This is a genomic window from Teredinibacter turnerae T7901 (assembly GCF_000023025.1).
In the GTDB taxonomy this organism is placed as follows: Bacteria; Pseudomonadota; Gammaproteobacteria; order Pseudomonadales; family Cellvibrionaceae; genus Teredinibacter; species Teredinibacter turnerae_B.
Genome location: NC_012997.1, coordinates 749,730 through 1,211,102, shown reverse-complemented (window position 1 = coordinate 1,211,102; position 461,373 = coordinate 749,730). Strand labels below are relative to the sequence as shown.

Annotated in this window: 382 protein-coding genes, 10 tRNA genes, 3 rRNA genes and 2 pseudogenes (1 of these 397 cut by a window edge); 113 read left to right on the top strand and 284 right to left on the bottom strand. The window is 51.7% G+C overall.

What is annotated here, in order from left to right:
- A protein-coding gene (locus tag TERTU_RS05140) for a cytochrome C assembly family protein (protein ID WP_015818321.1) crosses the window boundary here: on the top strand, positions 1–247 show its final stretch. Its footprint begins 542 nt before the window's first position; 247 of the gene's 789 nt are visible here — the last part of the coding sequence; its start codon lies off the left edge, out of view; its stop codon occupies positions 245–247.
- A gap of 82 nt (positions 248–329) precedes the next feature.
- Complete coding sequence (locus TERTU_RS05135; RefSeq protein ID WP_015820869.1) at positions 330–1,604, top strand: HlyC/CorC family transporter; 1,275 nt, start codon at positions 330–332, stop codon at positions 1,602–1,604.
- Between the two features lie 49 nt (positions 1,605–1,653).
- Here the strand turns inward: TERTU_RS05135 and TERTU_RS05130 are convergent, their stop codons facing one another.
- Positions 1,654–2,211, bottom strand: a complete 558-nt coding sequence (locus TERTU_RS05130; protein ID WP_012779329.1) for an NUDIX hydrolase — start codon at positions 2,209–2,211, stop codon at positions 1,654–1,656.
- A 435-nt stretch (positions 2,212–2,646) separates the two neighbouring features.
- Here TERTU_RS05130 and TERTU_RS05125 point away from each other — a divergent pair, with 435 nt between their 5' ends.
- On the top strand, positions 2,647–3,000 hold the full coding sequence (locus tag TERTU_RS05125; RefSeq protein WP_015820672.1) for a DUF3135 domain-containing protein: 354 nt from the start codon (positions 2,647–2,649) through the stop codon (positions 2,998–3,000).
- On the opposite strand, the gene TERTU_RS22145 is transcribed toward TERTU_RS05125, so the two are convergent.
- On the bottom strand, positions 2,972–3,307 hold the full coding sequence (locus tag TERTU_RS22145) for a YqfO family protein (RefSeq protein ID WP_041590067.1): 336 nt from the start codon (positions 3,305–3,307) through the stop codon (positions 2,972–2,974). The two genes, TERTU_RS05125 and TERTU_RS22145, sit on opposite strands and share 29 nt — an antisense overlap.
- 76 nt (positions 3,308–3,383) lie before the next feature.
- Here TERTU_RS22145 and TERTU_RS05115 point away from each other — a divergent pair, with 76 nt between their 5' ends.
- Complete coding sequence (locus tag TERTU_RS05115; RefSeq protein WP_015819007.1) at positions 3,384–4,220, top strand: 6-carboxytetrahydropterin synthase; 837 nt, start codon at positions 3,384–3,386, stop codon at positions 4,218–4,220.
- A 55-nt stretch (positions 4,221–4,275) separates the two neighbouring features.
- On the opposite strand, the gene TERTU_RS05110 is transcribed toward TERTU_RS05115, so the two are convergent.
- The 6 genes from TERTU_RS05110 to TERTU_RS05085 form a co-directional block, all read right to left on the bottom strand.
- Positions 4,276–4,995, bottom strand: coding sequence for an NRDE family protein (locus TERTU_RS05110; RefSeq protein WP_015819714.1), 720 nt, complete (start codon positions 4,993–4,995; stop codon positions 4,276–4,278).
- Positions 4,995–5,540, bottom strand: coding sequence for a DinB family protein (locus TERTU_RS05105; protein WP_015817631.1), 546 nt, complete (start codon positions 5,538–5,540; stop codon positions 4,995–4,997). Before TERTU_RS05105 ends, TERTU_RS05110 begins: the two co-directional genes overlap by 1 nt.
- A 6-nt stretch (positions 5,541–5,546) precedes the next feature.
- Entirely contained in the window at positions 5,547–6,008 is a 462-nt protein-coding gene (locus tag TERTU_RS05100; RefSeq protein ID WP_015818580.1) for a hypothetical protein, read from the bottom strand.
- Positions 6,008–7,102, bottom strand: coding sequence for an ATP-grasp domain-containing protein (locus tag TERTU_RS05095; RefSeq protein ID WP_041590066.1), 1,095 nt, complete (start codon positions 7,100–7,102; stop codon positions 6,008–6,010). Before TERTU_RS05095 ends, TERTU_RS05100 begins: the two co-directional genes overlap by 1 nt.
- On the bottom strand, positions 7,095–7,694 hold the full coding sequence (locus TERTU_RS05090; RefSeq protein WP_015820306.1) for a DedA family protein: 600 nt from the start codon (positions 7,692–7,694) through the stop codon (positions 7,095–7,097). Before TERTU_RS05090 ends, TERTU_RS05095 begins: the two co-directional genes overlap by 8 nt.
- Before the next feature lie 127 nt (positions 7,695–7,821).
- Positions 7,822–7,909 (bottom strand) — tRNA-Ser (locus tag TERTU_RS05085).
- 298 nt (positions 7,910–8,207) lie between these two features.
- Between TERTU_RS05085 and TERTU_RS05080 the strand changes: the two genes are divergently transcribed.
- Positions 8,208–9,434: a hypothetical protein gene (locus TERTU_RS05080; protein WP_015819158.1), complete on the top strand. Its 1,227-nt coding sequence runs from the start codon at positions 8,208–8,210 to the stop codon at positions 9,432–9,434.
- Between the two features lie 694 nt (positions 9,435–10,128).
- The gene (locus TERTU_RS05075) at positions 10,129–11,520 is read left to right on the top strand and encodes an adenylate/guanylate cyclase domain-containing protein (RefSeq protein WP_015820935.1); all 1,392 of its coding nucleotides are present in this window, start codon (positions 10,129–10,131) and stop codon (positions 11,518–11,520) included.
- A gap of 11 nt (positions 11,521–11,531) precedes the next feature.
- Here TERTU_RS05075 and queF read toward each other — a convergent pair whose 3' ends face one another.
- The 5 genes from queF to TERTU_RS05050 all read right to left on the bottom strand — a co-directional run bounded on the left by queF (position 11,532) and on the right by TERTU_RS05050 (position 14,445).
- Complete coding sequence (queF, locus tag TERTU_RS05070; RefSeq protein WP_015818899.1) at positions 11,532–12,362, bottom strand: NADPH-dependent 7-cyano-7-deazaguanine reductase QueF; 831 nt, start codon at positions 12,360–12,362, stop codon at positions 11,532–11,534.
- 34 nt (positions 12,363–12,396) lie between these two features.
- Positions 12,397–13,170: an ABC transporter permease gene (locus tag TERTU_RS05065; RefSeq protein ID WP_015818844.1), complete on the bottom strand. Its 774-nt coding sequence runs from the start codon at positions 13,168–13,170 to the stop codon at positions 12,397–12,399.
- Positions 13,167–14,120, bottom strand: coding sequence for an ABC transporter ATP-binding protein (locus tag TERTU_RS05060; RefSeq protein WP_015818230.1), 954 nt, complete (start codon positions 14,118–14,120; stop codon positions 13,167–13,169). The genes TERTU_RS05065 and TERTU_RS05060 overlap by 4 nt, the downstream gene beginning before the upstream one ends.
- A gap of 172 nt (positions 14,121–14,292) precedes the next feature.
- Positions 14,293–14,368 (bottom strand) — tRNA-Gly (locus tag TERTU_RS05055).
- Between the two features lies 1 nt (position 14,369).
- Positions 14,370–14,445, bottom strand: a tRNA-Glu gene (locus TERTU_RS05050).
- Positions 14,446–14,722: 277 nt separating this feature from the next.
- Between TERTU_RS05050 and TERTU_RS05045 the strand changes: the two genes are divergently transcribed.
- Positions 14,723–15,517, top strand: coding sequence for a hypothetical protein (locus tag TERTU_RS05045; protein WP_015820383.1), 795 nt, complete (start codon positions 14,723–14,725; stop codon positions 15,515–15,517).
- 18 nt (positions 15,518–15,535) lie between these two features.
- On the opposite strand, the gene TERTU_RS05040 is transcribed toward TERTU_RS05045, so the two are convergent.
- Both TERTU_RS05040 and msrB read right to left on the bottom strand, forming a co-directional pair.
- Entirely contained in the window at positions 15,536–16,207 is a 672-nt protein-coding gene (locus TERTU_RS05040; protein ID WP_015819959.1) for a DNA-3-methyladenine glycosylase I, read from the bottom strand.
- Positions 16,204–16,611: a peptide-methionine (R)-S-oxide reductase MsrB gene (gene msrB, locus TERTU_RS05035; protein WP_015818404.1), complete on the bottom strand. Its 408-nt coding sequence runs from the start codon at positions 16,609–16,611 to the stop codon at positions 16,204–16,206. The genes TERTU_RS05040 and msrB overlap by 4 nt, the downstream gene beginning before the upstream one ends.
- A gap of 46 nt (positions 16,612–16,657) precedes the next feature.
- On the opposite strand from msrB, the gene TERTU_RS05030 reads away from it, so the two are divergent.
- The 3 genes from TERTU_RS05030 to TERTU_RS05020 all read left to right on the top strand — a co-directional run bounded on the left by TERTU_RS05030 (position 16,658) and on the right by TERTU_RS05020 (position 20,831).
- A complete protein-coding gene (locus TERTU_RS05030; protein ID WP_015816931.1) occupies positions 16,658–17,869 on the top strand; it encodes a pyridoxal phosphate-dependent aminotransferase in 1,212 nt (403 codons plus the stop codon).
- 11 nt (positions 17,870–17,880) lie between these two features.
- On the top strand, positions 17,881–18,309 hold the full coding sequence (locus TERTU_RS05025; RefSeq protein ID WP_015819633.1) for a hypothetical protein: 429 nt from the start codon (positions 17,881–17,883) through the stop codon (positions 18,307–18,309).
- A 335-nt stretch (positions 18,310–18,644) separates the two neighbouring features.
- Positions 18,645–20,831 carry a putative bifunctional diguanylate cyclase/phosphodiesterase gene (locus TERTU_RS05020; protein ID WP_015820781.1) on the top strand — a complete coding sequence of 729 codons (2,187 nt, stop codon included), beginning with the start codon at positions 18,645–18,647 and terminating at the stop codon, positions 20,829–20,831.
- Positions 20,832–20,879: 48 nt separating this feature from the next.
- Here TERTU_RS05020 and TERTU_RS05015 read toward each other — a convergent pair whose 3' ends face one another.
- The 4 genes from TERTU_RS05015 to TERTU_RS05000 are packed head-to-tail and all read right to left on the bottom strand — an operon-like array spanning position 20,880 to position 25,651.
- Positions 20,880–23,051 carry a class I SAM-dependent methyltransferase gene (locus tag TERTU_RS05015; protein WP_015819283.1) on the bottom strand — a complete coding sequence of 724 codons (2,172 nt, stop codon included), beginning with the start codon at positions 23,049–23,051 and terminating at the stop codon, positions 20,880–20,882.
- A complete protein-coding gene (locus TERTU_RS05010) occupies positions 23,048–24,160 on the bottom strand; it encodes a 4-phosphoerythronate dehydrogenase (RefSeq protein ID WP_015817805.1) in 1,113 nt (370 codons plus the stop codon). Before TERTU_RS05010 ends, TERTU_RS05015 begins: the two co-directional genes overlap by 4 nt.
- A gap of 22 nt (positions 24,161–24,182) precedes the next feature.
- Entirely contained in the window at positions 24,183–25,088 is a 906-nt protein-coding gene (locus TERTU_RS05005) for a 5'-3' exonuclease (protein ID WP_015817311.1), read from the bottom strand.
- Entirely contained in the window at positions 25,085–25,651 is a 567-nt protein-coding gene (locus TERTU_RS05000; RefSeq protein WP_015820415.1) for an elongation factor P hydroxylase, read from the bottom strand. The genes TERTU_RS05005 and TERTU_RS05000 overlap by 4 nt, the downstream gene beginning before the upstream one ends.
- 195 nt (positions 25,652–25,846) lie before the next feature.
- Here TERTU_RS05000 and TERTU_RS04995 point away from each other — a divergent pair, with 195 nt between their 5' ends.
- Positions 25,847–26,554 carry a hypothetical protein gene (locus TERTU_RS04995; RefSeq protein ID WP_015817624.1) on the top strand — a complete coding sequence of 236 codons (708 nt, stop codon included), beginning with the start codon at positions 25,847–25,849 and terminating at the stop codon, positions 26,552–26,554.
- Between the two features lie 239 nt (positions 26,555–26,793).
- Here TERTU_RS04995 and tusA read toward each other — a convergent pair whose 3' ends face one another.
- The gene (gene tusA, locus TERTU_RS04990) at positions 26,794–27,036 is read right to left on the bottom strand and encodes a sulfurtransferase TusA (RefSeq protein WP_015818330.1); all 243 of its coding nucleotides are present in this window, start codon (positions 27,034–27,036) and stop codon (positions 26,794–26,796) included.
- 129 nt (positions 27,037–27,165) lie between these two features.
- Here tusA and TERTU_RS04985 point away from each other — a divergent pair, with 129 nt between their 5' ends.
- Positions 27,166–27,447, top strand: a complete 282-nt coding sequence (locus TERTU_RS04985; RefSeq protein WP_015819705.1) for an antibiotic biosynthesis monooxygenase family protein — start codon at positions 27,166–27,168, stop codon at positions 27,445–27,447.
- Between the two features lie 20 nt (positions 27,448–27,467).
- Here the strand turns inward: TERTU_RS04985 and rlmM are convergent, their stop codons facing one another.
- The 3 genes from rlmM to TERTU_RS04970 are packed head-to-tail and all read right to left on the bottom strand — an operon-like array spanning position 27,468 to position 29,452.
- Entirely contained in the window at positions 27,468–28,520 is a 1,053-nt protein-coding gene (gene rlmM, locus TERTU_RS04980; RefSeq protein WP_015819484.1) for a 23S rRNA (cytidine(2498)-2'-O)-methyltransferase RlmM, read from the bottom strand.
- 21 nt (positions 28,521–28,541) lie between these two features.
- Entirely contained in the window at positions 28,542–29,207 is a 666-nt protein-coding gene (locus tag TERTU_RS04975) for an alpha/beta family hydrolase (protein WP_015820881.1), read from the bottom strand.
- An 8-nt stretch (positions 29,208–29,215) separates the two neighbouring features.
- Positions 29,216–29,452 (bottom strand): YheU family protein, encoded by a 237-nt coding sequence (locus TERTU_RS04970; RefSeq protein WP_015820649.1) that lies wholly within the window; start codon positions 29,450–29,452, stop codon positions 29,216–29,218.
- Between the two features lie 104 nt (positions 29,453–29,556).
- Here TERTU_RS04970 and TERTU_RS04965 point away from each other — a divergent pair, with 104 nt between their 5' ends.
- A complete protein-coding gene (locus TERTU_RS04965; protein WP_015819984.1) occupies positions 29,557–30,093 on the top strand; it encodes a glycine cleavage system transcriptional repressor in 537 nt (178 codons plus the stop codon).
- Between the two features lie 80 nt (positions 30,094–30,173).
- On the opposite strand, the gene TERTU_RS04960 is transcribed toward TERTU_RS04965, so the two are convergent.
- Positions 30,174–30,563 carry a DUF2721 domain-containing protein gene (locus TERTU_RS04960; RefSeq protein WP_015817657.1) on the bottom strand — a complete coding sequence of 130 codons (390 nt, stop codon included), beginning with the start codon at positions 30,561–30,563 and terminating at the stop codon, positions 30,174–30,176.
- Between the two features lie 114 nt (positions 30,564–30,677).
- Between TERTU_RS04960 and TERTU_RS04955 the strand changes: the two genes are divergently transcribed.
- Positions 30,678–32,342, top strand: a complete 1,665-nt coding sequence (locus TERTU_RS04955) for an ExeA family protein (RefSeq protein ID WP_015819556.1) — start codon at positions 30,678–30,680, stop codon at positions 32,340–32,342.
- Positions 32,343–32,349: 7 nt separating this feature from the next.
- Complete coding sequence (locus TERTU_RS04950) at positions 32,350–33,285, top strand: general secretion pathway protein GspB (protein WP_015819087.1); 936 nt, start codon at positions 32,350–32,352, stop codon at positions 33,283–33,285.
- A 22-nt stretch (positions 33,286–33,307) separates the two neighbouring features.
- On the opposite strand, the gene TERTU_RS04945 is transcribed toward TERTU_RS04950, so the two are convergent.
- The 18 genes from TERTU_RS04945 to TERTU_RS04860 form a co-directional block, all read right to left on the bottom strand.
- On the bottom strand, positions 33,308–35,260 hold the full coding sequence (locus tag TERTU_RS04945; protein WP_015818467.1) for a hypothetical protein: 1,953 nt from the start codon (positions 35,258–35,260) through the stop codon (positions 33,308–33,310).
- A complete protein-coding gene (locus TERTU_RS04940) occupies positions 35,253–36,941 on the bottom strand; it encodes a LacI family DNA-binding transcriptional regulator (protein ID WP_015818148.1) in 1,689 nt (562 codons plus the stop codon). Before TERTU_RS04940 ends, TERTU_RS04945 begins: the two co-directional genes overlap by 8 nt.
- A gap of 249 nt (positions 36,942–37,190) precedes the next feature.
- Positions 37,191–40,655, bottom strand: a complete 3,465-nt coding sequence (locus TERTU_RS04935) for a LamG domain-containing protein (protein ID WP_015817545.1) — start codon at positions 40,653–40,655, stop codon at positions 37,191–37,193.
- 96 nt (positions 40,656–40,751) lie between these two features.
- Complete coding sequence (locus TERTU_RS04930) at positions 40,752–41,177, bottom strand: MSHA biogenesis protein MshP (protein WP_015819194.1); 426 nt, start codon at positions 41,175–41,177, stop codon at positions 40,752–40,754.
- Entirely contained in the window at positions 41,167–41,967 is an 801-nt protein-coding gene (locus TERTU_RS04925; RefSeq protein WP_228378270.1) for a prepilin-type N-terminal cleavage/methylation domain-containing protein, read from the bottom strand. Before TERTU_RS04925 ends, TERTU_RS04930 begins: the two co-directional genes overlap by 11 nt.
- Before the next feature lie 10 nt (positions 41,968–41,977).
- The gene (locus tag TERTU_RS04920; protein WP_015818021.1) at positions 41,978–42,469 is read right to left on the bottom strand and encodes a PilV family protein; all 492 of its coding nucleotides are present in this window, start codon (positions 42,467–42,469) and stop codon (positions 41,978–41,980) included.
- Positions 42,470–42,475: 6 nt separating this feature from the next.
- Complete coding sequence (locus tag TERTU_RS04915) at positions 42,476–42,925, bottom strand: prepilin-type N-terminal cleavage/methylation domain-containing protein (RefSeq protein WP_015819658.1); 450 nt, start codon at positions 42,923–42,925, stop codon at positions 42,476–42,478.
- A 13-nt stretch (positions 42,926–42,938) separates the two neighbouring features.
- On the bottom strand, positions 42,939–43,334 hold the full coding sequence (locus tag TERTU_RS04910; RefSeq protein WP_015816779.1) for a type II secretion system protein: 396 nt from the start codon (positions 43,332–43,334) through the stop codon (positions 42,939–42,941).
- Between the two features lie 143 nt (positions 43,335–43,477).
- On the bottom strand, positions 43,478–44,020 hold the full coding sequence (locus TERTU_RS04905; RefSeq protein WP_015819842.1) for a type II secretion system protein: 543 nt from the start codon (positions 44,018–44,020) through the stop codon (positions 43,478–43,480).
- Entirely contained in the window at positions 43,998–45,227 is a 1,230-nt protein-coding gene (locus TERTU_RS04900) for a type II secretion system F family protein (protein ID WP_015817453.1), read from the bottom strand. The genes TERTU_RS04905 and TERTU_RS04900 overlap by 23 nt, the downstream gene beginning before the upstream one ends.
- 22 nt (positions 45,228–45,249) lie before the next feature.
- The gene (locus tag TERTU_RS04895; RefSeq protein WP_015820907.1) at positions 45,250–46,992 is read right to left on the bottom strand and encodes a GspE/PulE family protein; all 1,743 of its coding nucleotides are present in this window, start codon (positions 46,990–46,992) and stop codon (positions 45,250–45,252) included.
- 20 nt (positions 46,993–47,012) lie between these two features.
- Positions 47,013–48,440: a tetratricopeptide repeat protein gene (locus TERTU_RS04890; protein ID WP_015819839.1), complete on the bottom strand. Its 1,428-nt coding sequence runs from the start codon at positions 48,438–48,440 to the stop codon at positions 47,013–47,015.
- The gene (locus TERTU_RS04885) at positions 48,437–49,315 is read right to left on the bottom strand and encodes an ExeA family protein (protein WP_015818077.1); all 879 of its coding nucleotides are present in this window, start codon (positions 49,313–49,315) and stop codon (positions 48,437–48,439) included. Before TERTU_RS04885 ends, TERTU_RS04890 begins: the two co-directional genes overlap by 4 nt.
- An 11-nt stretch (positions 49,316–49,326) precedes the next feature.
- Positions 49,327–51,039: a pilus (MSHA type) biogenesis protein MshL gene (mshL, locus tag TERTU_RS04880; RefSeq protein WP_015820521.1), complete on the bottom strand. Its 1,713-nt coding sequence runs from the start codon at positions 51,037–51,039 to the stop codon at positions 49,327–49,329.
- A gap of 20 nt (positions 51,040–51,059) precedes the next feature.
- Positions 51,060–51,389 (bottom strand): hypothetical protein, encoded by a 330-nt coding sequence (locus TERTU_RS04875; RefSeq protein ID WP_015819245.1) that lies wholly within the window; start codon positions 51,387–51,389, stop codon positions 51,060–51,062.
- A complete protein-coding gene (locus tag TERTU_RS04870) occupies positions 51,386–52,165 on the bottom strand; it encodes an OmpH family outer membrane protein (RefSeq protein ID WP_015816785.1) in 780 nt (259 codons plus the stop codon). The genes TERTU_RS04875 and TERTU_RS04870 overlap by 4 nt, the downstream gene beginning before the upstream one ends.
- The gene (locus TERTU_RS04865) at positions 52,162–52,788 is read right to left on the bottom strand and encodes a hypothetical protein (RefSeq protein WP_015817384.1); all 627 of its coding nucleotides are present in this window, start codon (positions 52,786–52,788) and stop codon (positions 52,162–52,164) included. The genes TERTU_RS04870 and TERTU_RS04865 overlap by 4 nt, the downstream gene beginning before the upstream one ends.
- Positions 52,788–53,792: a type IV pilus biogenesis protein PilM gene (locus TERTU_RS04860; protein WP_015818701.1), complete on the bottom strand. Its 1,005-nt coding sequence runs from the start codon at positions 53,790–53,792 to the stop codon at positions 52,788–52,790. Before TERTU_RS04860 ends, TERTU_RS04865 begins: the two co-directional genes overlap by 1 nt.
- Positions 53,793–54,117: 325 nt before the next feature.
- Here TERTU_RS04860 and trmL point away from each other — a divergent pair, with 325 nt between their 5' ends.
- Entirely contained in the window at positions 54,118–54,585 is a 468-nt protein-coding gene (trmL, locus tag TERTU_RS04855) for a tRNA (uridine(34)/cytosine(34)/5-carboxymethylaminomethyluridine(34)-2'-O)-methyltransferase TrmL (RefSeq protein WP_015817884.1), read from the top strand.
- A gap of 2 nt (positions 54,586–54,587) precedes the next feature.
- On the opposite strand, the gene TERTU_RS04850 is transcribed toward trmL, so the two are convergent.
- From TERTU_RS04850 to TERTU_RS04840, 3 genes are all read right to left on the bottom strand, one after another.
- Entirely contained in the window at positions 54,588–55,040 is a 453-nt protein-coding gene (locus TERTU_RS04850) for a hypothetical protein (RefSeq protein WP_228378268.1), read from the bottom strand.
- A 433-nt stretch (positions 55,041–55,473) separates the two neighbouring features.
- Positions 55,474–55,806, bottom strand: coding sequence for a hypothetical protein (locus TERTU_RS04845; RefSeq protein ID WP_015817802.1), 333 nt, complete (start codon positions 55,804–55,806; stop codon positions 55,474–55,476).
- Between the two features lie 245 nt (positions 55,807–56,051).
- Positions 56,052–57,479, bottom strand: a complete 1,428-nt coding sequence (locus tag TERTU_RS04840; RefSeq protein ID WP_015820576.1) for a succinylglutamate desuccinylase/aspartoacylase family protein — start codon at positions 57,477–57,479, stop codon at positions 56,052–56,054.
- A 172-nt stretch (positions 57,480–57,651) separates the two neighbouring features.
- On the opposite strand from TERTU_RS04840, the gene TERTU_RS04835 reads away from it, so the two are divergent.
- The 4 genes from TERTU_RS04835 to TERTU_RS04815 all read left to right on the top strand — a co-directional run bounded on the left by TERTU_RS04835 (position 57,652) and on the right by TERTU_RS04815 (position 64,576).
- On the top strand, positions 57,652–59,619 hold the full coding sequence (locus tag TERTU_RS04835; RefSeq protein WP_015820160.1) for a VacB/RNase II family 3'-5' exoribonuclease: 1,968 nt from the start codon (positions 57,652–57,654) through the stop codon (positions 59,617–59,619).
- 440 nt (positions 59,620–60,059) lie between these two features.
- The gene (locus tag TERTU_RS04830) at positions 60,060–61,460 is read left to right on the top strand and encodes a CmpA/NrtA family ABC transporter substrate-binding protein (protein WP_015817674.1); all 1,401 of its coding nucleotides are present in this window, start codon (positions 60,060–60,062) and stop codon (positions 61,458–61,460) included.
- A gap of 272 nt (positions 61,461–61,732) precedes the next feature.
- Complete coding sequence (locus TERTU_RS04820) at positions 61,733–62,746, top strand: ABC transporter permease (protein ID WP_015819899.1); 1,014 nt, start codon at positions 61,733–61,735, stop codon at positions 62,744–62,746.
- 9 nt (positions 62,747–62,755) lie between these two features.
- The gene (locus TERTU_RS04815; RefSeq protein WP_015817536.1) at positions 62,756–64,576 is read left to right on the top strand and encodes an ABC transporter ATP-binding protein; all 1,821 of its coding nucleotides are present in this window, start codon (positions 62,756–62,758) and stop codon (positions 64,574–64,576) included.
- Between the two features lie 234 nt (positions 64,577–64,810).
- Here the strand turns inward: TERTU_RS04815 and TERTU_RS04810 are convergent, their stop codons facing one another.
- From TERTU_RS04810 to TERTU_RS04790, 5 genes are all read right to left on the bottom strand, one after another.
- Positions 64,811–65,170, bottom strand: coding sequence for an FHA domain-containing protein (locus tag TERTU_RS04810; protein WP_015819605.1), 360 nt, complete (start codon positions 65,168–65,170; stop codon positions 64,811–64,813).
- Positions 65,171–65,191: 21 nt separating this feature from the next.
- Complete coding sequence (locus TERTU_RS04805) at positions 65,192–67,630, bottom strand: serine/threonine-protein kinase (RefSeq protein ID WP_228378311.1); 2,439 nt, start codon at positions 67,628–67,630, stop codon at positions 65,192–65,194.
- An 18-nt stretch (positions 67,631–67,648) separates the two neighbouring features.
- Complete coding sequence (locus tag TERTU_RS04800) at positions 67,649–68,002, bottom strand: FHA domain-containing protein (RefSeq protein ID WP_018015212.1); 354 nt, start codon at positions 68,000–68,002, stop codon at positions 67,649–67,651.
- A gap of 210 nt (positions 68,003–68,212) precedes the next feature.
- Positions 68,213–68,722, bottom strand: coding sequence for an STAS domain-containing protein (locus tag TERTU_RS04795; RefSeq protein WP_015819746.1), 510 nt, complete (start codon positions 68,720–68,722; stop codon positions 68,213–68,215).
- A 150-nt stretch (positions 68,723–68,872) separates the two neighbouring features.
- Positions 68,873–70,093: a SpoIIE family protein phosphatase gene (locus tag TERTU_RS04790; protein ID WP_015819257.1), complete on the bottom strand. Its 1,221-nt coding sequence runs from the start codon at positions 70,091–70,093 to the stop codon at positions 68,873–68,875.
- 222 nt (positions 70,094–70,315) lie between these two features.
- Here TERTU_RS04790 and TERTU_RS04785 point away from each other — a divergent pair, with 222 nt between their 5' ends.
- The gene (locus TERTU_RS04785) at positions 70,316–70,633 is read left to right on the top strand and encodes a PilZ domain-containing protein (RefSeq protein WP_015818815.1); all 318 of its coding nucleotides are present in this window, start codon (positions 70,316–70,318) and stop codon (positions 70,631–70,633) included.
- A gap of 117 nt (positions 70,634–70,750) precedes the next feature.
- Here TERTU_RS04785 and TERTU_RS04780 read toward each other — a convergent pair whose 3' ends face one another.
- The 3 genes from TERTU_RS04780 to TERTU_RS04770 form a co-directional block, all read right to left on the bottom strand.
- Positions 70,751–71,557 carry an MlaA family lipoprotein gene (locus TERTU_RS04780; protein ID WP_015817904.1) on the bottom strand — a complete coding sequence of 269 codons (807 nt, stop codon included), beginning with the start codon at positions 71,555–71,557 and terminating at the stop codon, positions 70,751–70,753.
- 83 nt (positions 71,558–71,640) lie between these two features.
- A complete protein-coding gene (gene hrpA / locus TERTU_RS04775) occupies positions 71,641–75,702 on the bottom strand; it encodes an ATP-dependent RNA helicase HrpA (protein WP_015816828.1) in 4,062 nt (1,353 codons plus the stop codon).
- A gap of 94 nt (positions 75,703–75,796) precedes the next feature.
- A complete protein-coding gene (locus TERTU_RS04770) occupies positions 75,797–76,753 on the bottom strand; it encodes an acetyl-CoA carboxylase carboxyltransferase subunit alpha (protein ID WP_015820549.1) in 957 nt (318 codons plus the stop codon).
- Positions 76,754–77,065: 312 nt separating this feature from the next.
- On the opposite strand from TERTU_RS04770, the gene TERTU_RS04765 reads away from it, so the two are divergent.
- Positions 77,066–78,568: a tryptophan halogenase family protein gene (locus tag TERTU_RS04765; protein WP_015820148.1), complete on the top strand. Its 1,503-nt coding sequence runs from the start codon at positions 77,066–77,068 to the stop codon at positions 78,566–78,568.
- Positions 78,569–78,790: 222 nt separating this feature from the next.
- On the opposite strand, the gene dnaE is transcribed toward TERTU_RS04765, so the two are convergent.
- The 10 genes from dnaE to ilvC form a co-directional block, all read right to left on the bottom strand.
- Positions 78,791–82,306, bottom strand: a complete 3,516-nt coding sequence (gene dnaE, locus TERTU_RS04760; RefSeq protein WP_015820820.1) for a DNA polymerase III subunit alpha — start codon at positions 82,304–82,306, stop codon at positions 78,791–78,793.
- A gap of 260 nt (positions 82,307–82,566) precedes the next feature.
- The gene (locus tag TERTU_RS04755; RefSeq protein WP_015819779.1) at positions 82,567–84,231 is read right to left on the bottom strand and encodes a putative transporter; all 1,665 of its coding nucleotides are present in this window, start codon (positions 84,229–84,231) and stop codon (positions 82,567–82,569) included.
- Between the two features lie 349 nt (positions 84,232–84,580).
- The gene (locus tag TERTU_RS04750) at positions 84,581–85,111 is read right to left on the bottom strand and encodes a hypothetical protein (protein WP_041590061.1); all 531 of its coding nucleotides are present in this window, start codon (positions 85,109–85,111) and stop codon (positions 84,581–84,583) included.
- A gap of 52 nt (positions 85,112–85,163) precedes the next feature.
- Positions 85,164–85,279, bottom strand: a 5S ribosomal RNA gene (gene rrf / locus TERTU_RS04745).
- Between the two features lie 249 nt (positions 85,280–85,528).
- Positions 85,529–88,394, bottom strand: a 23S ribosomal RNA gene (locus TERTU_RS04740).
- Between the two features lie 466 nt (positions 88,395–88,860).
- A tRNA-Ala gene (locus tag TERTU_RS04735) sits at positions 88,861–88,936 on the bottom strand.
- A gap of 9 nt (positions 88,937–88,945) precedes the next feature.
- A tRNA-Ile gene (locus TERTU_RS04730) sits at positions 88,946–89,022 on the bottom strand.
- A gap of 69 nt (positions 89,023–89,091) precedes the next feature.
- Positions 89,092–90,622 (bottom strand): 16S ribosomal RNA (locus tag TERTU_RS04725).
- Together the 16S, 23S and 5S rRNA genes with 2 tRNA genes alongside form the textbook arrangement of a ribosomal RNA operon.
- A 572-nt stretch (positions 90,623–91,194) precedes the next feature.
- On the bottom strand, positions 91,195–92,064 hold the full coding sequence (pssA, locus tag TERTU_RS04720) for a CDP-diacylglycerol--serine O-phosphatidyltransferase (RefSeq protein WP_015818525.1): 870 nt from the start codon (positions 92,062–92,064) through the stop codon (positions 91,195–91,197).
- A 120-nt stretch (positions 92,065–92,184) separates the two neighbouring features.
- Positions 92,185–93,201: a ketol-acid reductoisomerase gene (ilvC, locus tag TERTU_RS04715; RefSeq protein WP_015818626.1), complete on the bottom strand. Its 1,017-nt coding sequence runs from the start codon at positions 93,199–93,201 to the stop codon at positions 92,185–92,187.
- A 132-nt stretch (positions 93,202–93,333) separates the two neighbouring features.
- Here ilvC and ilvY point away from each other — a divergent pair, with 132 nt between their 5' ends.
- Positions 93,334–94,209, top strand: coding sequence for an HTH-type transcriptional activator IlvY (gene ilvY / locus TERTU_RS04710; protein WP_015817998.1), 876 nt, complete (start codon positions 93,334–93,336; stop codon positions 94,207–94,209).
- A gap of 8 nt (positions 94,210–94,217) precedes the next feature.
- Here the strand turns inward: ilvY and TERTU_RS04705 are convergent, their stop codons facing one another.
- The 4 genes from TERTU_RS04705 to TERTU_RS04690 all read right to left on the bottom strand — a co-directional run bounded on the left by TERTU_RS04705 (position 94,218) and on the right by TERTU_RS04690 (position 101,093).
- On the bottom strand, positions 94,218–96,170 hold the full coding sequence (locus TERTU_RS04705) for an alpha/beta hydrolase family protein (protein WP_015817783.1): 1,953 nt from the start codon (positions 96,168–96,170) through the stop codon (positions 94,218–94,220).
- 497 nt (positions 96,171–96,667) lie between these two features.
- Positions 96,668–98,647, bottom strand: a complete 1,980-nt coding sequence (locus TERTU_RS04700) for an alpha/beta hydrolase family protein (RefSeq protein WP_015820421.1) — start codon at positions 98,645–98,647, stop codon at positions 96,668–96,670.
- Between the two features lie 218 nt (positions 98,648–98,865).
- Positions 98,866–99,357 (bottom strand): acetolactate synthase small subunit, encoded by a 492-nt coding sequence (ilvN, locus tag TERTU_RS04695; RefSeq protein WP_015820762.1) that lies wholly within the window; start codon positions 99,355–99,357, stop codon positions 98,866–98,868.
- Positions 99,357–101,093, bottom strand: coding sequence for an acetolactate synthase 3 large subunit (locus TERTU_RS04690; RefSeq protein WP_015818963.1), 1,737 nt, complete (start codon positions 101,091–101,093; stop codon positions 99,357–99,359). The genes ilvN and TERTU_RS04690 overlap by 1 nt, the downstream gene beginning before the upstream one ends.
- A 630-nt stretch (positions 101,094–101,723) precedes the next feature.
- On the opposite strand from TERTU_RS04690, the gene TERTU_RS04685 reads away from it, so the two are divergent.
- A complete protein-coding gene (locus TERTU_RS04685) occupies positions 101,724–102,707 on the top strand; it encodes an SDR family oxidoreductase (protein ID WP_015819812.1) in 984 nt (327 codons plus the stop codon).
- A gap of 111 nt (positions 102,708–102,818) precedes the next feature.
- On the top strand, positions 102,819–103,283 hold the full coding sequence (locus tag TERTU_RS04680; RefSeq protein ID WP_015818529.1) for a DUF4124 domain-containing protein: 465 nt from the start codon (positions 102,819–102,821) through the stop codon (positions 103,281–103,283).
- Between the two features lie 67 nt (positions 103,284–103,350).
- Here TERTU_RS04680 and clpB read toward each other — a convergent pair whose 3' ends face one another.
- The 3 genes from clpB to rluD all read right to left on the bottom strand — a co-directional run bounded on the left by clpB (position 103,351) and on the right by rluD (position 107,843).
- Positions 103,351–105,990, bottom strand: a complete 2,640-nt coding sequence (gene clpB, locus TERTU_RS04675; RefSeq protein ID WP_015816959.1) for an ATP-dependent chaperone ClpB — start codon at positions 105,988–105,990, stop codon at positions 103,351–103,353.
- Positions 105,991–106,092: 102 nt separating this feature from the next.
- Entirely contained in the window at positions 106,093–106,845 is a 753-nt protein-coding gene (gene pgeF, locus TERTU_RS04670) for a peptidoglycan editing factor PgeF (RefSeq protein ID WP_015820124.1), read from the bottom strand.
- On the bottom strand, positions 106,842–107,843 hold the full coding sequence (gene rluD / locus TERTU_RS04665; RefSeq protein ID WP_015818942.1) for a 23S rRNA pseudouridine(1911/1915/1917) synthase RluD: 1,002 nt from the start codon (positions 107,841–107,843) through the stop codon (positions 106,842–106,844). Before rluD ends, pgeF begins: the two co-directional genes overlap by 4 nt.
- Positions 107,844–107,987: 144 nt before the next feature.
- On the opposite strand from rluD, the gene TERTU_RS04660 reads away from it, so the two are divergent.
- A complete protein-coding gene (locus TERTU_RS04660; protein WP_015819921.1) occupies positions 107,988–108,893 on the top strand; it encodes an outer membrane protein assembly factor BamD in 906 nt (301 codons plus the stop codon).
- On the opposite strand, the gene TERTU_RS04655 is transcribed toward TERTU_RS04660, so the two are convergent.
- Positions 108,890–110,518 (bottom strand): NAD+ synthase, encoded by a 1,629-nt coding sequence (locus TERTU_RS04655; RefSeq protein ID WP_015819697.1) that lies wholly within the window; start codon positions 110,516–110,518, stop codon positions 108,890–108,892. The genes TERTU_RS04660 and TERTU_RS04655 overlap by 4 nt on opposite strands.
- 328 nt (positions 110,519–110,846) lie before the next feature.
- On the opposite strand from TERTU_RS04655, the gene TERTU_RS04650 reads away from it, so the two are divergent.
- The 3 genes from TERTU_RS04650 to TERTU_RS04640 all read left to right on the top strand — a co-directional run bounded on the left by TERTU_RS04650 (position 110,847) and on the right by TERTU_RS04640 (position 114,530).
- Positions 110,847–112,445, top strand: coding sequence for a sensor histidine kinase (locus TERTU_RS04650; protein ID WP_026337482.1), 1,599 nt, complete (start codon positions 110,847–110,849; stop codon positions 112,443–112,445).
- A gap of 2 nt (positions 112,446–112,447) precedes the next feature.
- Positions 112,448–113,833, top strand: coding sequence for a sigma-54-dependent transcriptional regulator (locus TERTU_RS04645; protein WP_015820830.1), 1,386 nt, complete (start codon positions 112,448–112,450; stop codon positions 113,831–113,833).
- 118 nt (positions 113,834–113,951) lie between these two features.
- The gene (locus TERTU_RS04640; RefSeq protein ID WP_015816919.1) at positions 113,952–114,530 is read left to right on the top strand and encodes a GspH/FimT family pseudopilin; all 579 of its coding nucleotides are present in this window, start codon (positions 113,952–113,954) and stop codon (positions 114,528–114,530) included.
- Between the two features lie 137 nt (positions 114,531–114,667).
- On the opposite strand, the gene TERTU_RS04635 is transcribed toward TERTU_RS04640, so the two are convergent.
- From TERTU_RS04635 to murJ, 11 genes are all read right to left on the bottom strand, one after another.
- Positions 114,668–115,111, bottom strand: a complete 444-nt coding sequence (locus tag TERTU_RS04635) for a type IV pilin protein (RefSeq protein ID WP_015817513.1) — start codon at positions 115,109–115,111, stop codon at positions 114,668–114,670.
- A 180-nt stretch (positions 115,112–115,291) separates the two neighbouring features.
- Positions 115,292–118,939, bottom strand: a complete 3,648-nt coding sequence (locus TERTU_RS04630; RefSeq protein WP_015819011.1) for a pilus assembly protein — start codon at positions 118,937–118,939, stop codon at positions 115,292–115,294.
- A gap of 150 nt (positions 118,940–119,089) precedes the next feature.
- A complete protein-coding gene (locus TERTU_RS04625; RefSeq protein ID WP_015819593.1) occupies positions 119,090–119,731 on the bottom strand; it encodes a pilus assembly PilX family protein in 642 nt (213 codons plus the stop codon).
- 19 nt (positions 119,732–119,750) lie between these two features.
- A complete protein-coding gene (locus TERTU_RS04620) occupies positions 119,751–120,815 on the bottom strand; it encodes a PilW family protein (protein WP_015819906.1) in 1,065 nt (354 codons plus the stop codon).
- A 3-nt stretch (positions 120,816–120,818) separates the two neighbouring features.
- Entirely contained in the window at positions 120,819–121,355 is a 537-nt protein-coding gene (pilV, locus tag TERTU_RS04615) for a type IV pilus modification protein PilV (RefSeq protein WP_015820361.1), read from the bottom strand.
- A 29-nt stretch (positions 121,356–121,384) separates the two neighbouring features.
- Positions 121,385–121,954, bottom strand: a complete 570-nt coding sequence (locus tag TERTU_RS04610; RefSeq protein WP_015820812.1) for a GspH/FimT family pseudopilin — start codon at positions 121,952–121,954, stop codon at positions 121,385–121,387.
- A gap of 290 nt (positions 121,955–122,244) precedes the next feature.
- Positions 122,245–122,694 (bottom strand): FKBP-type peptidyl-prolyl cis-trans isomerase, encoded by a 450-nt coding sequence (locus TERTU_RS04605; protein WP_015818970.1) that lies wholly within the window; start codon positions 122,692–122,694, stop codon positions 122,245–122,247.
- The gene (gene lspA, locus TERTU_RS04600; protein ID WP_015818767.1) at positions 122,691–123,197 is read right to left on the bottom strand and encodes a signal peptidase II; all 507 of its coding nucleotides are present in this window, start codon (positions 123,195–123,197) and stop codon (positions 122,691–122,693) included. The genes TERTU_RS04605 and lspA overlap by 4 nt, the downstream gene beginning before the upstream one ends.
- Positions 123,190–125,994 carry an isoleucine--tRNA ligase gene (ileS, locus tag TERTU_RS04595; protein ID WP_015817815.1) on the bottom strand — a complete coding sequence of 935 codons (2,805 nt, stop codon included), beginning with the start codon at positions 125,992–125,994 and terminating at the stop codon, positions 123,190–123,192. Before ileS ends, lspA begins: the two co-directional genes overlap by 8 nt.
- Before the next feature lie 30 nt (positions 125,995–126,024).
- A complete protein-coding gene (gene ribF / locus TERTU_RS04590) occupies positions 126,025–126,972 on the bottom strand; it encodes a bifunctional riboflavin kinase/FAD synthetase (protein WP_015817496.1) in 948 nt (315 codons plus the stop codon).
- A gap of 72 nt (positions 126,973–127,044) precedes the next feature.
- Positions 127,045–128,637 (bottom strand): murein biosynthesis integral membrane protein MurJ, encoded by a 1,593-nt coding sequence (gene murJ / locus TERTU_RS04585; protein ID WP_015817476.1) that lies wholly within the window; start codon positions 128,635–128,637, stop codon positions 127,045–127,047.
- Between the two features lie 256 nt (positions 128,638–128,893).
- On the opposite strand from murJ, the gene TERTU_RS04580 reads away from it, so the two are divergent.
- Positions 128,894–129,610: an OmpA family protein gene (locus TERTU_RS04580; protein ID WP_015820279.1), complete on the top strand. Its 717-nt coding sequence runs from the start codon at positions 128,894–128,896 to the stop codon at positions 129,608–129,610.
- Between the two features lie 198 nt (positions 129,611–129,808).
- Here TERTU_RS04580 and TERTU_RS04575 read toward each other — a convergent pair whose 3' ends face one another.
- Entirely contained in the window at positions 129,809–131,212 is a 1,404-nt protein-coding gene (locus tag TERTU_RS04575) for a methyltransferase family protein (RefSeq protein ID WP_015819676.1), read from the bottom strand.
- Positions 131,213–131,658: 446 nt separating this feature from the next.
- Here TERTU_RS04575 and TERTU_RS04565 point away from each other — a divergent pair, with 446 nt between their 5' ends.
- Positions 131,659–133,035 (top strand): hypothetical protein, encoded by a 1,377-nt coding sequence (locus TERTU_RS04565; protein ID WP_228378267.1) that lies wholly within the window; start codon positions 131,659–131,661, stop codon positions 133,033–133,035.
- A gap of 5 nt (positions 133,036–133,040) precedes the next feature.
- Positions 133,041–133,451 carry a DUF4124 domain-containing protein gene (locus tag TERTU_RS04560; protein ID WP_015816870.1) on the top strand — a complete coding sequence of 137 codons (411 nt, stop codon included), beginning with the start codon at positions 133,041–133,043 and terminating at the stop codon, positions 133,449–133,451.
- Positions 133,452–133,586: 135 nt separating this feature from the next.
- Here the strand turns inward: TERTU_RS04560 and aceF are convergent, their stop codons facing one another.
- The 5 genes from aceF to TERTU_RS04535 all read right to left on the bottom strand — a co-directional run bounded on the left by aceF (position 133,587) and on the right by TERTU_RS04535 (position 143,027).
- Complete coding sequence (aceF, locus tag TERTU_RS04555) at positions 133,587–135,536, bottom strand: dihydrolipoyllysine-residue acetyltransferase (RefSeq protein ID WP_015818543.1); 1,950 nt, start codon at positions 135,534–135,536, stop codon at positions 133,587–133,589.
- A 14-nt stretch (positions 135,537–135,550) separates the two neighbouring features.
- On the bottom strand, positions 135,551–138,205 hold the full coding sequence (aceE, locus tag TERTU_RS04550) for a pyruvate dehydrogenase (acetyl-transferring), homodimeric type (RefSeq protein ID WP_015817967.1): 2,655 nt from the start codon (positions 138,203–138,205) through the stop codon (positions 135,551–135,553).
- A 520-nt stretch (positions 138,206–138,725) separates the two neighbouring features.
- Positions 138,726–141,647, bottom strand: a complete 2,922-nt coding sequence (locus TERTU_RS04545; RefSeq protein WP_015819128.1) for an insulinase family protein — start codon at positions 141,645–141,647, stop codon at positions 138,726–138,728.
- A complete protein-coding gene (locus tag TERTU_RS04540) occupies positions 141,640–142,743 on the bottom strand; it encodes an AI-2E family transporter (protein ID WP_015820895.1) in 1,104 nt (367 codons plus the stop codon). Before TERTU_RS04540 ends, TERTU_RS04545 begins: the two co-directional genes overlap by 8 nt.
- 2 nt (positions 142,744–142,745) lie before the next feature.
- Complete coding sequence (locus tag TERTU_RS04535; protein ID WP_041590058.1) at positions 142,746–143,027, bottom strand: sulfurtransferase TusA family protein; 282 nt, start codon at positions 143,025–143,027, stop codon at positions 142,746–142,748.
- A 170-nt stretch (positions 143,028–143,197) separates the two neighbouring features.
- Here TERTU_RS04535 and TERTU_RS04530 point away from each other — a divergent pair, with 170 nt between their 5' ends.
- The gene (locus TERTU_RS04530; RefSeq protein ID WP_015819679.1) at positions 143,198–144,658 is read left to right on the top strand and encodes a M48 family metalloprotease; all 1,461 of its coding nucleotides are present in this window, start codon (positions 143,198–143,200) and stop codon (positions 144,656–144,658) included.
- A gap of 20 nt (positions 144,659–144,678) precedes the next feature.
- On the opposite strand, the gene TERTU_RS04525 is transcribed toward TERTU_RS04530, so the two are convergent.
- A complete protein-coding gene (locus TERTU_RS04525) occupies positions 144,679–146,808 on the bottom strand; it encodes a sensor domain-containing protein (RefSeq protein ID WP_015819192.1) in 2,130 nt (709 codons plus the stop codon).
- Between the two features lie 192 nt (positions 146,809–147,000).
- Positions 147,001–147,819 carry an ion transporter gene (locus TERTU_RS04520; RefSeq protein WP_015817067.1) on the bottom strand — a complete coding sequence of 273 codons (819 nt, stop codon included), beginning with the start codon at positions 147,817–147,819 and terminating at the stop codon, positions 147,001–147,003.
- Positions 147,820–147,922: 103 nt separating this feature from the next.
- Here TERTU_RS04520 and yciH point away from each other — a divergent pair, with 103 nt between their 5' ends.
- Together yciH and TERTU_RS04510 are read left to right on the top strand one after the other, a co-directional pair.
- On the top strand, positions 147,923–148,246 hold the full coding sequence (gene yciH, locus TERTU_RS04515) for a stress response translation initiation inhibitor YciH (RefSeq protein ID WP_015818810.1): 324 nt from the start codon (positions 147,923–147,925) through the stop codon (positions 148,244–148,246).
- A 150-nt stretch (positions 148,247–148,396) separates the two neighbouring features.
- The gene (locus TERTU_RS04510) at positions 148,397–148,927 is read left to right on the top strand and encodes a hypothetical protein (RefSeq protein WP_015820319.1); all 531 of its coding nucleotides are present in this window, start codon (positions 148,397–148,399) and stop codon (positions 148,925–148,927) included.
- Positions 148,928–149,086: 159 nt separating this feature from the next.
- On the opposite strand, the gene TERTU_RS04505 is transcribed toward TERTU_RS04510, so the two are convergent.
- From TERTU_RS04505 to rpsB, 15 genes are all read right to left on the bottom strand, one after another.
- On the bottom strand, positions 149,087–149,629 hold the full coding sequence (locus tag TERTU_RS04505) for a PilZ domain-containing protein (RefSeq protein WP_015819989.1): 543 nt from the start codon (positions 149,627–149,629) through the stop codon (positions 149,087–149,089).
- 454 nt (positions 149,630–150,083) lie between these two features.
- The gene (rnhB, locus tag TERTU_RS04500) at positions 150,084–150,659 is read right to left on the bottom strand and encodes a ribonuclease HII (RefSeq protein WP_015819397.1); all 576 of its coding nucleotides are present in this window, start codon (positions 150,657–150,659) and stop codon (positions 150,084–150,086) included.
- Positions 150,656–151,870 carry a lipid-A-disaccharide synthase gene (gene lpxB, locus TERTU_RS04495; protein WP_015819052.1) on the bottom strand — a complete coding sequence of 405 codons (1,215 nt, stop codon included), beginning with the start codon at positions 151,868–151,870 and terminating at the stop codon, positions 150,656–150,658. Before lpxB ends, rnhB begins: the two co-directional genes overlap by 4 nt.
- Positions 151,870–152,652 (bottom strand): acyl-ACP--UDP-N-acetylglucosamine O-acyltransferase, encoded by a 783-nt coding sequence (lpxA, locus tag TERTU_RS04490; RefSeq protein WP_015818469.1) that lies wholly within the window; start codon positions 152,650–152,652, stop codon positions 151,870–151,872. The genes lpxB and lpxA overlap by 1 nt, the downstream gene beginning before the upstream one ends.
- A gap of 24 nt (positions 152,653–152,676) precedes the next feature.
- Positions 152,677–153,117, bottom strand: a complete 441-nt coding sequence (gene fabZ, locus TERTU_RS04485) for a 3-hydroxyacyl-ACP dehydratase FabZ (RefSeq protein ID WP_015818134.1) — start codon at positions 153,115–153,117, stop codon at positions 152,677–152,679.
- Between the two features lie 65 nt (positions 153,118–153,182).
- Positions 153,183–154,205, bottom strand: coding sequence for a UDP-3-O-(3-hydroxymyristoyl)glucosamine N-acyltransferase (gene lpxD, locus TERTU_RS04480; RefSeq protein WP_015818956.1), 1,023 nt, complete (start codon positions 154,203–154,205; stop codon positions 153,183–153,185).
- A gap of 52 nt (positions 154,206–154,257) precedes the next feature.
- Positions 154,258–154,767, bottom strand: coding sequence for an OmpH/Skp family outer membrane protein (locus TERTU_RS04475; RefSeq protein ID WP_015819878.1), 510 nt, complete (start codon positions 154,765–154,767; stop codon positions 154,258–154,260).
- 30 nt (positions 154,768–154,797) lie between these two features.
- A complete protein-coding gene (gene bamA, locus TERTU_RS04470; protein ID WP_015820698.1) occupies positions 154,798–157,479 on the bottom strand; it encodes an outer membrane protein assembly factor BamA in 2,682 nt (893 codons plus the stop codon).
- A 58-nt stretch (positions 157,480–157,537) separates the two neighbouring features.
- Entirely contained in the window at positions 157,538–158,899 is a 1,362-nt protein-coding gene (gene rseP, locus TERTU_RS04465) for an RIP metalloprotease RseP (protein ID WP_015820214.1), read from the bottom strand.
- Positions 158,900–159,086: 187 nt separating this feature from the next.
- The gene (locus TERTU_RS04460) at positions 159,087–159,959 is read right to left on the bottom strand and encodes a phosphatidate cytidylyltransferase (RefSeq protein WP_015820074.1); all 873 of its coding nucleotides are present in this window, start codon (positions 159,957–159,959) and stop codon (positions 159,087–159,089) included.
- Positions 159,913–160,665, bottom strand: a complete 753-nt coding sequence (gene uppS / locus TERTU_RS04455; RefSeq protein WP_015817186.1) for a polyprenyl diphosphate synthase — start codon at positions 160,663–160,665, stop codon at positions 159,913–159,915. The genes TERTU_RS04460 and uppS overlap by 47 nt, the downstream gene beginning before the upstream one ends.
- A 34-nt stretch (positions 160,666–160,699) precedes the next feature.
- Complete coding sequence (gene frr, locus TERTU_RS04450; RefSeq protein ID WP_015818348.1) at positions 160,700–161,257, bottom strand: ribosome recycling factor; 558 nt, start codon at positions 161,255–161,257, stop codon at positions 160,700–160,702.
- Complete coding sequence (pyrH, locus tag TERTU_RS04445; RefSeq protein ID WP_015818114.1) at positions 161,257–161,991, bottom strand: UMP kinase; 735 nt, start codon at positions 161,989–161,991, stop codon at positions 161,257–161,259. Before pyrH ends, frr begins: the two co-directional genes overlap by 1 nt.
- Positions 161,992–162,127: 136 nt before the next feature.
- A complete protein-coding gene (gene tsf, locus TERTU_RS04440) occupies positions 162,128–163,009 on the bottom strand; it encodes a translation elongation factor Ts (RefSeq protein WP_015819858.1) in 882 nt (293 codons plus the stop codon).
- 97 nt (positions 163,010–163,106) lie between these two features.
- The gene (gene rpsB / locus TERTU_RS04435; RefSeq protein WP_015819860.1) at positions 163,107–163,859 is read right to left on the bottom strand and encodes a 30S ribosomal protein S2; all 753 of its coding nucleotides are present in this window, start codon (positions 163,857–163,859) and stop codon (positions 163,107–163,109) included.
- A gap of 281 nt (positions 163,860–164,140) precedes the next feature.
- Between rpsB and map the strand changes: the two genes are divergently transcribed.
- The 11 genes from map to TERTU_RS04380 all read left to right on the top strand — a co-directional run bounded on the left by map (position 164,141) and on the right by TERTU_RS04380 (position 173,720).
- The gene (gene map, locus TERTU_RS04430) at positions 164,141–164,911 is read left to right on the top strand and encodes a type I methionyl aminopeptidase (protein WP_015818071.1); all 771 of its coding nucleotides are present in this window, start codon (positions 164,141–164,143) and stop codon (positions 164,909–164,911) included.
- Positions 164,911–167,628, top strand: coding sequence for a [protein-PII] uridylyltransferase (locus tag TERTU_RS04425; protein WP_015819454.1), 2,718 nt, complete (start codon positions 164,911–164,913; stop codon positions 167,626–167,628). The genes map and TERTU_RS04425 overlap by 1 nt, the downstream gene beginning before the upstream one ends.
- Before the next feature lie 20 nt (positions 167,629–167,648).
- Positions 167,649–168,851, top strand: a complete 1,203-nt coding sequence (gene dapC, locus TERTU_RS04420; RefSeq protein ID WP_015818896.1) for a succinyldiaminopimelate transaminase — start codon at positions 167,649–167,651, stop codon at positions 168,849–168,851.
- Entirely contained in the window at positions 168,851–169,504 is a 654-nt protein-coding gene (gene nth, locus TERTU_RS04415; RefSeq protein ID WP_015820637.1) for an endonuclease III, read from the top strand. The genes dapC and nth overlap by 1 nt, the downstream gene beginning before the upstream one ends.
- Positions 169,505–169,625: 121 nt before the next feature.
- A complete protein-coding gene (locus tag TERTU_RS04410) occupies positions 169,626–169,970 on the top strand; it encodes a Spx/MgsR family RNA polymerase-binding regulatory protein (RefSeq protein WP_015820083.1) in 345 nt (114 codons plus the stop codon).
- 48 nt (positions 169,971–170,018) lie between these two features.
- Positions 170,019–171,050 (top strand): 2,3,4,5-tetrahydropyridine-2,6-dicarboxylate N-succinyltransferase, encoded by a 1,032-nt coding sequence (gene dapD, locus TERTU_RS04405; protein ID WP_015820275.1) that lies wholly within the window; start codon positions 170,019–170,021, stop codon positions 171,048–171,050.
- A gap of 74 nt (positions 171,051–171,124) precedes the next feature.
- Positions 171,125–172,252, top strand: a complete 1,128-nt coding sequence (gene dapE / locus TERTU_RS04400) for a succinyl-diaminopimelate desuccinylase (protein ID WP_015817454.1) — start codon at positions 171,125–171,127, stop codon at positions 172,250–172,252.
- The gene (moaC, locus tag TERTU_RS04395) at positions 172,252–172,731 is read left to right on the top strand and encodes a cyclic pyranopterin monophosphate synthase MoaC (protein ID WP_015817240.1); all 480 of its coding nucleotides are present in this window, start codon (positions 172,252–172,254) and stop codon (positions 172,729–172,731) included. Before dapE ends, moaC begins: the two co-directional genes overlap by 1 nt.
- The gene (gene moaD / locus TERTU_RS04390; RefSeq protein WP_015818661.1) at positions 172,724–172,990 is read left to right on the top strand and encodes a molybdopterin converting factor subunit 1; all 267 of its coding nucleotides are present in this window, start codon (positions 172,724–172,726) and stop codon (positions 172,988–172,990) included. Before moaC ends, moaD begins: the two co-directional genes overlap by 8 nt.
- 3 nt (positions 172,991–172,993) lie before the next feature.
- Positions 172,994–173,437: a molybdopterin synthase catalytic subunit MoaE gene (moaE, locus tag TERTU_RS04385; protein WP_015817788.1), complete on the top strand. Its 444-nt coding sequence runs from the start codon at positions 172,994–172,996 to the stop codon at positions 173,435–173,437.
- A complete protein-coding gene (locus tag TERTU_RS04380; RefSeq protein ID WP_228378264.1) occupies positions 173,427–173,720 on the top strand; it encodes a hypothetical protein in 294 nt (97 codons plus the stop codon). Before moaE ends, TERTU_RS04380 begins: the two co-directional genes overlap by 11 nt.
- Here the strand turns inward: TERTU_RS04380 and TERTU_RS04375 are convergent.
- From TERTU_RS04375 to TERTU_RS04335, 9 genes are all read right to left on the bottom strand, one after another.
- On the bottom strand, positions 173,686–174,510 hold the full coding sequence (locus tag TERTU_RS04375; RefSeq protein WP_015817077.1) for a class I SAM-dependent methyltransferase: 825 nt from the start codon (positions 174,508–174,510) through the stop codon (positions 173,686–173,688). The two genes, TERTU_RS04380 and TERTU_RS04375, sit on opposite strands and share 35 nt — an antisense overlap.
- A 288-nt stretch (positions 174,511–174,798) precedes the next feature.
- Positions 174,799–175,383, bottom strand: a complete 585-nt coding sequence (locus TERTU_RS04370; RefSeq protein WP_015819485.1) for a hypothetical protein — start codon at positions 175,381–175,383, stop codon at positions 174,799–174,801.
- Between the two features lie 151 nt (positions 175,384–175,534).
- Positions 175,535–175,975: an ExbD/TolR family protein gene (locus TERTU_RS04365; protein ID WP_015818264.1), complete on the bottom strand. Its 441-nt coding sequence runs from the start codon at positions 175,973–175,975 to the stop codon at positions 175,535–175,537.
- Between the two features lie 63 nt (positions 175,976–176,038).
- On the bottom strand, positions 176,039–176,677 hold the full coding sequence (locus TERTU_RS04360; RefSeq protein ID WP_015818824.1) for an energy transducer TonB: 639 nt from the start codon (positions 176,675–176,677) through the stop codon (positions 176,039–176,041).
- A gap of 55 nt (positions 176,678–176,732) precedes the next feature.
- Complete coding sequence (locus TERTU_RS04355; RefSeq protein WP_015818831.1) at positions 176,733–178,304, bottom strand: M56 family metallopeptidase; 1,572 nt, start codon at positions 178,302–178,304, stop codon at positions 176,733–176,735.
- Positions 178,304–178,705 (bottom strand): BlaI/MecI/CopY family transcriptional regulator, encoded by a 402-nt coding sequence (locus TERTU_RS04350; RefSeq protein WP_015817046.1) that lies wholly within the window; start codon positions 178,703–178,705, stop codon positions 178,304–178,306. The genes TERTU_RS04355 and TERTU_RS04350 overlap by 1 nt, the downstream gene beginning before the upstream one ends.
- Positions 178,706–178,818: 113 nt before the next feature.
- Positions 178,819–179,592 (bottom strand): hypothetical protein, encoded by a 774-nt coding sequence (locus TERTU_RS04345; protein WP_015817622.1) that lies wholly within the window; start codon positions 179,590–179,592, stop codon positions 178,819–178,821.
- A 180-nt stretch (positions 179,593–179,772) separates the two neighbouring features.
- Positions 179,773–180,384 carry a LysE family translocator gene (locus tag TERTU_RS04340; RefSeq protein WP_015820559.1) on the bottom strand — a complete coding sequence of 204 codons (612 nt, stop codon included), beginning with the start codon at positions 180,382–180,384 and terminating at the stop codon, positions 179,773–179,775.
- A gap of 62 nt (positions 180,385–180,446) precedes the next feature.
- On the bottom strand, positions 180,447–181,097 hold the full coding sequence (locus tag TERTU_RS04335) for a YiaD family glycine zipper/OmpA-like lipoprotein (protein WP_015817051.1): 651 nt from the start codon (positions 181,095–181,097) through the stop codon (positions 180,447–180,449).
- An 89-nt stretch (positions 181,098–181,186) separates the two neighbouring features.
- Here TERTU_RS04335 and TERTU_RS04330 point away from each other — a divergent pair, with 89 nt between their 5' ends.
- On the top strand, positions 181,187–181,741 hold the full coding sequence (locus tag TERTU_RS04330) for a leucine-rich repeat domain-containing protein (RefSeq protein WP_015817653.1): 555 nt from the start codon (positions 181,187–181,189) through the stop codon (positions 181,739–181,741).
- A gap of 188 nt (positions 181,742–181,929) precedes the next feature.
- Here the strand turns inward: TERTU_RS04330 and TERTU_RS04325 are convergent, their stop codons facing one another.
- From TERTU_RS04325 to fabV, 6 genes are all read right to left on the bottom strand, one after another.
- Positions 181,930–182,199 (bottom strand): PilZ domain-containing protein, encoded by a 270-nt coding sequence (locus TERTU_RS04325; protein WP_015819659.1) that lies wholly within the window; start codon positions 182,197–182,199, stop codon positions 181,930–181,932.
- 499 nt (positions 182,200–182,698) lie between these two features.
- Positions 182,699–183,463, bottom strand: a complete 765-nt coding sequence (locus tag TERTU_RS04320; protein WP_015820829.1) for an MBL fold metallo-hydrolase — start codon at positions 183,461–183,463, stop codon at positions 182,699–182,701.
- Positions 183,464–183,469: 6 nt separating this feature from the next.
- The gene (gene bamC / locus TERTU_RS04315) at positions 183,470–184,666 is read right to left on the bottom strand and encodes an outer membrane protein assembly factor BamC (protein WP_015820488.1); all 1,197 of its coding nucleotides are present in this window, start codon (positions 184,664–184,666) and stop codon (positions 183,470–183,472) included.
- 33 nt (positions 184,667–184,699) lie between these two features.
- Complete coding sequence (gene dapA / locus TERTU_RS04310) at positions 184,700–185,575, bottom strand: 4-hydroxy-tetrahydrodipicolinate synthase (protein ID WP_015817398.1); 876 nt, start codon at positions 185,573–185,575, stop codon at positions 184,700–184,702.
- A gap of 100 nt (positions 185,576–185,675) precedes the next feature.
- Positions 185,676–186,722: an NADP(H)-dependent aldo-keto reductase gene (locus TERTU_RS04305; protein ID WP_015816797.1), complete on the bottom strand. Its 1,047-nt coding sequence runs from the start codon at positions 186,720–186,722 to the stop codon at positions 185,676–185,678.
- Positions 186,723–186,748: 26 nt separating this feature from the next.
- Positions 186,749–187,939 carry an enoyl-ACP reductase FabV gene (gene fabV, locus TERTU_RS04300; protein WP_015818592.1) on the bottom strand — a complete coding sequence of 397 codons (1,191 nt, stop codon included), beginning with the start codon at positions 187,937–187,939 and terminating at the stop codon, positions 186,749–186,751.
- A gap of 95 nt (positions 187,940–188,034) precedes the next feature.
- Here fabV and TERTU_RS04295 point away from each other — a divergent pair, with 95 nt between their 5' ends.
- The 6 genes from TERTU_RS04295 (at position 188,035) to TERTU_RS04270 (ending at position 193,112) form a co-directional block, all read left to right on the top strand.
- Positions 188,035–188,607 (top strand): MiaE family protein, encoded by a 573-nt coding sequence (locus TERTU_RS04295; RefSeq protein ID WP_015818142.1) that lies wholly within the window; start codon positions 188,035–188,037, stop codon positions 188,605–188,607.
- A 12-nt stretch (positions 188,608–188,619) separates the two neighbouring features.
- Positions 188,620–189,876 (top strand): hypothetical protein, encoded by a 1,257-nt coding sequence (locus TERTU_RS04290; RefSeq protein WP_015817271.1) that lies wholly within the window; start codon positions 188,620–188,622, stop codon positions 189,874–189,876.
- The gene (locus TERTU_RS04285; RefSeq protein WP_015816871.1) at positions 189,869–190,636 is read left to right on the top strand and encodes a sulfite exporter TauE/SafE family protein; all 768 of its coding nucleotides are present in this window, start codon (positions 189,869–189,871) and stop codon (positions 190,634–190,636) included. The genes TERTU_RS04290 and TERTU_RS04285 overlap by 8 nt, the downstream gene beginning before the upstream one ends.
- Before the next feature lie 32 nt (positions 190,637–190,668).
- Positions 190,669–191,625, top strand: coding sequence for a hypothetical protein (locus TERTU_RS04280; protein ID WP_015818329.1), 957 nt, complete (start codon positions 190,669–190,671; stop codon positions 191,623–191,625).
- Positions 191,625–192,464: a CPBP family intramembrane glutamic endopeptidase gene (locus tag TERTU_RS04275; protein WP_015818801.1), complete on the top strand. Its 840-nt coding sequence runs from the start codon at positions 191,625–191,627 to the stop codon at positions 192,462–192,464. The genes TERTU_RS04280 and TERTU_RS04275 overlap by 1 nt, the downstream gene beginning before the upstream one ends.
- 114 nt (positions 192,465–192,578) lie before the next feature.
- Positions 192,579–193,112 carry a DUF2058 domain-containing protein gene (locus tag TERTU_RS04270; RefSeq protein WP_015817024.1) on the top strand — a complete coding sequence of 178 codons (534 nt, stop codon included), beginning with the start codon at positions 192,579–192,581 and terminating at the stop codon, positions 193,110–193,112.
- Positions 193,113–193,210: 98 nt separating this feature from the next.
- Here the strand turns inward: TERTU_RS04270 and TERTU_RS04265 are convergent, their stop codons facing one another.
- Positions 193,211–194,413 (bottom strand): hypothetical protein, encoded by a 1,203-nt coding sequence (locus tag TERTU_RS04265; RefSeq protein ID WP_228378263.1) that lies wholly within the window; start codon positions 194,411–194,413, stop codon positions 193,211–193,213.
- Between the two features lie 295 nt (positions 194,414–194,708).
- On the opposite strand from TERTU_RS04265, the gene TERTU_RS04260 reads away from it, so the two are divergent.
- The 5 genes from TERTU_RS04260 (at position 194,709) to rpsT (ending at position 198,816) form a co-directional block, all read left to right on the top strand.
- Entirely contained in the window at positions 194,709–195,161 is a 453-nt protein-coding gene (locus tag TERTU_RS04260) for a bacteriohemerythrin (protein ID WP_015820052.1), read from the top strand.
- A 14-nt stretch (positions 195,162–195,175) separates the two neighbouring features.
- On the top strand, positions 195,176–195,634 hold the full coding sequence (locus TERTU_RS04255; RefSeq protein ID WP_015820224.1) for a bacteriohemerythrin: 459 nt from the start codon (positions 195,176–195,178) through the stop codon (positions 195,632–195,634).
- An 80-nt stretch (positions 195,635–195,714) separates the two neighbouring features.
- Positions 195,715–196,413 (top strand): proteobacterial dedicated sortase system response regulator, encoded by a 699-nt coding sequence (pdsR, locus tag TERTU_RS04250; protein WP_015818978.1) that lies wholly within the window; start codon positions 195,715–195,717, stop codon positions 196,411–196,413.
- Between the two features lie 4 nt (positions 196,414–196,417).
- Positions 196,418–198,460 (top strand): proteobacterial dedicated sortase system histidine kinase, encoded by a 2,043-nt coding sequence (pdsS, locus tag TERTU_RS04245; protein ID WP_015819424.1) that lies wholly within the window; start codon positions 196,418–196,420, stop codon positions 198,458–198,460.
- Between the two features lie 89 nt (positions 198,461–198,549).
- Positions 198,550–198,816, top strand: a complete 267-nt coding sequence (gene rpsT, locus TERTU_RS04240; protein WP_015817038.1) for a 30S ribosomal protein S20 — start codon at positions 198,550–198,552, stop codon at positions 198,814–198,816.
- Between the two features lie 133 nt (positions 198,817–198,949).
- Here the strand turns inward: rpsT and TERTU_RS04235 are convergent, their stop codons facing one another.
- The 5 genes from TERTU_RS04235 to rplU form a co-directional block, all read right to left on the bottom strand.
- On the bottom strand, positions 198,950–200,008 hold the full coding sequence (locus TERTU_RS04235) for a pyridoxal phosphate-dependent aminotransferase (protein WP_015817786.1): 1,059 nt from the start codon (positions 200,006–200,008) through the stop codon (positions 198,950–198,952).
- A gap of 95 nt (positions 200,009–200,103) precedes the next feature.
- On the bottom strand, positions 200,104–201,225 hold the full coding sequence (gene proB / locus TERTU_RS04230) for a glutamate 5-kinase (RefSeq protein ID WP_015819078.1): 1,122 nt from the start codon (positions 201,223–201,225) through the stop codon (positions 200,104–200,106).
- A 38-nt stretch (positions 201,226–201,263) separates the two neighbouring features.
- Positions 201,264–202,451 carry an Obg family GTPase CgtA gene (cgtA, locus tag TERTU_RS04225; protein ID WP_015819512.1) on the bottom strand — a complete coding sequence of 396 codons (1,188 nt, stop codon included), beginning with the start codon at positions 202,449–202,451 and terminating at the stop codon, positions 201,264–201,266.
- Positions 202,452–202,566: 115 nt separating this feature from the next.
- Positions 202,567–202,824, bottom strand: a complete 258-nt coding sequence (rpmA, locus tag TERTU_RS04220) for a 50S ribosomal protein L27 (RefSeq protein WP_015818156.1) — start codon at positions 202,822–202,824, stop codon at positions 202,567–202,569.
- 29 nt (positions 202,825–202,853) lie between these two features.
- Positions 202,854–203,165, bottom strand: coding sequence for a 50S ribosomal protein L21 (gene rplU / locus TERTU_RS04215; RefSeq protein WP_015818635.1), 312 nt, complete (start codon positions 203,163–203,165; stop codon positions 202,854–202,856).
- Between the two features lie 500 nt (positions 203,166–203,665).
- Between rplU and fbaA the strand changes: the two genes are divergently transcribed.
- The 7 genes from fbaA (at position 203,666) to TERTU_RS04180 (ending at position 210,120) form a co-directional block, all read left to right on the top strand.
- Positions 203,666–204,742 carry a class II fructose-bisphosphate aldolase gene (gene fbaA, locus TERTU_RS04210; protein WP_015817193.1) on the top strand — a complete coding sequence of 359 codons (1,077 nt, stop codon included), beginning with the start codon at positions 203,666–203,668 and terminating at the stop codon, positions 204,740–204,742.
- 150 nt (positions 204,743–204,892) lie between these two features.
- Positions 204,893–205,855, top strand: coding sequence for a polyprenyl synthetase family protein (locus TERTU_RS04205; protein ID WP_015817799.1), 963 nt, complete (start codon positions 204,893–204,895; stop codon positions 205,853–205,855).
- Positions 205,856–205,895: 40 nt separating this feature from the next.
- Positions 205,896–207,536, top strand: coding sequence for a glucose-6-phosphate isomerase (gene pgi / locus TERTU_RS04200; RefSeq protein WP_015819580.1), 1,641 nt, complete (start codon positions 205,896–205,898; stop codon positions 207,534–207,536).
- 176 nt (positions 207,537–207,712) lie between these two features.
- Complete coding sequence (locus tag TERTU_RS04195) at positions 207,713–207,991, top strand: BufA1 family periplasmic bufferin-type metallophore (RefSeq protein ID WP_015820028.1); 279 nt, start codon at positions 207,713–207,715, stop codon at positions 207,989–207,991.
- Between the two features lie 46 nt (positions 207,992–208,037).
- Positions 208,038–208,883, top strand: coding sequence for an MNIO family bufferin maturase (bufB, locus tag TERTU_RS04190; protein WP_015819629.1), 846 nt, complete (start codon positions 208,038–208,040; stop codon positions 208,881–208,883).
- The gene (locus TERTU_RS04185) at positions 208,880–209,662 is read left to right on the top strand and encodes an HvfC/BufC N-terminal domain-containing protein (protein ID WP_015819937.1); all 783 of its coding nucleotides are present in this window, start codon (positions 208,880–208,882) and stop codon (positions 209,660–209,662) included. The genes bufB and TERTU_RS04185 overlap by 4 nt, the downstream gene beginning before the upstream one ends.
- Positions 209,659–210,120: a DoxX family protein gene (locus TERTU_RS04180; protein ID WP_015817970.1), complete on the top strand. Its 462-nt coding sequence runs from the start codon at positions 209,659–209,661 to the stop codon at positions 210,118–210,120. Before TERTU_RS04185 ends, TERTU_RS04180 begins: the two co-directional genes overlap by 4 nt.
- 124 nt (positions 210,121–210,244) lie before the next feature.
- On the opposite strand, the gene TERTU_RS04175 is transcribed toward TERTU_RS04180, so the two are convergent.
- From TERTU_RS04175 to galU, 3 genes are all read right to left on the bottom strand, one after another.
- Positions 210,245–210,859, bottom strand: a complete 615-nt coding sequence (locus TERTU_RS04175; RefSeq protein WP_015818582.1) for a porin family protein — start codon at positions 210,857–210,859, stop codon at positions 210,245–210,247.
- 361 nt (positions 210,860–211,220) lie between these two features.
- Positions 211,221–212,588 carry a phosphohexomutase domain-containing protein gene (locus TERTU_RS04170; RefSeq protein WP_015817378.1) on the bottom strand — a complete coding sequence of 456 codons (1,368 nt, stop codon included), beginning with the start codon at positions 212,586–212,588 and terminating at the stop codon, positions 211,221–211,223.
- Positions 212,589–212,696: 108 nt separating this feature from the next.
- On the bottom strand, positions 212,697–213,530 hold the full coding sequence (gene galU, locus TERTU_RS04165; RefSeq protein WP_015819798.1) for a UTP--glucose-1-phosphate uridylyltransferase GalU: 834 nt from the start codon (positions 213,528–213,530) through the stop codon (positions 212,697–212,699).
- 218 nt (positions 213,531–213,748) lie between these two features.
- Here galU and fabA point away from each other — a divergent pair, with 218 nt between their 5' ends.
- Positions 213,749–214,273, top strand: coding sequence for a 3-hydroxyacyl-[acyl-carrier-protein] dehydratase FabA (gene fabA / locus TERTU_RS04160; protein WP_015820382.1), 525 nt, complete (start codon positions 213,749–213,751; stop codon positions 214,271–214,273).
- An 84-nt stretch (positions 214,274–214,357) separates the two neighbouring features.
- Positions 214,358–215,572, top strand: a complete 1,215-nt coding sequence (gene fabB / locus TERTU_RS04155; protein ID WP_015818656.1) for a beta-ketoacyl-ACP synthase I — start codon at positions 214,358–214,360, stop codon at positions 215,570–215,572.
- A 125-nt stretch (positions 215,573–215,697) separates the two neighbouring features.
- Here the strand turns inward: fabB and TERTU_RS04150 are convergent, their stop codons facing one another.
- From TERTU_RS04150 to TERTU_RS04140, 3 genes are all read right to left on the bottom strand, one after another.
- Complete coding sequence (locus TERTU_RS04150; RefSeq protein ID WP_015819226.1) at positions 215,698–216,576, bottom strand: sugar nucleotide-binding protein; 879 nt, start codon at positions 216,574–216,576, stop codon at positions 215,698–215,700.
- 71 nt (positions 216,577–216,647) lie between these two features.
- A complete protein-coding gene (gene ssb, locus TERTU_RS04145; RefSeq protein WP_015818796.1) occupies positions 216,648–217,139 on the bottom strand; it encodes a single-stranded DNA-binding protein in 492 nt (163 codons plus the stop codon).
- A 90-nt stretch (positions 217,140–217,229) separates the two neighbouring features.
- Positions 217,230–218,576, bottom strand: coding sequence for an MFS transporter (locus TERTU_RS04140; protein WP_015819252.1), 1,347 nt, complete (start codon positions 218,574–218,576; stop codon positions 217,230–217,232).
- 359 nt (positions 218,577–218,935) lie between these two features.
- Here TERTU_RS04140 and TERTU_RS04135 point away from each other — a divergent pair, with 359 nt between their 5' ends.
- Together TERTU_RS04135 and uvrA are read left to right on the top strand one after the other, a co-directional pair.
- Positions 218,936–219,598 (top strand): LuxR C-terminal-related transcriptional regulator, encoded by a 663-nt coding sequence (locus TERTU_RS04135; protein ID WP_015817502.1) that lies wholly within the window; start codon positions 218,936–218,938, stop codon positions 219,596–219,598.
- 173 nt (positions 219,599–219,771) lie between these two features.
- Positions 219,772–222,600 (top strand): excinuclease ABC subunit UvrA, encoded by a 2,829-nt coding sequence (uvrA, locus tag TERTU_RS04130; protein ID WP_015817202.1) that lies wholly within the window; start codon positions 219,772–219,774, stop codon positions 222,598–222,600.
- 15 nt (positions 222,601–222,615) lie between these two features.
- Here the strand turns inward: uvrA and TERTU_RS04125 are convergent, their stop codons facing one another.
- The 46 genes from TERTU_RS04125 to TERTU_RS03905 all read right to left on the bottom strand — a co-directional run bounded on the left by TERTU_RS04125 (position 222,616) and on the right by TERTU_RS03905 (position 263,808).
- A complete protein-coding gene (locus tag TERTU_RS04125) occupies positions 222,616–222,984 on the bottom strand; it encodes a cytochrome b562 (RefSeq protein ID WP_015817928.1) in 369 nt (122 codons plus the stop codon).
- 32 nt (positions 222,985–223,016) lie between these two features.
- A complete protein-coding gene (locus TERTU_RS04120) occupies positions 223,017–224,573 on the bottom strand; it encodes a glycogen synthase (protein WP_015818170.1) in 1,557 nt (518 codons plus the stop codon).
- 38 nt (positions 224,574–224,611) lie between these two features.
- The gene (gene glgC / locus TERTU_RS04115; RefSeq protein WP_015819770.1) at positions 224,612–225,877 is read right to left on the bottom strand and encodes a glucose-1-phosphate adenylyltransferase; all 1,266 of its coding nucleotides are present in this window, start codon (positions 225,875–225,877) and stop codon (positions 224,612–224,614) included.
- A gap of 101 nt (positions 225,878–225,978) precedes the next feature.
- Complete coding sequence (locus tag TERTU_RS04110) at positions 225,979–228,426, bottom strand: glycogen/starch/alpha-glucan phosphorylase (RefSeq protein ID WP_015820678.1); 2,448 nt, start codon at positions 228,424–228,426, stop codon at positions 225,979–225,981.
- A gap of 90 nt (positions 228,427–228,516) precedes the next feature.
- Positions 228,517–230,673, bottom strand: coding sequence for a glycogen debranching protein GlgX (gene glgX / locus TERTU_RS04105; protein ID WP_049772790.1), 2,157 nt, complete (start codon positions 230,671–230,673; stop codon positions 228,517–228,519).
- A gap of 116 nt (positions 230,674–230,789) precedes the next feature.
- Positions 230,790–232,991: a 1,4-alpha-glucan branching protein GlgB gene (glgB, locus tag TERTU_RS04100; RefSeq protein ID WP_019601928.1), complete on the bottom strand. Its 2,202-nt coding sequence runs from the start codon at positions 232,989–232,991 to the stop codon at positions 230,790–230,792.
- 20 nt (positions 232,992–233,011) lie between these two features.
- Positions 233,012–235,240, bottom strand: coding sequence for a 4-alpha-glucanotransferase (malQ, locus tag TERTU_RS04095; protein ID WP_015816949.1), 2,229 nt, complete (start codon positions 235,238–235,240; stop codon positions 233,012–233,014).
- A 436-nt stretch (positions 235,241–235,676) separates the two neighbouring features.
- Positions 235,677–236,072, bottom strand: a complete 396-nt coding sequence (rplQ, locus tag TERTU_RS04090) for a 50S ribosomal protein L17 (RefSeq protein WP_015818843.1) — start codon at positions 236,070–236,072, stop codon at positions 235,677–235,679.
- Positions 236,073–236,141: 69 nt separating this feature from the next.
- The gene (locus TERTU_RS04085; RefSeq protein ID WP_015817483.1) at positions 236,142–237,131 is read right to left on the bottom strand and encodes a DNA-directed RNA polymerase subunit alpha; all 990 of its coding nucleotides are present in this window, start codon (positions 237,129–237,131) and stop codon (positions 236,142–236,144) included.
- 49 nt (positions 237,132–237,180) lie between these two features.
- On the bottom strand, positions 237,181–237,801 hold the full coding sequence (gene rpsD, locus TERTU_RS04080) for a 30S ribosomal protein S4 (RefSeq protein WP_015820770.1): 621 nt from the start codon (positions 237,799–237,801) through the stop codon (positions 237,181–237,183).
- 12 nt (positions 237,802–237,813) lie between these two features.
- Positions 237,814–238,206: a 30S ribosomal protein S11 gene (rpsK, locus tag TERTU_RS04075; RefSeq protein WP_015819123.1), complete on the bottom strand. Its 393-nt coding sequence runs from the start codon at positions 238,204–238,206 to the stop codon at positions 237,814–237,816.
- Between the two features lie 49 nt (positions 238,207–238,255).
- Positions 238,256–238,612, bottom strand: a complete 357-nt coding sequence (gene rpsM, locus TERTU_RS04070) for a 30S ribosomal protein S13 (RefSeq protein WP_015818064.1) — start codon at positions 238,610–238,612, stop codon at positions 238,256–238,258.
- Positions 238,613–238,821: 209 nt separating this feature from the next.
- On the bottom strand, positions 238,822–238,938 hold the full coding sequence (gene rpmJ, locus TERTU_RS21200; RefSeq protein ID WP_080516688.1) for a 50S ribosomal protein L36: 117 nt from the start codon (positions 238,936–238,938) through the stop codon (positions 238,822–238,824).
- A gap of 26 nt (positions 238,939–238,964) precedes the next feature.
- On the bottom strand, positions 238,965–240,308 hold the full coding sequence (gene secY, locus TERTU_RS04065) for a preprotein translocase subunit SecY (RefSeq protein ID WP_018014819.1): 1,344 nt from the start codon (positions 240,306–240,308) through the stop codon (positions 238,965–238,967).
- Between the two features lie 39 nt (positions 240,309–240,347).
- Complete coding sequence (rplO, locus tag TERTU_RS04060; protein ID WP_012779318.1) at positions 240,348–240,782, bottom strand: 50S ribosomal protein L15; 435 nt, start codon at positions 240,780–240,782, stop codon at positions 240,348–240,350.
- Position 240,783: 1 nt separating this feature from the next.
- Complete coding sequence (rpmD, locus tag TERTU_RS04055; RefSeq protein ID WP_015817766.1) at positions 240,784–240,969, bottom strand: 50S ribosomal protein L30; 186 nt, start codon at positions 240,967–240,969, stop codon at positions 240,784–240,786.
- A 49-nt stretch (positions 240,970–241,018) separates the two neighbouring features.
- A complete protein-coding gene (rpsE, locus tag TERTU_RS04050) occupies positions 241,019–241,531 on the bottom strand; it encodes a 30S ribosomal protein S5 (RefSeq protein WP_015819969.1) in 513 nt (170 codons plus the stop codon).
- Positions 241,532–241,541: 10 nt separating this feature from the next.
- Positions 241,542–241,892, bottom strand: coding sequence for a 50S ribosomal protein L18 (gene rplR, locus TERTU_RS04045; RefSeq protein WP_015819195.1), 351 nt, complete (start codon positions 241,890–241,892; stop codon positions 241,542–241,544).
- Positions 241,893–241,927: 35 nt separating this feature from the next.
- Positions 241,928–242,461, bottom strand: a complete 534-nt coding sequence (gene rplF, locus TERTU_RS04040; protein ID WP_015819976.1) for a 50S ribosomal protein L6 — start codon at positions 242,459–242,461, stop codon at positions 241,928–241,930.
- 36 nt (positions 242,462–242,497) lie between these two features.
- On the bottom strand, positions 242,498–242,890 hold the full coding sequence (gene rpsH, locus TERTU_RS04035; RefSeq protein WP_015818371.1) for a 30S ribosomal protein S8: 393 nt from the start codon (positions 242,888–242,890) through the stop codon (positions 242,498–242,500).
- Positions 242,891–242,918: 28 nt separating this feature from the next.
- Positions 242,919–243,224, bottom strand: coding sequence for a 30S ribosomal protein S14 (gene rpsN / locus TERTU_RS04030; protein WP_015817903.1), 306 nt, complete (start codon positions 243,222–243,224; stop codon positions 242,919–242,921).
- A gap of 13 nt (positions 243,225–243,237) precedes the next feature.
- Positions 243,238–243,777 carry a 50S ribosomal protein L5 gene (gene rplE / locus TERTU_RS04025; protein WP_015817507.1) on the bottom strand — a complete coding sequence of 180 codons (540 nt, stop codon included), beginning with the start codon at positions 243,775–243,777 and terminating at the stop codon, positions 243,238–243,240.
- Positions 243,778–243,796: 19 nt separating this feature from the next.
- Positions 243,797–244,114, bottom strand: a complete 318-nt coding sequence (gene rplX / locus TERTU_RS04020) for a 50S ribosomal protein L24 (protein ID WP_015816907.1) — start codon at positions 244,112–244,114, stop codon at positions 243,797–243,799.
- Positions 244,115–244,149: 35 nt separating this feature from the next.
- Positions 244,150–244,518 carry a 50S ribosomal protein L14 gene (gene rplN / locus TERTU_RS04015; protein ID WP_015817037.1) on the bottom strand — a complete coding sequence of 123 codons (369 nt, stop codon included), beginning with the start codon at positions 244,516–244,518 and terminating at the stop codon, positions 244,150–244,152.
- A gap of 62 nt (positions 244,519–244,580) precedes the next feature.
- On the bottom strand, positions 244,581–244,847 hold the full coding sequence (gene rpsQ, locus TERTU_RS04010) for a 30S ribosomal protein S17 (protein ID WP_015820773.1): 267 nt from the start codon (positions 244,845–244,847) through the stop codon (positions 244,581–244,583).
- Between the two features lie 17 nt (positions 244,848–244,864).
- Entirely contained in the window at positions 244,865–245,059 is a 195-nt protein-coding gene (gene rpmC, locus TERTU_RS04005) for a 50S ribosomal protein L29 (protein ID WP_015820017.1), read from the bottom strand.
- Positions 245,059–245,472, bottom strand: coding sequence for a 50S ribosomal protein L16 (gene rplP, locus TERTU_RS04000; protein ID WP_015819818.1), 414 nt, complete (start codon positions 245,470–245,472; stop codon positions 245,059–245,061). Before rplP ends, rpmC begins: the two co-directional genes overlap by 1 nt.
- 41 nt (positions 245,473–245,513) lie before the next feature.
- Positions 245,514–246,188: a 30S ribosomal protein S3 gene (gene rpsC / locus TERTU_RS03995; RefSeq protein WP_015817556.1), complete on the bottom strand. Its 675-nt coding sequence runs from the start codon at positions 246,186–246,188 to the stop codon at positions 245,514–245,516.
- 12 nt (positions 246,189–246,200) lie between these two features.
- Positions 246,201–246,533, bottom strand: coding sequence for a 50S ribosomal protein L22 (gene rplV / locus TERTU_RS03990; RefSeq protein WP_015820343.1), 333 nt, complete (start codon positions 246,531–246,533; stop codon positions 246,201–246,203).
- A 24-nt stretch (positions 246,534–246,557) separates the two neighbouring features.
- Entirely contained in the window at positions 246,558–246,833 is a 276-nt protein-coding gene (gene rpsS / locus TERTU_RS03985; RefSeq protein WP_015819448.1) for a 30S ribosomal protein S19, read from the bottom strand.
- A gap of 33 nt (positions 246,834–246,866) precedes the next feature.
- Positions 246,867–247,694: a 50S ribosomal protein L2 gene (rplB, locus tag TERTU_RS03980; RefSeq protein WP_015818857.1), complete on the bottom strand. Its 828-nt coding sequence runs from the start codon at positions 247,692–247,694 to the stop codon at positions 246,867–246,869.
- Positions 247,695–247,705: 11 nt separating this feature from the next.
- On the bottom strand, positions 247,706–248,002 hold the full coding sequence (rplW, locus tag TERTU_RS03975) for a 50S ribosomal protein L23 (RefSeq protein WP_015819322.1): 297 nt from the start codon (positions 248,000–248,002) through the stop codon (positions 247,706–247,708).
- Positions 247,999–248,613, bottom strand: a complete 615-nt coding sequence (gene rplD / locus TERTU_RS03970; RefSeq protein ID WP_015818728.1) for a 50S ribosomal protein L4 — start codon at positions 248,611–248,613, stop codon at positions 247,999–248,001. The genes rplW and rplD overlap by 4 nt, the downstream gene beginning before the upstream one ends.
- A gap of 20 nt (positions 248,614–248,633) precedes the next feature.
- Positions 248,634–249,278, bottom strand: a complete 645-nt coding sequence (gene rplC / locus TERTU_RS03965) for a 50S ribosomal protein L3 (protein ID WP_015816877.1) — start codon at positions 249,276–249,278, stop codon at positions 248,634–248,636.
- A 136-nt stretch (positions 249,279–249,414) separates the two neighbouring features.
- The gene (gene rpsJ, locus TERTU_RS03960) at positions 249,415–249,726 is read right to left on the bottom strand and encodes a 30S ribosomal protein S10 (RefSeq protein ID WP_015817548.1); all 312 of its coding nucleotides are present in this window, start codon (positions 249,724–249,726) and stop codon (positions 249,415–249,417) included.
- A 186-nt stretch (positions 249,727–249,912) separates the two neighbouring features.
- Positions 249,913–251,331, bottom strand: coding sequence for an OmpA family protein (locus tag TERTU_RS03955; protein ID WP_015820585.1), 1,419 nt, complete (start codon positions 251,329–251,331; stop codon positions 249,913–249,915).
- Between the two features lie 230 nt (positions 251,332–251,561).
- Complete coding sequence (locus tag TERTU_RS03950) at positions 251,562–253,952, bottom strand: ExeM/NucH family extracellular endonuclease (RefSeq protein WP_015818981.1); 2,391 nt, start codon at positions 253,950–253,952, stop codon at positions 251,562–251,564.
- Positions 253,953–254,331: 379 nt separating this feature from the next.
- Entirely contained in the window at positions 254,332–255,048 is a 717-nt protein-coding gene (locus TERTU_RS03945) for a hypothetical protein (protein WP_015819944.1), read from the bottom strand.
- Between the two features lie 33 nt (positions 255,049–255,081).
- A complete protein-coding gene (locus TERTU_RS03940; RefSeq protein ID WP_015817177.1) occupies positions 255,082–256,485 on the bottom strand; it encodes an NAD(P)(+) transhydrogenase (Re/Si-specific) subunit beta in 1,404 nt (467 codons plus the stop codon).
- A gap of 9 nt (positions 256,486–256,494) precedes the next feature.
- Positions 256,495–256,779, bottom strand: coding sequence for an NAD(P) transhydrogenase subunit alpha part 2 (locus TERTU_RS03935; protein ID WP_015820934.1), 285 nt, complete (start codon positions 256,777–256,779; stop codon positions 256,495–256,497).
- Between the two features lie 2 nt (positions 256,780–256,781).
- Positions 256,782–257,942, bottom strand: a complete 1,161-nt coding sequence (locus tag TERTU_RS03930) for a Re/Si-specific NAD(P)(+) transhydrogenase subunit alpha (protein WP_015818198.1) — start codon at positions 257,940–257,942, stop codon at positions 256,782–256,784.
- 336 nt (positions 257,943–258,278) lie between these two features.
- Positions 258,279–259,751, bottom strand: a complete 1,473-nt coding sequence (locus tag TERTU_RS03925; protein ID WP_015818669.1) for a mannitol dehydrogenase family protein — start codon at positions 259,749–259,751, stop codon at positions 258,279–258,281.
- A 10-nt stretch (positions 259,752–259,761) separates the two neighbouring features.
- Positions 259,762–261,174, bottom strand: a complete 1,413-nt coding sequence (gene uxaC, locus TERTU_RS03920; RefSeq protein WP_015818731.1) for a glucuronate isomerase — start codon at positions 261,172–261,174, stop codon at positions 259,762–259,764.
- 139 nt (positions 261,175–261,313) lie between these two features.
- Positions 261,314–262,414, bottom strand: a complete 1,101-nt coding sequence (locus TERTU_RS03915) for a sugar kinase (RefSeq protein ID WP_015819569.1) — start codon at positions 262,412–262,414, stop codon at positions 261,314–261,316.
- Positions 262,415–262,442: 28 nt separating this feature from the next.
- Positions 262,443–263,072: a bifunctional 4-hydroxy-2-oxoglutarate aldolase/2-dehydro-3-deoxy-phosphogluconate aldolase gene (locus tag TERTU_RS03910; RefSeq protein WP_015820130.1), complete on the bottom strand. Its 630-nt coding sequence runs from the start codon at positions 263,070–263,072 to the stop codon at positions 262,443–262,445.
- A gap of 46 nt (positions 263,073–263,118) precedes the next feature.
- Positions 263,119–263,808 carry a FadR/GntR family transcriptional regulator gene (locus TERTU_RS03905; RefSeq protein WP_015820450.1) on the bottom strand — a complete coding sequence of 230 codons (690 nt, stop codon included), beginning with the start codon at positions 263,806–263,808 and terminating at the stop codon, positions 263,119–263,121.
- Between the two features lie 209 nt (positions 263,809–264,017).
- On the opposite strand from TERTU_RS03905, the gene TERTU_RS03900 reads away from it, so the two are divergent.
- On the top strand, positions 264,018–264,971 hold the full coding sequence (locus TERTU_RS03900) for a sugar kinase (protein WP_015816781.1): 954 nt from the start codon (positions 264,018–264,020) through the stop codon (positions 264,969–264,971).
- 85 nt (positions 264,972–265,056) lie between these two features.
- Here the strand turns inward: TERTU_RS03900 and TERTU_RS03895 are convergent, their stop codons facing one another.
- From TERTU_RS03895 to TERTU_RS03765, 27 genes are all read right to left on the bottom strand, one after another.
- Positions 265,057–266,361, bottom strand: a complete 1,305-nt coding sequence (locus tag TERTU_RS03895; RefSeq protein WP_015818946.1) for a TRAP transporter large permease — start codon at positions 266,359–266,361, stop codon at positions 265,057–265,059.
- A gap of 21 nt (positions 266,362–266,382) precedes the next feature.
- Positions 266,383–266,883: a TRAP transporter small permease gene (locus TERTU_RS03890; RefSeq protein ID WP_015819405.1), complete on the bottom strand. Its 501-nt coding sequence runs from the start codon at positions 266,881–266,883 to the stop codon at positions 266,383–266,385.
- 9 nt (positions 266,884–266,892) lie between these two features.
- Entirely contained in the window at positions 266,893–267,867 is a 975-nt protein-coding gene (locus tag TERTU_RS03885) for a TRAP transporter substrate-binding protein (protein ID WP_015819028.1), read from the bottom strand.
- A gap of 210 nt (positions 267,868–268,077) precedes the next feature.
- The gene (gene tuf / locus TERTU_RS03880) at positions 268,078–269,301 is read right to left on the bottom strand and encodes an elongation factor Tu (RefSeq protein ID WP_015819909.1); all 1,224 of its coding nucleotides are present in this window, start codon (positions 269,299–269,301) and stop codon (positions 268,078–268,080) included.
- A 45-nt stretch (positions 269,302–269,346) separates the two neighbouring features.
- Positions 269,347–271,458, bottom strand: a complete 2,112-nt coding sequence (gene fusA, locus TERTU_RS03875; protein WP_015817803.1) for an elongation factor G — start codon at positions 271,456–271,458, stop codon at positions 269,347–269,349.
- A gap of 174 nt (positions 271,459–271,632) precedes the next feature.
- Positions 271,633–272,103, bottom strand: a complete 471-nt coding sequence (gene rpsG, locus TERTU_RS03870) for a 30S ribosomal protein S7 (protein ID WP_015817179.1) — start codon at positions 272,101–272,103, stop codon at positions 271,633–271,635.
- 108 nt (positions 272,104–272,211) lie between these two features.
- Entirely contained in the window at positions 272,212–272,583 is a 372-nt protein-coding gene (rpsL, locus tag TERTU_RS03865; protein ID WP_015818720.1) for a 30S ribosomal protein S12, read from the bottom strand.
- Positions 272,584–272,760: 177 nt separating this feature from the next.
- Positions 272,761–276,984 (bottom strand): DNA-directed RNA polymerase subunit beta', encoded by a 4,224-nt coding sequence (rpoC, locus tag TERTU_RS03860; protein ID WP_015817147.1) that lies wholly within the window; start codon positions 276,982–276,984, stop codon positions 272,761–272,763.
- Positions 276,985–277,053: 69 nt separating this feature from the next.
- Positions 277,054–281,136 carry a DNA-directed RNA polymerase subunit beta gene (gene rpoB / locus TERTU_RS03855; RefSeq protein WP_015820397.1) on the bottom strand — a complete coding sequence of 1,361 codons (4,083 nt, stop codon included), beginning with the start codon at positions 281,134–281,136 and terminating at the stop codon, positions 277,054–277,056.
- A 202-nt stretch (positions 281,137–281,338) separates the two neighbouring features.
- Positions 281,339–281,719, bottom strand: coding sequence for a 50S ribosomal protein L7/L12 (rplL, locus tag TERTU_RS03850; RefSeq protein ID WP_015820634.1), 381 nt, complete (start codon positions 281,717–281,719; stop codon positions 281,339–281,341).
- Between the two features lie 63 nt (positions 281,720–281,782).
- Positions 281,783–282,313 (bottom strand): 50S ribosomal protein L10, encoded by a 531-nt coding sequence (gene rplJ, locus TERTU_RS03845; protein WP_015819901.1) that lies wholly within the window; start codon positions 282,311–282,313, stop codon positions 281,783–281,785.
- Between the two features lie 284 nt (positions 282,314–282,597).
- Positions 282,598–283,293: a 50S ribosomal protein L1 gene (gene rplA / locus TERTU_RS03840; RefSeq protein WP_015817117.1), complete on the bottom strand. Its 696-nt coding sequence runs from the start codon at positions 283,291–283,293 to the stop codon at positions 282,598–282,600.
- Entirely contained in the window at positions 283,294–283,725 is a 432-nt protein-coding gene (gene rplK, locus TERTU_RS03835) for a 50S ribosomal protein L11 (protein ID WP_015819278.1), read from the bottom strand.
- A gap of 181 nt (positions 283,726–283,906) precedes the next feature.
- Positions 283,907–284,440 carry a transcription termination/antitermination protein NusG gene (gene nusG / locus TERTU_RS03830; RefSeq protein ID WP_015819407.1) on the bottom strand — a complete coding sequence of 178 codons (534 nt, stop codon included), beginning with the start codon at positions 284,438–284,440 and terminating at the stop codon, positions 283,907–283,909.
- A gap of 12 nt (positions 284,441–284,452) precedes the next feature.
- A complete protein-coding gene (secE, locus tag TERTU_RS03825; RefSeq protein ID WP_015819772.1) occupies positions 284,453–284,824 on the bottom strand; it encodes a preprotein translocase subunit SecE in 372 nt (123 codons plus the stop codon).
- A 43-nt stretch (positions 284,825–284,867) separates the two neighbouring features.
- A tRNA-Trp gene (locus tag TERTU_RS03820) sits at positions 284,868–284,943 on the bottom strand.
- Between the two features lie 76 nt (positions 284,944–285,019).
- Positions 285,020–285,095, bottom strand: a tRNA-Thr gene (locus TERTU_RS03815).
- A 59-nt stretch (positions 285,096–285,154) separates the two neighbouring features.
- A tRNA-Gly gene (locus tag TERTU_RS03810) sits at positions 285,155–285,228 on the bottom strand.
- A 273-nt stretch (positions 285,229–285,501) separates the two neighbouring features.
- A tRNA-Tyr gene (locus TERTU_RS03805) sits at positions 285,502–285,585 on the bottom strand.
- 12 nt (positions 285,586–285,597) lie between these two features.
- A tRNA-Thr gene (locus TERTU_RS03800) sits at positions 285,598–285,673 on the bottom strand.
- Between the two features lie 73 nt (positions 285,674–285,746).
- Positions 285,747–286,445, bottom strand: coding sequence for an SPOR domain-containing protein (locus TERTU_RS03795; RefSeq protein ID WP_015820814.1), 699 nt, complete (start codon positions 286,443–286,445; stop codon positions 285,747–285,749).
- A 34-nt stretch (positions 286,446–286,479) separates the two neighbouring features.
- The gene (locus TERTU_RS03790) at positions 286,480–287,229 is read right to left on the bottom strand and encodes a type III pantothenate kinase (RefSeq protein ID WP_015819910.1); all 750 of its coding nucleotides are present in this window, start codon (positions 287,227–287,229) and stop codon (positions 286,480–286,482) included.
- A 20-nt stretch (positions 287,230–287,249) separates the two neighbouring features.
- Positions 287,250–288,245, bottom strand: coding sequence for a bifunctional biotin--[acetyl-CoA-carboxylase] ligase/biotin operon repressor BirA (birA, locus tag TERTU_RS03785; RefSeq protein ID WP_015817337.1), 996 nt, complete (start codon positions 288,243–288,245; stop codon positions 287,250–287,252).
- The gene (alr, locus tag TERTU_RS03780; protein WP_015816887.1) at positions 288,242–289,390 is read right to left on the bottom strand and encodes an alanine racemase; all 1,149 of its coding nucleotides are present in this window, start codon (positions 289,388–289,390) and stop codon (positions 288,242–288,244) included. Before alr ends, birA begins: the two co-directional genes overlap by 4 nt.
- A gap of 97 nt (positions 289,391–289,487) precedes the next feature.
- Positions 289,488–290,231, bottom strand: a complete 744-nt coding sequence (locus tag TERTU_RS03775) for a YebC/PmpR family DNA-binding transcriptional regulator (RefSeq protein WP_015818604.1) — start codon at positions 290,229–290,231, stop codon at positions 289,488–289,490.
- Positions 290,232–290,235: 4 nt separating this feature from the next.
- Positions 290,236–292,038 (bottom strand): aspartate--tRNA ligase, encoded by a 1,803-nt coding sequence (aspS, locus tag TERTU_RS03770; protein WP_015817601.1) that lies wholly within the window; start codon positions 292,036–292,038, stop codon positions 290,236–290,238.
- A gap of 30 nt (positions 292,039–292,068) precedes the next feature.
- Positions 292,069–292,359, bottom strand: a complete 291-nt coding sequence (locus tag TERTU_RS03765) for an FmdB family zinc ribbon protein (RefSeq protein WP_015819238.1) — start codon at positions 292,357–292,359, stop codon at positions 292,069–292,071.
- Positions 292,360–292,730: 371 nt separating this feature from the next.
- On the opposite strand from TERTU_RS03765, the gene TERTU_RS03760 reads away from it, so the two are divergent.
- Complete coding sequence (locus tag TERTU_RS03760; protein ID WP_015817104.1) at positions 292,731–293,174, top strand: HU family DNA-binding protein; 444 nt, start codon at positions 292,731–292,733, stop codon at positions 293,172–293,174.
- Positions 293,175–293,259: 85 nt separating this feature from the next.
- Here TERTU_RS03760 and TERTU_RS03755 read toward each other — a convergent pair whose 3' ends face one another.
- Positions 293,260–293,724, bottom strand: coding sequence for an HIT domain-containing protein (locus TERTU_RS03755; protein ID WP_015818448.1), 465 nt, complete (start codon positions 293,722–293,724; stop codon positions 293,260–293,262).
- A 155-nt stretch (positions 293,725–293,879) separates the two neighbouring features.
- Between TERTU_RS03755 and TERTU_RS03750 the strand changes: the two genes are divergently transcribed.
- Complete coding sequence (locus tag TERTU_RS03750; protein ID WP_015817832.1) at positions 293,880–295,604, top strand: proline--tRNA ligase; 1,725 nt, start codon at positions 293,880–293,882, stop codon at positions 295,602–295,604.
- A gap of 2 nt (positions 295,605–295,606) precedes the next feature.
- A complete protein-coding gene (locus tag TERTU_RS03745; protein WP_015820852.1) occupies positions 295,607–296,185 on the top strand; it encodes a lytic transglycosylase domain-containing protein in 579 nt (192 codons plus the stop codon).
- Here TERTU_RS03745 and hemG read toward each other — a convergent pair.
- The 8 genes from hemG to gntR form a co-directional block, all read right to left on the bottom strand.
- Positions 296,157–296,717: a menaquinone-dependent protoporphyrinogen IX dehydrogenase gene (hemG, locus tag TERTU_RS03740; RefSeq protein WP_015818412.1), complete on the bottom strand. Its 561-nt coding sequence runs from the start codon at positions 296,715–296,717 to the stop codon at positions 296,157–296,159. The two genes, TERTU_RS03745 and hemG, sit on opposite strands and share 29 nt — an antisense overlap.
- 2 nt (positions 296,718–296,719) lie before the next feature.
- Positions 296,720–297,139, bottom strand: a complete 420-nt coding sequence (locus TERTU_RS03735) for a GtrA family protein (RefSeq protein ID WP_015819377.1) — start codon at positions 297,137–297,139, stop codon at positions 296,720–296,722.
- Positions 297,140–297,147: 8 nt separating this feature from the next.
- A complete protein-coding gene (locus tag TERTU_RS03730) occupies positions 297,148–298,101 on the bottom strand; it encodes a glycosyltransferase family 2 protein (protein ID WP_015817584.1) in 954 nt (317 codons plus the stop codon).
- Positions 298,102–298,141: 40 nt separating this feature from the next.
- The gene (locus TERTU_RS03725) at positions 298,142–300,316 is read right to left on the bottom strand and encodes a DUF2298 domain-containing protein (protein WP_015820060.1); all 2,175 of its coding nucleotides are present in this window, start codon (positions 300,314–300,316) and stop codon (positions 298,142–298,144) included.
- 12 nt (positions 300,317–300,328) lie between these two features.
- Positions 300,329–301,609 (bottom strand): Dol-P-Glc:Glc(2)Man(9)GlcNAc(2)-PP-Dol alpha-1,2-glucosyltransferase, encoded by a 1,281-nt coding sequence (locus TERTU_RS03720; RefSeq protein WP_228378262.1) that lies wholly within the window; start codon positions 301,607–301,609, stop codon positions 300,329–300,331.
- 116 nt (positions 301,610–301,725) lie between these two features.
- The gene (locus TERTU_RS03715) at positions 301,726–304,089 is read right to left on the bottom strand and encodes a GH36-type glycosyl hydrolase domain-containing protein (RefSeq protein WP_012779325.1); all 2,364 of its coding nucleotides are present in this window, start codon (positions 304,087–304,089) and stop codon (positions 301,726–301,728) included.
- A gap of 58 nt (positions 304,090–304,147) precedes the next feature.
- Complete coding sequence (locus tag TERTU_RS03710) at positions 304,148–305,797, bottom strand: MFS transporter (protein WP_015820748.1); 1,650 nt, start codon at positions 305,795–305,797, stop codon at positions 304,148–304,150.
- 51 nt (positions 305,798–305,848) lie between these two features.
- Complete coding sequence (gene gntR / locus TERTU_RS03705) at positions 305,849–306,862, bottom strand: HTH-type transcriptional regulator GntR (RefSeq protein ID WP_041590055.1); 1,014 nt, start codon at positions 306,860–306,862, stop codon at positions 305,849–305,851.
- Between the two features lie 146 nt (positions 306,863–307,008).
- Here gntR and TERTU_RS03700 point away from each other — a divergent pair, with 146 nt between their 5' ends.
- Together TERTU_RS03700 and TERTU_RS03695 are read left to right on the top strand one after the other, a co-directional pair.
- Positions 307,009–307,536: a gluconokinase gene (locus TERTU_RS03700; protein ID WP_015817420.1), complete on the top strand. Its 528-nt coding sequence runs from the start codon at positions 307,009–307,011 to the stop codon at positions 307,534–307,536.
- Positions 307,537–307,662: 126 nt separating this feature from the next.
- Positions 307,663–308,643 (top strand): GDSL-type esterase/lipase family protein, encoded by a 981-nt coding sequence (locus tag TERTU_RS03695; protein WP_041590054.1) that lies wholly within the window; start codon positions 307,663–307,665, stop codon positions 308,641–308,643.
- 77 nt (positions 308,644–308,720) lie between these two features.
- Here TERTU_RS03695 and TERTU_RS03690 read toward each other — a convergent pair whose 3' ends face one another.
- A complete protein-coding gene (locus tag TERTU_RS03690; protein ID WP_015820175.1) occupies positions 308,721–309,323 on the bottom strand; it encodes a peroxiredoxin in 603 nt (200 codons plus the stop codon).
- Positions 309,324–309,697: 374 nt separating this feature from the next.
- Between TERTU_RS03690 and TERTU_RS03685 the strand changes: the two genes are divergently transcribed.
- Both TERTU_RS03685 and bfr read left to right on the top strand, forming a co-directional pair.
- The gene (locus TERTU_RS03685; RefSeq protein ID WP_015817594.1) at positions 309,698–309,907 is read left to right on the top strand and encodes a bacterioferritin-associated ferredoxin; all 210 of its coding nucleotides are present in this window, start codon (positions 309,698–309,700) and stop codon (positions 309,905–309,907) included.
- A 133-nt stretch (positions 309,908–310,040) separates the two neighbouring features.
- A complete protein-coding gene (gene bfr, locus TERTU_RS03680; protein ID WP_015819771.1) occupies positions 310,041–310,511 on the top strand; it encodes a bacterioferritin in 471 nt (156 codons plus the stop codon).
- Between the two features lie 56 nt (positions 310,512–310,567).
- Here bfr and TERTU_RS03675 read toward each other — a convergent pair whose 3' ends face one another.
- The 3 genes from TERTU_RS03675 to TERTU_RS03665 form a co-directional block, all read right to left on the bottom strand.
- Entirely contained in the window at positions 310,568–312,751 is a 2,184-nt protein-coding gene (locus TERTU_RS03675) for a serine/threonine-protein kinase (RefSeq protein ID WP_015819341.1), read from the bottom strand.
- Positions 312,752–312,867: 116 nt separating this feature from the next.
- A complete protein-coding gene (locus TERTU_RS03670) occupies positions 312,868–313,620 on the bottom strand; it encodes a PepSY domain-containing protein (RefSeq protein WP_015818342.1) in 753 nt (250 codons plus the stop codon).
- Complete coding sequence (locus tag TERTU_RS03665; RefSeq protein ID WP_015818219.1) at positions 313,613–314,164, bottom strand: FMN-binding protein; 552 nt, start codon at positions 314,162–314,164, stop codon at positions 313,613–313,615. Before TERTU_RS03665 ends, TERTU_RS03670 begins: the two co-directional genes overlap by 8 nt.
- Before the next feature lie 887 nt (positions 314,165–315,051).
- Here TERTU_RS03665 and TERTU_RS03660 point away from each other — a divergent pair.
- The 3 genes from TERTU_RS03660 (at position 315,052) to TERTU_RS03650 (ending at position 318,254) form a co-directional block, all read left to right on the top strand.
- Positions 315,052–315,690 carry a Crp/Fnr family transcriptional regulator gene (locus tag TERTU_RS03660; protein ID WP_015819271.1) on the top strand — a complete coding sequence of 213 codons (639 nt, stop codon included), beginning with the start codon at positions 315,052–315,054 and terminating at the stop codon, positions 315,688–315,690.
- A gap of 370 nt (positions 315,691–316,060) precedes the next feature.
- Positions 316,061–316,762 (top strand): response regulator transcription factor, encoded by a 702-nt coding sequence (locus tag TERTU_RS03655; RefSeq protein WP_015819414.1) that lies wholly within the window; start codon positions 316,061–316,063, stop codon positions 316,760–316,762.
- The gene (locus TERTU_RS03650; protein WP_015817890.1) at positions 316,755–318,254 is read left to right on the top strand and encodes a sensor histidine kinase; all 1,500 of its coding nucleotides are present in this window, start codon (positions 316,755–316,757) and stop codon (positions 318,252–318,254) included. The genes TERTU_RS03655 and TERTU_RS03650 overlap by 8 nt, the downstream gene beginning before the upstream one ends.
- A 59-nt stretch (positions 318,255–318,313) precedes the next feature.
- Here TERTU_RS03650 and TERTU_RS03645 read toward each other — a convergent pair whose 3' ends face one another.
- Together TERTU_RS03645 and TERTU_RS03640 are read right to left on the bottom strand one after the other, a co-directional pair.
- Positions 318,314–318,895, bottom strand: a complete 582-nt coding sequence (locus TERTU_RS03645; protein WP_015818471.1) for an HD domain-containing protein — start codon at positions 318,893–318,895, stop codon at positions 318,314–318,316.
- A gap of 72 nt (positions 318,896–318,967) precedes the next feature.
- The gene (locus tag TERTU_RS03640; RefSeq protein WP_266352082.1) at positions 318,968–319,918 is read right to left on the bottom strand and encodes an endo-1,4-beta-xylanase; all 951 of its coding nucleotides are present in this window, start codon (positions 319,916–319,918) and stop codon (positions 318,968–318,970) included.
- On the opposite strand from TERTU_RS03640, the gene TERTU_RS03635 reads away from it, so the two are divergent.
- The gene (locus TERTU_RS03635) at positions 319,917–320,294 is read left to right on the top strand and encodes a hypothetical protein (protein WP_228378260.1); all 378 of its coding nucleotides are present in this window, start codon (positions 319,917–319,919) and stop codon (positions 320,292–320,294) included. The genes TERTU_RS03640 and TERTU_RS03635 overlap by 2 nt on opposite strands.
- A 92-nt stretch (positions 320,295–320,386) precedes the next feature.
- On the opposite strand, the gene TERTU_RS03630 is transcribed toward TERTU_RS03635, so the two are convergent.
- Genes TERTU_RS03630 through TERTU_RS03610 form a run of 5 tightly spaced genes read right to left on the bottom strand, consistent with a single transcriptional unit; the run spans position 320,387 to position 326,710 of the window.
- Positions 320,387–321,568, bottom strand: coding sequence for a porin (locus tag TERTU_RS03630; protein ID WP_041590048.1), 1,182 nt, complete (start codon positions 321,566–321,568; stop codon positions 320,387–320,389).
- Positions 321,569–321,578: 10 nt separating this feature from the next.
- On the bottom strand, positions 321,579–322,658 hold the full coding sequence (locus TERTU_RS03625) for an imelysin family protein (RefSeq protein WP_015818850.1): 1,080 nt from the start codon (positions 322,656–322,658) through the stop codon (positions 321,579–321,581).
- Between the two features lie 16 nt (positions 322,659–322,674).
- On the bottom strand, positions 322,675–323,781 hold the full coding sequence (locus tag TERTU_RS03620) for a DUF1513 domain-containing protein (protein WP_015818939.1): 1,107 nt from the start codon (positions 323,779–323,781) through the stop codon (positions 322,675–322,677).
- Positions 323,778–325,232, bottom strand: coding sequence for a di-heme oxidoreductase family protein (locus TERTU_RS03615; RefSeq protein ID WP_228378259.1), 1,455 nt, complete (start codon positions 325,230–325,232; stop codon positions 323,778–323,780). The genes TERTU_RS03620 and TERTU_RS03615 overlap by 4 nt, the downstream gene beginning before the upstream one ends.
- Positions 325,233–325,255: 23 nt before the next feature.
- Positions 325,256–326,710 carry an imelysin family protein gene (locus TERTU_RS03610; RefSeq protein WP_015817886.1) on the bottom strand — a complete coding sequence of 485 codons (1,455 nt, stop codon included), beginning with the start codon at positions 326,708–326,710 and terminating at the stop codon, positions 325,256–325,258.
- A 324-nt stretch (positions 326,711–327,034) separates the two neighbouring features.
- On the opposite strand from TERTU_RS03610, the gene TERTU_RS03605 reads away from it, so the two are divergent.
- From TERTU_RS03605 to TERTU_RS03585, 4 genes are all read left to right on the top strand, one after another.
- On the top strand, positions 327,035–328,303 hold the full coding sequence (locus tag TERTU_RS03605; RefSeq protein WP_015820331.1) for a cytochrome-c peroxidase: 1,269 nt from the start codon (positions 327,035–327,037) through the stop codon (positions 328,301–328,303).
- Between the two features lie 658 nt (positions 328,304–328,961).
- Positions 328,962–330,404, top strand: coding sequence for a circularly permuted type 2 ATP-grasp protein (locus tag TERTU_RS03595; RefSeq protein WP_015818347.1), 1,443 nt, complete (start codon positions 328,962–328,964; stop codon positions 330,402–330,404).
- A 62-nt stretch (positions 330,405–330,466) separates the two neighbouring features.
- Positions 330,467–331,402 (top strand): alpha-E domain-containing protein, encoded by a 936-nt coding sequence (locus TERTU_RS03590; RefSeq protein WP_015819850.1) that lies wholly within the window; start codon positions 330,467–330,469, stop codon positions 331,400–331,402.
- A gap of 49 nt (positions 331,403–331,451) precedes the next feature.
- A complete protein-coding gene (locus TERTU_RS03585) occupies positions 331,452–334,814 on the top strand; it encodes a transglutaminase family protein (protein ID WP_015817440.1) in 3,363 nt (1,120 codons plus the stop codon).
- A 122-nt stretch (positions 334,815–334,936) separates the two neighbouring features.
- On the opposite strand, the gene TERTU_RS03580 is transcribed toward TERTU_RS03585, so the two are convergent.
- Genes TERTU_RS03580 through TERTU_RS03560 form a run of 5 tightly spaced genes read right to left on the bottom strand, consistent with a single transcriptional unit; the run spans position 334,937 to position 344,677 of the window.
- Entirely contained in the window at positions 334,937–336,367 is a 1,431-nt protein-coding gene (locus TERTU_RS03580) for a two-component system sensor histidine kinase NtrB (RefSeq protein ID WP_228378258.1), read from the bottom strand.
- A gap of 49 nt (positions 336,368–336,416) precedes the next feature.
- On the bottom strand, positions 336,417–339,833 hold the full coding sequence (locus tag TERTU_RS03575; RefSeq protein WP_015819776.1) for a UvrD-helicase domain-containing protein: 3,417 nt from the start codon (positions 339,831–339,833) through the stop codon (positions 336,417–336,419).
- The gene (locus TERTU_RS03570) at positions 339,830–342,559 is read right to left on the bottom strand and encodes a PD-(D/E)XK nuclease family protein (RefSeq protein WP_015819477.1); all 2,730 of its coding nucleotides are present in this window, start codon (positions 342,557–342,559) and stop codon (positions 339,830–339,832) included. Before TERTU_RS03570 ends, TERTU_RS03575 begins: the two co-directional genes overlap by 4 nt.
- Positions 342,560–342,596: 37 nt before the next feature.
- On the bottom strand, positions 342,597–343,736 hold the full coding sequence (locus TERTU_RS03565; RefSeq protein WP_015818639.1) for a DUF4380 domain-containing protein: 1,140 nt from the start codon (positions 343,734–343,736) through the stop codon (positions 342,597–342,599).
- 5 nt (positions 343,737–343,741) lie between these two features.
- A complete protein-coding gene (locus TERTU_RS03560) occupies positions 343,742–344,677 on the bottom strand; it encodes a histone deacetylase family protein (RefSeq protein ID WP_015819325.1) in 936 nt (311 codons plus the stop codon).
- 126 nt (positions 344,678–344,803) lie between these two features.
- Here TERTU_RS03560 and TERTU_RS03555 point away from each other — a divergent pair, with 126 nt between their 5' ends.
- The 5 genes from TERTU_RS03555 to nagA all read left to right on the top strand — a co-directional run bounded on the left by TERTU_RS03555 (position 344,804) and on the right by nagA (position 351,617).
- A complete protein-coding gene (locus TERTU_RS03555; protein WP_015818943.1) occupies positions 344,804–346,045 on the top strand; it encodes a DUF418 domain-containing protein in 1,242 nt (413 codons plus the stop codon).
- A gap of 128 nt (positions 346,046–346,173) precedes the next feature.
- Positions 346,174–348,135 (top strand): endo-1,4-beta-xylanase, encoded by a 1,962-nt coding sequence (locus TERTU_RS03550; RefSeq protein ID WP_041590046.1) that lies wholly within the window; start codon positions 346,174–346,176, stop codon positions 348,133–348,135.
- Between the two features lie 78 nt (positions 348,136–348,213).
- A complete protein-coding gene (locus tag TERTU_RS03545) occupies positions 348,214–349,242 on the top strand; it encodes a LacI family DNA-binding transcriptional regulator (protein WP_015817907.1) in 1,029 nt (342 codons plus the stop codon).
- A gap of 162 nt (positions 349,243–349,404) precedes the next feature.
- Entirely contained in the window at positions 349,405–350,472 is a 1,068-nt protein-coding gene (locus TERTU_RS03540) for an SIS domain-containing protein (protein WP_015820736.1), read from the top strand.
- The gene (nagA, locus tag TERTU_RS03535; RefSeq protein WP_015817205.1) at positions 350,472–351,617 is read left to right on the top strand and encodes an N-acetylglucosamine-6-phosphate deacetylase; all 1,146 of its coding nucleotides are present in this window, start codon (positions 350,472–350,474) and stop codon (positions 351,615–351,617) included. Before TERTU_RS03540 ends, nagA begins: the two co-directional genes overlap by 1 nt.
- Before the next feature lie 158 nt (positions 351,618–351,775).
- Here nagA and TERTU_RS03530 read toward each other — a convergent pair whose 3' ends face one another.
- From TERTU_RS03530 to TERTU_RS22340, 12 genes are all read right to left on the bottom strand, one after another.
- Positions 351,776–352,840 carry an acyltransferase family protein gene (locus TERTU_RS03530; protein WP_015818331.1) on the bottom strand — a complete coding sequence of 355 codons (1,065 nt, stop codon included), beginning with the start codon at positions 352,838–352,840 and terminating at the stop codon, positions 351,776–351,778.
- Positions 352,840–354,162, bottom strand: coding sequence for a sugar MFS transporter (locus TERTU_RS03525; RefSeq protein ID WP_015818612.1), 1,323 nt, complete (start codon positions 354,160–354,162; stop codon positions 352,840–352,842). The genes TERTU_RS03530 and TERTU_RS03525 overlap by 1 nt, the downstream gene beginning before the upstream one ends.
- Before the next feature lie 39 nt (positions 354,163–354,201).
- Positions 354,202–356,574, bottom strand: coding sequence for a glycoside hydrolase family 20 protein (locus tag TERTU_RS03520; protein ID WP_015817106.1), 2,373 nt, complete (start codon positions 356,572–356,574; stop codon positions 354,202–354,204).
- 9 nt (positions 356,575–356,583) lie between these two features.
- Positions 356,584–357,483 (bottom strand): N-acetylglucosamine kinase, encoded by a 900-nt coding sequence (gene nagK / locus TERTU_RS03515; protein WP_015817972.1) that lies wholly within the window; start codon positions 357,481–357,483, stop codon positions 356,584–356,586.
- A gap of 134 nt (positions 357,484–357,617) precedes the next feature.
- Positions 357,618–360,308 (bottom strand): TonB-dependent receptor, encoded by a 2,691-nt coding sequence (locus tag TERTU_RS03510; protein ID WP_015819960.1) that lies wholly within the window; start codon positions 360,306–360,308, stop codon positions 357,618–357,620.
- A gap of 494 nt (positions 360,309–360,802) precedes the next feature.
- Positions 360,803–361,558, bottom strand: coding sequence for a putative porin (locus TERTU_RS03505; RefSeq protein ID WP_015817747.1), 756 nt, complete (start codon positions 361,556–361,558; stop codon positions 360,803–360,805).
- A gap of 116 nt (positions 361,559–361,674) precedes the next feature.
- Complete coding sequence (locus tag TERTU_RS03500; RefSeq protein WP_228378257.1) at positions 361,675–362,967, bottom strand: MATE family efflux transporter; 1,293 nt, start codon at positions 362,965–362,967, stop codon at positions 361,675–361,677.
- Between the two features lie 245 nt (positions 362,968–363,212).
- Entirely contained in the window at positions 363,213–364,106 is an 894-nt protein-coding gene (locus TERTU_RS03495; protein WP_015817901.1) for a hypothetical protein, read from the bottom strand.
- 10 nt (positions 364,107–364,116) lie between these two features.
- A complete protein-coding gene (locus TERTU_RS03490) occupies positions 364,117–364,671 on the bottom strand; it encodes a hypothetical protein (RefSeq protein ID WP_015818650.1) in 555 nt (184 codons plus the stop codon).
- Between the two features lie 309 nt (positions 364,672–364,980).
- Positions 364,981–365,511 (bottom strand): response regulator transcription factor, encoded by a 531-nt coding sequence (locus TERTU_RS03485; protein WP_015818289.1) that lies wholly within the window; start codon positions 365,509–365,511, stop codon positions 364,981–364,983.
- Between the two features lie 4 nt (positions 365,512–365,515).
- On the bottom strand, positions 365,516–366,748 hold the full coding sequence (locus TERTU_RS03480; protein WP_012779321.1) for a sensor histidine kinase: 1,233 nt from the start codon (positions 366,746–366,748) through the stop codon (positions 365,516–365,518).
- Between the two features lie 90 nt (positions 366,749–366,838).
- A complete protein-coding gene (locus TERTU_RS22340; protein ID WP_015818410.1) occupies positions 366,839–366,967 on the bottom strand; it encodes a hypothetical protein in 129 nt (42 codons plus the stop codon).
- A gap of 279 nt (positions 366,968–367,246) precedes the next feature.
- Here TERTU_RS22340 and TERTU_RS03475 point away from each other — a divergent pair, with 279 nt between their 5' ends.
- Complete coding sequence (locus tag TERTU_RS03475; RefSeq protein ID WP_049772835.1) at positions 367,247–368,650, top strand: response regulator; 1,404 nt, start codon at positions 367,247–367,249, stop codon at positions 368,648–368,650.
- Between the two features lie 111 nt (positions 368,651–368,761).
- On the opposite strand, the gene ahpF is transcribed toward TERTU_RS03475, so the two are convergent.
- The 15 genes and pseudogenes from ahpF to TERTU_RS03400 form a co-directional block, all read right to left on the bottom strand.
- Positions 368,762–370,348: an alkyl hydroperoxide reductase subunit F gene (gene ahpF, locus TERTU_RS03470; RefSeq protein ID WP_015820617.1), complete on the bottom strand. Its 1,587-nt coding sequence runs from the start codon at positions 370,346–370,348 to the stop codon at positions 368,762–368,764.
- 62 nt (positions 370,349–370,410) lie between these two features.
- A complete protein-coding gene (gene ahpC, locus TERTU_RS03465; RefSeq protein WP_012779315.1) occupies positions 370,411–370,980 on the bottom strand; it encodes an alkyl hydroperoxide reductase subunit C in 570 nt (189 codons plus the stop codon).
- Positions 370,981–371,265: 285 nt separating this feature from the next.
- Entirely contained in the window at positions 371,266–372,903 is a 1,638-nt protein-coding gene (locus TERTU_RS03460; protein ID WP_015818875.1) for a methyl-accepting chemotaxis protein, read from the bottom strand.
- Between the two features lie 88 nt (positions 372,904–372,991).
- Positions 372,992–376,249, bottom strand: coding sequence for a P-loop NTPase fold protein (locus TERTU_RS03455; protein WP_015819442.1), 3,258 nt, complete (start codon positions 376,247–376,249; stop codon positions 372,992–372,994).
- A 474-nt stretch (positions 376,250–376,723) separates the two neighbouring features.
- Positions 376,724–378,199 carry an antiviral reverse transcriptase Drt5 gene (gene drt5 / locus TERTU_RS03450; RefSeq protein ID WP_015818776.1) on the bottom strand — a complete coding sequence of 492 codons (1,476 nt, stop codon included), beginning with the start codon at positions 378,197–378,199 and terminating at the stop codon, positions 376,724–376,726.
- Positions 378,200–378,227: 28 nt separating this feature from the next.
- Positions 378,228–378,329 (bottom strand): annotated as a pseudogene (locus tag TERTU_RS22430) (transposase); the annotation flags it as partial.
- Between the two features lie 172 nt (positions 378,330–378,501).
- Positions 378,502–380,397 (bottom strand): ATP-binding protein, encoded by a 1,896-nt coding sequence (locus TERTU_RS03445; RefSeq protein ID WP_228378310.1) that lies wholly within the window; start codon positions 380,395–380,397, stop codon positions 378,502–378,504.
- Positions 380,346–381,518 carry an SIR2 family NAD-dependent protein deacylase gene (locus tag TERTU_RS03440; protein ID WP_015817924.1) on the bottom strand — a complete coding sequence of 391 codons (1,173 nt, stop codon included), beginning with the start codon at positions 381,516–381,518 and terminating at the stop codon, positions 380,346–380,348. Before TERTU_RS03440 ends, TERTU_RS03445 begins: the two co-directional genes overlap by 52 nt.
- 121 nt (positions 381,519–381,639) lie before the next feature.
- The gene (locus TERTU_RS03435) at positions 381,640–381,999 is read right to left on the bottom strand and encodes a hypothetical protein (RefSeq protein ID WP_041590045.1); all 360 of its coding nucleotides are present in this window, start codon (positions 381,997–381,999) and stop codon (positions 381,640–381,642) included.
- Positions 382,000–382,002: 3 nt separating this feature from the next.
- Positions 382,003–382,317, bottom strand: coding sequence for a hypothetical protein (locus tag TERTU_RS03430; RefSeq protein ID WP_041590044.1), 315 nt, complete (start codon positions 382,315–382,317; stop codon positions 382,003–382,005).
- A gap of 54 nt (positions 382,318–382,371) precedes the next feature.
- Complete coding sequence (locus tag TERTU_RS03425; protein WP_015820138.1) at positions 382,372–382,986, bottom strand: hypothetical protein; 615 nt, start codon at positions 382,984–382,986, stop codon at positions 382,372–382,374.
- Between the two features lie 405 nt (positions 382,987–383,391).
- A complete protein-coding gene (locus tag TERTU_RS03420) occupies positions 383,392–383,925 on the bottom strand; it encodes a hypothetical protein (protein WP_228378255.1) in 534 nt (177 codons plus the stop codon).
- Between the two features lie 227 nt (positions 383,926–384,152).
- Positions 384,153–384,635 (bottom strand): hypothetical protein, encoded by a 483-nt coding sequence (locus TERTU_RS03415; RefSeq protein WP_121494651.1) that lies wholly within the window; start codon positions 384,633–384,635, stop codon positions 384,153–384,155.
- A gap of 991 nt (positions 384,636–385,626) precedes the next feature.
- Positions 385,627–386,133 carry a hypothetical protein gene (locus TERTU_RS03405; RefSeq protein ID WP_018015814.1) on the bottom strand — a complete coding sequence of 169 codons (507 nt, stop codon included), beginning with the start codon at positions 386,131–386,133 and terminating at the stop codon, positions 385,627–385,629.
- A 358-nt stretch (positions 386,134–386,491) separates the two neighbouring features.
- Positions 386,492–388,960 (bottom strand): glycoside hydrolase family 9 protein, encoded by a 2,469-nt coding sequence (locus TERTU_RS03400; protein WP_015818838.1) that lies wholly within the window; start codon positions 388,958–388,960, stop codon positions 386,492–386,494.
- 420 nt (positions 388,961–389,380) lie between these two features.
- On the opposite strand from TERTU_RS03400, the gene TERTU_RS03395 reads away from it, so the two are divergent.
- On the top strand, positions 389,381–389,743 hold the full coding sequence (locus tag TERTU_RS03395; RefSeq protein WP_015816944.1) for a hypothetical protein: 363 nt from the start codon (positions 389,381–389,383) through the stop codon (positions 389,741–389,743).
- A gap of 15 nt (positions 389,744–389,758) precedes the next feature.
- The gene (locus tag TERTU_RS03390; RefSeq protein WP_015817544.1) at positions 389,759–390,319 is read left to right on the top strand and encodes a rhomboid family intramembrane serine protease; all 561 of its coding nucleotides are present in this window, start codon (positions 389,759–389,761) and stop codon (positions 390,317–390,319) included.
- Positions 390,320–390,451: 132 nt separating this feature from the next.
- Here TERTU_RS03390 and TERTU_RS03385 read toward each other — a convergent pair whose 3' ends face one another.
- Entirely contained in the window at positions 390,452–393,550 is a 3,099-nt protein-coding gene (locus TERTU_RS03385) for an efflux RND transporter permease subunit (protein ID WP_015820142.1), read from the bottom strand.
- Positions 393,551–393,565: 15 nt separating this feature from the next.
- Complete coding sequence (locus TERTU_RS03380) at positions 393,566–394,627, bottom strand: efflux RND transporter periplasmic adaptor subunit (RefSeq protein ID WP_015817589.1); 1,062 nt, start codon at positions 394,625–394,627, stop codon at positions 393,566–393,568.
- A 105-nt stretch (positions 394,628–394,732) separates the two neighbouring features.
- Between TERTU_RS03380 and TERTU_RS03375 the strand changes: the two genes are divergently transcribed.
- Positions 394,733–395,737 carry a hypothetical protein gene (locus tag TERTU_RS03375; protein WP_015818929.1) on the top strand — a complete coding sequence of 335 codons (1,005 nt, stop codon included), beginning with the start codon at positions 394,733–394,735 and terminating at the stop codon, positions 395,735–395,737.
- Between the two features lie 94 nt (positions 395,738–395,831).
- Here TERTU_RS03375 and pbpC read toward each other — a convergent pair whose 3' ends face one another.
- From pbpC to TERTU_RS03360, 3 genes and pseudogenes are all read right to left on the bottom strand, one after another.
- Positions 395,832–398,195, bottom strand: a complete 2,364-nt coding sequence (gene pbpC, locus TERTU_RS03370; RefSeq protein ID WP_015820468.1) for a penicillin-binding protein 1C — start codon at positions 398,193–398,195, stop codon at positions 395,832–395,834.
- A gap of 7 nt (positions 398,196–398,202) precedes the next feature.
- Positions 398,203–403,230: an alpha-2-macroglobulin family protein gene (locus tag TERTU_RS03365; protein ID WP_015818845.1), complete on the bottom strand. Its 5,028-nt coding sequence runs from the start codon at positions 403,228–403,230 to the stop codon at positions 398,203–398,205.
- Positions 403,231–403,525: 295 nt separating this feature from the next.
- Positions 403,526–405,002 (bottom strand): annotated as a pseudogene (locus TERTU_RS03360) (FMN-binding glutamate synthase family protein).
- Positions 405,003–405,106: 104 nt separating this feature from the next.
- Here TERTU_RS03360 and tcdA point away from each other — a divergent pair.
- The gene (gene tcdA, locus TERTU_RS03355) at positions 405,107–405,901 is read left to right on the top strand and encodes a tRNA cyclic N6-threonylcarbamoyladenosine(37) synthase TcdA (protein ID WP_015818474.1); all 795 of its coding nucleotides are present in this window, start codon (positions 405,107–405,109) and stop codon (positions 405,899–405,901) included.
- On the opposite strand, the gene TERTU_RS03350 is transcribed toward tcdA, so the two are convergent.
- The 3 genes from TERTU_RS03350 to TERTU_RS03340 all read right to left on the bottom strand — a co-directional run bounded on the left by TERTU_RS03350 (position 405,883) and on the right by TERTU_RS03340 (position 408,987).
- Positions 405,883–406,653, bottom strand: a complete 771-nt coding sequence (locus TERTU_RS03350; protein WP_015819692.1) for a TatD family hydrolase — start codon at positions 406,651–406,653, stop codon at positions 405,883–405,885. The genes tcdA and TERTU_RS03350 overlap by 19 nt on opposite strands.
- Before the next feature lie 106 nt (positions 406,654–406,759).
- Entirely contained in the window at positions 406,760–407,302 is a 543-nt protein-coding gene (locus TERTU_RS03345; protein WP_015816816.1) for a DUF3833 domain-containing protein, read from the bottom strand.
- A gap of 89 nt (positions 407,303–407,391) precedes the next feature.
- Entirely contained in the window at positions 407,392–408,987 is a 1,596-nt protein-coding gene (locus TERTU_RS03340) for a methyl-accepting chemotaxis protein (protein ID WP_015819270.1), read from the bottom strand.
- 166 nt (positions 408,988–409,153) lie between these two features.
- Here TERTU_RS03340 and TERTU_RS03335 point away from each other — a divergent pair, with 166 nt between their 5' ends.
- Complete coding sequence (locus TERTU_RS03335; protein WP_015820327.1) at positions 409,154–410,701, top strand: alpha-N-arabinofuranosidase; 1,548 nt, start codon at positions 409,154–409,156, stop codon at positions 410,699–410,701.
- 115 nt (positions 410,702–410,816) lie between these two features.
- Here TERTU_RS03335 and TERTU_RS22140 read toward each other — a convergent pair whose 3' ends face one another.
- Both TERTU_RS22140 and TERTU_RS03325 read right to left on the bottom strand, forming a co-directional pair.
- Positions 410,817–411,992, bottom strand: coding sequence for an endoglucanase (locus TERTU_RS22140; RefSeq protein WP_086012130.1), 1,176 nt, complete (start codon positions 411,990–411,992; stop codon positions 410,817–410,819).
- Positions 411,993–412,259: 267 nt separating this feature from the next.
- Entirely contained in the window at positions 412,260–413,474 is a 1,215-nt protein-coding gene (locus TERTU_RS03325) for an NPP1 family protein (protein WP_041590043.1), read from the bottom strand.
- A 448-nt stretch (positions 413,475–413,922) separates the two neighbouring features.
- Between TERTU_RS03325 and TERTU_RS03320 the strand changes: the two genes are divergently transcribed.
- Both TERTU_RS03320 and TERTU_RS03310 read left to right on the top strand, forming a co-directional pair.
- On the top strand, positions 413,923–415,140 hold the full coding sequence (locus tag TERTU_RS03320; RefSeq protein ID WP_015819179.1) for a helix-turn-helix domain-containing protein: 1,218 nt from the start codon (positions 413,923–413,925) through the stop codon (positions 415,138–415,140).
- A gap of 224 nt (positions 415,141–415,364) precedes the next feature.
- Positions 415,365–416,735 (top strand): glycoside hydrolase, encoded by a 1,371-nt coding sequence (locus TERTU_RS03310; protein ID WP_015819956.1) that lies wholly within the window; start codon positions 415,365–415,367, stop codon positions 416,733–416,735.
- 180 nt (positions 416,736–416,915) lie between these two features.
- Here TERTU_RS03310 and TERTU_RS03305 read toward each other — a convergent pair whose 3' ends face one another.
- The 4 genes from TERTU_RS03305 to TERTU_RS03290 all read right to left on the bottom strand — a co-directional run bounded on the left by TERTU_RS03305 (position 416,916) and on the right by TERTU_RS03290 (position 424,931).
- Positions 416,916–417,782: a delta-class carbonic anhydrase gene (locus TERTU_RS03305; protein WP_015820526.1), complete on the bottom strand. Its 867-nt coding sequence runs from the start codon at positions 417,780–417,782 to the stop codon at positions 416,916–416,918.
- Between the two features lie 374 nt (positions 417,783–418,156).
- Positions 418,157–419,629 carry a glutamate synthase subunit beta gene (locus tag TERTU_RS03300; RefSeq protein WP_015819695.1) on the bottom strand — a complete coding sequence of 491 codons (1,473 nt, stop codon included), beginning with the start codon at positions 419,627–419,629 and terminating at the stop codon, positions 418,157–418,159.
- Entirely contained in the window at positions 419,629–424,236 is a 4,608-nt protein-coding gene (gene gltB, locus TERTU_RS03295; protein WP_015819496.1) for a glutamate synthase large subunit, read from the bottom strand. Before gltB ends, TERTU_RS03300 begins: the two co-directional genes overlap by 1 nt.
- Before the next feature lie 452 nt (positions 424,237–424,688).
- Positions 424,689–424,931 carry a hypothetical protein gene (locus TERTU_RS03290; RefSeq protein ID WP_015818026.1) on the bottom strand — a complete coding sequence of 81 codons (243 nt, stop codon included), beginning with the start codon at positions 424,929–424,931 and terminating at the stop codon, positions 424,689–424,691.
- A 439-nt stretch (positions 424,932–425,370) separates the two neighbouring features.
- On the opposite strand from TERTU_RS03290, the gene TERTU_RS03285 reads away from it, so the two are divergent.
- The gene (locus TERTU_RS03285) at positions 425,371–425,589 is read left to right on the top strand and encodes a hypothetical protein (RefSeq protein WP_015820469.1); all 219 of its coding nucleotides are present in this window, start codon (positions 425,371–425,373) and stop codon (positions 425,587–425,589) included.
- Positions 425,590–425,599: 10 nt separating this feature from the next.
- Here TERTU_RS03285 and TERTU_RS03280 read toward each other — a convergent pair whose 3' ends face one another.
- Complete coding sequence (locus tag TERTU_RS03280) at positions 425,600–427,129, bottom strand: transglutaminase-like domain-containing protein (RefSeq protein ID WP_015818962.1); 1,530 nt, start codon at positions 427,127–427,129, stop codon at positions 425,600–425,602.
- Between the two features lie 530 nt (positions 427,130–427,659).
- Here TERTU_RS03280 and TERTU_RS03275 point away from each other — a divergent pair.
- Both TERTU_RS03275 and TERTU_RS03270 read left to right on the top strand, forming a co-directional pair.
- On the top strand, positions 427,660–429,492 hold the full coding sequence (locus TERTU_RS03275) for a putative bifunctional diguanylate cyclase/phosphodiesterase (protein WP_228378254.1): 1,833 nt from the start codon (positions 427,660–427,662) through the stop codon (positions 429,490–429,492).
- Positions 429,493–429,839: 347 nt separating this feature from the next.
- Positions 429,840–430,781, top strand: coding sequence for a DUF6635 family protein (locus TERTU_RS03270; RefSeq protein ID WP_019602024.1), 942 nt, complete (start codon positions 429,840–429,842; stop codon positions 430,779–430,781).
- A gap of 128 nt (positions 430,782–430,909) precedes the next feature.
- Here the strand turns inward: TERTU_RS03270 and TERTU_RS03265 are convergent, their stop codons facing one another.
- The 5 genes from TERTU_RS03265 to TERTU_RS03245 all read right to left on the bottom strand — a co-directional run bounded on the left by TERTU_RS03265 (position 430,910) and on the right by TERTU_RS03245 (position 437,743).
- Complete coding sequence (locus TERTU_RS03265; RefSeq protein WP_015820149.1) at positions 430,910–432,256, bottom strand: tetratricopeptide repeat protein; 1,347 nt, start codon at positions 432,254–432,256, stop codon at positions 430,910–430,912.
- Between the two features lie 10 nt (positions 432,257–432,266).
- Positions 432,267–434,486, bottom strand: coding sequence for a DUF3857 domain-containing transglutaminase family protein (locus tag TERTU_RS03260; RefSeq protein ID WP_041590040.1), 2,220 nt, complete (start codon positions 434,484–434,486; stop codon positions 432,267–432,269).
- 186 nt (positions 434,487–434,672) lie between these two features.
- Positions 434,673–435,467 (bottom strand): phosphatase, encoded by a 795-nt coding sequence (locus tag TERTU_RS03255; RefSeq protein WP_015820368.1) that lies wholly within the window; start codon positions 435,465–435,467, stop codon positions 434,673–434,675.
- A 15-nt stretch (positions 435,468–435,482) separates the two neighbouring features.
- Positions 435,483–437,237, bottom strand: coding sequence for a TIGR03545 family protein (locus TERTU_RS03250; protein ID WP_015817684.1), 1,755 nt, complete (start codon positions 437,235–437,237; stop codon positions 435,483–435,485).
- Between the two features lie 2 nt (positions 437,238–437,239).
- Positions 437,240–437,743 (bottom strand): DUF2062 domain-containing protein, encoded by a 504-nt coding sequence (locus TERTU_RS03245; protein WP_015818408.1) that lies wholly within the window; start codon positions 437,741–437,743, stop codon positions 437,240–437,242.
- 351 nt (positions 437,744–438,094) lie between these two features.
- On the opposite strand from TERTU_RS03245, the gene TERTU_RS22335 reads away from it, so the two are divergent.
- The 6 genes from TERTU_RS22335 (at position 438,095) to TERTU_RS03215 (ending at position 445,317) form a co-directional block, all read left to right on the top strand.
- Complete coding sequence (locus TERTU_RS22335; RefSeq protein ID WP_266352081.1) at positions 438,095–438,220, top strand: hypothetical protein; 126 nt, start codon at positions 438,095–438,097, stop codon at positions 438,218–438,220.
- A gap of 33 nt (positions 438,221–438,253) precedes the next feature.
- Positions 438,254–438,796, top strand: coding sequence for a hypothetical protein (locus TERTU_RS03240; protein ID WP_015817494.1), 543 nt, complete (start codon positions 438,254–438,256; stop codon positions 438,794–438,796).
- Positions 438,797–439,112: 316 nt separating this feature from the next.
- Positions 439,113–441,680, top strand: a complete 2,568-nt coding sequence (locus TERTU_RS03235) for a circularly permuted type 2 ATP-grasp protein (protein ID WP_018015842.1) — start codon at positions 439,113–439,115, stop codon at positions 441,678–441,680.
- Positions 441,677–442,555 carry a transglutaminase family protein gene (locus TERTU_RS03230; protein ID WP_015817322.1) on the top strand — a complete coding sequence of 293 codons (879 nt, stop codon included), beginning with the start codon at positions 441,677–441,679 and terminating at the stop codon, positions 442,553–442,555. The genes TERTU_RS03235 and TERTU_RS03230 overlap by 4 nt, the downstream gene beginning before the upstream one ends.
- A 109-nt stretch (positions 442,556–442,664) precedes the next feature.
- Positions 442,665–444,044: an OFA family MFS transporter gene (locus tag TERTU_RS03225; protein ID WP_015818267.1), complete on the top strand. Its 1,380-nt coding sequence runs from the start codon at positions 442,665–442,667 to the stop codon at positions 444,042–444,044.
- 625 nt (positions 444,045–444,669) lie between these two features.
- On the top strand, positions 444,670–445,317 hold the full coding sequence (locus TERTU_RS03215; protein ID WP_015819623.1) for a hypothetical protein: 648 nt from the start codon (positions 444,670–444,672) through the stop codon (positions 445,315–445,317).
- Between the two features lies 1 nt (position 445,318).
- Here the strand turns inward: TERTU_RS03215 and TERTU_RS03210 are convergent, their stop codons facing one another.
- From TERTU_RS03210 to grxD, 4 genes are all read right to left on the bottom strand, one after another.
- The gene (locus TERTU_RS03210) at positions 445,319–445,786 is read right to left on the bottom strand and encodes a response regulator (RefSeq protein WP_015820567.1); all 468 of its coding nucleotides are present in this window, start codon (positions 445,784–445,786) and stop codon (positions 445,319–445,321) included.
- Positions 445,758–447,944 carry a sensor histidine kinase gene (locus tag TERTU_RS03205; protein ID WP_015818960.1) on the bottom strand — a complete coding sequence of 729 codons (2,187 nt, stop codon included), beginning with the start codon at positions 447,942–447,944 and terminating at the stop codon, positions 445,758–445,760. Before TERTU_RS03205 ends, TERTU_RS03210 begins: the two co-directional genes overlap by 29 nt.
- Before the next feature lie 153 nt (positions 447,945–448,097).
- Positions 448,098–449,237 (bottom strand): endo-1,4-beta-xylanase, encoded by a 1,140-nt coding sequence (locus tag TERTU_RS03200; RefSeq protein ID WP_015817274.1) that lies wholly within the window; start codon positions 449,235–449,237, stop codon positions 448,098–448,100.
- A gap of 116 nt (positions 449,238–449,353) precedes the next feature.
- Positions 449,354–449,689, bottom strand: a complete 336-nt coding sequence (gene grxD / locus TERTU_RS03195) for a Grx4 family monothiol glutaredoxin (protein WP_015820367.1) — start codon at positions 449,687–449,689, stop codon at positions 449,354–449,356.
- Positions 449,690–449,941: 252 nt separating this feature from the next.
- Here grxD and TERTU_RS03190 point away from each other — a divergent pair, with 252 nt between their 5' ends.
- Positions 449,942–451,102 (top strand): acetylornithine transaminase, encoded by a 1,161-nt coding sequence (locus TERTU_RS03190; protein ID WP_015817132.1) that lies wholly within the window; start codon positions 449,942–449,944, stop codon positions 451,100–451,102.
- Between the two features lie 15 nt (positions 451,103–451,117).
- Positions 451,118–452,032, top strand: coding sequence for an ornithine carbamoyltransferase (gene argF, locus TERTU_RS03185; RefSeq protein WP_015817606.1), 915 nt, complete (start codon positions 451,118–451,120; stop codon positions 452,030–452,032).
- Positions 452,033–452,074: 42 nt separating this feature from the next.
- Here the strand turns inward: argF and TERTU_RS03180 are convergent, their stop codons facing one another.
- On the bottom strand, positions 452,075–452,626 hold the full coding sequence (locus tag TERTU_RS03180) for a hypothetical protein (RefSeq protein ID WP_015818087.1): 552 nt from the start codon (positions 452,624–452,626) through the stop codon (positions 452,075–452,077).
- 608 nt (positions 452,627–453,234) lie between these two features.
- On the opposite strand from TERTU_RS03180, the gene TERTU_RS03175 reads away from it, so the two are divergent.
- The 4 genes from TERTU_RS03175 to TERTU_RS03160 all read left to right on the top strand — a co-directional run bounded on the left by TERTU_RS03175 (position 453,235) and on the right by TERTU_RS03160 (position 459,027).
- Complete coding sequence (locus TERTU_RS03175) at positions 453,235–456,120, top strand: ribonucleoside-diphosphate reductase subunit alpha (RefSeq protein ID WP_015819463.1); 2,886 nt, start codon at positions 453,235–453,237, stop codon at positions 456,118–456,120.
- Positions 456,121–456,221: 101 nt separating this feature from the next.
- The gene (locus tag TERTU_RS03170; RefSeq protein WP_015820914.1) at positions 456,222–457,583 is read left to right on the top strand and encodes a ribonucleotide-diphosphate reductase subunit beta; all 1,362 of its coding nucleotides are present in this window, start codon (positions 456,222–456,224) and stop codon (positions 457,581–457,583) included.
- A gap of 100 nt (positions 457,584–457,683) precedes the next feature.
- Positions 457,684–457,923 carry a hypothetical protein gene (locus TERTU_RS03165; protein WP_015819754.1) on the top strand — a complete coding sequence of 80 codons (240 nt, stop codon included), beginning with the start codon at positions 457,684–457,686 and terminating at the stop codon, positions 457,921–457,923.
- Between the two features lie 201 nt (positions 457,924–458,124).
- A complete protein-coding gene (locus tag TERTU_RS03160) occupies positions 458,125–459,027 on the top strand; it encodes a diguanylate cyclase (protein ID WP_015819157.1) in 903 nt (300 codons plus the stop codon).
- A gap of 530 nt (positions 459,028–459,557) precedes the next feature.
- Here the strand turns inward: TERTU_RS03160 and TERTU_RS03155 are convergent.
- Together TERTU_RS03155 and TERTU_RS03150 are read right to left on the bottom strand one after the other, a co-directional pair.
- Positions 459,558–460,112 (bottom strand): NUDIX domain-containing protein, encoded by a 555-nt coding sequence (locus tag TERTU_RS03155; RefSeq protein WP_015818573.1) that lies wholly within the window; start codon positions 460,110–460,112, stop codon positions 459,558–459,560.
- 22 nt (positions 460,113–460,134) lie between these two features.
- A complete protein-coding gene (locus TERTU_RS03150) occupies positions 460,135–461,238 on the bottom strand; it encodes a CvpA family protein (RefSeq protein WP_015817982.1) in 1,104 nt (367 codons plus the stop codon).
- Positions 461,239–461,373: the final 135 nt, after the last annotated feature.

Sequence of the window (461,373 nt, the reverse complement as noted above, 5' to 3'; positions counted from 1 at the left end):
TCTGCTCACGTTGTCGATAATCACCGGCGTCATGTTCACCACCAGCTTTGTCGAACAGCACCTTTCTCATAAAACCGTTTTTTCGGTGCTATCCTGGTTAATCTACGCGCTCTTGCTTTGGGGCCGCCACACCCTGGGTTGGCGCGGTGCCGCAGCAATTCGCTGGACACTAGGCGGTTTTGCGGCTTTGATGCTTGCTTATTTCGGCAGCAAACTGGTACTGGAGCTAATCTTGCACAGAGTTTGATCGCGCAATTGACACTAACCTTGATCAGGCCGCCAAAGTCGGTCAAGATAACCGGCCCATGTAAACACAGGCACACAACTCGTTGGACAGCATCCCTACTGACCTGCAAATAGGACTCCTGGTCGCCCTCATTTTTGTCTCCGCTTTCTTCTCAAGCTCCGAAACGGGGATGCTTGCGATGAATCGCTATCGCCTCCGCCACCTGGTGAAAAAGAAGCACAAGAGCGCTATGCGAGCGGCCAAATTGCTGGAGCGCCCAGACCGCCTGATAGGCGTTATTTTAATTGGCAACAACCTGGCTAATATTGTCGCTACGCTCTTGGCTGGCGTACTGACTCGTCATTTTTTCGGCGAGTGGGCAGAATTAGTGGTGCTTCCCTTCGCGCTGACAATTGTTCTACTTATCTTCGCCGAAGTTACGCCAAAATCAGTCGCCGCCGTATACCCTGAAAAAATTGCCTTCCCTGCGTCGCTGGTGTTGAGCCCTCTGCTAATTTTGCTTTACCCATTTGTACTGCTGATCAACATCATTTCTAACAGTATCGCGCGCCTGTTCGGGCTCGACCCGTCTCAGGCAAGACGCGCCGACCATCTGCGCATGGAAGAGCTTCGCACCGTCGTGGACGAAGCCGGCGAACTGATTCCCGACCAGCACCAAGGCATGCTGCTGAATGTGCTGGATCTGGAAAAGGCTACCGTGGAAGATATTATGGTGCCCCGCAACGAAGTGGAAGGCATCGACATTGAAGAAGATATATGCGTGATTCTGCAGCGCATACGCGCAACGGAGTACACCCGACTTCCAGTATATGAAGGCGACATCAATAACATTATTGGGGTCCTGCACTTGCGCAAGGCCGCCAGATTTATTCAAGGCGACGACAGCACGGTAACCAAAGAGGCCCTGAAACAGGAGCTGAGCGAACCTTATTTCGTACCTGAATCAACCCAACTGCACACCCAGCTACTGAATTTTCAGCAAACAAAGCATCGCATGGCAATTGCTGTCGACGAGTACGGCGACGTACAAGGCATTGCTACGCTTGTAGACCTACTGGAAGAAATCGTCGGGGATTTCGCTACCGATGAATCTTACGATATCGCTGAATCTATTGTTGAATGCGCGGACGACTGGTACTTGATAGACGCATCCGAATCGGTTCGCGACATTAATAAAAACCTGGGCTGGAACCTGCCCACAGACGGCCCAAAAACGCTGAATGGGATTATTGTGGAGTATCTGGAAAGTATTCCCGATGCCTGCGTCAGCTTCGAATTGGGTAACTATCGCTTTGAACTGGTAGAACTCAGCGATACACGCATCGAAAAAGCCAAATTATTCGAGTTTCGCACCTGATCAACCTATTTTGAGCGCACCAGCCTGATACGAGCGATATCGCCCCGGCTTACTTAGGGCGAAAGCGAATTTCTGGTGCGGAGTGTTCACGCCCCAGCTCGATCCCGTAAAAACGCGCGAGAAACTCAACCAGTACTCGCGCGGTGAACCCCCAGATAATGTGACCCGCGTAACGGTATGCTGGCGACCAGTACTCCTCCCCGCGCCATTCAAATACATCCGTTCGAACGCGCTTGTCCGCGACCAACTCCGCCAACGGGAACCAGAAAAGCTCATCCAGCTCCGAAGGGTTAGGCGCCAAATCCACATCGGCAGGGATACGTCCAACATAAGGGGTTACGCGCGTTCCCTGACGGGTGTAGCTGGGCTGCAACTCTCCCAGAAAACTGAACACCTGAGGTACCAGGCCAACCTCCTCTTCCGCTTCCCGCAGTGCCGTGGCGTAGAGATCCGGATCGCCAGGCTCCCACTTGCCTCCGGGGAATGCCACTTCGCCGCTGTGGCTCGACAGGTGGACAGCGCGCAGGGTAAGCAGGATTTCTTCCTGCCCTTTAGGGCGATCCGATAGCGCTAACAGGACCGCAGCCTGACGGTGAAATTCTTTCATTGAATCGTTCTTTGCTGCCTAACGAAGGAATCTCTCGCTCAGCAAGAGCCCCCAACCACTTATTTTTCTACGTTCGCACTCTGAATTAAAGCATGTTTATCATGGTTTGAATGTATTTGCGCCCCGCGATCTAGTCGCTAGCGAAACCAATACTTGCAGGATACGACAAGATGTAAAAAACGCCACAATATTAAAAAGTCTTTCTATATCAAAAGGTTACCAAGTTCACAAAAATTATTTGTGCGCCAACCCGCGGCCCGTCTACTTATAACAACTCTGTCTAAAAGAAGGTGTACACATAGCGACCAAAAGTGGGTAGCATAAAATTCGAGCAAAGCAAGTTTTTTCAGAAAATCGTCATCTGTCGGACCCCTCCCCGTCCAGCTCGTTCCCACAGGGGCAGAACAGACGACAACGATTTACAGGTAACCCGCGATGACAGACTGGCCATCTTTTGAACGACTATTCCATATGGCTGAGCACGAGCCTGAAGCGCTCGAGGCGTTTCGACAACAAGAAGTGGCCGCCATTATCGATAGCGCTCCGGAAGAAATGCAGCGCCGTCTTCGCGGCCTCCAGTTCCAAATTGATTGCCAACGCGAGCTGCATCAAACCCCTGTTGGCGTATGCATGGCGATCTCGCAGATGATGCATGAGTCGCTCGGCAAGCTTCAAAATGCGATGATCGACCTTCAGAACGTCGGCTTGCCCGAAGAGCGGGCAAGTACAGATACCCTGATACCCGCAACGTCCGCCGCTGTTATTCCTTTTCCTTTGGCGGGTTGCTGAGAGGCAGCAAAGAAAATGCGGGCTCCTCATACGGATGAGCCCGTCGCAGCGCGTTGATTACGCCATCGGCACACCGTCCATCCACAACCATTTCTATTCGTTTCTCAGCAACGTATTCCAATGTGTTTTTCTCGCCGAGAAACGGTTGGCTACCGGCGAGAGGACGGAATTGCCCCCTCCCCTCAGTCTCCCAGCAACACTGGTCATAGTTCCCAACGCGCCCCGCGCCCGCACAAAATACAGCGTGCTTGACCTCCTCCGCGTACCCGCTCGGGACATAAAAGACCAACTGGAACAATGACATCATTCGATCCGCCGTATTGCGATATGCATTAAGTGTGTAAACTGTGCGCCAACCAACCATTGGAGAGATTTGTACACCCATGCTTCTATTTGTCGATCAGCTTACCAATGTAGACTTCAGCTATCTTGACCCGGAGCGGGGCCTGGTGGGTGAAACCTGGCTCGCAGGCGTCGAGCTGGAAGGCGCGCTCGACGACCAGGGGATGGTGTGTGATTTCGGCACAGTCAAAGCCAAGTCTCGCCACTGGCTAGACGATACCATAGACCACTGCTTACTGGTTCCTGCGGAGCATCCCGCCATCGCGATTGTCGATGCGAACGGAAACTACGAAATCACAATGACGCTCACCAGCGGAGAAACCCTTTTCTGTAAAGCGCCTAAGCAGGCGATTACTCTGGTAAAAACCAAGCACATTAACGAAGCATCTGTGGGCGAGTGGTGCGTTTCTCAGCTGCTGAAATTGTATCCAGCATCGGTAAAATCTGTCGCAGTGAGCTTTGTACCGGAAGTGATTGATGGGCCCTACTACCACTACTCTCACGGGTTGCGAAAACACGCCGGAAACTGCCAGAGAATCGCCCACGGACACCGCTCCAAGCTTGAGGTAAAAATCGACGGCAAAGCCGCTGTCGAGGTGACTGCCAAGTGGGCTGAGCTCTGGCGAGATATCTATATTGGTTCAACACCAGATCTGATCAACGATTCCGGCGACCAGTACACCTTTGCCTACACCGCAGCCCAAGGTGAGTTCAGGCTAAGCTTGCCAAAGCGCCTTTGCTACCTGATCGACACAGACTCCACCGTGGAACTGATCGCCAGCCATATTGTTCAGCAGATTAAAAGCCGCTTTCCGGAAAATAGTGTGAGTGTGAGAGCTTACGAGGGGTTGGCAAAAGGGGCTGTGTGCAGCCTCTAGATTAGATTCTAGACCACAGGATATATCGGGCTCGATTGTCAGCAACTTCTTAGCACTAGTGCCGACCAAGCTCGGAACGTACGGGCACAACACCGGAGCATGGCACGCCATCGTAGTAGTCATATATCACCGATTTATCGGCCACCATGATATGGGAAAGGCTGACCGTGTGTGCATCTTCCCGGTGCATGCAAACACTCGTAGCGCTTGGCGCACCGCCGTGACTGAAGTGGAAGTCCAATAACTTTTGTCGCGACGCTGCATCACCAACCTTGCTCAGGTAGCATTCCCAGCGAGCGCGCAAGACCTCATCAAAAAACTTGGCCGACGACACCATGGGGCTTTCAGCCAGATGCCTGGTGGTTCGTTCTCCGTCCCAGCAGTAAAGATTAACTCCCCGGCCCGCGCGCAAACTGAGCGGACAAAAACACAACAGCGAAAATGGTGCGAAATGGCTAATTGGTTGCGAGGATAGTAGCTGGGCGGCGTCTTCGGCATCACGTGCGCCAGAGAGAGCTTTGACTAAAACACCGCGAGACAACAACTCGCCTGCGGGCATCGCCCCCTGATAATAATTAAGCAGGGCAAGAGTCACTCCGTATTGGTTTGTGCTCAACCATGTCCCGCCGCCCTGAGGGTCTACGGGCATCAACACGTGCGTCCCCGCAACCACAAAACCCTGTGGCGGATCTGCTCTACGCCGCGACTTCTGCTCATCGCGGTTAAAGAGCACTTCATATCCATCCGGCCGCGTCATCCAGCTTAACGTACACATCAGCCTATCTCCGCCAACTCGCTACCAGATCGCAAAAAACTCGCCGTAGCAGGGGCGACACCCAATTCAGATTCGACGCGCAAGCCCATCGCAGCGGCCAGCATGCCCATCAGAGCAAGATGATGAATACAATGGCTGGCAGCAAACATCAGCTCACGAGCAATGTTTGACTCCACAAGCGTCGACACCTGCTGGGTGAGGTCGACTTCGCTGCGCACGGTTATAACGTTGTCGAGACAACCTGCGGGGATACACTCCAGCCAGGCCTGGAGTCGCTCAATATTCGCGAGGGCTAAAGTTTGATCATGCTCTATCCCAGCGCCCCGGCGACGAAAATCATAGTCAACGACACCGCCTGCGTCGCTAGCCTGAACCAAGGCTTCGTACATATCGAGAATATGACGACAGTGGGCGCCTATCGCGCTGCGCGTAAGCAGAGGGGTTTCCGCACCATACTGCTCACCCGTTAAGCTGCATACAAAACCGTGCAACTGCGCCAATGCCTGAATATTCCCATCTACGACTGGATGCGTCGTGTTCCCCATAAATAGTTAGTCCTGTTGCGACGAAAACGCTATGTGCAACCGCCCGTTAGGCCCCAGCAATTCCCGCCAGACGATAACCAGCGCACTGGCCCATACCAGACAGGCCATTACAAAGAGCGTACCACCATCATCACCGCTCACATTGCCCGCGCTATCGAAGCTCGGCATAACGACGCCCAGCGGCGTAAAAAGGTGGAATACAATTGCGCCGGAAATAATACCCAGCGCAAGCAAGGCAGCAAACGGTCGCCAGCGCGTAAACAAACCTACCGCGGCAACCAGTTCCAACGAGCCGATAGCATAGGCGCCGTAAGCTGCAAACCAGGTAAATCCTGACCACGCGCCGAGCGTACCAAAAATATATTGCGTTTCTAGGGAGTTGGAGAATTTGAAGAACAAAGATTGGACAAAAACGAAGGCGATCCAGCAGGAGAGAATAGCTAAACCGTATTTTTTTAAAAATTCCATCAGGTAGCCCTAAGCTCGCGAATCCAGGTTTTGATCATTTGCCAGGCGGAAGGAACTTTGTGTCCCGATCGCCTGACCGCTTCGCCTATAGAGAACAATATCCGATATTGGTTCAGTAGTACGTGCAACGTGATAAAAATGTTAAATTTTGGATCCCAGATATGGGTTTGCTCGCTGCTTGCGCCATTGATTTCGATAATGGAAAAACGCTCGCCCCTGGCCAATGATTGGATGGTATCGAATTTAATGTCCAAGCGGCCGTAATAAAATTCCGGAACATCCTGCAGAATACGGTCGAACACTTTTTCCAGGTCGGGGGTTATCCAGTCAGCGCCATCGCGAAAAATACTGCCCCGGCAGTGGCTGCCGAGAAACCCCAGTACAACTTCTTCGCCCAGCGCAGGAATGTCGTCCAACCGATTGCGGCAGTAGGCTTCGTATACTCCGGCTAGGCGCCGGGCGCGCGCGTGCTTTCTTATAAGCTGCTGAATGGTGTGCGTTCCGTCACCAATAACGGTGGGCCGGTACTTGAGCGTGAGCGAAACAATCCGGCCGCGCTCGGCATGGGGGTGGCGTATATAGAATACCCCAGCCTCTGCGCTCCAGGGCGCAAGCTGCTGTATCAGAAATACTCTATGGTGCGGAAACGTGCGAATGTATTGCCGCAATTCCTCCTTGGAGTCGCACTTACTGACGCCCGCGCCACGGCAACCCAGATCGGGCTTTGCAACTATGGGAAAGTCGATCTTTGCGAGCGCCATCTCGCGCAACGCCTGCGCCAGCATGACATCGTCGGATGTATCAGTGCGCGCAACAGATACCCAGGGCAAGATAAATGGCGTTGCCACGTTGCCAGCTTGCGAAAGAATCCCCGCTTTGGATTCTCCTACCATGCCCCCCAGCGGGATGTTGGGGTTGGCGAGCATGGGCAAGCCCCAACTGCGATAACGCACTGCCAGTAACAACCAGTAGGCAACCACCGGCAAATACATAATCCACGCGGGTAGGAATTCATACCACGTGTAGGGCCTGTCACCGAGTTTCAATTTAGGCAAGCCGCGATTAACGCCCTGCTCCATGTCGCAACTAACCATCGTTGGCGGCAGCCTTATTTTTGCGCTCCACCCATTTCGGAATCAGCCAGTTGTTGGCCAGAAGTAACGCCAACGCAAAGCCAATCAATGTCCATTTCCAGGGACTTTCACGTACAAACGCCGACATACCAAACAGGTGCACGACAGCGAAAATCATCAGTACCCATAGTGCGCCGGCCGTCACGATCGATGCCAGAAATCGCCGCAACGGTATCCGCCACACACCACAGAATGTGTAGCACACGGTGCGCAAACCCGGGATGAATCGCACGAGGAAAATATTAGACAAGGTGCGCTGGTGGAAACGCTGCTTCATAGCTACCGCGCGCTTACTTGAAAGAAGTCGCCGTGTCAGCCGCGGCCAGCGGTGCGCGAATCGCCCGAGTATATAAAGCGCAAAATCACCCGTACCAATTCCCACCAGACCTGCGACAAACGCCATACCGAGAGGAAGCCGGTTATCCAGCGACAAAAGTGCGGCAGTCACCACCGCTGCATCCTCCCACAACCAAGCAAGGAGAATGACACCCGCTGCGAGCAACCAGGGATTACCTGCTGTCGTGGTTATTAATTGCTCTACCGTCAAGGCCACGCTGGCCCCCAAAGACCTGAGTTAAATACAAAGTCAGCAACAAACGCCGCGTTGTGCCAGCTCCGTTGCCCGAACCCAAACGCAACTTACAAAAAAGCCGCCCTTGCGGCGGCTTTCGCGATAATAATGGCGGTGAGGGAGGGATTCGAACCCTCGATGCCTTGCGACATACACACTTTCCAGGCGTGCTCCTTCGACCACTCGGACACCTCACCGTTGTTCAGCACTACCGCACAATCATCATGGACAGGGGCAATAACTGCTCGCTCTCCGGGGGAAACAGACGCCTCCGGAAAGGCGGCACACAATACACAAACCTTTCACCAAACGCAATCCTGCGGCATTGGAAAATATACCGAAATCCCATTTTGCGATGCTCCCCTACCGCGCTAAACCCGGAATGTTTTATAGCTAAAAGTCGATTTTGCGCAGACTCTCGGCCATACTAGGTGAAAAATAAACTATTTGTGCGATATTGCGCGCCCGGGCCAAACGCCCACAAGGACACAGACGATGCTGATTTCCAACCTATATCTCATCGCCGCCGCCGAACTAGCCGCTTTGCTAATTGGCGTTTGCGTATTTCTGCTCGTACAAAATCGCTCCCTCAGCAAACTCGTCAAGCGTCTTAGAGAAAGGCTCGCGGAACTTATCGACGACCTCCGCCACGCCCATGCGCACTCCAAGGCTGCGGAAGAGTCTGCTGCTGATGGTACATATATTAAGCACCTAGATCGCCATATCGCGCTAACCAAAAAGCACCACAAAAGCCTGGAGCCCGGCCCGGAGATCGTGCTGGACCTCGACCCGGACGCTCCATCACCACGTCGAGTTGCCGCGCTGCGCTATATGCTCCTGCTTGCTGAAAAAGAGGCCTGTGGCACAGAGAAGACAAACTGGAAAGTGCTGGAACGAAAATACGAACAATTGTTAGCCTTCAATACCACATACGGATCGCCCTCAGGCGCTGAAAGCGACTCCAGCGAAATTGATACCCTACGCGAGGAGTTGGTTGCTGCAAAGAAGCGTATCAACAATCTCGAGCGGTTTCGTGCGCTTTACTTTGACCTGGAGGATAAGTGGGAAAACTCCAGAGACACCGCCGAGCAACAGTTCAATGAGCTGGCGGAGTTAACTGCAGAACTGGAAGGCGCCAGCGGTGCGGAAGCCCTGCTCAAGGGCTACCAGAAAAATTACCTGGAACTTGGACGCCTAATTGAAAACGGCGTTGACGGCGCCAGCCTCATGGGTGAGCGGCGTACCGACAGCAACGCCAGTGAGGTCAGTCATTTGCGCGCAGTTGCCGCAGATCAGCACCGCATCATTAACGAGCTGCAACGCAAACTCCAGGAAGCAAAAACCGTTGAACAGACGCAGCAAATAGTCAATGACCTGCAAGGGCAGCTGCAAAAACAAATTCGCTTTGTGCAGGAGTCTGAAACTTGCATTCAACTTCTCGAAGACGAATTGAACACCGCAAACAAAGAAAACGAACAGTTAAAATCGCGCTTAAGCCAGGTACCCAACCTGAAGTTACAAATGAAGGAGTTGCGCGATAAAAATAACGAATACGAGATCAAGCTTCATACATTGCAGGTTGACAACCACAGGCTGAATGCAAGAAAACCACCTGCTACTGGGGCGAATGGAGAAGAAGTTCAGCGGCTAAAAAAAGAAATCAGCGATCTCGAAACCAAATATGCCGAACTTGAAGAAAAGTTTCTCGATCTAAAAATCTAGTGTGCACAATTTCTGTACAGTGCCGCAGCGTGACCAGACGAATCGGTGCTGTTTGAATAAACATTTTGCCTGGGCACCCGTTAGCACTGGAAATAACCTCCTTGATCTGAAAACGCCTCAGGTAAAAGCGGCATCTTGATATCATTCGCTGTTTGGGTTGCTATTTATACACACGGTAACCAGCAAGACCAAGTAAACAAACACAGCGGCTGGATAGTGAATTTTCGCCATTACGCTTAGAACACGCCTGGTGATCCTATAGCCTGTAAAGCTTGTACTGACGCCACGTTTAAGCATAGTCAGTTCCATACAGGCACGTTAAACTAGGGCCTGTTAACACTAATTCAATTCGCTCTGCTGGAGCCTGTATTTTCAGGATGAAAGGCATTTTTGGTGTTGTTTAGCGGGCTAAACGAGCGAAAAATAACGCATCAGCCTGGAAATACAGGCCCAGCCCTGCGGGTTGCGGCTAAAATCCCGCTCTCAGCGTTGTTTATCGCTCATTTGGAACAACCAAACTACGCTCCAAACGCCTTGATAGCGAAATTTTAGCCGCAACAGAATGAATCGAATTAGTGTTAACAGGCCCTAGCACACTCTCCATGCGATGAAATGCGCTCAGATGGTGCCATTGCTGGCAGCGTAGGCTACCCAGACCAACAACGTCCTCTACTGTAAGACTTCAGGAATTTAAATGCCCGGAACTAAAACACCGGTTACTGAGAAACTGGCTGCTGACTTTTCGCTTCGTCAGAACGACATTCGCACGCTCATCTGTTTTGCAGCCGCGGGCACAGTGACAGTACATATGCAATGGCCGCATGTGGAACTGTTGGACGCACTCATCGTTCTGCTAATACTAGGCTATGCCATTGCCAGTTATCTGTGGCTACGTCGCCGGGTATATGACGAGAAGCGCGAAAAAATATTCGATAATGTGATGACCGCCGATGCGGTGATAATAGGCCTGGTGCTGGGCCTGTCCGATTTCAGTATTCTGCCATCAATACTGTTCGTGACCATGGTGCAGTTCAACAGCCTTATTAATGGCGGCGCACGAAAATGGATGATCGACAATCTCGCTTTTATTGGCGGGGTAGGGCTAACGTTATTAATTAGTGAGCCCAAATGGGTGCTTTCCGACAAGCTTGAAATTAGTATCGTTAGTTTGATCGGTATTTTTACCTATTTCTGCGCTTACGCGATATTCGTCCATTCGCGAATCCACAAGCTAGATCTTCTCAATAAAAAACTGCTTAACGAGCAAACGCTGTACAAGTTACGTACCTACAAACTTGCACGCTACCTTACGCCAACCGTTTGGAAAGCCATCAACGAAGGGCGTGAACAATCACTTGCGTCGGAACGCAAACGCATCACCGTGTTCTTTTCGGATATTCGCGGCTTCAGCTCGCTGACTGAAGAACTCGAAGCAGAAACTCTTACCGATATTTTAAACACCTATCTCACAGAAATGGTCAACATCGCCACCAAACATCGCGGGACCATCGATAAGTTTATGGGCGACGCCGTAATGGTAATTTTTGGTGACACACAAAGCGAAGGCCTCAAATCGGATTGCATTCGCTGTCTGGCCATGGCCATTGATATGCGTAAAAAGATGAAGGAGTTGCAGACTCGGTGGTACAACCAGGGGATCAAAAAACCGCTCCAAATCCGTATGGGCATAAATACCGGATACTGCACGGTCGGCTCATTTGGCACAAATCACTATATGGACTACACGGTTCTCGGGACCCACGTTAACCTCGCGAGCCGGCTGGAATCTGCCGCAGCCCCGGGAGAGATCCTGATATCACACGAAACCTGGTGCCTGGTGAAAGACGTCATCATGTGCCGCGACAAAGGTGAAATCAAAGCGAAAGGGTTCAGCCACCCGATTAAAGTGTATCAAGTAGTGGATTTCCGCAAAGATCTGGGGAGACTTCAGAGTTACTTCGAAGAGAACGCAGAGGGGTTCTCGATGCACATGGATCTCGAGAAAATCAAAAATTACGATAAAAACCGCGTCCTTGCGGTATTACAGCGAGCGACAGATCGCCTGCAAGACAAAGTCATTAAATAGCAAAAAATGTGCTACTGTCGCGCTATCCGCTTGGATACCAACTGCTCCAGCGCTTCCGGATCCTGCGCACCACTAAACCGCAGCGGATTAATGTCCAATCCCCCTCGGCGGGTATAGCGCGCATAGACGGCGAGATCCTGCAATTTGCCGCCAGCCATTAAATCCGTAAAGATGCGTTCAACGCAATTTTCATGAAAGTCTTGATGGCCGCGAAATGACACCACATAAGCCAAAAAGCTTTCCGGCACCAGCGTTAAACCCGAGCATTGAACCCACACTGTTGCCCAATCCGGCTGCCCGGTTACCGGACAGTTGCTTTTCAGTAAATGGCTAAAGAGTTGCTGCTGCTCGCCAGGCTGATCGACAAACTTCAGCAGACTGGCGTCGGGCTGATAAACGTACACAGGAGCATCCAGGGTATCGACACAGGTACCCGGAAGGGTGCCCACATTGCTGTAGTCATCAATATCGAACAGCGTTACCTGAACCTCACCACCGGCCGCCTCAGAAAGGTCCCCTGCTATCGCCTGCCTTGCTTGCTCTCGCGTCGCAAAGCGGTGCTGATTGAGGGAGTTGAGGTAATACTTTAACGATTTCGACTCAATAATAGCCGAGCTATCCGCCGGCACCCAAAATTCACCAACCGCGACATGTGGCTTACCGGAGCTATCCAACCAGGACAATTCATAAGCTGTCCAAATGTCGACCCCGGTGAACGGCAAATCGCCGCGAACCATTGTCTCGCGAGAACGTTCACGAGGAATCGGCTGTAGCAGTGCCGGATCGTAATGCTCCGGGTAAGTCGTATCTTTGCCTAATAAAGTATCTGCGTGATCACTCATATTGACGGTTCTCTGGCAGCAATTTCTGTAACAATTAAGTACGTAGCTTTTTGCCGTAGTTCAGCAAGTATAAGCAGAACCCGAACATAAGAATCAGGAAGGTAATTATTCCCGCGAAAGCTGCGCCCACACTCACATCAGACACTCCGAGAATGCCATAGCGAAACGCGTTAACCATGTACAACACCGGGTTGAGTTTGGACACTCCCTGCCAGAATTCGGGCAGTAGATCGATCGAATAAAAAACACCGCCCAAATAGGTTAGTGGCGTGAGCACGAATGTCGGAATGATGGAAATATCATCGAATGAATTTGCGTAGATCGCATTGATCATCCCGGCAATGGAAAATAGCACCGACGTCAGCACAATAACGGCAATCGTCACAAGTGGGTTGTGGATATGCAGCTTGGTGAAGAACATAGAGATCAATGTCACAATACTACCAACCGCAAGGCCGCGCAGCACCCCGCCAGACACCCAGCCCAGTAAAATAATATAGTTGGGTGTGGGGCTCACTTGTAGCTCTTCAATGCTCTTGGTGAATTTCGCCGAATAAAACGAGGACACTACATTCGAGTAAGAATTATTGATGATTGCCATCATAATCAAACCCGGAACTACAAACGCCATGTAGTCAAAACCACCCATATCGCCAATGCGCGACCCAATAAGGCTGCCAAAAATTACAAAATATAACGCCATGGTAATTACGGGCGGGATCAATGTTTGCACCCAGATACGCATAAACCGGCGAATTTCTTTGCGCACTATAGTTTTATACGCAATCAACTGTTGAGCTGCGTTCATTCTGCTACCTCCGAACTCTGCTGCTGCCCCACCAACTCCACGAACAACTCTTCCAAGCGATTGGATTTATTGCGCATACTCACAACGTCAACGCCCGCCTGCTGCAAACTCGCGAACATTGGGTTAATCGGGGTACCGCTTTCCAAAGTCACTTCGAGTGATGACTCATCCACTTGCGTGAAGGTGTAACCGGTAATTTGCGGAACCGACAGGATTTTTTCGCGAACGTCGAGCACGAAGGTTTCAGTGTTCAATTGCTTTAACAGACTTTTTATGCTGGTGTTCTCAATCAGCTCACCATGGTTAATTATCGCCACATTGCGACAAAGCGTTTCCGCTTCTTCTAAATAGTGCGTAGTGAGAATAATGGTGGTACCCGCTTCATTTATCTCCCGCAAGAATTCCCACATCGAGCGTCGTAGCTCAATATCCACACCGGCGGTGGGCTCATCCAGGATGAGCAGCTTGGGTTCATGCACCAACGCGCGAGCAATGAGTAACCGCCGCTTCATGCCACCAGACAAACCGCGGGCCTGGGTAGCGCGCTTGTCCCAGAGGCCCAGTTTTTTCAAATAAATTTCCGCGCGCTCAAGCGCGAGTGGTTTTGGCAGACCGTAATAGCCTGCCTGATTCACAACAATATCCAACACGTTTTCGAACATGTTGAAATTAAATTCTTGCGGCACCACCCCCAACGCCTGTTTGGCTTGAGAGAACGCACGATCGATATCGTGACCAAAAATTTTAACGGTGCCCGACGTTTTTTTAACGAGCGAACACAAAATACCAATAGTTGTCGACTTCCCTGCCCCGTTGGGGCCGAGCAATGCGAAAAAATCGCCGGGAGCGACATCGAGAGATATGCCTTTCAGCGCCTCGAAGCCTTCGCCATAGGTTTTTCTGAGATCGGTAATTTGTAACGCGGGAATGGAATGATGGGTATCTGTCATAGAACAATTACTACTGCGTGGAACCAAAAGTCAATTGTAGCGGTTACCGAGACAAGATCCGGTCGATTCGGGACGACGGACAAAAAAAAAGCGCAACCATAAAGGCTGCGCTTTTATTAAACGGTACCACCGGATAAGTGAAGCCAAACCGCATTCACTTGCTCCAAAATACTGGAGCGGGAAACGAGACTCGAACTCGCGACCCCAACCTTGGCAAGGTTGTGCTCTACCAACTGAGCTATTCCCGCTTGGCGTCCCCTAGGGGATTCGAACCCCTGTTACCGCCGTGAAAGGGCGGTGTCCTAGGCCTCTAGACGAAGGGGACAAGGACGTTCTGAACTGCGTGTCGTTCAGAGAGCGCGCATTCTATTGACAGGACTCTGTACTGTCAAGCGATTGCTGTGATTTTTTTTCGTTTTAATGACAGTCGCGTTAAAACAAACAGCATGCGCTCCCAAATGAACCGTGCGTCATTCAGAGGGCCGCTATTATCTACAAATATTTTAGAAAAACAAGCAGTTATACTAAAATTATTTGCACGCACCCAGGGCACTGACTAGCCTTAATACGGGTATACCCAAAAACTTCACACCTCACTTATTATGAATTCCATCGCAGTTATCGCGACTATTGTTCTGCTCCTCGCAGGGTTGGTTTGCTACGCTTTTATTGCTCAAACGGTTCGCCAGAAGCGGGAGCAGCGAATGCGGCTGACTGCGGCACTCAAATCGCGCCTGCGCAGCCTCAAGTTCCTGCTGAATGGTTTCCCTGAGGGCTTTTTGCCAAAAGAGCTGAGCCTCACTGTGCAGCGCACCATTATGGAAGTGTGCGAACAGCTGGCGCGTCTCGAACCTCAAGAACCAAGCCATGTGCAGGATCTGCAGTCGGCAAGTAACCACTTACAGGAAGCACACAAACAAAACAAACCCGAAGCCCGCACTCACCTGGAAAACCCGCAACAGATAAAAGAAGCGAAAGTGTGCCTGGAAGAACTTTACCGGTTTATCCATCAGCTGGAGAAAAAAGGGACTTTAAGCGCCAATCATGCCGAAACCCAGCGCAATCAAATCAAACAGCTAGCGCTACAGGTAACGGTTGATAACTACGTGATGCTAGGCAACGAAGCTCAGCAGAGCGGAAAGCTAAAGCTCGCCGCCCACTACCTCAATCAATCGATCTCGCTGATGGAGCGCGACGGCAAGCGCAAGCATTTCGCCGAACGTATCGACGAGCTCAAGCAGCGGCTGGACGCCCTAAACGAGACCCTAAGCGACGACAGCGAGCAGCCCGAGCTCAACCAGGACGACCGCGCAGAGCAGCAGGCCCAGGTTGCAGAAGAATGGAGCAACTTCGGCAACGAAGACCAAAACTGGAAAAAGAAGCACGTCTACGATTAAGGTTGGCGCGGAACGAATCTACCCTAGTGCCGTCATCGCCACGATACGGCTGATCTCGCAGAACGGGCGCCCGCTTTCCTCTTGCCAGACGTTAAATGCCTGCTGTACCGCCCTTAGCTCCGCTTTCGAGCTGGGAGTTTTAGTGACGACGCCCTGAGCGACCAGCACAGCACATACATCCTGAGTGAGCAGAAAGGTGTCTCGCCCTGCCATCCGCAGAAAATATGGCCCGGACATACCGCCTAACTGTCGGCCGTGTTTTTTCATGACGGCCCACAACTCGACGAGATTTTCTGCTGGCCAGTCCGCCAGCCATTGACCGAAGCCTCCGTGTTCCGAGGCAATCTCGCGCAGCCACTGGGCATTCTCGCGCACAGATTTTATTTTGCCGAGATGTCGTATCAAACCGCGATTGGCCATCAACTGCTCAATATCCTCATCGCTTAACATAGCGCAGTAAAAAGGATCGAAGCCGTGGTAAGCCTGCTGGAACGCTGGCCACTTGTTATCCACCAGCTCGTGCTTAAGGCCCGCGCGAAAAATACGCAAAGACATAGTGTCCAGATAAAACGCATCACTCTGTGCACGCAGTTGCGCGGGGCTTTTGCACCCTGGCAACAACGCCTTCACACTCGCTTCCCCGCCTTTGTGCAAAATAGCGGTTTCGTACAAGGTGGCGAATTTAATCACGATTGGTTCTTTTCCTCTTCGAATTGAATAGATGCTGAATTAACGCAATAGCGCAGGCCGGTCGGTTGCGGCCCGTCAGTAAACACATGACCGAGGTGGCAACCACAGGCTTCACACATAATCTCGGTGCGAACCATCCCCAGGGAAGTGTCCATTTCTTCTGTAATAACCCCTTTTTCCAAGGGCTCGAAAAAACTTGGCCAACCGCAGCCAGCATCGAACTTGGCAAGCGATTTAAACAGTGGTGTATTGCAGCAACGACAAAGATAGGTTCCCGCCTCGGTGGTATCGACATATTTGCCGGAAAATGGCATTTCAGTACCTTTTTCCCGGCAAATACGGAATTCTTCGTCTGTTAATTTGGAGCGCCAGTAGTCATCGTCTTTTAAATTGTGATCTGACATAATCATCCTCTTAATAAATCAATAAAACAGGTTCGTGGGTAACCCGATGCAACAGGTTAATAAATCGAGAAAGCTGGACGGCGTTTGCTATGACATTCGTGGCCCTGTCCTTGAGCATTCAGTGCGGCTGGAAGAAGAAGGCCACAAAGTCATCAAACTGAATATTGGCAACCCTGCCCCATTTGGTTTTGACGCACCGGACGAGATTATTGCCGACGTCATCCACAATATCCGTAACGCTCAGGGTTATACCGAATCCCGAGGCCTGTTTCCAGCACGCAAAGCGATTATGCAGGAGTGCCAACGCTTAAACGTGCCCGACGTGGATGTCGATGATATTTTTCTCGGCAATGGCGTCAGCGAACTCATTATGATCGCCACTCAAGCGTTGTTAAACGACGGCGACGAGGTATTGGTACCTTCTCCAGACTACCCTTTATGGACCGCTGCCGTAAATCTCGCCGGCGGCAAAGCCGTACACTATATGTGCGACGAGGAATCCGATTGGTTCCCGGATATCGACGACATTCGCAGCAAAGTCAGCAGTCGTACGCGCGCAATAGTACTCATCAACCCCAACAACCCTACCGGTGCTGTTTACAGTAAGGACCTGCTGGAGCAGTTGGCTGCTGTCGCACGCGAACACAACCTTGTGGTGTTTGCCGATGAAATCTACAGCAAAATTATTTACGATGATGCGCAGTTTACTTCAATGGGAAGTATCGCCACCGACGTGGTATGCGTGACATTCAACGGCTTGTCAAAATCCTACCGCCTGGCTGGCTTCCGTTCTGGATGGCTGGTTGTGAGCGGGGCAAAACGACGCGCGCCCGGGTTCGTCAAGGGTATCGAAATGCTCGCCTCCATGCGCCTGTGTGCAAATGCCCCCGCGATGTACGCGGTACAAACCGCGCTCGGCGGTTACCAGAGTATTAATGAGCTGATTTTGCCTGGTGGGCGCCTGCGCGAACAACGCGACCTCGCCTGGCAACTACTTACTGAAATTCCCGGAATCAGTTGTGTAAAACCCAAAGGCGCTATTTACCTGTTCCCCAAAATAGACCGGAACGTCTACAAGTATGAGGACGACCAGCAGTTAATCCTGGATTTGCTGCTGGATAAAAAAATCCTCCTGGTTCAGGGCACTGCCTTTAACCTCACCGAGCCGGATCACTTCCGAATTGTATTCTTGCCGCAGAAGGACGATCTGCGCCGGGCAATCGAACGATTCGGCAGTTTTATCCAGAACTACCGCTAAGGGGCAGAAGTTTGGCCGATCTCCATATCGACGATTTTTGCCGGGATACGGCAAAAACCCTGGTGATGCTCTACAACCGGTTTCCGCAACGCACAACCGTCTACGTGGAAGACATTGCGGGGCCGGATCAACCTGACGAATTCGGCCTGCACAGCCCTAGGTTCACTGCAGGCTTTCACGCACTTCTGTGGCTCGCAGAAACGGATTACATCCGTTTTTCCGATGTCATTCGTCAGGAGGCAGTAGAGGACGCTACCTTAACTCACCGCTCGTTCCTCTTTCTCTCCGGCCCGGCATCGTTTTCCCCGCCAGCAGGCCCGGCAGATCATCCCCTGGACACCCGCATCGCCCAGATTAAAGATGCTCTTGCAACACGTAGTTCGGACTATCTGCGCACACTGATGCTCGAATTGATGGCTGCGTCAAGAAACCACAACTAACCTCAATAAAGACTCAATAAAGAACCAGGCAGTATTAAAATTTAGGACCTTCGCCCCAAAGGCACTGCATTTGCTTATAATCGGGCGTTTTAATCAAGTAGTTACGTCGAAAGGACGGATTTGATTCGCATTGTCCGGCGCACAGTACTCATATAACTGTGGGCACCAAAAGACGGCATTCATCAATTCAGGTCAGGCGTACAAAACGCAGGCCAGTGGCCAGGGAATACGCAGCACTTGTGCGCGCATTGCGGATATAAAGTAGCCCAAAGGGAGTGAATTCACTGGGCGCACACCGCCACCCTACAGGAATATGCAGCACCACTGGAACGACTATGTATAGCACGGCACCACTGCTACTCCATTTATTCAACGGACTCATCATCGCACTTGCGCTGTTGTTAGGCGTTTTGTTTTTCAAACGCGAGCAGGACCTGGCAGTACACCGTTTTAACGGCCCTTTTAAGCTCATTTATCTCGGTGTTACGCTGAGTAGCTTGAGCTTCTTCGCGGACAGCCTCCACAGTGCCGGTCTTCTCCACCTGCCTGGTCCCATGGTGTACGGGCGCATCTATTTCTGGCTCCATATGGGGTATGTCACCGGTAGCGTGATCACCTTCCTCGGCCTCGCTATTTTTATCAACCGTGTAATTCCCCTCTCCTCACGCCAGGTCCTCCGGCTAGCCGCCGCACGCGAACAACTGACTGCGTCCAACGACGAACTGGCTCGAACAATCGCGACGCGCAATAAAGAGCTGGAAATCAACAATCACACCCTGCAACGCGTGCTTGAAGAACAACAGGATTCCCGCCGCGCCCTGACCGAGAGCGAACAGAAATTTCGCACCTTCTTTGACGAAAGTCCCGCCGTGTTTGTGAGTCTGGGGCGCGATCACCGCATCAAGGAAATCAATCGTTACGGCGCCGCCGCATTGGGTTACGGCCCAAAGGAACTTATCGGAGAGACTTTCGAGACTATTGTGTCACCGGAGGACTACTCAACCCAGGAACACTACATTGAAGACGGCTTTAACAGCGCAGAGGGAACATCGGAGATCGAACTACGTCTGTTGCGCAACGATACGCAAAGCCTGTGGACCAAAGTTTCCGCCAGTCTGGTAACCAGTCCAGACCGGGAAGATACTCTCCTGCTGGTTTGCCAGGATATCTCTGAATCCAAGGAACTTGCCGAATCGCTCTATTACCAGGCCCGTCACGACGACCTGACCGGGCTGTACAACCGCCGAGCGCTCGAAAACTTTATCGCGGAAAAGCTGGAAATCATGTCTCCGGTCGGCAAACCGCTGGCGCTAATTTTTATGGACATTGACCAGCTAAAAGTGGTGAACGATACCTGCGGCCACCGCGCTGGCGACGAATATATCCGCCAGTTGGTGCAGCGCATTGGCGAACACCATGGCCATTTTGACTTTTTTGCCCGCGCAGGTGGCGACGAACTGGCGATGGTATTAAGCGATACCTCTCCCACCGAAGCCGTGGAGATGGCAGAACTCGCCCGCAACATTGCCGAGGATTTTAGTTTCTCGTGGCAGGACCAATCATTTCGCCAAAGCTTGAGCGTTGGCGTGGCGTTGACTTCGCGCAATATTCGTTCACTGACGGATATTATGGCCGCGGCGGACGCCGCCTGTTACACCGCCAAGCAGCAAGGGCGCAATCGGGTTGTGGTGCAAGAGGACACGCCCGAACTCCTGGATGCGAATCGCTCCGAAATGCTCTGGGTCAGCCGTTTACAAACCGCGCTTATGCGCGACAGGTTTGAGCTCTACTTCCAACCCATTTGCGACCTGCGGCACCGGCACAGCGGATACATCCACTACGAAGTTTTGATCCGCTATGTGGATGATGACGGTACGCATCGCACCCCGGATAATTTTTTACCCGCCGCCGAACGCTTCGGCTTAACCAACCAAATAGATTTGTGGGTACTGACCACGACGCTGGATTATCTCGATCGACACCCCGCGCACACCCGCGCCCTGAGCTGTTGCTCTATCAACTTGAGCGCGCATTCCTTAGCCAGCCATCAGTCCCGCTCGGCAATAAAACAGCTGGTTATGACCGCCCAGTTCCCCAAAAATAAACTTTGTTTTGAAATTACCGAAACCAATGCCATTCACAACCTGCAGGAAGCGGTGGAATTCGTGAACGATCTTAAGATCCTTGGCTGTCGTTTCGCGCTGGATGATTTCGGAACCGGATTTTCGTCTTTCGGCTATCTGCAAAACCTGGATGTGGATTACATCAAAATTGACGGCTCTTTTATTCGCGACATCATCAACAATGAAGTTGGCCGAGCAATGGTAAAAGCGATGAACGCAATCGGCAGGGAACTCAATATAGGCACCATCGCAGAGTACGTCGAGTCTGATGAAATTATCGCCGAACTGATACACATGGATGTCGCCTACGGGCAAGGGTTTGCTCTAGCGAAACCCATGCCCGTCAGCATGATGGAAGAGTACTATCGGGAAAACATCATCGCGCCGCTAAGCCCCTGAGTTCCAAAACCTCCTCTCGCTCAACGCCTGATTGCTTGAGGTCGAGACTCACTCCGCCGCACGTCGAAAAATCAGCATTTTCAGCGCGCGGTCCGGGTCCACATCCGGGAAATCCGCATTGTTGACCAACTGCTCCAAACACTCGAATTCGGGACAGTGATTTTCGACCATTTCCTTAAAGGCTGCGAGCGGCAGCTCCGGGGCATTAGCGCAGGCGATTAACACACCGCCTGCAGCCACTAGGTCGCCCATGCGTCGCAACACCTTGGGATAGTCCGCCGACAGCACAAAGCTCCCCTTTTGGTAACTGGGGGGATCGGCAATCACAATGTCGTAAGGCCCCATTTTCTTCAGCTTGCCCCACGAGTTGAGGATATTGTGCGGCAGGTATTGCACTGCGCCTCTGGGTAAATGTGCAAACTGGGTTTCATTCAACTTGTGGTTGTGGCGCCCCACCGCCAGCGCCTTGCGCGCCATATCAATATTGACCACGCTCTCGGCCCCACCAGCGCAGGCGACCACAGACAAAGCGCAGGTATAGGCAAACAGATTGAGCACCCGCTTGCCACGGGCATTCGCCAGCAACCAGTCTCGCACGGGCGCCGCATCCAGGAAAAACCCGATATTCTGATGCTGCGCCTCAAGTTGAAAGCGAAGATCACCGCACTGCGCCAGCCAATAAGTCGGTATTTCTCCAAAAAGTACCTGATTGTCAACCGGTTTGCTGTAGCGGTGCTGCGCTACAATCGCCAACGAACGCGTCTCATCGGGCAGCGAGGAGTGTGGTTGCGCAACTAACCCCTCCCGAGACGGGTTGGCAAGGTAGTCCACCAACTGTGCCAAAAACATTGGTGGTGGCTCTTTGAACAGTGTGATGAAAATAACTGGCGCAAAATAATCGATACAACACCATTCGAGGCCTGGCAAGGTGCCCCCGCGCCCATGGAACAAACGCCGGCTTTGCCCGGCCGCCAACACATCGTCGAGTATCGGCGCCAAATGTGCCGTCAACCGCTGAATTTCATCCAGGCGCGCGCCGCCAATGCCAACCCGGTACAACACCGTATCCCGATAGCCGCACGTCACAGGAATAAAGCCACTCCAGGCCCGGTCGAGGTCCGCGTCGGCCGAGTCAATAATCAGCGGTCGCGACGCAAGCGACTCGAGCTTGGTCTTAGTGGCGACAAGCCATAAGCTGGACTTACCCACGCGACGCAATAACGCTGGCGAAAGTTGCTGATTGCCGCGACCAATAACATGCCCCTGCCCACCAATTGCCGTCAGCACAATTTTCACGTTGTCGTATTGTGCGCAAAACTGCTCTAAATCGCGCGAGTTAACGTCCAGCTTTTGCTCGATAACGGCCAAGGTTTCGTCGAGAGCAAACACATCCACACCAAGCAGGGTGGACTCCAGGCCAAACTCCTGCTGGATAAAACGTGTGGTGGAACCCGGCGCAAATACCACGCACACCGGCGAGGTCGCCTGGTCTTCCAGCCGCTCCCGCAATTGCGCTGCGATATCCATCAGTACCAGCTCTTCCACTTCCATGCCGCCCTGCTTTACGTGCTGGACATATTGGTTTTCTGCGGGTACCAGCATTTCACCATAGTGACGGCTGCGTACGACCCCCTCGCGAAACGCCTGTTCGTCGATATCGCGGACTTCCTGGCGCAACAGTGCGGTCAGCTTGCCCGCCACCAGATCCGCCAGTACCTGTGCGCCGCCCTCCGGGGTAATCGCAAATACGCCCGAATGCATTTTCACCCCCGAGGGTATCCCCAGTACTGGGAGTGATTCGCCGAGGTTCCGGCACACATCCCGCGCGGTACCGTCGCCCCCCACAAATACCAGCAAATCGGGCTTCGCTTCGACCAGCGCTGTCAGTGTCTTGTCGGTTTCCGCTGCAGAGCTGGGCTGCACCAGAGCAACATCGAGCAGCTCATACGCCAGGCCCGCCGTCTCAAGGTGCTGCGCTCCCATCGCGCCGGGTGGACAAACAAATACCAGCAGTGCCGGGTCTATCAATTCTGATAAGGCCGCTAGAAACTGCTGCGCCCGCAGCGGCGCGCGCAGCGGGATTTCCCCTTGCGCAGCCCGTGCCTGAATGGCCGCGTCGTCACTGCCTTTATTACCCTCTGCGCCCCCCACGCCCGCGAATGGATTGACCAGCCAGCCGATCCGCAATGCGCGCGCTGGCGCAACTCGTGCGGTACTCATTTCGCACTGTCCAGCGAAAACCCCAGCGCCGTGACATTCGCGGGTATCTGCGCGGATGTCAGTTGATAGTGGCTGAATTCACGGCGCACCGGGTAACCTTTGCGCAAAGCATCGAAACCGGCGGGTAGCTGATCCAGTTGGTCTCGCAATGCCTTATCGTCCCGGGTGATCGGGTGGGTTGCCAAAATTGCGGTGACGAGATCATCCGCGTCCAGCGGCTCGGCAGCGCCGTATGCCTGCGCTTTGACAGCCGCGACACGCGCCGATCGTTCGGTTGCGTTAACACCGAGAAACTCAGCGAGCGCCTCATAGATCATGAGCGACCCGTTAGTCTTGCCTTCGAAACTGTAACCGGCGATATGCGGGGTCGCGATTTTCACCAGAGGCGCCAACTCTGCATCAATCGCCGGCTCGCCCTCCCATACATCCAGCACCACCGACAAATGGTTACTGTTGTCCCCCTGTAAATAGGCTTTCAACGCGCGGTTGTCGATAACCTCCCCGCGCCCGGCATTCAGCAACAAGGCGCCGTCGCGCATAGCGCGGAAAAACGGTGTGCTCAGCATGTGGTGTGTGGGGTATGGACCGCTACGCGTGAGCGGCGTATGAACGCAAATGACATCGCAGGTGAACAGCGCGTCCCAATCTGCGAGGTCCGCATTCTGGTCTTGCGTAAGAAACGGATCGTAACAAACACAGGTCACACCCATTCCGGTGAGCGCGCGATGTAAGCTGCCGCCCACGTTACCGCAGCCAATAATGCCAACCCGAATATCCCGCGCGAGATACCCCAGATGTGCGAGGGCCGCTAGATCGTATTGCACCACGCCCTGGGCATTGCAGCCAGGCGCGCTGGCAAACCGGATTCCGGCTTCGGCCAGAAATTCTTTGTCCAGATGATCGGTTCCGATAGTACAGGTGCCGACAAACTTTACTTTGCTACCCGTCAGCAGATCTGCGTTGACGCGAGTAACAGAGCGCACCAGCAGTGCATCCGCCTCGGCCACATCTGCAGAACTGATCTCGCGGCCGGGTTTACGGATAATTTCGCCAAGATCGCCAAACAGGGCGTCCGCCAGTGGAATATTTTCATCAACAACAATTTTCATGGAGTATCCAAATACCTGTTTATCAAATTTCATTAAAAACCGAGTGTACAGACGTGCGAAATCCCGCCCCAAGACCCAGTTCATCAATAGTCGTGTCCAGCGCGGGCAAGTCGACAGGGCGACGCGTCACCCGGAATCGGGCCCCTAGCGGCGCGTCTGAAGCAACGCGGGCCAATTGGCGAGAAAGCTCAATCTGCGCCTCAGCGGCAGCGAGCTTATCCCCCAGCTTTGCCGCTCCGCGAATTGCACATTTTGCAACGCGATTGTAGTTGCGGCGTATCTCCCGCCAGCTACCAAACTCGGCTAACAGCGCCGCGGCGGTTTTCCCGCCGATACCCGCGACACCGGGAATGTCGTCTGACGGGTCGCCCACCAGCGCAAGGAAGTCTGCCATCTGCTCAGGGTATATGCCGTATTTCGCAAAAATCGCGTCGCTGTCCAGAGGTTCCCTGTCGGGAAAGTCCCAGAGCGTATCGCGCGCTGTGCGAATAATCTGGCTGAGATCCTTATCGCGCGATACAACGCATACCGACAAACCCCGCTTGCGGCTTTTCGCTGCCAGAGTTGCGATAAGGTCGTCGGCTTCGAAGCGCGGCGAGGCATAGGTTGCAAGGCCATAAGCGGCACTCAGCCCTTTGCAGGCAGCGAGCTGAAACGCGAGGCTTTCGTCCGGTAGCGCACGACTGGCTTTGTAGCCAGGGTATAGCTCGTTGCGAAAACAGGACGTTAGGCTCTCATCAAAACAACAAGCAATATACTTGGGCCTTACCGCCTTGAGAAACCGCAACAGCCAGCGCCCATACCCATACACCGCGGCCGTAGGCTGGTGCTCTCGGCCCCACCAATTATCGGGCAGGGAAAAGTAATACCGGAAGATATAAATGGAGGCATCGATCAGGTAAACGGTGTCGGACTGGGCAACACTCACGCGAAACTATCCAGTTCCTGTGGGCTATAGGCGTCGGCATCCAGATAGTTTTCGCCACCAAAATAACGAGCAAGCGCAGCGGCGAAATGTTTCGCGCGCGCCTGTAAACCCGTTGCACAGTATGCATGTACTTGCGCCAGAATCGCACGTTTGAACGCTGACGACGCCCCCATTCCCGCCATTAAATTGTCGGCACTGACGCGGAATCGGCAGGCACAGGCTTTGTGAAATATCCACTCCAGCGCTTGCGGCTTGACCTCGACCTTTTCAAACAAGGCCTGCTGCGCTGCGCTGCGGCCATCTGGCGCATACCAGTAGCCATAATCCACTTGCGCGAGTCGTTGCGGCCCGGCAATGCACCAGTGGCTCACTTCGTGCAAGGCGCTAGAGAAGTAATCCTGAGTAAAGACGATCGTGTTGACATCGCGCCCGCCGCCTCGCGGCAGGTAAATGGGTTCTTCACCTTGGCCTTCCAGGCAGGTGTTGTATTCTGAGTCGAGGAAGCATTGATTGAACAGTTCGACCAGCACCGCAGCGCTGTGAATAGTGGTGATGCAGGACATGAAAAGAATTACCTTGAGTGCCTGTGGTCGAATTAAATAGATAGCCGAGCAGTTGCTAAGTCACCTAAAAGAAATCTATAGCAAGCTATTGTGTTATCAGTGAAGTGCATATACTGTATATCGTGATGGTTCTTAAAATCATCGTGTCCTAAGCGCCATAGTGGTGTGCCTGGACCTCAACCTGGAGGTGGTATTATGAAGACCTCAAACCCTGGTCACAACTCAGATAACGTGATCGATCTCTTCACAGGGAAGCCCTACTCTTCGGCTAACGACAGCCGCATCATTCGTCTCTCCCCCGAACTCGACGGTCTGGAAATGCTTTACTCCAATGAAGCCAGCGAGGACAAATTTTTCAGCTTGAAAATTCTGTGCTGGGGACTCCGTGCGAATGGCGAGGTTGTGGGCCTTGTGCCCTGGCTCGACGACCTGGTGCCCTGTCCGGATATCGAAGATCCACTCAACGGCGCCTGGGAAGGGTATTACGACCCCGGTATCGATGAATTGTTTTTTGAACCACCCATCCACAAAATTGTGGAGCTGGAAACAGCCGCGGAATATTACGAAGTTCAGTGTGATAATCCGTACGATGTGGTGCAGGAAATTCCCGACACCATCGGCACCCACGCTGTACTTTCCGGTAGTGACGAGCACAGCTTGACGCTACAGGAAGTCGTTAGCTGGCGCTTGTTCAACGACGGAACTGTATGCGGCATGCTGGTCGATGAGAAAAAAGTGGAAAGCACGCCTGTGCTGCCGGGTGATAGCTGTTTATACCCGGCCCAGACCCAGCAAAAATTCCGCTATTTTTTCCAGCACCACATTGCCAACAAAATCAAATCTCAAGACCCGGAGGCACTCGCAGCCATCTCGCTGCTGGTCGAAGAGTCTTCTCAGGGCTGATACCAGCCCGAGTAGTCATTACTGACTGCGACACACAACTCCGTGATCTTCGGAGGCTCCCGCTGACTTCTGCAACGATGCGCCGTTATGCAAGCGTAATGCGCTTGCGGCGCAATAACCTCGAAGTACGATAGTAAAGTCCCATGCGGGTCACGTTGGCGTGGCGCAGGTCTGCGTGAGCAGAATCGTCTTACTGAGGCCGCAACAACCCATACCCCACGCAGCCACCTCACGCCTGATCAACCCTTGCGCACCAAAAACCGGTACTCATCGTCCTGCTGAGCGACCGCCACCAGCTCATGGCTCAAAAACTCACAAAAGCGGGCTATGTCCCGCTGCGTCGACGGGTCTGTTGCCAAAACCTCAATAACATCGCCAGACGCCGCATCTCGCACCGCATTGTGTAACATCATCACGGGTTCAGGGCATAAAAGCCCGCGCGCATCTATGGAATGCTGGTAGGTTTGATCAGAATGTGTCATTTTTTAAACCATTTATTCTGTTCACGAGAATTTATTCACGAATCGTTGATATGCCTTTACCAAAAGGGAAAACGAACTGGAGTATATTGCCCCAACGCGTGTTCCAAACCATAACAAAGGCGCCTCTCTATGATCCATGTGCTTATCGAACGTCACCTTCACGAAGGACAACTTGCCACCTATCTCGACCAGGCCAAACGGGCTCTACAACATACCTACGCTGTGCCCGGGTTTATCTCCGGTGAGGCCTTCTACGACTTAAACGATGAGAATCACCGTCTCCTGCTGTGCAAATGGAAAAGCCTTGAAAGCTGGCAACGCTGGCTGCAAAGCTCGGAGCGTCTTGAAATTTTGAGCCCGGTCCACGCCATACTGACACAGCCAGAAAAGATCACCTTACTCGACAATTAACCTTGCTCATTTTGGCAACGTCAGCGCAACTCAAGATGCCCGGTGACTTCCTCACGATCGTGATACAGCTGCTTAAATCGCAGTCTGTAATCGCGCCCTGCCGCAAGTAAACGCAGCTCGATTTGCTCGCGGCAACGCAGGACTTCTTTGTAACGTTGTTTCATCGGTAATTTGAGATTGAAAACGGCTTCGCGAAACCAGCTGTTTTCCGCCCAGCTGGCGATCATATCCGCTACCCGTGCAGGCTTGTCGGCAATATCGCAAACAAGCCAGTCCACAGGTTTAGGAGGGTGGTAAGCGAAGCCGTCTACCTGACGGTGCGTCACCTGCCCACCTTCCATTAAAGTTGGTGCCATTGGCCCGTTATCGACCGCATCCACAAACATACTGCGCGCCACCAACTGCCAAGTCCAACCGCCTGGCGCAGCACCCAGATCCACAGCCTTCATACTCGGGGCCAAACGCGTGTCCCACTCGCTAGCAGGGATAAAGTGATGCCATGCTTCTTCGAGCTTCAGAGTCGCCCGACTCGGGGCTTCGCGGGGAAACTTAAGCCGCGCAACGCCACCGGCCCAGCGCGGGCGCTGCCGCCGCGGGCAAACCCCAATAAATCCTTCACTGCCAGACAACAATAAAAGAACACCCAACCAGTCTGAGCCTTTTGCCAGTGGCAATTGCCGCTTTAGGTGACTGCCAACCCCACGGGTTAACTTGCTCAGGGCTTTACCCTCGTTGCTATCCACATTCAGAAAGAGCAAATCGGCAACCTCCTGGATGTGACCACTGAACGCCGCCTTAAATTGATTTTGCAACGGGCTCACCCGGTCATCAGCAGGTAAGCCGCTGATTGCGCCAGCGGAGACAAACCAGTCGCGTACAAAAACCAGCTCGTCGAACACGACGGCATTTATACAACGCAGCAATTCAGCACCGTCGTCCACCACGAATTGCACATACCCCTGACCATCGCGTGCTTTGGGGTAACCGTGTACTCCGTGGGTTGCCGTTACATCAACCAGCTCAGCCGCCAGTTCTTTCTCAAAGCCAGTACGGCAGAGCGCTACCAATTCCAAAATTGTCTCCAGTAAAATTTTTTAGCGGGATGTTGTTTGAACGAAAGTCGCGGAGGCGCTTGCCGCCTCTGCAATCAGCTGCAACTGCGTGCGACCCGATTTTTTTAGCGGTTTATAATCGTGGTCGCCCGAGTCTAGCCACATGACGTTGGTATGTGCACCTAAATCATAGCCCGTCACTTCCTGCGGCTTGCCAAACGGGTCGCGGGTACCTTGAAGGATCAACAACGGCTTTTGCAGCCCGCTCAGGTGCGCAGTACGCAACGAGTCGGGTTTAGCGGGGGGGTGAAACGGATAACCGTAAGCGATCCCTCCCGCAACGGCTGAGTCTGAGTGCACGGCCAACCACTCCGACGCGGCACGACCGCCCATAGATTTGCCTGCGACGTAAATCGGCAAGGTTGTTTGCTCCCGGGCAGCGGCAATCATTGCGCTCCAGGTCTCCAGCAGCACCGGCATCCGATTCGGCGGTGGTTTTCCCTCTCCGCGTCGGCGCCGTGCCATATAGGGGAACTCGAAGCGGACAACGTGTAATCCTGCAGCAGCGAGCGCGCTAGCCATTTCCCCCATGAAAGGCGAGTCCATCCCCAACCCGGCGCCATGGGCCAGGACTACCAAGGCACGCGGCCTAGCGGGAGTGTCGACTATTACGGGGAAATCACCCCACTGGGTGCAGGTGTCGGACATCGGACTGTTCAGGCGGTTTCTGTGGCAGGCGGTTGGTAATCGCGCTTGTTCACCAGGTTCACAGATTCTGATTCCTCATCGAACACGATAAGCACCTCACCCATAATAACTTGCGGCATGAGCGCTTCCACTTTGTCGGCCAGAGACAGTTCATGTTCGCCATAATCGGTGCCCTCGCGCGTAATATAGCCTTCAATCACGCCGCGCAGGGCTTCTTCTGTGAGCCTTTCAGGAGGAATAATCATGATGCAAACTCGCCTCTACCACTTTTGCGCGCAAATAATACGCTTATTGGTCTCGCAAAAGATATAATCCACGTTGGTGATTAATCCAGCGAACCAGAATAACTATGAATACAAATCTCATTCTAACCGTTATCAGCGATGACAAACCCGGCGTAGTAGAAGCGCTTGCGAGAACCATCGCCGAACACAACGGCAATTGGCTCGAAAGTCAGCTTGCTCACCTCGCAGGCAAATTTGCGGGTGTTGTGCAGGTGCAGGTGGCGAGTGATAGCGAATCTGCACTGGTAACACAATTGGAAGCCATGTCAGCGCAAAACATTCGCATATTTATCGATCGCGTAGAAAACAGCCGTTCGACTGCTGGCAATAGTGAACAAACGCTGTTTTTCCATGCCGTCGGCCCCGACAGGCCCGGGATTGTGCGCGAAGTTGCGCACACCTTTGCGCACTACGGCATTAACATGGAAAAGCTGGATACCCGTCTGTCGAGCATGCCCTACAGTGGTGAACCATTATTTGAAGCGGAGGGCACACTAACGCTTCCGCAGGGGCTGGATCGCACCGAGCTGGAAGAGCGACTGGATGATATTGCCAATCAACTGGCCATGGATATCAGTTTGCGTAACGTACCCTCGCTCTGATTTTAGCGCGTTAAGCCCGGCAATCCGGTTCTCGCGAGCCACGGTTTACAGGCTGGCAGGAAATGAAACCGGCCTGAAAATCAGCGGTCCAAGCGTTCGATTTCAATATTGATGGCATCTGTCGAGATCTGCACTTCCCAAAGAGAGAACAAGAGCGAAACCGATAAAAATATGACGCTAACACCAAATAAAATTTTGCCCACCAGTTGTAAGTGAACAAACAAGGCAAATGTAGATAGCGTACAGAATAAGAACGCGGTGACACCAAAAACCTGCATCCAGCGGATAATTTGAATTCTCTTGCGCAAACTACTTATTTGTCGGCGGGCGATATCATCGGCATTGCGATCCTCCAGTTTGCTCAACTGGCGAATCACACTTGCCAGAGTCACGAAGCGATTCGTATAGGCGAGTAAAAGCAGGGAAATAGCGGGGAATAGTAGCCCGGGGGTGGTGATGTTCATTTCCATCGATGGGTTCCCGAATCAAAAAGCACGAAATAGTCGCATGTGTTAAAACGCGTTATTATGCCGATTTTGGCGTATACACAGAACCGATAAAATCAAACCAAACAAAATTCAGCGATGTATCACAACCACTTCGGCCTACAGGAACAAGCGTTTTCAATTGCGGTAAATCCACGCTATCTGTACATGAGCCAACAGCACAAAGAAGCACTGGCACACCTGCTCTACGGCGTTAAGGGCGGCGGCTTTGTGCTGCTTAGTGGCGAAGTGGGCACCGGGAAGACAACGATAATTCGCTGCTTACTCGAACGCCTGCCCGACGCCACCGATGTCGCTATTGTCATGAACCCCATGGACGATGCAGTCCAAATGCTGTGCACCATTTGCGATGAACTGGGTGCGCCCTATGACAAGTCGGCCTTGGGTCAGAAGCCGTTAGTGGACTCGCTCAATCGGTTCCTGCTGGAAAATCACCGCAACGGTCGCAATACCGTGCTGTTAATCGACGAGGCCCAGCGCCTGAGTGCCGAAGCACTGGAACAAATACGTCTGCTCACCAACCTGGAAACCACAACCCAAAAATTGTTGCAGATAATTCTGGTAGGGCAGCCCGAGCTCAATGAAACACTCGCTCAGCCACGCTTGCGCCAGTTATCGCAGCGCATTACCGCACGATTTCACCTGCAACCCCTTACCCTCCTCGAAACCCAGGCGTATATCGCCCACCGACTCGATGTGGCTGGCTTGCCAGATGGTCGCAACCCGTTTCCAGGGAAAATTGTTCGCAGGATTCACCAATTCACTGGCGGTATTCCTAGGCTCATAAACATTGTATGCGAGCGGGCACTCATCGGTGCTTACGGCCATAACAAATCCACCGTAGACCTGCCAACGTTCAACCTGGCTTGCGCTGAAGTCGCTGGCAGCTTGCCGGGGCATCAGCATCATCACAGCAGAGTCGACCCCCGCTTGCTTGCCGCAGGTGGGGCGGCACTAACTCTGCTCGCGATTATCGCAATTGGCGTATGGTTGTTGCGCGCCCCAGTGCAGGTGCCCATAGCAACTACACCAGCTAAAGTTATCGCGCCAGTGCCAGCGGCTACACCAACACCAGCCCCTGAGCCGACGCCGATTATCGCATCGCCCCTACCCGAGCCCGAGGCAGCCTCCAGCGCGCGCGCCGCCACCCCCAGTTACCTGATTGCCAGCTACACGCAGGCCCAGGCGCGGTTGGTGCAATTTTTAGGTTTCCGTATCGATTACGACACCCACCCCTGTTGGGAGCTCGCCGACAAAAATATCGAATGCGCCAAAGAATCTGTAGAAACCTGGCCGACACTGCAGGAAATTAACCGTCCCGCGGTGCTGATTCTCATAACGCCCGCAAGATTTGCATCTCACGCCGTAATTGTCGGGCTGAATAGCACCGAAGCTGAACTGCTCGATAGCGAAGGCCGCGCCATTCGTGTTCCACTATCGGAACTTGGACCTCTGTGGACCGGACGCATCATGTACCTGTGGACTCGCCCGGAAGGTTTTAGCGAGCCTTTGGTGATGGGGCAGAAAAATCCGGCGATCGGCTGGCTGGCAAAACAATTTGCACTGTTGGATGAGCGACCTTCGCCACTAACAGATGACAGGTTTAACGCAAACCTGCGCGAGCGGGTGAAAATATTCCAGCGAACTCACGGGCTGGAGGACGACGGCATTATAGGTGCCCGCACCCTGATGAAAGTTAACGAAGTATTGGGGATCGACCAGACCCTGCGAAGCCTGGATTAAATAAATTATGTCTTTAATTCTAGACGCACTCGACAAAGCCGATCGCGAACGGCAAAGCAAACTCGCTGCGGATGAAATACCACCACAGGATGTCGGCGAACAAGCCGAAAGCGAGCATCGTCGCTCAGTTACCTATTTTGCAGCGGGGGCCGCTATTCTTGTGTTGCTGGCCGCGGCAACCCTCTATTGGAATTACCGCGAACAACCCCCTGCCTCAGCGAGTACCACACTGACGAATACAACCGCGCCAGAGCAACCCCGCGCCGAGATAGAAAAACCAGCGCCTGCGAAAGCAACAGTTGAAGCTGCGCAAGCCCCCGCAGGGAAACAGGCGGTGCCAGCAGTAGCGCCTGCCGAACTTGCACAATCTGTCGCTCGCCCAGTGCTGAAAAAACAACCTGCTGCAACTGACGATAATACAGCAGCGCGCGCCGCCAGAGATGTTAATGCAGCCACCGTGCAAAAAGCGATTGCGGCTCAATACAACAATGCCAGACCCTCGCAACAAATGAGCCCGGAGAGCTCTGCGGAAAAAGCCCAACAAGTCGCCGCACTCTATACCAAGGCGACGCCCACACCCGCGCCAAAAACAGAAACACCGCCGGTTACAGCAACAGCGGCCAGCCTCTCTTCAGCTGCGCCAGCGCCGAAAGAATCCGCGCCGGCGAACAGTGAACCCACTCTGGCAAATTTCACAGAACTTGGGTCGATTCGCAGCTTGCCCTGGACTGTGCAACAGAAAATTCCCACGTTGAACTACTCCGCACACAACTACCAGTCGCTACAAGACGCCAGTGTAGTGATCAATGGAACCACCCGCCGTCGCGGCGATACCCTGGAACAGGGCCTGGTGCTGGAAATGATTTTGCGGGACGGCATTATTTTGAAATATCAAGGGCAGGCTTTCAAAGTTCCAGCCCTGAACAGCTGGGTGAATATGTAACCCTGTTTTGGAGGGCCGACGTTTAGCTTTCGAGATCCTCCAGGTTTTTCAGAAACTCCAGTTGAGATTTCCGCAAGCGGATTTTAACCCGGCTCTCACCCGCCAGGTCAGCCTGTAACTCATCTTCCAGCGACTTTATTGCGGCAATGACCCGCGCCTGCAACCCGGCGCTACGGCCGACATCCTCCACCTGGCGGAAACTGCTGGAGACTTCGCCTTTAATTTTTTTAATCAGCCCATCTATCATATCATCCATCTCGCTTACCATATATTTATACCCGTTAACGAGCTTAGCCACTTCTCGTCGCTGGGACGATTGCGCATCCGTCATTTTTATGCGGGCAAATATCTTGTCGCAAATTACGAACAAATCGGAGAGTGTCTGCTTTTCTTCCTGCGTAAAAGCGCTGCCGTCATCTTTGCGTAAAACTCCGCCAAAATTCGCGTAGCGTGCCACCACTTTTTTATCGCGTTCACTGGAGTTAAATTCACCCACACGCATATTTTCTATCAGCAGCTTTTGGCTCACCGCCAACGAACCTTTCTCATTTAGCTCCATTTTTTTACCGTCTGCATTAATAAGCAGTTCATTGGCATAGCCAAGATCTTTCAAACACTGATAGAAAAAAATACCCGCGTCCGCCAGTGAACTGGAATCGACAGACTCGCGCAAAAAAGAAAAAATCATCTCCTTTCGATTCAGCACATTTTGATAATTTGCAATTTCCTCGTGAGCCTTGTCGAGGCTCTGTTGCAACATGGCTAATGTTTCTTCAGAAACACCGGGATCTTCAGCGTCCAAATGGTCAGACTTCTGTTTGAGCAAATCCAGTTCATACTCCAACATTTCAATGCACTGCTCAGACTCCCGTAGATTTTTACGCAGCAGATTCATATCCTCTTCGCTGACGCCTGCAGGCCCGCCGGAAGTTCCATCAGGATCTAAGTCATCATCACCCGACAGACCGGCGCCGCTAGCCAATTGCTCCTCCAGTTCTCGAATGATCGTGCGCTTTTCCGCAACCAACGCCTTTAGACGCTCAATTTCACGCTCGCTCGCTTCGACCATTTCATCGGACAGATCAATTAGATCCCGATCAACCCCATGCACCTCAGATTCGTTTGTCGATGCAGCCAGCCTTTCTCCCATACCCTCGACACGGCTGTGTAAATCGTCGTAATTTTCACCCAGATTGCCCGCGCTGGAGGCAATTTGAGAAGAATAATCATGAATCTTCGCCAGCGATTCATGCTCACCTCCGGCATCCTGCATATCCTTGGTGTGAGCCATCACTGCATTCGCGGTCGAGTCCAGTTGTTGAGTTAAACTTTTACCTTGCTTGGCGTGGTTCGCAGTAAGCTCAACCCGGCCTGCTGCCTGGCGATAATTAGCACTGCGCAGATTAAAAAAGAGTGCGCTTAGCTTATCGTTAATTTTTTCTATTTTGTCCGGATTAAATTCGTTTTCAACACAGGCCAGATACAGCTTGTCCAAACTGGCTTTCACATCTTTTTTACGTACAGTATCTGGCGCAAGCTCTAGTTCACGATGAATGAGTGCCACCTTTTCTTCAATAAATCGTAATGGCGACAGCACTTCCTTGGGCGAGAAAATATTCATCAGTTTTATTAAACGAGAATGTAGCAGGTTCCAATATTCGTCTGTATCCAAGCCGCGCTCTATACATTTTATTTCGATAGCCAGATATGCTTCGCGCAATTTCATAGCGCTGCGCGCTTGTGGGCTTAAACGCTTTGCCTTGGTTTGCAAACTGGTTTTTGTCTGCTGATTTATTAGAAATTTCTTGACCACAGCGGCAAAGCGCTTTCCGCCTGGCAGCAGGCTCTCGTGGGAGCGGAGCGAATGAAATGCGTACAAATTTAGAAAAATACTGCAGATAAGGCCCAGCAATAGCAGTGAGACCAGCGAGTCGGCGCCGATGCCATTGAGAATGCCCATCAACTGATTAAACATCGCCCGCCCAATGGGATAATTTGAATTGTACTTGCTGAGCCTCTGGATCCGCATGACAGCGCAATTCAAACATGCTGTACGATTTATCTTTGTGGCGCAAACGAATATACAGGCGTTCGCCAACAGATTTTACCGCCTGTAGCTGGCTGCGCAATTGACTCGACTCCCCCGGTTCAACACGGTCCGTGATATCCATGTGACGGTAAATACTGCGTTCCAATTCCGTGTGCAATCCAAGCATGGCAAGGGCAGTATCGTCCCAGGTCGATGTCAGCTCACGGCGCTCCCAAACAACAGTGCCCTCTTCCAGCGCCTGTTCTGGCGGCGCAGCAATTTCCTGGCGCCCAGGTTGTTTGTCGGTCTCGCGCAATTCCTGTAGCAGAGCATCCGCAATGGAGTTCAAATAACCGCACAACCCCATAAAACTTGCACGGGTTCCGGAAGCGGGCTCTTCACCAAACACGCTGAAGATGGCAACAATTCGTTCTTGATTGTAAATCGGGATATGGATAACACGTGAAAAGTCCTGCCCCTCCTCGGTTTGTACTACCGAATTAAAGCGCGCCAAACCCACGCTCGCTCCCAGCAGCCCCTCACTCTGACCCGAGTTATAGTTGGCGAACAAAACGCGAAGGATTTTCAGCTTTTCGTCACCACTTGAATTTTTCACCAGCTTGGAAAATATCGCCACCTGCAAATAATCCACAAACAGAGGTTCAAGCATCATTAAATCGGTAAGTTTGCTTACTGCAATTTCCCGCGGCCACTCGTGCATATTGACCATCAGCGATTTCATATAATTAGCATCGTAGAAAGCGTCTAGCTCAACGGATGTCGCCAGGTACCCACTCTCACTCTGCATCAGATCACTTTCCTTTTCGATCAGCTTCGGTTGTACGAATGTTGATGACGGCGCGGACCCGCCAGCGTGCACCGTTTCCGCGATAGACACAGCGGAATACGCGATTAAATGCAGGTTTTGATCGACCGTAGTAACACTGTTTGCCGCAAAAGGAATAACAGAAAAGGCGTCGAAACTAACCACCTCAACGCCATCAATAAGATCCGGTTTCAGGTATTTTAATTTTCGGATAAAGCCCACGGCAGTCAAACACGATCCGCAAATGATTCCAGAGCTGCGATTCGAGCTTTTAACCAATTTTACCGCCGCCTGCTGCCCACCAGAAAAAAGCGAATCTTTCACCGAAAAAATATGCTCTTCACCAAGCGCAATATTGTGGGTTTCGCAAAATTCACAGAAAGCTTCGTAGCGTTTGCGTATGTCAAACTGCCCGAGTTCTCCGACAAAAGTCAGGTTGCGATGCCCACGTTCGTAGAGGTATTCGCAAGCAAGTTTTGCGGCCTGTTCATTGTCACAGCCAACAACGGGCACTTTTAGAGGAAAATAATCAAAGGCAACAGACACTACCGTTTTGCCCGCCGCTTGCAACCGCTTTACAAAATCGGGATGAACCGCATTGCGCAGAAGAATGACAATGTCAAAACCGTGAGTGGCAAACTCCAAATTGTAAGAGCCGAACCCCTGAGTATCGATTACCGTAAGTTCGTGTCCTTTAATGACACAGGACTGGCGTATTTGCCCTATCAATTCGCCAAAGTAGAAGCCACCAAGCAATGGGGCGTAGACGCCGATGGCAAGATTTTCACGGTTCGCGCTCATATAAATAACTTCGTTGTAGACACAATCCCTGTACCATTAGGCGGCTTTAGATCATGACTTATTCGAGGTGGTTATTTTTGAGTCTAGCAAAAGATGTCGGCTATCCCGTCTTTTCTACCCGTAAGGGAATAGTGGCGAGATACCTGCGTTAAAGGATCATAGGCTGGTAATACAACGCCCTTTGCGAACGCAAGATGTAGATTTATTGTTACGGAGTAATATTCACAGGCGGGTTACATAAATCTATAGCTATTGCAACGTTTCCCGCCAATAGATAATACGGTCGTGTCCACGGTAGGCGCCAAAAACAAAGGTTGCCGGTGGCAAAGTGGGATCAGGAACACCATCTTTATTCCAGTCGAATCTAAGCCAGGGGTAATTGCTTAAGTCGGTTTGCACATCGAAACTGCCAGTATTCCCTGCGCCTGGTGCGGTAAAACGGTGACCCGCATCTCCTCCGCTAAACAGCACAGTACCGTTTGCGCTATCGATATTGCCATACATCCCGGTTGTAGAGCCGCTACCGAGAGTGATAGTTCGATTTACCTCCTGGCTGATAGCGCCATTCGGGTAGCTAATATCGCCCAGACCAATCGCAGTGCAACTGTCAGCCGAGCTTTGCTGCCAACTGGCGCCGTTCCAGAACTCACTGAGAAAAGTAATGGGCAAATCCGCCAATTCGGACCCAATCGCGCTGTCCAGTCGCAAGCGACCATAGACTACTAGCTGGCTTCCCAGCGCAAAATGATCGTTAGCGCCGTCGCTATCACTGTCCACATTAAGAATTGCCGCGCGCAAACCTATGCCGTCGCTATCGGTTGCCCTTACGGCCAATGTGACGTTATTGAAAGGGCCATCCACTGCGGCACTGCGTGCGATTCGTGACACCTGATCTAACGTCCATTCGCCATTGACCCAGGCTGGCGCCAACGAGTCTATTTCCAGGCGCGCGCTCAGATCGTTGCCACCTGATTGCGCCACGTAGTCCAGGTTAGCTGCATTCAATTTTGCATAGCTACCATTGTAATTTCGGGTGGGCTGGCTAGCCGCACTCATCGCTTGAAGTACATAGCGGCTGTTAAAATTCTGCCCCATGTAGCTAAAGGCGTTACAGCCGGGCAGGAGTGCCGCATTTGCGACATCGAAATGATCCGGCACGAAACGACCGACATTACCGGAACGCCCTTGAATTTTTTGGCTGCGCGCTGCGGATGCACTCAAAAAATTACCATCGTCAATTTCAGCAGCAATTTCGATTACACCCACCTCACTGTAATTCAGTGTAATGCCCAACTCGCCATTGACCATTGAAGGCGTTAAATCACCGCTGAGTACGCCCGGCGCCGGATCAGCATAGTTCACGCTCAAACGGAGCGCTTCCCCAGCAAAATGCGCGACGCCTGGATTGTCTGTGAGATTCACATTATTTAAAGGCAGGTTGTCACTGTGACCATCAGCAATGCCGTCATTATTCTGATCATCGGCAGCTTGCCAGGCGACGGCGCGTAACGTGGCCGGGAAGTTTGCTCCCGCAGTGGTAAAGACATTGCCGAATGCATCCGCCGCACCGGAATTTCCCGCAACTTGAATGTCCACCGCAAACGGCCTGGCGACTAGCAGCGCGCTAGAGCCGACGATGGCATCCGTCGCGAAGCTTCCGCTGTCGTCACTGAACTGAAGGCGATATTCACCTGTGTCGGAAGTGCGCAATCTAAACTCTGCGACTCCCGCTTCAATCGGGAAGGTCACGTTAGCGAATCCAGGTTCGCCGTCAGGCAGGGATATCGCACCGTTAGAACTGTTAACCACGGCCGGCGCCAAACCACCTGGATCATTCGCGGATCGTTCCAACCAAACTTTTATGGTTGATGCGCTGTAGTCGGTTGCTATTGCACAGTTGCCGCCGCCAGGTTCACGGGTATACATGGCTAATTGAAACAAATGGTCGCGTCCAACAATCACATCATCTGCCAGAGTATCCGTCAACGAAACAACAAACGCGTTGTCTCTGAAAATAATTGGCACTGAGCTTGAGCCAATCCCCGTAGTAACGTCCGTTGCCGTTACAGTAAGGCTTTCTGCGTGCTGGTTGGCAAGATCCAGAACGATCGATCCGGCATCCGACTCGTCTGCGGCGAAGCGGTATGTCGCCGTACCAGAATCGTCATTGCTCGCGGTAAGTTCACCTTGAATACTGTTTGCACTCCAGCGTCCATTGTTCGATGACGTGGTAATTTCTATCGTGCCGGTATAGTCCTCCAAAGTTTCATCGCGATCATTTTTTGCGGTAATAGTCACTGCGTTCGGTGAACAGGTGCTGGCATTTGTCGCGTTGGGAATAATTTCAAAATGGTCCAAACTATTTTCCGCAATACACGGATGCGTTTCATTCATCACCGTACTGACGTCTGCTGCATTTAGTGCACCATCATAAATACGTACTTCGTCGATAAACCCGTTAAACATGCGCGATGGAAAATCCAGGTCTTCGCCTATATAAAAAGGGTCATTATTTTTTATGACTGCCGAGGTGTTGGCTGAAGTTCCACGCACGACCCCATCAATATAAATAATTTGTTGCCCTGGGGCATAGGTCACCGCAATATGATGCCAGCTGTTAAGTGGCACTGCGATGGTCGATGTGAGCTCCTGAGCGCCTCCCCCCCACCACCAGTACAGACGCCCCTGTTGGTTAATATGAAATTCGTAATTTTCATCCTTGGATACAATAGTCATTAACGTATCGGTAACCGCGTTGGTACGCGCGTACACCCATGCGGTTACCGAATAGGTATCCAAATCCAAAATCGAGTTATTACCTGGATCATTAATCTGCACATAGCCATCGGTATTGCCATCGAATGCGCCGTACCGACAGGTGCCTGGATCACCAGCCTGAACCGGATTCGTAAGCAAGGTTTCCGGCAACCCATTGTAGCTAACCGCGCGCCCGTGAAGATTATTGCCTGAGTAATCGACCACTTCATTAGCGATTCCCTGCCATTGCAATTCATCCAGCCGCCACTCACCGACAAGATTAGGCGTGGTATAAGCAGGCGTACAAAAATCACCATAGTTGGTTTGGTTAACGATATCGGCGTTATACGTCACGGTTGAGGAACTGTTTAGCGCGATCTGGCCATTTGCAGTCAACGCTCCTGTAAGCGCTGCCCCGCTCTGCATATTGATATTACCACGCGCATATATGAGTGCCCGGCTCGTGGTATTGGAGGAAAGCTCCACGTTCCCGCGCGCGTAAATCAGTAACCTTCTGTCGTTACCACCCACGGTATTAATCGCCGATGTGTAATTCGTCGTCAAATTATTGCGAATATAGACACGGGTGCTACCCGCTTGATAGAGCGCCAATCGCGCTGTCCAGTTGACGGTAAGACTGGTAAATTCGTATTCACCGGGCAACAGATAAAGGGTATAACCGTTGCCCACTGTAACATCGCCGTAAGACCCGGGATTGAGATATCCATTGGCATTAACGGTTCCACTTGGACCTCCGGCCGTCACTGCGCGGTCTATGTCAGCAACAATAGTATTGGTGGCAGTACAGGACACACCGTTACAACTGTAATTAGGTCCAGCGTAATCGTTCAAGTTTCGGGTACGTACGACATTTCCCGGCGTATTAATCAAGCGCGACTGCCACTGAATAGTGACATTGCCGTTATTGCTACTGTTTTGCGCGGCCCCATCGAACACCCCGTCACAAACCTGCGCCCGAGCTAAACCCCAACCCAAGGATAAAATTATGACGAAAACAATTCGAAGACAAGTGCTTAACATACTAGAAACTCGCTAGCGCATCACCGTTGTAACTTGGATGTTACGTTCTGCCGTAAAATCCCCACTCCCACAGACACCCTGACTGGAAATGGTATAGAAGCTCGCGGTGTTCGCTGGATTGGCGCTGGCCGAGCAGGAAAAACGAGTGCGGCAGCCGGTCAAACCGCTAGGAAATAAATTAATTACCGGAAAGCCATTTAAATCGTTACAGTGCTGGTCTGTTTGCGCGCGATCACTCGCATTTAAATACAGGTAACCCACCGCTAGCTGACCACCGCTTTCAGCCGCGTAAAATGCCCGCGCGGACATTTCCTCCAGAGTAATACTGGTGGTGGACTGACCGCTCAATCGGCTGACAGCAATTGCCAATACAGAAATTCCCACCACCAACATCAGTGCCAGCGGCATCAGAAATCCCTGTTGACCCTTATGGAACATTGCGGATTAAAACCTCCTGGTTAAGCGCCACCTGCTCGCCGCGCTCGCTAAAAACCAGATCGATCAATAGGGCAACATTGCGATCAACTCCACCGCTGGAAAGCGAAAAAGCCCTCACGCCTGCAGCCACATTGTCCGCCAATAGCACACGGGTCGCGTCTGCCGGCATGGCATCCGTTAAGGCAGAGGTGGTAAACGTGTAATTGCGATATTCCGCCAAATCGGTACCGATGATGCAAAATCGCTTGGGTGCGTCTGCGATGTAAAGGCGATGTTGCGGCGAATTTCGCAAAAACCGTGTGGCCCCGGATAAATTAATAGTTGAACCACCACCGCCCGCAACCACAGAGGCTAAACCAACGCGTACCCCGGCGTTGCTGTAGACCTCTGCTGAACTGAGCGAGCCAACCAGCACATAGACCATGGTTCCCAAGCCTGCATTCAATGACGAGGTTGAGATAGCCGATATTGCCGGTGCACCATTGGCTTGGTCGGGCAGCTCATCGTAATATGCGACGCCCGCCACCAATGGCATAAATTCAACACAATTACCAGAAGCACTCACCCGCGTTGTATTAGGCGCGGCGATACGAATCTGGCGTACCATCTGCTCGACGCTTGCGCGCCCACGCGCAACCAGCTTTTCTCGAATCTCCATCTTTTTATAGGTATTCACTGAACTAACGACAAACGACGTACCTATACCAGCGACTATCGCGATGATGACAATAACCGCAATTAACTCGACCAGGGTAAACCCATAGTCGCGCTGAATTATTCGGCGACGCATAACCATAAAATCAAAAGTTCACGCGGTAAGCCGCCAGTACGAGTGGCGAACCACCCGGAACGGATACCGTTACTGTAATTCGTCTTACGAGATTATTGGCCTGCCCAAAGTCACTGCCTGCTTCAACCACATTCACAGAAAGTGCGTGGGCTCCGTTAGATTCGTTGTAACCGTCGTAGTCCCCCACATCGTCAAAATCATTGTCCGGCACGATACCCGCGCATACGGGCCCATTGGCTGACCCACAAGCGGGAATACCGCCCGGTGGCGTGTTCTCATCAAATTTACGTGCGAGAATTTCATCAAGCTTCGCCTGCGCCATCTCGAGCGCACGCAGCCGGACCGCAGCATTCACTGAACTTTCGTGGCTCATTCTCTGATCAAAGACCATCGCGAGCGCGGTAAGAGAAATTGCAATTACGACCAAAAAAACAATTGTTTCGATAAGAGTAATACCGCGCTCTAGCGCTGGCGGGATGGAGGCAGTGTGGTGGCTAGGCATCTTAAATTACCGCACAAAACCGGATGCTGCGACTTCTATCGCGACAGATCCAGCCGCCTTAGCCAAAGTGAGACGGCAACCTGATGTTTGCCCTAAACGATTAAATACAAATGAAACGGGTGACGCGCCACACCCAGAGGAAAGAACAACACCTGCGGGAAAAGAAACAGGGTAAGTGACACCGGCGTAAGCCAAGCTTGTCTCATCGGAAAACTCGCCATCGCCATCGGTATCCATACGTAGGTCAATAGTGGTACCGGCAATTAAAACCGTATTGTGCGCACGAGTCATGGCAATTTGCTGCGCGGAATGCATGGCTGCAACCAGGGAATCGCGACCGGCTTGTAATTCCATGCTAGTCGTGGGGCTGCGGCTGCGAACAGTCGCCGCCGCAATAACCCCGACGATAACGAGAATGGCAACGAGCTCAACCAAACTGAATCCGTTGCTCCTCATAGGCTTTCGATAATTACTGCGCACCAATGGCTTGGAAGGTTGCAGTCGCTACTGCAGAGCCATCGACCATATAGCTCAGGGTGCAGGCAACAGATGCTTTATCGGCAATAGTCGCAGCGGTGATGGTATATTCCGCTGGCAAAGCATCAGAGAGCAGATTTTCGGTGTCAGTACAATTGGCAACGCCAACTACGGTTTCACTGGTTAAACCTGCTTCGGCGGCGATGTCGACGGCATGATTGAGTGCGGAAGCGCTTTCAAGGCTACCCGCAATACTGTCAGTTGCTGCCTGTTGTGCAGCGTCAGACAGATCCACAAAACGAGGAATCGCCGTGGCCGCCAAAATACCCAGAATTACCAGCACGGCAATGAGTTCGATAAGCGTAAAGCCAGATTGTTTGTTGGTCATAATAGTCTCCACCTAAATACATGTAGTGATCTGAAGTTTTTTAAGTTTTTTGCTGCCCTGTCAAACTTTTGACAAGCACATTTAAAATATTCCGTTCGTGCAGATTGAGCCATTTTCATGCCATTCTGCATCGCTCAAAATAGCTACTTAGAAATTTGCACTGCCACCTCTCCTGTTTTTAGATCATAGTCGAAGAAGAAGCGTTCGTCGCCTTTTCGCAATAGTTCATATCGACAAATTCGACCGTTAATAAAATTTACCCCGAAGTCCGCCTGAGGGTGTGCATCCCGTGCTTTTTCGTTTTCCAGTATGACTGTGGCAGGCGCATTTTTGAAAACACCATTCCACAATTGCTGGCATTCCAGTGCAGTTTGATTCGCCAGTTTTGCAGACGTATTGCTACCCGCATTGGCTGGCCAACCATATTCATTCATGCGAATTGTTAAACCATTGACCTCTACGGAATGGCCATCGCCGAGTTTCGCCTGGCCGTGCAGATTTTCCACCGCACGGGAAAATGTTCCGGCTTGAAACTTGACAGTTTTAGACTTGGAATCATCAACCACATCGTTGTAATACGGGATCGAGAAATGCAGTAAAACGGCCAATACAATTAAAACGATAACCAACTCGAATAAGCTGAAACCGTTTTCGCATTTCCAGTTACATGCCACCGGTTTGAACATCGTATAGACTCCAAAGTGGCAAAAATATACCCAGCGCAAGCAATGTGACAAAAACCGCAAGAACGATAATCAACAGCGGCTCTATGCGGTCAGTCAGAGTTTTTAAATCGTAATCCACTTCCCGCTCGTAAAACTCAGCCACATCGCGTAGCAGATTATCCACCTGCCCACTTTCCTCGCCGACAGAAATCATCTGTAACACCAGGGGAGTAAATAATTCAGCCTGTAAATGTGTGCGCAGAAGCGTCTCCCCACGCTCCACCCCCTGCCGTATCTGCTGAATTTTTGCTGACAGAAAAGGGTTGTCTATCGCCGCAGCACACAAGCTTAACGACTGGGTGATCGGCACGCCGGCACTCAGCATGAGAGAAAAACTGCGCGCGTAGCGGGCCATGGAGGCACGCTCAATCAAACTGCCGATAATAGGCAAGCGCAGCTTTTTGCCACCCCATAAATAAGCCCCCTGCTCGGTGCGCAAATAGTAGGTAGCGCCGCCCACCAACATCACTAAAACAATCAGCATCGCTGGCCAATAGGTTGTGAACGCATTTGATGTCGCAATTAACCCTCGGGTAACAATCGGCAACTCTGCGCCAAATTTACTAAACATTTTGGCGAAGGGAGGGATCACGTAAATATTGATTACCACAAATGCGATAACGAGTGCTACCACCACAAAGGAAGGGTAGCGCATGGCGGACTTAACACGCTTGCGGGTTTCTTCATCGCGCTCCAGATAAAAACCAATTTGGCGGAATATTTCATCCAGCTTGCCGCTGCTCTCACCCACATTGATCATGCTTACAAAGAGCGAATCGAATACTTTTGGATGTTGCCGCATCGCCCGTGACAGGCTCATACCGGTTTCCAGTTTTTCGGCAACGTCGTTGAGCACTTCGCGAAAATGTTCGTGGCGGACGCTTGCCGCCAATCCACGGATTCCTCGGGTCAGGGGAATACCGGCTTTGGTAACGGTATACATTTGGCGACAGAACATAACCAAATCAACAACGGGAACCTGCTCTGAGCCCAGTACTACATTTATGCGCTTAACAAGACTTGCACCAAGCGAAACCTCGTTGATACGTACCGGCGTAATACCGCGCCCAACTAAAACTGCCGCTACCGCATCCACCGAGGCACCGGCAATTTCACCCTTAACGGATTGCCCTTGCGCAGAACGACCTTCGAATGAAAATTGAGCCATAGCCGAATTTTATAGTTTCCCGTTATTGATCGTACTCAGCGATTTCGCCGAGACTCTCGTCTTCAATCTGGGCAGACACCCGCATAACTTCGTCGATAGTGGTCACCCCTTGTATAGCGAAGTCCAACGCACTGGCGCTCAACGGACGGTAGTGGCTGCTGCTGTGTGCGGCGTCGTTAAATTCACGCACGCTGTTGTCCCGCAGGGCATTTGCCATGGCGTGGTTAATTTCCAACAATTCAAATACCCCAATACGACCTCGATAACCGGTGTTGTAACAATGCGCGCAGCCGGTGCCGCGACGAAAATTTGCATCGGCCAGATTGTGATTTTTTTTCAGACTGTGGAGTAAACTAAGTTCCAGCGGATTGAGTTCATGCGGCACTGAACAGCTTTCACAAATTCGCCTCACCAAACGCTGGGCTACAATCGCTTTTAGGCTGGACGCAACCAGATAGGGGTCCACCCCCATATCAACCAACCGCAACGCAGAAGTCACCGCGTCATTGGTGTGCAACGTGGAAAGCACCATGTGCCCCGTCATTGCTGCGCGCAGCGCTATTTCTGCGGAGTCCGCATCGCGAATCTCACCCACCAGAAGAATATCCGGGTCTTGACGCAACGTTGCACGAAGAACCTTGCTAAAGCTCAGGCCAATTTTTTCGTGCACCTGAACCTGGCTGATCCGCGGCAATCGGTATTCAACCGGATCCTCTACCGTAATGATTTTTTTCTCAGGCGTATTCAGTTCCGACAATGCGCCGTATAGCGTTGTGGTTTTACCGCTGCCGGTGGGGCCAGTAACCAACACCAGGCCGTGCGGGCGGGTAATAATATGGCGAAAGCGACGAATATAATTATCGGGCATACCCACCGAACCCAGCGGCAGTACACCTTCAGTGTGATCTAGAATACGCATCACCACCGATTCACCAAACTGTACCGGCATGGTTGATAGACGCACATCAATATTGTGGCCGGAAACCTTCAAGTTGAAACGGCCATCTTGAGGTAATCGTTTTTCAGCAATATCCAGATTGGACATCAGTTTTAAGCGTACGACCAGCGCTCCGGCAATGCGCTTTTCGTTCATAACCTGCTCAACGAGTACGCCATCTATACGCTGACGAATTCGCAATACATTTTCATCAGGCTCAATATGAATATCAGAAGCCTTCGTTTTAATTGCTTCTTCAAAAACTTTCTGCAGCAACCTTACAACGGGCGCATCAGAATCTTCGGCGCTGGTAATAATTTCCGACAGATCAACGGAATCGTCATCCAGAGTTTCATCCAACTGCTCTGCCAACGAGGCAATTTCTTCTGCGCTTGAATAGGCAATATCGAGAATATCCAGCAACTCAGATTCACGTACGACCGCTGTTTTTATCGGCTTGGGAATCACCCGCTGCAGCTCGTCGATACTGAAAATATCAGTTGGGTCCGACATACCTAACAGGATGCTGTCTGGATCTTCCCGTAGAATCATTACCCGGTAACGCCGCGCAAGGCTCTCTGGTAAGGACTGCACTAACTCGCGATCAAACCGAAAATGTTTCAACTCGATAAACGGAATGTCCAATTGGCGAGATAGCAACGACAGCAGGCTGTTTTCTTCCACGAACCCCATTTCGACCAACTGGCGCCCAAGCTTTAACCCGGTCGAACGCTGTTCACGCAGCGCCGTTTCCAACTGATCTTGGGATATTAATTGCTGTGCTACCAGCAAATCACCCAGGCGAATTCGTTTTGGTGCGTCACTCATATCTGGTTTCAGCTTTTCCGTTAGTGGCCGCTGGCGATGCCATCATCGCGCTGTGCAAGTGCGGTTAATTGGCGAACCCGTTGCGTAACATACGTGTGCGCTGACTGGTCCAACTGCGAATCTGACAGCACTTGCCGATAGGCCGCCAATGCATTTTCCGCATGACCCAACTCATCGGAGCACAAGGCGTAGCCCAGCCAGTAAGCAAAATTAGAAGGCGCCATGGCAATCAGAGCCTGGTAGCGCTCCGCTGCGGCCAATGTATTGCCCGCACTGCGATACAACGCGGCTAAGAGTGCATTGAATTGCTCAAACAGTGACTGCGAGATAATACCGGCCGCGTACATAGACTCGAGCCGTTTGACACTCGTTTGCTCAAGGACACCCAACCCCTGCGCGATTTCACCTTGCGCTACGAACCACTTTGCGTCGAGCAACTGTTTGCGCACGGGGGGCGTTGCCCAGTTATCTACAACCGCTTTAGCGTCTGCATAACGCGCGCTATCAAGGTATGCTTGGAACAATAGCTCACGTGCTTTTTCTGCGTCGGCCTCACGGGCAATAAACGCCTCTAACACGCGCATAGCCTGAGCACCGTTTCCCGCGGCGATCATACGCTCAGCGTCGGCGCAAACGGCATCCTCTTGAGACGATAGTGATTGCGTAATCGCTACCTGTCCGGCGCCGTTATTTTTCTCTGTCGTTTGAGCCACAGTGACTGCGTAATTTTCAGGGTGAATATCAAACCCCGCGCGTTCTGCGCGGCCCAATAAAAAGGTAAGTCGCTCCAAGTCTGCCTTTGCCGCGGCAGCGGCTAGCAATTGCTTATATCGTTGCTGTATTTTTTCGATACCCTGTTGAGCCTGCTCGTCATCAGGCATCTGTGCCAACACTTGGCGATAAAAATAGAGCGCATTGTTTTCTAACGGTAGCGTCAATCGGTTTTGTTCGTACGCCAGTGCCGCTAAAGACAGCCATTTTTCTCTGCTCGAACGAAAACCCGTGCTACCGGTGTGCTCACCTTCAGGGCTTTTAACGTTCAGCCCGCTGCTACTCGGCAATGTTTTCTCAGCAAGCGTGTGTTTGGTATCAGACGGCTGCGGGGCCACAGGGTTAACATTATTTGGTTGCTCGCTAGCAATAACAGCAGCCACCTCATTCACATCGAAGGTTGCCGTTTTGGTCGTGTCACCGCTCGTGCCTGTCCTAACCGAAGATGTTTCCACCACACGGCTCGGTAAAGTCGATGTATCAGACGGGGAGGTGAAAGCTCCCGGAAGCAAATCGAAGCCAACAGTCAATGCCAGAGCGATCGCAATGAAAAACAGTGGCCAGGCTCGGTATCCTCTAATTCGGATACGGTCACCACCCAAATGATTCTCTAATTCCGCACTCGGCGATTTTTCACGTGCGTCCAGGTCGCGCAACATATCGTTGATGAGGCTCATGCCCGCCCCCCAAAGGGCGCGAAATACGCACCCACACGGCAGTGCCAGGCGAGCAATTTACCGGTCCAGCGCGTCTCTGCGGTATCGGCGATTGCCTTGGCCACTTGCATGACTCCGACTCGAATCAAGCCCCGCCCATAGGCGCTGATCAGCGCTTTATGCGCGATAATATTGATTAACCGGGGAATGCCACCTGCACCTTGGCTTAACAACCAAAGAGCGGAAGGGGTGAATACATCCGCACGACCACCAGCCGCATCTAAACGGTGACGGATATATTCCCTCACACCTCGAGATGAAAACGGATGTAAATATTCTGAAAAAATAATTCGCTGTTTTAACTGACGCAGATCCGGCCTTGACAAAAGATGGTCCAACTCAGGCTGGCCTAACATCACCACCTGTAGCAGTTTGCGTTTCTCTGTTTCCAAATTCGTTAACAACCGCAAGCTCTCGATTGTTTCTCGCGGCATTGCTTGCGCTTCATCTACGACCAAAACTACTTGTTTGCCGTTGTGCGCCAACTGCATCAGCTTGTGGTAAATGGAGGTCAGCAACACATGGGTTTGCATTGACGGGTCGTATTGCGCTCCAATTTCCTGCGCGACAAAGGCTTTAAGTTCATCCGGCGTAAGATAGGGGTTAGGAATGTAAGCAGTCACAAAACGGTGTTTCAAACGCGCGAGCAAAATGCGGCACAACAGCGTCTTACCGGTACCAACCTCACCGACAATTTTTATAAACCCCTCACAGTGCTGCAAAGCGACCAGCATAGTATTCAACGCATCGCGATGACTTTGCTGATTAAGAAAGAACTGTGTATCCGGCGTAAGCGAAAATGGAAGTTCCGCGAAGCCGAAATGATTCAGGTACATGTGCTATCTCGTTACTGATTTCGATTTCGGTAAGCATTCGACATAGCCTCAATCGCGCGATCACTGCGATTGACCTGCTCTTCCCAGGTGTTTTCATCAACCACAATCGGTCGCATTAAAATCACCAGTTCCGTTTTGACTTTACGCTTGGCCCGGCCCTTAAATAACACATTCACGCCAGGGATATCGCCAAGAAATGGTCGTTTGGTAGCAACGTCGCTCGTTGTTTCCTGCATCAGACCACCGAGAACCACAACCTGCCCATTGCTGGCCCGCACAATACTGTCCGACTCGCGAACATCGCGTAGCGCCAATGGCAGGGAATAATCCAGATCGCCAATTGAAATATCTTTGAGTTGATCCTGCACCTTGCTCACTAACGGATGCACATGAATAATTACGTCGCCGTCTTCGGCAATTTGGGGTGTTACATCCAGCGCTATACCGCTGAAAAAGGAATCCAGTAACACTTCCGGCGAGTTCTGAATATTGGAGGCCGTTGTGGTAGTGTTATTAGTAATACCGGTGACAAAAAATTCATCCGTGCCGACTCGTATTATGGCTTTCTGATTATTAACCGTAGAGATGCGTGGGCTTGATAGCACTTGCACATTGCCCTGCGTTTCCAAGAGGTTCAGCAAGTCTTCGATACGCGTTACATTGAGAACACCACTCAGAAGATTTTGTGTAGTGCGAATTTTCGATTTAACGCCATCATTATTGGTCATAACAAGTGACGAGTCAGAAGCAACACCAAGTGCCCCGGTAATAGCGCCCCAATTTACGCCAGCCTCATAGCCGTCGTTTAATTGCACTTCAATAATTTTAGTTTCCAACACAACCTGACGCCGCACGCTCAGCTCAGAGCGTTCAAGAAAATCGCGTACCGCGCTCAGTTCGTTCGGCATGGCTTTAACGACCACCATCCCGGCCTGCGGATTCACCATCACCATTCGGCCGTCTGCGTCACCGCCCACAATCGCAGAAATTGTATCTTGCACACTGCGCCAAAAATCGGTGCGACTGAGCGTACGTAAACGGGTACCGGGAACAAATTTCGTGGCGGAGCTGTTGTTTTCATTTTCCCCTGCACCGCTTTCACTATCACTATTGCTACTACTGTTGTTGGAGGTGTTATTGGAGTTGTTATTGCGGCGAGAGCCGGATTCGATGCGTCCGATCGCTACCGATGTTTCCGTGACGCCTGCGCGTTGAATATCCAGATAATTGATCGGAAAAACCTGGGTACGAAGTTTGCGGGGATAAACCGTGTAAATGCCATCTTGAAACTTGTACTCATAGCCATACACATCACGAGTAACGTTAAGCACCTCGCGCACAGACACATCTTTTAATTCAAGTGTGATCGAACCGCTAATTTCCGGATGGGCCACAACATTTACGCCAGAGTCCGCAATCATGCTCACAAAAAATGTTCTCGCCGGCACTTCGTTGACAGAAACGTCGAATCGTGGCTCCTTTGCAGAAAAAGTTTGTGCACGAGCACCCAAGAGAGCGCTATCCAAAAGTTGCTGATTTATTGCCTCAGGCACGTCGGGCTGAGTTTCCTGCGCCCGGTACGCCGCCTGTTGTGATTGCACCTGCTGCATATCACGCTCGGCCGACGTTTCGTCTTGCGGCACACTGGAACATGCACCGAGTACCGCAAATAGAGCGAGGGTAAATATTTGGCTAAGGTTGCTGGTTATATTTCTCATTGGCATCATCATTCGTGAATTCACAACTACGGTGTTGCATTGCTAATATGCGGGCGCAGCAGTATTGTTCCGGCGCTACCCGCAGCGCTATAACGCACCCGATTTTCTAAAATCGCTGTGATTTTTGCTCCATCTACGATTTCGCCCTCACTCACCAACTTGCCGTTGACAATAGCTTGCCGGTGCGAACCCCGGTTATAAATTGCTTGTAGTTGCAATTTAATCGCGCCTTTAGACGGTGCTTGAAAATGCAGCGGCCGCGTGGGGTCGCGTAGCGGTGTGCTCCCATCACTTGCATAAACAGCCCAGTGCACGAACAGCAGTAACACTACGGGTAAACACCGCGCGCAAATCATTCCATCACTCCTTTTTCGGTGGACAGGGTGTATACCTCGAGAGTGACATCACCGCGTGGATACGCGTCTACCTGATATTCAATAAACTCCCAGTAAAAGCTCCACTCAAGTTTTTCCAGGCGTTGTAAAAAATCAACAACCGAAAAATACGTACCGTGCAAACGCAATCGCACCGAATGCCGGTATACACCTGCCACTCTTGCTTCTGCGATCTCCGCTGAGGTGGTTGCTTTATCGAAGAATGGCGTGAGTCCGGCAATCTCCTGGGATCGGTTTACAGGTTCTGGGTCTGGCTCAATAAGCTCATCCTCAGATTCCTTCGCCGTCGTCTGCAAACTCAATTTTTGCGGTGCAGCGATACGCATGGCCACCAGCTCTAACCCGGATGTTTCTTTAAGAATAGCCTGTAGCAGCTCCGGCAGGCGCTGTGCCGATATCAAGCCTGCAGACATCTGTTGTACATGTTGGTCGAGTGCGTTCAATTCGGCCTGTAAATTATCAACGCGTTTTCGCAATACAAGGGACGGGTCACTGCTCATAGCGCTGACTAGCGCCTGTTCTTCCATTCCCAGGCTTTTCAATTCTTTTTGCGCTTGCTCAAACCGCTGCTGTAAGCGCTCCTGTTCAGAGATTGCGGGCGCAAGAAAAGCAAAATGCCAGGCCATTAGCAAAAGCCCAAATACACCAGCGCCCGCGAGTATTCGTTCGCGAAATGACAACTTGGAAAATTGCGCTTGCCATTGCGCCCAGCGCTTTAACAAATGATCGCGATTCATTGCTCAGCCCCATCGGTTGCATCGTCATAAACCGACTCAAACCCAAGCGAAAACCGATGGGCGCCGCGTATTTGTTTGCTATCACCAATGCTCAGCAACCCAAACCGGGTACTACCGAATGCTGGGTCATCGCGCAGGTGTTGCAAATAAATCGTCACGTCTTCCGGGCTATTGGTTGCCCCTGCCAGCTGCAGGTAACCGCCGCCTCGGGTGAGGCGTATATGCTCCAACGCAACGCTAGGGCTAGAATGCAATGCAAGCGCATTAAAGGCGGCGGTAAAACCACCGGAATTGCCCAATGACTGACCCGAGATAATCTGTCCGACCTGCTCGCGGCCGCGGATCGCAGCCTCCAGATACGCGGCTTGCGTATCCAGGCTGGCGTTGTGCAATGGCCGGGCTTTAGTACGAGTTTGCGCCAATTGATTACGAGCAACGGAGACCTGTTGTTCGACTACGGCAACTTGCTCGCGCAAGCGAGTGCTTGCCCAATTGCCGTAGATGTAGCTGATAATAAAAAGCAGCACGGTTCCTGCGACACTGACCAACAATGTATTGAGGGAAAGCCAATCGCGACTGGGGCGCAGTTCCGGCAGGTATAAATTGACTTGCTGAATAGCCATTAGTCAGCCGCTCCCCGCTTGCTGAAAGCCGCCAAGGTGTCTTCGCGCAACGCCCCACCCATGGCCGCTACGGCAAGGTGTGCCAATGGTTCTTCGCTGTTTAGTGGCAGATTGACTAAAGAATTTAACTCGAGATATTTCACCGGCACACTTAACCCACGCTGTAACTCGACAGTGATTTTGTCAGCGGAGATGTTGTCACCACACACATAGAGACTCGCCGGTGGAACCTGCCCCATCTGACGCTCGAAATAATCGAGTGAACGCTGAACTTCCAACAAGAAGCTCTCTGCGGGAATGTCGTCCAGTAGACCTGCACCGTAACGAATACTGAATTGACGGGTAAGGTACAAGTTGCCATCGCGGTAAAGCGACAACACCCCGGCCCCTTCGCTCAAGCGAACCAACGCCACGCCACGGCTGTCTTTTATGTTTAGCTCTTTCAGGCAAACGAGGTTGCGTAAAGCAAGCTCACTCACATCGATAGCGGCGAGTTGCAACCCTGCGTCACGCACTAGCGCAATGGCTTTTTCGATGCGCGACTTGTCTGCAACCGCAACATAAGCCATCGCTTTACCCGAACGGCTGCCGTCGCGCGGCAACAGAAACACGTCCAGCACCGCCTTTTCGAGAGGGATATTCACTAAATCTTTAATTCGCCAACGAATGGCATGACGCAATTCTTTGGCGTCTACATCAGGAGCTTCCACAAGCAACAACTGGTAGTCGCCCTGCCCCAGCACCAGGTTGCAGCGGGCATTTTTTAATTGCTGGGAATCGACCCATTGAGTGAGTGCCAGTGCGGGTTTTGCATCGTTGGACGCGTGAGAAAGAAAAGTCACTTGAGAAATGTAACAGGCAGGCGCAAGCGCACCCTCGGCACTGGAAGATGACTCCGGATTATCCTCCTGATTGCGAACGGCGAGAGCCAAGCCCTCAGCTTGTAACTCTATACCTACCGTCGCGTTCTTCCCTCCGAATCTGGAAAACCACTTAGCGAGCATTATTTTAAATTCGCCTCTTGCTGACTTACTTCCGCATAATCCCGGCGGAATCGCCTCTAGCTGACTTCTCTCCGCGCTTGATTACGGAGTTGCGTCGTGCATACTAATTTCCGCGTGCTCCCCCGCAGAAAAGTAATAACCCAAGCTTATAGCCGGGAATAAATAGATAACCTGAAGTATAGACATTGGTTCAGAAGTTGGATGTGGGTATGATCTGGCCCCGGCCGAATGCCCCATCTATACAAAAACCACGTCTAAGTACTTATAACCAAACGCGCTCAGATTACACATTATGGCGCACCAATCAACAGGTAATCTACTTTTCATGTTCAATGTTGTGCTTTATCAACCGGAAATCCCGCCAAACACCGGTAACATCATCCGCCTCTGTGCCAATACTGGCTGCCAGCTTCACCTGGTTAAACCCTTGGGCTTTGTGCTCGACGACAAGCGACTCCGCCGGGCCGGGCTTGACTACAGCGAATGGCAGAACCTGAAAATCCACGAAAACTGGCAAAGTCTTAGAGACGCGGCGGGCACCGCGACGATTTGGGCGCTTTCAACCAAAGGGACAGCAACGCACTCCGAAGCGCGCTTTAGTGCCGGGGACTACCTTGTGTTCGGGCCCGAAACACGGGGCTTACCTGCGGATATTCGCGAGTCACTTCCGCCTGAGCAGGTTTTGAGAATTCCAATGCAAGCGCAGAGTCGAAGTATGAACCTATCCAACGCCGCCGCCGTGATGGTGTATGAAGCATGGCGTCAACTGGGCTACCCCTCAGCCAAGCTGTAGATTTACTGCCAGTGGTCTCCGCCAACCGGGCAGCGAGCAGCAGCCGTGCGGTTGCTGTCTTGGTCGATAGAGAGGGAGCAGCCAAGGAAGCGCCCACGACCATTCGCTGTCACCTCAAAAGTAGCGCCTGAAGACACGATAACGTATTGAAACTTTGTTGAATTGGGTTGCCACGAAGGAAACAGCTCCGACGAACTGGTGGTGCCAGCCAACGACGGGAATGTGCCCTCAGCCTGACGACGCTCACCCAACATGTCGGCCAACTTCAGCAAATCCTGTTGCGCAGCATGTATGTTCGCGCGATCAGACAGGTAGGCCGCCAGAGGAATAACCAGCGCAATTAGCACCACTACCACTACCAGCGCCACCATCAACTCTACCAGCGAGAGTCCAGACCATTTGGCCCGTCTGCTAGATGCAGTGAGAGTTCGGACTGTTGCCGGCGTACTGGCCATAACTCGCTACCTCAATTACCAAGCACGATCGAGCACACCTAAGGTTCAGCGCACCAAATAAATAATTTAAGCGCCATAATGCGCCTTTTTTAAACGTTATATCCATATTTCCTAAACGGCAATTAATTTTTTCTTCTTATAAAAATAAAGTATTAAAAGCGGTATAGGATCACATTTATAATATTTTAGTGTGATAAAAAATCAGATTATCGACAAAATAAAGCACTTTATAATTATTCTTTAGCTAGTTTTTTAGTGCTTATATTTTAAGGAAGGCTGCAGACCGAAGACGTAAAGGTGAGAGCGTACAGAGGTTGTAGCAGCAGGCGGCAAGCGCTAAAAAGGGCAGTAGAATCAACGATGGGCAACACCCAGTCTGCGCAGTGGCTCAGGCTGGGTTCTTACCCACACCATCTCTGCTACATCGTGCCTGCTACACCAGAGTTACCAGATGGGTACATTCGTTCTTGGGACCCTCTAACAATACAAGTTTTTCACCAGCAACTGCAGTGACTGCATCGACAAGTGGTTTAGAGGAAAGCCCCTCACAACCGGTATCTTCCGCACCCTGGTACCGCCAAATCAGCGCACCGAGCTGAATCTCGTTTGAATGCAGGGAGTGTGATGTCAGCGAGCCAGCGCCAAACGGGTAAAACACACAGATAAGTGCGGCAATAATTATCGGCCCGATACTCAGCGTCAACGCCCACTCAAACCCCCGACCAGAACTCGCTGCGGCGACAATCGCCCTGGCGATACCTTGCATATTCAACCTCGCTACGAATCATTTGTTTGGCGCGTAATAAACACCCAGCTAAAAAGTCGCAGCAAATTAGTCCCAGGGAGATCAAAAATCAACCAGCATTTTCGGCTTATGCGTTAATGTTCTAGGCTGTACATGTTCCCCGCTTAGCAGAGCTAAGCGGCTGGTGTTGGTGCATAGGGGTTTTCGCGGCAAAAGCATCGCCAGTGCTGTGCAAAAATGGCTAACTTACAGCGTTTCGATAGGCCCTAGGAGTCTTCGAGCAGGCGCTCGTCGGTTTCCGCGGGCACCAATTCTTCCGGCAGGGAACTGTCGCCGTCTTCGTCGACAGTGTCGGAGGCTTCCACAGGCTCACTCTTCAGCTCTTCAACCGAAGAGTGCAACCCAATGTGGTAAGCGGCAAAACCCGGATACATTACCTGGTTTAGCGCCATACCGATAATGCGCCCTGCCACAGGGGCGAGAATATCCTGTCGGCTGTTGGTGATTGGATCGGTGATCACACCAAGCAACGCACCCGCCTTAACCCGGTCACCGAGCGATACGTCACTAAACAAAATACCGCCCGCAGTCGCCCTGACCCATTTTGATTGATAAAACACCGGTTCCGCTTTCAGCTCCCAAAACGGTCGACGATCCAACATTCCCAATGTATCCAGTAGGGTTTCCACGCTTTTGATACCGTGAGTGACCGCTTGCTTTTGCAACTCCAGGGGCTGCCCCGCTTCGATTGTGACCGCAGGCACCCCGGCCTCAGAAGCGGCCCGACGCAAACAACCAGGGCGTCCCGCACTGTGAACTACAACTATAGAGCCCATTTTGCGGGTCAGGGCCTCGACCGCCGGGTCCCGCAAATTGGCGCGAATCTGTGGCAAATTGGTACGATGAAACGACCCGGTGTGGAGATCTATCAACATATCGCAGCTTTGTACCACCGAGGAGAAGAAGCTGTTGGCTATACGAGCAGCGGAACTTCCTTTCGGGTTCCCAGGAAAATATCGATTGAGGTCGCGACGATCCGGCAGGTACCGCGAAGAGCGGCGAAAGCCCTGTAAGTTCACGATAGGCACGCCTATCACGGTTCCACTCAGCTCAGCAGGGTCGATGCTATACAACACATGACGCACCACTTCGATCCCGTTTAATTCATCACCATGAATTGCCGCCGTAAGGCAAACCCGTGGCCCTGGTTTGGCGCCATGTACCACTAACACGGGAGTCGGCGCTGCAATCCCCATAAAAGATACGTTTGGCGTCCATGAGAGGCGCGCGGACGTACCGGGAGCCACTTCACTCCCAAGCATAACCAGCGGTTGAGCAGCCAGCGGCCCCACAGGCTCTTCGATGTCAGCGGGAGTTTGCGTGGCCACCGGCTCTTGCGAGGTAATCGATTCAGTCACCGGCTGATCATCTGTGTTTTGTTCATGCTCGATAACTGCAGATTCCGGCGGCGGGCTAGGTTCCATACTTGGCGATTCTTCAGCGCTACTCGTATCGGCCACCGCAGAATCCTGCGGTTCTTGCACAACATCTTTTAAATCGACATGCTCAGCGGGCTTGACCGGCGCCTCGGAGGGCGTCGCCTCAGACACAATAGTGGGCAGTTGGGCCGCTTGCGTTTCTTGTTCCAAATCGTTGGCGAACAGAGGTACAACGAATAACCAGGATAACCCCACAACAAAACTCCAGCTCCAACACTTCCCCATACTGACTCAACCCTTTATTTCACGTTTTACCAAAAAACCTGTTATAAGCCATAAACGTGGCTTTTGCACCCGTAGCCACAGTTCAGCTGGCGGTTAATTCTGGTAGAATGCCCGCCTTCAAAAATCCAAGGGTCCGCCATTAATGCTTGATAAAGATACCCTCTCGCGCTTATCGCAACTGAAATCCGATATCCAGGCCGCTAAAGAATACGGTGTTGGCCACGTGGCTGGTACTAATGGACGATTTGGCTTCGTCCGCTTGGAAGATGGCCGCGATGCGTTTTTGTCACCCGAAAAAATGCAGCGGGTTATTCCCGGCGATAAGGTGAAAGTCAGTCTCACCAAGAATGACAAAGACCAACTGGAGGCAACCCTTGAGTCACTGCTTGAGCAATCGCTCAGCCGCTTTCTCGGACAATATCGTGTCACAAAAAAAGGACATTTTGTTGTCCCGCTTGGAAATGCGCCTGGTTTAAAAAGCTCCCCCATCAACCGTTGGATCTTTTTACCCCCCAAATCCCGCGGTCGCTGCAAAGATGGTGATATGGTGGTCGCCCGCCTGCAACAACACCCTTATGACGACGGCAAGGCGTCAGCCCGTATACTCGAAAATATCGGCCAGGAAAACGACCCTCATATCGAACGCCTTTACGTCTCAGCGAAATACGACCTCCAACCCCGCTACAGCGAGCCCGCACAAAAGCAAACCAAAGATATCGCGCGAAGCTTTAAAAGCGAGCAGTTTGGCGCTGAGCGTACCGATTTTACCGAAGTGCCCTTCGTTACCATTGATGCCGAAACCACGCGCGATATGGACGACGCCGTTGCACTGACAGTTAATGAAGACAGCGACCAAGCCCGCTACCAGTTACATGTTGCCATTGCCGACCCAGCGAGCTTTATCGATCAGCATTCTCCACTGGCTCAGAGCAGCCATCGCAGCGCCCAAAGCCTGTATTTGCTTGGTGGTACCATCCCCATGCTGCCGGAAGAACTCGCTAATCATTGTTTTTCACTCGCGGAAGGCACGGTTCGCCCGGTACTAAGCTGCCGAATGGACATCAACACCGACGGCGAAATCACCCACGCAGAATTCGCCCGAGCAACAATACGATCTCGCCGGAAACTTGATTATCAGCGCGTGGGGGCCTTCCTCGACGGTACCGCCGACACATACACTGATAACGATCCTCAGCCACAGATCGCGACTATGCTCAAACAGCTCGCAGAACTCGCAGATCTCCGCCGCCGCTACCGCGAAACGCATCAAATCGTGAGTAGCGATCAGGCGGAGTACGCATTCGAAGTGAATCAACAGGGCAAGATCTGTGCTGTGCATCTGCGTGAGCGCACTCAAGCACACAAGATTGTTGAAGAAGCCATGCTGGCAACCAACTACAGCGCAGGCCAGTTTCTCGCGAAAGCCGGGAAGGGATTGTTCACGACTCACACCGGTTTTCGAGAGGACCGCTTAGGCGAAGTGAAGGCGCTGCTAAAAGAAGAGCAGATTGAGCACGACGACATCATGAGCCTTGATGGATTCGTCACACTCGTTAACAAATTAAGTAACGATCAAGAAAAAGCGACGCTGCTACCGGCATTGCGCAGAATGATGCCGACAAGCGAACTCTCTCTCGACGCCAAAGGTCACTTGGGTATCGGGATGCCACACTACGCAACCATTACCTCGCCCATTCGCCGTTTTACCGATTTATTTAATCACTGGGCGATCCTGAGCGAGCTGGAAGGGGCCAAATTCCGCAACGCCAACGAGGAGTATCTCACTAAGTTAAGCGAGAACCTCAATAACGGTCGCCTGGCCGACCGAGAGTTACAACAGTGGTTGATCTGCCAATATGCGGAGTCTCTGGTAGGCGAAACAGATTCCGCGAAAATTCGAATAGTAACCCAGCAGGGTTTTGGCGCCCGACTCGAAACCCAGGGTATTGACGGGTTCATTCTGTTCGACAAGAAGACCGAAAAGTCCTTCGACGCCAAGCGTATGACCCTCGACGTAGGCGGACAGGTATACAAACTCGAAGACGTGGTTAAAGTCAAAGTCGACAGCGTAGACATGGATAAACGCCGAATCGCGTTTAGCGTCGCGTAAATCTACAAAAATAATTCTGAATAAAGCCAGGTCGTCATTAGATGACCTGGCTTTTTTTGGCTACGCATAAAATACAATCAGCGCCAACGCACCACTTTAAACCATTTATTTATAATAACTGTGCGGAAAAAAGTAGATGCTCACGCTTTAACCGCAAACTAGTGTGCATTTTTGCAGCACATGTATCACCAATAATGTGCAATTACACAACAGCTCGCCTCACCCACTCCCATCGCAAAAACACTAAATATCTGAAATTTAAAGAGTTTTAAATAGAATTCTTTTTTGGCAAGGGAATTGCCAATACCTCTTTAGCGTTTTCACGCAAAAAAACAATTCTGCTATACCAATTACTGAAGCACACTTTTATAGCACTCGCAGGCAAAAGCTGTGGTTTTCTAGCCGCGAGTATCACACATCGTTATTTTTGGGATATAAAAATGGGACACACAACCGTACTCATAAAAACGTGGAAACGTCTTGCAGGCGCCGCGTTACTGAGCGCCGCTTCGGTGTTTAGCTTGTCAGTCGCCGCCAAGGAGCTAGAACTTGAAAAAGATGAACTCACCTTTGGTTTTATCAAGCTGACCGATATGGCCCCACTCGCCATTGCATACGAACAAGGTTTTTTCGAGGATGAAGGCTTGTTTGTTACTCTCGAAGCTCAAGCGAATTGGAAGGTTTTGCTGGATGGTGTCATTGATGGCAAACTTGATGGCGCCCACATGCTGGCTGGCCAGCCGCTCGGAGCCACCATCGGATATGGTACGAAGGCGCATGTCATCACCGCATTTAGCATGGACTTAAATGGTAATGGCATCACCGTTTCCAATGAGATTTGGAAGCAAATGAAAGCCAATATTCCAATGAAAAACGGCAAACCTGTACACCCCATTAGTGCGAGTGCACTGAAACCTGTCGTAGACAAATACAAGTCTGAAGGCAAGGCATTTAACATGGGAATGGTATTCCCTGTCTCCACCCACAACTATGAGCTGCGCTACTGGCTTGCTGCAGGTGGTATTAATCCAGGGTTTTATGGCCCTGGCGCATCGGGCACTGTTGGCCAAATCTCTGCCGATACTCTGCTCTCAGTAACACCTCCCCCACAAATGCCCGCCACTCTGGAAGCTGGCACTATTTATGGCTACTGTGTAGGCGAACCCTGGAATCAACAAGCAGTATTTAAGGGTATAGGTGTACCAGTTATCACTGACTACGAGATCTGGAAAAACAACCCGGAAAAAGTATTCGGGGTATCCAATGCCTGGGCCGAAAAATACCCCAATACACATCTAGCCGTGGTAAAGGCACTTATTCGTGCGGCACAGTGGCTGGATGAGAAAAACAATGTGAATCGCGAAGAAGCGGTGAAAATTTTGTCTAAGCCCAATTATGTAGGTGCAGACGAAAAAGTGATTGCCAACTCCATGACAGGCACCTTTGAGTACGAAAAAGGTGATGTGCGAGATGTTCCTGACTTCAATGTGTTTTACCGCTACTACGCCACCTATCCCTTCTATTCAGATGCTATCTGGTACCTCACACAGATGCGCCGCTGGGGACAAATTCCTACCGATAAGCCAGATAGCTGGTACCACGACACCGCCAAAAAAGTGTATCGCCCCGATATTTACATGAAGGCGGCAGAAATGCTGATAGCAGAAGGCAAGGTGAAAAAAGAGGATTTCCCGTTCGGCTCAGACGGCTATCGTAAACCACAATCGGAGTTTATTGACAATGTTACTTACGACGGCCGCAAGCCAAACGAATATCTGGCTCAACTCAAAATTGGTTTAAAAACTGGGCAAACTGTGTCAGCTACGGGCGTCAGTAAATAACACTGCTGATATCGGCAATACGACCGCCACGAACATCAAACATCGTGGCGGTAGCAAGCCAAAACCGGCTTCCAGCGGGCTTCTGTATAGAGTGAACCTAAACAACATTGGCCGCGGCAGTCAGAAACAAAAATTTGCCCCTGCCATTCAATTCTGCACAGTGTATCCACTTACACCACAAAACAGGCAAGCGAACACTTGCCCATTTGTGGTCGCACTGGGCGCAAAAATAAACCTGAATACACGGTTAAATATGTTGGGTGTTATGCGTTATGAACAAAATTATTAATTTCCTGGAAATAGCTGGCCTCACCTGGTTCGTTCCGCTGGCTCGCCTGGCATCGGGAGAGAGTCCTCGCGAACAACTCAAGCAACTCTGGTTGGTCATGGGCATACCGGTGGTTGCATTCGCTGTTTTCCTGGCGTTGTGGGGACAGATGTCGAGCAAAGTAGTTACCAGCCTTGGCACAATTCCCGGGCCTGTTGAAGTCTATCAACAGGCGGCAGGATTGTGGCAAGACCATGTGAACCAGCGAGAAAAACAAGCGGCTTTTTATGAGCGCCAGGAAAAACGTAACGAAAAATATCGGGAGCAAGGCAAACTCGATAAAATTAAATACCGGGAGTATACCGGAGCACCTACCTACCTGGATCAGATTTGGACCAGCATTAAAACCGTGTTTACCGGATTTTTATTCGCTACAATCGTCGCGGTGCCTCTGGGGATTTTTTGCGGTTTAAGCAGTACATTTAATGCCGCGATGAATCCAATCATTCAGATATTTAAACCCGTATCTCCCCTTGCCTGGCTTCCCATTGTCACCATGGTCGTGAGTGCGACTTACGTAACTACCGATGAGGCGTGGTTTAGTAAATCTTTTTTAAATTCCGCAATAACCGTTACTCTCTGCTCCCTTTGGCCTACGCTGATCAACACCGCGCTTGGTGTAGCGTCTATCGACAAAGATTTAATGAACGTTGGTAAAGTATTGCAACTAGGCTGGTTTACAAAAGTAACAAAACTGGTGATCCCATCGTCGTTGCCTCTCATATTTACTGGATTACGTCTTTCCTTGGGCGTTGGCTGGATGGTACTGATCGCTGCAGAAATGCTCGCGCAAAATCCAGGCCTCGGCAAATTTGTGTGGGATGAATTCCAAAACGGCAGCTCCAATTCACTGGGGCGCATCATGGTTGCAGTACTGACTATCGGCATTATTGGTTTTCTTCTCGACCGCATTATGTTCACGTTACAAAATCTGTTCACGTTTGGTGACAAACGCTAGGAGAAACCCATGGCTTTGTTTGAGTTTAAAAATGTAAGTAAAAGCTATGGCTCCGGCGACAATGTTACCGAGGTACTTAGTGACATCAACCTGCAAATTCAGGAAGGCGAATTTGTTGCATTGGTGGGATTTTCGGGTAGCGGTAAGACCACACTTATCTCAACGATGGCTGGTCTCATCACCCCCGATAGTGGTGAGGCACTTTTTAAAGGCCAGCCGGTAACTTCGCCAAGCCCTGAGCGAGGCGTTGTTTTTCAAAACTATTCATTGATGCCATGGCTTACCGTTTACGGCAACATCGAACTTGCCGTAAACCAGGTTTTTAGAAAATGGCCAAAGAAAAAACGCCACGCGCATATCACGCGTTACATCGAAATGGTTGGGCTGTCTCACGCAATCGACCGCCGTCCTGCTGAGCTGTCTGGCGGCATGCGTCAACGTGTCGCTGTGGCGCGTGCGCTTTCCATGCAGCCAGAGATGATTCTTCTCGATGAGCCCCTGTCTGCGCTGGATGCGTTAACTCGATCAAAACTGCAGGATGAAATTGAAATTATTTCACAGCAGGAAAAGAAAACAATAGTACTTATCACCAACGATGTGGATGAAGCGATTTTGTTGGCGGATCGGGTAATACCGTTAAACCCTGGGCCCCGTGCCTCACTTGGCCCGGAATTTCATATCGATATCGCGCGGCCGCGCGATCGCACGCAAATGAACCACAACGAAGACTTTAAAAAATTACGTAAAGATATTACGGAATATTTGATGAAAGTCGGCATGGAAGCAGCGTCCAGCGACGACTCGCTCAATTTGCCGAATATTCAGCCGAATACGGCGAACCCATCCAGCCTATCTATTGCAGCAAATTTGAGCGCCCCAGATGGCGATGATTTACCAAATGACGCTGCGCGCAAAGCAGCAGAGCCACTATCCCGACAATTGGATCGCTACGTCGAGTTTTCGTCGGTAAGCAAAGTCTACCCCACCCCCAAGGGGCCTCTTACCGTCGTGGACGGCTTCGATCTAAAAATGAGGAAAGGTGAATTTATTTCTTTGATCGGCCACTCCGGCTGTGGTAAATCCACCGTACTCAGCATGGTCGCAGGATTAAATAAAATTTCTGGTGGCGGAATATTATTAGACGAGCGCGAAGTATCTGGTGCAGGGCCTGACCGTGGCGTGGTTTTTCAGGCACCCAGCTTGTTCCCATGGTTGACTGCCCGCCAGAACGTGGAACTGGGTGTGGAGCGTGTATACCCGCATGGCACAAGCAAAGAACGCAAAGAAATAGTTGAGTACTACCTGTCTCGCGTAGGTCTGGCGGACGCGATGGATAAAAAAGCTGCAGAGTTGTCCAATGGCATGAAGCAGCGAGTCGGTATCGCGCGCGCCTTCGCCTTGTCTCCCAAATTACTTCTGCTCGATGAACCCTTTGGCATGCTCGATTCACTCACCCGCTGGGAGCTTCAGGAAGTATTAATGGAAGTTTGGAAACGCACCCAGGTAACAGCGATCTGTGTCACCCACGATGTCGACGAAGCCATTTTACTTGCCGACCGGGTGGTGATGATGACCAACGGGCCAAATGCGAAAGTTGGCAAAATCATGGAAGTCGATTTGCCCCGGCCCCGGACGCGCAAGCAATTGCTGGAACACCCTGATTACTATCGTTACCGCGAAGAACTCCTGAGCTTCCTGGCAGAATACGAACACGGCGATCCAGAGCCCACCGATTCAGAGCCGACATCTGCGATTGCACCGGAAATAGACACGACACAAACTCCGGCGCAGAAAGCCCCACAGCAGCATAAAGAGGCTGCACCAGCGTAATCGAGACCCGTCAAAAAGCCGGGAGAGATGATGGTACAAATTAGTACACATTTCTCTGCCGGCGTTTTTTAATCGCTATAGATAAGAACGGGCGGAGTACTTATTAACCTGGCAATGAAAATTGCGAAGTTAATAGCCGGTGCAGGGATGTACCGCCATTGCCCTAAGGGCAATGCAAGCCCTTAAAGTATTAGAAAACTCACACATCTACGCCAGTACTGCAAAGGCACGCGATCAAATGGTTTTATTCAACATTTGAACGGTTTTTTCCATATCCGACTCTTTCTCATCAAGGAATTTAAACCGATTCCAGGCAAGCCTAACAATATCGTTATTGTGTAAACGTTTTTTGCCCTGAATTCTTAAATCGTTAATGTAGGTACCGTTAGTACTGCCACAATCCTCGATAAAATATTCGATATATTCTGGAAAATATTCATTGGCTTTTTGCGTAATTCTCGCGTGATGGGAACTTACGGCGCTATCGTCAATAGTCACCGTATTTTCCGGATGGCGCCCCAGCGTCACATCGGTTGATGCGACTTCGAATTTATGCACGACAACATCGTCGACCAATTGTGCCAGAGTGGCCATCGGCTTCATCTCCTTAACAGGTTAAAGGTATCCGGCCTTCCTGGCTTCACTGGCGAAATCCCGTCTAATCGCCTTTTTGAGCACCAATGCCAGCTCGCCCGCACTTTCGTAGCGGTCTTGTGATTCTTTTTGTAAACACTGGTTGGTAATGCGTGCCGCACTGGACGGCAAATCCCGGCGTAACGTACGCACACTGCGATGTTTACCGTGAATAATTTCGTAGGTAAGGCTCGCAAGGTTGTCGCCGCTAAACGGCAGGTAACCACAGAGCAACTGATAAAAAGTCACACCCAGACTAAACACATCAGCGGTAGGGTCAACTTTGCGACCTTTTAGCTGTTCCGGCGACATATAAAGTGGGCTGCCGAGAATTTCGCCTGTGCTGGTCTTGGAGTCATCCATCAACCGCGCTATACCAAAGTCTGTCACTTTCACCTGGTACGGGGATGGGTTGTAAATGATATTTCCAGGCTTGATGTCTCGGTGGACAATGTTGCTCGCGTGCGCATACTCGAGCGCAGTCGCCACGTCGGCGATTATCCGATAAACCTCGAACACCGGCAGCAGGCAATTCGGGTCGATAAATGCATTGAGCGCTTTACCTTCCACATAATCCATCGCGATAAACGCCAGGTCACGCTCCTCGCCAACATCGTAAACGGAGACGATGTTCGGATGGGTCAGGCGACCAGCAGCCTCCGCCTCACGAAAAAACCGTGTTTTGATATTGTCCAGTTCGCGCGGCTGAAACTGTCCGTAATTTAAGGTTTTTATCGCAACATAACGGGCAATGCGAGGATCGAAACCCAGATAGACAATACCCATTGCGCCGCGTCCCAACTCTTCGTGGATTTCGTAGCGCCCTAATACCGGGCGATCAATATGAGCGCGGGACAGCACCATAGTTGCTTCAACCTCGCTCTGACCAACGCCAACGTTATTTGTTGTGGCAACCATAGCCTCCAGAGCACCGATTTTTTGCTCGGTATCGCGAAAATTCTTTTTCCTGTTTGCCAGGGCCTGGTACACATCAATTGCTGTGCGATATTGGCGTCTTGCAACATGTGCATTACCGAGATCGTAATATTTTTGTAGTACCGCCTGGCTTGCTGAACATTCATCGAGAAGCGTACGCGCCTGCTGCAAATCGCCCACCTCAATAAGCCCGTCTGCACGCTCGATACAAGCCTCGTCTGCACGCTGAATTAACAACTGCCAACGCCCGTGGTAATTGACCCACAAACGAATTAAACACAGGCCAAGGGCGGTCCAAACCAGCTGTTCAGCTATAGGCAGCCACCACCCCTTTGTAATCACTAAAATTGTCTGGGACAGCAGTAGCAGCAGTCCGAAGACCGCGCAGGTCATTGCGCCAGAAAATGCCGACACGCGCGGTAGAGCAAATACCAGTAAGAGCGTTATCATCAGGGTGATGATTGGTGCAGTAAAAGACTGCCACCAGGGTGTCGCGGCAATATGACCATGTAAGGCACTGTAGAGCGCGGCAGCCACTTGTGGGGCAACAGGATCGCCAGCAACCGCAATCAACACATAATTTGGAAACGCGCCCCGTGCCAACCCCTCTTCCAATGACATGCGGTTAATCAGCGGGCGCATACGCGCGCTTGTTGCGTTAAACGCAAGGAAATCGCCGCGCGGCGATAATGGCAGTAAGCGCTCACCTAGCAGCAGCCCCCTGTCCCTCTGCCATGCGAGATCCCACTGCGTGCGGGCGTGCTCGCCCACCGTAGTAGCAGCGAGAAAATCCGCTAAAAAAGAGACTTGCAGCGACTGAGTGCCCTGCTCGCGCGCAATCGCAGGATGGAGCGCACCTCGGCCAATAAACACACCCCGTTGTGGCAGCACCGCTGAGCCAAGTTCAGCTGCTGGAGCAAGATGCATAGGCCACAACCAGTCAGCCGCCCCTTCCGGTAATTTGGCGAGAACACCATCAATTTCACTCACCGGGCGCGGCAACACCGCACTACCCTGCTCCACACCGATCACGACGCGAGAGTTGCCCAACAAATCCAGGAGTAAACGCTTACGTTCAATAATTTCCGCTGCTTCTTGCGCTGCGGCTTTGTTGTTGCCTGAAGCGAGACGATCGAGTGCAGCATCGATTTGCGTGCTGCCATTGTCGAGCGGCGCTTCCAGCAGTATGCCTACCGTGGCGTCTGAACTATGCAATACATTGGACAGCAGAGCCGCAAGCTTACCGCCTTCGTAGAGGTCGGCCTGCCAATGGCCAAAGATCTCAGGGGGAACTTCTACCAGCCCGATCCGCGAGGCGCCTTTAGGTGCATCCACCAAGTAACTGGTCGCGGTAAACAATCCGCGGTCGATTGCGTGCATCCACCCGGGTTGCCAAGGCAGCAGGGCAATGAAAACACCGAGCACAAAAACCCAGCCGCGCAAGCTGAGCCTGCTAAGTGGGCCGAGTAAAGGAAGGGATTGCATCACGTCTATAACTGGCGTTTATTCTGTGTAGTAGATGCCGGGAATCCAGCTCTTTTTTATCTTTAATGTTCGCTCAAGACCGGTGGGTAAGTCGACGAGGAACTCGAAATCATGGGTACCAACAGTGAACAAGTCACCGTTGTTTAATTTATGATCTGTAATTTGTCGACCTCTAACAAACAGCCCATTGGTACTATCCGTATCGGTAAGTAACCACTCACTACCTAGCTTATCTAAGCGTGCATGACTTGCTGAAATTGTCGGGTCATCTAAACGGATAGCACATTCTGGTGATCGGCCAATTGTGACTCTATCTGCTAACTCGTAGACAGACACGGTATTACCGTTCAGCGTGTGTCGCAGATAAGCCATGTTTTTTTCTCTCTTTAACAGTGTACCCAGACTTTAACTATATACCCGGATGCACTTCCTAACGACCGGCGGGAATAAAAAAGTGACTAAAGCGTATCAGTTGTCGCGTCGAATTGGTATGTACGCTTATGAGACCCGCATCAAGAATGGAAAAACTGATTTCGCGCGCCAACCAATCGAACGGCGGCAGCTCGCTAGGAAAAGAATGTTTTAATGATGGGCGCTGTTTTCCAGCGTGTCCACTAACTCGCGGAAGGTGTCGTGATTTGCGGCGTTCATCGCCATCAGCAGTTTGTGCGCTTCGATGACACGTGCCTGGACGCTTTGCTCGTCGCAGACCTTTTCATCCAGAACCACGGGATTATCTGGCTTACAGGCAAGTTGGCGAAGCGCTTGTGTACTGTCCACAATGTTGAATATATCTTCAAACCCCATAGAAGACAGAAGGCGGGTGATACTGGGGTTGTTGGAAACTACGGTCGGATCGTCGTAGTGAAGTGCGCGACCCTTAATCGAAATTTTTGCCATTAGCCCAAGCGTAGTGCTGTCTATGGCAAGGGCATCAGAGAGGTCGAATACCACAGAACAAAAGTCGGGGGCATCGAACATCTGTTCGATGAACTCGTCGAACGATAAGCACAAAGTGAGGCGAACGTCGCCTTCCATCTTGATTACGTAAACACCGTTGTGCTCTGCAACCTTGATTTCACCAGAACTCATACTACTCTCTCATACCTTGAGCGTGAGGCTCGTAGGGGCGCCATTGTAACGGGGGTTGCGCCGCAAATATATGGAAATTTGCTCCAGCTCACGTTTCCGTAATGCTCATAACCGGTTGGACCAGGTGAAAAGAGAATTGTTGCACAAAAATCAACCTGTTCCACCTGTAATTTTCAATATAGCAATATCATCGGGAACTGCTTCCAGATTTTTTAGACCAAAGCTATCGCTCAAATCTAATGTACTAGCTGCGGAAAAACTATCGCGCGCCGTGGGGTTATGCGATGTAGCAATGTGGTCCAGGAGGTAGGCCTCCTTGGCAAGTAAATCCTGCCGCGGCAGCACTTCGAGAATGCCGTCAGAAAAGACCGCGAGAGTAAAGTTTTCCGGCAACTGAACGCTATTGATTTCCCATTCCCCGTCTTCAAAGAAACCCAGCGGCTTCCCCTTGCCCGACAGGTACTCACAACGGTCTCCTACCAAGAGTACCGGCAGCGGTAAATGCCCGGCCACCACGTAGCGCATTTCTCGGGTTTGCGTGTCAATAACGCCAACCAGACTGGTGAGATGACAGCCAATTTTCGAGCGAATCACTTCCTGATTAACCAACTTCAGTAAACTTGCCGCATCCCGCTTGAACGATTCTTCACTATCGAAAATTCGCTGCTCGCGAAATAAACGGCGCACCAGTTGGTTCAACCATACAGTAACAAAAGCTGGGGCTGCACCATGACCGGACACATCGGTTAAATAGAAAGCCAGATAGCGCCTAGACAGGAAACCGTAATCGATAAAATCGCCGCTTAAGTACAGAGAGGGAATAACTTCGAAGGAAAGCGTTATATCGCTTACTGTTAAAGGCGATACTGGAAGCAGTTTACTTTGAACCCGTCGCCCCGCTTTTTGGTCGTGTTCCAATAAGCGCACATATTCGCGAAGATCGCGATTGGCCTTTTCCAGCTCTTCCCGATAACGCTGGTTGTCATGCAACAGAGACTGCCTTTCCAACACGCGTTTGACTGAGTGGACCAATACCTCTAAATCCACGAGGGGTTTGACCAGGTAATCCGCAGCGCCTTGCCGCAAGGCTTCCACAACATCACGCACCACACCAACACCAGATAACACAATGACCGGCAAATTCGGATGGCAATGTTTGACCGATCTCAGGATCGAAAGGCCCCCCACATCGGGCATACAAAGGTCAGTAATTACGAGGTCTACAGGATGAGTGGCTAACCACTCACAACCACTGGCACCATCACGACTATGGTGCACCTTGAAACCGGCGCCTTCCAGGTAGGTCACGACACTGCTCCGTATCATTGCATCGTCGTCAATGACCAATAATTGCCAGTCGCGGTCTGACATCTGTCACCTGAGCGTTGGAAATAAATTAAATAGAGGGGGAGCGTTAAACACTACTCTGATATTTCTTTTCGTGCAAGCTACCAAATTGTCACAATTTGCGCTAAGTTTGCACACATGTTGAACAAGTTGTACAACATAAAATCGCTAAATTCGGCGCGGTGCGGTAACAGTTGTTTGCTGACGCTGTCTTTAGTGAAGCTAACATCACATTAGGGAGCAGCTATGAGCCTTGCCAATCGAGAATATCAGGAAAAACGTAATTTTATTCGCATGCGCGTTGATACGCCGATTCAAATGGTATTGGAAGCTGATGGAGAAAGATTTGAAGGAAAATGTCGCGATCTTAGCGGCGGGGGTCTGCTGGTTGAACTTGCGACTGCATTACCCGTCGGCACTCGAGCCAGAATATCTATCCAGTCGTCGCACGGCCACAGCCCAATGCTTGAAGCTATCGCCTTGGTCAATCGCGTTGAAACGCAATTAGATACTACAGAGAAACCCTGTTTGATTGGAATGGAAATTGAGGAATTAATTCGTTAACCGTTAATTTCGCCCCAAATTACTGCGCGCTGCACTAGACACCTCGCAACACGCAGCTGGCAAGCCTCGGTATCCGCGGTACCGACGCTCGTGGGCCACTCTCCTCCGAAACTTCGTCTAAAAGTCGAAGCCCTCTTCTTCTCCCCCAAAATCTCCGCCGAAGTCATCCTCCACCTGACCATCCTTAACTAAAAAGTCGCGCCTTTGCAGATAGGCATCACGAACAAAAATATAGAAATCGCCGCCTTTGGCCAATTTTTCGGTTTCAAGCAACTGGGCGCGGCTTTGGAGAATATTGACCCCTTTTACTGTCCACGATGTTGCACTATCGTCGATATAGCTGACGGGGTTTGTGTACCAGTCCACCGGCATGCCAACGGTTGCGGTTACTGTCGACGGCCCCAAAAATGGTAGTAAAAAATAAGGCCCCTGAGGGACGCCCCAAACGGCAAGCGTTTGACCAAAATCCTCACCTGCCGCCTTTTCCAGACCTGCATGGCGGGCAACATCAAAAATACCAGCCACTCCAACAGTGGTGTTTACTAGAAATCGGCCAGTATCGTTACCTGCCTGCTTCCATTTCCATTGCAACACATCGTTGACAACATTACTGATCTCGGACAAATTGCTGAAAAAGTTGCTTACGCCCACTTCGACAGGCTCCGGTGCGAGCCATTTATAGCCTTTCGCTGCCGGTTTTAGCAGCCAGCGATCCAAACGCATATTGAACGCGAAGACAGCGCGGTTGTACGATTCGAATTTATCCCGCTGCTCGAAACTGTTCTCGGCTACCACTGCGCCAGCCGTTCCCTCCTCCTTCACTGTATTCGCAGGCGTGGCGTCGGCTGAGGGCGATTTAGGGTTGGACGCACATGCGCCAAGCGCGAGTACCATTGCGACCAAGCTGAGTTTGAAACCTTTCAAGGTATTCTCCTTAATAAAACGTTGCGCATAGCCTATACGAAGTCGCGTAATCACAGGATCAGGTCGCAACACTCTGTAACAATTTATTGCGCCGTTTCTGTGAGTACTTTTTGCCACTGGTTGTTGAGTCGCTTGTCCGAAACAGGCATCAGCGTTTTTAGCGTTTGCGCAAACAACGAAACCCGAAGCTCTTCCATCATCCAACGATATTCCTGCCAGGCAGGACTACTTGTGTAATGCCCATGACCTACTTTTCGGAGCAGGTCTTCGTGTCGCTGCCAGTGCGTTTCCAAAGCGGCACATTGAACCCGATCACGCTGTGGATTCTGCGGCGCTTTTTCCATTCGAACGAGAATTGCCTGCAGGTAACGCGGATAGTGTTGCAGCCACTGCCAGGGTGTGTCTGACATAAAGCCTGCCGCAAACAATTGCTGGAACTGATGCTGTATATCGCCAAAAGTGAACGCCAGCAGCAGCGCATTTTTATTGGACTTCATTGCCTTTTTGATACTGATGGACAAGGACAAACACTCGGCAAGAACCGCCTCATACTCCTGCGCGATCGTTACCAGCTCCGACCTTCCGTGATCCAACTTGGCCTTGAACGCCTGCTGATCGGCCACCCACGGCTGCTCGTTGAAGCAGGCGCGCTGGATTGCGGCGAAAATAATATCCTCGATCACCTGGTCACGCGTACCTATGTCCAATACGGCTAAACCCAGATCTCGCCCTTTGAGCAGTTGCTTCGACAGATATTTTACCGTCTGAGAGAGCTCCAGCGCTGCCAGGCGCAATGTGCCACGACGGGTCTCCCGCCGGGCATCCAGCGGGTTGTCCACCACGGTCAGCTTCACGTGGTTGGCCATGTCCACTAGCGCAGGAAAACCTTTCACCTCCACGCCGTTGCGTGGAATAGTGACTTGGCTGGGTAATTCACCAAAATCCCACTGCGCAATATCATTCCGCTCCAGTGCGTGGTTCGCCTGACTTAGCGATTTTTTTACCTGGGAGCGATATTGCTCCTTCAGGGACACAATATCTCTGCTGCGATCGATTACCGCGCCGCGATCATCGACCACCTGAATATTCATCCGGTAAAACGGGTCCAGTTCACCGGTTTGCCAGGCGTCATCCGGAATTTCAATATTGGCGAGGTGCCGAAACTCGGCAGCAAGCGCAGTAGTGAGCGGCTGGTTTACTGGCGCCAGACGTGCAAGGGCGCGATCCACAAACTGCGGTACAGGGACGAGCTGTTTACGCAGTGGTTTTGGCAATGCTTTAACCAGCGCAATACACTTTTCCCGTAACAAACCCGGTACCAGCCACTGCAGGCGGGACTCTGGAACCATGTGTAAGAAATCAACCGGCACACACACACTCACCCCATCGTCTGGATCACCCGGTTCGAAGTGGTACCGCAACGGCAAGGTAACACCATCAAGTTCGATGGCATCCGGGAACTGTGCCCCCGTGATATCGCCCGCACTGTGCAACATCAGGGATTCCTGATCCATACGAAGCAGCTGCGCGTTAGTCATCTCTTCCTGTTTCCGCCAGTGCTCAAAACTCGCGAGATTCGCGATATCGGCGGGTAAAACGGCATCGTAAAAATCAAACACCACTTGGTCGTCGACTAAAATATCTCTGCGCCGTGATTTGGCTTCAAGGCTTTCAACGCGCGCACTCAGCGCTTCGTTATAGACAAAAAAATGGTCAATACTGGCCAGATCACCAGCACCATATTGATTGGCTTTTTGCCAGTTTACGCGCGCCGTTTCCACGGCCTTTTTAGTCCGCTTGTTACGCCAGTAATGGCCTTCGACCAGGGCCTGGCGAATAAAGACCTCGCGTGATTCCTCCCGGTTAACCTTGCTGTATTGCACCCGCTGCTTTTCTACCAGCGGCAAACCAAAAAGGGTAATTCTGTCGTACGCCATCACTTGCCCCTGAGTGGCGTCGTAGAAAGGCTCGTGATAGTGATGCTTTACCAGGTGCTCAGCAGCGTCGAGCGCCCAAAGCGGCTCCACCTTTGCCGCCATGTGTGCGTAGAGCTGCGTAGTTTCAATGAACTCCGCTGCAGCGAGCCATTTGGGGCGCTTCTTAAACTGGCTGGAACCGGGAAATATTTGAAAGCGGCGATTGCGCGAACCGTGATAACTGAACGCCTGCTGCGGCCTCCCACCCTCTTTTTTATTGCCCGGTTTGGCGGCCTCTTCCTGCTTTAAACCCAGGTTGGAAAGCAAACCAACAACCAGCGCGCGATGCACATTTTCGTAGTTAGCCGGATCGGCGTTTTCTTTCAGCCCCAAGCCTTTAATCGCCAACCGCAATTGGTGATGAAGGTCACGCCATTCTCTCACCCGCAGATAATTGATAAATTCCTTCTTGCACAACTTCTGTAGCTGGTTCTGGCTGAGCTCCTGTCGCTGTTCTTCGATATAATTCCACAGGTTATAAAAACCGAGAAAGTCCGAGTTTTCGTCCCAAAACCGCCGGTGCTTTTCGTCAGCCGCCTGGCGCTTTTCCGCCGGTCTGTCACGCGGGTCTTGAATACTCAGCCCACTCACAATAATCAGGATTTCACGCAGACAATTATGTTCGGCGCCAGCAAGAATAATTCGCGCGAAACGCGGGTCGAGCGGCAGGGAATACAGCTGGCGGCCGAGCGCCGTGATTTTTCCTTTGCGGTCTACCGCCTGGATTTCTTCCAGTAGTTTGAAACCGTCATTAATGAGCCGATTTTCAGGCCGATCAACGAAATCAAATTTGCGCACATCCCCTATCCGTAACTGCAACATCTGCAACACTACTGCGGCGAGATTCGTGCGTTGAATTTCGGGGTCGGTGAACTCGGGCCGCCCCAAAAAATCCGCCTCGTCGTAAAGGCGAATACAAACACCGTTACTCACGCGGCCACAGCGCCCTTTGCGCTGGTTGGCGCTGGCCTGCGATATCGCCTCTATTGGTAATCGCTGCACTTTGGTTCGCACGGAGTATCGGCTGATACGAGCGCGCCCCGGGTCAATCACATAGCCAATACCCGGCACGGTCAGCGAGGTTTCGGCAACATTCGTTGCAAGCACCACGCGCCGCCCGCGGTGCGCCTGGAACACCCGGTTTTGTTCCGCGAGACTCAGGCGCGCATAGAGCGGCAAAATCTCGAGATGGCGAAAATCCGCTTTCTTGATTGCGTGAGACGCCTCCCTGATCTCCCTCTCACCACTTAAAAACACCAGAATGTCGCCATCCGACTTGTGCGGCATGGTGAGGATTTCTTCGATCGCGCCAACTATGGCCTCGTTAATATCCTGGTAGTCGTCGTCCCAAGGGCGGTAAAGGGTTTCCACCGGGTAGGTCCGACCAGAAACTTCAATCACCGGCGCGGGTTTGCCATCTTGATCCGAAAAATGCGCCGCAAATTTTTGTAAATCAATCGTCGCCGAGGTCACGATCAACTTTAGATCCGGCCGCTGCTTCAGTACGCCTTTCAGGTAACCCAGCAGAAAGTCGATATTCAGGCTGCGCTCGTGAGCCTCGTCGATAATCAGCGTATCGTATTTGTACAACAGTGGGTCCTGTTGGATCTCCGCCAACAGGATTCCATCAGTCATCAGCTTAATATGTGTTGCTGAATTACTGTGATCGGTAAACCTGACCTGGTAGCCCACTTCGCTGCCGAGCTGTACCTGGAGTTCATCGGCGATGCGACTGGCCACCGTGCGCGCGGCAATTCGCCGCGGCTGGGTATGACCAATCATGCCGCGCAGTCCACGGCCCAACTCAAGGCAGATCTTCGGCAACTGGGTGGTTTTACCGGAGCCAGTTTCGCCCGCCAGTATCACCACCTGATTGGCCTCGATCAGCGATTTAATTTCATCCCTTTTGGCTGAAATCGGCAGCGCGTCGTCAAACGATGGTGTCGGCGCATTGCGAGTGCGTTCAGCAATTCTGGCGAGCGCGGCATCCAGGCGATCCGTCAGGCGATCAAGGTCCCGATCACAGGGTTTTTGTAGTGATAGGCGCTTCTCTATATGACGCACCAAGCCTTGCAGGCGGTGTTTGTCATCAACGCACAACGCATCAAATTGCGTACGTACGTGAGCGAGAAGATCATTTGCAGCGAGCTGTGGAGATGAAGAAGTCATGAAATGCGCGGCGATAATAACGAGCGCGGATTATAGCGAAAGGGGCGCAGTATTGCGCGAGCCGGCACCAGATTGCGGTGCCGGTCGCTCAAAATCAGGAAGCGGCGTTACCGTAGGACATAAGGCGCTTGTATCGGCGCTCGAGCAATGAATCCATGTCTTCGGCAACCAGCTGGTCGAGCTGCTCACTGAGACGTGTTTTCAGCTTCTCGGCCATAGTATCGATATCCCGGTGCGCTCCACCGAGAGGCTCAGCGATGGTTTCATCCACGATACCCAACTCTTCCAACACGCTGGACGTTACACCCATAGCCTCTGCCGCCAATGGCGCTTTTTCTACGGTTTTCCAGATAATATTGGCGCAACCCTCAGGTGAAATCACAAAGTAGGTCGAGTACTGCAGCATATTGAGATAGTCACCGACGCCGATAGCCAACGCACCACCGGAGGAGCCCTCGCCTATGACTGTGCAGATAATCGGTGTGCGCAGACGCGACATCACAGCCAGGTTTTGCGCGATCGACTCGCTGATACCGCGCTCTTCACTGTCGATACCAGGATAGGCCCCCGGTGTGTCGATAAGTGTCAGTACCGGCATTTTAAAGCGCTCTGCCATTTCCATAAGACGCAACGCCTTGCGGTAACCTTCGGGCTTGGGCATACCAAAATTACGCTCGACTTTTTCTTTGACTGAGCGTCCTTTTTCTTCGCCGATAACCATAACCGGGCGTCCGTTTAAACGGCCAACACCACCGATAATGGCTTTGTCGTCACCGAAATGACGATCTCCGTGCAGCTCATCCCAATCGTCGAACATACGTGCAATATAGTCTGCACTATAGGGCCGCTGGGGGTGACGCGCTACCTGCACAATTTGCCAGGGCGTGAGGGATGAATAAATATTTTCGGTGAGCTTGGTGCTCTTTTCCTTCAACCGGTCAATTTCCTCACTAATATTGAGGTCGTTATCGGTGCCAACCAGCTGAAGCTCCTGGATTTTGCCTTCGAGCACCGCAATCGGTTGCTCAAAGTCTAGATAGTTCAAATTCATGATACGAATTGGGCCCTGTTTAGAAGAATTTTAGTGTTCAATTCTTAGGCGATTTGCCGCCACTTGGGTGGATATTCAGCGAAAAGGCCACAAGTTTAACACTGGACTTACAGAGACTAAAAGCGATTCCCGTAAGCCACACACAAAACTTAGCGCCACCAGCCTAAGCTCGCAAGCAGTAACGAGAGACACATCACAATCGTTTTACATACGCCGTCCCTGCCGCGTAACCCTCCCCGTTGACACATATCAACGCCATGCATATGTGACAGGTTAGAGTTAATTCCCGGTTATTTGCAGACACTTATCACTATGAAAAATAAATTTATTCAACACATTGTGGTTGTGGGCGGAGGTACTGCTGGTTGGATCGCCGCCGCGTCCCTCGCCAAGATACTGCACAATCGTGGCGTTAGGATTACCCTCGTAGAATCACCCGAAATCAATATCATTGGTGTTGGGGAGTCTACCTTACCGCAGGTAATGCAATTTTTACGCAACCTGGGAATAGATGAAAAAGAATTTATGGCCGCCACCCAAGCGACCTATAAACTGGGCACAAAATTTTTCGACTGGAGCGAGGTTGGAGAGGCATTTTGGCATCCATTCGGAAATATTGGCGTCGACATAGACGGGCATAACTTTTTTGCGTTTTTGCAGAAGGCCCGCAAACAAGGCGACCCGGCACAAATGTGGCAGTACGCTCCCAGTGCCGTACTCGGTGAAGCGGGCCGCTACTACTCACCGGGAGCCGCAACACCGGAATCTTTTTTATCCGGGGTGAATTACGCGCTGCATTTTGATGCAGTTAAAGTTGCAAAGTATCTTAAGCGCTTCTCTGAGGCGCTCGGCATTCAACACGTGATGGAAACCGTGGTTGACGCGTCACTCCACGATAACGGTTTTATCGATTCGCTTACATTAAAAGATGGCAGGCGACTAGCCGGGGATTTTTATATCGATTGCACTGGCACCAACGCATTGCTTATCGGCGGGGTACTAAACACTCAGTATATAAACTGGAATAACTACCTCTTGTGTGATTCTGCCGTTATTGTTCAGAGTGACAACAGCTGTGATATCCCTCCCTATACAAAAGCCATCGCTCACGAAAACGGCTGGCGCTGGGAAATTCCATTGCGCCACCGCCTGGGTAATGGCTATGTCTACAGCAGCGAGTTTTGCACGCCGAGCCAGGCGGAAAACAAACTGTTAGAACTAGTGCAAAACCCCGCGCTGGATTCACTCCGCCACTTTCAGTTCCAGGCTGGACGCCGGGAAAAATTGTGGAATAAAAACTGTCTGGCACTTGGATTTGCAGGAGGTTTTCTTGAACCGCTCGAGTCGACAGCCATTTATCTTTCGCTGAAAGGGATAGAATCGTTTCTTGAACTCTACCCCGATAACCAGTGCAGCCTCGCTATCGCCAACGAGTTCAATAGACGTATGGCTATCGAGTACGAAAATATTCGCGACTTTATCATTCTTCACTACTGCATTAGTGGCCGCAGTGACAGCCCATTCTGGCAAAAAAATAAAACGATGGATGTGCCACGGGCGCTATTAGAGAAAATAGCGCTTTATCAAGCACAAGGCCGTATTTATCGCAACGATCTGGATTTATTCAAATCATCCAGCTGGCATGCCATTTTTGATGGAATGGGTATAGTGCCGGACTTCTACAATCCGCTGATTGAAGGTTCTAACTTTAAAGAAGTGCTCAACATTCTAAGCGAGGTTCGCGGGCTCATGTCGAAAATGGCGGCCGGGTTACCCGCGCACAAGGAGTATTTGGACAAACATTGTCCTGTATGATCTTTTGTCGGGCGATATTAGGACCTGCTCGTCTTGGCTAATTTCATTCTGACGCGGAAAGTTTTTACTCCCGAATGAGACTATTCGGCCGCGCTAGACATGAGGATCATCGGATTCCAATACCGAACCAACTGCGCTGAGAGCAAGATTTTCGCCGCAAAGCGCAGTACTACCCTACCAGTGTTTTCAGACTCGGGGAGAATCAAGTTGAATCAACTACGCCTAGTGGGTGGCGCCCGATTGATACACAAGCTCAACATTTTTATTGCCATACAGCATTTTCAAGCTCTCTACCAGTTCGTCACCAGGGGCGACATTCCATTCCTGTGAAAGCGTATAAGTTGCTGACACGCCGGCCTTCTGGTAGTCAACAATTAATGCGCAATTCCCCGCGCCACTATAGGACTTTACCAACTCGCGGAACTGTTTTTCATAATCCAATGGCAGCGCCTCGCTCCGCCAGCGAAGCTTAATAGCGCGCACACTGGCTTGGCGAGCTTCATTGAGATCAGTGATTTCATCGGCGCGCATTTTCAAGCCACCGCTATAGTCATCGAAGCTCACTTGGCCGGTAATTACCAAAAGAGCGTCTTTTACCAGCTTCTCCCTATTGTCACTATAAGCATCTGAAAACACAGCGACTTCAATTCGTCCAGTCCGATCATCCAAGGTGACAAAGGCCATGTTGTCTCCGCGTTTTGTTTTCATCACTCTGAACGCCACCACAAGGCCAGCGACAGTCTGCTTATTTTTTTCAGCTTTTAAATGAAAAATTCGCGAAGAGACAAAATTTGACAGCTCTTTATCGTATTCGTCAATGGGGTGCCCGGTCAGATACAGTCCCAGAGTTTCTTTCTCGCCGTTCAGGCGTTCTTTCATACTCCACCGACGCACACGATGAAAATCCTGGTACACCGACTGGCGATCCTCGGACACAGGAACAACCTCCCCGAATAAATCGGAAATCCCTGCGTTAGCGTTGGCGGACTTTTGTTCAGCCGCTTTTACAGCCTCCGCAATTGCGATGTGCATAACCGCTCGATCATAGTCGATGTCCTTCCCTGGACCGAGGTTATCCAGTGCACCGCTACGCACCAACGCCTCGAGCGCGCGCTTGTTAAGGCGCCGGCCGTCCACTCTCGCACAAAAGTCGAATAGGTCTTTAAATGGCCCTGTTTTCCTCGCCTCCAGAATACTTTCCACAGGGCCTTCCCCCAGTCCCTTAATAGCGCCCAGACCATAAATAATATTGGCGTCTTCATCGACCGTGAACTGAAACTCACCTCTGTTCACATCTGGCGGCAGAAGATTAAGCTTCATGGTGCGACACTCTTCAATGAAGGTCACCACTTTGTCGGTTTTATCCATATCCGACGACATAGTCGCCGCCATAAAATGCGCAGGATAGTGCGCTTTCAGCCATGCAGTTTGGTAGCTCACCAACGCATAGGCTGCGGAGTGAGACTTGTTGAAACCATAGCCCGCAAACTTTTCTACCAAGTCGAAAATTTTCATTGCCAGATCGGGGTCAATCCCAAGCCCTTTGGCGCCGTCCGCAAAAATACTCCGCTGCTTTGCCATTTCTTCGGGCTTCTTCTTACCCATCGCCCGCCGGAGCAGGTCAGCGCCACCCAGCGTATATCCGGCCAATACCTGAGCAATCTGCATCACCTGTTCCTGATAAACGATTACACCGTATGTGGGTTCGAGTATCGGCTGCAACGAGGTGTGCTGGTATTTGGCATCCGGGTAGGCAACCTGCGCCCGCCCGTGCTTGCGGTTAATAAAGTCGTCCACCATGCCAGATTGCAATGGCCCAGGCCGGAACAGCGCCACCAATGCGATCATATCTTCGAGGTTGTCTGGCTGCAGCCGCTTGATAAGGTCTTTCATCCCTCGCGATTCGAGCTGAAACACCGCGGTGGTCTCAGCCTTCTTCAGCATGTCGAATGTTGTGGGGTCGTCAAGCGGAATAGCAGAAATATCCAGCGGCGGTTCACCGAGCCGGGTACGCTGCTGGTCAATCATTGTTACTGCCCAGTCGATAATGGTAAGTGTACGCAGGCCAAGGAAGTCGAATTTAACCAGCCCTGCGTCTTCTACATCGTTCTTATCGAATTGGGTTACCAGACCACCGCCCGTGTCGTCGCAATAGAGTGGCGCAAAATCAATAAGCTTGGTTGGCGCAATCACCACCCCACCCGCGTGCTTACCAACGTTGCGGGTAACCCCCTCAAGCTGTAAGGCCATATCCCATATTTCTTGCCCGTCTCCGTCGTTTTGGAGAAACTCACGCAATATTTCTTCTTGCTCGTACGCTTTGGTGAGCGTCATACCGACATCCGGCGGAATCATTTTGGAAAGTTTATCCGCCAGACCGTAGGATTTACCTTGCACACGTGCCACGTCCCTCACCACCGCTTTCGCCGCCATAGTACCGAACGTAATGATCTGCGATACCGCGTCACGACCGTAGTTGTCGGCAACATAGCCAATAACCTTGTCGCGGTCTTCCATACAGAAATCAACGTCGAAGTCCGGCATCGAAACCCGTTCCGGATTGAGGAATCGTTCGAACAGTAGATCGTATTGGAGCGGGTCCAGGTCGGTAATTTTCAGTACGTAAGCGACCAAGGACCCGGCACCCGACCCTCGCCCTGGCCCCACCGGGATCTTGTGGTCTTTTGCCCACTGGATGAAATCCATCACGATAAGAAAGTAGCCGGGAAACCCCATCTGAATGATGATATCCAGTTCAAACTTGAGCCGTTCGTCATACACTTTACGGCGCTCAAGATAATCCGGCGCGGACGTATCCAATATTCTCTCCAGGCGCAGATCGAGCCCTTCGCGGCAGATTTTTTCGAAAAATTCGTTTTCGGTAAGCCCTTCAGGGATCGGATACTCCGGCAAGAAGTATTTCCCGAGCAATATATCCAGGTTGCACCGACGTGCAATTTCAACGGTGTTCTCAATTGCCTCGGGAATGTCGGCAAATAGTTCGCACATTTCTGCGGTGCTGCGGAAGTACTGTTCATCGCTGTAGCGACGCTCCCGCCGAGGATCGTCCAGCGTACGTCCCTCTCCGATACACACCCGAGCTTCGTGTACCTCAAACTGATCGGAATCGAGAAATCGCACATCGTTAGTCGCTACTACAGGGCAATCCAGTTTTGCAGCCAGCCCTACGGCCCGATGCAAATGTAGTTCGTCGTTTTCTCGGCCAGTACGTTGCAATTCCAGATAGAAGCGATCTCGGTAGATCCCCATCATTTGTTGCAACTTCTCCTCGGCTTCATCCAGTTTGTTGGTAACAAGAAGCTGCCCTATCTCGCCGAACTTGGCGCCTGATAACGCGATAACCCCTTCCGAGTGAGGTTCCAACCAAGACTCATCGATATACGGCTCGCCCATGGACTGGCCTTCCTGAAACGATCGCGAAATTAAGGCGGTAATATTTTTATAACCCGCGAGATTCATCGCATAAAGTGTAATCAGCGGCGGGTGCAGATCGTCGTCTCCAGCCTTATGGATACGAAAATCGGCACCGCAGATAGGTTTGATGCCAGAGCCTTGAGCTGCACGATAAAACTTCAGTAAGCCGAAAAAGTTATGTAAATCAGTGATGCCGCAAGCAGGCATGGCCTCTGCCTGCACTCGCTGAAGCAGCGGCTTCACCCGGATAATGCTGTCGACGAGTGAGAATTCGGTGCGAACTTTAAGATGGACAAAATTCATGATGAGCAAGTTACTTTAGAGGTGAACACACTACGGGCCAGAGCGTGTGGAACGCCAGGTTAAGCTTGGCACGACCGTGTATAGTAAGTCAGGTCAGAGACAGTATAAAGGGTTAGGGCCAGACTGATTGGCCATCAGGCTCTTTACGCCATACTGAGGAAGCGAAACAAACAACTTGATGGCGAAGATGATGAGTGGGAGAAAAAGAGAAAATGTGCACGAAGAACAATCTAGTAGATATGCTCTTCGTGCAACTGTATTTAGACCGTTACCCAAAGTAGAACGGCTATAATCTGCGGCGATAAAATTCTAAGACACATCACCAACGGATACACAGTGGCGTAGGCCAGGGCGGAAGCACCACTGGTAGAGTGGATAGCGTTGGCGAATGCCAGTGCAGGAGGATCAGTCATCGACCCTGCCATCAAACCACACACAGTAAGATAATTAACGTTCATCAGCCAGCGCGCAACGACACCGATCACGATTAATGGCACCAATGTAATAACGACACCATATGCCATCCAGCTCAGTCCATCACCATCTACAAGAGTTTCGACAAAGTGGGCGCCAGATTTAATACCCACCACCGCAAGAAATAAGACAATCCCGATTTCTCGCAGAGCCAGGTTTGCGCTAGGAGGCATAAACCAATAAATTCGGCCGATACTTCCAATCCGTGCCAATATGATTGCGACAATCAGCGGTCCGCCTGCCAGTCCGAGTTTCAGTGGTGCAGGTAAACCAGAGATGTGTATTGGCAAGGAACCTAAAAGCACGCCGAGACCAATCCCTACAAATATTGGCAGCATTTGAACATGATTCAATTTACTTGAAACATTGCCCAGCAATTTACTGACCTTTTCGATGTCCGCCGAGTCTCCGACAATATTTAGAATGTCGCCAAATTGAAGTACCGAATCTTTGTTGGCTACCAGCTCGACGCCAGCGCGGTTTTGCCGGGAGATCACGACGTTGTACTTGTTTTTTATATCTAGTTCTGAAAGTTTGTTACCGAGCATTTTTTCGTTGGTAACCACCACACGATCGCTTCTAAACCCTGTACCCTTTGTGGTGAGAGTATCGGAAACTTCTTTCCCGATAATAGTAACGGCTTTTTTTAACTCGGTTTTATTCGGCGCAACTATCCGAACAATGTCGCCCTCATTAATAATGGTGTCAGGTAATGGTACCTTTAGTTCACCCGCTGACTTTAATCGCGAACACACGATATCTTCGCCGATCAGCGCCATCAGCTCAGAAAGGGGATAACCTGTGAGATTTTTATTTTCGATAAGCACATTCGCGTAAGCGATAGCGGTTTTTTTCCCACCGGCGCCCTGATCGAAAGCGTTCCCTTCCTCGTCTACATTCACGCGGAAGACAATCCGCACAAACCACATACTCAGCAATATACCAAGAATACCGAAGGGGTACGCCATGGCGTAACCAAGACCAAGCGTGGCCGTACTTTCTGGTCCCATACCCAATTCAGCGAGGATTTGCTGGCCTGCCGCTAACGACGGAGTATTAGTCACTGCACCGGAATAGATACCGAGAAAAACGTTTAGCGGCAAATCGAACAAAAAATGTAGACATACTGCGGTTGCCCCGCCGATCAAAACAATCCCTGCTGCGAGAGCATTCAGACGTAAACCACTGCTTTTTAGCGACGCAAAGAAACCAGGCCCCACTTGGATACCAATTGTATATACAAACAATATCAACCCGAATTCTTTGATAAAGTGCAGCGATTTTGCGTCCAATTGCCAGCCATACTGCGCAGTAAAATGGCCAACAAACAGCCCACCAAACAAAACGCCGCCAATCCCCAGGCCAACCCCTTTGATTTTCATCCCGCCTATCCATAGCCCAATAATGGCTACGACAGACAAGACCAATATTGATAATGCAACTTCACTCATCTTATCAACACCCAAGTGTTACATTCAGAAACGACAGGTGGTATTGCCACCCAACTTTGTAACCAAATTCTACACCCGAGAGGGAGATCCCTGATTGATGTGTAATAAGTCCGAATGGATGAAATCGGCGCCGAAAGCAGCCTCGCAAGTCGGTTCTCGAATAATCCACTATCGAAATACCCACCAAACCCTAGCACCTAAAGCAATACCCCCTACCAGAGAAACTGATAGCAGGTTTCATTTTAGAAGCCTCACCAGATTGCCATGCCGACGAGGTGTCCACTTAAAAATAGGTGGACACTATCTTTGGAGTTGTTAATCCGGTTGGGAAGATGGCTTCGCCGGGAGCTTACCGTGCATCACCATGACCGTAGGTCACTGGCAGATCCGGAACACACTTTTTTATAGCACATAGTAAAAAGCCCCAACCATTTCTGATTGGGGCTTTTATGTTAGAAGCCTGACTAAATTGCTCCATGTAATTTAGGGCGTCGGCTCTGCCGACGGGCCGCAGGCCTGCACGCCAAGGATGGCGTGCATCACCATGACCATTGGTCATTGGCAGGCCCGGAACACACTTTTTTATAGCACACAGTAAAAAGCCCCAACTATTTCTGATTGGGGCTTTTATGTTAGAAGCCTGACGATGACCCGGGCGGCGCTCCGCTACTCTCAGAGAGTAGGTCATACCCACATACCCAGAAAAGAAAACACCCCAACCGCTTACACGATTGGGGTGTTTATTGTTAGAAGCCTGACTAAATTGCTCCATGTAATTTAGGGCGGCGGCTTTGCCGGCGGGCCGCAGGCCTGCACGCCAGGGATGGCGTGCATCACCATGACCATTGGTCATTGGCAGGCCCGGAACACACTTTTTCATAGCACATAGTAAAACGCCCCGGCTCTTTCGAACCAGGGCGCTTTTGTTAGAAGCCTGACGATGACCTACTCTCACATGGCGAAACGCCACACTACCATCGGCGATGCATCGTTTCACGTCTGAGTTCGGGATGGGATCAGGTGGTTCCAATGCTCTATTGTCGTCAGGCAAACCGGTATGGCTTACGCCAAAACTGTTTGCCTCGCTCACAAAACAACCCGTGAGCCAGCATGATGTCCTCGGTCTTACCACAAAGGTGCCCGGTGTCATCAAATAAGGGGAAACGAAAGTGTTTTTTCCATTGCATTCACAGCGAGTGTCACTTATCCGCGCTGTTATCAACAGCTAGTGAGATTCACTCATGATTGTATCGAACAATTATCGACTCAACTCATTCAACAGAGTTTGCTCTGTTATATGGTCAAGCCTCACGGGCAATTAGTACTGGTTAGCTCAACGCCTCACAGCGCTTCCACACCCAGCCTATCAACGTCGTAGTCTTCAACGGCCCTTTAGGGGGTCAAGCCCCAGGGAAAGCTTATCTTGAAGGAGGCTTCCCGCTTAGATGCTTTCAGCGGTTATCCCGTCCGAACATAGCTACCGGGCAGTGCCACTGGCGTGACAACCCGAACACCAGAGGTTCGTTCACTCCGGTCCTCTCGTACTAGGAGCAACTCTTCTCAACTTTCCAACGCCCACGGCAGATAGGGACCGAACTGTCTCACGACGTTCTAAACCCAGCTCGCGTACCACTTTAAATGGCGAACAGCCATACCCTTGGGACCGGCTTCAGCCCCAGGATGTGATGAGCCGACATCGAGGTGCCAAACACCGCCGTCGATGTGAACTCTTGGGCGGTATCAGCCTGTTATCCCCGGAGTACCTTTTATCCGTTGAGCGATGGCCCTTCCATACAGAACCACCGGATCACTATGACCTACTTTCGTACCTGCTCGTCGTGTCTGACTCGCAGTCAAGCTGGCTTGTGCCATTACACTAACCTCATGATTTCCGACCATGATTAGCCAACCTTCGTGCTCCTCCGTTACTCTTTGGGAGGAGACCGCCCCAGTCAAACTACCCACCATACACTGTCCCCAATCCCGATAAGGGACCTAGGTTAGAACCTCAAACATACCAGGCTGGTATTTCAAGGACGGCTCCACATAAACTGGCGTCTATGTTTCAAAGCCTCCCAGCTATCCTACACAAGTAGGTTCAAAGTTCAGTGCAAAGCTGTAGTAAAGGTTCACGGGGTCTTTCCGTCTAGCCGCGGGAACACAGCATCTTAACTGCGATTTCAATTTCACTGAGTCTCGGGTGGAGACAGCGTGGCCATCGTTACGCCATTCGTGCAGGTCGGAACTTACCCGACAAGGAATTTCGCTACCTTAGGACCGTTATAGTTACGGCCGCCGTTTACCGGGGCTTCGATCAAGAGCTTCTCCGAAGATAACCCCATCAATTAACCTTCCGGCACCGGGCAGGCGTCACACCCTATACGTCCACTTACGTGTTTGCAGAGTGCTATGTTTTTAATAAACAGTCGCAGCCACCTGGTCACTTCGACCACCAACAGCTTACGGGGCAAGCCCTTCACCGTCAGCGGCGTACCTTCTCCCGAAGTTACGGTACTATTTTGCCTAGTTCCTTCACCCGAGTTCTCTCAAGCGCCTTGGTATTCTCTACCTGATCACCTGTGTCGGTTTACAGTACGGTCAACTGTTACCTGAAGCTTAGAAGATTTTCTTGGAAGCAGGGCATCGACCACTTCGTCCCAAAAGGAACTCGTCATCAGCTCTCAGCCTTAGGGACCCGGATTTGCCTAAGTCCCCAGCCTACTACCTTAAACATGGACAACCAACGCCATGCCGGCCTAGCCTTCTCCGTCTCTCCATCGCAGTAACAGTCGGTACAGGAATGTTAACCTGTTTCCCATCGACTACGCATTTCTGCCTCGCCTTAGGGGCCGACTAACCCTGTCCCGATTAACGTTGGACAGGAAACCTTGATCTTCCGGCGGAGGGGTTTTTCACCCCTCTTGTCGTTACTCATGTCAGCATTCGCACTTCTGATACCTCCAGCATGCCTTACAACACACCTTCACAGGCTTACAGAACGCTCCCCTACCATCCTTACGGATCCGCAGCTTCGGTTACCAGTTTGAGCCCCGGTAAATCTTCCGCGCAGGCCGACTCGACTAGTGAGCTATTACGCTTTCTTTAAAGGGTGGCTGCTTCTAAGCCAACCTCCTAGCTGTCTAAGCCTTCCCACATCGTTTCCCACTTAACTGGTATTTGGGACCTTAGCTGGCGGTCTGGGTTGTTGCCCTCTCGACGACGGACGTTAGCACCCGCCGTCTGTCTGCCATGATTGCACTCCACGGTATTCGGAGTTTGCATGGGGTTGGTAAGTCGGGATGACCCCCTAGCCCAAACAGTGCTCTACCCCCGTGGGTGAGACATGACGCACTACCTAAATAGTTTTCGGGGAGAACCAGCTATCTCCGGGCTTGATTAGCCTTTCACTCCGACCCACAGGTCATCCGCTAATTTTTCAACATTAGTCGGTTCGGTCCTCCAGTGCCTGTTACGGCACCTTCAACCTGCCCATGGGTAGATCGCCCGGTTTCGGGTCTATTGCCAGCGACTCGACGCCCTATTAAGACTCGATTTCTCTACGGCTCCCCTATACGGTTAACCTTGCCACTGACAATAAGTCGCTGACCCATTATACAAAAGGTACGCGGTCACTCCGAAGAGCTCCCACTGCTTGTATGCACACGGTTTCAGGTTCTATTTCACTCCCCTCACAGGGGTTCTTTTCGCCTTTCCCTCACGGTACTGGTTCACTATCGGTCAGTTGGGAGTATTTAGCCTTGGAGGATGGTCCCCCCATCTTCAGTCAAGATAACACGTGTCCCGACCTACTTAATATGGAACTAATGATCCTTCGTATACGGGGCTATCACCCTTTATCGCCAGACTTTCCAGACTGTTCTACTAAATCATTAATTCTCGGCTGCTCCCCGTTCGCTCGCCGCTACTAAGGGAATCTCGGTTGATTTCTTTTCCTCCGGGTACTTAGATGTTTCAGTTCCCCGGGTTCGCCTCTTACACCTATGGATTCAGTGCAAGATACCTCCTAAGAGGTGGGTTTCCCCATTCAGACATCTTGGGATCAATGTTTGCGTGCCAACTCCCCCAAGCTTTTCGCAGGCTCCTACGTCTTTCATCGCCTCCAACTGCCAAGGCATCCACCGTGTGCACTTATTCACTTGACCATATAACGGATAAAACTCTGACTCAGCTTTCTTACGGTAAGACTTGCTTACCATAAAAATCCCTTCGTCAAACTCGCGTTAGTTGGACGTGAACAAGTATTGTCGACTTATTCGTTACAATTTCTCCTGGATCCGTCATACAAATTCCACACTTCCAAGGTTAACCTGACTATAGGATCAACCCGTTACTGAAAGCATTTCATCTGCATTAAGTCACCAGTCGATAACTGAGTGTCTCTACACATAATTTGAATGCTGCTGCATAACAACGCACCGGATAAGCAACTTGAGTTAACTTTCATCAACTCGTCGTTATCGCTATAAATGCAATGTTTTACAACTTTCGTTTCCGAATTTTTAAAGAACGTTCTGCGTAACAGCAGAAATATAATCTCTTAAATAGTAAGAACACTTAAGAAAGTATGTTTCTGGTTTCACGCGTTGCAGCTGTTTTCACTCCGTGAAATGGTGGAGCTATGCGGGATCGAACCGCAGACCTCCTGCGTGCAAGGCAGGCGCTCTCCCAGCTGAGCTATAGCCCCATTTCAGAGTGGTAGGCCTGGGCAGACTTGAACTGCCGACCTCACCCTTATCAGGGGTGCGCTCTAACCAGCTGAGCTACAGGCCTATTGCCTACTGCAACTTTCGCTCGATCAAGCAATGCGTGTGGGAACTTATGGGAGGTGTGCGTTATCGTTAAGGAGGTGATCCAGCCCCAGGTTCCCCTAGGGCTACCTTGTTACGACTTCACCCCAGTCATGAATCACACCGTGGTAACCGTCCTCCCGAAGGTTAGACTAGCTACTTCTGGTGCAACCCACTCCCATGGTGTGACGGGCGGTGTGTACAAGGCCCGGGAACGTATTCACCGTAACATTCTGATTTACGATTACTAGCGATTCCGACTTCATGGAGTCGAGTTGCAGACTCCAATCCGGACTACGAACTGTTTTATGGGATTAGCTCCACCTCGCGGCTTGGCAACCCTTTGTACAGCCCATTGTAGCACGTGTGTAGCCCAGGTCGTAAGGGCCATGATGACTTGACGTCGTCCCCACCTTCCTCCGGTTTGTCACCGGCAGTCTCCTTAGAGTTCCCAGCCGAACTGATGGCAACTAAGGACAAGGGTTGCGCTCGTTACGGGACTTAACCCAACATCTCACGACACGAGCTGACGACAGCCATGCAGCACCTGTCTCTAGATTCCCGAAGGCACCAAAGCATCTCTGCTAAGTTTCTAGGATGTCAAGACCTGGTAAGGTTCTTCGCGTTGCTTCGAATTAAACCACATGCTCCACCGCTTGTGCGGGCCCCCGTCAATTCATTTGAGTTTTAATCTTGCGACCGTACTCCCCAGGCGGTCTACTTACTGCGTTAGCTGCGCCACTAATCCCTCAAGGAGACCAACGGCTAGTAGACATCGTTTACGGCGTGGACTACCAGGGTATCTAATCCTGTTTGCTCCCCACGCTTTCGCACCTCAGCGTCAGTATCAGCCCAGACAGTCGCCTTCGCCACTGATGTTCCTTCAGATCTCTACGCATTTCACCGCTACACCTGAAATTCCACTATCCTCTGCTGTACTCAAGTTACCCAGTTCTAAATGCAGTTCCCAGGTTGAGCCCAGGGCTTTCACATCTAGCTTAAATAACCGCCTACGCGCGCTTTACGCCCAGTAATTCCGATTAACGCTTGCACCCTCCGTATTACCGCGGCTGCTGGCACGGAGTTAGCCGGTGCTTCTTCTGCAGTTAACGTCACAGATGCACGCTATTAACGTACAACCTTTCCTCACTGCTGAAAGTGCTTTACAACCCGAGGGCCTTCTTCACACACGCGGCATGGCTGCATCAGGGTTTCCCCCATTGTGCAATATTCCCCACTGCTGCCTCCCGTAGGAGTTTGGGCCGTGTCTCAGTCCCAATGTGGCTGATCATCCTCTCAGACCAGCTACGGATCGTCGCCTAGGTGAGCCATTACCTCACCTACTAGCTAATCCGACGCGGGCTCATCTGATAGCGTGAGGTCCGAAGATCCCCCACTTTCTCCCTTAGGACGTATGCGGTATTAGCAGTCGTTTCCGACTGTTGTCCCCCACTATCAGGCAGATTCCCACGCGTTACTCACCCGTCCGCCGCTTTACTCACCCGAAGGCTTTCACGCTCGACTTGCATGTGTTAGGCCTGCCGCCAGCGTTCAATCTGAGCCATGATCAAACTCTTCAGTTTAAAGAGTCGACATTCCAATGAATCAAGAATGTCTTAATTTTGTCTCAGTTAAACAAACTAACTTGCTTTAACCAATTACTCTGTTATCTCAACTGCGCAAACAGTTGAAACGACGTAATGAATTGTTGAGTTACTTGTTCACTGATAATACTTTTGCTTCCGAAGAAGCTGACGCATCACCAGCCCACAAGCACCCACACGCATTGCTTGATCTAGTTGTTAAAGAGCGTTGCGATCAAAACCCTGTCTCAATCGCGGGATGCGAATTATACACATCCAAATCCGTTTAGCAAGAAGTTTTTTCAACTTTTTCAGTCAGTTGCGTTACCGCCTAACCAACCTTGCTTTTCCTTCTCCCTGTGGAGAGGCGCGCATTATACGGATGCCTCATCCCTTCGCAAGCTTTTTTTAAAAGAATTTTTAATTCGAAAAAGATTTAAAAAATTCGAAAAACCTGCATTCTCAACCAAGCCCTTAGGGTCTCGTCGTTGAGAGGCGCGCATTATGATTACGAGCCTCATGAGCGTCAACTTTTTTTTGAAGTTTTTTTGACGATCAAAAAAACGCCAAATTCACTCCTGCCCGTCAACAGATTCTCTTGCCTGAGATTCCCCCAACTTGGCATCAACCTTCTTGGGCTTTAGATGATCCCAAACCCAACCCGCCGGGCCAGAGATTGCATAAGTGAACGCCAACCCAAACAGCACCATCGGCGGGTTAATGGTGATTACGACAAAAACAAACAGTGTGATGAGCATAGCGACAAATGGGACGCGTCTGTTGGCATCCAGCCCTTTGAAGCTTTGATAGCGCAGATTCGAAACCATCATAAAACCGACAAAAGCAGTCACCAGCGCTGCGAATACAGACACCTCTGCTGTTAGTTCGTACCCACTGCCAAGCCAAACGCCAGAAGCCAGCAATGTGGCTGCGGGAGGGCTCGCCAAACCGGTGAAGTAACGGCTATCGGTAGTGCCTACTTGTGTATTGAAGCGGGCCAATCGCAATGCGGCGCAACACGCAAAAACGAACGCAGCCGCCCACCCGAACTTGCCCAACGGCTCGAGAGCCCAGCTAAACATCACGATGGCAGGGGCCAAGCCAAACGATACCATGTCGGACAAGCTGTCGTACTCTGTACCGAACTTACTGGTGGTATTAGTCATTCGGGCTACACGGCCATCGAAACCATCAAGTATTTGCGCGGCAAAAATGGCCATGGCCGCATTCGCAAAGTTTTCGTTCATCGCAGAGATAATTGCGAAAAACCCACCAAACAGTGCTCCCGTGGTGAACAAGTTTGGCAATAAATATACGCCTCTACGCCTGACTAACTTGCCATTTTCCGCAACTTCGTCTTCCTCGTGCTCATCTATCGGGATTACATCAGATACCTTGGCGCTGATGGATTCCGCACTCTCGGATGGATTTTGGTCTGGCATCAATATCGTTCCTGTTTGGTGTACGTTAATTCCTGAGATAATAAACCTACGGCAACTCAACCGCCAACGGCACCAATAAAAAACGCGGCCGTAGCCGCGTTAGACACGAATCGGTCAAGCTTAGTTCTTTGACTTATCGATAATCTTATTGGATTCGATCCAAGGCATCATTGCTCGCAGCTTTTCACCCACTTGCTCGATGGGGTGTGCTGCATTATTTCGACGATGGGCAGTCATTGAAGGATAGTTAGTCTGACCTTCCAGAATGAAGTTCTTAGCGTACTCGCCGTCCTGAATATCTTTCAGCGCTTGACGCATTGCTTTACGGCTCTCTTCATTAATCACGCGAGGACCGGTGACATACTCACCAAACTCAGCATTGTTAGAAATAGAGTAGTTCATGTTCGCAATGCCGCCTTCGTACATTAAGTCTACGATCAGCTTTAATTCATGCAAGCATTCAAAGTACGCCATTTCTGGTGCGTAACCCGCTTCCGTGAGCGTTTCGAATCCCATTTTCACGAGCTCTACAGCACCGCCGCACAACACAGCCTGCTCACCGAAAAGATCCGTTTCAGTTTCATCTTTAAAAGTCGTCTCGATGATACCAGTACGGCCGCCGCCAACACCGCAGGCGTAAGACAATGCCACGTCTTTAGCGTTGCCTGACGCATCCTGGAAAATAGCAACCAGATCGGGGATACCACCGCCTTTGACGAATTCAGAGCGAACCGTGTGACCCGGCGCCTTAGGCGCGATCATAATTACATCAAGGTCCTTGCGTGGTACAACCTGGTTATAGTGAATCGCGAAGCCATGTGCGAAAGCCAGGGTGGCACCTTCTTTCAAATTAGGTTCGATTTCATTCTTGTACAACTGAGATTGAAATTCATCAGGAGTCAGAATCATTACCACATCAGCGGCAGCCACTGCAGCGGGGACATCACTCACCTTCAAACCGTGCGCTTCGGCTTTTGCGATAGAGGACGAACCCGGACGCAAGCCAACGGTGACGTCAACGCCGGAGTCATTCAAGTTGCACGCGTGTGCATGGCCCTGGGAGCCATAACCAATAACGGCTACTTTTTTGCCCTGGATAATGGAAAGGTCGCAATCCTTATCGTAATAAACCTGCATGTGTTGTCTCCTCGACGGTGAATTCTTGGACAATATTGGGGGGTATCCCACTGGATCGGCGCAGTCTAGGGGATTCCAAACGTTACGTAAACTGATATATTTGCAACAGATTAATGCAAATAATGCAATATTATGGATCCACATAAACTTCAACTTTTCGTCGCGTTAGCGGAAACTCTTCACTTTAATAAAGCAGCGGAACGTTGCTTTGTGAGCCCCTCGAAACTAAGCCGCACGATAAAGTCACTAGAAGCAGAGCTTCAGGTGAGACTCTTCGAACGCGACAACCGATCCGTTATGCTCACCGAGCAAGGCAGACTGTTTTTGAAGTATGCGCGTGAAAATTTGCAGCAACTCGAAACCATCAAACACCGCCTCCAGCAACAAACCACGGAACTCAGCGGTGCAATAAGCCTCTACTGTTCTGTCACCGCGAGCTATAGCTTTCTCTACGACATTCTTACCGATTTTCGCCGTCAACACCCGCGTATCGAGTTGCGTTTGCACACGGGCGACCCTGCAGAAGCCATAGAGCGCGTAATCGCTGGCCGAGAAGATATCGCAATCGCCGCCAAGCCAGAAAAACCCGCCGCTGGCGTTAAAATCAAAAGCTTCGCCACATCACCTTTGCAGTTTATTTCGCCAACAGATTCAAATCAGTTCGACCGAAAGCAACATGAATCACCGGAAAGCTATTGGCAGCGCTTACCGCTTATCCTTTCTGAGCGGGGTATTGCCAGGGAAAGGCTGGACCGATGGTTCAGCCGCGAGCGCATCTCGCCAAACATCTATGCGCAGGTGGCTGGCAACGAGGCGATTGTGAGTATGGTGAGCCTGGGCTTTGGCGTCGGGCTGGTACCTGAGATTGTTGTGGAAAACAGTCCGTTAAAAGAGCGGGTGCGGCTATTGCCCGAGCAAATCGAGCTTGCCCCTTACGAAGTCGGTATTTGTGTTCTAGAGAAGAGACTAAAAAGCCCCCTGGTGGAGGCTTTTTGGGAGAGGATATAGGCCGCTACTTATTTGCCGATATTCTGGTCTATAAATTTAACCACCGACTTTACCATTTCAACCCGGTTTTCTCCGACGATAAGGTTGTGGTTATCCCCCTCCGCAATCTTCAGCTCTACCTGTTTACCTGCTTCTTTTAGCCGCGAGTACATGGCCTTTGACTGATGAATGGAAACAACTTTGTCCTTGTCGCCATGAATGAGTAGAACGGGCGCTTTGAAATTGTCCGCATAGTACGCTGGCGATATTGATTTAAGGTCGATCTTATTGTCGCCACTCAGGCCCCACGAACGACGCCAGTAATCCACAGTGGAGGATAACTCACCACTCTCGTGTACTTCCATGCTATCCATCTTCGGCAAATCACTTACGCCATTGATGGACACCACGCATTTATACAGGTCCGGGCTGAAGGCGCCACCCGCCAGCGCAGCATATCCACCGTAACTCCAACCCACAATGCACACCCGAGCAGGATCAACCATTCCTTTTTTTACCAATACAGCAACCACATCATCCACGTCGGACTGCATTTTTTTGCCCCACTCGCCCCAGCCAGCACGCACAAAATCAGCGCCAAATCCGTCTGAACCGCGAAATTGCGGCTGCGCCACCAAATAGCCTCTGCTGGCAAATACCTGAGGTAGAAAATCAAACCCGATATGATCATAGCTCTTTGGTCCACCGTGTGGATAAACCACCAGCGGCAGGTTCTTCATCTTGTCTACATTGCCCTTGGGAATGGTCAGCAATGTTGGAATCTGCAAGCCATCCGCGCCAGAAAATGCAAAGGTTGCAATGGGATTGACATCGCCGGCTTTAACGCTGGGGCGACTGTAGGCGATAAGTTGCGGATCTTTACCTTGCTCGACCACATAGTAATTACCAGACGATTGACTTCCTTCTACCCGAATCACCAGTTTTTGCCAATCCGCAGAGTAAGAACTTATCCAGACGCTGTGCTGGGGGAACTTCGCCACAAGCTGCTGAACAAAACTGTTCAACTGCTTATCAAAGAAATAATAGCTGGGGGTTAGACCTGAGTACATAACACCGCGAACAATTCGATTATCATCGACAAAAGCGTCCTCCACACTTTTGTCCGTACGCGTAATACTCGTTGGGGTTACCTTGCCATCCGCCAGCGACATTAAAAAGTAACCCCATTCACTCGTGGCTTTATCCTCGCGAAGCACCACGATCGATTTGTAATCCGGCGTTAACCCCATAAAGGTTTCATGGACAAATTTCGTTTCCTTTTCGAAGATTGCGTCGCGCACCCGCCCATTAGGCACAAGTAGCTGGTGGATATTTTTTTCGTCGTTATAGCGTTCCTCAGCGAGCACTTGTCCATCTTTACCCATGAAAAAATCGGTTGACCAGTTTTTCCCTTGAAAAACCTCCTTCAAGCGATTGGGCTTTTTAATATTCACCTTCATTACGGAGTAAGGTGGTTTCTCGGTGGTTCGCTCTCCCACATATGCAGTCATGTAGATATGAGATCGGTCTTCGGAGTACCCAACAACATGCCCCAACCCATTTTGGGCAGGAAAAATTTTATTCCCAAGTGTAAGCAGCTGATCGACATCTCCCGAGCCCAACTCCAAACGGTACGCCGTGCTGATAGTGTTCACGCCCACGAACCCGCCAATACGAAGCTCATCGGAGACCACCAGCAAAACGTTATTATCATCAATAAATTCGATTTTTTGGGGGTTGCGTTCGGTAATATCAATAGCGGCTATCTTTTTCCAATCAGCTAGGGAGAACACAATGAAATAGTCTTTTCCATCGACGTTTTTACGAAAAGCGATGAGTTTTCCGGACGGGGAAAGCTCAATTCGGCTTATTTCAGGAAGCTTTCCGTACTCTTCAATACTTGGCACAGCCTGCGCGAGCGAACAAACGACTAGTACCTGAAGCAAAAGAGCGTTGAGTAACAGTGAACTCCATCTTTGCATATCTAACCCCGAACCCTTAACAAATCTCGAAAAAATCAGCTGCTAATACATATCTCTAGCAGCAAGCCCCTAAAAATAATTGACATAGTTTGCCTGTCTGAACGCGCCACGAATAGTGAAATTTTCACATGATCTAGATTGAGCATGCTTTCCCGTAAGACTCAGACCTACTCAAAAACACAGTTTTAGCCAACGCAATATCACCCTCACGAACGTGGAACCGTGATTAGGTACTGAACATAACAATCAACCTCGTTTGCACTAAAACTGTTGTGCTTACAACGCGTTGAGGTCGTTATTTGTGCGATTCACGCTGCAACTAATGATATGCAGCAAATAAAATGTTTTCAGTTCGCCGTTAGGCTGCCTCCACGTAATCAGCTCTAAAACCGAGCTTGCCACGCCAACTTTTACTGCACGACTCGCAGTCTAAAAAACAGAATTGAGCGCTTCAATAGAGTGCCAATCGCGGTATAACCTGAAAAGAGCTATCGGACTCACCTGCCGATATTTTGGTCGACAAACTCAACTACAGCCTTGACCGCTTTAACACGGTTCTCGCCATCAATTAAGCCATGACTGTCGTCGTTAGCGACAATTAGTTGCACATCTTTGCCGGCTTTTTTAAGGCGTGAGTGCATGACTTTGGATTGCTCTATAGGAACAACTTTATCGCGCTCACCATGTATGAGTAAAACCGGGGCCTTGAATTGGTCCGAGAAGTAAGCCGGTGAAATTGACTTGAGCTTTTCGTTTGAAGCATCACCATTGGCCATAGCAAGAGACCAGTAACTCAGTACCCAAGAATCCCTGCCCATGTCTCGACGCTCAGACCTCATCATCTTCGGCAAGTCACTCACGCCGTTAATTGACACAACACACTTATACAGTTCTGGTGAAAATGCTCCCCCGGCGAGTGCGGCGTACCCACCATAGCTCCAGCCCACAATGCACACGTGATCTGGGTCTAGCATGCCTTTTTTAGAAAGCACTGTCACGGCATCAGACAAATCGGTTTGCATTTTTTTACCCCATTCGCCATAGCCAGCTCGCACGAAATCGCCACCAAATCCGTCCGAGCCACGAAACTGCGGCTGCACAACCAGATAGCCCCGGCTGGCAAGTACTTGCGGGAGGAAGTCAAAGCCAATGCGGTCATAGGATTCAGGACCTCCGTGTGGCAGGATCACCGCAGGTAAATTTTTCATATTTTGAATTTTATCCCGCGGAATAGTCAAAAGCGCCGGGATTTTTAAGCCGTCTGATGCCGAGTATTGGAAGGTTCCAATTGGGTTTATGTCTGCAACATCAATATTTGGTCTTGCAGTTGTTATGTAATCGATTTTGCCACTCCTATCGGCCACAAAATAATCTTCCGCATACTGGCTCCCCTCAACTTTGAAGGTAACTTTGTCCCAACCATTCGACCAACTAGAAAGCCATACACTGTGCTCTGGAAACTTGGCCAACAAGGACGTAACAAATGTATCTATTTTACTGTCAAAAAACGAGTAACTCGGGTTGAACCCCGAGTAGCGCACGCCATAAACCACTCGATTCATGTCTTCGTAGAGTTCTTCTACATCTCGGTCGGGACGACCGAAATTAGTGCGACTCAAGCTCCCATCTGCGAGGGACATTAGATAGTAATTGTTACGCTTTGTTTTACCGTCCTCCTGCAACATCACCAAGTGCTTACCGTCCGCGGTTATTCCTGCAAAGCTCGCTGTCCTGATTTCTACCTCTTGCTCGTAGATCACCTCCCAGCTGTTTCCATGGCGAGCTAAAACCTGGTGGAGGTTATTACGATCGTTGTAACGCTCTTCTGCAATTGGTTCCCCGTCTGGGCCTATAAAAAAGTCTACCGTATGGTTCCGCCCCGTATAAACCGCTTTGATTTTACGAGGATTTTTAATATTGACTCTCATAAGCGCCATTGGCGGTGCTTCTACGTGAGGCTCGCCTATAAAAGCCGGCATATACACATGGGTTCGACTTTTGTTTAAACCAACAACTCGACCCAAGCCAAGCTGACCCAAGTATATTTTGTAGCCTGGAGTGAGCAACTGATCCACGTCGCCCTTCTCAATTTGAATCCGATAGGCGCTACTCATATTGTGCATCCCTCGGTAACCCTGGATGCGCATATAGTCGGATACGATGAGAACGAGATTTTTTTCGTCCAGGAAATAGAAGTGCTGCGGGTTAATTGCGGAAAGATCGACCGAATGCAAAATCTTTTGCTGCTGCAGGTCGAATACAACCAAGTAGTCTTTATCATTGGCCGTTTTGCGAAATGCCAGTAGATTCCCGCTAGGCGATATGCGCATATTACTTACAGCCGGCAATCGTCCATATTCTTCTATCGCAGGAACAGCAAACGCCGTAATTGTCACCATACAACTAAAAACAATCAGCGCAGACGCCAGCTGTTTACTCAGATTATTCACTAAAAAAATACTTCTTCGAATTGCCATTCTTATTTTCCATTCACTATTATTCCAAGGACCACGCAACTGCCACGCGCGCCGGCGTTCTGTAAATTGTATAGTATCTCGCCGGAACGCGAAGCCCGCTAACAAGTTAAAAACCGCTAGTTGTATACCGCATGCGACTTCCGTTCGCAGATTATCTAGTTACGGCAAAAAAAAACGGAGCCGAGGCTCCGCTTTATTAACACATTACTGGCTGAATATTACAGACTCAGGACTTTTTCACCACGAGCTATTCCTGACACACCCGAGCGCACCACTTCCAGGATGGACGCTTCGCCCACTGCCTGGTAAAACGCATCAAGTTTGTCGCTGGCGCCGGTGAGCTGAACAGTGTATACGGAGGCCGTTACATCGATAATCTGACCGCGAAAGATATCAACACATCGCTTGATTTCCGCGCGCTGGGCGCCAGTTGCACGCACCTTGACCATCATCAATTCACGCTCGATGTGTTGACCTTCAGTAAGGTCCACCAGTTTTACCACATCAACCAAACGGTTCAAATGTTTAGTAATCTGCTCGATCTTGTGATCGTCCCCCATCGTAGTCAACGTAAGACGTGACAACGTTGGATCTTCGGTTGGAGCCACGTTAAGCGTTTCGATGTTGTAACCACGCTGCGAAAATAAGCCGACAACCCGCGATAAAGCACCAGGTTCGTTTTCCATTAACAGGGAAATAATTCTTTTCATCAGGTACGCTCCGTTTTGCTTAGCCACATATCGCGCATGGAACCATTCGGCGCAACCTGCATTGGGTAAACATGCTCTTTTGGATCGACATAAATATCCATAAAGACGCAGCGATCTTTCATGGCGAAACACTCTTCCAGTTTGGCTTTCAGCTCATCTCGCTTAGTCACACGCATTCCTACGTGCCCATACGCATCCATCAGCTTGACGAAATCCGGGAGAGAATCTTCGTACAGGCTTTCGGAGTAGCGCGAATCGTATTGCATGTCCTGCCACTGTTTAACCATCCCCAACGCCTGATTGTTGAGGCAGATAATTTTCACCGGCAAGTGGTATTGGGTACAGGTAGACAGCTCCTGAATACACATTTGAATACTGCCCTCTCCCGTTACACAGGCAACAACCGCATCCCTGTGGGCCATCTGTACACCCATGGCCGCAGGCAGACCAAAGCCCATGGTGCCAAGCCCACCAGAGTTGATCCAACGGCGCGGTTTGTCGAATTGATAATACTGGGCGCTAAACATCTGATGCTGACCAACATCCGAGCACACGTAAGCGTCGCCGTTAGTCACTTCGAACAATGCGCGAACCACTTCTTGAGGCATCAGCATATCGCCACTTGTGTCATAGCGAGGCTTGGTCAGAATACCGTAGCGATTGCGCCACTCGTCAATTTCCTTCCACCAGCCTGCAATGGCTTTAGCATCAGGCCGTTCGTTGGTTTCATTCAGCAGGGAGAGCATTTCATCCAACACCGATTCAACTGGGCCGACAATAGGAATATCTGCAGCGACGGTTTTTGAAATCGATGCTGGGTCGATATCTACGTGAATAATTTTTGCCGACGGGCAAAACTTGCTCGGGGTATTGGTAACACGGTCATCAAATCGAGCACCCACGGCAAAGATCACGTCTGCGTGGTGCATCGCTGTGTTCGCTTCTACGGTGCCGTGCATGCCGAGCATGCCGAGAAATTGTCGGTCTGTTCCCGGGTAGGCGCCCAAGCCCATCAACGTATTTGTTACCGGAAAATTCAGCATCTGCGCGATTGCCGTTAACTGGGCCGACGCGTTGCCTTGCACCACACCGCCGCCGGCATAAATCATCGGGCGACGGGCAGTCAGCATCAATTGAACCGCTTTTTTGATCTGTCCGGAGTGGCCTTTACTCGCTGGCGTATATGAACGCAGCTTTATCTTCTCCGGATAGTGATATTCGACCTTATCCACCGGGTTCGTAATATCCTTGGGAATATCAATGACCACCGGACCAGGACGGCCGGTTGACGCAATGTAAAAGGCTTTTTTGACCGTTTCTGCGATATCCTTCTGATCTTTCACCAGAAAGCTGTGTTTCACGATAGGGCGGGAAACACCCACCATATCGGTTTCCTGAAAGGCGTCCTCGCCAATTTTGTCCGATACCACCTGACCGGAAATAACCACCATTGGAATAGAGTCCATATAGGCAGTTGCTATACCTGTAATGGCATTGGTCGCGCCGGGGCCCGAAGTTACAAGCACCACCCCTGTCTTACCCGTTGAGCGCGCGTAGCCATCAGCCGCGTGCGTCGCCGCTTGCTCATGCCGCACGAGCACATGCTTCACCTGCTTTTGGCGAAAAATTGCATCGTATATATGAAGTGCTGCACCACCGGGATAACCGAAAACGGTTTCTACCCCTTCGTCGGCAAGCGACCTAATAAGAATGTCTCCACCGGAGAGCTTTTCCACTTGCTTATCCTCGTTTTATATCGTGTTTTAATAACCTCAAAGAAATCCTCACCCGCGCTGAATTTAGCTAATTACAGATCTTAGCGTCATGCGGCTTAGTGACAAACGTGTGAATCCCTTAAGCTTCGCAGCTCCAGGAAAAGGATAACGCGGCCCACCTCAGCAGTGAGCCAATATTGAAGAGTTTTCCTGAAGCCGAATAGTAACGCAGATAACCTGTCGCCCCGCGCAGTAGAATCTCGCTGCACTGCCGCAATCAGATGATCTTTGATCATATTCAAATTATGCGTGTTTTATCCGGTGCCTACCGCATTGATAGACCCGCGCGAGACCTATTGTCTCAATGCACCGGTGGAGGGGCGGCAAGCGGACACTAACGTGTCTGCATTTCCGCCCATCCAAGGAAGTAAGTTTGATACTCCCCCGCACTTCAGGATGGTCAGATATACGGTTGGCATACCTGTGTAGAAAGGGCATCGAGGGTTGTGGATGCTCTACGGCCATCTGGCGAAGTGCCAATTCTCCCAACTACGCCTGCAAAGTCAAGGCTGAAGCCCAAATAACCGCCAAACGAGATCAGATTTGCTACACTGGGCGCCCAAATTCCAGGACACATAGGGTTACAAAATAATGAAGGTTCTGTTTATAGGTGGCACCGGCAACATCAGCACAGCCTGCAGCTGTCTCGCGGTCGAAACCGGTATCGAACTCTGGCATCTCAATCGCGGCAAAACCGGCAACCAGATTCAAGGCGTCAAAACTCTGGTTGCAGACATTAACGACAGAGCGGCACTGGAAGATGTGCTAGCTGACCACGTGTGGGACTGTGTGGTCGACTGGATCGCTTTTACGCCAGAACAGGTACAGCGCGATATTGAATTGTTCAGCGGTAAAACTGAACAATTTATTTTTATCAGCTCTGCATCTTGCTACCAGTCGCCGCCAGATTCACCGGTTATCACCGAAAACACCCCCCTGAATAATCCGTACTGGCAGTATTCACGCGATAAAATCGCCTGCGAGGAGCTGTTACTTAAGGCACATAAAGATATCGGGTTCCCCGTCACCATCGTTCGCCCCTCACATACCTACTCTAACGTTATTCCAATAGCCATCGGCGGGTGGGAAGAATACACCGCGATAGACCGCATGAAACGAGGCTTGCCCGTGGTAGTGCACGGAGACGGCAGCTCGCTTTGGGTACTGACTCACTCCGAAGATTTCGCCCAAGGATTTAATGGTTTGATCGGGCGTCAGGAAAGCATTGGGGAGGCATACCACATTACCTCAGACGAAGTGCTCACCTGGAACCAAATCTATCAGCAGATTGCCGACGCTCTTGGCGTTGAGGCGAAGCTGGTCCACGTAACCTCTGATCGCATATGTCGCTACGACCCGGAATACATAGGCCCACTTCTCGGCGATAAAACGGCTAGCGTTATTTTCGACAATAGTAAAATCCGCCAACTGGTACCGGATTTCCAGTGCACAACCCCGTTTGCCGAAGGTATAAAAACGACGCTTGAGTGGTTCGAAGCAGACCCCACTCGACAAACAGTGAGTGACGCGGCGAATAAAATGATGGATGAATTGATTGCCAGCGAATTGGCGTAATTCTCATATTCGGCACCCATCAGCTCTTCGGGGTTGATGGGTGCGCCTAGAGTAAACTAAACTCTGAAACGTACTTTGCTCGTCACCCGAGGCCAATACCTGGTTGTTTTCATGACTCCATTCTTTTTCACCAAATACCCCATCGTGCGTCTGTATGCGCTAGTTTCAGCCATTTTTGCGTTTTCCTTGTCCGCAAACTCGCTAGCGGATGAATACTATCGCTGGAAAGACGACGCAGGTGTCGTACACTACGGCGCTCTTCCCCCCGCAGGCGTCGAAGCCGAAAAGATCAAAACCTATGGCGGTAAAAAGCAAAGCTCGCGTGTTACAGCGTCTGCGGAGGCATCTAGTTCATCAAGCAGTGGTGCACTGCCACCCGAAGAGCAGGAACGCCGTAAAAAAGTGGCTGAAGCGCAAAAAGAAGCCTGTGACGCTGAAAAATCTCGATTGGAGTTGCTGAACAAACCGACGCGACTACGCATGAAAGATGAATCCGGCAATGTTCGAGTACTGAGCCAGGACGAAGTGATGAAAGAAATCGAGCTTTCGAAAAAATTTATCAGCGACAATTGCTAGGCGGCCTGGTAGAGGCCAAGGAAAACCCAGAACAAGGCCGCTCGCAGCGGCCTTTTTTACGTCAGTACTAAACGCTGAACCTCACATTATCATTTCCAGCCAGGTCTACTTTGATCGTTTGGCCAGGACTGAACTTGCCAGCCAACACCTCCTGCGCAAGCGGGTTTTCAATCAGCTGCTGGATTGCTCGCTTGAGCGGTCGAGCGCCGTATACCGGGTCAAAACCTGCCTCTGCGATTTTATCCATAACCTCATTGCTCATATCCAGCTTCAATTCACGCTCATGCAAGCGTTTGCGTAAAATTCCCAGCTGAATATCCGCAATGCCCCGAATTTGAGGTTTGCCCAACGGATGGAATACGACAACTTCATCAATACGGTTAATAAATTCTGGCCGGAAATGCCCTGCCACAACTTCCATGACCGCATCTTTCATGGCCGCGTATTTATGTTCGTTTTGCATGCTGTCATCCTGGCTCGACGACTCATCAAAATTGATACTGTCGTATGCCCGGTTTTGCGCAATATCCTGAATAGCAGCAGATCCAAGGTTAGAGGTCATCACAACGACTGTGTTGCGAAAATCTACAGTACGGCCTTGGCCATCCGTTAAGCGCCCATCTTCCAACACCTGTAATAAAATATTGAACACATCCGGGTGCGCCTTCTCCACTTCGTCCAGTAACACCAGGGAATAGGGTTTGCGCCGTACTGCTTCCGTGAGGTAGCCGCCCTCCTCATAGCCAACATAGCCGGGTGGTGCTCCAATCAAGCGCGCAACTGAATGCTTTTCCATAAACTCGGACATATCGATGCGTACCATCGCGTCCTGACTGTCAAACAAGAATTCCGCCAACGCTTTACAAAGTTCAGTTTTACCCACCCCGGTCGGCCCCAGAAACAGAAAAGAGCCATTCGGCCGATTGGGGTCAGACAACCCAGCGCGCGAACGTCTAACCGCATTCGCTACCGCAATAACGGCTTCACTTTGACCAATAACACGCTCATGCAACACCTCCTCCATGCGCAACAATTTTTCGCGCTCACCTTCGAGCATTTTGGACACAGGAATGCCGGTCCACTTGGAAACAACCTCTGCGATTTCCTCGTCTGTTACTTTATTGCGAAGCAGCTTCATTTCGTGCATTTCAGCCTGGCTAGCCATATCCAGCTGCTTTTCCAGTTCTGGGATGATGCCGTATTGCAATTCGGACATCCGGCCTAAATCGCCCGCGCGCCGCGCTGCTTCCAAATCCAGGCGAGCTTGCTCCAAATTACTTTTGATCTGCTGCGAACCTTGTAATGAAACCTTTTCCGCACGCCATATTTCATCGAGATCTGCATACGCGCGCTCAGCTTCGTCAATTTGCGACTCAATCAGGTCGAGTCGTTTCCGGGCAGCCGTGTCATCATCTTTTTTCACTGCTTCCCGCTCGATTTTGAGCTGAATAAGCCTGCGCTCCAGGCGGTCCATTTGCTCCGGTTTAGAGTCAATTTCCATCCGAATACGACTGCCCGCTTCGTCGATTAGATCAATCGCCTTGTCTGGCAGCTGGCGATCCGTGATATAGCGCTGCGACAATTTTGCCGCTGCGATAATCGCGGAGTCAGAGATGTTAACGCCGTGATGCAGCTCGTAACGCTCTTTCAAACCCCGCAAAATTGCGATGGTGTCTTCCTCATTGGGTTCATCGACCACCACTTTTTGGAATCGACGCTCCAGGGCCGCATCTTTTTCAATATACTGCCGGTATTCGTCTAATGTGGTCGCTCCTACGCAGTGCAGCTCACCACGCGCGAGCGCCGGCTTCAACATATTCCCGGCATCCATTGCACCTTCGGCTTTGCCCGCGCCCACCATGGTGTGCAGTTCGTCGATAAACAAAACAACCCGGCCTTCCTGTTTGCCCAGCTCGTTTAGTACTGACTTCAATCGCTCTTCGAATTCACCGCGAAACTTGGCGCCGGCAAGCAGCGCGCCGAGATCGAGCGACAGCAAGCGCCGGTTTTTCAAACCCTCAGGAACTTCACCATCAACAATGCGCTGCGCCAGACCCTCGACAATCGCTGTTTTGCCTACGCCGGGCTCACCGATCAACACCGGATTGTTCTTCGTTCGTCGTTGCAACACCTGGACAGTACGGCGAATTTCGTCGTCACGACCGATCACGGGGTCGAGTTTGCCAGCCTCAGCGCGGGCGGTAAGATCAATCGTATATTTCTCAAGTGCCTGACGGTTACCCTCTGCATCCGGGTTATCTACTTTTTCGCCACCTCGCACCTTATCCACCGCAGACTGCAACCGCGCAGCAGTGCCGTAGCGATTCAAAATTTTGCCGAGCTCGGCGTTGGCATCACGCATGGCCGCGAGCAACAAACTTTCACTGGAAATGAATTTATCGCCGTTCTTCTGTGCGTGCTTATCGGCCAGGTTCAATAGCCGGCCCAGTTCTGGCGACATATGTACATCGCCAGTGGGGTTCTGAATCCGGGCAAGATTTTCGAGCGCTTTCGTTAGTTCATTACGTAAACCGGCGACGTCAAAACCCGCACTCGCCAGCAACGGACGCACGGTCCCGCCCTGCTGGTCGAGCATTGCCTGTAACAGATGAACGGGCTCGATCTGGTTATGATCACGCCCCACGGCCAGAGATTGCGCATCAGACAGCGCAATTTGTAACTGATTGGTTAAGCGATCTATTCGCATGGGTTCACCTTATTTTCATTAATTTCGGGCGGCACTGCGCCGCCTATAACGCTGAAAAAGGTGGGGGCTTGCAGCTTAAACTCAAGCGCAAGAAGTGGATATTTATCGATCAATCCAGATAAGGCTGGCAAATCGCCCGGTCACGCCATCGCGGCGATAGGAATAAAAGCTCTGGGGTTCGCTATAAGTGCAGCGATTGCCGCCAAATACAGATTTTACCCCTACGCCACAAAGCTCCGCACGTGCCAACCGGAAGAGGTCTGCGTAGCATTTATCGCTGTGTCCAGAAGGGCAAAAACTGGCGTTTATATCCTCATCGAAATAACGTTTGCTGGCAGCTAAATCAAATGCGGTTTTTACGTCTGCACCAACCTCAAAGCAAGGCTGCGAGATCGCTGGCCCCAGGTAAACAGCAATATCCTTGGGAGCAGCACGAAAACACTGGATAGCCTCGCTAAGAATGCCTTGCGCCAACCCGCGCCAACCGGCATGCACGGCGGCAACCTCTCGGCCATCATTACTGGCCATCAGTACCGGCATGCAGTCTGCCGTCAACACGGCACACACCCGGTTCGGGGTTGCGCTATAAATACCATCAGCGAACTTGGGGCAATGGTCTTCACCCTCGCGCCAAACAACCGTGCTGTGCGTTTGTGTCAGCCAGGTTGGCTCACTGGGCAAAAGGCCTTGCAACCACTCACGATTCCGGGCGACGTGCTCTGCGCGGTCACCTACATGCGAAGCAAGATTGTTGCTTTCGTAGGGCGCTTGGCTAACGCCACCTGAGCGCAGCGTTACGCGAGCCTGTACACCGGGAGGGCATTCCCATTCTGGCTCAAACAAATGTTGCATCATCGAGCGTACGCTCTGAGCAGTAAAAGCAGGTTGTTGATATCTTCGGCCAGTGGCACCTGCCACTGCAGGTACTCGCCAGAAGCCGGGTGCTGCAATCCAAGTTGAACCGCATGCAGAGCCTGGCGGGGAAGCGACGACAGCGGTACTAAATCAGGATTTTCCCGCAAAAGCTTAGCCGGCAGGCGGCGGCCATAAACCGGGTCACCAACCAGCGGGTAGCCCAAATGCGCCATGTGCACCCGAATTTGGTGGGTACGGCCAGTTTCTAATTGCAACCGCAAATGAGTAAACCCATCGAAGCGGGCAAGCGCCGTGTAATGGGTCACCGCGGGTTTACCAGAGGAAACCACCGCCATGCGTGTTCGATTAGTTGGATGGCGTCCGATAGGCGCATCGACAAATCCGGAACTTCGCACTTCACCAATAGCCAGCGCCTCGTACTCACGCTTAACGGTACGCGCCTGCAACTGTGCAACGAGATTGTTTTGCGCTGCGGTGGTTTTTGCGACGACCATTAGGCCGGAGGTATCTTTGTCCAGCCGATGTACAATTCCCGCTCGCGGCAGGAGCGATTGCGCCTGGCGATGATGAATAAGGCCGTTTAACAAGGTACCCGTGTAATTACCCGCTGCGGGATGTACAACCAAGCCAGCCGGTTTGTTGAGCACGAGAATAGCCTCGTCTTCATAAACGACATCGAGAGGAATTGGCTCCGGAAGCCACTCGCCCTGTGGCTCCTCCAGCACACTAAGGCGCAAGCACTCGCCGCCAGCCAGCTTCAATTTAGGTTTAGCTGGCTCACCGTTCACGGTAAGCCGCCCCTGTTTGATCCACTGCTGTAAACGGGCACGGGAAAATTCCGGGAACAATTCAGCGGCGACCTGATCCAACCGACTGTCCATAGCAGTGAATGGCACTTGCGCCTCGACAATGTTTGACTCTGGCCCATCCGCAGACGACAGGGGTTCAGGAAGGTCGTTAGACCCGTTATTTGGCATTTGTATTTAAACCTTTTACTGCATTACACTGTTCGCCCCCTTCGGGCGGGCGACATAATAACCCGAATTCAATAGCGCCGCGCCATTGCGGTTGCCGAGTAGTGAAAGTAGCAATTTAGGGCCCCGTTAGGGCCAGGTCTCAGAATGATAAAACACCCCGCCGTAATCGCCCTTGTCACCGCGGCTCTGCTCACTGTTGGATGCAGCAGCAACGACGATAAGCTTGCGCAATCCAGTGAACAGGTCACCTATAATCTCGCGCAAAAATACCTGCGCTCTTCCAACTGGTCTGCCGCCATCGAGGCGCTAGAGGTAATGGAAGAAAACTTTCCATTTGGCTCCTACGCGGAACAAGCCCAGCTGGAGCTGATCTACGCGTATTTCCGCGGCAATGAGTATGACGCGGCCATCGCCTCAGCTGACCGCTTCGTGCGCCTGCACCCGCAGCACAGAAATGTCGATTACGCATTTTACATGCGCGGCATCGCTGCCTTCCATAACGATACCGCGTTCTATTCAATGCTGCCGACGGATATCACCCAGCGCGACGCCGGGACCGCAAAGGATTCCTTCGATTACTTCGCCCAGCTCATTGACCGCTATCCGGACAGCCCGTATGCCCTCGACGCCCAGAAGCGAATGATCTATCTACGCAATATGCTCGCACGTTATGAAATTCACGTAGCCAACTACTATTTCAAGCGCAGCGCCTACCTGGCTGCAGCCAATCGCGGGCGCTATGTGGTGGAAAATTTTGAAGGCACTCCCGCGGTACCAGACGGCCTGGCAGTGATGGCGCAGGCCTATCAGATGCTGGGAATGGATGATTACTCGAAGAGTGCGGAGAAGGTGTTAGTTAAAAACTTCCCCAACCACCCAGCGCTTAAAGACGGGAAGTTCGATTACCGCTTTGACCGCGACGACAATCGCACCTGGGTGGATTATGTAACCTTGGGGTTGTTCAAGCGCCGCCCAACCATTAATTTCGACACGCGAGAAATATACAACCCCTTCTACAACGAGGATCTCGACCCTCAACCGCCGGGTTAATCCCCGATAGTCCAGCCGTTGGTAATCGGGTAGCGACGATCGCGCCCGAATGCCCGCGCGCTGATACGAATGCCTACCGGCGCCTGGCGACGTTTGTATTCGTTGATATCAATCAGCCGGATAACTCGCATCACATCATCCCGGTTATAGCCCGCTTCGATAATCGCCTCGGCACTCAAATCCTGTTCAACATACATTGCCAGAATTGCATCTAAGATCTCGTAGGGCGGCAATGAGTCCTCGTCTTTCTGATCCGGAGCCAGTTCCGCCGACGGGGGGCGGGTGATGACCGATTCAGGGATAACGGCAGATACCGTATTGCGATAACGGGAAAGCGCGAATACCAGCGTCTTGGGAACATCTTTCAATACATCGAGACCACCTGCCATGTCACCGTACAGGGTGGCATACCCTACAGCCATTTCGCTCTTGTTACCGGTAGTCAGTACCAGATACCCAAGCTTGTTAGATATTGCCATCAACAGAACGCCTCGGCTTCGCGCTTGAATATTCTCCTCAGTTGTATCGCGTTGGGTATTGGCGAATGCACCGGCCAGTTGCGCGGAAAAAGCGTCGTACATGGGCTCAATGCTAATGCTTTGGTAGCTAACCCCCAGGCGGCGCGCTTCTTCCTCCGCATCGGTCTTACTCATATCGGACGTATAGCGAAACGGCATCATCACCGCGTTAACCCGATCGGCACCAAGTGCATCTACCGCGATCGCCAGGGTGAGGGCGGAGTCAATCCCGCCAGACAACCCCAGTACAACGCCCTTGAAACCATTTTTATTGACGTAATCCTTCACACCTAAAACAAGTGCGTCATAGGTTACCGCCAATGGGTCATCGTCGAGCGTTTGGAGGTTGGAGACAGGTGCTAGCGTTCCTTCTTGCGCATTAAAAGCGACAACCGCGCTATGCTCACGGAACATAGGCGCCATACGTAAAATTTCTCCACCAGGGTTCGCACAGAAAGAACCACCATCGAAAACCAGTTCATCCTGGCCGCCCACCTGGTTGACGTAGACTACAGGTATACCTATTTCTGACGCCCTCGCTGCCACTAAGCGTTCTCGCTCCGCATGTTTCTCGGCATCGAACGGCGACCCGTTCAAGTTAAGCAATAGATCTGCACCTTTGGCTCGAGCGCGCAATATAGGCCCGCCATCCCAGATATCTTCACAAATGGTTAGCCCAACTGGAACGCCTTTGCAATCAAAGGTAACACTCTCCTGGCCTTCAGAAAAATACCGCTTTTCATCAAATACCTGGTAGTTCGGCAACGCCTGCTTTGCGTACTCGCAGATTACCCGGCCACCGCAAATAACGCCGGCCATATTGTACATACGCCCAGCAATAGTTTTGGGGTAGCCTATCACCACATAACTTGCGAGAGATTGATCGCACAACCAGTTCAGGGCGCGTTCAACCCGCCGGTCGCAACTTGGCCTTAGTAGCAGATCTTCCGGTGGATAGCCTGTGAGCGTAAGTTCGGGAAATACGACGATGTCGGCATGCTGCTCACGCTCAAGCTGCTGAGCGACGCGAAGGATTTTTTTTGCATTGCCGTCGATGTCGCCCACCAGCGGGTTAATCTGAGCCATCGCGATATTCAAGGTTGTCATATACTGTCTCAATCAAGGGGTTCTGCTATATCATCAGCCGCTATTTTCGATGATTCAGCTCTGATTGCCTAGGGCCTATTGAAAAACGTCGTCAACGCTGGTATTCCGAACAAATAGCATTCTCAGTTGTGGCGACGGTCGAAACAATGAAGCGTGCCGGGTGGCCATGAGCGATCCCCCAGCAAATAGAGCGGGACTGATTCTCCAAATTAACGCGCCAGCAAACGCAAGGTACAATGCGTAAACGATTAATCATGGCCCTATGCGACCGAATGTGGTTGATAGCCAAAGCAATAACGAACGCAGCACAGCCTGTACAGTTCTCACTATGACTCAACTAAACCCCTCACCCGCGCCAGCCCATAATATTCAGGTAATACAGGTATATCTCTACTACCGGTTAATTGTCAGCGTGTTGCTATGGCTGACGTTTATTCTTGGCTCAGACGACGGCATTTTGGGAGAGCAGATTCCGCAGCTATTCAGGATAACTTCCGCCAGTTACTCGCTGCTTTGTCTGGCGACCATTTTTGCATTTCCGCCATCTTCACTGGTTAACAGCATGAAACGAATCAGTTTCATGCTGTTAACGGATACCGCCGCCCTATTCCTGATGATTCACTCCAGTCATGGGATAAGTAGTAGTTTGAGCTATCTGCTGCTAATCAACGTGGCGATGGCAAGTATTTTCATACGGGGTCAGTTGGCCTTCGCGTTTGCGGCGATAACCAGTTTGCTGGCGCTGGCAGAAGCCTTTTATGCGCCGAGTCTCAAAAGTAATATATCCAGCCAGCTTTTTGCAGCAGGCACATTAGGCATTTTAATTTTCCTTACCACGGTCAGTTTTCACTACCTCACCGACAAAGTCCGCAAAAGTGATATAGAAGCAGCGTTCCAAGCTCAGTACGCGCAACAGCTACAACAACTGGCACAGCACATTGTGACAAGAATGCGCACCGGTATCATTGTCATAGACAATACCAATTGCGTGCAGCTTATCAACCAGTCAGCGCTGCAATTACTGGATTTGCCAATGAGCAACTACATAGGCCGCGCATTGGGGGAGTTTTGTAACTTTGAGGCACAGGTCGAAGACTGGCGAAACTCTAACGCATCCTCAATCCCGCGGATACACACCCTGCGACCTGGACAGGAAGTCAGAATAAGTTTCGCAAGGCTGGAGACATCCGAAGAAGAGCGAGCGATTGTATATATGGAGGATCATCGCTCACTGGCGCAACAAGCCCAACAGCTCAAACTCGCCAGCCTGGGTCGACTCACCGCGAGTATCGCGCACGAAGTGCGTAATCCGTTAGGTGCTATATCCCACGCCGCGCAATTATTGTCTGAAATAGATTATTTTCACGGCACAGATCAGCGCCTTGTTGAAATTATCATCGACCAATCCTCGCGCGTTAACCAGATTATTGAGAACACACTGGTCATCTCCCGCAGAAAAGAGCCCAAACCTGAAATACTTGAGCTAACCCAGTGGATTCCCAAATTCATCAATCAATACCAACCCGCGCAACACGGGAATGTCGGGTTTAGCGTTTCAACAGCCCATATTAGCGCAAAGTTTGACCCCACCCACCTGGCACAAGTGTTAACCAATTTATGCGACAACGGATTGCGCTACAGCAAGCTCCACACAGGCGATGCCTTTATAGAAATCCATGCCGGAATCGGCGACAATGATGAATCAGCTTATATTGACGTTATCGATAATGGTCCTGGTGTCGCGGAAGCCCAACTGGAACAAATATTCGACCCTTTCTACACCACCGATGACAAGGGGTCTGGACTCGGCCTTTTCATATCCAAAGAGCTCTGTGAAATCAATCAGGCGACGCTCAGCCATTTCAAAACGAAAGAAGGAAAAAGCTGTTTTCGCATTAACTGCTCCCACCACCAAAGAATGATATAACTATGGCCAGCGTTCACGCACTCATAATCGACGACGAACCCGACATCCGCGAACTGCTCGAAATTACTCTCGCTCGCATGGGGGTCGATGTGGTAAGCGCAGCTAATATTGCTGAAGCAAAACAAGCCCTGACCAAGGGCGGATTCAATATTTGCTTGACGGACATGAAGCTGCCTGATGGGAACGGAATTGATCTGGTTAGATACATTCAGAAATATGATGCAGAGTTACCGGTCGCCGTAATTACCGCACACGGGAATATGGACACGGCGATTGAAGCCATGAAAGCAGGCGCGTTTGATTTTGTTAGTAAGCCCATCAACCTGAGCGCGTTGCGAAAGCTGATTGATACCGCCATTACGTCGAACCAATTAGCGGCAGTGCCAAACGTCGAAAGTGAAAGTACCAACAAAATTATTGGCGCTTCCGAAACGATCATCTCACTAAAAAAATCCATTAAAAAATTAGCCCGCTCACAAGCGCCGGTTTATATTAGTGGCGAATCGGGCAGCGGGAAGGAATTGGTCGCACGTTCAGTTCATGAGCTGGGGCCTCGCTCGACTAGTCCATTTGTGGCAGTAAATTGCGGCGCAATTCCCAGTGAACTCATGGAGAGCGAATTTTTCGGCCACAAAAAAGGAGCTTTTACCGGCGCATCCCAGGAAAAACAAGGCTTGTTTCAGGCCGCAGATGGCGGCACCCTTTTTCTGGATGAAGTCGCTGACTTACCTCTGGAAATGCAAGTCAAATTACTTCGTGCTATTCAGGAAAAAGCCATTCGCCCAATTGGCGGCCAAACAGAAATTTCTACGAATGTAAGAATCCTGTCAGCGACTCATAAAAACCTTGAGGAACTGGTTAACAATGGCAATTTCCGTCAGGATCTGTTTTATCGGCTCAATGTTATTCAATTAAAAGTGCCAGCGTTGCGTGAACGCAAATCGGACATCCCATTGCTCGTGGAATCGCTTCTCTCCCGCATTGCTGAAGCCTGCGAAATGGCGCCCCCAAGCCTCGGCCCCAAAGCACTCCAGATGTTGATGGATTACGACTACCCAGGCAACATTCGCGAACTGGAAAACATTCTCGAACGCGCTTTCACGCTTTGCGAAGAAGACGTAATAAATGACACCGATCTGCAAATCAACCAAAACTCTGCCGTTATTGGTGAAAGCAGTGTGGACAGAGTGTCAAAATTCAGTCACTATACTGCAAGCAAAAACCACGATTCTATCGACGATTATCTTGCTGAAGTGGAAAAGGAAATCCTCTGCGAGACGCTCGAACACACCCGCTGGAATAAGACACTGGCGGCAAAAAAACTGGGTATCAGTTTTCGTTCATTGCGTTATCGTTTAGCGAAACTGGGTTTGGACGACTCTGATTAGCCGCCAGCTAATTTTATTATCCTCTTGAGTTAAGGCGAAGGAAACGCCCCATCCCCCGTTCTCTTTTTTCATATTTAGCGAGCCTTCAAATGAGATAAATGCTGAGAGGGATGCTCGCATGTGCTCAATTCACACCAGTCAAAGACACTTTCATCATACCGAGCTGCGGCTTGCTCAAAGCGGTTTTACCCTCGCCAACCTGCTAACTTCGCTCGCTATTATCGCCATAGTGTGTAGTTTTGCGATACCAGGATTCGACGGCTTATGGAAGAAAAACCGGTTGCGCATACAGCAGAGCGAGCTGCAACGGGTGCTAAACTACACCCGCTCGCAAGCAATCAATACGGGTTCAACCGCGATTATTTGTCCGAGTAACGACGATATCAACTGTTCGGGAAATTGGCAGCAACCGCTGATTATTTTCAGCGATATAAACAACAATCGAAGCCGGGATGCCAACGAACCCCTGTTGCGAAAAGCGATACTAATACAGCCCGGCAGAGAAACACTCGCCATACGCACGTCTGGCAGCAGCAACCTGTTGCGCTACAAAGCTACAGGTGAGACAAGTGGTCAGAATGGAAGGTTCTTCTATTGCCTGGGTGACACGGAAGAATATCGGGGCCAGATAATTTTCATACGCACTGGGCGCTCACGATTTGCGCACGAGTCGGAATTACAAAGCGGTTGCGGATAAGGATAAAACAAAACCGGCACAGGTTTGCGTTGAATCTCCACTAGTGCAACGGACAGGGAGAAAACATCGTTTTTTTACTTTTGTTTAAGCATCTAACGATGAGAGTTATTCAACAGTACTATCTGTATACGACGCCACTAGCGCCAACATTCTTCCACACTACCGGTTCCCGAATAACCCTTAACACCATTACTGGTATAAGTTAGCGTTAAACATTTATCATCCGTAAACCCTGATGGCGTAACTGTCAAAGTATATGTTGTGCATGCGCCAGCGGGCAAACAAGCAACACTGGAGGTGTAGTGATTCTCGCTGCTGTAGGTATCCGCCATTCCCAAACCGCAAGCCTCTGCGCTACATCCAGAGGGCGCTTCGATGACACCGGTATAAGTAGCGTATTGGGTGTAAAAGCGCTCTTCACGTGAGGCTAAGTCTAATATATAGGCTTTACCATCCGCCCGCTTTGCGCGCAGCACCTGCTTCTGGTAGCCAGGAATAGCGATAGCGGCCAAAATGGACGCAATTGCCAGCACAATCATCAACTCTATTAACGAAAAACCACGCCACCCGATTCTAGCCATTATCCCCCCACCTAACCCTTTTAGTTAAATCCTATAAACCCGGCAATTAAATAGGTGACCCTACCTCTTTAATTGCGCGCCCCCGGAAGAATACCGAAAATGTGTGCGTCTTCTGATGTTCTACCTACTAAGCTCGCAATTTTCACTGTCAAGTTAATAGGCGGCGCAGGGTTCCAGTTATTATTTTAAAATACTCCAAGAAGACCGACGAGATGGCCGGATTGTGTCACCGCTCAGTCGCTCAACTTCCAGATCACCACCGTAGCCAGGCACCACTAACCGATCATCAACTATGGATGAACCACCAGGAGCTGTCGGTAATTCGGCACTCGCTGAGTCTTCCCGGTCAGGAAACACATCAAACCGTGGATGTCCACCATCGACAAAGTTGACAGCCATAATAAATCCACTGCCGCCGCCAGCACACATTGCGTTACTCGGGATGGTCGACGTGAAAATCACAGAATTACCGTACTTGATTGGATTAATTACCAAACGCTCTTTTAGTTCAGGCATATCAATTTTCCAGCCAAAAACCTCTTCACCCGAGGACACAGAGTAGTCCACTGGGTTGCGCGTAATGGAGCGGTTGCGTGTGCCCGGCAGATAAACCATCTCTTGGGTAATTAAATCGGAAGATTGCAAACCGCCAGCGCTTTCACCAGCATCCCAGACACCATAAAGTGACTGCAGGTCTTCCGTATAAGTATCTCCATCAGCCAGGTATTGGCCTGTGCCGAAGGCAATTAACAAGTTAGGATCAGTGGTTAGGGAATATTGCGACGGGTGCGCGACAACCAGAGGCTTGGTTGTTATCGGCTGACGATCAGCAGCTGCACAACGACCACTGCTGTCCAAAGCCGCGCGACACGCGGTAAACAACGGTTCTTTAGTCGCGCCGTCCTCATGCGCTATTTCCCATTCCGAGGCTACTGTGCTGCTTATATCGAACGCCCAGAGGTTACCCTGAACATCTCCGGCGTAAACCCGGTCCACTATTGCGTCGCCATTGAGATCAACGATAGAAGGCGTCGAGAGACCGTTGCATTCGCTGTCGACCAAGTTACAGTCAGAAACGGAACCTATAGTCGTAGTGATTTCCCGATAAGGCACCCCTGCCGAGCCTTCATGCCCGTCCAAATAAAGAATAAATAAAGACGCTTTATAGCTGCCGTCATTGTTGTAACCGTTGCCAAAAATCGCAGCCCACTCGCCGTTATTCAGCTTTGCAATTTGCGGCCGGCCGACGGTATATCCCATGTTTGCATGGGTAAATTCCATTTTTACAATACTATCTGCGGAACTCTCAGAAAACCCAGCAGGGTTCGTAATGTCCAGCACATAAACACCTTTACCTCCGGCCCCTAGCCCACCTACCAGGTAAGTTCGCCAGGCACCGTTCACAAAAACATCTGCAGTGGTGGGGGTTGCATCGACATAAGATACGTGTGAGTTGTAAAAGCTCTCATCCGTCAGGTGATGCAGCCCTTGGCCCGCTTGCTCCGAGAATAATAGCCCCGGAATGTAGGCAAATAGCTCCCGCCCTCCTTGTCCGTTCGCTCTGGCGTCGAACGCGTGCAACATTCCATCGTTAGCGCCAACATAAATTACGGGATTTCGGTTTCGCTGCGCATCAACAAATGTAGAGCGGTAACCGTCACTTTGTCCCTCCATAAACTCAGGGTAGGGTGCATTCGGTACACTCACGAATACCGGACTGGAGTGCACTATATCGCCCAATACGCGCCCGTTTTCCCGGTTGCGAAAGAATTTCCCTTGTATTTGGGCACCATCGACAGTGACGTCACCTCTGATAAATGCCACCACCGCATCCAAGAGCTCTTTGTTCGCCGCAAGCTGAGTGGAATTACCGGTGGTGAAAGAATATGGGCTGTCAAAAAGCAGATCTCTGAGCTGAGTCTCATTAAGAGAGTTGCTCGCCGGCAGCCGATAATCAGTACCTGCTGGAGCGCGAAAGGGAATGCCCCGGCTGCCATTAAACGTAATGATATCCCGCTCTGGCTGCGCCGAATTTGGCGCGACACGACTTTCGAGCAGATCCCCAGCACTCCAGACTAAACGACCTTCATCAACAGAAATGCCGTTGTCGATTTGGAAAGCTTCGATATTGCCCTGCCAGTTGGCCGTATTGAACCACCCCTTGAAAAGCAGGGTTCCATTACCCGTACTTGTCGAATTAAAACCTACAGAAGCAGCCGTTCCTCTGGCATCGCTGGCAATAGAATCCTCAACCTCTTCCAGGTCTCGCACCAACTGTTCAGGATTGGACGAACTAAAAAAATTACCTCGACCATTGACCGTTGCATGAAACAGATCGTCAATTGTTTCGGGCGAAGAGTAAGTGACATCGTCAGGCCAATGTGCAGCACTTCCGTCGAAACCGGTAATCGTCCAATTGCTGTCATTCTGCAAATAATCCAGCGTGTCGACACTGGAATTGTTCGCACTGCGCAGCAACGCTTTAGGGTCAAAATTCCCTTCAACACCGAAAGCAACTGCGTAGGTGGTCATGTGTTGATGAGTGGCAGTATCGAGCGGATTTCCCGAGTTAACGTCGTTTTGCAAATCGCCCCGCAAATCCGTGTTGTAGTAGTAATCGGCGATATCCCCCAGGTGCCCTGAAACACCGTCACCGTCCTGATCGCCGATCGCATCAATAGCATTGGCGTTCGAGTACCCATCCGTCATAAGCACCGTAAAATTTTGCTGACAGGAACCACCTTCGCCAGCCGTCAGTATTGGGCTCGGGGTATTCTCCGCGAAAATTGGCCGGACGTCGTCGGCGTCGGAAGCTGAGCGTGGTGCTAGCCCAGCGAAATAACGACCAGCATGATCCAGCGCTCGCTCAAGTGGGGTACCGCCACTCGCACCAATATCTTCGGCCTTCGAGAGCAATTCATCACGCTGAGTATCCGTCATGGCGTCAACCGGAACACTATGCCGGATCGCGCCGTTGATCGTGGCAAGACCTACGCGCTGGTTTGACGTCGCCAACACCCGAGTGAGCGCGCTTTTCATTGCGTAGGCACGCGTGCGGTAATAGGTGAACCAATTCGCATAGTTGGTTTTTTGATAGTCTTTAAGTTCAATCCCTGTCGCAGCCGTATTCTCGAGCGCACCACTAAAACCCACCAGCGCATTTAAGGTTGAGCCCGGCTGTATCGCCGTACCGTCAATTGAGGCCGGATCTTCGCTACATTCGCCCGCATCAAATTGGCCCTGGGTTCCGTTCGCAGCATCGTCAACCCAGGGCATATATTTATGGTCGGTTAAATCGACGCTGTTAATAAAAGTCTGCTCTATCCGACTGACGCGATTACCTTCTTCGTATATGTAATCTACAGTGATATCTATATCCGCTGTCAAAGCCTTGGTGGGATCCAATTTCGCTGCGGAAAAATCTGCATTGGGATACCCCGCCCAGGGTTCATATGCGACGTCGGGGTTATAGGCGAGAACGTTGTAACCGGAACACACCCGCAGCACATCTTCATGTGTCTGGATGTCCACCATATCGTAGTAGCTTATCCACTCATTGCGATAAGACGCAGAAATTCTTGAGTCTAAAATTTCAGGCTCAGGGTAAGCCAACTGAGCGCCCCGTGATTTTAAAATCCAGAAAGACATACTCATCGAGTCGTCTACCAGATATAAAATGTTAGGGGTAACACCAGTACCCACATAAAGAGGGACATCGCTAAGGCGGCCTGGCGCCGCACATACCGCGACAGTCAAAACGGAGCTTGCCAGAGCTACCAGTATTTTATATTTGCGGGATTGACAATTTTTCCGTGGCAAATATTTCATGAGGGTTCGCCTTTTATTAGTCTGTTTCCGTTAACACACGACGCCTGTTCACTAGTGCCTCTCACATCCAGGCGCTTATTGGCGGTATGTGTGCTGCTGCTTTAGCAACTTAAACCACGCGTTTAAATAAATAATCTGGGTATTTCGGGATTAAAAATAACTGAAATTCCCGGGCCCATAACCGGTGCGATAGGTACTTTCCAAGACTGTATAGATGTTCGAATCTTTCGCCCAACCGATCGCGATAATGCGAAAAATATACGGGCTGAAATCTCCGGCGCCGCGCCGAGCCGAGCCGTCTGCATCATAATCGTTGACATTTCGCGCGGCGGTGCCGGTATCTCTACCTAGAAATTCGATGACGTATTTAGGTTGATTCGCGACTAGCCCGGTACTCACAATATCTACAGCCGGGTTGTGCCCTCTGCTGGCCCAGTTTTCCGCAAGCGTCACATCCGCAATGGCTTCGCCGCCTGTCCATATTGGCGCTGCGTTGTTGTATCGGGTCGCAACTGCCGAATACAAACCCAGAGTACCGTTGAACTGCGCAAGATCCGCAGAGCTATTAAGATTACTATCCAACCATTTTTCGGCAGTATTAAGTGCGGACTCTGCCGCTATTCGCGCAGTCGTTTTCTGTTTGGTATTAGCCGCCATGCGTTCCTGCAGAGTAGACGACTGCATGTTGGAAACGCCAATCATCGACATCACCAGCAGAATAATCAGGGCAATTACCAGAGTTGCACCGGACTGACCATGTAAATGTGAAGGGAGTTTTCGCAAACGATCCATGTTCATTCCTCTATCGCTGTTATAGCCCTGCGGCCAAACGTGAATAATCGACCGGCAATTGGTTCTGCATAAGAAATGTGCGTGCGTAAGTTTTGGTTAACAATGGACTGCCATCGTTTGTTGGCGCCGATTCGATAGAATTAAACGTTGCGCTAACTCGCACACGATCTACAAAAAACCAGCGTGCTGCGTTCATCGCGTCGGCAGTGTGAAAATACAATTTGCCGTCGACGTCCTGCCAGCCGTACTCCACATCAAATGCGCTGATACCTTCAACCAATTCGTCGTTATTCCTGCGCAGCGCACAATATTGCGGAGACGAAGACGAGCAGGATTCACCGAGGGCGTTGCCAGCGGCACTCGTACCAATGGAATAAGTGATTGCCCCTGTATCTCCGCCATAAACATATGCGACGGCACTCTCGAGTGCTGTGCCGGTACCACTGCTGTCACTGGCCATGGTGTACTGCCGACCGAGAGAACCCGACGCTATTTCCACGTAACCATCAACTTCGGGACTGTTTGTATTGCCAATTTCAAAAAACGAGACCCGTGAGCAATCTCCGATGGCAGCTACTTCCCCAGATTTAAAATCTGTAAGGCCTGAGGCGTAGATCTGATTACCGCCGGTTATCGCCGTAACTGCACGACGGGATTTTGCGGAGAGATAACGCACAGTTAAACTGTCAAAAGCAAGCGAGCCTACATCCACGTCGTTTTCGCCACTGACAAACATACTAAAATCGTTCTCTTCACCTGCAGCAGCGTTAGTTGTTACCAACTGATCGTAACGCGGCACAACATCCATATAGTCGTCAGCTGCTTCAGAAAAGTATTGCCGGGGGTAGGCTGATTTAAGTGAAAAACACCCGGCGTAGCCGGCTTGTTTTATGTCCTGCTCTAACCGGCTAAATGCGAAACGCGCGTTTTCCTGAATTGCTGCTGCGCCCGAAACCGTTTTTGCATTAACGGTTGAGGTTGCATACAGCTGAACCACCCCGGCCAAAATGAATAGCCCTATTGCCATCGAAACCAGAATTTCGACCAAACCAATACCGCGTTGCTTAAAAATAGTGGTGTTCATGGGTTACAACCTCAGCTCATAGGTGTAACACGTTAATTCCGTCGCTGACTCACCCCAATCATTCCCAGTGCATCCGGTACCAGTCGCACCGTTGCGATTGTGATCCCACATCACTTGAATGGTGTAGGCGTTAGTTGTTGAGTCAAAGGTGATTTTGCCAACGCCGCCTGGCAGCGTTGTTGCTAACTGCTCCGCCCACTGGGCTTCGTCGTACGCGATCTGCTGAGTTGCCGTGCATCCGCTGGAACAGTCGGGCAGACTGGCCGTTCCACTTGACGTATCGATGCCGTCATAAGCATCGTCGTCTGCACTTGAGTCAATATCGTTGAACGCCAGAATCCGGTCGACCATATCTGCGGCGAGCAGGTTCGCTTCAGTCACCAGATTCGCACGCTGGTTGCTGTTGACACCATTAGCCTGCATTGCGAGGGTGCCCAACAAGCCAATCGCCAATACAAATAGAGCAACGACAGTTTCCATCATGGTGGAACCCGCTTGCTGGCGCGGCAGTGAGGCGTGTTTAAATTGGGTAGCTTCCATACCAAAATATCCTGAAGTGAGCCTGTAAATTAAGGGCAGGTAGCCCCTGTCGATACCCGATTGCTGCCTACATTGGTGAGCGTAATCGTTCGTGAATGTAAGGTGTCTGCTCCGCTCGTTGCATCGCCCTGGCACACAGAAAGTGCGTTCACGCCAGCTACGCGCTCACCATCAATATTGAAGCGAGCCGCATAAGGCGCGCCGGCGTCAGCCACAACTGTCAGAGAGGAATCCCCTCCTGACTCACCTCCGGCACGCAAGATTTCCTCGCCCGCATCGAGTGTGCCGTCGGCATCTTCGTCGACAAACACCAGCCAACCAGAGCTCCAGTCGGCCTGACTGAGACAGCTCGTTTGATCAGCCGTTGCACAAATGACAGTAGCTTTGCGGCGAGAAATAGCCTCGCTACGCGCATACGCGAGTGTCGACGTAATCAGACCGAGCTGCGAGTTGAGTTCCTGTTTACGTAGCGTGCCCTGAAAGCTCGGCACCGCAAAACCCACAACAATGGCGAATATGACCATTGCGACCAAGAGCTCCGGGAGGGTAAGGCCTCGCTGCAAGCGATTCCTTTGGCTTACATGTATTAGCGATTTCATAGCTGAGATTTATAACAGAGACGGAATTTTGACGCGATAAGAGGGGATGAACGGTAAATAATGTCGACGAAACGCTATTGCAGTGCTATTAAATTCTAAAAAGCGCAGTTTCTTATTATTTTTATAACAAATATGACGCAGCAAACAACATTTTTTTGACTTTCAAGCGGTGAAATCACATAACCAACGTGAGTTATGGCACACATTTCAACATTAGACCGAATTGGCGAATTGTTGATTTGTGAACCATTTCTCAAATTCGCCAGTGGAGAGCTAGGGGCGTCAGTTAATCAGTGGGTAACCACGGGCGCGACATCGATAATTCGTACATCGAACGTGATCGTTTCACCCGCCAAAGGGTGATTAAAATCGACAACGACCGTTTGGTCGTCAAAAGAACGGATGACCGCGGGGTTTTCGGCTCCAGCGGCGTCACTAAAACCAATCACCAGGCCGACCTCCAGAGGAAAATCCGCAGCGAATTCATCTCGCTTCACATCCTGGACGTTGTTGGGATTAGGTTGGCCAAAGGCTTTCTCAGGGGGGATCGCGAAGCTTTTTTCGTCGCCTGCAATCAACCCGAACAGCGCCTCTTCAAAGCCGGGCAACAGGTTGCCGTCCCCAACCGTGAACTGCGCTGCATCGGCTTCGAAGTTGGAGTCAACCACGTCCCCGGAGCCGAGCTTAAGCGCAAAGTGAAGCGTCACCTTTGTATTCGGGCCGATCGGCAATGCGTTCATTTCGCGTCTCCATATTTGGCGACCTTGGTGCCGAACAGCGAATCCCACACTAACAGTGCTGCGCCTATACATATCGCGGAATCAGCGATATTAAACGCCGGCCATTCGTGTTCTTTATAGTGAACCACAATGAAGTCCACCACATAACCCAACAGCATGCGATCATACAAATTGCCCAATGCCCCACCAAGCACAAGGGCCAGCGCCAAAGCTTCCATCCATTTCTGTTTCGGCAGTTTGGCAATCCAAAAAATTAACAACACGCTTACGCCAGCGGCCAGCAGTGCAAGAAACCAGCGCTGCCAGCCGCCAGCATCGTGAAACATGCTGAAGGCAGCACCAAAGTTGTGTCGCAAAGTAAAGTTAAAAAAGCTCGTAATGGGTTCTGGCTGATGTAACACCAACATATGACTCGCCACATTTTTGGTGATCTGATCCAGCAGGATCACCAGCAGCGCTACCCCATACCACTTCAGCGCGGCGAGAACATTCAGTTTATGCATAGTGACGAACTTCCCCATTACCTTCAACATTCGACACACAGCGGCCACATAGCTCCGGATGCTCGCTATGGCTTCCCACATCATCGCGCTGGTGCCAGCAACGGGCACACTTAGCCGCTTCCGACTTGGTTACCGCAACCTTCAGCCCAACAACGTCCACCTGATCTGCGTCTTCAGGTGCCTCATCCAGTTTTTTCAGATTGACCGCGGACACCAGCAACACAAAGCGCAACTCCTCACCTAGCGAATTCAATTTTGCGTGGAGTTCATCACTCGCATATAGGGTGACTTCCGCCCCGAGTGAGCCACCGATAACCCCGGAACTGCGCTTGCTCTCGAGCACTTTGTTTACGGCAGTTTTTACTTTCGCCGCGGTCTGCCAGTAGCTGTTATTAAGCGCGTCGTCTTCGCTCAACTCCGGTAACTCAAGCCACTCAGCCACGAATACCGGCCCCGTTTTTTCACCGGGCAGCGCCTGCCAGATTTCATCAGCGGTAAACGACAGGATCGGCGCGATCCAGCGTACCAGCGCTTGTACAATCAGGTACTGCGCCGTCTGCGCTGAGCGGCGGGCGCGGCTGTCCTCCTGCATCGTGTACACACGGTCTTTAATGATATCGAGATAAAAGCCGCCCATATCGACAATGCAGAAGTTATGAATTTTCTGATAAATAGTGTGGAACTGGTAGCTGTCGTAGCAGGCGACTATGTCCCGCTGCAGCTTGGCCGCACGATCAACTGCCCAGCGATCCAACGCGACCATATCGTCAAAGGCGACACTGTTGATCGCCGGATCGAAGCCGTTAAGATTCGACATAAAATAGCGCATCGTATTGCGAATACGACGGTAGCTGTCGGCGGTGCGCATGAGAATTTCATCGGATACGCTCATATCGCCGCTGAAGTCTGTGGCCGCAACCCAGAGACGCAAAACATCGGCCCCGAGTTCGTTCATCACCTTTTGCGGAGACACGGTATTGCCGATCGATTTCGACATTTTCTTACCGTTGGCATCCACGGTAAAACCGTGAGTGAGCACTTGCTTGTATGGCGCAGTACCGTTAATGGCGATCGCAGTTTTGAGCGACGACTGGAACCAGCCGCGGTGCTGATCGGAGCCTTCCAGATAAAGGTCTGCCGGATACTGAAGTTCTTCGCGCTGCTGGATCACAGAATAATGGGTTACACCCGAGTCAAACCATACATCGAGGGTGTCTGTGACTTTGCTGTAATTGGCGGCGTCCTCACCGAGAATCTCCTCGGGGTTGAGGTTAAACCAAGCGTCCATACCGTCCGTTTCAATCAACGCAGCCACTTTTTCCACCAGCGCCGGCGTATCCGGGTGCAGGTCTTGGGTTTCTTTGTGAACGAACAGCGCGATCGGCACACCCCAGGTGCGTTGACGCGAGATGCACCAGTCCGGGCTCGCTTCCAACATAGAACGCATTCGCGCCTCACCCCAGTCTGGAATCCACTCAACACCATCCACCGCGGTTTTCACTGTGTCCAGCAGCCCATTTTTTGTCATGCTGATAAACCACTGCGGGGTCGCGCGGAAGATCAGAGGCGTTTTAGTTCGCCAGCAGTGAGGATAACTATGGGTAAATTTTTCCTGATGCAGAAGCGCATCGCGAGATTCGAGTAACTCAATAATTTTTTCGTCGACTTTATAAACGTGGTCGCCGGCGAATATTTCGACACTTTCCCGGTAAAGGCCGTTTTCATCCACATAATTAAGTGTACCAATGCCGTAGCGCGAACCGACCTCGAAATCTTCCATACCGTGGTCTGGCGCCGTGTGCACACAACCGGTACCCGCGTCAGTCGTGACGTGATCACCGAGAATCACAGGCACTTCACGGGTGTAGAAGGGGTGCTGCAACACCAGGTTTTCCAGGTCTCTACCATGGCAGCGGCCGACAATCGTTGCGGTATCGATACCGGCGCGCTTGCCGACGGACTCCAGCAAGGCTTCCGCAACCAGCAGGCGCGCGCCCGGCTGCTGCACAACCACATACTCGAGATCCGCATTCAGGCTTACCGCCTGACTGGAAGGCAAGGTCCAGGGTGTAGTGGTCCAGATCACAACTGATACAGGCCCCTCTCCACCAAGCTCCGCTACCCGCTGGGTAAAATCTGCTTCATCCTTTACCGCGTACTTAACATCAATGGAGAAAGATGTTTTTTCCTGGTATTCCACTTCGGCTTCAGCGAGTGCAGACCCACCCACCACGCTCCAATACACCGGTTTAAACCCCCGCACCAAATGGCCATTGGCGACGATTTTTCCAAGCGCCCGCACAATATCCGCCTCAGTTTTATAGTCCATTGTGAGGTAGGGTTTGTCCCAGTCGGCGAGCACACCCAAGCGCACAAAGCCTTCTTTTTGGCCTGCGACCTGCTTCGCGGCATACTCGCGACACTTTTTGCGAAATGTGGCAAAGTCCACCTTCACCCCAGCTTTGCCTACTTTCTTCTCCACGTTGTGCTCAATGGGCAAGCCGTGGCAATCCCAGCCAGGAATATAAGGCGCATCGAACCCGCTCAGGGTTTTCGCTTTGACGATAATGTCCTTCAGAATTTTGTTAACCGCGTGACCGATATGAATCTCACCATTCGCGTAAGGAGGCCCATCGTGCAGAATAAATTTTTCACGACCAGCTCGGGCCTGGCGAATCTGCTGGTACAAATTCTCCTTCTGCCAGCGTTTCAAAGTTTGCGGTTCCCGCTGTGCCAGGTTGGCCTTCATGGCAAAACTGGTCTGCGGTAAATTCAGCGTCGATTTGTAATCGGTCATATCGGATATCGTTATCGTCGTGTTTTAAATTCAGTGGGTTTCGTTAAACCAACGTTTGGCGATCTCAACGTCGAGGGTGATCTGCGCCTGTAATGCAGCAAGCGACTCAAAGCGCATTTCGCTGCGTAATTTGTGTTTGATGCGGACGTTAATCCAGTGGCCGTATAAGTTTCCCCCATGCTCGAGTAAATGCACTTCAAGCAAGGGCTCGCGCCCTCCAGATACCGTTGGGCGAACACCAATATTAGCCACCGCAGGAACGTTTTGCGCACCGCCATCAATATCGACAGCGACCGCGTAAACGCCCTGTACCGCAGTGCGGTAACGACCAAGATGCACATTTGCGGTAGGAAAACCCAGTGTTCGGCCCAACTGCTTACCGTAGATTACCCGCCCGCGAATTCGGTACTCGTAGCCCAGCAAACGCGCCGCTTCGGCAAACGCGTCTTGCTCTAATAATGCACGAATACGTGTGCTGCTGATACGTTGGCCACCATCCAATTCAGTGCGGGTATCGCATACGCTAAAACCAAACCGTTCGCCGGCGGCCGCCAGCATGCTGTAGTCACCTTGCCTGTCGCAGCCAAAGCGAAAGTCGTCACCAATCACCAAGTGCCTGATACCCAGTCGCGCAACCAGAACTTGCTCAATAAACGCCTGCGCTGATAAACCGCGCAGTTCACGGTTAAAACGCAAACACAACACCCTGTCGACACCGGCAGCAAACAGTGCCTCAGTTTTGTCCCGCAATCGCATAAGTCGCGGTGGCGCCTTCTCCTGCGAGAAAAACTCCGAGGGCTGAGGCTCAAACACCATCACGAGTGCGGGAACTTGGTGGGCGCTGGCGTGCTCACGCAACTGGCGGATAACTTCCTGATGGCCACGGTGCACACCATCGAAAGAGCCGATGGTAGCAACGCACCCGTGATGATTGGGAAGCAGGCTATGCAGGCCATGGATAAATTCGGGACGCGTCATTCAGAACCGCTGGGGATTGGCAAAGCGGCGATTATAACGCAGCTTTGCCAATCTCGCGATTGCCGGGGCCTGTCAACTGGATGTGGGCCGCAGATGCCCCAGCCGCACCCCCGAAATAAACAGAACCACCACATACGCCAGCAAACCTGCCGCACAGAGCCCAAGCACCCACCCTAAGCGCGTGAGCGCGTCGGCGACCGCCATATCGCCTATCTGCGAGACACCCGCCAGCAACACTACCGCCATTACCGCATTCGCCAACAGTGACTGTACCGCGAACCGCAGCCACCCATCACCGGGCTGATAGGCGCCGCACTGGCGCAGGCCCCGCAACAGCAGGGCCGCATTGAGAAACGCTGAGCCGGATGTCGCAAGCGCCAGGCCCGCGTGCCCCACCTGCCAGATAAAGTGAAGTGGCAGCACAAACACAATATTCAGCACCATGTTGGTCGCCATCGCGATAATGCCTATTCGCACCGGTGTACGGGTGTCCTGACGAGAAAAGAAACCGCTGGCCAATACTTTGATCAACATAAAAGCCGTTACGCCGAACGCGTAGGCCCACAAGCTGTATTTCGCCATCATCACATCGGTCGGGCGAAACTGATCGTACTGAAAGAGCGCAAACAGGATAGGTTCAGCCAGGACAATCAGCGCGACAGCTGCAGGCAGGCCAATCAACAAGATCAGTCGCATGGCCCAATCCAGCGTATGACTGAAGGCCTGCCCCCCGCGCACATGCTGACGAGAAAGCGCAGGCAATATGACTGTGGCGATGCCAACGCCAAAGACCCCGAGCGGAAGCTCCGTGAGGCGGTCAGAAAAATACAGCCAGGAAATGGACCCGTCTGGTAAAAAGGACGCCAGAGCCGTGTCGAACAGCAGGTTAATCTGGCTAACCGAAACCCCAAACATCGCCGGTGCCATCAGTTTCAACACTCGCGTAACGGCTGCATCACCCCAGTCCACCGTAGGGTGAGGCAGCAAGCCCAGTTGGAGCAGAAATGGAATCTGGAACAAGAGCTGAATAACGCCTGCCACCAGAACACCCCAAGCCAGCGCAAACGCAGGTTCGTCCATCCGAGGTGCAACCATTGCTGCTGCAATGATCAGCGTCGCATTCAGCAACACCGGAGTAAATGCCGGTACGGCAAAACGGTCGTAGCTGTTAAGTATGGCGCCGGCAAAACCTGTGAGTGAAATTAGCAACAGATAAGGAAACGTAATCCGCAGCAAATCCGAGGTGAGCGCAAATTTATCCGGGTTTTTCAGCAAAAAACCCATGCCAAACACACCCACAACGAGTGGTGAAGCAATAACCACGACCACCGTGAGCAACACCAGAGCTGAACCAAGGCAACCAGCAACCCGGTCAATAAAATTGCGAACGGCTTCTACACTGCCCTGCTCCCGATACTCTGAAAGCACAGGCACGAACGCCTGGGCAAATGCGCCTTCGGCAAATAAACGACGCAAAAAATTGGGAATTTTGAAGGCCACATAAAAGGCATCGGCGGACGCTTCTGCACCGAGAAACCGAGCAAATAATATATCCCTGAGTAAGCCCATAAGCCGCGATAGCATCGTCATGGACCCTACCACCGCACTGGAGCGCAGCACGCTGGGCGATTTTTTCGGTTGTTGAGTGCGATTTTCAGAGGTCAACGGATGCCGCCTTTTCTACAACAAAATTGGAGCGAAACTCTAGCCGCATTGCCCGCACAGCGCAATCGCATCCCACTAAATACCGGTCCAGGCAAGGCTACGCCGCCACAGTTTGCCATTTTCTATCGCTAACCCGTCCGATTTGTTCCATTTGAGAGCCAGCTTTGCGCTGTTTAATAACCCTGTGTCCGGCGAACAGCGCCACTAACCAAATCCGATTGACTTAATCACTGAAATTGAACACGAGGAATCTCTCATGAAACTGCAAGCGAAAACCTTCACCAAAACATTCACAGCTATTGCCCTGTCCAGCGTCATTGCTACGCCGATATTTGCTGCAAGCTCAGCCACCCCAAGCGATGTAAGCGCAACAACTGCTGCAAAAAGCGCGGGCATTTTTACCACAGCAACTATCGTGGGCGGCGTGGCCGGTGGCCCGGTCGGATTTTTTCTCGGTGCCCTCTCCGGCGCCTACCTGGGCGAACAAAACAAAAACCACGAGCGCAACAAAACCGCGCTGAAGGAAGCGGAAACATCTCTCACCAGCAGCCGTAACGAGGTCGCCATGCAGCAACGAGTCATCGCGAAAATGCAGAAACAAGTAGAACAGCCAATCGAGTTTTTAGTGTATTTCCCTACCGGCGAAGATGCGCTTTCACATCAGGATAGCCAGCGCATTCAATCGCTCGCAAATTACATGACAGATAACCCCAGCCTTCGTGTACGTCTTGATGGTTTTGCAGACCCACGCGGCACTGACGAGTACAACAACGTTTTGTCTGAGGAGCGAGCACGAAGTGTTGTCGACGCGCTGGTCGCACGCGGTATTGACAGTCGCCGAATTGAGTACCAGGCACATGGTGCAAGCATGTCAATGGCCACCGCAGGGGATAAAGACGCCTACGCGCTGGAAAGAAAAGTTCGTATCGAAGTGTACAGCCCCAAGCTTACCCGCAAGGTAGCAGCAAACTGAGAAAAGAACACAGAAAGCTCCGAGTATCTGAGCACCGCAGCGGCAACAAGCGCGCCGCTGCGACCACGGAATAGCGGCGATTGAACAGTCTCTGATTTCGCTATATGCAAGCGTAAAGCAGTTAACACCTTACCCTCTGATCCTGCGAGTCTTGCCCGGCCTAGTGCCGGGCTTTTTTAGCAGTACCTGCCAAGAGGGCTAGAAAACGCGGGGAATAAAACGATATTTAACCTGTTCACAGTATTCGAGATACACCGGATCGAGCCGCAAATGGCGCTCCTCGGTCAAAGCTCGTTGATAGTAGACAAAAGTCATCAGGCACAAACCAAACGTTTGCATCGCAGCCAATTCGATACCTGTGTGAGTGGCGTTGTATAAAATCGCCGGGAACATCACACACCACCAGGCAAAGTTTTTCGAGGCATAGGCAGGGTGCCGCACAAAAGCGAACGGCCCCTTGCGGATAATTCCTCGATTGGTGAGGTTGGAGAAGCGCACACCGAACCACAAAGTCGCCGACATATAGACGATATAACTACACACCATCATCCCGGTAAACACGGTGATAATCCACTGGTTGTCGAAACGCAACACATCGCGCTCACCGGGTGCGGAATAGTACCAACCCAACGCCTGCTGGAACGGAGGATAACAAATAAGGCAGACCACCCAGCCCAGCATTGTCGGTTCGGCGGATGCCGTCTGGTTGTCGACCCAGCGTGAGGAAATCACATAACCACACCACGCCAGAGCCACATCGATAGAAAAAATAAACGCGATCGAAATATTAAAAAAGTCACTGTTAAAAACCCGGTGAGTATAAGTCCCATTTGCGATACTTGCCGGCAGGCTGCCAAATACATAGCCCACGTTGCTGACAAGGTGCGGAAACTGGCCAATAAAAAATACCGTCATCAGTGGGGTAAAGAATAACTTCACAATCAGAGCACGAGCAATTTTGGCATCATCCTGGCCAAACTGAGGGCACAACTGTGGCGACCCAGAGACTTTCCCCAGAGGGTAGCGCAGAAGTTTGCCAAGAAACCAACCGGTATCGCGGGAATCCGCTTTTGGATCGTAACGCACTGCTCGGGTAAGCAATACATAGGGTAAACCCGCCCACAGATAAGCGGACCACACCATTTCGGTAAACCGGAACCAACCTTGATAGTAGTTGGCATTCATGCGAAAACCATATTCGTTGGCGGTGTGATAAAACTCCAACACAACCCATAATGCGGCCAGATACAACAAATAGTTCAACAGCGACTTCGTGAAGAACGCTCCTAAATTCCGCGCACGCAGATCTGGGTCAATCGATATAAAGCCTTCCCGATCCCATAGCCACAGCCTCACCATCTCCGTGATCAGCATCGCCGCAGTGATAATAAACAGGGCAGCCAGAATACTGTCGGTGCGATTACTGGTAAGTTGTTGGCCCAACACAAACAACCCTTTATTTAAAATATCGAACCGGTTATACGCCATCGCACACAGGAGTACGGTAATCGCACCTACCACCCCACATATCCAGGCTTTGTCGGTAATCCACGCACCAGATTTAGTCTGCCTGATGCCGGCAGTCGAAGTTTGAGTGTTCATGTTGTTATTCTCGTTTTTAACTTTCTTCTTATATTTCCTAAGCTGGGAGACTGCCAACGACGGCAGCCGTCGAGCACGGGATACGGGTAAATCAAGCACGGGATACTATCAAGCAGACCGCAGTTTGTCTGCCCACCAGGGCGCTGATAGTGAACTTGTTGTTTGATTTTTCACAAGGCAATTCCACTAGCCACCACTAAAGCTCACCAGCGTGAACGTTCTTACCACCAAAGTGCTTGCTGGTTTTCCGTACCATCCACCGATAGCGTTCACCGGGTATAACACCTTCGCCTTAATTCTTCTTCGACACACTTCAATCTGAGCGTTTGTTGGCGATTTACGCAGTTTAAAGCCGCTTCACATGCAGGCTATAATCTCGCCTTTGCGTTAGCGTACCAGCCCGCCACCGACCACAAAAACAACAAGAAATCCTGTAGGTAATCGCCGTGACGACACCAGTTGTAGCCCCCAAATCCATTGATCCCCGCTCCATCTTCATCGGTGTGGTATACACCCTTTTGGTACTCGGATATCTCTTCCGCGCGTATTACATCATCGAACACGATCCCGCCCGCCATATATGGAGCGACCCCCAGCGTCACTGGGAGCAAGGTACCGATGTGCTCAGAGACGACCCAATGACGCTGACCGACCCGGTGATGTACCAGCTGTATATCAGCGCTATCGGCAAGCTAACCTACGGCGATCATGGATTGGTCGGTTTTTATACAATTCTGCTCGCGTTTGCGATGCCCTGGCTGTGGTACCGGTTTTTTCGTGAACTGCAACCCTCCAAAGACATCGCACTGGTTGGCTGGGTGGCCATTACCTGGTTGCCTTCGTGGCTGAGCATCTACGGCTACTACATGCAAGAAACGCTGATGCTGCCACTCATGGGCGGCGCGCTCTGGGCCACCTGGCGCTCGATGCGCAAACAGACAGTAAATGCATTCGTACTCATGGTGTTTATCTGGATTATTGCGGGCCTGACCCGCGGCGTTTGTATCCCTATGGCAGCGGTCGCGGCTTCCTGGCTTTGGTTCAGCCAACCGCAGAAAATGACCAAGGCGGTCTACTCGCTTGTACTGCTAGGCTTGATTCTTGGCCCGCTCAGCTACCGCAGCTATCAAAAAATGGGGCTTATCGCACCTCACGGGGTAGGCCAAATGAATATGATCTACGCTAAATCCGGCAAGAAGGAAATTCAGATCAAGTACTCCCGCCAGGGTGCTGTCTGGTATTACGGCTACGGCTCGCCATCTACCGGCACGCGTCCTCTGGCTCCGCTCAGTGACTGGCACACCGCGCGTACCGGGAAGGTGGTTGTCGACATCAATATCGACAATGGCAGCAAAGACTGGGAAACCTACTTTGAACGCAATAGTCTGAGTTTTCAGAAGTACATGTGGCTGGTGAGCGAGAATCTGATTTTTTTGATGCTTGATCCATCCTGGCCCGACTCCAATCTCGACTACGGGCTGGGCTTTGTGAACTACCACTCACGCTGGATATGGTTACCCCTGGGCCTGCTGACGGTAGCACTCACACTCTACACATGGCGAAAAAACAAACATCAATTTCAGGGCCACCAGTGGTTATTGGCAGCGATATTTACCGCCTGGTTTGTGGTGCAGGGGTTCGTCCCCGTGTCGGTAAACGAAGGCCGTTACAGAAAACCGTATGAGGGACTGATAATCGCGCAGCTCGTATTACTTGCTGCCTACAGCCGCCGTTTGAACGGCGGCCGTCTCGAGCGCGCGAGCAGCCAGAATATGTCACCTGCTGCGGAAATCGCGCTCAATGAGGACAATCCCAAGGAGTAATACTAATGAAACGGCAGTACTGGGCACTCGGGCTCGCCCTCGCGTTAAGTAACGTGGATGTATCGCAATCCTATGCTGATGCAGTGAAATGGGTTGACGAGAAAGGTCGTGTGCATTTCGGCGATCGGCCACCCGCAAATACCGCCGTCGAAACAGAAATCGTTGAGCTCAAAGAAGCCCCTAAACTCGGCTTAACCAGCGAAGAGCTCAACGAACAGCGCAAGCGCGTTAACGATTATCGCGCGGAGCTGCGCCGCCAGGAAGTGGAGCGAGAGCAGGCATCGCGACTTCCGCGAACCGATGAACACAAACCGGCAACAACACCACCAACCAGAGAAGAGTGCGCCATGCTACACCCGAACAAAACGAAAGATCGCGTCGAGTGTTTTCGCGAGGCTGAGCAGGACATGCACTAACCTAGGAAAGACATCGGCGTAGGAGAGACACCGGGGTCACTTAGACACAGCACACCCACCATCCAGTCAATATAAAAAAACCCCCAGAGCGCTAACTCTGGGGGTTTTATTTTTTGCCCTGCTTATGCTGCAAGCTTAGAGCAGAAAACGACGCAAGTCGCCCAACACTGACGTCAGCTTGGTCATGAAGCGACCCGCATCTGCACCGTTAATAGCTCGGTGGTCGTAGGAGAGGCACAGCGGCAACATCTGCCGCGGAATAAAGGTTTTGCCGTCCCACACAGGCTGAATAGAGGCCTTAGATACGCCAAGAATCGCGACTTCTGGCGCATTCACTATGGGAGTAAAACCGGTACCGCCAATCGGACCGAGGCTGGAGATGGTGAAACATCCGCCCTGCATATCACGCGGCAACAGCTTGCCATCACGCGCTTTCAACGCCAACTCTACCGATTCTTTTGCCAGTTGGAACAAACCTTTTTTGTTCACATCGCGAATCACCGGCACCATTAACCCGTTAGGTGTGTCCACCGCAATCCCAATGTGCACATATTTTTTCTGAACCAAGTGCTCACCGTCAGAGTGCAGTGAAACATTAAACGCAGGCTCAGCTTCCAGGGCCGCAGCACAGGCTTTCAACAGGAAAGGCAATGGCGTCAACTTAACACCGGCTTTTTCTGCATCCGCCTTCACACTCTTGCGGAATTCCTCCAGCTCAGTGATATCGGCATCGTCAAACTGAGTGACGTGAGGCACGTTCAACCAGTTGCGAGACATATTCGCCGCAGTCACTTTTTTGATTTTGCTCATTTTCAGCATTTCTATTTCGCCGAACTGAGAAAAATCGACCGCCGGTACCGCGGGTATACCCGCGCCACCGGTAGCTGCAGCTGCCGCAGGCGCTTCCTTGTGGTGCTTGAGCGCGTTTTTAACGTAGCTGTTTACGTCATCTTTGGTGATACGCTTACGGGGGCCAGTCGCCACAACCTTAGTCAGGTCCACGCCCAATTCACGCGCCAAATGACGCACCGCAGGGCCCGCGTATACATTGGCACCGGTGAGTTTAGCTTCCGGAGCGGGAGCTTTTTTACTCTTAGCCGGCGCTGCTGCTGCGGGCGTGCTCGGGCTCGACGATGCCGCAGGAGCAGGTGCAGATGACGCGACCTGACCAGCGACTTCCAGCTTCAGCATCGGAACGCCTTTAGACGCCTTATCGCCCTCTTTCAACAGTACCTCAACAACCTTCCCTGACGCCGGCGAGGGCACTTCCATAGACGCTTTATCGCTCTCGAGAACGATTACGGAATCACCTTCAGATATCTCATCGCCTGCAGAAACACAGACTTCAATAACATCCACCTTTTCCGCACCACCAATGTCAGGCACAGCAACCTCCTGTACACCGCCCGGCTGAGCCTGAGCCGCAGGGGTCGCAGGAGAGGGTTCAGCTGCTGCAGGCGCCGCTGCCTTCTGAGCTTCTTCGGCAGGGGCGCTGTCGCTTGCTGCCGGCGCGCTGCCAGCAACTTGCAACACCAGTACAGCGTCACCCATCGAAACTTTGTCGCCCTCTTTAATAGAGATGCTGACGACTTTACCGCTGGCTGGCGCTGGTATTTCCATGGACGCTTTATCGCTCTCCAGAACGATCATTGAATCGCCCTCGGAAATTTCATCGCCAACAGAAACACAAACTTCGATGACATCCACACCTTCTGCACCACCGATATCCGGCACAGTCACCGGCATCTCGGCGGATTCGCTTGACGCTGCAGGGGCGGAGGCTGGCTCACTCTTGGCTTCCGGCTCCGCGCTTGCAGCCGGTTCAGCGGCAGGTTCGTCAGCAGCGCCTTCGACCTCCACTTCAAGAATGCTGTCGCCTTCTGAAACTGTATCGCCCTCTTTAACAAGCAGTTGGGTGATTTTTCCCGCAACCGGAGCAGGAATATCCATCGACGCTTTATCTGATTCCAGCACGATAAGAGAGTCTTCTGCAGCCACAACGTCGCCAACAGCAACGCAGACTTCGATCACATCAACGTTCTCAGCCCCGCCAATATCGGGTACTGGGATAGTTTGCTTAGCCACTCAGTTACTCTCCTCTAGCAAATAGTCGGGTCAGTTTTTTCTGCATTGATGCCGTATTTTTTCATTGCATCACTCACCACAGACAGCTCGATTTTTTTCTCGTCAGCCAGCGCTTTCAATGCCGCACAGGCCACGTAGTAGCGGTCTACTTCGAAGAAGCTGCGCAGTTTTTTGCGGGTGTCCGAACGGCCAAAACCATCGGTACCCAGCACGACATACTGGCCTGGAACATAGGCCCGCAACTGCTCAGTGTAGCTCTTCATGTAGTCCGTCGAGATAACGAAAGGACCTTCGCTCTCTTCCAGTTGCGCGGTGAGGTACGCTTTCTTGGGCTCCTCACTTGGATGCATGCGGTTCCAGCGGTCAGTGCGCTGACCATCACGCGCCAGTTCGTTAACGCTGGTAACGCTCCAGATGTCGGACTCTACACCCCAATCATCGCGCAGCAACTCAGCTGCAGCTTCCACCTCACGCAAAATGGTACCGGCACCCATCAACTGTACGCGCTTCTTCTTAACGGCCTTTTTACCGTCTTTCAGCTTGTAGATACCTTTGATGATGCCCTCTTCTGCCCCTAACGGCATATCCGGGTGCGCGTAGTTCTCGTTCATGGTGGTGAGGTAGTAGAAGACATTTTCTTTGTCGACATACATACGCTTCAAACCATCCTGAATGATCACTGCAAGCTCATAGGCATAGGTAGGATCGTAGCTGCGGCAGTTTGGAATGGTGTTCGCCATTAAATGGCTGTGACCGTCCTGGTGCTGCAGGCCTTCGCCATTCAGCGTGGTACGACCCGCGGTGGCGCCAATCAGAAAGCCACGCGCCTGAATGTCACCGGCCAGCCACGCCAGATCACCAATACGCTGGAAGCCGAACATGGAGTAGTAAACATAGAACGGCACCATAGGTACACGGTAAGTGCTGTAGGCTGTTGCCGCAGTGATCCACGCAGACATTGCACCAGCTTCGTTAATACCTTCTTCGAGGATCTGGCCTTTTTTGTCTTCTTTGTAGTACATGATCTGATCGTGATCATGCGGGGTGTAGTGCTGCCCTTCAGATGAGTAGATACCCAGCTGACGGAACATGCCTTCCATACCAAAAGTACGCGCTTCGTCAGGCACGATAGGCACAACCTGCTTGCCCATGTTTTTGTCTTTCACCAGCGTGGAGATAAAACGGACAAACGCCATAGTAGAGGAAATTTCGCGTTCCCCGGTGCTTTTCAACAGACCTTTAAAGGTATCCAGGCTGGGGATTTCCATCGATTCGAAATCGGCCACACGCGACGGCAGGTAACCCTGCAATGCCTCACGGCGCTTGCGCATGTAGACCATTTCTGGCGAATCCGGCGCAGGTCGATAGTAAGGCACAGATTTCAGATCGTCATCGGAAACAGGAATACCGAAGCGGTCGCGGAAATTCTTCAGGCTTTCAACGTCCAGCTTTTTGACCGAGTGCGCGACGTTGGCTGATTCACCCGAAGCACCCAGGCCGTAGCCTTTTACAGTGTGGGCCAGAATAACTGTCGGCTGCCCCTTGTGAGACACAGCTTCTGAATACGCTGCATACACTTTCTGCGGATCGTGGCCACCACGGTTGAGCTGGAAAATCTCGTCGTCGCTCATATCTGCGACCAGTTCCAGCAACTCGGGGTATTTACCAAAGAAGTGTTCGCGGGTGTAGGCGCCACCGTTGGCTTTGTAGTTCTGCAGTTCGCCGTCGAGCACTTCGTTCATGCGCTTCTGCAACAAACCAGTTTTGTCTTTCTCGAGCAGGCGGTCCCAACCGGAACCCCAAACCACTTTGATGACATTCCAACCTGCGCCGCGGAATACGCCTTCCAGCTCTTGAATAATCTTGCCGTTACCCCGCACAGGACCATCCAAACGCTGAAGGTTACAGTTGATCACGAAGATCAAATTCTCCAGCTGTTCGCGACCTGCCATGGAGATAGCGCCGAGGGATTCCGGCTCATCACACTCACCATCGCCCAGGAATGCCCACACTTTGCGGTCACCGCGTGGACACAAACCACGAGCGGACATGTAACGCATCACATGCGCCTGATAAATAGCTTGAATAGGACCCAGTCCCATAGAGACGGTCGGGAACTGCCAGTAGTCTGGCATCAGCCAGGGGTGCGGATAGGAAGACAAGCCGTTGCCGTCCACTTCGCGACGGAAGTTATCCAGTTGGTCTTCAGACAAACGACCCTCGAGGTAAGAGCGCGCGTAAATGCCGGGGGAAATGTGACCTTGGAAATACACCAGGTCACCGCGTTGTTCACCGTCATCGCCACGGAAAAAGTGGTTAAAACCCACTTCGTACAGGGTCGCAGAGGACGAGAATGAGGAGATATGACCACCCAAACCTTCGTCGTTATCATTCGCGCGCATAACCATTGCAATCGCGTTCCAGCGCACCAGGGAGCGGATTTTTCGCTCCATGTGCTCGTCACCGGGTGAACGTTTTTCATCGCGAACAGCAATGGTATTTGCGTAAGGCGTCGTGATCGCCGACGGCAGACGAACGCCAGAGTGGATTGCACTGTTTGCCAGTTGTACCAACAGGTATGAAGCGCGATCCGCGCCGCTGTGGCGTATAACCGATTCCAGTGCTTCTAACCACTCCTGGGTTTCGAGAGCATCAGTATCCTCAAGCATTAAAGCCTCCTGATTCATGACTGTGTTATGCACAGTTTTTTTAAGATAGCGTGTCGCCGCGAATGGCTACTCTGTTTTAGCATTCATCCGCTGATTAATTCTTCGCAGTGGAAATTTTGGGTTGAGAGTTTTTTTGAATTGCCCCTTTTTGCCTGGCTTTGAATTCCGGCGAGACTTACCCTGGGTGGCGCGATAGCTGTACCTGATCGGACCAGCCGCTGAAAGTGCGACTGAAAACCGGCGCCAGAGAAATCCTTTAACCAAGCGACCAACCGGCTAGAAAACAACCATCTCTGTGCGCTTGCCAGCGTATCGCTAAACACTGTTTGGCTGTACATTCATCGTGAATTTCACAGGCAAGGCACCACAAAAAACATTAACCCGAGACTAGCGAATTTTCAGGTGTCACGATTCTACACACATCGAAATCAATTAGCCAGCCAAATAATTAGCTGCACCGCAGCATAGAAAATACGCCTATTTCCCCCTGCTTTCACTGCATTTCGCAGGCGTTTAATCACTATTTGTAGTCGTAGGTTACGGCCCCTTTTTTGAACTTATCGGGACTGTCAACTTCATCATAAAAGGCATCGAGCAGCGCCGCTGCATCCGGCGGTGTTAACAACAACAGGCGAGTATTTTTGTTTAACAACTGATCGGAATACGTCTTTTGAATGTCAGAAGGCTGTATGGCCTCGACGGCTTTCGCGAGCTTTTGACTGCGCATGAAATCCTGATCTGTCAGTACCGTCTGCCAATATTCCTGGGCTTGCTCCGCGAGGCTTTTCGGCTTTTCCATGAGCACTGAAATGACTGCGGCTTTGTCTCGCTCAAAATTTGTTAGAACTCGCGACTCAAATCCGGTTAAAAATGCATCCATCTCACCAAGAATTTTCGATACAGGCACCGCCGGGCTCTGCACCACAGCAACAATCGCCGGCACATCGCGAATTGGATAGTTTGAAGCAAACACAATATAACCCAGTTGTTTCTCTGTGCGGAGGGTGCCGTAAAAAGGCGTCGCTATGAGCTGCTGAAGAAGCAGCGTTTTCGCATTACTTTCCAGTGAATCGTCTGCCCCTTGGAAATACACCACTGCACCGGCATCGGCATGCTCCACAGGCACAGAGTTCCAGCGTCCCTTTTGACCCGCGGTCTTGCTCGCAGACATATTGACCACTCGGGTTGATGGTAGAGCAGCAGGCGGGCGCGATCCCTTTACCAAATTGGCCAGGGTTTTACCCGTTGCGCGAGCAGATGTTTTGTCAACATTGCCATACACGAGGATTTGGAGATCTGCCTGAGACATCAAGCTCACTGCGGCAGTCTCATAAGATGCCCTGTCCATTGCAGCCAACGCGCCTGCGAGCTGCTCAGGCGCCCAATAGGGCGAGAATACAAATGCAGGCAGATTTTTCAATAATTTGCGATAAGGGCTATCGAGCTGCATATTGTTGTAGGCTCGCAGCAACTCCATGCGCGCATCAGCGAACACGCGATCGTGCACCTTCGCGCGATATTTTTTGCTACGATTGTACTTACGCATATCCCGGACAACAGCTTTAACCAACTGATCGAGCGTATCGTTGTAGCCCTGAAAATCAATATCGATTCCCCGAGAACTGGCACTCACATTAAAACTCAAACCCGCCATGGCCGCGTTGTAAGCCGTTTCGTTGAGCATTTCCGCGGTAATTTTTGCGTACAACCGGGCAAGTGCAGCCCCCTCTACAGTGTCAGCCACCGGCGGTAATAGCAAACGCGCTTTCACATGTGCTTTGGGTACACCAAAGGTATGGTCCTGAGCGTACCAGACGCTGACGTTGTCTGAACTCACGACTTTAACCGGCACCTCTGGTGCAACGCTATCACGCAACAGCGCAAAATCATCTGCAATAAATGGGTTCGGTTTAGGAAGCGCCAGCTTTTTCACCAGCGCTTGTTCTGCAGGCAACAAATTACCGCCCGCGTCATGCTGTTCGAGACTGTAAGGCGTGGCGTAATACGTAGATTCAAGCTCGGGTTCGCCGCCAGGGGCAACCAACACTCGCAGCATATTTTCCGGCGAAATAAACTTGAGATAGCGTTGAATCAGCTTCTTATCAAATTTGCCGTACCAGTTAGCTGCTTTGAGTACCAGCTCTGGCGGGTACAACTGAAGACTGCTCGATAAATCGACTACTTCGTTGATTGGTGCCGTTTTATCACCGTATTCAAACGCTAAATTCCCCAGATTCTTGAGCTCGTCGAAGCGCCACTTTTCCACACCTTCGCGTTGCAACAGGTCAACATAGGCAAACAACAGGGCTTCCACAGCGGCGATATTATCCACACCAGCTTCCGTCAAACTGATGGTGACCGCAAAGGCATCACCTCCACGCCAGTTAAACGCGTTCCCGGACCCCAGTGCAGTGGCCCAATTCTGCGCCTTTAGCAAGCTCAGCAGACTCCCCTCGCCTTCGTGACCGATAAAAAAACTGATATAGCTCAGAGGCTTCTCTGCGAAGTACTTCTCCGTGGCTGGTACCGGGAACACAAAACTGATCTCCCGCATATCTTTGCGCGGCTGAACCCGTATGAACGTGCCTTTATTCTGCTCGCTCAGAAACGATTCAAACTCACTGAGAGCAGCGACCTCGCGATTCGGCACTCCGGTAAAACTCTCGGCTACCCAGTTTTCAAGCGTTGCCATGGGCTGGTTGCTCACCACCGCCAGGCTCATACGGTGCGCACTGTAATGCGCCTGGTAAAAAGCGACCAGATCATCCCTTAGCGGACGGGGAGTATCCACATCCAAGGTCTCGAGATTGCCAACAGAGAAGCGGCTCAACGGATGGCCGGGCACGGCAATTTCACGATACACATCGCGGATGCGTCGGTACTCATCCGTGTATTTCGCTGTGTATTCTGAATTGACGGCGTTGCGCTCACGCCCTACATAGGCCGCGTTAAACAGAGGATCAATAAAAAACTGTGCGAATCGATCCAGTGCGGGCTGGAGCGCATCGTTGTTGATATCGAAAAAATAATTGGTATTAGTCGCGCTAGTGAAAGCATTGTGATCACCACCGTGGCCAGAGATAAAGTCCTGGTAGGCATCCGCCTTGGGGTATTTCCCCGTACCGAGAAAAAGCATGTGTTCGAGAAAGTGAGCCAGCCCCTGGCGATCCATCGGATCATCGGTACTGCCCACGTCGACATTCATCGACGCCGCGGATTTTTCTGCCGCCGGGTCTGAAATCAGCAGCACTTTAAGCTGGTTTGGCAACAGCAGGTATTTCACCTGTCGCGTTGCGGAGGCAGGTTGAATTACCTGGACTGGCGCTACAGGGGCTACTGTTGATTGGCGTTCGCCCAAGCCATTCGCTTGAGCATGACTAAAACCAGCAACAGCGCTGATTAGAACGGCAGCGAAACCAATCGCTGTTTTTCTCTTATTCATTCGCAAACTTTTCACCAGTATCGAGCGCAATAGCGGGGCGCTCCTCTAACATCGCCGTGGGCCATGCATTCATAATCGCTTTACACAAAGTCGCCAGCGGAATCGCAAAGAACACCCCCCAAAAACCCCACAAGCCGCCAAAAACCAGTACCGCAAGCACAATAGCCACAGGGTGCATTTTCACCGCCTCAGAAAACAGCAAGGGTACTAGCACGTTGCCATCCAGTGCCTGAATCACGCCATAAGCGAGCATGATATAGAAAAAATCGTTGCTCCAACCCCACTGAAAAAAGCCGATAACCGCCACCGGCAAGGTAACCATTGCGGCTCCAATGTACGGAATTAGCACAGATAAACCTACCGAGATTCCCAACAATAACGCGTAGTTCAGATCGAGCAGACTAAATGTGATACTGGATATTCCACCGACAATCACAATTTCGATCACCTTGCCACGCACATAATTGGCAATTTGCAGGTTCATCTCCATCCATATTTTTCGCATCACCGGGCGCCGCGTGGGCAGCATGTTGCTGAGCCAGTTGATCATCTGTTCGCCATCTTTCAAGAAGAAAAATACGAGAATCGGCACCAAAACCAGATAGATTAAGGCCGCCACCAGAACCGGCAATTGGGTGAGTGAGAAGGACAAAATACTTTGCCCCCACTGAGTCATTTCGATGCGCAACGTTGCAATCAGTTCCTTGACCTGGAGTTCGGTCACCAGAGCCGGATATTTTTCGGGCAATAGCAACAAAAGATTCTGCCCCTCAACAAGCATGCGTGGCGTTTCGTTGAGAAGATTAATTAACTGGCGCCAGAGCGCAGGCACCACAAACACGAGGCTGAGGAAAATGCTGCAAGTGAGTACCAAAAAAGTGAGCGTCACCGAAAGGTTATGCGGTATTCCCCAACCGTTAAGCCGCTGTACCATCCCCTGCATAAGAAAGGCGATTATAATCGCGGCAATCATCGGCGCTAACACATGCCCCAAGGTCACCAGAATAATCACGCTGGCGACCAACAGCACCGCCACGAGAACAGCCTCTTCGTCTGCGAAATACCGCTCCAGCCAGGTTTTAAAAATATGCAGCATGGTTATTTCTGCCCTGTCAGTTGCGCGCTATCGCATTTTTGCAGGACATAGATATACAGCTCATCTTGCCTCTCGAAATGCAACAACGTATGCAAAGACAACTTCGCGAATGTTTTCACATCCCGCTCCGAGCCGGGATCACTCGCCATCAACCGCAGAGTCTGGCCGTGTGAGAGGCGGCTCAAGCCTTGTTTCGCTTTAAGAAGAGGCATCGGGCAGGCGAGACCAATCGCGTCTATTTCCAGATCGCAATCAGTGGTTTGAGTAGCGTGAGTCACAGTCATCCTGTAGTTGGCGTCGGTAAAGAGGCGGTCGCCGTCTGAATAACAGCGACCAGTCGACGTCGATCATAGCACGAACTGAATGAACTCTATGCCGCCAACCCGATCAAAGAGGGCTACGCTTGCGGTAAACTTGGACTCTGACAATCAACCCTTCAGCCTGGGGCAGAAACTTGTTACAAAAACTATTACAACAGTCATTTCGCGCTCTGGTCGCAGCCTGCCTGGGCCTGTGTTTTGCCCAACAAACGCTGGCTGCTGACCTGCAATTGCCTGAGCTAGGGGACAACAGCGCGGGCCTGATTTCACCGAAACAAGAGTACGAGCTGGGCCAGAAATGGTTGCGCATTTACCGCTCGCAGGTACCCACCACGTCTGACCCCTTTATTCAGGTTTACGTTGAGAACATGGTACGCAAACTCGCCGCCTATAGTGAGCTCAAAGACCGCCGTCTCGACATTCTGGTGATCGAAAACCCCACACTTAACGCATTTGCAGTTCCAGGCGGCATCATCGGGGTCAACACCGGCATCCTGAAATTCGCCGATACCGAAGAGCAGATGTCTTCGGTAATTGCGCATGAGCTTGCTCACTTAAGCCAGCGGCACTATGCGCGTCAGGTTGAAAAGCAGCAAAACTCCAGCACGACCTACCTCGCCGCTTTTCTCGCCAGCATTCTGCTAGGAGTCGCCGCAGGAACTGACGCGGGTATCGCCGCGATTTCCGCGACTCAAGCCGCGGCCCTGGACTCACAATTGCGCTTTAGCCGGCAGATGGAGCAGGAAGCAGACCGCCTGGGCATGGAAACATTGGTTCGCAGTGGCATGGACCCTTATGCCATGGCGGGCATGTTTGAAAATATGCTGCGTGCAACCCGATTCCAGCGACGTCCGCCAGAATTTCTTTTGTCGCACCCGGTGACAGAATCCCGGGTGACTGAAGCGCGCTTGCGCGCTCAACAATACCCAAACAAACCACCGTTACCTGTTGAAGAATACGACCTGATTAAGGCCCGCGCCTATCTGCTGCACGAGAAAAACCACCAGACTGCCGTCAATATGTTTGAAAGCGAAATGCGCGGCACCCAGTTTGACAGGGTTGCTGCCCGCTATGGCTTGGTACTGGCGCTCACCCGCAACGGCGAAACCGAGCGGGCAACCCAGGAGATCGCGCCGTTACTGGCCCAGGAGCCAGACAACGTCTACTTCCAGATCGCTAAGGCCGATATTTACGCAGAGTCTGGCGATTTTGCCGCAGCGCGGAAAGTCCTTGAGGCCAATCTGAAAAAGCAGCCAAACAGCCACCCACTGAATACCCGCTACGCCGAAGTACTGATGATGTCTGGCGATTATCAAACCTGCAAAGACGTGTTGCGCGCGCACGTACAACGCCGCCCGAAAGATGACTATATCTGGTATTTAACCGCCGAAGTTGAGGGGCTGGCGGGCAACATTTACGAGGTGCACGTCGCGCGTGCAGAGTATTTCAAACTCAACGGCCTGTACGACAAAGCTGAAATCCAACTGACTAACGCGATGCGCCTCACCAGCAGTAAAAGCCCGCAAGCACGCGCCAGGCTCGAAGAGCAGCTGCGAGAGGTCCGCGAAATGCGACGTGAAATGAAGGATCTTTAGCGCCGACAGGCTAACCGCGGCTAGGGTAACCCACCCGACCACTGGCTGTTAAGCAACCAGCGGGTTGCATCCGCTGCGGGCATCGGCCGTGCAATCAGGAACCCCTGCGCACTATCGCACTTATGATCCTGCAGGCGTTGGTAGATTTCCTGTGATTCCACGCCCTCCGCCACCACGCTGAGGCCAAGGTTGTGAGCAAGATTAATCGTGGAATTAACGATAATTTCGTCCTGCTCATCAATGAGCATATCCATCACAAACGACTTGTCGATTTTAAGCGTTCCCACCGGCAACCGCTTTAGGTAGGCCAGTGAGGAGTAGCCCGTGCCGAAATCGTCAATCGAAAGATGGACGCCAAGTGCCGCGATTTTTTTCAACGCGGTCAACGCACGCTCCGGGTCATTCATGATGGTCGATTCCGTCAACTCCATCTCCAGACAATGGCCCGGTAAATCGTACTGCGTTAGCAGCTGACGCAATTCAGCCAGCAGACGTTCGTCGGTCACATTGCTGGCAGACAAGTTCATCGCCACTGTTATATCGTGACCTTCGCGCCGCCAGATCGCGCACTGGCGAATAGATTCTGCCATCACCCAGCAGGTCAACGGATAAATCAGATTAGATTTCTCAACGATGGGAATAAAATCCACTGGCGGTACTGTGCCAATTTCCGGGTGATGCCACCGCAATAGACCTTCAAACCCGGTCACCCGATGGGTGAGCAGATCGATCTTAGGTTGAAAATACAGCTCGAGCTGACTTTCCCGAATGGCTCGCCGCAGTGCTCCCATAATCTCCAAGCGCGTGGGTGAATGCGGGTCGAATTCCGGATCGTAGACGGCAACCCCTTTCAAGGCGCGCTTGGCATGGTACATAGCGACGTCTGCATAGCGCATCAAGGTGCTCACATCCCGCCCCTGATCCGGAAACATAGAAATTCCGATGCTCGCGGTAACCTCGGTGCGAAAGGTTTCTATCTCGAATGGCTCTCCTAGACTGTCAATAAACCGATGCCCGAGTACCAGCGCCTGATGGGCATTGCGCACGCGCGGCAAGAATACGGCAAACTCATCTCCACCCAAACGGGCAACCAAACCCTCCAGTTCGACCATCTCCCCTTCGAGGCGCGGACCAACCTGCTGCAGCACGCTGTCTCCAGCGCGATGGCCCAGTGTGTCGTTTATCTCTTTAAAGCGGTCCAGGTCGATAATCATCAGCGCCATTAACTGATCATTTTTGGCGTTGGCGATGGTTTGCTCCATGGTGCTGTAGAGCAGCGTTCGGTTGGGCAACAGGGTGAGCGAATCGTGGTTTGCGAGGTACTCCATGCGGTCCGTATGCGTGCGTTGATCGGTGATGTCGCGGGTTATACCCCAGGCGCGCATCAACAATCCATTTTCAACCACACCAATTGCCGAGCTCTGCATGTACCCGCACATGCCGGTGCGATCAACACGTGAAAACTCCTTGTTTTCCAGCCGATATCCGTTATCGATAAAAGCGCGGACGTCTTGATAACTGGAAAGCGATCCGCTACGTGACAGCGGTAAGCCAATCACATCCCGCGTGTGAGTCACACCAAAAAATCGCGCGAGCGTCTCGTTGCATTCGACTAATATGGCTCGTTTAAGTATCTGTTCCACTTGCAGCTGCGGCGAAAGCGTTGTATCGACCGGCGGGTAGACCTCGTAACACCAGATAGCATCCGCACTATTAGCGATAAACGCCTTATAGCGAGCATCGCTCTCTTCGAGGGCTCGCTCCTTGACCACCGACTCGGAAATGTCGTTTATCACCAGCATTACGCCGGTGACTTCGCCAAGCTTGTTGAGCGTAGGAATTTTATCGACGCTGAACCAGCGACAGTCCGCCCCTTTGCCAGAACGCTCCTTCACTCCCCAACTGGGGATTCCCGTACGCACCACTTGCATCATTTCGCGCTGGGTTTGCTCCGGCTGGTGCCAGTGTTGCGCAAGCTCGACAAACGTGCGCCCAACAAGCTGTTCTAACGGTCGCCACTGGCATGCTCTGCGATTGCCATGAATCACCGTACCCCAGCGATCAAAATAGAGAATGACCGACCGCAGCGCATCTAACAGTGCGAGGAGCTCTATATTGTCGGTAATCGTTGGTTGGGGCTCAGGAGTCACAGGCAGGTATCAACGTTTGCTTGAGTCATCGATAGTTGGCTGGCGCGACAGACGCTCTCGCTTTCGTCGCCACAAGATACTCCATTTAGTATAGACAAGCTCACTATCAGCAAGCCAAATATCGCGGCAAAAACAGGCTTTTCACGTCGACTTGAGGTTCAATTTAGTCGATAAACGGCAAAAAACGGGTAATTACTTTAAGCCATGACCACAGAAACGACAGTAGACGGCATCAGTCTCATGCCCCGTTTTTCCACACCCTTTGCACGCGAGCTGCACCCGTTGCTTCTGCATTTCCTGTGACAATTCAGCGGTAAAAATACCTGTGGGTACCGCGAGAATAGAATAGCCGGTTAACATGGCTGCAGCGGCGATGATCTGCCCCAGCCAGGTTTGCGGCGTAATATCGCCGTACCCCACGGTGGTAATCGTCACGATCGTCCAATAAATGCTTTTTGGAATACTGCTGAACCCGTTGGTTGGCCCCTCTACTAAATACATCAACGAGCCGAAAATTACGCTCAACACCAGCACCGACATAAAAAAAACAAAAATTTTATGCCGTGAGTACACCACTGCGCGCACGAGAATATTGGCGTCTGTTAAATAGCGCACCAGCTTCAAAATTCGAAATATTCGCAGTACGCGCAACAGCCTGACAATTAACAAGAAGTTTGCGCCAGGCATCAAGAGCTCGAGAAAACTCGGGAGTATCGACAGTAAGTCCACTACGCCGTAAAAACTAAAAATGTAGCGACGACGCTGAGGAGAACAGTAAATCCGGACACAGTATTCTGCAGCGAACGCCAGCGTAAAAACCCACTCTGCAATATCCAGCGCGGTCTGCCAACTTTGCTGTAACCACATGACGGAATCGATCATCAGCACCAGCACGCTTAGCACGATCATCCAGATCAGCCACAGATCGAACCGCTTACCGGCCGGCGTCTCGGTGCCAAATATCACTTCGTATAGGTGTTTTTGCAGGGGGGATTGTGAGCGTTCTGCCATGCTGACGTACCTTGTCTCCCAGGTCGGTTCGGTCTTTGCCGCGAGTGCGGCTGGCCGCTTAGTATACGGTATAATCTGTGCCCCATCTTTCGAGGAGCCCACCATGAGCAACAGCCGTCTTGTGTATTCCACCGATCAAGGCCGTATTAAAACATCGCCCAGCGCAGCTAGCACAGCACCCGCAGGCGACGGGATTGTGCGCCTTCACCGGGAGAGCAAAGGGCGCGGCGGTAAAGGCGTTACGCTGGTAAAAGGCCTTCCGCTGAAAGAGGACGCGCTCAAAACATTGAGCAAAAAGCTCAAACAGCTGTGTGGTACAGGCGGCACAGTAAAAAATGGCGTGATTGAAATTCAAGGCGAACAGCGAGAAAAAATTGCTGAATGGCTTACAAAGGAAGGGTACACCGTAAAAATCGCAGGAGGCTAACCTTCTGGTTCAGTTCTTGCTGTCGAGTGTTGTATGACAGCCAGGGTAGCTGTATCTGCCTACTCACCGCCGAAAAACAGGCGTCTAAACGAGAAACAAACGGCAACCCAGGCGCTCGATGTCAACAAATTGACGAGGACAACCAGCTTCATGAACTCCGCTGAATTATGGCCCCTGTTGGAATCAGGTTTAAAGATTGTATTTGGTGCTGCGATGGCAACAGCGTTTTTCTATATGGGACGTCTTTGGCATAAGACGCAGGCTCTCGCCGATGCTCCGCCAACCCAACACCGCAAGTTAAGTTATCTGGAACAAATATCGGCCGATGTCAACCACAGCTTCGCCAAGTATTCTGCCTTGGTGATTGAATCTACCCGCTTCGGGAAACGCTGGCCCGCTGCACGCAAGCAGGAGCTTGAGCGAATTAATGCTGAACTGGTGAAGGAATTTGACCGCCTCGCTGAAGCCGAGGCCCGTTTATTGATGCTTGGCGAAAAAACCATGGAGAAAACCCTGCGCCTCTATGCAGCTCGGATAGCGCTGTTTCGCAAACAGGTGTACGTGGGCAGAGAAGACATTACGGAGCAGGAAATCGCCGATTTAAAAAACAGTATCATGCAACTGCGCGAACAGTTCTACGATATTTTGAGCCGCCGCTACGACAAACTGCTCGCCGCTTAAAAGCCTCTGCGCTAGAAGCTATCGAGCGACAAGAGCTACCGAGCTAGAAAATTTGTGGTAAATAACACGGCTCTACATGCTAGGGCCGCTCAATTTAGCAGAAATCTTGTTACATTTTTAGCAGACTCAGAACCGGTCAAGCGCAACTAATAAATTGCGTTAATTCGGGAATTCTGCCGCATATTTTTCAACCCATTCGCGCGCCGCATCCTGACTCGAAAGCTCCCTGCCTTCCTCGTGCATCACTTTCGTTCGGTAGTGCTCAATGTGGCAAACCTGCTCCACCATGCGCACGCTGAAACGGGTAGAGGGTTCGTTAAACTGAACCCCCACTGCGAAGTGGTCTCCCTCTGGACGACACCAGGCGACCAGCCCTTCTGCGCGGTACGGCGGGCTCTGAATAGGGATTTCAATGTGGATTGGCGTCCCCCTACGCACAGGTCGCTCCGCGGCAAAACAAAGGCCGCCGCGACTAACGTCTTTTAGTCGCTCGCTGTTGCCGTGCTCCACAGGGAGTTCATTGTCAGAGCCTAGCACATATTGAATCGGTATATCAGATGGATGTCGGATGAACTGGCGCATACTGTCGTCACTCGCCAAAAACCAATTAGTCCAATAGCTATACCAATGAAGCCATGGCTCCACCAGCAAGCTCATATCCCAATTTGCAGGCAGCTGTTTACTTACAGACTTGGTAGCCATTACAGCCTCCGAGAATCCGTCCGCACTGAATACGCGGTTTCCTTTCAAGGTTTTACGACGTGGGTACATCTTTAGACCTTGCATACGAGAAAAATCACGACTGTCAGCAAGTTAATTTAGGTATAGACGATCTCTGTCATCTAAATATTGACGAATAAGACGATAAACGTGCCAAATACTCATTTGGCGTATATTTCAACAGTTTATCAAGGTAAAACGCGATTTTTAGCGAGTTAAATACTTAGTAGATAATCGGGATATGATTAAATAATCTTGATAAAAGTAGTCGGGTATACCGGGCTTACCGTTTCTCATATCGGGAAAGCAAGTTAACAACAATAAAAGCGAACGCAGAAAAAGAAAAAAGGGAAAGGGAAAGGGAAAGGGAAAAACAAGACGCGATTTCACCGCCGAGAGTATTTATTTCACGAATAGCCGTATTTACCGCGAATTTTCAAAACAGAACTTGTTGCGCGAGCAACGCCTTTACAGGTGCATAAGACGTGCGATGAATTGGCGTTACTCCCAGCCGGGCCAACGCATCCATATGCAGCTTCGTTGGATAACCTTTATGGCCAGCAAACCCGTAGCCAGGGTATTGTGCTTCAAACGCGACCATCTCCCGATCACGCGTCACTTTCGCCAAAATTGACGCGGCGCTAATAGCTTCGACCTTGCTATCGCCTTTAACAATGGCTTCCGCAGAGTATCGCCAACGCGGCAGCCGATTACCATCCACCAGAACGTGCTCGGGTTCAATTTTGAGTCCCTCAACTGCACGCTTCATTGCGAGCAAGCTCGCTTGCAGAATATTTATTTCATCAATTTCAGCAACACTTGCACGGGCAATGCAAAAACATTCCGCCTGCTGCTGAATTTGCACAAACAACGCTTCACGTTTTTTTTCCGACAGTTTTTTTGAGTCAGCCAACCCGACAATGCCATGATTTTCTCCAAGCACCACAGCGGCGGCGACTACATCGCCAGCAAGCGGTCCACGCCCGACTTCATCCACGCCAGCGATAATCATGCTGTTACTTCTTCGAGAGGCCAGCGACGCCCCTGTTTTTTCGCCACCAACTGGCAAATTGCAGCAGCGGCAGATGCGTCTGCATTACGGCGCAACGACAGGTGAATTTTTTCGAACTCGCTGGTCAACTGATCTGCAGCAGCGGGGTCGTTAATAAAATGAAGCACCTCTCGCGCAAGCGATTCTGCATTGACTTCATCCTGCAGTAATTCGGGAACCAATAGCCGGTCGGCAAGCAAGTTCGGCAAACCAAAAAACTTCACTTTAACCATGCGGCGGACAATCGCAAAAGCCCACTTGGACATGCGGTACGCAATCACCATAGGTCGCTTCAGCAACATGGCTTCGAGCGTCGTCGTTCCGGAGGCCATGACCACAACGTTAGCGGCCGCCATCACCGCGTGAGATTGCTGCAGGAATAATGAAACCGGCAAATCAGGGAAATCTTTGAGCAGGGCCTCGAGCTGAGCAAAACGTTTGCTATTAGCTGCAGGCACAAGAAAATGGAGGTCTTTGCGTTGTGCGATACACAACTCGGCGGCGAGCAAAAATTCGCGCCCGAGTGTTTCAATCTCGCCAGCTCGGCTGCCAGGCAGTAACGCCACGTAGGTCGTGCCCGCGCTATGGGTCAGCCCCAAGGTCTGCTGCGCGTCTAGTCTGTCGGTATGCAGAGGAATCTGGTCTGCCAACGTATGACCAATAAAATTAACCGGAATATTGTGTTCCTGATAAAAACGCGCTTCAAACGGGAACAGTGTAAGCATAAGGTCAACCGCTTTTGCGACTTTAAATACTCGCTTCTGGCGCCATGCCCACACTGACGGGCTTACGTAGTGCGCGGTCGTAATACCCGCTTCGCGTAAGCGCTGTTCCAGAGTCAAATTAAAATCCGGAGCGTCTATGCCAATAAAAATATCCGGCGGATTAGCAATAAAGTGCTCGCGCAACCCTTTGCGCATGCGCAATAACTCAGGTAAGCGCTTCAATGGATCGATCAACCCCATCACCGCCAATCGATCTAATTTGTAAAGCGAGTTAAATCCCTCCGCGATCATTTTAGGGCCGCCGACACCCTCAAATTCGCAATCAGGGAATTGTGCTTTCAGGCTGCGCATCAGCCCCGCGCCCAGGGTATCGCCGGACGCCTCACCAACAACTATTCCAACCCTGGTCAACTCCAGGGTAGCCGCTACGCTGTGCTGGTCAGTCATTAACGCGTAATCCCGCGCGTGGAACTTTTCAAGGACTCCACTAAAGGCACCAGACAAGGATGCTGCTCCTGCGCTTCGCTCAACTCAGAGATGGCCTCTTCTAACGTGAGCCCACGCCGGTAAACAGTTTTGTAAGCACGCATCAGTTCAGCTATATCTTCCTTGCTGAATCCACGCCGCTTAAGTCCTTCAACATTGATGCTGCGCGCCGACGCGGGAGCACCAGTCACCATCACATACGCGGGTACGTCTTTGGCGACACCTGCGCCCATACCAACAAAACTATGGGCGCCGATATGGCAGAACTGATGTATCAGCACATAACCGCTCATAATCGCCCAATCACCCACATGTACATGACCGGCAAGACTGGCGTTGTTCACCAGAATACAGTTATTACCCAACACACTATCATGACCAATATGGACGTACGCCATGATCAGATTATTGTCGCCAATAGTAGTTTCGTTACGATCCTGGATGGTGCCGCGATGAATGGTTACACCTTCGCGAATAGTGTTGTTGTCACCAATCACCAGCCGAGTTGGCTCACCTTTGTATTTCAGGTCCGGAGTATCTTCGCCAATAGAAGAAAACTGAAAAATCTTGTTGTTTTTACCTATAAACGTGGGGCCTTTAACAACAACATGAGATGCGATTTCAGTACCTTCACCAATGGTTACGTCCGCACCCACCGATGTCCAGGGGCCAATTTTTACCCCTTCGCCAATCTTGGCGGTCGGATGGATAAGCGCATGTTCGGAAATCAGGGAATCAGTCATGGCGTGTCTGCTTGCCTCTGTTCGTTAACCGACGACCCTGTCAGCACACATAATAGTTGCAGATGTCACCAGTTCGCCGTCGACTTTCGCCACACAATCGAACTTCCAGATACCGCGTTTCGCAGAAACCACCTTGCATTCAAAATACACACGATCGCCAGGTACAACCTGCCGCTTAAAGCGAACGCCATCGATACCCGCGAACAAATAAATGGAGCCATCTTCCGGCGTTTTATTAGCGGTTTTAAAACCCAGAACGCCACAAGCCTGAGCCATTGCTTCAATTAAAAGCACGCCGGGAAAAACTGGGAAATGGGGGAAGTGTCCTTGAAATATCTCTTCGTTAATAGACACATTCTTGTACGCCGTTATGGACTCACCTTCGATGAGTTCCACCACCCTATCGATCATCAAAAACGGGTAGCGGTGCGGCAGGTATTTACGAATTTCAAGAATGTCGAGCATATAATCTTCCCCAGTTGTTCGGGCAAGGAACAACTATCTAACATTTGGTTTATGAAAAAAAGCGGCTACTGTTCTTTTTCCAGCTTTCGCAGCCTGTAGGCCATCTCATCCAATTGAGTATAGCGAACGGAATTACGGCGCCACGCACGGACTTCCTGCATCGGTGCTGCGGAAGCATAAGAACCGGGCTCGCTTACATGACGGGTAACAACGGTGCCCCCGTGAAACTGGGTGTTATCCGCAATGTGCAGATGCCCGGAGATTCCTACGGCACCGCCAAGCAGACAATTTTTACCGACAGTTGTGCTTCCGGCAATACCAACGCAAGCGGCAATTGCTGTGCCCTCGCCGATGGACACGCCATGGGCGAGGTGCACGAGATTGTCGATTATGGCGCCATCTTCAACAACTGTATCGTGCAAGGCACCACGATCAATCGTTGTATTTGCACCGATTTCCACATTATTACCAATGCGGACACTGGCAAGCTGCTCAATTTTAACCCAACCGTCAGTTCTACTGGGCGCAAACCCAAAACCGTCTGCCCCAATCACCGCGCCACTATGGACAGTGACCCTGTCGCCGATTGTAACTCTGTCATAAAGGGTTACGCGCGGGTAAAGGCGGCAATTATCACCGACAATCGTTGCTTCACCGATCACTGTGCCTGCATGAATTTCAGTACCTTGGCCGACACGGACATTAGCACCAATAACACAGTTGGGGCCCACCGCGACGCCATCAGCTAAAACAGCAGAACTATCGACAATGGCTGTGGGGTGGATTTCTTTCGACAGGGGTGAACGTGGGTTAAACAATGCGGAAAGGCGAGCATAAGCCAGATAAGGATCCGCGGCCAGAATCCGATTGCCGGAATAAGCCGCTGCGTGCTTTTCACGCAACACTACAATCCCAGGTGAAATACCAGCCAATTGCGCCAGGTACTTATCCTGGGCCACGAACGTAATTTGCGAGTCGGATGCATCCGACAAAGGCGCGATAGCAGTAACACGGTGTGTTGCGTCGCCGCGGTACTCACATCCGAGAAACTCAGCCAACTCCGCCAAGCTAAAGGATTTTGTGCTCACTATCCGCCTCTACTTTGGACTCGGTTTTAATCAAGTATCGAAAAAAATCGACTTACTTAGCGAGTTTATCCAACTCAGCAGATACCTTCAGCGTAATATCTGACTTAGGGTTGGCATAGATAACGCCTTGCGCTGGAATTACTATATCAATGCCTTCAGTTTGAACCAGCTTACCCAGAATTTCACGCAGACTTTCTTGCGATTCTTGCATCAGGCGACTGAGTACAGCGGAATTTTCCGCTTGCAGTTTTTTTACCGCTAATTGTAGGTCTGCCTGAACATATTCCATTTTTTTGCGATGATCCATCGCTTGCTCCTGGCTCCAGGTCATACCTTTGTTTTCCTGCTCTTTCGCCATCGCTTTCAGGTCAGCCTGCAAACTTTCCACTTGCGCAGTCAACTCGGCGTATTCAGGTTTTGCTTTCAGGGTTTCCATCACCTTGGCTGCCTTTTTGGTTTGCAGCACAGCACCCTGAGCGTCAAAAACAGCCACACGATCTGCGAACGCCAGGCTAGCCATCAAGGTTAAAGCGACACCCGCGAGCAATTGTTTGGTAATCATCGAAATTCTCTCTGTTGTATTTATGTGTATTTAAAATCCAGTACCAAAGGAAAACTGGAAGTATTCCGCGTTATCCAGCTCGTTTTTGTGCAGTGGTACAGCGTAACTGAAGGTCATAGGCCCGAAACCGGAAATCCAGGTAAAACCGATACCTGCTGAAGAGCTGAGGCGATTAAGATCTGGTTCGTGACAGTTAAGGCGATCGTATCTGTCCTCGCGGCAATAACCGGAAAATACATTACCAGCATCCACGAATGCGACCAACTGCATCTGACTGCTATCTTCAATAAACGGTATCGGAAGTAACAGCTCTGATGAGAACTCCATCAAAATGTTGCCGCCAATATTGGCCGGATAGCCTGTTTCGTATGCGATTAATTTACCTGGCTCACAAACCGCGGCACCACCAGAGGCACTGTAAAGGGTTGGTGAAGTCGGGTCGTCACAGCGAACGTACGCACTTGCCCCAAGCTCTGGAGACTGAGGGTAAAAACCGGAATACGCCTGACCGTCGCGGTTAAGGTCTGTCCAGCCGGTGGTTTGTGCCCGGTTGTAACTCACCGACGGGGTACCGCGTGGCCCCAGCGTGGAGCGTTCGTAGCCGCGTACAGAACCGAAACCACCCGCATAATAGTTTTCAAAAAACGGCAGCTCATCCATGCTGTTAAACCCATCGCCGTAGCCAAGCCGTGTTTTCAACCGCAACGTAAATTCACGATACAGCGGGAAGTAAATCGACCCGGTGTAGGTAAGCTTGTAATACTCCATCTCACTGCCGGGGAAGGTCGCCTCAGCGGCCAGAACCTGTGAGCTACCGCGCGTTGCAAGAATACCGCGGTTAAGCGTTCTCCGCGACCAACTGAGCTGTGCAGTCCCGCTGGTAAACGTGTCTCCATACAGGTCGATAAACCCAGGGTAAGAGCCGAGAAGCATATCCTCAGTAACCTGGTAAACCGGGAACTGGAATTCGTCCAGACTTCCGTCCGATGAATAAGGGATACCATTGCTGCCAGAGACACCAGCTTCCCAATCAGACTGAGCAACGTAGCTAGTGCCAGAATAGAGTTTCGGCGAACTGATAATTTCCTGCGGCGCATAGGCACCGGTGCGGATGTCCTGGTGAACAACACCCACACCAAACCCTAAGCGGGAAATTTCGGAGATTGGATAACCGAAGGTAATGTCCGCACCGAAGGCATCGGTGCTGTAGCGGGAAACGTTAATTTTTTCGTAATCCCGCGTACGATAATAGGCGCTAAAGCCTCGACTGACTCCGTCTGGGGTGAAATACGGGTCGTTATAGTTGTAGCTGTACATAGTCTGGTAGGTGTTTTTCTGCACCCCGAAGCCCACCTGCTTACCGGTACCCAGCCAGTTATTTTGCTGGACAGACACGCTCAGGTTCAACTTCGTGGTTTGCGCATAACCTACGCTCGCCTGAATAGTGCCCGAAGGCTGCTCTTCAAGCGTGTAATCCACATCGATCAAGTCGTCGGAACCTGGAACCGGATTAGTTTTTACGTCCACGGTTTTAAAGTAACCCAAACGCTCGAGCCGCACCTTGGAGTGATCGATTTTCGCATTCGATGCAGAAGCGCTTTCCAACTGGCGCATTTCGCGGCGCACAACTTCATCACTGGTCTTGGTGTTTCCGCTGAAATTCACCCGGCGAACATAAACACGTTGGCCTGGGTCCACGAAAAAGGTGACGTCCACAGTGTGTTCGGCCTGATTTTTTTCGGGAATACCTTCAACCTTTGCGTTGGTGTAGCCAGAGTTACCCATCATGGTTTTGAGATATTCCGACGTATCAGTCATATCCCGTTGCGAGAAGGTACGATCTTCGCGCAACAGCACCAGGCGGCGCATCCGCTCTTCTGGAATAATCGGGTCGCCAGCAATATCGATCTTCTTAACCGTGTAGATTTCCCCTTCGTTCACATTAAGGGTGATGAACACCTGAGTTTTGTCCGGGCTGATGGATACCTGACTCGACACAACTTCGAAGTCGAGATAACCACGGTCGAGATAAAACGATTCCAGTTTTTCAATATCACCGGTCAGTTTCTCACGAGCGTACTGATCACTGCTGGTAAAGAATGAATTCCAGTGTGTGGTGGTCAGCTCGAAACCGTCCAACAACTCGTCGTCAGAGAAAACCTTATTGCCGACAATATTCAAATGTTTGATTTTTGCCGGCTTGCCCTCGTCAACCTCAATATCAATGCCCACCATATTATTGGGCAGGTCTTTGACTTTGGCTTCTACAGATGCACCATACCGCGCCCGAGAAACATATTGTCTCTCCAACTCACGGGTGATGGCTTGCAGCAAATCCTGCTGAAGAATCTCACCTTCCTTCAGGTTATTCTCGTCCATCACATCGGTGAGTTGTTCGGTTTTGATTGCCTTGTTGCCCTCGATCTCAATTTTCTTGATCGAGGGGCGCTCCTGCAAGATAACAATCAATACATTGCCTTCGCGCGCCACCTGGATATTGGTAAAAAACCCGGTCTCGAACAATGAGCGAATAACGTTACGCACGCTTTCGCCATCAACAGTATCACCGACCTGGACAGGCAGGGCTGCAAACACAGGGCTCGCGGAAACACGCTGTAATCCCTCCAGGCGAATGTCACCAACAACAAACTCTTGAGAAAAAACAGGCACGGCGACAATCGCCAAAGATAAAAACAGCAGTAGACGCTTCATAAGGTTCGGGAATTTCAACAAAACAATCTTCTTTCTTTTTATGTAAACACGCATAGCGCTAAAGGCGCATGATGTCGTGATAAAAGGCTATCGCCATCAACCCGAGGATTAAGGCCATACCAACCTGATAACCCCAGACCTGCACTTTTTCGGAAACAGGACTGCCTTTAACCCACTCAATCAGGCCGTAAACAATATGGCCACCGTCCAAAACCGGTATGGGCAACAGGTTGAACACGCCGAGAAGAACACTGATATAGGCAAGAAAATTTACAAAGGACCAAATACCCGCCTTTGCTGAGTCGCCGGCAACTTTAGCAATGCCAATCGGGCCGCTCAAGTTTTTCGTGGATATTTCACCCACGACCAGTTTTTTGACAGAAAGCAGCACCATCGTGACCACATCACGCGTCTCTTGAGCAGCTTTCACCGCACTATCCAACGGGCCAAAATGTTGAAAGCGCACCATTTCTTCCGGCCAGGAATCAACCTGTGGCAAGCTCACGCCAGCAAAACCGTACTCTATCCCCGCGCTATCTTTTTTAACGCCAGGCGTAAGGAACAACTCTTCTTGCCCATTATCACGGGCCACCAGGACCCGAATTTCTTCGGCCGGGTGAGCACGCACATAATCGATCCACTGGCGCCCGTCCTCCATCGCAACCCCGTCAGCTTCGAGTATGCGGTCGCCTTCTTTAAAACCTGCGCGTGCGGCCGCGCTCTCCGGTTCTACAGTGCCAATTTCTGTCGCGATTTTCGGCTCGAAAAACCGGATGCCGACACCTTTGACAAGATCTGGCGCGACCACGTCCTGCATCCAGCCATTAATGTTTGCGCGTGATTCGTACTGTAAATCCGATCCGGGATAGGTCACAACAAAGGCTATTTGCCCTGTTTCGCCAACCCGGTTCAATAGCATCAACTCAACGTCTCGCCGACTGTGCACTGCACGCCCATCGACCGCGACTATCTCCTGCCCCTTCTCGAGGCCAGCGGCAGCGGCAATCGAGCCTGCATCCACAGCACCAATAACCGGCGCTAAGGTGACACCACCACGCACAAAGAAAAACACCCAGTACAAGATGAACGCCAAAATGAGGTTCGCCAATGGGCCGGCCATCGCTATCGCAATTCGCTGCGGCGGTGACTTGTGGTTATAGGTGTACGGAAGATCCTCCGGCGCCACCTCACCTTCCCGCTCGTCCAGCATTTTGACGTAACCACCGAGCGGAATAGCGGAGATCGCGTATTCAGTGCCTTGCTTATCGCGCCACGAAAACAAGCGACTGCCGAATCCGATGGAAAACCGCAATACCCGCACGCCACATCGCCTGGCCACATAAAAATGCCCAAACTCGTGGATCGCCACCAGAATCATCAGTGCGATCAGGAAATAAAAAACGGTCGAGATAAATTGCATAAATTATTTGTACCGCAAATAGCTGCTTGTGTTGCCGGGAGAAGTACCGACTACCAAGTAAAACCCGCGAGTTTGACCGCAGCAGACAACAGGGGTTCTCAAAATTAACGTTTGTTTACGCAACAAAGCGTAACACCGGACTGACACCTTAACTATCAAAGATTACAGCCGCCAAAAATTACCGCCATTAGGCACTGCTTACCGTCCAGCCCGAGGCCAGCACAGCGAGCGCAAATACTGGCGCCGCAGCAACTAAACCATCAATGCGATCCAGGAACCCACCGTGCCCCGGCAGCAGTCGACCGCTGTCTTTAACCCCGCGCTGTCGTTTCACCATGCTCTCGAGCAAATCCCCGATCACAGACACCAGAGAGGTTGGAACCACAACCGCCAACAAGGCAAGCCAATCGCCGCCAATAATGGTGAGGTTAGCAAAACCACCCCACAGCAGCGCGAGAACCATGCCCCCCAATACGCCCTCCCAGGTTTTTCCAGGGCTCACATTCTTGGCTAGCTTGGTACGACCGAAGCGACGACCAGCGAAGTAAGCGCCTACATCTGCCGCTGCAACCGTTAAAAAAGCCATCAAGACCAACCAGGCTCCGGCCGGTTGCGCCCGGAGATACAGCAGGGCTATCCAGGCGGGAATCAGTATTACCAAGCCCATCAGCATTTTAACGGGGGTGCTTCCCCATAGAATCGCACTCGAAGGGTAGCTTTGCACCCAGAGCAGAGCAACTGCCCACCAGGCACACGCTACAAGCAAAAGGATTTGCAGGCTTTGATGGTGTTCGGACCATTGCAGGAACACCCCCAAGCCAACACCCACCACAGCTACTAGCGCAGTATAGGCCCCACGGCCCAACTTAGACCGCAAGCCGCAAAGGTCGGACCACTCCCAACAGGCCAACGCCATCACAAGGCCGGTGACAACAGCAAAAACTCGCCAGTCACCAAGAAACAGCGTGCCAATCAACAACCAGACCAAGACTAACGCGGTGATCACACGATGTTTAAGCACGCGCAGCCTCGTTGGCCAGTTGCGCACCGGTTTTACCAAACCGGCGCTGACGGCGGCGAAAATCTTCGATAGCCGTTTTCATCGCAACACCGTCAAATTCCGGCCAGAGCAACTCACTGAAATAGAGTTCTGCGTAGGCAGCCTGCCACAATAAAAAATTACTGATGCGATACTCGCCCCCGGTGCGGATCAATAGGTCCAGAGGCGGCAGGGAGGAGGTGGAAATTCGGCTGCCGATTGCTTGCTCGGTAATGTCATCCAGGCTTATTCGGCCTGCGATAGCATCTTCGGCCAGTGATTTCGCAGATTGGGTAATATCCCAACAACCACCGTAATCAGCCGCGATGATCAATGTCGCTTCGCCACTGGAAGCGATCGACTCCGCTTCTTCAATGGCGCTGAGCAATTTTTTGCTGAAGCGGGCGCGGTTGCCGATAACCCGAATGGCAACGCCTTCTTCGGCCAGTTTACGCGCCTCTTTTTTTAAGTAATTGTAAAACAGCCCCATAAGCGCTTCGACTTCCTTTGGAGGTCTACGCCAGTTTTCGCTGCTAAACGCAAACAAGGTGAGCGCGTCCACGCCTTCCTCGCGACATGCACGCAACACGTCGCGTATTCTCTCAACACCAGCGCGATGCCCGGTAATTCCCTGCCGGCCCCGCTGTTCCGCCCAGCGGTTGTTCCCATCCATGATGATTGCCACATGACGCAGCGGGTTTGCACTCTCTATGGGGTTTACACTCATATCTGTTCAGTTAATGGAGCCAACGCAAGACACGTTAGATCTCCATCAGATCCTTTTCTTTCACAGCGAGCGCTGCATCGACTTCCGCAACATACTTATCGGTAATTTTCTGGATATCATCTTGCGCACGGCGATCGTCGTCTTCGCTGATCTCTTTCTCTTTGAGCAACTCCTTAACGTCGGCCAACACGTCACGGCGAACATTGCGAATAGAAACACGTGCCTGCTCAGCTTCAGTTTTCGCCTGTTTTATATAGCCTTTACGCGACTCTTCGGTCAGCGCTGGCATCGGCACTCGAATCAACTCACCAGTGGTAACCGGATTTAACCCCAGATCCGATTTCATAATGGCCTTTTCAATCTCAGGCACCATGCTCTTTTCCCACGGGCTGAGAGACAAAGTACGTGCATCGAGAACCGAAATATTAGCGACCTGGCTCAGCGGCGTATCGCTACCATAGTAAGAGACACTCACGCCGTCGAGAATGCTAGGGTGCGCTCGACCAGTACGAATTTTGTTGAAGTTTATACCCAACGCTTCAACCGTTTTTTTCATGCGCGCTTCGGCGTCTTTCTTAATATCATTGATCATTATTCACTTCCCCCAACAATAAGCGTGCCTTCATCCTCACCGACAATGATGCTCAGCAACGCACCGGGTTTAGACATTTTGAAAACACGAACCGGCATAGAATGGTCTTGACACAAACAAATGGCCGTCAGGTCCATCACACCCAGCTTTTCCTGCAGTACGGTGTCGTAGCTGAGGCGACTGTAACGTGTGGCAGAAGGATCTTTCACCGGATCAGCCGTGTAAACCCCATCCACTTTTGTCGCTTTCAGCACCAGTTCCGCCTCTACCTCAATTCCGCGCAGGCAAGCAGCAGAATCGGTGGTGAAGAATGGATTACCAGTGCCAGCAGAAAAAATAACCACCTCGCCATTTTCCAGCAAGCGTATTGCTTTGCGGCGGTCGTACTGATCAGTTACACCGTGCATAGGAATTGCAGACATAACAGTCGACTGGATATTGCAACGCTCAAGCGCGTCGCGCATCGCCAGGGCATTCATGACCGTGGCTAACATTCCCATATGATCGCCAGTGACACGATCCAAGCCAGCTTCGTTCAGCGCTGCCCCACGGAACAGGTTTCCGCCACCAATAACGAGACCGACCTGCACACCGATACCCACCAGCTGGCCGATTTCCAGAGCCATCTTGTCCAGCACTTTGGGATCGATACCGAACCCCTCATCACCCATCAATTGCTCACCGCTGAGCTTGAGCAGGATTCGCTTGTATTTTCTGTCGCGGCCACCCGGCATTGGTAGATTCCTCCCGAATAAGAACATCGGCGGCAGTGGATTGCCGACCGTAAAGTCGCGGAAGTTTAACAGAAAAAAGGCGGGATTTGCGTCCCGCCTTTTGTTTACCCACGCACCGGCGTTTGCCAAGGTGTGATTATGCGTTGCCCTTGGATGCAGCGACCTGCGCGGCAACTTCGGCAGCGAAGTCTTCTTCTTTCTTCTCGATACCTTCTCCAACCTCGAAACGGCTGAAGCTCACAACGCTCGCACCTTCTTTCTTAACCAGGGCACCAACAGTGATTTCTGGATCTTTCACAAAAGGCTGCTCAACCAGGCTGTTCTCTTTCAGGAACTTGTTGATACGACCAGTCATCATCTTCTCGACGATCTGCTCTGGCTTACCTTCCATATCTGGCTGCGCCTTGATGATATCCTTCTCTTTGTTGACAACTTCTTCCGGCATATCTTCAGGGTTAACCACCTGAGGATTCACTGCCGCAATGTGCATAGCGACATCTTTCGCAAGCTCAACACTGCCGCCATTGGCCAACTGAACCATCACTGCAATACGGTTGTTAGAGTGAACATACGCACCGACAAGACCGCCATCTGCTTCAATCAGACTTACACGACGAATGCCGATATTTTCACCAATCTTCTGCACCAGCGCCTGACGTGTGCTTTCCATTGCTTCATCGTTAACTGCAGCAACGTCTGCCGCTTTAGCTGAGAATGCTTTCTCAACAACAGAGTCAACAAATGCCAGGAAGCCAGCATCGCGCGCAACAAAGTCGGTCTCACTGTTAACCTCAACCAATACGCCGTAGCTGCCGTCGTCGGCAACCTTCGCAGCAACAACACCCTCTGCAGCTGTGCGATCTGCCTTTTTAGCCGCCTTCAAACCAGATGCTTTACGCAGATTTTCGATTGCCGCATCGATATCGCCATCGGTTTCGGCCAGCGCTTTTTTGCACTCCATCATGCCAAGACCGGTGCGCTCACGAAGTTCTTTCACTAAAGAAGCACTAACTGCCATCTTTTATGTCCTCAATTTTTCGGGTTCTTAGATTAAAAAAAAGGGGTTTGCACCCCTTTTTTACGATTCAGTTAACAAACGGCCCGAAGCCCCTGAATTAACCGTTATTAGCAACCTTTTCTTCGCTCTCAACTTCAACGAATTCGTCGGCTGCTGCGGCTGGAGAGCCTTCGCGCGCACCTTCAAGACATGCGTCCGCCATAGCGGTTACATACAGTTTGATTGCGCGAATCGCGTCGTCATTGCCAGGGATTACATAGTCAACGCCAGCAGGATCGCTATTGGTATCGACAACGCCGATAACGGGAATACCCAACTTGTTGGCTTCCTGAATCGCAATACGTTCGTGCTCCACATCGATAACGAACATTGCGTCAGGCAGACCGCCCATATCTTTAATACCACCGATAGACAGCTCGAGCTTGTCCATGGTGCGAGTGCGCATCAGCGCTTCTTTCTTGGTCAGCTTCTCAAAAGTACCGTCTTGACTCTGAGTTTCCAGGTCGCGGTAGCTGCGGATTGAGCCGCGGATCGTTTTGTAGTTGGTGAGCATGCCACCCAACCAGCGGTTGCTGACGTAAGGCATACCAGCGCGCTCAGCCTGCTCTTTCACAGTCTTTTGCGCCGCTCGTTTGGTGCCAACGAACAGAACTTTCTTCTTCTGGGAAGCCATCTGCTTGATCACAGCCAATGCGTCGTTAAACGCTGGTACAGTGTGCTCAAGGTTGATGATATGAATTTTGTTACGAGCGCCAAAGATGTATTGACCCATCTTCGGGTTCCAGTAACGGGTTTGGTGACCAAAGTGGACACCGGCTTGCAGCATATCGCGCATGCTTACTGTAGGCATAAGTTTTTCCTTCTCGGGTTAGGCCTCCATATACCCCACCAGCCAACCGAAGCCCAAAGGCACGGCACCCAGGCAGATGTGACGGTATATGTGCGACTTTAAATAAATTACAGTTAAAATCCGGCAATTTCGGCCGGGCGCGCTTTATACCACATCCATCAGCAAACTTAAAGAGCAAACCCAAAAAGACGCTACCAATATATTTGCGTTAGAATAGGCCGCTTTTGCGACACATCTGTGAACGAAGTGTCGATCCGCACCAATCGAGGCAATTTACCCCCATGTCCGTAACAATCAAGACTGCAGAAGAAATCGAGAAGATGCGCGTGGCCGGCCGCAAGGCAGCGGAAGTATTGGAAATGATCGAGCCATACGTCGTGCCCGGCGTAACCACCGCCGAGCTGGATCGCATCTGTCACGATTATATGGTTGACCAACAACAATCGATTCCGGCGCCACTCAACTACAAAGGCTTCCCGAAGTCAATTTGTACATCGGTAAATCAGGTGGTTTGCCACGGCATACCCTCCGAGAAAAAGAAACTCAAGTCTGGCGATATTATCAATCTTGATATCACCGTGATCGTAGATGGCTATCACGGTGATACCAGCAAAATGTTCATGGTGGGAGAAGTGGCTCCTCACGCAGAACGCCTGTGTAAAATCACTCAGGAATGCCTCTACCTGGGAATTGAACAAGTCAAACCGGGTGCGCGCCTGGGAGACATAGGAGCAGTCATCCAGCAGTACGCGGAGAAGAATCACTATTCGGTGGTGCGTGAATACTGTGGCCACGGCATTGGCAAAGTCTTTCACGAAGAACCTCAAGTATTGCACTACGGCGTTGCAGGTAAAGGTATGGAATTGGTGGAAGGAATGACCTTCACAATCGAACCCATGATCAACGCCGGTAAACACCACACCAAATTGAAAGGCGACGGCTGGACTGTAGAAACACGCGACGGCCGCCTGTCAGCGCAATGGGAACACACACTCGCCGTTACCAAGGATGGAGTTGAAGTATTGACCGCCCGTAACGAGGAAAGCTTTTAATGACCCACGCTGTGTCTGTCGAACAAGCACCAAAATTTCCGCTTTACCACTGTCAGCCGATCTTCTTTAACCAGAGCAAGTTTCGGGAAGACCTCAAAAAGCACCCGGCGATTAAGGTGTTCAAAAGTGCCATAGCCGGGATCGACAGCCATTTCGAAAGTCGCTTTCACGAAGGCGATGATATCCACAGACTGGTGCAGGAGCGGGCGACTTTTGTCGATCTACTCCTACACTATGCCTGGCATCAATACGCCTGGGACGACGACGTCGCCCTGATCGCCGTCGGCGGCTACGGCCGCAAAGAGCTGCACCCCAAGTCAGATATCGACATTTTGATTTTGCTCGACGACAAAGCTCAAAAAAAATATAACGACAATCTTCAACTGTTCGTCACCTTCCTTTGGGACATAGGGCTGGAAATTGGCAGTAGCGTTCGAACCCTGAAGGAATGCATCAAGATTGCCAAAGGCGACATCACAGTTGTCACTAATTTACTCGAAGCTCGTCGACTGGCTGGCAACGATAAACTCCGCGATAAATTGCAGCTGCTCACCGGGCCAGAACATATGTGGCCGGCCAACAAATTCTTTGACGCCAAAGTGGAAGAGCAGGAACAGCGCCATCTGAAATACGACAACGTTGAATATAACCTCGAGCCCAATGTTAAAAACGCCCCAGGTGGCCTGCGCGATATTCAGACTATCAACTGGGTGGCCAAACGCTATTTTAATGTGCCCGACATTACTCGCCTCGCAGGTGCAGATTTCTTTACTGAGGAAGAGTATGGCGCATTGCGCAGTGGGGAAGCCTTTCTCTGGAAGGTGCGCTACGGCATCCACTTGATTGCCAATCGCGCAGAAGAGCGTCTGACCTTTGAGTACCAGCGCGAATTAGCCAAACTCTTTGGCTATAAGGATGACGACAAAGGCCTCGCCGTCGAGAAATTCATGCACGAGTACTATCGCGTGGTGCTGGCACTGCGCGAACTCAACGACGTATTGGTGAACTATCTCGACGAAGTTATTCACACCAAAAGACGCAAGCACAAAATCACCCCCATCAACGACCGGTTTCAGTTGCACGACAACCTGATTGAAGTTACCCGTGAGAGCGTGTTTGACGAATCGCCCTGCGCGCTCATGGAAATTTTTGTGATCATGGGGAACAACCCCAGCATCGCCGGTGTGCGCTCGCCGACAATTCGCTTGATCCGCGAGAAACGCTGGCTGGTGAATGCGAAGTTTCGCCGCGATCCACATATTCGTGCGATGTTCATCGAGCTATTTCAGTTAAAGGTCGGTCTGGTTGCGCAACTTGAGAGAATGCGCCGCTACGGCATCCTCGGCCGGTACCTGCCGGTATTCGGCAATATCATTGGCCAAATGCAGCACGACCTATTCCACCGCTACACCGTGGATGCACACACTTTGATGGTTATAAAAAACGTGCGCAAATTTCGTCACGAAGAGGCAAAGCAGAAGTTTCCCATTGCCCATCACATAATGAAGCGGCGCCAGCATCTGCATTTGCTCTACATAGCCGCACTGTTTCACGACATCGGCAAAGGCCGTGGCGGCGACCATTCGACATTGGGCGCTCGCGATGCGGAAACCTTCTGCGAAGATCACCAATTGCGCGGCAAGGACACACGCCTGGTGGTGTGGCTGGTAGAGAAGCACCTGTTAATGTCCTACGTTTCCCAAAAGAAGGACATTTCCGACCCGGAAGTGATTCGTGATTTCGCACTGGAAGTTGGGGACCAGCGCCACCTGGACTATCTTTACGCCTTAACCGTCGCCGACATGTGTGGCACCAGCCCTGATATCTGGAATACCTGGCGCGCCAGCCTCATGCGACAACTGTATATGGAAACCAAGCGCGCGCTGCGTCGTGGTCTCGAAAACCATATCGATAAGCAAGAGCACATCGAAGAAACTCAGCAGCTGGCCGCCGCGCGGCTGGCCGATAAAGGCATCTGCGAGCAGATCGCGCGCAAACTCTGGGATCAAATGGGCGATGAGTATTTCATCCGGGAGTCCCATACCGATATTGCCTGGCAAACAGAGGCGATGATTCAGCACCAGGGCGAAAGCCCGCTGATTCTCATCCGCGAAACCACCAACCTCGAATTTGAAGGCGCAACTCAGATTTTTATACGCACTCGCGATGAGCGCCACGTATTCCCTGCTGTCGCCAGCGTGCTGACATCCCTGCAACTGAACATTCAGGATGCGCGGCTGTACAGTACCAACGATGGCTACACCGTCGATACCTTCTACGTGCTGAACGACAACGATCAGCCTCTCGGTGACAATTCCTCTAAATACCTGAAGATTTCCCGAGCCATCGGCGAAGAACTTTTACTGTTAGGCGACTACAACGAAGTGGTTCGACGTCGCACGCCGCGCGTGCTAAAGCAGTTTTCTGTGCCTACCCGTACCAGCATCAGCAACGATATTGTGAGTGGTAACACGGTGCTCGAGGTCATCAGCCCGGACAGACCAGGCCTGCTTGCAACCATCGGCCAAGTGTTTATGGAGCACGATGTCCAGCTACAAAACGCCAAGATTTCAACGCTCGGCGAACGAGTGGAGGATGTATTCTTTATCACCGACGCGGACAACCAACCACTTGGTGATCCACGCCTGTGCCGTGCCCTGCAGGATGACATCTGTTTTCGCCTGGACAAACGTGTCGAGCAGGATCTTGCGTCCTGATCCGCTGCCGAGAATTTATCATGAACCCCAATCTCGATCTGCTACAGCCTTACCCGTTTGAAAAACTGCGCCAGCTTAAAGCCGGTGCACAGCCGCCCGCTGAACTCGAACACATCGCTCTTTCAATTGGTGAGCCCAAGCACCCGGCACCGCAGTTTGCTCTGGATGCGCTTTCTAACCAGTTGGCGACCATCGCAAATTACCCGGTGACGCTCGGCCTGCCGGAACTGCGCGAAGCCTGCGCCGACTGGAGCACTCGTCGTTTCAATCTTAAACCGGGAACCTTGAGCAGCGAAACTCAGGTATTGCCGGTGAACGGTACCCGCGAGGCATTGTTTGCGTTCGTGCAGGTTGCGGTGGATTCAAGCCAGCCATCGCCCTCGGTGCTTATGCCGAACCCGTTCTATCAAATTTATGAAGGCGCGGCGATTTTGGCTGGCGCCAAGCCGGTATTTTTGAACTGCACCGAAGAAAACGGTTTTCTCTGCGATTTCGACCGGGTGCCCGCCGCGACCTGGAAAGCGTGCCAACTGCTGTTTATCTGTAACCCCGGCAACCCAACCGGCGCGGTAATGAGCCTCGAACAGCAGATAAAACTCATCGAATTAGCCGACGAGCACGACTTCATTATCGCCAGCGACGAATGCTACTCGGAACTGTACTTCGACGAACACACACCGCCCCCGGGGTTGCTGCAGGCCTGCGCCGCCATGGGACGCGACGATTACAAGCGCTGCGTTATTTTTCACAGCCTGTCCAAACGCTCCAACCTGCCGGGATTGCGCTCGGGCTTTGTTGCTGGCGATCAGGCGATTATCGAAAAATTCTATCAGTACCGCACCTACCACGGCTGCGCCATGCCATTGTTCGCCCAGGCCGCCAGTATTGCCGCCTGGCGGGACGAAACTCACGTAGTGGAAAACCGTGAGCTCTATCGTCAAAAATTCGATCGGGTGCTGGCGATACTGGGAGATTCACTGCCGGTAATTCGCCCAGACGCCAGCTTTTACCTGTGGCCGCAAACGCCGGTGAGCGATACTGAATTTGCACGCGACCTGTTCGCCGAACAGCATGTGACTGTTCTGCCCGGGTCCTATTTGGCGCGCAGCACTGCAGATGGGAATCCTGGCAGTCAGCGGATACGCATGGCTCTCGTCGCCTCATTGGACGAATGTGAGCAGGCCGCACAGCGTTTGCGCGCATTTGTCGAGGCGCGCTATTAATGCTGAAGCAGCAACGCGTCGCTTACATTTTGGCGGAACTGGAACACCTGTATCCGGAGACGCCGGTGCCGCTGGATCACAAAGACCCGTATACCCTGCTCGTCGCAGTATTGCTTTCGGCACAATGCACGGACGAGCGGGTTAACAAAATTACCCCGCTGTTGTGGCAATTGGCCGACAACTGCTTCGATATGGCAAAGCAATCCGTCGACGCCATTCAAGCGATTATTCGCCCTTGCGGCTTGTCTCCACAAAAGGCCAAAGCCATCAAAGGGCTATCGGAAATACTGGTAAATGAGTACCAGGGTGAGGTGCCGCAAAGCCTGGCACAACTGGAAGCCTTGCCCGGGGTGGGCCACAAAACCGCGAGCGTGGTTGTGGCACAGGCCTTTGGCGAACCGGCATTTCCGGTGGACACCCACATTCACCGGCTGGCGCAACGCTGGGGGCTGACCAACGGCAAGAGTGTCGCCCAGACTGAGCGCGACCTCAAACGACTGTTTCCGCGTGAAAGCTGGAACAAGCTGCATCTACAAATTATTTTCTACGGCCGCGAATACTGTACCGCTCGCGGTTGCGATGGCACTGTGTGCCCGATCTGCACCACCTGCTACCCCAACCGTAAAAAACCGAAAGTTACGCGCAAGGCGTAGCGCCTCCCCACGGCGCCCGCCTCGCACGTTGCAGAGCGGGTGAACCCCTGGTCACCTTTTGGTATCCTACGCGCCCTTTTTCGCCAACACGCCCTAACACCTAAAACACAAGCCAAAGACTATGACGACGCTCTACGGAATCAAAAACTGCAACACCGTAAAAAAAGCCCGCAAGTGGCTGGAAGGCAACAGCGTTGCCTACACTTTCCACGACTTCCGCGAACACGGGTTAACCGAGCAGCAAGTTAACGAATGGCTTGAAGTACTTGCCCCCGAGGTGCTGATCAATAAACGCAGCACCACCTGGAAGCAAATGAGTGATAGCGATAAAGCGAAAGTAGACGCTGGCGACATTGCAGCCATTGCCGCGGCCAACCCCACGTTAATCAAACGCCCGGTACTTGCGACCGGTGACAGTTTACAGGTGGGATTCAAAGATTCTGACTACGCCGGGTTATTACTCTAAGCGGCCCGGCCGCCCCCATTTAATGACTAAAATCTGCAAGGACTAACCATGACGACCTTATACAGTCTCGGCCTCGGGCTAGGCACACAAAACAACAACGGAGACTGGCTGGAGGTGTTCTACCCCCACCCCCTGCTCAATCCGGCAGCGGACACCGCTTCTGCCATTGCCGACGCCATTGGTTTCGACGGCAACAACACTACCCTGGCTCTGGATGGCGACCTGCTGGCAAAACTCGCCACTGCGCTACAAGGTGTGGACGACGCGCTGGCCAGCCTGTGTGAAACCCTCGGCGGCAGCGAACGCCCGGCGGTATTGGTACTGCTCACCAACGATGTCGCCCCGACCACCGTACCCGAAGCCTATTTAAAATTGCACCTGCTGTCGCACCGCCTGGTAAAGCCGCACGGCACTGACATCGCCGGTATTTTCGGTGTTCTGCCGAACGTAGCCTGGACCAGCGAAGGCGCCATTGACCTGAACGAGCTGGCCGACCGCCAGTTGCGTGCACGCATGAAAGGGCAAACTCTCAGCGTCGATTGCGTCGACAAATTCCCCAAGATGACCGACTACGTTGTGCCAGCAGGTGTGCGCATTGCGGACACCGCTCGGGTGCGCCTCGGCGCCCACATTGGCACCGGAACCACCGTGATGCACGAAGGTTTCGTCAACTTCAATGCGGGCACCCTGGGCACCAGCATGATTGAAGGCCGTATCTCTGCGGGTGTGACTGTGGGCGAAGGCTCCGATCTCGGCGGCGGCTGCTCAACCATGGGTACCCTGTCTGGCGGCGGTAAGGTCGTTATCTCCATCGGCAAAGAAAGCCTGATCGGCGCCAACGCCGGTACCGGTATCCCACTCGGTGATCGCTGTATTGTGGAATCTGGCCTGTACATTACAGCAGGCACCAAACTTAATCTGTTGGACGATCAAAATCAGGTGGTTGAAGTGGTCAAAGCCCGTGATCTTGCAGGTAAAAGCGACCTGTTGTTTCGCCGCAACTCGACCACGGGTGCAGTGGAATGTAAAACCAACAAATCAGCGATTGCGCTCAACGAAGAACTCCATAAGAACAACTAATCCGCCTAACCGACGGGCACCCGGTTCCGGTGCCCGATACGTCTTGCGTGAAAATGGGAATATCGAGAGGTACCATGTCCCCCACTTTGCAACTGGCCTGCGATCTGATCAGCAGAGCCTCCGTAACCCCTGAAGACGCTGGTTGCCAGGCATTAATGACCGAGCGGCTGCGCGCGATTGGCTTCCATATCGAATCGCTGCGCTTCGACGACGTCGACAATTTCTGGGCGGTGCGCGGCGCAAGCGGCCCGATATTGTGTTTCGCTGGCCACACCGACGTGGTACCCGAGGGCGACCCGGCAAAATGGCAAAGCCCACCCTACGAACCCACCATTACCGACGGCCTGCTTTACGGCCGTGGCGCTGCGGACATGAAAGGCAGCCTGGCCGCGATGGTCACCGCCTGCGAGGCGTTTGTGGCTGAACACCCGAACCACACCGGGCGCATTGCGTTTCTGATAACCAGTGACGAAGAAGGCATTGCCGCCAATGGCACGGTGAAAGTGGTGGAATGGCTGGAAGCGCGCGGCGAAAAAGTTACCTGGTGCCTGGTTGGCGAACCGTCCTCGACCCAGTCTGTCGGCGATGTTATTAAAAACGGCCGACGTGGGTCGCTGGGTTGTAAACTGACGGTTAAGGGCAAGCAGGGGCATGTGGCCTACCCACATCTGGCAAAGAACCCGATTCATCTGGTGGCACCGGCATTGGCGGACCTGGCGGCCGAGCAATGGGACGAGGGCAACGACTTTTTCCCGGCGACCAGCTTCCAGGTTTCCAACTTTAACGCTGGCACCGGCGCGACTAATGTTATTCCGGGCGAAGCGGCCATTGTGTTCAACTTTCGCTTCTCCACCGAGTCCACGGCGGATGAGCTAAAGCAACGCACCGAAGCCATTCTCGCCAAACACGGGCTCGACTACGATATTCACTGGCATTTGTCGGGCGAGCCCTTTCTGACCCCCGCCGGGGCGTTGGTCGACGCCGCCGTTACCGCCATTCGGGCAGAATGCGGTGCTGAACCGGAGCTATCCACCTCGGGCGGCACCTCGGACGGCCGCTTTATCGCACCAACCGGCGCCCAGGTCTTGGAGCTTGGCCCGGTCAACGCCACAATTCACCAGATTAACGAGTGCGTCAATGTGGCCGATCTCGACAAACTCAGCGCAACCTACCAGCGCATACTTAAGGAGCTGCTCGCCTGATGAGCCAATTCACCCACCTCGATAGCCGGGGCGCAGCACACATGGTCGATGTGGGAGAAAAAGTCGTGACTCACCGCACCGCGACTGCCATGAGTCGCGTCACCATGAATCCGCAAACCCTGGCGATGATCGTCGAGGGGCGCCATCACAAAGGTGACGTATTCGCCGTGGCCCGCGTTGCCGGTATTCAAGCGGCAAAAAAATGCAGCGACCTTATCCCCCTGTGCCACCCGCTGATGCTGACAAAGATCAGCGTGGAACTCACCGCTAACACCGCGGAAAGCTGTGTGGAAATCCACGCGACCTGCAAACTGGATGGCAAAACTGGCGTGGAAATGGAGGCGCTCACTGCCGCGTCTATCGCGGCGTTGACCATTTACGATATGTGTAAAGCGGTGGATAAAGGCATGGTGATCAGCCACACCCGGCTACTCACCAAAACTGGCGGACGCTCCGGCGATTGGCAGGCCGATGAGTAACGCCAACGCCATCACCATTCTGTATTTTGCCAGCCTGGGTGACGCGCTAGGCCTTTCCGAGGAGCGTTTCAGCCAAGCCTCACTACCCGCTGATGTCGCCTCTTTGCGCGCACAGCTAGCCGCACGAGACGCCAAGTGGGCGGCCGCATTATCCTCCACGAACCTCCGCTGTGCCGTGAATCAGTCCCTCGCAAAACCCGAACACCCCTTGTGCTGGGGCGACGAGGTTGCCTTCTTCCCACCGGTTACCGGGGGCTGACCTATGATTCGCGTACAGCAGGCAGATTTTGATGTAGCGGGCGAATACCGCAACCTGCAACAACACGGCTTGGCAGGCGCAATCGTTACGTTTAGCGGGCTGGTGCGGGATTTTGCCGGCGATACGAGTGAACGATTCTTCCTCCAACACTACCCGGGCATGACCGAATCGGTATTGAACAAGATTGTCTCCCAGGCGCAATCGCGCTGGCCACTGCTCGCGGTAACCGTCATTCACCGCGTAGGACATCTGCAGGCAGGTGATCAGATCGTATTTGTCGGGGTCAGCAGTGCCCATCGCAAGTCTGCGTTTGCCGCGTGCGAATACATTATCGACCTATTGAAAACCGAAGCGCCCTTTTGGAAAAAAGAAGGGCGTCAGTGGGTAGACGCAAAACAGAGCGATCAGGCGGCTGCGGATCGCTGGCTTACCGCTGATGACAGCTAGACCAGCCTCAAAACTCCGTTTAACGACTATTAAAAGGGCGCTGCTCGCGCACTACTCTGCTCCCATGCAGGACATGTTTAAACAATTTCGCAGTGGCGCGATTTTTTTTGCTGTCGGGCTCACCATGGTCTACCTGGCGAACACTGCATTATTACCTTCATTGCGACAGGAACTGGTTACACTCGCGGGTTTGATCCTGGCCGGGGCCGGATTTGTCGTCGCCATGCTGGCGCAAATCCGGATGATTATCAGTCGGTTTTTGCGGTTTCTGCGAAAGCCTTGAGCGGGTATATATCGAAGCGGCCCGCCTTTCCTTCAAGCTGATACCCCGGCGCCTGCCCGGCGAGAAATGGCGCAATTTTAGGCCGTTTCACCACTACTCGGTGGCTGGCCAGGGCGAGCGCCGGTTCGAGCAGCCCGTCAGCATCGGCGTCGGCTCCCACCAGGTCGTGAAATAACTGCATGTCCTTTTTCACTTCTGCGGATTTTTTCCGCGCGGGGAACATCGGGTCCAGATATACAACCTGTGGCACATCTGAAAAATCGCTTTGCAGGTGAACCAGGCTATCGACGGCAACCAGCTCCATACGCGACAGAATCTCAAACAGCTCCGCGTCTGCCTCCGCGCTATACATTCTTGCCCGGTGTAACCCATCGGCCAGCATTGCTCTCACAGTTGGTGAGCGCTCACACATTCGCACAGAACAGCCTAGGGTTGCCAACACAAAAGCATCCCCTCCCATCCCTGCGGTGGCATCAAGGACAGTTATTCCACGCGCCTTATTCACGCCCACAGCTTTGGCGATCGCCTGGCTTTTACCGCCACCAAACTTGCGACGATGGGCTTTTGCCCCGGTGACGAAATCCACTCGCGTAGTCAGCGGCTTTTTAAGCCGGTGATCCCGTAGTTCGAGGCCATCACGAGTAACAGCCAACACCAATGAAGCTGGCAGCGTGTCCTCGGCATCAAGCCAGTCAGGCACTGCCGTCACATCGTTTAGGGCGTTAACCAGAACATCGGGAAGATCCTCACGCAACGGCGCAGGACAAAGAACAGAAACGGGGGTTTTCATGAGAACCAACGAAAGCAAATGCCTATTGTGCCAAGTTTCGCCGGCTTGGGGGAGTGTCTGCGGTAAGACTGTGATCAGGAGAATCACCAGGCGAGCCCTGCGAGTATGCTCAGCCTGATGATCCTCCTGCTTTCAACGGGGGCGCCTCCTGCGCACCCCGTGATTGTTCCATGCTAACACCAAGGCAGTGTGGGAAATTCGCCTTCTGCTACTGGAACAACGAAGAAAAGCTATGAGGGTGCGAAACACCCACATAGCATTCGCTTCCGTGCGCAATTTCATGCGCTGTTACGCCTTAGCTTTGGCTTTGGCCATGCGCTTGCGCATCCAAACGAATACCACTAGAGCTGCACCCATCATTGGCATAGAGGCAGGTAAAGGTACTGGCGACACATTGTCCAGACCTGATACGTGATCCACTTGGAATGGACCTTCGCCAAGCTGGAAACCTGATGATAACTTGGATGTATCGAAAACCGCCCAATTACTAGCGCCGGTATTCTCGAATAATCCCCAGAAATTGGCATTTTTAACGATGTAGTAACCTGGCTCATTAGGCATCAAAATGGCGTAAACATTTTCGACGTCAGTAGCAAGGTATCCCACGCCAGCGGTAGAACTGTTTAGAGACAACTCCGTGTCCCCGCCCATTAGAGAATTGGACCAGAACTGTTCCGCGTCTGCACGAAAACCACGGAAACCCTGACCAGCGATCAAGTCGCGAAACTCTCTTTTGCCAATCTCACCGACCAATTCATCCACTGTGCCGACATCGGTTCCATCATAGTCACTGCTGTCGTCGGTAACGACGATCGCAGAGGCACTAACGGACCAGAGACACACCATCAGCAATCCCACACATTTCTTTAACATACATCTACTCCTGCATAGTTAATCACTTTCATCCGGAGTAAAACGCTCAAAATTTGCTTCACCCGGCTCGCTATACAGTACGAAGCAATATACAGTCCAATAAAAATATCTTGTTATTTTTCAATAAGTTATAAAATACATGTGATCATGTTCACATTTTTCTGTCAACCTTGCTGACGGATTGAGACGCCAATTTTTCCATTTTTATAGGGAGTCTCGTAATCTTTACAAGCCTGACAATGTCCATAATGTATGCGTAGGTTTCGATGCTTGTACGTTCGTCAGCCACCAGCACAAACGACGGAAATTCTTGCCGCTCGGCAATCAAACGATGCAAGCGCGCCTTTAGTCCTGCCAACTCGACCGCCTGTCCTTCTAAGGTAATGTTGTTTTGTGCGCCAACACGCAAAACCACGGTTTTACTTGTTCGCCCAGCCGGAGAGTGCGGTAGTGGGTCAACCGGTAATGTGCGCTCAGCTACAAAGGATGCAGTGACAATAAAGAAGATCAAAAGGATGAAAACCACATCCAGCATAGGGTTAAGGTCGATACCGCTTGCACAAACTTCATCGAGTGTCGATTTTTTTCTCATATCGTTTCTCCGTAAAAAAAGCGCCCCTAAGGGGCGCACAACGGCACTGCTGACTTGCAGAATTTAGTCCTTCATCACAAAGGTGAGGCGGCTACTCAGGCCGGGAAACGCAACCGGCAGCCCATCCACAGTTTTCGGCTGATACTTCCAGCGCGCGACAGCTGCCAGCGCAGCATTTTCAAACATGCCATGTGGCATGGACTCCAGGATGCGTATGTTTTCGGTTGTTCCTAACGCCGTAACATCAAAAATTACATCGACATATCCTTCAGTGGCGTTGCGCAGTGCTCGCGCCGGATACACTGGTTGTGGCTGGTACTGTGGAATTGGAAAGCCAGCACCAAAGGCCACTTCGACAGGGCCAGTCGTGCTTCGTATTGCCGTCGGCTTAATAGGTAAAGTCAAGTTAACGTTTAGATGGGTGTCATCCGCTTGCTCCGGCATAGGCGGTGCTTCTTGCACCTCCAGCGGCTTAGGCAGATCCTTTTTTATAACAGTAACAAGCTTGGGCTCCTCCCACGTCACGTTGGGCGGATTGAAGGGTGGCGCGTCATCGATCGGCGAGTCCGCCATATGAATTAAACGCTCCATCAATACCAGCAGTGCCAGTGTAACCAGCGCCGCAAGCCCCGTAGTCGCTACTGCTCGGACGAACTGATTCGCCCTGAATACCGCGTGGTTGGTTGTGAATATAGTGTTCATGTTGACGCTCCTCTTTGGTGATTGACGTACAACAGTGCCGGTTAAACCTCTTCAGTCAGCCTTCGAGGTTAAATACAAACGTTTCAGTGACGTTTTTAGTTATGACTTTTTCGCCGTTTAGCTCCAACGGCAAAAACTGGAACTGCTTAATCGCGTTAAGTACCGCTTGGTCGAATACACCGGCAGGCTCTGCGTGCAGAACTCTGGGGGACACAACCTCGCCCGCGCGACTTACATCGAACTCAACAACCACACGACCACTTATTCCATGGCGCAATGCAAACCGGGGGTAATGCGGGGTTACCACAGTGTTTGGCAAGTAACCGCTCATCGCGATACCGGGCGCGTTAACCTCAGTCACTGGCGCCAACTCGGTGGCAGAAACCCTGAGCCTGCCGGGAGTTTGTGCACGGCTCACCACAAGAAGTTCTTCGGTTATCGGGCGCGCAGGTGGCGGGCTGAATACAGGCAATTGCTGAGAAGTCGTTGGCTCCAACGCATCGGAACCCCTGCGTTCAGTCTGTTGCTCGAGCGCTAACTGATGGTTGAGCCAGCCCACCCGGCGGCGGTTATTGGCAAGCGGCGAGCGGTCTTCGACCAGAATCATTGGAACCAGAACGGGCGATGGGTAAACGGCTAACGGGTCTTTAAACGTGCCGACCGGGGCCGTACTGAGACTGGCAAATGCGATAGGGCCAACCAGTGATGAAACCAGGAGCGCGGTGGCAAAACGCCAGATAAGCCCGGTGCGACTCCTGTTTCGGCAAGGTTCCAGTACCAGCTTAATGCGCTCAAATAATTGCGAGCCATCGCTGTACGCCAGAGCGAATGAGGTGTGTTTTACATCAGCGGATATTGCCAGCAGATCCTCAGCGTACTCGGCGCGACAATCGAAGAGCTCCGCCACCTGGTCATCACAGGCTATCTCCGCATACCAGCCAATGCGTTTAGCGAAAATCCACACCAAAGGTACAAACCATAACAGCGCCGTAATTTGCGCGACCAGGATCTTCACCGGCCAGTCGTTGCGCGCGATATGCGCATATTCGTGAGCTAACACCCGGCAAACCCGACCGGGTTCCCAGTCGCCCACACTCATCGGGAGTAAAATGGTAGGCCGCAGCCAGCCCAGCACGAGTGGCGAGGACACCACGGAGGTTACACGTATATCAACGCGGGATCCGGAGAAGCCGAACAGAGCGTCGAGCCGCATTTTTTCTTGGATTAAATCACCCTCATTCGCACCGTCGAGTGGCGTTGCGCCGTCTTTGATCCAATAGGCCTCGACGACACCCAAAAATACATAGCTCAGACGCCAAGTCACGCCCAGGCAATAGATCGCCAACCCGCTGTACAGTAGCACTGGGGTAGCGCTCAAGCTGCGCACATTTATTGCCAGCAAGCCTTCCACGGCGTGCGGTAAAATCGGCAGATAAAGTGCGGGATAGGTCGCGCCAAGCGGTATAAACGCCACCGAAACCAGCAGCGCAGAGAGAAACCACCAATGAAACTGTGCTGCTGAGCGGACTGAAGGTCGCGCTAGTAGAGCGATCACAATAACCAATATCAGCATCGGTTTAATAACCGTCACCAGTACCCAGAAACCAACATCAGTTATCGATAGCATCAGCGGGACTCCTTGTCCTTAAGCGCCTTCAAACGGGCGATATTCCTCTCTAGATCTTCAATCTCACGGGCAGACAGCGCATCGCCTTCCATGTCCAGCAGCGCCGATACTGCTTTGGCCGGTGAGCCCTTAAAAAACGTTTTAATCACTCGTCGAATCGCCGACTCGCTGGCCTGCTGCTGCTCCAGTTTTGGAAAATAAATATACTTCGCACCCTCCGTACGAAATCCCACCACGCCCTTTTCCAGCAGCCTGGCGATGAGCGCTCGCACGGCTGAATAGCTGGGAGGGTCAGGTAGGCGAGCCAGCACATCCTGTGCGGAGGCCTCATTTAATTCGTAGAGAATATCCATAATCTGTCGCTCTCTACGACTCAACTTGTAGTGTGCAATGGGTGACATGACGTCCTCGGCTATAAACGGTGCTAGTTTTTTAGCACCATGCTACAAAACTAGCACTACCAATCTGAATCGGCAAGCGTTAATGCTAATTTTTTAGCACAAGAGTGAAGAATCTAAACCGATTTACGCAAAAGAACGCGTGAATAGCCGTACTGATAGATAATCACAGCCACTAAAGCGAGCACAAAAGCGACGTAAAAGCCAAGTGAGGACGAGAGAAAACTGAGCGAAAAATAGAAGAAGAGCAAGCCGACAAATCCGGCTACCAGGCCGCGCAATAGCAGCACGGCCGCCGCAGCGCCCGCTGAACGATGGGTGAACACCGCCATAATCGTAGTCGCCACCGGAAACACCACCAGAACGCCACTCAACATCGGCCCAGAGCGGGAAGCTCCCGCAGTGACGGCTAACACCAACACCACAGCCGCCTGCATGCGGATCAACATCTGCCGCCAGTCGACGCGCGCAAGAATGATGTCGACGTTCGGCTTAGGCAGCAGGCGATAAACCAACCAGACAATAAACACCCCACCCAGGTAAATGATCAGAGGTGTCGATTGCCAGGCAAGAAGAATGGCTGCAGCGGCGCTGAAACCTGTTAACGCAGCGCAGAAAGCTAACCACCAGGGCTTTTCTGCCATGGCAAATCGACTGTAGACGAGACAAAAAACCGCGACCGCAGGAATGCCACGCAAAGTACCCGTTGCAGATTCAACCGCAAAATCTTCGCCCTGCTCCCAGGCAAGAATTAAGGTAATCGGGCCTGCGACCAAAGGCAGCGCTGTCACCAATCCACCGATAACGGGGCCGAAACGGCCCGCGATTCGAGTGGCAACAAGTATCAAACCGGGTACAAGTGTCAATTTAACGAGGGTAAGCCAGATCACCGATATACCAATCTAAGGGCGCGAGGGACAGTGGTCGATAAAGGGCGAAAACGACACACAGGGGTAACGCAATCAGCGGAAGTAGCCTATGTCTCGCCCGGAAATCATGCCCAAACTCATCCCTAGTTGCCAGTAACTGTACGCGCGCTACACCCGCACCTACACCAGCACCAACCGCACCTACACCAGCACCAACCGCAGCGCCATAGCCACAAAAACGATTGCAGCGCAGCGGTTTAGAATGCGCAACCGTGTGGGTGTGACAAATCGCTTGTTTAACCAGCCTGCAGCGAACGCCACGCTAATAAAAACCGCGAACCCGCATATTATGAACGTCAGGCCCAAGACCATCACTTGAACCGCTATCGGCCAACCGTCGGGCTGCGTGAATTGGGGTAAAAACGCGAGAAAAAAAATTGCCACCTTTGGGTTCGAAATATTCATCACGATCCCACGGCGATACAGCGGCCACCACCCTGTATCAATACTTTCGCAGCCGCCCACGGAAACAGGGCTGCGCCAGGACTGCCAGGCGAGCCACAATAAATAGGCCGCACCTAACCAAGTGATCGCGGTAAATAAAATCGGGGAGGTTTTGATCACTGCCGCTACGCCTAAAGCGACCATCGCAGAGTGAAAGATCAGGCCCGTGCCAAGACCGAATGTCACCCATACACCGACGCGTGCTCCGCTAACCAGTGACTGAGTAAACACAAAAAGAATATCGGGGCCTGGCGACAACGCTAAGAGCACCGCCGCCAGTGCGAAAATGTAAATAGTTTCAGCGCTCATCGGAACCTCAAGAAAATCTACCGACGGCGCATGTTAAACACTTCCCTGTGCGGGTGAAAGCCTTATTCGGTTGGTTCCAGTTTCAATTCCACGCGGCGGTTTTGCTGACGCCCTTGCGCAGTTTTGTTGGAAGCAATTGGCATGCGGGGACCGTAGCCCACAGCTTGTACCCGACCAGAGGCGACACTGCGGTTGAGCAAATAAGAGCGCACTGAATTTGCACGGTTTTCACTCAGCTGCTGATTATATGTTGCAGATCCCGTCGAGTCGGTGTGGCCTGAAACTACGATCACTGTTTTCTTAAACTCCTTGAGCACCTGGGCCACCGAGTCCAGCACAGAATGAAATTCAGGCTTAATGTCGAAGCTATCAGTCGCGAAAGTAATGTTGCCCGGCATGATCAAATTAATCGTGTTGCCATCACGCTGTACCTGCACACCCGAACCTTGAAGCTGTTGGCGGAGTTTGGATTCCTGCCGGTCCATATAGTAACCAACGCCACCACCTACCGCTGCACCTGCAACCGCACCAGTAATCAAACCGCGATCGCGATCTTTATCGCTGGACGTTGCCGCCCCAACGACCGCACCGGCAATCGCACCCACCGCAGCACCGGTGGTCGCTTTGCTTGCCTGTTTTTCACCCGTGTAGGGGTCGTAAGTTGCGCAGCCAAAAAGCGAAACCAACAACAGACCAACCACAAGATTTTTCATAAAGCCTCCATTAATGAATCGAGAAATAACCAAATAAGCGTAAAATAATCCGTTTAATGAGCAGAGTTCATCCACCAATCGGGGATTTTATGGAAAACACACCAGCGCCAGCAGCTCACTCAAGCGTGCGCAGTTTACGGAGTTTACAAGCTCCCGTCTGCGGTCTCCTTCTCTCCTTCTTATTAAGCTGTTCACAGTATGAATTTACGCTGAACGAAAAGACTCTTTACGATCCAACCACCTTCCGGCGCGAACTGTCGCTTAAGGATAAAGACCTGGAGAACTGCGTAAAAAATGTGGTAAACGAACAACAGATCACCGCAGCGAGGCAGGTTCGCCAACTGCTTTGTGGGCCAGGAAAGATTTTATCGTTGGAAGGAATAGAAATTTTCAACCGTGTTCAACAACTGGGTCTAGCTAAGAACACAATCGAAAACATTAGTTCATTGGCCGCTCTGCGCGAACTTCGCCATATTAATTTGGCGGACAACGCAATTACAGACGCGAGTATTCTCGATGAACTGGAACAACTCCAGTATGTAGACTTGTCCGGGAATCCGGAACTTAACTGCGCATCTACAGCAAAGTTGCAAGCCCGCAAGCAGATCGAACTTCTACTTCCGAAGCACTGCAGACAAGAATAAAAAACCGCTGGACTCGTCGAACCAATAACAAGGTGCATTCACCCCAATCTCGTTGCGGGTCGCCAGCCGCGAGGGTGTAAAACCGTTGAGCCAGCTGTCAGTAACGGATTTTTTACGAGACGGGAGTCAACCTGCATAGATGAGGATGATATTAGCTGGCGCTGAGTCGACTTGCTTTGACTGTGCCGCTAACGCGGCATAAACATTAACCCTATGACATTGCGATTGCAGTGGACAATCTTCATTTCAACCGGCTCCAGGTTAATTGGGCCAACAATTTTGTGAAATTTCACCGACACCACAGTTCCCACTGGTGGCACTGGCGTGCTCTCCAAACCAACCTGAGCGCCACCGTCAGATATGTCACGGGTAAAACCAACCAGGGTGCCGAAAGCCGGATGCGTAATCTCGACACGTATGGACGTTGGGGTTCGTTCGTATTTACGGCGCTCTAGCACACACTTTTCCTCTGTCGTCAAAAGTTGAATGATCCAAACGTCTTATAACCCGATCAATCACCTCAAAAAACAAGCTTAGCTCAATGTGGAATTTTTGCTGTAAAGAGCAAATTATCGCGCCGCTGTTAATAAATTCCTTATCCACAAAAGCTGTGGATAACTCTGTGACCAACATCATGACAAACGCGTCCAAGTACCATGGTTGCTTGCCTGCAGTCGGTTTGACGGCATTTTAGTCAATTTGTAATAAAGCTTATAAATCAACAAGTTACAATCGTCAGACGAAAAAATATACGATATCTGTATGATTTACCGACACCTTGTTGCTTAAAGTAACGATGTGTGGAAAAGTTTTTTTGTCAACCCCATTTTGGGGCTTGACGTAGAAGTGTTTACTTACTTTGTGAAGAGACTGGGAAGAGAGGAAACAGCGGGATTTTATAGGGGAAAAACGCGCCAAACAGGGGCATAAAAATTGACGCCTAATTCCCTTTAGATTCTAAAGCAACGAAAGCCAACCGGTGGCGGAATCTTGTTCGGCGTACACAACTTCGGCGTTCGCGATTACATGTGGATCGATCAGCTCGCGCACCTTTGCGAGTGCGTTATTTTTTTCACTGATGTGCCCAACCACCAGGCAGCGCAGCGCGCTCTGGTCGATTTGCTGCAAAAAAGCTGACGTCTGTTGATTATTCAAATGCCCCCAATTACTCCCCACTCGCGCCCGCAACGATGGCGGGTAAGGGCCATTCGCAAGCATCGTCAGGTCGTGATTCGCCTCCACCAGTAAACCATGACAGCCCTGATACTGGGATAATACATGCGGTGTTATGGTGCCTAGATCGGTGAGAATACCGAGCTTCATGCCTTGATAACTAAACACGAACTGGCAAGGCTCACGGGCATCGTGCGGCACTGCCACGGGCGTTACAGTAATGTCGTGAATCTGGAAAGGTTGGTCAGGAAGAACAGCTCGAAAGTGCGGTATCTCGCCACATTTACCGCTGATAAAACTACCGGATGTCATATAGACCGGTATTGTGTGCCGACGTGCAAGTGGGCCAACACCCTTTATGTGGTCCGCATGCTCGTGAGTAACCAGTACAGCGGTAATGTCGGCGGCACTCAGTTCCAATAAGGCCAACCGCTTTTCCAGTTCGCGCAGCGTGAAACCACAATCGACCAGTAAACACTGATCGCCTACGCGAACGACAGTTGCGTTTCCACGACTGCCGCTGCCTAAGGTCGCAAACTGGTATTGCACGCGAGACTAAATCAGATTTTTACGCAAAATAGTCAGAAGATGTTTAGCGTCGTCGTCAGAGATACGTTTGCCGCGATAATCACGAATGTTCACCAACGCTTTCGACTCTTGATAAGTCATCACTATTAAATAGCCCTGCGCCTTATGCTTGAGCTTTGTGTTGCTAAAACCTGTGCCAGGACGATCGCCAAATTTGGCTTTAACCTCTGTACCGTTATTAAGGTTGGACAGCAGTTCAGTGAGCGTGTAAGGGGCTTTTTTCGGCAGCGGTTGGTCGTCACTCCAAAACGCGAGAGGGTGGAAAAATCCGGCCTCTTCCTCGTCGTAGGTTGTGTATCCAGCATAGATCACACCCGCGTCCACGCTGTCATCCCAAACTTTAAAACCCTCTTCATTAGCCGCGTGTGAGAGTGTTGCCCAGGCGCGAACTTTAGGGACATGGATCACCATTGTGGGTTCACCGTTAAAACGTGTGAAACCTGCTTTTAAGTCGCCACCCACATTTTGCCCGAGTAACGAGGCTGCATTGTTATCCACGGTTTCGGCCAGCGAATTGGCGAGCTCACGCAATAACCACTCCTCGCGCTCTTCGGAATCCGACGTCGCTGGCCAGTCTGGTTGTTTGCCGCTTTCGAGAACTGCGCGCTCAACCTGTTGCTCGAGTACGTGAATTTCGGTGGTTTCAGGATGAATACCTTTTTCCAGTCTGATGCGATATCGCACAGCGGTGGTTTGGTCATCTTTAAAGCCCACCCACGCCGTTTCGATAATTCCCTGCGCCGGGTTGCTGCGGGCGACATCGAGCACTCCGCTATTTAAAAAGTACTGAGTACGCGGCCACACCTGCGCCGTCGACGCATTGAGGTAGATCCAGCGGTCACCTTCGAGCTTCTGAATTTTAACGCCGACTTCGCCTTTCTCACCTAGCGCTAAAGGACGGGGCACTTTGTATTCATCAAGCGACACAGGATCGCCAAAAGCATCTGTGGAGCGTACGTTGGGGATAGGATAAAGCGGCTCAAGAGGCACGCTTTCCATGTCGGCAGGCAATTCTATCGGCTCGATCGAGCCGCTTTGCAGATAGTCTGAACCGCGACCGCGAAACACACCGTGTTTGCCAAAAAAAGTACTGCAACCAACGAGATTAACGAGCGAGACTAAAACGAGCAGGCGAACTGCGGTAGTGGTGCGGTTTAGATTCATACAGTTATTGCTTTAATAAATACAGGGTTAACGCTAAATCGCGCCGGCAGACAGCATCGCCGCTTCCAGTTGCGCATGATAAACCGCATTCAGCGGCGTTAAAGGGAGCCGCAACGCGCCATCCAAAAAGCCCATTCGTGCCATGGCCCATTTCACCGGCACCGGGTTAGCTTCTAAAAACAGCGCTTCATGCAAGGGCGCCAGAGGTCTGTCCAGCTCCCGAGCTTGTTCGACATTGCCAGCCAACGCCAGTTCACAGATTTTTGCAGTTTGTGCAGGCACCACGTTGGCGGTAACAGAAATCTCGCCGTGACCACCCAGCGCCATAAAGTCCACTGAGGTCGCATCATCACCAGAAAGAAAAATGAAACTGTCGTCGGTGAGAGCCTGCATTTGCTGCAGACGCTCCATGCTCGCAGTCGCGTCTTTGATGCCGACAATGTTTTCCACAGTCGCGAGACGCGCAACCGTTTCAGGGAGCATATCCACTGCCGTGCGCCCAGGAACATTGTAAAGGAACTGCGGAATAGCAACTTCCCGGGCGAGATAACAGTAGTGTTGATACAAGCCTTCCTGCGAAGGCTTGTTATAGTATGGGGTGACCAGCAGGCAGGCATCGGCTTTTGCCTGTTTTGCGCCCTGAGTCAGCTCCAACGCTTCAGAGGTTGAGTTGGCACCAGTACCAGCAATAACAGGCACGCGCCCATTCACCTGGTCAACCACCTTGGAGATGACCTCCAGATGCTCAGCCATATTTAAAGTAGCACTTTCACCCGTAGTGCCCACCGCAACTATCGCGTGGGTACCCTGCTCCAGATGCCAGTCGATGAGCTTGTGTAGGGCATCCCAATCCAGCGAGCCATCCGCTTTCATTGGGGTCACTAACGCGACCATGCTGCCTCTGTACATACGTCATCTCCGGTATCAGATCAAAATGGGCGTCAATGGTACTGGCGTATTCGCATACACTCAACCATTTCGATCAATTGGTTGCCGCTTGGGGGTCGCTTTAGGGTGAAGGGTTGGGATAGCGCTGATGAATAGTCTCTATCCCCTCCAGTACTGCCTCACTCAATTCCAAGTCGATACTTTCGATGTTGCTTTTGAGTTGTTCCAAATTAGTCGCGCCAATAATGTTCGCAGTGACGAATTCGCGGCTATTAACGAACGCCAGCGCCATCTGCGCAGCGTCCAGCCCGTGCTCTCGGGCGAGCTCCACATAGGCTGTAACGGCGTCTTCTGCATTCACCTTACCGTAGCGGGTAAAGCGATCAAACAGGGTCAAACGTGCACCGGCCGGTTGCGAGCCGTTCAAATACTTGCCGGACAATACACCAAAGGCTAGTGGTGAATACGCCAGCAAACCGACCTGCTCGCGCATACTAAATTCGGCACAACCCACCTCGTAGGTGCGATTAATCAGATTATACGGATTTTGCACAGATACCACGCGCGCGAGATTATGCTTTTCGGCTAACCGCAAGTACTCGGCGATGCCCCAGGGTGTTTCGTTAGACAAGCCGATGTGGCGAACTTTGCCCTGAGTTACCAGCGTATTCAGCGCATCCAGCGTTTCTTCAATAGGAATGAGGTCACTCTCTTCAGTGTGGGTATAGCCCAACTTGCCGAAAAAATTCGTCTGCCGCTCGGGCCAGTGTACCTGGTACAAATCCAGATAATCGGTTTGCAAGCGCTTGAGCGAACCTTCGACTGCCGCAAAGATATGCTCGCGCGAAAGCCGCGCTCCATCGCGAATATGACCGACACCCGAGTTTCGGTCAGACCGGCCAGTCACTTTACTGGCGAGCACGACCTTATCTCGGCAACCCCTGCTCGCCAGCCAATGGCCGATGATTTCTTCGCTCTTACCGCAAGTTTCCGGGCGCGGTGGTACGGAGTACATTTCCGCAACATCGATAAAATTCACCCCCATATCGACGGCCATGTCCAGTTGTGCAAAACCTTCTTCCTGCGTGTTTTGCTCACCCCATGTCATGCTGCCAAGACAGATAACACTTACATCGATATCGGTATTACCGAGTTTGCGATATTTCATTCAGAATGTACTCCTAAGCGACAGTTCTACTCTACCAGTGCCAGGGCTACGTTCGGATCGACATCTTCTTCGTAATCAACGCCGTCAACGCCAAAACCAAACAGTCCGAGAAATTCCTGTTGATAGCCTTTAAAGTCGCTAATTTCCAGCAGGTTCTCTTCGGTGATTTCGCCCCATAATGCCTCGACGCCAGCCTGTACTTCGGGTGACAATTCTTTTTCGTCAACGCGGAAGCGGTTGGCATCGTCGAGACGCGGGCTGTCACTGTACAGGCACTCGGTGAACAGGCGGTTAAGCTGTTCGATACAGCCTTCCTGGGTGCCGTTCGCCTTCATCACTTTGAATAACGCGGAAAGGTACAGGGGCATAATAGGTATCGCGGAGCTGGCCTGGGTAACCACGGCTTTCAACACCGCAACGTTGGCGGAGATATTTTTCTCGCTATGTGCGGAGGCAATCGCGGTCGCCGCACGATCCAGATCTTCTTTCGCTTTACCAATGGTGGCTTTACCATAAATAGGCCAGGTGATTTTTTCACCAAGATAAGTGTAAGCAACGGTTTTACAGCCTTCGGCGAGCACGTCCGCTTCTGCCAGAGCGTTCATCCACAACTCCCAGTCCTCACCACCCATCACTTTAATGGTTTGCGCAATTTCCTCGTCGGAAGCTGCGTCTAGCGTTGTTTCGGTGATTTTCAACGTATCGGTATTCAGGTTTTTCGAGGTGTACGCCTGCCCCACTGGTTTCAGCACCGAAGAGTAGACTTCGCCGCTATCCGGGTCTTGCCGACGCGGTGACGCCAGACTGTAAACCACCAGATCGATCTTGCCCATTTCCGCCTTGATCACGTCAATGGCCTTGCTTTTGGCTTCGTGAGAAAAGGCATCGCCGTTCATATTTTTTGACCAGAGCCCGGCCTTTTCGGCGGCCTGCTGGAATGCGGCGACATTGTAGAAGCCTGCGGTACCGGTTTTGCGCTCAGTACCGGGCTTTTCGAAAAATAAACCGAGGGTTTTTGCACCACAACCAAATGCGGCGACAATACGGGACGCCAAGCCATAGCCTGTAGACGCGCCTACAACCAGCACATTCTTGGGACCATTCTCAATTTTCCCCTGTGCCTGGGTGTATTCGATCTGCGCCTGCACGTTGGCAGCACAGCCTTTTGGGTGCGCATTCGTACAGATAAAGCCACGAACTTTGGGTTTTATAATCATGCTTTCTTCCTGCAGTTAACTTTGAGGGAGCCAGGCCATATACTGGCTAAGCGGCGCATTATATACCAAAGCTCAATAACTACTGTAACCACCCCATGTTTGAATTGCGATACACCACCACACCCGCCTGGACCCAGGCGGTACTCGACGACTTCAATGCGTTTCTCATCGACCATGCAGCAGCGGAAAAAAAGGCCTCAGGCATGGCGGTGTCGATGCTCTCCCACTACCCGGATAAACCGGATATTGTGCTGGCGATGAGCGACCTGGCGATTGAAGAAATGGCGCATTTTCGCGAAGTGATCAAAATTATGATCGAGCGCGGACTGCAGCTGGCTCCCGACACGCGTGACCCCTACGTTAACCAGCTGCGCAAGCTCTCCCGCGCAGGTACTGACGTCTACCTGCTCGACCGCCTGCTGCTTGGCAGTGTGATTGAGGCGCGGGGTTGCGAACGGTTTGGCCTTATTGCACAAGCACTGCCGGTTGGAAGCATGAAGGATTTCTACATTGCGATTGCAGAGTCCGAGTCGCGCCACGAGGATTTGTTCTTGAAGTTGGCTCTCAACTATTTCGCAGAGCAGACAGTGACAGAAAGGCTGAATGAAATCCTCGATGCGGAAGCGGAAATCGTACGCCAATTGCCGATTGTAGCGGCCTTACACTGATCGCATACATTAATGTCTCGCGCGCAAACCCCGCTCCAGAAATATCTCGCTCAGTATGCAGAAACCGAAAGCAGTGAGCTAAATGAACTGCCGGAACTTACCTGGCAGCGGGTAGTGGTGATTCCCGCTTTCCGGGAAAGCGACCAGTTTCTGCGGCGGTTTAAACACACTTACGGCACGCTTGCCGCGCCGAGCACCATGCTGGTACTGGTGGTCAATCGGCCGGATAGCATTAGCCACTGCCCGGAAAATCATCAGCTGATCGAAGCCTGCTACCAGCACTTTGGGCCGCTACTGTGGCAAAAAAACAACCTGAGCATGATGAGTAAAGGCCCACTCACGTTGCTGTTGGTTGACCGCGAAACCGTTCCGATTCCGGTGAAGCAAGGGGTCGGCCTCGCGCGAAAAATTGGCTGCGACCTGGCAGCTGCGCTGTTTGAAAAAAAGCGGCTCACGACGCCCTGGATCCACTCCACCGACGCAGATACGCACCTGCCCGAAAACTACTTCTCGCCACCTGACCACAGCATAAATCGTGGCGCTCAGGTGTTTAACTTTCGCCATTTCGGTAACGATGCCGATCCAGATTGCGCAGAGGCGACCCACATTTACGAACAGCACCTTAACTACTATCGCAACGGACTCAGTTGGGCCGGGTCACCCTACAACTTTTATACCCTTGGCAGCAGCCTCGCCATCCATGCGGAAACCTACGCGCAGGTGCGTGGATTTCCAAGAAAAGCAGGCGGAGAAGATTTTTATCTGCTAAATAAAGCTGCTAAATTACAACCTATAGTACAGCGCCAGGAGATTACGCTTCAGATTAACGCCCGGCACTCGGATCGCGTACCCTTTGGCACCGGCCCCGCCGTCGCAAAGATACTGGCCCTGCAAGCGAAGGGCAGTGCGTTTGCGACTTACGATCCACGAGTATTTATTTACTTAAAAAACTGGCTTGCCTACGCACCCTCACTTTGGACGATTCTGCAAAGTTTTCCGAAGTCTCCACTCGATGCTGCCAACCTGAAAGCCTGCACAGATGCAGTCCCTAAAGCGCTTTTCCCTGCGGTGTCTGCGCTGAATTTCGATGCATTTTTGCAACATGCCGCTAAGCAATGCCGTACGGATCGCGGCTTTTGGCAACACTTTCACTCCTGGTTCGACGCATTTGCGACGCTAAAATTTATTCACTTTTTACAAGCCTCCGATTTTCCTCCAATTCCTATCGACCAGGCGTTGCGCGATTTTGCCGAGGTTTCCCGTGGTTAACATTTTCGATCAAATTGTGTTACTGACGATATCACTTATCGCCAACACCCTCTCGGCGCTGGCGGGCGGTGGCGCGGGGTTACTGCAATTTCCCGCACTCCTGTTTTTAGGTCTTCCCTTTACCACTGCACTGGCCACCCACAAAATCGCTACGGTCGCGCTCGGCGCGGGCGCCACGCTCAAGCACTGGCGACAAGGCAATACACAGTGGTTTTTCGCCATTTTAATGCTCATTAGCGGGCTGCCCGGCGTAATTCTGGGTGCTCGCGTAATTATCGAAATTCCTGAGTCAATCGCAAAATTCAGCCTCGGAGTGCTTACCATTGGTCTCAGTGTTTACTCCTTGTATAAACCGCAACTCGGGCAGGATCACACCCCCATCAACCGCAACGCGCGGGGATATTTTATTGGCGCCGCCATGCTGTTTACGCTCGGGGTACTCAACGGTTCGCTGACATCCGGTACCGGATTGTTTGTAACCCTTTGGCTGATTCTTTGGTTCGGCTTCGACTATCAGCGCGCTGTCGCTTACACGATGATCCTGGTGGGGTTATTCTGGAACGGCACCGGCGCACTCACGCTCGCACTGCTTACGCCGGTTAAATGGGAATGGTTGCCCGCGTTATTAACGGGTTCTGCGCTAGGCGGTTATTGCGGCGCCCATTTTGCAGTGAAGTATGGAAACCCTGTAATTAAACGGATTTTCGAGGGCGTCACGATGCTCGTGGGCCTGTCGCTGATACTGAGTGTAACCTTTTGACCCCGAACCTGTTTACAATCCGCGCGTGCGGCATGGCTCTCATAGTTTTTGCGTTGCAACCGAGCGCAGCTTTTTGCAACGACATTGAAAAATCTACAGACCAACCACCTCACGAAGACATTTTTGACAAAAGTCGCGAAGCCATTGGCGATGCGTACATCAATCTCGCGGACAGAGTCGACCTGTTTGTTTCTCGCCGGGATTATGCCCGCAATCGCAACAACAGCCGTTTGGCGCTGTCTCTGGGCAACACTTGGTTTGAGGGCGGCGACCAGGAATACGACATAAAACTGCGTACCCGTGTGGACTTACCCGGCACCGAAGAAAAATTTAAACTGTTTTTCGAGTCCGACCCAGACGAAGGAAAAAGTCTCGCCGATAGAAACCGTTCTGTCGCACGCAATGATCGCGTCACTCGCAGCCAATCGGTTGCCGGTATCGAGTACTCAAAACCCACCGAACCCAATCGTTGGAAGCACTCGGGAAGCGTTGGTGGCAACTATAATGAGGGTATCGATTTGTTGCTGCGCTATCGTCTGCGGCGGTACTGGCAGGTCGGTGCAGACACCACCTTCCTGTTCCGCCAGGATCTATGGCATAAGAGCAGTATCGGTTGGGGCGAGACCACCCATCTTGAGCTTACCAAGCCCTTAAAATCCTATCTTTGGTTAAATGTTACCGCGGAGCTAGAAGTACGCGATCACGATAAACCCATGGAGTATGCCAATATCTGGCGAATGGACCACCAGCTCACAGATCAATGGAGCTTGACCTACAAACTCGGTCTGCTGGGTGAAAGTGATGAAGATGACAATAACCACCTCTTCGACGACCGCTTTATCAGTACGACATTGGGCTATACGCTAGACCGACGCTGGGTAAGCATCTATTTCACACCCGAGATATACTACCCGGAAGACAGCGACTATAAGCCAGAGTATTCTTTTACTCTAACTTGCTCACTCCAGTTTACTGACGACAAAAATTAATGAGCCAACGATTCTTCCTGCATCCGAAAAATATCTTCACTGCGCTCGACGAAATAGACAACACTCCGCCCTCATACACGCTAGATCGTGCACAAAGCCTGCGGCGCATATTCTGGACACTGGCGTGTGTGAGCGTGAGCCTGCTTATCATTCACTACCTGAAATACTTCAGTGCGCTGCAAAGCTTTCTTGCATTCGTCTCCACTTTCCAGGGGCGACCGGAAAACTACGCTTTGTCGCAACTACAGAAACATGAATACTTCAACCTGTTGAGATACTGCTGGTGGACGTTTTGGCATGTTATCGGTTACGTGTTACTGCCATTTTTATTGATACGTTTCCAGCTAAAAACCTCATTCGTACAAATGGGATGGCACTTCAACGATACCGCGAAGCACTGGAAAGGCTATGTATTGTTGATCAGTCCGATTTTACTATTTGTTTTTCTGGTATCGTTTCGCCCGGATTTTCTGCAACACTACCCGTTCTATAAGCAGGCTGGGCGCAGCTTCTTTGACCTTATCGCCTGGGAAGCCCTCTATCTACTACAGTTCTTGTGCCTGGAGTTCTTCTTTCGCGGCTTTATGATTAACGCATTACGGCCCGCAGTAGGCGCCAACGCAGTGTGGATCATGTGCGTGCCCTACTTGATGATACACTTCCCGAAACTCTGGCCCGAGGCGACAGGCGCTATACTCTTTGGGTTGTTTCTCGGTATTCTAGCGCTACGATCCCGTTCCATTTGGGGCGGTTTTTTGGTTCACGCCGGAATCGCGGTAAGCATGGACATTGCTTCGCTCCTGCGCCAAGGGCTGCTGCCGCAACAGTTTTGGCCCTAGTCAGGGCAGGCTTAGCACTGTTGGCTCACAGCCAGGTGATGTCATCCACAGAATTTCAACCACAGAACTTCAACTACATAATTTCAACTACATAATTTTAACTACAGGTGCCCCATGAGCAGCTTACAAGACCAACTGTTAAAGGCGGGGCTTGTCGATAAAAAGCAAGCTAAAAAAGCCAAAAAAGATAAAGTTAAACAGCAACGCGTCCAGAATAAATCGAGCCAGCCTCAGGTTGACGAGAACAAAGAGCTTGCACGCAAAGCTCAGGCCGAAAAAGCAGAACGTGACCGCCAGTTAAACGCTGAGCGCGATGCCCAGGCAATGCGTAAAGCAATTGCCGCGCAAATTAAGCAACTGGTAAATCTGAATGCGGTGAAGCGTGAAGGCGACGTGGCGTACAATTTCACTGATGGCAAAACCATCAAAAAAATTTATGTTAGCCAAAAACTGGTGGATCAGTTGGCGCGTGGCCAGTTGGCGATCGCCAGCGTAGGCGAAGAATACCAGGTGATTCCTGCGAAAATCGCCGACAAAATTGCCGAACGCGATGCTTCATTTATTGTTTCGCAGGCGAGCAATACGCAAGCGATAGATGAAGATGATCCATATGCGGATTATCAAATCCCAGATGATCTAATGTGGTAAGCATTTAGCAGCCCGTTCATATCGAAAAAAGGCTGACGACCGCCGTCAGCCCTTACCGAATTGGCGTTAATCGAGCTTCTCAGTTCAATTAAATTCAGTTAATAGATTTTATAAGTATCGAACACCGCGAGACTCTCTGGCGCAACACCCTGTACTGCGCTTTTCAAATCCGCAAGATTCACTTTCCCTTTTTTCATTAAAACCCGCACCACATCATCCACACTGGCCTTGTTCGACGTTCTCTGGCGAATACTTTTATCCAGCGCATCGAAAAAGTTTGCAGCACCGGCCTTAATCGCTGAGGACTTTTTCGCCTTTCGAAAATCTTTATGAGAGCCGGCACGACGCGCCTGGCTCGCCAGTAACTTATTGTATCTCGCAGGCGTTAAACCACCGGCGCGCAACAATAGGTTGCTCGAATAAAATTCGGCTATGCCCTCCACAATCCAATCATCTTTTTTGGTGGCGTGAATTCCGGTAATAACATGAGTAAGCTCATGGATGAGCGTGCTGGACCCATTTTCACTCACCATCGGTCGCCCGCTGTGCAGATAAAGTGAGTTGCCTGCCGACAACCCGCCGCGCCATAAAGGGCTGCCACTACTCACAATTAGAATTTTGGCAGGCAGCGTTTGAAAGGCCTGCTCCATTTGCGGCCAAAGCATATTGAGCAGCACTAGCGCGTCCATGCGACTGTAATCCGCGACCACCGGCGCGCTCACCGCCACCTGAGTGTGCGAGCCTGTGCCGAGAGAATCCCGGCGTGTCCCCAGCTCCCCTGCGATTATCCATCCGGTAGGGCGCGAGAACCGCCGCTCAGGATTATCCAGTAGAAACCCTTCGCTAACATCTTTGGGTAATTCTTTGGCAGCTATCGCCTGCCACCCGGTATTCACATGCGGCCAGGTTTCAGGAAGTTTGAAATACAGCCTGCTTTGAGCGACGGCCCCCTTACGCGCGACCACGCGGGCTGGCGGCACCATATCGTCGCCGCGAAACAGCGCATAACTCTCCTCCCACCAGGCGTCATAAGCCTTCGCAGCCAGGCGCGAAGCTCGAGGATGTTTAATCGGGCAGCGAAATGTCAGCTTTGCGGCCTTTGCACCCGGTCGCCACAGCAAACGATCACCATCACGCTCAAGCGACTGCTCGCTGGTGAAGTCGACACACTGGGAGTGCGCCAAATTAAAATCCAGCAACTTAACCGCCCCCGCGTCTGGTAGCGCGAGACTGACCACGACCTCCCCGGGTCTGGCTGCCAGATCAAAATAGTAATTGACCGGGTATTGAGTATTTGCCATGACCTTGATACAGAACAGAAGGCTGGCACAAAAAATCATTATTCTACTAGTGAATGTAGTCATAGTTGCGCATCGATTTTATTAATGAAACATCGGAGTATTTGCAGTACCGGCAAGTTTTTCCAGCGAGAGACCCATTGGCATCGCCTAAATAACACGCGATTTACGCCACCAAAAACTGGCGCCTTATTCATCTACTCAATCGCTAATTCTTGATCTTGCTCTGTGTAAACACACGACTCCGCTTCTATGATCAAAAAAAATCGCAATTTATCCGTTGCCAGGAGGTAGCATCATGGCAATTACCTGGAATTCAGAACTGGAACTTGGTATTCCGGTGATCGATTCACAACATCGTCGCATTGTTGAATACATCAACGCTGTCTACCATGCTCGTAATACTCACAGCCTCGAGGAGATAGTGGAGGTGCTGGACGAACTCGTCGATTACACCTTGTCTCACTTCGCTTTCGAGGAAAATCTCATGGAAGAGGCGGGCTACCCTTTCCTGAACGCTCACAAGAAGGTACACCGCCTTTTTGCGCGGAGGGTAGGCAGCTTCCAGCAACGCGTTAAGACCGGCGAAGACATTACCGAAGAGTTGTTACATGTGCTCAAGGCCTGGCTTATTAATCACATAAAATGCGACGACAGAGACTATTCAGAGGTGGTTCGCGCAAACATGGTAGAAGCAACCCGACGAACCAAAGCCAAAAAAGGCAGTTGGTTCAATAGATTGTTTGGTTGAGAGGAGCTACGCCCATGATCGCCTGGTCTTCCGCGTTCGAAATCGGTATCCCCGTCATCGATAAGCAGCATCAGCGCATCATCGAATATATAAACCGTGTTGAGCAATTAAAGTGCGAGTCCAGCAATCGCGAGCAAACGTCGGAAATACTGGCCATGCTGGTGGACTACACCTTGTCTCATTTCGAATTTGAAGAAGCGCTGATGGAAGAAGCGGGGTATCGCGAACTTGAAGAGCATCAGCTGACTCACCGCGCATTTGTACAACAACTGGAATCGCTACACGCGCGCTTTAAGAGCGGCGAGCCGATCGCCAGCAAGTTAGCACAGATGCTGATGCATTGGCTCTTGGAACACATTAAAGAAGACGACTCCAGCTACGCCCCCATTGTTAAAGAAAATATTCTTGGGCAGGAGCCAGACTATCACCTGAACTGGGTGCAGCAGATGTCACAGCGCATATTTCGGCACTGATCCCCGGGTCTGTCGTAAACCTGCGTTCGCTGGTAAGCTGGCCGCCTCTTTAAACAACTTAGTTTCAAGTACCACGAGCCATGCAACGCCACGTCGCCATCGTCGAAGACGAAGAAGCTATCGCCCAAAACTATTGTGATGCCCTGCGTCGGCAGGGTTATAAAGTCTCCCACTACCGCAGCCGCCCCGAAGCGACTGCCGCGTTCGCCACACGATTGCCCGACCTGGCCATTATTGACGTCGGCCTGGGTGACGAGATCGAAGGCGGCTTTGAGTTATGCCGCGATTTGCGTAGCCGTGCGCCATCACTGCCGATCATATTTCTTACTGCGCGGGACAGTGAGTTCGACGTTGTCAGCGGCTTGCGGCTCGGCGCCGATGACTATCTCACCAAAGATATCTCCCAGCCACACATGCTGGCTCGCATCACTGCGCTGTTCCGCCGTATCGATGCCTTGCAGCAACCACTGTCGCAAGACCGCGAAATGGTGCGTGGCATGCTCACCATGAATATGGACCGCATGACAGCGCAATGGCAGGGGCACTTGCTTGATCTTACCGTAACAGAGTTGTGGATAGTCCACTCCCTGGCGCAACATCCAGGGCACGTTAAGAACCGACAGCAACTGATGGATGCTGCGAACGTTGTTCTGGATGACAATACCATCACCTCTCACATCAAGCGCATCCGTAAAAAATTCAAAGAACGGGACGCGACTTTCGACTGCATCCACACCGCTTATGGCATGGGCTATCGCTGGGTAAGCGAAGCCAGCTAAGCCTGTGAAACTGCGCAAACAACTGCTGATTGTCAGCTTGATCACCCTCACCCTACCCTGGGTTGGCTGTCGCTACATAGGTGAAATGGAGCAGACCCTGCGCGACAGTCAGTCAGAAGCGCTGATCGCCATGTCCAAAGCCATTGCGGCGCGGATGGGTAGCGATAGCACGATCGTAGCGGAATTGGACCGTCTCAACCCCCCGCGCGACTCAAGTCCGGTATTCGCGCACAACTTACCTGCGGCCCCTCTGGTGGACGGTTATCAAACCGATTGGCAGGAACAACAACTGGCGAGCCAATCCCTGCGCGGCCCCGGCGGTGCGCTGCGAGCGCAGTTCACCGCCGGCAGCTTTGCCGGAAGCCTCTACCTGGTGCTGGTGGTGCACGACGACACCCGCAGCTATTACCAGCCCACCCAACCAACGCCTTTGGTGGTGGATCACCTGCTGCTGCAACTGCCTGATTCGGAAGGCGCGATAAAGACATTGCTTATCGCCGCCAGTGGCCAGGGGCGGGTGACTGCGGGATGGCTTACCGGAACACAGCTGGAACCCGAATACCAGTTGACTGGAGTACTCAGCGAGACCGCCACTGGCTATATCCTGGAACTAAAAATGCCACTCTCATGGGCTGCCAACGGCCTCGGACTGCGCCTGGTGGATCAATCAAAAGCCGACGATGCCTCTAATTTCACCAGTGGAATTCCTCCGCTGGTGACGGAATCAGCGTTGTTGACACGGGAACTCGGCATTTTTGCCCGGGAGGGTGTGCGCTTGCAAATAGCCACTCGCGGCACGCGCCCTGTGGCGAGAGAAGGCGGGATCACCGGCAGTCGCAATAAGCCCGGCTTCGAAAATCACGGTTTTTTTCATTGGCTCTATTTGTTATCAGTAGGCAACAGAGAATTGCCAGCGCTTGACGACAGCATCCACACCGGCTTGTTGGATACACCGGAAATTCACAGCGCGCTTGCGTCCACACAAGCCGCACCCAGCGGCTGGTATCAAACGGGAACCCAGCAGTTAGTGCGCGTCGCAGCACCCATTTACACCAGTACCCACCCCCACCCCCTGGCCGTGGTGGTCGCTGAACAAAGTTCGGAAAGCCTCGCTCGCCTTACCTCGTCTGCGTTCTACAGGCTGATGGTGTATTCCATTCTGGTAACCCTTGCGGCAAGCCTGACACTTATTCTTTACGCCTCTTGGTTGAGCTTTCGCATACGCAAACTCAGCCGGGCGGCGGCAAACGCGATCTCGGATCAGGGACGCATCAGTGATCAGTTCCCCGTTTTTACGAGCCGCGACGAGCTGGGTGACCTATCGCGCAACTACGCTACCCTGTTAGCCCGGCTGCGCGAATACACCAACTATTTGCGCACCCTGTCGAGCAAGCTATCCCACGAATTGCGAACCCCCCTGGCGATAGTGCGCAGCTCCCTCGACAACCTCGAATTTGAAGAGCTTTCTGCCGGAGCCAAGGTGTATGCCGAGCGCGCCAGAGAAGGCACAAGCCGATTATCCAATATCCTCAATGCAATGAGTGCGGCCAGCCGCGTGGAACAGGCGATTGGTGCCGCAGAAGTGGAGTTGATTCCCTGCGACGAGCTGCTCACCAATCTCAAAGCCGCGTACGAAGACGTGTACCAGCACGCAGATTTCAGCCTGAACATTCGCCGGGAAGATGGCCCCCTGACGCTTCAGGGATCGGGTGAACTTCTCGTGCAGATGTTGGATAAGCTCGTGGACAACGCGGCCGACTTTTGCCCCCGTGACGGCCGCATCGAGTTGGGTTTATATCATGCACAAGGGCATTTGGTATTTACGGTTCACAATGAGGGGCCACCGCTACCATCCAGTATGCATGGCCAGCTGTTCGACTCTATGGTATCGGTGCGCGATCAATCCAGTGGTCAAGCGGGTCAACACCTTGGTTTAGGGCTGTACATCGTACGCTTAATCGTCGATTTCCATCGCGGACAGGTCCATTGTTATAACCTGCCAGACAACAGCGGCGTAATCTTTGAAATTCGTTTGCCCGCGGCTTGACTTTAGTTTCGAAAGTCGCATAATAGCGCACCCTTAAACCGCCCTCGGGCGTTAAACTAAGACTTTTCTGATTTTACAGGAGCAACGCGGTGGCAAATTCACCTCAAGCAAAGAAGCGTGCGCGCCAGAACGATAAGGCTCGTGCTCACAATGCTAGCCTGCGCTCCATGGTTCGCACATACCTTAAGAAAGTGGTTGCGGCGATTGAAGCAGGCGACGCTGAAGCAGCAAAAAAAGCTTATGTAGCAGCTGTGCCCGTTATTGATCGCATGGCTGACAAGGGCATCATCCACAAAAATAAGGCCGCTCGCCATAAGAGCCGTCTTAATGCCCAGATCAAAGGCCTCGCAGCCTAAGATAAAAAAACCGGCAATCGCCGGTTTTTTTTCGCCTGCATTTTAGCGTTCAGGCCAAATTACTGCACTCATCCATTCGGGCACCAAAGGCGGCCACAAAATTAGCAACCGCCCGCCGTATAGTTCGCCCGGACTAAACGCCCACAGCCCCCTCCAACACTGCCAGCAGGTGCTCGGTTTGCTCGAGCGTGCCCAAGGTAATACGCAACCCCAATCGCCCTTCTCCGTCCAGCTTCGGGCGCACGAGAATACCTGCGGCCTGAAGGCGCGCCTCTGTGCTGACTGGATCAGCAAAGAACACCCACAGAAAATTACCTCCGCTGGGCCAGTATTCAATCCCCTTGCTGTCCAGATATGTTTCCAAACGTGGCTTGGACTGTTGCATAACTTCATCCACATAGGACTCCACGCCATCCAGATTCGCCAGCGCCGCGCGAATCGCCACTATCGCCAGTTGGTTAATATCGTAAGGGCCGCGCACATTCAGCAGCGGCAAAATATTTTCTCGCGCGGAAATAATGTAACCCAGGCGCAGCGACGGAATTCCCCAGGTTTTCGAGAAGGTGCGGGTAATAACAATATTGGGGTACTGCGCGACCAGATCCGCAACCGTTACGGAGCAGTACTCAAAATAACACTCGTCCACCAGAATCACGGCTTCCGGTGCCGCTTTAGCGAGAGTGACAATCTCCTCACGAGGCAAAATAGTGCCGCTCGGATTATTGGGGTTGGCGACCGTAATCAGGCGGGTTTTTTCGTTAATCAAACCCAGTACTTCCTGCAATGGATACCCTTTTTCGCGAGTGTACTGGGGCTGATGAATCACCAGGTTTTCTACCTTGGCACACTGCAGGTACATCGCGAATGATGGCCCCGGAATAATCGCTTCATCACCCTCGCGACTACTCGCGCGAATCACCAGATCAATCCCCTGGTCTGAACCGTTGGTGATCATCACCTGATCGGCTTCCACCCTGGCATAGCGCGCAATTTGCTCGGCAATATCGCCATAGGCCGGATACATCTGCAACCTGCCATCGCGGATATAGGCCACCAGCGCTTCTTCAACTGCTGCACTCACCGGCAAGGTGCGCTCGTTAAAATCCAACAGTAAATGTTGCTTGGGGTCGCGCCCGTCCAAAGGCGGCTTGTACGCACTCATACGGTTGATGTGCTCTTTAAAAATCGACATGAACTACTCCCCAAACTCATCCAAAAATCTACAGTAAACACAAAAAAACCCGGCAAATTGCCGGGTTTTTTCACATTGTTAATGCGGCAAAAAATTTACGACAAGACAAGATTATCGCGATGAATCAGCTCGTCAAAATCTTTGTAGCCCAACAGGGTTTCAATTTTCGTGGTCGGCTGCCCCATAATTTTACGCGCATCGTCACTGTTATAGTTGACCAGACCACGCGCAATTTCTGCACCGCGGGCATCTTTGCAAACAACCATATCTCCACGCGTAAAATGGCCGCTCACGGCTTTAACACCTACCGGCAACAAGCTTTTGCCCTTATCGCGCAACACGCTCACCGCGCCGTCGTCCAGCGTGACCACGCCGCGCGATTGCAGCTGGCCTGCTAGCCAGCGCTTACGCGCTGCGATAGGCTGTTGATCGGCGTACAACAGGGTGCCAATCATGTCGCCATTAGCGACCTTTGGCAAGACATCTGGAATCTTACCACCAACAATAACGGTGCTAGCGCCAGAGCGTGCCGCCAAGCGAGCCGCGCGGACTTTCGAGATCATCCCACCACGGCCCAGCGCACCGCCGGATGTAGCCATATTATCGAGTTCCGGCGAGAGCGCAGGTTTTTCGAACAAGAGTTCTGCCAACGCATTCTGCCGAGGATCACTGTCGAACATACCTTTCTGATCCGTCAATATACAAAGGATATCGGCCTCAATCAGGTTAGCCACCAGTGCCGCCAGGGTATCGTTATCACCAAACCGAATCTCGTCGGTTACTACTGTGTCATTTTCGTTGATGATTGGAATAACATCCAAATTCATTAACGTGCGAAGCGTAGAGCGCGCATTGAGGTAGCGCTGGCGACTCGACAAGTCATCATGATCGAGCAGCACTTGTGCAATCTTTTTGCTGTAGCGCTGAAACTCCTGCTCGTAAGCCTGAATCAATAGTGATTGCCCTACTGCAGCGGCGGCCTGCTGTTCGTGTATCGCTTTCGGGCGAGATTTCCATCCCAGCCGGGTCATGCCCGCCGCTACGGCGCCCGACGAAACGAGAACAACCTCATAACCTTTTTTAGACAAGGCGGCGATTTGCTCAACCCAGGCAGCCATTGCCTTTTGGTCCAGCCCGCGGCCATTGTCGGTTAGTAGTGCGCTGCCGATTTTAATAACAAAGCGGCGACTTTGGGTGACTAACTGCCTTTTGCTCATGGTTGTATGCAACGATTTTTTTAGTGAGAAGAAAGAAGTTACTGAACGTATTCTACTTCTACATCAAAGTCATCGTCATCATCATCCAAATCATTCTGCGTTTTCTTTGATTTGTGTCTTGCGCGCAACTCATCGATACACGAGCGCGCCTCGGCTTGCATTTGGCGCTGAGTTTGCAACTCCGCGGCAGCAAAATCAGGGTCTTCGCGCTCCTGCAACCACACAGACTCAAGGTAACCTAGCAGCGATTCACAGAGCACATCGGTGCCCTGTTGGCCAATCGCAGAAATACCGTAAACAGGCCCTTGCCAATCCAACTCGTCAACCAGCGCCTGCTTCACTTGCGCCAATTCTTCATCAGTTAACAAATCTGTTTTGTTAAGTACCAGCCAGCGCTCACGCTGCGCCAGGGTAGGACTGAAATTTTCCAGTTCGCGTACGATACTGCGGGCGTTTTCAACTGGGCTCGAGCCGTCGATCGGACAGCAGTCAACCAGGTGCAAAAGCACTCGGCAGCGAGTCAGATGCTTCAAAAAACGGATGCCGAGACCAGCGCCATCGGCAGCGCCTTCGATCAAACCTGGAATATCTGCAACCACAAAACTGCGGTGTTTTTGCACTTTCACAACTCCCAGACTCGGCACCAGGGTAGTAAACGGATAGTCAGCGATCTTGGGTTTGGCGGCAGATACGGCTGAAATAAATGTGGATTTGCCTGCATTAGGCAAACCCAACATACCGACATCCGCGAGCACCTTCATTTCCAACTTCAGGTTTTTGGCTTCACCTTCTGAGCCTGGCGACGTTTGACGCGGCGCGCGGTTAACGCTCGATTTGAAACGGGTGTTTCCGAGACCGTGAAAACCGCCCTGGGCCACCAGCAGACGGTCACCTGCAGCCGTGAGATCGCCAATCTGCTCGCCGGAATCCGCGTCGAGCACCGAAGTTCCGACCGGCACTTTCAGCACCAGATCATCACCTTTCGCGCCGGTACAGTTACGGCCACGGCCAGACTCGCCATTTTCAGCAGCGTAGCGGCGCTGATAACGGTAGTCGATCAACGTGTTGAGATTTTCGTCCGCCTCGAGATAAACGCTTCCCCCATCGCCGCCGTCACCGCCATCCGGTCCACCCTTGGCGATGAATTTTTCCCGCCGAAAACTTAAGCAGCCATTACCGCCTTTGCCTGCCTGAACAAAAATAGGGGCTTCGTCTACGAATTTCATGATGTCATCCAACCTTGCCGAGCTAGCGCGCAGCCATGGGGTATATAAAATGCAAGTATAAAAAAAGCCCCGCTACGCAAGGTAGCGAGGCTTTTCAGAATCAGTGTTACTGAACTTATGCCGCTACGATACTAACGTACTTGCGGTTTTTTGGGCCTTTAACTTCAAACTTCACCTTGCCAGCCGTTTTTGCGAACAAAGTGTGGTCTTTACCCATACCAACGTTTTCACCACCGTGAAACTTGGTGCCACGCTGGCGAACGAGAATGTTTCCAGCTTTTACTTCCTGGCCGCCAAACAGCTTAACACCAAGACGTTTACTTTCGGAATCGCGTCCGTTACGCGTACTACCACCTGCTTTTTTATGAGCCATGATTTACTCCGCTATAAATTCTGTGATTCTTAACCTTGGATACCAGTGATTTTCACTTCGGTATACCACTGGCGATGACCCTGACGCTTCATGTGATGCTTACGACGCTTGAACTTGATAATAGTTACCTTGTCCGCGCGACCGTGGCTGACCACTTCAGCAGTGACCTTAGCGCCTTCAACTACTGGAGTACCGATTTTAACGTCGGCACCGGAACCAACCAGCAAAACCTGATCAAAATCAACAGTTTCACCAGTAGCGACTTCAATTTTTTCCAAGCGAAGAACTTCGCCTTCTTCAACGCGGTGTTGTTTACCACCGGCAGCAATTACTGCGTACATTTAATAATGCTCCACTATGCATTGGACGACACGAAGCAGAGGAAGACCTCTTTCAACTACCAAACCCATCTGCCTGGCAGCACAAAGCTTGCGTCGTTTTCTTTCCAACCTGTTACCCCAGGTCGCAGGGGCGCGAATTGTACTCGAAGTTATGAGCCTGTACAAGCCGTAACCAAAACTTTCCCCTTGAGGCGGTGATTCCTTATACTCAGGCGGCCCGAATGCACCATTATTCAGCGCCAGGCACTGCCTAGGTTTGATTTTACGCAACGCCACCGGCGACCAACAGCAGAAATGGCGGCAGTGTCCTCAGCTATCGAGTAAAATCCCCCACAACCCCATTCTCAAGCGGATTGCAAAGCTCTCAAAGTGGGCCAATGCTTGCGAGATACAAAAACGACCTCATTACCGTATAATGCCGCCCCGACGGGGGCACCCGAAGCGCCTGGCTCTCCAAGGACAGGCACGCCCAATTAATGTTAACGACAGGAATCCACACTATGTCCAAAGTTTTAGAAGCCGTTAAGCCTGGTGTTGCCACTGGTGACGATGTACAAAAGATATTCGAAATAGCCAAAGCCAACAACTTCGCGCTTCCAGCGGTCAACTGTGTTGGTACTGATTCTGTCAACGCCGTGTTGGAAGCCGCTGCAAAAGTAAAATCACCGGTTGTTATTCAGTTCTCCAACGGCGGTGCCGCATTTTTTGCAGGGAAAGGTATAAAAGCCGAAGGCCAGCAGGCGCAAATCCTGGGCGCAATATCCGGTGCCAAGCACGTACACCAGGTGGCTGAAGCCTATGGCGTTCCCGTAATTTTGCACACCGACCACGCGGCTAAAAAACTGCTGCCATGGATTGACGGCCTGCTCGACGCCGGTGAAAAGCACTTCGAAGAAACCGGCAAGCCTCTGTTCAGCTCCCACATGCTCGACCTGTCAGAAGAAAGCCTCGAAGAAAATATTGAAATTTGCGCCAAGTATCTGGAGCGCATGAGCAAGATGGGTATGACCCTCGAAATCGAACTGGGCTGCACCGGTGGTGAAGAAGACGGTGTCGACAACAGCGGGATGGACAGTTCTGAGCTCTACACTCAGCCAGAAGATGTCGCCTTCGCGTATGAAAAGCTCAGCGCTATCAGCCCGCGTTTCACGATCGCTGCGGCCTTCGGCAACGTTCACGGCGTGTACAAGCCAGGCAACGTGCAACTCACCCCGAAAATTCTCGACAACTCACAAAAATACTGTTCAGAGAAATTCGGCCTGGGCGCGAACAGCTTGAACTTCGTATTCCACGGTGGTTCCGGCTCAACACAGGAAGAAATTAAAGAAGCCATCAGCTACGGCGTAATCAAAATGAACATTGACACCGATACCCAATGGGCAACCTGGGAAGGCGTTATGAACTACTATAAAGAGAACGAAGGCTACCTGCAGGGCCAGATCGGCAACCCTGAAGGCGAAGACAAGCCCAATAAAAAGTACTACGATCCCCGCGTTTGGTTGCGCAAAGGTCAGGATGCCATGATTGCTCGTCTGGAGCAGGCATTCGGCGATCTGAACGCGGTAGACGTACTCTAAGCGTCCGCGGCTTCCCGCAGACAATATCACGATGTATGTAGAGTGCCCGGTTTTCCGGGCATTTTGTTTTTGGCGCCACAGTTGGCATCTTGACACCCCAGCGGTGGCCGCCTAGCATCGCCCCCTCTAAAAAACAGGTAACCCGACCCGATGCAGTCATTCCACAAAGTTGTTGAGGCCGACTTTGACGCCGTAAACCGGCTTATCGTTGCTAAATTGCATTCCGATGTAGACCTCGTAGAAAACATAGGCCAATACATAGTCGATGCCGGCGGCAAACGCCTGCGACCACTATTGGTACTGCTCGCCGCAAAAGCACTGGGTTACCAGGGCCAGCAGCATATCGAGCTGGCCGCCATTATTGAATTCATTCACACCGCCACCTTATTGCACGACGACGTTGTCGACGTCTCGGCATTGCGCCGTGGGCGCCCCAGTGCCAATGCACAGTGGGGCAATGCGCCGAGTGTGCTGGTCGGTGACTTCCTGTACTCCCGCGCCTTTCAGATGATGGTGGGCGTAGGTAACATTGATGTCATGGCCATCATGTCCGACACCACAAACGTCATCTCCGAAGGCGAGGTGCAGCAACTGGTCAACGCAAAAGATCCGGACGTCACTGAACAAAATTACATGGCAGTGATCCATAAGAAAACTGCCGCCTTATTCGAAGCCGCATGTGAAACTGGCGCCGTAATTGCTGGAGTAAGTTCCGAGCAGCGCGCCAGTATTAAGCAGATCGGGTATCACCTGGGTGTCGCTTTCCAGCTGGTGGACGACGCTCTGGATTACCACGGCAATACCGAGTCTCTCGGTAAAAATGTCGGCGATGATCTTGCGGAAGGAAAACCGACGCTACCCCTGATCTACACCATGGCGCAGGGAACACCCGAGGAAGCCGCGCTTATCCGCACCGCCATCCAGCAAGGCGGCGTCGACAAACTGCAACAAATTATCTCTATCGTGCGCGAGCGCGGTGGTCTGGAGTACACCATGCGATGTGCCAATCGGCACGCCGACGAAGCTTTAACGTTGATAGACCAACTACCGACCTCGCCCTTTCAATCCGCACTGGCGGATCTCACTCGCTTTTCCGTTAGTCGCAGCATCTAGCGAAAAGCACATGGTTGTATGGAGCACAGAGAGCCTAACAATGCAAAAGAAATTATCTGACCTTTTCAGCAATTGGGACCAATTGAACACCGCCGCCAACGAATGGCAAAACCGCACTCTGGCCGAGGCATTTCAACAGGACACCAACCGTGCCGCGCGCTTTTCGGTTACCGCCGCGGGCCTGCAATTGGACTACTCCAAAAATCACGTGGACGAAAACACGCTGAGCCAGCTGGTCGCAGCAGCAGAACAAGCCGACCTGAGCGGCGCCATCAAGCGGTTAATGCGTGGTGATCACGTCAACAATACTGAAGACCGCCCCGCCCTGCACTCTGCATTGCGCTACCTGGGAGAAGCGAGTACCGAGGAAGAAAAAGCGGTTGCAGCAACCCTAGAGAAGATGGCGGGCCTCATCGATTCAGTCCACAGTGGTGAATGGAAAGGCTATACCGGCGAAAAAATTACCGACGTGGTCAATATCGGTATCGGCGGCTCAGACCTTGGACCGCGCATGGTCACTAAAGCCTTGACTCCGTTTCACACCGGGCATGTGAATGTGCACTTTGTTGCCAACGTCGACGGTGCTGAAATCTACGATCTAACCCGGAAACTGAACCCGGCTTCCACTCTGTTTTTGGTCGCATCGAAGTCCTTTTCTACCCTGGAAACACTGGAAAACTCGCTGACCGCCCGCAAATGGATGCTCGATAGCGGTTGCGCACAAGATCAGCTGAAACATCACTTTGTCGCAATCTCATCTAAGGTCGACAAAGCGGTTGAATTCGGTATCGATGCCGAAAACGTGTATCCACTGTGGGACTGGGTCGGTGGTCGCTACTCACTCTGGTCCGCGATCGGTATGCCCATCGCATTTGCAGTGGGAATGGAAAACTTTAACAAACTGCGCGCCGGCGCAGGCGCAATGGATCAGCACTTTGCCACTGCACCGCTGGACAAAAACATCCCCGTGCTCATGGGTCTGTTGATGTTCTGGTACAGCAATTTCCTCGGCACCGACACACAGGCCATTCTGCCTTACGCCTACCATCTGCAGCTGCTGCCGGCTTACCTGCAACAGCTGGAAATGGAAAGCAATGGCAAAAGCGTGACCCGTGACGGCGTGAAAGTCGATTACCAAACCGGATCTATCGTGTGGGGCACAGAAGGCACTAACGGGCAGCATTCGTTCCACCAGTTGCTGCACCAGGGAACCACCATGGTTCCGATCGACTTTATCGCGACCCTGCAAGCACACCATCCAATTGCGCACCAGCACAAATACCTGTTTGCCAATTGCGTGGCTCAAAGCCAGGCGTTGATGACCGGACGCGACCTCGCCACCACTGAAGCAGAACTTCGCGCAGCCGGCGTAAGCGAAGAAGAAATCGCGTCATTGGCGCCACACAAGGTGCACCCAGGCAACCGCCCCAGCAATGTCATTTTAATGGAGAAGCTGACCCCAGAAACACTGGGTGCACTGATCGCCGCCTACGAGCACAAAGTCTATACCCTGGGCGTGCTGTGGAATATCAACTCCTACGACCAATGGGGCGTTGAGCTTGGTAAGCTGCTTGGCACTCACATCGCGAATGCAATTACCACCACAGATATCCCCGGCGACTGGGATTCATCGACCCAGACTCTGGTACGCAAATTTAACGAGGCAAATAAATCGCTCTAATTTGCACAATTGAGATAGTACTGTTTAAAAAGCGTGACCTCGGTCGCGCTTTTTTTATACACTCGAAGAACCTTTTCCCCGCGGGACTAGTCCAAACCTCATGCCCCAAGATTGACTTAGGGCAACCCCCACCGACCCAGTTCCAGAGGAGGAACTGGCTTTCGCAGGAGTTTTTAATGAAAAACATGAATAAATCCGTTGTAATTTCCAGCGCTATTGCCGCTGGCGTAATGATGGCGACAGCAGGAACCAGCGCACACGCGGCTCAGCCCACCATGGAAAAATGCTACGGTATTGTCAAAGCTGGCAAAAACGACTGCGCAATTGCCAGTCAGGGAACAAGCTGTGCTGGACAGGCCAAAAAAGATTCTATCGCCGACGCTTGGATTTATGTCCCCAAAGGCAAATGCGACGCGATTGTCGGTGGTAGCCTGACACCCAAAAAAGACAAGTAACCCGTGCATCGGCCCCGCGTCCTAGCGGGGCTAGTCGACCGCCAGTATGACCACCAACCTTCCCCGCCGCGCAGGCATTGGACTTAAACCGGTTCACTATCACGAAATTCTGGAACACCGGCCTGACATTGGCTGGTTCGAAATTCACCCGGAAAACTACCTCTGCGACGGTGGACCGCCGCACCGTTACCTTGAGGCTGTCGCTGCACACTACCCGATTTCATTTCACGGGGTAGGTATGTCCCTTGGTAGTGCGGAGGGCGTGTGCAAAACGCATATAAAAGCCATTCGCCAACTTTGCGACCGCTATCAACCAGCCCAGTTTTCGGAACACCTTGCCTGGAGCAGGAACGACAGCCGTTTTTTAAACGACCTGCTGCCACTGCCGTACACGATCGAAACGCTTAAAGTTGTCACCACGAATATTCAGCAAGTACAGGACGCTTTACAACGGCAAATTTTTATAGAGAACCCGTCAAGCTATATCGATTTTAAGCACTCAGATTACAGTGAACCCGAATTTCTAAACCTCCTTGCCAGACAAACAGGGTGTGGTTTGCTCCTCGACATTAACAACGTATACGTTTCAGCGTGCAACAACGGTTTCGACCCATACCGGTATATCGACTCAGTAGACACAACCCATGTGGGAGAACTCCACCTGGCAGGTCACCGCATTGAATCCTTACCCAACGGGCAAAAACTTCGCTTGGATGACCACGGCTCGGAGATCAGTAAGCCTGTGTGGCAGCTCTACAAACACGTGCACACCAGATTGGCAGCTCACCTTCCAGTTTTAGTCGAATGGGACAACAACATCCCTCCGCTTGCGACACTTCTAGCTGAGGCCACTAAAGCCGACCGCCTCCAACAGGGACATTGCAACTCGTGACGCTGCAGGAATTTCAAAAGCAATTCACCGCCCACCTCATCGAAAGCAGTCATGCGTTTGGTGTCGAACACGCACTGTGTGATTATCCCCGAGAAGAATTAGACGCACGCTTGGCGATCTACAGGAATAACGTGTTTCGCGGACTTATTGACACCCTCGGCTCACACTTTCCTGCAACGAAAAACCTGGTTGGCGACACCTACTTTGATGCTATAGGAAAAGCCTATTTGGAGAAAAATATCCCTCAAAGCGCTGCAAGCACCGCACTTGGCGAAACCTTTCCCGCATTTATAAGAACATTCCCTCCCGTTAAGGAATTGCCCTATTTAGCCGATGTTGCACGCCTGGATTGGGCCTACCACAACGCTTACCACGCCCGAGAAGCGGCAGCACTCGAACCCACCGCATTCCAATTGATTCATCCGGATGCGCTAGGCAAAGCCAAATTTGAACTGCATCCCAGCTGTAAATTGATTCAATCAGATTACGCGGTCTTCACCCTGTGGGAGTTTGCGCGGGATTCAGTACAAAAAACTCTCGAAGATGACATTGAGCAAGCACAAGCCGCCCTCGTTCTGCGACCAGACGCAGAAGTGAACGTGTACCATCTAACAGCAGGTTTGACCGCATTTTTTGACCGTTTGATTGATGGGGCGGCGCTTTCTCAGGCGCTGGCTGCGGGGCTCGACCACAGTGACGAATTTAACCCAAGCGAGGCAGTAGCATTTTTTGTAAACTCGCGTATTGTTCACCGCATCGACGAGCCAACTCAATTATGAATATTTTTTTACTCACAGATCGCTACGCAAAAAAGTTAGCTGACGTCATTCCCGAGGCGGTACTGCAACTGGCAGCACGCGTATCCATGTTTATGGTGTTCTGGTTTTCGGCACAAACCAAACTTGCAGGAAGCGAAATACTCGGGCAAAAGTGGATGTTTTGGAATTTATCCAGCAGCACATTTGCGCTGTTTGAATACGACTACGCGATTCCTTTGCTTCCTCCTGTTATTGCGGCCTATTTAGCAACAATCAGCGAGTTTTTCTTTTCGCTTTTCATATTGTGCGGATTGCTCACCAGACTCAGCGCGCTGGCGCTTTTAATCATCACGCTGGTTATCCAAATCTTCGTTTACCCTTCATCCTGGCCGCAACATTTGCTGTGGGGTACCGCATTGCTGTATTTGCTCAGCGCCGGCGCTGGCGTCGTTTCGGTAGATCGCTTAATTGGGCGGTAAAGTGGTAGAAAACTCCCACGAACAGTCGACACAATGAACACGTTTTGCCAATTATCCCTCGCACTCAAGACACAAAAAAGCCTGTAATATACCGGCTTTTTTGTGTCTTGAGTGCCCGCAGATTTTAAAAAATATAGCCTGCACTAATTTGTGCGCTGCTCTCAACATCCCCAGTCAAATAACCCTGGTAACTTAACGCTATCATCCAATGTTCCCATGGTTTAAACCTTAGGCGTGGAGCAAGGAACAAACCGGAATCTATGTCAATATCCTCGGAATAGCAATCAGAACAGTAGCTGATGGACCGCTCCGAAGAGAGCACCATCTCATAACCTGCGAGAAGATCCAGACTCACCGTTGGCGCGAGATCAACACCGTAACCTAACTCGCCGTATAAGTTATACGCGGTTGCTGAAGAACTGGAATTGCGCTCGTTTCCCCCCCAATTCGATTCAGTCAGCTGCTCAAAGGCCTCATTGTCCGAGTAATCGTATAAAGAAATACCTGCGCCAACAATCAAATTGCTTCGGTAACGCCCTTCCCAGCCCGCCACTACATACAGTGCAGAGTCGTCTACGCCTTCTTGAGCGGCCACCTCGCTGTCAAAAGCTACCTGACCTAGAGACAACACCACGCCATTTTCTTTTAAATAGCTTTCGTTCGACTCTGCCAGAGCCTCGCCTGCGTGCAGCAAACTCGCCGCAACCAGCAACACCATCAAACTCAACGTCTTTTTCATTACACATCTCCCTGGACTTCCGTTTCAATAAGCGCCCCGGTACGAAGCGCTACTTTTTATCTGGCGATTAAATAGCTGATCCTATCTATATTAATCGCGCACCCTTGAAATACTGACGAAAATGTGTGGATTTTCTGAGATTTCAAGGATTTACATTGCCCATCCGGCAATAGCGGTGCTTCCCTGCCCCGCCTATTTACTTCGCAATTTTCATTGCCAAGTTAAAACATCAAGAGATGAAATGATGCCGATTCCATTAGCAGAAATCTACAAACCTGCGGATGTTTTAAGTAACGCTTTGTAACAGGTCAGCGAGAGAAATATGTAACTTGCTCTAAACGCCTAGTCAGCAGAAAAAAGCTTAGCTCGCGCTATCAAACTCTTTGACGAAATCCAGCAGTTCGCGCGTTTTTGCTTCCATAAGAGCAGTGTCTGCACGGCTTTCAACATTCAAGCGCAACACCGGTTCGGTGCTGGACATGCGAATATTCAAGCGCCATTCAGGAAAGCTCATTGATAAGCCATCGGTCTTTTCAATAGCCAACGCACTCGATGCATAATGCTTTTCAATGCTCTCAATGATCTTGCGTGGATCGTTTACCGTGTTATTTATTTCACCACTACACGGATATTTCGCCATGCGGTCTGCCACCAGTTCCGACAGCGATTTTCCTGTCACACAGAGTAACTCCGTAACCAGCAGCCAGGGGATAGAGCCATTATCGCAATACGCGAAGTCTCTGAAGTAATGGTGTGCACTCATTTCACCACCATACACCGCATCCTCTGCACGCATTTTTTCTTTGATAAAAGCGTGGCCGGTTTTACTCATAACCGGACGCCCGCCCCCCGCTTGCACAACATCAATCGTGTTCCAGGTTAAGCGCGGATCATGGACAATTTTCGCACCGGGGTATTTCTGAATAAACGCTTCAGCCAACAAGCCAACCACATAATAACCTTCGATAAAGTTGCCTTTCTCATCGAAGAAAAAGCAGCGGTCGAAATCGCCATCCCAGGCAATACCCAGATCTGCGCCGGATTCTTTTACAGCACTTATAGTTGCGTCGCGGCGCTCTGGCAGCAGAGGGTTAGGAATTCCATTAGGAAAGGAACCATCAGGCTGGTGATGAACTTTAATAAATTCGAATGGCAGATGCGGCTCTAGAGCATCAATCACTGCACCCGCGCCACCATTACCTGCGTTGCACACGATTTTCATCGGCTTTAATTGCTTCGTATCTACATACTCCAGCAAATGGGAGACATAAACCTCACGCAGATTACGATGTTCGACTTGCCCTTTGCGAGCGGCATTCTTGAACGCGCCCGCCTCAGCCATCGCCTTGATGTCATTCAAGCCGGTATCGCCAGAAATCGGCTTAGAATTTTCCCGGACAAACTTCATACCGTTGTAGTCCATTGGGTTGTGACTGGCAGTTACGCAAATGCCACCATCCGCGCTCAGGTGAAATGTCCCAAAATACACTTCCTCGGTGCCCACCTGCCCAATGTGTATAACATCGCAGCCAGCATCTGTGATACCGCGCACCAACGCATCAGTTAACGAGGCGCTGGTCAACCGAATATCGTGCCCCACGACAACTTTATTCGCACCCAGGTAGTCGGCATAGGCGCGTCCAACTCGATAAGCTACATCCTCATTTAGCTCCTCAGGCACCCGACCACGAATGTCGTATGCTTTGAAGCAGGAGATATCAATTTTCATCAATAGTAGATCCCAATAATAAACCGCCGTAGGAGCGGCGGTTTCCGTGAGAAGAAGTGATCACCCCAACAACACGAAAGCGTGTGCCAGGGTGATAAGTAGGCGGGGTTATTCCTGGCTGTAAACGTTTTCGTAAACGAAATTCGTCGCTTCAACAAAGCCTGCAACACTACCACAATCGAAGCGGCGGCCTTTAAATTTGTACGCAAGAACGCAGCCGTTTTTGGCCTGTGTCATGAGTGCGTCAGTCAACTGTACTTCGTCGTTTTTACCAGGCGGGGTGTTTTCGATGATTTCAAAGATATCCGGGGTGAGAATGTAGCGCCCGATAATCGCCAGGTTACTCGGCGCATCTTCCGGGGCAGGCTTCTCAACCATTTCATTAACCTGATAAATATTGTCTTTGATCGGGTTGCCGGCAATGACGCCGAACTTGCTGATTTGATCTTCCGGGACTTCCTGAACGGCAACAATGCTGCAGCGGAACTGCTTAAACAGCTTTACCATTTGCGTCAAAACGCCTTCACCGTCTTCGTCAGCAACACACAAATCGTCGGAAAGCACAACACCAAACGGTTGATTGCCGATCAAACGACGGCCATTGAGAATGGCATCACCCAGACCACGCATCTCGCTCTGACGGGTAAAAGAGAAAGACCCCTTGGCAATAACCTCGCGAATCGAGGTGAGGTACTGCTCTTTGCTGGAACCTGCAATTTGATGCTCCAGCTCGTAACTCACGTCAAAATGGTCCGCAATAGCACGTTTGCCACGGCCAGTGACGAATCCGATTTCGTGCAAGCCCGCCTCAAGCGACTCTTCAACACCATACTGCACCAGTGGCTTATTGACGATTGGCAGCATTTCTTTGGGCATTGACTTAGTGGCTGGCAGAAATCGGGTTCCATACCCTGCGACCGGGAATAAACACTTGCTGATCATAATTAACGACACCTTGTTATCTATTTAAAAGGAAAAGGGGTTAAGATCCTTTAAGAACCTGCGATTCTTATACGCACGAAATATACCACAATTGGATGGCACTTTTTTTTACAGCCATCCCGTTTTAATAACGGCTACACTGGACAAGCGATACCCAACGGGTAGAATGGCGCCTTTTTCAGAGGAAATCCTCTTTTTAGCCGGGAAGTTTTCAACTTATGCAAGATTTCGTTCCAAACTCATCCTACACTCGCGAAGAGCTCATTGCTTGCGGCAATGGCGAATTGTTTGGCCCTGGCAATGCGCAGCTCCCTGTGCCCAATATGCTGATGCTCGACCGTATCGCCCACATTAGCACGACTGGCGGTGAATACGGCAAAGGCGAAATTATCGCTGAATTAGACATTCACAAAGACCTCTGGTTTTTTGGCTGCCACTTCCCTGGCGACCCAGTTATGCCGGGCTGTCTGGGCCTGGACGCCATGTGGCAGCTGGTGGGCTTTTTCCTGGCGTGGAAAGGCAATCCCGGCCGCGGGCGAGCACTGGGGTCTGGCGAGGTGAAGTTCACAGGCCAGATTCTGCCTACCGCCAAACAAGTGACCTATCACATCCATTTAAAACGTGTTATCGAACGTAAATTGATCATGGGTATCGCCGATGGTCGCGTCGCTGTAGACGGCAAGGAAATTTACTTCGCCAAAGACCTTCGTGTCGGATTATTTAGCAATACCGACACCTTTTAAGAAAACCAACCTCATCTCGGATACAATGCAAGTAGCGCCGCACAGAAAGGCGCTCTCCGATCTAGTCGATTTAAGAGGAAAACTATGAAACGCGTTGTCGTGACAGGCATGGGCATTGTCTCGTGTATAGGTAACGATCTTGACACAGTGCTGTCTTCGCTGAAAACCGGGAAATCCGGCATCAGCTCAAACGAAAGCTACAAAGAGCATGGCTTCCGCAGCCTGGTATCCGGTTCTGTCAATCTCGACCTGAGCGAACATATTGATCGCAAAGTATTACGTTTCATGGGTGATGCAGCGGGATACGCCTATGTTGCCATGCAGCAGGCGATAGCGCACGCAGGCTTGACCGAAGAGATGGTGTCCAATGAACGAACTGGAATCATCATGGGATCTGGTGGCGCTTCGACCAAAAGTGTGGTCGATTCAGCCGATATTATGCGCGAGCGTGGCGTCAAACGCGCCGGCCCTTACCGCGTAACCCAGACAATGGGCAGCACCACCTCTGCCTGCCTTGCCACCCCGTTTAAGATCAAGGGTGTCAATTATTCCCTTTCCTCCGCCTGCGCCACGTCTGCGCACTGCATTGGCAATGCGATGGAGTTAATTCAGCTAGGCAAACAAGACATTGTGTTCGCTGGCGGCGGCGAAGAGGAACACTGGACGTTGACCGGACTTTTCGATGCCATGGGCGCCTTGTCGACCAAATACAATGACACGCCTGAAACGGCATCTCGCCCATACGATGCTACTCGCGATGGCTTTGTTATCGCTGGCGGCGGTGGCTGTATGGTTATCGAGTCGCTGGATCACGCTCTCGCTCGCGGCGCCACTATTTACGGTGAACTCGTTGGCTACGGCGCAACGTCTGATGGCTACGACATGGTGGCACCTTCTGGCGAAGGCGCTTCGCGCTGCATGCGCCAAGCGATGGCCAATGTAGAGGGCTCTATCGACTACATCAACTCTCACGGTACCAGCACACCTGTGGGCGACCTCGCTGAATTGCGTGCGGTGCGAGAAGTCTTTGGCAGCAATACCCCTGCGATCAGCTCAACGAAATCGCTGACAGGTCACTCGCTCGGCGCAACAGGGGTTCAGGAAGCAATTTACACAGCGCTGATGATGCAACATGGCTTTATCGCCGGGTCTGCCAACATCGCAGAAATCGACCCGGAAGCAGCGGATTTGAATATTGTGAAAAACGCGATTGATGCGGAAATAGGTCTGGCGATGTCAAACAGCTTCGGCTTTGGCGGCACCAATGCCACCCTCATCTTCAGCAAATATAATGGCTAGCCGCTCCCGAGCCTAGACCACCCACCGGCGCGGGTCCCCATTCGCCTGCGCCGGGTTCAGAGCATATCCAAAGCAACCACGCAAACGCTTCGGCACAGCAGTTCTCACCCAGCCAGTACCCTGAGCTAACTCCGCTTTACCTTACGCAAGTCCGGCACCAGATCATTCTTATGCAGCCACCGTTTAATCTGGCTTTTAAAGCCATGGCGCCAGGACGGAAATTGAATTCCAAAATCATCAGTGCAGCGCCGCCCCAAAAAGTTAGCAGAGCCAGCTAGTAATCGCTCACTTTCTCTGCCTGCACTGACGTTAGGCATTGCGATATCAAGATCGGCTTCACTATTGATCATGCGGACAATGGTATCCACGAGTTCAGCCTCGGAACAACTATCAGCGGCACGCAGGTTGAAAACACCCCAGTTTTCTGCCGAGCAGAAAATTTGCTGGGTGATAGCAACCAAACATTGTACGACGAAGCTCGAGTGTACCAACGTAAGATCGTGGTGGTCGGAAACAGTTTTTAGGCTACCTGCAAGCAATGCCGGGTTAATTTCATCGAACAAACTGCCGCGCACGCTATCCAGCACCCATGGCAAACGCAACACGAGCGCTTTTTCCGCAGCTACCGCAGCGCGCTCTGTGCGGGCAAATCCAGTGGACGCAGCCTCAACAAGCTCCTCCCCGACACCTGCGTCCCGGTAGAAGGGGCCAAGCGCTTCGAAGGAAGACAATTGAATGAGAGGCAAAGCACGGCCCATTGCGGCCTTAGCAATAGCAGATGCAGCATCTACGTCGCGCTCATTGGCCGTACGGTATTGCTCTGTAAAGTTTACAACCAGATTTGGACTTTTTTCTCGAATGTATCCGGTTATTGCCGACGCATCGGTCCAGTCCAGGTTGTCTTCGCTCGGGGTGAGCAGGACGAAAGGGTGATCTTCCATTGCTGCGAGAAATAAGGCAGCGAGATCTGACTGTTGCTGGCGCACCAGAATCCGATAACTCAAGCAGGCTCCTCAAGTAATAGTTGAATTAAAGTGCCGGAGCCTTTGCGGTTCCGGCAGTCAAAGCGGTGCTTTTAGAAAGGAATATCGTCGTCAAAGCTGTCCATTGACGGTGGCGCAGAAGGTGGCGCTTGCTGCGGTGCCGGAGCCTGCCGAGGCGCCTGTGGCTGATGCTGTTGTGGTGCGGGAGCATCGTAGCCGCCATATCCCTGCCCATCGCCAGCGCCACGCGCGTCTAACATTTGCATTTCACTTGCAACAATTTCCGTGGAAAACCGATCCTGGCCCTGCTGATCCTGCCACTTTCGGGTACGCAGTGAACCTTCTACATAAACTTTGCTGCCTTTGCGCAGATATTCACCTGCGACCTCCGCCAGGCGACCAAAGAATGCAACGCGATGCCACTCTGTTCGCTCCTGATTCTGACCTGTTTGCTTATCCTTCCAGCTCTCGGAAGTCGCGATACTGATATTCGTTACCGCGCCGCCAGAAGGCATATAGCGCGTTTCCGGGTCCTGGCCGAGATTACCAACCAAAATTACCTTGTTAACACCTCTCGTAGCCACATTGCCCTCCTACTGTTTCAATGACTAAATTCTCATGTGCAAGCGATCAATTTTAACGGCTTTTTACCGTCAAAGCTTGCTTTTATATGCCTAAACTTCTGTACCCACTACGTGCGCAAGTTGTTGTTGGTCCAGCGCTTGGCGATCTACCTTCAGGTATAGCAAACCTTCCTCAGGCACCATGAGCGCTTCCGCAACCCCGGTTACCGAAAGTACCGCAGGCGTACGGGCGAAGTCGCCCCCCACATTAATGCAGATACTGGTTAAGTACCGCGGTGCTTGCATAAAAATTGCGACTAGCAACCACAACGCGGTGACAGTAGCAGCGACATACAAAACGGCCGTAGCCGAATTCTGCTCGAGCAACCAACCGCCCAATGTGCCGCCAGCAAATGCGCCGAGAAACTGACTGGTTGAGTACAGGCCCATTGCTGTGCCCTTAGCTCCCGCAGGCGCGACCTTCGAAACAAGCGACGGCAGAGTGGCTTCCAGCAAGTTAAATGCGACAAAAAACAGCAGCAGCAAAGTAATCACCACCATCGCCGTAGTGTGCCACAAAGCCAAAGCCACTAGCGCGGCCCCAAGTAGGAATATAGCGAGAAGGAAAACCTGTTTGACCATGCGCTTGCGCTCGGCGAGCATCATAAACGGCATCATGATAATTAGAGCGCCCAACAGCAGACCGAGATAAATGTGCCAGTGATTTTCTCTCGCGATGCCCAAGCCACTTTCCAGAATGCGCGGCACTACCACGAATGCCGACATAAGAACAAAATGGAGACTGAAGATTCCCAGATTAAGCCGCAACAACTGGGGGTTCTGTGCTGTTTTACCCATCAAGGCTGGAATCGCTCCAGAATCCCTATGACTCTTACCCGTGGGCTGTGCCGGCTTGGGCACCACGAACAAGAGCACCAGAACCCCCAGCAACGCCAACCCACAAGTGGCAAAAAACACCCCTGACAGACCTGCGACGGACGCCAATACCGGGCCAAGCACCATCGCAATTGAAAAAGACAATCCGATAGAAGCCCCGATAGCCGCCATCGCTTTGGTGCGGTTGTCCTCTGTCGTAAGGTCCGCCACCATTGCCATGATCGCGCTAGCGATCGCTCCCGCCCCTTGGAGGGCCCGCCCAATAATCAAGCCTTCAATCGAAGTCGCTGAGCCCGCCACAAGACTGCCGACGGCGAATATAAGTAACCCTATCAATATCACCGGCTTGCGGCCAAACAAGTCCGACAGTAAACCAAGTGGAATTTGAAAAATAGCCTGGGTAAGCCCGTACGCGCCGAGAGCGACCCCGAGCAAAAATGGGGTCGCTCCTGCGTACCCATCGCCGTACAGCATCATAACCGGCAAGACCATAAACAGACCTAGCATCCGGAATGCATAGAGCAGAGAAAGTGACGCAACAGATTTGACCTGTGAGTGCAAAATATGGCTTCCTGTGAAATGGAAAAGGACGGCGATTTTAGCAGCCTGGTGCCCGGGGGAACACAGAACTGTTTTGCCCTGCGGGAAATTGGACACCAAATATGCGAACAATTATATACGCGCCACCACAAAACCAGAGGTATTAGGACTCTGAGAAAAACGCGTTTTTTTCAACACTTAAGAATTAGATAAATGCGGAATTGGCACGTTTTTAATAATCCTTTTTGGTACTGCATGAAACAAATATGGGTTACAATGCTTTGTGATTCCGTCCCTAAAAGGTGGAAGAGATAACAACAATAAACAATTCGGACGCTGACTGCGAAGTCAGTTGTACCCCAAGCTACTCAGGTATTCACGTGTCTTTACTAGAATCGGACACCACAGGACAAGGTCAACAGATCGTTTTATTCTCAGCGAACAGCAGCCTGCAAACTGGCCTGCTGGCAAAGCTTATTGGTGACGAGCTGAAGCTGGATTGCAGTGTGCACAGGGAGCTGAAAAGCGTTCCAGGTAACACATCCGTACTGCTTATAGATTGTAATGGCCAGGATTTAGAAAACCTCAGCAAGTATGTTCGCGAAATTCAGGATTCTTTCGAATCAGTAACCGCCGCGTTACTGAACGCAGAATACGAAAGCGAGCAGGAAAGCCTGCTGGAATGGCCGTGTGTTTCGGGCCTGTTTTATGTTGATACAGAGCAGGAGCAGCTGATCCGCGGCTTGAAGTGCCTGCTCGATGGCGATTTCTGGGTGCCCCGGCGCCTGCTCCACACCTTCCTGGACAAAAACAGGAAAGCGCCATCTAACATCAAGCGCCCTAATGTGAAACTCACTAAACGTGAAAAACAGATACTTAAGCTGATAAAAGATGGCGCGACCAACGCCGACATATCAGAAGCGCTATCGGTAAGTGAGCACACAGTTAAAAGCCATTTGTACAACGTGTACAAAAAAATTGGCGTGCGCAACCGTCTCGAAGCCAGTAACTGGGTGCGAGACATGGATGACCTCGAAGACTGACCCTACCCAGGGCATCTCACGCTCCCACCTGTCCTAGTGGAAAAAACCCGGCTCAATGCCGGGTTTTTTACGCTCTCAACTCACCGTAATGTCTGACCGCGGTGGGTAATTAAACTTCATCACTCGCAACAGCGTATAATTCTCGTTTACGCCAACATTCGACGGATTTTTAAGTGGACAGCATAGTAGTACGCGGGGCCCGCACCCATAACCTGAAAAATATCGACCTGCAACTTCCGCGGGACAAACTCATCGTCATTACCGGTCTGTCCGGATCAGGAAAGTCATCACTTGCGTTCGACACACTCTACGCGGAAGGTCAGCGAAGGTATGTCGAATCGCTTTCGACATATGCTCGACAATTCCTATCCATGATGGACAAGCCCGATGTCGATCATATCGAAGGCTTGAGCCCCGCAATTTCCATCGAACAAAAATCCACCTCCCACAACCCCCGGTCCACTGTCGGCACTATCACAGAGATATACGACTACCTGCGCTTGTTGTTTGCCCGCGTTGGCGAACCACGCTGTCCGGAGCATGGTGAACCTCTTGCAGCACAGACAGTTTCTGAAATGGTCGACCAAGTACTGACCATGCCCGAAGGCAGTAAAACGATGCTGTTGGCACCGATTATCCGCGAGCGTAAGGGAGAGCATTTACACGTATTCGAAAATTTACGAAGAGACGGTTTTATCCGCGCGCGCATCAACGGCTTGGTCGTCGACCTGGATGATACGCCCAAACTGGACAAGCGAAAAAAGCATACCATCGAAGTTGTTGTCGACCGTTTTAAAATACGGGAGGATATTAAAATCCGTCTCGCAGAATCCTTTGAAACTGCGCTTAACCTCGCTGAAGGAATCGCGATAATTGCAGATATGGACGGCACCGCCCCGGACCAGATTTTTTCGGCGAAGCATTCGTGTCCAATATGCGATTACTCCCTCGCGGAACTGGAACCGCGCCTTTTTTCTTTTAATAATCCAGCGGGCGCTTGCAGCACCTGCGATGGCTTGGGCGTTAAACAGTTCTTCTCTGAGGGCAAGCTCATTCAGTTTCCAGAATCTTCACTCGCTGAGGGTGCGATTCGCGGATGGGACAGACGCAACCTGTATTATTTTCATATGCTCACCTCACTCGCTGATCACTACGGTTTTGATGTCGATAAACCTTGGAAAAAGCTCGCAAAAAAACACCGCGAAGTTATTCTTCACGGATCAAACGGAGAAACAATCGACTTTAGTTATGCCAACGATCGTGGCGATGTCTACCATCGCAATCATGCATTTGAAGGTGTTATCCCGAATCTTGAGCGGCGTTACCGCGACACCGATTCTAATTCGGTACGTGAGGAACTGGCTAAATTTTTGTCGACCATGAATTGCCCGAGTTGCGGTGGCGCGCGATTAAAAAAAGACGCCCGTCATGTGTTTATCGATGAACACAACCTCCCAGACATCACCAGCTTCCCCGTGGCGGAGGCCTGTGATTATTTCGCAACCCTGGCATTTACAGGTAGCCGCCAGGAAATTGCAGAAAAAATTCTAAAGGAAATACGCGATCGCTATAAATTCCTGAATGACGTTGGCTTAAATTACTTAACATTAAATCGTAGCGCCGACACACTTTCCGGTGGAGAGGCGCAACGTATTCGACTTGCCAGTCAAATTGGTGCCGGACTGGTTGGCGTGATGTACATTCTCGATGAGCCTTCCATCGGACTCCACCAGCGCGACAACGACCGTCTGCTGCAAACTCTCACTCACTTGCGTGATCTGGGAAACACGGTAATCGTTGTCGAGCATGACGAAGATGCCATCCGCACCGCCGATTACGTTGTAGATATTGGCCCTGGCGCCGGCGTGCACGGTGGAGAAATCATTGCCCAAGGCACCTTTAAGCAAGTACTCAAAAACAAGAATTCTCTGACTGCCGATTATCTTTCTGGACGCAAACAAATTGCTATCCCACAGGTTCGACACAAAGGTGACCCGGAAAAGCAGCTCGTACTAACCGGCGCTCGTGGGAACAATCTGCAGAACGTTGACCTTAAAATTCCGCTTGGTGTTATGACTTGTATCACCGGCGTGTCGGGTTCTGGCAAATCGACGTTAATAAATGCCACGCTGTACCCTTTGGCCGCAACTGAGCTAAACGGTGCGACCACCCTGACCCCAGCAGACCACGACGGCATAGCGGGCTTGGACCTGCTCGACAAATGTGTCGATATCGATCAGAGCCCCATAGGACGCACTCCGCGCTCTAACCCCGCGACCTATACCGGCATATTTACTCCGATGCGCGAGCTGTTCTCCGGTACACAAGAGGCGCGTTCCCGGGGCTACAAACCAGGTCGATTTAGTTTTAATGTTAAGGGTGGTCGCTGTGAAGCCTGCCAGGGCGACGGCGTGGTGAAAGTGGAAATGCATTTTCTTCCTGACGTTTACGTGCCGTGCGATGTATGTAAAGGCAAACGCTACAATCGCGAAACATTAGAAATTCGCTACAAAGGAAAGAATATTCACGAATGTCTGGATATGACAGTCGAAGACGCCCGCGAATTTTTCGATGCAATACCGGCAATTTCAAAAAAATTGCAAACACTCATAGACGTAGGTTTATCGTATATTCGTCTGGGCCAAGCAGCTACTACACTGTCTGGCGGCGAAGCACAACGAGTTAAACTGAGCCGAGAATTATCCAAAAGAGATACAGGGAAAACGCTATACATTCTTGATGAGCCGACTACCGGCCTGCATTTTCACGATATTCAGCAATTGCTTACGGTACTTCATAAACTCCGTGACCATGGCAATACCATCGTCGTTATCGAACACAACCTGGACGTAATTAAAACTGCAGACTGGATTGTCGATTTGGGACCAGAGGGAGGAAGCGGTGGTGGCCAGATAATCGCTGAAGGCACGCCCGAACAGGTCGCCAAGAAACGCGGCTCCCATACCGGGCGATTTCTAAAACCCATGCTGAATAACAGCTAGGCTGGCATTGGGCGTTTATTTAACGCCCAGTTTTTCGTGGAACTCTTTACGAAATCCACCAACTTTTTTCAAGGCTTCGGCAATGGCAGCATCGTTGCCGCTGGCAACTGCGGCCTCAAGTTGAGCCAAAGCCTCCTGCGTTTTTTTCATGCCCTCGTCAAAAACCGACTGGTCTTCCGGCATAATTTTTTGCTGAATTGCAATATCCAGCGCCCCTTTGAACGCAGCCAGCTCTTCTTGTAGCTTGGCTTTATCAGTTTCGTTTCGCATAGCTTTAAACGAATCGCCCATGGTTTCCATCGCTTCATGCAGTTCACTATGACGGGAACAGCCCGTTATCACAGTAAAAACAAGTGCAATGACTAATAGTGTACGCTTGTGCATGGTGGTATCTCCCCAATGATTAAAAAAATTAATTAAATTCTATATAATTCGTTAACGTAGCGTTCAGCAACTGCTTGCCAGTCAAAGCGAACCTCGGCGGCAGCCGCCCCTATATCTTTTACCGATTTAGGATCAGCTTCATGCATAGACAATATCCGACGAAACTCTGTTAACATCGCCTGCGCCTGAGATTGAGCGTTTTCACCGTTAAAACAAAACCCCGTCTTTTGATGATCGACGGTGTCCCGCAATCCACCCACGCCATTAACTAAACAAGGTTGGCCTGCACGCATCGCCAGCATTTGACTTATTCCGCAGGGTTCGAATGAACTGGGCATCAAAAAGAGGTCGCCGTACCTATAGATGTTCAATGACAACTCAGCAGAGAAACCGTTGAGAAAAATGAAATTTTCATGGCTTCCGCTAAGTTTAAGCATTGCTTCTTCAAGATAGCTCGAGCCGCTGCCCAACATAACAAATTGGCCGCGATCGCAAAGCGCATCCAGCATTTCTTCTAACGCCAGCTTGCCCGAGCGAAGGCGGGTAACCAGCAGAGCCGCTTTTTGTTCTGTCAATCGGCCAACAAAGGTAACGTTAAACCCGCGTGTCTTTTTCGCAGCCCATTGCTGCAGTCGTTTACTCGCCACAAAGTGAGCGCTCGCCAACACGGCTGAGTGGCTAGCCCATTGAACCAGACTTTCTTGCGCAACAGAAACCAGTTTTTTCTTTGCAGGTGCCGCATAACGAACGCCTTTTGGATACTCGCAGCCGTTGATGATCCCGATTAGCTCCCCTGAGTCGCTACGCTGCTGCAGATCGCCCTCCAAACCTTCGCCGCCGTATATTCCCAAAGGATGATTGCTGGGACGGAGAATCTCCTCTGCGTAGGTGGGAGACACGGTGTGCACCCGGTCTGCAAGACGAATCGCCGCTCGCATCGGGTTCACACAAAAAGGGTTGTGCGTATCGCAAATTTGCAGCCCGTCGTAGTACAGCTGGGGGTACCATGCTTCCAACGACGAAGGATCGTTTTTAAACGGCCTTACACCTTGCATTGCAAGATTATGAATGGTGTATACCGTGCGGATCTCATTAAAGCTTTTATATTCAGGCGCAAAGCGAAGCAGGATCAGCAGGAAAGCCGAATGCCAATCGTGGCAGTGAATAACATCGGGTCGCGCGATTGCGCCTAAACGTAGCGCTTCTGCAACAGCCAAACAAAAAAACGCGAATTTAGTAGCATCCGTGGCAAAAGGTTGATGCTCGTCGTTGCAGTAAACCACTTCTCCTTGCGGCGCGAACGCGGGATGGTGAAGAACATAATTGCTGACACTGTTTTCTGACGGAACTTTAAGTAGCTGGACTCGAGAGTTTGCGCCGCCGAAAAATACATTGAACTCCGTGCAAATTTCTATATTGGGAAGTCTTGCTAAAAAACCGTAAGAGGGAATTATTACGTCAACTGAGGTACCAATACCCGCTAAGGCAGCGGGAATGTCCCGCAGTACATCTGCTACTCCACCAACTTTTGCCCCACGCAACGCGTCATTCTCCGCTGCGATCATTAAAACTCGTTTGTCGTAATTCATTAACTGCGTTTGCCGTATTGCTTGAATCTAAATAGGTTTTATTTTGGCGTTAGCTGACCAAGCATCTCGCGAGTCACCAGCACCACCCCTTTCTTCGTAACGCGGAAACCTCGCGCGGTATCATGCTCATGATCGTGTCCAATCACCATTCCCTCAGGAATTTCACAACCGCTATCTATAATTGCGCGTTTAATTTTTGCGTGCCGATGGATCTGGACATTAGGTAACACAACCGACTCTTCTAAATCGGTATAGGAGTGGACATGAACATCTGAAAACAACAGAGATTTGCTTACCTTTCCACCAGACACAATACAACCGCCCGAAACCATTGAATCCACAGCGTAACCTCTGCGATCATCGTCATCGAAAACGAACTTTGCTGGCGGCAGGTGCGTCTGGTAGGTCCAAATCGGCCAGTCCTGGTTGTAGAGATTCAGTTGCGGCGAGGGCTCAACCAGTTCCATATTCGCTAGCCAGAAAGAGTCGAGCGTACCAACATCACGCCAGTACGAAGCCCTGTCTGTTTCATGATCTCGAAAGCGGTATGCGCGAACATTTGAGTTTTTGATAATCGCCGGAATAATATTTTTTCCAAAGTCGTGCTCAGATTCCGGATTTTCAGCGTCGGCACGGAGTTGTTCGAACAGAAACTCAGTATTGAAAATATAATTACCCATGGATGCGAGTGTCATCCCCGGCATATCGTTCAGTTCAGTCGGATGTTTCGGTTTTTCATCGAATCGAAGAATCCGGTTATTGTCGTCAACGGTCATAACACCAAATGCACCGGCGGCTTCTTCAATTGGGACTTCAATGCATGAAACAGTCAAATCTGCGCCGGTTTCCACGTGGTACGCAAGCATGGAGCCATAATCCATTTGATAAACATGGTCACCCGAGAGCACCATCACGTATTTCGGTGCTTCATCTAGAATAATATCCAGATTTTGGTAAATAGCATCCGCCGTACCCTGGTACCAATTTGGAGAATAACGCTGCGAAGCAGGAAGTATTTCAACGTATTCGCCTAATTCTTTTTTGAAGTGACTCCAACCTCGTACTAAGTGACGAATTAATGAGTGCGCCTTGTATTGTGTTAGTACCCCTACCCGCCTTATACCCGAGTTAACACAGTTCGACAGTGGAAAATCGATAATACGAAATTTTCCACCGAAATGAAGCGCAGGCTTTGCCCGCCAATCGGTTAGCTCATGCAAACGACTACCACGTCCGCCAGCGAGAATTAGCGCCATAGTATCGCGCGTTAAACGACTGACATAACGAGAATTAGGGTCTAACATCGGTTTCCTCCAATCATTTTTTGCCGAGAAACCTCTATTTAAAAAGACTAGACGCCAACATGTACGTCCCCTCCAAACAGGCAGGCTTCAAATAAAGATTTTTATATTTTCCAAATTTCACGAGCATAATCGGCAATCGTACGATCGCTGGAAAAATACCCGCTTGCTGCTGTGTTAAGAATACTGGAACGCAACCAGTTCGATTTATCGGTATACGCAGCAGCAACCTGCTTTTGCGCATCCACATAGCTACGAAAATCCGCTGCAACCATCCAAGGATCTAACGGGCTGCGAATAGAACGAACAATAGGTTCAAATAACCCAGGCTCGAACATATTAAAGTGGCCACACTCCAACAACCGCATTACGCGCTGTAAATCTTCATCCTGTTCGATGATGTGATTGGGGTCGTTGTGAAGCCGGAATTCGGGAATATCTTCAACCCTCAATCCAAACAGGAAAAAGTGCTCCTGGCCTACCGCATCAAGAATTTCAATATTGGCGCCGTCGTAAGTGCCAATCGTCAGGGCACCATTCATCATGAACTTCATGTTACCGGTACCAGACGCCTCTTTACCCGCGGTGGAAATTTGCTCCGATAAATCTGCCGCAGGGCATATAATCTCCATAGATTTAACGCGGTAATTGGGTAAAAACACCAACTTAAGCAAAGGTGAAACCTTATCGTCCGCATTGACCACCTTGGCGACATTATTGGCCAACTTGATAATAAGTTTTGCCAGCGCATAGCCAGGTGCGGCTTTGCCGCCGATTAGCACTGAACGCGGTACCATCCCCTCGGTATCTCCACGCGTAATCCGGTCATAGAGGTGAATAACATGTAATATATTCAGCAGCTGCCTTTTGTATTCGTGGATTCGTTTTACCTGCACATCGAACAAACTGTGGGTGTCGAATTCAACACCACATTTTTGCAACACCCTGTTGCGTAATACTTCTTTGTTTTGCAGCTTAACTTGCGCCCAACGTTCCTGAAACGCCGTATCTTCAGCGTATGGTTTCAGTTTCTCCAGTAACGACAAGTCGGTTTTCCATCCCGGGCCAATGACATCGGTAAGAATATCACCCAGACCTCGGTTACAGTGCGCAAGCCAGCGCCGTGGCGTAACACCGTTAGTTTTGTTGTTGAATTTTTCCGGCCAGAGTTCGTAAAAATCTTTAAATAAACCGCTTTTGAGCAACTGAGAGTGTAATTCAGCCACGCCATTAACGGAAAAACTGCCCACAATAGCCAGGTAGGCCATCCTTACTTGAGGTTGTCCCCCTTCTTCGATCAGAGACATCCGGCGCTGACGATCAGTATCGCCCGGCCAGCGTTTTGCCACTAACGCTAAAAACCGGGCATTAATTTCATAAATAATTTGCAACAGGCGGGGAAGTAGTTCGCCCATCATATGCACGGACCACTTTTCCAGCGCTTCAGGCAACAAAGTATGGTTCGTGTAAGCCATGGTCTTACAGGTAATTGTCCAGGCCTTCTCCCACTCCAAGCCATAGATATCTACCAACAATCGCATCAACTCAGCGACGGCAAGCGTTGGGTGTGTATCGTTCAGTTGAAAACAATTAAATTCGGCGAAGTTTGAAAAATCGGCGCCGCGCTCCTTGATCCATTCAGCAATAACATCCTGCAAGCTGGCTGATGCCAAAAAATATTGTTGCCGCAGACGCAGCTCTTTTCCATTTTCGCTGGCATCGTTTGGATAGAGCACCATGGTTATCTGCTCTGCCAGATTTTTTTGCGCAACTGCGTCAGCGTAATCGCCTTCGTTGAACTCCTGCAAATTAAACTCTTCGGTTGCTGCGGCTTTCCACAGGCGCAACGTATTCACCTTGTCGTTTTTGTAACCGGGAATTGGCATATCGTATGGGACAGCAAGCACATCCTGAGTGCCGACCCAGCGCACGCAGGTTTCACCCGAGTGATTTTTATAAAATTCCGAATGACCGTAAAATCGCACAACCTGCGAATGCCCTGGACGTTCAATTTCCCAAGGGTTACCCGCAATTAACCAGTGATCGGGTTGCTCAACCTGGCGCCCTTCGACAATATTTTGTTGAAACATTCCGTACTCATAGCGAATACCGTATCCGACGACCGGCAATGCAAGTGTGGCACACGAATCCATAAAACACGCTGCCAGGCGACCGAGGCCACCGTTGCCAAGCCCTGCGTCTTTTTCATCCATTTCAATGTGTTCGAGCGAACAACAAAAATCTGCCAACGCTTGCCTAACCGAATCCTGCATATTCAAATTAAGAATGGCGTTACCCAAACTTCGACCCAGCAAAAACTCCAAAGACAAGTAAAATACTTTGCGGCTTTTGTTCGCGACTTCGGTTTCTTTGGTTAAGCGCCAACGCTCCATTAAGCGATCTCGAACAGTCAGCGCAAGCGCAGTCAGCATGTATCCGCTTATATCGTCAGTATCGAAACGCCCCAGAGTAAAATTAAAATGCCGGTGCAGATCTTTGTTGACCTGTTCATGGTCATTACTTAAAACAGGTGTTTGTATTTCACTTGCCATACCGCCATCCTCTGAATTTTAACTTCGAACTACTGAGCTAAATAGTCTCACGAAACTTTTGCGCTATTCCACGATAGCAGGCCAATGAGACTAGAACTTGGCCACCAACATTTGTAACGAGCGCGGTCGCAATAATACTTTGCCACCTTTTTTCTGGATCAGCGTTTTTGGAATACCATCGCTTTCATAGGTATCTAGCACACAGTTCCAATAACTTGCTTCAATACCATCGGCATCCGGTGTACCGATGGGAATCGTAAATGTCCTGTCCGCATCTTCCGCATTAAACAAAATAAGGATGCGACATTTAGCCTGTTCGACAAAGAGCGAGTCGCTCTCTTCATCTTCCGGCATAATTTTGCAAAATACTGGGTATTGCTCGAGTATCCAACCAACGGCTTTAAACTCAGGATTGTTCCAATCTTTTTCCTGCATTTCTGCGCCGGTAGCTGAAACCCACCGAACCACACTTTTAATTTCGTCTTCAACTTCGCCTGGACGATGTATATAACGGTGGGACGTTAACAGAGGATATTGACGCCGTAGTGACAAAACATAGCGAACAAAATGTTGCAGCGCACGACCGGCTTCATCTATTTTGTCCCAATTGATCCAGTTGAGTTCGTTATCTTGGCAATAGGCATTGTTATTACCGTCTTGGGTGCGGCCGAACTCGTCACCAGCCAATAGCATAGGTGTGCCTTGGGAAAGCAACAAAGTAGCGAGCATATTGCGTTTTTGACGCGAGCGTATCGCCAACAACTGACGATCGTTGGCTTCCCCTTCTACGCCATAGTTATAGCTGTAGTTTCCATCGTGCCCGTCTCTGTTGTTCTCTTTATTTAGCTCATTGTGTTTTTGGTTGTAGGTCACAATGTCGTGCAGAGTAAAGCCATCGTGACTGGTGATGAAATTAACGCTGGCTGCTGGCCCTCGACCAGAGAGCTCAAAAAAATCAGCACTCCCATGGATTCTACGAGCAAACTCCGGCAACACACCTTTATCACCTTTCCAGTATCGACGACATGTATCCCGATAGCGGTCATTCCACTCAGACCATCCGCTGGGAAAATTACCGACCTGATATCCACCTGGGCCTATATCCCAGGGTTCGGCAATCAGCTTGCAACCCGCCAGCTGCGGATCTTGCCTCAGCGAATCAAAAAATCCACTTCCGGCGTCAAAGCCATAGGACTCGCGACCCAGCACCGTCGCCAGATCAAACCGAAACCCATCAACTCCCATCACGCAGTACCAATAACGCAAGCTGTCCATCACCATCTGGTTAACCCGCGGATGCCGAATATTCAGCGTGTTGCCACAGCCCGTGTCGTTCACGTAATAGCGTTTATCGTGCGCTTGCAGCGAATAGTAGCTAAGGTTATCGATCCCTCTGAAGCTCAGGGTGGGACCGAGTTCATTACCTTCAGAAGTGTGGTTGTACACCACATCCAGGATAATTTCTAACCCCGCACGATGATATGCGTCGACCATATCGCGAAATTCGCTGGCATCACCGGTAGCAAGGTACGCCTGATGCGGCATGAAAAAATTGAGTGTGTTATAGCCCCAATAATTGGTGAGACCATTTCCGATGAGAAAATACTCAGAGACGAACCCTTGAACAGGCAGTAACTCTACACTGGTAACGCCAAGGCCTCGGATATAGTTGACAACGGATTCATGCCCCATGCCCTTAGCCGTGCCTTGCAGCTCTACCGGAACGTCCGCATGCATTTGCGTATAGCCCTTGAGGTGCGTCTCATAGACGACGGTATCCGCCCAGTTCACGTGGGGCCTGGATGGGCGCTCCCCCACGCCCGGCGAGACTAACGCCCGCTCATCCACCACCACACATTTGGGCAGGCTTGGAGCGCTGTCAACAACGCTCGCACTCAGGTCGAGGTCTTTGTGATCGAGTTCGTGGCCATACAAGCTATTCGCCCAAGCAAATTGCCGTGACAGCTTTTTCGCGTAAGGATCGAGAACCAGCTTCGCAGAGTTAAATCGCTGACCTTCAGCAGGTTTGAACGGACCATCTACCCGATATCCGTAGTAAGTTCCATCGCCGATACTTTCCACAAATACATGCCAAACCTGTTCGTCAGGCCCATGCATATCTATACGAGCAATCTCTTCCTCTGTCGCGCGATCAAACAAACACAATTGCACACTCGTTGCGTTGGCAGAGAAAAGTGCAAAATTTACCCCACCCTCAAAAACCGTCGCCCCTAGAGGATAAGCCATCCCCGGGCGTGAGTTCGCATAAAGCTTGTTCTTAAACGTATCGCTCACACAATTATCCAATCAGACTCGAAATGAATTATTAATCGGGGATCAAATTACGGGTTGAAGCTCAGCTCCTAGGCGTCTACCTCGATAGAAAAGATGACGGCTGCCAGCGGCGGTAGCGTGATGACAATGGAGTTATCACGAAAATGCCAAGGCTCGTTTTCAGCCTGCAGTGGTTTAGCGTTGCCAATATTTCCACCACCGTAGCGCGAGTTGTCTGTATTAAGCACCTCGGTATACGTACCCGGCTCGTTCACACCGACACGGTAATTTTCACGTACCACTGGGGTAAAGTTACAAACAACAAGCACTTTGTCTTTTGGCTTGTTACCTTTGCGGTAGAAAGCAAACACGGAGTTATGGCGATCATCTGCCTCTACCCATTCGAAACCGTCACCTTCACCATCGACCTCGTAGAGCGCCGGTGTATTAACATAGAAACGATTTAGATCGGCTACCAGGCGCTGCACACTCGCATGCTCATCGATGTCCAACTGATGCCAGTCCAGCGAGTGATTGTGATTCCACTCTGCACCCTGAGCGAATTCGCTTCCCATAAACAATAATTTTTTACCTGGGTGCGCCCACATAAACGCGTAGTACACGCGCATATTGGCAAATTGCTGCCAGCTGTCTCCCGGCATACGGCCCAGAATTGATCGCTTACCATGCACGACTTCGTCGTGACTGAGCGGCAAAATGAAGTTTTCGCTGAACGCGTAATACAGGCTGAAAGTCATATCGTGGTGGTGATATTGCCGATGTATCGATTCTTTGGAAATGTACTCGAGGGAATCGTTCATCCAGCCCATATTCCACTTGAAACCAAAGCCTAGCCCACCAAAATGCGTCGGTTTCGACACACCTGGCCAAGCTGTCGACTCCTCAGCGACCATCATGGCATCAGGGAAATGTCGATAGACACGTTCGTTGACATGCTTTAAAAAATCGATTGCTTCCAGGTTCTCACGACCACCATAGGCGTTTGGCAACCATTCTCCTTCCTTGCGGCTGTAGTCCAGATATAACATCGATGCCACCGCATCGACGCGCAAGCCGTCGATATGAAAAACATCAAACCAGAACAGTGCATTTGCCATGAGGTAGGTAGCCACCTCTTTGCGCCCGTAGTTGTATATGTACGTGTTCCAGTCGGGGTGAAAACCCTGGCGCGCATCCGCGTGCTCGTACAACGGTGTGCCGTCAAAACGACCAAGCCCATGCTCATCAGTAGGGAAATGTCCGGGCACCCAATCAATTAGCACAGCGATTTCAGCCTGGTGGCATTGATCAACAAAATACTTAAAATCGTCGGGTGTCCCGAAACGGCTGGTCGGAGCAAAAAGTCCGATAGGCTGATAGCCCCAAGAACCATCAAATGGAAATTCACTCACCGGCATCAATTGAATGTGAGTAAAGCCCATATCTTTCACGTAGGGAATGAGCTCTTGCGCCAACTCCCGGTAACTCAGATAACGGTTGCCCTCTTGCGGTTTGCGCTTCCAGGACCCGAGATGAACTTCGTAGATAGAGACCGCTTTATCGCGCTTGGTAAAACGTTGTTTCGCTGTATGCCATGCCTCGTCTTGCCACTGGTAGCGCTGATTATCGTATATTCGCGAGGCCTTCTCTGGCGGGTGCTGAGCGTAAAAACCGTAGGGATCAGCTTTGTGAGGCAACAAGTGACCCTCACGGGTTTTTATTTCATATTTATAGTGCGCCCCCTCACTTACACCGGGAATAAATATCTCCCATATTCCGCTGGGTATGTGTTTGCGCATCATGTGCTTGCGGCCATCCCAAAGATTGAAATCGCCAACAACGGAAACGCGTCGTGCATTCGGAGCCCAAACAGCGAACTGGCAACCGTTTACGCCGTCAACAGTTTTCATTTGAGCGCCCATAAAATGATACGCTCGTTCGTGTGTACCTTCGCCGAATAAATAAAGGTCCTGCTCGCCTATCGCACTGCCAAATCGGTACGGGTCTTCCTGAAGATAAAATTCCGATCCGTATTTAACGTTCACACAATATTTTTCCAGTCGCTCTCCCTGCATTCGGCCGCAGAACAAACCGTCCGGGTGGACCTTTGTGAGAGCCAATATCAATGTCTGATCTTGATAACTAAATATTTCTACCAAATCTGCATCAGGCATAAATACACGAAACTCTATTTCGTGCTGGTTGATTTGGTGGCAACCTAAAACAGAAAAAACATCTTCACAATCGGAGTTAACAATCGACGTAATTACATCGTCAGTCAAAATACCCATGTTTTTATTTTTCTCCAAACCTAGCGGTTTCTTTCAGAATGTACGCGTGCCAGTAACGCTTGAGTCTGTGGTTGGTTAAAAATTACATCCAATGGCTGTGATAGTTTTCTCTGCCAATTGGGATACTCTTTAAATGTACCCGGCACATTCACCGGCGCATCCATTAGCAAGACATCTTCCAACTGAATAACATATAAGCGGGATGCGACACGGGAAACCGTTGCCAGAATAGCGTTAATGAGTGTTGGCTCCGCTTCTCGCTCTATATTTAAATCGAGCCACTGAGGAGGCAGTTCTCCCTGTTTTAGGAGAAAATCCAGAACCTGTTGTTTCTCCAGGCGCCGCTGCTCGACCATCGTTTCATAATCCACGCCTTCTTCGAATATTCCCAGCTTGTCTCGCAATACCAGATCATTGCCATTCCACCAACTGCTTAACGTTGGAACATCATGATTGTTGACCATTGCCAGCGCGTGGACATCATAGTTTTCCGGTGGCTTGAAATACGAGTAATTTTCTTTCTCGAAATAAAAGACCCGGTTGGTAAATATACCTGCGCGCGTGATCGCCTCCCTGAATTCTGGCGGTACAACACCAAGGTCTTCGCCTACAATCGCGCATTGATTTAGATAACTTTCCAGACACAAGAGCGCTAACATATCCTCAAATGGATAATAGACATAGGCCCCGTGATCCGCAGTAGTCCCTGGAGGACACCACCACAACCGCATCAGGCTCATTGCATGATCTATCCGCAAGGCACCACACAGTGACATATTCTCACGCAAAATTTGAATAAAATGCGCATACCCGGTCTCGCGTAAAAACGCCGGGTCCATCGGCGGTAAGCCCCAGTTCTGGCCCTGCTCCGCGAGGGGGTCTGGTGGTGCGCCAACAGACGCGCGAGTACAAAACTGGCCAGGCTGAGAATATACCTCGGCACCGCCTCCCTCCGCGCCAACCGCCAGATCACGAATCAAGCCCACTTTCATACCGCAGTCTACCGCCTGGATCTGACACGCTTCCAGCTGTACGTGCGCTAACCACTGAAGATAACAGTGAAACAAGACGATCCTCTGTGTGTCCTCAGTTAGTAAACTAAGGCTTTCCAGGTCTCCAATACCATCGGGTATATCCAACTCACCTATAGCGGCAAACGAGCTGTTTTGCCAGCTGTTACGAATTGATTCAAAACGAGCAAACTGATATAGCGGCTCCCCGGCTTCCTCCAGGAAACTGGAAAATTCGGTGTAATGGCTGGCCTTTTTCTTGTACGACACCTCATAGAAATGATCAAACAGCACCTCGAACACAGGGTACTTAATGTTTTTTACGCTTGCGTAGTCAACAAAGTTTGCGTCGCGCAGTGCACTCAACAGCGGCGCGTTCTCCTTATAAAGATTGCGTCCTGTTGCTTTCTCCACCTCAGAAAACTCGTGGACCGCAGTAGGATCTATATATAACGTATTAATAAATCTGCGGTCACTCGGACTGTATGGACTATTGTTGGTGCCGACGTCCGGAAGTAATGCGTGCAGAGGATTCAAGCCTATCAAATCTGCGCCGGCGTCTGCGGCATGTACAATTAGCGTCTTCAAATCTGAAAAATCGCCAATTCCCCAGTCGTTGTCAGAGCGAAGCGTGTAGAGTTGGACAATGAACCCCCACAGCTTCTCTCCTGTTTCGAGCCAGGACGGTTGGTAGACCGCACCCGGTGCCACTGCGAGACACGCCTCTATCTCGGTAAGCTTCTCTGCATCGGAAAGTTTAACTGCTGGATCATCGGGTGCCGACGATAGTGATAACGTAAGTGTGTAATAGCCAGGTTCGGTAACATTCGTAGAAATCTGCCTGCGGGAGTAGCGCGCAGCTTCGTAAACATAATCGCCTACCTCTGGCACATCCTTCGGCAGTAGTGCTCCCTTATCGATCACGTTTTGATTGCTGTCTCTTAATTCCCAAGCAAGCTCTTTGGCCAATCGCGCAGGGTGCAGATTCACGTAGAACTCTGCCGATTGACCCGGGTCGTGCAGCACACTCGTCTGGAGTGGGGGAAGGAAGTGCCGCCAGGGCCCCACGTCCAATTCATACGCCGCTTCAGCTATCGCCTGCGAGTTTGAGATGTCCTGCCCCATTGTTGCAAGCAGGTTCAACCTGTTGTCAACGGGAACCGTGACGTGTTCGCCCCGATAGTTAAAATAATCACTAGCGATTCCGCGCCAGTAAAACAGACGATCCAAGTCACTCATAGAGTTTCAGCCCGCATTTCGTTTTATCGTGGAATACTGCAAACTAAGCGCCAAATATTACAAAACGCTTATCACGTGTCTACCGCGTAACACCTGACGCCGGCATACCGAAGTAATTCCGGGAGGAAAAGCACTGGCCAAGGGGACAAGCAGCAGCAATCGCAAATCAACAAACGCTTTGAACGTTTTGCACCTAGACCGTTCACTATGCGCCCGACCAACGGGCTTTGGCAATATAACACCAACATTTTTATTCTAATAAGCAATAGTTAATGTCCTATAACGCTTATGAATATTAGCAAAATTCTGTAGCTTTATTTGTTAAGCAACGAGTTAAAAAGTCGCGTCGACGGCAGAACGATTAGCCGCGAAAAATCGGAGCAAAAAAAAACGCCGGATATAATCCGGCGTTTCTTAGGAGAGACTAAGAGCGGAATTAATCTTCCGCGCTTACGTCCGCTTCAGCCACTGGCTCAGGGCGACCAACCAGCTCTACATAAGCCATTGGTGCCTTATCACCAGCGCGGAAGCCGCACTTCAAAATTCGCAAGTATCCGCCTGGGCGACCTTCGTAACGAGGGCCCAGCTCATTAAAGAGCTTACCAACAGTGGATTTATTGCGAAGACGGTCGAAAGCCAATCGACGATTAGCGACGCTATCCACTTTAGACAAAGTGATCAGCGGTTCAGCGTAACGGCGCAATTCTTTCGCTTTCGGCAGTGTTGTTTTAATCAGCTCGTGTTCAACCAGCGAAGACACCATGTTGCGGAACATCGCCTTTCGGTGCGAGCTGTTTCTGTTTAATTGACGTCCACTATGACGATGACGCATGATTCTTACCCTTTACCTGATTGCTATCTCAGCAAGTCAATCTCTACATCCAGCCAACGGCTGAACATCTTAGTCGTTGTTTTTCAAACTGGCGGGAGGCCAGTTCTCGAGTCGCATTCCCAAAGACAACCCGCGTGACGCGAGTATATCTTTGATTTCTGTAAGCGACTTTTTACCAAGGTTTGGCGTTTTCAACAGCTCAACTTCAGTACGCTGGATAAGATCGCCAATGTAGTAAATGTTTTCCGCTTTCAGACAGTTGGCCGAACGTACGGTCAGCTCAAGGTCGTCTACCGGACGCAGAAGTACCGGATCGATTTGATCTTCCTTCTGCTCTGGCTCAACTTCCTTCTCACCTTCCAGATCAACGAACACCGCCAGCTGCTGCTGAAGAATGGTCGCTGCGCGACGGATAGCCTCTTCTGGATCGATAGTACCGTTGGTCTCAAGATCCAGCACCAGCTTATCCAAGTCGGTACGCTGTTCAACACGCGCACTTTCTACCGTATAAGCCAGGCGGCGAACCGGACTGAAAGATGCGTCTAACTGCAACCGGCCAATTGCGCGAGTTTCGTCTTCATCAGACTGACGCGCATCAACCGGCTGGTAGCCTCGACCACGGGCGATAGTGAGCTTCATGTCGAGCGTCACGTCACCAGTGATATTGGCAATAACCAGCTCAGGGTTCGCGATCTCAACATCGTGATCCAGCTGAATGTCTGCACCCGTTACAACACCAGGGCCCTGCTTAACAAGCGACAGGGTAGTGGTGTCTTTGCCGTGCATAACAACAGCGAGGTTTTTGATATTGAGAAGAATCTCGATTACATCTTCGCGAACGCCTTCTATAGCACTGTACTCGTGCTGAACACCAGCGATCTCAACTTCGGTTACTGCGCAACCTGGCATGGAAGACAGCAGAATTCTGCGCAACGCATTACCCAGGGTATGACCGAAACCGCGCTCCAATGGCTCGAGAACCACCTTCGCTCGAGTCGGCGCGAGCTCTGTTACATCAATATGACGAGGTGTCAAAAATTCGTTCACTGCGCTCTGCATATAAGTACCTGTAGTTGAAATATTCCTATAAAAAACTCAATGGAGAGAATTACTTAGAGTAAAGCTCAACAATGAGGTTTTCGTTAATATCGGCTGGCAAGTCAACGCGATCAGGAACTCGTTTAAAAGTACCCTCTTTCTTATCCGCGTTTACATCGACCCACTCGACATCAGGACGCTGAGCAGCAATACCTAACGCATTTTGGATGCGAAGCTGATTTTTGGACTTCTCGCGAACCGCAATCACATCGCCTTCGCTAACCTGGTAGGAAGGGATATTCAAAGCTTTACCGTTAACCAGAATAGCCTTGTGAGAAACCAACTGACGAGACTCAGCGCGAGTTGCACCGAAACCCATACGATAAACGACGTTATCGAGACGGCTTTCGAGCAATTTCAACAGGTTCTCACCTGTTGCGCCCTTAAGACGTGCAGCTTCTTTATAGTAGCTACGGAATTGCTTTTCCAGCAAACCATAGGTACGACGTACTTTTTGCTTTTCACGCAACTGCACACCGTAGTCAGACAAACGACCACGACGCTGGCCATGCTGACCAGGCGCAGTTTCGGCTTTACATTTACTTTCTAAAGGTCTGACACCACTTTTCAGGAACAGATCTGTTCCTTCGCGGCGAGACAGTTTACAAGTTGGACCTAAATAACGTGCCACGGGGACTCCTCCTTATACTCGACGCTTCTTGGGTGGACGACAACCGTTGTGAGGAATAGGCGTCACATCAGTAATATTGGTGATTTTGTAACCAACATTATTCAGTGCGCGTACGGCAGATTCACGACCAGGACCAGGGCCCTTAACTTCTACGTCGAGATTTTTTAGACCGTATTCCTGCGCTGCTTGACCAGCGCGCTCGGCTGCAACCTGTGCGGCGAACGGAGTGCTCTTACGAGAACCGCGGAAACCTGAACCACCGGCAGTGGCCCAAGACAGTGTATTACCCTGACGATCAGTAATCGTCACGATAGTGTTATTAAACGAGGCATGAATATGCGCAATACCATCGACAACCGTCTTTTTGACTTTCTTCTTTGTCGTGGTTTTACTTGGCTTAGCCATAGCATTATTTCCCGAAGAATATAAATGAATTTACAAATATCCGCTGCGATTACTTTTTAATCGGCTTACGAGGACCTTTACGTGTACGAGCATTGGTTTTGCTGCGCTGACCACGAACTGGCAAGCTGCGACGATGACGCAAACCACGGTAGCAACCGAGGTCCATCAAACGCTTGATATTCATGGAAATTTCACGGCGCAAATCACCCTCAACCGTGTGCTTAGCAACTTCCGCACGGATTTCATCCATTTTTGCGTCGTCGAGAGCACTGATTTTGGTGGATTCCGCAACGCCGGTAGCAGCACAAATCTGCTTGGCGGTTGTTTTACCAATCCCGAACACGTAAGTCAGGGAAATAACGGCATGCTTATGGTCTGGTATGTTGACACCAGCTATACGAGCCATCCAATTTACTCCAAAAAGATACGATATGCAGTGTTGACAGCGGTTAACACCACCCACTACGCCGAAAGGGCGCGAAGGATAGCGATAAAACCACCAAATTGCAATAGCAAAACCGTTTCCAGCTTTGCGACAGTCAACACCTCCAATTTATCAGAGCAGGAACTCTGAAGGGTTCTACGCATTGCGCAGCACCCAAGTACACCAATCGCTTAACCTTGACGCTGCTTGTGACGGGGCTCTACGCTACAAATTACACGCAGAACGCCTTTACGACGTACGATTTTGCAATTACGGCAAACTTTTTTTACTGATGCACGAACTTTCATTGTATTGACCTCAAACTAGGCGCGGCTTAGCGGCCGCGTCCATAACTCTGCAAATTAGCCTTTTTCATAACAGAATCGTACTGGTGAGACATCAGGTGAGATTGCACCTGAGACATAAAGTCCATCACAACCACGACTACGATCAGCAATGAGGTACCACCAAGATAGAAAGGCACATTGGCAGACACCATTAAAAACTGTGGCAGCAGCGCTACAGCAGCAATATAAACCGAGCCAACCACTGTCAGGCGGGTAAGCACGTTGTCGATGTATTTGGCCGACTGCTCGCCCGGGCGTATACCTGGGATATAGGCCCCGCCGCGCTTGAGGTTATCGGCAACCTCTTTCGGGTTATACATCATCGCGGTATAGATGAAGCAAAACGCAACAATCAATACAGCGAAAATAACGAAGTTAAGCGGTTGACCAGGACCGATCATCAGCGCGACTTCTTGCAATATCTCAGCTGCCTTACCTTCACTAGCATTGCCGAACCACTGAGCGATAGATGCAGGGAACAACAAAATGCTACTAGCAAAGATGACGGGAATCACACCTGCCATATTGATTTTAAGCGGCAAATGGCTGGTCTGTGCTGGCCCCTGCCCCATGCGTCCAGCAGCCTGGCGACGCGCGTATTGAATGGTGATGCGACGCTGCCCGCGCTCCATTCGAACCACAAACCAAACAATCGCAACAGCCGCAAACAGCAATGCCAACAACATCAGTACGTGAAGGTCACCTTGGCGCGCGCTTTCAAAAGCCTGACCAACTGCGGAAGGCAAACCTGCAACAATCCCGGCAAAAATGAGCATGGAAATACCGTTGCCAATGCCGCGCTCGGTTACCTGCTCACCCAGCCACATCATAAAAACGGAGCCAGTAACAAGCGAAGTTACCGCGATCAGATAAAAACTGAATACTGGCATTCCAGCATAAGCCATACCCTGACCAGACATTCCGGCAACCATTACAAACGCCTGCACCGTGGCCAAGGCAACGGTTAGGTAGCGAGTGTACTGGCTGATCTTGCGACGGCCGGACTCACCTTCTTTCTTGAGCGCTTCCAACGATGGGGTTACCGAACTCATCATCTGCATGATGATCGATGCAGAGATGTACGGCATGATTCCCAGCGCAAGAATACTCATACGCTCAAGGGCACCACCTGAAAACATGTTAAACATGCCCAGGATGGTACCCTGATTCTGGTTGAACAGCTGCGCTACCTGCTCCGGGTCAATCCCGGGTACAGGAATGTGCGTTCCCAGACGATAAACAACAATCGCCAAAAATAAAAATTTTAGGCGAGCCCAAAGCTCGCCTAAACCTTTCTGACCACCTAGAGGCATGTTACCCGGCGTTGCCATTCAACCCTCTCTATTCTGTCGGTTACGACTTAATGCCGCTTATTCTTCTACTTTACCACCAGCCGCTTCAATGGCTGCTTTGGCGCCTTTGGTTACCGCGAGACCTTTCACAGTTACGGCTTTCTTCAGCTCACCAGACAAAAAGATTTTTGCGCGCTTGATGTTCGTGCTGATCAGGTCGGCTTTAAGCAGCGCGTCCAGATCAATCACATCTGCCTCAACTTTGTTGAGCTCAGACAAACGGATTTCGGCGGAAACGCGACCGATACGGCTGGTAAAACCGTACTTAGGCAGACGTTTCTGCAAAGGCATCTGACCACCTTCGAAGCCTGGTTTCACAGTACCGCCGGAACGAGACTTCAAACCTTTGTGACCACGGCCAGCTGTTTTGCCCAGACCGGAACCAATACCGCGACCAACGCGCTTGCGCGATGTTACACGGCCAGGAGCTGGACTCAAAGTGTTTAAACGCATCTTACTCTTCCTCAACCTTAACCATGTAATTCACTTTGTTGATCATACCGCGTACGGAAGGCGTATCTTCAACTTCCACGGTGTGACCAATACGACGCAAGCCAAGACCGCGTACGCAAGCCTTGTGCGCTTCGAGGCGACCTGAAGCGCTTTTATACTGAGTTACTTTAAGCGTTTTCTTAGCCATGATTTTCTCACTTTAAATCGGCGCTGACTCTAGTATCGCTATCGCGATATTAGTTCAAAATATCTTCTACTGATTTACCACGCTTGGCAGCAACAGCATCAGGAGAGGCCATCGCACGCAGCGCTTCGAAGGTTGCACGAACCACGTTTACCGGGTTAGTCGAACCGTAGCACTTTGCCAGTACGTTTTGTACACCAGCGATTTCCAGTACGGAGCGCATGGCACCACCAGCGATTACACCGGTACCTTGTGAGGCAGGCTGCATGTACACCTTAGATGCACCGTGACGGCCTTTAGTAGGGTACTGGATGGTATCACCGTTCAGTTCAACCTGGATCATGTTGCGGCGTGCGGATTCCATAGCCTTTTGAATCGCAATAGGCACTTCACGTGCTTTACCACGACCAAAACCCACTTTTCCGTTACCGTCGCCAACCACTGTCAGAGCGGTGAAGGCAAAGATACGGCCGCCTTTTACAGTTTTCGCTACGCGGTTCACCTGAACCAGCTTTTCCTGTAAACCTTCGGCGGTGCTCTCTTCTTTTTTAATCTGCTGCGACATAATCTAACCTTTAGAATTCCAAGCCACTTTCACGAGCGGCGTCTGCCAGTGCTTTAACTCGACCGTGGAATTTGAAACCACTACGGTCAAACGCGACTTTAGTAACACCTGCTGCTTTAGCGCGCTCGGCAATCAACTTGCCTACCGCTGTAGCTGCATCAATATTACCGGTTGCACCACTGCGCAAGTCTTTGTCCAGCGTGGACGCGCTGGCAAGAACCTTGTCACTTTCCGGGGAGATAATCTGCGCGTAAATGTGACGAGGAGTTCTGTTGACGCAAAGACGAGTTTCACGCAGCTCACGAATTTTTGAGCGGCTGCGTGTTGCACGGCGTATTCTGGATTGCTTCTTAGCGTTCATATCTAAAACCTACTGTTAGCTTACCGATCTACGGCTTACTTCTTCTTAGCTTCTTTACGACGTACAAATTCGTCAGCGTAACGCACACCCTTACCTTTGTAAGGCTCTGGCGGACGGAAAGCACGCACTTCGCTAGCAACCTGCCCTAGCAACTGCTTATTTGCACTCTTCAGCAAGATTTCGGTTTGCGTGGGAGTTTCTGCAGTTACGCCTTCTGGCAGGTCGTAATCGATTGGGTGAGAAAAACCCAGTGTCAGATTCAACGTACTACCGGCTGCTTTAGCACGGTAACCAACGCCGTTCAGGACAAGTTTTTTCTCAAAGCCCTGGCTTACGCCAGTGACCATATTGTTTACCAGGGCACGCATGGTACCAGCCATCGCACGAGAAGCTTTGGCTCCATCACGAGCGGCAAACGTAACTACGTTTTCTTCAATTTTCAGCTCAACGCTATCGTGGATCTGAATCGCCAACTGGCCTTTACCACCTTTTACAGTGACATCCTGACCGTTTTGCTTTAATTCAACACCGCTGGGCAGTTGAACTGGACTGTTTGCAACGCGAGACATATTGGTTACCCGTCTTAATACTTTTCCTAAAACTGTTTAGAAAACAGTACAAATAATTTCGCCACCAACGCCAGCTGCGCGAGCTGCGCGATCGGTCATGACACCCTTACTGGTGGACACGATGGCAATTCCCAAGCCGCCGCGAACAGTTGGCAGCTCGTCTTTACCTGCGTAAGCACGCAGTCCAGGACGGCTAATGCGATCCAACTCTGCGATTACCGGCTTACCTTCGAAATATTTAAGGTCGATGGTCAATTCAGCTTTAACGCCGTCTGTAGCATTGAAACCAGCTACATAACCTTCTTCTGTCAAAACATTTGCGACGCTCTTCTTCAACTTGGAAGAAGGCATAGTCACAGAGGTTTTACCGACCATTTGTGCATTGCGAATGCGCGTCAGCATATCCGCGATAGGGTCTTGCATACTCATAAAATTCTGCTCCTACTCGTAGCCTGGATTACCAGCTAGCTTTAACCAGGCCTGGTACGTCGCCGCGCATTGCAGCTTCGCGCAATTTGTTTCGACACAGGCCGAACTTGCGGTAAACCGCATGGGGACGACCAGTAACACGACAACGACGCTGACCGCGTGCTGCACTGCTATCACGAGGCAGCTTCTGCAACTTGATCATTGCTTCCCAAACTTGATCATCGGAAGACTCAACGCTGCTGATAACCGCTTTCAGCTCTTCGCGCTTTGCAGCGTATTTATCGACAGCTTTCGCGCGCTTAACTTCGCGGGCGATCATTGATTTCTTAGCCATTTACAATCAACTCCTAACCTTTGAACGGGAAGCTAAACGCTTTAAGCAAAGCGCGACCTTCTTCGTTAGTACGAGCAGTGGTGGAGATACAAATATCCAAACCACGCAGCTTGTCTACTTTGTCGTATTCAATCTCAGGGAAAATGATTTGCTCATTCACACCCATAGAGAAGTTTCCGCGACCGTCAAATTGCTTAGGGCTGATACCACGGAAGTCACGTACTCGAGGAATCGCGATACTTACCAGGCGATCCAAAAATTCGTACATACGCTCACGACGCAGAGTAACTTTACAGCCTACCGGCCAGCCTTCACGTACTTTAAAGCCAGCGATAGATTTACGAGCTTTGGTAATAACCGGTTTTTGACCCGCGATTTTCTCGAGGTCTGCAACTGCGTTTTCCAAAACTTTCTTATCGCCGATAGCTTCACCAACACCCATGTTGAGGGTAATTTTGGTAATGCGCGGAATTTCCATTACGTTAGCTACACCAAGCTCTTCTTTCAGCTTGGGAGCAATTTCGTTGAGATACTTTTCTTTAAGCCTTGCCATTCTTCTTCACCCAATACGCTTATGCGTCAATAGCATTGCCGTCGGATTTGAAAACTCGAATCTTGTTTCCGTCTTCCAACACTTTAAATCCAACACGATCCGCTTTTTGGGTGCTTGGATTGTAGATAGCGACGTTTGATACCTGAATCGGGGCTTCTTTCTCAACGATACCACCAGCTACGCCTAGCTGAGGGTTCGGCTTCTGATGTTTTTTGATCATCTGAATGCCGGAGACGATGACTCGATTATCAGGCAGTACGCGGGTCACTTTTCCGCGCTTACCTTTATCACGACCGGTGATTACCACCACTTCGTCATTACGTTTAATTTTGCGCATAACCTTAAATATCCTCTTGACCTCGGTGCAGCCGATTACAGTACTTCGGGTGCCAGAGAGATAATCTTCATAAACTTTTCACCACGCAGTTCACGGGTTACCGGGCCGAAGATACGAGTACCTACAGGGGCTTCCTGATTGTTCAGCAGTACCGCTGCGTTGTCGTCGAAACGGATAAGAGAACCGTCTGGGCGACGCACACCTTTTTTGGTGCGCACAACAACTGCCTTCATTACTTGGCCTTTTTTAACTTTACCGCGAGGAATTGCTTCCTTAACAGTAACTTTAATCACATCGCCGACGCCGGCGTAGCGACGGTGGGAGCCACCCAACACCTTGATACACATTACGCGACGCGCGCCACTGTTATCGGCTACGTCCAAATAAGTTTCTGTTTGAATCATCGTCTTTCTCCGAAACTCTAACTCGGCGGGTGACTGTTATGCACCGGCCGCTGCCGATTCACTTAAATTCGCGTCGCGCGCTCTTCGATTTTAACCAAAGTCCAGGACTTGGTTTTCGACAGAGGACGGGACTCAGCGATAGTTACGGTATCGCCTTGGTTACATTCGTTGTTTTCGTCATGAGCTTTAATCTTGGTAGATTTGCTCACGTATTTGCCGTATACCGGGTGCTTTACGCGACGCTCAATCAAAACAACAACGGATTTATCCATTTTGTCGCTAACAACCTTGCCAGTTAGCGTACGTACCAATTTTTCTGCTTCAGCCATTCTCGTTACCTACGCTCTTACTTAGTTGCCGCTTTCTGGCGCAGAACCGTTTTAATGCGAGCAATGTCGCGACGGGTTTGCTTCACCAAATGGGTTTGATTCAGCTGGCCAGTAGACTTTTGCATGCGAAGCTTAAATTGCGCTTCCAACTGAGTGAGCAGTTCTTGCTTCAGCTCATCAACTGACTTTTCGTTAAGTTCACTTGCTTTCATCACATCACCGACCGCTTAACAAAAGTTGTGTTCAAAGGCAGTTTTGCTGCTGCCAGCGCAAAAGCTTCGCGGGCCAGTTCTTCAGAAACACCTTCCATTTCATAAAGAACTTTGCCTGGCTGGATTTGCGCTACCCAGTACTCAACGTTACCTTTACCTTTACCCTGACGAACTTCCAGCGGTTTTTCAGTAATAGGTTTGTCTGGAAATACTCGGATCCAGATTTTACCGCCACGCTTAACGTGACGAGTCATTGCACGACGGGCCGCTTCGATCTGACGCGCAGTAATGCGTCCACGAGCTACCGCTTTGAGTCCGAATTCACCAAAGCTAACTTTGGAGCCGCGTTGCGCCAAGCCGCGATTGCGCCCCTTCATTTGCTTACGGAATTTTGTACGCTTTGGTTGCAGCATTTGCCTAACCCTTATTCGTCAAAACTGTTAACTTCGAGCGCTTACTTAGCGCCTTTTTTCTTAGGAGCAGACTCGGCTTCTTCCAGTCCACCAATAATTTCGCCTTTGAAGATCCACACTTTTACACCAATGATGCCGTAAGTGGTGGACGCTTCTGCAGTAGCGTAGTCGATATCTGCACGCAGAGTGTGCAGAGGTACACGACCTTCGCGGTACCATTCGGTACGCGCAATCTCAGCACCGCCGAGTCGACCGCTAACCTGGATTTTTACACCTTCTGCACCTTGACGCATTGCGTTCTGTACCGCGCGCTTCATAGCACGACGAAACATTACGCGGCGCTCGAGCTGCTGAGCAACGCTTTGCGCTACCAGTACGCCATCCAGATCCGGCTTGCGAATTTCTTCGATGTTGATGTGGACGGGAACACCCATCTGCTTGCTGATTTCAGCGCGCAGCTTTTCTACATCTTCACCTTTTTTACCAATAACGATGCCTGGACGCGCAGTGTGAATAGTTACACGCGCAGTGTTCGCAGGACGCTCAATATCTACACGGCTTACTGAGGCGTGAGACAATACCTTTTGGATATAGGCACGCACTTTCAAGTCTTCGTTCAGCTTATCTGCGTAGTCACCCTTGCTGGCGTACCAGGTAGAGGTGTGCTTCTTAACAATGCCGAGACGGATGCCTGTTGGATGTACTTTCTGACCCATAAGTCTTCTCTCTTACTGATCCGCTACTTTAACGGTGATGTGGCATGTACGCTTGAAGATACGGTCAGCACGACCCTTCGCGCGCGGACGAATGCGCTTCATCGTTAAACCTTCATCCACGAAAATAGTGGACACCTTCAGCTCATCAACGTCGGCACCTTCGTTGTGCTCGGCATTGGCAATCGCCGATTCCAAAACTTTCTTGATGACTGCAGCACCTTTTTTAGTGCTGAACGCCAACAAATCCAAAGCTTCTTCAACTGATTTACCGCGAATCTGGTCTGCCACCAAGCGCGCCTTTTGCGCAGACAAGCCAGCACCGCGTAATTTAGCTGCAACTTCCATCACTAATTCCTCGCTGGAGCGCGCTTAGCGCTTCGCTTTCTTATCTGCAACATGACCACGGTAAGTGCGGGTAGCCGCAAACTCACCCAATTTGTGTCCGACCATCTCTTCGCTAACCAGGACAGGCACGTGTTGACGTCCATTGTGGACAGCGATAGTCAGACCCACCATCTCTGGCAGAATCATCGAACGACGAGACCAGGTTTTAATGGGACGACGATCATTTTTTTCCGCCGCAACTTCCACTTTTTTCAAAAGATGGTGGTCGATAAAAGGACCTTTCTTCAGTGAACGTGGCACTGCACTTTCCTCTTTTAGCTATTTAGTCGGCGCTTATTTCTTGTTGCGACGACGAACAATCATCTTGTCAGTACGCTTATTGCTGCGTGTTTTATAACCCTTGGTAGGAGTACCCCATGGAGATACGGGATGACGACCACCAGAGGTACGTCCCTCACCACCACCATGTGGGTGATCAACCGGGTTCATCGCAACACCGCGAACGGTTGGGCGTACACCACGCCAGCGCTTAGCACCAGCCTTACCCAGCGAACGCAAACTGTGTTCACTGTTTGAAACTTCGCCCAGAGTCGCGCGACACTCAACTTCTACTTTACGCATCTCGCCGGAGCGCAAACGCAGAGTGGCGTACTGACCTTCGCGAGCAACCAACTGTACCGAAGCACCCGCAGAGCGAGCCAACTGAGCACCTTTACCAGGCTTCAGTTCGATACAGTGAATAACGCTACCCACTGGAACATTGCGCAGTGGCAGAGTGTTGCCCACTTTGATCGCAGATGCATCACCAGACTCGATGAAATCGCCAGCCTTCAGGCCTTTCGGCGCAATGATGTAACGGCGCTCACCATCGGCATAACACACGAGTGCGATATGCGCAGTGCGGTTTGGATCGTATTCCAAACGCTCAACTTTCGCCGGAATACCGTCTTTGTTGCGCTTGAAATCAATTTTTCGGTAATGCTGCTTGTGACCACCACCAATATGACGAGTGGTGATACGGCCATTATTGTTACGACCGCCGGATTTTGACTTTTTCTCGAGCAAAGGTGCGTAGGGCGCACCTTTGTGGAGGTCAGGATTAACAACGCTTACAACAAAGCGTCGACCGGCTGAAGTTGGCTTACGTTTTTGAATAGGCATCAGTCGGCTCCTTACTCACCAGACTCAAAGTCGATCTCGGACCCTTCGGCCAGAGTGACATAAGCCTTTTTCCAATCGCTGCGACGGCCCATGCCGTAGCGAGTGCGCTTGGTTTTGCCTTTAACATTGAGAACGCGAACGCCCTCAACACTCACATTAAACAGCTTTTCTACAGCAGCTTTGATCTCGGACTTGCTCGCATCACTGACAACTTTAAACACTGCCTGATTCGCGATTTCAGCAGCCATTGCTGCCTTTTCGGAAATTACCGGTCCAAGCAAAACTTTATACAGGCGCTCCTGGTTCATGCCAGCACCTCCTCAAGTTTTTTAACAGCAGACACAGTCATTACAACCTTTTCGAAACGAATGAGGCTGACCGGATCAATGGCCTGAACATCGCGCACATCAACTTTATGCAAGTTACGAGCGGCGAGGTACAGGTTTTCGCTAACCTGCTCACTCACGATCAACGCGTCAGTCAGATCGTACTCAGCAAGCTTCTGAACCAAAATTTTGGTTTTTGGCGCGTCGAGATCAAACTCTTCAACCACCACCAAACGCTCTTGACGAGCCAGCTCAGAAAGAATGCAACGCAAAGCAGCGCGATACATTTTCTTGTTCAGCTTCTGTTCGAAATCACGAGGCTGAGCAGCGAATGTAACACCACCAGAACGCCAGATCGGACTGCGAATAGTACCTGCTCGCGCACGACCAGTACCTTTTTGACGCCAAGGCTTTTTACCGCCACCAGATACCGCTGCGCGGTTTTTCTGAGCTTTGGTGCCCTGACGCGAACCCGCCATATAAGCAACAACTGCTTGATGAACAAGATCTTGATTAAATTCTTTACCAAAGGCCACTTCGGAAACCGCAACGGTACCCTTAGCGCCCTGTGGAGTAACAATACTTAATTCCATGGTCGATTCCCCCGGGTGACTTAACCGTTGTTACGCAGCTTGACAGCGGGACGAATAAACACGTCACCACCAGGAGCACCCGGAACAGCGCCCTTGATCAACAACAAATTGCGTTCAACATCGACCCTAACCACCTCAAGATTCTGAGTCGTTACACGCTCAGCACCCATATGGCCGGACATCTTTTTGCCTTTCATTACGCGCCCTGGAGTTTGACATTGGCCAATAGAACCAGGGGCTCGATGCGAGAGAGAGTTACCGTGAGTAGCGTCTTGCGTACGGAAATTCCAACGCTTAACGGTACCGGCAAAACCCTTACCTTTAGAAGTGCCCGTAACATCAACTTTTTGACCAGCTTCGAAAGCTTCAACAGTCAGTTGACCACCAACTTCAAAAGCTTCGCCAGCTTCGTTGCGCAACTCCCAAACGCCGCGACCGGCTTCGGTTTGCGCTTTAGCAAAGTGACCTGCTTCAGCTTTGGTGACACGGGAGGCTCGACGAGACCCTACGGTTACTTGCACAGCGGCATAACCGTCGGTTTCTACGCTCTTAACCTGAGTGATGCGATTGGGATCAACCTCAATCACAGTGACAGGAACGGATAAACCATCGTCAGTAAAAATGCGTGTCATGCCGCTCTTGCGGCCGACAATTCCAATCGTCATTTTTTTAACCTCTCAGTGTACGGGGCTTTCCCCTACCAACCTTAAAGAAGTGTTGGTGGACCCGCTACGGCCGCCCATTTCAGAGCGTTACACAAAAATGGCTCCCACATATCGTGGAAGAATTCTATCTGAAGCTTTAGCCCAGACTAATTTGAACCTCAACACCCGCAGCCAAATCAAGCTTCATCAGGGCGTCTACAGTCTTTTCGGTAGGCTCAACTATGTCGAGCAACCGCTTATAAGTACGAATCTCGTATTGATCACGCGCATCTTTGTTGACGTGCGGCGAAATCAGGACAGTGAATCGCTCTTTACGTGTAGGCAGCGGAATAGGACCGCGGACCTGAGCACCAGTGCGCTTCGCTGTTTCAACAATCTCCAGCGTGGAAGCATCAATCAGCTTGTGATCGAACGCTTTCAGGCGAATTCGAATACGTTGATTCTGCATCTGAACCAAACTCCAAACGTTTTTAAAGAACAATCAGCAGTGAACAAAAAATATGCCCCGGCTGAAATGAGGGCGCAATTCTAATGAGCGCAGGAAGGACTGTCAACCGCAAAATCGATTATTTTTTAGCTGGCAGTTACAGTAGAGAAAGGCGCCAGACTCATGTTATCCGGCGCGCCAAAGATACTAAATTCCAGGGGCTTTAAGCAATACATCAATACGTCGGTTGCGTTTGCGCCCCTCGCGTGTTTCGTTATTGGCAATCGGCTGAGACTCACCGTAGCCATAGGCCTCAATTGCTCCCGCCGCCAAATCATTCATATTTACCAGCAGGTACTGACGAACCGCATTAGCACGGTCCTCGGACAACGTCTGATTGGCCTGCGTACTGCCAAAAGAATCCGTATGTCCTTCCACAACAACGGTGTACCCCGGGTACATACGCACGGCCTGTTCAACTTTCTGTAACAGTGCATAATTGGAGGCGTTGACCTGCGCGCTCCCCGGATCGAAGTTAAGACCCACCATGCGGATCAGTACATTGTCGCCCTGGCTGAGTACCATCGCCTCATCCCGACGAAAATAGTCGGAAACTCGACGCAGTCGTTCGCGCGCCTCTTCCTCTTGTTTCAACCGCTCTGACTGAATACCCACTTTGGTTTCAAGTGCAGCGAACTCCTGGTCTAACTGCGCATAACGCGCTTTTAGCTCATCCAGCTCGTGGGAATCCGCCGTCAGCTGTTGAATTCTATTGATAATTGCAGCAACGGGAACTTCAGAGCCCTGATCAAATTCCGCAACCAGGTCCAGCTCCCCCGCGATTGTGGCGACCGGCAGTTCCTGCTGAAGCAACAGCTGCTCCTGGGTAAGCTCCTTGCGTTTGAGTGCTTCGAGCTGATCAGCCAGATAAATGGCGTGCTTGGCCTCATAAAACGCTTCTTTAACCAGGGCACGAGGTTTGTCCGTATCGTAACGGTTTTCGCTCAGTTCCGTTTCCGCTGCCGTAAGTAGATCATTTGCCTTGGCGAAGGTTTCGGGAGCGTAGCGTTTCACTTTTAGCGCCGCGGCTTCCTCGATCTTGGCTCGCGTCTGATTAAGGTAGTTGCCTTTAATCGCGATCAGCTCAGCTTCGCGATAGAGTGTTTCTGCGTCATCCGCTTTGCTCTGCGCCCGCTCAAGACTGCCGGTTTCGAGGGTTTTGGTTGCGAGCAGAAAACGTGTTTCCGCCTTCTCCCAGGTTTCGGTTGCCAACGCCATTGCATCGACACCTTTAGCGTCGGTACGCGCTTGCAAGGCTGCTTTAAACGACATTTGAGCAACCTTTGCAGTCTTGGTTGCCAACCGCAGGAACTGCGTTGCCTCATCTAAATCTTTCTCTACCTTGCTGACGTTCTGTTTGCGTTCATACCGCGTCCGTGCACTTTGATAGGCGGCAACGCCTTTGGCGTAGCTGACAGGCGCCAACACATCAGCGAGTTCGTTCTGCGCCTCCGCGAGCGCACTGCGGGCAGGCGCGAACAGGGTATTTTCCAACTCGTCGGCAAAGACTGACGCAGCAGAAATAGAAAAAAACAAAAATAACAAAGATAAAAAGCGGTTGCGCATTTCAGCACCTCTTAGGGTGGGAATAGTCGTTATAGATCAGAATCCAGCAGTGCACCTTGCCCTGAGCGAGCAGGATGCCTATGTACTTTAACGGAAAAGCACCCCACTAAAAAAACGTCAGGGTGTGTCGGTTTTCACAAAAGCGCACGTTTTCACCGCATATCAGGCCGTGCGGTCATTTCCCGGAAACTCGGTCAAACACTATGCGCACGGTCCCCTCGCATATCGATTTAAAATAACGCAGGGCACACCGATGCTCGACGTCCAAACCAGAACCGCCCAAAGCGGCCGGGACAGTAACGGACAAAGAATCGACCTTTGCGCAAGCAAAGTAAGCAGGTTAGTAGAATCAACAAAGCAGGGCTGGAACTGCCACCGCCTTTCGATTGAGACCCGGAATCTATTCCCGCTTCAGTAGCGGGCACTGGCGTTGAAGTTGATGGGGCTTCAGGAGTTGGAGTTGCAGAAGCTGGAGTTACTGGGTCTACAGGCGGGGGCATTGGAGAAGGCGTAGCCGTGGGCGATGGCTCCAACTGAAAACCCACGAGCACGGGGTCGTGGTCAGAACTGCGCAGCGGACTTGCTGCATTAAAATAGGTGGGGCTACGGCCAAAATCCAGATTGTAGTCGAGCGCATCAGCCTCGTCCGCATTAATATTCCAGATCAAGGATTCCTCTAGCGTCGAACTCAAGGCGTCGCTGACCAACATATAGTCCAGGGTCCCCACCTGACCATCAAAGACGTAGGAATAGGCTCCTACTGGATCAGCGTTATGATACCCCTGGCTCAGCAAGTACTGTATCGGATCTTCCATCGCGTATGAGTTGAGGTCCCCCAGAATAATACGCTCTTGGCCGGCAACGCCTGTCGGCGCAGTATCAAGCCAGGCAGCCACAGCACGAGCCGCCTGCAGACGCCGTTGATTCCAAAACCCTGCACCGTCGCTTTTGTCGTAATCAGGGCTATGAAGATCAGTTAGCCCGGAGCGGCCTTTGGATTTAAAGTGGTTTGCAGCAATGGTAAGCACTTGCCCGCTAGCTAGATGCGCAAAGCTCACCGCTAGAGAGACGCGATTACTCGCAACGCCATCAAATACCGGGTTGGCGACAAAATCGTGCCCGCTAAACCCCTCCAGGGAAGCCGCAACAGTATCATTCAGCAAGGCAGGCTTGGTACCCGCAGCAACGCTGACTACCGCAGGTTTGAAAATAAACCCAACCGCAATTGCATCGCTCCCCACAAAACGAGTACCAGGGTAGACGTAATCATACGTGTGCCCACCCAAAAACGAATTCAATTCGGAAACCAATAACTCAAGCGCTGTAGAGTTATCATTGGTTTGGTCGAAATCATTTTCCAGCTCAATCAGTCCAACCACATCCGCGTTTAGTCCAACCAGCCCCTGTACCAGCTTGTTTTTTTGGCGGGCGAACTCTGCAGCACTGTCTGCACCTCGAGGAGCATGCCCCGCGGCAGTCGACACCCCCGCAGCAGCAAGCGTTTTAAAAAAGTTCAGTACGTTAAACGATGCTACTTTTAAATTACCTGATACTGCGGGAGCAAAAGCGGGGCGCGCATTGGGAGAATTATTTGCCTGATTAGAGGTAAAACTATTATCACCATTGCGCACGGAGCGCAGCCGCCAAGTGGTAACCGCAGCATTGTTACCGCCCCACTTGTAATCCAGCACCCCGGTGAGGCGCTCGACTTGGTCGCCCAGACGTTTAGCGCTGGCTTCGCTGTAACTCGCAAACCCATCAAGTAACCCGATCTCTGCGTTTTGTTCATTCATACCATCGTCGTACACAACTGACCGAGCTGCGAGTGTTTTTAGGTGGGTATCCACAGCAGTTGCATCCGGTGTGTTGTACTGGCTAAACGCCCTTGGTCGCGGCCCGGCGTACAACTGGATTTCGTTGAAACGATCAAGCTGATATTGCTCGCTTATCGTCAAGGTGTTCGCAAACTCAACCAGCATACCTTCGTAGGCCTCAAGGTCGGCTTGATAACCCTCACTACCATTGCGCGATACGCCATTGTTGGCGAGTAAATCTATAGTGGCCACTGTAACTGCAGACAAGCGGTTCGCGTTCAACACCTCAACCGACAGCAGCGAAGCCAGCTGGGTCTCTCCGTAATTTTCGACCACGGTACCTTGCACTTCTACTTGATCGCCGAGCTTTACATCCGTCATTGAGGTGTGACCTTCGTAAACAAAAATCCCCTCGGATGACCGCGTATCGCCGTCTTCATCTACACTTTCTTCCTGTACATAAAAGCCGCTCAGATTTCGCGCTACGTCCGCATCCCCTTGCTGAAAGTCACCCACGACAATCCCGCGAATTTTCACCAATTGTCCCTCCAACGGGCTCAGATCTGTCGCGCCCTCACTATTACTTCGCTGTGTATTTGGAGTGCCTTGAATAGCAGAAATCAAAGTAACAGGGGTTGTTGGCGAAGTTTTGGGCAACGTGCTATTCGCGTTTAAAGGTACAAGCACAGGTGCGCTGCTGTAGCGATTCCCGCCTTCCGGGCTGGCGAACATAGCGGGTGTAAGGAGATTCGCATATGCGTTAACAGACAACACGGCAAACGCACATGCAATTAATACTTTTTTCATGGTGAACCTTGTGGAGTTAAATTGGGAACCCTAATGAGAGCCCGAATATCGTTTCCGCTCGTTAACGAATTAAACTGCGCTGATAACGACTCAAACATTCTGGTTGGAAGCAACAACCGATAAGAACAACGGCACAGAGGACCGGTGTGACACGGAAAGCCAATGGCTAAAATAACGGGATAAGGTGACAGAAGTGCGAAACTAAATATTCAACACCAAGATTGAAAACGTATCGGGAGTCACTTTAGCCAGGATTATCCTGAGCAGATAGGTGAGAGCCCCCAATCAAGCTCAGTATTGGGGACCATAACACGACGTTAAAAATACTTCGTAGTACTTAAAGAGAAGCTACGTAAAGAGAAGCTTGGCCAGCAACAAGTTATTGCTCGCGGCCATAACCAAACATTTTCACGTACAACAAACCTAGTACAACTGTACACAAAGGGGCCGTCCAGATTAAACCAATAAGCAAAGCCAACGTGGATAGCATCAGAATAAGCCCGATTACCAACAGCAGCCCGGCTATTTTAAACCAGCGCTGATGCACAGCTTTGCGCGAGGTTTCCAGCGCGCGCCACGGGCTGAGGTTTTTGTCGAGAAGAAGCGGGATCGCAAAAATGTAGCCTACAGTCAGGTAAATGCCGGGCAGAACGAATAACAAATAACCCAACATTATCAAAACCATCGACAGTACATACAACAAAACCAAGCGCCCGATGTAAGCGTAGTAACCCGTCACCTCTACCGCTTTTACATCTAACCCCGCACTGCGGCGAACAGCCAGCATAAAAACGCCAGCATTCAGTGGCAAGGTGGCGAACACTACGGCGTACTGCACGATCACCAGAACCACCATATTTGAGATTATTGCAGCGGCTACGCCGTTTATTGCAAGTTGTATAACCATAATGCCGATGACGGCACCCCAAAAGCTGCCCTTGAACCCCAGAATTAGTAGCCATGCCTCATTCAACAGGTCCCCGATGCCAAACTTGTACTCCCCCGCCAATGCGGACTCAATACTGCCGCCAACAACGTCTTCGGGGTCTGCGAGAACGCTCTCCGGCGCTTCGTAGGGGTTTTTTGACTCACTCATCGGGACACTCTCCAGGATTAGGTTGTAACCATGTTAATCGAAGTTACGAATAATACCCTCTACCATTTTTTTTGCATCGCCAAATAACATCATGGTGTTATCCCGGAAAAAAAGTTCGTTCTGCACCCCAGCGTAACCCGCTGCCATTCCCCGTTTTACAAACAGAACGGTTCGTGCTCGTTCTACATCGAGAATTGGCATACCGTAGATTGCACTTTGCGGGTCCGTTTTCGCTGCGGGGTTCGTAACATCGTTCGCCCCAATAACAAAAGCCACGTCGGCACTTTGAAATTCGCTGTTGATGTCTTCCAGCTCGAACACTTCGTCATAAGGAACGTTCGCTTCGGCCAGCAAAACATTCATATGCCCAGGCATCCGCCCTGCAACCGGGTGGATCGCATATTTTACCTCGACCCCCGCGGCTTTTAAGCCATCGGCCATTTCACGCAAAGCGTGTTGCGCCTGTGCCACTGCCATACCGTAGCCGGGCACGATAATGACCGAGCCCGCATTTTTCATGATGAAAGCGGCATCCTCGGCGCTACCCTGCTTCACGGGTCTCTCTTCTGCCCCTGCTACGCCCGCAACGCCACTATCGCCGCCGAAGCCACCGAGGATAACGTTGAAAAACGAGCGGTTCATGCCTTTACACATAATGTACGAGAGAATCGCTCCTGATGAACCGACAAGCGCACCGGTAATGATCAACGCTGAGTTTTGCAAGGTAAAACCAATGCCGGCAGCGGCCCAACCCGAATACGAATTCAGCATAGACACAACGACAGGCATATCTGCCCCGCCGATAGGAATAATAATCAGCACGCCCAACACAAACGCAAGAGCGGTCATTCCCCAAAAATACGCCGGTGACTGTTCCATATAGAAAGCCACCATCAGGCCTGCCAGACACAAGCCCAAGAGCGCGTTCAGCGGGTGCTGACCTCTAAACACCACCGGAGCGCCAGATACCAATCCTTGAAGTTTGGTGAACGCAATGATTGAACCGGAAAACGTAATTGCACCGATGACGACTCCGAGAGACATTTCAATGCGACTACCTGCATAAATCTGCCCGCTTGTATCAAGCAATTTAAAGGCAGCAGGATTGGAGTAGGCTGCGGCCGCAACCAGCACAGCCGCCAACCCCACTAGGCTGTGAAACGCCGCCACCAATTGTGGCATCGCCGTCATAGCGATTCGATGGGCAATGGTTAAACCAATGCCAGCACCCAATACAAGTGCGCCGATTATCCACCAGTAGGATGTGATTTCGGGACTGACCATGGTAGTCACAATAGCCAGCGCCATGCCCGCCATACCGAGCCGATTTCCGGTACGAGAAGTTTCTGGCGATGAGAGGCCCCGTAAAGCGAGAATAAAAAGTACCGACGCCACCAAGTAGGCGAACGCGGTTACACTGCCTGAAATATTTAACATGGCATCCCCCTATTTTTTCTTTTTATACATGGCGAGCATGCGCTGGGTCACCGCAAAGCCACCAAAAATATTTATGGCCGCCAGCACCATCGCCGCGAACCCCAGAATTTTGGCCAGACTTATTTCCTCGGGGCCCGCAGCCACCAGAGCTCCCACTATAATTACGCTGGAGATTGCGTTGGTGACCGCCATTAATGGCGTGTGCAACGCGGGTGTTACACTCCACACCACGTAGTAACCCACGAACACCGCCAATACGAATATCGATAGTTGCGAAACAAATTCCCCATGCATAATTAATTCTCCCCAGTGTCGAGAAATTGCGGGTGCACAATTTGGCCATCGCGCGTCATGAGCGTCGCAGCAATAATTTCATCGTCCCAATTGAATTTGAGCGCCCGGTCTTCGGCCTGAATATGCGGCTCTAGAAACGCATAGAGATTTCTCGCGTAAAGCGCACTTGCATCGGCGGCAATCCTCGCGGGCATATTCTGATAGCCGATAATACTTACACCATCGGCATCCACCACTTCCCCACTACGGGATAGCTCACAATTTCCGCCCTGCTCAACCGCCATATCCACAATGATCGACCCCGGCCGCATTTGCGCGACCATTGCAGCCGTTATTAGGGTAGGTGCTGGCTTGCCTGGGATAAGCGCAGTACAAATGGCAATATCCTGCTTCGCGAGGGTAGCTGCTACCAGCTCAGCTTGACGTTGCTTGAATTCGTCACTCATTTCTTTGGCATAGCCTCCGGCGGTTTCGGCACTTGCCATCTCCGCGGAATCCACCATGACAAATTTCGCCCCCAGACTTTCAACCTGCTCTTTCGCCGCGGGCCGCACATCGGTTCCGCAGACTACAGCCCCCAGGCGCCGCGCCGTTGCAATTGCCTGCAAGCCGGCGACACCAGCCCCCAGCACCATCACCTTAGCGGGCGCAATCGTTCCCGCTGCTGTCATCATCATCGGCATCGCACGCTCGTACTCAAATGCCGCCTCCAGCACCGCCCGATACCCCGCCAGATTCGCCTGCGAACTGAGCACATCCATGGTTTGCGCGCGGGTGATACGCGGCACAAACTCCATCGCCAGCGCGGTCACGCCGGCGCGTTCGTATCCCCGCAAGGACTCTGGTGCGTTGTAAGGAGACAGCTGTGATACCAGAGTACACCCCGGTTGTAGATGCGCTAATTCATCCACGTCACCCTCACCTGCCAGAAGCGGTCGCTGGACTTTGAGCAGTATGTCGGCCCCGCGCAGCGTAGTTTCGATATCCGCTGCGATGATCGCTCCGGCCTGTTCAAAGGCTTCATCGGGGATTCGGCTGGCTATGCCCGCCGTTGCTTCCACCACGACCTCGGCGCCTTTAGAAACAAATTTTTTGACGACCTCCGGGGTAATGGCGACGCGCCTTTCGTGTGCGCGCCGCTCTTTCAAAATCGCTATTTTCATAGGCTGGCCTCGCTATGTTGTCGACGTTGGGGGACGTGAGTGAAACGGATCTCCCCTGGATACACAGCATATGCTGCAGCGCAGCTATAACTTTGACCTGGAATAACCAAAGTTCAGGTTGCATTCGCGAAAAGCAGAACTTTAACCAGCGCAACTTCCGTCGCCATTGCGGGATAAATTACATGAATGCTAAACGAGGTAACTCAGACAAAGAGGCCTGGCAAGGGATGGCCCGAAAAGTGGGACTGTAGAAAGAAGGCAGAAGTAAGTTAGAAGGAAATTGAAAGGAAAGCGGGCCAGATGAATCTGGCCCGCTAAATGAGGGTAGGCTAGGCGCTAACCGAAGTTTTCCTGCACGGTTGCCAAAGTGCCTTTGGCGTAAATAGACTGCAACCAGTAAACGGTACGCTCAATAAATTGCGTTTCTGACTTTAGATCAGTACCAAAAATTTTCTCGACGCCAACAATGTCGGATACCATCTGCTTGGCATCACCCTTGGCCGCGTCACAAATCTCACGTAATTGGTTTGCCAACGGGTCACGCACATCAATCGCTTCGCCACTTTCATCAATACCGGATGCATATCGAATCCACGCCGCAACCGCTAAACAAATAATATCGATTTGTTTTTCGCCGCCGAGTTGATCACGCAAAGAGCTCAATAGCCGCTGCGGCAGTTTTTGCGACCCATCCATGGCAATCTGCCATGTGCGGTGCTTTAAACCGCTGTTGGCAAAACGATCCCGCAATTGTTGCTTGTAGTGCTGAATATCGAATCCTGCGGGCTCTTCTACCACCAGGCCAGCTTCACGATCCATAAATATCTTGCACATATTCACAAATGCCGGCTGCGCCATGACTTCGTTAATAGTGTTAAAGCCAGACAAATAACCGGTGTAGGCCAACAGCGAATGGCTACCGTTGAGCAGGCGTAGTTTCATATGCTCATAAACAGTGACATCATCCACCAACAAAGCGCCAACTTTTTCCCACGCCGGCCGATCATTACAGAACTTGTCCTCTATCACCCACTGAATAAACGGCTCGCCAATAACCATTGCCTCGTCGCGCATTCCCAGCTTCGCTTCAAGCCAGGCTTTATCGTCCTCTGTGGTAGCAGGTACGATCCGGTCAACCATCGTGCACGGAAAGGTCGTGTTCTCCCGGATCCAGGCGGCCAGTTCAGAATCTACCTGTTCGGCAAACTGCAAAATTACTTTCTGCAAGACATCGCCATTATTCGGCAAATTGTCACAACTCAGCAGCGTGAAGCTCTTAAGGCCCTTTTCTTTCCGCTTTTTCAGACCCGCCACAATAAAACCGGGGGTCGATTTCGGGGTGTGTAAATTCGCAATATCGTACTGAATTTCCGGATGCTCCAAATTCAGGTTACCGGTTGCCGGATCGTGGCAGTATCCCTTTTCAGTCACGGTTAACGAGACAATTTTAATCTGTTCGTCGGCCATCAAATCTATGGCGTAATGAGGGTCATCCGGGCCAACCAGCTCCGCAATTAAGGCGCCCATAATCTGAATATGTGCCTGGTCGTTGTCGCGAATGACCAACGAATAAAGGCCATCTTGCGGGTCCAGCTGGTCACGCACCCGGCCAGAGCGCAAATCACCGCCGACTATCCCCCAGTCGCCGCCAAATTCTGCGAGATATCGGTCGGTAAAATAGGCCTGGTGTGCCCGGTGAAATGCGCCCACACCCAAATGGAGAATGCCGGGCTTCAGTGTGTCCCGGTTGTACGATGGCTGCGCAGTTCCTTCCGGCAAATGGTGCAGCGTTGTGCTTCTTAATCTCATAATCTGCCTTTTAAAGTTTGTAAGCTTGCTTGACCAGGTTATAGGTCAGATCGACTGCCAACGCCTGCGCTTCGTCTTCATGGATGCGATGCTCCGCAACCAGGCGCGCGAGAAAACCGCAGTCCATACGGCGAGCCACATCGTGGCGTGCAGGTATCGACAGGAAAGCCCGGGTGTCGTCATTAAAGCCCACACTATTGTAAAAACCGCCCGTTTCTGTCATTTGCTCGCGAAAACGACGCATGCCCTCGGGACTGTCGTGGAACCACCATGCCGGCCCCAGTTTTAAGGTGGGGTAATGACCTGCAAGGGGAGCCAACTCCCGGCTGTAAACCGTTTCATCTAGCGTAAACAGAATAATAGACAGCCGAGTATCGTTTCCGTACTTATCCAGAAGCGGTTTGAGTGCGCGAACATATTCAGTTTGTACGGGAATATCCGCCCCTTTATCACGGCCAAATTGGCGATACACTTCGGCATTGTGGTTGCGGAAGCAGCCCGGATGGATCTGCATAACCAGCCCATCTTCGATACTCATTCCAGCCATTTCTGTAAGAATCTGTGCGCGGAACAGTTCGGCTTCTTGCGCAGTACATTCGCCCGCAATAGCTTTTGCATAAAGCGCTTCACATTCCGACGGCGATAAATCCGCCGTCGCAGCGGTAGCATGGCCATGGTCGGTAGAGGTTGCACCATGCTCTGCAAAGTAAGCGCGACGATTGCGCAGCGCAGCTAAGTACCCCGACCAGGTGCTGGTATCCTCACCGGATATTTCGCCTAAACGCTGCACATTCTCGACAAACCCTTCAAACTCCGGGTCGACAACAGGGTCCGGACGAAATGCGGTAATAACATTGCCTTTCCATCCGCTTTCGCGAATTTTTTTATGGTGACGCAGGTCATCGAGAGGCGATTCAGTTGTTGCGATAGTTTCGATATTCGCTTTTTCAAACAGGGCGCGAGGAAGAAACTCAGGCTGTTGCAGACTATCGGTGATGGTATCAAAGTACAGATCCGCCGTGTCTGGGGTCAGCGCTTTTTCCATCGCGAAAACCTCTTTAAACACGTAATCCAGCCACATGCGCGAAGGCGTGCCGCGAAACAGGAAATAATTGTCGGCAAAGGTTCGCCAGATTTTACGCGGGTCTTGCTCTACTTTAGAGCCATCGCGTGATTTAATGCCCAAGGAGGCAAGCGAAATACCCTGGCTGTAGAGCATGCGAAACACATAGTGATCGGGCTTGATCAATAATTCCGATGCATTACCGAATGGCTCGTTATCCGCGAACCACTGCGGGTCAGTGTGGCCATGTGGGCTTACTATCGGCAGATTTTTTATTTCCTGGTACAACCGACGTGCGATATCACGAGTCGTCGTATCGGCAGGAAACAAGCGGTCGGGATGTAATCTTAGCTCGCTCATAATTGTTTCTCTTCGCGTTCGGCAGGCGCTACCGCCGCCTGGGGTTTGGGGGTATGCAACGGGAAATTCCACCGTCGCCAATAAACAAAAGCCAATACCCAAGCTCTGGGTATTGGCAACATAAACACTTAAATTAGATCTAACGATCCACGCGAGCGCCACCACCGCCCACAACTTTTTCCACTTCTTTGAGGTTTGCCATCGTGGTATCTCCAGGTGTGGTCATCGCTAAGGCACCGTGTGCAGCACCGTAGTTTACGGCTTTTTCCGGATCACCAAAATTCAAATAGCCATAGATCAGACCAGAGGCAAAGCTGTCGCCACCGCCAACACGATCCAAAATTTCAAGATTGGGCCGGTGAGTTGCTTCATAAAACTCACCGGCCGCCCAGCTGATTGCTCCCCAATCGTTGACTGTCGCAGTTTTTACCGCGCGTAACGTAGTCGCTGTTACTTTAAAGTTGGGGTATTCAGATACCGCTTTATCGATCATGGTTTTAAATTTATCAATCGGCAAAGTCGACAAATTCGCATCGACACCTTCTACCTTGAAACCAAGACACGCAGTGAAATCCTCTTCGTTGCCGATCATCACATCAACATACTTGGCGAGGCGGCGGTTTACTTCCTGTGCTTTCTCCTGTCCACCGATAGATTTCCACAACGAAGGGCGGTAGTTGAGGTCGTAGGATATTATGGTGCCGTATTTTTTCGCGGCAGCCATAGCCTCTTCTACAACAGCGGCGCTCGTTTCAGAAAGCGCAGCGAAAATACCGCCAGTATGGAACCAGCGCACGCCCTTTTCACCGAACAGCGATTCCCAATCAATATCACCGGGTTTTAGTTGGGAAACCGCAGTATGGCCTCGGTCAGACACACCCACAGCACCGCGGATGCCGTAACCTCTTTCGGTAAAGTTTAAGCCATTGCGCACGCTGCTGCCGATGCCGTCAAACGCTGCCCATTTAATAAATGAGGCGTCGACACCACCTTGCAGGATTAAGTCTTCGACGAGGCGCCCCACGTCGTTGTCGGCAAGCGCGGTCACAATAGCGGTGCGCTGCCCAAAACACCGACGCAAGCCTCGTGCAACGTTATACTCGCCGCCGCCTTCCCAAACGCGAAACTGTCTTGTACATCGAATTCTACCTTCGCCCGGATCGAGTCGCAGCATGACTTCACCGAGCGAGACAAGATCGTACTGACAACTTTCTTTAGATTTAATTTCTAATATCGACATGGTAGAACCTCAACAGAATTGTGTGAATTTACAAACTATTGGCGAGCTCCACAGCTTCCTTGGTAAGGCGTTCTATTTCAGCAAAATTATTCGCTTTAATTAATTCGCCTTTTACCATCCAACTACCGCCACAGGCGATTACCTTTGGAAACGATAGATAGTCCAGCAAGTTATTAGCGCCTATGCCACCCGTAGGAATAAATTTAATATTTCCGTAGGGTCCACTTAAAGCCTTGAGAGTATTTACGCCACCAAACGCTTCAGCCGGAAAAAACTTGAGTACTTCAAGGTCAAAATCCAATGCCATTTCTATATCTGTAGGGTTGGTAATACCCGGCGCAATTGGAATACCATTAGTCACGCAGTAGTCGACAACCTTGGGATTAAAACCCGGTGAGACCATAAAAGTGGCTCCCGCGTCTACAGCGGCTTTAACTTGTTCAACCTTGGAAACAGTGCCCGCTCCAACTTGAATAGTGCCAAGCTCTGCCATGCGTTTCATTGATTCAAGTGCGGCATCAGTGCGAAAAGTGACTTCTGCACAGGGCAATCCGCCAGCAACCAGAGCCTTTGCCAGCGGTGCAGCATCGTCGGCATTGTCGATAGCCACTACGGGTACAACTTTAATCTGCGCAATTTTTTCAAGTTCTGCGTGCATAATTTCTTTTAAACTCCGATGATTTTTCTGACGTTGTTAAACGACGTTAAACATGTAACTTGGATGTTTCATAAAAATGGGCGAGTAACGCCTTTTGTGCTTTTTCACAATCGCGCTCGACCAGCGCATCGACCAGGCGCTCATGAACCAACTGCACACTTTCCATTTGATGTGGATCCGGCCTTGCACTCAACCCTTGTTCGATGCAGCTTTTAATCGCGTCGCGCAAAGATTCAAGTAAATAAACCATCATGGTGTTTTGCGTTGCACGCGCAATTTGCAGGTGAAATTGCATGTCCAAAGCGACGAACCTGTCCTGGAAGGCGAGATATCTCCGCATTTGGGAAACGGTGTGTTGAATTTCTGCCAATTGACTTGCGGTTCCACGTTCAACCGCGAGTTTTATACACTGTAGTTCAAGTGCAATACGTATTTCGGTGAATTCTTCCTGCGCGCGGTCTTCAACCTGAATAAATCGGGTGAAATAATCCATCAACGGTTCGCAGGTTACAGGCTTGATCCGTGCCCGCCGCCCATTGGCCACTTCGATTATTCCTCTCGCTTCCAGATTGCGAAAACTTTCCCGTATAACGGCGCGGCTGGCACCCAGGGTTTCCGACAGATGAGCAATTGATGGCAAACTGTCCCCTGCTTGCAGTGATTGCTCAGCAATAAAAGACAGCAACTGGTCGTTGGTTTGCTCAACCAGGGTCAAGGATTTAATCGGCTTTAACATCTCGTCTCCCCACACAACTAGACTTAGATCAACTAAAACTCGTTATTGTTTGCGTGGAAGGGTTAAAGTAGAATTAGCTATCTACCTATCAGATAGGTATTCAAGAATACAACTGCTCAATGACGTGGTCAAGTAAGTCATGTATTTACCGGCCCGCCTCCACGAAGCAATCATCTCCAACCCCCAGAGTGAGTTAATAAGGTTTTTCTATGGCTAGAATCGCTGCGATAGGCGAAGTTATGGTGGAATTAGCACCCTACCCTGAGGCCCAAAACAACGAGCAGGAGATCATGGCGCTCGGTTTTGCGGGCGATACCTTCAATACTGCCGTTTATATGGCCAGAACTGGCACCCGCACGGATTACGTTACCCTGCTGGGCGATGACCCCTATAGCTCGCAAATTATCTCTTTGGCGGCATCAGAAGGGATAGGCACCAAAATGATCGAAACCATGGCCGGTCGTTTACCTGGGATGTATATGATTCGCAATTCCGCTGACGGTGAGCGCGAATTTTACTACTGGCGCAAAGAAGCCCGCGCGCGCGAATTGTTTGCAGAAAAGTCTCACACCGACAGACTGACCAAACAACTTATGGAGTGTGAGTACCTGTACTTTAGCGGCATTACACTCGCAATCATTAGCGAGCACTCGCGCGAAGTGTTGCTGAACTTTGTTGATGAATACCGAGCTGCAGGCGGCGTATTTTGTTTCGATATTAATTACCGTCCCCGTCTTTGGGATTGTCAGCAACAAGCGCAACAGATCATGATGGATATGATGCGTCACGCGGATATGGCTCTCCTTACCCTTGATGATGAAGAATTACTTTGGGGTGATGGCTCGATTGATGCGACTGTCGCACGCTACCGAGATTGCGGTATCAGTGAGTTGATATTGAAACGCGGCGCAAAAGAGGTCGTTGCTGTCGTGGACGGTGAGGAAGTGCATATTCCTGTACCCCGCGTAGACGGAGTGGTCGATACCACAGGCGCAGGGGATTCGTTTAATGCAGGCTATGTATCAGCGCGAGTAAAGGGCTATGATTTCCGCAGCGCTGTAGAGCACGGTGTACATGTAGCGTCCATTGTTATCCGCAACCGCGGCGCAATTGTGAAAAAATCAAAATTTGATGCGGACTACCTGCCCTTACAGGATCATTAAATTCGCATTCATCTGTGTAGCTTGAAAAAAAGGGAGCTTTTGCTCCCTTTTTTAATTCGACCTGAAGATTGCAGGTAGCGCCCGCTTACTGCCCATACAAACCAAAATAGGTCGGCAAAAACTCGCTGATGGCGGGCACATAAGTCACTAGCAGCAGAGCAATGAACATCGCTGCATAGAGTGGTAGTAAGGGCTTAATCAGGCGCGCGATCGTTGTCTTCGCGATACTACAGCCAACAAATAACACGCTGCCCACAGGCGGGGTACACAACCCGATACACAGATTCAATACCATCATAATGCCAAAGTGCAGCGGTGACATACCAAGGCTCACCGCAACGGGAAGAAAGATCGGAGTGAAAATAAGCACTGCGGGTGTCATATCCATGAAAATACCCACCGCCAGCAAGATCAGGTTGATAGTTAGTAGAATGACGAACGGGTTATCACTCAGATGCATCAGCGCATTGCTGATACTCTGCGGAATATTCTCGTAGCTCAGCATCCAACTCATCGCAGTAGATGTACCAATTAACAACAAGACAATTGCCGTAGTCTCAACCGCTTTAGTAAAAATCTCCGGCAAATCGCTCACTTTAACTTCCCGGTATACCACCACAGAAAGAAATAGCGCATAAAGCACCGCGATCACGCTAGCTTCAGTCGCAGTAAAGTAGCCACCGACGATTCCGCCAATCACCAATACAATAAGAAACAGGCTCGGCAAGGCATCAAAGGTTTTTGTCACCAGCTCGCGAGCCTTCGGCAGGCGCCCTACCGGGTAGTTATTGATCTTGGCGTAAATTGCACAACCCCCCATCAACCCAAGTGATACGAGAATACCCGGTAAATAGCCGGCGACAAACAAGGCGGCAATAGAAACTCCACCACTGGCAAGCGAGTAAATAATAAGAATATTACTAGGGGGAATTAATAAACCGGTTGTTGATGCAGTTACCGTAATCGCCGCTGTAAAATTGCGGTCGTAACCCTCTTTTTCCATAGTCGGAATCATAAAACCACCAATTGCCGATGTTGCAGCGACTGAGGACCCCGATATCGCACCGAATAAGGTGCAGCTAATAATGTTTACGAACGCTAATCCCCCGGGCACCATGCCAACAAGTACTTTCGCAAATTCAATAAGTCGAGCGGCAATTCCGCCACGCCCCATCAGCAGGCCCGACAACACGAAGAAGGGTATAGCCAGGAGTGCGAAACTATCTAGACCACCACCCATCCGCTGGGCGACGGTAGTTACGGCAGGGATAAAATCGATAGTAAACAGCATTGCCAACACGGTAGCGACGCCAATGCTGATAGAGACAGGAACATTGATTAGTAGTAGCGCGACAAATGACACCAATAAAACAATTACAGATATTTCCACAGAGGGACTCCCGAGTTCTCGTTATTCTTCAGCCGTGCTGATGTTTTCTGGCAGGCTTGTATAAGGGGTTAAGAGGCGTTCAAGCGCAAACAGCATAATCAGACAACCACTGATAGGCAGGACGCTGTAGACAAAGCCAATAGGTATCTGTAGAGCCGCGGAAATCTGATCTAACTCGAGAGTGATTAACATCAGGTTTGCTCCTCCGACAACCATGACGGCGAGCGCGAACAGCAGGCAAACACCGTCGGTAATTTTTTGCACGGCCGCAGCCGTCGGAGCATTCAAACTGCGGGTAACTATATCCAACCCCAAGTGCGCATGCTTACGGTATGCGTAAGCAGCACCGAGCAAGCCAATCCATATCAATAAAAAGCGCGCAACTTCTTCGGTATATGAGCTGGGCTCGCTCATGACAAATCGCGTGACAACCTGCCAGCTTACGTCTGCAACAATCGCAAACATTAACAAGCCGACAAAATACCCCAGAAGCACTTCAACTTTCGCTAATAAATTTTTCATCGCCCAACCCTATATCGCTTTAATGCGCTCGAGAAGATCATACGCAGGCGTGCCTTCGTAACTTTTTTGCATCTCCTGCACCACATCCATAAATGGCTGCTTGTCAGGATAGATAATTTCCACACCCGCAGCTTTCACAGCCTCCAACGCCTCATTAGTCGCCTGCACCCATAGCTTGCGCTGAAACACGACCGCTTCATCCATAGCCTGCTGTAACCAGGACTGCTCCTGAGCCGAGAGCGAGTTCCATACGTAGCTACTGATAATTACAATATCCGGCACCGAGGTATGTTCGTTCAAGGTAAAAAACTTGCACACTTCATAATGTTTTGAAGAAAAGAAACTTGGCGGGTTATTTTCCGCACCGTCCACTACACCTTGCTGAAGCGCAGTATAAAGTTCACCCCAGGATATGGGCGTACCAGACCCACCCATCGCCTTCACCATACGCACAGCGGTCTGACTGTTTTGCACCCGGATCTTCATGCCTTGTAAATCGTCTGGGCTGCGGATTGGTTTATCGACCGTATAGTAACTGCGACTGCCCGCATCAAAATAACCTAAGCCTCGCAAACGTACCTTTTCACCAGCCAGCAATAACTCTTTACCTATCTCGCCGTTTAGCACACGCCAATAGTGGTCATGGTCTCTAAACACGTATGGAATTCCGAACACCTTCATTGCAGGCACAAAACCTTCGAGAGGACTGGCCGACACTTTGGTCATGGCAAGGCTACCGATTTGTAGGAGCTCGATAGATTCCCGTTCTGATCCGAGCTGACCACCAGGATAGATATCCAGCTGCATTTTGCCGCCGCTAATAACGGTGAGCCGCTCGGCCATGTACACCATCGCTTTGTGGACAGGATGGTTTGTATCGAGCGAGTGCGCCATTTTAATCACACGCACATCTGAGTCGGTGCCACAACTGCTTAACATTAGGCAGGATGAGAGCAAACAGATAAGACCTAGTCGGATTTTCATAATGTTATTCTTGTATACCAGTTTTTTTGCGTCACCATTCTAGCAAAGCGCAGCGCAGGTAACACCTGTCCAGAACAAATATGCAAGGGTTGCCATTTGAATCAGCAGGGCAATAACAATCGGCGTTCTGTTACTTCGCGGTCGAATCCAAATCATCAGGCAAAAAAAAAGGTCGCATTGAGCGACCTTTTTTCTTTGCGAGACTATCGATTACTCGATGATCTTAGCAACAACACCAGCACCAACGGTACGGCCGCCTTCACGGATAGCGAAACGCAGACCTTCTTCCATCGCGATAGGTGCAATCAGGGTAACAGTCATTTGAATGTTATCACCTGGCATTACCATCTCAACGCCTTCTGGCAGCTCACAAGCACCAGTTACGTCAGTAGTACGGAAGTAGAACTGTGGACGGTAACCTTTGAAGAATGGAGTGTGACGACCACCTTCATCTTTAGACAGAACGTAAACTTCTGACTGGAACACAGTGTGAGGAGTGATAGTGCCTGGCTTAGCCAGTACCTGACCACGCTCAACTTCATCACGCTTGGTACCACGCAACAGAACACCAACGTTCTCACCTGCACGACCTTCGTCAAGCAGTTTGCGGAACATTTCAACACCAGTACAGGTAGTTTTGGTGGTGGCGTTGATACCAACGATTTCGATTTCTTCACCAACTTTAACGATACCACGCTCAACACGACCGGTAACAACAGTACCACGACCGGAGATTGAGAATACGTCTTCGATAGGCATCAGGAACGGCTGATCGATAGCGCGCTCTGGCTCAGGAATGTATTCGTCCAGAGTTTCAACCAGCTTACGTACAGCAGAAGTACCCAGCTCGTTGTCGTCTTCACCGTTCAACGCCATCAACGCAGAACCTGGGATGATTGGAGTGTCGTCGCCAGGGAACTCGTAAGTATCCAGCAGCTCGCGCAGTTCCATTTCAACCAGTTCCAGCATTTCGTTGTACTCGTCAGTACCTACGCCGCCACAGTCTTCAGCCAGCAGGTCCGCTTTGTTCAGGAATACAACGATGTAAGGTACACCTACCTGACGAGACAGCAGGATGTGCTCACGAGTCTGAGGCATTGGGCCGTCAGTCGCACCACAAACCAGGATAGCGCCGTCCATCTGAGCAGCACCAGTAATCATGTTTTTCACGTAGTCGGCGTGTCCAGGACAGTCAACGTGCGCGTAGTGACGAGTTGGGGAATCGTACTCTACGTGAGAAGTTGCGATGGTAATACCACGCTCTTTCTCTTCTGGCGCATTATCGATACCGTCGAAAGCAACGGCCGCACCGCCCCATACTTCTGAACATACACGAGTCAGAGCTGCGGTCAGGGTGGTTTTACCATGGTCAACGTGACCGATGGTGCCTACGTTTACGTGGGGTTTACTACGTTCAAATTTTTCTTTAGCCACTGTTCTGTTCCTCTAAATTTTGAACATCGATTCTAAAAAATGCAGTTACTCACCGGTCTTGTTTTTGGCGATGATTTCTTCTGCGATATTACTTGGCGCTTCAGCGTAACGCTCAAACTCCATTGTGAAGGTCGCACGACCCTGTGTTGCCGAACGCAGAGCGGTGGCGTAACCGAACATTTCGGCCAGAGGCACTTCTGCATTAACAACTTTACCTGAAGGGTTTTCGTCCATACCCTGAATCAGGCCACGACGACGGTTCAAGTCACCGACAACGTCACCCATGTTTTCTTCAGGAGTTACGACTTCAACCTTCATCATTGGCTCAAGCAGTACGGCACCGCCATGCTGCGCCAATTTCTTGGTCGCCATTGAGGCAGCAATTTTAAAGGCCATTTCATTCGAGTCAACATCGTGGTACGACCCGTCATAAATGGTGGCCTTCAGCCCCAACAGTGGGTAGCCAGCGACAACACCGTTCTGCATTTGCTCGCTGATACCTTTTTCGACTGCAGGGATGTATTCCTTGGGAACCACACCACCTACAATTTCATTCACAAATTCAAGACCTTCGGCATCACCATCTTCAGCGGGTTCAAACCTAATCCAAACGTGACCGAACTGACCGCGACCACCTGACTGACGAACAAACTTGCCTTCGATTTCAGAGGTTTTGGTAATGCGTTCACGATAGGCAACCTGCGGCTTACCGATGTTAGCTTCCACTTTAAATTCACGACGCATACGATCAACCAGAATGTCCAGGTGAAGCTCACCCATACCGGAGATGATCGTTTGACCGGTTTCTTCGTCTGTGCGCACACGGAAAGACGGGTCTTCCTGAGCAAGCTTGCCCAGAGCGATACCCATTTTTTCCTGATCCGCTTTTGACTTAGGTTCTACTGCAACGGAAATAACAGGCTCGGGGAATTCCATACGCTCCAAAACGATGAAGCTGTTTTCCGCGCAAAGAGTGTCACCTGTTGTTGTATCTTTCAAACCAATCGCGGCAGCAATGTCGCCTGCCAATACTTCTTTGATTTCTTCACGGCTGTTAGCGTGCATTTGCACCATACGGCCGATACGCTCTTTCTTGCCCTTCACTGAGTTCAACAGCGCGGTACCGCTTTCCAATTTACCGGAATAAACGCGGAAGAAAGTCAGCGTTCCCACGAATGGGTCAGTTGCAATTTTGAACGCCAGCGCAGAAAAAGGTTCGGTATCGTCTGCGTGACGCTCCGCAACAGTTTCGCCGTCTTCCAGAGTACCTTGAATTGCCTTAACTTCCGTAGGCGCAGGCAGGTATTCAATAACCGCGTCCAGCATCGCCTGCACGCCTTTGTTTTTGAATGCAGAACCGCCCAGAACTGGAACGATTTCGTTCGCCAAGGTACGCAAACGAATACCTTTTTTGATTTCGTCGTTAGTCAGCTCACCTTCTTCCAGGTACTTTTCCATCAGCTCTTCGTTGGCTTCAGCTGCTGCTTCTACCATCTGCTCGCGCAGCTCTTCACACTCTTCGAGCATGTCGGCTGGGATGTCGGCGCGATCGAAAGTCATACCCTGGTCCGCTTCGTTCCAGAGAATCGCTTTCATTTCAATCAGGTCGACAATACCTTTAAATTCGTCTTCTGAACCGATTGTCATTTGCAGAGGTACAGCGGTCGCACCAAGGCGATCTTTCAACTGCTCAACTACACGCAGGAAGTTAGCACCTGCACGGTCCATTTTGTTTACGAATACCATACGAGGTACTTCGTATTTGTTGGCCTGACGCCATACAGTCTCAGTCTGAGGCTGCACACCGGAAGAACCACACAACACCACGACCGCGCCATCGAGAACTCGCAGCGAACGCTCTACTTCGATGGTGAAGTCAACGTGCCCAGGAGTATCGATGATGTTGATACGGTGTTGATCAAATTGCTGTTCCATACCCGCCCAGAAACAGGTGGTAGCAGCAGAAGTAATGGTAATACCACGCTCCTGTTCCTGCTCCATCCAGTCCATGGTGGCCGCACCATCGTGCACTTCCCCGATCTTGTGTGAAAGACCGGTATAGAAGAGAACACGCTCGGTTGTGGTGGTTTTACCAGCGTCTACGTGCGCACAGATACCGATGTTACGATAACGTGCGATAGGTGTTTTACGTGCCACGACTCTATCCCCAATAGCTGTTTAAAAAATCGATTTGCTAATGCGTTGTGAGCGCATCATCCTCTTAACCACTGCGTTTTGCACTTGCCTAATACGCTAAAAGGCAGCTTCAATGGCTGCCTTCTGCTGCATATCTTGATATTGCTTAAAAGTATGCGAAACGCAGTAGAGGTGTTAGAAGCGGAAGTGCGAGAACGCCTTGTTCGCTTCGGCCATACGGTGAACGTCTTCACGCTTCTTAACCGCACCGCCCTTGTTCTGGGAAGCATCGATCAATTCGCCAGCGAGACGCTGAGGCATGGATTTCTCACCACGATTGCGGGAGTATTCCACCAACCAACGCATGGCAAGCGCTTCACGGCGTGATGGGCGCACTTCAACAGGCACCTGGTAGGTTGCACCACCAACGCGTCGGGATTTAACTTCCACCAGCGGAGCGATGTTTTCCAAAGCCTCGTCAAATACTTCCAGAGGATCTTTGTTTAATTTCTCTTTAACCAGATCCAGAGCACCATACACAATGCGCTCTGCAACGGATTTTTTACCACTGATCATCACGTGGTTCATGAATTTTGCCAAAGTCACGTTGCCAAATTTAGGATCTGGCAGCACTTCGCGCTTGGCGACAACTCTTCTTCTAGGCATGTTTGAAACTCACCAATTACTCTTATTCAGGCTTGTCCGAGACGTAGAGTAAACTGAAACCGCTCGGCCTTACTGGTTCTACCTTAAAACGCTAGACGGTAAGCGACCTTACTTAGGACGCTTGGTACCGTACTTGGAACGACCGCGCTTACGATCGTTAACGCCAGACGTATCCAGAGCACCGCGAACAGTGTGATAACGCACACCAGGCAAGTCTTTTACACGACCGCCGCGAATCAATACAACACTGTGCTCTTGAAGGTTGTGGCCTTCACCGCCAATGTAGGAAGATACTTCAAAGCCGTTAGTCAAACGCACACGACATACTTTACGCAGTGCAGAGTTTGGCTTTTTCGGTGTAGTGGTATAAACACGAGTACAAACACCGCGGCGCTGAGGACATGCTTCCAGGGCGCGAACGTCACTGGTCTTAGCTTTGCGTTTTCTCGGCTTACGAACCAACTGGTTGATCGTTGCCATGAAACTTAACTCCAAAAAATTAACTAGATTCTGCTTTTATAAGCGCAAAAACAGAAAGATTCACTAAAAATGGGCAATAGAAGCCCACCGCCAAAAACAGCGGGTGGCGCATTGTAATGACACCACCCACTATCGTCAACAACTAATCCGTTGACACTATTTGCACGTCGTCAAGGGTTAAGACGACGTAGAACGCAGTGCCTCGGTCAGTGCAGCTTCTACTTCTGCAGCACTTACACTATCGGCAGAACCGTGGTCCTCTTCGCGACGACGACGACGTTCATTGTGATACGCCAAACCGGTGCCCGCAGGAATCAAACGCCCAACGACCACGTTTTCCTTCAGGCCGCGCAGGTTATCCAGCTTGCCGGTGACAGCTGCTTCGGTAAGGACGCGAGTTGTTTCCTGGAACGAAGCCGCAGAAATAAACGATTCAGTTGCCAGAGACGCTTTGGTAATACCCAGTAACTGGCGCTCGTATTGCGCTGGTTGACGACTATTAGCACGCAGCTTCTCGTTTTCTTCCAAGACATTGTTGTATTCAACCTGCTCGCCTTTAACGAAATCGGAATCACCCATCGAGGTGATTTCAGCTTTACGCAGCATTTGACGAACAATAACTTCAATGTGCTTATCGTTAATTTTTACACCCTGGAGGCGGTAAACCTCCTGGATTTCGTTAACGATATAGCGAGCCAGCGCCTCCACGCCCTGCAAACGCAGAATGTCGTGAGGGTTGCTCGGACCATCGGAAACAACTTCACCTTTCGCCACGTTCTCACCTTCGAACACGGTCAACTGGCGATGTTTCGGAATAAGCACTTCGTAGCTGGTCGAACCGTCAGCCAGAGTTTCGCCATTCAGCGGTGTAATCACCAGGCGACGCTTCCCTTTGGTTTCTTTACCGAAGGAAATGGTGCCGGAAATTTCCGCAAGAATTGCAGGCTCTTTTGGCTTACGTGCTTCAAACAAATCGGCAACGCGTGGCAGACCACCGGTGATGTCGCGGGTTTTGGAACCTTCTTGCGGGATACGCGCAATAACGTCACCAACGCCAACATTGTCGCCATTGCTCAACGACAAGATCGACTTACCTGGCAACATGTAGTGCGCAGGCTGATTGGCGTGCGCTAACATCACTTCATTGCCGTTTTCATCCACCAGCGTCACTGCCGGCTTCAAGTCTTTACCTGATGATGGACGTTCACCCGTATCCATAACCTCGATACTGGAGAGGCCGGTCAATTCATCTGTTTGTTTGCGGATCGACAAGCCATCTTCCATACCGGTCAACGCAACACGACCAGCAACTTCAGTAATGATGGGGTGCGTGTGAGGATCCCACTTCGCAATAAACGAACCGCCTTTAACTTCTTCGCCATCTTTGACTGAAATGACTGCACCGTAAGGTACTTTATAGCGTTCGCGCTCGCGCCCGGCACTATCGGCAACAGCCAGTTCGCCAGAGCGACTGACAGCAACCAACTCGCCACTGGAACGAGTCACAACTTTAATGTTGTGCAGGCGTACAGTACCGTCCTGTTTAATCTGAATACTGTCGGCGGCAGACGCCCGGCTCGCAGCACCACCAATGTGAAACGTACGCATGGTCAGCTGAGTACCCGGCTCACCAATCGACTGCGCTGCGATAACACCAACAGCTTCACCAATGTTAGCTCGGTGACCACGAGCAAGATCGCGGCCATAGCACTGAGCACAGATACCGTGGCGGCTTTCACATGTGATCGCAGAGCGCACGATAACTTCATCAATACCCATCACCTCAACGCGCTCGACCCATTTCTCGTCGATAATCGTGCCGGCAGGAATCAGGATCTCGTCGGTACCAGGGCGCACAACATCCCGTGCAACCACTCGGCCAAGGATACGATCACCCAGCGACTCGATGATGTCACCACCCTCAATAACGGGCGCCATAGTCAGGCCTTCGTCGGTACCACAGTCGGGCGAAGTAATAACCACGTCTTGTGCAACGTCCACCAATCGGCGGGTCAGGTAACCCGAGTTCGCGGTTTTCAGTGCGGTATCCGCCAAACCTTTACGCGCACCGTGCGTCGAAATGAAGTACTGGAGTACGTTCAACCCTTCGCGGAAGTTAGCCACAATCGGCGTTTCGATAATGGAGCCATCCGGACGTGCCATCAGGCCGCGCATACCGGCCAACTGACGAATCTGTGCGGGCGAACCCCGAGCACCGGAGTCCGCATACATATATACAGAGTTGAAGGAATCTTGCTTCTCTTCGTCACCGTCGCGGTTGGTTACGGCTTCTTTGGAGATACCTTCCATCATGGACTTCGCTACCAAGTCGTTGGCGCGGGACCAGATGTCGATTACCTTGTTGTACTTTTCGCCCTGGGTTACCAGACCGGAAGCGTATTGGCTTTCGATCTCTTTAACTTCAGCTTCGGCGCTATCGATGATTGTCGCTTTTTCCGCGGGAATCTCGAAGTCGTTAACACCGATGGAAGAACCGGATTTAGTACTGAAGTCATAACCCATATACATGAGTTGGTCAGCAAAGATAACCGTCGCTTTCAAACCAACAACGCGATAACAGAAGTTGATAATCGCAGATATGGCTTTTTTAACCATCGGGCGGTTAACCATCTCGAACGGAATGCCATCCGGGACAATTTCCCACAAAAGCACGCGGCCGACAGTTGTTTCTGACAGAGAGGTAGACTCTTCTATTTCGCCGTCTTCACGCATCACCGCCTGACGAATACGCACTTTAATTTTCGCCTGAAGACCAATTTTTCGGGCGTAGAACGCACGCGAAACTTCTTTGGTGTCGGAGAACACCATACCTTCGCCGAGATCGTTAACGCGCTCGCGTGTCATCCAGTACAGGCCCAATACAACGTCCTGAGAAGGAACGATAATTGGCTCACCAGAGGCAGGTGAAAGAATGTTATTGGTGGACATCATCAGCGCACGGGCTTCGAGCTGAGCTTCCAGCGTCAGCGGTACGTGAACCGCCATCTGGTCACCGTCGAAGTCGGCGTTATATGCCGCACACACCAGCGGGTGCAGCTGGATCGCTTTACCTTCAATCAGCACCGGTTCAAATGCCTGGATACCCAAACGGTGAAGTGTCGGTGCGCGGTTCAGCAATACCGGGTGCTCACGAATAACCTCATCGAGGATATCCCACACCACGGGCTCTTCGCGCTCAACCATTTTCTTCGCCGCTTTAATTGTGGTCGCAAGACCACGCAGTTCCAGCTTGCTGAAGATGAAAGGCTTAAACAGCTCGAGTGCCATTTTCTTAGGCAGACCACACTGGTGCAAACGCAGAGTCGGACCGGTCACAATTACGGAACGGCCCGAGTAGTCCACACGCTTACCCAGCAGGTTCTGACGGAAACGGCCCTGTTTACCTTTGATCATATCTGCCAGAGATTTCAGCGGTCGCTTGTTGGAGCCGGTAATGGCTCGGCCGCGACGACCGTTATCCAGCAGCGCATCGACCGACTCCTGCAGCATACGTTTTTCGTTGCGCACGATGATATCGGGAGCGTTCAGATCCAGCAGTCGCTTCAGACGGTTGTTACGGTTGATAACACGACGGTACAAATCGTTCAGGTCGGACGTAGCGAAACGTCCACCATCCAGCGGTACCAACGGACGCAGATCCGGTGGTAGCACGGGCAGGGCTTCCAAAATCATCCACTCGGGTTTGTTGCCAGACTGGATAAACGCTTCGAGCAACTTGAGTCGCTTGGAAAGCTTCTTGATTTTGGTTTCGGAATTGGTCGTCGGAATTTCTTCGCGAATTTCCTGCGCTTCTTTTTCCAGGTCGATATCGCGAACCAGCTGCTGAATCGCTTCAGCGCCCATCTTCGCTTCGAATTCGTCGCCGAACTCTTCCATAGACTCGAAGTACTGCTCGTCAGTCAGCAGCTGACCGCGCTCCAAGGTTGTCATGCCGGGATCGGTGACAACGAAGGATTCAAAGTACAGCACGCGCTCAATGCTGCGCAGAGTCATGTCCAGCAACAAACCGATGCGGCTTGGCAGCGATTTCAAAAACCAGATGTGCGCAGTCGGGCAAGCAAGTTCGATATGGCCCATGCGCTCACGGCGAACTTTCGCCAAGGTCACTTCAACGCCACACTTCTCACAGATAATACCGCGGTGCTTCATGCGCTTGTATTTGCCGCACAAGCACTCGTAATCCTTAACCGGGCCAAAAATTTTGGCGCAGAACAAACCTTCACGCTCTGGCTTAAACGTACGGTAGTTAATGGTCTCTGGCTTTTTCACTTCACCAAACGACCAGGAGCGAATCATATCGGGCGAGGCGAGGCCGATGCGGATACCATCGAACTCGTCAGTTTGGCCCTGGTTTTTCAACAAGTTAAGTAAGTCTTTCAAAGTTGTTCCTCCAGTGGGTGCAGATGCACAGTGGGCGCTGTGCGCCCACCACCGTTTGATTCGTGATAATTAAGAATCTTGCTCGAGTTCGATGTTGATACCCAACGAGCGGATTTCCTTCACAAGTACGTTGAAGGATTCCGGCATGCCAGGCTCCATACGATGATCGCCGTCCACAATGTTTTTATACATTTTGGTACGACCGTTCACGTCATCCGACTTCACTGTGAGCATTTCCTGCAGGGTGTACGCTGCGCCGTATGCTTCCAGCGCCCACACCTCCATCTCACCGAATCGCTGACCACCAAACTGCGCTTTACCACCCAGCGGCTGCTGGGTAACGAGGCTGTAGGAACCGGTAGAACGCGCGTGCATTTTGTCGTCCACCAGGTGGTTCAGCTTGAGCATGTACATGTAACCCACGGTCACCGGACGCATAAATGCGTCGCCGGTACGGCCGTCGAACAGTGACATCTGACCGGATTCAGGCAGGTCAGCCAGTTTGAGCAACGCTTTGATTTCAGATTCTGCAGCACCGTCAAACGCACGGGTCGCCATAGGCACGCCGCCGCGCAGATTGCGCGCAAGCTCCAGAATCTCTTCATCACTGAAGGAATCCAGATCTTCGATCTTATAACCCTGACCAATCTCGTTGTAGATTTCGCCGAGGAATTTACGCAGCTCGGCGATTTCGCGCTGTTGCTTGACCATGTTGTCGATCTTGCGCCCCAAACCTTTGGATGCAAGGCCAAGGTGAGTCTCAAGAATCTGCCCCACGTTCATCCGCGATGGCACACCCAGCGGGTTCAGTACGATATCAATCGGTTCGCCGTTTTCGTCGTAAGGCATATCTTCAACCGGCATAATTACCGAGATAACACCTTTGTTACCGTGACGGCCTGCCATCTTGTCACCGGGCTGAATGCGACGCTTGATTGCCAGGTAAACCTTAACGATTTTCAACACGCCAGGCGCGAGGTCGTCGCCAGTCGCCAGCTTGCGCTTCTTGTCTTCGAAACGCTCGTCCAGCTCCTTACGGCGCTCAACCAATTGCTGCTCCGCAAGGTCAAGCTGTTCGTTTAAGGCATCATCAGCCATGCGAACTTTGAACCAGTCGTCGCGATCGATCGCATTAAGCATTTCGTCGGTAACAGCTTCACCTTTCTTCACGCCCTTGCCGCTGGAAGCCAAATTGCCCACCAGAGACGAACGCAAACGAGCAAAGGTTGCACCTTCCACAATGCGGTACTCTTCGTTCAAGTCCTTGCGAACCTGATCGAGTTGTGCCTTTTCGATGTCCAGTGAGCGCTGGTCTTTTTCAAGACCATCACGGGTGAAGACCTGAACGTCAATCACCGTACCTTTAACACTGGAAGGAACCCGCAAAGAGGTATCTTTAACATCGGACGCTTTCTCACCGAAGATTGCGCGCAATAGTTTTTCTTCCGGGGTAAGCTGGGTTTCACCTTTTGGCGTTACCTTACCTACCAGAATATCGCCCGCACCAACTTCAGCACCTACGTAGACAATCCCGGACTCATCCAGCTTAGCCAGAGCACCTTCGCCAACATTAGGGATATCAGCGGTAATTTCCTCGCTGCCCAATTTGGTATCACGCGCGATACAGGTCAATTCCTGAATGTGGATAGTGGTGAAGCGGTCTTCCTGAACAACGCGCTCGGAAACAAGAATCGAGTCTTCGAAGTTGTAACCATTCCAGGTCATAAATGCGATACGCATATTTTGACCCAGTGCCAGTTCGCCCAAATCGACAGACGGACCGTCTGCCAGGATGTCACCACGGGAAATGCTGTCCCCGGGGCCAACGATTGGACGCTGGTTGATACAAGTATTCTGGTTAGAACGGGTGTACTTGATCAGGTTGTAAATATCCACACCCGCATCACCGGCTGGTGTTTCTTCATCAGCGACACGTACCACGATTCGCCCGGCGTCAACGCTTTCAATTTTACCGCCACGCTTGGCAACCACACACACGCCGGAATCGCGCGCCACGTTGCGCTCCATGCCAGTACCTACAACAGGCTTGTCAGCCTTCAATGTCGGTACCGCCTGACGTTGCATGTTTGACCCCATGAGTGCGCGGTTAGCATCATCGTGTTCCAGGAATGGAATCAAGGATGCCGCAACCGAAACGACCTGACGGGGAGAAACGTCCATATATTGCACGTCTGCCGCTGCTTTCAAGGTAAATTCGTTTTGGTAACGCACGGAAACGAGATCATCGGTTAAACGACCTTCGCCGTCGGTTGCCGCTGACGCCTGCGCAATCACATATTGTGATTCGTTAATCGCAGAAAGGTATTCGATCTCGTCGGTAACCTTGCCATCAACCACCTTGCGGTGCGGGCTTTCGAGGAAGCCGTAGTTGTTGGTGCGCGCGTAGGTTGCCAGCGAGTTGATCAAACCGATGTTTGGACCTTCCGGTGTTTCAATAGGACATACTCGACCATAGTGAGTCGGGTGTACGTCACGTACCTCAAAGCCAGCGCGCTCACGGGTCAGACCACCTGGGCCCAACGCAGATACACGTCGCTTGTGGGTAATCTCAGACAGCGGGTTGTTCTGATCCATAAACTGGGACAGCTGGCTGGAGCCGAAGAATTCTTTCACGGCAGCAGCAACCGGCTTGGCGTTGATCAAATCCTGTGGCATCAGGCCTTCGCTTTCAGCCATGGACAAGCGTTCTTTCACCGCGCGTTCTACACGCACCAGACCAACACGGAACTGGTTTTCAGCCATTTCGCCCACGGAACGTACACGGCGGTTACCCAGGTGGTCGATATCGTCCACGGTACCCTGACCGTTACGGATACTGATCAAGGTACGTAATACGTCAACGATATCTTCGCGTGACAGGGTACCTTCGCCAGTTTCTTCGTCACGGCCCAAACGGCGATTAAACTTCATACGGCCTACCGCAGAAAGATCATAGCGCTCGTTGCTGAAGAACAGGTTTTGGAAAAGTCCTTCTGCAGACTCCTTGGTGGGCGGCTCGCCGGGGCGCATCATGCGGTAAATTTCGACCAGGGCTTCCAGCTCGGTGCGCGTTGGATCTGTGCGCAGGGTATCGGACAGGAATGGGCCACAGTCAAGATCGTTGGTGTACAGAATCTGGAATTCACTGACATTCGCCGAACGCAGACCTTCCAATACTTCTTCCGTGATTTCGCTGTTGCATTCGAACAACACTTCGCCAGTGTTGGTATCGATAACGTTATTTGCCAGTGCCTTGCCGAGCACGTACTCCGCAGGAACCTGCAGCTCGGTAACATTGGATTTTTCCAACTGGCGAATGTGACGCGCAGTAATACGACGGCCGTCTTCTACGATGACATTGCCGTCGGCGTCTTTGATTTCGAAGGTGGTCACTTCACCGCGCAGGCGAGAAGGCACCAACTCCAGCTTAATATTGTCCTCAGCGAGGAATACACGCGAAGTCTCGAAGAACATATCGAGCATTTCTTCCGCACTATAACCCAGTGCACGCAACAAAATAGTCGCGGGCAATTTGCGGCGACGGTCTATACGTACGTATACCAGATCTTTTGGATCAAACTCGAAGTCGAGCCATGAACCACGGTAAGGAATTACCCGAGCAGAGTACAACAGCTTACCGGAGGAATGAGTCTTACCTTTATCGTGCTCAAAGAAAACCCCGGGAGAGCGGTGAAGCTGGGAGACAATAACTCGCTCTGTACCGTTGATAACGAAAGTACCGTTGTCTGTCATCAACGGAATTTCGCCCATATAGACTTCCTGCTCTTTAATATCCTTGATGGCCTTACTGGAAGACTCACGATCGTAAATGATCAGACGGACTTTAACGCGCAAGGGCACGGCGTAAGTGGCACCGCGCAAAACACACTCGCTTACATCGAAAACGGGCTTGCCAAGGGCGTAACTAACATACTCGAGTGCAGCATTACCTGAGTAGCTAACAATAGGAAAAACAGACTTGAATGCTGCTTGCAAACCGATATCCAGGCGCTCATCCGCAGGCCGGTCGGCTTGAGTAAATTTTCTATAGGAATCTAACTGAATCGCCAGAAGGTAAGGTACTTCCATGACGTTTGGCAATTTGCCAAAATCCTTACGGATACGTTTTTTCTCAGTATATGAGTAAGCCATTAGTGTTCCTCAGCTTGTTCACGGAGTGCTTTAGGCAAAGGCCGGGTGAGCCTTAAATATTTACCGTGTGAATGGCGCGCATCTAATGGTGGATGCACTTCGATCTTACGTTGATCGCAAACGGGAAAAGGCCAGAGGGCAAAAACCCCCTGACCTTGTTCGTTTCAGCCTCTATGCGAACACAGAGACTTGAGACTGCAACTTACTTAAGCTCAACAGTAGCGCCGGCTTCTTCCAGTTCCTTCTTGGCAGCTTCTGCGTCGTCTTTAGACAGAGCTTCTTTAACAGTGCTAGGCGCGCCGTCAACCATAGCCTTGGCTTCTTTCAGGCCCAGACCGGTGATTGCACGTACAGCTTTGATCACGTTTACTTTCTTCTCGCCAGCGGAAGCCAGAACTACGTCAAATTCGGTTTGCTCTTCAGCAGCTGCAGCGCCAGCGTCGCCAGCAGCAGGTGCAGCAACGGCAACAGCCGCAGCGGCAGAAACGCCGAATTTTTCTTCCATAGCTTCAACAAGCTCAACAACGTCCATTACAGACATTTCAGCAATTGCGTTCAGAATATCTTCTTTAGAAAGAGCCATTACTCAATCTCCAAATTAAAAAAAGGTTTACAAATAGATACAGCCAGTCCGAAATTTGGACGATTAAGCCGCGTCTTTCTTCTGGTCGCGGACAGCCGCAACAGCACGAGTAACTTTGGAAGGTACTTCGTTGAAAGTACGAACCAATTTGGTGACAGGTGCGATCATTACGCTCGCCAGCATACCCAGAGCCTGCTCCCGTGTAGGTAGCTTGGCAAGGGCATCAATCTGGCTTGCTGGCAGCAACTTGCCGCCCACAGACAGCGCTTTAACTTCAAACTTATCTTGCTCTTTCGCAAAATCTTTGAAGATGCGCGCCGCTGCGCCTGGGTCTTCCATAGAAAAACCCAGCAGGCTTGGGCCAACAAGTGCTTCATTCACGCACTCAAAATCGGTGCCTTGCACAGCACGCTTAGCCAATGTGTTACGAACAACGCGCAGACGCACATTGTTTTCACGGGCCAGCTTGCGCAGGGCATCCATTTTTCCGACGGTCACACCGCGAGCGTCGGCAATCACCAGAGATAACGCGCTAGATGCAGTCTCGTTAACGTCAGCGACGATCGCTTTTTTGTCTTCGAGTCCAATAGCCACTATTTAAATCTCCTGGATCTGAAGTTAAGAACACGTTGACACTTTAGTTAACAAAGCGAACAACGCATTCCAGTTTCGGTGATCACATTCAAATCCGTAAAAATCTGAATTGGGTCACACCGTCTGCGTAGGCAGCCCCGGAAGGCCCATTAAGCAAACTGCCATGTGCGCAAGCAAAGAAAAAACTTAACGCATCAATAGTAGTCCACACCTACGGTCTTTGACGGCCTGATCGCGCCAACTTGCGCGCGACCAGACCCCAAAGTTCGGTTACCAATCGCGCCTTAAATTTCCAGGCTGGATTGATCGATAGTCAAGCCGGGGCCCATGGTGGTGCTGAGAGAAATCTTCTTCAGATACACACCTTTGGCCGCCGCGGGCTTGGCTTTTTTCAAGTCGGAAACCAGCGCTTCGAGGTTTTCCTTAATCGCGTTAAGCTCGAAGGAAACCTTACCGATACCGCCGTGAATCACGCCACCTTTGTCAGCGCGGAAACGCACCTGACCGGCTTTGGCATTTTTAACCGCACCAGCAACATCAGGTGTTACTGTGCCGGTTTTCGGGTTTGGCATCAGACCGCGAGGACCGAGGATCTGGCCCAGGGCACCAACAACACGCATAGCCGCTGGATCAGCGATTACCACGTCGAAATCCATCATGCCGCCCTTAATTTGATCGGCAAGATCTTCCATGCCAACAAATTCAGCTCCGGCTTCTTTCGCTGCGTCTGCAGCAGCGCCTTGAGTGAACACAGCGACACGTACATCTTTACCAGTACCGTGCGGCAAACTGGTTGCACCGCGTACGGCCTGATCAGATTTACGAGGATCGATACCCAGGTTGATTGCGGCGTCTACAGTTTCAGGAAACTTTACAGTAGACAGTTCTTTCAACAGGGCAACCGCTTCATCAATGCCGTAGGCTTTGTTGAAATCGACTTTTTCGTTAATTGCTTTTTGTCGTTTGGTCAGTTTGGCCACTTACACGCCCTCCACATCAAGACCCATCGCACGCGCAGAACCTGCGATAGTGCGAACCGCTGCGTCCATATCGGCAGCTGTGAGATCTGGCATCTTGGTAGTCGCAATTTCTTCCAGTTGAGCACGGTTAACCTTGCCAACTTTTTCAGTGTTAGGACGACCACTTCCGCTTTTGATACCCGCAGCGCGCTTCAGCAAGAAAGACGCTGGAGGAGTTTTCATCGCAAACGTGAAGCTGCGATCACTGTAAACGGAAATAACAACTGGAACTGGAGAGCCAGGCTCAATACCCTGGGTCTGCGCATTAAACGCTTTACAGAATTCCATGATGTTGACACCATGTTGACCCAGAGCTGGACCAACGGGTGGACTAGGGTTGGCCTGACCGGCCTTTACTTGCAGCTTAATATAAGCTTCAATTTTCTTTGCCATACTTTGTTTACTCCCAAATATGGGTGTTAACGCCTCGAAACAGTGGCATACTGTCTGTCATTGGCTCCCCTATCTCGCCTCAGGCAATTAGCCTTTCAGCAAGACGCGAAAAGCCCTCACTCGCATAACGAGAGAGAGCATCGAAAACGATAATTTTTACAAATAACCGATTTCTCAATTATCAGGTTTTTTCTACCTGGCCAAACTCCAGCTCAACCGGCGTAGATCGACCGAAAATAAGAACCGCCACCTGGAGGCGACTCTTTTCGTAGTTAACTTCTTCAACCACACCATTAAAGTCGTTAAATGGGCCGTCAATAACACGCACCATCTCGCCCGGCTCGAACAGTGTTTTGGGTTTCGGCTTATCAGCAGAATCGTCTACACGCTGCAAAATAAGCTCCGCTTCCTTATCGGTAATAGGCGCAGGCTTATCCGCTTTGCCACCGATAAATCCCATTACTCGAGGAGTTTCTTTTACCAGATGCCACGCATCATCGTTCAACTCCATCTGCACCAACACATACCCAGGGAAAAACTTGCGCTCAGACTTTCGCTTTTGCCCACCGCGCATCTCGACAACTTCCTCAGTAGGCACCAACACCTCACCAAAGCTGTCTTGCATTCCATAAAGCTCAATACGCTCTTTTAATGCTGTCGCTACTTTCTTCTCGTAGCCCGAATAAGCGTGAACCACGTACCAGCGTTTGGCCATTAATGAAACCTTTTATCCAATGATAAGAGAAGCCAGGTATCCTAAGCCGGTGTCCAGGCCCCACAAAATTAGCGCAGTGACAACAACGACAACTGCAACAATCAGCGTGGTTTGGGTAGTTTCCTGGCGGGAGGGCCACACTACTTTACGAACTTCAACCTGCGCCGCCTTGAGCAAATTCCAGAAAGCATTACCTTTAGCTGTGTTGACTGCAATAAAAGCAGCAACACCACCCAGGACTATCAACACCAAAGCCCGTAAATAGAGAGCAAGATCACCAGCATAAAAAGAGTTAGCGACCGCACCACCCAAAACGATGGCTATAACCACCAACCACTTCAACCAATCTAGCGAAAACTGTGCTTCTTCGACTTTTGTGCTCATAGCTATTAGCTTTCTCTGCTATCGAGGGTCTAGCGCCCTATAATGGCAGGCCAGGAGGGACTCGAACCCCCAACTTTCGGTTTTGGAGACCGACGCTCTACCAATTGAACTACTGGCCTATAACTTTCACATATACAAAAAGGCTGACCGCAGGGCCAACCTCTTGCGCACGGGACCGAGCCCGACCACATAAAGTGGAGCTCATGACCGGAATTGAACCGGTGACCTCACCCTTACCAAGGGTGTGCTCTACCATCTGAGCTACATGAGCTTTTTAAACTCCTCTTGCCACCATACAAACTGGAAAACCAGATTAATGACAAGACAACTTGGAGCGGGCAGCGGGAATCGAACCCGCATCATCAGCTTGGAAGGCTGAGGTTCTACCACTAAACTATGCCCGCAAATGCGCCTAAGCTAACAAACACACTTACATCATAGCGTGCTGAAAACCTCGAATACGGCTTGCGAACCAACGCAGCGCTGGCCGCCAATACCAACAACGCATAACTCAGAAGCTCTGCGACAACCGGCACCTACAACTAAATGAGATGCCAGCATTGCTTGGTACTCGCAAACGGACTTTTAATATCCGCTTACCAGCGAAAACAATTTCAATAACCCAGTCGCCTTAACACAGACCACTTCATTTTCGAATTGTTTCCGCTAATCAATAATGGTGCAGGGGGGTGGATTCGAACCACCGAAGCTTGCGCGTCAGATTTACAGTCTGATCCCTTTGGCCACTCGGGAACCCCTGCGGAAAACTAAAATGGAGCTGGTGAGAGGAGTTGAACCCCCGACCGGCTGATTACAAGTCAGCTGCTCTACCAACTGAGCTACACCAGCTCACCGATCACACTAAAGAATGCTTTTTAAGGGCGTCCCTTAATGTGGAGGCGGGATTCTAGTGAAAGTTGTCTCAGGAAGCAACATCTAAACAAAAATTTTGTCGTCTTTCGATGTCGGCAAACCCTTCAAGCGCTCGACTCCAAGCCAAACCACTCATTTTTTTACTTTCACCGGGCTCCAGCATGACCCAGATTTCCCAATAAGTACGCTCGATTATGTTTACTTCGGGCTCCAGCCCAAGTGTACGCATCTTAGCCAGATGCTCATCAGCGAGCGGCTTTTTACTAAACATTCCCAAAGATATGCCATTTTCAAGCTCACCCTTTGGAATAATATAGCTATCGATTTTCTTAGCCTGCAATTCCGCCAATTGGCGTAAAGCAGCCTTCCGTGTCGATTGGGGCGGCAAATATACCTGATAACGGGTGCCAGCGGGAAGGGCCAATTCTTTAATTTTCGCTTTCACTTCAATCGCTTGCAATCGCTCGACTAAGGTAGTTGCCACCTCCTGGTTGGCGAAGGCACCAACTAATTCGCACAGCGGCTTTACGGGCTCATCCGGCACGGGCGCCGCGTTTGCAGCGCTCTGCCCGCCGGACGCAGGTGCAGTTAAGTCGGACTCACTCAACAGCTCGAGCCGCTGCAAGTGTCCGTATGCAAAGCCTTGAGGCTGTTTTGACACAGTAGTCTGACCGTCGCTTTCGGTGAACAACCCCCAACCCAATACCAGCAGATTGAGCGCCACCAGCGAAACTAATATCCAACGCATCCCCCAAGGGCCCCCGAAACGAGAATTTTCGTTTTTATTTTTCCAATTCGTCCAACACCAGCAAGCCCTTCAGCACCAAGTGCGGATCAACCACAACTGGCGAACTGAATGCCTGTGTAAACCAGTGCCGGTCGCCACCGGTTACAACTATAGCAGGCGACAGGTGCCGCTCTGCCGACCCATCGATATAACTGTGAACTTCGTTAACCAAACCTGTATAGAGCGCACTCACACCCTGCCTAACGCAATCATAGGTATCTACGCCAGGGCACCAGCGAGGAACCAATTCCAACCTCTCCACCGCAACATCGCTGGTATTCGACCAGAGTGCACGCGCCATGGTTTGCACACCCGGCACAATCATGCCCCCTTCGTGGACACCGGCCTCGGTAACAAAGTCCACGGTCACCGCACTCCCCGCATCCAGGACCGCACAAAACCGGTCGGGAAATTTTTCCCGCACGGCCAACATCGCCAGCCACCGATCCACACCGAGTCGATGAATTTCACGGTAAGCCACTGTAAGTATTGGCAAGGGAGAGCTCACGCGAGCAAATTTAACATCAAGATCGCGCGCGAAGCCCAGCTCGCCGCGCAATTGTGTCTCGATGGATTTTCCTGCAACACAAGACACACGCACAGAACTGAGCTTCGAGATATCGATAACCGCCGCGATTTCGCCGGCGAGGTCGTCCAGCGCGAGCCGGTCGACTACGCCATGCGCCTGACACTCGGGCACCCACCATTTAATTCGACTGTTGCCAGCATCCACCAATAGCTTCATTTGAGCGCTTCCATTATTTATCACTCAGCCTCGACAGCAGACCTCAAGCTAACTTCCCCACCAACAAATGTTCGCTCACCAGTGTCGCACGCCAGGCGCAGAGCCCCCGTATCAGTGACGCCCAGCACTCTGCCCTCAACGCGATTCTGAGCAGACACCAGCGCTACCCACTGGTCGTAGTGAGCGTTGTATTCCTCCCAGACAGACCGGTACGCTGCAAAGCCCGTTTCGTGATATTTGGCAAGCATTGGCAACAAACGTTCAAGCAGAGCGCCGACAACGCGATTGCGATTAGGTTGAGCGCCGCCTGCGATAGATGACAGATCTGTGAACGCCTGATCGATATCCTCTGTCGCTACGGTGGACATATCGACATTCAGCCCGATACCTAAGACCACATAACACTCACCACTGACGTCACCCGCAATTTCCAACAACACGCCGCCAAGCTTCGCGCCCTGGAACAACAAATCATTCGGCCATTTCAGTTTGACGCCTTCGATACCAAGCGACTCCAACGCCTGACAGATACACACGCCCGTTGCGAGACTGAGCCCTTCCATCGCAGCTATTCCCTGATCAAAACGCCAGACCAGCGAGAAATAAATATTCTTCGCAAAAGGGCTATGCCAGGTGCGTCCACGTCTGCCGCGCCCCGCTGTTTGCTGCTCAGCCAAACAAGCGCGCCCCCGCTCACCGCCCTTCTGACTTATCGCCGCCAAAAGATGCCCATTGGTGGACGGCAAAGACGGAAAAATATCTATTCCCGCCAACAATCCGGCTACCTCTGGCGAAAGCCCCCGGCGAATATCCCGCTCACTGAGAAGATGAAGACCACCGGGGATACGATAGCCCTTCGATTTCACTGAATCGACTTGCACGCCCATCTCCTGTAGTTGCTGCAGTTGTTTCCACACTGCAGCGCGGCTAATCCCCAGGGCTTCGCCCAACTCAGCGCCGGAATGAATTTCGCCATCGTCAAGTAAAGAAATCAACTGCAACATGGAGTCGTTCATGACGGGTTCGCTCGAATGTAATGGCGCTTGTAGCGCACACCAAGAGAGGTCAATATTTCGTAATTGATTGTTTGCGCGGATGCTGCCAGGTCATCAAGCGGAACATGCTCACCAATAAACTCGATTCGACTGCCCTCCGCCACCACGCCTTCAGGCACAGCAGAAATATCAACGATAGTAGTGTCCATAGAAATGCGTCCAACCACAGGTACGCGCCAACCGCCAGCACCACTAGGGGCACAGACCCAACAATGAGCGCGATTGCTCAATGCGCGAAACAAACCATCGGCGTATCCGCCCGCGACCACAGCCAAACGCGCATCGCGCTCAGCCCGGTAAGTTGCGCCATATCCGACCGACTCGCCAGCAGGCAGGTTGCGCACCTGAACCACCGGTAAATGCAATTCCACAGCGGTCTCCAACCCCAGACCACAAGCGTCCGCCTGGGCAAAACTGGTGTAAAGACCAAGGCCCGGCCGCACCGCATTGAAATGGTAGTCGCCACCAAGACACACACCTGCAGAGTTCGCCAGAGATGCCGTTAACGGCCGATAACGCTCCGACGATACGTCAAGGGCGCGCCGAAAACGCTGTAATTGTTCGGCATTTAGTGAGTGCTCAGGCTCATCTGCGCAAGCGAGGTGGCTCATCAACATGCGGACGTCAGCACGCGCAAGATAGGCGGGATCTTGTACGACCCTTTCAAACTCAGCGGGCTCCAAGCCCAGCCGCCCCATGCCGGTATTGAGTTTCAAGATCGACCCAAGCACATTGTGCTCGCCGCCATTGACCGTGCACCATCGCTCCAGCATCGCGGTACTTACCAGCACAGGGACCAATCGGTAATCGATAAAGCGACGCTCCTCCCCCGGCGCGCAGCCGCCAAGCACCACAATGGCGACATCGGAATAGCTGCCGCACACATCAGATAATATTCCCCGCGCATCCAGCGCCTCGCCAAGGTTGGCGACATAGAATGTCCGGCATCCGGCCAGATAAAGTGCAGGCAGAACTTCCGCCATGCCCAGGCTATAGGCATCAGCCTTTACAACAGCACCACAATCTACAGGCGCTGAAACGAAGCGATTAAGCGCCTGCCAATTGGCGGCAATTTTGGATAAATTTATTGTGAGGGTATGTGTCACGCGCAACTCAATAGAACGCTAAAAAAGAAAAATACGTGGCCAGTATAAAGAGTTGCGAGGCGCGCCGCACACTGACATGCAGCGCGAGAGAAGCAAACTATTCGCCGAGGAAAGCCTCTGGAATGTCCGCGTTTGTATAAACATTCTGAACATCGTCCAGATCTTCTAGCATATCGATCAAACCAAGGGTTTTGTCGGCATCTTCCTGACTGCTGATTTCCACTTGTGTCGCAGGCACCAAGGCAATTTCGGCATTGGCAGGCTCCACCCCGGCGGCGACCATCGCGTCTTTAACCGTCAGATAATCTTCAAACGCAGTAATCACATCCACCGAGCCGTCATCGTGGGTTTCAATGTCTTCGGCTCCCACCTCTAACGCTACCTCCATGATTTTTTCTTCATCGCAACCGGGGTCGAAATTCAGCTGTCCCTTACGGGCGAACAAATAAGCCACCGAACCGTCCGTACCCAGATTTCCACCCCGTTTACTGAACGCATGGCGAACTTCCGAGACGGTGCGGTTGCGGTTATCGGTTAAACACTCAACCAACACCGCCACACCACCGACGCCATAACCCTCGTAGGTTATTTCGTCGTAACTTTCGCCATCGGCGCCACCTGCGCCACGCGCAATGGCTTTCTCAATCGTGTCGCGCTTCATGTTGGCAGCAAGCGCTTTGTCGATAGTCGTGCGCAGCTTAGGGTTGTCTTCCGGGTTGCCACCACCCGCCTTCGCGGCAACTGTGAGCTCGCGAATAACCTTGGTAAAGATTTTCGCGCGCTTCGCATCCTGCGCCGCTTTACGATGACGGGTGTTCGCCCACTTGGAATGGCCAGCCATAAAACTATTTATCCTCTTCTTTGCCAGCCTCGTCTTTTGCTGCCTGAGGTTTGGCTCGCAAACGGATATGCAACTCCTGCAATTGCTTTGCATCCACCGCGCCCGGAGCGTCGGTCATCAGACAGGCCGCCGATTGGGTTTTCGGGAACGCAATGACATCGCGAATGGAGTCTGCACCGGTCATCAACATGATCAGGCGATCAAGACCAAACGCCAAACCACCGTGGGGCGGCGCACCGAATTTAAGCGCATCCAGCAGGAAGCCAAACTTCTCTCGCTGTTCTTCAGGCGAAATGCCGAGAATTTTAAATACCGCCTGCTGCATGTCCTGATTGTGAATACGGACCGAACCACCACCTAACTCAGTACCGTTCAACACCATGTCATAGGCTCGCGAAAGCGCGGTTGCCGGGTTTGCCTGCAAATCTTCCGGCGAACATGACGGCGCGGTAAACGGATGGTGCAACGCGGTCAAACCACCCTCGTCCGTTTCTTCGAACATCGGGAAGTCGACAACCCAGAGCGGCGCCCATTCACAAGTGTAAAGGTCGAGATCTTCGCCGAGTTTACAGCGCAGCGCGCCCAGCGCTTCAGTGACTACTTTGGTGGTATCCGCACCGAAGAAAATAAGATCACCGTTTTCCGCACCCACACGCTCGAGAATCGCCTTGCAGACTTCCGCCGGTAAAAACTTAACAATCGGCGATTGCAAACCGTTTTCCAGATCGTCTTTATCGTTAACTTTAATATAGGCGAGGCCTTTAGCACCGTAAATTGACACGAATTTAGTGTACGCATCGATTTTCTTGCGGGGAATTTCTCCGCCCTGCGGCACTCGCATCGCAGTCACGCGGCTCTTTGGATCATTGGCAGGCGCGGAGAATACTTTGAATTCCACATCCTTCATCAGATCTTTTATTTCCACCATTTCCAGCGGAATACGCATGTCAGGTTTGTCCGAACCGTATTTTTCCATCGCTTCGGAATAGGGCATCCGCGGGAAATCACCGAGATCGATAGACAGCACGTCGTTGAACAACTTGCGGATCATTCCCTCCGTAACAGACATGATCTGCTCCTCGTCCATAAACGAGGTTTCAATATCAATCTGAGTGAATTCAGGCTGGCGGTCTGCGCGCAGATCTTCGTCGCGGAAACACTTGGCAATCTGGTAGTAACGGTCAAAGCCGGACACCATCAACAGCTGTTTAAAAAGTTGCGGCGACTGCGGCAACGCAAAAAATTTGCTCTCATGGGTGCGCGAGGGCACCAGGTAATCGCGCGCGCCTTCGGGCGTCGCGCGGGTAAGAATTGGGGTTTCGATATCCAGGAACCCATGCTCATCCAGGTAATTGCGAATCGCATTGGTCACCTTGGAACGAAAGCGCAGATTGTGCTGCATTTCTTTGCGCCGTAGATCGAGATAACGATAACGCAAACGCACATCTTCACCCACGGAGGTAAAGGAGTCCAACTGGAACGGAGGCGTATCAGCCGTGTTAAGTATGGTGAGCCCGGTGCCATAGATTTCAACTTCACCGGTCGCCATGTTGGCGTTTACCGTCGATTCCGAGCGTGCGCGTACCTTTCCGGTTACCTGCAATACATACTCCGGCCGAACCTTGTCAGCCAGGGCAAAATTGTCCTCGGCATCCGGATCGAACACCACCTGCACAATACCATCGCGATCTCGCAGATCGACAAAGATCACACCACCATGGTCGCGACGGCGATCCACCCATCCACAAAGAGTTACCTCTTCACCTATATTTGCAGCGGTTAAAACGCCGCAGTACACACTGCGCATGATGTAGTTCCTGTTTTTAAATTGGTAGGGCTAAGCCTTTTTAGCCGTTGAATCAGCGGGTTTGGGTTTCGTAGTCGAATCACCGCCGCCACTGGCGGGCTTCGCTGCCTTGTCGTCGCCGGCAAGGTTTTTCTTTTTACCTGACTTAAAGTCGGTCTCGTACCAACCGCCACCTTTGAGGCGAAACGCTGCGGCAGAAACCTTTTTCTTCAAACTGGCAGTCTCACACGCGGGACAGTCTTGCAGCGGCGCATCACTGATCTTTTGCAACGCTTCCAACTCATGCCCACAGGACTCACAACGGTATTCGTAAATTGGCATTTGAATGACAATCCGTAGTTGATCTTAGCTACAAACACGGGGCCAGAGAAGGGCACCCCACCCGAAAAAAAGCGGGACATTATACCCCAGGGGCCCGCATTGATGAAGAAGCCAGCAAATGAGATGCCCGTCACCTAATTTCGCCAGTTTGCCTCCAATCCCGGAAACCTAGCAAAGTACGTGATTCAATTTTGGGCAAAATCGTAAAAAAGTGCTTATATATAGTATTTTTTGGTTGATGCGCTGGTTCGAATAAACTATATATAAGCCACGAGCGGGACAACTTGGAAATTGACCAATGCTGGGTAGCGCAGCGTCAACCAGGAGTAACTCCGCACTACAACTACACATAAAATCACTTGAGGTTGACTATGGCCGCACGCAAAACTCCAGCAAAAAAAGCCCCAGCTAAAAAAGCGCCTGCAAAGGCCCCCGCAAAAAAAGCCCCAGCTAAAACAGCAGCGAAAAAAGCCACCGCAACAACTGCAACCAAAAGCGTAACTGCTGTTCGTGAGCGATTCTCCAAGACACAAATTCTGAATCAAATCGCCGAGAACACCGAGCTCTCGCGCAAGCAGGTTACAGCGGTACTGGATGAGCTTTCAGACATCATCGAAGGTCACGTTAAAAAACGTAGCTGCGGTGAGTTTGTTATGCCTGGCCTGTTCAAAATTGTGGTTCAAAAGAAACCCGCACGCAAAGCTCGCAAAGGCATCAACCCGTTTACTGGCGAAGAAACGGTGTTCGCAGCAAAACCTGCCAGCAACGCGGTTAAAATTCGGCCACTGAAAAAACTCAAAGAAATGGCTGAGTAAGCTGCTCTCATCCCCTTAAAAAGCCCGCATCCGCGGGCTTTTTTGTATCTTGTTCTAGAAGCTGCAAAAAAGGTTTAACCGCGGCTTAAGGCGTGAAACCTGTGAAGCTCCCACTATCATCAACTTGCGAATGCGCCTCGAACCCCTCACCGACCAGGGACGCCTGCAACCGCTCAAGACGGGCTTGCAGGTCCTCATCCGTGTAGGCGACGGCGGGTTTTACCCCCCACACAGAGGCGGGCCAGGCAGCGTCACCCTCGAACCGCGCCACGTGATGCACGTGTAGCTGGGAGACAATGTTCCCTAGCGCAGCAACATTCATCGTTGTAGGAGCAAACAACGACGTCATCACTTCAGACAAATGACTGGATTCACGAATTAACTGACTTTGGTCCGCTTCACTTAGGTGATGGATCTCGCGAATTCCTGAGCGTTTGGGTACCAAAACGCACCAGGGGTAGTTCGCATCCCGGTGCAACAGCACGAGGGATAACTTAAATTGACCGACAGGCACAGTGTCCTGCTCGAGCTGGGGATGGAGTTTGAACATGGGGATTCCTCGTGTGTGCGGTCGAACTGAGACAAACCGCACCTGTCACATTTTAGCCAGTGCCTTTTATCTGCATTCCCCGCTTTTAAATTAGGGCAAACACGTCCTAGAATACTACTCCTTGACTACCCCTCCAAATAAATCGAAGGAATACCATGCGCGCCAGTCAGTACCTTATCGCCACCCAAAAAGAGACCCCTGCAGACGCAGAAGTGATCAGTCATAAACTGATGCTGCGCGCAGGCCTTATCCGCAAAATGGCATCGGGCTTATACAACTGGTTACCGCTCGGTTTGCGCGTTTTGCGAAAAGTCGAAAACATCGTCCGCCAGGAGATGGACAAATCCGGCGCACAAGAAGTATTGATGCCGGTGGTACAACCCGCTGAAATATGGCAGGAGTCTGGCCGTTGGCAACAATATGGTCCCGAGTTACTGCGTATTAACGACCGCCACGACCGCGCCTTTTGCCTGGGCCCGACCCACGAAGAAGTGATTACCGACCTGATTCGCAACGAAGTAAAAAGCTACAAGCAGCTGCCACTAAACTTCTATCAGATTCAAACCAAGTTCCGCGACGAAGTACGGCCGCGTTTTGGTGTCATGCGCGCGCGCGAATTCCTGATGAAAGATGCCTACTCATTTCATATTTCGCAGGAAAGCCTGCAGGAAACCTACGACGTAATGCATCGCACCTACTGCAATATCTTTGATCGCATTGGCCTGCAATATCGCCCGGTGCTTGCAGATACCGGCTCTATCGGTGGCTCAGCGTCCCACGAGTTCCATGTATTGGCGGACAGCGGTGAAGATGATATTGCGTTCAGTAGCGATAGCGACTTCGCCGCCAACGTGGAGCTGGCAGAAGCGCTGGCCCCCGCCAAGCAAACACCCGGAAGCAGTGGCGCAGAAGAAAAACATACACCGTCGCAAAAATCTATTGAGGAAGTAGCCGCGTTCCTGTCGGTTACCCCTGCGCAAACTCTCAAAACGTTAATTGTTCTCGGTGAAACCGAAGACGAAGGCCCTGCACCTTTGGTCGCACTTGTACTGCGCGGCGACCATTCGCTAAACGACATCAAAGTCAGCAAGCTGGAAGGCGTTGCGGACCCACTTACCTTCGCCCCGGAAGAGCGAATTAAGAACGAGTTGGGAGCGGAAGTCGGCTCGCTGGGGCCAATAGGCCTGAAGATTACAGTAATTGCCGACCGGGCTGCAGCGGCCTGCGCTGATTTTGTCTGCGGCGCCAATAAAACGGATTACCACCTTATTAATGCAAACTGGGACAAAGAAGCCAGCTACAGCCGTGTTGAAGACCTGCGCAACGTTGTAGTCGGCGACCCCAGCCCTTGCGGCAAAGGCACCATCGAAATAAAACGCGGTATCGAAGTTGGCCATATTTTCCAATTGGGCACCAAATACTCCGCGGCGATGAAAGCAACAGTCCTTGATGAAAACGGTAAAGATGTCACCATGACCATGGGCTGCTACGGTATCGGCGTTTCCAGAATTGTGGCTTCAGCCATTGAACAGAACCACGACGACAACGGCATTATTTGGCCCGACGCCATTGCCCCCTTCCAATTGGCAATTGTGCCCATCAATATGCATAAGTCAGATGCGGTGAAAGAAGCCTGTGAAACTCTTTACGATCAATGCCAGACCGCTGGCATCGACGTGCTACTCATGGATGAACCAAAAGCCCGTCTCGGCGCTATGCTGGCCGACGTTGAGCTGGTGGGCATTCCTCATCGCGTCGTTATTGGTGATCGTGGCCTTGAGCAAGGCAACATTGAATACAAAGGCCGTCGTGACGCAGAGTCGCAGGAAGTGGCTGCAGCGTCCTTATTCGAGTTTTTGCGTGAGAAAATCGCACCCTAATTATGAATGGATCGTCCCGCGCAACGCTGTTTCGCGCAATTCTGTGGCTGGCACTCACACTGCCAGCAGCAGTCCATTCTGCGGCTCGCGAAATCGATGACGAGCTGCGCGAAAAACTCAAGGCAACGATCAGTCAGGCAACCAGTTTTTCCGATCGCTATGAGGCCGAGGTCTGGCTGGTACAAAAGTCCACCGTGCTCGCCCGCTTTATCGACAGCCCACAAGAACGTCTACGCATCCTAAAAGAAGTACACAAGGCGGCTAAACAGGTTGGACTGCCCCCAGAATTCGTCCTGGCAGTAATCCATATCGAAAGTGCATTTGACCCTTACGCAGTTTCGCGCGTGGGCGCCCAAGGTATGATGCAGGTAATGCCATTTTGGAAAAAAGAAATCGGCAGAGAATCAGACAATCTGATCAAGCTGGAAACCAACCTGAAATACGGTTGCACCATTCTGAAATATTATCTCGACAAAGAAAATGGCCACTGGGCTGACGCCCTGGCACGCTACAATGGCAGTTACGGCCGCTACACCTACTCTCACAAAGTGATCAACGTATGGACGAAGTATTGGCGTTGAGCGTAAGACACGCTTGGGCAAACTTCGCCACCACTGACCAATCCGTATATTCAATATCCGTTGCAGGGTCTGTGGGCCCGCCTGTCATCCACATAATAAAGCGAATCATCAGTTTGTCCCAAAAACCATAAACCGGGTAGTTGAGACGGCCTGCGAATACTGCGGCGAGCGCAGGTTTCCAGCCTGTTTTCTGCAAAAACTTACGGGTATACGGGTTAGTATCCGGAGCACACTTCTGCGCTTTGCGCGCAACTAGGTTAACTGAGAAAAAAGCCGCACCCAGCGACTGAAGCTGCTCAAGATGCTGTATTACCCAGTTATCAAACTTATGACAGTGAACGCCGTAGCGAATGCTTGCACCGATAATCAGTGGGCCGGAAACCAGTGAGTCAGACTGTGAAAAAGCATCGATATCAAAATCGGCCAGCGGCAACAGGCTCACATGCTCGCCCGCATCGCGGAGCTGCCCGGCCATAGCCTCGGCGATTTTTCGCGTATGTCCATCAACACTGGCGTAAACAATAGTCGCCATAATTACGGCTGTACCGCAGGTTTGCGGAAGACCCAAAGCTTGCTCAGCAAAAAGGTGATAACCGGGATTGTGCACACCACAACTGCCAACGAAATACGATGCGACAAGACTAGCCAGGTTTCCATAATAAACAGCAGCAGCTCACTAACCCCCAGCGTGGTAATTGACACCACAACAAAACGCAGAAATACACCTAGATCCAATTCGCGGCGAAACGTCAGCTTGCCGTGCCCGAAAAATGAGATAGCAACAGCGGCACAATAGCCAAGAATATTCGCAAAGTAGAGCGGTACCAACGCGCGCTCGTGGGATAGCAAGGCAACAAAATAATGGGTAAGTGTGGCAGAAACGCCCACCACACCAAATATCGCCAATTGAACAATTAATGCGCGGTTGAGATGTCGACGCAGCAGGTTAATCACATCAGCCTCTAAGCGCCGAAATTAACGGTTTCAGCAACCACATACAGCGGACGATTCTTAACCTCTTTGTAGATACGCCCAATGTATTCACCCATAAGACCGAGAAAAAACATTTGAATGCCGCCTAAAAACAGAACCACTACCATGATTGACGCATAGCCCGGCACATCCACACCGAACAAAATCGTTTTAGACACAATAAACAATGCGTAAATAAATGAGGCGGCAGAGATCAATAAACCTAAATAAATTCCGACGCGGATAGGCATAGTGCTGAAGGACGCGATGCCGCTGATGGCAAAGTTCCATAGCTTCCACATATTAAATTTGGTTTCGCCTTCCGCACGTAGCGGACGCTTGAACTCTACCGTAGTATCTTTAAAGCCCGGCCAGCAAAAAAGGCCTTTCATAAAACGGTCTTTCTCAGGTAGCTGGCGAATAACATCGACAACCTTCCGATCCATTAAGCGGTAATCGCCAACATTGGCGGGTATATCCGTATCACTCATGCGGTTGAACAAACTGTAAAACCACCTCGCGGTGTTGCGCTTCAACACGCCATCGGTTTCGCGCGATGAGCGTTTGGCGTAAACCACATCGTAGCCTTCCTCCCATTTCGCGATCATCTCGTGAATTAACTCCGGCGGGTCCTGCAGGTCCGCATCAATCGGAATCAGCGCATCGCCCGTTGCAAAATCCAGCGCTGCGGTCATCGCCGGTTCTTTTCCAAAGTTACGTGAAAAGGAAACAATTTTAATACGCGAGTCTTTTGCGGAATACTCTTTGAGTAATTCTAAAGTATTATCGCGAGACCCATCGTTAACACACACAAATTCCACATCGTAAGCAATATTTTCGAGCACGTTAAATACTGTCTCGAAAAAAATGGGGATCACACTAGATTCGTTATACATAGGTACAAGAAGCGATAATTTTTTCGTACCCGCAGCAACATCGTTCATACTAAATCCTGATTTATTATTCTCTGTTACGGCGTCCCCTTCAGTCCAGCCGCACCCATATTCCCGTATGCCGACGTCGCGAGTGTTCATATTCATGCCAGGCATACTGGCCTTTAACACGTTCGTTAATTTTTTCGAACGCTTTATCGTCGTCTTTCGGGCTGAACACGATATATCTAACCTGATTACTCTGCAACCAGGCTAGGCTGTCTTCCAACTCGCCTTTATAAAATTTGTCGATTTCTTCCTTCAACAACCATATGCGCGGCACATCCCCGTGCCAGGTTCTCAAGTGCGATGGCCAACCCAGCAATACCGGCTTGCCATTAAAAATACCGTAAATGCTGGTATTGGAATAGGCATTGTCCAGCACATTTTCCAGGATGATGCCATCAGGCGCCGCTTCCAGGTATTCAAACATCTGGCGATTGGTCGCGTTATTGGTATACCAGCCGTGACCGTGTATCTGCCCAGCATAATACTTGCCCGAAAAGACATAATAATTAAAAAGGTCGGAACCGGCGCTTGCACTCAGTAGCACCATAACCGCCACACAACACCAACGCACCCAGCGAGTCAAAGAGGCCAGCAGTAATACCCCCAGTGACGCGAATACACCGACCTGCATCCAGCCCCACCATTTCATCACTGTATTTGTTCGCGCATAGTGGGCACCGGTCGGATCGTCTATGTATATCACTTCCGAAAGTACCAGAAGGAACAGCCAGAGCGCGCTAAAATACCAGGCGATACGACGCTGGCGCCCCTCCCAGCAGCCCAACACAATCAATATCAATAAAGGCCAGTGCAAGGCAAGAAACCTTGGCCATGGTGTGTGCGCATAAGTCTGCACAAACTTTACTGGTGTGGGGAGTGAGCTGGAAAGGAATGTGGTTAAGAAAGGATAAAGAAGAAAACAACCGACGGTGCCGCCGGCTAACAGCCAAATCCAGTACAAAGTCTGTTTCTGACTCCAGAGAAATATCATCCAGCCGAGAATTAGTATTACCAGTAATGGCATGGTCCAGGTGTTGGTAACCAACATAAGGGGCACGCACAGTGTCGCCAGTCCTTGAGCCGCTTTCTGCCACCGCGGGGAATCTATCGCTTCACCTTCACCTATATTACGTGCATCTGCATTACTTGCTGACACCACTCTGGCAGGAGTGCCATTTGCGAACGAGAGCGTTGAAAAAATCAAAGCCAACGCAAGCAGTAAAAGGAAAAACCCACCCACCGTGGGATGGTAGTCACCCAGAAAAAATTGGTACCCAAAATTTTCCGATGGCAACACCATTTTTTTACCACCGACGCCACCGCCGGTTTCCGGGAATACCCAAGGCCCGAGTGCACTCACATCTTTCGACGTCGGATTGAGGGTTGTGTCGCGCTCACTGCCAATAAATCGTACAGACGCGATAATATGTTCACGTGCGTGATTTGCGAGCTGGGCATGATAGCGACGCACTGCCCGCGACCGGGCTTCGGCATCCATATTCGGTTTAACATAGGTGTCCTTTGCCGGGCCGTTATAGGCGACTTTCAACAGGGGAGATATCCCTGTACCACCGAATGCAACCGTCGCGACAAACAATCCAAGTAATGCCCTTTTTTGCCAAATACGTCCAGAAAAATTCGCCAGCGCACGCTCACCAATAAAGACCAATAACGTGAGAGCCAGGCCCGCCAATAGTGCGAAAGCGATGTTGTAAGTGACTCCCGGACCAAAGCCGAAAATACGGCCCATTAAGGCGGCGCCATAGTGCTGGAAGGCATAGTAATAGTCGAAGCGATATGGCGGGTGCCAATTATCCAGCGGCGGCAGCGTCACACCTTCCATATAGTTCGTAATAAAAAAGAGGTCAGTCATACGCTCTGACGATGGCGTAATCGAGGGAAATCCGAAACGCCAGGCAAACGCATAAATAAATGCGGCTGCAAACACCAATTCAGCAACAATAAATTCTCGCCTGAATACCGCTGCTTTATTGCGCCAGAAGATCCACCCACTAGCCAGCATCAGTACGGGCATCAGCCAGCGCAATTCGCCCAAACCAATAAAATGCTCCACAAAAAACAGTGTCAGCACGAAAAACACCACAGCGAGACTGCGTGCCAAAGGAATGAACGGGCAGTAGCGCGCAGCCAATAGCGTTCCACCACTGATACAAAACCACATAAAAATGAGCGTAAAAACGAGGTAGATCGCGTACATAGTGATAACCGGTTATAGAAAAAAGCTTTGCCGAGACACGTTAAACAAAATAAAAGCGCTTAATACAAGGAACCCCGCTAAATTTATCAACGTACTCAACCTGGACATGGGCGGCCGCCAAAGCATAATCAGAGCAAGTGCCACAAAGTAATAACGCTGCTCAATCAGCGGTAGGGGAACGAATGACAACAATGCAAAAGGAACCAGCAATAGCAAAAGGTCACCGTGCACACTGGTGCGAACCGCGACCACATAGCTCAACCCCATCCAGGCGATAGGAATATAGCTGAGCACTCGCCACAGGGTAACGTCGCTGGTGTAATGCAAGAACCAATTGTGACCGTAAAACACGAGCGTTGCACTGTTGTATTTGTGGGGATGGCCATAGGTGTAGAAGTAGACAAAAAAGCCGGCTACGAGCACGAGTGCTATCCACCAATGGCGTACTAACAGCAATTTTATCTGCGGTAGCTGCTCGACATTGAACGGCAAAAATACCGCCCAGGCGACCAGCAGAAAGAAATAGAGATTGGAAAGATTAAACGATATAGGGTGTTGCTCTGCGTCGCCAACGGCAACGCCACCATTGACCGCAACAAATAGGACAAACAACACGTAAACCACAACCATAAACCGGTTGCGCCACAGCACTTGCTGTAAAAATTTCGGGTTCAGCACATTCGTTAAAATTAAACGCAATTGCATCTCGCGCGCAACCTGAAGCGCAATCATGCATGAGCAGAATGCAACCCAAATAATGTTGGGTTGACGCAGTAATACCGCCGCCAAAGCGAGCAAGCCCGCCACGCCATAGTGTCGCTGCCAGCACCGTTCCACCATAAACAATACCACCATTAACGAGGGCAGATCGGTATAGGTGAGGAAAAACAGCGGGAAAAAAAACGGAATAAATACCAGCAGTAACGTCCTGGCAATGGCCTCAGCAGGGAAAAACCGCTTAACGGTGAAATACATGGCGGGGATAACACTCGCCGCAAACAACATATGAGAAAATCGAATACCGTTCAGTGACACCAGGCCGGTTACTTTAGCCAGCGCCGCGACTATCAGGTGATAGAGCGGCAACATGGTAACGTACTTAAAAATTTCAAATCGACCCTGCATAAACCAGCCGATTTGATAGCGGTGCACATCCTCGTCACCGATACCACCTTTAAGGTGTGAAACAGTATCGAAACCCAACAGCAGTGCAGCCAGCAACAGCAGGCCAAACAGATGGATTTCATTTAACCCGGAAGACTGGGACAATTGCGACTTTAACGGTGTTTTCACAGCGACTATATCCGGCATTACACCGGCACCCTTTAAGGTTCTGGGCGGCCATTATTGGTGTTTTTACCGGGTCAATCAACCGCACTCATACAGTTGATTAACACTCTGAGACGCCGCTAGCAGCGCGGCAACCGAACCTCCACTGTGTAGCGGCTGCCCTCCTGTACTGACAAGATAAAGGGCTCGGGCAAGGAGACACCGTCGACACTCACTTCCATTCGGGTAACGGATGCAACACGACAGAAATGAACCTCTAGCTCAGCGCCACGGAATGCCCTTGTGACCCGTGCATTGTGCCAGTGGCTGGGCAGTTGCGGCTGAATCCGCAACCCCTCGGGGCAGCCGACCAGACCAAACAACCCTTCCACCAGACTGCGGTACACCCAGGAAACAGTGCCCGTATTAAACAATTGGCTGGACCGCCCTGCGGTACGCGGAAACTGGTAATAGGCGCCACGGTAGTAGTTGGGGATAAACACCGGCATTTGACCGCGCTGCAGCAGATCAGCCTCATCCGGGCCAGCAATCATTTTACGGATAACCTCGTAGCCGCGGTCGGCTTCGCCAACACAAAACAGTGACCAGGCGTAAAACGCCGCGGCGTGATTATAAATTGAGCCATTTTCTGCCGCGCCCGGATGCTTCTGCGTAACCCGCCCCACGTCTTCACGCATTTTGGTGTAGGCCGGCGCTAGCATCATCACTCCATAAGGCGTGTCCAATTGTGCGTCTATTGCATCCAGCATTTTCCCCCGTTGGCTTTCAGTGGGGGTTCCAGCCATCAGTGCCCAGCTTTGCGGATTTAAAAAAATACGCCCCTCTTCATCGCCAGCAACACCAAAGACCACGTCGTCGTCGGTGATTCCCCGGCCGTACCAGTCACCGTCCCACAAGTATTTATTGACGGCCTGATTGATCTCGGTGGCACCAGCGGCAAACTCCTCAGCCAGCGTGCGCTCCCCCAGGTGCTCGCACACTTGTGACCAAACCCGCAACCCATAGGCCGTTGCAACACTGAGCCAACCGGATACGCCTTTACCCTTGTAGCCAACCATATTCATAGGGTCGTTCCAGTCGCCCTGCGCAATGTAGTTCAGCCCGCGCGCATCGCGGTCGTTGAGAAGCCAGCGCATAGCGGCGTTAATACGCTCAAATACACTGAGTTGGCTTGATCCTTTCCAGTCTTTAACCGGCAATTGCAGAAAATCGTAGTCAGCCGTTTCGTTGAGGTAGGCTGTCAAACACACGGGCAGCCACACGCAGTGGTCTGTGTGAGGAATCTGATTGATATATTTCAGCTCTGCGTCCTCGCGCAGCAGCACGCCGTCTGGCATAGAGCCATTTTCTTCCTGTTGCGCCAACGCCCACAGAAACGCCTCTTTGGTAACCTGCGGCCGCACATAACTCATGCCCATGCTGTCTTGCAGGAAATTCCGCGTTTGCGGATCTGTGGAAAGCCGATTTACGTCACCGTGATAGAACACCTGTCGCGGCAACCAGTGGTTAACAAAGTTATCAAAATCCGCGTCATCAGTCGCGATGGTCAAAACGCCCTCGCCCTCAGCCACATAGTGCGCATATTCCTCTGCGTGCGCGGTAAACCCGGGGTCGGTGAAAAACTGCTCGCGAAGCTGTGCAATTTCAGCATCGTCCAGCGCCGGCCCGAGAATGAACCGATAATCTTCCACCGCGCGCGGAGGCATCGCAAGGCGGTATTGAAAGATCCCCGCCGGCGTTTCATAGAGCGCATCGCCGTCACCCAGGGTATCGGCTTGAACACCACTCGGGCGCTGGACACCACCCTCCCCTTCGAAGATATCCCGGCAGGCTTCCCAGTGCGTTGGCGCACGGTCGTGCAGGAAAAACGTCTTGTCCTTCAGATTTTTATTTTTGAAGTAGTCATCAAGCTTTTGATAAGGCGTAACGCAACTGCCGACGATACCACCCAGGTCTTCCCGGTAGCGGGCAGACTGATTCATCCAGCTCATAAAGCCAAGTGTCATGTAGGGGTAAACACTGATTTTTCGCGAACGGCCACTCAGGTTGGTAATTTTGAGCTGCCACAGCTCGGCCACATCCTGCTTGGGAATGGTCAGCTGCAACTCGACGCGAATGCCGAGCTTTTCCACCCGCCAACGCAAATCGCTTTTGCCGACGGAAAATACAAAGGTATCTGGCTTCGCGCGGACTGGCTCATGGGGCGCGGAAAAAAATTCGCCGGTCTCTTCATCTTTTACAAAAAAGAATCTTCCCGGCGTGTGCGCGAACATCGGCTGCTCCGGCAGCATAAATATTTTGCCTTCAACGATGGGCTGATAGCTGTACTTGGCAGGTTCCGGCTGCATGTGCTGTGCAATCGCATAGCCGCGGCAGGTAACCTGAATCATCATTTTTTTATTCCACAGAAAACCCGCGCACTGGGGCATCGCCGTCGGGCTATGCAGTTCATATCGCTCGCCGTTTTGAACGCGCTTTAACATAAAATCGTTCTCGTAAAAAAAACGCCCTTTCGGGCGCAGTCATTAGAGGTAAGGAAATCTAATTGGAGGAACTTGCTTGCTCGCGGGCTTTAAGATCCTGCTGAATAGTTTCGAGCTGGTCACCGGTAAGCGTGTAAAAACGCGTAACCACCACAGCTATTAAAGCAAACACACCAGGCACGGCAGTTTGCAGCAACACAATGCCAAACTGCGATGCGTCGGATTGTGCGGCTTTTGCCGCGTAGCCAAATGCAGCAAGTACCCACAGCATACCGGCAGACCCCATGGCGCCACCGAGTTTTTGTGCAAAGGTCGCGGCAGAGAATGTCATGGCCGTTGCCCGGCGACCGGTTTTCCACTCGTTGTAATCCGCGGAATCGGCGTACATAGACCAGGTAAGCGGTGACTTGGGCCCCAGCGCAAGACTGATTAACGCACACAGAATAAACATCACCACAATTTCCCCGGGCAAGTCACCGGAATTGTGCTGTATCAACTTGCCTGCCTGGCGAAAACTCACGACTACACTCACTACCATATCGTCGGCGGGCGTTAACGAAAGTGTCGCTGCGGCTTCACCGTTAATGGGTACCTGACGAGTAAATATCCACCAGCTTTTTTGGTGCTCCTGCCACTGATATTCGAACGACGTTTGTTCGGGTAATACAAGCAGGTCCCCAGCATCAAGCGAATAAGTCTGGCCAGCAGATAAGCTGCGCACGCCATTAAAATCCGGCTTGGGCACAAAGGTGAACAACACAGAGAGCGTACCAACCACGGCCATCAATACCATCAACAAACGGGTTTTATCCAGCATGCGTGTCATCAATGGTGCACCTGCAGCACCTACCGCATAGGCAATCATTTGCACACCTAAAAATGCACCCAGCAAATCTGGACGCTCGAGAAAATAAGTGAAATAGTAATAAGCCGAGCCTGCGCGCATGGTGATGGTCATCATGATGATCATCGACAGCGCGAATAAAATGATCCATGGGCGGTTACCCAGTAAGTCTCGGATATCTTCGAAGGGATTGGTCTTCTGGTGAGATGGCGGAGCAATGCGCTCTTTGGTTGTCGCAAACGTCACCGCAAATATAATTGCCGCTGCTATCCCGTAGAGAGCCATGGTTAGCTGCCAGCCGCGCGCATCGTCACCGCCGCCCAGGCTGTTCACCAAATCCATAGTGAAAAAATTCACCACAAAGCCGCAACTGAACGCAAAAATAAACCGAATACTGATAAGCGATGTGCGTTCTTGACTGTTTGCCGTCATCACACCAGACAAGGATGAATAGGGCGTGCTTAACACCGTGTACATCATCATCATTAAGGTGTAAGTCACGTAGGCATAGATCAATTTAGCGCTGCCAGTGAGATCCGGCGTGCTGAAGGTTAGTACTGCCGCACCTGCCATCGGTAACCCAGCGAATAACAGGTAGGGTCGAAATTTACCAAAGCGGGTACGGGTGCGATCAGCCACGGCGCCCATTACCGGGTCTGTGCAGGCATCAATTATTTTTGTGGTCAACATCATAGTGCCGGCCGCCGCCGCGCTGATACCAAAGACATCGGTATAAAACGCCGCCAAAAAAGACGCAATGGTCGTCCAGTACAAGTTAAAACCGAAGTCGCCAAGACCATAGCCCAGCTTCTCCTGCAGTGGTAATTTTGCGGTTCTTTGCTCTGCGTTGTTACTATTTGCCACTGCCCTTCCCCCGGCACATGCCCATTTATCGTTATTTATTTTTATGTGTAATTAATGCTGCCGCTGCGTAGATTCGCGCATTCTCAACTGATAGCCGCAGTTGACTTTGGTTTCCGCTGGCACTTCTCCAGCAATCGCGGCGAGCACCATCTGCGTCGCCTGCACGCCCATATCGTAGCGGGGAACATAAACACTGCTCAGCGGAGGATTAACCCGCGCCGCCGCTTCCATATCGTTAAATCCGCAAATCGCCATTTTTTCTGGTACCGCCAAGTGCATGCGCTGGCATTCGAACAGGGCACCAAGCGCCAGGTCATCATTTACGCAAAAAATAGCTTCACAACACCCCTGTGACTGGGCCATAAGACTGCGAAACAACTCCGCCCCCATGGCCAAACTCGATGGCCTGGGTGTAGTCACAATCAAGCCATCGTCACTCAAACCCGATTGATTCATGGCCTGACGATACCCCTGCAATCGCTGTTGCGCGCGGGTATCCATGCGAGCGCCCATAAAACCTAGCCGCTGAAATCCACGCTGAGTCAACTGTTTAACCATGTCGAATGCGGCCGCGCGATGCGAAAACCCCACATTCATATGAATAGGGTCTTCCACTGATTCCATAATCTGCGCCACTGGAATCGCGGCATTTCGCAACAGTTTGCGCGTAGCTTCAGTCTGGTCGCCACCGGTGATAATCAACCCTTCCGGCGCTTGACCAAGAAGCGTCCGCACCAGTTTTTCCTCTTCCAAAGGCGAATAGTGGCTGTCGGCCAGTAACACCTGGAAACCCGCTGGCCCGGTCTGATCGTAAATGCCGCGCAACACTTCGGTAAAAACACTATTCGACAGCGAGGGGATAATCACCCCGATAATTCCCGAACGGGCCGACGCGAGCGCGCTCGCCGAGCGATTCGGGATGTAACCCAAGCGGTCGATGGCGTGATCCACTCGTTCGCGCACACCCGCCGATACCTTGACAGGATTATTGATTACACGGGACACCGTGATAGCGCTAACACCAGCCAACTCGGCAACATCAGCTAAAGTAATACGTTTAGACATGGGGATATTATGAGGTATAAGCGCTGGTTTTCTCGTTTTTTTATTATTAAACTCCTTCAACCCTCTTGGGAGCCTTAGCGCGAAAAACCTTAACACAAGAATAATGTTAGCGCTACCACTCAACCAGACAATGTACCGGAGACGGTTTGAACACCTGCAATTATTCACTTGCTGAGCCAACAGCCATTATTGTGATGGGAGTATCGGGTAGCGGTAAAACCACCCTGGCCCAGCATCTAGCAAAACGGCTTGGCATAGCGTTTCTCGACGCCGATGATTTTCACCCGGCCACCAACAAAGCGCACATGGCCAGCGGGAAGCCATTGACAGACGCCATGCGTCTGCCGTGGGTAGACATTCTGCGGCAGCGGCTCAACACCGAAATAACCGCAGGCCGCAGCCTTACCCTCGCGTTTTCCGGTTTGCGCAAAAGTCATCGCGAGCTCCTGCGTCAAAGCCAGGGCCAAAAGGTGTTTTTTCATCTTACCGGTACAAAAGCGCTTATTGCAGAGCGCATGATTGCACGGAGCGGCCACTTTATGCCCGAGTCGCTTTTGGATAGTCAATTTGACGCGCTCGAACCACCGATTAGCGAACCAGATATAATTCCTTTACACATTGAACACAGTATCGAGCAACTTACCGAGCAAGCACTGAGTCACTTCCACAGGTAACCCGACAATATGGTTTTAAAGTATATATCCCAACCTTTCCTCCTCCTTTGCCTACTAGTCGGATTCAGCCCCTCACATGGCTTGGCAGAGAAGTTGATTACCGCGGATAACCCACATATCCGATACATGGGTCGCGTGGACCTGTCCAAACCTGGACAAGCCGGGGTTTCCTGGCCTGGGACGCAAATTGATACGGTAATAAACGGTGGCGAGTTGGGGATCACCCTCGACGATCAGTACGGTAAAAACTACTTTAACGTGTTTATCGATGAGGACTGGCACACACCGATTGTGATCGCCTGCGAGCAGGGGCGCAAAACCTATTGGATCAGCCGCTATTTGTCAGCTGGAAAACACCGGGTCACAGTGAGCAAGCGCACCGAAGGTGAAGAAGGCCGGACGTTATTTGTAGGATTTAATGTGGCTGACAAGGGCAAACTTTTCGCGCCTCCCAAGCTACCCCATCGAAAAATCGAATTTTATGGTGACTCTATAACCAGCGGAATGGGTAATGAAGCAGCACTGTATAGCGGCGACGCCGAGCTGGCGGAAAAAAATAGCTTTATGAGTTATGCCGCGATTACAGGCAGAAAGCTCAAAGCGGATTATCGGCTCATATCACAAAGTGGGATCGGAATTATGGTGAGCTGGTTCGACTTTATTATGCCGCAATTCTATGACCAGCTTGATGCCGTCGGCAACAACGAAACGGCGTGGGATTTTAGTCTGTGGCGGCCGGATGTTGTGGTGATTAACTTGTTCCAAAACGACAGCTGGCTGGTTGAGAAGCGCCTCAACCCGGTTCCATCAGACAGCGAGCGCATCAATGCGTACAAAGCCTTTCTTTCCAGCGTGCGCCACAAATATCCCTCTGCGTTAATCGTTGCGACTTTGGGCAGCATGGATGCAACGCGCAAAACATCGTCTTGGCCAGGCTATATAGAGTCAGCCGTGGCGTCCTTGAAGGCAGAACAACAAGACAACCGAATAGTCACGTTATTCTTCCCGTTCGAAGATTACGGCCAGCACCCACGGGTATTTCATCACCAGCGCAACGCAGAACGCCTGAGTGCGTTTATCGCAAAAAAGATGAACTGGAAAATGTGAGGGAAACCAACTGCCTCTACCGCAGCATAAAAAAAGGCGCCTGATACGGCGCCTTTTTTCTGATCACGAAGAGCAGCTTATAGCTTGTCTGCGTTCTCAGACAGGTACTTAGCAACACCAGCTGGTGATGCGTCCATACCAGAATCGCCGTCTTTCCAGCCAGCAGGACATACTTCGCCATGCTCCTGGTGGAACGCCAGTGCGTCAACCATACGCAGCATCTCATCAACATTGCGGCCCAGTGGCAGATCGTTAACAACCTGATGGCGCACAAGACCTTCTTCGTCGATCAGGAAGGAACCACGAAAAGCAACGCCACCTTCTGACTCTACGTCGTAGGCTTTACAGATTTCGTGAGTCATATCAGCAACCAGTGTGTACTTAACTGGGCCGATACCACCTTCGTTAACGGGGGTGTTGCGCCACGCATTGTGGCTGAAGTGAGAGTCGATAGAAACGCCAATCACCACAACGCCGCGTTTTTCGAACTCAGCCATACGGTGATCGAACGCCAGCAATTCAGAAGGACATACGAAGGTGAAGTCCAGCGGGTAGAAGAATACAACCGCTTTTTTACCCTTGGTCGCTTCAGCGAAGCTGTAAGTGTCTACGATCTCACCGCTGCCCAATACAGCAGGTGCAGTAAAATCGGGTGCAGATTTGCCGACTAATACGCCCATAGTTTTCTCTCCAGAGATTTTGAATTTGTGAGGATGGCCATTGCTATCTGTTTTTTCGCTGCCCAGTCGTTCGGCTGGGGCAAGTAGCTGTCGATAGCCCGCGCTAATGATACACAGGCTAAAGCAAAATTTTTATTAATTCTGCAAATGACGAAGATTAATTCCCTCCGCGAATAAGCGGTTTTTAGTACAAGCTGCACACACTGAAATCAATTTGTTTATTGACGCACCACAAATTATTGATAAAAATGTAATTGACAATCATTCCTATTCACACTAACCTACAGTCAATAGTTATTCTCATTTAGCGCTATAGCTAAAAGCGTTCAATCGTATTACCCAATTAGAGACCCACTAAAGAGAGCTTCTAAACCATGTACGTTTGCTTGTGTAAAGGTGTTACCGACAGCGCCATCCGCGATGCAGTCGACGCAGGTGCCGAGAGTCTGCGCCAAGTCCGCGACCAGTTGGGAGTTGCCAGCCAGTGTGGTAAATGCGCTTGCGTCGCCCGGGAAGTTATCAACGAACATATGGAAAGCGCTCGATCAGACACCGCTGGCGCGATTTTCTACGACGTCGCCTAAGGCTCAATCGCAACGCGAATAGTTATCGCCTTCATTCTTAAAATTCTGTTTCAAATCAATAGCTTGAATTGACAAATAGGCGCCATGCTTCCAAACTGGGAGGGTTTTGCACAGCCCCCACAGGAGAGGATTTATGAAAGGCGACGCGAAAGTCATCGAGTATCTGAACAAGGTGTTAGGAAACGAGCTTGTAGCTATCAATCAATACTTTTTGCATTCGCGAATGTATAAAGATTGGGGGCTCAAGGAACTTGCAGAACACGAATACAAAGAGTCCATCGATGAGATGAAACACGCGGACATGCTCATTGAGCGCATCCTCTTCCTTGAGGGGCTGCCCAATCTGCAAAGTCTTGGCAAGCTGTTGATCGGTGAGACCACACCCGAAATGCTGGAATGCGACCTGAAACTCGAGTTGCTCGCTATCCCCGATTTACGTGAGGGAATAGCTTACTGTGAGTCAGTGAAAGACTATGTATCCCGTGACCTTTTAAACCACATTTTGGAGAGCGAGGAAGAGCACGTCGACTGGCTGGAAACTCAACTTGGCTTAATCGATAAAGTCGGCCTGGAAAACTACCAGCAATCGATGATTTCGGAGTAACCCCTCCTTCCCAGCACTCTGCAACCGGAAAGATCGCTAAGGTCTGTTGACACAAGCTACGGCGATTTTTCCGCAACAATTTCCTCCACAGCTAACTTAAGCGATTGCAACCGGTTATTCTCGGGCATCGCCGCAAGTGCCGTTTGCACGCGCTCCTGTGCAGCAAAGAACTGCTCATCCCCAACCTGCCGCCAAACCGCTCGGGCAAATTCATCAACCATGGCGTCGCGCCCCTCTTTAGCCCGTTGATTCTTGGGTTCGCGCCGCAGAATACGTTGGTAGTAATAGTCTGCGTTGTCGTTTTCAGGCTGGAAAAACTCGCCCTGGCGCACACGCAACTCAGCCATACGGAAGTAATCGTCTATCTCCCGCACATACGCCACTTGTCGCTCTATTCTCCTTTGTAACGTCTTAGCGCCACTGTGGCCCTCAATCACATCGAGTGCACTTTTGGTTTTTGCCAGCGCACTTTGGAGTTGGCCTTGCTTGAACAGGGCACCCGCTTCACTAACTAACTCCGCAGCTACCGCCTGCAACCCATTTTTCGCTACAAGGTTGGTTGAGTCGAGACGCAACACGGCTTTGAAACTCGTTGCAGCGTTTTTACCCGATGGACGCACCAACTGGCCTGCCTCCTGATACGCCTGCGCTTGTGACAGAAGAGCGCTGATCTGCTGCTGCCGCTCAAGCTCTTTACGCGTGCTGTCGAGACCAGCAAGTGAGTACCCCGCAAAAACATGCTCTACCTGTTCAAGCTTTTGCTTTGCCGCAGAGAACTTGCCCGCCACCAACAAGCGTTCAATATCCGCCAGCCCCTCTTTGCCCAAGCTGGCAAGGTTCGCCTCGGCGACAGAGTCCTCTGGGGAGAGATTGAGTAAATCGATATTCGCTTCCACCAGCGCGTCTAAATAGGTCGCATCTGACCTATACAAGCGCTCCAGCGTAACTATTTTTTCCCGTGCGACCTCAAGCGGGTCTGGCGTGGGCGATGGTGACGCCTTATCAGAGGTCTCGGTGGTGCTAGCGCTCGCCTTTTGCCGCTCAATGGCGCCTTCTGCCAGGGCTTCGGGCTCGACCACAGCTGGAGTTTTTCCCTGATCGCCGGTCACGTTCGAACCATTTCGACTAGAAATACCGTCCGCGCCGGCCGCTCGCAAAGGTTGTTCCGCAAGGGCTGCAAATTTTTCACCTGCGAGATCAAGCCAAGGCTGTATAACTTCCGGCCGCTGTTGGTAAAACAACCAACCGCCGAGGCTTGCGGTCAGTACCAGCCCTATCAACCAGGGGAGAACACCACTGGAGGACGGGGTTCCAGGATCACGATCGTCATATACAACACTGATTGCATCGATGTTTTCGATAGTCGCTGACTGCACGGTCGGCAGGTCACGGTTGTCATCTTCGATCCCATCAGCATGCGCAAATGCAACACTTTGATCTACAAGAGCAACATCGATCCTCTGCAGGTCGTCGATCAGGTCTCCCGCGGACTGATAGCGATCACGGGCATCCTTCGCCATCAATGTATCCACAATGGGTTGTAATGCCGCCATGCCCGGAGGCAGTAAGGGTACCGCCTCAGTTATATGCTTAATACCAATCGCTACCGCAGATTCCGCGTCGAATGGCACCCGACCAGATAAAAGCAGGAAAAAAACCACCCCCAGACTGTACAAGTCAGAACGAAAGTCCACCGATTTGCCCTTCGCCTGCTCAGGCGACATATAGTGCGGCGTGCCTATGGCCACACCCGTCTGGGTAACGCTTTTATCGAGCGTAGCCGCCCGCGCGATGCCAAAATCCATCAATACCGCACGGCCGTCGGAATTGTGAAACATGATATTTTCGGGTTTGATGTCGCGATGGACGTAACCTTTACTGGCTGCATAATCCAGCGCTTTGGCAATATCCAGGATGGTAGTGATTTTCTGTTGCAGGCTTAAGTTGTGTCGAACTTGCTTGAGGTCGCCGCCATCAATGTATTCCATGGCGAGAAAATAATAACCGCTGTGCACCCCCACGTTATGCACAGTCACAATATTCGGATGAACCAGCTGACTAACGATTTTAGCTTCACGGAAAAAGCGCTGGCCGAACGATTCGTCCTCCGCAAGAGCGCGAGACATGATTTTTAACGCTACTTCGCGCTCGAAGATTTCCTGCTGAGCAAGATACACAGTCGCCATTCCCCCCTTGCCAAGGGTGCGAAGTATCTTGTAGCCGGGGATAGTCACAGCCATGTTATGGACCCTATTGTACTGGCGGCGATTAACGGTTATCCCACAATAATAGAGTCATAGCTCCGGTTTGAATACCGAAGCCATATCAATTTCAGACCAAGTATTAAAAGCTGCGATTACCGGACTTTTGGCCGTCCGCGCACCCAGAGCCAGGTGCCGGAAAACGCCAACAGTAAAAACCCCACAGCGAACAGATCGAGGAAAAAAGGCCCCATTGAACCCAAGAACCGGCCTGCGTGTATATCCAGGACAAGACGCTCCCAGGAGATACCACTTGCAAAGTGCTCCATCAGCGCAGCCGATTCAACAGCACCAATCGCTGCAGGCTCGGACCATAAATCTGCCTCGCGTGGCTCCATGGGTACCCAGCCGTTCAACTCGGCATCAGCCAGGTAATATTGTCCAGTGGATTCGAAGACGACCTGCTGGCCCAATAAGCCCAGCCGATCGATGGGAACGGGGACGCCGTAGGCTGCAGTCATCAGTTCTATCAACTGCCAGTCGCCGGTAAACAGCGCCAATGAACGCTCGCAAGCGATCAGGTTGATGTCGGTAAGATGCACTCCCCCTACCAATGGGCCGTCGCAGCGACCGATCTCTCGGCCGTCAACGAATAGCCGTTCGCCGAGCTGAGCGACGGGAGCAGCGTTCGTCTCAAACGCAACCGGGGACGGAGGTGAGATGTGGTAAGCACCAAGAATCCAGGGCGATGAAATGTCGTGCTGGGGCAGGCCAAGTTGATCGCTATGGTTCAGCAGAAGACCCGTGGAGGCCAATAAAACCACCACCAGCGCACAGAATATTCCTAAACGTTTATGCCACTGTATGCAGAAACGTTTGAGTTTGCCGCGAGAGGGAGTTTTAACCATGTTGCTGGGTGTGCGCATGAAGAAATAGCGCGAGTTTAGCGACTTTTTGCGCTGCACGCACCGAAAGGGTCGCTCCGGTAATACCATCTATTGAGTTGCTCAAACGGGCCTTACGGCCCTCGCCCTCCAGCACCGCGCCATGAAATTGGCGCGTGAAATATCCTTGTTGGATTTCACCACCCCGACTTTCTCTGTAGGCGAGAACACGCAGTTCATCAATGGCATCGCCGTCGATAACTACGCCCAGGGTAATCGGTTGCTCTTTACCCACTTCTTCAAGAATCCACGCGGAGCGCACACCGGATCGCCAGTAGCGTACCCGCATCTGGTGGAAATCGTAGTTGAGGTCGCGTGATATCTGAGCGCGCAAATCAGCGGTTAACCAGAGGGTTTTGGCTTGGGGCTGCTCATTGAAAGCCTGGTCGATAAAGTCAGTCGCGCTGGTTTCCGAAGCCGCTGCCGGCAACGCAAAGCCGGCCAACCAGGCGAGCAAACACATTTCGCTGGCCAGCTTCCAAAACATCCGGTAATTTAAATGAAACAAGTGCCGCCCCCCTTAGATCAGGGCATTATAGACAAAGCAAATCGCGATTAATATCCGGGAAAAGGCGCGTAAACTCGCTAAAGGTGAGAATAACCCTCACTGGCGGTGAATATTTCACTGTCACCAAAGTTTGGCCAGCATAAACTTGTCTCCGTCGGTGAGATTTGCTCAGTGCCTAATCACCCTTGGATCTTCGGGGCGCTGGGTAAATCTTAAAGAAGTATGTTTTAACGGAGCCATTTCGGCTCCGTTTTTTTACCTGCAAAGGGAGCTAGCCTGCCCGATTTTTGGCACACAAAACAACAATATTTATTGGAGACATAATAATTGGACAACGCGACAGAATGTGCGAGAAACGAGCCTAGCCGTTAAAAAAGAGGGCGAAACCGGACACGCGGAACCACAGGCTCCCAGCGTAAAACAAGAGCTAATACCCGCCTATCACCAAAACCCAGAAGCGATCTTAGAGCGTCTCGAAGACTGAAAAAATCCGCAAAAATCTGGTTTGCCCTGAAAGGTGAGACAATTCGGAGGTAGCAAGACAGCTGAGCTGATTAGGAGCTTCCCGCTCCAGGCCACAAATATCGTTCCCCTACCGGAATCGGACCCCGCATTCCGCTAATTAACGATCCTTGTTTATGCATCCATTAATAAAGTGGCTCATATCCCAATGACAACATACCCTGTCTATAATCAACTCAGGTTCCGTTGCCGCCTTGCTACCGCTGGTAACTTTAGTGTGCGCCACCTCGTACCTCAGTACCCTAATACCTAGCAGAATGTGAATAATTCACATTTTTCTGGGTAATTAGCGTTTGAACCGGCTGCACTCCCTGCGCCACTCGCGGTATCATTAAGTAACACCTACAAGAACACATACTCTGATTATGCTTAAAAACGTTAGCCTGTTTGCGAATGTTCCAGCACAGTATCTGGAACAACTGGAAAAACTGAGCGTCACTCGCAGTTACCCCAAAAATACAATTCTGGTTACCGAAGGTGATGAGTCTAATCACCTCTACATTATCAAAAAGGGCAAAGTGAGCGTTTTCCTGACCGGCGATGACGGTCGACAGGTGATTTTGAATTTCATGACAGAAGGCGAGTACTTTGGTGAGCTTTCGCTTTTAGATGGCGAGCCGCGATCAGCCTCTGTTATGACGGTATCCCCGTGCGAATTTATTGCCATTTCTCGAGCCAGTTTCCAAGACCTGCTAAAGAATAATCAGGAGTTTTCTCAGTTCATGATTTGTGAACTCACCAAGCGCATTCGCGCGCTGACCGAAAGCGTGCGCGATTTGGCACTGCTGGACGTTTATGGCCGCGTGATCCACACCTTGGAAAAGCTGGCAGATGAAAACAATCGGATCGACAACCCAAAGGTCACCCACCAGGATATCGCCAACATGGTCGGAAGTTCACGGGAGATGGTGAGTCGCATAATGAAACAGCTGATTATCGGCGAATATATTGAGCAACATACCAGCTTTATTCTACTCAAGAAGAAAATGCCGAAATATTGGTAGACCTGAGCTTTACCTATTGCAAAACTTCATGAGCCTATATGTCTCTACACAGGACCTAACAGGCGAGACGCAGTGTTAGCGCAGAAATTGGTAACAAGAATGACGATTAAGGGCCTGTAGAAAGCGCACACTAGCCACTTTGCTAGCCATTGAACAGCCAGGCCCAACCCCCTCCCGCCGCAGCAAAGCGCCTCAGTAGCCCCCGGCAAAGCCCAGACCTGTGATAAAAACGTGATAAACAGGTGACCCGAAAGCGAAAGCTTCGCGGTATAGTCCCCCCGAAACAGCCAGTCAACACTGTCAACGGAGATGACGTGCTCCACCGCGCCGTATGACTGGCCTTCGCGTTGAAACATCCAAAGGCCCGCACATGGCAGAGAACATTCTTGTAATAGAAGATCAGGAAGAAATTAACGAGCTGATCGCGCTGAACCTGGAAACACTGAACTACACAGTTACCCGTGCGCTAGATGGCGATATCGGACTGAACCTAAGCCTCAATACCCGCTTTGACCTGATCATTCTCGACGTCATGCTGCCGGGCATCGATGGCCTGCAAATCTGTCAAAAGTTGCGTAGCGCAGGCGTGTTGACGCCAATTCTGATGCTCACAGCAAAAAAATCCGAAGCAGATCGGGTTGTTGGTCTGGAAGTGGGCGCCGATGACTACCTGACCAAACCCTTCAGTGTGCGGGAACTCCAGGCCCGTGTTCGCGCGCTCCTGCGACGTGTCGCTTTTAATACCCAGGAAACCAATCCTACGGCCGGCCCCGACCAGCTGGTGTTTGGCGACCTTAGTATCAACAAAAACAAACACGTGGTTACCTTGGCGGATGAGGAGATTAAACTCACCGCAAAAGAATTCGACCTACTTCTGTATCTGGCCAGTTCTCCCGGTCAGGTTTTTAGCCGCGACCAGCTCCTGAGTGCCGTTTGGGGCTATCACCACAGCGGCTATGAACACACTGTTAATTCACATATTAACCGACTACGCGCAAAGCTGGAGCCCAACGCCAGCGAACCTCGCTACGTGCTCACAGTCTGGGGGGTGGGGTATAAATTTTATGAATAGTGCAACGCTCTACCGGCGTATGGCCACTTGGTTGCTGGTGACCTTTGTTCTCATCACCGTGCTGCTGATTGTCATATTCACACGCGCTTCTCGTGGGTATCAGCAGGAAATTACCCAACGAATGCACCGTGATCTGGCCGGCTTTGTTGCCGATCACTACTTGTTATTTGATGGCGAACAGCCGGATCTGGCGGTGATCGAACACACATTTCACGACTTGATGATTCTCGGCCCCAATTTCGAATTTTATCTGTTGGACCCTGCGGGCCAGATTCTCGCGTACTCCGCCGACCCGCAAAAAATAAAGCGCCACACCATTGCCATCGCGCCGCTGCAGGCGTTCAGCTCAGGCCCAAAAGATAAATTGATATACGGCGACGACCCTCGTTCCTTGCACCGACATAAAATATTTTCTGCCGCGCCCATCTACAACGAAAACCAACAACTAGCCGGCTACTTGTACGTTATTCTAGGCAGCGAAATTTACGAAGACATCGCCACTATGGTGACCCAAAGCAAGATTATGCACTGGGCGCTATGGCTGATTGGCGCCAGTCTCGGGCTCGCGCTCCTCACCATGCTCTGGCTCACCAGGGTTTTTACTCGCCCATTGGCACGACTTACCCAGCAGGTTACGGCGATTCAAGCCACCGGGTTCAACCGCTTCGACCAAGCAGAAGACTCACTCGGCGCACAGCTACAGGAGTGGAATGGCGACAGTCAGAATGAAATAGACAAATTGGGCAGCGCATTCGCTCAGCTGTTAAACACCCTGAATCAACAATACACCAACGTGCTCACTGTCGATCAACTCCGCAAAGAGCTGCTCTCACATGTCTCACACGATTTGCGCACACCGCTTGCGTCACTGATGGGCTACCTCGAAACCTGGGAAATACACCGCAGCGACCTCAGTGAAAAGCAAAGCACGGAATACATCGCGATAGCGCGCAAAAGTGCCGAGCGAATATCGCATCTGGTCGAACAACTTTTCGAACTGGCGCACCTGGATAGCGGTACAGTGCAAGTCAATCGCGAGCCCTTTTCGCTGCCCGAGCTAGTACAGGATGTACTGCAGAAATTCCAGATCAGCGCCAATGACAAACAGGTCACGCTTGGGGTCACGCCAAACGACAGTCACATTCGGGTGGTGGGAGATATTGAGAAGCTCGAGCGTGTCTTTACCAATCTGGTTGAGAACGCATTGCGCCACACCAATGCTGGCGGCAGCATCACTGTAAGGCTCAAACAAGACACCCGCTTTGTGGCAGTAGAAGTTGTCGATACCGGTGTCGGCATTCCTGAAGCAGACGTGCCGTTTGTTTTCGACCCCCATTTTAAGGCGGGAAACAGCGTGCGAGGCAATACCGCACACGGCGGCCTAGGGCTGGCGATCACCAAAAAGCTGTTGGACTTGCACCACGCCCATATTGAAGTCCGCAGCCAATTGGATCTTGGCACGACCTTCCAGTTTGAACTCGAGGCAGCCTGAAGACGGACTAAACCTGCAGGCAGGAACACGCTGATGGCAGCAAAAATAGGTCGCTGCAATTATTCTGGCAGCCAACCCAGTGCAATCGCACGCTCTATCTTTTGCATTAACCAGCGGTGGAGGTCGGGAAATTCATCGGCAATAAAGGCGTGTTTTTCCTTAACCTGACCGGCTTTGACTCCCATGTCCCGCCAGGCTCGCCCCTCACTTCCAATATTCAGTAGCAGTGGGAGTATGCGGTCGACAACTTTCAACAAACGCGCTTCCGGGCTTATCCCGTCTTCCTGCTCGTCCCACACCTCGGTGAGCTCTGGCACAGTATTGCCGGGGTGTTCGGCTAACCGCAGCACCCCGTTGCGCTCGACAATATGGGCATCAGCTCGCTCAGTTGCATAGAGAAACGTATCGCCCGCATCAATTTCCCCTAGGTCGTGGACCAGCGCCATTTTCAGCAATTTTTCTTCGTCGAGCGCCAGGTCGAATCGACGTGCAAGCTGCCAGGCCGCCATGGCGAGTTGCCAGGAATGTTCTGCTGAGTTTTCACGCCTGACACCGCCACCGATATAGCTTTTTCGCTCTACCAGTTTTAGGCCATCCAACTCGTTAAAAAATTGGTTCATTTGTTCGAATGCTTCGCTCAATTTGCCCTCCAGAAAGCAAAAAAGCCGGATTCCTCTGAACCCGGCTTTGGGAGTTTACATGATGCCTGCTCGCTACTGTCCTTGTAGAGCCTCCAGCACACCAAAGTAGGCGGCCTTTTGCTCGTATGGACCATCCGCCGGGCCAGTAAACAGTAGAGGCCAATCGTCTACGCCCTGACGCTCGTTAAAAGTATGCAACCAGCTATCGCCATCCCAGATCCCCCAAATAGTGAGACCACCGCGCTGCGGTGCAGGCACGTTAGCCAGGTAAGCTTCAACAATCGCTTTATAGCGCGCTTTCTGCACGGCCGCTGCGGCTTCGGTGTAACTGGCGTATTGCGGGAAAGGCGTCGATGCGTAGGGGTTGTTTATCGGCACATCCAGCTCAGTAATTTTTACCTTTAAGCCGCGATCGGCAACCGCTTTAAAGGCGGACCCAATAGCCTCGATTGAGGGCCAATCAATCTGTACATGCATCTGGAAGCCAACGCCTGTAATAGGTACTTCGGCAGCAAGAAGATCATCGACCAGGGTCAGCAGACAATCGAGCTTCGCGCTGTTACCCCCTTCTGTGTCGTAGTCGTTGTAATACAACTCCGCATCGTCGTCCGCAGCGTGGGCGGCGATAAAGGCATTGGCGACAAAGTTTTTGCCAGCTTTTTGATAAAACAGCGAATTGCGCCAGCAACCTTCTATGCCATTCTCGTCAATCACCTCATTCGCCACATCCCAGCTCACCACATCGTCTTTAAAGTGTTCGGCAATGGTCGACACATGGGTGTTAAGCATTGCCTGAAAATCCCCACTGTAGCTACTCATCCATGTGGGAACCTGATAACCCGAGTGCCAGATAAACGTGTGTCCATGCACCGAAAGTCCATTGGCCTTGGCCCAGTTGATCATCGCATCGGCCTGATCAAAGGTGTATGAGTTTTCCCCTGGATGCAGATAACTCATCTTCATAATATTTCCGGCCGTCAGCTGGCTGAAATGTGTTTTTAGCACGTTCTGTTTTTCTGGCATGCCGAGAAAGCTACGGTATTCATTGCCAGCGGTCACCGCCATTCCTACAGGAAACGTTGCCACCGAACTGAGAGTTGCACCGCCGGTACTTGAACTACTTGAAGAGCTGGAAGAACTTGAGCTGCTTGAAGAACTGGAGGAACTCGAACTACTCGAGCTGGAAGAATTTGAGCTGCTGGAAGAACTTGAACTACTCGAAGAACTGGAAGAGGTGCTGGAAGTGGAAGAGCTACTGCTAGATGAACTGCTGCTGGAGTTACCACTGTTTGGTGGCGGTGTTGAAGAGTCGTCCCCCCCACACGCCGCCAGGCTCAGAATTGAGGCAAGCAGCGCAAGTGGCACTGCCCTGGTTTTTATTTTAGCCAACATGTTATGAATCAATACCATGGGAAGTACACCTCGAAGCACACAACTAATTGATGATGCTTCGAGTGTAACTCACAATGTTTTATCTACTCGTAACGAATGTTAAAACTGGTAACCCATGCCCAAATTTATGCCACTAAAATCACCAGCATCTTCATTGTACTGCTGGTAGTCTGCTTTAAATACAATATTGTCTAATGGGTAGTAGTTCACGCCCAGTTCGACAATTTCTTTGCTCTCATCCTGCTGCTGCGAATACTGGCTAATACGAGAGTAGAACCCCCACGACGATAATGGCTTCCAATTCACTTCAGCATAACCGCCATCTTGTACATCCATACCCGCGTTTTTAGCCGCGTCGCCAGCAAGGCTCCAACTTGCGTACAAGCCTTTCAGGGTGACACTACCCAAATTGTAAATCACGTGGCCGCCGATCAAGGTCGCGGATTCCGCATAACTGGTTTCGGCACTCTGATCAAGATCTGGTTGATATTGACCATAAACCGCAAGCTCCAGACCTTTCACTCCGCGGTATGCGACCCGCCCCGTCACGGCGAGATCATAAGCCGATGCGAAGGACGCTTTTTGTTTTCCCGCTTTTAAGTTAAACGGTTCGGCATCCGGATCGGACGTTGGATCTTCGGTTTTCAGGCCTTCAGAAAGCATCACATCGTAACTAAAGCCATTCGAGAAACTCTGCTTAATACTGGTGGCGGCGCCGTACCAGGTGGTTGGGATAATCGTCGTTTCAACGATTGGACGCTCAACACCATAAAAGGTGGTCGGCTCGTGTGTTTCGTTAATGATACCCAAAGGCATTAACTGCACACCGGTACGCCAGTGCAGATTATCCTGTATGTCCAGCTCGACATACGCCTGCTCCATTTCCACCGCGCCGCGACTTCCCGCGCTGGAAATTGCATGTTCAACTTCCCATTCGGTCACCAGCCGCGCGTTGTCGGCAAACTCATATCCCACAAACAGCACGACGCGGTGCATATCCAATTCACGTACGTCTTCATCGTCGCTGCTCAGGTTAGTGTAATGCAGCTCTCCATAGCCACCCAGGGTTACCCGAGAGCGACTGTTGTCGCCTTTGGAGGATTCCACTTCGTCGGCAATAATATTCAGACGCTGGTTCAACTCCTGCTCCAGCTTTTCGATACGCTCCTGAAGCGCCTCCACCGTTGCGTCTTCATTTGTCGATTGTGCGGCAGCGGTAGACGCTATAAGCACTCCCATCAGCGTCATACCAGACACGCCAGCCATGCATTTCGTTAACATGTAAACTCTCCTAATCCCCATCAGTAAACGTAATACCCAAATCCACGTCCAGACCATTGGGTATTTCGCGTTTAAAATTGCCATCCAGCAGGCTTACGCCCACTTCAAAATCGGTCACGTTGCGGGCGTCTATGCTCTGATAAACAAACGCCAGATTCCCCTCCACGGTATCGGCGGCCTGTGCCGCTCCCGCAGAACGCATTACTGCAATAAAATTAAACTGGTCTTCTTGCCGACCATGTAACAGCGCGTCGACTTCGGCAACAGTTGCGGACATCAACTCCCAGGGAATATCCGCGATTTGGGCCACAGAGGTAACCGCAGAGCGCTGCTTTAAATAATCCAGATGCTCCTGCACCACAGTAAGTAATTCCGTTAGTGGTGGTGTGCCATCGGGCAATTCTGCGGCAAGGAAGCGCTCACGATAACTGCGCGTCTCACCGTTGTAGCTCTGTTGCCAGCCAACCGTAATCGCTTCCGCACGTTTTACCAATTGCGCGGCATGCCCTGTGAGTAACTCACAACGCGCACTGCTGGCAGCGTAGCTTTGCACTATGGCGTCACTGTCCCGTTGCTGGTTCGCAGATTCAAAACTGAGTACCTCGAGGGCGAGTAAACCACCTTTTTGAAACGGCAGAAAATCGAAATAACCACTGCCTAAAGGCTCACTAGTGGCGATTACATCCGCGATTTCTTCGCGCACAGTGGCGGTGTAGCTGGTGCCCCGCAAGCGATAGGCATCGACGAACATAAAGTTGGGAAATACCACATCATTTTTCATTGGCCCAAAATTATAGGGCAGCAGGTGGTACCAGTGCAGCGCCAGGTTCTTCCAGCTTTGTTGAAGGTCTGCTAACGAATTCGCGTCCTGCAGAGCACAGAAGTTATCCGCATTCTCGCCGTAACTCGCCGCAGCCGCCGCAAATTTTTCCGCGACGGGAATAATCTGGCGATCAACCACAAGCTGTAGTGTTTTATCCAACGCGCTTTGTGTAGGCTCGACAGGATCGTTACTCCGGCTGCCGCCACAGGCGAAGAGTGCGCCGCAAATTACGGTGAGCAGGAGTGAATGTGCAATTTTTTTTTGCATGGTCTGGTTAAATTCCTTAAAGCGTCATAACCGAAAGGTGATTATCCCACTGCCAACCGGTGTAAGTCTGGCGGCGCTCCGGCAGCTCTTTTAGTGTCGCGGCATCAATAACGCGCACCAGGCCTTGGGAGTTGCTGAGGATAAAGGCGGAATCGTCGCTGGTGCTGGCGATTCCACACACATCGTGAAAGCGATGATAACCTGCCAACGCGCCATCACCTATCCGAAAAAAGCACGCAATATCGCCGCGTGGGCTGGTAATGCCTGCAGTCGCGTGCCGCGAATTCACTGCCACGCTACCCGCGTAATCGTCCATTGCCGCCCACAGGTTTACTGGAGCAGAACAGGCGCGCGGCGACTCGCCACGCCGGTGCAGCCAACCGAGAGGGTTTACGTCGGTGTTATCCATAGCCGCGCGCTGCAGCTGAGTCGCGAACACCACATCGCCTGTTGCAGTTACCGCCAGGTGCCGAATACCCGCTTTGGCTTCAGCCAAATACTGTTGCTCCTGCACCGCGCCCGTCTGCGCGTCCAGATAGGTAAGGTTCGGCTTCATTGTTGCCAGGTTAAGTACTTTTTTGCCGGTCTCGGCGCGAGTGTGAAGCCCACCATTAGCCACTACCAGCGTGCGACCATCAGGCATAAAGGCAAGTTGGTGTGGCCCAATACCACCACTGGAAAACTCGCCGGTGCGCGCCAAAGTATCTGCTCGATACATGCCGATGTACCCTGCACCATCTTTTTCGTCCGCTTCCGTTGTGAACAGGGTACGACCATCTGGGCTGACGCAGGCGTGGCCGGCTAAAACGCGATTTGCGGGGCAGTCAACTGACAGGATCAACTCGCGGGTTGCGAGATCAGCCACGGCGAGGGTGCGGCCGGGCCGCCGGGCAACCATCAAAATACGATTGTGGCCAATGCCAATCACCTGGTGTCCGCGAAACCCGGTTTGAATACGCCCTGCGGGCAATCCAGGTTCGTCCATCCAGCCGAGCCCGAAGTCGTTCTTGCCTTGTGCCGAGAGGATGACTTCCTCCGGCGGCTTTGCAGGCAAAGCCCAGGAAGGCAGATTAAGGCCGCCAAAGGCAAGGGCAGAAAGCCGCAACAACTGACGTCTGTTCACAGTGACTCCACAAATTTAATCAACGCCTGGCGCTGTAACTGCGGCAGGTTAATAAAGGTTTCGCGCACCGCTGCAGCTTCTCCTCCGTGCCACAGAATCGCCTCCTCCACACTGCGGGCGCGACCGTCGTGCAAAAGTTGTCCGCTGCCATTCACCAACGCGCTAACGCCCACCCCCCAAAGCGGTGGCGTTCGCCATTCGCGCCCAGAGGCAGAAAAATCGCTGCGTTGATCCGCCAGGTTCTCGCCCATATCATGCAGCAGCAGATCGGTGTAAGGCCATATGTGCTGATTCGCGAGGTGGTCGGCGATACCGGAGCCAGTCACATAGTCCGGCTGATGGCAACCCTGGCAACCGGTTTGATAAAACTGTGTTCTTCCGCGCAATACGTCCGCATCTTGCGGTGCTCGGCGGGCGGGTACCGCCAAGTTGCGGGAAAATAACACAACCAGATCCAGCAGCGATTGCGGCAGTTCATGGCCGTTTTCGTCGTTGCCCGAAGGAGCGGCTAGACACGCAGTTTGTTGCGCGGTACATGGCTGATCCGAAAAAATCGGATTGGTGATACCGACATCATTCACAAATGCCGCCGCCACCGTAACCGGTAAGTCCGCGCGGTTCGCTTTCCAGCCGAAACGCCCCAGTTGCATGCTGTTGGTTTGCGGGTCCCAAACCCGATTTGCACGCCCGGAGATTCCGTCTTTATCATTGTCCTGCGGGTCTTCCCGCGCCAGTATCGACGCCTCCGGCACAGCTTCGAGCAACCCCACACCCAGCATCGGCGGCGCATTGCGCAGGCTGGTGCGGGCGTTGTCGAGTGAGCCATAGCGCAATTTGTCGATGCGCGCTCTGGGCTGACGTAATTGAGCCGTCTCGCCATCCGGGTAGCGGAAGGTTTCTTCTTGCCAATCCACGTAGATATACGCCTCGGGCGCTACCGAGTGTTCAAGGCTCGAAGACGCTAAGTGACGCAGCTGGTGTGCGAGAGAGATGGACTGAGTTTGCAACTGATCCCCATAGGCCGGGTGCGGTATCACACCCATGGATTGATCATATTTGCCGTGGTCGAGGCTGAGACGCAGTATACCCTGTATCAACAACTCATCACCTTGCTCGGGAATGCGGCCGCGCCCCCCACGGACGTGGCAAAACATACAGGTACGTGCGTTATACAAGGGGCCGAGACCGTCACGAGCCGTGGTCGCAGTGGGTGCTTTTACCCAAGGTTGCTCCGCCAACGCCTTGCCGGCGAAGAAGTTCATACGAGCCGATTCTGGCAAATTGGGGAGGGGGACATCGAACGAAGGGAAAGGTTGTGCAGGCGCGGTAGCCGCACCCGCTGGAGTGCGCTCAGCGGCGGACTCCAGAGGAACATCGGGCGCCGGTGTGCAGGCCCCCAATGACAGAACGACTGCCAGAGCCCACCCGCAGCAGGTGAGCGGCCTGGCCATCAATAACTTGTGTAACAACGCCATTAATCACAAGTTTGGTCTGGTTTGGTGGTATCACAATCCGTTGCACCTTCATCCACTACTGAACCGTCGTAACCAATTGCCACCGCGATTTCAGCAAAACGCAGTGTTTGCTCAGTCAGTGAAAGAATGGTTTTAGCAACAGGGTTATCGCTGGCCCGCGCCTCATCCATTATCAAGTTATCGAATGGCGTTCCCGCCCGCGCAGAAGCGTCGATCGCTTCGTAGTTGGTGGCAGTGACGCTGAGCGCGGTGCTGACTTTATCGTCCAGCGCGCTGTTGCCAGATTCATTCAGGTAGTCGTCAATGCCGTAACCATTTACCGCTCGCGTTGTCACATCGTCGGTGCCATCCAGGTCGCTGTCGTAACCGGCGTAAACACCGTAGTAGCTATTGGAGACACCCTCAGCATCCAGCCACACATCGCGGTGGGTGTTGTCGGAAAAACAACTGTGCTCATCTTCCTGCGAACCGGAGCTGAACGCGATCTGCATGCGCTCGCCCGCCAACTCGGCGGTGGACAAGGTCCCCATGCCAAACAGAATTTCTGCCATGCGGTTTACCGCCTGGGTTTCGGTATTGACTGTTGTGAACGCAGTACGATAACTGGAACCAACAGCCCAGCCATCACGCACAGCTTCCAGATCGGCGACCAACTTGGCGGCGACCACCTCCATAAACTGCATACGACGAGCGGCATTAGCATCGGTGGTGAAATCGCTCAGTGGACGGTGGCCACCAGAGTTCAGAATGTTGCCGCCAGTGGACATTTCGCGATCATCTTCCGTATCGGCGCTACCGTCGGTGTTCAGGTCTTGGCCCCACAACATAAACTCAATTGCGTGGTAACCGGAAATTACTCCCCGTTCATCGCCAACGTCGGCCACAGCGGCAAATAATGCGTCATCAATTGCGACATCCGAATTGATGATGTTCTCTTGTGGATAGCCAATAGTTGGGTAGGCGGAACTGACCTCGGTTTGGTCCGCGCCAAAATCGGAGCCGGAGACGGTATAGTCGATCAGTGCTTCGCCCAGTGGCCAGGCATTGATATCGCCTTCAGGGCCATCTTCGTTCTGGTAATCGGTGGAATCAATCGGGCTGAGGCGGAACCGATAAACCTCGGTTTGACCATATGGTTCACGTGATACCAGCCAGGCAATCTTGGCTGCATCCAGATTCGCTTGCGTCGGCTCCGCTTTAAATGTAGCAATGGCGGTTTGCAGCGCTTTTGATGTATCTACCGAATCACTGTAGGCAGCAAACGCGATGTCAGCATTGGTATTCAGCACTTTGCGCGCATTTTCTAGGCTGAACTCACCGCCAGATGAGCTGCTGCTGGAGGAGCTGCTGGAAGAGGAGGAACTGCCTGAGTCGGACGAGCTGCTGCCTCCGCCGCCACATGCGGCGAGCAGAACAACAGCAGAGGATATAGCGAGTTTGCGAAATGAAAGCATTGCTTGGGCCCCAGATGTAAAGCGGATTAATCAACCCCCTGTACACAGCCTTGTACGAATCACTGTACATACTGCGCTCTCGGTCATAATTTCTGCCGAGATTTTTGGCCTTACGACTGCAGGGGTTTAGGTGAAGAGCGTTGATGCTAGGCAAAGTGATAATGATTTGCAATTACTTTATGTCTTAGAAATTGATTTGAGTCTATAAACCCCTTTATTCTGCACGCCCGAGTTGGGTCACTATGCTACATTCGCCCCCAACTATATTCCCTCGGCACTTTCAAGCAATCTAACTTCCCGTCAGGTACCAATGAGGTTGGCATCATGAAAAAAACACTGAGCGTTCTAGCCGTCGTTGCTGCACTTCAAGCGTGCGGCGGCAGTTCCGGTTCAACCTCCACACCATCCGCGCCCGGCAGTAGCTCGACGTCAAGCAGCAGCTCCAGCGGTGTCATGCTCACACTCAACACGCGCGAAAAGCTCGGTGAAGCTTTATTTCACGACGTTAACCTATCGGCTAACCGCAGCCAGGCGTGTGCTACCTGCCATGTCCCCGAACACGCCTTTGCCGATAATCGGACTGGTCCGGATAGCCAGGTGCGCGCAACCTCGCTGGGCGACGACGGTGTCTCTCTCGGCGATCGCAACACACCCACGGCCGCCTACGCGGCGTTTGCGCCTGAATTTACCACACAGGGAAATCGCGCAAGGTTGAACAGCGAGCAGTCGGATTACGAAGGCCCACTTGGCGGACAATTTTTGGATGGCAGAGCCGCTGGTCTAGCGGACCAGGCCAAAGGGCCCCCGGTCAATCCGGTTGAAATGGGGATGGAGGATGAAGCTTCCGTGGTGGAACGGCTAAAAGAAAATGATGAATACCTGGCCGCCTTTAATTTTCTGTTCGGTGACACCGTATTCGATGATCCCGCAGCAACCTATCAAGCCATGGCAGACGCGATTGAAGCCTTCGAGCGTACCGACGCCTTCGCCAGCTTCGATTCCAAATACGATAAATCCCTGCGTGGCGAATACACCTACAGCCCCATCTCCAAAGCGGCCGCAGGCAAGGCGCTGTTTTTCTCTCAGCAATTTACCAATTGCGCTACCTGCCATCAGCTTCGCCCAACAGGGCAGGCAGGGGAAACCTTCACCGGCTACGAATATCACAATATTGGCGTGCCTGCGAATACGGCAAGTCGCGAAACAAGCGGTCAAGACCTGACATTCGTTGACCATGGATTACTGGACCACCCCGATATCACCGCAAGTTCAGAGGAAGGCAAATTTAAAGTACCGACACTGCGCAACGTCGCCATCACGGCGCCCTATATGCACAATGGGGTATTCCGCGAGCTGACTACCGTGCTGGAATTCTACGATCACTTTCAGCCAGAATCGGAGCACACACTTAACCCGGAAACCGGCCTGGCTTGGGAAAATCCCGAAGTCGACGCCAACATTGCAGAAGCTGAATTACTCGATGGGCGAAAACTCAGCGACACGGACATAGAGAACCTGGAATGTTTTTTACGCACCCTGACAGACGAGCGTTTCGAGCATTTATTGCCCGACGACGGGAAATGCGATCTTTAGGCGTCATTTAACCTCCCGCGTTAAACAGTCACCTGTTTCGCTCTGTAGTTGGCGCGAGAAGCGCCAACTCCCCTTTCTCTTCTCGCAATTCGGGCACTCTGCTCAAAATCACCTTGCAGACACAGTTCGGAACCACGACACAAGCGCCAAACGATCCGGTTCACACCCACAACGTCTAACGGTACCGCCTAACAGAACTAACGGCTGTTTTAAATGGAGTAATACCCTTCAATTTGAAACGGATCATATAAATTGGCGCGCAATAATTTCCATGCCAGCGCCCCATGGTTTTAAATTGCATCCGCCGACACCTCGGTGACCCGTTAAATGGACAGCAGCAAACAGATTCTCCGCAGGAATTTGTCTACAGCAAAGCACAGCGATCGACACCGAGCTCGTTCTTTTCCATTGGCCGCGCAAGCAACGCCAAAACGGTGACCGGGGCGTTAAAAACAATAATAAATGCGTCGTCCGAGGTTCGGCTTCTAACTTCAAAAACTTTTCAACTTCAGCTCTCCCCGATCAATTTTATCTGGCGCGATGTGTGCTTAGAATTGTTTGCCGGCGCCTTTTATCTCTCCAAATCAGCGGAAATGGAGAGGCGATAAACTCCGCCAAATGCAGTAACATATAACGACTAAAAAAATGGGTGAGCACCATGGCAATTAACTGGAAAGACTACTCTTCCGGTGAGTTTTACGATGAAGTTATGAGTAGTGCCGGCAATGCCCGGCGTCCTGCACAGAAACTTGTCGCACAACTTAAGTCCTTCAGTGAAGAAGATATAGCAGACCGCAAACAAGCCGCAGACAGCACCATCAAGGAAATGGGCGTTTCCTTCACCGTCTATACCGAAGAAGGAAACATCGACCGTGCATGGCCTTTCGATATTATTCCCCGCCCCATCGCAGCCAAGCAGTGGGACATCGCCGAAGCCGGTCTCAAGCAACGGTTGACAGCACTTAACCTGTTTATCAACGACCTTTACCACGAGCAAAAAATTATCAAGGACGGCATCATCCCCGAGTTCGTCCTCAAGCAATCCAAGAACTACCGCAAAGAGTGCGAAGGCTTTAAGCCCGCATTTGGGGTTTGGGCGCATATTTGCGGCACCGACTTGGTGCGTGCAGACGACGGCGAATTCTATGTTCTGGAAGACAATCTTCGAGTGCCCTCTGGTGTATCATACATGCTCGAAAACAGGGCAATAACAAAGCGTGTACTGCCCGAGCTTTTCGAAAAGGTCGATATCGCGCGCGTCGATGAATACCCCGCGCGCCTATTTGACACACTCGCGTCCCTTTCTCCGCGCAAACTTAAAAAGCCGGTCATCGTCGTTTTGACCCCCGGTATCTTTAACTCAGCCTATTTCGAACATGCCTTCCTGGCGCAGCAAATGGGGGTTGAGCTCGTTGAAGGCAGTGATCTGGTGGTACAAGACGACTCAGTCTTTATGAAAACCATTTCCGGTCTCGAGCAGGTGGACGTGATTTATCGCCGTATCGACGATTTATTCCTCGATCCGGAAGTTTTTAATAAAGAGTCGGTTCTCGGGGTGCCCGGCCTTATGCGCGCCTGGCGCAAAGGTAACGTCGCTCTGGCGAATGCGCCCGGCGCAGGCGTTGCCGACGACAAGGTGATCTATGCGTTTGTCCCCCAGGTCATCAAATATTATTTGGATGAAGACCCGTTAATTCCCAACGTGGAAACCTTTCTTTGCTACGACGACAAACAGCGCGAATATGTACTCGCCAACCTGGACAAACTGGTGGTCAAGCCCGCCAACGAATCCGGTGGCTACGGCATGCTGGTGGGGCCGCATTCCACCAAAAAAGATCGCGAAACTTTTGCCGAGCTGATTAAAGCGAATCCGCGCAACTATATTGCGCAACCTACTCTCAAACTATCCACCGCGCCTACCATCGTGGGGAAAAACGAATTGGAACCGCGCCACCTGGATTTGCGCCCATTTATTTTGCAAGCTAAAGACACCTATGTGACCAAAGGTGGTCTCACTCGGGTGGCAATGAGAAAAGGCTCGCTGGTGGTGAACTCGTCACAGGGCGGCGGCAGTAAAGATACCTGGATTGTTGAAAGCTGAATTCGTTAAACAATAACACAGCAACCGAATCCAACAGTTCAAACCATTGTGGAGTGCACTTCATGCTTTCTAAAGTCGCAGAGCGCGTTTACTGGACAGCCCGTTACCTGGAACGAGTGGAAAATACAGCGCGCCTGATTCGAGTTTACGACAATCTGATGTTCGACCTGCCCCGGTCGGTCAATTTTGGCTGGTACAACCTGATTACCATTAACAGTGCGCAGAAGGAGTTTGCCGATCGTTTTAAAGTGCAGGACGAGCGCAACGTCGTTAAATTTCTCCTCGCCGATGACACTACTTCCAGTTCGATCCTGTCTTCGCTGCGCGCCATTCGCGAGAATGTGCGCACCACCCGCGATGTTGTGCCGGAAGACACCTGGGAGTTAACCAACGAACTCAACTTATACGTAACTGAAAACATCCAGTTGGGCGTTAACCGCAAGGGCCGTCACGAATTTTTAGATGGCGTAATTAAAGGCTGCCAACAAATTCTAGGTTTGCTGTACGGCACCATGCCCCACGACCCCGCGTGGGATTTTTTGCGTCTCGGCCGCAATTTGGAGCGCGCCGATATGACCACCCGTATTTTGGATGCTGGGGTTGCCGCTGTGCTGCAGGTAGTAGAGGAAGATGCGGCAGTCAACAGCCGACAAATTATCTGGGGCGCTGTGTTGCGGTCTTTGGGCGCTACCCAATCTTACCGCCAGACCACCCGCTCTGCGGTTACCGGCGATGGGGTGGTGTATTATTTATTGGAAGACCTGAGCTTCCCGCGCACTATCGCCCACTGCCTGGATGCCATTATTGATTCCGCAGAGCGTTTGCCCCGCTCTAAAGAAATTGTCGCGATACTGAAAGAAAATCAGTCCACCATATTCGACGATGTGGACTACGAAGAATTGGGTGAACCCCTGCGCGACTACCTCAACGACTTGCAGACCGAACTGGCCAGTATCCACACCCATATCGCTGCAACCTGGTTTCCTGAGCTCCATTAAAAACCAGGTTGTTTCCGCCGATTAACCTCCAACAATAGCGTGCATTCCAATGACGATACGTGTAGCTATTCACCATAATACGTACTATAAATTCGATCGTTTGGTGAACCTCTCACCGCACGTGATTCGGCTTCGTCCGGCGCCACACAGCCGCACACCGATTCGCGCCTACAGCATGAAAATCAAGCCGGAAACGCATTTCCTGAACTGGCAACAAGACGCGTTCGGCAATTATCTTGCGCGCATCGTATTCCCGGAGCGAACCAATGAGTTCTCCGTGGAAGTGGAAGTTCAGGCGGACATGACGGTGATCAACCCGTTCGACTTTTTCCTCGAAGAGTCCGCCGAAGAGTTTCCGTTTAAGTACAGCGCGCAGGAATTAAAAGAGCTACAACCCTACCTGGAAAAGAAACCGGGCGGCCCCCTGTTTGATGAACTGGTGAAGAGTATTCCGCTGGAGAAAAAGCGCACCATCGATTTTCTCGTGGACGTAAACCAGCGCCTCGAACAACTGATTGAGTACACCATTCGGCTCGAGCCCGGTGTACAGGAGCCGGAAGAAACCCTGAAAAAAGCCCTGGGCTCCTGTCGCGATACCGGCTGGTTGATGGTGCAGTTGTTACGCCACCTGGGGCTTGCCGCTCGCTTCGCCTCCGGTTATCTGGTGCAGCTCAAACCCGATACCAAATCGCTCGACGGTCCCTCCGGTACCGAACACGATTTCACCGACTTACACGCGTGGTGCGAAGTCTATCTGCCCGGCGCAGGCTGGGTGGGGCTGGACCCAACGTCCGGGTTATTCGCAAGTGAAGGACATATTCCCCTCGCCTGCACACCGGACCCGGTCTCCGCCGCGCCAATTAGCGGTTTTACCGACAAGTGCGAAGTCGAGTTCAACTACGAAAACGAAGTTGCACGCATACTGGAAGACCCGCGGGTAACCAAACCCTATACCGATGATCAATGGCAGGAAGTGCTCGCCCTCGGCCGCGCTGTGGACGACGAGTTAAACCAGAACGACGTGCGCCTGACCATGGGCGGCGAACCCACCTTTGTTTCCATCGACGATATGGAATCCGCACAATGGAACACCGCCGCCCTCGGCGCGGACAAGCTGCGCCTCGCCAAGAATCTGTTGCTGCGTTTGCGCGAACACTTTGCTCCCAACGGCATGCTGCATTACGGCCAGGGTAAATGGTACCCGGGCGAGGAACTGCCCCGCTGGGCGCTGGGGCTGTTCTGGCGCAAAGACGGCGAGTCGCTGTGGAGCAACCCGAAAACCCTGGCCCGCGTAGACAAGAGCTACGGCCACGATGTTAAAACCGCGCAGCAATTCGCCCTGGCACTGACTGAACTGCTCGGGCTTAACCACGACTTTGCCCAGCCGGTGTTTGAAGACAGCCTGCACTACCTGCTGCAGGAACAGAGTCTGCCCGTCAATATCGATGCCGAAGCTGGCGAGGCGATGAAAAGTTCGCTATCTCGCAAGCGCCTGATGCGGCTGCTGGAAAAAGGCTTCGATAAACCCGCCGGCTTCGTGCTGCCGCTGGGCTGGAACTGGAATGGCGGCGGCTGGTTTTCCAGCAAGTGGGAAATGCGCCGCGAACGCATCGTAGCAGTTCCCGGCGATTCGCCCCTGGGCTTGCGGCTGCCATTGGAATCGCTGCCGTGGGTCGAAAAGAAAGACCGCGAACCGGATCTGGAATACGACCCCTTCGCGCCGCGCGCACCCCTGTCAAAACCAGGCGACATGACATTCGTTGCCCCACCGCAGGCGCAATCGCCACAGAAAAAGCTGAAAAAAGCACCGGGGTCGGACACGGTCACCGAATATTTCGATGTATTCCGCACGGCACTTTGCTTTGAAGCCCGCGAAGGCCGGTTACATTTATTTTTACCACCACTGCAAACGCTCGATGCCTACGTGAACCTTATTGCAGCCATATCCACTGTTGCCGAGCAACTGGATATTCCGGTGGTGATCGAAGGTTATGAGCCACCGCGCGACCCGCGACTGGTCAAGCTGTTAGTGACGCCAGATCCAGGCGTTATTGAAGTTAATATTCATCCCGCGAACAACTGGGACGAGCTGGTTGCCACCACCGAAGAACTTTACGAAGCCGCGCGCCAATCGCGACTGGGTACAGAAAAGTTCATGCTCGATGGTCGCCACACCGGCACGGGTGGCGGCAACCACGTCACCCTCGGCGGCGCGACACCCGCCGACAGCCCCTTGCTGCGACGCCCGGATTTACTGCGCAGTATGGTGACTTACTGGCAACATCACCCGAGTTTGTCCTACCTGTTTTCCGGTGCATTTATCGGCCCCACCAGCCAGGCGCCGCGCGCTGACGAAGGCCGCGACGAAATGCTCTACGAAATGGAAGTGGCGTTCAAGCAAATGCCCGAAGGCGAAGTGGCTCAGCCCTGGCTGGTCGACCGCATTATGCGCAACCTGCTGATCGACATTACTGGTAACACTCACCGGGCCGAGTTTTGTATCGACAAACTCTATTCGCCCGATTCTGCCAGCGGGCGCCTGGGTATCCTGGAATTCCGCGGCTTTGAAATGCCGCCCCACAGCCGCATGGCCCTGGTGCAATTCCTGTTGATACGCGCCCTGGTAGCCCGGTTCTGGCGCGAGCCCTACCGCCAGCCGCTGGTGCGCTGGGGTACCCTGCTGCACGACCGCCACATGCTGCCGCACTATATCTGGAGCGATATCAAAGAGGTGGTTAGCGAGCTCAATGAGCGCGGCTACCCCTTCCGCGAAGAGTGGTTGTTGCCGTTTGAAGAGTTCCGCTTCCCCCATTACGGCCGCGTAAAACTCAACGATATCGAAATCGAAATTCGCTGGGCGATAGAGCCCTGGCATGTGCTTGGCGAAGAAATCAGCAGCTTTGGAACCTCCCGCTACGTGGACTCCTCGGTAGAACGGGTTCAAGTAAAAGTGAGCGGTATGACCGACAACCGCTATGTGCTGGCCTGTAACGGGCGCCGCGTGCCGTTGCGCAACACCGGCGTGCAGGGAGAATTTGTGGCCGGGGTACGGTATCGCGCCTGGCAGCCACCCTCCGCGCTCCACCCCACTATTGGCGTTAATACGCCGCTAGTGTTCGATCTGGTGGACACCTGGAACGGCCGCTCCATTGGCGGTTGCACCTATCATGTGTCTCACCCGGGTGGCCGCAGCTACGAAACCTTCCCGGTCAATGCGTTCGAGGCGGAAAGCCGCCGGGTCAACCGCTTCGACACCCTCAGCCACACCCCAGGGCCGTTTACCCCGCGCCCGGACCTGGATGCACTGCGCGAGTTTTTCACCGATCGCAATCCACCGCGACCAATGGCACCACCGCCAGAAGAACCCGCCGGCGAGTACCCACACACGCTGGACTTGCGCCGCAATCCATAGCCCTTGGGGCCGCCGTGCCAGCGGTGGCCCGCACAGGAGCGTCAGGCATAAAAAAAGGCATCCCCTGGTGGATGCCTTTTTTCTTTTTGCTCGCCTAATTCCGGCAGAGCAAAAGCCGTTCGCTATTTTTTAACCTGCAACTGCACATGGAAGGTGGTGCCCACATCAATGTCTGAGGTTACCGCCATCTGGCCATGATGGTGCTCGGTAATCGAAAAGTACGCGAACGAAAGCCGTTGCGTACCCAGCCCGGCGCTGGCGTCCGGGTTATTCAGGAAATAAGGCTCAAAGATATTAATTTGTTCTTCCGGCGTTAAACCAACACCGTTGTGATTTATCTTGATCCAGATCGAGTCGTAAAACTCAGTAACGTCCACCGTAATCAGCGGGCTAAAACCGTCGCGTGTGCAGCGCCCCAACGCGTAACAGGCATGGCGGAATATACCGAGAAACACCTGCTGCAACTCGGCAATGCGACAGGGCGCAGAACTCAGTTTTTCTTCAACTTGCAGGTGTAATGGAATATCCCGAAACTTCAAACCGTTGGGCTCTGAGATCACCTTGCCTGCCAGTTCGATCGTGTGCTCGAGCACTTCGGGCACATTCACAAGCTGCGCGCTGCCACCCTGATGCAGCGCGAAATCCGCCAGGTTATTTACAATGGCCGACGCATATTCACTGCTTTCCAGGGCCGTCTCCAGGCAGTGCTTCAGTGTTTTGCAATGCTCCCGTGCCAATGCATCCGGGTCGTCGGATTTTGCCAGCGCATAAACCTGCCCAAGTGACTGGCTGATGCGCTGCAAAGGCGTGTCGATATCCTGCGCCATGGTTGCCGCCAATTCGCCCATCGACGCCATTTTGTCCAGCTCGATCATGCGATTTTCGGTTTTCACTCGCTTGGTCACATCGTCCAGCAAAATCACGATACCCACTTCATCGTTACCCTGCAGCGCGTAGAGCGTGATATCGAAATAGTACTGGCCGCGTTGACTGTGCTGAATCACCCGGTTGCTGCCACTGTCGAGCACCTCTTTCAGCTGCTCGGGCGTGAGGGTAATCGTGGGGTAGGCTTCCCACAGGTTTTTCCCCAAAACCATATCGCTCTTGGCACCGGTGATTTTTTCTGCCGCCGGGTTCCACTGGGTGATCGCCATTTCCTTGTTTAAGCCAATCAACATCAAGGGCATGGAATCGAGAATACTTTTGATATAGCTCTCCGATGCCACCAAGCGCTGAGTGGTTTCCCGGTGCTCCGCAATCTCCGCTTCCAACTTGCTGTTGGTTGTCGCCAGATTCGCCGTGCGCTCCCGAACCCGCTCTTCCAGATTTTTCTTAATCTCTGTCAGCTCGCGGTTCACCCGCCAGGCATTGCGATAACTGATGGCCAGAAAAACCAGGGTGATAGTCAGCAGGGTGATCAGCAACCCGGCAGAAAAATTAGCCAGATGTTGCCACTTGGTGTGGCCATCCTCATCCTTAAAAACATCGGTAATGCTGGCAAAGCCATCGCTGGCCAACAACAGCAACCAACAGGCGAATAGTTTGTGGGACATTTTGCTCATAGCGCGCAAATCAACATCTGGGTTAGGGAAAAGCGGGGGATTATAACTCACTCAGCTCAAGCCATTCAGCCAGAGTGGGAAAGTAAAGTGCGAGCCTCACCTGGGAAAATCCGGCCTGTAACAGCGCAGCCCGGTAAAGCCGCATTTTCGGTTGGTAAAGTTCCTGCTGACTGCGGAAAAACGCATCCAACGCCTCATGTTCGGCGGGCTCAGCTGTTTTGTAATCGACAATCCAAGTCACACCCGCCGCGTCGGTATAGACCCGGTCCACCACCAATTGTTGCGGACCACTGCGGGTAACCAGAGTTAGCGAATACTCACTCGCGTGAAAACGATAATCATTGGAAAGTATAGCCCGCCCTCGCTCATCGTCGAGAATACGTGCCAAATGCCGCCCCGCGCGTTCAGTCAGTTGCGGCACCAGCGCCGGCGCGACACCCAGCTCCCGCAGCCCGGCAGCCATCGCTGGCGCACACGCGTGAACCCGCGTGCGCGACCAGTGTTCAAGCCCCTGCTCAGAGATGATTTGCAAGTAGCGATGCACCAGGGTACCCAAGTGGCGACTGGCGCGGTTGGCTACACTTTGCCATTCCAGCTCGGGTCGGTTTTGGGCTTCGTCGTAGTCGTATGGGGGAATAAACCCTAACAGCAGATTCTCCCGCTCAACCAGCGGCGGTGTCCAATGGGCCACAAAACGCTGCAGCGGCGGCGCCACCCAGGACTCAGTGGCGGACGGTTCAATCTCCGGTGCCGGGTAACGCTGCACCTGCAACACCACAGCCTGCCAAATACTGGCCAACATACTGGAGGAACTTGGCGCCCGCAATTCCTGAGGATTCTTGCTGTTTTCCGCGGTCGCGAAGCACAAATGCAAACGCTGCCGGGCCCGGGTACAGGCTACATATAGAAGTCGGCAAGTTTCCAGATCCATCTTTTTACCGGCTTCTGCAGCCAGATGCTGATAGTTCGCATGCCGGTCTCCGCCAGATGCGCGGGTTAAAGGCGCCATCAGCAGTTGCGATTCACCATCGCGGTTTAAGCGCTCCTGCCATAACATTAAATCGTCGCTGCGACTGTTACCGCGCTTCGCCAGCCCCGGCACAATCACCACATCAAACTGCAAGCCCTTGGATTTATGCACCGTCATCAACTGCAGGCTGTCATCCGCCTCAGGGTCGGGTGCCGCATAAAGTTGGTTTACCGCATTTGCCAACACCCGATAGGCGGGCAAATCGCTGGCGTATTCCCACTTTTCCAACAACCGGAAGAACATGCGTGCATTCTCCAGGCTCGCCGCTCCGGGCAAAGAGGCACCCCCACCCAGCGCCAGCCAGCAGCCTTCTACCCAGGCGCGAAACGTCTTGCGCAACCGCTGCTCGCTTGCCGCGCTCAGCAGTGGTAATACCCGCGCTAAACGCGCAGCACCAGACTCGCTCAAACAGTTGTCGGCGAGCGCATACTCACATTGCTCAAGTACGGTCGGCACAAGCTTGCTCTCCTGCGGGCGGCAAAGCGCGTCGAGGTCAGTAAGCGCCAACCCACACCAGGGCGCCCGCAATACGGCAAGCCATGCGACCCGGTCCGCCGGGTGCAGCAATGCGCGGGTCAAGCTCAGCAGGTCCTGCACTGCGGGCGTTTCCGCCAGCGGCTCCAGATCCACCGCTCGATACCGCAACCCCGCGCCTTGCAGCGCGGGAACAATCGCTGCCAGCGCCGAGCGGCTGCGCACCAGCACCGCAATTTTGGCGTCCGGTTGTTCAGCTCTGGCCGACAAAATGATATCCAGCACCTGAGCCGCTTCGCGCGCGCCCGCACCATCGTCTATAAAACCGTGCAAGCGCACCGCATCGCCCGGCAGCTCGGGGTTTACCACGGTGGATGCCGCGTAGGCCACCGCACCGTGACTGGCGCTATGTTGGGCCGGGAAAGACTGGGCAAAAACCTTGTTGACCCAGTGCACAACCCCGGCCTGTGAGCGAAAATTCGCCGTCAACCGCAGGCATCTGAGCGGGACATTCTCGAGCCCTTGCTCCCGCGCATTCAGGAACAAGCCGACATTCGCGCCGCGAAAGGCATAGATGGATTGCATTGCATCGCCGACACAAAACAGGGTGCGACCGTCGTCTGGAACCCAACCTGCGGTTAGCTGGTTTAACAGTTCTACTTGAGCGGCCGAGGTATCCTGAAACTCGTCCACCAGAATATGCGACAGGCGATAGTCCATTTTCATCGCCAGTTGACTCGGCGACTCCGCACTGCCCAGCGCCCGCCGCGCCGCGAGACTGACCTCCGTAAAATCCACCCGGTTCAGCTCTTTGAACACCAGGGTTAACTGCGCCGACAACATCGGCAACACCGTGAACAGGGCGTCCAGTAATTGCCATTGGCTGTCGTCCACATCCGCAGCGGGCAGCTGCAAAATATCGGCGAGCTGATCGTCCAGCCCCGGCACCGACTGCAGCTCGGCAATCAGGGCTTTGAGTTGCTGCTTGCGCGCATCACAGGCTTTTTTATCCGCGCCCTTGCCCGGCGGAAACCCCTGCGCCACCGTAACGCTCTTGCGCCACTCCTGCTTTTGGGTGAACACCAGTTCGATTAAACCCAGCCATTGCGGCAACGCGTCCGCATCCGGCAGCTGACGGCTCTCATCGAGATCAATGTCGATGCAGGCGGACAGCGCAGACGCCTTGCCCGCCGCGCGCACATTCGCCGCGCCGTAGGCGGCCAGTTCCACCCACTGCGCCTGCAGGGCTGGCGGAATCCGCGCTACCACCGCGTCGATGGTTTCGTACACCACCGTGGCAAAGTGTTCACTCAGCAACTCACGAATCGGCGCACCGTCTGGCCTCCCGCCCAACAGCGGCAGCCACTGCTCGCGCTTGGCGAGCAACTGGCCCATCAGCGCCTCGAAGCGGTCGAAGCGGTTGTCGAGAAAATCCAGCACCACACCCAGCGCTACCGCCCATGCACTGTCTTCCTCCAGCGTGCCCAGCAGCGCATGCACGGCGCTGCGGTAAAGCTCCGCACTGTCGTCGGTAATCTGCGGCTGGCTGCCAAACGACGACTCCATTGGCAACTGGCGGGTCAGGGAGCTGCACAGGCTGTCGAAGGTTTTGATTTGCAGGCGATTGGGATTGTCCAGCAACTGCCACTGATGCTGTTGATCAGCGGCCAGAACGGCCCGCGCCAGTTGCCAGGTAAGCTGGCGGTGGGCCTCCTCCGGCTCCGGGCCGCGGCCAAGATGCAATGCATGCAGGACCCGCTCACGCATTTCGCCAGTCGCTTTGCGCGTGAAAGTAATCGCCAGAATTTCTTCCGGACGGCGCACCCGGGCGAGCAACACCAGATAGCGCTGCGTCAGCAATTCGGTTTTACCGCTGCCAGCGGGGGCTTCGCAGATAAACGATTGGTCCGGTTCAAGTGCAGTGCGCCGTTCGGTACTGTCGGCAATAATCATGGCGTATCCTCCTCATCGTCGGTCACACTGCGGATACGACAAAACCCTTTCAACTCACAATAGCGGCAGGTGGAGCCTGGAACCTTGGGTGCAACCGCGGCCTCACCGGCTAAAAAGTCACTCGCCAGCTGCTCCAGGGTTTGTTGCCACTGGGCAAGCAGATCTTTCCATACCCCGGGCAGATCGAGACCGCTGTCCGCTGGGTGCTTGAGGCCGGGCGCCACATCAGGCACATCCGCCAGACCTTTGAGAGCGATTTCGCGGGAGTTAATTTGCGCAAACGCCGCCGCGACAACCTTCTCGCGGTTGGCAATGGCGTATAGCGGGACCTGGGGCTGATCCGGCCGCTCACCCTCCCAGGATTTCACCGCGGTCAACCCGGTTTTGTAGTCGATAACAAACAGACCGCCATCGGCCAACGCATCCACCCGATCGTAGCGAACACTTAAAGGCAGGCCTGCCAGGGTGAGATCTTTGCGGCTTTCGTTAAACACCACGGTAAAGGGCGCGCGCTTTTTTTCCAGTTCCAGCCAGGCGCAGACAAGCCCGGCCAGACGCCGGGTTTCCAGCTCCACAAAGCGGAAACCGACAAAGCTTTTGCGGCGGATATCGCGCAGCGCATCGGCAATGGCTTCATCCACCAGGGCGAGCAAACGCTCGTTCGACTGCGCCAGTAAGCCCGCCTGATCGCCGAGCTTGCGCCAGACAATTTCCATCGCGTGATGTAGCAAATTACCGCGTTCAGCGGCATCCAGGCCGAGTACCACCTCCGGTACCTCGCTGGCGCGCAGGCGATGGCGGGCAAACGCCTGAAACGGGCACGCCGCCTGATCGCGCAAAATAGCCGCACCGCCGCGAATGCGTTGCACCTCGGCAACCCCGCCCGCGTTTGTGTCCTCAATCGACTCCATTTCACGGCTTTGCCACTGCAATTGCTCCCACGCGGTGAACAGGGGGACGGCCTCGCGGGTTTGCGCAAACGCCTGTACCAAGGGGCTGGGCTGCAGCTGTTTGTCGTCTCTGGTCGCGGCGTAACTGAACGTGACCTGCGATGCGCTCGCCAGCCAGCGCTGGGTCAGATTGCGCGCGTAGCGAAACTCCCGCTCAGCCGAACTCTGCGGTGTGTTGTGCGCGACCTGCACCGCGAGCGGCAACAGCGGATTGGGTGACGGCGCGGGCGGCCAGGCCTCGTCGTCCAGGCCCATGACCCAGAGCTGATCGAAGGGCAACCCGGCCGCCTCCAGACTGCCGAGTATCTGCACCGGCGAAATCCGCGTTTGCGGCTGGAAACTGCGCTGTTGCAGCAACCGCCGCAGCAGACTCAACGCCTCGCTCCAGGCCATGGGCGCGGTAACCACATCGAGCGCGGCAAACTCATCCAGACAGGTTTGCCACACCTGCACCTGCTGATACTCCAGGGTATCCAAGGTGCGATCCCCCGGCCAGCCGAGGCACTGCAATTGCGCCATAAAAACGGGCAGCCATTCGCTCGGCAAGCGCGCGCTGGGGCCATACTGTTTGGCGAGCTTATCGAAGTCGTCCAGCGCGTGATACCAGTGTTCGCACAGGGGCAGCCCCTCATCGTCACAAAATTCCGCTGCGCTGGTGCGCAACAACTGGCGCGAAGGACTGAGTTCGCCCTGCTCACGAAGACGCACATCCAGCAGCGCGCGCGCCGCCAGTTCGGACTGTATTCCCAGAAAAGGCGACAGCAGCAAAGCACTTGCGGTTTCCAGCTCGAGCCGCGCGCGATTGAGCTGAAGCGCCTGCAGCGCCGCCTGCATAACAGGCACCTGCGCCAATGGCTGGCCCGCCGACATATTGAAGCCGGGGGCGTGTTGCGGGGTTGTGGGCAAAATACCGTGCGGGTCGAATACCCGGTTGAAATGGCGCTCGACTTCGGCCCGTCGCGCGCTGAGATCCGGGATCACTACCCCAATCTGTTGTACCGGCTGCGCGGCGATCGCCTGGTAACACCAAGTGGCGACGCTCTCCAGCTCCGCCTGCGGATCGCTGAAACTGCACAAACTCACCTGCGGAGTCGGTTCGGGCTCTGCCACATGAATCAACTGGCAACCGCACCCGGTCAGCGCCTCCAGCAACTGCAGCAGCGCAGGGGCCTGATCGTCGAAACCGTACATCACTATCTGGTTCGGCAGGCGCCAAGTGGCAACGGCGGCCGCAGGATCGCTGTGCGTCAGGGCATCGCAGATAACACCGCTCAACTCACTGAAGGTTAACAATCCACGCTGCTGGCACTGTTCGTGAAATGCCGCCACCCAGGCAAGGAACAACTGGTGGCTTTGCAAAAGCTCGTCTGTCTCGAAACTGTCGACGGGCAAGGCCCACTCGCATACCAGCCGCCATGCGTCCTGCGCGTTTTTTGCGGTGGCGACGCTGTTAAGCAGCGGTGGCGTATCCGGGTGGCTGGTGATCACCGTTTCCCACAGCAACATTTCCTGCTGCTGCGTCATCAACACCTGTGCCGATCGCGGATGGCGGCCGTCCAGCGTCAGCCGCTGCCAGAGATCCTGCAGCCAGCCCTGGTAGGAGCGACACCGGAGATTCGCGAAAGCGGTTTTGCCCTGTGCGCGCTGAAAGTCGCCATAACTGGTTTGCACAAAACGGCTCAACCGCTCATTCGGGGTAAGCACCAGACCGTTGGCTGGCAGGTCGCCACTAAAGTGCTCGTGTAATAGCGCGCTGAGAGCGTGTTGACTTTGCATAGATATTGAACGCCAGAGAAGCGGTAAATTCGAAAGATTAAAGCGCGGGAAGCGTTTGCAGGGCCGCGTCGACGAACGCCCGCATCGCAGCGGGCGTCATCTGCCCCGTGTACGGTAGTACCGTCCAGCGCTCCCTGCTGGTGAGAGTGGTGCCGGGAGCCAGTTCGCGGTAGGCGCTGTGGACTTCCATTTCGATCAAGCCCGCGGCGAAATCGTCGCCGTCAAAATCCATATACAGTTCCACCAGGCTGTGCTCAGGGTGAATATCCGCTGACGGCACCGATGGGTACTGAATAAGTAAAACCTGGCCTTGCGAGAACGACGCCATCCAGGGCGCATCAGGAGTGATAAAAAGTTTGCCGACGCGCTTACGCGACGGTGCAGTCGCCGCAAGCTGATTAAGCACCAGCGTGCCCTCTGCAACAGTATAGGCAATTGGGTCCTGTTGCTTTGGGTAAAACGGTTGCTGTACCCGGACCTGTTGTTCGCTGGCCACCGGCACCAGCACCTTGCTTGCTGCAGATACCCGCGTGTTAAACCAGAGATCCCATGCAACAGATCCTTCTGGCTGCGCGTTTTGCGCGTCGACCATCAGCTCAACGCTATTTTTGTGTTTAGCCGGCAAGCGAAAAACCTTGCGCATAGCCAAGCCTGTTAATGCACTCGGCGGACTCTGCAGCACCAGCGACTCCGCCGTATGAGCAACAATCTCGTTGCGCGCCAATACGTTGAACGGGTCGGGTGGCCACTGCGCCTTTTGCGCGCGGCGCTGTGGGTTCACTGTTTGAAATTTCCACCAGTCTGACTGCGGGCCATTCCACACAATATGGCCAAAATAGCTGTAGGCTCGATCATCCGCTTTCACTTCCGGCACCCCACGAGCTAATTCTTCGGTGCCCACTCGCAACAAATTCTGCCGGTCGGTCAAGGAGACACCGAGCACTCTACCGCCAATATCGGGCGTTACTTGTAGCGAGACAACACCGTTGCCCAATGTGATTTGTTGCACAGGTTCAGCAATTGCCAGCGAGCCTCGGCAGAGGGCCAGCAGCCCCACGAGAAAAAATACGTTAACGATGTCTGTAACGAAGCCTGTGAGGTGGCGCGCACGCGCCGGTTGATAATCTACAGCCGGTAGACGCGCCAGCAGCGCGCCTAGCTCAAGAAGTTTTTTCATTATTATTATCCAGCGTGATGTAGGCCCGCGAGGCAACCCACATGAGCGCACACAGAGGTCGCCAGCGCCTCCAGGTTGTAACCACCTTCCAACGCCGATACCACACGACGCCCTGCGTGTTTTTCTGCGACGTCCAGCAGCTGATGTGTAATCCAACGGTAATCGTCTTCCAATAGAGAAAGATGCGCCAGTGGATCTTGTTTATGCGCATCGAAACCGGCAGAAATAAAAATGAACTCGGGCTCAAACGCGTCTAATTCTGGCAGGATGCGCTCGCGCACCTGCTGTCGAAACAAATCACCTTTGGTGCCCGGCTCCAACGGTACATTGACAATGTGACCAGGCTCACTGTCGGCAAAAGTGTCCGGGTAAAGCGGTGATTGGAAGGTGGAGCAAAACAGCACCCGGCTGTCATGGAGAAAAATATTTTCCGTGCCGTTGCCGTGGTGAACATCGAAATCGACGATGGCGACTTTTTTAAGGCCATGATGCTCCAGCGCATGCAATGCGCCAATTGCAATATTGTTAAATATGCAAAACCCCATGGCTTTGTCGCGTTCAGCGTGATGGCCTGGCGGGCGCACCGAACAAAATGCGTTTTTCACCTTGCCTGCCATTACCAGATCCACCGCCTGCATCACTGCGCCTACGCCCAATAAAGCGGCCTCCAGAGAATGGGGATTCATAAAGGTGTCCGGGTCCAACTGACGCAGCCCCATCAACGGAGATTTATCGTAAACACGCTTGATGTGTGCCTCACTATGAGCCAAAGCGAGCGCAGACCGCTCCGCCGGGCGCGCATCGTGACACTGCAAAAAGTCCATGATGCGCAACGAAATAAGAGCGTCGTTGATCGCGGACAAACGCTCCGGCGCTTCCGGGTGCTCATCGCCAACGTCGTGTTTCGCGCACTCTGGGTGAGTTATATAAGCAGTTGTCATTGGGGCTTCCTCGTCACCGGTTCAGACCATTCTAGCGCAACTACTGTTGAATACCGACCCCCCGCATTTCTCACCTTCGGAGCGTTATACTCAACACACAAAAATAAAGACAACACGGAGGTGTTTATGTCCCACGAGACTCACCCAGATCGCCTGGATATTGTCGATGCACTGCGCGGGTTCGCGCTCGCCGGCATCGTCATCGCGCATATCCTCGAGCAATATCTTGCATCACCACGGCCGAAGCTGGACTGGTGGGCACCCGCCACCCCCCTCGACTCGGTTATTGGCCTACTGGATTTTATGTTAATCGTCGGAAAATTCTACTCGATTTTCGCGCTGCTGTTCGGCATGAGCTTCGCCATTATGATGGGTAACGCCGCGCGCAAGGGGCACAATTTTTCAGGTCGGTTTTTATGGCGTCTGACAATTTTGCTCGGCTTTGGTCTGATTCACTCGTTAATTTATCGCGGCGATATTTTGGGTGTTTATGTGCTGATAGGCTTTTTCCTGCCGTTGTTTTATGGCTTGCCCAACCGCTGGCTGTGGGCGATGAGCGCGATTTTGTTTCTCGGTGCGGGGCGTATTCTGTTTTTTGCCATCACCGGCCAGGAAGGATTTATTACGGGTGCAAATGCCGAAGATTCCCCGGCCGTAATTCACTATGTAACCACACTTAAATTCGGCAGTTTTTGGGACGTAGTGAAATTAAATGTACCTTACATTTACACCGGCAAACTGGACTACCAGTTTGGAATTTTCGGTCGTGGCTATTTTACCCTGGCCTATTTTCTGGTGGGGATGTGGCTGGTGCGCAGCGGTATCGTTTACCGGTTACCCGATTACAAAAGCAACTTAAAAAAAGTGTTTTGGTGGTCGCTGGGCACAGGTCTGGTGATGATCGCAGTCAGCATGGCAGGCTTCGCGACTATGCCTAAACCCTTCACAATGTCCAGTTGGCATTTCGTCCTTGCATATAATTTTGCGGCCATTGGCAATATTGCGATTACCGCATTGCTGATTAGCGGCTTTTTGTTGCTCTATTTGCGCAAACCTCAAAGCCGGTTGAGAAAGCTGGCTCCGTACGGCCGTATGGCGCTCACCAATTATATTGTTCAATCGATTATAGGCACCGCCATTCTCTACGGCTGGGGTTTCGGCCTGCTCGGTGAATTTCACCAGTGGCAATTGCTGATCGCTGGCATCGGTTTTATTGCTCTCCAGGTTGCTCTGAGCCAATGGTGGTTAAAGCACTTCAACTATGGCCCACTGGAATGGCTCTGGCGCTGCGCAACATGGTTTTCCGTGTTTCGTTTAAAACGCGTTGCACCCCGTGAGCTTCAACCTGCCCAAGCCGCTGATCGATAAATTCCCGGCCTTTATGCGCTCCTGAGATAAAGGCCCTTGCTTTTTAATTGCCGCTCTCTTAGTGTCGAGTTCACATTGAAAAAACCAATCAACTTTTATACTCATATAAAATAAAAAAAGCGAATATCATGCAAAAAGTTATAAACCTACGCCCATTGTTTATTGCCAGTGCACTGCTGCTGAACGCCTGCGGCGGCAGCGACGGGGGAAGCTCCACACCCGCGCCAGGCACACCAACGCCAACACCGACCGCAGCACCATCACCGTCCCCCTCTCCATCACCGACGCCTACGCCGACCCCGAGTGTCACGCCGGCGCCAACCGACGGCACGGTGATTATCGACACAAGCTTGCAAAACGCGTCTTTTTGGGGTGGCGATGGCGACAACAATACCGGCGCGGTAGGAACCCGTGCGGTTGTCGATGTGGATCACGAGTTGTTCGATAAAGCTGTTCGTATCACCGTGAATAACCCAACCGGGGTGTTTTGGAATGGCCAGCTGCAGTTTCCGATTACCACTGCCGTTAACGCTGGCGATGTGGTGCTCGCACATTTTTATATGCGCTCCATTGCCAACACTTACGAAACCGGCTCCAGCTTTGTAAGCGCGTTTCTCGAAGACAACACCACCTACGACAAATTTCTCAACCGCGAAGTTTCTGCCGCAGATGAGTGGCAGGAATACCACCTGCCCGCCTCCATAACCACGGCCCAGAGTGCCGGCAACCTCGCCCTAAAGTTCGGATTTGGTGGCGGAGATCGGCCGCAGACATTCGAGTTAGCCGGCATAGAACTACTAAACTACGGCGACTACGATATTGCGCTGCTACCGGCAACCGCTCCCACCTATGTTGGCCGCGAGCCCGACGCCACTTGGCGCGAAGCGGCTAACACCCGTATCGAACAAATACGCAAAGGCGATTTCACAATCACCGTACTGGATGCCAACGGCGAAACCGCCAGCGGTGCCAGCCTGGATGTGAAACTGCAAAAACACGCCTACCACTTTGGCTCGGTCACCGTAGGCAGCATTATTAACGGCACCAGCGCTGATAGCGCCACTTACCGTGAAACCGTGCTCGATATGTTCAACCAAAGCGGTCCGGAAAACGATTTAAAATGGGGCCCCTGGATTGGCGAGTGGGGGAACGGATTCAATAAAACCAGTACGTTAACCGCCTTACAGTGGCTGCGCGACAACGGCCTGTACACTCGCGGTCACGTGATGGTGTGGCCGTCCAAACGCAACCTGCCAAACCTGATTGCAGAGCAACTGCCGGACGACCCGGCAAACGCCCCCGCATCAATCAAGCAAGAGGTACTCGACCATATCGACGATATCGGCAGTGCCACACGCAACTATGTATACGAATGGGATGTGCTCAACGAGCCCTACGACAACCACTATCTGATGGACGCTTTCGGCGATTCGGTGATGGTTGACTGGTTCAACCGCGCACGCCTGAATCTGCCCAGCCATGGCCTGTTCCTTAACGACTACAGTATCCTGTCTGCCGGTGGCCGCAATATTGCCCATCAACAACATTTCGAAGATACGATTGCTTACCTGGTTAACAACAACGCGCCCATCACCGGCATTGGTATGCAGAGTCACTTTGATGAAACCTTAACCCCAATAAGCGCGGTCTACGATATTCTCGAGCGCTACCACACCGCTTTTCCAAACCTGGATATTCGTTCCACTGAGTTCGACATCACCACCGATGACGAAGCCTTGCAGGCCGACTATACCCGGGATTTTCTCACCATTTTCTTCAGTCATCCGGCAACTGTAGGTGTGCAACTCTGGGGCTTCTGGGAAGGTGCCCACTGGAATCCAAAAGCTGCCATGTTCGCCAGCGACTGGCGAGCGAAACCGGCGGCTACCGCGTGGAAAACCCTCACCCAACAAACCTGGGACTCCGAGTTTGATGCCACCACCGACGCCACCGGCCAATTCAGCGGGCGTGGCTTTTACGGTGACTACGGCGCAGATATTACGATAGATGGCGTCACCCGCCACTTCACATTCCACTTGGAAAACGGCGCGGCGAGTGACTTCACGCTCTCCTTCGCTACGCCGGAGTAGCCATTCACTCACGCAGTTTTCCGCACAGCATGGCGAGGAAGGTTATAATTCCGCTTTTAGGCGTATTCCTTCCGAGCCATGAAACCAAAAGCCACGATTAAAGATGTCGCCAGCCTCGCTGGCGTTTCCTTCAAAACCGTCTCCCGCGTTATTAATAACGAAGGCTCGGTGGCCGATGCGATGAAGGAAAAAGTGTGGAAAGCCATTAAAACCCTCGACTACAAGCCGAACCTGTCTGCACGCGGGTTGCGCGGTGCGGCGTCCGCCATCGGCTTTATCTACGATAACCCCAACAGCAACTATGTTATCGACATGCAAAGCGGTATTTTGCGCGAGTGTCGCGAGCAGGGTTACGAACTCATCATTCACCCCTGCAATGCGGATGCGGACGACCTCGTCACCGAAGTGATGGATATGATCCACCGCAGCCGGGTCGGTGGTCTGGTGCTCACCCCGCCGCTGTCGGAAAACACCGAGATCCTCGAGCAATTAGCCGCGAAGCATGTGCGATTTGTGCGCATTGTCTCTGGCTCCAACGCGCCAGATCACCTCTCCCCTTGCGTTTATATTGATGACCGCAATGCCGCACGCAACATCACCGAACACCTGCTCGAACTCGGTCACCGGGACATCGCCTTTCTCGGTGGTGACGAGGAGCACGGTTCCAGCGGTGAGCGCCTGGCGGGCTACCGCGATGCCCTCGCAGCCAAAGGGATTGCCGCTCCAGAAAGCATGTTTGTGCCAGGCACCTACTCATTTGAATCCGGCGTGCAACGCACCCGCGAACTACTCAGCCGGGCTCAGCGGCCGACCGCAATATTTGCCTGTAACGATGAGATCGCGGCAGGAACCCTGTTCGCTGCGCGCATCGCGGGCGTGGATGTTCCCGATCAACTCTCCATTGCCGGTTTCGAGGACAGCCCGTTTTCCCGCCAGGCGTGGCCCAACCTCACGACCGCACAACAGCCAACACAAGTGATCGCCCAGCGAGCAACGCGCCTGCTGATAAACAGCTTGCGCTCCACAAAATACGGGCAGGTGATTGAAAGTGAAGGGTTTTTACCTGAGCTGCTCAAGCGCCAATCCACCGGGCCGGTTGCAAAATAGCGCCAGGCGGCGAGATCGTTTGTTGCAGGCACTCCCACAGTAGTCACCGCTAAAAGGCCGATCAATCCAGTCGACTATTTACAGCAGAGACGTTCTAACGGATAATGACAACGTTGTCATTCACTCAAACTCCATGCCTGAATGCATGAGAAAGAGGCCCCCATGAGTAAAGCAGAAGAAGTATCAGGCGCGCCCATCGCCGCTGAGTCGACCCTGATGTTCCAGGAAGCGGCCGCCGCCAGCGCAGTAGTTGAGCAGCAGTTCGAGGCTAATCGCGAAAAAATTATCGCGGCAGTTGAGCAGATCCACGCGTTCGCCCCCCGCGCTCTGGTGACTATGGCTCGCGGCAGCTCCGACCATGCAGCAACCTACGCCAAATACCTGGCTGAAACCCGTCTTAGCCTGCTCACCTCTTCTGCGGCGCCATCTGTCAGCTCTGTATACCACGCGAAACAAAACCTCGAGCAAACCCTGTATCTGGCGATATCCCAGTCGGGCAAAAGCCCGGATCTGCTGGCTGGCGTTGAAACCGCCAAGCAAAGCGGTGCCCTGACTGTGGCGCTGGTCAATGTTGAGGATTCTCCCCTGGCAGCGATGGCGGACATCGTACTGCCACTGCATGCGGGCGCCGAGAAAAGCGTCGCGGCTACCAAGTCGTATATCGCCACGCTGGCGGGCATTTTGAACCTGATTGCCACCTACACCAACGACACCGAACTCCTGAACGCGCGCGATCAACTGCCCGCACAACTGGCCCGCGCATGGGCCAACGATTGGACTGCAGCCGGTGTCGACGCCTTGCGTGAGGCGCGTAACCTGTTCGTCATCGGGCGCGGCTACGGTTTTGGAGTCGCCCAGGAAGCCGCGTTGAAGTTTAAAGAAACCTGCGGTTTGCACGCGGAAGCCTTCAGCGCCGCTGAAGTCAAACACGGCCCTATGGCAATAGTTAACGCAGGTTTTCCGGTACTGGTTTTTGCACAGCAGGATGAAACCCGTTCGGGAACAGACGCTCTGGTAAGCGACTTCGTCGCACGCGATGCGCGCGTCCTCTATGCCGCTGAAAATGCGCCAGCGGGCCAGGCATTGCCTGTGGTGGAGGGTGCACATGCTGCAACAGCACCCATTCTTCAAGTGCAGAGCTTTTACCGGTTAGCCAACGCGCTATCCGTTGCGCGAGGCTACAATCCAGATACACCGCCTCACCTGAATAAAGTGACAGAGACGCTCTAATGGCAACACGGATTATCAACGCAACCCTCCCGGCAACCGACAATGGCTGGCTGCACAATGCCAGCCTTACGATTGGGGGCGGCAAAATAACTGCGCTGGATTTTTCCCCTACGCCGGTTATTGAGCAAGGTGCCGTGGACTTAAACGGCGCACGGTTACTTCCAGGATTTATCGATACACAAGTTAATGGCGGCGGCGGCGTTTTATTTAACGATGAACCTTCGCTCGCAGGATTGAGAACCATAAGCGAAGCCCATCGAGCCTTTGGCACTACCGGATTATTGCCGACTCTGATCAGCGACGACCTGGCGGTGATGGAGCGGGCCATTGCCGCCGTCGACAAAGCTTTTGCCAGCGGCCTTCCGGGTATCCTTGGTATCCACCTGGAAGGCCCTTTTTTAAACAGCGAACGCAAAGGTGTGCACAATCCGGATAAATTTCGCCTTATCGACAACAATGCGCTAAATCTGCTCTGTTCGTTGCAGCACGGTGTAACCCTGGTGACCCTGGCTCCAGAAACCACGACACCGGACATTATTAAGAAGTTGCGAACGCATGGCGTAATCGTCGCAGCAGGCCATACGGCTGCAACCTATGGACAAACCCGTTTGGCGCTCGACAACGGCGTTACCTCTTTTACGCATTTGTTCAATGCCATGACGCCCATGTCCAGTCGCGAACCTGGTGTTGTCGGCGCTGCGCTGGAAGACACCGGTAGTTGGTGTGGCATTATTGTCGATGGATTTCATGTTCACCCGGCAACACTGCGAAATGCGTTAAATGCAAAAGCCAAAGGCAAGATGATATTGGTCACCGATGCAATGCCCTCCGTCGGAGCAGAGAACAAAAGGTTTCAATTAAATGGCGAAACAATCACCGCCGAAGGTGGACGTTGTGCCACCGCAACCGGCACCCTGGCGGGTTCAGATTTGGATATGTTCAGCGCGGTAAGTAATACCGTGGACAAACTGCGCTGCTCGTGGCCGGAAGCCGGACGCATGGCCTCGCAATATCCTGCAGAAATGTTGGGTTTGGAAAAGACGTACGGCGCGATTTCGTGCGGAAAATCCGCCGATTTTGTGGTACTCAACGAGCGCGATCAATTACAGGAAGTTTGGCAGCAAGGTGTAAGGTACACACAATAACCGGTTCGCAGTTTTTATATTCCTGGCATATTTACTCCCCCGGCTACGTACTGCATCATTACTCCACACGTACTTGCCCCGCATCTACTTACCCTCACATACTCTCGCCTGCTTGCGTGCCCGCCACACGCCGCAAGCAGGTCATTTGAGCGCATCGTCTACAAGCGAACCAAAATACCCCTGTTGTGTAACCACAAGGCAATTAACCAGAACAGCACCACGTGAAATATTGCGAATACCAGCGACGCGTTAATGTCTGAAAAATAAAGGCTTAGCAAATGGTAGAAAGCTGCATATAAATTGCTGTTACCCACGGAAAATGCCAATAGCGACTTAACCCATAAACCCGCAAGAATATAGATCAGCAGTGGGTTTTCACCGTAGACAGCAAAGGCCCGATAAGCCGGGCGCACCGGGCGAAAGCTCTCCAGTTGCATCAAGGCGACCAAAACCAGAACCGCCACACCGGAGGTAAGCAACACATAGCTGCTTGTCCATAAGTATTTATTAATTGGCACCCAGGGGTGTAACAGCAGCGCCATACCGATTGCTAACGCGGCAATAATCACCAGCACTTTCTGTTGCGTTGTGCGCTCAACAATAATGCGCGTAGCTTCATAACCCGACAGCACCGTTACAATAGCCGGAAGCGTACTGAGCAACCCTTCGGGGTCAAAAGCAATGCCTTTACCCTGCCATAAATGCCCCGCACCCAATACCCACAGATCCAGATGGCGAACCGGGTTGGCAACCAATGTATACCCGCCAGAAGCCAGGGCAAATATGCCAATGTAAAGCAACAGCAAAATCAGGCTTGAGCCAATGCGAGCGCGCACCGGCAGCCAGACGATAAACGCCGCAGCACCATAGGCTAGCGCGATACGCTGCAACACGCCGGGCAACCGAAATTCAGCAAACGTGCCGGAGTATAAATACGCGTGCAACCCCAAACCCGCGAGCAACAACAGCACCGTGCGCCGAAAAATTTTCAGCGCGTGGGTGTAGATATCGAGTTGATGATTTTTTCGATTGGAAAAAAACAGCGCGCAGCCGACGATAAATAAAAAAAACGGAAAGACAAAATCCGTTGGCGTAACGCCGTGCCAGTTTGCGTGTAACAGCGGTGGGTAAACGTGAGACCATGACCCCGGTGTGTTGACCAAGATCATCATCGCAAGAGTAATACCCCTCAGCGCATCCAGCGCAAGAGATCGTTCGTTCATTACCAGCGACGCAACTTATGGCCTTTTAAGGCGTAAAACAAGATGAAGGCATAGCACGGAATCATAATCCAATACGCCGTCTGCGAATTGCCACCCGAAGCAAAATGCCCATAGGCCAAAGGCAGGAGTGCGCCACCGGCAATTCCCATAATCAACAACGCCGAGCCAGTCGCCGTATATTTACCCAGATCCTGCAGTGCCAAGGGCCAGATCGCAGGCCATACCAATGCGTTGGCAAAGCCGAGCATCGCGAGAAACATTACGGTATTCGGAACCACCGGAATCCCAGCCCAGCCGAATAATACGTCGGCAATCAAGGTGCTCTCATTGGACGCGAACATAACGCCCAACACAAACACAATGCCTAATAATGCAGAAGCTAACAACGCTTTTTCCTGACTGAGTTTATTCGGAATAAATGCGACGCCCATCAGGTACCCAATCACCATAAAGCTCATGGTGTAGGATGTGAGCGAGCCATAATGACTAACGCCCAAACCCTGTCCGTAGAGCCCAATCGTATCGCCTGCGATCACTTCTACCCCAACATAAAAGAACAGCGCGATTGCTCCTAGAATAATTTGCGGATGCTGCAAAATTCCCCAACGGTTTGCCACCGTTTCCTCCTCCGGCGCATCATCGAGTACCGGTTCCGACAAGGAGGAAAACTTAACAAAGCCCGACAATCCAATTAATACGACGGCCATACACACATAAGGCACCACCAGGCGGGAGGCAAGCTCAGCCAATTGTTGTTGACGTGCGGCCTCGTCGAGGCTTTGCAGTACTTCCGGGGTAAACTGGTCAATGCCGTGCAACATTAACGAGGTAAACGCCAGCGGCACAACGACCCCAGCACCTTTGTTTACCAGCCCCATAATACTGATACGCATAGCGGCGCTCTCACGCGGGCCAATGCACACAATATAGGGGTTCGCAGCGGTTTGCAGGAGCGTCAGGCCACTGCCGAGCAAAAATAATGCGGCCAGGAATATGCCGTAATTTTGGGCTTTAGCCGCAGGGATAAACACCAAAGCGCCCACCGCCATAATCAGGAGGCCGATAACCATTCCGTTTTTATAGCCACTGATTTTCAACACCTGGGCGGCGGGAATCGCAAGGCAGGTATAAGCAATATAAAACGCAAAGGTAACAAATAACGCCTGAAACTCATTGAGCTCACAAACGATACGCAGAAACGGAATCAACGATCCGTTCAACCAGGTGACGAAACCAAAAATAAAAAACAAGATACCGATGATAACCATGGGTAGCAATGTAGAGCGGGCAGTGGATTGTGTTGTTGTTTCTGCGACCAGCATAATTATTTACCTGATTTTTTGCTGAAATTAAAACGCTATTTATTCGATTACCAATTCGTCGATATGCAAGGGTACTTTGCGGTGCTCGCCGGTTTCATTGCTTTTATAGGTAAACCTGTTGCCAGCAACAATTTTTACATAGCGCGCATTTTCGGCTGGAAATTCGACCCGGACTTTGTCCCGTGCGTCCAACAAGTGAGACTCCTGCAGTGTTGCGATACTGTTCCATTGACTGTTATCACTGGACACAAAGATTTCAACCGACGATGGCGGGTACAGCTGGCGGTGCTTTCCGGCATCAAACGTGAAAGAAACTGACTGCACCGAGGTTGGTTCACCCAGATCCACTACCATATCTGCACTGTCTCCGTAAAAAATAACCCAGTCTGACGGTTGATATATTTGATCCTGGTGACTGATGCCGTCGGTGAGTTGTTCTGCAGGGGAAGGATCATCACTTGCGTTAAATTCAGTCAGTATCTCGACCTCAGCGCCAACGGCCTTGTGCGAAAGCAAACGCAAGCGACTCTCCGGATAAAACTCCCCGCTCACGTTATCCTGCGCACGTGCACGCAACACAGTACCACCGTTTACTTTAAACGGCTTTTTGTAGATCGAAGACTGCTGATTCGGCTGCGAACCATCTGTGGTATATCGAATGGTTGTGCGCGCCGTTTCCGCGTTGAGTGTTATACGGTAATTTGCTTTTTCGCCACGACCAAGCCGCTCGGCATTAATCGTTGGGGTATAGACAGAGCGCGAGGCGACAACGCCCATTGCGTCATAGCGCGCAAACAGATCCGGCAGGCGCGCGGCGTAATCCGCCCAATCCTTATTACCCTGCGCGGTCCATGTCACTTCTGCCAGCGCACTCATACGCGGCAGTACCATGTACTCCACTTTGCGCGGTTGAGTTTGGTATTCAGTCCAAAGCTGACCCTGTGCGCCAAGAATATGATGGGCTTTATCGGTACCCGCAAGTTCTTCCGGCATTGGGTCGTAGGAATACGCTTTGGCAAGTGTCGTCATACCGTGAATCGCCATCGGCTCATCGACGGAATCAGACTGAAAAAAGTCAAAGTAGGTGTACCCGAAAGGTGTCATGATCGCATCGTGACCTAGATTGGCAGCGGCGATGCCACCTTTAATTCCCTGCCAGGACATGATGGTTGCATCATCAGCAACGCCACCGTCGAGAATTTCGTTCCAGCCAATCATTTTACGATTCAAGCGCGCCAGAGTTTCCCCAACCCGAGCGACAAAATAGCTTTGTAGTTCGTGATAATTTTTCAATCCCTTGTCTTTCATTAACGCGTTAGCGAACGAACTTTGTTCCCACTGGGTTTTTAAGACCTCGTCGCCACCCACATGAATGTATTTACCTGGAAACAGCGCTGCCACCTCGGTGAACACCGTATCGAGCATCTGAAACGTTTTTTCTGTAGGGCACAGGACTGCGGGAAAAATTCCGAAATTAGGCTGCACAAACGTGTCTGCTGCTGCCGCCTGTTGCTCGCACCCGAATTCAGGGTAGGCTGCAATAATAGTGGACCCGTGGCCAGGAATATCGATTTCAGGAATCACGGTAATCTGGCGCTGCGCGGCGTAGGCGACAATATCGCGTATTTCCGCCTTCGTATAAAAGCCGCCGGTGGGGTTATTATCGTATTCAGTATTGCGGTCTAAGGTGTGCCCCACTACGGTTTTGTCGCGCCAGGCAGACTTTTCAGTCAGCAGCGGATAGGCGTCGATAGGAATACGCCAGCCCTGATCGTCGGTCAGGTGCCAATGGAAGTAATTTAACTTGTGAAACGCCAGCAAATCGATATAGCGTTTTACAAACCCGGCGGGCATAAAACTGCGCGCAACATCCAGATGCATACCCCGATAGGGAAAACGCGGTTCATCTTCGACCGTAACGGCGGGTACGTCCCAGCGCACATAGTTAACAGGCGTTGTGGATTCCACCTGCGGTGGCAACAACTGGCGTAGCGTCTGCAATGCGTAAAACGCACCCTTCTCGCTGGGCGCAACAATATGCACTCGATCAGCAGTCACCTGAAGGCGGTAGGCTTCGGATTTATCGCTGCCAAACTGCGCCGCTGGTACCAGTATAATCTGTATCGGGGCACTGGCATCACCAAGGCTTACCGGCAAATCGATACCACTCGGCTTGACAAAAAAGTCTGCAAACAATTCAGCAACGGGCTTTAAACGCTCGTCGTTAACAGTAATTGTGGTGGTTGGCGAAAATAAAAAATGCCCGTCGCCAGGCGTCAGACTGACTGGCTTGGGCACAACAGAGAGTGATGGAACACTATCTAAGGAGGAGCTGGAAATCCGCGCTGCAACGGCGTTGCCCGCAATAAGCAGACAAGCAATGGCTGCTACAATTTTTTTTGATTTGAACATGGTGTTCCCTTACGCGATTGACTGCGTATATTCTTGCATGGCATAAAACAAAGCGCCGTGTTCCGGTTGCTGCAAAGCAGGAGACATGCGTTCAATAATATCTTTGCGCATCCAGTCTTTCATTTTGTGAGAAATTCCGCCCAACATGGACATGCGCGGCGGATTGATGCTCCACAACCGATCTGCCAGATCACTTAAATAATCAGCGCCTTCACGCAAAATAGCGATTGCGACCGAGTCACCCGCTTCCGCTGCAGTGAATACGGCTGGAGCCAGGCTCGCGTAGTCCCCGGTGCGCGCGTTGTGCATGCGCTCAATAATATCGAGGCCATCGGCTTTTAACTCGGATGCAATCAGCTCGGTGAGCATGGTGGGTTTGCCTAAATCATCAAAATTCAGCAATACCGCCTGCAACGCCTGCAGGCCAATCCAAGCACCGCTGCCTTTATCGCCGAACGGAAACCCGTGTGCGCCCAATTTAAGAACCCGGTCCCCTGCCTGCGCAAAGCCACATGAACCGGTACCGGCCACGATTACTGCGCCTTCGCTACCGCCATGGGCTGCGACACACGCCGCGTGGAGGTCGGTCATTAGAAAACGGGCTTTGAACGGGTGTTGCCAATTCCACACCCGGGTGTAAACATCAGGAATATTAACGCCAGCGAGGCCCATACCCACCACGACTTTATCGCGATCACCGGCTTTCAATCCGGCTTCCATCAAAGCTTTTTCGCTAGCGACTAAAATCGAGTCGATTGCTTTATCAAACGATTGATAAGCATTGCACGCACCGCCCTCTCCCTGACCGATCACGTTCTTCTGGCCATCCACCAAGACGGCACGGCACTTGGTACCACCACCATCAACACCCATAAAAAGGGTATCTCCTGGTACAGGTGATTTTTCCATTAGTCTACCTCGTAAAAATTATCGTTTTGCCATACCCCAAAAACAGCGAAGGTGGTATTGAGCTCCCCGCCCTGCGGGCGGGGAGAAAAGTCCGCGGCGCACCTCACCGCGGCAATTGAGGTGGTTATGGCCGCTTAGAACTTCAGCTGAATACCGGCAACAAAGCGACGACCGTTCTGGTAAAGCGACATAACACGTGCTTTGTCGGTGTTGTATTCAACGATCTCCTCGTCAAGCAGGTTGACCGCTTCCAGCGACAAGGTCATGTAGTCAGTAACGTTGTAGCTAACGCTTGCATCCCACTGGCCGTAAGTGTCGTTCCACAATTCATCACCGTTAAAGTGCAAGCCTTTGTACCACTCGGAGCGGTAGTTATACATCAGGCGCGCACTGACGCTGTCGTTTTCGTAGTAACCGGTCAGGTTCAACATATGCTCGGAGGTTCCTTCCACTAAGCCGGAACCCGCAATCGTGTCATCGCGTTCCTGATCGCTACCTGCATCGGTATAGGTGTAGTTAACAACGGTACCAAAACCGCCAAAGTCCTGCTGGTAGGACAGCTCCAGACCGTTGGTTGTGCCACCTTCGCCGTTAAACGGCTTCTTGAATGCTACATCGACAAATTCTTCCGTCTCTTCATTGAGACGCGGCTCAACGAAAGTTTCATAGGAGCGGTAAGATTTAATTTTCTTAAAGAAGTATGTTGCCGACACCATAGAATGTTCTGCGAAATACCATTCCCAGGCAAGGTCCAACTGATCAGCTATGCGTGGGTCCAAAAATGGGTTACTGCGTGTACCGCTTGGATTCGCCTGATTCAGTGAACCATAGCTTTCGGTCGTGGCGATATCGTTCCAGTTTTGACGTGCCATAACGCGCGCAGCACTCGCGCGGAAAACCTGTTCATCGGTCAAGTCGTAGGCAAAGTTCGCGCTGGGTAAGATTTCAGAATAATCGTTGTCTGCCTCGACCCAGGCGTAGCTAACTGGCACCAACCACTCCCGGTCAATAGTCAGGTAACCACCGTTAGGGTCAACAAACTCGTAACCGCCAGAACTCTGCTCAGTGCTCACATAGCGAACCCCCACATTACCGCGGAATTTTTCGCCGGCAAAATCACCCTGCACATACAGTGCGGTGTGTTTTTCATTTACTTTCCATATTTCAGGTAAAAACAGGCTTTGCGCGTAATCTGCAGGCACACCATTTAAACCTTCGAAAGCGACACGCTCAAATGCCTCCTGGTCCTGATACATCTGATAAGTCATATTGCCGTTGGCTAGCACATCGATGCTTTCCGGCGAACCGACACCAAGGCCACAGGTTGCGAGAGTAGTACACGTTTGGAAAACGTAATCCAGGTAGCTACCCGCATCTGTCTGCGATGGATCGGTGGTGTTCGGTCCGTGCCAGCTGAATGCAACACGGTCCTGCGTACGCTCAGCATCGCGCAATTTCACACCCGTGCGAATTGCAGTAAAGGCACCCATTTCCAGTGGAATGGTAAAATCCAACTGCGCGTAGGTTTCTTCATCGGTGGTCGGCTTTTTACCGCCCCAGATCCAACCTGGCGCAAAGGCTTCCGGGTTAGATGCCCCCATGTCATCGTCGAACCCTTCTGTGTAGGTGTTCACTTCTGGCGTGCCGCGCAGATCAAAATCGTAGCTGGTTACGCCAATAGGCAGTGCGGAGAATGACGCCTCGCGGTAGGTACCCCCTTCCGCTTTAGTGCTACCGATCTGACCGTGCACGGTAAGTGCATCTGCCGTGTAGGTAACATCGAGATCGATAGACTGGGTTTCCGACGAAGAGCGACGGTTAATAAAGTCGAATTCGGTCGCGCCATCGGTAACAGTTCCTGCCAGCACGTTGCCATTTTCAACAACTTTATTTTCAATTTCTTCGTAGTCGTTATTGGGCATAATCAACCAGTTCTGGTTGTGGTTATCCGCTTCCATTTTGGATTTCAACGCATTTAAGGTGATATCCAGACTTTCTGTCGGCGCGTATTGAACACTGCCAAACACGGTGTCCCGCTCACGAGACTGCTCAAAACGCGGAATACCAATATGCGAAACCACTTTCTCGCCGGTGGCTTCCTGAGTGCGCCAGCCAAGAATTTCAATACCTTCACGCACCAGCGTGCGCTCCTGATGCACACCACTCAACAAAACACCAAAGGTTTCATCATCGTTTTTGAATGAGTACAGGCCAGAAATTTGCGGTTCCATCTCTTCTGACGTTTCAGAGTACTGGCCTTCAACGCTAACATTTATGGTGTTCGACTCAAGGTTCAGCGGCTTGCGCGTGCGCAGCACCACGGTACCACCGATAGACCCTTCGTCCATCGACGCATAAGGAGATTTATACACTTCCAAATTGCCGACCAGCACCGATGGCAACAAGGTGTAGTTAAAGCTTCGCCCAGGAGTGTCCAGGATAAACCAGTCGGCAGACGCTACCGTTTGCCCATTGAGCAAGGTACGGTTGGTTTCCGGGCTGGCGCCACGCACAACGATTTTCTCACCTTCACCATACTCTCGGCTCACACCGACACCAGTAATACGCGAAAGGGACTCAGCCACGTTTTTATCTGGGAATTTACCGATATCTTCCGCCGTAATTGCATCTACAACAGCGGTGGAATTGCGTTTAATGTCCATGGATTGATCGAGTGACGCGCGGATACCGGTAACCACAACCTCTTCTTCCTGCTGCGCCTGTACTCCGGTCCCTATGGACGCGAGCACAACGGCGGCGACCGTTGGCGCAACTTTAGTTCCCCGGCAAGCTTTTCGAATGGCCTGTTTCAATGTGTGTGACATGCTATTAACCCCTGATAAGCGAAGCTTTTCTGTGTTTTAGCGCCCTCCCGACACGCGATTCCGCGAAGGCGAATTCTATATGACAACGTTGTCATGCTATCTTAAAAAAAGTGACAACCTTGTCGATGGATTGAGCATAATCGCCGAAAGACAACGTTGTCAACCATCAAAAAACATGAGAAAAAAGTGCTGCAAACCAAAAAATCTATATGTAAATCAATAAGATAAAATTATAGAATCGACTCTTATCAACATATACTAAAACGTTATATAAACGTTAATTTTTGTGACGCGAAATACATCTCTGTGCATTTTTAATGCAATTTGCGCCGTGCTATAGCAGGATAAAAAAACCGCCCCATTTAGGGGCGGTGATTTTTTTAGAGAAGTTTGGGAAGAAAGTGTGCAATTTTTTTATTTGGCGGAACGGGTATGGCGTCGCATGTCAGTCACAGGGAGATCAAATATTGGACTGACGCGCCACACCCCCGTTGCTAAAATCGAAAACCCGTATTCACTTCGAAAGAATCGCCCGCATCAGCACTGGTCAACGCGCCCCCCACATAAAACCGATTGGTAAAAAAGTGCTTGCCGCGAAAGGTGTAGGTTGTGTCCGCGCCGGTATCTACCGTGGCAACGCCAATGCTGCTATGGCTGTTGATATAGAAGTCCACTGCGGCGGTTATGGTATTGCTGTCGTCATCGCGGAAACCTGCCTCTAAATTCAACGCCTGCGCGCCCGGCAGATCCAGAATATATTTGGCTTCCATATTCAAGTCGTAGCCTTCGTCTTCCGTGTAGGCGGTTAACAGGCGCAAACCGTACACCGGTGTAATACCAGCCTTCACCGTTACGGTGCCATCGCTGTTACCGTCGTCTTTGTGGCGGTTATACGAAGCCGCCGCATAAAACATGCTGTTGGGAATATAAATTTCGCCGCCGATACCGAAGTCCTGCGCGTTGTCATCGTAGTATTCGGTTATCGTGTCATACACGTAAAAATTGGTCGCCCGATTTAAAAATGCCGCTTCCGCCAGCGGACCAACATTCTCCTTTACCGGGTCGAGGTACAAGGTGGCACTGGCATTAAGGTACTTGGTGTCTGCATCGTTATCCACAAAGCCCGCTTTACCCGCAACCTCACCAATATAGGAATTTGTTTGCTGCGCCAGCGCCGAATTTGCCAGGAGTCCCGTCGATACGCCTGCACACAGCAAGGCGCTGTAACATAATTTTCCGTCTAGTTTCATAGTCTCTTATTGTCGATGAATGAGTAAAAAAATAGATAACACGTGAGCGAAAAAGTTCGCGCATCTTACCTTAATGCCACCATGTGCTTCTGGTGAAACTTGGCAAAACCCAGCCGTCAGGAAGCGTTGGGCGTTGCAGGCATGGGCAGCGCCCGAATTTTGCTATAGGCGGTGAAATAGCCGGCCGCCGCGACGATGATGGAGCCGATATACACCCCGGCCAGAATACCAACTGGACCGCCCATTGCCGCGCCAACGCTGGCAAACGGCATGGTGAATAAGGTTGCCTTGGAGAAATTAAAAATCGTCGCCCAGTGTGCCATACGCAAGTTGTTGAAGAGGGCATTGGTACAGAAGGTGATGCCGAAGAAAAAGAACATGGTGCTAAAACCGTAGCAATACGCCCGAATTAACGACGCGGCCTCGCCTGTTGCGTTAAAAGCGTCGATAAAAAACCCACTCAATATGAGCAAAATCGCGCAAGCAACCAAGGTATAGGCCAGCGTGAACTTCACGCTGGCGTGCAGCGTCTGCATCACCCGTTCCCGATTACCCGCCCCGTAGTTTTGACCCGCAATCGGGCCTATAGAGCCAGACAAAGCGAACAAGCCAGCGAACGCCAGTGGTTGGACCTTGCTTATAACGGCGTTACCAGCCACAGCCGCATCGCCAAACTGCGCCATAATCGCCGTTACGTATGCCACTCCGATGGGCGTCGCCAGGTTGGTGAGTACCGCCGGCAACCCCGTCTGTAAAAAATGCCATGCATCTTGCGGCCAGGAACTCCACGCGGGTTTTCCCAACAGGTGAAAACCGCGCATTATGCGCTCGAGACCGTAAGTGAGCATCGCTAAACGGGCAATCACTGTCGCGGCTGCAGCACCTTCGATGCCCCAATCCAGCCCGAAAATCAGTATGGGGTCCAGCACCGCATTGACACCACCGGCCACCAACGTCAAATACATGGACGCCTTCGCCTGCCCAAGAGCCCGCATAACACCACCACAAGCCATTGCCAGCGTCATTACCGGCAGGCTTGGCAAAATTATGGTGAGGTAGCTTTCGGCATAGCTCGCAGCAGCCCCTTCGGCACCGAGCAGCTGCAAAAACCAGGGCGTGCCCACCATAGCAGCCACCGCCACCGGGGTACTGATCAGCACAATTACGGTAAACAGGTTTGCCACCAGGCGCTGAGTTTGCTCCCGGCTGTTGCGGCCGACCGATTGGGAAACCAACGCGCTGCAGCCAATTGTGAGGCCAATGGACATTGCCAGCGTAAAAAACAGGATGGAGCCGGCATAACCGATAGCTGCCGCCAGCTCGACGATACCCAACAGGCTCAGCCAATACATATCCACGAGGTCCACCAAAAACAGCGCCAGCAAGCCTGCTGTGGATGCAAATGTCATTACGCAAACGTGGCGAAAAATAGAGCCTTGGGTGAACTTAGCCTGCATTTGGGAGCTACCAGTGAAATGGGGGTCGCCATGGTACACCGCTCCCTGTGAAGGATGTAGGGGAAGCGAAGACTTTCCCTGGCTTCGTGGTTTCCCGAGTGGTTTTCTTGGGTTAATGCAGCCAAACAATTAGGCCCAGACACAAATACGCCCGGCAGTGACCGGGCGATAGAAGAGACGGCGGCAAAAAGAAGCGGTTACTCGAGACTCACCGTCGCTTTAAGGCGTACCTGGTTACCGGCAATCACACCGCCGCGCAGGTAGGTGTCCAGTGTGCCTTCGCGCCGCTTAACCACAATGAACGTCGCAAAACAGGTTCCGGAGAGAACCTCGCTGTCCAGCACACCCGCTTCAAAAGTTACGAAACCCTCATCGTATTCGGTATGCCGACCCACGGTGAACGAGCGTCCATCCAGGCACTCGACCATCGCTTGTACGTCGACCACCAAGCCGGCTTCTATCGGGTTCCACGACAGTGTTATCGCGTCCGCACTGCGGCTATAGGTATCGTCGAGTTCGTCAAGCTTGAACGGGCGCGGCAGAGTCACTTGTGAACCGTCGAGATAGGAGCCACTGCTCAGCTCGGTCGTAACGAAATAGGGCTCACCATCAACATAGGGCAGCACCGATCCATACCAGGTGTGCTTGGCATTAATAAGACTATTAAAATAGAGGGTATCTTCAAGACTTTCGAGCAATTGCACTGACATACCGGTTGCGTCTGCAAGATCGCGAAACAGGTCGTCACTCAAATCCATCTGGTTGATACTTTCGCCAACGCTGGCCCACAGCGCCTGCAGCCCGTTGTCTCCAAGCTGGATGTAGTCTGTGTCGGCCTTCGCCAATGCCAGAGGCTTTGCGCTGAGCTGCGCCTGCAAGGAGACATCACCAGAGGCAAGCGCGTACAGCTCAAAGGTGGCGTAAGTCGCGTCCGGCTGATATGGCGAGGGCGCTAACGAGGGTATCGAGCTGGGCAGATAGCCCTGCTGGCCATCGCCATTGTGATCCGCGAGCGAATCGGTTTCCCCACCACACCCGGCGAGCAAACTCATTGCGAGTACTACACAGCTCACGCAGCCAAACTTCATCATTTAATTCACCTTAAAAACGTATTCTCGCGCCGCCCATCAATAACGATATGTTGGTGCCACCCACATCCAACTGATTGCGATACACCAGTTCGAGCGATAACAGCGACGTTAAGTCTTTTACCATAGCAACACTGTAAAACGAATTAACCTGATTGGTTGTTCCCGTTTGTAAACGTGTCTGCTGGTCGTCATTAAGCAGGAGATAGGCTTTTATCGTATTACGGTAGAGGCCCGCACCCAGCTCAATGTCCAACCAGGGAAATTCAAATATTTTGACCGCCTGCACATAGGCCCCGTACACCTCAACTTCGCCGCGGCGCGTATCACTGAGGGTAAAGCGTTCACCACCGGTTACGCCTGCGCGGTAGATCCAGCCCCGCGACATATAGCCCATGCTCGCGTCGTACACGGGTGAATCATCGTATTGCTCGTTACTCGTCGCAGCACGGCCATAAAAACCATCCACCACAATTAAATCGCCGGTTTCGGCATGTGCTGAGAGGGTATAGCAAAACAATGAACAAACTACTAAACAGCGGGCGAGCACCCTAAATCTGTGGCTCATTAACAGTACATCCTTTTTGAAGAGTCGTGAGGTTGCCGGCACACTGGTTCACAGCAAACACGGACCTGAATCACAATCCGCTATTGAATCTGAAGTTATCGCCTCATTCAAACCCTGCAGATAGAGACCCTCTCCAGAGTGACAAACGGCAGCCCTTTAAGCGAACAATCAAGCCGGCGCATTGTACGGCACAATAAGACACCGGCTTTTTGTGGTTACATTTTGCTAACAAATCGCACCGGCACAGCCACAGTGAGCGCCCGCAGGCACAATGTTCATGGCTATTTGTTTATGGCCATTCGTTTATGGCTATTCGCTCACCGGGCGCTTGTGCAATTTTCGCTGCAAGGTGCGACGGTGCATTTTCAATTGCCGTGCCGTCGCTGAAATATTCCCGCCGTTAGCGGTAAGTGCTGCCTGAATCGTCTCCCACTCCCGCCGCCGCAGGGACATTTCCGTTGGCTCATCCAATTCTAGTGCAGGCGCAGCGATCTCAGTAAACGCCTGTAATATATCGTCGATAGAGGCTGGCTTCGCCAAATAATTTACCGCGCCGAGTTTGACTGCCTGCACTGCAGTTGCAAGACTCGCATAACCCGTAAGCACCACAATTTTCAGCGCCGGGTTCGCGGTTATCAAACGCTCAATGAGCGACAGTGAATTGCCATCCTCCAGCTTCAAATCCAAGAGCGCAAAGGTAAAACTCGCAATGTGCGAACAGTTTTCCACCGCCGCGACCGAGGCAAAGTGTTCCACCTGATAATCCCGCGCGGATAACGCACGCACCGTTACGCCAGCGAGTATCTCGTCGTCTTCCAGGTAAAGAAATCGTTTGCTCATGGGATTAGTCCAGCAGGGGTAATTCAATAGCGACCGCCGTTTTGCTACCGCCAGAGTCATTGGCATTATGCAACACAATCCGTCCGCCGAGCTGTTCGAGCGTGGTATTTGCCAGGAATACGCCTATGCCCATGCCATCTTCCGCGCCGCCAAGTTCGAGGGTCCCATAGCAGAGCGCCTGCTCTGGAGCCAGTCCCTCCCCGTCGTCGGTCACCATAATCTGTAAGTGCCCGCCTTGCGACTGTGCCTTCACCTGCACTTGCGAGCGCGCGGCCCGCAATGCGTTGTCGATAATATTGATAATCGCCGGCGCTAACAGGGGCGAATAGCGTAAACGCATATCTCCGGCGCGCCCACCCTGCATAAACTCAGGCACTGCGCCCGGCGAAGTGAGTTGATAGTGCTGATTCAGCTCGTCAAACAACTCGTCAACAGCGACTTCCTCACGCGATTGCTCTTTGTCGGCAATCCGAGATAGTTGACCCAAGGTACGCTTGCAGCGTTCCACCTGCGCTTGTAACAACCCGACATCATCATTGCGCGGCATCTCGCCCAACACGATTGCCATGGTAGAAAGAGGCGTGCCGAGCGCGTGTGCGGTGGAAGCGGCAAGGGTACCAATCGCAATAAGCTGCTCGCTCTGCAGCGCCTGTTCACGTGCCTTGGCAAGCCGGATTTCCCGGTCCCGCAATGCTGTAGCGAGGTTGGAGACAAAAAAAGTGAGGAGTGCGGTGGAGCCGACAAAGTTGATCCACATGCCTACCAGGTGCAACTGAAAATCACTGAACAAATGGTGGATGTGCGCGGCCAGGTCGAGATACAGGAGCAAGGTGTAACTGACAACGGCCAGGGCGCCAAAACACCACGCAAGCCAGCGCGGAAAAATTGCCGATGCGATGGCGACCAGCACCAGTAGGTAGTAAATAAACGGGTTGCTAGCACGGCCGGAAAAAGCCACCAGGCACACCAGAATCGCACCATCAATTAACAGTTGGAGCGCCAGCTCCCAGTCGTCCACGACCGGCGCTCGCTGCAACCGCACCAGCGAGACAAGCGTGGCGACACAACCCAGCGCCACCAGCGTATACATCAGCTCATAAGATAAGCTACGCGCCAAGTACCACTGAAACACCAGTAACACCAACACGGCGGTCGTCAATGCCAGCGCGCGCAATAAGATTATCCGCCCGAGGATATGGTGGCGATCCCCCTGGCTGGCAAATTTACTGAAGTTCATCAATGCAGTTCCATAAAAACGCACATTCTCGCATACACGAGTTAACTGACAAAAGTTGCCACACCTCAACAGTTAACCGATGCAGACGTCTCAAATCCGCATATCGGCACCCCGGTCTACTGGCATAATCGCGCCAAGCTTGCTTAAATGCGGTGCATCCTTTGGCTCAGGTTCGACAAACGCGTTAACAGTTTTAACCCGGCTAGTGACAGTTTTCATATGCCATGTAGGCCCCTTTATGCTGGTCACACTTCAATTCGTTTAATCACGAATTTCGCATATGTGCGCATCGTTAGCGGTACCCACTCTCCTCTGTTAAAACACTTTCGTCATGGTTTTGTTGCCTGTTATTAATTTGGGACTGCGCCCTCTGCTACGGGCTTTTGGAAAAATCGGCAGAAACTTTAAGTAAGCTTTCGTATGAGTTTGTTATGAGACGTGCCACAAGCCAGACGCAGTTTTAACGATAAAAAAATAAATCAATTTTGGGGTTCAGCAATGCAACGGGCGCTAATTGTAGACGACTCGAAAACCGCTCAGCTTCGGTTAAAGAAAATGATGACCCGCTACGACCTGACTGTAGACGTCGCATTTTCTGCCGAGGAAGCACTCGGTTACCTAAGCTATCGCATGCCTGCGGTGATTTTTATGGATCACCACATGGAAGGGATGGACGGTTTTGAAGCGCTGAAAATTATTAAAGCGAACCCCACTACAGCAACCGTGCCAGTAATTATGTACACGGCACAAAAAGGTGACGTCTATGTGGGCCAAGCGCGCGCCTTAGGGGCGTTGGATATTCTGTCCAAAGAAGTCATCAAGCCTTCCAATCTTGAACGCGTATTAGCAAGCCTTAAAATTTATCCGGTTGCACACCACGAAGCGGTTGCGATTCCCGTAGCTGCTGGCGCAGGCGTAGTAACGCCACTGCAACCACCAGCCAGCGTGGAACCAAATTCTGAGAGCGAAAAACCCCACCACGATGCAGCGGCCAGTTCTGCCACAACTGATTTCGAAGAAATGCAATTGCAGGTGGCAAGGCTGTTTGAGCTACACATCGCCGATGTAAGGCAACAGATTTCAGAGCATTCGCGCTATGTTGTGCGAAGACTTAGCAACGAAATAGAGAAAGCGGCAGAGAAGGAACCTAAAATTGGCGATGTGCCCTTATCGGTTATCAACGAAGAAATTTCTGCCGACAGCCGCCGCGCAAACCGACTTTCCAGCAGCCTGCTGATTTTTATTCTGGTTGCTGTAGGCCTACTCAGTTTCCAGCTGTACGAAACCCGCACGGCACTGAATACACTGTCTGATGATTACAACCTTCTGGTAGAAGGCAACCGCCAGAGCCAGGCGCTGGTCAGCTCGATGGCAGAAGTGGTTGCACAAAGCAACAAAGAACTCGCCAAAACCAGCCTGAACAGCGGCATTACTGCGGCAATCAGTTGGGCGTTGGATACCAACCTGCAATTTGAATTTAATCAAGCGCCGCTTAACGAAGAGCTGATGATGCAAATCAGTACGCTGGTTTATCGTTTGGCCAGCGTCGGCTTTGAAGGCATAGTGGAACTGAATATTCACCGCGGTAATTTCTGCCTGCAGCAAGCGAGCAACGGCGAGTTTCAACTTGCCGCCGCCAACACGCCTGCCGATCAATGTTTGCTACTGGCCGATACTACACCGGACTTTCCTGTGAGCCAGTACCTGAGCTTGCCTTACATGAACTTTCAGGACAATGCGGTTCCTATTAAGCAGGGCCAAATCGATTTGAATGTGGTGAGCACCGGTATTGGCGAGCCGCGCGTGCCCTACCCGGAAAACCCGCATACCGTTTCCGCTGCGGAATGGAACGCTATAGCAGCAAAAAACAATCGGGTAACTGTAGACCTGAGCGCGCTTTAGAATACGAACAGCTCGCGCAAACTCTAAAGCCGTTAAATTAAAAAGCCCTGCAATCATCGCATTTTAATATGCTGGATTGCAGGGCTTTTTTGTGCTGCTTGGTTTTGGGGTTTACGCCACCTTTTGTTCTGCAAACGGTTGCGGGGTGCGAATCAAATAATCGAATGCCGAAAGTGCCGCGGTTGCACCGCTTCCCATCGCGATAATAATTTGCTTGTACGGGCTGTTAGTCACATCGCCACAACCAAACAAACCGATTTCAGACGCTTCGCCACGCTCATTAACGATCAACTCACCACGCGGTGTGAGCTGTGCAGTGTGCTGCAAGAACTCTGCGTTGGGCACTAACCCAATTTGCACAAATACACCGGCCAGTTCAAGCGTGTGCGACTCATCTGTCGCGCGGTCTGTATAGGTAAGCGCGGTGACTCGCTCGCCATTACCCACCACTTCGGTAGTCTGCGCTTCGGTAATAATTTCTACGTTGGGCAAAGAGCGTGCTTTGCGTTGCAGAACTTCATCGGCGCGCAGCTGTTTACCAAATTCCAGCACCGTAACATGTTCAACAATACCAGCAAGATCAATCGCCGCTTCGATACCGGAATTACCGCCGCCGACCACGGCAACGCGCTTGCCTTTAAACAGTGGCCCGTCACAGTGTGGGCAATAAGCCACACCCCGGCCGCGATATTCTTTTTCGCCAGGCACATTCATTTCGCGCCAACGTGCACCGGTAGCAACGATTACCGAGCGACTCAACACGTGCGCGCCGTTGCTCAGTTCCACACGCGCATAACCGCCCACCACATCTGCTGGCGTTACCGACACAACCCGGGCGCCCGTCATAATGTCTACATCGTATTCGCGCACATGCTCTTCCAAACCCGCGACCAGTTTTGGGCCTTCGGTGGCCTTCACCGAAATAAAGTTCTCGATCGCCATGGTGTCCATTACCTGACCGCCAAAACGCTCGGCAACGATGCCGGTGCGAATGCCCTTTCGCGCAGCGTAAATTGCCGCTGAGGCGCCAGCAGGGCCACCGCCCACCACCAATACTTCAAACGGTGCTTTCGCGGATATTTTTTCTGCTTCGCGCTTGCCTGAATTTTTGTCAACTTTCTGCAAAATATCTTTCAGTGTCAGTCGCCCCTGGGCAAACGGCTCTCCATTTAAATAAACCGCAGGTACCGCGAGAATATTGCGCGCGTCCGCTTCTTCCTTAAATACTGCACCATCAATCATTACGTTGTGAATTTGTGGATTAATGGCCGCCATCATATTCAGCGCCTGCACTACATCCGGACAGTTCTGGCACGAAAGCGACACGTAAGTTTCAAAGCGAAACTCGCCTTCCAGTGCACGTACTTGTTCAATAATATCGGCATCCAGTTTAATCGGGTGCCCACCACTGTGCAGCAGCGCCAGCACCAGCGATGTAAATTCATGCCCCATAGGCACGCCAGCAAAACGAATTTCAGAACCGGTTTTTACCGAGCGCACCACCATTGAGGGTACTCGCTCGTTGCTGTCACTGCCTTCGGTGTGGGAAACCTTGTCAGACAGCTCGGCGATGTCTTTTACCAGCGCATAGACTTCCTGGCCTTTCACACTATCGTCGGCATAACTCACCAGCTCAACAGGTGACTGCAAGTTATTCAAATAAGTTTGTAATTGCGATTTAAGCGTCGCGTCCAACATTATAAATTCCCCCTTTTGGTTAACGAAGCGCCCAAAACGGGCGCTCTACTTACGCGCTTAACTTAAATTTTGCCGACCAAATCCAGCGAAGGCGCCAGTGTTTCTTCGCCTGGCTGCCAGGCGGCTGGGCAAACTTCACCGTCGTGTTCTGCCACGTACTGAGCTGCCTGGATTTTGCGTACCAGCTCTTTTGCAGATCGACCGATACCCAGATCGTGAATTTCTGCAACTTTAATTTCGCCTTCTGGGTTAATCACGAAGGTGCCGCGCAGTGCCAGGCCATCTTCTTCGATCATCACGCCGAAATTGCGTGAGATTTTGCCAGTGGGGTCGCCAATCATCGGGAATTCAATCTTGCCGATGGTTTCTGAGCTGTCGTGCCAGGCTTTGTGGGTGAAGTGGGTGTCGGTGGATACCGAATAAACTTCAACGCCCATTTCCTGCAGCTTCGCGTAGTGGTCCGCCATGTCGCCCAGCTCAGTAGGACAAACGAAAGTGAAGTCTGCCGGGTAGAACATGACAACGGCCCATTTACCAGCCAGATCCTTGTCGCTGACAGGGACAAATTCACCGCGGTGGTAGGCAGTCGCTTCAAAAGGAAGAATTTTGGTGTTGATGATTGATTGAGTCATGTGATCTCTCCGTCTTTGTTAGTTAAGGTCAATTGCCTTCGATGGATTTATAGTAAAAAACTACATTAAAGAGATCTAATCAATTAAAGGGATATACTTAATATATTTTTTTTATGAAACATCCGGAATGTATTAAATAGAGGCTATTAGGAACTGGAAGGGGCGGTTGGTGAAGGGGTTGAAGGGGGTAAAAAAGGGGTAAAAAAGGAGGGTAAAGGGTTTAGGGGTGAAGTAGCAGATAAGTAGGTTGCTCTGGTTTTCCCAGAGCAACCCTGGCGTAGCGCGTTATACCTTGAAGCGGGAGAGCGTTTGACCCAGATGCAGCGCAAGCTCCCGTGTTTGCTCCGCACAATCCGCAGCTTGACGCGCGCTTTCAGCTGTTTCGTCAGTTTGCTCGGTAATGTTGTGCATATTGCGATTAATTTCTTCCGTGGCGGTGGACTGCTGTTCCGCTGCAGCGGCGATTTGAATATTGAGGTCGACAATACCCTGCACAACCTCCGAAATCTGGTCCAGCGCATTGCCAGCGGTCTGCACCTGGCTCACGCTGGACTCCACTCGCGTGCGGCTGAAATTCATCCGCTCAACAGCCGCATCTGCGCCCTGTTGAAGCTGTTCGATAACATCGCGGATTTCCTGGGTCGATTGCTGAGTACGCTGCGCAAGCGTGCGTACCTCGTCAGCTACAACCGCGAAGCCGCGCCCCTGCTCGCCAGCACGCGCCGCTTCAATAGCGGCATTCAGCGCCAGTAAATTGGTTTGCTCGGCGATGCCGCGAATCACCTCCAGCACCGCACCAACATTCACAGTATCCTCTTTCAAGGACTGTATCGCACTCGCTGAGGACGCCATATCCTGCGCCAGGCTCTCAATGCCTTTCACCAGAGAACCTACCACCTGTTGACCTTCGTCAGCACAGGTTCGCGCGGAGCGAGCGCGATCCGCTGCGTCGTTGGTATTGCGCGCGACCTCCACCGTTGTCGCCCCCATCTCGTTCACCGCTGCGGCCGCCATGGATATTTCCTGACGTTGTTGTTCTATGGTTTTACTGGAACGATTACTGGCCTGCTCAATTACCCCCGAGTTGCTGGTAAGTTCGTGGCCTACCGCCAGCACGTCTGCAATCGCATGTTGCAGATTGGCGACAAATTTGTTGAATTCGAGGCTCAAACGGCCAAACTCATCTTGGCTGTTCACCTCTAACCGCGCGGTGAGATCGCCTTCGCCGCTCGCCATATCGCGTAGCCGCACTAACAACCCATTGAGCCGATTGACAACAACTTGCGGCAGGTAAATCCAAAGCGCGATAGACACGATAAGAGCAATAACCAAGAGCGTCACCAGTGTCGTCGACATCGAACTTTGCTCGACCTCGATGTCTTCACCTTCGTCAACCAATCGCTGATGAGTCCGCTCCGTGAGTTGGTCAATCACATCGCGCATAACATCAAAATCAGTCGCACCTTTCCCAAGGCTGAGCGCTTCGGCAGCAGGCAGATCGGTAGCCGCCAGGGAAATTATTTTCTCGACCGTACGACGACGCTCGCTAAACAATTTAAAAAAGTGCTCGACCTCGTCGTCGAACTCGGGAACAGAAATAGCCTTTTGAAACTTACCGACACGTTCCTTGGCCTGATCCAGGTTTTCGTTGATGGTACCCACCAGCTCACCTGGCGATATCATTTTAGGGTTAGACAGCACTAAAGTGCGCTCTGCCAGCAACGCCTGGTAAAGATCACGATCTGCCTCCAGCAAGTACTCCGACGCGGGTAAAAAGGCGTGCACCAGTCTGTCATTTGATTCAGACACCTTGCGTACACTGTGGAACGACAGCACAACAATGCCGAGCATCACAAGAATCACAATGCCCAGCGGCACCCGAAGGCGCCATGCGAAGCTAATATTATTGAAGATTTGAAACATATTCCCGCACTACCTGACTTAACCTGAGTCTCCTAAGCATAGCCAAGGATGCGGAGTTCTGTGATATTACAGTGGCATCTGGATCACGCTACAAACTGTCTGGCGACCGCTGCGGCAACCACTCCCGGTAACCAAAACGGGCCACAGGACCAAGCCATAGCCGTGCCTGTTCGCAAGTGAGATCCGGGTGGTTTACCAAGAGCGCAGACACCACCTCGGCCAGTCGCGGTTCGAGATGCCCATCGTTCATCGGCATCCCTACCCCCAGCGGCATATCGCCACCCTCGCTGACAAGGTTAAAAAAATCTGCGGCACCCTTCGGGAAGCCGCACAACACGGCGAGAAGCAAGAGCGGTACCCGACAAAGGCCCTGCTCGTCACTAAAGCTCGCCAAACGCGTATCCGGGTGGCTGGCTTTGAGAATGCGGTAGAGGTTAACGAAACGCTTAACCGCACGGGGCGAGCGCCCCACCAGACCGCCCAGCTCAGCGATAAACTGCAGCTCGTACTCACTTAACAGGAGCGCATCGCTGGAGAGCAGCTGTGCACGTAAGCTGTTAGAGGCACCTGCCGCCTGCCGCGTCAACTGTTCCACATAGCCAGGCTCCGTATCCTCCGACTCCTCCGATGGCTCGTCGCCAACGCTCTCCTGAACCTCTCCAGTATCAACCGTGGGGGGCGGTGGTGCTTTCAACACCTGATCGCGCAGCAGCCCGCGCAGAAACCCTGCAGTTGCGTTTTCGTCCAGCGGTTTCAGCCAAAACGGAATTTGGAAGATTTTTTCGAGATAATCGTGCGTGCTGGCCTGGTGTGCTTCAGTGTGCCCTATGTCGGCATCGCTTTCATGATGCAAAAACGGATAGCGTTGCTTCAGCGCCCGCCCAAGCCAGCGCGCATCCACGCCGACTACCACCATAAACAGCGGGAACGCCAGCATCAAATGAATCGCTTGCAATACGTCCACCACTAACCGCGGCTCGCAGCGGTCCAGATCGTCGATATAAAGCACAATGCGATTGAGCTTGGGTAAATCGTTAGTCTCCTGCTCGCGCAACAGTTCATCCAGTCGACTAAAGTCGCGGCGCACCGTATTCAAAATGCCCAGCTCGTTTTGATAATCGGCACTGGCCGCGCGCGAAAAAACAAAACTGGCAAAGGCTTCTTCCCCTGCGCGGCCGTAGTGCGCGTTTAATTCATCGTGTCTCAGGCGCGCACTCGCCAAGGCCGCCAGGGTCTGCTGTTTTTGCAGTTGCAATTCCTGGAGTTCTTTTTGGGCGCGCTCACGTTTTTTCCCAAGTTGCCGCTGAGCGTCGCTTTGCGCAATCTCGTAGCCGTCTTTCAGGCGCGAAACCAGATGCAGAATTTTGCCAAAGCGGGTACAAAAACGTGAAAACGCCGCGCTGGACAACAGCGTTAATACCGAGATCAGCCCCATCATAGGCATGTTGTTCAGCGACATCATCCACCAGGAACCCAGGATGCCTGCGAGTACCAGGCCGAGCAACAGAACCAACTGAAGCCGGTTGGCCATAAAAAACCGCAGCCATTGGTGCACACGATTGCGCAAAGACTGCCGACGAAATTGCGCCAGCCAGTCCTGCACTCCCTGCCCGCTTTTTACCAACTGCTCCAGTTGGCTTTCCAATTCCGGCTTGCCAAAAATATCGGCGATGTCCTTTTTATATTTTTGCAATTGCACAAGAGCCGTATCCGCCGCCATCACCGGTTCTGGCCGGGCGACATCGGCAAATTGTTCGGTCGCAGTTTGCAATGCGGCTATGTCGCTGTCTAAGCGCAAACTTTCCTCGCGCAGGTCGCGCACCTGCTCGGCGGTGTGTTCCAGCTCTTTTTCCATCACCCGGTCGTTGTCCAGGCGCGCCATTAACGCGTTAAATTCCTTCTCCGCCGTGTCCGGGTTGAGTCGCCGCAATTCCTGCTTTAGTCCTGCAAAAACATGGTTCACCATGCTTGCCCACAGATTGGCTTCCTGATAATGCCAGGCGTTAAACCAGATCTGTGCGACCTTGCCGCAAAAGGCGGCCTCCTTTGCCGGTTCTTGCACCACCGTTTGCGTCAGCGTATTAACATGCATACGCAAACGCCGCATAAAAAACGTTTTACCACTGCCCCAATCGCCAAATAAACCTATCGCCAGTGGTGGCGCCGCATCGCGCGCGCAAAGGACTTTGGCGAGCGCAATCGCATCCCGGTCGACATCGAGTAAATCTTCAGGTGCATCATCGGCGGAGTCGGAATCCAGGCGGGTCAAAAGGGGGAGGAAATCATCGTGCGGTGATTCATCCGTTTGGAGATTGGCCTGAATCAGCTCGCGCCACGCGTCCTGGTTGTCTTCGGGGTATTGGGAGGAGATTACGGCTAAGAAGGGTTCGTGTACTCCAGTATAAAGTAGGGGAAATTTATTCTGTACGTCATCAAGAAAAGGCTGAATTGCCTCCACCTCCCCGATCAAGATAGCCCCAAATAAATGACGAAATCCGATGTGTTCGCTGCGAGAGGTTGCTACAGCGATCCTTCTGGCTGAGGACAAAAAATAGGAGCAGCTGACAGACAAAAACTTCTCAAGCAAAATTTCAGCACGAAAAGCGTTATCCTTAGATTCTAAAAAGTACTTTGTATTCGGCCACTCGGTAATAAACTCTCCAACAGGAAAGACTTCCGAAAATGCGACTATTTTATTTGTTGTGCTAAAGTCGTTACCTTGAATTGCAAGGAGCAAGAACGTCGATTGAACCAAATCACTCGCCAACAAAGTATTCTCTGACCGCCGGACCGCACCTAACGCCATAGAAACAACTTTTTTACTGGCTTCATCATACCGATAGTCGAGTAAATACCTCGCACTCACCACGGTCTGTAGCTCGCCATTTCCAGGGCCAGATTGCAACGGCGACGGCACCGGCTTGTTACAGAGGGGAGAGACCAAATCATTCAGCAGGCACACCTCATCCAGGGTCACGCGAAAGTTGGTGCCGGTGGCGTTGCGCAAAATGGTCAGTCCGCGAAACCCCGTATTCGCCAATAACTGCTCGCGGCGCAGTGGTTGGGTGAATACCTGCTCATAACGCACAGGTACCCGGCTGTTGCCCGCATCATCGACAAAGGTTTCGCCGGTAATTCTGCCATAACCATAAATACCGGCACCGTCGCCCGCCTGCCACACATACACAATATCACCGGTTTTATACTGCGATATAAACCGTGTTACCGTCCAGTTAACCTCCGCGCCCTCATGCAGTTCGCTATGCAGATCGTAGCGACCGGGGGTCGCCTGAAATATCCAATAGTGCACAGGCTCTAATGGGGTCGCGGACGGGGTATCGGCCATGGAGTTTCCTTGAATCGTTTTTGGTTTTTGCCGCTTGTGCAGCGAAATCCGGTGGTTCCGACTTATTTCGGCTTAGTTAATATTTGCACTAATTTAGTTATAAAAGACACCAGTGGCAACAAAAATAAAACCAATAGCCCATTCTGCCAGTTGTTCTGAGTAGTTCCCTCCTTCTTGTAACGTAGGATCAATAGCCATTAATCTTTCATGACTATTTTCAGAAGAGTGAATAAGATGATTAGCTTTCGTTAGAAGCCTATTTGTTGATGTGGTTAAGAGGTTAGCCCGTTGATTTTCGAACGCAATTAGCATGAAAAAACAATCGACGATATGAATAACAAAAAATATTTAAAAGCAACCAGTTGATCAATTTAGATTATATGATCTTTTCTTAAAATTAACACCTGTGTAACAGGCACGAGCTTGCGAGCGTCTTAATAGACGCACTTGGTACTTGATACTAAGCTACGCTGACTACAAGGCAATTATAGAATCTCCGATCAGCTTGTTCATTGGGCTTACCTTCGAAAAATACCCAAGAAGATAATTTTTTCTCTGCTTTGCATCGGACCTCATTCCGACCGCTGAAGCCCATGCCAGCCAACCGCTTGATCCATTTTTTAAATGCACCTCGCGCCAGTCTGGCATGCCAAACCCTGATTCTGGGATTTCTAGAATTTTGGCTTTTGATATGTTAGTTGCGTCGCGATGTTCGTATAATTTAGCCAGTAGCGTTCCTACAGACTTAGCGGACATTAAATGCTTTTCAGAAATTTTCGCGATCCAGAATAGCTGGTATTCATTCATATACCGGCCACTATCAACGAGTTCAATAAGCCTTTCTGTTAATTCAGGTATTTCAAGTATGTCTTCACACTTGTGGTATATCTTCTTTGATAGATGAGGAAATCGGTAAATAAAATCTGGAATATACTCATAAAAGGTATCTGAGTGCTCGTGAATGCAGTCTAATATAAGGCTTGCCTCATGGTCAGTTGCTTCATCCTCACTTAACATATTTATAAGATATTCTACTTCTAAGTCTGTAAGGTTCCTAACCGCCTCTTCATATTCTTCATAGTCCATGCCTGAACCAGAACCTACGTAAATCTTTTCCAGGATCTGACTTTTAATATCATCAACTTCTTGTTCAATGGATTTTTCTACATCTGAAAAAAGCACGGTCTTATCAGTATTCAAATTTAAGGATTTCTGGCCAAGTCCTTTTTGAATAGTTTGAAAATCCTTAATAAGTACGTCTTTAGAATTAGAAAACAGCATGTAATCATCCATAAAACGAATCATGTGCTCACATCGAATTAGCTCCGAATGATCCATAAAAGATAAAAAATGGCTGCCTAGCATTTTTGAAGGGTAAAGCCCATGAGGCAAGAAGTCGATTGAGAAGCCTGTGTTAATTTCGCGCATATATTGGCCAAAGAGATTAATGTCGGCTTGAGTTGGCTTCTGGGAAGAAAACCAATTTGTCAGATCATGATGATAAATTGAATTAAAGAAAGCTGATATATCGAACTTGATAAAGTATTTGTATTTAGACTTGAGATCCTCAGCTTTTGACGAAAATTCCTTATAGCTTTCATGTATTGCGACGGGGAGTCCTTCGAAAAATCGATAACCGAAGTTTTCTCTTGATGGGTTACTACTTTTTCTAAATATCCGCCTGTTCTTATACGCCATTTGATATAAATAGTACTCGGCAACTGGATCAAGCTTCATTGTTCTCCGAAGGTGGTGTCCGGCCTTGCTAGCGTATACGGTCTCTTGCGACAGAAAGGAATAATCCGTCTCTTTTGGATTGGCAATTTTGGAAATATAAACTGATAAGGATGAGGAATTATTCTCCACAAGACATTTGCAGGTATCCATGGGAAACAAAGTCCCATTGTAATCCCACAAGTAGAACTCTTTAACTTTAGTATGGTTAGTCATAGCATTCTACTTTTATTCCGGCGTCGTATAACGAGACTGTTGCCTCAAAGCTGCCGTCTGTTATTCGTTCCTCGGGAATAACAGCCACAAATTTCCCCTGTTTATCATTACCCTGTTTGTAATGCGCCATGCCAGACTCCGTTAAGCGGCGTTGGGGTCTATTTTAACCCTTTAGAAACTTCTGTTCTGCAGGTTTTTGATGATTTTTTGAGTTTTTCGACAGCTTCAACGCCGCACTCACCGGTAAATTATGAGCGCAGCGAGTAATTTATCCGCGTGCAGTGCCTTGTTATAACGCGCTTCTAACTGCACATTCTCTCAGATATCTCTTTCAACTTTTCTATATCTAGGCGATCACTCGCCCAGCCCTGAGCAAATGGTATCGTATTTGATTTCGGCAATTGCTCTTCTTTTAGATCCCTAACTCTTACTCTGGAAGGTAGAGCCGAACCTTCACCAACAAAAATTGCTTCTTGCTGAGATAAAATGGGTAATGCTCCAACCATGCCAGAAAGTCCATCTGGCAAGAATCGAGCGACATGCTGCTGGTCTGCAGAATTTGTTAGCCTTAGTACTACCCAAGTACCACACTGTGAAATTACTGTGCTGTCCACATCGGCTGGCCGCTGGCTTACCAGCATCAAACCAATTCCGTATTTTCGCCCCTCTCTTGCTATACGCCTGATTGCTCCCTGAGCGGATGCGTACTGAGCCTCCCCGTGATCTGGAACATACCTATGAGCTTCTTCACACACTAATAATATAGGATCCTTCTCTTTCTCTTCTTGAGTTTGAAATACTTTGTACTGAAAAAGCAACCTAGCAATTAGTGCGGTAAGCGGGCCTGCAACTTCATTTGGTAAGCCTGAAATATCAATAATTCTAATATCTTTTCCTGCCTGACTAGGTGCGCCAATGAATTGATTCAAAACTTGATGTAGCTTTATTTCAGCATCGTTATCAACCCAACACCTCATCATAAATGAAAGTCGAGTATCTCTTCTCAGAACTTTTAATTTATCTAACACTGCCGAAACATAGGACATACCTGAATCTGATGGTGGTAGTGACTCTAAAATCTTTGTGCCTTTTTTAAATCTTCCACCCTGTATATACTTAACATGAGCTTCGAACTCATCAAGACAAAATGGTCTCGGCTTATCACGATCGAATTCCAGAATTTCTGAAGTATCCTTGCCATCGCATAAATCTGGATCGTCAAAATTTTTTAAATGGTTAAGGGCCTCTGTATCGAACTTTCTTGGGCAAGGTTTGACAATTCCAGCGGCAACCATTCTTGCATGAGCGAGAGCTATTTGAACCACATTGTTTTGACTGGTAGCGCTTCTTTCCGTTTTACCGATAACTAGGTTAGTAAACTCATCACTAGACATTAACCAATACGGTAGCTTTATCTCTTCCTGACCATCGTCGCCTGCCGCTATGTCATATGCTCGGTACTGTACGGCTCGCTCTTTAAAGGCTGAACCATACTCACCATGAGGATCAATGACCACTATCTGAGGAGACAGCTCTTTATCATTATTTTTATGCGATAGTACGCTATGAATAATCGCGGCAACAGTACCTGACTTACCAGATCCTGTAGATCCAAGAACCGCACAATGCATACCAAACATTTTATTAATGTTAGCTCGACAGGCTGTAGATTCAGAAGCACTGTAAACTGCAAAGGGAACTAATGGATCTACTTCATCATCTCTTGCACCTTCAGCGGAACGGTAGACAAAAGAAATTTCTTCGTTGGTTAGCAGGAATACGCCTTGTTGGGGCAAAGGGTAGGTTTTAATACCACGCTTAAAGGCCAAAATTGACTTTGTATTATTCCAGCTGCCTTCAGCTAACAGCTGGACTTCCATTACACGCTGATCAGAATCAGAAGTCACAGGCATACCTGCTTCAATTAACTCTTCCGATCGCATTCTGAGCATTGTTACCAAGCCAAAAATTATTTTGCGACCATAGTGAATTTTAACCATGCTACCTATTTGACCGATAGGGTAAACACGACCATTAAAAGTTCTTGTTAATTCAGATATTTTATCTGAAATCTCAACTTTTATATTGGTTCCTGACACCTCAACAACTTGGCCTATTTTCAACTCTTCAGATGGTGTAAACATAACTAAACCTCGCATCCGTTCTTTAATACTGATGTTACACCTTTGAATGTCCACCAATAATCGTCTTTGTCTTTTCTTTTAAATGGGCCTTCTTTTCCAATATATAGGCCGTGTATGGATGCGATAATCACTCTTGAACCAAAACTATCGCTACGCCACTTTTCTAAACATGGTGGAATTTCATCTCTACACTCCAAGAATGCGAGCAATACTGTTTTATTTTCTGCTTTCGATAACGCAAATTCAATTTCGTTGTTGATATGATCATCGCCAAAACTATAGCCGCACACCGCTAACATATTGCTATTGGAAGAATTTAGCGATTTTCTGAATAAGTCAAACTGCGTAGAGAACGGATCTTGCTGAGTGGCCACGTATTTAGTGGCTTGAGGGTAAATTAGAACCCGACGGTCCGCCTTTGGGTATAGATCATTTTCTCTAACTCGCCATACATACCCTTTGTCACAAAGGAACCAATCTATGGAGCCATGCATTTTAATTAAGTTGGCGCGCTGATTGTTCGCTGGAATGAGTTCTCCATACTTCTGTTTTCGATAGGCTATAGCACCACCATCAAACCCATCCCAATAAGGAATTTTATTTAGTGCTAATGCATCTTCTAAAAGAGTGTCATAGTTGGTTGTGAAAATATTGACAGCTTTTCTTCGCTCATGAACACCAGCGGATGCGTGATTAAATAGAGTGTCAACAAATTCTAAATGTGCTTCGATGTCTACAATTGGTTTAGACAAAGAGCCCTCTTCAACTGTATTTCCATCATTGTCCTCAACATAGCCACACCGGATAACATTTGAGATAGACTCAAGAATTTTATTATGTACATCCTTTAGGGTTGCCAACTCAACTTCCACCCCACGAATTACAGTTTTCTTTTCTTTATTTCTTTCAGCTAATGCAGCATAGTCGCCAAGATGACTAAGAACATGCTCTATATGGCACTGCTCTGGCAGCTCATCAAACAGTGGAGTGATAATATCGTCATATAACTTCTTATGACTAGCTTCTATATCCTTCTTAACTTTATTCGTTAAAGGGTACATTAACGGTAATTTAGCATCGAAACTTATTCCTGCACCCAATAGCCAACTTTGCTCACTACACTTCAAGTGTTCCTCTACTTGCAAGAACAACTCGTCATCAATCAAATCATTCATTTTCTTTCCTTCTTATAGAGTTGTACCGAAGCTGGCAACCAGAGCGTTATAACGCCCACATAAAAGGCGGAGCGTCAGCGACGTCCAGCGTAACGTAGTGGAGCGATTTTTGATGTGTTTGTTAAGTTGCTAAAATTGAAAACACTACCGCAAATAATAAGCCAGAAAAAAAGGTCAAAAACTGTAAGATTGAAGTAACCTTGAGCGTCTTGTTGTAGATGTTTAACGCCGGCGCTGGCTTTTTATTAGAACCCATAATGCCAGTTAAAGTCATAAGGCAAATTTGCCCAAAGAAGACTGATATCAAAAGTAACGCCCAAACACCATTTACATACCATTTCAATTCTTCCGGAACCGTACCAATGAAATCCTTTGAAAAGGTAACAGTTAGCGCGATGACGCCGGTAGCTAGAGCCATTAATTGTTTAGTGGTATCCCTAGCGTACTCGAAGGCAATCTGAGAACGACTTTCTCTATCCATAATTTATTCTCCAAATGGCCAAATATCACTCAGGAATTCTTTTATCTTCCCTAAGAAAGAACTACGTACAACTGCTCGTTTCTTTGGATCTATTGGTGCTTGCGCGTTCTCCTTCGCTTGCTCAGAAAACTTTATCACCAGTTTCCTTAGCTTCTTTCTATCCAAAGTATCTTTAGTGATACCTTCTGGAATTCGGTCACGAACCAAATGAATTATATCTCGTTGGCAACTGTCAGAAATCCGGGTTGACTCGTCGTGAACAGCCTCGACAATTTCCTTGAATATTGCTCTCTCTAATTCAAGCTTATTTTTATCCATATTTAAATTGCTTCTTTTTTGGTTAACTCTAAGTTCTGGCTACTTAACGTTTAGTTAAGTGGCCGAGCGATTAGCGAGGTCACGCTTGAACTTTTTGTTAGGCCATGTTTCGTCGATGAATAACTTTAACCGAAATGCAAGTTCTACGAAAGCAGCTGCAGAAGTAACTGAAAGATCGTCTGCCTCACCATGCGCGACTTTATTTCGAAGCCTTTCCAAACTACGGAATATTTCTAGTTTAGCCGGATGCTCTACTAATAATACTTCAGCTCCCCGATAACTAGAAAAGACTGGGCTTTTCCTTTCTCCTTCAGTGATAATATTTTTATTCATTAAAGCCTTACCCACAGTTAATTCTAATTGCACCCAAGATTCAAAGAGAGCTGCACTTGGATACTCCAAAGCAAGTGATAAAATTTTCTCTTTTTGTTGTTCAGTTTCTGGCTGAGATTTTGCTGCATCGATTTTTGGCAACTTAGCATAATCTGCTTCCGATTCGGTTTTCCTTAGGGAACGATCAAAATCTAACTGCAAATCTTTGTATTTGAGCTGTTTTAGTTTGGGGATAAGATTAGAGATTCCGTCTTTTAGCATATACACGACGAGAACCAGACTTAATGGCCAAGCGAGAGAATCCACTAGTTTTGTAATAAAAGTTAACGAGTCCATCAGCAGTATCTCTTTGGCCTAACATTTTATTAAATAAACCCACGAACCATTTCCCTTTCTATATCCCTACACTACGTCTCAAAGCCGATATGCACGGCAACATAAACCGATTCAACACTCCACAATACCGCACGGCCTGCGGCCTTACTTTCGATGGCCGTTAGTAATGTCCGGGGGTTTTAAACTATAAGCCCGCTTTCCACTCGCTAACCGCAAATAATCGCATTACACCAATATTTCCTCCGAGCAAATATTCGTCCAAGATAATCGCGATCGAAGCATTATTTCGTTGTTTTATGCGCCGAGATTGACAGCTTTTTACGCTACAACGGATTGTTTAGTCTGATATGTTGGTTTTGCGCTGGAATTAGCGCTATTTGTGTGCCGATATATTTAACAGACGCTTCAATTATGCGGTGCGATTACAGGCTTGCTTTGGTGGGCGCAACAGCCGGGACGTAAATAACCCAACCACGCCACGGCGGCCCATTGGCACCCAAGATTCCACATTGTCGTAAATATAGGGTTATGGACGGTTGGAGATGGGTCAAACTGTGTCAAAGGCGGGTCATTTGCGGTTGTAGACCGGTCGAACTCGATCAAAGGCGGGTCATCGACGGTTGTAGATCGGTCGAACTCGGTCAAAGGCGAGTCATCGGCGGTTGTAGACCGGTAAACCTCGGTCAAAGGCGGGTCACCTGCGGTTGTAGACCGGTCGAACTCGGTCAAAGGCGGGTCATTTGCGGTTGTAGACCGGTCGAACTCGGTCAAAGGCGGGTCATCGGCGGTTGTAGACCGGTAAAACTCAGTCAAAGGCGGGTCGTCAGCGGTTGTAGACCGGCCGAACTCGGTCAGAGGCGGGTCATCGGCGGTTGGAGACCGGTAAAACCCGGTCAAAGGCGGGTCACCTGCAGTCGTAGACCGGTCAAACTCGGTCAAAGGCACGTCATCTGTGGTTGTAGACCAGTATAAATGGTATGGTCTCGTGGCTTTTTGCACCGCACTGGAAACGCTGGGGCGCGGCTATCGTTACAGCTTTCAATACGCCTGGCTACGGCAAAATAGATACACAAGATTGCGACGGCAGTGATAGCAACAGTCACCGACAATGAGTGTGCACTTTAGTGATAATAAATAGCCAGCGAGCGAACGAGCCGGATATGCGCTCATTTTTTTGTTCTGCGATGGTACAACGCCAAATTACGTTCCACGATACTACAAAGTAAATTGGGATCTTCACCGTTTAATTTTAGATGGTGCTCAATTTCAGGCCTATAGTCTGATGTCTCCTCCATTAGCACGATAAGCTCATCCTGGGTTAGCTTCATTATCGCGTCGACTATTAACTCGCCTTTTTGCATGTAGGGTACACTGGAGTCTTCAATTGTCGAAATTAATAGCCCGTCTTCTACCTTCCAGGTATTGATCCAATAATCTACAGAATAATTTCCGTAAACATTAAACTCCATACTGATTTCGCACTTTTTCCCTCCGTGGATATAGGCAATCTGACTGAACACAAGGCCGGGCCGATCGGTATCTTTTAAATACCAAACCCCCAAGAGAGGCGCCTCAACAAAGCCGGGAGCTGCAACATTCGTACATGACACAATACAAGATAACAAGAAAATCAATACAATTTTTTTCACCGCATACTCTCCATATGATCAAGAATTACGGGGCCGACCTCACCAGCAATAGTCGTATAACAAAAAATTTAGCCTGCCCCGTAATAAATTAGAAACCAATAAAAAATACTGTATTTCGACCTTGCAGAAGTCTCACCGTAAGAACCCAGCAATTTAATTACGCTAAAAATATGAACCAAATTATCTTTTGCCGGGAATGCGAAAAGATGACCTCCCTTCCCCAGGGTATCGCGGCCATCTGACTGAACACAAGGCCGGGCTGATCGGTATCTTTTAGATACCAAAACCATAGGAGAAGCTCCTTAGTAAAACCAGGAACAGCAACATTCGCACATAAAATATTAGAAAAGCAAGACAGCCATAAACCAATATAATTTTTTAACGCGGCGTTGCGCCTTGCTGAGGTATAATCCCGTTAAAATTTCCCACAAATCGTGAGTGGCGCTTTCGGTTAAAATAAACCCGGCCAGTCACAAAACAGATCACAGCAATGCCGGTTAAGTTGATAACCTTGCCAAGCAAAGCGCAGCATACATAACCGAAACACCCACTAGCGCCTGGTATATACCACATAAAAGTCCGTATAACGTAAACTCAAAACCATCCAAATAAACCAAAATTTCGTAACATAGAACATACCCAAACATCACCAACGGCCAACAAAACGGTATCAACGATAATTTTTTAAAATATATACAGCAATACCAAAATACAACGCAAAACTTACCACAAGTAACGGAATTTCACTTATCCACAACCCTACGTAAGCGACAAAATGACATAAATCCGTTTCAATCAATGCTTTGCAATACGCAACTTTTGGCGCTAACGCTATTGATATGTATAGGTAATCGAATAAGTACTCATACATCAAACTCAACCAGCCAACACCCAACAATCCCAACAAAAGTGATATAAAGTTATTTTTCAAGATGACACTCAATACTCTAATAAAAAAAGCAGCGCGTCAGCGGCGCACTCCGGAGACATTTTATTCCGTACCGGTTTCTGATAACGTTGTGATGCCATACTGGCTAGCCTTACTTGCTACAAATAACGCCTTGCCCTTAATTTTTTCATCAGAAGATTTAAACGGCTTTATAAACCACTCCCAAATAGAATACCTTTCGTATACATCCAAAAAGTATTCAACGGTATTAACCCGACCCGATCTTTCTAAGGTAAACGAAAAATTCTCACTTGCGTTCAAATACCCAGGAAGTATCCCCAGGGTGAAAATTGGTGCAATAAGACCATTACCACATCTGAACGTAATTTCCGAATCCTGTAGCGTGAGTACCGTAGGAACGGAATCATCATTTACAATTTCAAACAAACCCGACTGCTTTAATATAGTGTAATTTGGGTGTTCCGGGTTTGCGACCCTTACCACCTGTGGCGAATACTTACTTACGCCTTTCACATTTTCGTGCCTACCCAAGTACATGTTGGAGGTACAACCTTGAAGTAACATTAAAAGAAAAATCAATACTCTCATTTTCAACGACCCCGGGAGTTTAACGCTCCATAGCGATATTTTAGCGCAACAGAATAAGTCGAAACAGTTTTAACATGCGCTAGTTAAATCCATTTTTCTCTATCGTTTCTTTAATTTCACATATTTTTAGCTTGGCTGTTGACTCAAATAATAGCGACGCCAATAGAGCCGCATAAAAAAAGGGGCCGAAGCCCCTTTGGTTTACACGTTAGCTGTTTAGACTGATTAATTTAGACTCATTAATTTAGTCTGGTTAATCTGGTCTGGTTACTCGAGACAGCTCAGGTTAGCCAAGCCACTGTTGATCTGCTAACACGCTAACACGCGACCAGCCAACTGGTCGCGTCAGTTGCGCCGATTATTGTGCGGTTGCCAGGTCGTCAACGGCCAGTGCGAAATACACGAAGTAAGCCGCCATGTTAACCACGTATTCGTTTTGTCCCCAGAAGAACGGCCAGTCTTCGCGGTTTTCTGGCAGGTCGGGTTTCAGAATTAATACGCCGGGCACCACGCCGCCGGAAATAAACGAGAAGTTCGCACGGTTCATTCCGTAGGCCACATTTTTAGAGACGGTGCCCACGCCAGACACAAACGAGCGATCCGAATCCGGATGGGTACCGAGCAGGTAGTTCATACCGCGATACACATCTTCTTTACTGAATAAATCCGGGAAGGCTTTCAGCAGTTTGTAGTGGCTCATGGCTTCCAGCATCACCCAGCCGTTACCGGCCCAGCCGCCTTCCGTGATGGTCACGCCGTAGGGGTTTGCATCCAGCTTCGCGCGCATTTCTGCGGCATAGGTTTCCGCCATCGCGCGCACTTGTTGTTTATGCGCGTCGTCCATGTACGGGTAAGCCGCCATGATATGGTTTACCGCAAACAGGAATTTTTCGCCCATGGCCGGCAGCGAGGCCTGCACCACGTCGAGAAACTCTTGCTGGCCACCGCTGGTAAGCAGCAGCTGCACGGCCGCGGCAAAGCGCTCGCTTTCCAGTGGGCCGCCCGTGGTGTTGCCGAAATCAAATACCACCGGTTCGCGGTTTTGCTCTTTGCGCCAGGCTTTCAGCGCGGTATCCAGGCAGGCTTTGGCGAGGGTATCGTTGTGGCCTTTGAGTGCGCGACTGGCGGCGGCGAGGCCGGAGACCGAACCGTAATTCAGCTTCGAGGATTCCGAAGTGAACGCCCAGCGATCGTCAAACACCCCGCTTTGCTTGCCGTTGTTTTCCAGCTCGCCCATTTTCGGGTTGTACACCATGTTGTCGGTCATGGTCAGGCCATCACCCAGATGTGTGTACTGCGCAAGTGTGGGCACAATAATACCGGGAATCGCATGGCCCACCGCATCGAACTGGGCCAGCAGCGCAATCGCGCCGTGCTCTACCTGTTGCAGAATATCCAGCTTGCCGTCTGGCACGTGCAGGTCCACATATTTACGCGGGTAATCCACCAGGGTCACGTCGCGTTTAGGCTGGAAGGTTTCCCAGGCATCCACCAGTTTTTCCACCGTGCGGTACTGGGTTTGGGTGCGGATATCGTAGTCACCCGCATCGTACCAACCACCAACATTTAACCCGGGAATGTGTTCGCCTGGTTTGTATGGCGTGTCGGTGGTGGGGCCTTGCGCGTACAAGTCGAAGTGCTTGTGGTCAACCGGTGCTTGCAGCGCGTCGTCCAGGTGGGAGGCACCGTGCCATACGCGATAGGCTTCGTTAATCAGCATGTGGTCCATTTGCACCGGCATGTAAACATCGAGGCTCGGGTGCCAGGCATTTTTGTACACGTCCTCGGCAATCATAAACGGCGCGGTTTCCACCTTGCCGTATTGCAGCTTATAGAGGCCGGTTGCGGTGACCTTGGAAAAGTCGAAGGTGCGATAATTGTAGCGCTTGTAGCTACCCCACGGCTCGGCGCGACCTTTGGCGACGACCTTGGTAGAGCCGTCGTTATTGATGCGCACGAGGCTGACCTTATCGTTGCTGCGATCATTTTTATCCAGTTCGAGCACCGCCACTTTCTGTTGGGACGGGTGATACCCGAGCTGCGAGTGGCCGATCACCGGCGTGCGCAGCCAGTTCTTTTCTACATTCGCGCTCAGCTTCCAGGTCAGCACATCGCCGGTTTTGCCCGCGGGCAGCACACTGCGCACCACGAACCAGCCGTTCTGGGCTTTGCCGCGGCCATCGTAGAGTGCCAACTCGAGGCCCTCGGATGCAATGCTGATTTGACGCTCCGCATCGCCCGCACCCAGTACCAGATTGTGGCCTTTAGCCAATGCTCTGGGCGCGCGGTAATCGAGCTCCCGGCGACCCGAAGGGTACACAGGGAAGGCGCCGGGCTTGCCGTCGATCAAAAAGCCTTTTTCAAAATACGCGGAGGGAATAAATTCCAGGTTGAACCCCGCTTTACCGGCGAGTGCCTCCGGCACGGCTTTGGGCAGGTTAACGGCGATCTGAACACCGTCGCCTGTGCTCTGTACCCGAATCGAATAGTTGAATTCGTAGTCCGGGTAATGCAGGAACGCTTCGATGGTGCCGGTTTCGCGGTCTACCTTGCGCTCGATAAACGCGGGAATCTTGTCCCACTGTTCTGGCGTGGAGTGCAAACGTACATCGCCGTTTGTTACCGTGCGTACACCGTGGTGGATAATTTCGACCCCACTTATTTTAGAGTCGTCGAACAAACCGTTGTACCAGTTGCTGAACACCAGCACGTTCAACCCCTGAGCCTCAAAATAATCGCTATCGTTCAATGTCAGCTGCGCAGGTTTGGCCAAGGCCGCCCCGGATAGCAGGATCGAACAGAGCAATACTGCCCTCAATACACTCATTTAATCACCTATTCTTATTGTGGTCTTATTGAAAATTGCAGGCATGCCAGTAGAGCTGTGCGGTTCAATGCTCTCTGGCAGGCGTGTCTCGTTAGTCGTTTATGGTTATGATCTTAACGGCCTTTCCGGCGGAACCCCGGCCAGTATAGTCAAAAGTACTATAACTGATATATATGGTGGATACCGCCTCGCTGTGGAAAACAAACCAACCGCGTTTTTCTCACGTAAAGAGTCGACAGCGGCGTAATATTCACCTTCAAAAGTGATAATGTTCAGCACGCTTGCCTAACTTTACACCGAATTCCGTAATCGCCGAGTTGGATGTTCAAATCCGTTCTCGCAACCAATTACACAAGTTATGTGCGAAAATTTAGCTCAAAACCCATTCGCAGACGACGTTATTTCCACCAAGGAGATTTCATGAAAAGCTTTGTTCCCGCCGCCCTGACCTCCCGTGCTGCCCAGTTATCGGTATTTCGCCTGAATGCAATCATCAGTTTAGCCAGCGCATTCGTGCTGGCTGCTCTGTTTGGTGAGTTCTGGTTAGTTGCGCTCGGTGCGGTAGTGGCAGCAGGAAACTGGTTAGGCGAGACTTATGGCGAAATACCCGTGTTTATTGCGGCCACGGTGCCCATCAGCCTGATGATTTGGGTAATCTCCAGTTTCTTTGGCTTCTGCCAGTTCCAACCTGGTGCCGCCCTGTTCAGCCTCACAGGCTTTGCCCTTATCAAGCAGGCGATAGAGCACTTCAACCGTTTACAGTCGCCCTGCTGCCAGCAATAGAACAGGCGGGCTTTTGTGGATAACCGTTTTAGTCTGCTCGTATCTCTGGTCGCACTGCTGGTAGGTGTACACGTCGTCAATATGCTAACCAATGGCTGGTTGCTGCAATTCGGCATTCAGCCCGGCAACCCGGCTACCCTGCCCTATATTTTTACCGCACCGTTTATTCATGGCGACTGGGCACACCTCACCAATAATTTATTCGGTTTGCTGGTGTTCAGTTTGCTCTGCATGCTGCGGGGGCGTTCTTTCTACCTGATGTCCAGCCTGTTTATTATTGTCGTCACTGGGGTGCTGGTGTGGTTTTTCGGGCGCCCGGCAACCCACGTGGGAGCGTCTGGCTGGATCTTCGGGTTGTGGAGTTTATCGATCGCGATGGCCTGGTTTGAACGCAAGTTTGTGAATATTCTCATCGCGGTGTTTGTATTGTTTTTCTATGGCGGGATGGTATTTGGCGTACTGCCAAGAGACCCTCATGTTTCTTTTGAGTCCCATCTGTTTGGCGCACTGGCGGGTATTGCTTGCGCCTATGTCATGACGCGACCTAAGCACCGCCGCCAGATTCGCCGCAGCTAAGCGTTTACCTCAGCTAGCCATTTACCGCAGCTACCCGTTTACAAACGCCAGCCCGGCAGAAAGCCTGAATTAGCCAAAGAGCCCGAGTTGCACAGGCTCATTTGGCTAAAACGCCAACACTCAGCAAGACGGCTACTCACCAAGCTCATCTTTCAATTGGGCTTGAACCTTACCGGGCGAGCCCGCGTATTTTGCCAACAGATCGTACATAACCGGAATCAAAAACAAGCTAAATACTGTTGCCGCTGTTACCCCAAAAAACAGGGTAATTCCCAGCACCTGCCGGGTTTCAGCGCCCGCCCCGAAAGAGAGAATCAAGGGAATAGAACCGACTACCGTTGTAAGGCTGGTCATTACAATTGGGCGTAAACGCACGGCACTGGCCTCCAGTACCGCCTCGCGGATTGACTGACCTTCGTCACGCAGCTGATTCGCAAACTCCACGATCAAAATGCCGTTTTTGGTTGCCAGGCCAATCAGCATGATTAACCCGATCTGGCTGTACAAATTAAACGTGCCCGCCGTTACCCATAAACCGAACAAGCCACCTGCAACCGCCAAAGGTACGGTGAACATGATCACCATTGGACTGATGTAACTCTCAAACTGTGCAGCGAGCACCAGAAACATCACCAGGATGCCCAAGCCAAATGCGAACAACATAGAGTCGCCAGAGAATTTGAAATCCTGTGATTGCCCTTTGTAATCGATAGCCACTTTCGCTGGCAGCTCCCGCTTGACTAGATCCTCGAGATATTCCAACGCTTCACCCAGCGAATAGCCCTCCGCCAAGTCGGCTTCCAGAGTGATTGCACGGGTGCGGTTGTAGCGGTTGAGGCTGGTGGCAACGGCGAACTCTTCGAGTTTCACCAGGTTCGCCAGCGGGATAAGCTCTCGGCTACGATCGGATCGCACATAAATATTGTTGATATCGGTCGGGCTGTTATTTTGATAGCGCTCACCTTCGATCAACACATCGTATTCTTCGCCCTCATCAATAAACGTGGTAACGCGTTTGCGGCCCAGCATTGACTCCAGAGTACGGCCAATTGTCTGCACGCTCACCCCCAGCTCGGCGGCACGTGCATAGTCGATAACCACCTGGATCTGCGGATTGGAATCTTTGTAGTCGGTATCGACACCCAGCAGTTTCGGGTTTTCCTCGGCAATTTTCTCCAGCAGAATATCCTGCCACTGTGCCAGTTCTTCGTAGGTGCCGCCGCCGATAACAAATTGCACCGGCTTGGCGACGCGCGAACCAATCCCCTGTCGCATCACGGAAAACGCACGCACACCCGGTAGATCGGCAAGCTTGGTGTTCACCTCGTCCATAATTTCCTGCGCGGAGCGGCGCTGATCCCAGCCGTTGAGGGTCACAATAACAATGCCGGAATTAAAACTGGATATTGATCCCCAGGCACGCGGCGCGCGCACCAGTACACGCTGCGCTTCGCCGCTCTCCGCGAGCGGTAACATGCGCTGTTCTATCTCATCCATGTAATCTTTCATGTATTGATAGCTGGCGCCTTCCGGGCCGTTCACCAACACAAAAAATGCGCCGCGGTCTTCTTTGGGGGCAAATTCGGAAGGGATGCGCGAAACCATAAACACGCAACCGACGATCAGCAGGGCGAATGCGAACAGCACTTTGCCAGGGTTAGTCACACACCGGTTAATCGCGCCGCTGTAGGACACCTGCATGCGCGCGAATGTACGGTCGACCGCACGTAAAATTTTATTGTTGTTATCGGATTTCTTAAGCACCTTCGACGCCAGAACCGCAGAAAGCGTGAGGGCCACCAGACTGGAAAACACCACCGCCGCCGACATCGTCAGCGCAAACTCGGAAAACAAGCGCCCCAAGTCCCCTTGCAATACGGCAATCGGGGCAAACACCGCCACCAAAACCAGGGTAGTTGCCACCACCGCAAAACCCACCTGACGAGTACCGCGATAGGCGGCGACCAGGGCCGATTCGTTGTAGGTTTCCATGCGACGGTGAATATTTTCGAGCACCACGATTGCATCATCGACCACCAGCCCGATGGCCAGCACCAGCGCGAGCAACGTCAGCAGGTTGACCGTGAACCCCCAGAGCGCGAGCAAAATAAACGTGGCGATCAGCGAGACGGGAACCGTCACCGCAGGAACCAGCATCGCGCGCGCGCTGCCGAGAAAAACATAAATCACCAGAATGACCAGCACGATGGCAATCGCCAGCGTTTTGTAAACTTCTGCCACCGCCTGTTCAATAAAAACGGAGGAATCGTAGCTTTGGCGAATTTCCATTCCATTGGGCAGGTTTTGATTAATGCGTTCGGCCAGCGCTTTCGCGCCGCGCGCTACGTCTATGGTATTGGCTGTGGACTGTTTGCTCACGCCAATGCCGACCATCGCCTCGCCGTTACCCCGGAAAAACGTCCGGCTTTCTTCGGTGCCTTTTTCTACCCGCGCCACATCGCGCAAGCGAATTAAATGGCCGTCCTCGCCGCGCCCCAACACCAACTGCGAGAAATCGTCGGCGGAGCGAAAACTGCGCTGGGTGCGGATCGTAAACTGGCGCTCGTCAGATTCGACACTACCCGCCGGTAACTCGACGTTTTCCGAGCGCAAGGCGGATTCAATATCTGCGACCGTCAATTTGTGCGCGGCCAGTTGCACGCGGTCAACCCACACACGCATGGCGTAACGCTGGCTGCCACCCACGCGCGCACGCGCGACGCCATCCACGGTAGAAAAACGGTCGATTAAATAGCGCTCGGCATAATCGGTGAGTTCCGGTACCGACATATTCGGGCTCGTGAGGTTAAGCCACATAATTACGTCTTCGTTGGAATCCACTTTGCGCACATCGGGAATATCGGCCTCTTGCGGCAGATCGTCGAGGATGCGCGACACCCGCGCGCGAATATCGTTGGTCGCCGATTCAATATCGCGACCAATATCGAATTCCACATCAATACTGGAGCGCCCGTCCTGGCTCGAGCTTTGAATAAACTTAATGCCCTCAATACCGGCAATGCGGTCTTCGATAAGCTGGGTAATACGCGTTTCCACAACGCTGGCCGCAGCACCGGGGTAGGAGGTGTTGATCGACACCACGGGCGGATCAATATCCGGATACTCCCGCAGCGGCAAACGTTCGAACGCAAGAATGCCGAACGCCACCAATAAAAAAGAAATGACCGATGCAAACACCGGGCGTTTGATACTGACATCTGAAAGAATCATCGCACTGGCTCCCGGTTATTGCGCTAGCAATTGCGGCAATCGCTCACCGTTATTGCTCACCCCGGAAATTTTTACTTCCACCCCAGGGCGCAGTTTCATGCCACCGTGAACAACCACCTGATCACCCGCGTTGAGGCCCGATACTATTTCCACTTCACCGGGGCGGCGCACGCCCAAAGCGACATCGCGCTTGGCAACTAGGGTGCGCTCACCATCGTGTTCAATCACAAATACGTGCGCCTGGCGGCCCACCTGAATAATGGCTTCTTCGGAGATCATCATCGCCTCGCGTTGCGGCTGGCTCAGCAACACTGTCATTAGCAGGCCGGGACGCAACTTGCCTTCCGGGTTTTCAATTATCGCGCGCGCCACCAGCGACCGGGTAACCGGGTCTACGCGCGAATCGATGCCCACCAGCTTGCCGTTAAACGCCTGATCGCGCAGCGCTGTCGCCCGCGCCACCACTGGCATGCCCACACGTAAATCGGCCAGATAAATGGACGGCACGGTCATATCCAGTTTCATCACACTGTCGTCGTCGAGCGTGGTTATCACATCGCCCGGGCGCACCAGCGCACCCACACTGATATTACGCAGCCCCACCACACCGTCAAACGGCGCAATCAACAGGCGGTCCTGCAAACGCGACTGCACTGCGCGCAACTGCGCTTCGGCGGCGTCCACCAGCACTTTTTGCTGGTCCAACTGCGCCGCCGTGGCGACTTTGTCTTTTTCCAGCGCTTTAAAGCGGCCGTACTGCCGCTCCGCTTCGTCCAGGGTCGCCATCGCCTGCTTTAACTGCGCGTGCTCTTCGGCGCTCGTCATTTCCACCAGCACATCTCCGGCCTGCACGCGCTGATTATCGTTGAAGTGAATTGCGGTAATCGATTCCGTCACGCTGGACGAAAGCACCGTGGATTCATTTGCCTTGAGCGTGCCTAAGGCTTCAATCGTCTCTTCAATTGAAATCGTTTTAACGTCTTGAATAAACACCGGCAAGGGGCCGCGCTGTGCGAAAACCGAGAGCGGGATCAGCAACGTGATAAGGCTTAGTGCTTTCAGTGTTAGGTGACTCATGGATTAATCCTGTATTTGAATAAGATCGAAAAAGCGAAGTGGCATCCCGTGAACTAGGCTCTAAATACACGTTAGTTACCCGTTGCACGAGGCGCTCAGGTTTCTATGGCGACCGCACATTTTCAGCAAAACTCGGCATTTCGCATTAGCGCGTCGGAACTGCCAGGCCAGGTGGTGGCGCACACCGAACAGGGCCGCCACGTTTTTCACTGCTGCAACATTAACGGCAGTGGTTGTATTATTTTTCCCCGCAACCTGCAGCGCACAGACCCGAAAGTATTTTTCCAACTGGAGGAATTCGCCAGCGTTAACAATTTACGTTTGCTGGAAGAAAGACGAAGCGTACATACACCTGTAGGTAGAAACAAGCGCCGCCCCTGGTTACCCGTACTGCTGCTTACCATTACCGCAAGTACGGCTTTTGCCGAACCTCTGCCCGCGACCTACTGGCATAACTCCGTTGGATTAACCAACACACATGACGCAGAGAGTGCGGCGGACCTTGAAGTGCTGCAACAGTTTGCTCGCCTCCCGGAGGAGATTCCTGCTCCCACAGCAGAGAGCAGCGCCATTCTTAAAATTCTTGAGCAACACTTCCAGCCGCAAGTAGACGACCCCTTTACCCTGCAACAAGAGTTCGGCAAGCTCGCAGGGTACTACGCGCAATTTCCGCCGGTGGTTCAGCTGTTACAAAATCTTGCTTCCGAACGCTGGAAAATAAAATACGAGAGACGCAGCTTTCGCACTGAGGTAACCGGCAGCGCAATGAAAGTGGAGGAAGCGACGGTTTTCTTCGATCCGCAGTTTGGTGCGCGCCTTAAATTCCAGTCGTCCTGCCGAGAAAAAATACCCTATTGCGTGGCATCGCCAGCCGACGCCTTACTGCACGAAATGCTTCACCTGAAAACCATGTTATTGAATACCAGCGAGTATATCGCCAGCGGTGGCATGGGAGGGTTAATTTATCCGTTTGAACACGAGCGTAAAACCATCGAGATGGAAAATGAGCTGTATCGGGCGATGACAGATGTTGATGGGCAACCCCGCCCCATCCGCAGTGGGCATACGGGACGCTATGTGATGGTCGCCTGCGCCACCTGTATCGAATAAACCTTATATCGATAGGGGGCATTTAAATAGACCTTATAATTTAAATAGACCTTATATAGGTTACGCTATTTTTAACATGGAATAACGAACCCCCTTACTCCACACGCACCCACACTTGGTCGGTATTGCCGACATCATCTATCACCAGAATCTGGTGCTCACCAGCGCTGTCTAATTCCACGGCCAGCGCTGCCACGCTTGCCGCCGAGCGGTAGTATTGGCCATCCAGATACCAGTGCCGGTCGCCGCTGCCGCCAACAGCCGCAAGCGTCAGGCGAGGGTTGGCACCACCCACACCAGCGCGGCGATAACGTGCAGAAGCGTCTATCCCGGTAATGCGAACGGGGCTGTCCAGATCCAGTGTCGTAACACATGCACGCGACCAGTCCGGTAGTTGGCGCGCACGCCGCCATTGTGGCGCCACCCAGGGTTCACTCATTAGGGGCCAGAGCGCAACTTTAGTTTTTCTCGCCTCACTAAATTGCGTACCGCAGCCACTGTGGACCCGATTACCCGCACTATCGAGCCAAATAACACGCGGATTAACCGCTTCGCTTTGCTCGTCCCAGAGGGTCGGCGGCACTGTGCCATTAATTACCAGGGCATCCCGTGTGGCATGACACTGTGCCGCTGGCGTATCTGCCACACGCCGCCCCAGCGGCCAGCAGACAGACTCGTCTGTTACCCCTGTCGGACGTGGCAGGGGTTCACGCGCACCGGGCAGCATATCCGCAATACCGTGCAGCAGCGGGCCCGCGCTCGCGCGTCCACTGGCACCGGGCAACGGAGTGCCATCCGGCCTGCCAAACCACACCCCAATCGTATAGTGACGCCCCACCCCGAGCGCCCAGCTGTCGCGAAAGCCATAGCTGGTGCCGGTTTTCCACGCCAACGTTGCGCCCTTGGCCAGGGCGGAGGAATAGCGCAGACCATTCGGTGGCGGAATATCCGCAAGAATTTTTTGGATGACCCAGGCCGCCTGGGGCGACATCAGGTAGCGGGGTACAGCCGCGTTCTCGGCTGCGAGATAGCGCGGGGCAGTAACCAGCCCCCCATTGGCGAGACTGCCGTAAGCGGCCACCAGCGATTCCAGGCTCAGCCCCGCGCCACCGAGAATCACCGCCAGATTGGCTTTGTCGCCCGGTATCGCCAACGGCACCCCAGCATTTGCCAGGCGCGCAACAAAGTTCGCCGGGCCATAATGGTCGAGCAGGCCCACCGCCGGAATATTCAGTGATCTCTGCAGCGCTTCGGCGGCACTGACCGGGCCGCTAAAACCCCCGCTGAAGTTGCCGGGTCGGTAATCCTGCCAGTGGCGCGGCGCATCGACCAACAGTGACTCGGAATGGATCAGCCCCTCGTCCAGCGCCAGACCATACAAAAAGGGTTTAAGCGTACTGCCGGGAGAGCGGATTGCAGTCACCATATCCACATGGCCGTAGCGCTGTGGGCTGGCGAAATCTGCGGTGCCCACATAAGCCAGAATACGCTGGGTTTTATTTTCCATCACCAGTGCCGCAGCGGACGATTTTTCCGCCTGCTGCACCACATAACTCTTGAGATAGGTTTCCAGGCTGCGCTGTAAATCGCCGTCAATGGTGGTGTTTATGCGCTGCCATTGAGGGTGCGCCTGTGCCAGACGCCGCGCCAGCAGCGGTGCATGTTGCTCCGGGGTATGGCGCACGCCGTAAACAGTTTCCAGCTTGGCTTGAGCAATATCCTCTGGTGACCATTCGCCAAAGGCTTGCAGCCGGTCGAGCACTTTGTCTCTGGCGCGCTCTGCTGCGAGCGGGTGAATGTCCGGGCGCAGCCGCGTGGGCGACTGGGGCAGTACCGCCATCAGTGCCGCTTCCGCCCGGGTCAGTTCGCGCGCCGGCTTCCCCAAATAGGTGTAACTCGCCGCCTGCACCCCTTCGATGGTGCCGCCGAAGGGCGCAATATTGCAGTAGAGTTCGAGGATTTGGCTTTTCGAGAGGTGCCATTCAAGCTGGAACGTGCGCAACACTTGATACAACTTGCCTGCCAGGCTGCGGCTGTGCGGGTGCAGCAGGCGCGCGACCTGCATAGACAAGGTCGAGCCACCTGAAATCACCCGGCCTTGGGTCAGATTAAGCCAGGTGGCGCGGATCAAAGCGAGCAGGTCCACCCCCGGGTGATGCCAGAAGCGCCGGTCTTCGTAGTTAAGCAGCGCGTCCAAATAGTAGGGCGAGACTTCATTGAGGCTGACACGGTAGCGCCAAATCCCTTGCGCGTCGGCAAACGAGCGCAGCGGGCGACCATCGCGGTCGTACACCACTTGTGCGTAGAATCCACTGGCAGCGGAGGGCAGTGCCAGCGGAAAGCAGCGGTCGAGAATCCACAAACAGGCAACCAGCAGGCTGCAGCCAGCCGCGACCAACAGAATGCGCGGGCGCCGCCGGGTGCGTGGCTGGCGCTGTTTGTGGTTGCTCTTAGCCATCACTGGATCAGGGCGTGACTTCGATCTGCTCAATATCGCCGCCCAGGCTGTGAATTTCCGGGCGGTACATATCCTCCACACTCGCCGGAGGAACACGGTAAACACCGGGGGTTACTGCACGCACAACGAAGAACACGGAGGCGGTGCGATAGCCGCGGTAATCCAGCGCCGCGACAAAACGGTCGTCGCGAAACTCCCGGTGTTTCATATCGGTATTTTTTTGCAGTTCACTTAACCGCTTTCCGTCGATACGCAATTGTTCAAAGTCCAGCGCACGGTTGAGGTTTTCATTTTCCAGCTCAAGCCCCGCAGGCAGCAGGTTAACGACAAGTGCATCTGCCACCCGCTGCCGACCGGAAATTTCCAGCGCAACTAGCAGCCGCTCGCCGGTTTTGAGTGTGCTTGGGGTAACCGCTTCACCGTCGAGGGTGTACCAGCTGCGCGCGATAGTAATCCCGTCGCTCACCGGTTCTGGCGGTTCAGCGCCATAACCGGAAACAGTCGCGGTAGCGTAGAGCGGGCCATCGTGCCGGGACGCGAATGCAAACCCCTGCGCCGCGCGTTCGCCACGCAGCAGCGTCGCCCAGGTGGATTCCGACTCCAACATCTGGGGCGCACTGGCAGGCGCCGTCCACTCACCGCGCCAGCCGACTGTTACTTGGTTTTTCAGCGCCATCCCTGCCATAAACAGTGCGTAGCGCTCCTGGGTACTGAGCCAGCGCCGCGCCGCGAGGGCATCACGGAGCTCAACACTGAAATCGAGCACCTGGGAGCGATACTCTGGCGCCGATTCCGCAGCGAGCAAATAAATTGCCATCCCCAGGTCGCGCATGCGACTGCCGTAATCACCCCAGTAATGGTACTCGCCGTCAAAATGGGTAAACGCTGTGGCGATAGCGCGCTGCGCGGTGGTGGTGTCTCCCATACGCTGCAGGGCCAGGCCCAAATGCAACTGGGCATAACCACTTTGCGCCGCATTAAAATCCCGGCGATACAGATTGCGCAGCACGCCCAGCGGCGCTCGTTTTAACCCACTCAGCACATAGGCCGCATAGGCACGGGTGGCAAAGGCGTAATGCGCTGGCTCGCTGGACCAGCGCTGGCCGACAAAGCTGCCCGAGCCGCGAATGTAACTTTCCAGGCGTTTTAACGCATTTTCCAGCTGCGCCTGAGGTACATCCAACCCCTGTTCGCGGGCATGGAGCAGGAAATCTGTGGCGTACACGGTCAACCAGTGCGACTCCTCAGAGCCGGAACTCCACAGGCCGAAGGAGCCGTTGCTGCGCTGAAAACTGAACAGGCGGTCGATGGCCTTTTGCAAACGCGCCAGGCGCTCGGCATCCGCCAGCGGCTGCATCGCAAAAGCGGCCTGTTGCTCTTCGGTGGCAAACAACAATGGCCAGGCGCGGCTGGTGGTTTGTTCGAGACAGCCGTAGGGATAGGCGAGCAAATTGCGCAGTTGTTCACCGAGATTTAAATTTACCGTGGGCGACACGCTGACACCCACTTCGAGGGTATCGAGAATGATCCCGGAAAAATCCTCCGCCGCGAGCTGCAAGCTTTCACCCGTTTCCAACACGCGCTCCACTTTGCGGGTTACCGCGGGATAGGCCGGGCGCACGCCGAGATGCCAAGCCCGCGAAAAGTCGGTGATGCCAGCGCCCTGCACTGCCACAGAAATTTCTCCCGCACCGCTGTAACCCACCGCGCGCACGGGGAGTGTCAGGGTCGTGCGTTGCCCGGGCGCAAGCAACAGGCTGTGGCTGTCACTTTGGGATGATTGCTGGGGCAATTGTTGAGATATGTGCTGAGACGATGGTGGTTCAGACGGCGAATCCAGCTCGAGTGGTTGGCTCACTCCCAGCGTGACCCGAATCGACTGTTGTTGCTCTGTGTTGTTGCGCAGATCCAGCGCCAGTTCAGCCCGATCACCCAGCGCCAAAAATCGCGGCATCGCCATTTCGGCAATAATCGGTGCGCTTACCGTCACTTCCTGCTCAGCACTGCCGAACTGATCATCGTTAAACGCCAGGGCCATCACCCGCAGGCGGCCATTAAAATCCGGCAAAGGCAACGCAACCTGCGCATTGCCCTCGGCATCCAGCGCAACCGGCCCTTGGAACAGCGAAACAATCTGCACATCACTTTGCGGCTGTTTTCCACCGCGCGCCAGATCCGCATCGCCACCAAATCGCTGTTTTGCCTGCTGGGCATCCTGCAGTTCAATCACGTCCGCGAACATATCGCGGGCATCCACACTGTAGCGGCGTTGCCCGAAGAAATAGTCAAAGGCATCCGGGGTGGCAAAATCGCTGATATTCAAAACACCGACATCCACTGCGGCGACGGTTACCTGTGCAGACGCGGGGCCACGAGTACCGCTCGCGCTGTCGAGATGGACCCGCACCGGCAGGGTTGTCGCGGGCAATACGGTGTCCGGCGTGTCGATGGCGATATCGAGTCGGCGGGGTTCCCGGTCCAGCGGCAAATAAATTAACCCCAGTGCGCGCTTGGGTGTCTGGCGGATTTTTTTTGCCGAAGGCTGCAACAGCAATGCACTGATGTAAATGTCGTGGCTGTCCCAGGCCGCATCGACAGGAATCTCCAGTTCCGCCCCTGCTTTATCCACCGTAATTTTTTTGCTCCAGAGGGGCACATCACTTTCGACCAGCACCAGCACTTCACCAGCCGCAGGCGGCAGAATTTTTAACCGCGCCACGTCGCCGGGCGCATAGGCAGGCTTGTCCAATGCGAGGGTGACTTTATCCGGCCGCGCGGCCACCTGATCGCGGGCGTTGGTCCAGTCGTAGTACCAGTTGTATCCGGCAAAAAAGCGCACGCTGGTTTTTACCCCGCTATCGCTGTCGGTCACTTCCAACCGATAATTTCCCCACTCCACGGGAAAACTGACCGTAGCGACGCCGTCCACGGACGTTGAGACAGGCTCACTCGCCACCGGAAATTCTTTTTCCGACCAGTTCCAGTGCCAACCGCGATGATTGCTGTATTCCCAAAAATACTGGCGGTCTTCTTTTATCAGGGTGGCTTTTAATGCGGCAGAGGCGAAGCGCTCGCCCTGTGCGTTCACCAGCACCACATCGAAGGCCGCATTGCTGCCGGAAGCGGGATTAGTATCGCCAAATTGCGGGCGCACACCGGGCTGTTTCGCATTGGGCCAGAATAAAAAGCTGTGCGCGCGGGTTACCGGTCGCCCGCCGGATTCATAAAGGTTACCCACCACGCGAATTTCCAGTGGCGACTGTGCTTTGCGCCACAAGTTGGGCAGCGTAATTTCGGCCTTGCCGTTGCCATCCAGCACTACTGGCTCCACGTCTTCCTGACGAGTAAAGGCCGTGTCGTTGAGATCGCCAAATTGAAAGCCGTCGAGATCTTTAAGTGGCGAGCGCCAGTGGGAGATTTGCACCAGCCCGTCAAATTTATTACCCGCCGCAGGCGCGCCGTAAAGATATTCACCCAGTACCGGCAATGTCGCCGTCGCCCCGGGCGAACTGAGCAGACTGCGTTTTGCGCCCTCTGCCAGCGTAAGCTTCATTCGCTCCGGCAGAAATTCTTCCACATTAAACGCGTAGACCACCGGTTTCTGCAGCATGCCTTTTACCACCAGTTCCCACTTGCCGGTGGGCGCGTTGGCGGGCAACACAAAATCGTACTGATAATACCCCTGACTCTGTGCCTGCCAGCGAAAACGCTTTACCACACTGCGCTGCGGGTTGTGTAACTCGGCATTTAACACCGGGGTTTGGCCAAGGCGGCCGTCGTGGTTGCGCAGCAATGCGCTGAAGGTCGCCGCTTCGCCGGGACGGTATAGATCCCGCGGGCCATAAATAAACAACTCGTTCGCCAACTGTGGGCGCGCGCCTAAATCGAATTCCGACAGATCCAACGCGGGGCGGCGCAGATCCAACAGGGTTACCTGGCTTTTCGAACGCGCCACCAGCACCTGCGCGTTGTCAAGCGTACCGGTAAAACTGGCCACACCGTCCGGTGTGGTTGTTGCGGATTCGATAACCCGGTTTTCGTTATCGAGAATTTCCAACTCGACGCCAGATAAGGCCGCAGCCGAGGTTAAACTGCTCGCGTGAACATCAAGTTGGTTGTGATAGTGCCGCAGATGCAGGCCGATGTCGGTTATCGTAAACCAGGTAATTTGCAGATCGCTGTAGTCGCCAGCGGGGCGCATAATGGCGAGGTATAAACCCGCTTTCTGCAATGCGTCTATGCGTTGAATGGCCAGATCCCGTTTGCTGCGCGTATTTTTTTCCACCGCCAGATCGAAGCGCCCGCTGTAGGCAAGTTCGCCTAGGGATTTCAGATTGCGTGCGTACCAGCTCTGGCGACCGTTGCGACGCACGTTCATCATAAACTCGCTGATGTTTGCATCGCTCACCCGAAAAAAATCCACATCAACCGCAGCAATGTTTACGCTCACCACGGGCAACCCGGAGCCGTAGCCGACCGGCAGCACCATCCCGTCGGAGTCAAAATTTACCGACGGCTGCAGACGCCGGGTTTTGATGGTGGCACTGGCGGCAGCCAATAGCTGGCCACCGTTTTGCGTGCGCAATCCGGGGCTGACTTTTACCTGGTAGGTCTGGTTGGGTTCTGCCTGCATAAACCACGCGAGCTTGCGCTTGTCACCCAACACCCAGGCACCGGCAACAGGTTCTCCATTCACATCGGTCACTGAAAAATAGGGCTGAATATCCCGCGCGGTATCCAGAGGCGTGGAAAAAGTGACCGCCAAACCGTTTTTCCCGTCTTTGTCCCGCTCAGAAATGTCCAATACCGTAAGCGCGGTGCTCTGATCGCCGGGCATCGACTCAGCGGGCGCGGGCGCTTCGGCCATCGGATTTGCCGCAACCGGCTCAGGCGACGCGGGTGGCTCGTCATGAGCAATGGCAAGGTCAGCGGATTGAGGCACAGGTGAGGGCGTCGATGGATTCGTACCCGTATCGGGACTGCACGCAACCAGCACACACATCAGGGAAAACAACAGCGGGGTAAAACGAGACATGGGGCATCCTTGAAAATTTTTGTGTATTTCTCTTGGCTTTCTTGTGCTTGTGGCTTTCTTGGAACTTAGCGTTCAACCAGAAGTTGACCAGGGACGGCACTGCGCAGGCAAGGCCGCAACTGAAGCGATAACACGACTTTAACGCCGGAATCTGGCTAGCGGCAGACAGCAATATGACAAATTATGGCAAACGCACGCGCAGGCAAGAATACCGTATGAGTGCGTGATCTGTATGAATTGAGCAGCAAGAGGCGGCTGCCAACCAGCCGCGCAGGGGATTCCGACGCAACGGAACCTAAATGGGAAAGATTTCGTTAAGCGGTTTGGACAATCCGTTTTCGGTGACCAGGCGCACATGGTGGCGCCCGAGATCCTTCGGCTGACGCACGCCACAGGAATGCGCAATCATCTCCACATCGTGCACCATCTGGCGGTGATAATTCGCTACACGATTCGTTTTATCTGTGGGATCGAGCCCTTTTTGTAAACGCGGGTTGTGAGTGGTTACGCCCGTAGGGCAGGTATTTTTATGGCATTGCAAGGCCTGCACACAGCCGAGCGCGAACATAAAACCACGCGCGGAAACCACAACATCTGCGCCGGTTGCCAGCGCCTGCGCCACAAATGCAGGGGTGATCAATTTGCCGGAAGAAATTACCCCAAATACGGTCTTTCAGGCTGTATTTGTAGAGGGTATCCACCACCAACGGCAAACTCTCGCGCAACGGCAAACCCACATAATCCATCAAGGGTTGAGGCGCGGCGCCGGTACCACCGTCCGCACTGTCGACGGTAATAAAATCCGGCGCCGATTCAACGCCGCGACTCACCACGGTTTGACACAGTTCGGCAATCCATTCCGGGCTGCCGACGACCAATTTAAATCCGGTAGGTTTTCCGGTAATGCGCCGAATGTGTTCGACCATATCCAGCAGCGATGCGGTATCGACAATTTCCGGGTGGCGGTTGGGGCTGATGCTCGCCTCGCCCGGTTTTATCCCGCGTATTTCGGCAATTTCCTCGGTCACCTTGTCTGCGGGTAAAATTCCGCCTTTGCCCGGCTTCGCGCCTTGGCTCAGTTTGATCTCGAACATTTTGACATTGGGCCTGGCGGCAAGCGCGCGGAGTTTTTCCTCGCTCAGTTTGCCGTGCTCATCCCGCACGCCGTATTTGGCGGTGCCGATTTGCACCACCAGATCGCAACCACTTTGCAAGTGAAACTGTGAGGTACCGCCCTCCCCGGTATTCATCCAGCAGCCCGCTTTGGCCGCGCCGTTTGCCAGTGCGGTTACCGCCGGGCGCGACAAGGCACCGTAACTCATCCCGGAAATATTAAAAAATGACGGGGCCTCGTAGGGGCTTGGGCAATGGGGGCCGAACAATATTGGGGTGGACGGACTTTTCTCTTCTTCGAGAACCGCGAATACGGAGTTCATAAAATGCGGCGAACCTACGCGATCATCCAACCGGGTGGAACCGAAAGCCACGTTAGTGGAAACCCCTTTTGCCGCTCGATACACCCACGAGCGCAGTGCGCGGTTAAACGGCATTTCCTCGCGGTCCATGGCAAAAAAATACTGCCGGAAAAATTCACCTAAGTGCTCGAATAAATAGCGAAACCGACCAATTACCGGATAGTTGCGGCGGATGGTGGATTGGGTTTGGGTAACATCCACAAAATAAAAGAATATGCCGGTGGCTATGGCTAAGCCGACAATAAAAATAAGTAAGTAACTGAGATAGGCAAAGATATAGTGCAAGCCGGTTTCCATGAAAGCGCCACCTAAAATTAATGAGGCGGCATTATAGCCCTTTTTCGTAAATGCGAGGTTCGGTACACTTGGGGCCCATTTCACCTGGTACAGCAGCTTTTCCGATGACACTTTCCCCCGACTATCTCGCCCGTTTTGGCGGCATCGCCCGTTTGTATGGCAAGAGCGCGCTCGAGGCGTTGCATCAGGCCCATATGATGGTAGTGGGGCTTGGTGGCGTGGGTACCTGGGCGGCCGAAGCCCTGGCCCGTTCTGGCGTGGGCACACTAACGCTTATTGAGTTAGACGATGTCTGCGTGACCAACACCAACCGCCAATTGCATGCATTGACCGGTGTGGTCGGTCAGCCGAAAATTCAGGTGATGGCCGAACGATTGCGCGCGATCAATCCAGAAATTCAGCTGCACTTACGCCATGACTTTCTGACCCAGAAAAACGTGGCCGAACTGGTCACAGAAGAACACCATGTGGTGGTGGATGCAATTGATTCCGTGGCGGTGAAAGCGGCCCTTGCGGCGTTTTGCAGTTACCACAAAAAGTGGCTGGTGATGTCCGGGGCGTCGGGCGGCAAGCGCGACCCAACCCGCATTTTGATTGACGACTTGGGCAGAACCCAGGCGGACCCGATGCTCGCCAAAGTGCGCAGCCTGTTATATCGCCACTATAATTTTGCCAAAAATAAAAATCGTAAATTCCGGATCGACGCGGTTTACTCCGCAGAACCCATGGTTTTCCCCCAGGCCGACGGTTCCGTATGTGGCAATAAAAAATCGCTACAGGACGGCACCAAGCTGGATTGCGCGGGCGGGTTTGGCTCCGCCACCATGGTCACTGGCAGTTTTGGTTTTGCCGCCGCAAATCGCGCAATTGAACGTTACCTTCAAACCTGGAACAAATGACGAAAATTCTCGCGGGTAATGCGCGCGAGAACATCCGGCGAGTCATCCCGCAATTCGGCAAGCGCTTGTAAAATATCGGGTAAAACCAGCGGGCTGTTGCGCTCGCCCTGCTTGCCTGCCAGGGGCATATCGGGCGCATCCGTTTCCAGCAACAGGGCCTCTGCCGGTAAACGCGTTACCGCATCGCGGGTTTTTGCCGCGCGTTCGTAAGTAATCACACCACCAATCCCCAGATAGAAACCGCGTTTCCACAAATCCATACCTTGCTGGTAACTGCCAGTAAAGGCATGAACAACGCCTCGCGCGTTGGGAAAACGTTTCAGCGATTGCAGCAGCGGATTGTGAGATTTAACGCTGTGCAAAATAACCGGCTTATCGAATCGGTCTGCCAGAGTCAGTTGCTGTTCGAGTACCTGTTGCTGCATTGCCATTGCGCGATCAATATTTGCGTCCAGGCCACACTCCCCAACCGCGACACAATCGTCATGAACAAGATACTCCTCAAGCTTGACAAGCTCGCCAGTCACATCCTTATCTGTCCAATTCGCTTCTATCCACCAGGGGTGTATACCCACAGCAAACAGGAGCTGCTCTTCGGCGTTCACCAGTTCGACTACCTTTGGCCATTGTTCGGCAGCAACACCGGGCACCAAGATGCGCTCAATATTGAGGTCGCGGCACCGCGCCAGAATAAAATCCCGATCATTATCAAAGGCTGCAAAATCGAGATGGCAGTGGGAGTCAACTAGCATGGTTTTTGAACACTAACAGAGTGAGAATGGCAAATTGTGCCACAGACGGGTTATACGCGGGCACAGAGAAACCCGCGTTACTATTTTTTGTTTAGTGGCCCCAGGACTACTGTTTGGTAATCACCAGGGTAACGTAACCGACTTCAAACCCCCACTTGGTCATCACACTCTCGTTAAGTAGCGTGGTGTCGTTTACCAGGTACATTCGATCATCAACCTTTACATTTAACGATTTACCTTTGTAAGGTATGGTGAGCGTGTAACGCATAAACAGCGCGTTACCGGAAGTCGCCAGGCGCGATTTCCCGACCACATCGTTTGCACTGGCCTCGAAGCTGCCATCCGCATTGGGAACCAGTGTCCATACTCTTTTTTGTTTTTCGCCATCGTTAAATACAAAGGATTCATCTAAGGTGCCGACGCCGTCTGCAGACCAACTGGCAGCAATATCGGCGTTAAAATAGCGAATGATTTTTCCCGATCGGTTTTTAACGATGCCATGCGCGGTTAGAGGCCCATCAAAAAAATCTTTGGCGTTAAGCTCAGGGCTGTTACCAGCATAATCATCCAGCTTGACCGAACTGCAACCCGACATTAACACCAGAATTAAAGTTACGAAGGCCCAATGTTTCCAGGTGTGTATATTCATCCTGCTCTCTCATTAAGGGTTTGGGGAATATACGGATCAGTCAGCCACCGGGTTCAGTGGCTGACGCTAAATGAGAGAATAAAGCAGGATTACACTTTTAAACTGGTGACTGTTTCGTTAAGGCGTTTGATGTCGCGATTAATACCAGACGCGTGAGATCGCACATTCGAGGCAACTTGCGTTGTTTCCGACGCGGCAGCCGACACGCTGGTGATATTACTGTCGATATCTGCCGCAACGTGGGACTGCTCCGAGGCAGCCGTGGCAATTAAAGTGCTCATTTGCTGAATATTGGAGACCGCATCCACAATGCGTTTGAGTGCATCGTTGGCGGTGCTCATTTGGCTGGAACTTTCCTGCGCAGAGCTGGTGCTCTTTTGCACGACATCTACCGCTTTGGTGGTTTGGTTTTGCAGGCGTTCGATAATCGCCTGAATTTCTTCGGTCGACGATTGGGTTTTTTGTGCAAGGGTACGCACCTCATCCGCCACCACGGCAAAACCACGACCTTGTTCGCCCGCACGGGCGGCTTCTATAGCCGCATTAAGTGCCAACAAATTCGTTTGCTCGGCAATACCCGTAATCACCGTGAGTACCTGGCCGATCTGCTGCGAATCCCGATTCAACTCTTCCATCACCCCCACCGCAGAGGTGAGGCTTGAATTCATAGTCACGATGTTGGCGTAGGAACCGTCCACAATACGATAGCCGTTATCCGCCGCTTCACTGGCGTTTTCTGCATTTGCGGCGGCCTCTTCCGCATGGCCTGCCACTTCGTTCACCGTGGCAGACATCTGGTTCATCGCCGTCGCCACCTGTTCCAACTCTTTATTCTGCGTATTGACATAGCTCTCCGCAGACTCTGCCTCGCGCATCAGTGCGCTGGCCTGCCCCGCAATATTCGATGCCAGCTCCTTAACGCCATTCACAATATGGCCGACCTGCTCCACCATGCGATTGTAGGCGTTGAACATATCCCCCACTTCGTTTTCGCTGGTACTTTCATTAATGGTTTCGCTGAAATCCCCGTGCGCAACTTTTAGCAATTTGTCGCGCAATAAATTGATTTGGTCCATCAGCCAGTACATTCCCAAAAACTGGCTGACCGCAGCAACCAGAATCACGACAATGGACAACACAATGCTCAGTATTTGCTGCGCCTGTAACTCGCTGTTTAGGTCGCGCGCCATCATCTCTACAGCCTGATTCATCTCTTTTAAAATGGCGATACTTTCAGCCTGAAGCGCAGGTAACACGGACGCATCTTTAGATGCGACATAGGTGCGAATCGCAATTTTGTAATTCTCCCACAAGCCGTCAACAACCTTGAGCTGATCGAATATTTTTACCGTCTGCGGCGCGAGAATTCCATTTTCCGGGCTGCCGTACAACAAGCGATTGTGGGATTGCTCAAACAGCTCGATAGTTTGTTCCAGCGCACTTTTATCCATGGCTTGCTGGGTAACCAGCAGTGCTTCTTTTGCCAGGCGCTGGCTAAGCATGCGCTGCCTGCCCGCGATATTTACCGTGTCCGCGCTGGCCTGCATGGTCATGTACAGCGAAAAAGTTGATGCTACCGTACAGGCGATAATCACCAGAAACCCGATAGTGAACTGACGGCCAATACTGCGAATACCAAGGCTGCGCAACACTGAATTTAAAAGGTAGGCGAGCGAGTAGCGCATGAGGTTTAAATACTCCTGTTTGCGATATTCTTAAATTCCGGCGTAAAACCCCGGCCGGGTCATAACAGTATAGGCAGAATAATGCTACTGAGAGATTTGTAGATATCCGCGCCGACACTGTTAGACTGTGTCGGCAAGAACTAACAAAAATAAACAGGAAACGTCCATGAAATTTGTATCGACTGCGGCAGCTATCGCTGTCGCGCTTGCGACCGTCTCGGTGCACTCAGCAACCACAGTTACTATCGAGACCAACGCTCCAGGCGCGGTAATCCACCGCAATATATATGGTCAGTTTATGGAGCACCTGGGGCGCGGAATCTACGAGGGTATCTGGGTGGGGGAAGACTCGGATATCCCCAATACCAAGGGTTACCGCAAAGATGTAGTAAAAGCGCTGAAAGAGTTACAGGTTCCACTACTGCGCTGGCCCGGCGGCTGCTTCGCCGATGAGTACCATTGGCAGGACGGTATCGGCCCGCGCGACAAACGCAAAAAAACCGTCAATACCACCTGGGGCGGCGTTATCGACGACAACCGCTTCGGTACCCATGAATTTATGGAATTTGCCGAAATGCTCGGCGCTGAGGTTTACATCAACGGCAACCTGGGCACCGGCACGCCTCAGGAAATGGCGGCCTGGCTGGAGTATATGACCTCCGACAGCGACTCGACCCTCGCCAACCTGCGCCGAGCCAATGGTCGCAAACAACCGTGGAAGGTGGATTATTTCGCGGTTGGCAACGAGAGCTGGGGTTGCGGCGGCACTATGCGTCCTGAGTATTACGCCGACCTGTACAAACACTACGCCACATTCTTAAAGACGCCCGCCGATAACCAGCCGGTGATGATCGCCAGCGGTGGCCACACCGAAATAACCGACTGGACTCGCACCCTGCTGGAGCAAGTGCCGGATGTCTGGAGCGTGCGCATGCAGGCGATCAGCCACCACTATTACACCCTGCCCACCGGCGACTGGGAGACCCACGGCAAGGCGTTGAATTTCCCCGCCAGTGAGTGGTTTTCCACTATGTGGCAAACACTGCGCATGGAAACCTTCATAAAAGAGAATATCGCGATTATGGATGAGCTGGACCCGGACAATAAGGTCGGGTTCTACGTGGACGAATGGGGTACCTGGTTTGATGCAGAAGAAGGGGATAACCCGGGGTTTTTATACCAACAGAACAGCCTGCGCGATGCCTTGGTTGCCGCGCTGAACCTCAACCTGTTCCACAAGTACGCGCGACGGATACAGATGACCAACATCGCACAGATGGTCAATGTGTTGCAGGCGATGATTCTAACCGACAAAGAGAAGATGGTGCTTACCCCAACCTACCACGTGTTCAAGATGTACATCCCGTTCCAGGATGCCACCTCTCTGCCAGTAGAGCTTAAAGACGCGCCTGTGCTCACTCAGGGCGATAAGTCCATCCCGGCCATCAGTGCGTCTGCGGCAATTGCCAAAGACGGCAACACCTACCTGGCACTGGCCAATACCGACCCGGACAAGGTTCAGGAAATTGTGCTGGATGCGGGCAAACTACGCTCCGCCAGTGGCGAGCTGTTAACTGCAGATGCCATGGATGCGCACAACACCTTTGCCAAACCCAATGCGCTGGTACCTACCCCGTACAAGGTAAAAGCGAAAGACGGCAGACTGACAATCAAGCTACCGGCGAAATCGGTGATGGTTGTTAGATTAAAGTAAGCTTGGAAACCTGAGCCTAGACCTAAAACGCCAGCCCACTAAAGCTGGCGTTTTTACGAGCACGATTTACCGGCTGTTTACCACTCTTGTGGGCGCTGCGTTGGCCCTGACTGGTTTAGTAACAGCTGGTATCCACATCGTTAAGAAAACCCCGATCCACGCCAGAGGTCGTGACCAGGTCATCCGGACAGGCCACTTCGTAATACTTTAACGATGGATTGTCGGCAGCTTCATACCAGTTTACAAACCACATACAGCCTTCATAGAGTTCGGTTAATCCCCGCTGCCCGAATACGCTGTCGCAACGCTGCGCCACGCAGCTTTTGTACGACTCTTTGCTGGCGTTATAGCCGAGCTGGTCCTTACACGCAGAGAGGAAACCGCCATACTGCGCCCCCAACTCGTCATCTGACACACCCCACTGACTGGAACAAGCGTTGAAAGCACCGACACCACCACCCGGGATCAACACATCCAGTTGCCCCCCTGCCACGTCGTAACCGATATTGGTTGCCTGTACGATCATTGCTTTGCCCGCAAGCGCGGCAGAACCAGGGTCGTCACCGCCATTGTGGGAGCGACCGCTAAACTCCAGGCGGTAGCAGCGACCGCAAACGTCACCGGTTGCCGGCACTGCCGCAAAACCATACGACAAGGTGTCGCTCACCGCCCAGGGCACCAGGCTGTGACAGGTATGGGCGTCTCCCCCGTCGCAACTGCTGGCAGCATTAACATCCGGCAGTACCTGATCCTGTGTACTACAGGCTGGGAGCGCCTCAACGCCAGGTGGATTGTTCGATGACCAGCTACAGTGCGCCTTACAGCAATCCCAGTATCGCGTGGCATAACCGTCGCACCCAACTGGCGCCGCACCCGAACTTGAACTTGAACTTGAACTTGAACTTGAACTTGAACTGGCACTAGAGCTAGAGCTAGAGCTAGAGCTAGAGCTAGAAGATGATGACGACGAGCTACTCGATGACGAACTACTGCTAGACGATCCGCCGATCACAACGCCGCCCGAAGAGCTGCTTGAACTGGAGCTACTGCTGCTGGACGAGCTGGAGGCCGCCCCACTCGAAGAAGAGCTGCTCGACGAAGAACTGCTTGAAGATGAGCTACTGGAAGAGCTGGAACTGTTGGACCCGCTTTCCGAGCCCCCACCTGCTGGCAACTCCTGCTCACTCTTCGCCAGTGAGGACCCACCGCCACCGCACGCGATTAAAAACCCGCTGAGTGAAGCGACCAGAATCAGACGACTACCGATAGCCGCAAATTTTGAATACATCATGAATACCCTCTACCACGGTTGATCGCGTAATAACGATCAGATTCAGCAGCACAGGGTTATAGCATGCGGGAAAATATCCGATGAGATTGGCGCCACACTTTCCAGCGCAGCCAAGTCTCGATTAATGAAGAAGTGAACCAGTGCGCAGGGAGTACAGTGAGTTATTCGAAAAGCACGGAGTAGCCCCGGCCCTCAGGCAATGGCGGCGCTTCCCTGCACCGCCTTTAAAGTCCGCGAATAAAGTCGCGGATATCGCTGCCGGGTTAATTAAGGCGCGATGGTCCAGCGTTGGTTGTCGCCACCCCAGTTATCCCAGGTACCAACATTATCGGCGGGGTTGGTGCCGTAGCCATCGAGAACCTGACTGCTCATGGTTCGCAGACTGATAGAACCGTCGCCATTGATGGAAAATTTCTGGGCATCACTGCCGTTACACTGCCAGATAACAACGTTGGCACCGTTTCCCCACACACTGCTGTTATCCAAACAAAACGCAGAGTCGTGCTGGCTGCGGATTTCACCACTGCCCTCGCTGTAAGACCAGGCCTGCCATGGTGTGTTGGTGCAATGCCACTGGATAACACTGGTTCCATTGGCCATAACCGCGTCGTCAATATCCAGGCACAGGCCTGACGCATTGTTTACCAGCGAAAAATAGCCCGCGCTACTACCGCCGATACTGGTAAACACCGGGTAAGCTGCCGGGCGATAATTATTGATATTGGCGAGGAAATTACTGTCTTTCATTGGCACTGTGCCCGAGCCGTAATCGTACGAATTAAACATCGCGCGCAACTGAGCATTATCGATTCCGTCGCCAGACATTACATCCCAGCTAATTATTAATGGCGTTACAAAGGTGCCATAGGCATTTTCTGCCGCTTCGTTACTGCCGGCAAAACGCATTGCGTGTGTGCTGAGGCCGTCTTTGTGGTACACAATTTTCAGGTGACCATTTTGTTTTGGCAGCTGGTTGAAAGGCTGGGTGAAGAGATCCCCGTGCGCACTGTAACTACCGTGGGTCACTTGTCCATTTGTCGTCCATACGGCGGCGTGTTCCCAATCGTGTCGATGCCCACTTTGGATGTAGTTCACTACCTGGTCTTTTTCGAAATACAAGGCAAAGAAATGCGCGCAATAGGTATTGCCTTGTGATTGCTGACACGCGTGACGATGCAGCGTGTTAGATGAATCCAAAAATGTATTGGTGCGGCAGTTACCGGTAATCGTGCCCGTCGGGCGCAGACCGGGGTTTTGCTCTCCAGTACGGCTGATGCCGGCGCTCGGAAGACACCCGTCACCATCGAAATCAAACACCGGCGCTATCGCCGCCACGTCAATGTCGCCAGGTAAGGCTTCATCCATCCGATAAAAATCTTCAGCGGTCGCGCTCAGCGCCAACACCGAGGCGAACACACCCATCATTGCTTTGTTCAAAAAAATCATTAGGTTCTCCTGTTTCCCAAAAATGCGCAGATTCATTGTTATCGTTCTGCACATCGAAATTCACAGAGCTTGCTTCTGCGAACCAAAAACAGTAGAAAAATATCGTGACGTCTTTTTTACCTGTTTTTAATAGTTAGATGACAACACCAGGTAAACCGAACCGGTTCACAAAGTGGGTTTTTACGCGCGCGTTAACCTAACTTTACAGTGCCTGGCCTTGACGACCTCTTAACTATTGGGCAAGTACCTGACAGACTCATTCCGCTCCCGCGGTTTCCACGCTGAGATCAATGAATACATAAAACAGGGTGACAAATTCGCAGATACGCCAGCATTGACTACACTGGATTTTCAGGCGCGAAGAACCGAAAATGTGAATCTTCGCAGCATTTTTTGCGTTACCAGGTGTCGTATCCAAGCTGCTCAACTAAAATAACAAACCTTGCCGGTTATCAGCTGTATTCGAGGCACACCCCATAGACCCATGCGTTTACCCAGTTTTATCTCCTTCCAGCGTATTAAGCGCATAGTCGGCAAGCCCGCCGTTCATTTGCCGCTAGCAACCGGGATCTTTGTCGGTCTGGGGTTTCTCCTGCACGAACTGTCGGCGGTAGAACACCCACTACTGCCAGCCAGCGACAGCCGACACGCCTGGTCCGTGGTACCTGGCACAGATGAGCAAGAAGGTACCGGGTCGAGTATCAGTATCCAGGAACAACAATACAGCCTGGACTACACCTTCACGCTCGACAGCAAGAATCCCTACCCGTTCGCCCACCTGGGTATTTGGTTCGCACGAGGCAAAGATCCCGCATCGCTCAAGAACTGGAGCAACTATACCCACCTCGATCTAACCGTTCGCTGTATGCCAGACAACGTACTGGTGTTCATCCTGCAGACATTTGATGAAAAAGTAAGCAAATTTGGCAATATTGAAAGCTTCCGCCCATCGCATGCGTTATTCGAATGTAACGACAAATGGCGCACCGTCAAAATAGACCTAAGGAAATTGAACACCCCGGAATGGTGGCTACAACGCTCAAATTTGCCTATTACAGATAACGCTTACGATCTAACCAGAATCAAGAGTTTCGCGCTGGGCAATAGCAGCCAGAGCCCAAGGGATGTGGTGTCACAAGTCAAAGTGGCCGAGATGAGTCTCCAAGGCAACAATCTCATTCTGTTTTATTGGGGATGTGTGCTGCTGGCGCTCACTTGGATAGCGCTGATTTACAACGCATCGCGACAGCGCACCAAGCGCTTGCTTGCAGAGCAGCAAGAGAAAGCCAAGCTGCTGAATCTTCAACAATCCTATCAGCCGTTGCCATCTGATAGTAAAAAGACTCAGGAAAAGCGTGCACTCCTCCAGCTAATGACCACTGAATTTGCCAACCCGGAGCTAAATCTGGAAACGGCCATCTCGCGCCTCGGGATGAATCGCACCAAGCTGAATGCGACTCTGAAAGAGGAAACCGGCATGACTTTCAGCACCTGCCTCAACCACCTGCGCCTCACCGAAGCTGCACGCTTACTACGTGAGACCGACCAGAGTGTCGCCGAGATCGCATTCCGGGTTGGTTACAACAACGCATCCTATTTCAACCGGGTTTTCCGCAAAGCGTACGATTGCACCCCGGGTGAATTCAAGCAGAGCAATAAACCCCTCGAACCGCCTATCAACGACACCACCGACGCCAATTAATACTCAACTTTAGTGTTGGATTTTTTGCAGTAAACGTTGCACTTTTGGTGCAGTGACAGTCTTATTGTTCATTTTGCACTCTTTTTGTCACCGGTTTCCCTAAATTATCTCGGTAAGCAGGCTGACGCTCTTTTCGCCCTTTAGTGGCGGACGAAGCGTTTATTTTGGCCCTACAATAACGAGATTAATTTGCCATGCGCCACTGCCGGACACGATTCAACTCCTTGCTCACCGCAATATACATTGCCTCCCTAACTGCGTGTGGGGGCTCCTCTGGCGGCACCACAACCGGCACCAGTTCGAGTTCAAGTAGTTCGAGTTCCAGCAGCTCTAGCTCGAGCAGCTCGTCGTCTTCCAGCAGCGGTGCAGCAATCTCAGCGACTATCTCCATTGAAGAGTCCACGCGCTACCAAACCATCGCGGGCTTCGGCGCTGCGCTCCCCATGTGGGGCTCGCAAATGCTATTTGACAGCGAGATAAAGTCGCTGGTGGGCACCGGTGAGAACGAGCTGGGCCTTTCAATCTTACGAACCATCATTAATCCAACCCAGGATAGCTGGCCCCTGGCCGTGGATAACCTGAAGCTCGGCAAGAGCTACGGCGATGACTTGCAAATTTTAGCTACGCCCTGGTCCCCACCCTCTGAGTACAAAACGAACAACAGCACCGTTGGCGGCGGCAAGCTGCTGGTTGAGCATTACGGCGACTACGCCGCACACCTGAACAATTACGTTTCGTACATGCGCAATCAGAATGTAGATATTGATGTAGTTTCTGTACAAAACGAGCCCGACTGGCACCCGGATTACGAGTCGTGTGACTGGACAGGTGAAGAACTACGCGATTTTGTGCGCGATTACGGGCAGCAGATCGACGCCAAATTGCTGGTCGGCGAATCCTTGCGATTCAATCGGAGTTACACCGACCCAACGCTCCAAGACGACCAGGCAGTGGACAACCTCGATATTGCCGGCGGTCATCTGTATAGCGCCATTACCAGCGGCACATTCGAACGCTACGAACTGGCGGAGCAGAAGGGCAAACAAGTCTGGATGACCGAGTGGTTAATACACGAAGCCGACGGCGAGGGTGCCGCAATTTGGGGTGGTGATAATCAAGCGGTTTGGGACGAAACCCTGGACGATGTGCTCTACAGCATGCATCACAGTATGGAGATTAATTGGAACGCGTATATCTGGTGGTGGGCTCGTCGATTCTACTCACTGATTGGCGATGGCGATGCGGCCTACGGCACCACACGAGGGGAAATTCTCAAGCGCGGCTGGGCCTTCTCTCAGTACAGCAAGTTTGTCCGCCCTGGCTATACCCGAGTGAAAGCCACACCGAGTGATTCCGAACTGGAGGTGACCGCCTACACAGGCGACGCGCAAACAATCTTGGTGGTCCTCAATCGCAGTACGAAGAATTACGATAATTTGTCCATAGCAAGCGAATCTGCGGCTATGAACGCAGAAGCCTTTGTTACCTCGCGAAGTCAGAATCGCGCGGCAACACCAGTAACAGTGAGTGCCGGTAACATTGCCCTGGAAACACTTCCCGCGCGCAGTATTACCACACTCGTTATCGAACACTAACGGTACGGTAGGCCGCTACCCGCCGTACCTGTTAGCGTAGAGCCGAGGCCACCTTGTCCAGGCCTCACGTAGAGCTCACTCCTTGGGCGTTTCGCGCTTAACCGCGTTGAAACGCTTTTTTTTATTGTTAAATTCTTACACATATGCACCAGCGTGCTCTGTGTAAAAATGTACGCTGCGCTATTTAATATCAGAAATTAAATCCGGGTTAATGACCAGATTGCGTACCCCGTGCGCATGATCCTCCTCGAACGCATTCCCTTTACACCACTTGCCTACGGTTTCAATATTGACCTTTTCGACCTTTGGCCGCACGCTCCAGGTTACCTGAAACGGAGACGCTTTTTCGTTGTAACCCGGCCCCGTAGTCGAGCCAGTGTACACAATAGGCTTACCGGTTTTCTCCGGAATATGTTTGGCCTGGGCAAACCCGCCGCTCATTTCAAACTCTGTTAACTTGATAAAGTCCGCGGCTTTTTTATCGTTCACCAGAACAAATACCTGAGTTTCCACCCGCAGTTGTGGGTTGTTGGTTGCCTCACTCAAGCAGGAACCCAAAGTCGGGCCCGGTTTCACCGTCGCGGTCGAATGCACATAGTGGACTTCGATGGTATCGCCGGGGTAAAGGCTACCGTGATCGCTTGGGCAGATCTCGTGCTTAACTGGCTTCATTTCCTTGTGCGAAATCTCGCCCGTGTATTGATAGCCGCTGTTATAACCATGCCCGTCGCCATTGCCGGCGTACCGGGTAAACTCGCCGCCTTTGTGCTCCGCGTTTTTATGGAAATGAATGTTGCACAAGTTCATTTCGCTGTAAGGTGGAGCAAGTTCGAACATAACAGGGTTACTGCCTTTCATGGTTCCCAGGTCGCGCGGCGATTGCGGGCCAAATCCTTTTCCAGCAGAGGACGCCGCCAGTGCTGCGCGCTGCTCTGCGACAACATCGTCGCCCACAGACTTGTGGGATTTGTCACCGTGGTCCCCCGCACATACAGGAAAGGACAGTGCGAGGCTGGACGCACATAAAAGTAACCAATGGCTATTCACATTCAATCTCCTGAAAGAGTTAAGAGTCTCGCCAATAAATGTGATTCGAATTTAAAGGCTGAACGTAATTGCGCAAAACATCGGGCAGTGGAATTTTACTGAGTGTAGCACCAGATTTTTCGGTGTACGCTTAACGGGACGGTTATAACAAAACGTATTATTAAAAAATTTATGTAATTGTTTTTTTGCTAAGGACGCAGCAAAAAAAAGCAAATTCTGGAGGTCTACAGTCAAGTGATTGGGTTCGATAAGATATGTGCGTCTACACTATTCATCTAAGCTATTCGTCTACGCTATTGCCAAGATTTAGTGGCGCCAAAACGGCGCCAACTGCCAGCACTGGTCACGCTTCAGGGCAACAGCGAATACCCGCTTTAGCCCTTTAAAAAAGCATCAACAACTTTCGCGCAACGGCGACCTTCATCAATGGCCCACACAATCAGACTCTGACCACGCCTTGCGTCGCCGCAAGCGTAAACACCCGCAACATTGGTGGCGAAGTCTCCATACTCTGCGGCTACATTGGTGCGGTTATCTCGAGTGACACCACATTGCTCCAACACAGCCGCCTCCGGCCCGGTGAAGCCCATCGCCAACAACACGAGATCTGCCGCGAAGACTTTTTCTGAGCCGACCTGCTCGTGAGGAACCGGCCGCCCGGCAGCATCGTTCTGCCACACGACATCCACGGTGTGGACTTCTGTTACCTTGCCGTTTTCATCGCCAACCAAACGCTTGGTCATAGTTTGATAATGGCGGGGATCATCGCCCTGTACCGCAATCGCTTCACGCTGGCCGTAATCCACCAACAGCGTTTTCGGCCACTCAGGCCAAGGGTTGTCCGCCGCCCGTTTTAGCTGCGGTTGCGGCATAATTTCCAGCTGCACAACGTGTTTGCAGCCTTGACGCAATGCCGTGGCGACGCAGTCGGTGCCAGTATCACCGCCACCAATAATCACCACGTTTTTACCTGCCGCATTCAATTCGCTGCTGCTCGCAGAATCTCCATCGAGCAGTGCGCGCGTGCTCGCCGTTAAATAGGTCATTGCAAAATGGACGTTGTCCAGCGCACGTCCTTCGACGGCCAAATCCCGCGGCTGGGTAGCACCGGTAGCCAGCACAATGCTATCGAAGGTCGAAGTCAGTTCAGCGGTCGTGATATCTCGACCGACCTCGACACCCGTGCGAAACTCGACGCCCTCTTCTTTTAACAATTGAACGCGGCGTTCGACAACAGGTTTTTCCAATTTCATATTGGGAATACCGTACATGAGCAAACCACCAATACGGTCCGCACGTTCAAACACCACCACGCTGTGACCGTATTTATTAAGCTCCGCTGCCGCCGCCAGACCCGCAGGACCGGAGCCGACGACCGCGACTTTTTTACCGGTGCGCTGTGGCGGCGGATTGGCCGTCACCCAACCTTCGCTAAAGGCTTTTTCGATAATGGCAAATTCGTGGTGCTTAATCGTGACCGGCGGCGCATTAATGCCCAGCACACACGCGCCTTCGCAAGGTGCGGGACACACGCGCCCGGTAAACTCAGGAAAATTATTGGTGCGATGCAAACGCGCCACCGCTTCTTGCCAGCGCCCCTGGTACACCAGGTCATTCCATTCGGGAATTAAATTATTTACCGGGCAACCCGCCACCTTGGGCGCAACCGCACTGTTGCCGCTCTGACAAAAAGGAACACCACAATCCATACAGCGCGCGGCCTGTTCGCGGATATCCGCCTCCGCCATGTGTTCGTGAACTTCACACCAGTCCTGCAACCGCTGCTGCGGATCGCGGTCATTCGGCAGGATGCGATCGACGTTTAAAAATCCGGTTGGGTTTCCCATTATTTCGCTCCCCCTGCCATTTTTTGTAAATGCATTTCAAACGCAGCCTCGGCTATTTGCTGCTCATTTCGGTAGTTGCCGCTTGCGCGCGCCTGAGCCATATAACCCTGCATACGCTTGTAATCCACTGGCATGACCTGGATAAAACACCGTTGCGCGCGGTCCCAGTCAGCCAGAATTTCCGCCGCGACATCCGACTCGGTTGCTACATGATGATCCGCAATCAGCGCTTTAAGTTCGGCGAGGTCAGCGGTGCTTGGCGCAGCTTCCAGCTCAACCATTTCCCGATTGCATCGGCTGGCGAAATTGCCGTTATTATCAAATATCCAGGCCACGCCGCCACTCATGCCTGCGGCAAAGTTGCGGCCGGTTTCACCGAGAATAACCACCGTGCCACCGGTCATATATTCACAGCCGTGATCACCGACACCTTCAACTACAGCAATCGCCCCCGAATTTCGGACACAAAAGCGTTCGCCAGCAACGCCGCGAATAAATGCGCGACCGCGGGTAGCGCCGAACAAGGCAACGTTGCCCACCAAAATATTCTCTCTGGGATTAAACGGCGACACCTTCGGCGGATAAACCACAAGCTCCGCCCCAGACAACCCCTTACCAAGATAATCATTCGCGTCGCCTTCCAGTTCAAACCGCAAACCCGGTGCGGCGAACGCGGCGAAACTCTGTCCGGCGGACCCACTAAATTTCACATCTATAGTGCCTGCAGGTAACCCCTCGGCGCCGTACTGCTTGCTGATTTCATTGGAAATCATCGTGCCGACACTGCGCTGGGTATTGATAATATTCTTTTGCAACTGGATCGGCTGTTTATGTTTTAACGCCAGCTCGGCGTCACGCATCAGCTCGCGGTCGAGAATATCGTCGATCAGATGTTTTTGTGGTTGACTGCAGTACAGCGTTTCCCCCGCCTGCAATGCTGGTTTATAGAGAATGGGTGATAAATCCAGATGTTTTATTTTCCAGTGCGCGAGATCGTTGCGCACTTGCAGACACTGCGCCTGGCCTACCATCTCATCAATGGTACGAAAACCCAGTTCCGCCATTATTTCCCGCAACCCCTGGGTGAGCATTTTGAAAAAATTCACTACATGCTCGGCGCGACCGTTGTAACGTTCGCGCAGGGTTTTATTTTGTGTGGCGATACCCACAGGGCAGGTATTGAGATGGCATTTGCGCATCAGTGTACAACCCTCAACCACCAGCGCGGCGGTGGCCACACCCCATTCCTCGGCGCCCAACAACGTGGCGATGGCTAAGTCGCGCGGCGTTTTCATCTGGCCGTCGGCCTGCACTACGATGCGGCTGCGCAATCGGTTTTTAACCAGGGTCTGGTGAGTCTCCGCCAGCCCAAGCTCCCAGGGTAGCCCCGCGTGCTTTATGGAACTCAACGGCGATGCGCCGGTACCGCCATCGTACCCGGCGATAAGCACAACATCGGCATAGCCTTTACACACCCCGGCGGCGATGGTTCCCACTCCAGCTTCCGATACCAATTTGACATTAATACGCGCGCTGCGATTGGCATTTTTCAAATCGAAAATCAGCTGGGCTAAATCTTCGATGGAATAAATATCGTGGTGTGGCGGCGGAGAAATCAAGCCCACGCCCGGCGTGGAGCCACGCGTGCGACCGATCCATGCATCGACTTTATGGCCCGGCAATTGCCCGCCTTCGCCGGGTTTAGCTCCCTGGGCCATTTTTATCTGAATTTCATCGCAATTAGACAAATAATAACTGGTAACGCCAAAGCGACCGGAGGCGACCTGTTTTATTCGGCTCAGCATGGAATCGCCATTATCTTCCGGCGTAAACCGCACCGGATCTTCGCCACCCTCACCGCTATTGCTACGTCCGCCAAGTCGGTTCATTGCGATAGCAAGCGTGGTATGCGCTTCCCAGCTGATAGAGCCGAAACTCATGGCGCCAGTCGCGAACCGCTTGTAGATATTTTCGGCGGGCTCGACGTCCTCCAGCGAAATCGACGGACGGTCCGGGGCAATATTTAACAGGCCGCGCAGGGTGTATGCTGCCTGCGCCTGATCATCCACAGCGCGCGCGTACTCCTGAAACTGCGTGTAGTCATTTGCAGCGGTGGAATGTTGTAACAAGCGGATAGTGGTTGGATTAAATAAATGGCGTTCGCCGTCGTGGCGCCAGGCGTAGTCACCGCCGCTTGCCAGTAGATCATCAACATAAATCGTATTCGCTGCAGGAAAACCTTCCCGATGCCGCAGCTGGGCTTCGCGTGCAATTTCAGCTAAACCAATGCCGCCGATACGACTGATAGTACCGGTAAAATAACGCTTAATCAGATCACTGTTAACACCGAGCGCTTCAAAAATCTGCGCTCCCTGGTAACTCTGCAACGTCGAAATTCCCATCTTGGAAAAAATCTTTAACAAGCCCGAGTTTACCGCTTTGGTGTATTTGGCGAGCGCTTTGGCGGCGTCCAGCGATTTGTTGAATATTTTCTCCTCCGCCATATGCCGCAACGTTTCAATGGCCAGATACGGATTGACCGCAGCAGCGCCATAGCCAATTAAAGTTGCGAAATGGTGGGTTTCACGAACGTCCGCTGCCTCTACCAGCAATTCCGCTTTCGCCCGTAATCCGGCCCGAATTAAATCGTGGTGAACAGCTGCAGTGGCCAGCAACGAGGGAATGCCCGCATTATCTCTATCCACAGTGCGATCACTCAAAATCAGAATGGTGGCCCCGTGTTGAACCGCATCGCGGGCGCGGCCACACAACACTTCGAGCGCGCTTTGTAGTGTTTGCTCACCGCCATCGACCAAAAACGTAATAGGCAAAGTAACAGCAGTTAAACCCGGCAAGGACACGGCCTTCAGCTTTGCCATTTGCTCGTTGCTCAAAACGGGCTGCAGTATTTCCACCTTGCGGCAATGAGCAGGAGTGGCTTGCAGCAAATTTTGCGACGCACCTACACAGGTGCGCAACGACATCACCATTTCCTCGCGAATGGGATCGATAGGCGGATTGGTTACCTGGGCAAATAATTGCTTGAAGTAGTTTGCAAGGTGTTGCGGTTTATCGCTCAAAACTGCGAGGGGATTGTCCGCACCCATAGCGCCAAGTGGCTCTTTACCACTATCGACCATGGCTTTTAAAATGAGGTTGATATCTTCGTGGGTATAACCAAACGCTTTTTGGCGACGCGTTAAGGGCGCTACATTTTTTTCATCCGCTACTACGTCAGCCGCTGGTAAATCGTCCAACGCCACTTTGTTTTCTGCCAGCCATTGGCCGTAGGGCTGCTGAGAGCATATATCGGTTTTAATTTCTTCATCAGAAATAATCCGGCCAGCGGTGAGGTCAGCAATAAATATTTTGCCCGGCTGCAAACGCCCCTTTTGAATAACCCGTGCAGGGTCTATACACAGCGCGCCGGTTTCTGAGCCCATTACCACCATATCGTCGTCAGTTACCAGAAAGCGCGAGGGGCGCAAACCGTTGCGATCGAGCGTGGCGCCAATGACGCGGCCATCTGTAAAACTCACCGAGGCAGGGCCGTCCCACGGCTCCATAATGTTGGAGTAGTATTCATAAAAAGCGCACTTTTCCGGCGCCATATCCGTTTGCGTTTGCCAGGCTTCCGGGATGACCATCATCATCACCTGGGCCAGCGGCCGGCCGGCAAGCGTCAGCAATTCAATGACGAGGTCCAGGTTGGCGGAATCGGAGCTGTCACGGTTGCACACCGGGTGCAAGAGCTCGAGTTCTTCCGCACTGAAATTAATAGATTCAAACAGCGCCTGGCGCGCCATCATCCAGTTAATATTGCCGCGCACCGTATTGATCTCGCCATTGTGGCTCAGATAACGAAACGGCTGCGCGCGTCGCCACGCGGGAAAGGTATTAGTTGAAAAACGGCTGTGGAACATTGCCAATGCCGAAGTAAACGCTGGATCGCGCAGATCTAAATAATACTTCGCCACCTGAGCCGTGGTCAGCTGGCCTTTATAAACCACCGTGCGACTCGAAAGGCTGGCAATATAAAAGCCGTCTTTTTCGCAGTCGACACGATCGTATGCGCTATAAACAGTGGCTTTACGGGCAACATAGAGCTTGCGTAAAAATTCATCTTCAGAAAGCTGCGCAGGCTTCGCCACAAAGATTTGCGCGATTTTGGGCTCGCTCGCCCGCGCCGAGTCGCCGAGAGAGTGATTCTCGGTTGGCACATCCCGATAACCCAACACCGGCAACCCCAAAGATTCCAGGGTCTCTTCCAACACGCGTTTACTTTGCTTAACCTGTTCTTCATTGTTGGGAAAAAACAGCATTCCAACACCGTAATCGCCTGGATCTGGTAGCTCAATACCAAGTTCGGCCGCTTTACCGCTGAAGAAATCGTGAGGGATCTGAACAAGAATACCTGCGCCATCACCACTGTGAATATCGTACCCCGTGCCACCTCGATGCTCCATGCAGGTCAGCATGGTGAGTGCGTTGGTTATAATGTCGTGCGATTTTTTACCCTTGAGGTTTGCAACAAAACCGATACCACAGGCATCGTGTTCGAAATCGGGATGATATAAACCTTGAGCACTATAATTTTGATGATTCATACTTGTTCTCGCACTTGTTCTATTCTTCTGCTACTCACCTTTTGCGCATGCAGCTCGCTTAAAATCTGGCCTGTTTTTACACCCGGGTACATTTAGCCCACAGACGAATTTCTGAAATTAATAGAAAGCGGGACCGGCTTCCTTGATGAAAAGCAATAATGGCTGAATCCCTGCCCGGGAAAAGGCGTGCTAAACCTGCGGAAAGCAAAAACTTAATGATTAAGTTTTAACCTGCCGCTAAAGAACGAATCCGATGTGACCAATGCCGTAGGCATAAAAAAACCCCAGAGGATCGTCCTGATCACTCCGGGGCTACTCGTGGTGCTGTCGGCTCAAACCCTCTTAACGGGCTAAATTCCGTGCCGGTGCTTGTCTAGCGCGTTCTCTTGGGGAGTAACATTTTTCGCCAGCCAAGGGCTGCACTCCTGGTCAGCCCTAATTAGGTCGCAGCCTTAGTTCGCCGCCAGATAGCGCTCTGAATCCCCTTTGGCGACCTTAGCCATCTCGCGCTGCTCGATCACTTGGGGTTCGGCTTGTGCCTGCGCAGATTCAATCTCACGCAGCTTGGCTTCCATTTCTGGTAGCACGCCGATCATTCCTGCAGTCGCATAGTCCAGTCGCTCCTCTGCCAGAACAACACTGCTAACGGACATCAATACACCAGCAACGGCCAATACTTTTACAAAAGATTTCATCGGTAACTCTCCATTTAAAAATTGAATAACTGTTAATTTGGTTTAACTCACCAGCCTTGGCGTGACTAAACAGGTTGCTGGCTCCGTTTGCTTTAGGTGTTATCACGAACCATGCCAAAGTTTAAATATTTTTTAAGCTATTGATTTTTAAAGGTTTTTATTTTTTACGATATTAAAACCTATAATTTAGCCCTGCTAGCAAGATCAAAAAGGCTAAATATTGGTTTTTTTGATCACACGACTTTTGGCGATTTTCGTCTAGTGGGGGATGGATTCAAGAAGGGGAGATATACGATTGAGAAATAAACAAAGCGCTCTAAATGTCATTCAAACGACATCAAACTGTAACATTCAAATTGGATAATTCGCCGTTGAATACTTGGGCCTGCCCTTGGCGGGCGAAATTATTAAACGACACCGAATTTATCAGGAGTTGAGCATGCGCACTTCCAGCCGCAAAACCTTCAGCCTCGTTTCATTGGTAGCTAGCCTGTTGGTATGCGCCAGTGTTTCTCCATTCACCTTTGCCGATGAAGCGGATCAGCAAACAGAAGAAATGACTGTTATGGGTGCAATGCATACCCCGCTCGTTGAAGACGCTGATCTGCAAGTATCTACCGACGAAAACATTCAGGATATCCCTGTTGTAGCGGAATAAGTGTGTAGCGTCACTCTTGACGCTTCTTCACCTGTAAGGCAGAGGTAATATCCAGCAGATGCAACTGCTCTGCGACCCGATAAAACTCTGCCTGCTCTCCATTGCTCAACGTGAGCGCGATATACCCACTGGTAAATCCATCCAGCCCCGCATCAAAACTTTCCCAACGCTCTCCAGTCCACGCCTGTACCCATGCGTGTGGCACAAACACATAACGGCGCCCAAAGAACTGATCGTTGTTGTAAGCCAGACCTACCGCGACCCGGGTGGGAATGCCGGCAGCCCTGCCGAGAGCCGCCAATAAAAGCGCATTTTCTGTGCAGTCACCTGAACGACTAAGAAAGGCTTCCTGCGCAGTGGCATAGCCTGAGAAGTTAACCTCCACCTGCATATGGCTGTGAACGTAACTGGCCAGACGCTCCATGACACGCCGGTTATCCCAGTTTCGTTCCGGGATTACCTTATCGATGACCTGCGCAAATTCGCCGAAATCAGACGTGAGCCAGTAGGTCGAGGCCAGAGCCGCTTTTAGTGCAGAGGGGGTCGGCGGGGGTTCAGTACCACAGGTGTTACACACATCGATTGTGTAACCATGCTCGGTCTTTGTGACCTTTTGTTCGCCGGTTTCCGGGGGGGCAAAGGTGAAATCCCCCTCCAGGGTATAGCGAACCTGCCCTGCAAGTGCAGTATCGGTGATTCGGTAAGGTGACTTAATCAACTGACGATAAACGTGGATAAGCGGCTTAAAGTCCTCCAGTGCACAGGCTTTGTCGCAGGTTTGCAGTGCGAATGGCTGGCCACCGGAAAGCGTTTGCTCAGTTTGACTATAAAAGTCGTCATCCGCATGCAAGGTGGTAACCTTGGCCCGCCCCCCTTTTCCTTGCAGGCGTGTTGAGCGGCCATCGGTATAACCCAGATAGGTCCGCTTTATCTCCCACGTAAGCTCAGGACTCCCGGCTTGCGCGATGCGCTTGGCGACCAGTCGGACTTTTTCGAAGCGAAACTTGGAGAAGCTCCAGGTAAAGTATTCCAGCTTGCGTTCGTCACCCCGCTTTTTCAACAGTGCCAGGCGCGCGCCCTCGCGCAAATAGAATGGCTGGGGGATCAGATACTCCATGGGAGCAGAGGTTAGCTTGTTATCTGGCACTACCTGCAACTTGCGTTTACCAACGCGAGCTGTCATTTGGTGGCGACTGTTTTTAGTTTTAACCGTTTTGAGAATTTCCAGGGGTTTACCGTCGAGTGTTTCGAAATAATCCACCACTGATTCCGTACGGCGCGGCTTTTCACCCGGTTGGCGAGTCACAATGACCAGGGTCTCCCGGGTGTTGATGGTATCGGCAACGATTGTGCGCTGAATATGGCGGTGGCCTATTTTTTCACCGTCCAGCGTCACCCGCTGCCACTGCTCAACTTCTTGACTGCCGCTGTTTTGTGGATCGCTCTCCAACGACATGTGAGAAAGCGATTCGGTAACTGCCGAAAACCCGGTCGAGGCCAGAACTGACAGTAAAACGGCCGTTAGTATTTTTTTAATCATTGTCGGTAAACTGAATTAACTACAAATGTGAAGCGTTTCGCCTTTTCGTTTGCCAACGACAAGAGATGCGAACCAAGGTTCGCTTGTAAGAGCCTGTTGACACTAGTTGCAAGAGTAACACATGGTCGGCGCTCTCGCTGTCTGGGCGCATCCGAGAAAGCAAGACTCGAACCCAAGGTGTCTTGGGCTTGGCAAAAACTACACTGAATATAATCGCCATCGCACTTACGAGTACCTTTTACGAAGCCGATAGCAGTTTCCAGCAAAATCCCCTAGACTAATCCGGTAACACTGGTGCAGTGAGTTAAAACCATGCGCGCAGCACGCGAAGGTAACCCGTTAACAAAAAATGCCTCGCCTCTAACGCCGCTCTATGGCGCCTTTAGCAAGTAACCACCGCACTCACTGCATACACTAGCGCGACTCAATATACTGAATAAATATTAAAAAAGCTTTTTAACGAAAGCAGGCGCCAATAGCCGTAGGTTGTGCGCACAAGGGACAGGTTAAGTGCATTTATGGAAGACGCATTGAGCATAATTTCAACTCAGCACCAACTGGGTATGGCTATAGGAATGGACCTTAAGCTTCGCCCAATGCTCCTTCACTTCAGTAAAAGTTGTCTTAATTGCTTAGATATTACGGCTATTCACTACTATTTCTATCAGGATGAACACCTAAAACACTATCTCAGTTTGCCGGTAGTCGACCAGAACGAAATACCAAGCGACGAAATACCCATGCTGGCAGAAAAATTTACCTCAGCAGCTTGCGGGTATCATGCCGTAAATGCAGAAGGTGAAAACAATGTTCGCTACTACTTCGCGCTGGGAGCAACGGGCTTTGCGTCCCTTCACAGTAGACAGACTTGTCTGGATAGCGCCACCTTGAATATGTTGCTGCCAATTTTCCAACGCCTGGCCATCAGCTGTCAGGCGTCTATTGAGCACGAACAACTACTGCAGGCGATTGATGCGCGTCAAAAAGCCGAGGAACTTATCACCCACCAGTTATACCACGACGACCTGACCAGCCTACCCAACCGTCGTCGCCTGATGCAGGAATTGGAAATTCAGCTTGAGCGGATGCGTGAAGAAAACCGTCAAGGTGCGCTGCTGTTTATCGATCTAAATCGCTTTAAAGCCGTTAACGATACCCTTGGCCATGCAGTGGGAGACCTTTTACTGCAAGCAGTAGCCAATCTGTTGCGCACCACACTGGCAGCAGGGGATTTTGTCTCTCGCCTCAGCGGCGATGAATTTGTCGTTCTGCTGGACGCAAGCCACATTGATTCCAAGCACAGTGACTGTGACATCATCCCTTTGACGGATCGGGTAGTGGACAAAGTGAAAGCCGCATTTTCACACCCTATACAAGCCGGGGAACACCTCCTGCACATCACGCCCAGCATCGGGATCGAGATCTTTCCCCACGAAAATGTCGATACGGCAAAAATTATGCGCAATGCCGACGCTGCCATGTACATTGCCAAGTCTCGCGGCCCAAATTCCGCCGTCTACTACCACCCCAGTATGTGCAAGGAAGTGGAGTTGCGGCTCGAAATAGAGAAAGAGCTGAAAACGGCCATTCGTTCAGCAGACGAATTCACTTTGTTCTACCAACCCCAATACGCGGCCACCGGAGAGTGTATCGGCGCCGAAGCACTTCTCAGGTGGAATACCGCACAACGAAATCTGAGCTGCCCCAGCATGTTTATTCCCGTCGCAGAAGACACCGGGCTAATGCTGGAGCTGGGGCGCTGGGTACTGTTTCGCGCATGCTCTCAACTGCGGGAATTGCAGGAAAGCTGTGTCCCCAACACGTTTAAACGGATATCCGTTAATGTCAGCGCGGCGCAATTTAATCAGGGCAATTTCCTCAACGATCTCATAAACGCAATCGACCAGACAGGCATAAATCCGAACATGCTCTGTATCGAGCTCACCGAAAGTTCACTTATCAAGAATGTGTCAGATACCGTCAGAAAAATGGGCGAACTGCGTAAACTAGGGATTCAGATCTCTGTTGATGATTTTGGCACAGGCTATTCCTCCCTGGCCTATCTCTCTCAATTTCCGATTTCCGCTTTAAAAATAGACCAGACTTTCGTGAGGAACCTGCACGAGAATAAAGGCAACAACGCTATTGTCGAAACTATTATGTCCCTTGGTGATAGCTTGAACTTATCGATCATTGCCGAAGGCGTTGAATGTCGCGAAGAATTGGACGCACTGCAATCACTGGGTTGCGAATACTACCAGGGGTTTTTGTTCAAACCACCACTTCCCTACGACCAACTTCTACCGCTGGCGCTTCAGGGTCAACCAACCATTAGTTATTCTACAGACCCCAGCGCCACCTAAACCGCGATGGCGCCCACTCACAACACGATTATTCACTCGTGAGCAAGGTAACTCCCCCATTAATCCTCAACGCTAACACTCGTCAGATGCGAGGGAACAGTAGCCACACTCACACCATAATGTGTGTTAGCTGCGTGTGGACAAATAATTGGTTACCTGATTGAATTCATGCAGCTATGGCCCGTCTATTCAGGCTCCAGCAGAGCGTATTGCATTAGTGTTAACAGACCCTGGGAATACAGGCACAGTGCGTCAAACAATAGCTGCGCTTCCATCCACAGCATATTGGCTTCACACTACGTACTGCCACGCTAATATTTGGCTAGCGCCCTCTAACCAGCAGGATTATGACCAAAAAAATAACACAACAGGAAATACAGGATCTGGCAGTCGAAGCGATCCATGAATACTTCGAAGCGTGTCGGGCTCGGGTTCCGGCGTTTGTACAACAGCACTACCGATATCCCGGCGCTTGGCGTACCAACCGGCGAGCCCTAGGGTTGGACCTGTTGCGAGCACCCATCAATCTTTTTTGGGCCCCGGTGTTTGGCGTGCTAAGCGTGGTACGGATAGGATTGCAGTTGTTGCGCTGGCAACGCGCGGCGGCGCTCCTTGGTCGGGTGCCGGAAGGCTTTAATACACAAGTGCAACACTATCTGGGGCTGTGCATCAGGCGAGACCTGATGCGGCTGGACTGCGACAGCGACAGTCTGGAAGCGCACATAACACGTAAACTGAGCGCCAGGTTTGGCGATGCTCATCCAGACCCGCAGGAACAGCAGGCATTTTTTCACCGTGCCGCAGCGATTGTTCACGAGGCTTTACAGGAGTATCGGGTTACCCGTACAGCATCTTCTGATATTACCAACACTATCACAAGCACCTTGGTCGGCGCGGCGGCCTTTCAAAAATTTACCCCCGGCGGCATTGGCATAGGATTTTTAATCGCTGCGCTGGTCGCCCGCTATCAAGCTGAACATGACTTTTTTTTGGGCAAAACGCTCGGTCGGTTTTACTATCAACTATTTCCACCGACACCAAGCTGGCAATTAACCGCCGCTGCACTTACCCTGGTGTTGGTGCTGCTCGCCTGCTTCGCCTCGTTTTCTGGTTTGGTTACCGATCCAATTCAGGCGCGACTGGGTTTACACCGGGTACGGCTGCAAAAAATGCTCTCCCATTTGGAGCGCGATATCAGTGCTCAAACCGCCAGTAGCTTTCGCCCCAAAGACCAATATGTTGCACGTATATTGGATTTGTTCGACGCGGTCAAATCGCATTTAAGTTAGCCTGTTCTGCCTCGGATTAAATAGCGTCGTTCCGCGCAATGATCAGCGTTTACAAATGCAGTGCGCAACCCGCATAGGTGAAGTTTGTTAGAATAGCCATGAAGAGCCATGAAGAGCCATCTTAAATCTTATAGCAGTTTCGCCTCCAACAAGATCCGCGCCCAAATATATTCATCGAACAAAGTCGCTTTACTCTTCGCAGTCGACGATAATTCCGTTCGCGCGTCCGATAGAGCACCCGACTTCCAGAGCGATATTGCCTGATAAAAGTGTGCGCCTGTCTCCATGCAGCTGGTTGCAGCGGCCTCCATGAGTTCGCTGGCATCAATAGGTTGTTGGATGTGGTCGATTATTTGTTGGAGCCAGCCAGATTGCACCGCTACATCATCCACCCCCAAGTTAAGCCCACCCTGAGTTATTAATGCTTCGACCCAAGCGAGTTGTATGTGCTGTAGCGTCGCCTTAACAGCATTCTTTTCGTAGAGTGCCGAAAACTTATTTTGTTGCTGAGTAACTGCCAGTAATGCAGCCGCTTTGTCACCGAGTCCAAGTTGCCGTTGGGCCTCAAACACCAGCGCTTGTGAATCGTCGTGCGTCTCCTGAAGGTAAACAATGACCGGGCCGGCTTCGTTGTAATGCTGAGTCAACAGCGCTGCCTGCACATAATGGGTAGCCGTCCACCAGTTTTTTTCCAGTTCCCAGGCTTTTTTTGCCTGGCTATACGCCAGAGGAAACAAACCCAGTCGTAAATACTGAAGCGCAGAGTTATCGACATAGAGCTGCTGAGGGTCTTTCGCTGCGGCACGGGAAATGTAACTCGCCGCGGTTCGTGCGTAGGCGGATTCATCATAACTGCAAGGGGATTCCTGCAGAATATCGTTAACTGCTTCGCCATAGCGATATAGATAACTGGCTGTATCGGAATTTAGTGTCACCGCGCGCTTGGCTGCCGCCAGCGACATCCAATAGGCTTTTTGTGATTCGTAGTATTTTGAAGCCATATACCAGCTACTCGCATTAAAAGGCTCCTCTTTCAATAGCGCACGCAACACAGGGTCAATTGTTTCACGCCGCGAGTCCGTATCGGCAATCAGCGCATAAGAAATTCTCCAAGGCGGTGGTGTTTCCCGCTGTACAACTGGCGAAAGTGAGCGGTATAGCACCACAAGATCCAGTAAGCCGTCCCCTGCTGTTTCTATACAGTTAAAAAACTCTGCAAGGTAATAAAATTTTTGCACCATTGGATTGAGCGGAGCCGATTCGTGCGCCTCACCGAGTAAACTACGCGCACGTGCTAAATCCTTTACCGTGCCGCCATTATGATAATCGCGATAAGCGTTCATCCCAGCTTCTATCTTGTTCGCCTGTTCACCCACCGAATTCGGCTCTAACGGAGACTTGGTTGACACGCTGCCGCAGGCGGCCAAAAACACGGTGGCCAGCGCAGGGAGAATCCATCGAAAAAACAACTTCATTTCGTATCTCCTATGGCTGATAGCCCAACTGCTTTGCCTTAACAAACGAGGCGTTAGACGCTTCGATATCCGTATTAAAGCCTTGCACCGTACCGAGAACGAACCAGGCTTCACCGTTTTCCGGCGCTAACTCGACAGCCGCCTGTGCAGGCGGCAACGCGTCTTCGAACTGGCCTAAATCAATAAAATGTTTTGCTTTTGCCAGCGCTGCCTGCCATGAATCTTCCTCAACGGAGGCGAGTGTCTCCTCCAGCCCCTGCTCGGCTGCTTTCTTTGGGTCGTCTACCATTGAAACCAGCCAGCCAGCTTGCCCCCCTAAATTGACCAGTGATTGGTAATAATCCTGGTAATCCTCGACGTTCAATCGCAATGGCCCGCGGGTAAACACAAGATCCAAAATAAAGTCAGCCCCCTCAACCCGGCCATTTTGCTCAAGAGAAAAATGCGTGGCCTTTACCGAGTCTGCAGTCTGCACCACGAGTGGTGTATTTTTGGCACCACTTTTAAATACCACCTGCTGCTCCATCCGAATAGATAGTGGGTCGTAGTAGGTATTCACCCTTGTAGCGGGAACCTGCAGCATGGATAAATCGCCGGCCAGACTGTATATCTGGCGAAAACTGGTGCCGTAGGTCAAGGGTGTATCGGTTGCGGAATTTTTATTGAATTTAAATTGGCCGCGAATCTCCAAGGGGTTCCAGAGAGATTCCGCATTATGGACGCTTGCGTTTAACGTGTATTCGCTTGAGTTATTGAATATACCCTGCATTAATCTTTGCAACGACGATTCGCGGTTGGCATCGTGTTGCCACCAACTTCGCAATACCTGCTCGTAGGCGCCCTGCGGGAGATAGCGTGCTTCGACAAGTGAACCCTCTGGCGATTCGCGGTAAATTAACTCCAAGCGTGCAAGGTTAGGCGCTAGCTCCGCGTCTATAGCAGTAACAATTCCGTCGCCACTGTCGATAATCAACGCGGGTTGGCCGATCATCTGGTTTGCCATGCCCGGGAACAAAGTACGGTCGCCGGTGGTATCAAGCCAGAGCGCTTTGCCACCCTCCGCAGGCGGTACCCATACGATCATGTGATCGAATATAAGGCGGACGAGATCCATTTTAGACGTGCCCGCGCGAGGCGTCTCCACGACCGCAACATGGGCGTCCACGCCCAACGCTTTGAGCAGTGCAACCGTCAACACCGCCTGATCTTTGCAGTCGCCGTAACCAGCAAGTAAGGTTTCATCCGGGTAATGCGGCTCGTAACCACCCCGCCCCAAATGCGCGAACACATAGCGCACCTTGTTGTTTACATACTGGTACACCGCTTTTATTTTCTGCTCCCGCGTAGCGTCTGCCGGTAACGCCATCTCCGCAATCGCGTTAGCGATAGCCGCTGTGCTGCCTAGCTTTGAACCGACTTTATCCCAGGTCCACCGATTGATAAGCCCCCAGTCGCGACTGGTGCTGACTTTAATACTCGGCATCACCTCATACCCAGGCAGCATCGCCGATTCCAACTCCACGGCTGCCACTTTGTTCCAGCTCCAACGACGTATGGTGCTACCGTCCCCGGATTTGATCACAGGCTTTTTGCGATATTGACCACGCACATCAATTTCCAGAGCCAGGTCTGCCGGAGTTTCGAGCTGATAGACAAACTGATCAACGCTGTCTGCACGCCAGCCGTCTTTGGCAATCCGCTGCTGAAACCAAAACGGGCTGGCACCATCAAACTCAACAGTTTCAATCGCTCGCTTCAGCGTGGTCGCGGTGTACTGAAATTCAATGATTGAACCAGGCACTACATCGGGAAGGGAAAACACAATCTCACTTTGATCATCGTAAAAATCCTGCCCGCCACCGGTGGTACGTACCTGAATAGCCTCTTGCGACACAGGTTTCAACACCCCCTGCGCTGTTAATACGTTGGCAAAATCCAAAGCGGCCGAACTGTAAAAGTGGTTGTACGGTATGGCGATGCGGCCATAGTCTCGCGCAGAGTCTGTATCGTGAATACGAATGGAAATATAGTGTGTTCTTGTCCAGCGGTGGTCGCTGTCAAGCGTAGCATGCTTAATGGAGTACAAGGCTTCTGCACCCTGCTGCGCAAACTGCATCTTGCGCTGCTCTTGCAGAGGAGGCCCCAAGCGTTCAGCTGCCTGCGCATGCAAGCAAGTGGAAAGATATAAAATTAAAGCTGAACAGCTTAACAATCGCGATACAAAAGACATGACAATTCCCGTTGACCCAGCGCTGCAGGCGCAGTAAAAACTTTTTGAGAATTGTCACGGAAACAGACAAAAATTGCCAGTCGGGTGTTTCGCTTCAGTCAAAGCATCGACACTTTAAGAGTTAATCGAGCAACTCCCACACAAACCTAAGCCCGTCTAAGAGAGACCCAGGTTTAGTGGGCTCGTTCAGGCAGCCTCGGGCAAGCTTTGTGTCCAATCCTCGAGTTCTTTTGCTACAGGCTTACCGTGGGACCCTAAAAAATCGACAAATCGTTTGGCGGAGACGGACACCACCCTTTCCTCTGGAAACCCTACCTGCCGGGCTTTTTCGATACAGGATGAGTGGTCGCCAAGGTCGTAGGCGATGTGTGCATCACTGGCAAACACGACTTTCCAATCCAGCGTATCAACCAGCTCGAGCAAACGCATGCAGTGTTTTTCACTGCCGCTGCGGGAATGAGTAAACGAACTGTTATTTATTTCCAGCAGCACATTATTGTCCCGCGCTGCGCGAATCACCTCTTCCTGGTTTATCGGGTAATTCGGGTTGCCGGGGTGCCCGACAATTTGACACAACCCGGAGCGGATTGCCTTAATCATCGCATCGGTGTGAGTTTTCTCATCCGCTGGCGCAAACACGGGTTCGTGAAAACTTGCAACAGCGAGATCGAGAAAAGGAACCAGCCCCGGCGGAATATCCAATGTCTGTAATTGGCTGATACCGCCAATGGTAAATTCGCCGTCTGGCAGAATATTGGCTTCTATACCCCGTAAAATCGCAATGCCTGACTCAATCCGAGGAAATATTTTCATATTCCCAAAATGCCAGAAATGCGGTGAATCCGGCATCGCTGGTGCGTGATCGGTAATGGTAAACATATCCAATCCACGCTGCTTAGCCGCGGTCACATAGTCGTGCACAGTGCTGTACGCGTGGGTGCTGGCGATGGTATGGGCGTGGGTATCGACTACAGTTTTCATTAAATAATTAACTCGCTAGTTGCCCAGTAGTTTGTCTTTCAACTGGTTTTTGAGTTTATCTTTCTCGTTGGCCACAGCACTTTTCAGCTCGGCCTTCAACAGCGTTTCAATGGTGTCTGTTTTACCTTGCGAAACTTGCTTCAGCGTTTCCCAATTGGCCAGTTCCTTCGCTGCCGCCTGCTGGCTCGCGGTGCCTTCAACACCGAGTTTTTGGTTAAGCTCCGCCAATTTCGCCTGAGCAGCTTCGCTAACATTGTCTTCGAGCAACTGACCCAGCTGACTGTCGAGGTCGGAGGCAAAATCAAATTGCGGATGGCTTAACACCCCGGATATTTTACTGTCGATATCCAGACGTTTAAGGTTTTCCAAAAATTTCGCGATCGTCTGGCTGTTTGCGCCATCGCCGACAGCTTTTAATGTCATATCCACAAAATTGATATCTGCGGAACCCGCAAGCTCCCCGTCCGTTACGGTAAGTTTACCCAAACTGTTAAGCAACGCTTTTTGCAATTCAGCAGTTAGTTCGCTGCTAGATGCCAGGTCCAATGCAGCTACAGCAACGCCCTTTAAATCCCACTGTTGATGAGCATTTAAGCCGGCGGCGCCGAAGCTAAAATCGCCAATCAAATTAAATAATTGCCATTGATCGGTATCTGAAGATTCTACGGTAAAGCGGGTTGGCCGCCCGAGCAGCTGATGGTCTTCGGTAATGTCCTGCCAATGGCTGATAAATTCAGATTCACTGTACTTGACTGAGATTCGCGCATTGCGAATCCAGACGTTAGGATGTGGCTCGGCTTTTGTGTATTGGATCCACCGCCCATCAAGTCGCTCGTGCTTCGTTTCTTCCTCGCCGCCACCCAACAGCGGGGTAACGAGGTTGTAGGCAATCATCAGGTTGTCTGCCCAGGTTTTCAGTTTTGCACCAAAAATTGCTTCGGTCAGCTCATCCAGCGCTCCGGTATCACCTGCAACGGCCCTTTTCAGCAGCGAGTAATCATCTTTGCGCGCAGCTTCAAGCGCTTTTGTTTGCGCCTGTAATTGTTCACCGGCTGCAGACACTGTAGTTTTGAATTGTTGCAATTTTTGCTGTTCAGCGCGTAAAGCGTCTTTAAGTGCCTTTAGCTCCTGTGTCGCAGCAGCGAAATCGGCGGGCGACTCAATTTTTTTCTCCCGCAGAGCGTCGACCTGCTGTTTGTAGGATTCCAGCTTGCCTTCGTCTGGCAGGGCCTTATAGGCCTCGGTCACCTCGGTTTCGAGGCGGTTTGCCGTCTCCTGCAGCTTTTTCGCCTCATCCCGTGTCGCTAGCGGTGTTTTCTTCAATAGTTCGTCGATATCGACCTGAACACGGGGCTTGCCTTCCGCACCTGCCAGGTCGTCCTGAACTTCCGTCTCATTGCTCTCGTATACCTCGCCTGGACGCAGTCGGGGCTGATCGAAACGAACTCCATCAACCACCAGATCATCCACAATAAAACGTCGATCAAGCAACTCCGCAACTGCCAGGCCCGCAGAGACTGTCTTCAGTTGGACGCGGTTATTGGACGGCGCTGCCGGGTCGGTTAGCGCGACATCGTGCAGCGTGATTCCGAAAGGGAACAAACGGTGCTCTGCGCGACCGACATTGACCTCAGCACCGTTAACGCCTGCGGCAAAGCGCTCCACGCCTAATTTGATCCAGGTATCCAAAAATACCATTGGGATACCAATCAACAGCGCCATGATTACGATAAAGGCGACCAAGCCCGGCCAGCGAATCACAGACTTCATGGCTAGCCCTCCAACTTCTGATACATGTGGTACACCTTGCTCGCCTTGAGCACCCGCACTAACTGGAAGCGGTTAACCCAGGCCAGAACACGATTGCGATACAACACCACGCCAACGCGGCTGGCGAAAAGAATCACCGGAAAAGCAATCAGGCTGACAAGCAGGCTACCCATGGTTAACGTGTGATTAAACTGGCTTATTGGGCCGAGCGGCGAGTTGTACAGGGCGGTCCACATTGGCTGTAAATTAGCAGCGGTAAGCACTTGCTCACCGAGCGCCACCATGGGGGTGTCCAACAGGTAAGCAAACCCCGAAAACAAAAGAAAGGAAGCAATAAAACTTGAGATGTTAATTCTGAGCACCAGTACAAAAAAGATAATGATCACATTGTGCAAACGGAAAAACGGGGTCAACCCCACGATCGAACCCAGCGCGATACCAAACGCGATCTGCCAGGGACCAGCCTCCGAATTCAGGGCTTTTAAAAATTTCAACAACAGTTGCATGAGGTCTTCCTTTTTCTTTTCTTCGTACTGTTCCTCTCGGGACTTGTTGCCTCGAGACTTTTTATTTATTGCTTATTGCGTTATTGCTTATTGCGTTTACGTATTCCTCTTACTTGAGTTATTGCTCTTACTAGAGACTATCCGTAGGGCCGCGGCCGGGCTAACTTTTACATAGATTCCGCAAAAATTACACATCACCCCAATCGCATGCGCAGGGCCTTAATACGATCTACTAACCCCGCGACGAAGCCGGCGCTTAACCAGCGCTTACATAGATGATCCTATCTATTTAAGCGCCAGGTTCGTAGTGCCACGACTTTGAAAGGCACAAACCGCGCCGAGATGGGTGGCATGGATATCAACATTGAATCCACCAAGCTGAGCGAGATACCGACTAAATCGGCGAACTTAGATCCGATTCACACTCCAGCCAATTATCCACAAACAGCGCTACTCAAGCTTTTTCATGTCACCTAAACTTCCGGTTCACTTTACGTATTCATTTGTTTTATGGGTCACTACGGAATTACAGCACTGCCATCTCTATTGATACTTGCCGGTTCCGGCTCCGTAATTCTCGGTGTTCTCTTCTGGAAGATTAAGCGATTTCTAGCGCGATACCAGCGTGATCGCATCCCTAATCTATTATTCACCAAGGCCGCTGTCAGTCACCCAGCTGCAGACTCCAAGCGAGGCGCGATGACCATGGTTTTGCGCAACGAGCGCGGTGGTGAATTACAGTTGCTTGCTTTGCGCCTGCTGGTGCTTGAACACGGCCCCAGCCTCAATCTCGGAAGTCGTAAACAGGTGCGCCTGCCGAAATATGCCGGCAGCGACATTGCGCTTAGCTCCACCCAGATGCACTACCCGTTGTCCTTGCCTCAAGCCCGCCTGTCCAGACACCGTGAAACGTCGTTAAAACTGACGCTGCATAGCAAAGAACAGCACTGGTTTCGCATGGCAGTCGAAGCGGAGTGGTCTGCGGGTAGAAGTACAACGAGAACACAGGTATCGCGTTCCGCGCCATTTTATATGGAGTTCCCTCTCGCCTAAGCTCCCGGGCCAGTCTATTTCACCACTACACTGACATGCCCCGATGAGTGTTATCCAGCGCCCGGCTGCGCTAATATTAACTCTTGATAACAAGAGGGGTCCGCGCACTTTCGCCAGGGCGGTTCCTCGCAAAGGTCCCCGTAGCGCTCTGACACATCACTAATGCAGCCTCCGCAATGCTCGCTTGCGCACGCGATGACCGTCCTGTGACATCAGCAGGGTGCCAGAGATTGCTGGCGTTTTAACAACGAATTCAGACAACTACGATGGCAGAACCGCAGAGCTTCCGGTAAGCTTCCGCGCCACTTGCCTAACCATGAGGCTCATTGTGCCAACAACGGAACCCTCCCCACTCGTGCCGCCTGAACTGCACTATCGCCCCAGTAGCGATACTGCCGACGAAGTGTATGCAGCGGATGGTAAACCCCGCCCGCACTGGGAATATCTGCTCGAGTCCCTCAAGTCACTCGGCCCCAAAGCCCTGGCTGAACGTCAGCAGAAAGCGCAGCGTATCCTGCGTGACGATGGCGCCACCTACAATATTTATGGTGAGGACGTTCGTCCCGGCCGTACGTGGGAGCTGGATCTGGTACCCGCGCTTATCAGTAGTGAAGAGTGGGGCGTTATTGAATCAGGTCTATTAGAACGAGCGGAACTGTTTAACGCAATTCTCAAAGACCTATACGGTGAACGAGAGTTGATTCGCCACGGCATTATTCCCCCTGAAGCCCTGTTCGCACACGGTGGTTTTTTGCGCGCATGCCACGGCATTACCACCCCCGGTGATCACGAGTTGATTATTCACGGGGTGGATATGATGCGCACCGAGAGCGGCGACATCTACATTCTCACCGATCGCACGCAAGCACCCAGTGGTATGGGCTATGCGCTTGAAAACCGCACGGTAATGTCTCGCGTTTTACCGAGCTTGTTTCGCGATAGCCAGGTCCACCGGCTGGCAACCTTCTTCCAGCGGTTGCGTCAGAAGCTGTCATCGTTGTCGATAAACCACGATCAACCGCGGGTGGTACTACTCACACCTGGAGCGCACAACGAGACCTATTTCGAGCACGCCTACTTAGCCAATTACCTCGGATTTCCGTTGGTACAAAGTGGTGATTTAGTCGTGCGCAATGGATTTGTATGGATGAGGTCACTTGATGGCCTTAGTCGGGTAGATGTAATTTTACGCCGCGTCGACGATTGGTACTGCGATCCGGTTGAACTGCGCAGCGACTCGCAACTGGGCGTCGCAGGGCTGCTGGAAGTGGTTCGCGCCGGACGGGTAGTTATTGCCAACCCGCTTGGGTCTGGTGTGTTGGAAAACCCACTGCTGTTCAAGTATCTCCCCGCAATCAGTAAGTCACTTATCGGCCGCGAGCCGCGCATGCAAAGCGTGGAAACCTATTGGTGCGGCGACAAGCAAGACATGAAGTATGTACTTGCCAACCTGAAAGAGCTGGTCATCAAGCCGATCTACCGTGGTCGCGGCGAAATGAGCATCAACGTGGGCGAGCTGCCGCAAGCGGAGCGGGAAACGCTGCTCGCACGGGTCAAAGCCGAACCGAGTCAGTTTGTTGCACAACCGCTTATGCGCGCCAGCCATTTGCCCAGTTTTGTCAACAAAAGTTTGCAACCACGTCCCGCAATCACACGCAGTTTTGCCGTTGCCAGTGATACTTCTTACACTTTGATGCCAGGAGGCTTAACCCGCCTGGGCATCGTAGAGAACGGCTTCCTTATCGCAGGCCAGGCAGGCTCACAAAGCAAGGACACCTGGGTGATCGCCTCCGAGCCGGAGCGTGCAAGCAGCCAGGAGAAACCTGCCGAATCCTCGGGCTCTGGTACCGAAAGCCAGCTGCTTAGCCTGCCCAGCCGGGTGGTGGAAAACCTGTTCTGGATGGGCCGCTATGCAGAACGCGCAGAAGCGTCACTGCGCATCCTGCGCACTGTGTTCCTAAAACTCAATGGCGAAGAGCCTATCTCCACCGTAAGCCGCCGACACTTATTGGAAGCCGTTACCGGTATAACAGCGACTCTACCGGGCTTTAAAGACTGCGACCCCGAACTGCTTGACCACCCGGATGAAGAATTGCTGCTCGTCGCCAAGGCGCCGTTCCGCCTGGGCAGCGTATATCACACGCTCACCTGTATGTTGCAGAGCGCAGATGAATCCAAGGAACTGTTGTCGTCGGATACCCTTCGCGTCATCAACGACATCCGCGACGCACTGGATAACCTTGAATCGGCTCTCACCGGTGGCCTGAGCGCCGCGCCAGAGGAAGCGCTGGACCCGCTGGTTACCGCGTTGATGGCGCTCTCTGGCTTGTGGCAGGAGAGCATGGTGCGCGGCGTCGGATGGCAGTTTATGGACATCGGTCGCCGTATTGAGCGCGCGATGCAAACCACCTGTGCCATGCAACATCTCCTGGTGCCTGTACTGGCAGAAAATGAACAAACCACCTTGATGGAATCGCTACTGATCTCCCTCGAAGCGCTGATCAGCTATCGTCGTCGCTACCGGGCGCGGATGGGGATCAGCCAGGTGCTTGAGTTAGTCATGCTGGATACGTCGAACCCCCGTTCGCTGCTTTATCAGCTGGATCAACTAAAAAACCATTTGGCGTCTCTGCCCATGGCCAAAAAAATGGTTGAGCTGAGCCCGGAACAGCGGCTGATTCTGGAAGCCGAGACTTCCGCTCGCCTGTCGCTGCTCTCAGAGTTGGCTGCCGATGGCGAAGAGGAACGTGAAAAACTGAGCGATTTGTTGGGTAAGCTTGATGAGCTACTGGGCACCTTGAGTAATGTGATTAGCGATAAATATTTTGATCACCGCATCGGGCCGCAGCAGCTGGTTCACAACACCTGGGATGACCGTTCATGAAGTACCGCATTCGCCATATCACCGAGTACGAGTATGCGGCTCGCGTTTCCCACTGCTACAACGTCGCCCACATGATTCCTCGCACCAGCTTGCGCCAGACGTGTGAGCAGCACCGAATCAGTATCGCGCCACATGCGTCCTTCACCGCCAAACGGGAAGACTATTTCGGCAATCAGGCCTTTCACTTTGAAATCCAGCGGCCGCACGAAAAACTGGTAATCACGTCCGAAAGTGAAGTCACCGTATCACCGCAACACAGCGCGCTCAATTTGGACTTGGGTGTGACCTGCTTCGACGCGCGGCTGCAGCTCAACGAGTCTACCGATCCCGACGTGTTATTGGCGCGCGAATTCTTGCTCGATTCGCCGATGATTAAACCTTTCGAGGCACTGCGGGATTATGCACTGCCCTCGTTCGAGGAAGAGCGTCCGCTACTCTCGGCCGTGGCGGACCTGACCCGGCGAATCTTTGAGGATTTCGAATACAGCCCGCAATCGACCACCGTCGCTACGCCACTTTCTGAAGTTATGGAAAGCCGTAAAGGCGTGTGCCAGGATTTTGCGCACCTGCAGATCGGCTGTTTGCGCGCCCTTGGCTACCCTGCGAAATATGTCTCGGGTTACATCGAAACCCTACCGCCCCCGGGGAAGGAAAAACTCGTTGGGTCGGATGCATCACATGCCTGGATCTCGGTTTATTCCCCTCGGGAAGGCTGGTTTGAGTTTGATCCAACAAACAACCAGATCGCGGGCGAGCAACACATCATCACGGCCTGGGGACGAGACTATTTTGACGTAACCCCCCTGCGAGGCGTGATCTTTGGCGGGGGTGAAAACCCCCTGCTAAATGTTTCTGTCGACGTCGCCCGTCTATAACCCTGAAATCGCAGCACCATTGGCACCGTTGACCTCTATCAACGGTGCCAATGGTGAAAAGAGCTACAGTGACGGCCTTCGCTAACTCTTTGATATTTAAGGTGTCTCCATGAAAAATCGCTGGCTAATCGCGCTTTCAGCGGTGGGCGTGCACGTCTCCATCGGCTCTGTGTACGCTTTCAGCGTCATTAAGAAACCGCTCGGCGAACTTCTGGAGCACGCCAGCAACAACGAAATTGCCTGGACATTCAGCTTTGCCATTTTCTTCCTCGGTATCTCCGCTGCCATCATGGGCCACTTCGTGGAACAGCGTGGACCACGCGTTGCGGGGCGCATCGCTGCAGTATTTTTCGGCGGCGGGCTGGTGGTTGCCGGCATCGGCGCCAGTTTAGAGAACCTCTATGTGGTTTGGCTTGGCTATGGCGTGCTGGGTGGGATCGGGCTCGGCATCGGCTATATCACGCCAGTTTCCACACTTCTGAGCTGGTTTCCCGATAGACGCGGTTTTGCCGGTGGTCTCGCGATTATGGGATTCGGCTTCGGCGCGTTCTTTGGTGGGCCGCTGTTCCAAAACCTGATGACTCACTTTGGTATGAATGCTTATGGCATTAGTGACTTGTCCCAGGCCGCCCAAGTACCCGCGATTGTCGAGAGGCTCGGCGACATTGCCGATGCGACAATCAGGGATCAGCACGTTGCGGCGCTCGTGGCAGCGAAGGGCATAGCAACCAACTGGTTTATCATGGGCGCGGTGTATTTCGCTGTCATGTTCGCGTCCGCATCCTATCTGGAAAAACCACCGGAAGGCTGGTTGCCTGAGGGGATGAAAAATGACGTGGCGACCGGCAAAACGGTCGCCACCAAGCCACTGTTCGATTTAACTGCCCGCCAGGCAGTGAAAACCGGTCCTTTCTGGGCGCTGTGGACGATGATGTTTCTCAATATTTCCTGCGGCATCGCGGTCATCTATTCCGCGTCACCACTGGCACAGGAAACCATAGGCCTCACTGCCGCGGAAGCCTCTGCTGTGGTCGGCCTAATGTCGTTATTCAATGGCTTAGGGCGTATCGGATGGGCCTCTCTGTCCGATTATATTGGCCGGGCGAGCACTTTCACGGCATTTTTCGTTGTCCAGATCCTGGCATTCTATCTGCTTCCTAATCTGACCAACGTATTGCTGTTCCAGATAGCGTTGTTTTCCATCCTGAGTTGTTACGGCGGTGGATTCTCCACTGCCCCAGCGTTTATTGGCGACATGTTCGGCACCCGTCAGTTGGGCCAGATACTTGGCTATGTGCTTACAGCCTGGGCCGCCGCCGGTCTGGCAGGCCCTCAAGTCGCCGCTTACGTGCGCTCCCTCACGGGCAATTACGAGACCACGCTGCATATTTTTGCCGGCGTATTCCTCGTTGCCCTTGTCGTGTCGTTGGTGATGAAAATTATGCTCACTCGCGCAAAACGTTTCGAGCCGCAAGGTGCGTTAAATTAGGTGTGTATGCGCAACCTCTGAGAATCGATTCCAGATCGGCGAGTGCGCAGGTAACTTCACCAAGATAATTATTTGCGCGTCATATAGAAATATGATATGCCAGCGAGAAATCTGCTCTGCGCGCCTCAAGTTACTGGGTCTTCTGAACCCACAAGGTTTCCACACATGTGTAAAGAAAACCGGTGGTAGTTGTCGCATTTTTAAACACCGCCACATCTACTCCACAGACGCCTTGAAAAATTCCTGCTGGAGAACGAGAAGCCGGGCTCTCACACATCACACTGATGTATGACCCGGCGACGCCATAAATCACATCAATAGGCATATAACTCCTTACACCTGTAAATAATTACGGCACAACGATTGTATGAAATCGACAGTGTAGTGTCACAGTTCGACGAATATCGTCAGTTACGTCCAACGCACGAAGCGCCATCTCTGCTTTTCTACAAATTGTTTGCACATAATACGAATCAAATCCGGGTTTGTTCCGCCAGCAAAACAAATCAACAGCCATTCAGCCTAAATAATGAACGAACCATCGATTCAATGAATACTTTTGATAAATTGGCTCAATATTTGTTTAGGGAATAAGCAAAGACAACATAAGAGAAGACTTCTAATAATGATCAAATTTAATATTTCAAAATCATTGTCTGACGCGCTCTCAAATCACTTCGAACCGACAGAAAACCGCACTCCAAATCTGATTTGGAATGCTGAACTGATCACCATTGGCTCTGAACTTTGCATTGTCACCCAAGAGCACTATAGCGAATATGTGATGATTTTCTGCGGCCTGAAACGGCGCGATTTTTTACACTTTCCGGCTATTTTTCAGGACCGCTTCTGGCGGGAAGTCGCGGTACTATGCCCGGAGATCGGCCGAGAGGAGCGTTTCGCCTTCGCCAACCATCTATTGCAGATGACGGACGACCAGTACTATCAGATGGAACCGTCCACCGCGAATCAAAACAAAATTTTAGAGATCGCCGAACATATGGAATATGTTTCCATTGTCGAGGGCAAACCGCTCCCGGTGGACGGTCAGGCCGCGTTTGAGTATGCACTAAAGTTCAACGATAACGAGGATGACGAGTTTAGCGAAACATTGACGCCGGTTGAGTTGTTCCGAGATATGTGCAAACACTTTGTTGAAGAGTTCCGCTTCAACGAGCGCATGCGTCAAGGGCGATATTCCAACGTGATCTCCCGCGAGGAAAACATTATCCGGGTAGACTTCAAGCAAAAACTGGTGGACACCGTCGGTTAATTCAGTCGCTGCCGGGTTTGTCGTTCATAGCACCACTTACAATCTGCGGTAGCAAAGTGGTTTCACTCCAATAACCACGTAAATTGCGCAACTTATCTTCGAACTCGGTGTGATCAAAGGGTTTAACAATATAACTGTTTGCCCCGAGTTCGTAACATCGCTCCACCTCTTGTGCGTTTGCTGAAGTGCTCAGCATAATTACCGGTATTTTCTTTAACGTCGGGTGCTTTTTTAAGTGCTCCAGAGCGCTAATACCGTTAACCAAAGGCATTTTTATGTCTAACAGAATAAGCTCCGGAAGCGGGACGGTCGGACCAGCCGCCGCCAATAATTCAATATAATCCAGCAAGTCGCGGCCATTAATTTTGCGATCGACCACACTTGGACAGGATGACTCTTCGAGTACATCCATTATCAATTCTGCGTGGTCGTCATTGTCTTCAGCTATCAATATTCTTAGCGGTCTCATCTTTGCCCCTGTCCTGAGGAAAACACAGTGTAAACGTACTGCCCATACCGGGTTCAGAATCCAGCTCTATCCAGCCACCGTGTTTTTCAACAATACTTTTCACTATTGCCAGGCCGACACCATTGCCTTCGCCGACATCCAATCTCTCAAAAATCTTGAATATTTGCTCGTGATACTGTCGCTCTATTCCAATACCATTATCTTTTACCCACACTCGCGCCACGTGCTCGTGGAATTTCAAACCCACGGAAATTCTTAAATCACGGTTAGGGTCACAATACTGAATCGCATTGGAAATCAAATTCTGCAAGCAGTTAGCCAGTAGCTTGCCATTACAGACAAATTCGCGCTCGGAATCATTGGTCGTGATCGATGCATTGGATTCCAGTATCTGCTGATGCAATGCCTCGCACGCGGTATCCACGCAGGTTTTCAGGCGGCAGGGCGCGACCTGTATTTCTTCCCGCACGATGCGGGAAAGCTGGAGGAGTTCGTTAAGAATTTCCGCCATATTCTGGGTGTTCACGATGATACGGTTCAACCTGTGCCGGTTTTTTTCATCGAGCGTATCACCGCAGGTATTGAGAATTTTTTCGGTAAAACTGCCAATGGTGACCAGTGGTGCTTTTAAATCGTGCGACACACTGTAGATAAATTTTTCCATTTCAGCATTCTGTTCCTGCAAGCGCTCGTTGAGGGTTTCCAGATTGTGCTGCAGTTTTTTCGCAGCAGATATGTCATGAAAAATCATCGCCACCCCGGAGCGATGATTTTCGCCATCGATGACCGGCGATAACGACAGCGAAACATCGACTGATTCCGCATTCTTGCGCACCAGGCGGGTTTCGAGAGTAGCATGCTCCAGCCCCGCCATGACGCGCAGAAAGTCGGCACGATTGAAGCCGGAGTCTTCGTCGAACTGTAATAAGGTTTTGGCATTTGCATCGCGAATGACATCTTCTTGCGTATCAAATAGCACCAGCGCGGCTGGGTTCCAAGACAGCACATTACCGTTCACGTCGGTGCTCAGAATGGCATTATTTGTGCCGTGAAAGAGTGCGTGTAGCTGCGCCCGCAAATTAATTTCCTGACGATTTTTCTCACTTAACCGCAGGTAGAGGAAAAGTAGCAAATAGATCACTGTGCCAAGCGCGATATCCACAGCAGCGGATAATAACTGTCGCCGAAATACCTCAGCATCGATCACTGATTTTTGTACACCCGCCACGATGCGATACACCACAGGCGGCGAACTCTGATCAAAAGCCACCTCTTGCGACAACATTTGATAGCGGGTTGCCATAGTACGGTGATACACGGGCGTCATATGGGTCAACATTACCTGATTGCCAATTGAGGTATCGGTAAACCATGTATCTGTCGGGCCATACTCCCAGCGAAATGCTTCGTCTTTTACGGGGTGAGTAAGGTAATCGCCGCGATCGTTCAGTAGGAAGGCTACTGAGCGCTGCCCCAGCTCTGTTTCTGAGGTGAGTTTTTCCAAGAGTGGGCGGGCATCGAAGTTAACAACCACCATGCCAAATAATTTTTGACCAGGCGCGTAAACAGGTTTAACAACCCGATACGTTGGCCAGGCAGGCTCTTCGACCTTCCCCTGCTCGCGGTTCAAAGTGATCGGTGATAAATAGATTTGCTCCGGCGCCAACCGGGTGCCCGCGAGGAAATAATCGCGATGGCCTTTTTCCTGCAGTCCATCGGCCTCCACCACTGTAATACCCTCTGGACGCCGATCTACGCGCACCAGCTCGCGGCCATTGTTGGCCAGGCCGATATAGCGAATCTGGACGATGCTGCTATTGGATTCCAAATAGGCAACAAATATGGTTTTTAAACGCTGATCCCATTGCGCAAGTGTAGAAAGCTCCTGCTCGTCGTAGTCTTCGTTCTGAAGTGCTCTTATGAAACCATTGATCGGTGGGGTGCGAAACAGAAATTCGGCGTGGCGAAAGCTGTCCCCTAGTTCGTCATCCAGCAGGCCCTCGCGCAAAACCAGCTCACTGCGTAGAACGACTTCGTAATCTGCCAAAACCTGCTGACGAGTTTTGCTCTGCAAGTAGAGCAACCACAACAATACTGCGGCCACCAATATCAGAGACAGCAGAACAAACTTCTGTTTCGTCAACGTATATAAAGCCATACACACATTCCATCGCCAGGACCAAAGCCCCTACCGCATTAAGGGCGGTCGCCTCGAATTGAGTCGGTGAGTTGATTACAGGCCGATTGAGGCCTGTAATCTTGCGGGCGCCGCTTTTATTGTTATTAAAGTCTAGCGCAAGGAATTGTGTGACTAGATTTTTAATTTTGCGATGGCGTCGTAGCAGGGTTTGCGTTCGAAATTGCGATCGAACAACAGAGGATAATTAGTTCGGCCTTTTACCGGGAAGTCATTTTTCCAGGAGTTTTTGTCGCTTACCCCCCAGAAAGTCACACGATCGATATGGTCTCTGTATTTCAAAAATAATTTGAAAAATTCCACATAACGGTCGGTTAGCTGCTGCTCAACTTTGGCGGGAAGCCCGTTCGGGTAGGGGTTGATCTTGTCTGAATACTCAAAACTCGCGGAAATTTCCGCGCCGGAAAACTCCCAGGCGACAGGTAAGACATCTAAATCCAGTTCGGTAATGTGCAGGCGCATACCTTCAGCCGCGTAGGCTTTTAAACTCGCTTCGAACTCCAAGATATCGGGAAAATCGAGCCCCACATGCCCCTGCAGGCCGACGCCCTGAATAGGTACGCCGCGTTTTTTTGCCTTGCGAATATAATCCACAAGAAACGCGCGTTTACCGGGGTTGTGCATGTTGTAATCGTTGTAAACCAGTTGTGCAGATGAATCCGTTTCACGCGCAAAATTAAACGCGTAGTCCATAAAATCCGGACCTATGATGTTAAACCAGGGGCTCTTACGCCACCCCTTGTCTTCGTCTATCGCCTCATTGACTACATCCCAGGAATTCATTCGCCCGGCGTAACGGCCAGCAATTTTGCCTATATGGCCACGCATGCGCGCCAATAACGCATCTCGATCCAGCGGCTTGCCTGCCTCGTCCTGAAATACCCAACTCGGTACCTGTGAATGCCAAACCAGAACGTGGCCGACCTTGAACATTTTGTGCTTGTCGGCGAAGTCCATAAATTTGTCTGCCAGCTCCCAATTCCACTTGCCGGGGCGAGGGTGTACACGCTCCCATTTCATGGAGTTTTCCATAGTCACCGCATTAAATTCTTTGGCAACCAGATTCATGAATTTTGGGTCGGCCTCATGCATCTGACGATCGCCAATGGCCGTGCCAATGTAGAAGTCGTCTTTGTAGAGGTCTTTTATGGAAGTGATTTCCAGCGCTTTCGCGAGCGCGCGCTGCTTAATTGTGGCGAGAGCAGCCAAGGTGGCCGAGGATTGAAGCAAAAATTGACGTCGGTTGATGGTCATTTAAGTTAACTCTAGTTTTAAGTGACTGTGTGCCTATTATAGCCACCAAAACTCAAGCCGACGCCGCTTGGGGAAAGTCCCGCCGACAGCGGGACTCTGCAGGGGATAAAACAGCCTTACTCTCCGGCTGGTGTGTCCTCGGCCGCGGCACTGTCGATCAAGGATTTTAGCTCACCTTGCTCGTGCATCTCACTGATGATGTCGCAGCCGCCTACCAGCTCACCATTCACCCACAGCTGCGGGAAGGTTGGCCAGTTTGCATAAACTGGCAGTTGCTGGCGGATCTCCGGGTTGGAAAGTACGTCTACATAGGCAAAGCGCTTGCCGCACTCCATTAGCGCCTGAGACGCGCGCATGGAAAAACCACATTGCGGTGCGTTTGGTGAACCTTTCATGTAGAGAATGACTGGGTTGTCCTGCAATTGCTTTTTGATAGTCTCCATGATGTCCATGGTGATAAACCTCTTCGCTATAGCCGATTAATGGGGCATTGTACCTGAAACGGCGCCTCGCCACAGTGAACGATCAGCGCACTCAGGAAAAACACGTTTAGCAAAAATACGCGCCATTTCACCCTTCAAACAGGTGCCAAAGGGCACAATCCCCGCTCTGCGCACTAATTTACAAATTTTTGCATTGTTGATAAAGTTACCGGTCTTCGGTCAGGCAGCTTTCGCTGCCTGTTTTGTTTTTAGGAGAAACAAATGTCGGACTCAGCGCTCATGAATACTTATGGAGAGCGAACAACGACCCTGGTAAAAGGCGATGGCGCCTACCTTTGGGACAGTGAAGGCAACCGCTATCTGGACGCATTGTCCGGGATTGCCGTATGCGGACTGGGATACAACCATCCGGCAGTGACCCGTGCAATCGCCGAACAGGCCGAAAAGCTGATCCACTGCTCCAACCTTTACCTGATCGAACCACAGCAGGCATTGGGCCAAATACTGGTGGACACCTCCGGTATGGAGAAGGTATTTTTCTCCAACTCCGGCGCCGAAGCCAACGAAGCTGCGCTCAAAATAGCCCGCAAATTCGGCCAGCAAAAAGGCATCAGCCACCCTCACGTCATCACCGCCGACCGCAGCTTCCACGGCCGTACCATGGCGACATTGTCAGCGACCGGCAACACCAAAGTTAAACAAGGGTTTGAACCTCTGGTAGAGGGCTTCAGTCATGTCCCTTACAACGATGTCGACGCCATCAAAGCGGCCGCCACCGCCAATACTGTTGCGATTATGGTCGAACCAGTACAAGGCGAAGGCGGTGTAAATGTACCCGCCCCAGATTACCTCAACGCGCTGCGTGAACTCTGTGACAGCAATGACTGGCTCCTGATTCTGGACGAAATCCAAACCGGTAACGGGCGCACTGGTCGCTTTTTCGCGTATCAGCATAACAACATCCTCCCAGATGTGGTTACTACGGCTAAAGGCCTGGGCAATGGCGTTCCCATTGGCGCATGCCTCGCTCGCGGCAAAGCGGCGGAGATTCTGCAACCTGGAAACCACGGCTCCACATTCGGCGGCAACCCCTTGGTATGTAATGCCGGGCTCGCCGCAACCAAAACGTTACTCGAGCAGGATTTAATGACGCGCGCCGCAGCACTCGGCGAGATGATGCTGACACAGTTCCGTGAGACCCTCAGCGACGTGGCTTGTGTAGTGGATATTCGCGGCAAAGGTTTGATGATCGGCATCGAATTGGATCAGCCTTGTGGCGACCTGGTAGCGCAAGCGAAACAAAAAGGCGTTTTAATAAACGTAACCGCAGGCAATACCATTCGCCTGCTGCCCCCGCTGATTATCAGCGACGAACAGGCTCGCACCATTGTCGACACCGTGGTCGACCTGATAAAACAATAAACGGACGATTTACCCATGGCCCCACGACACCTTCTATCGTTGAGCGACCTTACCAGTGAGGAGCTGGAAGCGATTATCGCAAACGCAATTGCGCTAAAAAAATCCCACTATGAAGGCAATGCCCCCCTGCCGCTGGCAAATAAAACCCTGGGGATGATTTTCGAAAAATCGTCTACCCGCACCCGCGTCTCCTTTGAAGCCGGGATGACGCAGCTGGGCGGCAGCGCGATCTTCCTCTCGCCACGGGATACGCAACTGGGCCGTGGTGAGCCGATCGAAGACTCCGCACGCGTACTATCGCGGATGGTGGATATCATTATGATCCGCACCTTCGAACAGGCTGATCTTGAGCGCTTCGCCGCCTACTCTCGAGTACCGGTGATTAACGCGCTAACCGACACCTTCCACCCTTGCCAGTTGTTGGCTGATGTCCAAACCTTTGTGGAACATCGCGGCAGCCCGAAAGGCAAAACCGTAGCTTGGGTTGGCGACGGTAATAACATGTGCCATTCCTACATCAACGCTGCCCGTTTATGTGATTTTCAATTGCGTATTGCCTGCCCCAGGGGATTTGAACCGGATCCAGAATTACTCGCCGCCAATGCAGACCGGGTGACTGTTGTGAATTCGCCCGCTGATGCCGTCAAAGGTGCCCACTGGGTAGCCACTGACGTATGGGCCAGCATGGGTCAGGAAAGCGAGCAAAAGGAACGGGAGAAACAATTTGCCGGATTCCAGGTGAACCACGAGCTGATGGCCCTGGCGCAACCCGATGCCGTGTTTATGCATTGCTTGCCCGCACACCGGGGCGAGGAAGTGAGCGCAGAATTGATGGAGGACGAAAAGTTCACCGTGGTCTGGGACGAAGCGGAAAACCGGCTGCACGCACAAAAAGCCTTGATGCTGTTTTTGCTGAAAAATCAACAGTAACACCTTAGATTCACCGCGTTCGCCCGAACGCGGTGAGCAGCTCTACTCAAAGAGCACCGGATAATAATCATATTCGCAATACTCAAACCCGGTGTCGCATACCTGCAAAAATACATAAAGTGTTTGCGGAATAACGTAAATCAGCGGGCTGAGGTCGGCAACGAAGTCTTCCCCGGTATCACAACTTAATCCGAAGCCTGTATCGTAGCGGCAAAACTGCAAGCCATCCTGATCGCACTCCAAACCAATACCACACAATTGCGAACCCGCGTAGACTGCGCCGTCCCAGTCTGGGCGATCATTAACATAGAACTCAACCCAGTAGTCATCCCAGGAACTGGCCACCCACTCCAGCTCGAACCAGCCATCATCCACATAGGGGTTGATCGCAAGAGCGACAGCCGGATCGAATTCAGGACTACTGCCATAGCTGTCCACCAGAAAAAACGCATCCAGACTTGGCGGGAGAGGCGGATAGTCTTCCTCTACGATGACCTCTGTTGTGTCCGAGTGGATCACCACCGTATCGGCACCACATCCCCCTAACCAGACCAACGATACAAGCAACCATGGAGCAATACGCGAGACATTCATGTCGGGCACCTCTATTAATTAATGTGCCCTTATTGTGCAACCGGTGTGCTGAATAAAACCTGAACCGCCAGAATTGAAACTGCCGCATAGCATTCACTCTACAGATCCATGACCACGTAAATACGCGTTTAACAAAACCGACATATATGGAACCACGCGTAAGGAAAAAAAATTCTACATTTGCGACAACTGGCGCTCCGAGGCGACACCCCGGACGCAGTAACCCCTGACCAGTTAGTGCTTACTTATCCACAGGATTATTCACAAAATACCCACAAGATACCCCTGCACTTTGTTCCTTGCATATCATCAAAAACCGCATTATCTTGTATTTATATTCCAGCAAACCCCAATATATGGTGTTTCACCGCTAAAATAACCACGAACACAATGAGTGCATTTTCGCTGGTTATTCACTGGTTCCGGGCACAGGCTCCCACGTAGTAACGCATTGCCCAGCACAGAAGAGGGTTGGAAACAAAAACAGCAACAGCAGGGTGCCGCCTAGCGTCGCGCCGTAAATGCAGTGCAGCCCGGGTGCCAGCCGCCCACAGACAAATTTCATTTTTCCAGCAAACACACTCCCTGCAGGAGAGCGGGTTTTATTTATGCAAACAACACCAAACGAGACCTCCCCCACCTCGCCGGTACCCCAAGCGAACCCTCATAGCAATTCCAGCATCGCCAATGCGGCACCTGGTCAATTACGCGTTATAAAACGTAACGGCACACTGGTGCCTTATACCGATGACAAAATCGCGGTAGCGATGACCAAAGCCTTTCTTGCCGTCGAAGGCGGTACCGCCGCCGCGTCCAGTCGGATTCATGAAACGGTGGCCAACCTGACCCAGCAGATCAGTGCGACCTTTAAGCGCCGCATGCCATCTGGTGGAACCATCCATATCGAAGAAATTCAGGACCAGGTAGAGCTCACTCTAATGCGCACTGGCGAGCACAAAGTCGCACGGGACTATGTGCTTTATCGGGCAGAGCGTGCGAAATTGCGCGCCGAGAAAGAGAAGCTTTCCCAAGCGAATGTGGATTTCCCGGAAATAAACGTGCTGCAACCAGACGGCTCCCTGCAACCGCTGGATGTGATGCGTCTGCATACCGTTGTGTCCGAGGCCTGCGCCGGATTGAAAGATGTTGACGGCGAAGCGATTTTGAAAGAGGCCATGCGCAACCTGTACGAAGGTGTATCCGCAGAAGATCTGAACACCTCGCTGGTGATTTCTGCCCGCACACTGGTGGAAAAAGAGCCCAACTACACTTATGCGACTGCACGTCTACTGATGGACAAGCTGCGCGCCGAAGCGCTGGCCTTCCTCGATGTTGCCACACAAGCCACCTCCGCAGAGATGGAAATGTTCTACCCCAACGCCTTGCCCGCGTATATTTCACGCGGTATCGAGCTGGAATTACTCGACCCGGCGCTGGCGGATTTCGACCTGCAACTACTGGGCGCAGCCTTGATCCCGGAGCGGGACCAGCAGTTTACCTACCTCGGCCTGCAAACACTCTACGACCGCTATTTTCTGCACAGTGACGGCACCCGTTTCGAGCTGCCGCAGATATTCTTTATGCGTGTTGCCATGGGCTTGGCCATGCGCGAAGACGACAAAAACGGTCGCGCCATCGAGTTTTACCGCCTGCTGTCCTCATTCGACTACATGAGTTCAACCCCGACGCTATTTAACGCCGGCACCCTGCGCCCACAGCTTTCCTCCTGCTACCTCACCTCGGTACCCGACGATCTGCACGGCATTTACGGCGCAATTCAAGATAACGCCATGCTGTCCAAATGGGCCGGTGGCCTCGGCAATGACTGGACGCCGGTGCGCGCCCTGGGCTCCTACATTAAAGGAACCAACGGCAAATCACAGGGTGTGGTGCCATTCCTCAAAGTAGCCAACGACACGGCTGTCGCCGTAAACCAGGGCGGCAAGCGTAAAGGGGCCGTTTGCGCCTACCTGGAAAGCTGGCATTTGGATATTGAAGAGTTTCTTGAGCTGCGTAAAAACACCGGTGATGACCGCCGTCGGACGCATGACATGAACACCGCAAACTGGGTACCCGACCTGTTTATGAAGCGGGTATTCGAGGATAAAGAGTGGACCCTGTTTACGCCAAGCACCGTACCCGATCTGCACGATCTGTTCGGACTGGCATTCGAAGAGCGCTACGAGCACTACGAGCGTGAAGCCGCTGCAGGCAATATCAAGCCCTTCAAAAAGGTACGCGCGGTCGACCTCTGGCGAAAAATGCTCGGTATGCTGTTTGAAACCGGCCACCCCTGGATCACCTTCAAAGACGCCTGCAACCTGCGCAGCCCTCAGCAGCACGCCGGTGTGGTTCACTCGTCCAACCTGTGTACAGAAATCACCCTGAATACCAAGGCAAACGAAGAAATTGCCGTGTGTAACCTGGGCTCGATCAACCTGGCGCAACACGTTGTCGACGGCAAGCTGGACCAGGAAAAACTGCAACGCTCGGTGGATACCGCGGTGCGTATGCTCGATAACGTTATCGACATCAACTATTACTCCGTGGACACCGCGCGCAATTCCAACCTGCGTCATCGCCCGGTCGGGCTGGGCATTATGGGTTTCCAGGACGCGCTCTACAAAATGCGTATTCCGTACAGCAGCGCCGCAGCAGTCGAGTTTGCCGACCGCTCCATGGAAGCAGTGAGCTATTACGCTATTTCTGCCTCCAGCGCACTAGCCAGTGAACGCGGCAGCTACTCGACCTTTGAGGGTTCCCTGTGGAGTCAGGGCGTGTTACCCATCGACTCCATCCAGTTGCTGGCAAAAAATCGTGGCGAGCAGTTTATTGAACAGGACCAAACCACAACCCTGGATTGGGACACCCTGCGTAACACCGTAAAAACCCAAGGTATGCGCAACTCCAATGTCATGGCAATCGCGCCAACGGCGACCATCGCCAATATTACGGGTGTGTCGCAATCCATTGAGCCCACGTATCAGAATCTGTATGTGAAATCGAACCTGTCCGGTGAGTTTACCGTTGTTAACCCCTATCTTGTTCACGACCTGAAAGATCGCGGCCTGTGGGATTCGGTGATGGTGAACGATCTTAAATACTACGAAGGTTCCGTGTTTAAGATCGACCGCATCCCGGACGATCTCAAGCTGCTTTACGCAACGGCATTCGAAGTGGAACCACGCTGGATTGTCGACGCGGCAAGTCGCCGCCAGAAATGGATCGATCAGGCGCAGAGCCTGAACCTCTATATTTCCGGCGCGAACGGTAAAAAACTCGATATTACTTATCGTATGGCGTGGTACCGAGGCTTAAAAACGACCTATTACCTGCGCGCATTGGCTGCGACGACGACGGAAAAATCGACCATTGACACCGGCTCGCTCAATGCAGTGTCGTCCGGTGCTCCAGCGGCAAACATCAGCGCTGGGCCCGCGGATGTGCCAAAGGCATGCTCGCTGGATGATCCCGATTGCGAAGCCTGCCAGTAATTAAGCTGGCCAACCGGTATTCCTGGCGCCGCCACTAAAGTGCGCCGGGAATACAACGATAAAGACCGACCACCACGAAAAATTCAGGGCAAAAATTTACCATGTTAAGTTGGGACGATTACACCGAAGAAAATTCCGTTACCCGCTCTCTCAATAGTGCAGCATTATCGGCACTAAAAACCCAAGCGGAAGACATAACCCCGGCTGGAGCAACCGCAGTTGCACCGGCGGTTGCACCCGCCAAAGCGCCAGCTGCCGCACTAACCCATGCAGAAGAAGCGGTTGACGAAACACCGAACACTGCGCCTTTAGTCAGCGAACCCGAGGCTGAAACACAAGCCGCTGCGCCGGAAGCAGCTGCAGACACAGCATCCGATGTTGAGCGCGCACAGCAAGCCATTAATGAGCTGGATGTGGCTCCCGGTTTAGAAGAACTGGAAATGGGCGCTGCGCGAATTGAAGTCGACGACAAGCGCATGATCAACTGCCGCGCCGACTTAAACCAGTTAGTGCCCTTCAAATACGAATGGGCCTGGCAGAAATATCTGGATGGTTGTGCGAACCACTGGATGCCGCAGGAAGTCAATATGACTGCCGACGTGGCCATCTGGAAAAGTGAGGAAGGACTCAGTGCGGACGAACGAAAAATCGTTATGCGCTCGCTTGGCTACTTCTCTACCGCGGATTCTCTGGTCGCCAACAATCTTGTGTTAGCCATTTATCGCCACATCACCAACCCAGAAGCCCGCCAATATTTACTTCGCCAGGCATTCGAAGAAGCGATCCATACCCACGCTTACCAGTATTGCATCGAATCATTGGGAATGGACGAAGGTGAAGTATTTAACATGTACAGGGAAGTGCCTTCAGTCGCCAAAAAAGCGGCCTGGAGCATCACCCACACCCAGGGCATCAGCGATCCACAATTTCACACTGGCACCCCCGAAGCCGACCAGGAATTATTGCGCAATCTCATTGGCTTCTACGTCATAACCGAAGGCATCTTCTTTTATTGCGGCTTTACCCAGATTCTCTCCATGGGCCGCCGCAATAAAATGACCGGTGTCGCGGAACAGTTTCAATATATTTTGCGCGATGAGTCCATGCACTTGAATTTCGGCATCGACGTTATAAACCAGATCAAGTTGGAAAACCCGCATCTGTGGACCGAATCTTTTCAACAGGAAGTGAAACAGATGGTACTCGAAGGTACCGAACTGGAAATAGGCTATGCGCGCGATACTATGCCGCGTGGTGTACTGGGCATGAACGCGGCAATAATGGAAGAATACCTGCACTTCATTGCCAACCGTCGCCTGGCCCAACTGGGCTTGAAAGAAGCCTACCCAGGCGCTCAAAACCCGTTTCCATGGATGAGCGAAATAATGGATTTGCGCAAAGAGAAAAATTTCTTCGAAACCCGCGTTATCGAATACCAGACCGGCGGCGCGCTGAGCTGGTAGCAACCGGCCACCCCCGTGCAGTCCACCGCGCGGGGGTAACTCTGCACAGACAAAGAATTCGTGTAGATGCGAACATGATTGTGAGTATAAGGATATTCCCATGGCCAAACCCTGTGCCACCTCAAACCATAAAAATTCTCCCACCCGCCAGCTAAAAGCCTTATTCGACGCTGTAAACGCGCTCAACACCGCAGTTACCCAATTGAATAAAACCGTGATGACACTGCAAATACAGCAGGCCCGAACGACAGAACTGTCCTCCGCGGGCTTTGATGCCCCTGAACAGACCAGCCCGGAACAATCGGACACGGCGCCTTCGCCAAAACGTGTTCTCCATTAAGCGCCTGCCAGCAAGTGAAATTTTGGCGGCTTCCGCAGTTACTACGCAGCTACTACAAAAAATAAGTAGCGCGTAAAAAAACGCTCCGCCAACAACAACACGGTGTTCTGGTAGTGTGCTCGTACCGGCTGTCGTGAAGGCGCGCATCTAGCCCTGCGTCTCCTATACTTAAGCCATCGAATAATCACTGCGACCTTTGTTATGACCAAAGTTCTTGTTGTCGATGATGTTGAAGACAATATCGTCCTGCTTACCTTTGAGCTGGAAGATGAAGGCTTTGAAGTTATCGCAGCACACAACGGCCGAGAATGCCTGGACCTCGTGCACAAAGAGTGGCCCGACATCATCCTGCTGGATATTCGTATGCCCGGTATCAGCGGCCTGGAAACACTCGAGCAACTGAAGGCGGACGAAAGCACGAGAGACATTCCCGTGGTGATGGTTTCTGCCAATACCGGGGACAACAGTATAGTTCGCGCGTTGGACATGGGCGCTCACGATTTCGTCTGTAAGCCCATCGAGTACCCGGTGCTTTCCGCACGCATGCGCTCTGCACTGCGCCTGGTGAACGCTCGCCGTGCGCTGGTACGCGCTAACGAAGAGCTGGAGCGGCTCGCCACGCAAGATACGCTGACTGACGTGTACAACCGTCGCCATTTCTTCACGTTGGCAGAGGCTGAGTTTTCCAAAGCCCGTCGCCATGGTCGCCAACTCTCGGTGCTGATGTTCGATGTCGATCTCTTCAAAGCCGTTAACGATACCTACGGTCATGCAGCCGGCGATCAGGCATTGCGCACCATCACGGAATGCTGTCGCCATGTGGTCCGTGATTCAGACATTCTGGGGCGCCTGGGCGGCGAAGAGTTCGCGCTCTGCTGCCCCGACGCCGACTTGGATGGCGCTTTCCATCTGGCTGAGCGCATCCGCACCAACTGCGAACTTGCCCAGGTCAATCTCGACGATGCCGCCTTCGGAATTACGCTCAGTATTGGCGTAACCCAAATGAATGAGAAGGATGCACACTTCGACCACCTGCTCCAGCGTGCAGATACCCTGCTATTTCAAGCCAAAGCTCTCGGCCGCAACCGCTCGGTTGCCTGCTGAAATCTGCAATCGCCTACGAATCTGTCGGCGGTGTTTATAGTCAATTTCCTACATCAACTAACGAACTCTGCCACTGTCGCTTGTCCCCGCTAAAACCGACAATATTCATCAACAGGGAAGTACATAGGGACGTGCTCGATGGCCAGGATAGGTCAATGGATGCGCACTAACCACTTAACACGGATGTCGTCACGGATGTGCGCGTGGCCAGGTAAGGTCAACGGAAGCGCTCTTAGGTGGTTTACTGTTCTGGATGAACAGTTTTGTATGTTGCGTAAACAGCAAGGAGGCACGGGTAGGGACACTCAAGCTATTGCGGCAGGAAGCCAGGAAGTCATACCGACAATAAGGTCATTGTCGGGGTGCGCAGAAAGGATTCTGAAGGAAGGACGCCCGGTAGATTCAGTGCTTTTCAGGGAATGAAAACAGGACGTTATTTGTGAACTGAAATCTCCCGCTTTTAAAAAACCGCTGACTGCCGTTGCGCCGTCAGCGGTTTTTTGTTTGCCGTTCGCGGTTGAAATCTGGCGTTACTCTACCGAATAAGCGATAGCCACCCGCAGCAACCCCGCAACCGACATGGCATCGGTTATTTCGCCATTCTCGACCATGGTAACGGCCTCGGCGAGTGAAAACTTCTTCACCACAATATCTTCTGAATCTTCAAGCTGCTGAGTGCCCTGCCGCAAATCGGTAGCCACGTATATTTTACCGACCTCGTCGCTGACCGAATTCGACTGGTGTAATGTCATCAACTCCTGCCAGCCGTCCGCTAATAAACCGGTCTCTTCCTCCAGCTCCCGTTGCGCGGCCTCCAGCATGTCCTCCCCTTCTGGGGCGCCGCCTTCCGGAATCTCCCAGGTGTAGCAATCCAGCGTGTAGCGGCTTTGGCGAACCAGCCAGGTATTGCCGTCTGCGTCAATCGGGATAACCCCTACTGCACGGTTTTTAAAATGCACAACACCGTATATCCCGGGAGTGCCTTTCGGCGTGAGCACCTCTTCGTGGGTGACTTTTATCCACGGGTTTTCGTAAATGTCTGTCACGGATAGCTGCTTCCAGCCACCGCATTTTGTTTTCGCCATGATCTGGCCCCCAAGCCTGTGGTTAATTACTTTCTGGTGGGTTATCGGAAAAATGTGTCATCCCGTTTTCGTCCACCCAGCGATATGACGGCGCATCTTGCAGCGGTGCTTTTTTGAGCACCTCTTGATCCGCAGCTGCCTCTGATCTATCGGTCGGTTCGGTGGCGGCAGGTGCTTGCATAACCCGCGCTACAAGCAGCCTTCCCTTAGGATGCATCAGAAGTTCGGTAAGCTTTTTCTCGTCCAGCATCTGCCGAATCTCTGGGTCGGTCATCAAATCCAACACTTCTGGATCATCGCGCAAATGGTCCGCTTTACGCCATAACTGCGCCACACTAGCCGCCAGCTTACTATCTGCCTGCTTACTATCTGCCATTGTGCCGCCTGCGGCCGTTTCCGGCAGATCAGTCAACATTTGTGCACGGGTTGCAGCAAACGCCGGGTGCCCGACGAAAGCTTTGAATTCTTCTGTCTCGGCAAGAGCGTCCGAATCCGCAGCCTCTACAGCAGCCTGAGCTCGCGAACTCTGCAATAGCGCCTCCAACTCTGCCGAACGGCCTAAAGCTCGCACATCCGCTAGCGTCTCCGCAGGTTTCTCGGCCAGCTGAACAGCTATCGCTTTGGTAAGCGGGTCAGTCTCCACGCTAGCGGTAGCCGCGCGTGAAACCGAGCCCATCAGGTTTCCGGCTGCATTCTGCAGCAGTCTATCTGCGGCGGCTGGCTCTACTAGCAAGGGCGCAGATACACCACCACCGAGTTGCATAGCGGCCAGGAGCAGTTGATATACCCAAACCCCTGCCAAGCCACTCACAACACCCGTGAATGCACCCAGAGCGGCACCAAATCGAGCCATGCGGTGCTCTCGCTTGATGACGCGCCGCAACAACCATCCCGGGAGAACGCCAATACAAAGTACGACCAACAGGTATACCAGCCCATAGCCCAATAACATTGCCAGACCATTAAAGCCCAGCATGTCATTAACATTTGCCCCCCAAATGACACATGCGATATAGGCGCACACAAACGCCAATAAATCGACGGTCGTCAGCCAGAAGCCTTTTTGATAACCGCGCCAAAGACTGTATCCCAGCCAAAGCACGAAAATAACGGTTATTATCGGCATAAGTTGCTCAAATCCCTCGCGCTATAGCCTATAATCGCCCAGCTAGACCAGAAACAACCATTCCGAGGTTAATGGCTTGCGCCATACCCAAACCCCGCCCCGATTTCTGCGAAACTGAACAAAACATTTCAAACG

Coding starts and splice junctions, on each gene's coding strand:
- TERTU_RS05130 (WP_012779329.1), bottom strand. CDS start 2,211: ATGAAAGAATTTCACCGTCAGGCTGCGGTCCTGTTAGCGCTATCGGAT.
- TERTU_RS05125 (WP_015820672.1), top strand. CDS start 2,647: ATGACAGACTGGCCATCTTTTGAACGACTATTCCATATGGCTGAGCAC.
- TERTU_RS22145 (WP_041590067.1), bottom strand. CDS start 3,307: ATGATGTCATTGTTCCAGTTGGTCTTTTATGTCCCGAGCGGGTACGCG.
- TERTU_RS05115 (WP_015819007.1), top strand. CDS start 3,384: ATGCTTCTATTTGTCGATCAGCTTACCAATGTAGACTTCAGCTATCTT.
- TERTU_RS05110 (WP_015819714.1), bottom strand. CDS start 4,995: ATGTGTACGTTAAGCTGGATGACGCGGCCGGATGGATATGAAGTGCTC.
- TERTU_RS05105 (WP_015817631.1), bottom strand. CDS start 5,540: ATGGGGAACACGACGCATCCAGTCGTAGATGGGAATATTCAGGCATTG.
- TERTU_RS05100 (WP_015818580.1), bottom strand. CDS start 6,008: ATGGAATTTTTAAAAAAATACGGTTTAGCTATTCTCTCCTGCTGGATC.
- TERTU_RS05095 (WP_041590066.1), bottom strand. CDS start 7,102: ATGGTTAGTTGCGACATGGAGCAGGGCGTTAATCGCGGCTTGCCTAAA.
- TERTU_RS05080 (WP_015819158.1), top strand. CDS start 8,208: ATGCTGATTTCCAACCTATATCTCATCGCCGCCGCCGAACTAGCCGCT.
- TERTU_RS05075 (WP_015820935.1), top strand. CDS start 10,129: ATGCCCGGAACTAAAACACCGGTTACTGAGAAACTGGCTGCTGACTTT.
- queF (WP_015818899.1), bottom strand. CDS start 12,362: ATGAGTGATCACGCAGATACTTTATTAGGCAAAGATACGACTTACCCG.
- TERTU_RS05065 (WP_015818844.1), bottom strand. CDS start 13,170: ATGAACGCAGCTCAACAGTTGATTGCGTATAAAACTATAGTGCGCAAA.
- TERTU_RS05060 (WP_015818230.1), bottom strand. CDS start 14,120: ATGACAGATACCCATCATTCCATTCCCGCGTTACAAATTACCGATCTC.
- TERTU_RS05045 (WP_015820383.1), top strand. CDS start 14,723: ATGAATTCCATCGCAGTTATCGCGACTATTGTTCTGCTCCTCGCAGGG.
- msrB (WP_015818404.1), bottom strand. CDS start 16,611: ATGTCAGATCACAATTTAAAAGACGATGACTACTGGCGCTCCAAATTA.
- TERTU_RS05030 (WP_015816931.1), top strand. CDS start 16,658: ATGCAACAGGTTAATAAATCGAGAAAGCTGGACGGCGTTTGCTATGAC.
- TERTU_RS05020 (WP_015820781.1), top strand. CDS start 18,645: ATGTATAGCACGGCACCACTGCTACTCCATTTATTCAACGGACTCATC.
- TERTU_RS05015 (WP_015819283.1), bottom strand. CDS start 23,051: ATGAGTACCGCACGAGTTGCGCCAGCGCGCGCATTGCGGATCGGCTGG.
- TERTU_RS05010 (WP_015817805.1), bottom strand. CDS start 24,160: ATGAAAATTGTTGTTGATGAAAATATTCCACTGGCGGACGCCCTGTTT.
- TERTU_RS05000 (WP_015820415.1), bottom strand. CDS start 25,651: ATGTCCTGCATCACCACTATTCACAGCGCTGCGGTGCTGGTCGAACTG.
- TERTU_RS04995 (WP_015817624.1), top strand. CDS start 25,847: ATGAAGACCTCAAACCCTGGTCACAACTCAGATAACGTGATCGATCTC.
- tusA (WP_015818330.1), bottom strand. CDS start 27,036: ATGACACATTCTGATCAAACCTACCAGCATTCCATAGATGCGCGCGGG.
- TERTU_RS04985 (WP_015819705.1), top strand. CDS start 27,166: ATGATCCATGTGCTTATCGAACGTCACCTTCACGAAGGACAACTTGCC.
- TERTU_RS04975 (WP_015820881.1), bottom strand. CDS start 29,207: ATGTCCGACACCTGCACCCAGTGGGGTGATTTCCCCGTAATAGTCGAC.
- TERTU_RS04970 (WP_015820649.1), bottom strand. CDS start 29,452: ATGATTATTCCTCCTGAAAGGCTCACAGAAGAAGCCCTGCGCGGCGTG.
- TERTU_RS04965 (WP_015819984.1), top strand. CDS start 29,557: ATGAATACAAATCTCATTCTAACCGTTATCAGCGATGACAAACCCGGC.
- TERTU_RS04960 (WP_015817657.1), bottom strand. CDS start 30,563: ATGGAAATGAACATCACCACCCCCGGGCTACTATTCCCCGCTATTTCC.
- TERTU_RS04955 (WP_015819556.1), top strand. CDS start 30,678: ATGTATCACAACCACTTCGGCCTACAGGAACAAGCGTTTTCAATTGCG.
- TERTU_RS04950 (WP_015819087.1), top strand. CDS start 32,350: ATGTCTTTAATTCTAGACGCACTCGACAAAGCCGATCGCGAACGGCAA.
- TERTU_RS04945 (WP_015818467.1), bottom strand. CDS start 35,260: ATGTTTAATCAGTTGATGGGCATTCTCAATGGCATCGGCGCCGACTCG.
- TERTU_RS04940 (WP_015818148.1), bottom strand. CDS start 36,941: ATGAGCGCGAACCGTGAAAATCTTGCCATCGGCGTCTACGCCCCATTG.
- TERTU_RS04930 (WP_015819194.1), bottom strand. CDS start 41,177: ATGTTCCATAAGGGTCAACAGGGATTTCTGATGCCGCTGGCACTGATG.
- TERTU_RS04925 (WP_228378270.1), bottom strand. CDS start 41,967: ATGCGTCGCCGAATAATTCAGCGCGACTATGGGTTTACCCTGGTCGAG.
- TERTU_RS04920 (WP_015818021.1), bottom strand. CDS start 42,469: ATGCCTAGCCACCACACTGCCTCCATCCCGCCAGCGCTAGAGCGCGGT.
- TERTU_RS04915 (WP_015819658.1), bottom strand. CDS start 42,925: ATGAGGAGCAACGGATTCAGTTTGGTTGAGCTCGTTGCCATTCTCGTT.
- TERTU_RS04910 (WP_015816779.1), bottom strand. CDS start 43,334: ATGACCAACAAACAATCTGGCTTTACGCTTATCGAACTCATTGCCGTG.
- TERTU_RS04905 (WP_015819842.1), bottom strand. CDS start 44,020: ATGTTCAAACCGGTGGCATGTAACTGGAAATGCGAAAACGGTTTCAGC.
- TERTU_RS04900 (WP_015817453.1), bottom strand. CDS start 45,227: ATGGCTCAATTTTCATTCGAAGGTCGTTCTGCGCAAGGGCAATCCGTT.
- TERTU_RS04895 (WP_015820907.1), bottom strand. CDS start 46,992: ATGAGTGACGCACCAAAACGAATTCGCCTGGGTGATTTGCTGGTAGCA.
- TERTU_RS04890 (WP_015819839.1), bottom strand. CDS start 48,440: ATGAGCCTCATCAACGATATGTTGCGCGACCTGGACGCACGTGAAAAA.
- TERTU_RS04885 (WP_015818077.1), bottom strand. CDS start 49,315: ATGTACCTGAATCATTTCGGCTTCGCGGAACTTCCATTTTCGCTTACG.
- mshL (WP_015820521.1), bottom strand. CDS start 51,039: ATGCCAATGAGAAATATAACCAGCAACCTTAGCCAAATATTTACCCTC.
- TERTU_RS04875 (WP_015819245.1), bottom strand. CDS start 51,389: ATGATTTGCGCGCGGTGTTTACCCGTAGTGTTACTGCTGTTCGTGCAC.
- TERTU_RS04870 (WP_015816785.1), bottom strand. CDS start 52,165: ATGAATCGCGATCATTTGTTAAAGCGCTGGGCGCAATGGCAAGCGCAA.
- TERTU_RS04865 (WP_015817384.1), bottom strand. CDS start 52,788: ATGGCTATTCAGCAAGTCAATTTATACCTGCCGGAACTGCGCCCCAGT.
- TERTU_RS04860 (WP_015818701.1), bottom strand. CDS start 53,792: ATGCTCGCTAAGTGGTTTTCCAGATTCGGAGGGAAGAACGCGACGGTA.
- trmL (WP_015817884.1), top strand. CDS start 54,118: ATGTTCAATGTTGTGCTTTATCAACCGGAAATCCCGCCAAACACCGGT.
- TERTU_RS04850 (WP_228378268.1), bottom strand. CDS start 55,040: ATGGCCAGTACGCCGGCAACAGTCCGAACTCTCACTGCATCTAGCAGA.
- TERTU_RS04845 (WP_015817802.1), bottom strand. CDS start 55,806: ATGCAAGGTATCGCCAGGGCGATTGTCGCCGCAGCGAGTTCTGGTCGG.
- TERTU_RS04835 (WP_015820160.1), top strand. CDS start 57,652: ATGCTTGATAAAGATACCCTCTCGCGCTTATCGCAACTGAAATCCGAT.
- TERTU_RS04830 (WP_015817674.1), top strand. CDS start 60,060: ATGGGACACACAACCGTACTCATAAAAACGTGGAAACGTCTTGCAGGC.
- TERTU_RS04820 (WP_015819899.1), top strand. CDS start 61,733: ATGAACAAAATTATTAATTTCCTGGAAATAGCTGGCCTCACCTGGTTC.
- TERTU_RS04815 (WP_015817536.1), top strand. CDS start 62,756: ATGGCTTTGTTTGAGTTTAAAAATGTAAGTAAAAGCTATGGCTCCGGC.
- TERTU_RS04810 (WP_015819605.1), bottom strand. CDS start 65,170: ATGGCCACTCTGGCACAATTGGTCGACGATGTTGTCGTGCATAAATTC.
- TERTU_RS04805 (WP_228378311.1), bottom strand. CDS start 67,630: ATGCAATCCCTTCCTTTACTCGGCCCACTTAGCAGGCTCAGCTTGCGC.
- TERTU_RS04800 (WP_018015212.1), bottom strand. CDS start 68,002: ATGGCTTATCTGCGACACACGCTGAACGGTAATACCGTGTCTGTCTAC.
- TERTU_RS04795 (WP_015819746.1), bottom strand. CDS start 68,722: ATGAGTTCTGGTGAAATCAAGGTTGCAGAGCACAACGGTGTTTACGTA.
- TERTU_RS04790 (WP_015819257.1), bottom strand. CDS start 70,093: ATGTCAGACCGCGACTGGCAATTATTGGTCATTGACGACGATGCAATG.
- TERTU_RS04785 (WP_015818815.1), top strand. CDS start 70,316: ATGAGCCTTGCCAATCGAGAATATCAGGAAAAACGTAATTTTATTCGC.
- hrpA (WP_015816828.1), bottom strand. CDS start 75,702: ATGACTTCTTCATCTCCACAGCTCGCTGCAAATGATCTTCTCGCTCAC.
- TERTU_RS04770 (WP_015820549.1), bottom strand. CDS start 76,753: ATGAATTTGAACTATCTAGACTTTGAGCAACCGATTGCGGTGCTCGAA.
- TERTU_RS04765 (WP_015820148.1), top strand. CDS start 77,066: ATGAAAAATAAATTTATTCAACACATTGTGGTTGTGGGCGGAGGTACT.
- dnaE (WP_015820820.1), bottom strand. CDS start 82,306: ATGAATTTTGTCCATCTTAAAGTTCGCACCGAATTCTCACTCGTCGAC.
- TERTU_RS04755 (WP_015819779.1), bottom strand. CDS start 84,231: ATGAGTGAAGTTGCATTATCAATATTGGTCTTGTCTGTCGTAGCCATT.
- TERTU_RS04750 (WP_041590061.1), bottom strand. CDS start 85,111: ATGAAAAAGTGTGTTCCGGGCCTGCCAATGACCAATGGTCATGGTGAT.
- pssA (WP_015818525.1), bottom strand. CDS start 92,064: ATGCCAGACCAAAATCCATCCGAGAGTGCGGAATCCATCAGCGCCAAG.
- ilvC (WP_015818626.1), bottom strand. CDS start 93,201: ATGCAGGTTTATTACGATAAGGATTGCGACCTTTCCATTATCCAGGGC.
- ilvY (WP_015817998.1), top strand. CDS start 93,334: ATGGATCCACATAAACTTCAACTTTTCGTCGCGTTAGCGGAAACTCTT.
- TERTU_RS04705 (WP_015817783.1), bottom strand. CDS start 96,170: ATGCAAAGATGGAGTTCACTGTTACTCAACGCTCTTTTGCTTCAGGTA.
- TERTU_RS04700 (WP_015820421.1), bottom strand. CDS start 98,647: ATGGCAATTCGAAGAAGTATTTTTTTAGTGAATAATCTGAGTAAACAG.
- ilvN (WP_015820762.1), bottom strand. CDS start 99,357: ATGAAAAGAATTATTTCCCTGTTAATGGAAAACGAACCTGGTGCTTTA.
- TERTU_RS04685 (WP_015819812.1), top strand. CDS start 101,724: ATGAAGGTTCTGTTTATAGGTGGCACCGGCAACATCAGCACAGCCTGC.
- TERTU_RS04680 (WP_015818529.1), top strand. CDS start 102,819: ATGACTCCATTCTTTTTCACCAAATACCCCATCGTGCGTCTGTATGCG.
- clpB (WP_015816959.1), bottom strand. CDS start 105,990: ATGCGAATAGATCGCTTAACCAATCAGTTACAAATTGCGCTGTCTGAT.
- pgeF (WP_015820124.1), bottom strand. CDS start 106,845: ATGATGCAACATTTGTTTGAGCCAGAATGGGAATGCCCTCCCGGTGTA.
- rluD (WP_015818942.1), bottom strand. CDS start 107,843: ATGCCAAATAACGGGTCTAACGACCTTCCTGAACCCCTGTCGTCTGCG.
- TERTU_RS04660 (WP_015819921.1), top strand. CDS start 107,988: ATGATAAAACACCCCGCCGTAATCGCCCTTGTCACCGCGGCTCTGCTC.
- TERTU_RS04655 (WP_015819697.1), bottom strand. CDS start 110,518: ATGACAACCTTGAATATCGCGATGGCTCAGATTAACCCGCTGGTGGGC.
- TERTU_RS04650 (WP_026337482.1), top strand. CDS start 110,847: ATGACTCAACTAAACCCCTCACCCGCGCCAGCCCATAATATTCAGGTA.
- TERTU_RS04645 (WP_015820830.1), top strand. CDS start 112,448: ATGGCCAGCGTTCACGCACTCATAATCGACGACGAACCCGACATCCGC.
- TERTU_RS04640 (WP_015816919.1), top strand. CDS start 113,952: ATGTGCTCAATTCACACCAGTCAAAGACACTTTCATCATACCGAGCTG.
- TERTU_RS04635 (WP_015817513.1), bottom strand. CDS start 115,111: ATGGCTAGAATCGGGTGGCGTGGTTTTTCGTTAATAGAGTTGATGATT.
- TERTU_RS04630 (WP_015819011.1), bottom strand. CDS start 118,939: ATGAAATATTTGCCACGGAAAAATTGTCAATCCCGCAAATATAAAATA.
- TERTU_RS04625 (WP_015819593.1), bottom strand. CDS start 119,731: ATGGATCGTTTGCGAAAACTCCCTTCACATTTACATGGTCAGTCCGGT.
- TERTU_RS04620 (WP_015819906.1), bottom strand. CDS start 120,815: ATGAACACCACTATTTTTAAGCAACGCGGTATTGGTTTGGTCGAAATT.
- pilV (WP_015820361.1), bottom strand. CDS start 121,355: ATGGAAGCTACCCAATTTAAACACGCCTCACTGCCGCGCCAGCAAGCG.
- TERTU_RS04610 (WP_015820812.1), bottom strand. CDS start 121,954: ATGAAATCGCTAATACATGTAAGCCAAAGGAATCGCTTGCAGCGAGGC.
- TERTU_RS04605 (WP_015818970.1), bottom strand. CDS start 122,694: ATGAACGCATTGCCGATCGGCCCGAATACAAAGGTGACGCTTCACTTT.
- lspA (WP_015818767.1), bottom strand. CDS start 123,197: ATGCATAAACTGAATGTTCTCGCCGCGCTGAAGTGGTATGGGGTAGCG.
- ileS (WP_015817815.1), bottom strand. CDS start 125,994: ATGACCGATTACAAATCGACGCTGAATTTACCGCAGACCAGTTTTGCC.
- ribF (WP_015817496.1), bottom strand. CDS start 126,972: ATGACGCGTCCCGAATTTATCCATGGCCTGCATAGCCTGCTTCCCAAT.
- TERTU_RS04580 (WP_015820279.1), top strand. CDS start 128,894: ATGAAACTGCAAGCGAAAACCTTCACCAAAACATTCACAGCTATTGCC.
- TERTU_RS04575 (WP_015819676.1), bottom strand. CDS start 131,212: ATGAACACTCAAACTTCGACTGCCGGCATCAGGCAGACTAAATCTGGT.
- TERTU_RS04560 (WP_015816870.1), top strand. CDS start 133,041: ATGAAACGGCAGTACTGGGCACTCGGGCTCGCCCTCGCGTTAAGTAAC.
- aceE (WP_015817967.1), bottom strand. CDS start 138,205: ATGCTTGAGGATACTGATGCTCTCGAAACCCAGGAGTGGTTAGAAGCA.
- TERTU_RS04545 (WP_015819128.1), bottom strand. CDS start 141,647: ATGAATAAGAGAAAAACAGCGATTGGTTTCGCTGCCGTTCTAATCAGC.
- TERTU_RS04540 (WP_015820895.1), bottom strand. CDS start 142,743: ATGCTGCATATTTTTAAAACCTGGCTGGAGCGGTATTTCGCAGACGAA.
- TERTU_RS04535 (WP_041590058.1), bottom strand. CDS start 143,027: ATGACTGTGACTCACGCTACTCAAACCACTGATTGCGATCTGGAAATA.
- TERTU_RS04520 (WP_015817067.1), bottom strand. CDS start 147,819: ATGGCAGAACGCTCACAATCCCCCCTGCAAAAACACCTATACGAAGTG.
- yciH (WP_015818810.1), top strand. CDS start 147,923: ATGAGCAACAGCCGTCTTGTGTATTCCACCGATCAAGGCCGTATTAAA.
- TERTU_RS04510 (WP_015820319.1), top strand. CDS start 148,397: ATGAACTCCGCTGAATTATGGCCCCTGTTGGAATCAGGTTTAAAGATT.
- TERTU_RS04505 (WP_015819989.1), bottom strand. CDS start 149,629: ATGGCTACCAAGTCTGTAAGTAAACAGCTGCCTGCAAATTGGGATATG.
- rnhB (WP_015819397.1), bottom strand. CDS start 150,659: ATGATTATCGCTGGCGTGGATGAAGTCGGGCGTGGACCGCTTGCTGGC.
- lpxB (WP_015819052.1), bottom strand. CDS start 151,870: ATGACTGACCAGCACAGCGTAGCGGCTACCCTGGAGTTGACCAGGGTT.
- lpxA (WP_015818469.1), bottom strand. CDS start 152,652: ATGACTGATTCCCTGATTTCCGAACATGCGCTTATCCATCCGACCGCC.
- fabZ (WP_015818134.1), bottom strand. CDS start 153,117: ATGCTCGACATTCTTGAAATTCGTAAATACCTGCCGCACCGCTACCCG.
- TERTU_RS04475 (WP_015819878.1), bottom strand. CDS start 154,767: ATGATTACCAAACAATTGCTCGCGGGTGTCGCTTTAACCTTGATGGCT.
- bamA (WP_015820698.1), bottom strand. CDS start 157,479: ATGAAGCGTCTACTGCTGTTTTTATCTTTGGCGATTGTCGCCGTGCCT.
- rseP (WP_015820214.1), bottom strand. CDS start 158,899: ATGCAATTTATCTCGACCGTTTTTTATTTCCTGATCGCACTGATGATT.
- uppS (WP_015817186.1), bottom strand. CDS start 160,665: ATGAGTGTAAACCCCATAGAGAGTGCAAACCCGCTGCGTCATGTGGCA.
- frr (WP_015818348.1), bottom strand. CDS start 161,257: ATGATCAATGATATTAAGAAAGACGCCGAAGCGCGCATGAAAAAAACG.
- pyrH (WP_015818114.1), bottom strand. CDS start 161,991: ATGCCGGGTGGCCGCGACAGAAAATACAAGCGAATCCTGCTCAAGCTC.
- tsf (WP_015819858.1), bottom strand. CDS start 163,009: ATGGCAGTTAGTGCTTCTTTAGTGAAAGAACTTCGTGAGCGCACCGGT.
- rpsB (WP_015819860.1), bottom strand. CDS start 163,859: ATGCCTACAGTAAGCATGCGCGATATGCTGCAAGCCGGTGTCCACTTT.
- map (WP_015818071.1), top strand. CDS start 164,141: ATGTCCGTAACAATCAAGACTGCAGAAGAAATCGAGAAGATGCGCGTG.
- TERTU_RS04425 (WP_015819454.1), top strand. CDS start 164,911: ATGACCCACGCTGTGTCTGTCGAACAAGCACCAAAATTTCCGCTTTAC.
- dapC (WP_015818896.1), top strand. CDS start 167,649: ATGAACCCCAATCTCGATCTGCTACAGCCTTACCCGTTTGAAAAACTG.
- nth (WP_015820637.1), top strand. CDS start 168,851: ATGCTGAAGCAGCAACGCGTCGCTTACATTTTGGCGGAACTGGAACAC.
- TERTU_RS04410 (WP_015820083.1), top strand. CDS start 169,626: ATGACGACGCTCTACGGAATCAAAAACTGCAACACCGTAAAAAAAGCC.
- dapD (WP_015820275.1), top strand. CDS start 170,019: ATGACGACCTTATACAGTCTCGGCCTCGGGCTAGGCACACAAAACAAC.
- dapE (WP_015817454.1), top strand. CDS start 171,125: ATGTCCCCCACTTTGCAACTGGCCTGCGATCTGATCAGCAGAGCCTCC.
- moaC (WP_015817240.1), top strand. CDS start 172,252: ATGAGCCAATTCACCCACCTCGATAGCCGGGGCGCAGCACACATGGTC.
- moaD (WP_015818661.1), top strand. CDS start 172,724: ATGAGTAACGCCAACGCCATCACCATTCTGTATTTTGCCAGCCTGGGT.
- moaE (WP_015817788.1), top strand. CDS start 172,994: ATGATTCGCGTACAGCAGGCAGATTTTGATGTAGCGGGCGAATACCGC.
- TERTU_RS04380 (WP_228378264.1), top strand. CDS start 173,427: ATGACAGCTAGACCAGCCTCAAAACTCCGTTTAACGACTATTAAAAGG.
- TERTU_RS04375 (WP_015817077.1), bottom strand. CDS start 174,510: ATGAAAACCCCCGTTTCTGTTCTTTGTCCTGCGCCGTTGCGTGAGGAT.
- TERTU_RS04370 (WP_015819485.1), bottom strand. CDS start 175,383: ATGTTAAAGAAATGTGTGGGATTGCTGATGGTGTGTCTCTGGTCCGTT.
- TERTU_RS04365 (WP_015818264.1), bottom strand. CDS start 175,975: ATGAGAAAAAAATCGACACTCGATGAAGTTTGTGCAAGCGGTATCGAC.
- TERTU_RS04360 (WP_015818824.1), bottom strand. CDS start 176,677: ATGAACACTATATTCACAACCAACCACGCGGTATTCAGGGCGAATCAG.
- TERTU_RS04355 (WP_015818831.1), bottom strand. CDS start 178,304: ATGCTATCGATAACTGATGTTGGTTTCTGGGTACTGGTGACGGTTATT.
- TERTU_RS04350 (WP_015817046.1), bottom strand. CDS start 178,705: ATGTCACCCATTGCACACTACAAGTTGAGTCGTAGAGAGCGACAGATT.
- TERTU_RS04340 (WP_015820559.1), bottom strand. CDS start 180,384: ATGAGCGCTGAAACTATTTACATTTTCGCACTGGCGGCGGTGCTCTTA.
- TERTU_RS04335 (WP_015817051.1), bottom strand. CDS start 181,097: ATGAAAAATCTTGTGGTTGGTCTGTTGTTGGTTTCGCTTTTTGGCTGC.
- TERTU_RS04330 (WP_015817653.1), top strand. CDS start 181,187: ATGGAAAACACACCAGCGCCAGCAGCTCACTCAAGCGTGCGCAGTTTA.
- bamC (WP_015820488.1), bottom strand. CDS start 184,666: ATGAATCTAAACCGCACCACTACCGCAGTTCGCCTGCTCGTTTTAGTC.
- dapA (WP_015817398.1), bottom strand. CDS start 185,575: ATGTACAGAGGCAGCATGGTCGCGTTAGTGACCCCAATGAAAGCGGAT.
- TERTU_RS04305 (WP_015816797.1), bottom strand. CDS start 186,722: ATGAAATATCGCAAACTCGGTAATACCGATATCGATGTAAGTGTTATC.
- fabV (WP_015818592.1), bottom strand. CDS start 187,939: ATGATTATAAAACCCAAAGTTCGTGGCTTTATCTGTACGAATGCGCAC.
- TERTU_RS04295 (WP_015818142.1), top strand. CDS start 188,035: ATGTTTGAATTGCGATACACCACCACACCCGCCTGGACCCAGGCGGTA.
- TERTU_RS04290 (WP_015817271.1), top strand. CDS start 188,620: ATGTCTCGCGCGCAAACCCCGCTCCAGAAATATCTCGCTCAGTATGCA.
- TERTU_RS04280 (WP_015818329.1), top strand. CDS start 190,669: ATGGCTCTCATAGTTTTTGCGTTGCAACCGAGCGCAGCTTTTTGCAAC.
- TERTU_RS04275 (WP_015818801.1), top strand. CDS start 191,625: ATGAGCCAACGATTCTTCCTGCATCCGAAAAATATCTTCACTGCGCTC.
- TERTU_RS04270 (WP_015817024.1), top strand. CDS start 192,579: ATGAGCAGCTTACAAGACCAACTGTTAAAGGCGGGGCTTGTCGATAAA.
- TERTU_RS04265 (WP_228378263.1), bottom strand. CDS start 194,413: ATGGCAAATACTCAATACCCGGTCAATTACTATTTTGATCTGGCAGCC.
- TERTU_RS04260 (WP_015820052.1), top strand. CDS start 194,709: ATGGCAATTACCTGGAATTCAGAACTGGAACTTGGTATTCCGGTGATC.
- TERTU_RS04255 (WP_015820224.1), top strand. CDS start 195,176: ATGATCGCCTGGTCTTCCGCGTTCGAAATCGGTATCCCCGTCATCGAT.
- pdsR (WP_015818978.1), top strand. CDS start 195,715: ATGCAACGCCACGTCGCCATCGTCGAAGACGAAGAAGCTATCGCCCAA.
- TERTU_RS04235 (WP_015817786.1), bottom strand. CDS start 200,008: ATGTCGATTTTTAAAGAGCACATCAACCGTATGAGTGCGTACAAGCCG.
- proB (WP_015819078.1), bottom strand. CDS start 201,225: ATGAGCAAAAGGCAGTTAGTCACCCAAAGTCGCCGCTTTGTTATTAAA.
- cgtA (WP_015819512.1), bottom strand. CDS start 202,451: ATGAAATTCGTAGACGAAGCCCCTATTTTTGTTCAGGCAGGCAAAGGC.
- rpmA (WP_015818156.1), bottom strand. CDS start 202,824: ATGGCTCATAAAAAAGCAGGTGGTAGTACGCGTAACGGACGCGATTCC.
- rplU (WP_015818635.1), bottom strand. CDS start 203,165: ATGTACGCAGTAATTGCTGCCGGTGGTAAACAACACCGCGTTGAAGAA.
- fbaA (WP_015817193.1), top strand. CDS start 203,666: ATGTCCAAAGTTTTAGAAGCCGTTAAGCCTGGTGTTGCCACTGGTGAC.
- TERTU_RS04205 (WP_015817799.1), top strand. CDS start 204,893: ATGCAGTCATTCCACAAAGTTGTTGAGGCCGACTTTGACGCCGTAAAC.
- pgi (WP_015819580.1), top strand. CDS start 205,896: ATGCAAAAGAAATTATCTGACCTTTTCAGCAATTGGGACCAATTGAAC.
- TERTU_RS04195 (WP_015820028.1), top strand. CDS start 207,713: ATGAAAAACATGAATAAATCCGTTGTAATTTCCAGCGCTATTGCCGCT.
- bufB (WP_015819629.1), top strand. CDS start 208,038: ATGACCACCAACCTTCCCCGCCGCGCAGGCATTGGACTTAAACCGGTT.
- TERTU_RS04180 (WP_015817970.1), top strand. CDS start 209,659: ATGAATATTTTTTTACTCACAGATCGCTACGCAAAAAAGTTAGCTGAC.
- TERTU_RS04175 (WP_015818582.1), bottom strand. CDS start 210,859: ATGAAAAAGACGTTGAGTTTGATGGTGTTGCTGGTTGCGGCGAGTTTG.
- TERTU_RS04170 (WP_015817378.1), bottom strand. CDS start 212,588: ATGAAAATTGATATCTCCTGCTTCAAAGCATACGACATTCGTGGTCGG.
- galU (WP_015819798.1), bottom strand. CDS start 213,530: ATGATCAGCAAGTGTTTATTCCCGGTCGCAGGGTATGGAACCCGATTT.
- fabA (WP_015820382.1), top strand. CDS start 213,749: ATGCAAGATTTCGTTCCAAACTCATCCTACACTCGCGAAGAGCTCATT.
- fabB (WP_015818656.1), top strand. CDS start 214,358: ATGAAACGCGTTGTCGTGACAGGCATGGGCATTGTCTCGTGTATAGGT.
- TERTU_RS04125 (WP_015817928.1), bottom strand. CDS start 222,984: ATGCACAAGCGTACACTATTAGTCATTGCACTTGTTTTTACTGTGATA.
- TERTU_RS04120 (WP_015818170.1), bottom strand. CDS start 224,573: ATGAATTACGACAAACGAGTTTTAATGATCGCAGCGGAGAATGACGCG.
- glgC (WP_015819770.1), bottom strand. CDS start 225,877: ATGTTAGACCCTAATTCTCGTTATGTCAGTCGTTTAACGCGCGATACT.
- TERTU_RS04110 (WP_015820678.1), bottom strand. CDS start 228,426: ATGGCAAGTGAAATACAAACACCTGTTTTAAGTAATGACCATGAACAG.
- glgX (WP_049772790.1), bottom strand. CDS start 230,673: ATGGCTTATCCTCTAGGGGCGACGGTTTTTGAGGGTGGGGTAAATTTT.
- glgB (WP_019601928.1), bottom strand. CDS start 232,991: ATGGGTATTTTGACTGACGATGTAATTACGTCGATTGTTAACTCCGAT.
- malQ (WP_015816949.1), bottom strand. CDS start 235,240: ATGAGTGACTTGGATCGTCTGTTTTACTGGCGCGGAATCGCTAGTGAT.
- rplQ (WP_015818843.1), bottom strand. CDS start 236,072: ATGCGTCATCGTCATAGTGGACGTCAATTAAACAGAAACAGCTCGCAC.
- TERTU_RS04085 (WP_015817483.1), bottom strand. CDS start 237,131: ATGCAGAGCGCAGTGAACGAATTTTTGACACCTCGTCATATTGATGTA.
- rpsK (WP_015819123.1), bottom strand. CDS start 238,206: ATGGCTAAGCCAAGTAAAACCACGACAAAGAAGAAAGTCAAAAAGACG.
- rpsM (WP_015818064.1), bottom strand. CDS start 238,612: ATGGCTCGTATAGCTGGTGTCAACATACCAGACCATAAGCATGCCGTT.
- rpmJ (WP_080516688.1), bottom strand. CDS start 238,938: ATGAAAGTTCGTGCATCAGTAAAAAAAGTTTGCCGTAATTGCAAAATC.
- secY (WP_018014819.1), bottom strand. CDS start 240,308: ATGGCAACGCCGGGTAACATGCCTCTAGGTGGTCAGAAAGGTTTAGGC.
- rplO (WP_012779318.1), bottom strand. CDS start 240,782: ATGCGTTTAAACACTTTGAGTCCAGCTCCTGGCCGTGTAACATCGCGC.
- rpmD (WP_015817766.1), bottom strand. CDS start 240,969: ATGGCTAAGAAAACGCTTAAAGTAACTCAGTATAAAAGCGCTTCAGGT.
- rpsE (WP_015819969.1), bottom strand. CDS start 241,531: ATGTCGCAGCAGATTAAAAAAGAAGAGAGCACCGCCGAAGGTTTACAG.
- rplR (WP_015819195.1), bottom strand. CDS start 241,892: ATGAACGCTAAGAAGCAATCCAGAATACGCCGTGCAACACGCAGCCGC.
- rplF (WP_015819976.1), bottom strand. CDS start 242,461: ATGTCTCGCGTTGCAAACAGTCCAGTTCAACTGCCCAGCGGTGTTGAA.
- rpsH (WP_015818371.1), bottom strand. CDS start 242,890: ATGAGTATGCAAGACCCTATCGCGGATATGCTGACGCGCATTCGCAAT.
- rpsN (WP_015817903.1), bottom strand. CDS start 243,224: ATGGCTAAGAAATCAATGATCGCCCGCGAAGTTAAGCGCGCGAAAGCT.
- rplE (WP_015817507.1), bottom strand. CDS start 243,777: ATGGCAAGGCTTAAAGAAAAGTATCTCAACGAAATTGCTCCCAAGCTG.
- rplX (WP_015816907.1), bottom strand. CDS start 244,114: ATGCGCAAAATTAAACGTAATGACGAAGTGGTGGTAATCACCGGTCGT.
- rplN (WP_015817037.1), bottom strand. CDS start 244,518: ATGATTCAAACAGAAACTTATTTGGACGTAGCCGATAACAGTGGCGCG.
- rpsQ (WP_015820773.1), bottom strand. CDS start 244,847: ATGGCTGAAGCAGAAAAATTGGTACGTACGCTAACTGGCAAGGTTGTT.
- rpmC (WP_015820017.1), bottom strand. CDS start 245,059: ATGAAAGCAAGTGAACTTAACGAAAAGTCAGTTGATGAGCTGAAGCAA.
- rplP (WP_015819818.1), bottom strand. CDS start 245,472: ATGCTGCAACCAAAGCGTACAAAATTCCGTAAGCAAATGAAGGGGCGC.
- rpsC (WP_015817556.1), bottom strand. CDS start 246,188: ATGGGTCAGAAAGTACATCCAACAGGCATCCGTCTCGGCATTGTTAAG.
- rplV (WP_015820343.1), bottom strand. CDS start 246,533: ATGGAAGTTGCAGCTAAATTACGCGGTGCTGGCTTGTCTGCGCAAAAG.
- rplB (WP_015818857.1), bottom strand. CDS start 247,694: ATGCCTATTCAAAAACGTAAGCCAACTTCAGCCGGTCGACGCTTTGTT.
- rplW (WP_015819322.1), bottom strand. CDS start 248,002: ATGAACCAGGAGCGCCTGTATAAAGTTTTGCTTGGACCGGTAATTTCC.
- rplD (WP_015818728.1), bottom strand. CDS start 248,613: ATGGAATTAAGTATTGTTACTCCACAGGGCGCTAAGGGTACCGTTGCG.
- rplC (WP_015816877.1), bottom strand. CDS start 249,278: ATGACGATTGGAATTGTCGGCCGCAAGAGCGGCATGACACGCATTTTT.
- rpsJ (WP_015817548.1), bottom strand. CDS start 249,726: ATGCAGAATCAACGTATTCGAATTCGCCTGAAAGCGTTCGATCACAAG.
- TERTU_RS03955 (WP_015820585.1), bottom strand. CDS start 251,331: ATGCGCAACCGCTTTTTATCTTTGTTATTTTTGTTTTTTTCTATTTCT.
- TERTU_RS03950 (WP_015818981.1), bottom strand. CDS start 253,952: ATGAAAAAAGTATTAATTGCATGTGCGTTTGCCGTGTTGTCTGTTAAC.
- TERTU_RS03945 (WP_015819944.1), bottom strand. CDS start 255,048: ATGAGTGAGTCAAAAAACCCCTACGAAGCGCCGGAGAGCGTTCTCGCA.
- TERTU_RS03940 (WP_015817177.1), bottom strand. CDS start 256,485: ATGTTAAATATTTCAGGCAGTGTAACCGCGTTCGCCTACTTGGTGGCG.
- TERTU_RS03935 (WP_015820934.1), bottom strand. CDS start 256,779: ATGCATGGGGAATTTGTTTCGCAACTATCGATATTCGTATTGGCGGTG.
- TERTU_RS03930 (WP_015818198.1), bottom strand. CDS start 257,942: ATGAAAATAGCGATTTTGAAAGAGCGGCGCGCACACGAAAGGCGCGTC.
- TERTU_RS03925 (WP_015818669.1), bottom strand. CDS start 259,751: ATGAGATTAAGAAGCACAACGCTGCACCATTTGCCGGAAGGAACTGCG.
- uxaC (WP_015818731.1), bottom strand. CDS start 261,174: ATGAGCGAGCTAAGATTACATCCCGACCGCTTGTTTCCTGCCGATACG.
- TERTU_RS03915 (WP_015819569.1), bottom strand. CDS start 262,414: ATGTCGATATTAGAAATTAAATCTAAAGAAAGTTGTCAGTACGATCTT.
- TERTU_RS03910 (WP_015820130.1), bottom strand. CDS start 263,072: ATGCACGCAGAACTTGAAAAAATTGCGCAGATTAAAGTTGTACCCGTA.
- TERTU_RS03905 (WP_015820450.1), bottom strand. CDS start 263,808: ATGTTAAAGCCGATTAAATCCTTGACCCTGGTTGAGCAAACCAACGAC.
- TERTU_RS03900 (WP_015816781.1), top strand. CDS start 264,018: ATGGCTAGAATCGCTGCGATAGGCGAAGTTATGGTGGAATTAGCACCC.
- TERTU_RS03890 (WP_015819405.1), bottom strand. CDS start 266,883: ATGAAAAATTTATTAGCGAAAGTTGAAGTGCTTCTGGGGTATTTTGTC.
- TERTU_RS03885 (WP_015819028.1), bottom strand. CDS start 267,867: ATGAAAATCCGACTAGGTCTTATCTGTTTGCTCTCATCCTGCCTAATG.
- rpsG (WP_015817179.1), bottom strand. CDS start 272,103: ATGCCTAGAAGAAGAGTTGTCGCCAAGCGCGAAGTGCTGCCAGATCCT.
- rpsL (WP_015818720.1), bottom strand. CDS start 272,583: ATGGCAACGATCAACCAGTTGGTTCGTAAGCCGAGAAAACGCAAAGCT.
- rpoB (WP_015820397.1), bottom strand. CDS start 281,136: ATGGCTTACTCATATACTGAGAAAAAACGTATCCGTAAGGATTTTGGC.
- rplL (WP_015820634.1), bottom strand. CDS start 281,719: ATGGCTCTTTCTAAAGAAGATATTCTGAACGCAATTGCTGAAATGTCT.
- rplK (WP_015819278.1), bottom strand. CDS start 283,725: ATGGCAAAGAAAATTGAAGCTTATATTAAGCTGCAAGTAAAGGCCGGT.
- nusG (WP_015819407.1), bottom strand. CDS start 284,440: ATGGCCAAACGCTGGTACGTGGTTCACGCTTATTCGGGCTACGAGAAG.
- secE (WP_015819772.1), bottom strand. CDS start 284,824: ATGAGCACAAAAGTCGAAGAAGCACAGTTTTCGCTAGATTGGTTGAAG.
- TERTU_RS03795 (WP_015820814.1), bottom strand. CDS start 286,445: ATGCGTTGGATATTAGTTTCGCTGGTGGCGCTCAATCTGCTGGTATTG.
- TERTU_RS03790 (WP_015819910.1), bottom strand. CDS start 287,229: ATGAAGCTATTGGTGGATGCTGGCAACAGTCGAATTAAATGGTGGGTG.
- birA (WP_015817337.1), bottom strand. CDS start 288,245: ATGAACGACTCCATGTTGCAGTTGATTTCTTTACTTGACGATGGCGAA.
- TERTU_RS03775 (WP_015818604.1), bottom strand. CDS start 290,231: ATGGCTGGCCATTCCAAGTGGGCGAACACCCGTCATCGTAAAGCGGCG.
- aspS (WP_015817601.1), bottom strand. CDS start 292,038: ATGCGCAGTGTGTACTGCGGCGTTTTAACCGCTGCAAATATAGGTGAA.
- TERTU_RS03765 (WP_015819238.1), bottom strand. CDS start 292,359: ATGCCAATTTACGAATACCGTTGTGAGTCCTGTGGGCATGAGTTGGAA.
- TERTU_RS03760 (WP_015817104.1), top strand. CDS start 292,731: ATGGCCGCACGCAAAACTCCAGCAAAAAAAGCCCCAGCTAAAAAAGCG.
- TERTU_RS03755 (WP_015818448.1), bottom strand. CDS start 293,724: ATGTTCAAACTCCATCCCCAGCTCGAGCAGGACACTGTGCCTGTCGGT.
- TERTU_RS03750 (WP_015817832.1), top strand. CDS start 293,880: ATGCGCGCCAGTCAGTACCTTATCGCCACCCAAAAAGAGACCCCTGCA.
- TERTU_RS03745 (WP_015820852.1), top strand. CDS start 295,607: ATGAATGGATCGTCCCGCGCAACGCTGTTTCGCGCAATTCTGTGGCTG.
- hemG (WP_015818412.1), bottom strand. CDS start 296,717: ATGGCGACTATTGTTTACGCCAGTGTTGATGGACATACGCGAAAAATC.
- TERTU_RS03730 (WP_015817584.1), bottom strand. CDS start 298,101: ATGAACGATGTTGCTGCGGGTACGAAAAAATTATCGCTTCTTGTACCT.
- TERTU_RS03725 (WP_015820060.1), bottom strand. CDS start 300,316: ATGTACGCGATCTACCTCGTTTTTACGCTCATTTTTATGTGGTTTTGT.
- TERTU_RS03715 (WP_012779325.1), bottom strand. CDS start 304,089: ATGTTAAAGCGCGTTCAAAACGGCGAGCGATATGAACTGCATAGCCCG.
- gntR (WP_041590055.1), bottom strand. CDS start 306,862: ATGTCTAAACGTATTACTTTAGCTGATGTTGCCGAGTTGGCTGGTGTT.
- TERTU_RS03695 (WP_041590054.1), top strand. CDS start 307,663: ATGGGTCGCGTGGACCTGTCCAAACCTGGACAAGCCGGGGTTTCCTGG.
- TERTU_RS03690 (WP_015820175.1), bottom strand. CDS start 309,323: ATGGGCGTATTAGTCGGCAAATCTGCACCCGATTTTACTGCACCTGCT.
- TERTU_RS03685 (WP_015817594.1), top strand. CDS start 309,698: ATGTACGTTTGCTTGTGTAAAGGTGTTACCGACAGCGCCATCCGCGAT.
- bfr (WP_015819771.1), top strand. CDS start 310,041: ATGAAAGGCGACGCGAAAGTCATCGAGTATCTGAACAAGGTGTTAGGA.
- TERTU_RS03675 (WP_015819341.1), bottom strand. CDS start 312,751: ATGGCTGTGACTATCCCCGGCTACAAGATACTTCGCACCCTTGGCAAG.
- TERTU_RS03670 (WP_015818342.1), bottom strand. CDS start 313,620: ATGGTTAAAACTCCCTCTCGCGGCAAACTCAAACGTTTCTGCATACAG.
- TERTU_RS03660 (WP_015819271.1), top strand. CDS start 315,052: ATGCTTAAAAACGTTAGCCTGTTTGCGAATGTTCCAGCACAGTATCTG.
- TERTU_RS03655 (WP_015819414.1), top strand. CDS start 316,061: ATGGCAGAGAACATTCTTGTAATAGAAGATCAGGAAGAAATTAACGAG.
- TERTU_RS03650 (WP_015817890.1), top strand. CDS start 316,755: ATGAATAGTGCAACGCTCTACCGGCGTATGGCCACTTGGTTGCTGGTG.
- TERTU_RS03635 (WP_228378260.1), top strand. CDS start 319,917: ATGCCGAGAAAGCTACGGTATTCATTGCCAGCGGTCACCGCCATTCCT.
- TERTU_RS03640 (WP_266352082.1), bottom strand. CDS start 319,918: ATGCCAGAAAAACAGAACGTGCTAAAAACACATTTCAGCCAGCTGACG.
- TERTU_RS03630 (WP_041590048.1), bottom strand. CDS start 321,568: ATGTTAACGAAATGCATGGCTGGCGTGTCTGGTATGACGCTGATGGGA.
- TERTU_RS03625 (WP_015818850.1), bottom strand. CDS start 322,658: ATGCAAAAAAAAATTGCACATTCACTCCTGCTCACCGTAATTTGCGGC.
- TERTU_RS03615 (WP_228378259.1), bottom strand. CDS start 325,232: ATGGCCAGGCCGCTCACCTGCTGCGGGTGGGCTCTGGCAGTCGTTCTG.
- TERTU_RS03610 (WP_015817886.1), bottom strand. CDS start 326,710: ATGCTTTCATTTCGCAAACTCGCTATATCCTCTGCTGTTGTTCTGCTC.
- TERTU_RS03605 (WP_015820331.1), top strand. CDS start 327,035: ATGAAAAAAACACTGAGCGTTCTAGCCGTCGTTGCTGCACTTCAAGCG.
- TERTU_RS03595 (WP_015818347.1), top strand. CDS start 328,962: ATGGCAATTAACTGGAAAGACTACTCTTCCGGTGAGTTTTACGATGAA.
- TERTU_RS03590 (WP_015819850.1), top strand. CDS start 330,467: ATGCTTTCTAAAGTCGCAGAGCGCGTTTACTGGACAGCCCGTTACCTG.
- TERTU_RS03585 (WP_015817440.1), top strand. CDS start 331,452: ATGACGATACGTGTAGCTATTCACCATAATACGTACTATAAATTCGAT.
- TERTU_RS03580 (WP_228378258.1), bottom strand. CDS start 336,367: ATGTCCCACAAACTATTCGCCTGTTGGTTGCTGTTGTTGGCCAGCGAT.
- TERTU_RS03575 (WP_015819776.1), bottom strand. CDS start 339,833: ATGATTATTGCCGACAGTACCGAACGGCGCACTGCACTTGAACCGGAC.
- TERTU_RS03570 (WP_015819477.1), bottom strand. CDS start 342,559: ATGCAAAGTCAACACGCTCTCAGCGCGCTATTACACGAGCACTTTAGT.
- TERTU_RS03565 (WP_015818639.1), bottom strand. CDS start 343,736: ATGAAAAAACTTCTTGAGCTAGGCGCGCTGCTGGCGCGTCTACCGGCT.
- TERTU_RS03560 (WP_015819325.1), bottom strand. CDS start 344,677: ATGACAACTGCTTATATAACTCACCCAGAGTGCGCGAAACACGACGTT.
- TERTU_RS03555 (WP_015818943.1), top strand. CDS start 344,804: ATGTCCCACGAGACTCACCCAGATCGCCTGGATATTGTCGATGCACTG.
- TERTU_RS03550 (WP_041590046.1), top strand. CDS start 346,174: ATGCAAAAAGTTATAAACCTACGCCCATTGTTTATTGCCAGTGCACTG.
- TERTU_RS03545 (WP_015817907.1), top strand. CDS start 348,214: ATGAAACCAAAAGCCACGATTAAAGATGTCGCCAGCCTCGCTGGCGTT.
- TERTU_RS03540 (WP_015820736.1), top strand. CDS start 349,405: ATGAGTAAAGCAGAAGAAGTATCAGGCGCGCCCATCGCCGCTGAGTCG.
- nagA (WP_015817205.1), top strand. CDS start 350,472: ATGGCAACACGGATTATCAACGCAACCCTCCCGGCAACCGACAATGGC.
- TERTU_RS03530 (WP_015818331.1), bottom strand. CDS start 352,840: ATGAACGAACGATCTCTTGCGCTGGATGCGCTGAGGGGTATTACTCTT.
- TERTU_RS03525 (WP_015818612.1), bottom strand. CDS start 354,162: ATGCTGGTCGCAGAAACAACAACACAATCCACTGCCCGCTCTACATTG.
- TERTU_RS03520 (WP_015817106.1), bottom strand. CDS start 356,574: ATGTTCAAATCAAAAAAAATTGTAGCAGCCATTGCTTGTCTGCTTATT.
- nagK (WP_015817972.1), bottom strand. CDS start 357,483: ATGGAAAAATCACCTGTACCAGGAGATACCCTTTTTATGGGTGTTGAT.
- TERTU_RS03510 (WP_015819960.1), bottom strand. CDS start 360,308: ATGTCACACACATTGAAACAGGCCATTCGAAAAGCTTGCCGGGGAACT.
- TERTU_RS03505 (WP_015817747.1), bottom strand. CDS start 361,558: ATGAAACTAGACGGAAAATTATGTTACAGCGCCTTGCTGTGTGCAGGC.
- TERTU_RS03500 (WP_228378257.1), bottom strand. CDS start 362,967: ATGACATTTGCATCCACAGCAGGCTTGCTGGCGCTGTTTTTGGTGGAC.
- TERTU_RS03495 (WP_015817901.1), bottom strand. CDS start 364,106: ATGATGAAGTTTGGCTGCGTGAGCTGTGTAGTACTCGCAATGAGTTTG.
- TERTU_RS03490 (WP_015818650.1), bottom strand. CDS start 364,671: ATGAGCCACAGATTTAGGGTGCTCGCCCGCTGTTTAGTAGTTTGTTCA.
- TERTU_RS03485 (WP_015818289.1), bottom strand. CDS start 365,511: ATGAGCAAACGATTTCTTTACCTGGAAGACGACGAGATACTCGCTGGC.
- TERTU_RS03480 (WP_012779321.1), bottom strand. CDS start 366,748: ATGAACTTCAGTAAATTTGCCAGCCAGGGGGATCGCCACCATATCCTC.
- TERTU_RS22340 (WP_015818410.1), bottom strand. CDS start 366,967: ATGAAAACTGTCACTAGCCGGGTTAAAACTGTTAACGCGTTTGTCGAA.
- TERTU_RS03475 (WP_049772835.1), top strand. CDS start 367,247: ATGCAACGGGCGCTAATTGTAGACGACTCGAAAACCGCTCAGCTTCGG.
- ahpF (WP_015820617.1), bottom strand. CDS start 370,348: ATGTTGGACGCGACGCTTAAATCGCAATTACAAACTTATTTGAATAAC.
- ahpC (WP_012779315.1), bottom strand. CDS start 370,980: ATGACTCAATCAATCATCAACACCAAAATTCTTCCTTTTGAAGCGACT.
- TERTU_RS03460 (WP_015818875.1), bottom strand. CDS start 372,903: ATGTTTCAAATCTTCAATAATATTAGCTTCGCATGGCGCCTTCGGGTG.
- TERTU_RS03455 (WP_015819442.1), bottom strand. CDS start 376,249: ATGGCCGATACCCCGTCCGCGACCCCATTAGAGCCTGTGCACTATTGG.
- drt5 (WP_015818776.1), bottom strand. CDS start 378,199: ATGACTAACCATACTAAAGTTAAAGAGTTCTACTTGTGGGATTACAAT.
- TERTU_RS03440 (WP_015817924.1), bottom strand. CDS start 381,518: ATGAATGATTTGATTGATGACGAGTTGTTCTTGCAAGTAGAGGAACAC.
- TERTU_RS03435 (WP_041590045.1), bottom strand. CDS start 381,999: ATGGATAGAGAAAGTCGTTCTCAGATTGCCTTCGAGTACGCTAGGGAT.
- TERTU_RS03430 (WP_041590044.1), bottom strand. CDS start 382,317: ATGGATAAAAATAAGCTTGAATTAGAGAGAGCAATATTCAAGGAAATT.
- TERTU_RS03425 (WP_015820138.1), bottom strand. CDS start 382,986: ATGGACTCGTTAACTTTTATTACAAAACTAGTGGATTCTCTCGCTTGG.
- TERTU_RS03405 (WP_018015814.1), bottom strand. CDS start 386,133: ATGAGAGTATTGATTTTTCTTTTAATGTTACTTCAAGGTTGTACCTCC.
- TERTU_RS03400 (WP_015818838.1), bottom strand. CDS start 388,960: ATGAGTGTATTGAGGGCAGTATTGCTCTGTTCGATCCTGCTATCCGGG.
- TERTU_RS03395 (WP_015816944.1), top strand. CDS start 389,381: ATGAAAAGCTTTGTTCCCGCCGCCCTGACCTCCCGTGCTGCCCAGTTA.
- TERTU_RS03385 (WP_015820142.1), bottom strand. CDS start 393,550: ATGATTCTTTCAGATGTCAGTATCAAACGCCCGGTGTTTGCATCGGTC.
- TERTU_RS03380 (WP_015817589.1), bottom strand. CDS start 394,627: ATGAGTCACCTAACACTGAAAGCACTAAGCCTTATCACGTTGCTGATC.
- TERTU_RS03375 (WP_015818929.1), top strand. CDS start 394,733: ATGGCGACCGCACATTTTCAGCAAAACTCGGCATTTCGCATTAGCGCG.
- pbpC (WP_015820468.1), bottom strand. CDS start 398,195: ATGGCTAAGAGCAACCACAAACAGCGCCAGCCACGCACCCGGCGGCGC.
- TERTU_RS03365 (WP_015818845.1), bottom strand. CDS start 403,230: ATGTCTCGTTTTACCCCGCTGTTGTTTTCCCTGATGTGTGTGCTGGTT.
- tcdA (WP_015818474.1), top strand. CDS start 405,107: ATGACACTTTCCCCCGACTATCTCGCCCGTTTTGGCGGCATCGCCCGT.
- TERTU_RS03350 (WP_015819692.1), bottom strand. CDS start 406,653: ATGCTAGTTGACTCCCACTGCCATCTCGATTTTGCAGCCTTTGATAAT.
- TERTU_RS03345 (WP_015816816.1), bottom strand. CDS start 407,302: ATGAATATACACACCTGGAAACATTGGGCCTTCGTAACTTTAATTCTG.
- TERTU_RS03340 (WP_015819270.1), bottom strand. CDS start 408,987: ATGCGCTACTCGCTCGCCTACCTTTTAAATTCAGTGTTGCGCAGCCTT.
- TERTU_RS03335 (WP_015820327.1), top strand. CDS start 409,154: ATGAAATTTGTATCGACTGCGGCAGCTATCGCTGTCGCGCTTGCGACC.
- TERTU_RS22140 (WP_086012130.1), bottom strand. CDS start 411,992: ATGATGTATTCAAAATTTGCGGCTATCGGTAGTCGTCTGATTCTGGTC.
- TERTU_RS03325 (WP_041590043.1), bottom strand. CDS start 413,474: ATGAATCTGCGCATTTTTGGGAAACAGGAGAACCTAATGATTTTTTTG.
- TERTU_RS03320 (WP_015819179.1), top strand. CDS start 413,923: ATGCGTTTACCCAGTTTTATCTCCTTCCAGCGTATTAAGCGCATAGTC.
- TERTU_RS03300 (WP_015819695.1), bottom strand. CDS start 419,629: ATGGGAAACCCAACCGGATTTTTAAACGTCGATCGCATCCTGCCGAAT.
- gltB (WP_015819496.1), bottom strand. CDS start 424,236: ATGAATCATCAAAATTATAGTGCTCAAGGTTTATATCATCCCGATTTC.
- TERTU_RS03290 (WP_015818026.1), bottom strand. CDS start 424,931: ATGAAATCTTTTGTAAAAGTATTGGCCGTTGCTGGTGTATTGATGTCC.
- TERTU_RS03285 (WP_015820469.1), top strand. CDS start 425,371: ATGCGCACTTCCAGCCGCAAAACCTTCAGCCTCGTTTCATTGGTAGCT.
- TERTU_RS03280 (WP_015818962.1), bottom strand. CDS start 427,129: ATGATTAAAAAAATACTAACGGCCGTTTTACTGTCAGTTCTGGCCTCG.
- TERTU_RS03270 (WP_019602024.1), top strand. CDS start 429,840: ATGACCAAAAAAATAACACAACAGGAAATACAGGATCTGGCAGTCGAA.
- TERTU_RS03265 (WP_015820149.1), bottom strand. CDS start 432,256: ATGAAGTTGTTTTTTCGATGGATTCTCCCTGCGCTGGCCACCGTGTTT.
- TERTU_RS03260 (WP_041590040.1), bottom strand. CDS start 434,486: ATGTCTTTTGTATCGCGATTGTTAAGCTGTTCAGCTTTAATTTTATAT.
- TERTU_RS03255 (WP_015820368.1), bottom strand. CDS start 435,467: ATGAAAACTGTAGTCGATACCCACGCCCATACCATCGCCAGCACCCAC.
- TERTU_RS03250 (WP_015817684.1), bottom strand. CDS start 437,237: ATGAAGTCTGTGATTCGCTGGCCGGGCTTGGTCGCCTTTATCGTAATC.
- TERTU_RS03245 (WP_015818408.1), bottom strand. CDS start 437,743: ATGCAACTGTTGTTGAAATTTTTAAAAGCCCTGAATTCGGAGGCTGGT.
- TERTU_RS22335 (WP_266352081.1), top strand. CDS start 438,095: ATGGATATCAACATTGAATCCACCAAGCTGAGCGAGATACCGACTAAA.
- TERTU_RS03240 (WP_015817494.1), top strand. CDS start 438,254: ATGGGTCACTACGGAATTACAGCACTGCCATCTCTATTGATACTTGCC.
- TERTU_RS03235 (WP_018015842.1), top strand. CDS start 439,113: ATGAGGCTCATTGTGCCAACAACGGAACCCTCCCCACTCGTGCCGCCT.
- TERTU_RS03230 (WP_015817322.1), top strand. CDS start 441,677: ATGAAGTACCGCATTCGCCATATCACCGAGTACGAGTATGCGGCTCGC.
- TERTU_RS03225 (WP_015818267.1), top strand. CDS start 442,665: ATGAAAAATCGCTGGCTAATCGCGCTTTCAGCGGTGGGCGTGCACGTC.
- TERTU_RS03215 (WP_015819623.1), top strand. CDS start 444,670: ATGATCAAATTTAATATTTCAAAATCATTGTCTGACGCGCTCTCAAAT.
- TERTU_RS03210 (WP_015820567.1), bottom strand. CDS start 445,786: ATGAGACCGCTAAGAATATTGATAGCTGAAGACAATGACGACCACGCA.
- TERTU_RS03205 (WP_015818960.1), bottom strand. CDS start 447,944: ATGGCTTTATATACGTTGACGAAACAGAAGTTTGTTCTGCTGTCTCTG.
- TERTU_RS03200 (WP_015817274.1), bottom strand. CDS start 449,237: ATGACCATCAACCGACGTCAATTTTTGCTTCAATCCTCGGCCACCTTG.
- grxD (WP_015820367.1), bottom strand. CDS start 449,689: ATGGACATCATGGAGACTATCAAAAAGCAATTGCAGGACAACCCAGTC.
- TERTU_RS03190 (WP_015817132.1), top strand. CDS start 449,942: ATGTCGGACTCAGCGCTCATGAATACTTATGGAGAGCGAACAACGACC.
- argF (WP_015817606.1), top strand. CDS start 451,118: ATGGCCCCACGACACCTTCTATCGTTGAGCGACCTTACCAGTGAGGAG.
- TERTU_RS03180 (WP_015818087.1), bottom strand. CDS start 452,626: ATGAATGTCTCGCGTATTGCTCCATGGTTGCTTGTATCGTTGGTCTGG.
- TERTU_RS03175 (WP_015819463.1), top strand. CDS start 453,235: ATGCAAACAACACCAAACGAGACCTCCCCCACCTCGCCGGTACCCCAA.
- TERTU_RS03170 (WP_015820914.1), top strand. CDS start 456,222: ATGTTAAGTTGGGACGATTACACCGAAGAAAATTCCGTTACCCGCTCT.
- TERTU_RS03165 (WP_015819754.1), top strand. CDS start 457,684: ATGGCCAAACCCTGTGCCACCTCAAACCATAAAAATTCTCCCACCCGC.
- TERTU_RS03160 (WP_015819157.1), top strand. CDS start 458,125: ATGACCAAAGTTCTTGTTGTCGATGATGTTGAAGACAATATCGTCCTG.
- TERTU_RS03155 (WP_015818573.1), bottom strand. CDS start 460,112: ATGGCGAAAACAAAATGCGGTGGCTGGAAGCAGCTATCCGTGACAGAC.
- TERTU_RS03150 (WP_015817982.1), bottom strand. CDS start 461,238: ATGCCGATAATAACCGTTATTTTCGTGCTTTGGCTGGGATACAGTCTT.